Genomic DNA, 345,909 nt, shown 5'->3' on the forward strand with positions numbered 1-345,909 from the left:
GGCCGCCCGGCACTACGCCTGGTGGACCGGGCACGCCTCGGTGGTCCCGGAGCGGGTGGGGAGGGAAGCGGACGCGGTGCTCGCGGCGCTGGCCGGCGCGGACGTGGTGGCCGCGGCGGTACTGGCCCGTACGGCCGCCCCCGCCTTCGCGGCCTCGCTGCACTGGGAGGCCTGGGAGCGGGTGCTGCGCTCGGGAGCGGAGGCCGCGCGCAAGGCGGGGGAGGTCGCCGAGCAGGCGTACTTCCACCACGAGCTGGGGGTGCTGGCCCTGTGCGAGGGACGCATCGACCGGGCCCGCGCCGAGTTGGAGACCTCGATCGGGCTGCGGGGCGCGCTGGCCGACAAACGGGGCACCGTGGCGGGCCGGCGGGCGCTGGCGCTGGTCGTGGACCGCGAGGCCGCGGGGGCGGCGGCCTCCCCGCCGCTGCGCCTGGAAGCTCCCGCGGCGGCCTCGGAGGCCGTGACGGTGGCGACCCCCGCCACCCCCGCCACCCCCGCCACGTCGGCCACCCCCGCCACGTCGGCCACCCCCACGACGCCGCCCGCACGGACGACGCCGGCCGCACGGACGAACGCGGTCACGAAGGCCCTCCCGGCGGCGAAGCCGACTCCCGGCGTACGGTCCGGTTCGGCTGCTCCGGACGCGGCACCGCGCGTGGATCCGGCCGTCTCCGAGGCCGCCGTGACCCGCGTGGCCCCTGTGACGCCCGCGGTCCCCGTATCCTCCGAGGCGATCAGCCGGATGACCCCGGTGGTGCCCGTGAACCAGCGCTCCGAGCCGCCCACGACGCTCTCCGAGGTGTTCGAGGACGCCTTCCCGCTGTCGCCTCAGCCGGCCCCGCCCGCCGCCGCCCCGGTCCGCGCCACCGCCCCCGCCAAGCCGTCCCAGGACCCGGGCCGGCGGCGGCGGGTGCTGCTGGCCGCCGCGGGAGCGCTGACGGTCCTCGCACTGGGCACCGTCGTGAGCCTGGCGATGAGCCCGCCGAGCTCCTCGGACACCGAGCCCCCCGCGGACGGCCCCGCCGTCTCCTCGACTCCGACCTCCGCGTCCCCCACCACGGTGCAGCAGAACAGCGGGAACGATCCCGTGGAGGAGCCGCCCGTGACGACGCCGTCGGCCGGGGGCGCCACCCCGGCGGCGAGCGCCGCCGCGCCCTCGCCCGGCCGTACGCCGAGCCGTACCCCCTCCCGCCGCCCGTCCTCGACGCCGAGCGACTCCCCGCGGCCGGGCACCCCTTCGACCGCACCGACCACCGCGGAACCGACCGCGGCCCCCTCGGAGACCGGCGGGGCCACGCCGACGGCCACGGCGCCCACCGGACCGGGGACGGCCACCGCCACCTCGCAGACCACCGCCACCTCGCAGACCACGGCCCCCTGAAACGCCGACGGCTCCGTCCTCGCGGACGGAGCCGTCGTACGTTCGCCGAACGGGATCAGAACAGGCGGAGCTTGTCGTCCTCGATGCCGCGCAGGGCGTTGTAGTCCAGCACCACGCAGTCCATCCCGCGGTCCGTCGCCAGCACCTTCGCCTGCGGCTTGATCTCCTGCGCGGCGAAGACGCCCCGGACCGGGGCCAGGTGCGGATCGCGGTTGAGCAGCTCCAGGTAGCGGGTGAGCTGCTCCACGCCGTCGATCTCGCCGCGGCGCTTGATCTCCACGGCCACCGTCGCGCCCGAGGCGTCCCGGCACAGGATGTCCACCGGGCCGATCGCCGTCATGTACTCGCGCCGGATCAGGGTGTAGCCCTCGCCCAGCGTGTCGATGCGGTCGGCGAGCAGCTCCTGGAGGTGCGCCTCGACGCCGTCCTTGATGAGCCCCGGGTCGGTGCCCAGCTCGTGCGAGGAGTCGTGGAGCACCTCTTCCATGGTGATGATGAGCTTCTCGCCCGCCTTGTTGACGACCGTCCACACACCGGCGTCGTCACCGCTCCCCTCTTTGAGGGTGCACGGCGGCGACATCCAGTTGAGCGGTTTGTACGCCCGGTCGTCCGCGTGGATCGAGACACTGCCGTCGGCCTTCACGAGGATCAGACGGGGTGCCGAGGGCAGATGGGCGGTGAGGCGGCCCGCATAGTCGACGGAGCAGCGGGCAATCACGAGACGCATGGTCGGCAACGCTACTCGACCTACGGCCCTCCACGCGATTCGCCCCTGAAAGCCCCGTTCGCCGATGGCGCGTTGTATGCGCATTCTCCTGGTGCGTCACCCACGGGGCGCCTACCGTGGTGAGCGGGAGGTCGTCGAGCGTGCACTCTGCGTCGCGATCTCCTTCCCTGCCCGTAAGGCTCCGGCAACCAGTCAGCCGGGGTCGCGAGAGGAGAACCCATGTCGCTCGACGTCTCACCGGCCCTACTCGAACAGGCCGAGCGAGGCGAGGTCGACGAAGCCGCCTTCGTCGACTGCGTCCGGACCTCCCTGCCCTTTGCCTGGGAGATGATCAGCTCGCTGGTGGCCCAGCTGAAGGTGGACGGCGGCCAGTTCGCCGACAACCAGACGCCGCCGCCCGACGAGCAGGCGCGTGGGCAGCTGCTGCGCGCACTCGCGAGTGACGCGATACGCGGTGCGCTGCAGCGGCACTTCGGAGTGCGCCTGGCATTCCAGAACTGTCACCGGGTGGCGGTCTTCCCGCTGGATCCCTCGGTGGACGACCGGCTGGCCAAGTTCACTTCGATCCGCGGTCAGCTGCTCAACCAGTCGCCGGAACTGCGGGACTGCTGAGCCAGGGCCCGAGCCGGTAGATCTCGGCCGAGACGGGGCAGGACTTCGACGCCGAGCCGTCGTACGTTCTCCTCCGTCGCGGCGAGGTCTCCGGAGCCCTCCGCCAGCAGGGCGAAGCGCGTGATGCCCGTGCGCGCGGCGGTGGCGGCCAGGCGGTCCGCCGCCAGCTGAGGAGTGCCCACCGGGTGCAGGTCGCAGAGCAGTTCCGTGTACGCGAGCGGATCCCGCATCGCGCGCACGCGGCCGTCCACGGTCACGTACGCGTCCAGGCCCAGCCTGAGCCAGCCCGGCATGGACTTCAGCAGGGTCTCGCGGGCGTCCGCGGTGCTGTCCGCGATCTGGCACACCCCGGCGGACACGTGCCCGGCCGCGGCCACATGCTCGGGGGAGTGGCCCGCCGCGAGCGCGGTGCTGCGCCACAGCGCGACCATCTCGGCCTTGTTCTCGTCCCCGCAGTGCATGCCCAGCAGCATCGGCAGGCCCCGCCGGGCTGCCATCCGCACCGACGACGGCGAGGTACAGGCCACGATGACCTCCGGGCCCGGTCCGTCCCCGTCCAGGGCCTCCGACGGCCGCGGTACGACGGCCACCTCGCGGAAGGCGTACCGTTCGCCGGCGGCGCCCACCCGCGCCTGCGTGAGCCACCGCCGCAGCAGGTCCAGGGACTCCGGGAAGTGCTTCTCGTAGGACTCCAGGCCGCCCCCGAAGACCTCCAGGTCGACCCACGGCCCACCGCGCCCCACCCCGAGCGTGAAGCGGCCCCCCGAGGCCAGATGCAGCAGCGCCGCCTGCTCCCCGAGGGCGACCGGGTGCGTGCTCGGCAGTACGCTCACGGCCGTGCCCACCCGGAGCCGGCGGGTCCGGCCCAGTAGCAGGCCCGCCAGGGTCACCGCCGACGGGCAGACCCCGTACGGGACGAAGTGGTGCTCGGCCAGCCAGACCGAGTCGAGCCCGGCCTCCTCCGCCACCTCCGCGGTCCGCACCGCCCGGTGCAGTGCCTCGCCCTGTCCCTGGCCCGGGAACTGGGCCGCCAGTACAAACGCTCCTACGCGCATCGCCTTTAGCCTCCTCGCGGCTGACGCGGCCTCCCCAGGTGGACCGGTTCTTCCTATGGCAACAACGTCTGACACGTGCCAAAGGCACGGGCTGACACGAAAGTTATTGGGATTGTCGGGCCAGTCCCGGTCGTCGGCCCGGCCGCCCGTAGACACCCTGCGGTTACCCGGCCTCGCTGCGCGTAGTCTGGAAGAAAGTCACTGCCGTCAGCCCATCCGTGAGGTATACGTGTCACCGCGCAACAACCGCCGCAGGGGCGGCGAGACGCCGGACGAGCGCCCGGGGAGCGGCCTGGACCGCTTCGGGCTGGAGCGCACCGAGGAGTACCAGGGCGAGGACTGGATGGTCCGGCACGTCGCGGGCGCGAGCGCGGCGGGCAAGCGCTACCGCTGCCCCGGCTGCGACCAGGAGATCCCCTCCGGCACCCCGCACCTGGTGGCCTGGCCCGAGTACGGCGGCGTGGACGACCGGCGGCACTGGCACAAGGCCTGCTGGAACGCGAAGGACCGCCGCACCACGAAGGTGCAGCGGTCCCGCAACGCGCCGAGGTACTGACCCCGCAGAGCACGGTCGGGCAGGTGCCGCTACACGTCCCGGCGGCCGACCATGACGTACGAGGCGGCCACGGCCGCGCCCGTGATCAGCATGATGATCAGCAGGTGGGAGAGGTTGCTCGGCGCCGGGCCCAGGTCGCCGCCCTCCTGTATGCCGAAGAGCTGGCTCAGCGCCACCGGCACGTTGCGCTGGAGGACCGCCTGCCCGATGGGGGCCACGGCCTCCCAGACCGTCAGCATGGCCCCGATCACCGGCGGCAGCGTGACCACGCCCAGCATGACGGCGATCGCCCCCGCCGAGTGCCGCACCAGCGCGCCGATCGCGAGCGCGAGCACGCCGAGCAGGGTGACGTAGAGGCAGCCGGCCGCGGCGCCCAGCCATTCGCGCGCCGCGTGCGGGCCGGCCGCGGACCCGCCGTGGGCGAGCATGGCGGCGATCCCGACCACGAAGACGGACAGCGTGGTGACGACGAAGGCCGTGATGCTGAAGACGAGGTACTTCGCGGTGAGCACGCGGAAGCGGTCCGGGGCGGCGGTGAACGTGGTACGCACCAGGCCCGTGGCGTGCTCCGAGGCGATGGTCAGCACACCGAGGACCATCACCGCGACCTGTCCGACCATCAGGCCGAAGAGGGCGGGCGTGGTGAAGGAGATGGACTCGTAGTCCTGGTCCACGGTCTGGGTGACGAAGAGCAGTCCGATGCCGACGACGGTCAGCACGAGGGCGCCCAGCGTCCACAGGGTGGAGCGGATCGAGATCAGCTTGGTCCACTCCGAGGCGAGGGCGTGCCCCAGGTGCGGCCGCGGCGTGGGCAGCGGGGAGCTGTAGCTGCGCGGCTGATCCGCTGTCGTGGTCGTCGGGGTCATCGGGTGTCCTCCGCGGAGTCCTTGGCGGTGCTCGCGAGCTCGCCGGGCTTGCCGGGCATCAGGAAGGGCTTCCCGCCCGCCCCGGGCGGCGGCGGGGCGAAGAAGCCCGCCCGCGGGACCTCCGGGGCCGCCGGCCCGTCCTCCCAGTCCGGGAGGGCCAGCGGGTCCTGCTCCCACAGCTCGGCCCGCGGATCCTCGGTGGAGGTGTACTCGACGGCGGACTGGGTCATCCGCATGTACGCCTCCTCCAGCGAGGCCCGGTGCGGGGACAGCTCCCACAGCCGTACGCCGGCCGCGTGCGCGAGGTCGCAGATGCCGGGCAGCTCCAGGCCCGTCACGCGCAGTGCTCCGTCGGGCTCCTGGAGGACCCGGCCGCCCGCCTTGGCGAGGGCCCTGCCCAGCGTCTCCCGGCCATCGGGATCGGTGTCGGCCGCACGCACCCGAGCGAATCCGGCCGAGTTGTGCGCGATGAACTCCTGCGTGCCCATGTCGGCCAGCAGCCGTCCGCGGCCGATGACGATCAGGTGGTCGGCGGTCAGTGCCATCTCGCTCATCAGGTGCGAGGAGACGAAGACGGTGCGGCCCTCGGCGGCGAGCCGGCGCATCAGGTTGCGGACCCAGAGGATGCCCTCGGGGTCGAGCCCGTTGACCGGCTCGTCGAACAGGAGCACCTGGGGGTCGCCGAGCAGCGCCGTGGCGATGCCCAGGCGCTGGCCCATGCCGAGCGAGAAGCCCTTCGTGCGCTGCCGGGCCGCGTCCTGGAGGCCGACGACGGCCAGCACCTCGTCCACCCGCTTCTCCGGGATCCCGGAGAGCTGGGCGATGGACAGCAGGTGGGCACGGGCCCGGCGTCCGCCGTGGACGGCCTTGGCGTCGAGCAGTGCCCCGACGTGCCGCTGGGCGTTCGGCAGCTCCCGGAAGGGGAGGCCGTTGATCGTGACATGACCGGAAGTGGGCCGGTCGAGGCCCAGGATCATGCGCATGGTCGTGGACTTCCCGGAGCCGTTGGGCCCCAGGAAGCCCGTCACGTGACCCGGCCTGACCTGGAAGGACAACTGGTCGACGGCGGTCTTGGCGCCGTAGCGCTTGGTCAGGCCGACTGCCTCGATCATCTTGCTGCCCCTTACCAGGCCGGGACGACTTTCGCCCGTGTAAGGGTTAAGAGGATAGCGAGGATCCTACGGTTCCGTCCCGGGCCGGATCCCTGACCCGTCCCCGAGACCGACCCTGGCACGACCCGTAGTCCTTCCGGAGGGGCCGGCCGTCAGGCGTCCCTCTTGCTGAGGACGACGTAGCCCCCGATGACGGAGGCGGCCACCCACAGAAGCATGATCCCGAGCCCGCCCCACGGCCCGTACGGGGACTCCGCGCTGCCCATGGCGTTCGGTACGACCTGCATGATCTTCGACCCGGCCGCGGTGGGCAGGTACTGGCCGTACTCGCGGGTCGCCTCGAAGGCGTTCAGGAGGTTCGTGACGATCAGGAAGAACGGGATCAGGATGCTGATCGAGGCGACCGAGCTGCGCAGCATGCCGGCGACGCCCATGGAGAACAGGGCGATGAGCGCCATGTACACAGCGGCGCCGACCACCGCGCGCAGGACGTTCTCCCCGTCGATGCCGGTGCCGTGGTCGCCCAGGATCGCCTGGCTGAGGAAGAACGACACGAAGCTGGTCAGCAGTCCGACCAGCAGCGCCAGCGCCGTGGCCACGGTGAGCTTGCCGAGCAGGAAGCCTGCGCGGGCGGGCACGGCGGCCAGCGAGGTGCGGATCATGCCGGTGCTGTATTCGGTGCTGACCACCAGGACGCCGAAGACGATCATCGCCAGCTGGCCGAACTGCATCCCGGCGAAGCTCACCAGGGTGGGGTCGAAGGTGGCCTGCTCGATCTGGCTCATGTCGTCGAAGCTTGCCGCGACCGCGGTCGAGATCAGGGCGCCGAAGCCGGCGGTGACGATCAGGGCCAGTGCGAGCGTCCAGCTGGTGGAGGCGACGGTGCGGATCTTGGTCCACTCGGAGGTGAGGACGGCGGTGAAGGCCATGGTCACTGCCCGCCCTTGCTCGCCGCGCCGAAGCCGGCGCCCCAGGCGGGGACGTCGGCCGGCCGGGCCGGGTTGTCGGCGGCCGCGCCGGGCGCGCCCGGCGCGTGGGAGTGGTACTCGACGGAGTCCGCCGTCATGCGCATGAACGCTTCCTCCAGTGAAGCCCGCTGCGGGCTGAGTTCGTGCAGCACGATCTGGTGCCGGGCGGCCAGCTCGCCGAGCTGCTCCGCGTCGGCGCCGTCGATCTCCAGGGTGCCGTCGGCGGGGACGCTGACGGCGTTGATCCCGGCCTCGTGCAGGACGTCCTTGAGCCGTTCCTGCTGCGGCGAGCGCATGCGGACGTAACTGCGCGAGTTCTGGTGAATGAAATCAGCCATAGAGGTATCAGCCAGCAGTCGTCCCTGTCCGATGACGATCAGATGGTCCGCGGTCAGGGCCATTTCGCTCATCAGATGGGAGGACACGAAGATCGTGCGCCCCTCTGCCGCCAGGCCCTTCATCAGATTGCGGATCCACAGAATTCCCTCGGGGTCCAGACCGTTGACCGGTTCGTCGAACATGAGGATCTGCGGGTCTCCCAGCAACGCGGAGGCGATTCCCAGCCGTTGGCCCATGCCCAGCGAAAATCCTTTGGACTTCTTCCTGGCCACGGGCGTCAGACCCACCAGGTCCAGCACCTCGCCGACCCGGCGCTCCGGGATGCGGTTGGACTGGGCCAGGCAGAGGAGGTTGTTGTAAGCGCTGCGGCCGCCGTGCATGGCTTTCGCGTCCAGCAGCGCACCGACGTGTTTCAGCGGTTCCTGGAGGTCCCGGTAGCGCTTCCCGTAGATCCGGACCGCACCGCTGGTCGGATTGTCCAGGTCCAGCATCATGCGCATGGTCGTCGACTTGCCGGCCCCGTTGGGGCCGAGGAAGCCGGTCACCACCCCCGGTCTGACCTGGAAGCTGAGGTTGTCCACGGCGGTCTTCGCGCCGAATCGTTTCGTGAGGCCCTCGAGCTCGATCATGCGGCCACGCTAGAGCGCCCGAGGGCCCTACGCCACCTCAAAAGAGTGACATAGGGCCCTCGATCAGGCTCTTTTCGCTACCAGCGAGTAATGCCCGCGCTCTAGCGGCTCTGCTGCGCCGGGACGCCGCGGCTGACCGGCTCGTCGTCCACGATCGGGTTGGCCGCCGCGACGGCCGCACCGGTGAGCGTCGCCAGCATCTCGCGGACGTTGGTCAGCTGCGCGTTGATCGAGTCGCGGCGGTTGGTGAGCGCCGCCAGCTCGCGCTCCGACTCGCTGCGGATGCGGTCCGCCTTGGCGTTCGCGTCGGCCACGATGTCCTCGGCCTGGCGCTGCGCGGTCTCCACGGTCTGGCGGGCCCGGCGCTCGGCGTCCGTACGCAGCTTCTCGGCCTCCAGGCGCAGCTGCTCGGCGCGGTGCTCGATCTCCGCGAGGCGCTTCTCGGCCTTGGCCTGACGGGAGGCCAGGTCGCGCTCCGACTGCTCGCGGCGCTTGGCCAGGTTGGTCTCGAAGTCCGCGGCGGCCTGGGCGGCCTTGGCGCGGGTCTCCTCGAACAGCGCGTCGGCCTCCTCGCGCTTGGACGCCGCGTCCTTCTGGGCCTCGGCGCGCAGGGTGGCGGCGTCGCCCTTGGCCTTCTCGACGATGCGGACGCCCTCGTCCTCCGCCTTCGTCTTGCGGTCGGCCGCGAACGACTCGGCGTCGTTGCGCACCTGCTGGGCGGCCGACTCGGCGAGCTCACGGTGCTGCTCGGCCGCGCGACGGGCCTCCTCGCGCAGGTCCTTCGCCTCCTCCTCGGCCAGCCGCAGGATCTTCTCGACCCGGGCGCCGAGACCCGCGTACGACGGCTCGGCGTCGTTCACCTGGGCCTGGGCGTTCTGCGTCTCGAGGTGCAGCTCCTCGATCCGCTTTTCCAGAGAGTTGATACGTCCAAGGGCGCTGTCGCGGTCGGAGACCAGCTTGGTAATGCGGTCGTCCACCTGACCGCGGTCATAACCACGCCGCACGAGCTCGAAGCCGAAGGGGGAGGAAGTGTCGCTCATGGGGTTCCTGTCGAATGAGACCGATGAGGTGCTACGTGAGGTGTTAAGGGGAATCCTAGGCGCCCAGACGGCGTGTCATCGAGTCAATCCGCGTTTGATCTGGACAATGACACCCCTTTTGAGTGGCAAGGCGGCGGAATGCTTGTCACCCGTTCGCCTGAACCTCATCAGGTGCACACATCCCCGACCGCTTGGCTAGCCCTCTGACGACTTACCACCCGAACGAGTGGATCCCGCGGTCACTCCGGCCTTGGTGCCCCCCGCTCCCTGGCCGCCGACCGTGGACTTTCCGCCGCCCGAGGGCGCCTCGAATGATTCCAACGCCTCAAGAACGTCCTGGACACGGGAGATCTCTCCCTGAATGTCCTGCCGCCTGCGGACCAGGACCTCCAGCTCGCGACGGCCCTCCTCGACGAGGCGCTCGGCCTCCGCCTTGGCCTCCGCCAGCGCCTTCTCGGACTCCCGGGCCACCTCGGCCTTCTTCTGCTCGGCCTCCTTGAGCAGCGCCTCCGCCTTGCGCACCGCCGCGATGCGCACCTTGCTCGCCTCGCTGCTCGCGTCCGACAGCAGCTCCTTGGCCTTCGCCTCGGCCTCGACGCTCTGCTCGGTCGCCGCGCGCACCAGCTTGTCCACGCGCTCGCCGGCCGACTTCATCTGCTCGGCCGACTCCCGGCGGGCCCGCTCGTGGAGCTCCTCGACCTCGCCCTCGACGCGGCTCCGCAACTCCTCCGCCCGCTCCCTTATGGCGGCCGCGTCCGTACGCGCCCCGACCAGCAGCTCGTCGGCGTCCGTACGGGCCCTCTCCACCAGGGAGTTGCCCTCGACCGTCGCTTCCGAGGTGATCCGCGCCGCCTCCTTGCGGGCCGCGTCGACCATCGCGTCGGCCTGCTCCTCGGCCGCCGTCGTGGCGGCGAGGGCCTGCTGCTGGGCGTCGGCGGTGAGCTTGTCGGCCTCCGCCGCCGCCTCCGTGATGAGCCGGTCGACCTGCTCCGCGGCCTCGCTGCGGCGCTTGTTCGCCTCCTCGCGGGCCTCGTCCAGCAGCCGCTCGGACTCCGTACGGGCCTCGGTGCGGATGCGCTCCGCCGCGGTGGCGGCCTCTGCCTTGACCCGCTCGGCCTCCGACCGGGTGCGGGCCGCGTGCTCCTGCGCCGAGGACAGCGCCTCCGACGCGTCGGCGCGCAGCCGCTCGGCCTCGGACGCCGCCTCGCCGACCGTGCGCTCGTTGTCCTTGCGGGTCTGCTCGGTGAGCTTGTCGGCCTCGGACGCCGCCTCCGTGATGAGCCGGTCCGCCTGCTCGGCCGCCTCGGTACGCAGCCGGTTCGCCTCGGCGCGCGCCTCGTCCAGCGCCTGCTCGGCGTCGCGCTCGGCGCCGGCCAGGGTCTCGCCGGCCGCGACCGTGACACGGTCCGCCTCCGCGGTGGCCTCGCCGATGATCCGGCCGCCCTCCGCGCGGGCGTCGTCCAGCACCCGGGCCGCGTCGGCGCGCAGCCGCTCGGCCTCCGCCGCGGCCTCGCCGACCGTGCGCTCGTTGTCCTTGCGGGTCTCGTCGATGAGCCGGTCGCCCTCGGCGCGCGAGTCGACCATGATCTTCGCTGCGTCCCGCTCGGCGCTCGCCAGGGTCTCGGCCGCCTGGGACTTCAGCCGTGCCGCCTGGGTGGTGAGGCGCTCGGCCTCCGCCGCCGCCTCGCCCACGGTGGCCGCGTTCGCGGCGCGGGTCTCCTCGATGAGGCGGTCCGCCTCCGCGGAGGCCTCCGTGATGAGCCGGTCGACCTGCTCCGCGGCCTCGGTACGCAGCCGGTTGCCCTCGGCGCGGGCCTCGTCCAGCGTGGCCGCGGCCTCGGCGCGGGTGGCCTCGGCGGCCTGCGCCGCCTCGGTGGTGATCCGCTCGGCCTCCGCCTCGGCGTCGGCGACCGCGGCCGCGTTCGCCGCGAGGGTCTCCTCGGTGAGCCGCTCGGCCTCCGCCGCGGCCTCGGCCGTGATCCGGGCGCCCTCGGCGCGCGCCGCCTTCAGGGACTCCGCGGCCTCGCCGCGGATGCGGTTCGCGTCGTCGCGGGCGTCGGCCCGGGTACGGGCGGCGTCGCGCTCGGACGCGGCCAGCGCGTCGGTGGCCTCGGTGCGCACCCGCTGGGCGTACTCGGCGGTGTCGGTGCGCAACTGCTCCGCCTCGGCGATCGCCTCGCCGACGGTCCGCTCCGCCAGGGCCTTCGCCGCGTCGGTCTCCGCGCGCGCCTCGGTGCGGATCCGGCCCGCGTCCTCGGTGGCCCGCTCCCGCTCCGCGTGGGCGTCGCCGCGGATCCGGGCGGCCTCTTCCTCGGCCTCCGTCCTCGTACGCTCCGCCACGTGCTCGGCGGCGCTGCGCAGCCCGGAGATCTCCTCCTCGGCCTGCTCGTGCAGGCCGGCCACGGCGTCGCGCACCTGCTGGGCGGTGGCCTCGGCCGCCGACACCAGCTCGGACGCGCGGCGTTCGGCCTCCTCGGTCAGACGCGCCGCCTCGGCCTGCGCTTCCTCCGAGCGGCGGCGGGCCGCGGCCAGCAGCTCCTCGCTCTGCTCGCGGGCCTGCGCCCGCTCCTGGTCGGCGTCGGTGCGGGCCGACGCCAGGGTCTCCTCGGACTCCCGGCGGCGCCGGGCGGCCTCCTCCTGGGCGGCGGCCAGCGCCTCGGCGGCCTCCTCGGCGACCCGCTCGGCCGCCGCCTTGGCCTCGGCGCGCAGCCGGTCCGCGGTCTCCTGGGCCTCGGCGCGCACGCGCTCGGCCTCGGCCTCGGCCTCGCCGCGCAGCCGTACGGCCACCTGCTCGGCCTCGGCGCGCACCCGGCCGGCGTCCTGCGCCGCCTCCGTGCGCAGCTGGTCGGCCTCCTGCTCGGACTGCGTCTGGAGCGTGCGGATGCGTTCCGCGGACTCGGCGCGCAGCCGGTCGTTCTCCTCGCTCGTCTCGCGGCGGATGTTCTCCGCCGCGAGACGGGCGTCGCGCAGGGTCTGCTCGGCCGTGGTCAGCCGGGTCTCGGCCTCCGTGTGCAGCCGTACGAGCTCCTCGTCGGCGTCCGCCCGCTTCGCGGCCAGCGCCTGCTCGGTCTCCTCCCGGCGTGCGAGGGCCGCCGCGTCCGCCTCGGCGCGGACCGACTCGGCCTGCTCCTCGGCCTCGCCGCGGATCCGCTCGGCCTCGGCGCGGGTCCGCTCCAGGGTCTCCTCGGCCTGCTTGCGCAGGGCCGCGGCCCGCTCGACGGCCTCGGCGCGGACCCGCTCGCTCTCGGTGGTCGCCCCGGAGCGCAGCTCGTCCGCGTCCGCCTTGGCCTTGCCGAGCAGTTGCTCGGCGGTCTTGGCCGCCTCCTCGATCTGCTGGACCGCCTCGCGGCGGGCCTCGCCGCGGATCCGCTCGCCCTCGGCGACGGCCTCCGCGCGCAGCTGCTCGGCCTCGCCGCGCAGCCGGCGGGCCTCCTCCTGGAGCTCGACCGTGCGGGCCCGGTACTCCTCGGTGTCGTCCTTCGCGGCGCCCTTGAGCTCGTCGGCGGTCGCCGCCGCCTGGAGGCGCAGCCGGTCGGCCTCGGCCTCGGCCTCGCGGCGAATCCGCTCGGCCTCCTCGGACGCGGCGCGGGTGGTGGCCCGGGCGTCCTCCGAGGCCTTGTTCAGTACGTCCTCCGCCGTGCGGGCGGCCTTCGCCAGCTGCGCCGCCATGTCCTCGGCGGCGGCCGTACGGGCGCTGTCGCCGGCCTCGGCGCGTACCCGCTCCGCGTCCGCGCGGGCATCGGCCAGGGCCTGCTCGGCCTCGGCCTTGAGGAGCTCGGCCTCCTTGGTGGCCTGGCCGACCAGCCGGGCGACCTGCTCCTTGGCGGTGCGGGTGCGCTGCTCGTTGACCGACTCCGCCGACGCGAGCTGGCGCGCCGCGCTCTCCTTGGCCTCCGCGAGGACCTTCTCGGCCTCGGCGCGGGCCTCGCGCAGCGCGGACTCGGCCTCCTGCGCACGGGATTCGGCGATCCGGCCGAGGTCCAGGGTCTGCTGCCGGGTCTGCTCGGCCTCGGCAGAGGTGGTGGAGCGCAGCCGCTCGGCGTGCTGGGTGGCCTCCTGCGCCTGTGCGGAGGCGGCCGTCAGCAGGCGCTCGGCCTCCTTGCGGGCACGCAGCAGTGTGGACTCGGCCTCCGCGCGGGCGGCCTCGGCGTCGGCCGCCATCCGGCGCCGGGTCTCCTCGGCGACCCGGGCGGCCTCGGCGCGGGCCGCGTTCAGCGACTGCTCGGCCTCGGCGCGGGACTCCTCCATGAGGCGGCGCGCCTGGGCCTCCGTACGGGCGCGCAGCTGCTCCGCCCAGGCCACGTTCTCGTTGACGTGGGCCTCGACGGTCTGCCGGCGCTCGTTGAGCTCCTGGTCGAGGCGCTGGCGGCGGTTGACGGCCTCGCTGTGCAGCTCGGCCTGCAGGCGCGCCTGGTGCTCGGCGTGCTCCTGGAGGATGCGCTGGGTCTGCGCCCGGGCGTCGCGCAGCTCGCGCTCGGCGTCGGAGCGCATCTGGTCGGCCTGGATCTGGGCGTTGCGGAGCAACTGCTCCGCCTGGTAGCCCATGTCCGCGCCGTCGTAGGCAGGACGGGACGCCAGAGCCCGGCGTACCTCGTGGAGCTTGGCGCGCAGCACCTCGACCTGGTAACCCAGGTCCTCAGCGTGCTGGACGGCCTTCCCGCGCTCCTTCTTCAGCCGCTCCATCTCGGCCTCGAAGCGCGAGAGATGGTCGGCCTCGGCCTGATGGCTCTCCTGGCTTTCGTAGCCCCGCACAGCGCGGTCCCATCCGTCCCCTGGTCGCAAGCTCACTCCCAATGAGCATCGCTCGCCCGCTGAACGACGCCCCCGGGGGAATGGTGTCAGATACCGGGGCAGGGGTCACAGGCCCCGACCCTCTCCGCACCGAACCCCGGCCGAGCCATGGCCACTCTACCGGCCGGGGAATCGGGCCATCAGTGGTCCATCAATGGTCGGGGTCGGAGGTGACCAGTTCGGTCAGGACTCCATGGCAGTCCTTGGGGTGCAGGAAGGTGATCGAGGAGCCCATGGAACCGGTGCGGGGCTGGTCGTAGAGGACACGGACGCCCTTGCCGCGGATGGCCTCCGAGTCACCGTGGACGTCCTCGGTGCCGAAGGCGATGTGGTGCACGCCCTCGCCGTTCTTGGCGAGCCACTTGCCCACCGCGGAGTCCTCGCGGGTGGGCTCCAGGAGCTGGATGTAGGAGGCGCCGCCGTCGGAGGTTTCGTTGATCTTCAACATGGCCTCGCGGACGCCCTGCTCCTCGTTGACCTCGGTGTGGAACACCTCGAAGCCGTACGTGGCACGGTAGAACTCGACAGTCTTGTCCAGGTCGAAGCAGGCGATCCCGATGTGGTCGATTCTTGTCAGCATGGGGACAGTGCACCGCCGAAGGGGGTCGTCACGCAACGTGCGCGCGATCACACCGGCAGCCCGGTGACCGCTGCGGTACCGCCCAGTACATTCACGTAAACCCTCGTTCACTCCTCATCCAAGGGGCTGTGCCTCATGTCCGGATCGAACAACACCACCTCCGTGATCGTCGCCGGGGCCCGCACGCCCATGGGGCGGCTGCTCGGCTCGCTGAAGTCCTTCTCGGGCGCCGACCTCGGCGGCTTCGCCATCAAGTCCGCGCTGGAGCGGGCCGGGATCTCCGGCGACCAGGTCCAGTACGTGATCATGGGCCAGGTGCTCCAGGCCGGCGCGGGCCAGATCCCCGCCCGCCAGGCCGCGGTCAAGGCCGGCATCCCGATGAACGTCCCCGCCCTGACCGTCAACAAGGTGTGCCTCTCGGGCCTGGACGCCATCGCGCTGGCCGACCAGCTGATCCGCGCCGGTGAGTTCGACATCGTGGTCGCGGGCGGCCAGGAGTCGATGACCAACGCCCCGCACCTGCTGCCCAAGTCCCGCGAGGGCTACAAGTACGGCGCGGTCGAGATGCTGGACGCGATGGCCCACGACGGCCTCACGGACGCTTTCGAGAACATCGCGATGGGCGAGTCCACCGAGAAGCACAACACCCGTCTCGGCATCGAGCGCGCTCCGCAGGACGAGTTCGCCGCGACCTCCCACCAGCGCGCGGCCGCCGCCCAGAAGAACGGCGTCTTCGAGGCCGAGATCACCCCGGTCGAGATCCCGCAGCGCAAGGGCGACCCGGTGATCTTCTCCACCGACGAGGGCATCCGCCCCGAGACCACGGCGGAGTCGCTCGGCAAGCTGCGTCCCGCCTTCGCCAAGGACGGCACGATCACCGCCGGCACCTCCTCGCAGATCAGCGACGGCGCGGCGGCCGTGGTCGTGATGAGCAAGGCGAAGGCCGAGGAGCTCGGCCTGGAGTGGATCGCGGAGATCGGTGCCCACGGCAACGTGGCCGGCCCGGACAACTCCCTCCAGTCGCAGCCGTCCAACGCGATCCTGCACGCCCTGAAGAAGGAGGGCCTGGAGGTCTCCGACCTGGACCTCATCGAGATCAACGAGGCCTTCGCCGCGGTCGCCGTGCAGTCAATGAAGGACCTGGGCGTGACCCCGGAAAAGGTGAACGTCAACGGCGGCGCCATCGCCCTGGGGCACCCGATCGGCATGTCCGGTGCCCGTGTGGTGCTGCACCTGGCGCTGGAGCTGAAGCGCCGCGGCGGCGGGGTCGGCGCGGCCGCCCTGTGCGGTGGCGGCGGCCAGGGTGACGCGCTGATCGTCCGCGTCGCGAAGAAGTAGGCGCGGCAAGCCCGCCGCGGACCCGGACCGGGTCCGCGGCGGGCCCCGATCTCCGGGCCTCGCGGGCCCGCCTTGCCGGGCCTGGCGGCCCTCACGCATCCCGTACGAAGAACCGAGGAGCGCAGCACAGATGACGGCGGTGGACGTCCCCCAGCTGGTGGCCCAGGCGCGGGAGGGCCGGCCGAGAGCGGTGGCCCGGCTGATCTCGCTGGTCGAGGGGGCGTCCCCGCAACTGCGCGAGGTGATGGCCGCGCTGGCCCCGCTGACGGGCGGGGCGTACGTGGTGGGCCTGACGGGCTCGCCGGGCGTGGGCAAGTCGACCTCGACCTCGGCGCTGGTGTCCGCCTACCGCAAGGCCGGCAAGCGCGTCGGCGTCCTCGCCGTCGACCCGTCCTCGCCCTTCTCGGGCGGCGCGCTGCTCGGCGACCGGGTGCGGATGTCGGACCACGCCTCGGACCCGGGGGTCTACATCCGCTCCATGGCCACCCGCGGCCACCTGGGAGGCCTGGCGTGGGCCGCCCCGCAGGCGATCCGGGTGCTGGACGCGGCCGGCTGCGACGTGATCCTGGTCGAGACGGTCGGTGTCGGGCAGTCGGAGGTGGAGATCGCCTCGCAGGCCGACACCTCGGTGGTGCTGCTCGCCCCCGGGATGGGCGACGGGATCCAGGCCGCGAAGGCGGGCATCCTGGAGATCGGCGACGTGTACGTGGTCAACAAGGCCGACCGGGACGGCGCGGACGCGACCGCCCGGGAGCTGAACCACATGCTGGGGCTGGGCGAGGCACGCGGCCGCAACGACTGGCGGCCGCCGATCGTGAAGACGGTCGCGGCCCGCGGCCAGGGCATCGACGAGGTCGTCGAGGCGCTGGAGAAGCACCGGGCGTGGATGGACGAGCGCGGGGTGCTCGCCGAGCGGCGGGCGGCGCGGGCCGCACGGGAGGTCGAGACGATCGCCGTGACGGCGCTGCGGGCGCGGATGGCGGACGTCCACGGGGACGCGCACCTGGGCGCGCTGGCCGCCAGGGTCGCCGAGGGCGATCTGGACCCGTACGCGGCGGCCGACGCCCTCCTGGCGACCCTGACGGAGTCCTGAGGGGACCCCGGCGGCCGGGGGCCGGTCGCGGGCCCGGCCGCCGAGGCCAGGACGACGGACGCGGCCGCACAGATGTACCTCGTGCGCACCAGGGCTCTCGTGCGCACCAGGGCTGGGGACCTCCTCAGGCCGGCCATGGCACCCACGGTCGCCCGGCGCGGCCGGCAGCGGGCGGATACCGCCCATGGTCCGGCCCGCCGCCCCGCGGGGCGCGCCGGGCGTCCGGCCTCAGACCTTGCCGCGGGTGCCGCGCAGGTGCTCCGCCACCGGCGTCAGCGAGGCGCGCAGCGCCGCCAGGGCCTCCGGCGGCAGCAGGTCGATGAAGTGCTGGCGGACGGACGCCACGTGGTGCGGGGCGACCTTCCGCATCGTCTCCATGCCCTCGTCTGTGAGCACCGCGTACAGGCCGCGGCGGTCGGACTCGCAGTTGACCCGGCGGACCAGGCCCGCCGTCTCCATGCGCGTGATCTGGTGCGACAGCCGGCTCTTGGACTGCAGGGTGGCGGTCGCGAGATCGCTCATCCGCATCCGGTGGTCCTGCGACTCCGAGAGGTTCACGAGGATCTCGTAGTCGTTGTTGGTGAGTCCGAAGGGCTGGAGATCCTTTTCCAGCTGGTGCATGAGCAGCCTGCTGACGTCCAGGTGGGTGCGCCAGGCGCACTGCTCCGCGTCGGTGAGCCAGCGCGTGGCCGTCTCGGTCTCCATGGTCTCCATGAATGAACTCTACCTAAAAAGTTGAATTGCGTACAAAGGTCGGAAGTGCCGAGAACGTCACAGCCCGAGGCGGCGCTGGAGATCACCCAGCTGCCCCGGCATCCGTGGCACGCCCACCTGCCCCAGGGGTCCCTGGCCGGCACCCGGCACGCCCTGCGCGTTGCCGGTGGCCGCCCCGGCGCCCACCGCGCCGACCGTCTGCTCCGCCATCAGCATCTCCGAGGACTGCAGGAGCACGGTGCCGGCTCCCACGAACTCGAACTGGTGCTCCTCGCCCGAGGTGCCCCCGATGCCCGTCAGCGAACGCAGTCCGCCCATCACGCCGGACATGTAGCCGTGATCGTAATGGTGACAGGGGGACGGGCAGTCCGCCCAACCGACGAGCGCCTGCGGGTCCACGCGCAGCGGCGGCTCCATGAACACCACCGGCCCGTTGGAGGCCGCCACGAACTTCCCGGTCCCGATCAGCGTCAGGAAGCCCGGGACGATCGACTGCTTCAGGGCGAGCGAGGGCTGGTACGCCAGCAGGTTGCCCGAGCGGATCGTCAGGTTGCCGTTCTCCAGGTCGTAGGAGTTCACGTCGAAGGCCCGGTCCGCCAGCAGCATCTTGCCCTGGCCCTCGGCGACCACCCAGTCGCTCGCGTGCAGCGGGGAATGGAAGCTGGTGCGCAGCAGGCGGTCGAAGCGCCCGTTGCCGATGCCGTTGAACTCGATGTGCCCGTAGTACGAGATCATCTTGCCCTTCTGCAGGAACCACTGGCTCCCCTTGAGCTCCACGCAGAAGGTGTACGCGTTCACGTTGTCGTCGGACGGCAGCGTGTACGGGTCGAACACCGTCGGGCCGCCCGGCCCGCCCATCACGGGGCCAAAGTTCACAGCTTCTCCTCGGAGGCCTGTACGTACACCGCGCCCTGACCGGACAGTTCCAGCTGGAACGCCTCGCCCGAGCCGCGCCCCACCATGTCCCGCCAGCCGAGGGCGGTGGAGAGCTTGTTCCTGACGTCCCCGTGGTGGGCCACGTAGGCCTGGGGGTCCACGTGGATCGGCCGGTTCGGGGTGATGGGGAGTTCGATGACCCCGCCGTGGGCCATCACGGCGACCGAGCCGTGGCCCTTGAGGGTGGTGGTGAACAGGCCCTGGCCGGTCACCTGGCCGCGGACCATGCCCATGACCCCGCCCTGCGAGCCCATGAACATCGTGCCCTGCTGGAGGGTGCCGTCGAAGGCGAGCAGCCGGTCGGCCTCGACGTAGAGGGTCTCGCCGGTCAGGTTGATCACCTGGATGTGGTGGCCGCCGTGGCCGAACATCACCGTGCCGCTGCCCTCGACCGTCATCAGCGGGGTCTGCTCGTTCGCCACGCGGCGCCCGATCATGCCCATGACCCCGCCCTGACCGCCCGTCAGGCTCGGGGTGAAGGAGACGTCGCCGCGGTACGCGAGCATCGCGCCGCGCTGGCTGAACATCCTCTGGCCCGGGATCACCTGGGCCTCGACCATCTTCGAGTTGATCTCGCGGAACGGCATCAGACGTCGCCCCCGACGGTGTTGCGCTCGCTGGGCTGCACGTAGACCAGGCCCTCGCCCTCGAAGCGGATCTGGAAGGCCTCGCCGGAGCCCTCGCCGATCAGTGTGCGGAAGGTCACACCTGACTGGAAGGACTGCCGGAGGTCGCCGGTGTGCGCGATGTACGCCCCCGGGTCGACGGACAGCGGGTACTGGGCGCTCACGCGCAGCACCACGGCCGGACCGTCGGAGATGACGGCCGCCTGCCCCGATCCCTCGACCGTCGTGGTGAACAGGCCGTTGCCCGTCGAGGCGCCGCGCAGCCCGGTGAAGGTGGTGCCGGTCCGCAGACCGGCGTCGGTGCACAGCAGGTTGCTGGACTCGACGTAGAGCTTCTCGCCGCGCAGGCTGACCAGGTTGATCTCACTTGCGCGGTCGGCGAAGAAGCAGGTGCCGTGCCCCTGCACTTCCATCACCGTCATCTGTTCGCCGGTCAGCCGGCGGGTCACCATGCCGCGGAGGCCTTCGCCGCCGCCGGTCATCTTCTTGAAGGCCATCTGCCCGTCGTACGCGACCATGGAGCCGTTCTTCGCTTTCACGGCGTCCCCGGTCAGGTCGACGGCCAGCACCTTGCTGCCTTGGAGTCGGAACTGAGCCACGGGGAGACGTTATCGGCAGCGGGCGGACCCGAACAGGGCCCGTGGCCGAGATATGCCACACCTCGGCGGTATGGGCGTGAAACCGGTGCGATCCGGGCTCGCTCCGACGGGCAGGGCCCGGGTCAAGATCCCGTAAAGCGGCTGAGACACTGGAGGCGACCCTGGCCTCCACACCGAAGGTTTCACGTGGACATCAAGACCGCCTCCGCCCTGCACCGCCTGCGCCTCGTCTCCGTACCGGAGGCGCTGTCGTTCCCGGCCCTGCTGATCTTCGGCTCGCTGCTGAGCCGGGTCTCGGACATCGACTACCTGCTGATGCCGCTGGGCGTCCTGCACGCGATCCTGTTCATGGTCTACGGGGTGCTGCTGCTGGACGTGTGGAACAAGGCGAAGTGGCCGTTCAAGAAGGTCGTGTTCTTCTTCGTCCTCTCCGTGGTGCCCCTGGGCGGCCTGTACGGGGACAAGCTGCTCAAGCGGGAAGAGGCCGACAGCGTGGTGGCGGCCCGTGCCCGTGAGGCGGCCCAGGCGTGATCGTCGCGTTCTCGGTGACCCCGCTGGGGGTCGGTGAGGAGGTCGGGGAGTACGTCGCCGACGCGGTCCGGGTGGTCCGCGAGTCCGGTCTGCCGAACCGCACCGACGCGATGTTCACCACCGTCGAAGGCGAGTGGACCGAGGTCATGGACGTCATCCGGCGCGCGGTCGCCGCCGTCGAGGAGCGGGCGCCCCGCGTCTCCTTCGTCCTGAAGGCCGACATCCGACCCGGCGTCACCGACGGCATCACCTCGAAGGTCGAGACGGTGGAACGCCACCTCGGTCAGGGCTGAGCGGGCCGTCGGCCCGCCCCCGTACGTCCGAAGCGCCCCCGGCCGATGGTCCGGGGGCGCTTTCGCTCCGTCGGCGAACTGCTCGCCACCGCCTGCCGGTACGCCGTCGTGACGCCGACTCAGTCACGGGCGCGGCGGGCCAGGCCCAGGGCCTGCTCTGGCCACCAGGCGCCGGCCGCGGGGCCGCCCCGGCAGGTCCCGTCGGACTCGCCGGGCCGCTTCACCCACAGGTACGCGTCGACGAGCGGGTCGCGGGTCCGGCCGGTCGGCGGCGTGGCGAGCCGGGGGACGGCGTGGCCTGGGACACGACCTGGGGGCGGCGGGTGGCATCCGGTTACCTCGGGACAAAGGGTCGGGCGGCAGACCACAAGACCGGAATGTGGTGGCATGACGGACCGTCGGCTCGACCGTGCGACACCGCCCGCGCCGGTCAGCCGGCGGCGTCCCCCGTGGTGAGGGCGATGGCCAGGGGGGTGCGCTCGTAGAACACCTGATGGCCGCGGCGGGCGGAGATGAGCAGTCCCGCCGCGTGCAGGACCCGCAGGTGCGCCGAGACGGTGGACGGAGCCAGCCCGAGGCGGTGCGCCAGGGCCGTGGTGGACGCCGGCTCGTCCAGCGCGCACAGCACGTCCGCCCGGGCCCGGCCCAGCAGCCGGGCCAGCGCGGTCGGCGTGTCCTCACCCGCCGGTGTCCACAGGGCGCCGATGCCCCGGGCCGGATACACGACCGTCGGCTGCCAGGGCGGGTCGAAGCCGCCCGCGATCTGCGGCCAGACGAAGGCGCTCGGCATGAGCAGCAGCCCCTGGCCGCCCAGGACGCGGTCGTGGTGGCTGGGCCGCTCGATGGTGAGGGTGAGCGAAGCGGCGTCCCAGGACAGATCGGGGTGCAGGCCGTCGAAGAGGGACTCCAGCCCGCCGGCGGCCAGACGGCGGGTGTGGAAGAGGATGTCCGCCTCCAGCAGCGCCCGCAGCCGCGGCCAGTGCGGCTCGACCAGCACGCCCCAGGCCCCCTCCAACAGGTCCGCCAGCTCCCGCACCGCCCGCGCCGGATCCGCGAGCAGGGCCCGGCCCAGGTCGCTGTCGAGGGCGCCCGGCGTGCAGGCGAGCGACTTGCGCATGTCCTCGCGCGCCGCGGCCGGATCGGCTGCGCGGATCACCGCTAGCTCCTCCTCGAAGGAGACGCCCGGCCCGCTCGGCGGTGGGCTGATGAAGTCGGTGCTGTGCCCCCTGCGCGGCATCAGCAACCACAGCGGCCGCAGGTCCAGCCCGGCGGCGGCGGCCCGGATCCGCCGGAGCCACGGCAGGTGGTAGCCCTGCCGGTCCGGGCGGCTCAGGGTGCGGATCGCCTCCTGCGTCTCCCAGGCCGGCGACAGCGCGAACCGGCACCGCAGCAGGTCCGCGCGCCCGAAACGATGGTGCAAACCCATGCCGCACCACCCTCTCGCTCGCGCCGAACGCTCCGCCCGACATTCGGCCCAGGCCGAATCTCTCCCCCGGCCAGCCTAGGCCCCCGACGCTGCCGTCATGCCAACCGTCACCCCGGCCACGGCCGAAGCGGGCTCCGCCGGCTACCTCACCGTCTTCCGGACCCCCGAGTTCCCTGCCGTCTTCGCCGCGCACCTGATGTCCGTCCTCGGCCTGGTCGTCGCCGAGATCTCCCTGTCCGTCCTCGTCTACCGCCTCACCGGCTCTCCCCTGATGAGCGCGCTCACCTTCGCGCTCGGCTTCCTCCCGTACGCCCTCGGCGGCACCCTCCTCGCCGGGATCGCCGACCGCCGCCCCGCCCGGCGGGTGCTCGTCACCTGCGACCTCGTCTGCGCGGCCTGCGCCGCGGCCATGGTGCTGCCCGCCACCCCTGTCGCCGCGCTCCTCGTCCTGCGCTGCGCGATGGCCTTCGTCGCCCCCCTCTTCCAGGGCACGCGCAACGCCTCCCTCCCCGACATCCTCGGCGTCGGCGAGGGCTACGTCCTGGGCCGCTCGCTGCTGCGCATGGTCGCCCAGAGCGCCCAGCTCATCGGCTTCGGCCTCGGCGGGCTGCTGCTCACCGTCCTCGCCCCGCGCGCCGCCATCGCGCTGACCGCCGCCGGATTCCTCGGTTCGGCCCTCCTGCTGCGGCTGGGCACCCGCGCCCGGCCCGCACGGACAGCCGTCCGCACCTCCCCGCTCGCCGGGATCCGGGCGGTCCTGGGACGGCGCCGGTTGCGGGCGCTCACCCTGCTGTTCTGGCTGCCGCCCCTCTTCCTCGTCGTACCCGAGGCGCTGCTCGCCGCGTACACCGACAGCATCGGCGCCGGGACCGCCGTCCTCGGCCTGATGATGTGCGCCCTGCCCGTGGGCACCCTCGCCGGAGAGCTCTGGGCCGGCGCCGCCCTCAGCGCGCGGACGCGGTCGCGGATCGTCGTCCCGCTCGCCGCCGCCGGCCTGCTGCCCTTCCTCCTCTACGCCGGCCGGCCGGGCGCGCCCCTCGCCCTGCTCGCGCTGCTGCTCGCCGGGCTGGCCCACGCCTACACCCTGGGGCTGGACCAGTGGTACGTGGACGCCGTCCCCGACGAGCTGCGCGGCCGGGCCATGACCCTGCTCGGCACCGGCCTGATGACCCTCCAGGGAGCCGGCATGGCCCTGGCCGGCCTCGCCGCCGAGTTCTTCCCGGTGCACGCGGTCGTCACCGGGTCCGGGGTGCTCGGCACCGCCGTCGTCCTGGCGCTCCTGGCCGAACTGCGGTCCGCCATCCGGCAGGAGGAGCGACTGAGGGGTGAGACGGCCCCCGCCGTGAAGTGACCTCCCGGTAGGGTCGGACGCGTGCCCAAGCCGCTCAGCCTTCCCTTCGACCCCATCGCCCGCGCCGACGAGCTCTGGCAGCAGCGCTGGGGGCCCGTGCCCTCGATGGCCGCGATCACCTCGATCATGCGCGCCCACCAGATCCTGCTCGGCGAGGTCGACGCGGTCGTCAAGCCGTACGGGCTGACCTTCGCGCGCTACGAGGCCCTGGTGCTGCTCACCTTCTCCAAGGCGGGCGAGCTGCCGATGTCGAAGATCGGCGAGAGGCTGATGGTCCACCCGACGTCGGTGACCAACACCGTGGACCGGCTGGTGCGGTCCGGGCTGGTCGCCAAGCGGCCCAACCCCAACGACGGCCGCGGCACCCTCGCCTCCATCACGGAGAAGGGCCGGGAGGTCGTCGAGGCCGCCACCAAGGACCTGATGGCGATCGACTTCGGCCTGGGCGCGTACGACGCCGAGGAGTGCGGGGAGATCTTCGCCCTGCTCCGCCCCCTGCGGGTGGCCGCCGCGGACTTCGAGGAGTCCTGAGGCCCTCCCGCGATCCCGGGGCCGCGTCAAGATCGAGCAAAACGGACGGTTAGGCTCGTCCGCATGAAACGAAGCGTGCTGACCCGCTACCGCGTCATGGCCTACGTGACCGCGGTCATGCTCCTGATCCTCTGCGCCTGCATGGTGGCGAAGTACGGCTTCGACACCGGTGCCGATCTCACCTTCGTGGTGTCGCAGACCCACGGTGTGCTCTTCATGATCTACCTGGTCTTCGCCTTCGACCTGGGGTCCAAGGCGAAGTGGCCCTTCGGCAAGCTGCTGTGGGTGCTCGTGTCGGGCACGATTCCACTGGCCGCCTTCTTCGTCGAGCGCACGATTCGCGCCGAGGTGGAGCCGCTGGTCAGCGACTCGCTCGCGACCGCGAAGGCCTGACGGCGAGGCGAGCGTCACTCACCCCCGGGAGGACTCCCGGGGGTTTCCCATCGACATTTACTAGGACGTCCTAGTAAATTCGTCGGTATGGACGCTGACGCCATCGAGGAGGGCCGCCGCCGCTGGCAGGCCCGTTATGACAAGGCCCGCAAGCGCGAGGCAGACTTCACCACGCTCTCCGGCGACGAGGTCGAGCCGGTCTACGGGCCCCGGCCCGGCGACGCGTACGAGGGCTTCGAGCGGATCGGCTGGCCGGGGGAGTACCCGTACACCCGCGGTCTGCATGCCACCGGCTACCGCGGCCGGACCTGGACCATCCGCCAGTTCGCCGGCTTCGGAAACGCCGAGCAGACGAACGAGCGCTACAAGATGATCCTGGCCGCCGGCGGCGGCGGACTCTCCGTGGCCTTCGACATGCCGACCCTCATGGGGCGCGACTCCGACGACCCCCGCTCGCTCGGCGAGGTCGGCCACTGCGGCGTCGCCATCGACTCCGCCGCCGACATGGAGGTCCTCTTCAAGGACATCCCCCTCGGCGACGTCACGACCTCCATGACGATCTCGGGCCCCGCCGTGCCCGCCTTCTGCATGTACCTCGTCGCCGCCGAGCGCCAGGGCGTGGACCCCGCCGTCCTGAACGGCACCCTCCAGACGGACATCTTCAAGGAGTACATCGCCCAGAAGGAGTGGCTCTTCGAGCCCGAGCCGCACCTGCGCCTCATCGGCGACCTCATGGAGTACTGCGCGGAGGGCATCCCGGCCTACAAGCCGCTGTCCGTCTCCGGCTACCACATCCGCGAGGCCGGGGCCACGGCCGCGCAGGAGCTCGCCTACACCCTCGCCGACGGCTTCGGCTACGTCGAGCTGGGCCTCTCCCGCGGCCTTGACGTGGACCACTTCGCCTCCGGTCTGTCCTTCTTCTTCGACGCGCACCTCGACTTCTTCGAGGAGATCGCCAAGTTCCGTGCGGCCCGCCGGATCTGGGCGCGCTGGATGAAGGAGGTCTACGGGGCCAAGAGCGAGAAGTCGATGTGGCTGCGCTTCCACACGCAGACCGCCGGCGTCTCCCTCACCGCGCAGCAGCCGTACAACAACGTCGTGCGCACCGCCGTGGAGGCCCTCGCGGCGGTCCTCGGCGGCACCAACTCGCTGCACACCAACGCCCTCGACGAGACCCTCGCGCTGCCGAGCGAGCAGGCGGCCGAGATCGCCCTGCGCACGCAGCAGGTGCTGATGGAGGAGACCGGCGTCGCCAACGTGGCGGACCCGCTGGGCGGCTCCTGGTACGTGGAGCAGCTCACCGACCGCATCGAGGCCGACGCCGAGAGGATCTTCGAGCAGATCAAGGAGCGCGGCCTGCGCGCCCACCCGGACGGCCGGCACCCCATCGGGCCGATCACCTCGGGCATCCTGCGCGGCATCGAGGACGGCTGGTTCACCGGCGAGATCGCCGAGTCGGCCTTCCAGTACCAGCGGTCGCTGGAGAAGGGCGACAAGCGGGTCGTCGGCGTCAACGTCCACCACGGCTCGGTCACCGGGGACCTGGAGATCCTGCGGGTCAGCCACGAGGTGGAGCGCGAGCAGGTCCGCGTGCTCGCCGACCGCAAGGGCCGCCGCGACGACGCCAAGGTCACCGCGTCCCTGAAGGCCATGCTGGACGCCGCCCGCGACGGGTCGAACATGATCCCCGCCATGCTGGACGCGGTGCGCGCCGAGGCCACGCTGGGCGAGATCTGCAACACCCTGCGCGACGAGTGGGGCGTCTACACCGAGCCCCCGGGCTTCTAGCCCCCGGTTCCGGGCCCGCAGGCCCGGACGGCCGGTCGTGCCCCCTACGTTGGGGGCATGACCGGCCTTCCTGTGCCCGTACGGGGCGTGAGCGCGCGCGTGGTGATGAACAAGGGCGGGTGTGGCGGCCACTACGCCTACGTCGTCGCCGACTTCGAGCCACCGGGACCGGCCGGGACGGAGATCCTGAGCCTTGCTCGGGAGGAGCGGCTGCCCGTCGAGTTCCTCGCGGCCGTGCGGGACGGTATCGAACTGGGCCTCGACGGGGTCGAGGCCGCGGTCCTGATCACCGACGGCGGCGTCTACTGGCCGGACGCCCGCGACATCGGCTACCGCACGGCCGGGGCCCAAGTGGCCCGGGGCGCACTCGTCGCGGCCGGCCTGCGGCCGCAGGAGGAGGCCGACGCGCTGCGCTGGGCGAGCTGGCCGGGCCGTCGGCGGCCCTGGCCGGGGGAGAACCCGCGGGCTGCGGCGCTCGCGGAACAGGTCCTGGACTCCCGGCGCCGCTCCGAGGCGTGGACCTTCTGACGGGCGGCGGCAGCAGCCGGGCGGGCGGGCTCAGGCCGCGGACGGGCCGCGCAGGCCGTGCATGAGGAGGGCGGTGAAGGTGGCCACCCAGAGTTCGTCCACCGGCTCGGAGCTGACCAGGGCGCGGTGCACGACGGTGCCCGCGATCACGTCGAAGATCAGGTCCGTGGTGCGGCCGGCGAGGAACTCGTCCTCCTCGTAGGGGAGCTCGCCGCGGGCCTGGGCCCGTTCGCGACCCAGTACGACGAGACGTTTCTGCCGGTCGACGATCGCCGACCGGATCCGGTCGCGCAGGGCCTCGTCCCGGGTGGACTCGGAGACGACCGCCATCAGGGCCGTACGGGCCTCCGGGCGCCGCAGCAGCTCGGCGAAGCGCAGGACCACGTACTCGATGTCGGCTTCCAGGGAGCCCCGGTCCGGCAGTTCGAGGGAGTCGAAGAGCTCCGCGACGGCGTCCACGACCAGCTCGCTCTTGCCCGCCCACCGCCGGTACAGGGTGGTCTTGGCGACGCCCGCGCGGGCCGAGACGTCGCCCATCGTCAGCTTCGACCAGCCCAGCTCGACCAGCGCGTCCCGGGTGGCGGCGAGGATGGCGGCGTCCGCGGCCGCGCTGCGGGGGCGACCGGTGCGGCCGGGGCTGGGGTTGCGCATGGCCGAGACCATACCCGTCGGTAGCCGAGCGGGAGGCTGTGGTTCAGATCACGGGCACCGCGGGGGCGCGCACGGCCTCCGGGGGAGTTACGCTACGGCTCGTAGCGTAAGAGCGACAACCACGCGAAGACCTACAGGCGCCAGGTGGGGACCCGGCGCCGCCCAGCAGCACGATCGCGACGGTACGCCGGCACGGGCAATTCCCGCGATCTTTTTCGTCGGCGCGCGCACTCGGGGGAGGATGTACGCATGCAGCCCAGAAACATGTCCATGAGCGGCGTCGTCGACCTTGCCGCGGTGAAGGCGGCCGGCGAGGCCAAGGCCAAGGCCGAGCAGGCCCGCGCCGAGGCGGCACGCCAGGCGAGTCAGGGCGGCGGGGCCGGCCCGTCCGCCGGCGCCGTTCCGCCGTCCGCGCTCGTCGTCGACGTAGACGAGGCCGGCTTCGAACGTGATGTGCTCCAGCTCTCCGCGGAAGTCCCGGTCGTCCTGGACTTCTGGGCCGAGTGGTGCCAGCCGTGCAAGCAGCTCAGCCCGCTCCTGGAACGCCTGGTCACCGAGGCCAACGGCCGCCTCGTGCTGGCCAAGGTGGACGTCGACGCCAACCAGATGCTGATGCAGCAGTTCCAGATCCAGGGCATCCCGGCCGTCTTCGCCGTGGTCGCCGGCCAGGTGCTGCCGCTCTTCCAGGGCGTCGCGCCCGAGCAGCAGATCCGCGAAACCCTCGCCCAGCTGGTCCAGGTCGCCGAGGAGCGCTTCGGGATCATCGGCATCGAGGTGGACCCGAACGCCGAGGGGGCCGCCGGGCCCGTCGAGGCCGAGGCACCGGCCGGTCCGCACGACGCGCTGCTGGAGGCGGCCGTCGTCGCGCTGGACGCCGGCGACCTGGGCGGCGCGGTGCAGGCGTACAAGAACGTACTCGCGGACGACCCGGGCAACACCGAGGCCAAGCTGGGCCTCGCCCAGGCCGAGCTCCTCGCCCGGGTCCAGCACATGAACCCGCAGCAGGTGCGCACCGCCGCGGCCGAGAATCCGCGTGACCCGGCGGCGCAGATCGCCGCGGCCGACCTGGACCTGGCCGGCGGACACGTGGAGGACGCCTTCGGCCGTCTGGTGGACACCGTGAAGGTCACGTTCGGTGACGATCGCGATGCGGTGCGGCTGCGACTGCTGGAACTGTTCGAGGTCATCGGCGCCGACGACCAGAGGGTCACTGCGGCGCGGACGGCGCTGGCGCGCGTGCTCTTCTAGGCCGGGCCGGGACCGCGCCGGACCGGCTCCGCCGCCGCTCCCGCCCCGGTCCCGCGAAGGGTCCCGGACGCCGTCGGGCGGCCGCCGATTTGTTGACACGTAGATAAACAGCGGCCGCGCTTTGCCAAAACTTGGCAATCGCGGCCGCTGTTACTCGCAGTAAATCGAACCCCGTGAACTGCCCGGTGTGTTCACCATTTCCCCGTTCTGTCATGGCCTCTGGTGGCACCCTGCGTTGCCGGCGGTCGGTTACGGGCGGCTTCCGGGTTACCGGGCCGTTACCCGCCAGTAACGAACCCCCTTGTGCCCCGGCCGGGAATGCACCACGATCGGCGACGCTCGGTCCTTCCCGCAGAGCCGCTCACTCGGAGCCGCGGTGGAGGGTCCCCACCGGGCCGGCCGGTGGCAGTGGCACCGGCCGCGGGACAGGGGGGTCTCTGCCGCACGGCGGGGCCTGTCCTCCAGGTTGCGCGAACGCGTGGCCCAGTGGTTGTCGCTCGGGGGTGGACGCCGGTGTATCGGACGTGGCACGGCCGCGGCCCGGCCACCTGCGCTCCTTCCCGAGGACGTAGCACTTCTCCCATCCCAGGACGGGCACGGCCCGGACCGGAGATGTACGTCCGAGAAGGAGGAACGAAATGAGTTCTCAGGTTCGTGGCGGGACCAGATGGAAGCGCTTCGCGCTCGTCATGGTGCCGAGCATCGCGGCCTCGGCCGCGGTCGGTGTGGGTCTGGCGCAGGGTGCCCTCGCGGCGTCCTTCAGCGTCTCCGGCCAGGACTTCAAGGTCTCGGCCGACAAGCTCGACGGTGACAACCTCATCCAGTACGGCGGCATCGCCGAGGGGCACGACCTCAAGGGCAATGCGCAGCACCACCCGGTGACGATCTCCGGGTTCAGCCACGCCGAGATCACCAACATGTGCCAGTCGCTGGTGACCCCGACGCCGCTGGGCAACATCACGCTGCAGCTGCGCACCGGCCACAAGGGCAAGCCGGCCGTCGCCGACAACATCTACCTGGATGTTGCGGAGCTCGACACCGACGCCGAGTTCAAGAACCTGGACATCGGTGTCGCGGTCGGCGACCCGAACCACAAGACGAAGCCGCAGGCCGGCACGGTCACCAGCCCGTACGCGTTCTCGCAGCGCGCCGACAAGGCGATCCTGACCAACGTGCGCCAGAAGGCGTGGGCGACCACGGCCGGCACGTTCAAGCTGCCCGACCTGAAGCTCCGTCTGCTCGGTGGCGACAAGCCGTGCTACCAGGACATCAAGGACTGATCCGGTCCTGGTGAATGACCGGACGGGCGGGCGCCGGCGGCCGTCGCCGCCCGCCCGTCCGGGCTCCACAGAGTTCTCCGTACCACCGTTTCCAGGGAGCTGTTGTCCATGAACCCCCAGGCCCCGGTTTACGTTCGCGCAGAAGACGACGCCTGGCTCACCGTGGTGTACTACCACTTCCGCGCCTGGCGCGGTCGCCGCCCCTTCTGGGCCGGGCTGTTCACGCTCCTCGGTGGCTTCCCGATCGCGTACTTCCCGTATGCGGACCTCCGGTTGGGCAACGTCAGTCTCGCCATGGCCACCACCGGCGGCGCGGGCGCACTGATCATCGGTGTACTGCTCATCACGCTGGGCCTGGCCCTCTGGTTCCAGCAGACCATCCGCGTCTTCGCCGGCGTCGCCTCGATCCTGTTGGCCCTGGTGTCCCTGCCGGTCTCCAACCTCGGCGGATTCGGGATGGGCTTCTTCTGCTCCCTCATCGGCGGCGCCCTGGCGCTGTCGTGGGCCCCCGGACAGCCGGTGGACGAGGAGCCGGCGGACCAGCCGCCGGCCGCCGTCGCCCCGGCCAGGTCGGAGGCGATGGCGGGTACCCCGGGCATCCCGGGACCCCGTGAGACAAAGACGGCACACGCGAGCGAGACGACTGCCCACGCCGATGGCGGGAGGAACAGTGCGGGGTGACGAGACGCAGCGGGCAGTGGCCCCGGGCGCAGAGTCCCGTGAGAGGAAGGGCCCGCGCCACGCGGCGCCCAGGAAGTCGCTGCTGAACAAGATCCAGATACCCGTCGGCAAGACCATGGCGCTGGCGGCGATGCCGACGGCCGTGTTCGTCGGGATGGGCATGGCGCCCAAACTGGCCGTGGCCGACGACAAGGAGATCCCCTTCGCGCCCGGACCGTGCGTGACGCGGTCCGACGAGCCGGCGGAGACCGAGTCGAAGTCCCCGTCCCCCACGCCCTCGAAGACGGCCTCGCCGAGCGCCTCGCCGAGCGCCTCGCCGAGCGCGTCGCCCAGCGCGTCGCCCGACCCGTCCACGGCTGCGAAGCCCAAGCTGAGCGCCACCCCGGAGGCGGACACGTCCCCGACGGCGAACGCCCCGGCCCCGGCGGCCACCACGCCGGCGCCGACCAGGTCCGCGAACCCGCTGGACCCGCTGGGCGTCGGCGACAAGCTCAAGGACCTCGTCGACGGGCTCGGCCAGCCGCTCAAGGACACCAAGGCGACCCCGGCGCCCACGGCCACGCCGACCACGAAGGCCGAGCCGGCCCCGGCTCCGGACCCGGCCGCGGACGCGATCCGGGAGGCCGCCCAGCAGGCGGGTGCCACGGTCGAGGAACTGCCCGACGCGGTCAAGGACACCGTCAAGAAGCCCAAGGACGAGACGCCCGGGAACGAGGGCGACGAGGACAAGGCCGGCGACGACAAGGCCGACAAGGACGACACCGACAAGGACGAGGCGAAGAAGGACCCGGACGGGAAGCAACCCTTCCCCTGTCCGACCCACGACGCCGAGGCCCTCGCCAACGCCGAGCTGGAGCAGGGCATCCCGCTCCTGCCGGACGAGCCCTGGTACCTCGACAGCTCCCTGCTGACCCTCTACGGCCTGGACTACCACGGCATCGTCGAGGTGAAGACGGGCAGCGGCAAGATCAAGAAGGTCCTCAAGTTCACGGCGGACTCGCTCGACATCAAGGACCTCTACCAGACGGTCGGCAAGGGCGGGAACGTCGCGCACCTGAAGTCCCGTCCGGGCTCCACGTCCAAGATCCGCGGCGGCACGGTGACGATGTACACCGAGAGCCTCAAGGGGAACCTGTTCGGTCTGATCCCGATCGAGTTCACCCCCGACAGCCCGCCGCCGCTGAACGTCCCGTTCGCGTTCTTCACGGACGTCAAGGTCGTCCAGGCGGCGCAGTTCGGCGGGACCCTCACGGTCCCGGGCCTGCAGAACTACATCGGCCCGCCGGAGTAGTCCCCGCAGCGCCGTACACACCGAGGGCGGCACCCCGCATCGCTGCGGGGTGCCGCCCTCGGCCTCTGTGCGGCAGAGTCGGGTGCGGTGCGGCGGCGTCAGTCGCGCGCGCCGCCGCCCAGGTGGTGGACCCGGACCATGTTGGTGGTGCCCGGGACGCCGGGGGGCGAGCCGGCCGTGATGATCATGGTGTCGCCGTCGTTGTAGCGGCCCAGCTTGAGCAGCTCGCCGTCCACCAGGTCGACCATCGCGTCGGTGGTGTCCACGTGCGGGACGATGTACGAGTCGACGCCCCAGCTCAGCGTGAGCTGGTTGCGGGTGTTGACGTCCGTGGTGAAGGCCAGGATCTGCTGCGTGGCGCGATAGCGCGACAGGCGGCGGGCGGTGTCCCCGGACTGGGTGAAGGCGATGAGCGCCTTGCCGTCGAGGAAGTCCGCGATCTCGCACGCGGCGCGGGCGACGGAGCCGCCCTGGGTCCGCGGCTTCTTGCCCGGGACCAGCGGCTGGAGGCCCTTGGAGAGGAGCTCCTCCTCGGCCGCCGTGACGATCTTCGACATCGTCTTGACGGTCTCGATCGGGTAGGCGCCGACCGAGGACTCGGCGGACAGCATGACCGCGTCCGCGCCGTCGAGGATCGCGTTGGCGACGTCGGACGCCTCCGCGCGCGTCGGGCGGGAGTTGGTGATCATCGACTCCATCATCTGGGTCGCGACGATCACCGGCTTGGCGTTGCGGCGGCACATCTCGATGAGCCGCTTCTGGACCATCGGGACCTTTTCGAGCGGGTACTCGACGGCCAGGTCGCCGCGGGCCACCATGACCGCGTCGAAGGCGGCGACCACGGCCTCCATGTTCTCGACGGCCTGCGGCTTCTCCACCTTGGCGATGACGGGGACCCGGCGGCCCTCCTCGTCCATGACCCGGTGGACGTCCTTGACGTCGTTGGCGTCGCGGACGAAGGACAGGGCGACCATGTCGCAGCCCATCCGCAGGGCGAAGCGGAGGTCGTCGACGTCCTTCTCCGACAGGGCGGGGACGTTCACGGCGGCACCCGGCAGGTTGATGCCCTTGTGGTCAGAGATGACACCGCCCTCGATGACGATGGTCCTGACCCGCGGGCCCTCGACCTCCGTCACCCGGAGCTCGACGTTGCCGTCGTTGATCAGGACCTGGTCACCCTTGGCGACATCGCCCGGGAGCCCCTTGTAGGTGGTGCCGCAGATGGACTTGTCGCCCGGGATGTCCTCGGTGGTGATGGTGAACTCGTCACCGCGCACCAGCTCGACGGGACCCTCGGCGAAGGTCTCCAGACGGATCTTCGGGCCCTGGAGGTCGGCGAGGACGCCGACGGCGCGCCCGGTGTCCTCGGAGACCTGCCGGACGCGGTCGTACCGCTCCTGGTGTTCTGCCTGGGACCCGTGGCTGAAGTTGAATCGGGCCACGTTCATACCAGCCTCGATGAGCGCTTTCAGCTGCTCATACGAGTCGACGGCGGGGCCCAGCGTGCAGACGATTTTGGAACGGCGCATGACTGGATCCTATCGGTTTGTTTCGTAGCGGAATATTCCGGCTGGTGGAAAGTCCAAGTGACTACTCGGTAACCAGCGCGTACGCCTGGGTGGCGATCTCCAGTTCCTCATCCGTCGGGACCACCGCCACGGCCACCCGGGCATAATCCGCCGAAACCAGCCGCGGCTGCGGGGAACGCGCCGCATTGGCTTCGAGATCCAGCACCAGGCCCAGCTCGGCCAGGCCTTCGACCGCGGCCTGGCGGACCTGGTGGGCGTTCTCGCCGACCCCGGCCGTGAAGGCCACGGCGTCCACCCGCCCGAGCACCGCCGAGTAGGCCCCGATGTACTTCTTCAGCCGGTGGACGTAGGTGTCGAAGGCCAGGCGTGCCGTCTCGTCGCCCCCGGCTGCCCGCCGCAGCACCTCGCGCATGTCGTTGTCGCCGCACATGCCCAGCAGACCGCTCTTCTTGTTCAGGAGCGAATCGATCTCATCCACCGAGAGGCCGCCCACCCGCGCCAGGTGGAAGACGACCGCCGGGTCGAGATCGCCCGAGCGGGTGCCCATGACCAGCCCCTCCAGCGGGGTCATGCCCATGGACGTCTCCACGCAGACCCCGCCCCGAACGGCCGAGGCGGAGGCGCCGTTGCCCAGGTGCAGCACGATCACGTTCACGTCCTCCACCGGCTTGCCGAGCAGCCCGGCCGTCGCCCGGGAGACATAGGCGTGGGAGGTGCCGTGGAAGCCGTACCGCCGGACGGAGTACGCGTCCGCGGTCGCGGCGTCGATCGCGTACCGCGCCGCGTACTCCGGCATCGTCGAGTGGAAGGCGGTGTCGAAGACGGCGACCTGCGGGATGTCCGCGCGCAGCGAGCGCGCCACCTCGATGCCCGTGACGTTCGCCGGGTTGTGCAGCGGCGCCAGGGGGATCAGCTTCCGGATCTCCGCCAGCACCTCGTCGTCGATCACCGTCGGCTGGGTGAACCTCGTCCCGCCGTGCACCACCCGGTGCCCCACCGCGGCCAGCTCGGGGGAGTCCAGGCCCGTCCCGTCGGACGCGAGCTCGGCGGCCACGGCCTTCAGCGCGGCCTCGTGGTCCGCGACCGGGCCGGTCTGCTCGCGCTTGCCGCCGGCCGCGGCCGGTCCGGTGAGCGGCTCGTGCACCAGCCGGGAGGTCTCCTCGCCGATGCGCTCGACCAGGCCGACGGCCAGACGCGACCGGTCCGCCATGTCGAGGAGCTGGTACTTGACCGACGAGGAGCCGGAGTTGAGGACGAGTACGCGCGATGCGGTCACGGTGCGGGTCTTTCCTTGTCGCGGGCGGTGAGGAGCGGGGCGGGGGAAGGGGGCGGGGAGGGGTTCAGGCGGTGGCGGCGGAGCCCGGCGCGCCCTGCGCCTGGATGGCGGTGATGGCCACGGTGGTGACGATGTCCTGGACGAGCGCGCCGCGCGAGAGGTCGTTGACAGGCTTGCGCAGGCCCTGGAGCACCGGGCCGACCGCGACCGCGCCCGCCGACCGCTGCACGGCCTTGTAGGTGTTGTTGCCCGTGTTGAGGTCGGGGAAGATCAGCACCGTCGCACGGCCGGCCACCTCCGACCCCGGCAGCTTCGTCGCGGCGACCGAGGGCTCCACGGCCGCGTCGTACTGGATCGGGCCCTCGACGGCCAGGTCGGGGCGCCGCTCGCGGACGATCTCGGTGGCCTTGCGCACCTTGTCGACGTCCGCGCCCGAACCGGAGGTGCCGGTCGAGTACGAGAGCATCGCGATCCGCGGCTCGACGCCGAAGGCGGCGGCGGTCGCGGCCGACTGGACGGCGATGTCCGCGAGTTGCTCGGCGTTCGGGTCCGGGTTGACCGCGCAGTCGCCGTACACGAGGACGCGGTCGGCCAGGCACATGAAGAAGACAGAGGAGACGATCGACGCTTCCGGCGCGGCCCTCCCGTCGCCCGCCACCACCCTGTCCGGCGCGCCTTGCGCGGCTGCGTTCGTCTTGATGATCTCGAAGGCCGGGCGGATGGTCGCGGCGGTGGAGTGCACCGAGCCGGACACCATGCCGTCGGCCAGGCCCCGCTGCACCATCAGGGTGCCGAAGTAGTTGACGTCGGTGACCACGTCGTGGGCCAGCTCGACGGTCATGCCCTTGTGGGCGCGGACCTGCGCGTAGTACTCGGCGAAACCCTCCCGCAGCGGGGAGGTCGCCGGGTCGATGAGCTGCGCGCCCGAGATGTCGAGGCCGAGGTCGCCCGCCTTCTTCAGGATCGCCTGCTCGTCGCCCAGCAGGGTCAGGTCGCAGACCCCCCGGCGCAGCACCACGTCCGCGGCGCGCAGCACGCGCTCCTCGGCGCCCTCGGGCAGCACGACGCGACGGCGCTGGGAGCGCGCCCGCTCCAGCAGCTCGTTCTCGAACATCATCGGGGTGACGCGCTCCGAGCGGGCCACCGAGAGCAGGCCGCGCAGCTCGCCGGTGTCCACGTGCCGCTCGAAGAGGCCGAGCGCGGTCTCCAGCTTGCGCGGGGTGGCGGAGTTCAACCGGCTCTGCAGCGAGAAGAGTTCGGCGGCGGTCGGGAAGCTGTTGCCGGCCACCGACACCACGGGCGTACCCGGCGCCAGCTTCGAGGCCAGCGCCAGGATGTCCTTGCCCGGGCGCTCGTTCAGGGTGAGCAGCACGCCGGCGATCGGCGGGGTGCCGGAGGCGTGCGCGGCCAGCGCGCCGACGACCAGGTCGGAGCGGTCGCCGGGGGTCACGACCAGGCAGCCGGGGGTCAGGGCGTTCAGGAAGTTCGGCAGCATGGCGCCGCCGAAGACGAAGTCCAGGGCGTCGCGGGCCAGGCCCGCCTCGTCGCCGAGAAGCACCTCGCCGCCCAGGGCCCGGGTGATCTGGGCGACGGTCGGGGCGGACAGCGACTTGTCGTCCGGCAGCACGTAACAGGGCACGGGGAGGCGGGCGGCCAGCCGCTCCGCTATCTGGTCGCGGTCCTCCGCGGCCACCCGGTTGACGACCATCGCGACGACGTGGCAGCCCAGGCTCTCGTACGCGCGGTAGGCGTTGCGGGCCTCGGCGCGCACCTCCTCGGCGGCGTGCCGGGTGCCGCCCACGACGGGGACGACGACCGCGCCCAGCTCGTTGGCGATGCGGGCGTTGAGCGCCAGCTCGTCGGGGAGGTTGGTGTCGGCGTAGTCGGTGCCCAGGACGAGCACGACCTCGTAGTCGCGGGCCAGCCGGTGGTAGCGGTCGACGAGCTGGGAGACCAGCTCGTCGGTGCCCTTCTCGGCCAGGATCGCCGAGGCCTCGCGGTACTCCATCCCGTAGGCCGTCGAGGCGTCCTGGTCGATCCGGTAGCGGGCCTTGAGGAGGTCGAAGAGGCGGTCGGGTGCGTCGTGGAGCAACGGTCGGTAGACGCCGACGCGGCCCGTCTGCCGGGTCAGCAGTTCCATGATCCCGAGTTCGACGACCTGTCGGCCGTCCCCCCGCTCGATACCGGTCACGTACACGCTGCGCGTCACGCGTGCTCTCCGTCTCTGCTGTAGTCGATTGACCCAGTTGGGATGGCCTGCCCTCTTGACAATACCTCCGCCAATGGATAGAGCGCCCGACGGGACAAAGGCCCGGTCCGGGGGGTCTCAAGGCCCCCCGGGACGAGTGGCGCGGAGCGCGCCCCACCCGGAGCCCGTGGAACAATCGGACAGGCGGCACCAATACGCCCTTCATACGGACGGGCCGGCCGCAGGCACCCTCGCGCACGGCCGGGTACGACCCAGGAGCAGGAGACACAGCACGATGCGTATCGGAGTTCTCACCGCGGGCGGCGACTGTCCGGGCCTCAACGCTGTCATCCGGTCGGTCGTACACCGCGCGGTCGTCGGGCACGGCGACGAGGTCATCGGCTTCGAGGACGGCTTCAAGGGCCTCCTCGACGGCCACTTCCGCCCCCTCGACATCAACGCCGTCAGCGGCATCCTCGCCCGCGGCGGCACGATCCTCGGCTCGGCGCGCATGGAGCGGGCCCGGCTCCACGAGGCCGCCGAGAACGCGCAGGAGCTGGCCACCCGCTACGGCATCGACGCCCTCATCCCGATCGGCGGCGAAGGCACCCTGACCGCCGCCCGGATGCTGGCCGACGCCGGGATGCCGGTCGTCGGCGTACCGAAGACCATCGACAACGACATCTCCTCCACCGACCGCACCTTCGGCTTCGACACCGCCGTCATGGTCGCCACCGAGGCCATCGACCGCCTCAAGACCACCGCCGAGTCGCACCAGCGCGTGATGGTCGTCGAGGTCATGGGCCGCCACGCGGGCTGGATCGCCCTGGAGTCCGGCATGGCCGGCGGCGCCCACGGGATCTGCCTGCCGGAGCGCCCCTTCGAGGTGGACGCCCTGGTCAAGATGGTCGAGGAACGCTTCGCCCGCGGCAAGAAGTTCGCCGTCGTCTGCGTCGCCGAGGGCGCGCACCCGGCCGCGGGCTCCATGCCGTACGAGAAGGGCGCGATCGACGCCTACGGCCACGAGCGCTTCGCCGGCATCGGCAACCGCCTCGCCATCGAGCTGGAGCACCGCCTGGGCAAGGAGGCCCGCCCGGTCATCCTCGGCCACGTCCAGCGCGGCGGCACCCCCACCGCCTACGACCGGGTCCTCGCGACCCGCTTCGGCTGGCACGCCGTGGAGGCGGTCCACCGCGGTGAATTCGGCAACATGACCGCCCTGCGCGGCACCGACATCGTGATGGCCCCGCTCGCCCACGCCGTCACCGAGCTCAAGACGGTCCCCGACGACCGCATGTACGAGGCCGAGTCGGTCTTCTGACCCGCGCGGCCCGGACCCGCCTGCCCCACCCGCCCCGCCTGCCCTGCCTGTCGAGCTTGCCGAGCCGGGACCTCGGTCCCTTCCCGCCCGCCGGACGGCCCCCGACACGCCGCTCGGGGCCCCGCCGAGCGCTCCGGACCCGCTGGATATCATTCCGGCGGAGGGATGGGTCAGCTGAGTCGTGTGCACGTGTAGGGCCCGCATGTCCGGGGCCGTCCTCCGTACGCACGCACTCCATGGAAAGGTGACCCGCTCCCGTGGCGACCAGCTCTGCCGTTCTGACCCCCGAACCGGTCCTGACCAGACCGGAACCCGTGGTCACCGGCCCCGCCCCACGGCGGAGTCCGCCCGTCCTCGCCGCGGCCCTCGCCGCGTCCTGGGCGGTGCCGCTGCTGCTCCACGCGGTCGCCCTCGACGTACTGCTCCTCCCCGTCCTGATCCTGACGATCGCCGCCCTGATCCGGGTGGGCGGCGGCCTGCTCGACCGCCTCGTGGTCGCGGCCTTCCTGCTCTGCGGCGCCGTGATGGGCCTCGGCCTGCTCTTCTCCGTCTGGCCGTGGGGCCTGGCCCCCGTGCCCGGGGCCGGCCTGCTGCTGACGGCCGCCTCCCTCTCCGGCTGGCTGGCCCGCCGCAGGCCCCGCATCCCGCTGCGGCTGCGCGGCTCGGACGCGCTGGTCACCGGCACCGTGGCCGTGGTCTGGCACTACGTCCACCACCCGGTGGCCGGCAAGTCCGCCGCCGACCGGCTGGCCTACTTCGTCACCTCCGAGGACCGGATGGGGCACTTCTCGTACTTCACCGGCATCCGGGAGGTCGGCGGCTACGCCTTCCTGCACCAGGACGCCGCCCGGACGTACATGATGACCCCGACCGAGGCGGTGTACCCGCAGGGCTCCCACTTCCTGCTGGCCTGGGTCGACTCCCTGGTGACCTCCTCGGCCCAGGCGGGCTCCGCCCTCGCCATGACGAACCGTTACTTCCTCTACGTCCTGGCCGCCTACGCGCTGTTCTGCGGGGCACTGGTCTGGGCCGCCCGCTGGATCGGCGGCCCGCGCCTGCGCGGCTGGCGCGCGGCCGCGGTCTGCGCCACCGTCGCCGCGGTGATGATGTCCGGCTCGATGGCGCAACTGATCGAGCGGGGCTTCGACTCCGAGACCATCGGCCTGCTGTTCCTGGCCGTGGCCCTGGCCCTGCTGGTGCGGCCCGCCGCGGGCCGGGCCGAGTTCGTCCTCGTCGCGATGGCCGGGCTGATCGCCGTCACCTACGTCTACAACCTCTACGGCGCCCTCGTGGGCCTCGCCCTGGCCGCGGTGCTGACCGTCCACCGGCGCCGGTTCGCCGGACGCTGGACACCGGTCCTCGCGGCACTCGCCGGCGCCGCCCTCGCGGCGGGACTGCCCAGCGTCTTCTCCGTCCTCACGAAGCTGGACGTCGCCAAGACCTCGAACCTGGCCGGCCCGATGGTCGTACCCGACCGGCCGGTGTTCATCGGGCTCGGACTGCTGGCTCTGGTCGTCGCCACCCTCCCGGTGAACCGCCGGACGGGCACCGGCCAGATGGTGCTGGCCGTGGTCCTCGGCGCGGCCGCCGTGATCGGTGTCTTCGGCGCCTGGCAGAAGGCCACCATCGGCTACTACTCGTACTACTTCGAGAAGCTGACCGCCGCCGGGCTGGTGATCGCCCTGCTCTCCTTCGGCCTGACCGGGCTGATGCTGCCCGCCGCCGGGAGCACCGCGGGAACCGCGCTGCGCCGCCGGGCGGACCTGCTGCTGCGCTCCGGCCTCGCGACGGCGGCGGCGCTGGCGCTGTTCGGCGGCGTCCAGTGGGGTGTGCCCTCCGGCTGGGGCCACCCCTCCGCCTGGTACGACAGCCCCATGCTCAAGTGGACCCGGGGCGAGGCCAGGAGCGCCGACATCGCCCGGCCCGCCGCCGCCCTCACCGGGCGCGACCTGCAGGGGGCCGCGTCGCCGGTGATCGCCCTCTACAGCAACGACGCCTACCTCAACCTGAGGACGACCTTCCTCGCCCAGATCCTCACCAAGCAGGGGGGCAGCATGGTCGGGCTGTACGAGGTCTTCTACGTCAAGGTCGGCGGAGCCGTCGCGGTCGAGGAGAAGGAGTACCAGGCTTCGCTGGGCCACCTGAAGACCGCGATCACCTCGTGCCCGGCCCCGCCGACCGTCCTCGTGGGCGACCGCAAGACCGCCGACCGGATCCGGCACGATCTGGCGGCCGGCGGCGTCGCCGCCACCGTGGTCGACGCGCCACTGCCGTAAGGGCGCGTTGTTCCGGGCGGCCCGGACGCGAGCTACGCCGCGCCGCCCGCGAGCTGCCAGAAGCGGTCCACGATGCCGGTGAGGAACTCGCGGCCCGCGTCCCCGCTGGCGGCCTCGCCCTGGCCGCCGCCCCAGCTGAGCGTCGCCACCATCCGCGACTGGTAGTCCCCGTGCAGTTGCTCCAGCGCCTGCTCCAGGTGCTGTTTGGGGATCGGCAGCAGCTTGCCGAGCGGCTTCACGTACGCCTGCCAGCGCGTGGTGACCGCGCTGCGCAGCAGCTCGGCCAGCTCCTCGTGCTTGCCGGTCGCCGTCACGAACTGGGCCAGGGTCAGCCCGAGCACCGTGGCGAGGGCGGCGGACTGCCGCTCGTTGCCCTTCCAGCGCCCGGTGTCCTCCATCTTCTGGTAGGCGCTCGTCTCCAGGCCGATCCGCCGGGCCAGTTCGTCCGCGCCCAGCCCGCGGGCCATCCGGTGCTCCCGCAAGGTGACCGGCTCGGCGAGCAGTTCGCCCGGCGCACACCACAGGACGCCCGCGAGCGCCGTGAGCTCGGCGGACGACGGTGATATCTCCCCGCGCTCCCAGGCCATCACCGTCTCGGGCGCGACGACGAGTCCGTACTGGGCGCGCAGGCCGTAGGCGACATGTCCGGGAGCCATGCCCAGGGCCGCGCGCAGGCGCCGCGCGGCGGGGGCATTGAAAGGTGGGCTGGAGTGCACACCGCACACCGTAGAAGTGGCCGGGCTGCGCCGCCTACAGACCAAACAAACAAGCCCATACCTCGTAGGAACGTCCTATGAAGTAAGGGGCTTTTGGCGAGTTTTCCGGCGACTGTCCGGTAATCGGTGCGCTTGGGAATCGCGAAGATCCACTACTGCGTACGGTTCCAGCCAACTCCCCGCGACGCAAGGCCCCTCACACGGCCTCCATGAAACGTGAACCGGAACCCCTTCTCGTACGTGGTTCCTGTGGGGCCCTCGCATACGGGGGTGGCGAGGGCCCCACCCGGCCCGAGCCAGGCCTCCTCCAGGAGCTGGAGGACCGGCTCGCTGGTGCCGCGCCGGGCAACGTTCGCCCGACGGGGCGAACGTTGCCTGACGCGGCACTAGGGCCTGAGCCAGATCGTCGCCAGCGGCGGCAGCGTCATCCGCAGGCTCGCCGGGCGGCCCTGCGCCGGCACCGGCTCCGACCGCAGCGGCTGCGCGTGGTGCACCCCGCTGCCGCCGTACACCTCCCGGTCGGTGTTGAGGACCTCGCGCCACATCGGCACCTCCTCCGGCACCCCGATCCGGTAGCCGTGCCGGACCACGGGCGAGAAGTTGGACACCGCCAGCAGCTGCGAACCGTCCTGCGCGTACCGCAGGAAGGCGAAGACGTTGTCCTCCGCCGCGTCCGCCTCCACCCAGGCGAAGCCCTCCGGCACGGTGTCGCGCTCCCACAGCGCGGGCGTCGCCGCGTAGGTGCGGTTCAGGTCGCGCACCAGGTCGCGCACGCCCCGGTGGTCGCCGGCCGCCGCGTAGGAGGAGTCCAGCAGCCACCAGTCCGGCCCGTGGCTCTCCGACCACTCCGATCCCTGCGCGAACTCCTGCCCCATGAACAGCAGTTGCTTGCCCGGGTGGGCCCACATGAAGCCCAGGTACGCCCGGTGCGCGGCCCGCTGCTGCCACCAGTCGCCCCCCGGGATCTTCGACACGAGGGAGAGCTTGCCGTGTACCACCTCGTCGTGCGAGATCGGCAGCACGTAGTTCTCGCTGAAGGCGTAGATCATCCCGAAGGTCATGTCGTGGTGGTGGTACTTGCGGTGCACCGACTCCTTCGACATGTAGCGCAGGGTGTCGTGCATCCAGCCCATGTTCCACTTCAGGCCGAAGCCCAGCCCGCCGCCGTCCGTCGGCCGGGTCACGCCGTTCCAGGCGGTGGACTCCTCCGCGATGGTCACCACCCCCGGGCAGCGCCGGTACACGGTGGCGTTCATCTCCTGCAGGAACGCCACCGCGTCCAGGTTCTCCCGGCCGCCGCGCTCGTTGGGCGTCCACTCGCCCTCGCCCCGTGAGTAGTCCAGGTACAGCATCGAGGCCACCGCGTCCACGCGCAGCCCGTCCACGTGGAACTCCTCGCACCAGTACACGGCGTTGGCGACGAGGAAGTTGCGGACCTCCTTGCGCCCGTAGTCGAACTCCAGCGTGCCCCAGTCCGGGTGCGCGGCCCGCCGCGGGTCCTGGTGCTCGTACAGCGGCCGCCCGTCGAACTCCGCGAGCGCCCAGTCGTCCCGCGGGAAGTGCGCCGGCACCCAGTCGACGATCACGCCGATCCCGGCCCGGTGCAGGCAGTCCACGAGGAAGCGGAAGTCGTCCGGCGTGCCCATCCGCGAGGTCGGCGCGTAGAAACCGGTGACCTGGTAGCCCCACGACCCGCCGAAGGGGTGCTCGGCGACCGGCATCATCTCCACGTGCGTGAAGCCCAGCTCCTTGACGTACGCGGGGAGCTGCTCGGCGAGCTGCCGGTAGGAGAGCCCCGGCCGCCAGGACGCCAGGTGCAGCTCGTACACCGAGAAGGGGGCCTGGTGCAGGGGGCGGGACCCGCGCCGCGCCATCCACTCCGCGTCCTGCCACTCGTACTCCGACGCCGTGACCACCGAGGCGGTCGCCGGCGGGACCTCCGCGGACCGGGCCATCGGGTCGGCGCGCAGCGTGTGACTGCCGTCCGGGCGCGTGATGTCGTACTTGTAGAGCGTCCCGGCGCCCACCCCGGGCAGGAACAGCTCCCAGACGCCGCTCGCGCCGAGCGAGCGCATCGGATGGGCGACGGAGTCCCAGTACGAGAAGTCCCCGGCGACCCGCACCCCCTGCGCGTTCGGCGCCCACACCGTGAACCGGGTCCCCGCCACGCCCTGGTGCTCCATCGGCTGGGCGCCCAGCGCCGTCCACAGCTGCTCGTGGCGGCCCTCGGCGATCAGGTGCAGGTCCAGCTCGCCGAGGGCGGGCAGGAACCGGTAGGGGTCGTGGACCTCGATCTCGGTGCCGTCGTACGCCACCAGCAGCCGGTAGTCCGGCACCGCCGTCAGCGGCAGCAGCCCGGAGAACAGCCCGTCGCCGTCGTCGTGGAGCTCGGCCCGCAGCCCCTTGGCGATGACCGTGACCGCCTTGGCGTAGGGGCGCAGCACCCGGAAGGCCACCCCGCCGCGCTGGGTGTGCGCGCCCAGCACGGCGTGCGGGTCGTGGTGACGGCCCTCCAGCAGCCGGGCCCGTTCCTCGGAGCCGAGCGCCGGCGCCGGCCGGACCCCGTGCGGAGGGGTGGCACGGCGGGCCCGGGGAGTGCGGGGCTTCTTGGCCGCCGCCGGGGCGGGCGGCGCGCCGGACTCTGCGGCATCGTCGCGGACGGTCGGTGACGGCTGTCGTGCGGCGCTCACGCGAGCGGCCTCCTCGGGGGCTTCGGGTGCGGATGGGGAGAGAGGGCGGGCGGGGCCGGCGGCATGCGGTGGGCGGGCCGCGCGGGCTCCGAGAGCCGCCGGATCGCGGCCATCGGGACGTGCAGCCAGTCGGGACGGTGCCGGGACTCGTAGCGGGCCTCGTACACCGCCTTGTCGGTCTCGTACGCCCGCAGCAGGACGGGGTCCTCGCGCGGGTCCCGGCCGGTGGTGCGGGCGTAGCCCTCGCAGAAGGCGGCCCGGCAGTCGTCCGCCCATGCGGGGGCGAACGGCCGGTGCGAGCGGGCGGCGTAGTCGAAGGAACGCAGTATCCCGGCGATGTCGCGCACCGCCGGTTCGGGACGGCGCCGGTCGGCCAGCGGCCGGGCCGGCTCGCCCTCGAAGTCGATCAACGACCAGCTGCCGTCGAGGGTGCGCAGGGTCTGGCCCAGATGGAGGTCACCGTGGATGCGCTGGGCCGCCACGCCCGTCCCGCGGGACGCGGCCAGCGCGTCGAAGGCACCCCGCAGCCCGGCCTCGTAGGGCCGCAGCGCCGCCACCTCCCGGGCGGTGGCCGCCAGCCGCGCCGTCATCCCGGCGGCCAGCCGGGCGGTCTGCTCCGGGCCGAGCGCGACGGTGGGCAGGGCCGAGGCGAGCGCGCTGTGCACCTCGGCGGTGGCCCGGCCGAGCGCGTGCGCCTCGGCGGTGAAGTCCTCACCGGCGCCGAGCCGGCGCAGTGCGAGCTGCCAGCCGTCGTCGGAGCCGCGCAGGTACGGCTGGAGCACCCCCAGGGTCAGCGGTTCACCGCCGGGCGGCTCGGCCTCGTACCAGGCGACGGGCGCCGGCACCCGCGTGCAGCCGGCGGCGGCCAGCGCCCTGGGCAGCTCCAGGTCGGGGTTGACGCCGGGGCCGACCCGGCGGAAGACCTTCAGGATGAACGAATCTCCGTAGATCAGGGAGGAGTTCGTCTGCTCCCCGGACAGCGGTCTGGGCGTGAGTCCCGCCGGGATCGGCGTGGCCGGGTCCCGGTCGAAGCGCAGCGGGCCGAGCCCGCCGGGGGAGCGCAGCCGCTCCAGCAGCATCGCCGCGAGCCGTGGGTCGCCCAGTGCCTCGTAGACCACCCGGCCGGCGTACGGCCCTTCCTCGGCGCGGCCGATGAGGGTGGGCGCGAGTGCGGGCGGCAGGGACGGGCGGATGCCCAGCAGCAGCTGGTAGCAGTCCCCGTCCACGTCGAGGAGCACGTGCAGCAGTCCGGGTGTGGAGCCGGGCGGCAGCAGGTCGGCCGCCGAGACGGTCGTGAGTCTGCTGATGGCCCGGCCCTTGCCCGCGAACCAGCGCTGCGCGGGCAGCCAGGCCCGCAGCATCGGTTCCAGCGGGGCGATCCCGGCGGCCCGGTCGGCAGTGAGCCGGCTCCGGGCGGATGCAGCCTCCGACATGGCGTCGCGTCCTTTCCCCGGGCCGTCACAGAATGCGCAGAGTGTCCCGGATGCGCGGCAGTTGCTTCTCCGGCATGTGCGAGTGTCGGGTCAGGATGATCCGTACAGGGGCGGGCGATTGACCCATTCGAGCCGCCCGCCCCTCTTTTGCGGGCTCGGTTCGCCTCCGGGGCGCCATGAGCCTGGCTCACAGGTCCGTACGTGCTCGGAATCGCTCGTACCTCGCGATTCCTCCGCGCGTTCGGACCTGTTCCCCAGGCGCGCCCCTTCGACTCACTCGCCCGTGAACCGCCGTGCGGCTACTTCACGCGGCGGTCACCGCGCTGTTCGGCACGCAGCCGGAACCAGTAGAAGCCGTGTCCCGCCAGGGTCAGCAGGTAGGGCCACTCGCCGATCGGCGGGAAGCGCACATCACCGGTGAGCTCCACCGGAACCCGCCCGTTGAACGACTGAAGGTCCAGCTCGGTGGGCTGCGCGAAGCGGGAGAAGTTGTGCACGCACAGCACCAGGTCGTCCCCGTACTCGCGCAGGAACGCGAGCACCGCCGGGTTGGACGACTGCAGTTCGGTGTACGAGCCGAGGCCGAAGGCCGGGTTCGCCTTGCGGATCTCGATCAGCCGGCGGGTCCAGTGCAGCAGCGAGGAGGGCGACGCCATGGCCGCCTCGACGTTGGTGACCTGGTACCCGTAGACCGGGTCCATGATGACCGGCAGGTTCAGCCTGCCCGGATCGCACGAGGAGAAACCGGCGTTGCGGTCCGGGGTCCACTGCATGGGGGTGCGGACGCCGTCGCGGTCGCCCAGCCAGATGTTGTCGCCCATGCCGATCTCGTCGCCGTAGTAGAGCACCGGCGAGCCGGGCAGCGACAGCAGCAGGGCCGTGAACAGCTCCATCTGGTTGCGGTCGTTGTCCAGGAGCGGGGCGAGGCGGCGCCGGATGCCGATGTTGGCCCGCATCCGCGGGTCCTTGGCGTACTCGGCGTACATGTAGTCGCGCTCTTCGTCCGTGACCATTTCGAGGGTCAGCTCGTCGTGGTTGCGCAGGAAGATGCCCCACTGGCAGTTCTTCGGGATGGCCGGGGTCTTGGCCAGGATCTCGGAGACCGGGTAGCGCGACTCTCTTCGCACCGCCATGAAGATGCGCGGCATGACGGGGAAGTGGAAGGCCATGTGGCACTCGTCGCCGCCCTTGGCGAAGTCCCCGAAGTAGTCGACGACGTCCTCGGGCCACTGGTTGGCCTCGGCGAGCAGCACGGTGTCCGGGTAGTGCGCGTCGATCTCCGCCCGGACCCGCTTCAGCAGCTGGTGGGTGCGCGGGAGGTTCTCGCAGTTGGTGCCCTCCTCGGCGTACAGGTAGGGCACGGCGTCGAGGCGGAAGCCGTCGATGCCGAGGTCCAGCCAGAACCGGAGGGCGGAGATGATCTCCTCCTGGACGGCCGGGTTCTCGAAGTTGAGGTCCGGCTGGTGGGAGAAGAAGCGGTGCCAGTAGTACTGCTTGCGGACCGGGTCGTACGTCCAGTTCGAGGTCTCGGTGTCGACGAAGATGATCCGGGCGTCTTGGTACTGCTTGTCGTTGTCGGCCCACATGTAGTAGTCGCCGTAGGGGCCCTCCGGGTCCTTGCGCGACTGCTGGAACCACTCGTGCTGGTCGCTGGTGTGGTTCATGACGAAGTCGATGATCACCCGCATGCCGCGGGTGTGCGCGGCATCCACGAACTCCACGAAGTCGGCGAGGTCGCCGAACTCGGGCAGCACCGAGGTGTAGTCGGAGACGTCATAACCCCCGTCGCGCAGGGGCGAGGCGAAGAAGGGCGGCAGCCACAGGCAGTCGACGCCGAGCCACTGGAGGTAGTCCAGTTTGGCGGTGAGGCCCTTGAGGTCCCCGACGCCGTCGCCGTTGCTGTCGTGGAAGGAGCGGACGAGGACCTCGTAGAAGACGGCCCGCTTGAACCAGTCGGGATCGCGGTCCTTGGCGGGGGTGTCCTCGAAGGTGTCGTGGACGGGATCGTTGATCATCATGTGGTGGGTGACCCTCCGGTGGGCGGGGACGGTCGCAGAGCGGCCAGTACGTGCGCGGGCGTGCGGCCCGGCTCTAGGCGCACGTAGTTCGCCCTGCCCCAGTGATAGGTCTCGCCGGTGAGCTCGTCGCGCACCGCGAGGGACCCGTGCCAGTCGAGGCCGAGTACCGGCATGTCCAACGAGACCGTCGCCTCCTGGGTGTGGTGCGGATCGAGGTTGACGACCACCAGTACGGAATTGGCGCCCGCGTGCTTCGAATAGGCGATCACCTGTTCGTTGTCGGTCGGGTGGAAGTGGATGTCGCGCAGCTGCTGGAGCGCGGGGTTGCGCCGGCGCAGCCGGTTCAGCGCGGTGATCAGCGGGGCGATGGTGCGGCCCTCGCGGTCGGCGGCGTCCCAGTCGCGCGGCCGGAACTCGTACTTCTCGGAGTTCAGGTACTCCTCGCTGCCCTCGCGCACCGGGGTGTTCTCGCACAGCTCGTAGCCGGAGTAGATCCCCCAGGTGGGCGACATGGTGGCGGCGAGGACCGCGCGCACCTCGAAGGCGGGACGGCCGCCCTTCTGGAGGTACTCGTGCAGGATGTCGGGCGTGTTGACGAAGAGGTTGGGCCGCATCACCGAGGCGGACGCGGTGGAGGACAGCTCGGTCAGGTACTCGGTCAGCTCGGCCTTGGTGTTGCGCCAGGTGAAGTACGTGTACGACTGCTGGAAGCCGACGGAGGCGAGCGCGCGCATCATGGCGGGCCGGGTGAAGGCCTCCGCCAGGAAGATCACGTCCGGGTCGGACTTGTTGATGTCCGCGATCACCTTCTGCCAGAAGACCACCGGCTTGGTGTGCGGGTTGTCGACGCGGAAGATGCGCACCCCGTGGTCCATCCAGTGCCGCAGGATCCGGCAGGTCTCCTCGACGATGCCGGCCATGTCGGTGTCGAAGTGGACCGGGTAGATGTCCTGGTACTTCTTCGGCGGGTTCTCGGCGTACGCGATCGTCCCGTCGGCGCGGTGGCGGAACCACTCGGGGTGCTTCTCCACCCAGGGGTGGTCCGGGGAGCACTGGAGGGCGAAGTCCAGCGCGATCTCCATGCGCAGCTCGCGGGCGCGCGCGACGAAGGCGTCGAAGTCCTCGATGGTGCCCAGTTCGGGGTGGACCGCGTCGTGCCCGCCCTCGGTGGAACCGATGGCCCACGGCACACCCGGATCCCAACTGCCCGCGGAGAGCGTGTTGTTCGGGCCCTTCCGGTAGGTGCTGCCGATCGGGTGGATGGGCGGCAGGTAGACCACGTCGAAGCCCATCGCGGCGATTGCGGGCAGCCGCTCGGCGGCGGTCCGGAAAGTGCCGCTGACCGGAGCCTCGCCGGGCTCCAGTACCGCTCCCTCGGAGCGCGGGAACATCTCGTACCAGGAGCCGAAGAGGGCCCGCTTGCGCTCGACGACCACGGGCAGAGGCTTGGACGCGGTGACCAGCTCCCGGAGCGGGCGCCTGGCGAGCGCGGCGGCCACGGCGGGGGCGAGGGCGGCCTCGTACCGCTCGGCGGCCGGCCGGTCCTCGTCCCGCATGATGTCGGCGGCGGCCAGGACGGCCTCTCGGCCGTCGCGCTTGGGGATCCGGGCCGCGGCCCGCTCGTAGAGCTCCGCGCCCTCCAGCAGCACCAGCCCGGTGTCGATCCCGGCGGGGATCTTGATCGCGGCATGGGCCCGCCAGGTGCCCACCGGGTCGCTCCACGCCTCGACGGTGTACGTCCACCTCCCCTCGGCCTCGGCGGAGACCCGGGCACCCCACCGGTCGGTGCCGGGAGCCAGTTCGCTCATCGGCACGGGGGGCCGCAGCCGCCCCTTCGGATCACGCAGGACGACGTGGGCGGAGAGGGCGTCGTGTCCTTCGCGGAACACGGTGGCGGAGATCTCGAAGACCTCGTCCACGACCGCCTTGGCGGGTCTGGCGCCGCAGTCGACGGCGGGGCGGACGTCCAGCACGGGAATGCGACCGATCATGATGGGATCACCTGGGGGCAGTTCGCAGGGCTCGGTGACAACAGGCCAGCCGGTATCACGACTGGTAGTGCACGCTCTGTTCGCTCTGTTTCTAGCCGCTCAAGAGACGGCTGGGCTGCGGGCATGGCCGCTCCTGTCCGCGTTCACTCGGGTGGCGGGGAGAGGGTTTGTGGGCGGGTGCGCCGTGCGTGTACCACGTGTACCCGGGGAGCCCTTCCCACTCTCCCCCCGCCCAATCCGCGCACTTGGTTAACTACTCGTACGTAGTGGCACGGGCATAACCAAGCCTCCGCTCGACATCCGGCGCGGCTCCGTCAAGTCGGCGGGGACCAGGTGGCGTAGGAGCCCGAATCACCGGTCCCACCGGCCTCCGGAGCCCCGTGAGAACCACCCGCGCGGGGGTACGGGAGACGACCGCTCGCCCCGTCGCGGGGCGGGAGTGACCGCTGGTGCAGCGGGGCTTGGAAGATCTGGCCGAAGATGGTCCCCGGGAGGTGTCCGGCAGGTTCCGCGTGCCGCCGAGCACCTGCCGGATTCGGGCGGCGGCGAGCCGGCGCACGCCCCGGAGGGGCCGACCGCGTCGCGGGCGCCCGCTCCGGCTGCGCGGCGGCCGGGCCCGCCGGCGCGCACCCCGCCCTCCGGACCACCTCGCCCGCCGCAGGCGGCGGCATGGCCGGGACGCGGGGGTGTCGCTAGCCTTCCCGGGGTGATGCGCGGGTGCACAGCGTGGTGCGGCCGCTCCGATCCGCAATCCCCTGCGAAGGTGGAACGTGTGAAGGCTATCCGTCGATTCACCGTGCGCCCCGTCCTCCCGGAATCCCTGCTGCCGCTCACCGATCTCGCGCGCAACCTGCGCTGGTCGTGGCATGCCGAGACCCGCGAACTCTTCCAATCCGTCGACCCCGAGGGCTGGCAGGCCGCCGGCGGGGATCCCGTCCGGCTGCTCGGCACGGTCTCCGCCGCCAGGCTCGATGCACTGGCCGCAGACCGCCGCTTCCTGCGGCGCCTCGCCGTCGCCGCCGCCGACCTCGATGACTACGTGAACGGCGCGAGGTGGTACCAGAGCCGGGAGAACGGCTCGGAACTGCCCGCCGCCATCGCCTACTTCTCCCCCGAATTCGGGATCACCGCCGCCCTGCCCCAGTACTCCGGCGGCCTCGGCATCCTCGCCGGGGACCACCTGAAGGCCGCCAGCGACCTCGGGGTCCCGCTCATCGGCGTGGGACTTCTCTACCGGCACGGCTACTTCCGCCAGTCGCTCTCCCGCGACGGCTGGCAGCAGGAGCACTATCCCGTCCTCGACCCCAACGAACTCCCGCTCGGCCTGCTCCGCGAGGACGACGGCACCCCCGCCCGCGTCTCGCTGACCCTGCCCGGCGGCCGCGCCCTGCACGCCCACATCTGGCAGGCGCGCGTCGGGCGCGTACCCCTGCTGCTCCTGGACTCCGACGTCGAGGACAACGACGCCGCGGCCCGCGAGGTGACCGACCGCCTCTACGGCGGCGGCAGCGACCACCGGCTCCTCCAGGAGATGCTGCTCGGCATCGGCGGCGTGCGCGCGGTGCGCGCGTACTGCGGGATCACCGGCCACCCCGCGCCCGAGGTGTTCCACACCAACGAGGGCCACGCCGGCTTCCTGGGCCTTGAGCGCATAAGAGAACTGGAGCGGGAGCGCGGCCTCGGCTTCGACGCCGCCGTCGAGGCGGTGCGCGCCGGGACCGTGTTCACCACGCACACCCCCGTCCCGGCCGGGATCGACCGCTTCGAGCGGAGCCTGGTCGCCCGGCACTTCGGCGAGGGCGGGGAGCTGGCCGGAGTACCGGTCGAGCGGATCCTGGAACTGGGCGCCGAGTCCTTCCCCGGGGGCGACCCCGGGGTGTTCAACATGGCGGTGATGGGGCTGCGGCTGGCCCAGCGGGCCAACGGCGTGTCCACCCTGCACGGCGCGGTCAGCCGGGAGATGTTCGCCGGGCTGTGGCCCGGCTTCGACCCGGCCGACGTGCCCATCACCTCCGTGACCAACGGCGTCCACGCCCCGACCTGGGTGGCCCCCGAGGTCGTCCGGCTCGGCGCCCGCCAGATCGGTGCGGGCCGCACCGAGGACGCCCTGTCGGTCGGCGGCTCCCGGCGCTGGGACGCGGTCGCCGAGATCCCCGACCAGGACGTGTGGGACCTGCGGCGGGTGCTGCGCGAGCAGCTGGTGCAGGAGGTACGGGACCGGTTGCGGGCCTCGTGGCTCCAGCGCGGGGCCGCCGCCGCCGAACTGGGCTGGGTGGACTCCGTACTCGACCCCGACGTGCTGACCATCGGCTTCGCCCGGCGCGTGCCCTCGTACAAGCGGCTGACGCTGATGCTGCGCGATCCGGACCGGCTGCGCAGGCTGCTGCTGGACCCGGAGCGGCCCGTGCAGATCGTCGTGGCGGGCAAGGCGCACCCGGCCGACGACGGCGGGAAGCGGCTCGTGCAGGAGCTGGTGCGCTTCGCGGACGACCCGCGGGTGCGCCACCGCATCGTCTTCCTGCCCGACTACGGCATGGCCATGGCACAGAAGCTCTACCCGGGCTGCGACGTCTGGCTGAACAACCCGCTGCGCCCGCTGGAGGCGTGCGGTACGAGCGGGATGAAGGCCGCGCTGAACGGCTGCCTCAACCTGTCCGTCCTGGACGGGTGGTGGGACGAGTGGTTCGAGCCGGACTTCGGCTGGGCCATCCCGACCGCCGACGGGCTCGGCGCGGAAGAGGACCGCCGCGACCACCTGGAGGCGAACGCCCTCTACGAGTTGATCGAGGGCCGGGTCGCGCCCCGGTTCTACGACCGGGCCGGGCGCGCCGGACTCCCGGTGCGGTGGATCGAGATGGTCCGGCGCACGCTCGTGTCGCTGGGGCCGAAGGTCCTGGCCGGACGGATGGTGCGCGAGTACGTGGAGCTGCTGTACGCGCCGGCCGCGCTCGCCCACCGCGCCCTCACCGCCGACGCGGCGCGGGACCTCGCCTGGTGGAAGGGCCGGGTCCGGGCGGCGTGGCCGCGGGTCGGTGTCGAGCACGTGGAGGCGCTGGCCGCGGCTCCCGTGAACGGCACCGCCGAGCTGGGGGCCACCCTCACGCTGCGGGTACAGGTGTCCCTGGACTCGCTCGCGCCCGAGGACGTGGAGGTACAGGCGGTCGCGGGCCGGGTGGACCCGCAGGACGTGATCCGGGACGCGCGGACCTTCCCGCTCAAGCCGGCCGCCGGTCCCGACATGGAGGGCCGCTGGGTGTACGAGGGGCCGCTCGCCCTCGACCGCACCGGGCCCTTCGGCTACACGGTCCGCATCCTGCCGACGCATCCGCTGCTGGCGACCCCGGCCGAACTGGGCCTGGTCGCGGCCCCCGCGGCCACCGACAACGGCGGCGGGGTGCTGCTGCGCTAGCGCCGCGTCAGGCACTAGTGCCGCGTCAGGCAACGTTCGCCCCGTCGCGACGCCCGGCACGCACTCTCGCCGCACCGGCCGAAAGCCACGTACGTCCCGTACGAGCGCTTCCGGCCGGCACGCCGAGAGCACGCACCGGACGCCGCTCCTGACGGGCAGTCGTCGCCTGGCGCGGCACTAGGTGGTCTGTCCGCACACGCTCCGGCGAGGGGCGGGCGCGCGGGCGGCGGGTCCGTCCGCCGCCCGCTTCCTCGCCAGAGGTGCACGACGGGGGACCTCCTGGGTGAACCTGCGTACGCGCCCGGTTTGCCGAATCGTTTCGGCGTCCTGTTCCGCTCCTACGCTGCCCGCGGATGCCACCGGATCCGGCATCCGCCGAACCCGAGGAACCCGAGGAACGGACACTCCCCATGCGTCTTGGCACCACCGCCGCCGTGTTCGCCGGCGCTCTCGCGCTCGCCCTGCCCACCGCCGGGCCCGCGCCGGCCGACGACCACGGATACCGCCTCGGCACGCTGACCTACCGGTACGTCGACGACGCCGGCCGCGAGCGGCAGGGCCGGATCCGGCCCGCGGACGACGGCACCTGCTACCTGCTCACGGGCACCTCCCGCCGCGACCCCGCCGTCGAGGTCGCCAACCGGACGCGGTCGCGGGCCCTGCTGTTCGACGACCCCGGCTGCGGCGGCAGGCCCGTCGCGACGCTGAGGCCGAACGGGGCGGTGTCGGGCGTGGAGGTCGTGGCGGCCTTCTTCACGCCGGCGGACGAAGCCGGTGGCCCCGGCCGGGGCGACTGGAACGACGACGACGGCGAGCAGGAGCAGGGCCGGGGCGACTGGAACGACGACGGCGAGCAGGAGCAGGGCCGGGGCGACTGGAACGACGACGACGGCGAGCAGGAGCAGGGCCGCGGCGACTGGAACGACGACGGCGAGCAGGAGCAGGGCCGCGGCGACTGGAACGACGACGGCGAGCAGGGCCAGGGCCGGGGCGAGCAGGGCGACGAGGAAGAGGTGGAGCAAGTGGACGAGGCGGATGAAGCGGAGGAGGACTTCGTCTCCAGGGTCCTGCGCGCCGTCGGCTGACCGGCCGGACCTCCTGCGTCGGCCCCGCCGCGCCGTCCGTCCGGCGAAGGGCGGTCCGGGCCCGCGGGGAGGGCCGGTGGGACAGGGCCGATGGGACAGGGCCGCCCGGGGAGGTCTACTCCCGGGCGGCCCCGTGTCTATCTATCTGTTCAGCTGTGGCCCACGCTGCCCCGAAAGGGTCAGAAGGTGAGCTTCCAGCTGTTGATGTAGCCGGTGTCCAGGCTGGCAGCGTCCCTGACGCGGAGCTTCCAGGTGCCGTTCGCGACCTCGGAGGAGGCGTTCACGGTGAAGGTCTGGACGATGTTGTCCGCGCTGCCGCCGCTGCGGTTGCGCAGGTTGTAGACGCTGCCGTCGGGGGCTACCAGGTCGACCACCAGGTCACCGACGTAGGTGTGGACGATGTTGACGTCCACCTTCAGCGTGCTCGGGGCGTTGCCCGAACGGGTCACGTTGATCGGGGACTCGATCGTGGAGTTGTCCCTGATCTGGTAGTCGGCCGTGTTCTCGAAGACGTTCTGCTCGCTGGTGCCGACGGTCCAGGTGAAGGACGCCGTGCCGGTCTTGCTCTGCGAGTCGGTCACGGTGACGGTCACGTTGGACGTGCCCGCGGTGGTGGCCGTACCGGAGATCAGACCGGTCGAGGAGTTGATCGACAGGCCGGCCGGCAGGCCGGTCGCCGCGTAGCTCAGCGCACCCGGGTTGGTGCTGGTGGCCTGGACCTGCAGGCTCACCGCGGTGTTGACCTGGGTGTTCTGGTTGGCGATCGGGGTGACCGAGACGCCGCTGACGATGCGCGGGCCGACGTTGACGGCCGCCCAGGCGTTCGCCGCGTTGTTGTAGGTGGTCGAGCCGGCGCCGTAGAGGTCGGCCGCCGCCTGCAGGGTCGCCGTACGGGCGGCCGCGTAGTTGGTGTTCGACTTGAACAGACCGGTGGTCAGCGCGCGGAACCAGATCTTCGAGGCGGCGTCGCGGCCGATCGCGGTGACCGGGAGGCCGTCGGAGGTCGGCGAGTCGTAGCTCACGCCGTTGACGACCTTGGCGCCGGAGCCCTCGGAGGCCAGGTAGTACCAGTGGTTGGCCGGGCCCGAGGAGTAGTGGACGTCGATGGAGCCGATGCCCGAGTACCAGGCGTCCTTGGACGAGCCGTCCTTGCTGGGCTTGTCCATGTAGCGCAGCGGGGTGCCGTTGCCTCGGATGTCGATCTTCTCGCCGACCAGGTAGTCGCCGACGTCCTGCGGGTTGCCGGCGTAGAACTCCACCGCCGCGGCGAAGATGTCGGAGGTGGCCTCGTTCAGGCCGCCGGGCTCACCGCTGTAGGTCATGTTGCCGGTGACCGAGGTCAGGCCGTGGGACATCTCGTGCGCGGCCACGTCGGTGGACGTGAGCGGCTTGGCGTTGCCGTCACCGTCGCCGTACGTCATGCAGAAGCAGGAGTCCTGCCAGAAGGCGTTCACGTAGTTGTTGCCGTAGTGGACCCGGCTGTACGGGGCGACGCCGTCGTTGCGCAGGCCGTTGCGGCCGTGCACGTTCTTGAAGTAGTCCCACGTGACCGCGGCGCCGTAGTGCGCGTCCGCGCCGGCCGTCTCCAGGTTGGAGGGCAGGCCGTTGCCCCAGGTGTCGTCCGGGCCGGAGAAGAGCGTGCCGGTGCCGGACGAGCCGCGGTTGAGGTTGTACGTCTTGTGGTTGCCGCGCGCCGCGTCGGTCAGGTTCCAGCTGCTGCCCGACTGCGAGGTCCCGAGGGTCACCTGGCCGCTGTACATCGTGTTGCCGGTGCCGGTCTCGACGGCCTGCCACTCGGTGATCTTGGCGCCGGTCCTGGCGTCGGTCACCACGTGCAGCTCGTTCGGCGTGCCGTCGTGCTGGAGGCCGCCGACGACCGTCTCGAACGCGAGCCTCGGAGCGCCCTCGGCCGCCCAGATCACCTTGCGGGCGTTCTTGGAGGGCTTCGCCTCCGTCGAGCCCTCGGCGCCGGCGGCGGAGACCGCCTGGCTCTCGGCGGCGGACGGGGCGACCGAGGCCTCGGTCGTCGCGACCTTGATCTCGTGGTGGGTCGCCTTCGTCACACTCTTGGTGACGCCGTTCTTGGCGTGGACGGTGAGGTCGCCGCCGAGCACGGGCAGGCCGTCGTAGGTCCGTTCGTACGTGGTGTGCGTCGTACCGTCCGCATCCTGGACGACATCGCGGACGACGAGCTTCTCGCCACTGCCGAGGCCGAGCGCCTTGGCGGCCTGCGCGGTGGTCGAGTTGGCTTCGGCGAGGAGCGTCGCACGCTCCGATGCGCTGAGTACGCGGTTGGCCGCGCCCGGATTGGACTGGGCGGCCTTGGGTGCCTGTGACGCGGTGGCGTCGGCGGAGGCGGTTCCGGTCTGTATACCTACGGCGAGCAGGGCTGCCGCGGCAACGAGCGCGCCCGCCGCGGTGGCACGCCTCTGGGGGGTGGACCTCAACGCAGACTCCTTCTGCAAGGGGGGTTCCGGACGGCTGGGTGGGCCTCCGGGCAGAGCAGGTGCGGTGCGATGAACGGTCGAAGATTGCCACTTGGCGCGTCGGATGTCAGGGCCGCGTCAAAAGGTTGGCCGGAAACGGTTCGTTGTCCGAAGATGCATATCCGGTATCCGGACTATTCACCTTCGTGTGCTCCGTAAGGCGTCCAGGATGCGGAACGCCAGCTACCGGTTGCTAACACTTGCGCAACAAGAGGCCCGGTTGACCGAAACGGCCATGACCGCACGGGTGTTTGTCGTACTGTTTGCCGGTGCGGCAGTGTCTGTTGCCAGGGGAAGCCATGGACACGTGCCAATGTCATAGACCACGTGCCAGGGGGGCCCATGAGGCATGTTCATTTTCCTGCGCAAAGAGTGGCCAGGGCGGCTCATGAGCCCCTGGTGCCCGCACGGCGCCTCGGGGACAAGGCCCGCTGGTACCGTCCCGCCGCGATAGCCGCCGACTTCTTCGGCGCCGCCGTCCCCGTCGGACTCGTCTTCGACGCAGCCCAGCAGGTCCGACCCGTCTACTGCGCGGTGGCCGCCGCCGTGGCGTGGACCGGCATACAGGCGCTGCGCCGCAGATACGCCACCCGGGCGCTCGGGGAGTCCCGCGGAGTGCTGCCCGTCCTCCACGACTGGCTGATTCTGATCGGCGTCCTGGCCGTGGCGCGCGTGGTGACCGAGGAGGACACGCCCCGGCTGTCCGCCCTCGGGGCCCTGCTGCCCGCCCTCCTGATCACCATCGCCTGCCACAAACTGACCTACCGCCACCTCTCGGCCGCCCGTCGCGAGGCCCAGGCCGTGAGCCGCGTACTCGTCATAGGGGAACCCGACGCGGCCGAGGACGTCATCGCACACCTCGCCGCCCGCACCGACCACCCGTACGTGGTCGTCGGCGTCGTCCCCGTCGGCACCGGCCCGCTCGCCAGCGGTGTCCCCGTGGCGGCACGGCTCGACGCCGACGCCCCCGAGGCCCCCGGCGTCGACTCCGCCGCCGTGCTCGGCGCGGTCCTCAGCCACCACGCCGACCTGGTGCTGGTGGCCCCCGGCGTACGGATCACGGGGGAGCGGCTGCGCCGCATCGCCTGGGCCCTGCACGACGCGGGACTGGAACTCGCCGTCTTCCCCGGGCTGGTGGAGGTCTCCGTCAAGCGACTGGAGACCCTGTCCGCCGGCGGACTCGCCGTGCTGCGCGTCGCGCCGCCGGTCAGCCGCGGCGTGCAGACGCTGCTCAAGTCGGCCCTGGACCGGGTGGGCGCCGCCGCCGGACTGCTGCTGCTCTCCCCGCTCTTCCTCGGGATCGTGCTCGCCATCCGCCTCGGCTCGCGCGGCCCCGCCTTCTACCGCCAGCAGCGCATCGGCCGCGACGGCGTGCCCTTCGTCATGTGGAAGTTCCGCACGATGGTGGTGGACGCCGACGCCTGCAAGGCCGAACTGGCCGGGGCCAACGAGAACGACGGCCTGATGTTCAAGATGCGGCGCGACCCCCGGGTCACCCGGGTGGGCCGACTGCTGCGCCGCACCTCCCTCGACGAACTGCCGCAGCTGGTCAACGTACTCCTCGGCGACATGTCGCTGGTCGGCCCGCGCCCGCCGCTGCCGGACGAGGTGGCCCAGTACGACGAGGTCGAGCTGCGCCGGCTGACCGTGCGCCCCGGGATGACAGGGCTGTGGCAGATCAGCGGCAGGTCGGACCTGTCGTGGGACGAAACGATCCAGCTGGACCTGCAGTACGTCGACAACTGGTCCTTCACCAGTGACGTCGACGTGATGGGCCGTACGCTCCGCGCCGTCGTCGACGGCCGCGGAGCCTACTGAGGGGCCGAGGCCGCCTGTGCGATCAGCTCTGCTCGCGCCACCACGCGTACGTGGAGGCGATGCCGTCCCGCAGCGGGATGCCGGGCTTCCAGCCGAGCGCGGTCAGGCGGCCGACGTCCAGCAGCTTGCGCGGCGTCCCGTCGGGCTTGGAGGTGTCCCAGGCGATCCGGCCCCGGAAGCCGGTCACTTCGGCGACCGTCCCGGCCAGCTCGCGGATCGTCAGGTCCTCGCCGCAGCCGATGTTGACCGGCTCGTGGCCGTCGTAGGTGTTCAACAGCACGGCGCAGGCCGCGGCCAGGTCGTCCACGTGCAGGAACTCCCGGCGCGGGGTGCCGGAGCCCCACAGCACGACCTCCTCGCGGCCCTCGGCGGCGGCCTCGTGGAAGCGCCGGATGAGGGCGGGCAGGACGTGCGAGGACTCCAGGTCGAAGTTGTCGCCCGGCCCGTAGAGGTTCGTCGGCATGGCCGAGATGTACGAGGCCCCGTACTGCTTGCGGTAGGACTGGACCTGGACGATGCCGGCGATCTTCGCGAGGGCGTAGGCCTCGTTGGTCGGCTCCAGCGGGCCCGTCAGCAGCGCGTCCTCGTGGATCGGCTGCGGCGCCAGCTTCGGATAGATGCAGGACGAACCGAGGAACAGCAGCCGGCCCACGCCGGCGGCGTGGGCGCCGCCGATCACGCTGAGCTGGATCCGCAGGTTCTCCTCCAGGAACTGAACCGGGTACGTGCTGTTGGCCATGATGCCGCCGACCTTGGCGGCGGCCAGCACGACGGCGTCCGGGCGGACGTCCTTCAGGTACGCCCCGGTGGCCGCGGCGTCGCGCAGGTCGAGGTCGGCACGGCCCCGGGTGAGCACCTCGTGGCCGTCGGCGGTGAGCCGGCGGGCGACCGCGGACCCCACGAGGCCGCGGTGGCCCGCGACGAAGACGCGGGCGTTCGGGGGCAGAAGCGGCAGCGAACTTGTCATACCGCCGATGATGCCAGTCCGCTCCCGCGGGGGCCGCAGTGGTCCGCGGCCCGGAGCCGTGCCACCGGCGCGGCTCCGGGCCCGGCGGCCCGCCCAGCCCTGACCGCCCGTCGGTGCCGGCATCGCTTCGGGCGGGGTGCCGGGCGGCTCCGGAACCGAGGGCGTACCGGGCGGCGTCCGCAGCACAGAGCGGCGGGCGTCCCGCACGGGGCGACGACGGGCGGCCGTGTACGGTACGCATCCAGCCGCCCGACCGCGGCCCGACCACCGGTGGGCCGCCCCGCAGGGCCCGTTCCGCACCCACCCCGAGGCAACGCCTCACCACGACACACAGCAACCACCAGCAAGGGGACCCCATGGGCAAGACCGCACTGATCACCGGAGTCACCGGACAGGACGGCTCGTACCTCGCCGAGCTCCTGCTCTCCAAGGGCTACACGGTGCACGGTCTCGTGCGGCGGTCCTCCAGCTTCAACACGGAGCGGGTCGACCACATCTACCAGGACCCGCAGACGGCCAACCGGTCGTTCGTCCTGCACCACGCCGACCTCTCCGACGGCGTCGCGCTCGTGAACCTGCTCCGCGACATACGCCCCGACGAGGTCTACAACCTCGGCGCGCAGTCCCACGTCCGCGTCTCCTTCGACGCCCCGCTCTACACCGGCGACGTGACCGGCCTCGGCGCGCTGCGGCTGCTGGAGGCCATCCGGGCCAGCGGTGTCGACACCCGCATCTACCAGGCCTCGTCCTCCGAGATGTTCGGGTCCACCCCGCCGCCGCAGAACGAGCAGACCCCGTTCCACCCGCGCAGCCCGTACGGCGCCGCCAAGGTCTTCGCGTACTGGACCACGGTGAACTACCGCGAGGCGTACGACATGTTCGCCGTCAACGGGATCCTCTTCAACCACGAGTCCCCGCGCCGCGGCGAGACCTTCGTGACCCGCAAGATCACCCGGGCGGTCGCCCGCATCAAGGCAGGCCTGCAGGACCACCTCTACCTCGGCAACCTCGACGCGGTGCGCGACTGGGGCTACGCCCCCGAGTACGTCGACGCCATGTGGCGGATGCTGCAGCAGGACGAGCCCACCGACTACGTCGTGGCCACCGGTGTGGCCGCCACCGTCCGGGAGTTCGTCGAGTCGTCCTTCTCGCACGCCGGCCTCGACTGGACCGAGCACGTCCGCTACGACGCCAAGTACGAGCGTCCCAGCGAGGTCGACGCCCTCATCGGCGACGCATCCAAGGCCCATGACCTGCTTGGCTGGAAGCCGTCAGTACTGGTGGCGGAACTCGCCCAGATCATGGTGGACGCCGACATTCGCCAAGTGGAGGACCAACTGGCGGGTGTGACGGTCCGTATCGATCGCTGAGGGCTTATATTTCCCCTACGATTTGCCGTGTTCCGGTCATGCAGGCGGATCTGCGCCAGTGTGGCCGGGGCATACGTGCCGTATGTCCCTAGTGCGCCCTCCATGCTGAACCTTTGATTCCAAGTTGGTATGCAATGGGTCAAGGGAGGTGACCAGGCCCCCGCGTGAGCCCTAGTCTGCGCCAGATACATATGGCTGTTCGGATAGTTCCAGCCATCAAACCGGGCGATTGCCCTGGGGGGCTCATGCGTAGATCCAGAGGGCTGACTGCCGCCCTCGTACTGTCACTGGCCGGTGCGGGCACCGGGATAGGCCTGGTGTTGATGCCCCAGGCGTCCGCCATCACGGCGCCGGTGGCATTCACGGCCGACGAGCTGCCGACCTGGCAGCCGGACGGCATCGTCTGGGCGATGGCCCAGGCCGAGGGAACCGTCTTCGCCGGCGGCACCTTCTCCGCCGTCCGCCCGCCCGAGGGCGTGGCGGGCGCCGAGCAGGAGGCCGTGAACTTCGTCGCGCTCGACGCGGCAACGGGCAAGCCGACCTCCTGCAAGCTGGCCTTCACCATCGGGGACGGCAGCGCGACCGTCCGTACGCTGGTCGTCTCCAAGGACAAGAAGACCCTCTACGCGGGCGGCTACTTCGGCGCCGTCAACGGCACCCCGGTCTCCAGCGTCGCGGCCATCGACATCGCGAGCTGCACCCCCAAGGCAGCGTTCCACCCCGGCTTCCCCGCCACCGTGCGCGGACTCGCGGTCACGGACGACACCCTGTACGCGGCCGGCGACTTCACCAACGTCGAGGGCCAGACCCGCGAGCGGTTCGCCGCCGTGGACGCCACCTCCGGCGCGCTCAAGCCCTTCAAGGCCAACGCCGACGAGCCGGGCCGGGCCGTCGAGGTCACCCCCGACGGCAAGAGCGTGCTGCTCGGCGGCGACTTCTTCACGGTCAACAACGCCAACAGCCACGCGCTGGCCGTCGTCGACGCCGAGTCCGGCGCGGTGAAGAAGACCTACACCAACATCCCGTCGAACTCGGTCGTCAAGGACATCTCCACCGACGACACCGGCTTCTACACGGGCAACGAGGGCTCCGGCGGCGGTGTCTTCGACGGCCGCATCGGCCTGCGCCTGAGCGACTTCACCGAGAAGTGGCGCGACCGCTGCCTCGGCGCCACCCAGTTCGTCCTGCCGTACGAGGGCGTCCTCTACAGCTCCTCGCACGCGCACAACTGCTCCACCGAGCTGGAGTTCCCCGACGGCAAGCGGCACTTCCTGCTCGCCCAGCCGACCGACCACGAAGGCGCCGCCCCCGCTCCCGTGGACGGCTTCGTGCGCGGCCCGGGCAAGCTGGGCTGGCACCCCACGGCCAACGACGGCCTCGGCGAGGGCATCGGCCCGCGCGTGATGGCCGTGGCCGAGAAGAACGACGTGAAGTACATGTGGGTCGGCGGTGAGTTCACCCTCATCAACGGCAAGGCCCAGCAGGCCCTGACCCGCTTCGCCTCCACCGGCGACGTCGGCGCCCCGACCACCCCGGTGGCCAGCGCCTCCAGCGTCAAGCCGGGCGAGGTCCAGGTCCGCTGGCGCACCAGCTACGACGCGGACGACAGCAAGCTGACGTACCGCATCTACCGCAACGGCTCGGCCACCCCGGCCGCCACCGTCACCGCCAGCTCGCTGGAGTGGGAGCGCCCGCAGGCATCCTGGAACGACACCACGGCCAAGGCCGGCCAGACGTACAGCTACCGGGTGACCGCGACCGACGCCGCCGGCAACACCAGCGCCCTGTCGGCCACCACCAAGGTGACTGTCCCGACCTCGGTCCAGGGCTACCCGAACCAGGTCCGCACCGACGGCGCCGAGCTGTACTGGCGCTACGACGACGTGGTCAGCCCGTACGTCGCCGACTCCTCGGTGTCGGGCAACCGCAGCGGCATCCAGGTCAACGCCCCCGCCCTGAAGCAGTCGCCCGGCGCGGTCCCCGGCAGCAACGCCATGGGCTTCAACGGCACCAGCCAGAAGGTGCACAGCGACCGCCGTCAGACGGTCGGCAACACCTTCACCATCGAGACGTGGTTCAAGACGAACACCACGCGCGGCGGCAAGCTGATCGGCTTCGGCAACAACACCACGCGCAACAGCGGCTCGCACGACCGCCACATCTACATGACCAACGCCGGTCGCCTGGTGTTCGGCGTCTACAACGGCTCGGTCCGGACGGTCTCCACCGGCCTGTTCGAGACGTACAACGACAACAAGTGGCACCACGTGGTCGGCACCCAGGGCCCCGGCGGCATCACGCTGTACGTCGACGGCCAGAACAAGGGCACGCTGAACGCCACCAGCAACGGCACCTACGCGGGCTACTGGCACGCCGGCGGCGACAACCTCTCCGGCTGGCCGACCCGTCCGACGAGCAACTACTTCGCCGGTCAGCTCGACGAGACCGCCGTGTACCCGACGGCGCTCACCCAGGCCCAGGTCAAGAACCACTTCGACCTGGCCAAGGCGCCCACCGACACGGTCTCCACGGTCAAGACGACCGAGGACACCTACATCAACCAGGGCGCCCCGAGCACCGCCTACGGCACGTCCACCTCGCTCGCCGTGCGCGGCAGCGGCTCGCTGTACGAGACGTACCTGCGCTTCAACCTGCCGGCCGCCCCGGCCGGCCAGGTCCTGAAGTCCGCCTCGCTGCAGTTCAAGACCACCACGCAGACGGGTGCCGGCACCGTCGACACCGTCTCCGTGGTCCCGGTCACCGGCACCTGGACCGGCGCGGGCACGACCTTCAAGACCAAGCCCGCTCTCGGCACCACCCCGCTCGGCACCGTCGCGGGCGTGCCGGACGGCTCGGCCCTGCACAACGTGCCACTGGACACCGCCGCGGTCACCGCGGTGCTGGGCAGCAGCTACAGCCTGGGCCTGACGAGCAACGGCAGCGACCCGCTGTGGCTCTGGGCCTCGGAGTCCACCGCCGCGGAGGGCACTCCGCAGCTGGTCCTCACCTTCGGCGCGCAGTAGCACCACCGAAGCAACCGCCTGACGGATGCGGGGCCCGGCTGCGTGGCCGGGCCCCGCATTCCTGTGCAGATCCTTTTGAGTACGGGAGCCATCCGATGTACCGACGCTCCGCAGCGGCCGCCGTTCTGCTCGCCGCCGCACTGACGCTGACCGCCTGCAGTTCGGGCGGGGACGACGCCGACGCAGACGCCAAGGCGAAGCCCCCGGCCGCGTCGGCGGCCCCCGACCCGGCGGACACCCCGGACCCGTCGGCGCCCGCGCCCGACGCGAAGCCGACCGGCCCGGTCCTTCCCGACGCCAAGATCACCCCGAAGACGGGCAGCTTCACGGCCGAGGAGAAGAAGTACCTCAGCGGGCGCGTCCCCGAGAAGATGGACCCGGCGGCCGTCCTGCAGACCGGCCAGGAGGCCTGTCAGCGGGTGGCGCGCACGGCCAAGCGCGACAAGGACGCGGCGACCGGCGCCGTCATCACCGGGGAGATCCCGGGCGCCAAGGACGCGATCACGCACCTGTGCCCGGACCAGAAGCCGGTCCTCGCCGCGGCGGAGAAGGGCTTCCCCGAGGGGCCCCGCACCTCTCCCGCGGCCGGCAACTACCGCGCGCTGACCCAGGCCACGAACTGCACCTGGGAGGCCAAGGGCAAGGACGGCTCCGTCCTCGCCTCGGGACCCGAGACACCGCCCAAGGCCGGTGACAAGATCACGGCCGCCATCCCGGCGGGCACCGCGGAGTTCAACTCCTCCGGCTGCTACGCCTGGATCCCCGCGTAACACCACCGCAGTCGCGAACACGCCCCCCGGGGCCGGTACTTCCGGCCCCGGGGGGCGTTTTCGTTCCCGATACCCGGGTACCCGCGCGGTCACAGTCACCACACCGGAAGGCGGACCCATGGGCATCGGCGGATGCATAGGCCTGATCGTGGTGGGCGCCGTCCTCACCTTCGCCAGCGACTGGGAGATGGAGAGCGTCAACCTCGACCTGGTCGGCCTGATCATGATGGCGGTGGGCGGGATCGGCCTCGCCGTCTACACCAGCATCTACAAGCGGCGCCGGACCGCGGGCGCGATCCCCGTGGTGGAGGAGCACCGCCGGGACGTCATCTGACCTCAGGGCAGGCCCGGCGGCTCCGCCTCAACCGCGCAGCGCGGCCTCGTACACCGGCAGCAGCGTGTCGAGGACCGCGTCCATGGAGAAGGAACCCTCGGCCAGCTTCCGCGCCGCGAGCGAGGCCTCGCGGCCCGCCTGCGGGTCGAGCAGTTCCAGGACCGCGGCGGCCACCCCCGCCGGACCGGGGTCGACCGCGCGGCCCGCCCCGGCCCTGGTGATGTCCCGCGCCAGGCCGTTGGAGTGCGTCACCACCGAGGGGACGCCCACGGCGAGGGCCTCCAGCACCGACATCGGGAACGGCTCGTCCACGGACGGCAGGACGTAGACGTGGGCCCGGCGCAGCTCCGCCAGCACCTGCGCGCTGGACAGGGGGCCGGGGACCGTGAACCGGTCCGTCAGGCCCAGCGCCCCGATCCGTGCCCGTACGGCCCCCAGCTCGCCCTCGTCCGGGCCCGCGACGACGAAGTGCGCGCCCGGGTGCTCCGCGAGCACCGCCGGGGCCGCGTCCACGAAGTCCACAGGCCGCTTACGGGCCTGCAGGCGCGCGGAGTACAGGATGCGCGGCGCCCCCTCCGGCGCGGGCCGCTCCTCCTGCGCCGGGGTCCCGTTGACCAGCCGGACCGTGTTCGCCAGCGGCGCGCCGACCACCGCGTCCAGGCCCTCCCGCTCGTGCGGGGTCAGGTACAGCACCGCGTCCGCACCGCGCAGCAGCCGGCGTACCGCCACCGCGTCCAGCACCTTCGCCAGGAACTTCCCGCTCGGGTCCACCATGCCGTGGGTCTGGAGGACCAGCGGCCTGCCCGCGCGCAGCGCCGCCAGCGCCACCGGCAGGGTCACCAGGTCGCGCGCCAGGTGGACGTGTACCACGTCGGCCTCGCGCACCAGTCGTCCCACCGAGGCCAGCAGGGCCGGCGAGGTCATCCCGCTGAAGCCGAGCGGCAGCAGCCGGCGGGCCGGGAACAGCTTCGCCGGGACGTCCTCCACGGAGGTGGGCCACTGGTCGAAGCCCTCGCCCAGCGCGAGCAGCCGCGCCTCGTGGCCGCGGGCCCGCAGCCCCTTCGACAGGTTCAGCGCGACCCGCACCGGCCCGCCGAAGGCATGCGAGGGGGAGTGCAGGGTGACGGCGTGCAGGACTCTCATCACGGCACTCACTTGGGCTCCTCCACCGGGCGGCGCCGCCCGTCCTGCGTCTGCAGGGTCAGTTCCGGCAGGTCCTTGTGCACGACGGCCCCCGCGCCCGCGACGGCGCACCGGCCGACGGTCACCCCGGCCAGCACGGTCGCCCGTACCGCCACCCAGGCGCCGTCCTCGACGGTGATCGGGGCGTTGCGGTAGCGGAAGTCGGCGGCCCGGTGGTCGTGCGAGCCGGTGCACAGCATCGCCTCCTGCGAGAGGCACACGTGCGAACCGATGGTCACCGGCTCCAGGTTCAGCACCCAGACGCCCTCGCCGATCCAGGCGTGGTCGCCGACGGTGAGCTTCCACGGCCACAGCACGCGGACCCTGTGCCGGATCAGCACGCCCTCGCCGATCTGCGCGCCGAAGGCCCGCAGCAGCGCCACCCGCAGCCGGGCGGGACAGAACCACGCCATGAAGAGCGTGTTCATCACGGCGAACCAGAGCACCTGCGTCAGCAGCCCGCGCCCCTTGTCGTACCCGGCCAGCGTGAAGGAAGGAAGATCACGCAACAGAAGCCCCCATCGTGCTCTCGGCCACGGCCTCCCCGGGCGCGGCCCGCTCAGACTAGACTGCGCGCGGACCAGGCACATCGGGTGGGGGCGGCAGTGACGACGGACATACGCAAGCCCTCCGCAGCGCCCGCCAAGCCGGCCGTCCCGTCCCCCTTCGAGGACGAGAGCATGTGGGGCCGGGACACCCTGCCGCGCACCCTGCTCTCCCGTGCGCTGTCCGTACCGCTCGCGCTCGGATTCTCCGTCTTCCTCCCGCTGTTCGTGGCCGTCCAGACGGGTGCGGGCGCCCGCGACGCGGCCTTCTGGCTGCAGTTGCTGCTCACCATGTACGCGGGGGCCCGGCTCTCCGCGATGGTGCTCACCAGCCGCCGCAAGCTGCTGCAGGGCTCCTTCTGGCTCTTCGTCTACATGGCCATGGGGGTGGCCCCGCTCGCTCAGGCCGTCCTCGGCCAGGTCCCGACGCCGGTCGTCGGCCCGCGCTCCGACCTGACCGCCGCCATCGGGCTGGTGCTGCTCGGCTGCACGGCGTTCGACGTCGGCGTGCTGCTGGCCCGGCACCGCCCGGCCGGGCGCGCGGGCGGCTCCCAGAAGGAGTCGAAGCCCGTGATGGCGCACCGGCGCCGTCTCCAACTGCTGACGGTCCTGTCGTTCCTGTGCAGCGCCGCCTTCATCATGAAGCTGGGCGGCCCGGCGGTCTTCTTCTCCAGCCGCCAGGAGATCATCGCCGGCATCCAGGAGGCGGGCGTCTCCAACGGCGACGGCCAGGCCGGCCAGGCACTGCTGCGCGGCTTCGGCACCGTGCCGGCCCTGCTCGCGCTGCTCCTCTACACGCGCTGGCTGATCACCTCGAAGTTCGCCCGCCGCAAGGTGTCGGTCATCGTCACGTGGGGGGCGCTCGCCGGCCTCAACCTGATCGTCAACAACCCGATCTCCAACCCGCGGTACTGGTTCCTGACGGTCATGTTCGCGCTGCTCTTCACCGTCTTCCCGGTGAGCGCGGCGATGTACCGGGTGGCGCTGTCGATGGCCGTGGTCGTCGCCCTCCTGATCTTCCCGTTCGCGGACCGCTTCCGGTACGACGAGAAGAACTACCGGCCGGTCGAGACCACGTCCTTCCTGGAGCCGATGGCGCTGAAGGACTACGACCAGATCGGCATGTTCGCGAACACCATCACCTTCTCGGAATCGGGCCCCGGGCACTTCTACGGGCGCCAGCTGGCCGGATCGATCTTCTTCGCGGTGCCCCGCTCGGTCTGGGAGGGCAAGCCGAGGGACACGGGCGTGATGGTCGGTCAGTGGATGGGCACGGTCAACACCAACCTCTCCTCCCCGATCTGGGCGGAACTGTGGCTCGACTTCGGGCCGCTGGGCATGGGGGCGGGGCTGCTGGGCATGGGGTACGCCTCGGCCCGCGTCGACCGGCGCTACGCGAAACGGGCCACGCGAAGGTCGCCACCGGGCAGCCTGATCTCGGTGGTCGTACCGCTGGTCGCGGGCTACTCCTTCATCCTGCTGCGCGGTCCGCTGCTCCAGGCGTCGGGGCGCGTCGCGATCGCGGCCCTCTGCCTCGCGCTGGTCGCGACCTACCGCACGGACAAGTCCACCACCCTGCGGTAGCGCTCCGCTGGGTTCAGCACGATCCGGGCCTCCTCCGCGCCTGGCCGCGGCACCGCTGCTGGGGCTCCGCCCAGACCACGCGCCTCAAACGCCGGCGAGGCTGAAATACAGCCTCGCCGGCGTTTGAGGTGCGGGTCCGGGCGGAGCCCGGGAAATGGCGAAAGGGCGGGGCGGGGAGAAGGCCCGCGCAGCGGATCAGGCCGCAGGCGCGGTGGCGGGTTCGGTCACGACGGGGACGGCAGCCGGCAGGCGGGCCACCCGCCACCAGGCGGCCAGGGCCTTGAGCGCCGAGCCGGCCGCCAGGGCCCAGGCGGCGCCCGCCACTCCCCACACCGCGTACCCGCCCAGCAGCAGTCCCACGGACAGCAGCGAGAAGACCACCTGGAGGGAGAGCGTGGCCTTCGGGGCGAGGACCCGCAGGGTCAGCAGGGCGCAGGTGCCGAGGCCCATCACGGCGTACTGGGCACCCGTGGCCGGCAGCAGCGCGGACGCCGCAGCCCAGGTGTCGCCCAGGAGTTCCCGGCCCAGCCGGTCGGGCAGCAGGTACAGCGCCGTCGCCCAGCCCGCGCCGACCGCGGCCAGTACCAGGCCCAGCGCGGCCGTGGCCCGCACCGTGGCGCGCTTGCCGCCGAGGCGCCCGAGCACCGGCGGCCCGAACGCGTTCGCGGAGTTGAACAGCACGTTCAGCGGCCCGAAGAGGGTGGTCGCACCCCGCAGCGCGCCGACGGCCAGCGGCGTCGCGAAGACGCCGAGGCCCAGCACGGCGAGCTGGCTGGAGCCGTTGCCCACCGCGAACTCGACCACGAAACGCTGCCCCAGGTGCCCCCGCCGCAGGTACGGCCGCAGGTCGGCGCGGGAGCCGCGGACGTACGGCCGCAGCAGCCACAGCCCCACCGCCAGCGCGGGCAGCGCGGACAGCCCCCACACCAGCACCAGCCGCCCCGCCGAGGCCCCTTCGGGTTGCAGGGCCAGCGCGGCGACCACGCACACCAGCCGCAGCGCGTCCGCCGCCAGCGCCCGCTCGGGGGCGCGCAGCGCGGAGAAGCAGTAGCGCAGCCCGTCCTGGAGGAGGACCAGCGGCAGGACGAGGCCCAGCGCGAGGAAGGCCCGCCCGGTGGCTCCGGGGAGGGCGAGGCCCACCACGGCGAGCAGCACGCCCACGGCGGCCGACGCGGCCGAGGTGAAGCCGGCGGCGGAGCGGCAGGCCGCACCGAGCCCGTCACCCTTCTCCAGGACCAGGCTCTGGCCGACGTAGGCCATGTTCAGCCCGAGGAGCACGCTGAAGGCCACGTACACCATGGAGAAGTCGGCGAACCCGGAGGCCGAGGACAGCCGGGCGGCCAGCACCAGCACCAGGATGTTGGTGGCGCTGGAGGCGGCCTGGTCCAGGACCGAGGCGACGGCGGCGAGGCCGCGTCGGCTCATCTGCGGCCCATGCGTACGGTGCGCAGCGCGACGGTGTCGGTGCCGTCACCCGGGATGTGCTGCTCGGGCTCGGCCACCTCGTAGGGGATCGGCTGGGGCTGCGGCGCGGCCTTCCCCGCCGTCGGGGGGGCCGCCGGGCCGGCGGCGGACGGGCCGCCCTTGTCCTTGCCCTTGCCGCGCTTCTCGCCGGGCAGCGGCGCGTGCAGCACCGCGCCGAGCACCGTGCCGCCGGCGCCGCTGATGAGTTCGCGGATCCGGATGAGGTCGGTGCGGTGGATGGCCCGCGGGTCGCAGACGACCAGGACGCCGTCGACCCGGTCGACGAGGGCGAGGGCGTCGGCGTAGGAGAGCACGGGCGGTGCGAGGACGACGACCGTGGAGTTGGGGGCGTCGGCCTCGGAGATCAGCCGGGTGGCGCGGGCGGAGGTCAGCGCGCGCGGGACGTTGCGCGCCCGGTCGCCCGGGATGAGGTCGAAGGAGCCGGACTCCCCGGCGTCCACGACGAGCTGGCGTCCGTCGGGCCACTCGGAGTCGGCGTGCCGGCCGGGCGCGGGCGCGCCGCCCTGGCCCTGGCTCCAGCGGGGCCGGCCGCCGGCGTCGGTCGGCAGCTGGCTGGCCAGCACCGGGGTGCGCAGGTCGGCCTCGATGAGGAGCACGTCCTTGCCGGTCTCGGCGAAGGAGGCGGCCATGTTGACGGCCACCGCCGCCGCGGTCTCGCTGCTGCCACGCGGTGCGACGACGAGGAGTCGGCGCCGGTCGGCGAAGCGGGCGTCGTAGGCGAGGCGGAAGGCCACCGAGCGGTACTCCTCGGCGAGCCGGGGGTCGGCCTCGCCGGCGGCGAGCAGCGGTCCGCCGCCCGTCCGGTCGCGCGGCAGGTAGCCCAGGACGGGAGCGCGCAGGGCCCGGGCCACGTCGCCCTCGGAGCGCGGCGCCGGGTCGAAGACCAGCCGGACCCAGGCGGCCAGCAGGCCGAGGGCGAGGCCCACGGCCGCGCCGAGCGCGAGGGACATGACGATGCCGGGGCCGTCGGTCGCGGTGGGCGCGGTCGCGGCGCTGGTGACCCGGCCCGGGGTCATGTCGAGCGCCTCCAGCTTGGTGATCTTGCTGTTGTAGCCGCCGACCTCGCTCTGCAGGTCGGTCTTGGCGGAGCTGGCCGCGTCGCGCCCGGCGCCCGCGGGCATCCGGGCGATCTCCTTGGAGAGTTCGTCGAGGTTCTTGGCGACCGGGTCGCGCTGGTCCTTGTAGCCCTTGACCATCTTGTCGCGGGTGGCGTCGAGGGACTCCTGCCGCTTGAGCAGGTAGGCCTCGCTCATGGCGTTGGCGCGCTTGGCGGCCTCCTTGGGGGAGTCCGCGGTGTAGGTGAAGCGCAACACCATGGTCTGCGGCGGGTTGGTCACCTGCAGTCCGGAGCGCAGGGCGGCGAAGTCCTTGGCGGACACGCCGAGCCTCTTCGCCGCCTCGTTGGCGATGGAGGAGCTGAGCGCGACCTGGCGCTCGGAGCCGACGTTGATCGCCTTGTCCGGGGCGAGGCTCGGGTTGAACGGGTCGTCGGTGGGCGCGCGCAGCACGACGTCGGCGGTGGCGACGTAGGTGTCGGCGGTGGATATGCCGAGGTAGACGCCGCCCAGCAGACCGACGGCGATGCCCGCGCCGATCAGCCTGCGGTAGCGCAGGAGCTGCCGGAACTGGTCCCTGAGGAGGTCGGGTTCGTCGTCGGCCGGTGCCGCTGCCGGGCGGTTCGTCTCGATCACGGCCGGGGTCCCCCAAGTGCTTCGTCCATCAGTGCGTCGATGCGGGCCAGGCCCGCTTCGCGGCTCAGGTGGGCCGCTACGTGGCGGGGCCCGGCCGCTCCCAGTGCGTCCGCGCCCTCGGGGTCCTCCGCCAGGGCCCGTACGGCCTTCAGCAGGGCCTCGGGGTCCTCCGGCGGTACGAGCACCCCTGCGCCCGAGCGTTCCACCTCCTGGGCGGTCCCGCCCTCCGCCGCCACTGAGGCGACGACGGGCCGACCGGTCTGGAAGTAGGAGGTGAGCTTCGACGGAACGCTCATGTCCAGCACGGCGGCGTGCTGTGTGACCGCGAGAACGTCCGCCGCCGCGAGGATATCCGGGAACTCGCCGTCAGCGGCAGGGGGGATGATGTCCAGATTCGGCACGTCCGCGGAGAGGTCGGCGAGCGCGGAGCGCTGACTGCCGTCGCCCATCAGGACGAAACGGACCTCGGGGTCCAGTCGTGCGGCGCCCACGAGGACTTCGAGTCCCTGCTTGAGGCCCATGTTGCCGGAGTGCAGGACGACGGTCTCACCGGGGCCCCAGCCGAGGTGGCGGCGGGTCTCGCCGCGCGGCCTGGTGGGCTTGGGCACGTGCGACCAGTTGGGGACGAGGCGGATCCGGCCGGGGTCCACGCCCATGCCGACGACCCGCTCCACGAAGGTCTCGTGGATGACGCCGACGAGGGTGGCCCGCCTGAGGGCGTACGCCTCGGCGCGGCCGGCGACGGCGGCCGCCTTGTCGCCGCCGCTGATCCCGCTCTGCGCGGCGGCGGCGCCCATGAGGTCCTGGACGACCGGGACGAAGGGGACCTTCCAGCGCGCCGCGAGGCGGGCGGCGAGCACTCCGCCGGCCAGGCTGGGCATCTGGGCGAGCACCGCGTCCGGCCTGGGCATTCGAGGCGGGGCCACGGCGCCGTGCAGCAGAATCGATCCTTCGAACAGGGCCCGCTTCACGGCGGTCTGACGCGACGGCACGGTGTGCGCGCGCCGGTGCACGGTTACTCCAGCGCGCTGTTCCGTGCGCTGGAGCGCCCCCTTGTACTCCGGTTCGAGCGACCACGCGGGGTAGTGGGGCATGCCGGCGAGGACGTGCGTCTCGTGGCCGAGATCCGCCCAGTGCTCCGCGATCTGCGTCGCGTACGGGCCGATACCCGCGTGCTCCGGAGCGTAATTGGTGGAAACCAGCAGCATGCGCCGCTGACCGGATCTGGACACCGAGCGTCCCCTCTTCCCCTGGATGATGCGCACGTCACCCTATTCGTTCACCCGCGTGCTGCGGAACGTGCACGCTATTGTCTGCTAATCCGCTACACCGGGGGGTGTGGCCGCTGGGGACAAAGAGATGACGGAGCGGTACATGTCGGATATTGGTGCGCCTTCGCGTCGACCGTATCGAGTCGGTTACGCGCCGGGCGCCTACGATCTGTTCCATATCGGGCATCTCAACATTCTTCGGCACGCCCGGAGTCGGTGCGACTACCTCGTCGCCGGAGTGGTCTCCGACGAGATGGCCGAACTCGCCAAGGGCCGGCGCCCGATGATCCCGCTCGTCGAGCGGCTGGAGATCGTGCGCAGCGTGAAGTACGTGGACGCCGCCTTCGTCGAGACGGTGCCCGACAAGGTGGAGACCTGGAAGCAGGTCCGCTTCGACGTCATCTTCAAGGGCGACGACTGGCGGGGCACCCCCAAGGGCGACAAGCTGGAGAAGGACTTCGCCGCCCACGGCGTCGACGTCGTCTACTTCCCCTACACCGTCCACACCTCCAGCACCCAGCTGCGCCGGGCGCTGGACGCGCTCGCCGAACCGGCCGCGGCGCCGGGTCAGGTCACCGGCGAACGGCGCTGAGCTCCCGGAACCACTTGGCGAGGAAAGCCAGCAGGAACAGCGCGGCGACCGCGCCCAGTCCGGCGTACGCCCAGGCGAACAGCTTCCCGCCGCCGAGCAGCAGGAACACCAGGCAGAACACCCCGTAGTCCACGGGCAGCAGCGCCACCGCGCGCGCGGTCGAGGGCGCGGCGGCGGGGCTTCCCGGGGCCGGCCGGGCCTTGAGCTTCTCGGTCAGCAGCCCGCCGAAGAAGGTGACGACCGCGGCGAACTGGAAGCCGAGCGGCACCAGCAGCCAGCCGTCGGCCGACGTCCCGTACTCCTCGGGGAACCGGTAGAACGCGATCAGCACGCACGCGTGCAGGGCCGTCAGCTTGGCGGCGTCCACGACGTGGTCCAGCCACTCGCCGGCCGCGCTGCCGCCGCCGCGCAGCCGGGCCAGCTGCCCGTCGGCGGAGTCGAAGGCGAAGCCGACGGCGAGCGCCGCCCACACGGCGATCCCCAGCGCCCAGGAGGGCCCGGTCAGCGCGACCGCGGCCACCGCGGCGAAGCTGAAGGCGGCACTGATCAGCGTCACCTGGTTCGGCGTGAGCCCGAGCGCGTACGAACCGGCCGCCAGGTAGCGCCCGGTCGGCCGGTTCACGAACCGGGAGTAGAGCGACACCCCCTTCGCCGACTTCTGCGCCCCGCGCAGTTCCCGCAGCGCGGTCCCGACTCTGCCCATGCAGGGGCTCCCCTCAGCGACGATGTCGAACACATCATCGCAGGACGGGTGAGCGAGTCGGTTCCGGATGTCTGCGGACGTCCGGAAGGAGCAGGACGGACAGGTACGCGGCGGCGCCGGAGCCCCTCGACGACGCCGAACGCGCCGCGCTCGCCGCCCGCCTCAAGCGGATGCTGCCGGCGGTCGAGACCCGCTGACGACCCGCAACAGGAGCACCGAGCGGGCCGGCACGGTCACCGTCTCCCCGGCGAGGTGCACGGTGCCGGGGGCGACGGCCTGCTCCTCCAGGGAGGTGTCCAGGACCAGCTCGTACTCCCGCGCCCACGGCGCCCCCGGCAGCACCCACGCCGCCGGCCGGTCACCGGTGTGCAGCAGGACCAGGAAGCTGTCGTCCGTCACCTGCCGGCCCCGCGCGTCACGGCCCGGGATGTCCCGCCCCGACAGGTACATCCCCAGCGCGGCCGCCGGGGCGTACCAGTCCCGCTCCGTCATCTCCACACCCGCCGGCGTGAACCAGGCCAGGTCCCGCAGTCCGTCCGCCCCCTGCGGGCGGCCCGAGAAGAACGCCCGCCGCCGCAGCACCGGATGGGCGTGACGCAGCGAGATCAGCCGGGCCGTCAGGGCGAACAGCGAACGCCACGCCGGATCCTCCAGCAGCGACCAGTCCACCCACCCCGTCTCGTTGTCCTGGCAGTAGGCGTTGTTGTTGCCGCCCTGCGTGCGCCCGAACTCGTCGCCCGCCACGAGCATCGGCACCCCGGTCGACAGCAGCAGGGTGGTCAGCAGGTTGCGGAGCTGGCGGCGGCGCAGCACCGCGACGCGCACGTCGTCCGTCTCTCCCTCCGCCCCGCAGTTCCACGAGCGGTTGTCGTTGGTCCCGTCCCGGCCCGCCTCCCCGTTCGCGTCGTTGTGCTTGCGCTCGTAGGACACCAGGTCCCGCAGGGTGAAACCGTCGTGAGCGGTCACGAAGTTCACCGAGGCGTACGGCCGCCGCCCACCCCACGCGTACAGGTCGCTCGACCCCGACAGCCGGTACCCGAGATCGCGTACGTCGGGCAGCGCGCCCCGCCAGAAGTCCCGCACGGCATCGCGGTAGCGGTCGTTCCACTCCGTCCACAGCGGCGGGAACGCCCCCACCTGGTAGCCGCCCGAACCCACGTCCCACGGCTCCGCGATCAGCTTCACCCGCCGCAGCACCGGGTCCTGGGCGATCACGGCCAGGAACGGCGACAGCATGTCCACGTCGTGCATCGAACGGGCCAGCGCCGCCGCCAGGTCGAAGCGGAAGCCGTCCACGCCCATCTCCGTGACCCAGTAGCGCAGCGAGTCCGTGATCAGCCGCAGCACGTGCGGACGCCCGGCGTGCAGGGTGTTCCCGCAGCCCGTGTAGTCGGCGTACCGCCGCTGGTCGGACTGGAGCCGGTAGTAGCCCCGGTTGTCGAAGCCGCGCAGCGACAGCGTGGGCCCCAGCTCGCCCGCCTCCGCCGTGTGGTTGTAGACCACGTCGAGGATCACCTCGATCCCCGCCGCGTGCAGCGCCCGGACCATCCGTTTGAACTCGCCGACCTGCTGCCCGGCCGTCCCGCTCGACGAGTACCCGGCGTGCGGGGCGAAGTATCCGACCGAGTTGTACCCCCAGTAGTTGCGCAGCCCCCTGCGCAGCAGGTGGTCCTCGTGCGCGAACTGGTGCACCGGCAGCAGCTCGACCGCCGTCACGCCCAGCTTCACCAGGTGCTCGACCGCCGCCGGATGGGCCAGGCCCGCGTAGGTACCGCGCAGCTCCTCGGGAACACCCGGATGGCGCATCGTGAAGCCGCGCACGTGCAGCTCGTAGATCACCGAATCGGCCCAGGGCGTCTTCGGCCGGACGTCGTCCGCCCAGTCGTCGTCATCGTGCACGACCACGCCCTTGGGGAGATACGGCGCGGAGTCCCGGTCGTCGCGCACGGTGTCCGCGATGTACTGCTGCGGCCAGTCCCGGACGTGCCCGTACACCTCCGGCGGCAGGGTGAAGTCTCCGTCGACGGCCCGCGCGTACGGGTCCAGGAGCAGTTTCGCCGGATTGTGCCGGACACCCGTCCAGGGATCCCAGCGGCCGTGCACCCGGAAGCCGTACCGCTGCCCGGGGCGCACGCCCGGCACGAAACCGTGCCAGATCTCGTGCGTGAGCTCCGTCAGGACGCAGGCCGTCTCGGCCCCGGCCTCGTCGAACAGGCACACCTCCACCGACTCCGCGCCCTGCGCCCACACGGCGAAGTTGGTGCCCGCGGTCCCGTCCGGACCGTGGTGGAAGCGGGCCCCCAGGGGATGCGAGGACCCCGGCCACACCGCCGGCGCCGGGCGCCCGTGCGCCCGTAACACCTGGCCTTTGACCTGGCCGTTCGTCCGGCCCTCCGGCCGCCCGTCCGACTGCTGGCCCAGTGGGCCGCCCGGTCGGCCGTCGACATGCGGCACGGGCGCGGCCTGTCCGCCCCGTACCGCTTCGACGGCGTTGCTGACGGCTTCCACCGCCTCCTGCTCGGCTGCGCTCGACACTGCCCGCCTCCACGGCTCCTCGGTACCGGCGGGGGCAGGGGAGTGTGTGGCCCCGGCGTCCCGGCCAGGGCCCGCCCCCGTCTGGTCCTTCCCACTGTTCTGCCCGGACTGTTCTGTCCGGAACGTCGCCCGCGCTCACGTTTCCCCGGGAGGGCTCCGGTCGTTGGAGGGATCGTGACACTTCTGACAAGGCGGGCAGGGGCGGGCTTGGCCGCCGTGGCGGCATGGGCGGGCCTGCTGGGCGGGCTGGCCGGCTGCACCGAGGACGGCAAGTCGCCCGTCGAGATCCAGCTCCCCGGCAGAGTCCGCTCGCCGGACGAGGCCATCCGCATCACCCCCGAAGACAACGCCAAGGACGTCCCGGCCGACGGGCGGCTGACGGTCACCGTGCCCGAAGGGCGGCTGGAGCGGGTGGTGGTGACCAAGGTGGAGGACGCGCAGCAGGAGGAGGTCCCCGGCGCCATCGCCGCCGACGGCCTCAGCTGGAGCCCCACCCCGCAGGCCGGCCGGCTCGCCCTCGCGGCCAAGTACACCGTGGACGCGGTCGCCCTCGACGGGCACAACCGCCGCCAGGCCCGGCACACCACCTTCACCACCTACGTTCCCGAGGAGCGGTTCATCGGCTACTTCAAGCCGGAGAACCGCTCGACCGTCGGCACCGGCATGATCGTCTCCTTCAAGTTCAGCCGGGCCGTCGAGCGACGCGCCGAGGTGGAGCGCGCCATCCGGATCACCTCCGAACCGGCCGTGGAGGTGGTCGGCCACTGGTTCGGCAAGGAACGCCTCGACTTCCGGCCCAAGCAGTACTGGAAACCGGGGACCAAGGTCACCGTGCGGATGGACCTGCGCGACGTCGAGGGCGCGCCCGGCTCGTACGGCATCCAGTCCAAGACCGTCACCTTCACCGTCGGCCGCTCCCAGATCTCCACCGTGGACGCGGCCGCCCACACCATGGAGGTCCGCCGGGACGGCGAGCTGCTGTCGACCGTGCCGATCAGCGCCGGAGCGCCCAAGACCACCACCTACAACGGGAAGATGGTGGTGATGGAGCTCTTCGACGTCACCCGGATGAACGGCCAGACCGTGGGGTTCGGCGGCGAGTACGACATCCCCGACGTCCCGCACGCCATGCGGCTCACCAATTCCGGGACCTTCCTGCACGGCAACTACTGGTCCAGCCCCGACACCTTCGGCACCACCAACGTCAGCCACGGCTGCGTGGGCCTGCGGGACGACAAGGGCGGCGGCTCCGACACCCCGGCGGGCTGGTTCTTCGACCGGACCCTCATCGGGGATGTGGTGGAGGTCGTGAACTCGCAGGACAAGACGGTCGCAGCCGACAACGGGCTGGGCGGATGGAACATGTCCTGGGCGGACTGGGTGGCCGGATCCGCCATCGCCTGAACGGCGCACCGCCACCCCCGCACGAGTGACTTGTGTGATCGGAATGCCGTAGCCGAGGGTGTCCACGACCCGCACCGCCGACCCCTGCCCCCAGCCTGTCAGGGCACATGAGGGCAGCAGGGGAAACGGACGGAGCACCATGTCAGCAAGGAACTGGACCCTCGGGTTCGCGATCGGCGCCGTGCTGGCCGCCGGCGCCCCCACGGCCGTCGCCGCCGGACCCGGCGCCGACCGGCCGGTGGCGGCGGCCCGCGCGCCGCTGCCCGACGGGCTCGGTCCGTGCGTTCCGGGGCGCTGCCCGGACCCGTACCCGCCGATCAACAGCGACGGCGTCCTGCGCGGCCGGGACAACGGCATCAACATCTTCGCCGGCGGCGACTTCCGGGTCCGCGGACGGGCCTCCGAGGCCGAGGGCCGCCTCGTCGTCCTCGGCGGCTTCGACCAGGACAAGGCGGCCGGCGGCGACAGCCGGTACAACGTCGGGATCGTCGGCGCCGGATCGCTCGTACCGCCCCCCGACGGCGCCGACTTCCTCACCACCGGCGCGGGCGTCACCGTCGCCCAGGACGAGCGTCTGCTCGCCGAGGGCGGTGTGGTCCGGCACGCGGGCCCCCTCACCGGCGACGTGCGGGGCACCCAGGTCCAGGACCCCGCCGCCGTCGCCCCGTACGCCGGACTGCGCGACCGGCTCAGCGCCGCCAGCCAGTGCTACGCCCGGGTCGGCGGGCAGCCGCGCCCGGCCACCGGCACCGTCGTCAACAGCGGCTTCGAGACCGTGTTCACCGGCGACGGCACCTCCGCGCTCCAGATCTTCAACGTGGACGCGGACCTGGTCGGCAACGGCGGCGGCCAGCAGGGCATCCGGTTCGCCCGCATCCCGGCCACGGCCACCGTCCTGGTCAACGTCCTGGGTGCCACCCGCACGATCAACACCTACAGCGGCGGCATCGCGGACACCGACCCGCTCAACGCCTACCGCGACCGGCTGCTGTGGAACTTCCCGGACGCCACCACCGTGAACCTGACCGGCGGCGGCCAGTTCCAGGGCAGCTTCCTGATGGGGCAGCAGACCTCCGAGACCACCGTCACCCTGCCCGGCATCAACGGCCGCTTCTTCACGACCGGCTCCGTCACCCACGGCAGCGAGACAGTCGGAGGCGGCGGCCAGGAGTTCCACGCCTACCCCTTCAACGGCGACCTCCCCGACTGCGGCGGCACGGTCCCGGTGACCGGCGCGGTCTCCGTCCTCAAGCGGGACGCGGCGACGGGCGCGGCGCTGGCGGGCGCGCGGTTCGAGCTGTGGCGGGAGAGCAACGGCACCGCCGGCCTCCAGCCCACCGGGCCGGGCGCCGACACCCGCGTCAGCGAGTGCACCACCCCGGCCACCGGCCTGTGCGAGACGACCACCGGGCTCGGCACGTACTACTGGCGCGAGACCCAGGCGCCCCCCGGGTACGTACTCCCGCCCCAGCCGGTCAGCGCGCTGACGCTGACCGCCGAGAACGCGCAGGCCGGCGTCCGGTACGAGGCGGACAACCAGCGCGGCCCCGAACCGCCGGACGCCGCCCGCGTGGTGCTGCGCAAGACGGACGGGGCGACGGGCGCGGCGCTGGCCGGCGCGGAGTTCGAGCTGTGGCGGGAGAGCAACGGCACCGCCGGCCTGCAGACCACCGCCCCGGGCGGTGACACCCGGCTGGACGGCACCTGCGTGACCGACGCCCAGGGCACCTGCACGGTGGAACTGCCGGTCGGCCAGACCTACTACTGGCGGGAGACCGCGGTCCCGGCGGGATACGAACCGCCCGCCGACCCGGTCACGCGCTTCGACCTGACCGAGGGCGACGTGGCGGACGGCATCGCCGTCTCCGTCCCGAACACCAGGAGCGAGCGGTACGAGGGCGCCATCCGGATCCTCAAGCAGGACGCCAAGACCGGACGGCCGCTGCGCGGCGCGGTGTTCGAGGTGTGGCAGGAGACCAACGGCACCGCCGGACTCCAGACGCGCGGCATCAACGCCGACCGCCGGGCGGCCGACGGCTGCGCCACGGACCGCGGCGGGATCTGCGACTTCGGCCCGCTCCCCGAGGGCTCCTACTACCTCGTCGAGACGGCCGTGCCCGAGGGCTACGCGCTGCCCGCGGACCGGGTGACCGGACCGCTGCGGCTGGACGCCGCCACCCCGGACCGGCGGCTCGTGGTCACGCTCCGCAACGAGCGCGACGGCCACGGCAAGGGCAAAGGCGACCACGGCAAGGGCCACGGCAAAGGCGACCACGGCAAGGGCCACGGCAAGGGCGACCACGCCAAGGGCCACGGCAAGGGCGACCACGGCAAGGGCAAGGGCGGGCACGCCGAGCACCCGAAGGACGCCCGACACCCGAAGGACGCCAAGGGCCCCCGGGCCTGACCCGCGGATCTGATCCCGGATCTGATCCCAGGCCCCCTACGACGGACGGAGCGGCATGACAGCCAGGACGACGAGGGTGTGGCCCATCGGTCTCGCCGCCGCGGTGGTGCTCACCGCGGCGGCGCCGGCCCTGGCCGCACCGCCCCCGGCGGCGGCCGGCACCGCCAAGGTCGTACTGCGCAGCACCGACCTGGACACCGGCGCACCGCTGCCCGGGGCCCGTTTCGAGCTGTGGCGGGAGACCAACGACCGGGCCGGGCTCCAGAGCACCGGCCCTGGCGCCGACGAAAGACAGCGGGGCGGCGTCTGCGTGACCGACGCGAAGGGCCTCTGCACGGTGGAGCTCGCGACCGGAGAGACGTACTACGCGCTCCAGGTCGCGGCCCCGGCCGGCTACGAGTGGCCGGACGAAGCGGCGACCGGCTTCGACCTGGTCGAGGCCGCAGCCCGGGACGGTCTCGTCCTGGGCGTCCCCAACCGGCGCCCCGACGCCGCGTACAGCGGCTGGATCCGCGTCCGCAAGAAGGACGCGAAGACCGGCTCGCCCCTGCACGGCGCGGTGTTCGAGCTGTGGAAGGAGACCAACGGCACCACCGGCCTCAAGACCCGGGGCATCGACGCCGACCAGCGCGTCAGGCCCGGCTGCGCCACCGACGCCGACGGCACCTGCGAGTTCGACGGGCTCGCCGACGGCGGGTACTTCCTGGTCGAGAAGGATGTCCCCGAGGGCTACGTCCTGCCGAAGAGCCCGGTGGCCGGCCCCTACCAGCTGGACGCAGCAAGCGGCCGGCAGCTCGTACTCACCGTTTACAACAAGCGCGCCGAGCCGATCCCCCTCGACGAGAAGGCCGAGGCCGCGGGCGAGGGCACCCGGGAGAGGGGCCGCCCCGCCCGGACCACGCGGCCGGGTGCGCCGGTGGAGTGACCTCCTCACTCCGGCGGCGCAGCAGCGCGCGCCGTACCCCGGCCACACGGCTTGGCTGGGGTACGACCGTCCGCGCTCGCAGACCGAGGAGGCCCCATGGCCGCACGTCAGGGGAGAGGCCCGGTGGCCCGGGCGGCCGTACTCGGCGCCCTGCTCGCACTCGCGGGCCCGCCCCCGTCCCTCGCCGCGGCCGCCCAGGCGGAACCGGAGAGCGCGTGCGTGGCGGGCACCGGCCCCTACCAGCGCGAGCTGGAGCACCACGTGGGACGGCCGGTCGACGGGGTGCAGTCCTCGGCGGACTGCCGCGCGGTCCGCGACTTCCAGCGCAGGAACGGCGTCAGCCCCGCCGACGGCTACGCGGGCGTCGCCACCTACCGCACGATGCTCGTCGTGACGGCCCGCCCCGACCCCAACGCCGCGGGCGCCTGCCCCGAACGCGCCCACCGCGTCACCTGCGTCGACCTCAACCGCCAGCTGCTGTGGGTGCAGAAGAACGGCGGCGTCGTCCTGCGGCCCGTGCCCATCCGCACCGGCCGCGACTTCCAGGAGACCCGGACCGGCTGGCACGAGGTGTACTGGCGCAGCAGGAACCACGTCTCCACGCTGTACGGGTCGCCCATGCCGTACGCCCAGTTCTTCGACGGGGGCCAGGCCCTGCACGGCTCGCCCGGCACCCTCTACGAGGGCGGCGGTTCCGCCGGCTGCGTCAACCTCACCGAAGCGGACGCCAAGCGCCTGTGGGACCTGCTCGCCGAGGGCGACGCCGTCTACGTCTGGGGCACCAAGCCGGGCACCGAGGACTGACCCGCAAGCCGTCCCCGCCGTGTCGCGGCACTTGGGACGGAACGGTGACAAGACCGTGGCTCATCGTGATCCTCCCATGTGATTTCCTGTCGACATGCGCGCGACAGTCCGTGCGCGGGGGACATGGGGAGAACACGAGTGAACGTGCAGCCGATACGCGGCCGCGCCCGGACCGGCCTGCCGGCCCTTCTGCTGGGAGCGGCCCTGCTGTTCACCACCGCCTGCAGCGGCGGTGGCGGCGGCAACGGCAACGGCAGCGGAAGCGACAACGCCGGGGGTGGCGGCAAGACCGGTACCGAGGCTTCGAAGGCCGTCGTCAACGTCAAGCCCGACGACGGGGCCAAGGAGGTCGCGACCAGCGGCGTCCTGAAGATCACGAGCACCGGCGGCAAGCTCAGCACGGTGACCGTCGCCGACACCAAGGGCAACGCGGTCGAGGGCAAGGTCTCCGACGACGGCGCGAGCTGGGAGCCGGCCCGCCACCTGGCCTCGGCCACCGAGTACAAGGTCCACGCGGTCGCCAAGGACGAGGCCGGCCGGGAGTCCGCCAAGGACACCTCCTTCACGACCCTGACCCCGAAGAACACCTTCGTGGGCCACTACACGCCCGAGGACGGCTCGACCGTCGGCGTGGGCATGCCGGTCTCCATCAACTTCTCCCGTGGCATCACCAACCCCGAAGCCGTCGAGAAGGCCATCACGGTGACGGCCGAGCCGGCCGTGCCGGTCGAGGGCCACTGGTTCGGCAACGACCGCCTCGACTTCCGCCCCGAGAAGTACTGGGCCGCGGGCACGACGGTCACCGTGAAGCTCGCCCTGGACGGGGTCGAGGGCCGCCCGGGGGTCTACGGCAAGCAGACCCGCACGGTCACCTTCAAGATCGGGCGCTCGCAGGTCTCCACGGTCGACGCGGCCGCGCACACGATGCAGGTCGTCCGGGACGGCCAGGTCCTCAAGGACGTCCCGATCACCGCGGGCGCCCCGTCGACCACCACCTACAACGGCCAGATGGTCATCAGCGAGAAGTACAAGGTCACGCGGATGAACGGCGCGACCGTCGGCTTCGGCGGCGAGTACGACATCTCCGACGTCCCGCACGCGATGCGGCTGTCGCAGTCGGGCACCTTCGTGCACGGCAACTACTGGGCCTCCTCCGGCACCTTCGGCTCGGCCAACGTCAGCCACGGCTGCATCGGCCTCAAGGACGTCCGCGGCGCGGGCGACTCCAAGCAGCCCGCGGCCTGGTTCTTCGACGAGTCGCTGATCGGCGACGTGGTCGTCGTGAAGAACTCCAAGGACAAGCAGATCGCCCCGGACAACGGCCTCAACGGCTGGAACATGGACTGGGCGGAGTGGATCAAGTAGATCCGTCCCGTACGCGGTGGAGGTGGCCCGGTGCTGTGACACACAGCACCGGGCCACCTCGCGTTAACCGCCGCTAACCTGACCCGTATGACCATCTCTCTCGAAGTCTCCGAAGGTGTCGGCACCATCCGCCTGGACCGGCCGCCCATGAACGCCCTGGACATCGCCACCCAGGACCGGCTGCGCGAGCTCGCCGTGGAGGCGACCGACCGGGCCGACGTCCGCGCGGTCGTCATCTACGGCGGCGAGAAGGTGTTCGCGGCGGGCGCGGACATCAAGGAGATGCAGACGATGGACCACGCGGCGATGGTCGCCCGGTCCCGTGCGCTGCAGGACGCCTTCACCGCCGTCGCCCGCATCCCCAAGCCCGTCGTCGCGGCCATCACCGGCTATGCGCTGGGCGGCGGTTGCGAGCTCGCGCTGTGCGCCGACTACCGGATCGCCGCCGACAACGCCAAGCTCGGCCAGCCCGAGATCCTGCTCGGCCTGATCCCCGGCGCGGGCGGCACCCAGCGGCTGTCCAGGCTGGTCGGCCCCTCCCGGGCCAAGGACCTGATCTTCACGGGCCGCATGGTCAAGGCCGACGAGGCGCTGACCCTGGGCCTGGTCGACCGGGTGGTGCCCGCCGCCGAGGTCCACGAGCAGGCGCACGCCTGGGCCGCCAAGCTCGCGCAGGGACCGGCGATCGCGCTGCGCGCCGCCAAGGAGTGCGTGGACGCGGGCCTGGAGACGGACATCGACACCGGGCTCACCATCGAACGCAACTGGTTCGCGGGCCTGTTCGCCACCGAGGACCGCGAGCGCGGCATGCGCAGTTTCGTCGAAGAGGGCCCGGGCAAGGCGAAGTTCGTCTGACCGTCCCGCCGGGCGGTCCTCCCTGTGGGTGGATTAGCCAGGCCTTAAGGCAGCCTTAAGGCGCCTTGGTGATCGACTCGCTGTGATCACTTCCGTGCGGTGGGCCACGCCAGGTCAGGGCCCGTTTCAAGGCCCTTCGGCTGCCTCTCGCATATGACAGGAGAGCCCCTCGGATTCGTTGAATCCGGGGGGTGTTTTCCCGTGGAACGGCCCGGAGGGGCAGGCCCCCCGTCCATGATGGGTGCATGGCGGGCCTGGAGGGTGTGGAACAGCCGCGGCAACGCGGCGGTGCTTCGGCGGTACGGCTCACGGCGGCGGTCGAGGAGGAGCAGGGCCTCAAGGCGCTGGAGTCGTACGGGAACCCGGCCGAGGGTGAAGTGACGTTGCCGTCCATGCCGGAGTCGGCCGGCGCAGCGCGCCGGCTCACCCAGTGCGTGGTGGTCCGCCTCTGGGGCCTCTCGCCGCAGATCTCCGAGCACGCGGTCCTGCTGGTCTCCGAACTCGTCGGCAACGCGGTCCGACACACCGGCGCCCGCTCCTTCGGCTTACGCATGCTGCGGCGGCGCGGCTGGATCCGGGTGGAGGTGCGCGACCCCTCGCGCGGGCTGCCCTGTCTGATGCCGGTCCACGAACTGGACACCACCGGCCGCGGCCTCTTCCTCGTCGACAAGCTGTCCGACCGGTGGGGCGCCGACCTGCTGCCCCGGGGGAAGATCACCTGGTTCGAGATGCGGGTCGCCGACCGTCAGAACGCCTGAAGCCCCCGGTCGCCGTGTGGGGCGGTGTGGGGGCTTCATGGGTGCGCCGAGGATCGAAGGGGGTGTGATCCTCGGCGTGGCGACTTCGCTCGGGTCAATGGGAAGTCGTGGTTTCGACTATGACAGACGCGGGCTCGAACGCCAAAAGTCCCTACTTGGACATAAGTGTGCAAATCGTAAGGCTTTCTAGCTAAATCCTAGGTGAGGTGGGCCACCCACCTCGCAATCGATGAATAACTATCGACTGCTCTGAGTAAATCGTTGATCACGTGGCGGATGGGTCGTCGCTTGACCCCTTTCGGTGTGCATCCCGAAATGGGTCAATCATTACCTTCCGGGCTATCCACCCCTTAAATGGGCAAGTGCTCTCACATCCAGGCCGCCGCGCGGCCCTGCGTGCGGCTCTGCGTGCGGCCGGTCTCGGTGTGGCCGGCGCCGCGACGGCCGGCCTCACCGCCGGCTGCGGTCCGGGCCGCCCACCCGCCGGTCCCTCCTCCCCACCTCCCGGCCCCGCCCGCCCGGCCAAGCCCGCACAGGCGGCCCCGGCCGCCGCCCCGCGCCGGTTCGCCGGGCAGCCCGTCGAGATCGGCCACGGTCCGCGCGACAGCGACCGGGTCGCCCTCACCTTCCACGGCAACGGGGAGCCCGCCCTCGCCCGCGCGGTGCTGGCCGCGGCGGAGAAGGCCGGCGCGCGGGTCACCGTACTGGCGATCGGCGCCTGGCTGGAGGCCCACCCGGACATGGCCCGCCGGATCCTCGACGGCGGTCACGAACTCGGCAACCACACCCAGCGCCACCTCGCCATCAACGGCATGACCGAGGCGGAGGCCTACGCCGAGATCACCGGCTGCGCCCAGCGCCTCAAGCGGCTCACCGGCTCCATCGGCACCTGGTTCCGGCCCTCCCAGACGCAGTACGCGACGCCGCTCGTCCAGAAGCTGGCCCAGCGGGCGGGCTACCCGCACGTCCTCTCCTACGACGTCGACTCCCTCGACTTCACCTCGCCCGGCGCCGCGGCCGTCATCCGCAACGTCACCGGGACGATCCGGCCCGGATCCGTGGTGAGCCTGCACTTCGGCTACGCGGACACGGTCGACGCGATGCCTCCCCTCCTCGAAGAACTCGCGCGCCGCACGCTGCGCGCGGTGACCACCACGGAGCTGCTGACGCCATGAAGACCACCCGCCTTCCCCGGAATGCCGGCGTGCTGCTGGCCGGTCTGGTCCTCGCCGCCCTGGCCGGCTGCGGATCAGCCGGTAAGGGACCCGCCGAGGCGCTCGGCACCAAGGGCGCGGCCGAACCCGCCAAGGCCGTACCGGCCGCGCCGCCCGGGCTGCCCGGCATGCCGCCACTGCTGGATCCCAACGACGTCTACGCGGCGGACCGGCCGGGCAAGCTCTCCCCGGTGGTCAAGGACTTCCCGTCCCGCGTCTACGTGCCGAACACCAACTCCAACACGGTGTCCGTCATCGACCCGGAGACCTACCAGGTCATCGACACCATCCCGGTCGGGGTGCAGCCCCAGCACGTCGTCCCCTCCTGGGACCTGAAGACCCTCTGGGTCAACAACAACCGGGGCCACACCCTCACCCCGATCAACCCCGCCACCGGCGAGGCCGGAAAGCCCGTCGAGGTCCACGACCCGTACAACCTGTACTTCACGCCCAACGGGAAGTACGCGATCGTCATGGCCTCCCTGGACAAGGAGCTGGTCTTCCGCGACCCGCACACCATGGACCGCGTGAAGACCGTCCCGGTGACCTGCTTCGGCGTCAACCACGCCGACTTCTCCGCCGACGGCCGCTACTTCATCGTGAGCTGCGAGTTCTCCGGCGAACTCCTCAAGGTGGACACCGAGAAGATGGAGGTCGTCGGCCAGCAGAAGCTGCCCTTCGAGGGGGCGATGCCCCAGGACGTCAAGGTCTCCCCGGACGGCAAGACCTTCTACGTCGCCGACATGATGGCGCACGGCATGTGGGTGCTCAGCGGCGACTCCTTCGAGACCCCCAAACTGCTGCCCACCGGCAAGGGCTGCCACGGGCTCTACGTGAGCCGCGACTCCAAGGAGATGTACGTCTCCAACCGCGGCGAGGGCACCATCTCGGTCTACAACTTCCCGCAGAAGAAGCTCACCAAGAAGTGGACGCTGCCGGACGGCGGCAGCCCCGACATGGGCGGCGTCTCCGCCGACGGCAAGGTGCTGTGGCTCTCCGGCCGCTACAACTCCGAGGTGTACGCCGTCGACACCGTGACCGGCAAGCAGCTCGCCCGCATCCCGGTGGGCGGCGGCCCGCACGGACTCGCCGTGTACCCGCAGCCCGGCCGCTACTCGCTCGGCCACACCGGGATCTTCCGCTAGGTCCTGGCGGGACGCCCGGCCGCCGCCAGGCCGCCGCCGGGGCGGCCGGGGGCGGGGCGGGACCCGGGGGGTCCGGCCGCCCCGGGTGCCGTTACCCTGGGCCGGTCAACAAGCACCAAGAAGGGGTGGACCCAGTGGCGGACATCGAGAGCGCACGGGCTACGTTCGACAGGTTCGACGTGAACGGTGACGGCTTCATCACGGCCGACGAGTACAGCGCCGCGATGCGCGCCATGGGCGACGCCTACGTGACCCCGGCCGTCGCGGACTCCGTCGTCGCCTCCAAGGACGCGAACGGCGACAAGCTGCTGAGCTTCGACGAGTTCTGGGCCGCCCTGGACAAGTAGTCTCCCGGGCTCCCGCCCCGGCCCGCGGGCCCGGGCAGGAGCCCGCGTCAGGCGGTCGGCCCGGACGTGTCCTCCATGTCCTCGACCTCGCCGAGGGCCTCCTCCAGCCAGGCCAGCCAGAACGTCTCCAGGGCGATCCCCCCGTGCAGGACGAGCCGGCGAAGCCGGTCCTCCACGGCGTCGCGCCCCGGCGGGAAGTCCTTCTCCTCGATGGCCTCGTACTGCGCCAGCTGGCGGCGGTGCAGGTCCAGGTGGCGCCGCAGCTCAGGACCCAGCCCCTGCGGCCCCACGACGCCCGCCGCCCGGATCCGCAGCAGCAGCGGATCGCGCATCGGCTTCGGGTCCTGGCTCTCCGCGACCCACCGGGCCAGCTCCGTACCGCCCGCCGGCAGGACCTCGTACTCCTTCTTCTGCCCCCGCACGGGCACCTCGCTGGGCAGCGCCCGGATCAGGCCGGCCTCCTCCAGCCGCCCGAGCTCGCGGTAGATCTGCTGGTGCGTCGCCGACCAGAAGTACCCGATCGACTTGTCGAACCGCCGGGTCAGCTCCAGCCCGGACGAGGGCTTCTCAAGCAGGGCGGTGAGGATGGCGTGCGGCAGGGACATGCCGTCATCCTAGGTTTGCGGCGGCCCGGTGCCGCGGCCGACCTTGCCGCGGCCGCCCCCGGACGGGCCAGGCCCGGTGGCGGCCTCCCCGCGTACTGCACAGGCTGGGACGCGTGGCTGCCGACGAGAACACCGCGACCCCCGCGCCGTACACCGACCTCACCGCCCTCTACGTGAACTGCACGCTCAAGCGCTCGCCCGAGACCAGCAACACCGAGGGCCTGATCGACAAGAGCCGCGCGGTCATGGAGTCCGCGGGCGCCCGTACCGCGCTCGTCCGCGCCGTCGACCACGACATCGCGACGGGCGTCTGGCCGGACATGACCGAGCACGGCTGGGAGAGCGACCAGTGGCCGGTCCTCTACAGCCAGGTCATGGACGCCGACATCCTCGTGCTGTGCGGACCCATCTGGCTCGGCGACAACAGCTCCGTGATGAAGAAGGTCATCGAGCGGCTCTACGCCTGCTCCTCCCTGCTGAACGAGCACGGCCAGTACGCCTACTACGGCCGGGTCGGCGGCGCGCTGATCACCGGCAACGAGGACGGCGTCAAGCACTGCGCCATGAACGTCCTCTACAGCCTCCAGCACCTCGGCTACGCGATCCCGCCGCAGGCCGACGCGGGATGGATCGGCGAGGCCGGCCCCGGCCCCTCCTACCTCGACCCCGGCTCGGGCGGCCCCGAGAACGACTTCACCAACCGCAACACCGCCTTCATGTCCTGGAACCTCATGCACCTGGCCGCGCTGCTCAAGCGCTCCGGCGGCATCCCGGCGCACGGCAACCAGCGCTCCCTGTGGGACGCCGGCTGCCGTTTCGACTTCCCCAACCCCGAGCACCGATGAGTTCTGCGCGCCCCGACGGTCTCATGGGGGACGACAAGACTGGAGGAAGCCCGTGGAGCAGCTGCTGAGAGTCCAGAACTTCACCGTCTCGCGCGACGGATTCGGCGCCGGCGAGCCCCAGAGCCTGGAGCGGCCGTTCGGCCACGCCGATCCCGCGGCCATGTTCGCGTGGGCCGGGGCCACCGCGAGCTGGCCCAACCGCACGGACCCCGGGGGCAGCCGGGGCCTGGACGACTACTTCACCCGCGACTTCGCGCACAACATCGGCGCCGAGATCATGGGCCGCAACAAGTTCGGGCCCCAGCGCGGGCCCTGGGCCGACCACGAGTGGAAGGGCTGGTGGGGTGACGAGCCCCCGTTCCACACACCCGTCTTCGTCATGACCCACTACCCGCGTCCCTCGTTCACGCTCTCCGACACCACCTTCCACTTCGTCGACGACGAACCGGCGGCGGTGCTGGAAGCGGCCAAGGAGGCGGCGCGGGGCAAGGACGTCCGGCTCGGCGGCGGTGCGACCACCATCCGGGAGTTCCTCGACGCCGGTCTCGTCGACACCCTGCACGTGGCGGTCGCGCCCGTGGACCTCGGCTCCGGGGTGCGGCTGTGGAAGTCGCCCGAGGAACTGCTCGACCGGTTCCACCTGGAGGTCGTGCCCAGCCCGAGCGGCGTGACGCACCACCTGTTCTGGCGCAGGTGACACCGGCCTGCCCGGGGCGTGGCACGCTCCGGGCAGGCCGTCCCGTCGCCGGTTCAGTGGGCGATGTCCACGACGAACCGCTCGGGCGAGTGCAGGCTGTAGGCGCGGTAGTAGGGGACGGTGTCGAAGGCGGCGCCGAAGGTCACGTACCCCTCGTAGTCGCCGGTCATGGCGAGGCCCTTGAGCTTGCTGAGGTAGATCTTCTGCAGCTTGGGGCCCTGGTAGACGCTCCCGCCCGCGTCGTCGTGCGCGGCGGCGGGGTGGAGGCGGATCTCCAGGAAGTGCTTCCCGGCCAGCGGGACGGGCTTCCCGGAGCCGTCGTGGACGAGCTGGGCGACGGGCGTGACGGTCACCGTGGGGGTGTACCCCTCCAGGTCGATGACGATCCGGTCGAACGTGGCGTGCCCGCCCCAGCGGGCGTTCACGACGAGCGGGGTCGGGGCCTGGGCGTCGGCGGTGGCCGAGCTGAGGGTGGAGGCCGAGGCGGGCGCGGCGAAGGACAGGCAGGCGGCGAGCAGAGCGCCGGTCGCCAGGGCCACGAACTGCCGGATACGGGCGTTGATCATGACGTCCCCTCGATTCCGAGAGACGGGGACAGGTGGCACACCCTAGGACGCCGGCCCGGGGCTCATCGGTTCCGCCGCTCGTCCCGGACGAGGGGCGGACACGGCGAAGGCTCCGGTCCCCGGCCTGGGCCGGGGACCGGAGCCCCAGGTTTCTCAGCAGCCGCAAGGAAGTGGCGCGCCGCGTGCCGGTGTTCGCCGCGCTGAGCAGGAACGCCAAGCGCCCCGACCGGACGTATGTCGGTGCGATGAACCTGCGGACCGGCGACACCGTGCTGGCGTCGTCCGGAGGCGGCCATTGCGCCGAGGGGAACGCCCTCAAGGCGCTCGCTGGTAACTTGTCCGAGGTCATATTCACGGACGCCTACCAGGTCCAGCGTAAGAACGGCCGTCTCAAGGGCGGAATCAAGCCCGTCAGACGAACTATTCTCCGGAGAACTTCGTGCCCGGAATTCAGGCCGACGCGGGCGGAGCGTGGGGAAGATGACGACTCAACTGGAACTCGTCGAGATGGAGATCCGGCGTCACGACTGGAGCGCGATGCTCTGTGGCTGCCGCGAGTCCGGCGGGCACCTGCCGGCCCTGCTCCTTGAGCTCGCGGCGCAGGCGGAGGAGGGTGCCGGGATCGACTACGAAGGCGTCGCCCGGCATGTCGTCTCGCCGGCCAGCATGTTCCTTGAGCCGGCCCCTCCGGTGGTCGCGGTCATCATGGCGGTACTGGCGTCGAAGACCCCTGGGTATGCCCGCGTCGCGTGCCTCCAGATGCTGCTGTTCATCCTGTCGGCGGATACTCAGGCACCCGTTCCCGCCCTGGAGGGGCGTGACGTGGCGGCCGAATGCGAGGCCGAGGTCCGACGGCGGATGTGGAATCTGTACGCGGAAGTGCTGTCCAGCGAATCCATTGATGCGCGCAGTCATGCGTACGAGATCCTCATGCTGATCGGGGAGGACGAAGAACGCGTCGAGCGACTTCAGGCGGCCGCAGGCGAGAGGCTTCCCTGGGACCTGCGCTCCTGAGTGGCCGATATTGACGAAGGGCCCCGTACCTTGCTCCTGCGAGGTACGGGGCCCTTTGCTTCATGCGTGCGCCGGCGGGTTTCGGATCAGCACTCGATGACGTTGACCGCGAGGCCGCCGCGGGCGGTCTCCTTGTACTTCACCTTCATGTCGGCGCCGGTCTCCTTCATGGTCTTGATGACCTTGTCGAGGGAGACCTTGTGGGTGCCGTCGCCGCGCATCGCCATCTTGGCCGCGGTGACGGCCTTGACCGCGGCCATGCCGTTGCGCTCGATGCAGGGGATCTGGACCAGGCCGCCGACCGGGTCGCAGGTCAGGCCCAGGTTGTGCTCCATGCCGATCTCGGCGGCGTTCTCGACCTGCTCCGGGGTGCCGCCCAGGACCTCGGCGAGGGCGCCGGCCGCCATCGAGCAGGCCGAGCCCACCTCGCCCTGGCAGCCGACCTCGGCGCCGGAGATCGATGCGTTCTCCTTGAACAGCATGCCGATCGCGCCCGCCGCCAGCAGGAAGCGCACCACGCCGTCCTCGTCCGCGCCCGGCACGAAGTTCATGTAGTAGTGCAGGACGGCCGGGAGGACGCCCGCCGCGCCGTTGGTGGGCGCGGTGACGACACGGCCGCCGGCCGCGTTCTCCTCGTTGACCGCCATCGCGTAGATCGTCGTCCACTCGCTGCGGTGCATCATCGGGTCGCCCTCGGTGCGCAGCTGGCGCGCCGTGGAGGCGGCGCGGCGCTTGACCCGCAGGCCGCCCGGGAGGATGCCCTCGCGGGACATGCCGCGCGAGACGCAGGACTGCATGACGCGCCAGATCTCCAGGAGGCCCTCGCGGATCTCCTCCTCCGTGCGCCAGGCCTTCTCGTTCTCCAGCATCAGGGAGGAGATCGACAGGCCGGTCTCGTTCGCCAGGCGCAGCATCTCGTCACCGGAGCGGAAGGGGTACTTCAGCACCGTGTCGTCGAGTTTGATCCGGTCCTCGCCGACCGCGTCCTCGTCCACGACGAAGCCGCCGCCGACCGAGTAGTAGGTCTTCTCCAGCAGCGGGGTGCCGGCCTCGTCGTACGCGAAGAGCGTCATGCCGTTCGCGTGGTAGGGCAGGGAGCGCCGGCGGTGCAGGATCAGCTGGTTCGGCTCGTCGAAGGCGATCTCGTGGCCATCGCCTATCTCCGCGCCCAGCAGCCGCAGGCGGCCGCTCTTGCGGATGCGCTCCACCTCGTCGTCCGCCGTCTCCACGTCCACGGTGCGGGGGGAGTGGCCCTCCAGGCCCAGCAGCACCGCCTTGGGGGTGCCGTGCCCGTGGCCGGTCGCGCCCAGGGATCCGAAGAGCTCGGCCCGCACGGAGGCCGTCTGGGCGAGCACACCGTCCTTCTTCAGCCGCGTCACGAACATGCGGGCGGCGCGCATCGGACCGACCGTGTGGGAGGAGGAGGGACCGATGCCGATGGAGAAGAGATCGAAGACGGAGATGGCCACGGTGGCGGACTCCCTTGTCTGCTCGTGGGGTGGGAGGGGGCAGGAGGGGATTGTTCGGACTATGTCCGACAGACGAGCTTAACGCGGCGTGGTGAACGACCCGGCTGCCGGAAGGAGTGGGAAGCGTTACGCCGACGTGGCGGGCCGGAGCCGGAGCCCGAGCCGTAGCCGGGAACGGAGCCCGAGCCGCGGACGGGACCGGTGGCCGCACTCCCGGGAAACGTGCGGAGAGGGAACGGGGGAGAAGGGGAAAAGCGGGGAAGGGCCCGGCCCTGTGCGGTGACCAGGCCGGGCCCTTCCTGTACCCACCGCTAGAGCGACGGGTACAGCGGGAACTTCGCGGCGAGCGCCGAGACGCGCGCCTTGAGGCCCTCGGCGTCGTACGTCGGCTTCAGCGCCTGCGCGATGATCTCGGCGACCTCGGTGAAGGCCTCGGCGTCGAAACCGCGGGTGGCCAGGGCCGGCGTACCGATCCGCAGACCCGAGGTGACCATCGGCGGCCGCGGGTCGTTCGGGATGGCGTTGCGGTTGACCGTGATGCCGACCTCGTGGAGGCGGTCCTCGGCCTGCTGGCCGTCCAGCTCGGAGTTGCGCAGGTCGACCAGGACCAGGTGCACGTCGGTGCCGCCGGTGAGGACGTCCACGCCCACGGCCTTGACGTCGTCCTGGACCAGACGGGCCGCGAGGATCTTCGCGCCCTCCAGGGTGCGCTCCTGGCGCTCCTTGAACTCGGGCGAGGCCGCGACCTTGAAGGAGACGGCCTTGGCCGCGATCACGTGCTCCAGCGGGCCGCCCTGCTGACCCGGGAAGACCGCGGAGTTGATCTTCTTGGCCAGCTCCTGCGTCGACAGGATGACACCGCCGCGCGGACCGCCGAGGGTCTTGTGCGTGGTGGTGGTCACGACGTGGGCGTGCGGGACCGGGTTCGGGTGCAGGCCCGCGGCCACCAGGCCGGCGAAGTGCGCCATGTCGACCATCAGGTACGCGCCGACCTCGTCCGCGATGCGGCGGAAGGCGGCGAAGTCCAGCTGGCGCGGGTAGGCGGACCAGCCGGCGACGATCAGCTGCGGCTTGGACTCCTTGGCGAGGCGCTCGACCTCGGCCATGTCGACCTCGCCGGTCTCGTCGACGTGGTACGGGACCACGTTGTAGAGCTTGCCGGAGAAGTTGATCTTCATGCCGTGGGTCAGGTGACCGCCGTGGGCCAGGTTGAGGCCCATGATCGTGTCGCCCGGCTTGAGCAGGGCGAACATCGCGGCGGCGTTCGCCTGCGCACCGGAGTGCGGCTGGACGTTCGCGGCCTCGGCGCCGAACAGCGCCTTGATGCGGTCGATCGCGATCTGCTCGACCACGTCGACGTGCTCGCAGCCGCCGTAGTAGCGGCGGCCCGGGTAGCCCTCGGCGTACTTGTTGGTCAGGACCGAGCCCTGGGCCTCCATGACGGCGACCGGAGCGAAGTTCTCCGACGCGATCATTTCCAGGGTCGACTGCTGGCGCACGAGCTCGGCATCGACGGCTGCGGCGACGTCGGGGTCGAGTTCGTGGAGAGGGGTGTTCAGTACGGACATCAGGATCCCCTGGGGTCAGTTACCGGCGGTGAGCTTGGTGTACTCCTCGGCGGAGAGCACGTCCTTGGGCTCCTCCGAGATGCGCACCTTGAACAGCCAGCCGCCCTCGAACGGGGCGGTGTTGACGAGCGCCGGGTCGTCCACGACGTCCTGGTTGGCCTCGACGATCTCGCCGGAGACCGGGGAGTAGAGGTCGGAGACCGACTTGGTCGACTCCAGCTCGCCACAGGTCTCGCCCTCGGTCACGGTGTCGCCGACCGCGGGGAGCTGGGCGTAGACGACGTCACCGAGCGCGTTGGCCGCGAACTCCGTGATGCCGACCGTCGCGACGCCGTCCACGACGTCGGACAGCCACTCGTGCTCCTTGGTGTAACGCAGATTCTCGGGGGTGCTCATGGCCTGATTCTCCTGGATGCGGGGGAGTGGATACGAACTGCGGTCTTGGGGACTGAGACGGCGCCGTTCCGGTAGCCGGACGGCGGACGTCGTACGCGGAGGGTTACTTCTGCCGCTTGTAGAACGGCAGCGCCACGACCTCGTACGGCTCATGCGTACCGCGAATGTCGACGCCGACGCCGGAGGCGCCGGGCGCGGCGTGCTCCGCGTCCACGTACGCCATCGCGATCGGCTTGCCCAGCGTCGGGGACGGGGCGCCCGAGGTGACCTCGCCGATCACCTCTCCGCCGAAGGTGACGGGGAAGCCGGCGCGCGGGACGCGGCGGCCCTCGGCGATCAGGCCGACCAGCTTGCGCGGCGCCTTGGTCGCGGCCTTCTCGGCGGCGGCCTCCAGGGCCGCGCGGCCGACGAAGTCGCCCTCCTTCTCGAACTTCACGACCCGGCCCAGACCCGCGTCGAACGGGGTCAGGGCGGTGGTCAGCTCGTGCCCGTACAGCGGCATGCCCGCCTCCAGGCGCAGGGTGTCGCGGCAGGACAGGCCCGCCGGGACCAGGCCGACGCCCTCGCCGGCCTTGGTCAGCGCCTGCCACAGCGCCACGGCGTGCTCGGGGGCGACGAACAGCTCGAAGCCGTCCTCGCCGGTGTAGCCCGTACGCGCGATCAGAGCGGGCACGCCCGCGACGGTGCCCGGCAGGCCGGCGTAGTACTTGAGGCCGTCCAGGTCGGCGTCGGTGAGCGACGCCAGGATGCCGGGGGACTCCGGACCCTGCACCGCGATCAGCGCGTAGGCGTCGCGGTCGTCGCGGACCTCGGTGTCGAAGCCGGCGGCGCGCTCGGTCAGGGCGTCGAGGACGACCTGGGCGTTGGAGGCGTTGGCGACGACCATGTACTCGCTCTCGCCGAGGCGGTAGACGATCAGGTCGTCGAGGATCCCGCCGTCCTCCTGGCAGATGTGCGTGTAGCGGGCGCGGCCGACGCCGACGGTCGAGATGTTGCCGACCAGCGCGTAGTCCAGGGCCTTGACGGCCTCCGGGCCGGTCAGCGTGATCTCGCCCATGTGCGAGAGGTCGAACAGGCCGGCTTTGGTGCGCACGGCGTTGTGCTCGTCGCGCTCGCTGGCGTACCGCAGCGGCATGTCCCAGCCCGCGAAATCGGTCATGGTCGCACCGAGCGAGCGGTGCAGCGCATCGAGGGCGGTCAGGTGGGGGGCAGTGCTCATGGGTGTGGCTCCCGGGTCCCAGGGCATCGACATGACATGACGAGGACGATCCTCCCCATCTGTCATCGGAACCTGAGAGGTTCGCCGAGAGTTCCACCGATCCATCGATCACCGGAATTCGCGACTTGCACCTTGGGTGGAGCTGCCGAGCAGCTCGCTTTTCAGATCTGCCTCATCCACGCGGTACGGGGCCTGAGAGATTCAAGGGAGGTTCTTGCTCCTTCGGCGCCCGCGCACGGCCTTGCGGCGTGCCGGGACTCTCCCGCGCGGATTCAAGCGGCCGGTATGCAGTTGGTCCAGATGGCGCACATCATTGCACGCCATGTCCGAGATCGGGGGTGGGGGTCCGAAAGTTCGTACGCCCATCCGAGCAGCCGGAACGGAACCGGACATGCCGATCACCGTCTCTTTACACTCAGTGGGCAAGGGTCCGATGGCCCGATTCGGGGGAGGCGAACACTGTGCGGAGATTCGGAGTGGTGGCGACGACGGGAACCGTGGACGCGGTGCCGGCGCAGCGGCACGGCGCGCGTGATCGCGGGACGGCGGCGGACGGCGGCCTCGGCCTCGTACGCGACCTGCGCGGCCCGGCGCTGCGCGGACCGCGGCGGCTCGCCTTCGCCGAGGGCGACATCGTCGTGGTCTCCGGCCTCCCCGGCGGCGGCAAGAGCACGCTGATCAAGCGGGCCGCGCCGGAGGGCGGGGCCGTCGACTCCCAGGACACCCGCGAGCGCTGGGAGCGCCGGATGCCCGCCGCCCTGCCGTACGCGGTGTACCGCCCGCTGGTGCGCGCCGCGCACTACTGGGGGCTCTACCGGATCCTGAGCTCCGGCGCCTCCGTGGTCGTCCACGACTGCGGCACCCAGACCTGGGTGCGCGGGCTGCTCGCCGCGGCCGCGCGCCGCCGGGGCCGGGCGCTGCACCTCCTCCTCCTGGACAGCAGCCCCGAGGAGGCCCTCTCCGGCCAGCACGCGCGGGGCCGCCGGGTGTCCGCCTACGCCTTCGCCCGCCACCGCGGCGCCGTGGGCCGCCTGCTGCGCGACGCCGAGGCGGGCCGCCCGCCCGCCGGCTGCGCCTCGGCGACCCTCCTGGACCGCCGCTCGGCCGCCGCTGTGACGGGGATCGGCTTCCAGGGCTGACCGCCGGGCTGACCGCACCCGGATCCAGGGCCTGTCCTGTGCGTCGTGCCGGGCGCGCAGGGCCCGGGGCGGAGCCCCGGCAGCGGCGCCCGGCCGGGTGCGGATAGCCTCGGCACGACACACCGCGGAACCGACGGAGGCAGGGGCAGATGCAGGGCAGCGGCTGGCCGGGGAATGAGCTGGAGCAGGTGCTCGGGGCGGCGCTCGGGCAGCCGGACGCCGGCGGCCGGATCCTGGAGGTGCTCGGCCGCAGCCAGGTCTGGGTGCCCCTGCCCGCGGGCGGCGGCCCCGACGCGGCCGGCCTGGACCTGCCCACCATGGACATCGGCGGGGCGGCGTACGTCCCCGTCTACAGCTCCGAGGCCCAGTTCCTCGCCTGCGCGGGCCCCGGGATGGACTTCGCGGTGGCCCCGGCGGTCGAGTTCGCCCGGGGGCTGCCCCCGCAGCTCGGCATCGCGCTCAATCCGGAGGGCGCCGTCGGCGTCCCGCTGCCCCCGCCCGCCGTCGCGGAGCTCTGCCGGGCCGGCCGCAGCCCGCTCGACGGCCCCGCCGCCGGCGGCCGCGTGCGGCTCTTCGAGCCCGACTGGCAGGACGACCCGGTGGACTTCCTGGCCGCCGCCGGCGAGGAGTTCCGGGCCACCGGTGTGGTCGCAGCGGCGCACCGCTGCCTCGCCAGCGTCGAGGCAGGGGCCCCGGAGCTGTTCATCGGTGTCCGCCTGGTGGGATGGGAGCCGCAGATGCGCGAGGCTCCGATGGAGGCCCTCGGACGGGCCCTGACCCGTGTTCCGGCGCCGTGGCCCGTGCAGTTGATCCTCCTGGACGCGGCCCAGGACCCGGTCACGGACTGGATTCGTGAGCGCGTACGCCCCTTCTACCTCGCGTAGGGCCGCTTAAGCTGGTTACATTCCCGGCCGCACGCATGAGCGCAGGCCCGGGTGAAGCACGCGTGGAGCGACGGGCGGACGAAGAGGGGTACCGGGTGAGTGCGTCAGGCACGGCCGCGGCCGGGCAGGTCGAGCACATGATGCGCCAGGTGACCCCCGGGCGCTACGAGAGCTACGAGTCATTGCTGCACGCCCTCTCCGAGGGCCGGCTGTGGCTGCTGCTCTGGCAGGGGCAGCCGGGGTCCCCGGACGCCCAGTACGGCGGCATGGAGGTCGACGGCCTCGGCTACGCGCCCTGCGTCACCTCCCCCCAGGAGCTGGCCGCGAGCGGCTGGAACCGGGGCTACGAGGTGGTCACCGGGCGCGACATCGCCCGCGCCCTCTACCCGGACCGCTGGGGCCTGTGGCTCAACCCGCACGCCCAGGGCGGCGGCCTCGGCATCCCGTGGGCGGACCTGCGCCGCATCGCGACCGGCCTGGACCGGATGCCGGCGGGCCCCCTGCGGCTGTCCGAGCCCAGCATCGAGCTCCCCCAGTTCTACGGGCTGCTGACCCAGCACGCGCACCGCACCCCGGCCGTACGGTCGCTGCGCCGCGCCTGGGTGCAGCCGGCGCTCGGGTCCCCCTACCTCGCGGTCGGGCTCGACCTGTACGACGCCTCCGCGCCCGCGCTGGAATCCGTACGGGAGATGATGCGCCAGTCGGTCGGGGCGGTCCCCGAGGGCGTCCCGGTGTGCACGGTCGCGCTGGCGGACGAGCACGATCCCGTGGCGATGTGGCTGCGGGCGCAGACGCGCCCCTTCTACGACCGCGAGGGCCAGGCGCCGGCGTACTGACCCGGCCCCGCCAGGGCGTCCCGCAGACCCGCCGGGCGCTCCCGCACGACATTCGCATATCGAGACATCCGTCTCGAAGGCCGCACCGGACATATCGGTGCGGCCTTTGGCGTATCCGCTGAATACACCCAAGATTCATGCCCGAAAGGGCAGTTGGGTCGGATGTCCGTTCCGCGCCGAACCTGCGGTGTTTCACCGCTCAACAGGTCTGGCGGTTCGGATAACGGAAGGTGTAGGCGCAGATCACGGTTGCGCATCACATCCCCGGGGGGTCTGGCGGGCGATTGAGAGGGCGTTGAAGACTCCCCCCACCGAAGGCCGGTCCATCTCGCAAGCACCAGCTCTTCACGTGCACTTCCGGCACATTTCTCGCCAATCGCACCACCAGCGACGCCGATTGAACCAAGCCGCCACAGCGGCGGGCATGGGCCGGCCACCGTCGGCCGAGAGGGGTCCCCACCACGATGACGGCACCACTGCACGACACCAGCGCGGCCGAGCCCGCGGCCGTGGCCGCCCCCGATGTTCCGCACCAGGCGATCGAGGGGCGCTCGCCGTGGCAGATCGCCTGGCTGCGCCTCAAGCGCGACAAGGTCGCGCTGGCCGGCGGTGTCATCGTGCTGCTGCTGATCATCGTCGCGATCTTCGCGCCGCTGATCGTCAAGGCCCTCGGGCATCCGCCGGAGGAACTGCACGAGGACCTGCTCGACCCGCTGCTGGGCCTCCCGCTCGGCGACTGGGGCGGCATGAGCAGCGACTTCCTGCTCGGCGTCGAACCGGTCAACGGCCGCGACGTCTTCAGTCGCATCGTCTACGGCGCCCGGATCTCGCTGCTGGTGGCCTTCCTGTCCGCCTTCGTGGCGGTCTCGCTGGGCACCTTCTTCGGCATCGTCGCCGGCTACTTCGGCGGCTGGGTCGACGCGGCGATCAGCCGGGTCATGGACCTGCTGCTGGCCTTCCCGCAGCTGCTCTTCATCATCGCGCTGATCTCCGTCATCCCCAACAAGCTCTGGGGCTTCGAGGGTTCGGGCCTGCGCATCGCCGTCCTGGTGCTGGTGATCGGCTTCTTCGGCTGGCCCTACATCGGCCGGATCGTCCGAGGCCAGACCCTCTCCCTGCGCGAGCGCGAGTACGTCGAGGCCGCACGCAGCCTCGGCGCGGGCCGCTTCTACATCCTCTTCCGCGAACTGCTCCCGAACCTGGTGGCGCCCATCACCGTCTACGCGACGCTGATGATCCCCACCAACGTGCTGACCGAGGCGGCCCTCAGCTTCCTCGGAGTCGGCGTCAAGCCGCCCACGCCGTCCTGGGGGGAGACCCTCGCCACGGCCGTGCGCACCTACGAGGACGATCCGCTCTTCATGATCTTCCCCGGCGTAGCGATCTTCATCACCGTGCTGGCCTTCAACCTCTTCGGCGACGGCGTCCGCGACGCACTCGACCCGAAGGGCTCCCGCTAGCCACCGCAGGGCAAACCAAGGACCGGCCTCGTGCCGTACGTACACCGGAACTACAACGGAGGGTTGCGAGCATCGTGACTACCCATCGCACGTCGAAGCGCAGACTTGCCGCCGGCACGGCCGTCGTGCTCGCGGCCATGCTCACCGCGACCGCCTGTGGCGGGGCCGACAAGAAGGACGACAAGGCCGCCACCTCCGGCAGTGGCTTCAACGCGGGCATCGAGAAGGTCGCCAACGCGTCGGACAAGAAGGGCGGCGAGCTGAAGTTCGTCGGCACCCAGGACGCCGACTCGTGGGACCCGCAGCGCGGCTACTACGGCTTCATGTGGGACTTCTCCCGCTACTACACGCGTCAGCTGATCAGCTTCAAGCCCGGGCCCGGCAAGGAGAGCACCGAGCTCGTCCCCGACCTCGCCACCGCCAAGGCCGAGATCAGCGACGGCGGCAAGACCTACAAGTACACCCTCAAGGACAACGTGACCTGGGAGGACGGCTCGCCCGTCACCGCCCAGGACATCAAGTACGGCATCGAGCGCACCTGGGCGCAGGACGTCATCTCCGGCGGTCCGGTCTACCTCCAGCAGGTCCTCGACCCGAAGGCCGAGTACCCCGGCCCGTACAAGGACACCGCTCCGGACAAGCTCGGCCTGAAGGCGATCGAGACGCCGGACGCGAAGACCATCATCTTCAAGCTCCCGACGCCCAACGGCGACTTCGAGCAGATGCTGGCGATGCCGGCGGCGAGCCCGGTCAAGCAGGACAAGGACACGGCCGCCAAGTACGGCCTCAAGCCCTTCTCGAACGGCCCGTACAAGATCGACTCGTACGAGCCGAACAAGAGCATGAAGCTCTCGCGCAACGAGAACTACAAGCCCGAGTCGGACACCATCCGCAAGGCGCTCCCGGACACCATCTCGGTCACGTTCATGGCGAACGCGGACGACATGGACAAGCGCCTGATGAACGGCGAGTTCGACCTCGACATCAACGCGACCGGCATCGGCCAGGCGGCCCGCGCCACCGCGCTGAAGGAGCACAAGGGCAACCTCGACAACGGCCAGACCGGCTTCATCCGGTACGCGGTCATGCCGCAGACCGTCGCGCCGTTCGACAACATCGAGTGCCGCAAGGCCGTCATCTACGCGGCCGACAAGAAGTCCCTGCAGACCGCCCGCGGCGGCCCGCAGGCCGGTGGCGACATCGCCCCCAACATGCTCCCGCTGGGCATCAAGGGCTCGGACGCCAAGTACGACCCGTACGAGGTCCTGAAGAACGACGGCAAGCCGAACCTCGACAAGGCCAAGGAGGCCCTCAAGGCCTGCGGCAAGGAGAGCGGCTTCAAGACCACCATCGCCGTCCGCAACAACAAGCCGGTCGAGGTCGCCACGGCCGTCTCCCTCCAGAACGCCCTGAAGCAGGTCGGCATCGAGGCCGACGTCGACCAGTTCGACGGCGCCCAGACCTCCGGCATCATCGGCTCGCCGAAGGTCGTCAAGGAGAAGGGCTACGGCATCATCATCATGGGCTGGGGCGCCGACTTCCCGACCGGACAGGGCTTCTCGCAGCCGCTGGTCGACGGCCGCTTCATCCTGCAGAGCGGTAACAACAACTTCTCCGAGCTGAACGACCCGGCCATCAACAGCCTGTTCGACCAGGCCATCGCGGAGACCGACCCGGCCAAGGCCGGCGACATCTACAAGCAGATGAACCAGAAGGTCTCCGAGGCCGCGGTCTACCTGCCCTTCGTCTACGACAAGACGATCACCTGGCGCAGCAGCCGGCTGACGAACGCCTACACCACCGACGCCTACAACGGCCGCTACGACTACGCGTCCCTCGGTGTCGTGAAGTAACGGTCCATCAGTCCAGTTCCAGTGTTCCAGTGCCACACCCGCTAGGCACGAAGGGCAGGTGATGGCCGCGGTTACGGCTTGGGGGCGCTCTCCGCAAGAGGGCGCCCCCGGGCCGCAGCCAGGCCGAGCGCAGTGCTTGCATACCTCATCCGACGGATCTTCGCCGTCCTCGTCATGCTGCTGGTCATCACCTTGGTGACCTTCGGAATCTTCTTCCTCTTCCCGAAGCTGATCGGGACGGACCCTGCCCTGTACTTCGTGGGCAAGCAGTCCGACCCCATCGCCATCGAAGGCATCCGGCAGAAGATGGGTCTCGACGACCCGATCCTCGTCCAGTTCGGCAAGTTCGTCGTCGGGCTGGTGGCGGGTCGCACGTACGCCAACGGCTCCGACGTCACGCAATGCGCCGCGCCCTGCTTCGGATACTCGTTCAAGACCGAGCAGGAGGTCTGGCCGCTGCTGCTGGACTGGCTGCCGGTCACGCTCTCCCTCGCCCTGGGCGCCGTCGTGCTCTGGGTGGCCGGCGGTGTCGCCACCGGCGTCGTCTCCGCCCTCAAGCGCGGCACGGTCCTGGACCGCTCGGCCATGGGCGTCGCCCTCGCCGGCGTCTCCCTCCCCATCTACTTCACGGGCATGCTCGTCCTCGCCCTCTTCTCCGACCAGCTGGGCTGGTTCGGACGGCCGGAGGCGACCTTCGCCGACGATCCGGCCAAGTGGTTCAACGGCATGGTCCTGCCGTGGGTCTCGCTCGCCTTCCTCTACGCGGCGATGTACGCGCGGCTCACCCGCGCGACCATGCTCGAAGTCCTCAACGAGGACTACATCCGCACCGCCCGCGCCAAAGGCCTGACGGAACCCGTCGTCATCGGCAAGCACGCCATGCGCTCGACGATGACGCCGATCCTGACGGTCCTGGGCCTCGACCTCGGCGCCCTGATGGGCGGCGCGGTCCTGACCGAGTACACGTTCTCGCTGCACGGCCTGGGCTACAGCGCGGTGCGCGCCATCAGCGAGCACGACCTCCCGGTCATCCTGGGCATCACCCTGATCTCCGCGTTCTTCGTCGTCGCCGCGAACCTCATCGTTGACCTCCTGTACGCGGTGATCGACCCCCGAGTGAGGCTGTCATGACCGACCGGACGACCAAGACCGGAGAGACCGTGGCGCCCCACCAGCCCTACGACGGGTCGCCGCCCTCCACCGCCTTCCTGGAGGTCCGCGACCTCAAGGTGCACTTCCCGACCGAGGACGGCCTGGTCAAGTCGGTCGACGGCCTCTCCTTCACCCTGGAGAAGGGCAAGACCCTCGGCATCGTGGGTGAGTCCGGATCCGGCAAGTCGGTGACCTCGCTGGGCATCATGGGCCTGCACCGGGTGGGCCAGTACGGCCGCCAGCGGGCCCGGATCTCCGGCGAGATCTGGCTCGACGGCAAGGAGCTGCTCTCCGCGGACGAGGACGAGGTGCGCAGGCTCCGCGGCCGGGAGATCGCGATGATCTTCCAGGACCCGCTGTCCGCGATGCACCCGTACTTCACCGTCGGCAAGCAGATCTCCGAGGCGTACCGGGTCCACCACAAGGTCGACAAGAAGGCCGCCCGCAAGCGGGCCGTCGAGCTCCTCGACCGCGTCGGCATCCCCGAGCCGCACAAGCGGTTCGACAGCTACCCGCACGAGTTCTCCGGAGGCATGCGCCAGCGCGCGATGATCGCGATGGCGCTCGTCAACAACCCCGAACTGCTCATCGCGGACGAGCCGACGACCGCCCTGGACGTCACCGTCCAGGCCCAGATCCTCGACCTGATCCGGGACCTGCAGAAGGAGTTCGGCTCCGCGGTCATCATGATCACGCACGACCTCGGCGTGGTCGCCGAGATGGCCGACGAACTCCTCGTGATGTACGGCGGCCGCTGCGTCGAGCGGGGCACCGCCGAGAAGGTCTTCTACGAGCCCCGGCACCCCTACACCTGGGGCCTGCTGGGCTCGATGCCGCGCATCGACCGCGAGCAGACCGAGCGCCTCATCCCGGTCAAGGGCTCGCCGCCCAGCCTCATCAACATCCCGAGCGGCTGTGCCTTCAACCCGCGCTGCCCGTACGCCGACGTGCCCAAGGGCAACGTCACCCGCACCGTGCGCCCCGAGCTCACGGCGCCGGACGACACCGGGCCCGGCGGGACCCGCCACTGGTCCGCCTGCCACATGTCGCAGGAGGAGCGGACCCGGATCTGGACCGAAGAGATTGCGCCGAAGCTGTGACCGACACCCAGAAGACGGATCCGGCCGTCACCCTTCCGGCGCAGGCCACCGACTCTCCCGAGCCGCTGCTCAGGGTCACCGGCCTGACCAAGCACTTCCCCATCACCAAGGGGCTGCTGCGCAGGCAGGCCGGCGCGGTCAAGGCCGTCGACGGCCTCGACTTCGACGTCCGGCGCGGTGAGACCCTCGGCATCGTCGGCGAGTCCGGCTGCGGCAAGTCGACCATGGGCCGGCTGATCACGCGGCTGCTCGAACCGAGCAGCGGCACGATCGAGTTCGAGGGCAAGGACATCACGCACCTGGGGGTGGCGGGCATGCGCCCGCTGCGCCGCGACGTACAGATGATCTTCCAGGACCCCTACGGCTCGCTGAACCCGCGCCACACGGTGGGCACCATCGTCAGCGCCCCGTTCAAGCTGCAGAGCGTCACCCCGGAGGGCGGGCTCAAGGCGGAGGTCCAGCGGCTGCTGTCGCTCGTCGGCCTCAACCCCGAGCACTACAACCGCTACCCGCACGAGTTCTCGGGCGGCCAGCGCCAGCGCATCGGCATCGCGCGGGCCCTGGCACTGAAGCCGAAGCTGGTGGTCGCGGACGAGCCCGTCTCGGCGCTGGACGTCTCGATCCAGGCCCAGGTGGTCAACCTCCTGGACGATCTCCAGGAGGAGCTCGGCCTCACCTACGTGATCATCGCGCACGACCTGTCGGTCATCCGGCACGTCTCCGACCGCATCGCGGTGATGTACCTCGGCAAGATCGTCGAGCTCGCCGACAACAAGTCGCTGTACGGGGAGCCGATGCACCCGTACACGGCGGCCCTGATGTCGGCGGTGCCGGTGCCGGACCCGAGGCGGCGGGGCGCCAAGAGCGGCCGCATCCTGCTCAAGGGCGACGTGCCGTCCCCGATCTCGCCGCCGAGCGGCTGCCGCTTCCACACGCGGTGCTGGAAGGCGACGCAGATCTGCGCGACGCAGGAACCGCCGCTGCTGGCGCTGAAGACCGGCCACCAGGTGGCCTGCCACCACCCGGAGAACGCCCCCGACCAGGCCCCGGGCGACAAGCCCCTCCCCGGCGCGGCGGACGCGGTCACGAAGGCGACGGAGTAGGACCCGGATGTGCGGCCGGGCCGTTCCGGCCCGCCCGCACATCCGGCCCGGCGAACCCAGCCCCGCAGGCGTTCGAGGCGCGGAGCCCGGTCCCGGTCGCGGCGGCGGGGCCCTGGTCTTGACCCGCACCCGGCGGCGGAGCCCGGGTCCCGGCCCGCACCCGGCGGGAGCCTCAGTCTTGACCGCACCCGGCCGCGGCGGCGGAGCCCCGGTCTTGACCCGCACCCGGCCGCGGCGGCGGAGCCTCGGTCTCGGCCCGCACCCGGCCGCGGAGCCTCAGTCTTGACCGCACCCGGCGGCGGAGCCCCGGTCTTGACCCGCACCCGGCCGCGGCGGCGGAGCCCCGCATCCTGCCGAGCCCGCCGCAGGCGCCCCGTACGGCATCCACACGCCGTGGCCGGAGTCGCAGATTCCGCCGAGCCTGCCGACCAGACCCAGCCTCGCCCGGGGGCCCTCCCAGCGGCAGCTGGGGGAGTTTGAGGCGCGGGGTCCGGGGCACAGCCCCGAGTCCTCGACCCGCACCCGGCCGCGGCGGCGGAGCCCCGCATTCCGCCGAGCCCGCCGCAGGCGACAATGGCCCCGTGCTCCACGATCTCTTCCCGCCCGGGGTCCAGCATGCCTTGGACCTCGCCGGCATCTTCGTCTTCGCCACCTCGGGCGCCCTGCTCGCCGTCCGCAAGAACTTCGACGTCTTCGGCATCGCCGTGCTCGCCCTCGTCACCGCCCTCGGCGGCGGCCTCTTCCGCGACCTGGTCATCGGCGCCGTCCCGCCGGCCGCCTTCGGTGAGCTCAGCTTCTTCGTCACCCCGCTGATCGCCGCCGCGCTCGTCTTCTTCCTGCACCCCGAGGTCCAGCGGATCAACCGGGCCATCAACGTCTTCGACGCCGCCGGCCTCGCGCTGTTCTGCGTGACCGGCACGACCAAGGCCTACGAGTACGGCCTCGGCCTGACCGCGTCCGCCGCCCTGGGCCTCGCCACGGCCGTCGGCGGCGGCGTACTGCGCGACGTGCTGGTCAACGAGGTGCCCTCGCTGCTGCGCGACCGCGAGATGTACGCCGTGCCCGCCACCGTCGGCGCCGCGATGGTCGCCGTCTCCATCGCCCTGGACTCCCTCAACGGCGTCACCACCGCCCTGGCGATCGTCACCACGTTCGTCCTCAGGCTGTTGGCCATGCGCTACCACTGGCGGGCGCCGCTGGCCTGGAATCGGCGCTCCTCGGTGGCCGAAGAGCCGTAACGAATGGAAAGCTACCGCTTAGTAGTAAGCGGGTGTACCGTCGTTCCATGTCATATGCAGCTGCCCAGGCATCCATCGGCGACAGCGAGTTCGACCGCGACACCGCCATCACCGAGCGTGCGGGCGAACCCGGTGTCTACGACGCGGAGCTCTCCGCCGGCTGGACGATCATCGCCGCAGTCAACGGCGGATACCTGCTGGCCCTGGTCGGCCGGGCCCTGTCGGCGGCCCTCCCGCACCCGGACCCCTTCACGGTGTCCGCGCACTACCTGACCTCCTCCGTGCCCGGCCCCGCCGTGATCCGCACCGAGGTGGTCCGGGTCGGCCGCACCCTCTCCACCGGCCAGGCCTCGCTCTTCCAGTACGACGAGCACGGCAACGAGGTCGAACGGATCCGCGTCCTCGCCTCCTACGGCGACCTCGCCGCCCTCCCGGACGACGTGCGGACGGTCGCGGTACCGCCGCTCATGCCCCCCTACGAGAACTGCCTCGGCCCGGAGGCCGGCCCCGCGCCGATCCCCGGCAGCTCCGCCATCGTGGACCGGCTCCGGCTGCGCCTGGACCCGGCGACCGCGGGCTGGGCCGTCGGCGCGCCCTCCGGCAAGGGCGAGATGCGGGCCTGGTTCGAGCTGGCCGACGGTCGCGACGCCGACCCGCTCTCCCTGCTCCTCGCGGTGGACGCGCTGCCTCCGACCGCCTTCGACCTCGGCCTGGTGGCCTGGACCCCGACCGTGGAGCTCACCACGCACATCCGCCGCCGACCGGCCCCCGGCCCGCTGCGGATCTCCATCACCACCCGCAACCTCGCCGGCGGCTTCCTGGAGGAGGACGCCGAGGTCTGGGACTCCACCGACCACCTGGTCGCGCAGTCCCGCCAGCTGGCGCGAGCCCTGCGCATGTGACGAGCCGCCCGGCCGGGGAGCGGCGGGGCGGGCAGGGCCCCCTCGCCCCGGCCGGATCGGGTCCCACCGGGCGGAGGGGCCCGGGCGGGCTCGTAGAATCGGGGGATCATGGCCTACCTCGACCACGCCGCCACCACCCCCATGCTGCCGGAGGCCGCCGCGGCGATGACCGCGCAGTTCGCCGCCACGGGGAACGCCTCCTCCCTGCACGCCGCCGGCCGCCGGGCCCGCCGTACCGTCGAGGAGGCCCGCGAGGCCTTCGCCGAGGCGATCGGCGCCCGCCCCAGCGAGGTGGTCTTCACCGCCGGCGGCACGGAGGCCGACAACCTCGCCGTCAAAGGCCTCTACTGGGCCCGGCGCGACGCCGACCCCGCCCGGACCCGGGTTATCGCCAGCCCCGTCGAGCACCACGCCGTCCTCGACGCCGTGCACTGGCTCGCCGAGCACGAGGGCGCCCAGGTCGACTACCTGCCCGTCGACCGCTACGGGCGCGTGCACCCCGACGCCTTCCGCGATGCCGTCGAGCGCAACCCCGACGACGTCGCCCTGGCCACCGTCATGTGGGCCAACAACGAGATCGGCACCGTCATGCCGGTCCGTGAACTGGCCGCCACCGCCCGGGAGGCCGGCATCCCGCTGCACTCCGACGCCGTCCAGGCCTTCGGGCAGCTCGACGTCCGCTTCGGCGACAGCGGCCTCGCCGCCATGACCGTCAGCGGCCACAAGATCGGCGGCCCCTACGGCATCGGAGCGCTGCTCCTCGGCCGAGACCAGAGCCCCGTACCCGTCCTGCACGGCGGCGGGCAGGAGCGGCACGTCCGCTCCGGCACCCTCGACGTGCCCGCCGTGGCCGCCTTCGCGGTGGCCGCCGTACTCGCCGCCGAGCGGCGCGAGCAGTTCGCCGCCGAGATCGGCGCCCTGCGCGACGAACTGGTCGCCGCCGTCCGCGCGGCCGTGCCCGACGCCGTCCTCGGAGGGGACCCCGAAGAGCGGCTTCCGGCCAACGCGCACTTCAGCTTCCCCGGCTGCGAGGGCGACTCCCTGCTGCTCCTGCTCGACGCCCAGGGCATCGAGTGCTCCACCGGCTCGGCCTGCACCGCGGGCGTCGCCCAGCCGAGCCACGTCCTGCTGGCGGCCGGCACCGACCCGCAGCTGGCCCGCGGCACCCTGCGCTTCTCCCTCGGCCACACCTCCACCAAGGAGGACGTCGCCGCCCTGGCCGCGGCCATCGGCCCCGCGGTGGAGCGGGCCCGGACCGCGGGCCTCAGCTGAGCGTCGTCCGGGAGGCTCAGGCCGCAGCGGCCAGGGCCTCCCGGACCATGCGTATGTAGCGGTCCCAGTCCCAGTGGTCGCCCGGGTCCGTGTGATCGGCGCCGGGCACCTCCGAGTGCCCGACGATGTGCCTGCGGTCCGCCGGAAAGTCGTACCGCCGGCAGATGTCGGCCGCCAGCCGCGCCGAGGCCGCGTACATGGCGTCCGTGAAGTCCTTCGGACGGTCGACGAAGCCGACGTGCTCGATGCCGACACTGCGCTCGTTCATCGAACGGTTCCCGGCGTGGAAGGCCACGTCCAGCTCGCGCACCATCTGCTCCACATGCCCGTCGCCGCGGACTATGTAGTGCGCCGACGCCTTGTGCCACGGGTTCTTGAAGGCGTCCACCGACGACTGGAAGCCGCCCTGCGTGACGTGCACGACGATCCGGTCCACCCGGTAGTCGTCGGGCCGGTCCGCCAGCCGCCAGTTCGCCGGGGAAGCCGCGGTCCACCCCGCGCCCGCGTGGTCGATCTCGCCCTCCTTGCGCGGCTTGGACACCCCCGGCATCAGCCACCAGGCGCGGCTGATCTCGTCCCGCCCCGCGACCGCCGCCGCGGCGACCACCCCGAGCCCGCCGAACAGCACGACCCTGCGCGTGCGGCCCTTCGGCTTCGATCTCGCTTTACCCTGCTCGGTCATGTGATCCACCCCCCTGACCCGACAACGCGCTGTGACCCCGCTCGGTTCCCCCGTACCCTGGACGGTGCTATGACTGAGAACCTGCCGCGCACCGACCGCCCCCTTCGCGTCCTGGCCGCCATGTCCGGCGGAGTGGACTCCGCCGTCGCCGCCGCCCGCGCGGTCGAAGCCGGGCACGACGTGACCGGCGTCCACCTCGCGCTCTCCGCGAACCCGCAGTCCTTCCGGACCGGCGCCCGCGGCTGCTGCACCATCGAGGACTCCCGCGACGCCCGCCGCGCCGCCGACGTCATCGGCATCCCCTTCTACGTATGGGACCTCGCCGAGCGCTTCCGCGAGGACGTCGTCGAGGACTTCATCTCCGAGTATGAAGCTGGCCGCACCCCGAACCCCTGCCTGCGCTGCAATGAGAAGATCAAGTTCGCGGCCCTGCTCGACAAGGCCCTCGCCCTCGGCTTCGACGCCGTCTGCACCGGCCACTACGCCACCGTCGTCCTGAAGGAGGACGGCTCCCGCGAGCTGCACCGCGCCAGCGACATGGCCAAGGACCAGTCGTACGTCCTCGGCGTCCTCGACGAGAAGCAGCTCGCCCACGCCCTCTTCCCGCTCGGCGACACCCTCACCACCAAGGAAGAGATCCGCGCCGAGGCGGAGGCCCGCGGCCTCGCCGTCGCGAAGAAGCCCGACAGCCACGACATCTGCTTCATCGCCGACGGCGACACCCAGGGCTTCCTCGCGCACCGCCTCGGCAAGGCCGAGGGCGACATCGTCGACGAGTCCGGCGAGAAGGTCGGCACCCACGAGGGCGCCTTCGGCTTCACCATCGGGCAGCGCAAGGGCCTGCGCATCGGCCACCCGGCCCCCGACGGCAAGCCGCGCTACGTCCTCGACATCTCCCCGGTGAACAACACCGTCACCGTCGGCCCGGTCGAGGCCCTCGACGTCAGCGCCCTGACCGCGATCCGTCCCCGCTGGTGCGGCGCTGCGGCCGCCGCCCCGGGCACCTACACCGCCCAGCTGCGCGCCCACGGCGGCGAGACCGAGGTCTTCGCCGAGGTCGTGGACGGCGAGCTGCGCGTCTCCTTCACCGAGCCCGTCCGCGGCGTGGCCCCCGGCCAGGCGATCGTGCTCTACGACGGCACCCGCGTGGTCGGCTCCGCCACCATCGCCACGACGACGCGAGCCGCTGCCGCCGTCTGAGCCTCAGGGGCCGGGTAGGGATGACCCGTACGCAAACGCTCAGGGCGGTGAACCATCGGCCCCGCATCACCGGGAGGTCGGTCACGCCGGTCGGCTTCCTCGGGGCCCGGACCGCGCGGGCAGTCCCTCCGTGTCTGCGGGTGACCGGCGTCATGGACGGCCGAGTCGGCACGACGGAGGTGAAGACCGTCCGGATGCCGCGATCCCGGCCCGAGCGGTACGCGCTCGGTTCCGGGGACCGTGCGTGGAGCGGCGGCAAGACCATCTGGTTCGAGCCGAAGGCGGGCAGGGGCGGGCCCGACGCGCCCCCGCCCCCGGCGGCCGCCGCCCTCGCGGCCTGAGCAGTGGTCTGCGGTGGCGCGCGCCCGGCCCCTGCCCGAGGTTCGGCAGGGGCGGGGGTGCGGCGCGCCCGTGCCGGTCCAGGGGTTCGGGGGCCCGGGCGTCGGCCGGCCGGGTCAGGCCACCGTCAGGACGATCTTGCCGGTGGTGCGGCCCCGCTCGCCGATCTCGTGGGCCTTCGCGGCCTGCTCCAGCGGCAGCACGGTGTCGACCAGCGGCTTGAGCAGGCCCTGTTCGACCAGGGCCGCGATCTCCTCCAGCCCCTTCAGGTCGGGCTCCACGATGATCCAGGAGGCCCGCACGCCCCGCGTGTCGGCCGGGATGCCGTCCGGGCCGGGCAGGGTCACCAGGTGGCCGCCCGGCTTCAGCACCTTCAGCGAGCGCTGCCCGTGGTCCCCGCCCATGGCGTCGAGCACGACGTCCACGTCCGTGACGGCATCCTCGAAGTCCGTGGTGCGGTAGTCGATCACTTCGTCGGCGCCGAGCTCGCGCAGCAGGCCGTGCTTGCCCGCGCTCGCGGTGCCGATCACGTACGCCCCCCGGGCCTTGGCGATCTGCACGGCCAGGTGCCCGACCCCGCCGGCCGCGGCGTGCACCAGTACGCGCTGCCCGGCCGCCACCCCGGCGGTGTCCACCAGCGCCTGCCAGGCGGTCAGCGCCGCCAGCGGCAGGGCCGCCGCCTGCACGTGGTCCAGCGAGGCGGGCTTGCGGGCGAAGTGCCGGGCCGGACCGGTCACGTACTCGGCGTAGGCGCCGGCCTGCTGCGGGAAGCGGGGCATCCCGTACACCTCGTCGCCCGCCCGGTAGAGGGTCACGCCCGGTCCGACGGCCTCGACCGTGCCGGACACGTCCCATCCGACCTGCGGGACCGGTCCCCAGGGGATCAGGGCGCCGGAGGCCCGGGTCTTCCAGTCGACGGGGTTCACCCCGGCCGCGCGGACGCGCACCAGGATCTCGCCCATGCCCGGCTCCGGCCGGTCCAGCTCGGTCTCGGTCAGTACCTCGGGTCCGCCCCACTGGCTGACGACGACGGCGCGCATATGTGTCTCCTCGGATGTGTCTCGTGCTGCTGTGCCACCAGCTTCGGTGCCCGGAGCGGACCATGGTGTTGGCCAGACGGCCACCCTGTGTCAGGATCTGGCCATGCACCGGATTGCCGTACTGGCCCTCGAAGGCGTCCCCCCGTTCGAGCTCGGCATCCCCTCCCGGGTCTTCGGCAACGCCCGCGACGAGGCGGGGAACAGGCTCTACGAGCTGACCGTCTGCACCGCGGACGGGCGGCCCGTGACCAGCGACGCGGGCTTCACCGTGGGCGTGGCGGCGGGCCCCGAGGCCCTCGCCGCGGCCGACACGGTGATCATCACACCCACGCACGCCATGGACGAGCTCGCGCAGGGAGCGCCCCTGCCGCGGGAGCTGGCCGACGCCCTCGCCGCGATCAGACCCGGCACCCGGCTGGTGTCCCTGTGCACGGGCTCGTACGTCCTCGCCGCCGCCGGGCTGCTCGACGGCCGGGCCGCCACCACGCACTGGCTGCACGCGCCCGAGTTCCAGCGCGGCTTCCCGCGCGTCCGGCTCGACGAGGAGGTCCTCTTCGTCGACGACGGCGACATCCTCACCTCGGCGGGCGTGGCCGCCGGCGTCGACCTGTGCCTCTACATGATCCGCCAGGACCACGGCACGGCCGTGGCCAACCGCGCCGCCCGGCTGTGCGTCGTACCGCCCTGGCGCGACGGCGGTCAGGCCCAGTACATCGACCGGCCGGTCCCCGAGCCCACCGCGGCCACCACCACCGCCACCCGCGCGTGGGCGCTGGAACGCCTCTGCGAACCGATCACGCTGGCCGAACTGGCCGCCCACGCCCGGATGAGCCTGCGCACCTTCACCCGGCGCTTCCGCGACGAGGTCGGCATGACCCCGGTGCAGTGGATCACCTCCCAGCGCCTTGAGATCGCACGCCACTTGCTGGAGTCCAGCGACCTGCCGGTCGACCTGGTCGCCCACCGGGCCGGCTTCGGTTCCGCCGGTTCCCTTCGCCAGCACATGCGGACGGCGCTCGGCGTCTCGCCCATCACCTACCGCCGCACCTTCCAGCCCGCCGCCACGGCATGACCCCGGAGGTAATCGCCACCGGAGCCGCCCGCTGCCAGGATCGGGTCAACGGCCCGCAGCGGCGGGCCGGTCGACAGGGGAGCAGACCATGACCGCGTACGCCATCGCCCACATACGCCCCGAGACGATGAACGAGGACATCCTCACGTACATCGAGACCATCCAGTCGACGATGGACCCCTTCGGGGGCCGCTTCCTCGTACACGGCAAGGAGCCCGAGGTCCTGGAGGGCCCCTTCCCCGGCACCGTCGTCGTCATCGGCTTCCCCGACATCGAACGGGCCCGCGCCTGGTACGCCTCCGACGCCTACCAGGCCATCCTCCCGCTGCGCACGAACCACATGGCGGGCGAGGCCTTCCTGGTCGAGGGCGTCCCGGCCGACTACGACGCCTCACAGACGGCCGCGGGCCTGCGCGCCGAAGCCGGCCTCTGACGGACAACCGGGCCACCTTCGTGAGCGCGGGCCCCGAGGGGCACACCCGCCACCGCTCCTCCCACGGCGCGGTGGCCCCCGCCGTGGAGCGGGCACACGCGGCGGCCGTCGGCACCTGACCTCGCCCTTCGGGCCGAGGGCACGCTCAGGGGTGCGAGCATGGGCGTCATGGCTACTCACCTGATCACCGGCGCCGGTTCCGGCATCGGCGCCGCCGTCGCGAACCGCCTGCACGCCCGCGGCGACGACCTCGTCCTCCTGGCCCGCGACGCCGCCCGCGGCAAGCAGCTCGTCGAGCGCTACCCCGGCTCCCGGGCGCTCGTGGGCGACCTCGCCGACCCCGACCGGCTTTCCTGGGCCTTCTCCCAGCAGGCGATCCCCGAGCGCATCGACTCGCTGCTGCACATCGCCGGAATCGTGGACCTCGGACCGGTGGGGGAGCTGCGCCCCAAGACCTGGCACCAGCAGCTCAACGTGAACCTGATCGCCCCCGCCGAGGTGACCCGGCTGCTGCTGCCCACCCTGCGCGCCTCCAAGGCCACCGTCGTCTTCGTGAACTCCGGCGCCGGCCTCACCGCCCACGCCGACTGGAGCGCGTACGCCGCCTCCAAGCACGGCCTGAAGGCCCTCGCCGACTCGCTGCGCGCCGAGGAGCGGGCCAACGGCATCCGCGTCACCTCCGTCTACCCGGGCCGCACCGCCAGCCCCATGCAGGCCAAGGTGCACTCCCAGGAAGGCAAGGAGTACGACCCCGCCGACTGGATCGACCCCGAGTCGGTGGCGACCACCATCGTCATGGCCGTCGACCTGCCCCGCGACGCCGAGGTCAACGACCTGACCGTCAGGCCCGGCCGATGAGCGCGGGCGCGACCGGCATCGGCTCGCTGCCCGGCGGCGACGCCCGCGAGGCCGCGAAGACCGCGACCGGCTCCTTCGAGGACTTCCCGTACCTTCCCGAGCTGCCCGCCCGCGGCCCCGGCGCGGACATGATCGGCCGCTCGGCCGGGCTGCTCGTCGACATGTACGCGCACGTGGAGCCCAGCGGCTGGCGGATCAGCGACCGGCCCGGCCGCGACACGCGCCGGGCCCGGTCCTGGCTCGGCGAGGACCTGGACGCCCTGGAGGAGTTCACCCAGGGCTACACCGGCAGGCTCAAGGTCCAGGCCGTCGGGCCGTGGACGCTGGCCGCCGCCCTGGAGCTGCACGGCGGCGAGGCGATGCTGCAGGACGCCGGCGCCTGCCGGGACCTGGCCGGATCGCTCGCCGAGGGCCTGCGCGAGCACCTGGCCGACGTGCGCAGGCGGATCCCCGGCGCCGAGATCGTGCTCCAGCTCGACGAGCCGTCCCTGACGGCCGTGCTGCTCGGACGGGTCCGCTCCGCGAGCGGCTACCGCACCTACCGCGCCGTGGACCGGCAGGTCGTCGAGGGCGCGCTGCGCGAGGTGTTCGCCGTCCACGACGGTGAGGTGATCGTCCACTCCTGCGCCCCGGAGGTCCCCTTCGGCCTGCTGCGGCGGGCCGGCGTCACGGGGGTGTCGTTCGATTTCTCGCTGCTCACGGAGCGCGAGGACGACGCCGTCGGGGAGGCCGTCGAAGGCGGTACGAAGCTGTTCGCCGGAGTGGTGCCGGGCACCGACGGCCCGTTGTCGGACCCGGGCGGTAGCGTCATGGGTGTCAGGAAGCTCTGGCGCAGGCTGGGGCTGGCCCCGGGGACTCTGGCGGAGTCCGTCGTGGTCACCCCCTCGTGCGGTCTGGCAGGTGCCTCGCCCGCCTACGCCCGCGCGGCGCAGGCGCATTGCGTCAGAGCGGCGAGGTCGCTCGCCGACAACCCTGAGTGACGGTCGAGACGGGCCACGGGAGGACACGGCATGGCAGCCGAACAGCAGGACACGGCAGTACCGGCAGCGGTGCGCGAACAGCACCAGCTGCTGGCCGAGCAGGTCGAGGAGCACCGCTTCCGGTACTACGTGAACGACCAGCCGGTCGTCAGCGACGCCGAGTTCGACCAGCTGCTGCGTTCTCTGGAGGCGCTGGAGGAGGAGTATGCGGAGCTGCGCACGCCCGACTCGCCCACCCAGAAGGTGGCCGGTGCCTACCAGACGGACTTCGCCTCCGTCGAGCACCGCGAGCGCATGCTCTCCCTCGACAACGCCTTCGACGACGAGGAACTGTCCGCCTGGGCCGAGCGGGTGGCCCGGGACACGGGCACCTCCGACTACCACTACCTGTGCGAACTGAAGGTGGACGGCCTCGCCGTCAACCTCACCTACGAGAACGGCCGCCTCACCCGGGCGGCCACCCGCGGCGACGGCCGCACCGGTGAGGACATCACGCCCAACGTCCGCACCATCGCCGACATCCCCGACCGCCTGTCCGGCGACCGGATCCCGGCCCTCGTCGAGATCCGCGGTGAGGTCTACTTCCCGATGGAGAAGTTCGAGGAGCTCAACGCGAGACTCGTCGCGGCGGAGGGCAAGCCCTTCGCCAACCCGCGCAACGCCGCGGCCGGTTCGCTGCGCCAGAAGGACCCGAAGGTCACGGCGAGCCGCCCGCTGCACATGGTCGTCCACGGCATCGGCGCCCGCGAGGGCTTCGAGATCGAGCGCCAGTCGCAGGCGTACGAGCTGCTGCGCGAGTGGGGCCTGCCCACCGCCCGGCACAACAAGGTGCTCTCCTCCCTGGCCGAGGTCCGGGCGTTCATCACGGAGTTCGGGGAGAACCGGCACTCGGTGGAGCACGAGATCGACGGCGTCGTCGTCAAGCTCGACGAGATCGCCCTGCAGGGGCGCCTCGGCTCCACCGCCCGCGCCCCGCGCTGGGCCATCGCCTGGAAGTACGCGCCCGAAGAGGTCAACACCAAGCTGATCGACATCAAGGTCGGCGTCGGGCGCACCGGCCGCGTCACCCCGTACGCGCAGGTGGAGCCGGTGACGGTGGCGGGCTCCGAGGTCGAGTTCGCCACCCTGCACAACCAGGAGGTCGTCAAGGCCAAGGGCGTGCTCATCGGGGACACCGTGGTCCTGCGCAAGGCGGGCGACGTCATCCCCGAGATCCTCGGGCCGGTGGTGGACCTGCGGGACGGCACCGAGCGGGAGTTCGAGATGCCGGCCGAATGCCCCGCCTGCGGGACCGCGCTGCGGCCCATGAAGGAGGGGGACATCGACGTCCGGTGCCCCAACGCCCAGACCTGCCCCGCCCAGTTGCGCGAGCGGCTCTTCTACCTGGCCGGCCGGCAGTCCCTGGACATCGAGAACTTCGGCATGGTCGCGGCCGCCGCACTCACCGGCCCGCTGGAGCCGGCGCAGCCGCCGCTGCTCGACGAGGGCGACCTCTTCGACCTGACCGTCGAGCAGCTGCTGCCCATCAAGGCGTACGTCCTGGACCAGGACAGCGGCCTGCCCAAGAGGGACCCGAAGACGGGCGAGGAGAAGATCGTCACGGTCTTCGCCAACCAGAAGGGCGAGCCGAAGAAGAACGCCCTGGCCATGCTGGAGAACATCGCCGCGGCCAAGGAGCGCCCGCTCGCCCGCATCATCAACGGCCTGTCCATCCGCCACGTCGGACCGGTCGCGGCCGAGGCGCTCGCCCGCGAGTTCCGGTCCATCGCGGCGATCGAGGCGGCGACCGAGGAGCAGCTGACCGCCACCGACGGGGTCGGCGCGATCATCGCCGCCTCCCTCAAGGAGTGGTTCGCGGTCGACTGGCACCAGGAGATCCTGCGCAAGTGGCGGGAGGCCGGGGTGCGGATGGAGGAGGAAGGTTCCGCCGAGGACGAGGGGCCGCGACCCCTGGAGGGCCTGACCGTCGTCGTCACCGGCACTTTGCAGAGCCACACGCGGGACGGCGCCAAGGAGGCCCTGCAGAGCCGCGGCGCCAAGGTGACCGGGTCCGTCTCGAAGAAGACCTCCTTCGTCGTGGTCGGCGACAACCCCGGCTCGAAGTACGACAAGGCCGTCCAGTTGAAGCTGCCCGTCCTCGACGACGCCGGCTTCGCCGTGCTGCTGGAGCAGGGCCCGGACGCGGCGCGCGAAGCCGCGCTCCCGGTGGACGGCGCCGCCGCGGGGGAGTAGTACCCACAGGGCAATTCCCGAGGGGGAGTAGCGAAGGCGAACGGATGCGTGGCGTGCGGCCGCACGGGCGGGCGCACGCCAGGCGCGGCGGACGGTGGTAAACGGCCGGTACAAGGCTGGTCGCAGGGCGGTGACCTGTCGGATCATCGGACGGGTGACAGGGGGCCCCGGTCCAAACTCACCCGTTCGGCGGATACCGTACTGATGAGGATGGCTGGGTCGCATTCGGGCAACCACTGCCGACCGCTGCCCCTGGGAGCCTCCCGCGTCCTACTGTTGAGGTGTGCGCCTGTCGTGCACGGCTGCGGGCTGCGATCGCGGCCGTGGTGGCACGACACCGGGGCCATCGCGTGACATCGGCATCGCCGGCTGTGAGAGGTACGGGCATGAAACCCACCGAAAGCGCCGACCCGTCACCTGAATTCGGCGGGGAAATCCCGCCCATGCGGGCAGGCAGGCTCGGCGTCCTGCGTGCCAGGACGCCGGAGACCCGACCGGTCGACACCGGTGAGGGCGGGCAGGGGCGGCGCGGCGTGCTGCCCTTCCTCGTCGTGGGTCTCGCGGTCGTGGTCCTCACCACCGGCGTCGCGTCCGCCCTGAGCAGCCGTCACGCCCTGTTCCCCGGCGGGCCGGTCGGCTGGGCGCTGGCCCTGCTCACCGGCATCATCGTCGGCCACCTGGTCGCCCTCGGCCGCGACCGCTGGTGGGGCGGCACCGGATCCGGCGCCGCCCTCACCCTCGGCGTCCTCATCCTCTACGGCTGGGTGCCCGCCGGACTGGTCTCACTGGCCGTGGTCTCCCTGGTCGGCGCCGCACGCCGGCACCGCTGGCGGCAGGGACTGCTCCACGGCTCCGTCGACATCCTCGGCATCGGCGCCGGGGCCCTCGTCCTCGCCGCCTTCGGCGAGACGCCCTCCGTCGAAACCCCCTGGCCGCCCACCACCTGGGGGCTGGACGCCGTACCCGAGATCGCCCTGGTCGCCGTCGCCTACCTGGTGGCCACCCGCCTCCTGCTCTGGATCGCCCTGGCCCCGCGCGGCGGCGGGCTGCCCACCGTGGCCCGGACCGCCCTGCTCCGACAGGCGTTAGTCGCGGTCGCACTGCTCGGCATCGCCCCCCTCATCTGTGTCGTCGCGGTCAGCCAGCCGGTGCTGCTGCCGCTGTTCGCCGTACCGCTCATCGCGCTGGACTCCACCCTCTGGATCGCCCGGGCGCGCGCCGAGGAGCAGCTGCGGGACCCCCTGACCGGGCTGCCCAACCGGCAGTGGCTGCTGGAGCGGGCCTGGTCCGCCCTGGACGAGGCCGAACGCCTGGGCACCCGGGCGGCCCTCGTGCTGATCGACCTGGACCGCTTCCGGGCCGTCAACGACACCCTGGGCCACCTGGCGGGCGACCGGCTGCTCCTCCAGATCGCCGACCGGCTGCGCCAGGCCCTGCCCGACGAGGCGGAGGCCGCCCGGCTCGGCGGCGACGAGTTCGCCGTGCTGCTCCCCGTCACCGACTCCACCACCAGCGCCCAGCGCGTCGCCCGCCACCTGGTCGCCGAGCTCAGCTCCCCCCTCGACCTGGACGGCCTCACGCTCGTCCTGGAGGCCAGCGCCGGCCTCGCCGTCTTCCCCGACCACGCGCTGGACGCGGAGGGACTGCTGCGCCGCGCGGACGTGGCGATGTACCAGGCCAAGCGGGACCGCACGGGCGTGGAGGTGTACGAGTCCAAGCGCGACAGCAACACCCCCGACCGCCTGGGCCTCCTCGGCGACCTCCGCCGAGCCCTCGACGCGGGCGAAGTGGAACTGCACTACCAGCCGAAGGTCCGCTTCGACGGTCAGGTCGCAGGACTCGAAGCACTGGTCCGATGGGTCCACCCGGAACGCGGGCGGGTGCCTCCGGACGAGTTCATCGCGATCGCCGAGACCTCCGGGCTGATGCCGCACCTGACGGAGTACGTGCTGGAGACCGCCCTGGCCCAGGTGGCCCGCTGGCGGGCGCAGGGCCTGAAGGTCCCGGTCGCCGTCAACGTCTCCCCGCGCGACGTCCACACCCCCGGCTTCGCCGGCGCGGTGGCCGCCCGGCTGGCCCGCCACGGGGTCCCGGCCAGCGGCCTGCAGCTGGAGATAACGGAACACGTCCTGCTGGAGGACCCCCAGCGAGCTGCGGACACCATGGCCGGCCTGACGGGGCACGGCGTGAAGATGTCCCTGGACGACTTCGGCACCGGCTACTCCTCACTCGTCCACCTGCGCCGCCTGCCGGTCAGCGAGCTGAAGATCGACCGCTCGTTCGTGGGCCGGCTGGCCGTCGACACGCAGGACGCGGAGATCGTCCGCTGCACCGTGGACCTCGCGCACTCGCTCGGCCTGCTCGTCGTGGCGGAGGGCGTCGAGGACGACGAGACCTGGGAGCGGCTGCGGGACCTGGGCTGCGACGCCGTGCAGGGATGGCTGGTGGCCGCCGCGATGCCGCCGCAGGAGGCCACGGCCTGGCTGCTGGCCCGCGGTGAGCGCGGCTGGCGCCGCCCCGCGGACATCACGGCGGAACTGGCGGCGGCCGAGGCCGACGCGGTCTGACTGGCGCCGCCCCGGTGGCGCCAGCCGCGGACGCGGCGCCGCCACCGGGGCTCCGCCGCAGACCGCGCGCATCGAAATCCCCCAGCCACCGCAGGGAGGGTCCCGGGCGGGGCCGGGTCCGGCCGGTACCGCAGGTCGGGTGGCTGGATCGCCGCGCAGCGTCAGTTCCAGCCCCGCCGGCGTTCGAGGCACGGGGGTGCGGGGCGGAGCCCCGGATCCTTCGGCCTCGCCGGCGATCGAGGCGCGGGCTCGGGCGGCGCCCGCCGACCCCGCGCGGCGGCCCGGGCCAAACCGTTTCGCAGGCCGAGCGCCCGGACCCATAGGATTGGGTCCGAAACGAAACATCCACCCACCCCCAGAGGATCGCTGCATGCCTGGCATTACGCGCGAGGAGGTCGTCCACCTCGCACGGCTGGCGCGCCTTGAGCTGTCCAGCAACGAGCTGGATCACTTCGCCGGACAGCTCGACGACATCATCGGCGCGGTCGCCCGTGTCTCCGAGGTCGCCGACCAAGACGTCCCGCCGACCTCCCACCCGCTGCCGCTGACCAACGTCATGCGCGCGGACGAGGTCCGTCCGTCGCTCACCCCCGAGCAGGCGCTCTCCGGTGCTCCCGCCCAGGAGCAGCAGCGTTTCAAGGTGCCGCAGATCCTGGGGGAGGACTAACAGCCATGGTCGACATCATCAAGCTCACGGCCGCCGAGACCGCCGAGAAGATCGCCTCCGGCGAGCTCACGGCCGTCCAGGTGACCGAGGCCCACCTGGCCCGCATCGACGCCACCGACGAGAAGGTCCACGCCTTCCTGTACGTGGACCGCGAAGGCGCGCTCGCCCAGGCCCGCGCCGTCGACGCCAAGCGGGAGGCCGGCGAGAAGCTCGGCCCGCTGGCCGGCGTGCCCCTCGCCCTCAAGGACATCTTCACCACCGTCGGGGTCCCGACCACCGTCGGATCGAAGATCCTCGAAGGCTGGATCCCGCCCTACGACGCCACCCTGACGCGCAAGCTGAAGGAAGCCGACGTCGTCATCCTCGGCAAGACCAACATGGACGAGTTCGCCATGGGGTCCTCCACCGAGAACAGCGCCTACGGCCCCACCGGCAACCCCTGGGACCTCACCCGCATCCCCGGCGGCTCCGGCGGCGGCTCCGCGGCGGCCCTCGCCGCCTTCCAGGCCCCGCTCGCCATCGGCACGGACACCGGCGGCTCCATCCGCCAGCCCGCCGCCGTCACCGGCACGGTCGGCGTGAAGCCCACCTACGGCGGCGTCTCCCGCTACGGCATGGTCGCCTTCTCCTCCTCCCTCGACCAGGGCGGTCCCTGCGCCCGCACGGTCCTGGACGCGGCCCTGCTGCACGAGGTGATCGCCGGGCACGACCCGCTCGACTCGACCTCCATCGACGCCCCGGTCCCGCCGGTCGTCGAGGCCGCCCGCAACGGCTCGGTCGCCGGCCTGCGCGTCGGTGTGGTCAAGCAGTTCGCCGGCGAGGGCTACCAGGCCGGCGTCGTCCAGCGCTTCAACGAGTCGGTGGAGCTCCTGGGCGAGCTCGGCGCCGAGATCGTCGAGCTGGACTGCCCGTCCTTCGACCTCGCGATGGCCGCCTACTACCTGATCGCGCCCTCCGAGTGCTCCTCCAACCTGGCCCGCTTCGACGCCATGCGCTACGGCCTGCGCGTCGGTGACGACGGCACCAGGTCCGCCGAGGACGTCACCGCCCTGACCCGCGAAGCCGGCTTCGGCGACGAGGTCAAGCGCCGCATCATCCTCGGTACGTACGCGCTCAGCTCCGGCTACTACGACGCGTACTACGGCTCCGCCCAGAAGGTCCGCACGCTCATCTCGAAGGACTTCGAGAAGTCCTTCGAGCAGGTCGACGTGATCGTCTCCCCGACGACCCCGACCACCGCCTTCCCCATCGGCGAGCGCACCGACGACCCGCTCGCCATGTACCTCGCGGACCTGTGCACCATCCCGACCAACCTGGCCGGCAACTCCGCCATGTCGCTCCCCTGCGGCCTGGCACCGGAGGACGGCCTCCCGGTCGGGCTGCAGATCATCGCCCCCGCCATGAAGGACGACCGCCTCTACAAGGTCGGTGCGGCAGTCGAGGCCGCCTTCGTCGCGCGCTGGGGTCACCCGCTGCTTGAGGAGGCACCGTCGCTGTGAGCACCAGTGCACTGTCCAAGGCCAAGGGCTTCAAGAAGTCCAAGACCGGCACCTACCTGTCGATCGGCACCACCGCGTTCGGCGCGATCAGCGTGTTCAAGCAGGTCAAGAAGGCCCGCAGCGAGCACGACATGCTGAAGCTGGTCGACGCCGCCGTGTCCGCCGCCGCCATCGTCACCGGCCTCGCGATCCTGTACCGCGAGCTCAAGCGCCTGGGCGACGACGACGTCCTGCTGGGCTGAGAGGGAAAGTTTCACCGTGACCACCTTCACCGAACTGCTGTCGTACGAGGACGCCCTGGCGTCGTACGACCCCGTCATGGGCCTTGAGGTCCATGTCGAGCTCGGCACCAGGACCAAGATGTTCTGCGGCTGCTCCACCGAGCTGGGCGCCGAGCCCAACTCGCAGACCTGCCCCACCTGCCTCGGCCTGCCCGGCTCCCTCCCGGTCGTCAACGCGATCGGCGTCGAGTCCGCCGTCAAGATCGGTCTCGCGCTGAACTGCGAGATCGCCGAGTGGTGCCGCTTCGCCCGGAAGAACTACTTCTATCCGGACATGCCGAAGAACTTCCAGACCTCCCAGTACGACGAGCCCATCGCCTTCAACGGCTACCTGGACGTCCAGCTGGAGGACGGCGAGATCTTCCGCGTGGAGATCGAGCGCGCCCACATGGAGGAGGACACCGGCAAGTCGCTGCACGTCGGCGGAGCCACCGGCCGTATCCACGGCGCGTCCCACTCCCTGCTGGACTACAACCGCGCCGGCATTCCGCTCATCGAGATCGTCACCAAGCCCATCGAGGGCGCGGGCGCGCGGGCCCCCGAGGTCGCCAAGGCGTACGTCGCCGAGCTGCGCGAGGTCATCAAGGCGCTCGGCGTCTCCGATGCCCGCATGGACAAGGGCCAGATGCGCTGCGACGTGAACCTGTCGCTGCGCCCCACCCCCGAGTCCGAGTTCGGCACCCGCAGCGAGACCAAGAACGTCAACTCGCTGCGCTCCGTCGAGCGCGCTGCCCGCTTCGAGATCCAGCGCCACGCGGCGGTGCTCTCGTCGGGCGGGTCGATCGTGCAGGAGACCCGGCACTTCCACGAGGAGGACGGCTCCACCACGGCCGGCCGCATCAAGGACAACGCCGAGGACTACCGGTACTTCCCGGAGCCCGACCTGGTCCCCGTCGCCCCGGCCCGTGAGTGGGTCGAGGAGCTTCGCGGCGGTCTGCCCGAGATGCCGCGCGTGCGCCGCAACCGCCTCCGCGAGGAATGGGGCGTCAGCGAGCACGACATGCAGTCGATCCTCAACGCGGGCGCGGTGGACTCCATCGTCGCCACCATCGAGGAGGGCGCCGACTCGGCCGCCGCCCGCAAGTGGTGGATGGGCGAGCTGGCCCGCAACGCCAACGAGCAGGGTGTCGTCGTCGACGAGCTGCCGATCACCCCGGCGCAGGTCGCGCGCGTCGCGGCCCTGGTCGCGGCGGGTGACCTCAACGACAAGCTGGCCCGCCAGGTCATCGAGGGCGTCCTCGCCGGCGAGGGCACCCCGGACGAGGTCGTCGAGAAGCGCGGCCTGAAGGTCGTCTCGGACGAGGGCGCGCTCGGCGCGGCCGTCGACGAGGCCATCGCGGGCAACGCGGCCATCGCCGACAAGATCCGCGGCGGCAAGATCGCCGCGGTCGGTGCCCTGGTCGGCGCGGTCATGAAGACCACCCGCGGCCAGGCCGACGCGGCGCGCGTCAAGGAGCTCATCCTGGAGCGCCTGGGCGTCTCCGAGGGCTGAACCCCTTAGGCCTGTTCGCCTGTTCGCCTGTTTGTCTGAACGCCCCGAGGCCCCGCACCGGCTGGTGCGGGGCCTCGGGGCGTAGACCTCCACCGCGACGCCCGGCACCTCGGGGTGTGGGTGTCGGACCGGGCGAGGGTGTCAGCGTTTGAGGACGGGGGCCGCCAGGACGGCGTTGCCGCGGCCCTTGCAACCCTCCTCCACCTTGATGCGCAGCCGCAGGGCGCCCTTGATGTCCAGGGACTTGGTGACCGGCTTGCCCAGGTGGACCAGCTCGGAGAACGTCGCGGGCTTGTCGTCCACCGAGATGGTCAGCCGCGCCTGTTCCACGGTCGAGCCGTCGTCGATCCCGGCGGTGAACTCCAGCGTGGACCACGCCCGGTTGACGTCGTACTCGATGGCCGCACCGTAATAGCAGCTGCCGAGCAGCGCCGCCCCGTACTCCGTGGTGTTCAGCTTGGCGGAGCCGACCTCGAAGTTGTCGACGTTCCCGACCGAGGCCAGCACGGTCAGGTCGGCGACGTTGCTGTCCTTGACCGCCCCCGGGGCGTGCGGGCTGGAGGAGCCCTCCGGGCTCGCGGAGGCCTCGGGCGGGGACTCGCCGGTCGCCTGGGGTGGCGACGGGGTGGGTGACGCGGGGGCCGTGGCCGCCGGGGGGCCGTCCCCGCCGGCCTTGCCGTCCTTGGCGGCGGCGGCCTTGTCCTTGTCCCCCAGGAGCTGTACGCCGGCCACCGCGAGCACGGCCAGGACCACCACGGCGGCCGCCGAGCCCAGGACCACCGCGGTCCGCTTCTTCTTCGCCTTCCCGGCGGGCGGCGGCTCCGGGGTGGTCGCGGTTCCCGGGATGCCGGGGCTCGGGTGGTACGCCGCCGGGCCGTAGCCGGCGGGTACCGCGTCGGGAACGGCGGCGGGCGGCGGCGCGGCCGGTGCGGGCGCCGCGGCCGGGGCCGGGTCGGGCGCCGGTGCTGTCGCCGTCACCGGTGCTGTCGCCGTCGCCGGCGCGGTCGCCCCATACGGCGGCGGTGGGGACGGAGCCTCGGCGGGCCGGGCCGGCAGTGCGGCCGGCTGGGGCGGCACGACGGGCGGCGGAGGCGCCTCGGGCTTCGGCGGAGAGTCCTGCGGGCCCCGCTGCGAGGTCGAGGACGTCGTCGTGGACACCACCGCGCGGCGCAGGTCCTTCATCCACCCGGCCAGGTTCACCGGCCGCCGGGAGGGATCCTCCGCGTAGAGGGCGGTGATCCGGGACCGCTGCTCGGCGTCCAGTACCGCGATCTGCGGCAGCTCGGCCATCGCCCGTGCCAGCTGCTGCGGAGAGGCGGGCGGCGACTCCCCGCTGAGCAGGAAGTACGCGATCGCCCCGAAGGCGTACCGGTCGGTGCCCGGCGTCCGCTTGCCCTCGAACACCTCGGGCGCCGCGTAGCCCGGGGTGAACCACACTTCCGCCGTCTGGTGGTCGGCGGTCAGCTTGCTGAGGCCGAAGTCCACCAGCGTGGCCTGGCCGTGCGCGTCGACCATCACGTTGCCGGGGGAGAGGTCGCCGTGGACGACCTGGCGCCCGGAGGGCGTGGCCTTCCCCGAGTGCAGCCAGTCCAGCACCTCGGCCAGCTGTTCCAGGGTCCGCATGACCTCACGCCGCTCGGCGGCGGTGGTCAGGGTGCGCTCGGCCCGCCAGTCCCGCAGGTCGAGCCCGTCGATGTGGTTCATGACGAGGACGAGCGCCCGCCCGGTCAGGGTGGACGACTCCCCGGGCCGGTGGATCGGCGGTCCCTCGAAGTGCTCCCGCACTCCCACGACGCCGGGGCGGTGGACGAATCTCAGCAGTTCGGCCTGCTCGTTCCACTTCTGGCTGATGCGGTCGAAGACCTCGGGCGTGATGGTCGTCTTGGAGTCGAGCACCTTGACGACCACGGGCTCCGACCCGCCCGCGAGTTCGATCTCCGCGAGGTAGAGCACGGCCTCCCCGCCGCGCCCGATCGACCTGAGCAGGCGATAGCGGTCCGCTGCCGCGTCCGGACCGATGTGCAGATTCTGGCTGGTCAATTTCCCCCCAGCGCCGGGTTGGTGAAGGACCATCAGTCTTTCGTGACCGGAATCACGTGGTCAATCGGAACGGTCGGTTTGCCCGGCCGAGCTGCCGCCCACCGGGCCGGCCTGTTTGTGTAGCGCCCGCTAAAGAAAATGTGTACGGTTCATCCGCAACGACCGCTACGGAAAAGTCGGTTCCGCCATGCCCGTCGCCGAGCCGACCGCCGCCCCCTACGCCCGCACCGTCCGCACCGGAGCGGCGGCCCCGGGCTGCTGCTCGCCCACGGGGCGGGGGGCTCCGTCGAGACCAACTTCGGCACGGTCCTGGACGTGTTGGCCGCCCGCTTCAGCGTGGTCGGCGTCGACTATCCCGGAACCGGGGGCACTCCCCGCGCCGACGAGCCGCTCCGGCTGGACGAGCTGGCCGACCAGCTGGTGGCCGCCGCCGACGCGGAGGGGCTGGAGAGGTTCGCCGTACTCGGCTACCCGCTCGGCGGGAACGTCGCCGTCCGGATCGCCTCCCGGCACCCGGAGCGGGTCACCGCACTCGTGCTCACCGCCGCCTTCGCCCGGGCCGACAACCGGCTTGAGCTGGTCGGCGGGCTGTGGAGGCGGCTCGCCGAGCGCGACGAGCGGGAGGCGATGGCCTCGCTGCTGGTGCCCCTCGCGGTGAACCCGGCGGTCCTGGAGGACCTCACCCCCGCCCAGGTGGACCAACTGGTGCGGGAGACCGCCGCGTCCATGCCGCCCGGCGCCGCGGACCACGTCGCGCTGCTCGAAGGCGCGGACCTGCGGGCCGAGATCGCGACGCTCGACGTACCGTCCCTCGTCATCGCGACCACCGAGGACCACCTGGTGCCGCTCCCGCTCCAGCGGGAGCTGGCGGACGCGCTGCCGGGCGCCCGGCTGGCGGAACTGCCCACCGGGCACCTTCCGTTCGCCGAGCGTCCGGCCGAATGGGCGGCGCTGGTCAGCGGCTTCCTGCGGGCGACGACGCCGGAGCGCTGAGGAAGGCGAGGCGGGCCGGCTTCGCCGGGAGGTAGACCTCCGGCAGGTCGACCTCGGGGAGCACGACCTCCGGGCCGAGCACGAACCCGGTGCGCTCCAGCCGTGCGATGGCCTTGGCGTTGCGGGCGTCCGGCTCGGCGACCAGGCGCCGGGCGGCCGGGTCGGAGAACACGAAGGAGAGGAAGGCTGTCATCAGCGCCGCGCTGAAGCCGGTCCTGGGCGCGCCCTCGCCGGGGGCGATGAGCAGGTGCAGGCCGACATCGCCGGGCTGGACGTCGTAGCACTCGCTGACCCGGTCCGCCTCGCACTCGTACGTCTGGAACAGCGCGACCGGGGCGCCCTCCAGGGCCACGATGAAGGCGTGGTGGGTGGTGCGGCGGTCGACGTCCTCGTAGATCTCCCGGACCAGTTCCAGACCGGCCTCGCCCATGCCCCAGAAGCGGGCCCGCTCCTGGGTGACCCAGCCGTGGATCAGTCCGGCGTCGGCGGCCGGGTCGACCGGGGTGACGGTGACGGTGCCGAAACCGTCGACGAGGTGGCTGTGGACGGGCTGCCTGGGGGAGGGGGACGCGGCGGAGGGGGACATGGCGGAGGTCATATCGATTCCTTGGTGAGCCGGGCCCAGTCGGTGACGACGGGGACGAGTTCGCAGCGTGCCCACAGCGGGAGCTGGTCGCGGTGGTGGGGGGTTCCCGTGACGCCGTCCGCGCCCAGCGGGACCGCCCAGAGGCTGTCCTCGCGGCGGGCCAGGTCCCAGACGTAGCGCGCGGCCGACGCGCGGGCGGTGAGGTCGGTGAAACCGGGCACGGAGGAGGTGGCGTTCACGCAGTCGTGGTCGCCGCCGAGGCCGGGCCACTCGGGGGCGTCCGGGTCGGGAACCGCCTGCCAGGGGGTCAGGCGGTGGACCTCCGCCCACGGGGTGCCGGTGTCGGCGGAGTCCGCCGCGGCGGTCTCCTCCAGGGCGGCGCGGACATGCGCGGCGCGGTCCAGCTCCGGTACGAGGGACGTGGTGAGCAGGCCTTCGAGCGCGTAACCGATCTTGGGAACCAGGTACAGCCACGGGTGGAACACCGCCGGTCCGGCCGGCGCCCCCGCCAGGTCCGCGAAGACGGGGTCGGCGGCGAGGCGCCGTACGGTCGCGGTCCGCAAGGCCGCGAAGGCGGTGGCGTCGGTGCTCTCGGCCTCCATCCGCCGGTCCCAGGCCAGCAGCCGGGTGCGCAGCTCCCGCGCCGCCGGCGTCAGGTCCTCGAAGCCGGGCAGCAGGGCGAGCAGCGGCTCGGCCGAGGCCAGGTAGGTGTCCCGGTGTACGTCGGCCATCGCCTTCGGGGACCAGTCCCCGGAGCCGCTGAGCAGCTCGCGGATGCGGTCGGCGCGGTGCGGGGGCGCGAACTCCACGCCGAGCGGGGAGGCGATGCCGCGCGCGTTCGCCATCACGGCGAAGCCCTGCACCGGCTCGGCGGGGGTCGGTGCCCAGCCCTGCCAGGCGTGCTCGGGGTCCCACGCGGGTACGGGGCGCAGCCGGTTGGCGGGGTGGCGCAGCGGTACGGCGCCCGCGACGCGGTGCAGCAGACCGCCCTCGGTGTCGGCGGCGTGGACGACGTTGACCGGCTCGGCCCAGCCGTCGAGGGCGCGGTCGATGTCGGCGACGGTACGGGCGCGCAGCAGGGCGGGCAGGGCGGCGAAGCCGAGGTCGCGCCGGACGCGGGGCGGGTAGCGCAGGGAGAGGGTCTGCGTGCCGCCGCCGGCGCCGGATTCCGCGCCGGGGTCGCCGTCCGCGTGCACGATCACCGGGCCGCGGGGAGTCTCCAGGACCTCCACCTCGACATCGTCGCCGCCCGCCACGGTGATGGTCTCCGTGTGGCGTGCGACGCGCTCCCAGACACCGTCCGGGCCGAGCGCCTCGACGACGGTGCCCCCGCCCTCGCCCTCTCCCCCGCCCTCGCCCTCGACCCGGCGCAGTCGCTCGACGTACAGGTCCTGGTAGTCGGACATCGCGTTGGTGATGGCCCAGGCGGCGGAGCCGGTGTGCCCGAAGTGGGCGAGGCCGGGCACGCCGGGGACGGCGAGACCCAGGACGTCGTAGTCCGGGCAGGACAGGCGGATCTGCTGGTAGACGCCCGGGTCCTCGATGAACCGGTGCGGGTCGCCCGCGATGATCGCCGCACCGGTGGTGGTGCGGTCGCCCGGGACCATCCAGCCGTTGCTGCCGGCGATGCGGGGGCCGTCGGTGGCGAAGAGGGTGAGCGTCTCGTCGCCGAGGGCGCGGGCCACGCGCTCGCGCCACAGTTTGGTCGGGAAGCCGGCGAACAGGATGTGCGTCGCGATCCAGATCGCCAGCGGCACCCACGGCTCCCAGGGGGAGGGCGCCAGAGCGGTGCGGGCGAAACGCTCGTCGCGGGCGGCGCCGGCGGCCAGGCCCGCGTTGACGCCGTCGACGTAGGCGCGTACCCAGGCGGCGGTCGCGGGGTCGTCCGCCTCCATGGCCTCGTAGCAGAGGCGGGCGGTGTCGGCGAGGCGGCTCTGGCGGGCGAAACGGTCCCAGACGACGGAGTCCGGGCCGAGGAAGGAGGCGCTGGAGCCCTCGGCACGGTGCCGTTCCACCTCCAGCTGCCAGGCTCGGTCGAAGGCCGTGACCCGGCCCTGGGCGTGGGCGAGCCCGAGTTCGTCCGAAGCGCGCAGGTGGGGGATGCCCCAGGGGTCGCGGAAGACGTCGTAGGATTCCGGGATCTGCCCGTGGGGCCCGCCCCGGGCGCCCGTGTTCGACTCCGGGTCGCTTCCGCTGCTCACACTGCTCACGCTGATCTCTTCCCCGATGTGCATTTAGGTTAGGCTGCCCTAAGTGTAGTGGTGTCAGGGGAGGGTTCGAACATGGCGGTCGTGAAGGGTTGGGAAGGCGTGGTCCTCAAGCTCCTGCGGGGCAAGGACTTCACGTTCACGGTGACGGGGGCGGAAGACGTCACGGAGCACTACCGCCGGGTGTACTTCACCGACGGCGGGCTGCTGGCCGCGGCCGGCGCATCGCTGCACCCGACGATGTGGGTGCGGGTCTGGTTCCAGAACGCCGGCCGGCCGCACCAGCGGGCGTACACGCTGGTCGACCCGGATCCGGAGAACGGCACCTTCTGCTTCGAGTTCGCGCTGCACGACGGCGTCGCCAGCGCCTGGGCGCGCGGCGCCCAGCCGGGCGACACCATCGAGGCCACCGTCCAGGGCACCGGCTTCAGCGCCCCGGCGCCGGCCCCGGAACGCCTGCTGGTCATCGGCGACCCCGCGTCCCTCCCGGCGGTCAACTCGCTGCTGGACGCCTTCCCCGCCACACCCGCCACCGTCTGGTTCGAGACCCAGCACGCCTCGGACGCGGAGCTGCCCGTACGCCTGGACGCGGACCGGCACGACATCCGCCGGGTGCAGCGGGACGGCACGGCTCTGGCCGACCGGGTCCGGGCCGAGCTGCCGGAGCTGCTCGGCGACCCGGCATCGGCGTACGTCTGGCTGGCGTGCGACACCGCCACGACGCGCGGCCTGACGGCCTACCTGCGCAAGGACCTCGGCCTGCCGAAGCAGCGGGTGAACGGCCTGGGCTACTGGCGGGCGGACATCTAGCCTCGGCCAGACCTGGGCCCGGCCCGGCCCCGGCCGCAGCGCTAGGGTCTGTATCGAGTTGCCCCGTGGAGCAAGGGAGCGGCGTTCGGCTCGTGCGCCGAGGGTGCGTGCCGGGCGTCGCGACGCCGCGGGGCAACTCGATACAGACCCTAGGCGCCGGTGGCGCCGTCGATCGCCTCTCGGAGGAGGTCGGCGTGGCCGTTGTGCCGGGCGTACTCGTGGATGAGGTGCAGCATGACCAGGCGCAGCGAGGCCTCCTCCTGCCAGCTCGGCACGTACGCCGTCACCTCCAGGGACTCGGCCGCGGCCTCGATGCGGCGGGCGTGCGCGACCTCCTCCTGCCAGGCGGTGAAGGCCTCGGCGCGGGTGGACCCGGAGGCGTCGTAGGCGGCCTGGAAGTCATGGGTGTCCGACCACAGGTGCGGGAGCTCCTCCCCGCCCAGGACGCGCCGGAACCAGTGCCGCTCGACCTCGCCCATGTGCCGGACCAGCCCCAACAGGGACAGGGTGGACGGCGGCACCGAAGGGCGACGCAACTGCTCGTCGTCGAGGCCCTCGCACTTCCAGGCGAGGGTGGCGCGGTGGTAGTCGAGGTAGGTCCGTAGCGTCTCGCGCTCATCGCCGGTGAGGGGCGGGCTGATGCGTTCCATGCGGTGATCATGCCGCGTCGCCTCCGCGGCCGTAACCCCTATGGCCGGGCCGGCGCCGGCTTCTCCGGCCGCGTCCAGATGTACGGCACCGTCACCCCCAGCACCCCGAAGCCCAGTCGCTCCAGGATCGGACGGCTGTCCTCGGAGGCGTCCACCTGGAGGTAGGGGATACCGAGTTCCGCCGCGATGCGGGCCCGGTGTGCGACCAGCGAGCGGTAGATGCCCCGGCCGCGCCACTGCGGGAGCGTGCCGCCGCCCCACAGGCCCGCGAAGGCCGTGCCCGGCCGCATCTCCATCCGGGCCGCGCTCACCGGGACGTCGCCCGCCATCGCGACGACCGCGGCGATGGTCTCCGGCTCGTCGCGCAGCCGGCTCAGCAGCGCCTCCCGGATACGGGGCCGCTCCGTACCGAAGGCCCCGGCGTGGACCCGCATCATCAGGTCGACGCCGGCCTCGTCCGTCACCACGCGCAGCGCGATGCCCTCCGGCGGCTCCACCGGAAGCTGCGCGAGGTCGGCCACCCGCCCGACCATCAGTGTCTCCGGCGGCTCCGGTACGAAGCCCGCCGCCCGCAGCCGGTCCCCGAGGTCCGCCGGCAGGTCGTGCCGGTACAGCTTCCACTCGAAGTCCGGGCAGCCGTGCTCCGCGAAGAACGCCACCTGCGCCGCGATCTGCGCGTCCGCCGTCTCCTCGTCGAGGTCCGACCAGAGGACGCCGTTCCACCCGAGACCGGGCGCACTCTGCCGGACGACCCGGCCCGCCCGCTCCACGAGCGCGTCCGCGCCGTCCGGTTGCGCACCCTCGCGGACTTCGCCGTCGTACCGGGCGCGCACCTTCAGCAGCTCACCGAGATCCATCGTCATCGGGCCAGCTCACCAGTGTGGGGGCGGCCCGCACAACTGCATTAGCCTCACCCCCGTGAACGACGACCTCACCATCTACACCGGCAAGGCCGCCCCCGACGCCGCCGCCGACCGCGGCTGGCTCCTCGGCCACTTCAAGGACCCGGCCGATCCCCGTCACAGCGAGGACGTGGAGATCAAATGGGGTGTCCACCCGAAGGGCGACGCCCGGGAGCGCTGGGCCACCGCCGAGAAGCGCACCGCGCTGCTGGTCCTGATCAGCGGACGCTTCCGGCTGGAGTTCCCGGGGCGGACCGTCGTCCTCGCCGAGCAGGGGGACTACGTGCTCTGGGGCCGCGGCGTCGACCACTCCTGGTACGCGGAGGAGGACGCGGTCGTCCTCACCGTCCGCTGGCCCTCGATCCCCGGCTACCGGGTGGACGAGCCCGAAGACCGTGCCGGTGCCCTTGCCTCCTCCTCCGCGGGAGCCGCCGTCCGGAGCCCCGCCGGGACCTGAGTTCCCCAACACCTCCCGGTCCTGCTGTGATGATGCACACGAAAAGGGCCAACGATCACGAAACGCTGGGATCGTGGAGGTTGCAGACCAATCTGGGCCGAACCGCGGGGCGATCCCCCGGGCCTCGGCCGGGCCTTCACGAGTTCACGCGTTCTTTGCGACGGGCTGTCTCCCGGTAAAGATCCGAACCACCAGGGAGCACGTCCGTTGGCAGTCTTCGCGCGGTGGTGCATGCGCCACCGCCTCCTCGCCGTCCTGATCTGGCTGCTCGCCTTCGGCGGGACCGCTGCTGCCGCAGTGACCGCCGGAGCGGCGTTCTCCAACGACTACGAGGTCCCCGGCACCGAATCCGGCAAGGCCAACGACCTCCTGCGCGAAGGCTTTCACGGCCAGGGCGGCGACACCGACACCATCGTGTGGCGGGCCCCGGACCACCAGAGCGCGCGCACCCCGGACATCGAGCAGCGCATGACCCGGGCGCTCGACACCGTCGCCGCACTGCCCGGCGTCGGATCGGTCGCCGGCCCCTACGGCCCCGGCCCCGAGAGCGCCGCACGCATCAGCCCCGACGGACGCACCGCCTACGCCGTGGTGACCTTCGACCAGCCGGCCGACTCCGTGCCCAAGGCCCAGGCGAGGGCGGTCGTCGACGCCGCGAAGAACCCCGCCACCGAGGCCGGCGGACTCCAGGTCGAGCTGGGCGGCCGCGCCATCCAGCTCACCGAGGCACCCACCGCGCACCTCGCCGAGGTCATAGGCGTGGCCGTCGCCGCCCTCGTCCTCTTCCTCGCCTTCGGCTCCCTCGCCGCGAGCCTGCTGCCCATCGCGACCGCCCTCGTCAGCGTGGGCACCGCCTATTTCGGCATCACCCTGCTCGGCCACGCGATGCCGGTCGCCGACTTCGCCCCCATGCTCGGCACCCTCATCGGCCTCGGCGTCGGCATCGACTACGCGCTGTTCATCGTCACCCGGCACCGCAAGAACCTCGCGCGGGGCCTCCCGGTGGAGGAGGCCGCCGCCGGGGCGGTCGCCACCACCGGCCGGGCCGTCGTGTTCGCCGGCGCCACCGTCTGCATCGCCCTGCTCGGCATGCTGGTGCTGCGGCTGAACTTCCTCAACGGCGTCGCGATAGCCGCCTGCGTGACCGTCGTCCTGACCGTCGCCGCCTCCGTGACCCTGCTGCCCGCCCTCCTCTCCTACATCGGCCTGCGCGCCCTCTCCGGCCGCGAGCGCCGCAGGCTCGCCGCCGAGGGCCCGCAGCCCGAGTGGACCTCCGGCTTCGCCGCCCGCTGGTCCGCCTTCGTGGAGCGCCACCCCAAGCTGCTCGGCGCCGTCGCCACCACCGTCATGGTGGTACTGGCCCTGCCCACACTCTCGCTCCACCTGGGCACCTCCGACCAGGGCAACAACCCCTCCACCTCCACCACCCGGCAGGCCTACGACCTCCTCGCGGAGGGCTTCGGGCCCGGCGCGAACGGCCCGCTCGCCGTCGTCGCCCGCCTGGACGGCGCCGGGGACCGGCTCGCCGTGGACCAGCTGGCGCAGGCGCTCCGTACGACGCCGGGCGTCGCCTCCACCGGCCCCGCCGTCCTCAACCACAGCGGCGACACGGCCGTCCTGACCGTCGTACCGGATTCCGCCCCGCAGTCCCGGGCCACGAGCGACCTCGTCGACACGCTCCGCCAGGACGTCATCCCGCGCGCCGGGCAGGGCAACTCCATGCAGGTCCACGTCGGTGGCGTGACGGCCGCCTACGACGACTTCGCCGACGTCATCATCGGGAAGCTGCCGCTCTTCGTCGCCGTGGTCGTCGCCCTCGGCTGCGTGCTCCTGCTGCTGGCCTTCCGGTCCATCGGCATCCCGCTGAAGGCGGCGGCCATGAACGTCGCCGCCGTCGCCTCCTCCTTCGGCGTCGTGGTCGCGATCTTCCAGTGGGGCTGGGGCAGCGAACGGCTGGGCCTGGGCAGCGCCGGCCCGATCGAACCCTTCCTGCCTGTGATCATGGTGTCCGTGCTCTTCGGGCTGTCGATGGACTACCAGGTCTTCCTCGTCAGCCGGATGTACGAGGAGTGGCTGGAGACCGGCGACAACCGGCGGGCCGTGCGCGTCGGCCTCGCCGAGACCAGCCGGGTCATCAACTCCGCCGCCGTCATCATGATCTCCGTCTTCCTCGCCTTCGTTCTCAGCGGCGACCGGATCATCGCGATGTTCGGCATCGCGCTCGCCGCGGCCGTGGCCCTCGACGCCTTCGTGCTGCGCACCCTTCTCGTCCCGGCCCTGATGCACATGCTCGGTGGCGCCAACTGGTGGCTTCCCGCCTGGCTCGACCGGCGGCTCCCCAGGATCAGCATCGAGCCGCCCGAACGCCGCCCGCATGCGAAACTTCCGGCACAGCGGTCCGGCGCGGTCCCCACCACGAGCGAGGACGACGCCGAGCCCGCCACAGCCTCCCGGTGATCCGACCGACCGCCGCACGAGACCCAAGGAAGAAGCCGCATGTTCTCGATAGACCTCGCCGAAGGCGCCCAGCTGTTTCCGCTGGAAGCCCGGCACGCCGAGGAGTTCTTCGCGCACATCGAACGCGGACGCGAGTTCATCGGCCAGTACGTCGGCTTTCCGGACCGGTCCCCGGACGTCGGCTCCGCCCGGGCCTTCCTCGCCAAGTACGCCGTGAAGGCCGGTGAGGACGGCGCCCGCTTCTTCGGTATCCGCCTCGACGGCACCCTCGTGGGCGGCGTCCTCTTCCCCAACTTCGACGCCGACGGCGGGAACTGCGAGATCGGCTGCTGGCTGGAGCCCGCCGCGGCCGGCCGCGGCCTGGTGACCAAGGCCTGCCGCGTCCTGATCGACTACGCCTTCTGCGAGCGCGGCATGCACCGCGTCGAGTGGCACGCCGCCACCGGCAACAGCAAGAGCCTCGCCGTCGCCGAACGCCTCGGCATGACCCGCGAGGGCGTCATGCGGGAGAACTACCTCCACCGCGGCGTCCGCCAGGACACCGAGGTCTGGTCGATCCTCGCCCACGAGTGGGCCGCCGCCCGCACCTCCTGAGGCCTGCCGTCCGGGCCCCGCCCACCCCGGGGCCCGAGACGGCCGCGACCACCGGTTCCTCAGAGAACTCTCAGACGCGGCCCCTACGGTGCCCCGCATGGACACCACCAAGACCCCCGCCCCGAACGCCGCCGAGGCGGACACCACCCCGGTCGACCTCAAGAAGACCGAGACCCCCCAGGACACCGCGGCCGAGACCAAGGCCGAGACCTCCGACCTCGACGCCGCGACGGACGCGGACTTCGACGCCGACGCCTTCGCCGAGGACCTGGGCGGCGAGGAGCAGCCGAGCCACGTCGGCTCCGCGGCCTTCGCGATCGTCTCCGCCGGTCTTGCCGTCGTCGCCCTCAGCGGGAGCTGGGTCGCCGGCATCGTGTCCGAGCGCGCGAGCATCGCCGCCCGTCTGGAACTGAGCCAGGCCTCCGACGCCAACGCGCAGATCGCCGCCCAGTTCGTCGACCCGTGGCACACCACCGCCATGGTGAACGGCGTCTTCTCCGCCCTCGCCCTGATCATCGCCACCTTCGTACTGGCCCTCCCCGCCTTCAGCACCCCCGAGCGCACCCTCCCCACCTGGGTGCGGTCCGTCTCCTGGGCGGGCATCGGCTTGGGCGCCCTCGGCGTACTGCTCTTCGTCCTCATGTACTTCGACCTCCTCCTGGCCATCCCGAAGGCAGCGTCCTGAGCGGTGCCTTAGACACCTGCGGCCCCTCGCGGGCACACCACCCCGGACTAGGGTCTGTATCGAGTTGCCCCGTGGAGCAAGGAGCGGCGTTCGGTGCGTGCCGGGCGTCGCGACGCCGCGGGGCAATAAGGCCCCCCGCACCCGGCAGATGCGGCATGCGACCGATGTGCCGGTACCCGCTGGGACGCGAACCTCGGACCACAGCGAACGAGGTGCGACCCAGCCCCAGCACCGGATCCCGCTGCACCACCTGGCGATCGGGATCGCCGCGGGGGAGGGCCGCATCGCCGACGTCCGCACCGAGACGGCCACCGCCGTGAACTGCGCTCCTGCTCGGGCAGCACCGCAACGCCTGGCCGCTGCTGCTCGCGTCCGCCTCCGCCGAGGCGGACGCCCGCGGGCTCCCCGCCGCCGAAGCCGGCCGCGCCCGCCGCCCTGGGTGTTCTGCGCGCCGCCGCCCGCACCCTCGCCACCCCGGCGCCGGTGTGGAGCGCGCACGCCGCATTCCTGCGGGCCGAACTGCTGGGGGCCGAGGCCCGGGACACCGTCGCCGCCCGGACCGCCGTGGAGGTGTCCCGCCGCTCGCTGGAGCGCCCGTACCTGCTCGCCCGGGCCCCGAACATCCTGGCCGAGCCGGGCGTCGCCGGCCGCGGGGAGGCGGCCGCCCTCGCCCACCGGCTGCGGCTCTTCACCCCGCCCGGCCCGCCCGGTGGCCTCCGGTCAGCGCTCGTCCGCGGGCTCCTCGTCCAGGCGTATGAGCACCCGGCCGGAGTCGAGGTCTATCGGACCCCGTCCCGGATCGTTGTCACCCACGTCGGTCCGGGACAGCTCCAACCGCTTCTTCTCGTCGTTCGTGTGCTTGCGTCCCGGGTTGAACAGCTCCTCGATCATGTTGAACACCGTGTCCACGCACCCTCCGCCCCCGTCGGGGGCATGCCGGTCATCGCACCGTCAGTGTCAGGATCCTGTCGTCGCCCGCTTCCGGCGACCCGCGCCCGTCCGTCTCGCTCGTGACCAGCAGCAGCCGGTCACCCCCGAGAGCGATCACCGTCCGCAGCCGGCCGTACTTGTCCTCCAGGAAGGCCTCGGGCTCGGCCGCCGGCTCCGTCCCGGCCAAGGGGATCCGCCACAGCCGCTGCCCCTTCAGCCCGGCCATCCACACCGACCCCTCCGCCCAGGCGATCCCGCTCGGCGAGGCCTCGTCGGTCCGCCACACGGCCACCGGATCCCGCAGTCCCGGCTTGCCCGCCTTCCCCTCGGCCTCGGGCCAGCCGTAGTTCGCGCCGGGCTCGATCAGATTCAGCTCGTCCCAGGTGTTCTGGCCGAACTCGGCCGCCCACAGGCGTTTGTCCTTGTCCCAGGCGAGGCCCTGCACATTGCGGTGCCCGTAGGAGTAGACGACGGAATCGGCCTCCGGATTGCCGTGCACCGGATCCCCGTCCGGAGTCATCCGCAGGATCTTGCCGCCGAGCGACTTCCTGTCCTGCGCGAGCCCGGTGACACCCGTCTCGCCCGTCCCCGCATACAGCATCTTGTCCGGACCGAAGGCGATCCGCCCGCCGTTGTGGATCAGGCCCTTGGGAATGCCCCGGAACACGGTGTCCGGCGCCCCCAGTTGCTGCCCGGCGGGTCTGTGCTCGTCATAGCGAAGCCGTGCGATCCGGTTGTCCGACGCGGTCGTGAAGTAGACGTACACCAGCCGGTCCGAGGCGAAGTCCGGCGACAGTGCGAGGCCCAGCAGCCCGCCCTCACCGCCCGGATCCACCCCCGGAACCTCGCCGATCTGCGTCACCGCAGCCGACCCCGCCGCGACCCGGCTGATCGTCCCCTTGTCGCGGGATGCGACCAGCAGGTCACCTCCGGGCAGCGGGGCCACGCCCCAGGGCGACTCCAGGTCCTTGGCGGCCTCGCCGGTGACCGTCACCGCCCCCTTCGCGGGAGGCCCCGACGCCGGTGGCGAAGCAGCCCCGCTTTCCGAGGGGCCCGGTGACCCGGGCGCCCCCGCCGTCGCGCCCGGTGGGGAACCACCCCGGCCGGTGTCCGGGCCGCCCTCCGGGGAGCAGCCCACCACCAGCAGCGCACCGCACCCGGCCAGCGCGACAGCCGCCAGCACGCTCCGGCGCCGCCCGCCCGGACCCTCGCACCCCACCTGCCCGGGAGAACTTCCGTATCGCATCGCCCTGCTCCCTTCCGGTCCTCCGATCCTGCCCTCCACCCGTCTCAACAGCCGGGGCGGTTCCCGAAGTTCCACCACTCGTACACCCGATCGAGTGGTTGTGGGCGGCGGTCAGTCCCACGCTCCCACGTCGACCGGGAGCTCCGCGATCTCGGCCAGGTCCCCGGCCGTGAGCCGCAGCCGCGCCGCCCCGGCGTTCTCCACCGCCCAGTGCGCCCGGTCCGCCCCGGGCACCGGCACCACCTGCGGCCCCTGGGCCAGCACCCAGGCCAGGGCCACCTGCGCGACCGTGACCTCGGGCCCGTGCCGCCGCGCCACCCGCCGCAGCCCCGCCACCAGCACCTGGTTCGAGGCCATCGCCTCCGCCGTGAACCTCGGGTGCCGGGCCCGGACGTCCTGCGGCTCGAAGCCCTCGCCCGGCGTGAGCGTCCCGGTCAGGAACCCGCTGCCCAGCGGCATCGCCGCCAGGAATCCCACCCCGCGCGCGGCGCACCACGGCAGCAGCTGCCACGCCGCCTGCGGCGACCACACCGACAGCTCCGCCTGCACCGCGCTCACCGGGAAGACCTGCTGCAGCCGCTCCAGGTGCCGCAGCGTCGTCCGGTACCCGCCGTCACCGCGCCGACCCGCACCCGGGCCGGCCCCGGCCCCCAGCGCGCAGAAGCCGAGCGCCCGCACCTTGCCCGCGCCCACCAGCTCCGCCATGGCCCCCCAGGTCTCCTCCACCGGAACCTCGGGGTCCACCCGGTGCAGCTGGTAGAGGTCTATGACATCGGTGCGCAGCCGCCGCAGCGAGGCGTCGCACGCCCGCCGCAGGTAGCCGGGCCGGCCGTCGGCCACCACGTGCTGGTCGCCCGCCCGCAGTCCGACCTTGGCCGACACGAACGCGTCGGACCGCCGCTCCCGCAGCACCCGCCCCAGCAGCAGCTCGTTGGTGAAAGGCCCGTACACATCGGCCGTGTCCAGCAGGTTCGACCCCAGGTCCAGCGCGGCGTGCACGGCGGCCAGCGACTCGTGCCCCCGCCGCCGCGAAGGCGTGTACGCCCAGCTCATCGGCATACAGCCGAGGCCGACGGCGCCCACGCTCAGTGCCCCCGCCCCGATCGACCTGCGCTCCACCCCTGCGTCCCCCTCCGCTCCGGCCACCAAACTAACGGCTTGATCAAGACGGCTTGGCATAGCCTCGTGATCATGACTGCTACGCCACGGGACGTCTGGCTCCCCTTCCCCGCCGCAGAGGTCGCCGGCCTCCCCGACGCCTTCCGTTACCGCCGGTGGGACGGCGAGGACGCCTTCCCGGCCGACCCGGCCGACTGCGTCTTCTACGTGGCTCCCTACATGAAGTCCGCCGGGGTCACCGTGCGCCCGCTCGCCGCGATGCCCGCCGTCCGGGTCGTCCAGACCCTGACCGCCGGCATCGACGACGTGCTGGGCCGCCTCGGAGACCTGCGTCCGGGCGTACGCCTGTGCAACGCCGCGGGGGTCCACACGGCCAGCACCGCCGAACTGGCCCTCGCCCTGACCCTCGCCTCCCTGCGCGGCATCCCCGGCATGGTCCGCGGACAGGACCGCGAGGACTGGCGCTCCGGCTTCTACGACGCCCTCGCCGACAAGTCAGTTCTGATCATCGGCTACGGATCCATCGGCTCGGCCGTCGAGGACCGACTGGCGCCCTTCGAATGCGAGCGGATCGAACGCGTCGCGCGTTCGGCGCGGACCACCGCACGGGGGCCGGTGCACGCCGTCGCCGACCTGCCCCGGCTCCTGCCGCAGGCCGACGTGGTCATCCTCGTGACGCCCCTGACCGACGCCACCCGGGGTCTGGCCGGCGCCGGGTTCCTCGGCCGGATGAAGGACGGCGCCCTGCTCGTGAACGTCTCGCGCGGCCCCGTCGTCGACACCGAGTCCCTGCTGGCGGAGGTGGAGTCGGGCCGGCTGCGCGCGGCGCTCGACGTCACCGACCCGGAACCGCTGCCCGCCGGCCACCCGCTCTGGCACGCCCCGAACGTCCTGATCACGCCTCACGTCGGCGGCAGCAGCTCTGCGTTCGAGCCCCGCGCCAAGCGCCTGGTGGCCCGCCAGCTCACCCGCTTCGCCGCCGGAGAGCCCGTGGAGCACACGGTGCTGATCACCGACTAGCCCACGCCCCCTGTACGCTCCGCAATCATCCGAGTGCGAGCGGTTGCGGCAACTCCCCGCTCGGTGACGGAGCGTAGAGCAAGTATGTCCCTGAGTGACGAAAGTGGTGTATCGTCCGGAAGAAGGGGCTGCGCCAGGAACGTCTGGCGCTGGGGAGTGATCGGACACTTTGGGGGGCGACGGGCGATGCACGGCCAATGGACGAAGGATCCGACGCGGCACAGCCGCCGCAGGCGACGCTGCCGAGACTGGGCCGCGCCGGAACCAGCCGGCGAGGGGGACCGGTGAGCACCCCGGGGGCGGCGCTCCTGGACCGCCCGTCCGTCTCGGGCGGAGGCAGGGGCCTGGCGATGCAGGTGATCCTCGCGGTCGTCAGCGGGGGGTACGCCGTCGGCGCCGCCCTCAACTGGGGGTCCGAGGAAGTCGCCGAGGTCATGGGCGACTTCGGGCTCAGCGCCGCCGGACTGCTCGCCGCCGTCTCCTGCTACACCTACGCCCGCACGATCGACAGCCGCGAACGCCCCGCCTGGCTGCTCTTCGCCTTCTCCTCCCTCATGGGTGCCTGCGGCAACGCCGTCTGGGGCTGGTACGAGGTTGTCCTCGGCGAAGCCGTGCCGAAGCCCTCGCTCGCCGACTTCGCCTTCCTCTGCTTCGCGCCGCCCGCCATCGTGGGCCTCCTCGTCCTCGCCAAACGCCCGGTCACCCGCGCCGGCTGGGTGTGCCTGGGACTCGACTCCTGGCTCATCGGCGGCTCCCTGCTGACCCTGTCCTGGAGCCTGGCCCTGGCCCAGGCGGCGCGGACCGCCCAGTCCGGCGCCCCCGGCAGCGTCCCGCGCGCCGCGCTCTCCCTCGCCTACCCCCTGCTGGACATCGCGCTCGTCTCGATGGTCCTCGTGCTGCACTTCCGGCGGAGCGAGACCAACCGCTCCGCCGTCAACACCGCCATCGCGGCGCTGGCGCTGACCGTCCTCAGCGACGCCCTGTTCACCTCGCCGCTGCTGAGTGCCGAGTACCAGTCCGGGCAACTGCTCGACGCCGGCTGGTTCGCCGGCTCGCTGCTGCTCGCGTACGCCCCCTGGGGCGCCCGGCGCCTCCACCAGGGCCCGGTGCCGCCCGGGCATCCCCGCAGGGACCGGCCGCACAGCCGGCCGATCACCGGATCCCTGACCGCCCTCACGCCGTACCTGGCCGCCGCCGTGTGCACCCTCGGCATCCTCTACAACGTCGTGGACGGCCGGAAGGTGGACCGGATGGTCGTCTTCACCGGCTGCACCGTCGTGCTCGCCCTCGTCATCCGGCAGGGCATCATGCTCCTCGACAACATCGCCCTGACCCAGGAACTGGCCCAGAAGGAGAACCACTTCCGCTCCCTCGTCCAGGGCTCCAGCGACGTCATCATGATCGCCGCACCTACCGGGACCCTGCGCTACGTGAGCCCGGCCGCCGCCGGGGTGTACGGCCGCGAGGCGGAGGAACTGGTCGGCACCGAGCTGGCCACCCTGATCCACCCCGACGACCTCGGCAGGGTGGTCCACGAGGTACGCCGCTTCCTCGCCGCACCCCCCGCCGAGGAGCCCACCACCCGCATCGAATGCCGCTTCAAGTCGGGCGGCGGCGAGTGGCTGAACGTGGAGTCCACCGTCAACCGCCACCAGGGCGGACTCATCCTCAACAGCCGGGACGTCACCGAGCGCGTCCGGCTCCAGGCCCAGCTCCAGCACAGTGCCGAACACGACCCGCTGACCGACCTGCCCAACCGGGCGCTGTTCACCCGGCGCGTGAGCCAGGCCCTGACGGGGCGCCGCTCGGGCGACCACAGCACCGCCGTGCTCTTCATCGACCTCGACGGCTTCAAGGCGGTCAACGACACCATCGGCCACCAGGCCGGCGACGAACTGCTCATCGAGGCCGCCCGCAGGCTCCAGGACTCCGTCCGGGCCGGGGACACCGCCGCCCGGCTCGGCGGCGACGAGTTCGCCGCGCTGATCCTGGGCGACGGCAGCCGCGACCGCAGCGCCCGCGAGTACCAGGTCCGCGAGATCGCCGACCGGCTGCGCACCAGGCTCTCCCAGCCGTACCGGATCGGCGGCAGCGAGGTACGGGTCGCCGCCAGCATCGGCGTGGCCTTCGCCGACCCCGGAATCAACCCCTCGGACCTGATGCGCAACGCCGACCTGGCGATGTACCGGGCCAAGGCGGGCGGCAAGGACCGCGTCGAGACGTACGTCCCGCAGATGCAGGCCGAGGTGGTCCGCAAGGCCGAGCTGGCGGGCCGGCTGCGCACCGCACTGCACGAGGGCGAGTTCGCCCTGCTGCACCAGCCCGTGGTCTCGCTGGCCACCGGCGAGATCGCGGCCGTCGCCGCCCAGGCGCGGTGGCGCTCGGCCCAGGGGATCCTCTTCACACCGGCGGATTTCCTCCGGGTGGCCGAGTACAGCGAGGGCGCGGCGGGCGGCGGCTCCGGCGCCTGTCCCGACGCCTCGCGCACCGCCGAGCTGGGCCGCTGGCTGCTGGAGGAGGCCGTGGAGCAGGCCGCCGACCGGCATCGGGCCGGGCACGACGTGCCCGTGGCCGTGCGGATGACCGCCCAGCGGCTCCTGGACAGCGCCATGCCGCTCGGCACTGTGGAAGCCCTGCTGACCCGGCACGGCCTGCCCTCCGGGGCCCTGGTGCTGGAGCTCGCGGTGTCCGACCCCAGAGTCCCCTTCGACGACCTGGAGCGCCGCCTGGCGGCCCTGCACCGGCTCGGAGTGGGAATCTCCCTGGACGGCTTCGGCAGCGGCTACGCCGCCATCAGCGCCCTGCGCCGCCTGCCCGTGGACATGCTCAAGCTGGACCGGGGCCTGGTGGAGGGAGTGGTCGAGTCCGCCCGCCTGCACAAGATCACGGCCGGGCTCTTGCGGATCGCAAACGACCTCGGCATGCGGTCCGTGGCCGACGGGGTGGACCTGCCCGAGCAGGTGGCCGCGCTGCGCGCGATGGGGTGCACGCACGGCCAGGGGGTGGCCTTTTCCGGCCCCCTCGACGAGTACAGGCTGCGCCGTGCGCTGGTGCGCGGTACGTTCCCAGTACCGGGCGGAGCGGCCCAGCCCGCACTGGCGGGCGGCTCCTCCGGGGGCTCGATGGTCATCCGCAGAGGCTCACATAATGAGACGCCCGTCCCACCTACTTGACATCACCCTCCCGCCAGAGGGAGGGTCAGTGCCATGCGCACCCGAATTCTCGTACTTGGAAAGCGCGTCGGCTGAGGCTGGGACCTGCATGTCCCCGCTCAACACACCCGACGCGCTCCCCTCGCTTGCCTTCTGGCACGAGGGGTTTTTTGTTGCACTGGCACAGAGTCGAATCCGCGTAAAACCCTCAGCTTCGAGAAGAGAATGCCGATGACCGAGCAGGCCACCGGGGCCCACCATCCGCAGCCGCGGCCCCGTTCCGGCGGACAGCAGTCCGCCGCAGTTGAGCACGTCACGGGTGCGCAGTCCCTCATCCGCTCTCTCGAAGAGGTGGGGTGCGACACCGTCTTCGGGATTCCGGGAGGCGCCATCCTCCCCGCGTACGACCCGATGATGGACTCGAAGAAGGTCCGTCACATCCTGGTCCGCCACGAGCAGGGGGCCGGCCACGCGGCCACCGGCTACGCCCAGGCCACCGGCAAGGTCGGCGTCTGTATGGCCACGTCCGGCCCGGGCGCCACCAACCTGGTCACCCCCATCGCCGACGCGCACATGGACTCCGTCCCGCTCGTCGCGATCACCGGCCAGGTCTCCTCCAAGGCGATCGGCACCGACGCCTTCCAGGAGGCGGACATCGTCGGCATCACCATGCCGATCACCAAGCACAACTTCCTGGTCACCAAGGCCGAGGACATCCCGAAGACGATCGCCGAGGCGTTCCACATCGCCGCCACCGGCCGTCCCGGCCCGGTCCTCGTCGACATCGCCAAGGACGCCCTGCAGGCGAAGACCACCTTCTCGTGGCCGCCGTCCCAGGACCTCCCCGGCTACCGGCCGGTCACCAAGCCGCACGCCAAGCAGATCCGCGAGGCCGCCAAGCTCATCTGCCAGGCCAAGCGCCCCGTGCTGTACGTCGGCGGCGGCGTCATGAAGTCCGGCGCCACCGCCGAGCTGAAGGTCCTGGCGGAGCTGACCGGCCTCCCGGTCTGCACCACCCTGATGGCGCTGGGCTCCTTCCCCGACAGCCACCCCCTGCACGTCGGCATGCCCGGCATGCACGGCAGTGTCACCGGCGTCACCGCGCTGCAGAAGTCGGACCTGCTGATCGCGCTCGGCACCCGCTTCGACGACCGCGTCACCGGCAAGCTGGACAGTTTCGCCCCCTTCGCCAAGATCATCCATGCGGACATCGACCCGGCCGAGATCGGCAAGAACCGCGCCGTCGACGTCCCGATCGTCGGTGACGCCCGCGAGGTCATCGCCGACCTGATCCAGGCCGTCCAGGCCGAGCACACCGAAGGCAACGCCGGCGACTACACCGCCTGGTGGAACGACCTCAACCGCTGGCGCGAGACGTACCCGCTGGGCTACGACCTGCCCGCGGACGGCAGCCTCTCGCCGCAGCAGGTCATCGAGCGGATCGGCGCGCTCGCGCCGAAGGGCACGGTCTTCGCGGCCGGTGTCGGCCAGCACCAGATGTGGGCCTCGCACTTCGTCAAGTACGAGGAGCCCCGCACCTGGCTGAACTCCGGCGGCGCCGGGACCATGGGCTACGCGGTCCCCGCCGCGATGGGCGCCAAGGTCGGCATGCCCGAGCGCACGGTCTGGGCGATCGACGGCGACGGCTGCTTCCAGATGACCAATCAGGAACTGGTCACCTGCGCCCTGAACAACATCCCGATCAAGGTCGCGATCATCAACAACGGCGCCCTGGGCATGGTGCGCCAGTGGCAGACGCTGTTCTACAACCAGCGGTACTCCAACACCGTCCTGCACGCCGACGACACCGGGCACGACACGGTCGGCTCCCAGCTCGGCGAGTCCACCGCGCCCCGCAAGGGCACGCGTGTCCCGGACTTCGTCAAGCTGTCGGAGGCCATGGGCTGCGTGGCGCTGCGCTGCGAGGACCCGGCCGACCTGGACAAGGTCATCGCCGAGGCCAACGCGATCAACGACCGCACCGTCGTCATCGACTTCATCGTCCACGAGGACGCCATGGTGTGGCCGATGGTCGCCGCCGGCACCTCCAACGACGAGGTCATGGCAGCCCGGGGCGTCCGTCCCGATTTCGGCGACAACGAAGACGACTGAGCCGAGAGAGCCTGAGAGAGAGAACGCCTCACATGTCCAAGCACACGCTCTCCGTCCTGGTCGAGAACACGCCCGGCATCCTCGCCCGGATCGCCGCCCTGTTCTCCCGCCGCGGGTTCAACATCGACTCCCTCGCGGTCGGCGTCACCGAGCACCCCGACATCTCCCGCATCACCATCGTGGTCAACGTCGAGGACCTCCCGCTGGAGCAGGTGACCAAGCAGCTGAACAAGCTGGTCAACGTGCTCAAGATCGTCGAGCTGGAGCCGCACAACGCCATCGAGCGCGAACTCGTCCTGGTGAAGGTCCGCGCCGACAACGAGACCCGCTCGCAGATCGTCGAGATCGTCCAGCTGTTCCGCGCCAAGACCGTCGACGTCTCCCCGGAGGCCGTCACCATCGAGGCGACCGGCGGCACCGACAAGCTCGGCGCGATGCTCAAGATGCTGGAGCCCTTCGGCATCAAGGAGCTCGTGCAGTCCGGCACGATCGCCATAGGGCGTGGCGGACGGTCCATCACGGACCGCAGCCTGCGCGCGCTCGACCGCAGCGCCTGACCCGGCCGGCCCGGGCGGCCGCAGCACAGCGGCCGCCCGGCCCCGGGCCCGGCCCCAGCCGCGGCAGACACGCTCGGCCCGCATAGCGAGACCGACAAACTCAGATTCCGTTCCCCGCCGTACGGTGGGAGCAACACCAGCGCACCAAGGAGATATCCCAGTGGCCGAGCTGTTCTACGAGAACGACGCCGACCTGTCCATCATCCAGGGCCGCAAGGTCGCGGTCATCGGTTACGGCAGCCAGGGCCACGCCCACGCGCTGTCGCTCCGTGACTCCGGCGTCGACGTCGTCGTCGGCCTGAAGGAGGGCTCGAAGTCCAAGGCCAAGGCCGAGGAGCAGGGCCTGAAGGTCGTCCCCGTGGCCGAGGCCGCCGAGTGGGCGAACGTCATCATGATCCTCACCCCGGACCCGCTGCAGGCCGAGATCTACGAGGAGTCCATCAAGGACCACCTCAAGGAGGGCGACGCGCTCTTCTTCGGCCACGGCTTCAACGTCCGCTACGGCTTCATCAAGCCCCCCGCCAACGTGGACGTCGCCCTGGTCGCCCCGAAGGGCCCCGGCCACCTGGTCCGCCGCCAGTACGAGGAGGGCCGCGGCGTCCCGTGCATCGCCGCCGTCGAGCAGGACGCCACCGGCAAGGCCTTCGACCTGGCGCTCTCCTACGCGGCCGGCATCGGCGGCACCCGCGCCGGCGTCATCAAGACCACCTTCACCGAGGAGACCGAGACCGACCTGTTCGGTGAGCAGGCCGTCCTCTGCGGTGGCGCGTCCGCACTGGTCAAGGCCGGTTTCGAGACCCTGACCGAGGCGGGCTACCAGCCGGAGATCGCCTACTTCGAGTGCCTGCACGAGCTGAAGCTCATCGTCGACCTCATGTACGAGGGCGGCCTGGAGAAGATGCGCTGGTCGGTCTCCGAGACCGCCGAGTGGGGCGACTACATCACCGGCCCGCGCGTCATCACCGACGCCACCAAGGCCGAGATGAAGAAGGTCCTGGAGGAGATCCAGAGCGGCAAGTTCGCCGAGGAGTGGATGGCCGAGTACAAGGCCGGTCTGCCCAAGTACAACGAGTACAAGAAGGCCGACTCGGAGCACCTGCTGGAGACCACCGGCAAGAAGCTGCGCAAGCTGATGAGCTGGGTCGACACCGACGAGGGCTGATCTCGCGGCGGTGGGGCCGGGACGGATGAGTCCCGGTCCCACCGCACATCACCGGGCGGTACGGCACATGCCGCACCGGTGGCCGGAGCGCCGGGAACGGGGCCCTCGGGGCCCCGGCTTGTCCACCCCGGCCAACCACGGAAGAGTGATCCTTCCGGACAGGCGGAAAACCGGTCCGCCCGCGCCACTACACTGCTCAACACATACGCGTCAGGCCCACAGTGTCGTGCGTCTTCCACGCGGCTAGCCCCTCCACCGCCTGCGGCCGTCGGGACGGCCGTCCGCACTGGACTTGTGAGGATGACCCACGTGAGCTCGAAACCTGTCGTACTCATCGCCGAAGAGCTGTCGCCCGCCACCGTCGAGGCGCTCGGCCCGGACTTCGAGATCCGCCACTGCAACGGCGCCGAACGCGCCGAGCTGCTCCCCGCGATCGTCGACGTCGACGCGGTCCTGGTCCGCTCCGCCACCAAGGTCGACGCCGAGGCCATCGCCGCGGCGAGGAAGCTGAAGGTCGTCGCCCGCGCCGGCGTCGGTCTGGACAACGTCGACGTCTCCGCCGCCACCAAGGCCGGCGTGATGGTCGTCAACGCCCCGACCTCCAACATCGTGACCGCCGCCGAACTCGCCTGCGGCCTGCTCGTCGCCACCGCCCGCAACATCCCGCAGGCCAACACCGCCCTGAAGAACGGCGAGTGGAAGCGGAACAAGTACACGGGCGTCGAGCTCAGCGAGAAGACCCTCGGTGTCGTCGGCCTCGGCCGCATCGGCGTCCTCGTCGCGCAGCGCATGTCGGCCTTCGGCATGAAGATCGTCGCGTACGACCCCTACGTCCAGCCCGCGCGCGCCGCCCAGATGGGCGTCAAGATGCTGACGCTGGACGAGCTCCTGGAGGTCGCCGACTTCATCACGGTGCACCTGCCCAAGACCCCCGAGACCCTCGGTCTCATCGGGGACGAGGCCCTGCACAAGGTCAAGCCGTCCGTGCGCATCGTCAACGCGGCGCGCGGCGGCATCGTCGACGAGGCCGCCCTGTACTCGGCCCTCAAGGAGGGCCGCGTCGCCGGCGCCGGCCTCGACGTGTACGCGAAGGAGCCCTGCACGGACTCCCCGCTCTTCGAGCTCGACCAGGTCGTCTGCACCCCGCACCTCGGCGCGTCCACGGACGAGGCCCAGGAGAAGGCCGGTGTCTCGGTCGCCAGGTCGGTGCGCCTGGCCCTCGCCGGTGAGCTCGTACCGGACGCGGTCAACGTCCAGGGCGGCGTCATCGCCGAGGACGTCCGTCCGGGCCTGCCGCTCGCCGAGAAGCTCGGCCGCATCTTCACCGCCCTCGCGGGCGAGGTCGCGGTCCGCCTCGATGTCGAGGTCTGCGGTGAGATCACCCAGCACGACGTCAAGGTGCTCGAACTCTCCGCGCTCAAGGGTGTCTTCGAGGATGTCGTCGACGAGACGGTCTCCTACGTCAACGCCCCGCTGTTCGCGCAGGAGCGCGGTGTCGAGGTGCGCCTGACCACCAGCTCGGAGTCCCCGGACCACCGCAACGTGGTGACCGTCCGCGGCACCCTGTCGGACGGTCAGGAGGTCTCGGTCTCCGGCACGCTCGCGGGCCCGAAGCACCTTCAGAAGATCGTGGGCATCGGCGAGTACGACGTGGACCTGACGCTCGCCGACTACATGGTCGTGCTGCGCTACACCGACCGCCCCGGCGTGGTCGGCACCGTCGGCCGCGTCCTCGGCGAGGGCGGCCTGAACATCGCGGGCATGCAGGTCGCCCGTGCGGAGGAGCACGGTGAGGCCCTCGCGGTCCTCACCGTCGACGCCGAGGTGCCGGCGGGTGTCCTCGCGGACATCGCCGCCGAGATCGGCGCCGTCTCGGCGCGCACCGTCAGCCTCGCCTGACGCCGCCACCGCAGTGACATGGGGAAGGGCCCGGGGGAGACCCCGGGCCCTTCCGTGTTCCGCCGACCGCGCTGTGCCGCGCCGTGTCGTGTCGTACCGGTCAGTTGTGCGCCGCCTCGTGCGCCCGCGCCCCGGTGGCTCCGGCGGGCTCCGCCGCGGCCGGGGCGGAGGCGCCGACGCCCCGCAGCAGAGCCGCGGCGAGCACGGCCGCCCCGAGCAGCAGCGCCGTACCGGCCCAGGCCGCGTACTGCATCCCGTGGACGAAGGCCTCACGGGCCAGGGCCAGGACCTGTTCGCCGGCCGCCCCGCCGATCCGGTGGGCGGTGGCCACGGCGCCGCCGAGGGTTCTCCCGTGCGGCGGGCTCGGCGTCCGCCAGGTCGCTGCGGTAGACCGCGGTGCCCAGGGCGCCGCCGAACTCCGTACCGGTCTCCAGCAGGGAGGCGGCGGAACCGGCCTTCTCGGCGGGGGCCGCGCCCAGGGCCATGTCGGAGACCAGGGACATCACGGTGACGACGCCCGAGGCCGGCACCCCGGCGCCGATGAGCAGCGAGGGGGCGAGGCTCCACAGGGCGGCTTCCAGGGACCAGCACGGGGTCCAGGACCAGCAGGAGCAGCATCGCGGGCACGTTGATCAGGAGACGGAGCCCCAGGAGAAGTGGTTCAGCATCACCCCGCTGAGCATCGAGCCGAGGGCGAAGGCTGTGGCATCGATCAGCAGCAGCAGCAGCAGCTTGCGGCGGCCGATCCGGTCGCCCGGCGGCGGGTTAGCCATGAGCGGCAATACGGTGTGGACATGGGACATCGTGAAGATCTGCTCGAAGGCGCCAAGAAATGCCTGGTCGAGAAGGGGTTCGTACGCACCACTGCACGCGACATCGTCAGCGCCTCGGGAACGAACCTGGCGTCCATCGGCTATCACTACGGATCGAAGGACGCCCTTCTCGCCCAGGCCTTCATCGTGTTGATGGAGGAGTGGGGCGACGTCTTCCAGGCCGGAGTGACGGGGGAGGGCGGCTCGCTGGAGCGGTTCCGCCAGGTCTGGGAGGGCGTCGTCGCCCAGCACGAGGAATCGGGTCGGGCCTGGGCGGCCGGCATCGAGGTCGCACTGAGCGGCGACCGGCTCCCGTCCCTGCGCGCCGTGCTCGCGGCCTCGCAGGCCGAGGGGCGCCGGGGCCTGGTCTCGATGCTGACCGGCACGCCGGAGGACCAGATCGACGAGCGGGAAGTGCGCACGCTGGGCGCCTTCTACCAGGCGCTGCTCAACGGCCTGATGATCCAGTGGGTGTTCGATCCGGAGTCGGCTGCCACGGCGGAGGAGCTCACCGAGGGCATGCGCCGGGCCGCCGAGGCGATGATGCGCCCGAAGGGTGCCGAGGGCTGAGCGGAACCGGAGCCACCGCCCGGGTGCACCCCGTCCCACTGGCGCATCGGCCCGGGACGAGGGGGAGTCGCCATGGCGGGAGCAGGCGAGGGTTACCACCCGCAGGACCGGCAGGACTGGCAGCCGCCCGGCGGTTTCCGCTCCGGGGAGGACCAGGCCGCCTACGTGGCGAAGAACTTCGTCCCGCCCACCGGCCTGCCCGGCACGCCGCCGCCGGCCACCCCCGATCCACTGGCCCCACGGCAGCACGCTCGTCTTGCCGCTGCTGACCGCGGTGCAGGCGTACGGGGAACTCGACCGGCGACCGGCGCACCGCTGGAGCGCCGCCAGGGCCGCCGGCCCCTACGGCGCCGTCCGTCACACGGTGATGACCACCTTGGCCCGTGCATGCTCCACTTCGAGGTACCTGATGGCCTCGGGCACCTCGTGGAGCGCGTACGTCCGGTCGATGACCGGGGTGACCTTGCCGGTCTCCACGAGTTCCCTCAGCGCCGCCAGATTCTTGCGGTCGGGCGTCGCCGTGAGCACGAGCAGCCGCTGGCTGACGAAACGGGACAACGCCTGGCCCTTCATGAGGAGCGCCATCGGCCCCAGCAGACTGCCGCCTTCGGACACGCCGCCACCGGAGAGGACGAGCGTCCCCTCGGGTGTGAGAGCGCGCCGGCACTCGGCCAGCGAGCGGTTGCCTACCAGGTCGAGCACGACGTCGTGGCGCCGCTCGCCGCGGGTGAAGTCCTCCCGGGAGTAGTCGACGACGTGGTCGGCGCCGAGCGACCGGACCAGCTCCACGTTCCTCGTCCCGCACACGGCGGTCACCTCCGCCCCGAACGCCTTGGCGATCTGAACGGCGAACGTCCCCACGCCGCCTGACGCGCCGTTGACCAGGACCCGCCGGCCCGGCTGCACGCGCCCCAGGTCGCGCAGGCCCATGAGGGCGGTGTTCCCCGCCAGTGGGACCGAGGCCGCCTGCTCGAACGTCAGGTTGGCGGGCTTCAGCTCCACCGCGTCGGCCGGGGCGCACACGTACTCGGCGAAGGCCCCCTCGGCCTCGCCGAACACCTCGTCTCCGGGGCGCAGCCCGGTCACGTCCTTGCCCACCGCCTCCACCCGGCCCGCGAAGTCCGTGCCGCGTATCTTGGCCTTCGGCCCGCCGAGACCGAGCACCAGGCGCGCCAGGTACGGGTCGCCCCGCATGAGGTGCCAGTCGCGCGCGTTGACCGCGGCCGCGTGGACCCGTACGAGCACCTCCCCGTTGCCGATCGAGGGCTGCTCGACCTCCCTCAGCTCCAGCACCTCGGGGGAGCCGTACCGGTCCTGGACGATCGCCTTCATCGGGCCTCCGTGGCGCACCGACCGGTGCGGAAAGGGTCCGCCGGCAGGGCGGCCGACGCTGTTCGCGACGGTAGGCGACCGGGGGTCACCGGGGCATCGGGGAAAGCCCTTAGGGTCTGTATCGAGTTGCCCCGTGGAGCAAGGAGCGGCGTTTCGGTGCGTGCTCTCGGCATTCGGCTCGTGCGCCGAGGGTGCGTGCCGGGCGTCGCGACGCCGCGGGGCAACTCGATACAGGCCCTAGGTGGGTCCCGGGCCATACCCTCAGGCCAGGCGGGAGGCCTTGAGGGCCATGTGGAGGAGCAGGCGGTCCTCGCCCGCGTCCAGGTCGAGGCCGGTGAGCTGCTCCACGCGGCCCAAGCGGTAGTAGAGGGTCTGGCGGTGGATGCCGAGGGCGGCGGCGGCGCGGCCCGCCTGGCCGGCGCAGTCCAGGAACACCTCGGCGGTGCGGGCGAGTTCGCGGTGCGCGGGGGCGAGCAGGGTCCGGGCGGCGGGATCGTCCACCGGGTCGGCGGCCAGGCTCGCCAGCAGCCGGTACGGGCCGATCTGCGACCACTGGGCGACCGGGCCGAGTCGCGGTTCGGCGACCGCCGCGCGGGCCGCGGCGACGGCCTGCTCCCAGGCGGCGGGCAGTTCGGCGAGGCCGCGGACGGGGTCGGCGACCCCTGCGGTCACCCGGTGCCGGCCGCCCGAGGGCCCGGTCGGCGCGCCGCCTGCCGATCCCCCCGGCCCCGCTGCCGGCGCGGCTGCTCCCGCTGCGCCCGGCGCCCTCGCCCCCGCCCGCGAGACGGCGGGGCCCGCGCCGGCCGCGTTGGCCGCCGTGGCCGCGGCCGGTTCCGCCGTGCGCGGCAGCAGCCGCGCCACCGCCGTCAGTGCCGGAGCCAGGGCGTCCGTCGACCGCAGCCGGAGCAGTACGGCCAAGGCCAGGCCTGCGCCCGCCGGTCCGGCACCCGGTGCGTCGCCCGGCTCGCCGCCGCCCCGACGGGGTACGACGCACACGGCTGCCGCGCCCGGCACGGACGCCGGAGCGTCGCCGGTCCACGGCGCCACGCACACCGCCGCGTGCAGGCCGTCCCCGCCCGGACCGAGAGCGGCCCGCAGTGCGGCCACCGCCATGTCCTGCGGCCACCCCCGCCCGGCCGTGAGCACCGCCTGGAACTCCCGCGACAGGTCCGCGCCCGCCTTCGCCTCCTCGGCGAGCAGCACCCCGATCCGCTGGGCCACCTCCATGGCCGCGGCCAGCGCCGCCGGGTCGGGGCCGGGCGTGCCGGGCTCCTGGTCGAGCAGCCACACGTACCCCTGCACGATGCCCCGGAACCGCACCGGCAGGCAGATCCGGCCCCGGAACACCCCCGCGTCGGGCGCCGCCGGGATGCGGACGGGGCCGGTGGCGCGGGCGATGCCGAAGCCCTCGAACCAGGACCGGACGGCCGCCGTCGACTGCCGGGTCAGGATCGAGCGGGTCCGTACCGGGTCCATCGCGAGATCGTCGTCGCTGTCGTGGGCGCCGAAGGCGATGAGGCGGAAGTCCCGGTTCTCCAGGGTCGCCGGGGCGCCGAGAAGCGCCGAGATCTCGTCCACCAGGTCCTGGTAATCGCCCTTCACCCGGCCATTGTCCCACCCGCGGCCCCGCTCTTCAGACAGATGTATGAGATCGCGGACACGGATGCGTGACAGCTGTCGATGGCAGAGGATCAAAGCGATCCTTAGGTTTCACGGTGGTTTTACTTGCGCTTTTCTTCTGCCACCCGCTGGAGGTGCCCCGTGCTGGGTCCCGTGATCCTCGCCGCTTCGCGCAGCGACAAGATGCGTCGTATCGTCTCGGCCGCCCCGGTGACCAAGCCCGTGGTGAACCGGTTCATCCCCGGTGAGACCGTCGACCAGGTCATCCCGATCGTCGAGGACCTCACCCAGGCCGGCCTGGAGGTCACCCTCGACGTCGTCGGCGAGGACATCACCGAGGTGGAGCAGTCCCACGCCGCCCGTGACGCCTACCTCCGGCTCATCGAGCGCCTCGCGGAGCTCGGCCTCGGCGAGAAGGCCGAGATGTCCGTGAAGCTGTCCATGTTCGGCCAGGCGCTGGAGGGCGGCCACGAGCTGGCGCTCGCCAACGTCCGCCCGGTCGTCGAGGCGGCCGCCGCCATCGGCACCACCGTCACGCTGGACGCCGAGGACCACACCACCCTCGACTCGATGTTCGCCATCCACGAGGAACTGCGCAAGGACTTCCCGCAGACCGGCTGCGTGATCCAGGCGTACCTCTTCCGCACCGAGGCCGACGCCCGCCGCCTGGCCGCGGGCGGCAGCCGCGTGCGGATCGTCAAGGGCGCCTACAAGGAGCCCGCCGAGGTCGCCTACCAGGACAAGGCGGAGATCGACAAGGCGTACGTCCGCATCCTGAGGATCCTGATGGACGGCAAGGGCTACCCGATGATCGGGTCCCACGACCCGCGCCTCATCGCCATCGGCCAGGAGCTCGCCCGCAAGGCCGGGCGCAAGCTGGACGAGTACGAATTCCAGATGCTGTACGGCATCCGCAGCGAGGAGCACCTGCGGCTCGCCGCCGAGGGCCACCGGATGCGCGTCTACACCGCGTACGGGACGGACTGGTACGGCTACTTCATGCGCCGCCTCGCGGAGAAGCCGGCCAACCTGCTCTTCTTCGTCCGCTCGATGATCACCAAGAACTAGCCTCGAACCAGGTCAAGGAGTTACCAGCCCCATGGATGCTGTGACCCAGGTCCCCGCTCCGGTCAACGAGCCGGTCCACTCGTACGCCCCCGGCACCCCGGAGCGCACGCGCCTCGAAGAGCAGCTCAAGCAGCTGTCCGAGAACCCGATCGACCTCCCGATGACGATCAACGGCGTCAAGCGGATGGGCGGCGGCGAGCGTTTCGACGTGGTCCAGCCGCACGACCACAAGTCGGTGCTCGGCACCTACGCCAACGCCACCGAGGCCGACGCCCAGGAGGCGATCGACGCCGCCCTGGCCGCCGCCCCGGCCTGGCGCGCCATGTCCTTCGACGACCGCGCCGCGATCATCCTGCGCGCCGCCGAGCTGCTGTCCGGCCCGTGGCGGGAGAAGCTCGCCGCCTCCACCATGCTGGGCCAGTCGAAGACCGCCCAGCAGGCGGAGATCGACACCCCGTGCGAGCTCGTCGACTTCTGGCGCTTCAACGTCCACTTCGCCCGCCAGATCCTGGCCGAGCAGCCGGTCGCGAACTCCGCCGGCGTGTGGAACCGCAGCGACCACCGCCCGCTGGAGGGCTTCGTCTACGCGATCACGCCGTTCAACTTCACCGCCATCGCCGGCAACCTGCCGACCGCTCCCGCCCTGATGGGCAACGTGGTCCTGTGGAAGCCGTCCCCGACGCAGACCCACTCCGCGGTCCTCCTCATGGAGCTCCTGGAGGAGGCCGGCCTGCCCAAGGGCGTCATCAACCTGGTGACGGGCGACGGCATCGCCGTCTCCGAGGTGGCCCTGAACCACCCCGAGCTGGCCGGCATCCACTTCACCGGCTCGACCAAGACCTTCCAGCACCTGTGGAAGACGGTCGGCAACAACATCGAGAAGTACAAGTCCTACCCGCGCCTGGTCGGCGAGACCGGCGGCAAGGACTTCGTCGTCGCGCACCCGTCCGCGGACCGCGCCATCCTGAAGACCGCCCTGACCCGCGGCTCCTTCGAGTTCCAGGGCCAGAAGTGCTCGGCGTCCTCGCGCGCCTACGTCCCCGCCTCGATCTGGAACGACGGCTTCAAGGAGGCCTTCGCGGCCGAGGTCGACGGCATCACCATGGGCCCGGTCACCGACCTGTCCAACTTCATCGGCGCCGTCATCGACGACCGGTCCTTCGCGAAGAACAAGGCCGCCATCGACCGCGCCAAGGCCGACCCGACCTGCGAGATCGTCGCCGGCGGCACCTACGACGACTCGGAGGGCTACTTCGTCCGCCCGACCGTCATCGCGTGCACCGACCCGGAGAACGAGGTCTTCACGACCGAGTACTTCGGCCCGATCCTGGCGATCCACGTCTACGAGGACGAGAACTACGAGGCCATGCTGGCGCAGATGGAGTCCGTCTCGGCGTACGCCCTGACCGGCTCGATCATCGCCGCGGACCGCTACGCGGCGGCGGACGCGATGGAGAAGCTCCGCTTCGCGGCGGGCAACTTCTACATCAACGACAAGTCCACCGGCGCCGTCGTCGGCCAGCAGCCCTTCGGCGGCGGCCGCGCCTCGGGCACCAACGACAAGGCCGGCGCCGCGTCCAACCTCCTGCGCTGGACCTCGACCCGCTCCATCAAGGAGACCCTGGTCCCGCCGACCGAGTACGGCTACCCCCACATGGGCTGATCTCCGGCCCCCGCTGAACCCCGCCCCCGCTCCGGTACCCCCAAGTCCGGAGCGGGGGCGGTATCCATGTCCCACCCCGGTGGGATAGCGGCGGGCGGAGCCTTCGCAGTCGCGTCACACCTCCACGATGACCTGGTCCAGCGACTTGCGGACCAGGTCCGGGACCACGCAGTCGTCCGCCGGGTAGCCGACCGGGATGACCGCGAACGCCTTCTCGTTCGCCGGGCGGTTCAGGACGTGGCCCAGGAAGCGCATCGGGCTCGGCGTGTGGATCAGCGCGGCGAGACCGCTCAGGTGCAGGGCGGACAGGAGCATGCCGACCGCGATGCCGACCGACTCGTCCACGTAGTAGTGCTTGCGCTTCGTGCCGTCCGGGCCGAGCCAGTACCGCTGCTGGAAGACCACGATCAGCGCGGGGGCGTCCGTGAGGTGGGTCTTCACGGCGTCCGTGCCCAGCGGGCGCAGGGCCGCCAGCCATTCGTCGCCGAGGCGGCCGTCGTAGGAGAGCTCCTCCTCCTGTTCCGCGGCCGCGCGGATCTGCCCGCGGACGGCCGGGTCCTTGACCAGGACGAAGTTCCACGGCTGCTGGTGGGCCCCGGACGGCGCCGTCGCCGCGCACGCGATGGCGTCCAGGACGACCTGCTCGGGCACCTGGTCGGGGGAGAAGTGGCGTACGGTCCGCCGCTCGTCCATCCTGGCCCGCAACTCGGCGGCCCGCGCGAGGGATTCGTGCTGCGGCATCCGCTCGGGCCGGTAGGCGGCGGGACGGTACGGCTGGCCGTGGGTGGGCGTCCACTGCTGGGTATCGGGCGACATGGGCCGAGTCTGCCGAGGCACTGGTCCAGACCGCTAGAGCGGCTTCGGCCGATGGCGGCCGGTGTACGGCGTTCGGCGTCCGCAATGCGGTCCTTGGTACCGTCGCGGGACGAGCGGCGGGCAGGTCCCGTGCGCGGTACACCGACTGGCTGGAGCAGTGATGGACACGCTGACCGCGCACACCTCGCAACTGACCGCCGACGAGCTCCGCGCGATCAGGTCCCTCCTCGACGACGCCTTCGAAGGGGACTTCGCCGACGAGGACTTCGAGCACGCGCTCGGCGGGATGCACGTCGTGATCGGCGTGGACGGCCGGCTCGTCGCCCACGGCAGCGTCGTGCAGCGGCGGGTCGTGCACCGCGGACGCGCCCTGCGCACCGGATACGTCGAAGCCGTGGCCGTACGGGCCGACCTGCGGCGCCAGGGCCTCGGCAAGCAGGTGATGGCCCGGCTGGAGGAGGTCGTCGCGGGGGCATACGAACTCGGCGCGCTCTCGGCGTCCGAGGAGGGGGCCGGGCTCTACCTCGCCCGCGGCTGGTCGGTGTGGCCGGGCCGGCTGGGGGCGCTCTCGCCGGACGGACCGGTGCGGCTGCCCGAGGAGGAGGGCTCCGCCTACGTGTGGTCGCCGCCCGGCGGTGTCCGGCTGGACCCCGCCGCGCCGCTCGACTTCGACTGGCGCGACGGCGACGTCCTTTAGTGCCGTTTGGGCCTCAGCCCCGCCTCCATCCGTGCGGCAGGAGTTCGGCGGACTCACGTCGGCCGGACATCAGCCGTCGATCCGCACCAGCATCTTGCCCACGTTGTCCCCGCGGAGCATGCCCCGGAAGGCGTCCACCGTGTGCTCGAACCCCTGCACGACGGTGGTGTCGGTGCCGATCCGGCCACTGCGCAGATGGGGGACGAGGAAGTCCTCCAACTCCTCCTGCAGACCGGTGTGGTGGCGGACCAGCACACCCTCCAGGCGCAGCGACTTGTGCACGACCTCGAAGAGGTTGCGGGGCGCGGCGGGGGAGCGGTCGCCGTTGTAGGTCGAGACGGCGCCGACCCAGGCGATCCGGCCGAACTCCCGCAGCGCCCCGATCGCGCCCTCCAGGTGCTCCCCGCCCACGTTGTCCACGTAGACGTCGATGCCCTCGGGGGCGGCCTTCGCGAGCTGCTCGCCTACGGGGCCGTCGTGGTAGTCGAACGCCGCGTCGAAGCCGAGGACTTCGGTCAGGTGGCGGACCTTGGCCGCCGAGCCGGCGCTGCCGACGATCCGCCGGGCGCCCAGCAGCCGCGCGATGTGCCCGGTGGCGGTGCCGACCCCGCCCGCGGCGGCGGAGACGAACAGGTCCTCGCCTTCGCGGAGTACTGCGGTCCGCGTCAGTGCGGCGTACGCCGTCAGGCCGGTGCCGCCCAGGATCGAGAGGTACGCCTCCAGCGGGACGCCCGCGTGGCGGCGCAGTGTGCGCGTACCGGCCACGCCGAGGGTGACGAGGGCGTGCGTGCGCCAGCCCTCCCGGTGGAAGACCAGGTCGCCCTCGCGCAGCCCCGGGTCGCGGGAGGCGATCACGCGGCCCACCGAGCGGCCCTCCAGCGGGGTGTTCAGCTCGAAGCTGTCCTCGCCGCCGTCCATCAGGCCGCGGTGGTACGGGTCCACGGAGAGCAGCAGGTTTTCCACCAGGGCGGTGCCGGGTCGCGGCTCGGGGACCGGGGAGGCGACGTAGGCGAAGTCGCAGGCGGCGGGGAAGCCGTCGGGGCGGGCGATCTGGTGGACGGCGTGAGCGGTGTGCGTGGTCATGGACCTGACGCTAGGAAGGAATCGCCGGGCCTGGCAGAGGGTTGCGTTCATGGAAGCCACACATCCATGAACGACACTCATACAACGAGGTGGGGGCCCGGTGTCCGATCTCCTCCCGCAGGAACTGCGGATCCTGGTCGCCGTCGCGGAAGCCGGCGGCTTCTCCGCCGCAGCCGTGGCGCTCGGCCTCACCCAGTCGGCCGTGTCCCACTCGGTGCGCGGCAGCGAGGCCAAGCTCGGCGCGGTGCTCTTCGAGCGGGGGCGGTCCGGGGCGTCACCCACACCGGCGGGGGAGCTGGCGGTCGGCCACGCCCGCCGCATCCTGCGGCTGTACGAGGCCATGCGCGCGGAGGCGCGCGGCGCGGGCCGGGAGGCGGGCCGCGACACGCTCGGGGGGGTGCTGCGGATCGCGGCGTTCCGCAGCGCCGCCCTGCACCTGCTGCCACCCGCCCTGGAGCGGCTGACCGCCCGCCATCCAGGGATCCGCCCCGAGGTCCGCGTGGTGCGCGAGATCGGCGCCGGCGCGGCCGGGGAAGTGGCGGCGGGCCGCGCGGACCTGGGCATCGCCACCCTCGGCGGGTCGCAGGAGGCGCCGCCCCCCGGCCTGCTGACGGGGGTGCTCGCGCAGGAGGCGTACCGGCTGGTCCACCCGGCCGGGCACCCGGACCCGAGGTCGCTGCCCCTCATGGACTGGGACGAGAACTGCGGCTCCTACACCCGCGCCTGGTGGCGGGCCCAGGACTGGATCCCGCGGGCCACGGTCAAGGCGCAGGACGACGCGATGGTGCTGACCATGGTCGGGCGCGGGATCGGCATGGCGATCATGCCCGAGCTGTCCCTGCGGGACGCGACCGAGGCGGTGAAGATCACCGGTCTGGGCCCGCAGGGGCCGGTGAGGCAGGTGGGATACGTCACTACGGCGGAAGCCGCCGCAACCCGCATCGTCATGGCTCTGATCAGGGAACTCCGGTCTGGGAGGGGCTGAAACGGAGCCTCAGGGCGAGGCTTTCGGAGGGGATCCGCGTCTCAGATAGTAGGAAGTCCGAGTAATTGCCGAGACATACAGCGGGTCCTGGCCTAGCTTTGTAGAAGCCGAACGTCTCGCCGATCAGGCGAATGGCGGTCGAGAGCGTGTGCCCCTGGCAGGCAACCCCTGCGGCGCGCTGCTCCCCGCCTCTTCCGGCGCCTTGAAGGAACCCCTCATCCGTGGCCCCGCCACGCCGTGATCTCAAGGAGTCGATCACCATGACCGCAACCACCACCGCCCGCCGCGTCCGCCACGCCTCCGCCTCGGCCGACGAGCGCAAGAACGCCGTCGCGGCCCTGCAGCGCGCCCTCGACCGCCGTGACAACGGCGGCTCTACCGGCCACTGAGGCAGCGCAGGCCCAGAACGTACAGCGCAGGTCCGGGACATTTCACGTCCACATGGTGGACGTGAAATGTCTGAGGACTGGACACGGAGTACGGTTTCGCCATGTCGACCAGCATCAATCTCGCAGTGATCCCCGGTGATGGCATCGGCCAGGAAGTCGTGGCTCAGGGACTCAAGGTCCTTACCGCGGTCCTGCCCCAGGATGTGAAGCTGGAGACCAGGCAATACGACCTCGGCGCCCAGCGCTGGCACCGCACCGGTGAGACCCTCCCGGACGCGGAACTCGAAGCCCTCAAGCACCACGACGCGATCCTGCTGGGCGCCATCGGCGACCCCTCGGTCCCGTCCGGCGTGCTGGAGCGCGGCCTGCTGCTCAAGCTGCGCTTCGCCTTCGACCACTTCATCAACCTGCGCCCGTCGAAGCTGTTCCCCAACACCGCCACCCCGCTGGCGGGCCGCCCGGACATCGACTTCGTCGTCGTCCGCGAGGGCACCGAGGGCCCGTACACCGGCAACGGCGGCAGCCTGCGCACCGGTACCCCCGCCGAGGTGGCCACCGAGGTCAGCGTCAACACGGCGTACGGCGTCGAGCGCGTCGTCCGTGACGCGTACGAGCGGGCCAACTCCCGCCCCCGCAAGAAGCTGACGCTGGTCCACAAGAACAACGTCCTCGTGTACGCGGGCCACATGTGGAAGAACATCTTCGACAAGGTCGGCCAGGAGTACCCCGAGGTCACCACCGACTACCTGCACGTCGACGCGGCGACGATCTTCTTCGTCACCCAGCCGGAGCGCTTCGACGTCATCGTCACGGACAACCTCTTCGGTGACATCCTCACCGACCTGGCCGCCGCCGTCACCGGCGGAATCGGCCTGGCCGCCTCCGGGAACATCAACCCGACCGGCGCCTTCCCGTCCATGTTCGAGCCCGTCCACGGCTCCGCCCCGGACATCGCCGGCACCGGCAAGGCCGACCCGACCGCGACGATCCTCTCCGTCGCCCTCCTGCTGCGGCACCTGGGCTACGAGTCCGAGGCCGTCCGGATCGAGGACGCGGTCTCCGTCGACCTCGCGGAACGTGACGGAACCTTCCGCTCCACCGACGCGATCGGCGACGCCCTCGCCGCGCGAGTAGCCGGCTGACCCGGCCGCTCCACCTCAGGAAGCCGCCGGGTCACAATGGGACCTGGCGGCTTTTCCTGTGCGGCCCCGGGTGCCACCATCTCCCCTGGGCCGCAATCCCCCCGCTTCTCCGAAGCCTGCCCGCGCGCGATAATCGAACGCGAGGCCGCGGAATGCGGGGAAGCTCGGACGTCCTAGTACGCCGTGAGCGCGGTCCGCCATACACAACCGGTGAAGGACAAGCACTCATGACGACGCCCACGATCGAGCTCAAGCCCTCCTCGAACCCGCTGTCCGACGCGGAGCGCGAGGCGATCCTGGCCAGCCCCGGCTTCGGCCGCCACTTCACCGACCACATGGTGACGATCAAGTGGACCGAGGGCCGCGGCTGGCACGACGCCGAACTGGTCCCGTACGCGCCGCTCTCGATCGACCCGGCGAACATGACCCTGCACTACGCGCAGACGATCTTCGAGGGCCTCAAGGCCTACCGCCAGCCCGACGGCACCGTCGCCACCTTCCGCCCCGAGGCCAACGCCGAGCGCTTCCAGGCCTCGGCGCGCCGCATGGCGATGCCGGAGCTTCCGGTCGAGCTCTTCATCGAGGCCTGCGACGCCCTGATCAAGCAGGACCGCGCCTGGGTGCCGGACTCCGGCGAGGCCTCCCTCTACCTGCGCCCGTTCATGTTCGCCTCCGAGGTCGGCCTCGGCGTCCGCCCGGCCAACGAGTTCCTCTTCATCGTCATCGCTTCCCCCGCCGGCGCGTACTTCCCCGGGGGCGTCAAGCCCGTCTCCGTCTGGCTCTCCGAGGACTACGTCCGCGCGGTCAAGGGCGGAACCGGCGCCGCCAAGACCGGCGGCAACTACGCGGCCTCGCTGGTCGCGCAGGCCCAGGCCGCCTCGCACGGCTGCGACCAGGTGGTCTGGCTCGACGCCGTCGAGCACCGCTGGATCGAGGAGATGGGCGGGATGAACCTGTACTTCGTGTACGGGGACCGCATCGTCACCCCCGAGCTCACCGGCTCGCTGCTGCCCGGCATCACCCGCGACTCCCTCCTCACCATCGCCCGCGACCTCGGCTACACCGCCGAGGAGGGCCGCCTGACCACCGAGGACTGGCAGCGCGACAACGCCAACGGCACCCTCACCGAGGTGTTCGCCTGCGGTACGGCCGCCGTCATCACCCCGGTCGGCTCGGTCAAGTCCGAGCGCGCCAACTGGATCCAGGGCGACGGCGAGCCCGGCTCCGTCACCATGCGGCTGCGCAAGGCCCTGCTGGAGCTCCAGACCGGCCAGGCCGCCGACACCCACGGCTGGATGCACCCCCTGGGCTAGTCGCCCGCATACGCGAGCGGGCCCGCACTCCGGAGGACTCCGGGGCGCGGGCCCGCTTCGCGTACCGGGGGAGGCGGCTCAGGCGTTCGCGGGTTCCTCGGCGGCGGCGGCCGGAGCCGGGGCGGGAGCGCGGCGGGCGGTGAGGGAGGTGAGGGCGGTGTACACGAGCCCGCCGGTGAGGCCGGAGAACACGAAGGAGCAGTCCACGCCGCCGGTGAGGGCGAGCAGCGGGCCCTCGTAGAAGGGGGTGGTCACGGCGAGCAGGCCGACGGCCGCGCCGACCGCCCAGGAGGCGGTGGCCGCGACGTTCCAGCCGGAGCGGTACCAGTAGATCCCGCCCACCGAGCGGCGGTTGAAGACCTGCAGCGCGTCGGCGTCGTAGATCCCCCGGCAGCGGACGTGGCCGATCAGGGTGATCACGGCCCACGGGGTGCCGACCGCGGTCAGCAGCAGCACGAAGGACGTCATCGCGGACTGCACGTCCCACCCGAAGGACCCGAAGAAGACGAAGGCGGTGGCGACGACCGCGGCGATCACCGTGGCCGTGGTGCGGGTGGCGCGGGGGACGATCGCGTCGAGGTCCAGGCCCATGGAGTAGAGCATCAGCCCGGCGTTGCCGACCGAGCCGGCCGCGGCGGCGGCCAGCAGCGGGAGCAGGTACCACAACGGCGCCGCCGCGACGAGCGGACCGGCGTAGTCCAGGCCCGCCCGGGCGGCCAGGGCCGTGTAGGTGCCGAAGAGCTGCGGGATCAGCAGACCGGCCAGCAAGCCGAAGGCGGTGGCCCACAGGACCGTGCGCGAGCCGTGGCGGCGCGGGGAGACGTAGCGCGTGTAGTCGCCCAGCAGGGTGATGAAGGCGACGGGCCCGCTGAGCCCGGCGGCGACGGCGGCCAGCAGCCACGTCGGCCAGAAGGAACCGAGCAGGTACGGCGTCTCGGGCGGCGCCGCCGCGGTGAAGTCCGGGGCGTAGGCGACGATGCCCGCCGCCAGCAGCACCACCATGGCGATGGACAGCACCTTGCTCATGCGCAGCAGCAGCCGGTAGCCGAAAACGGCCGCGACGACGGTGCACGCGGCGAGCAGGCCGTACATCACGGCCCGGGAGGGACCGGTGTCCGGGAGCCCGGTCAGCCGCGCGAGCGTGCCGACCATGACGTCGCCGCCGATCCACAGCGTGAGCGCCATGTAGCCGAGCGAGAGCAGCAGGCCCACCACCGATCCCACGAGCCGCCCGCGCACACCGAACTGCGCGCCGCTGGAGGTGGAGAGGTTGGTCGCGGTGCGCAGGGAGACGAGCGCCAGCGGCGCGGTGAAGGCGATGCCGGCGAGGGTGCCGGTCACGATGGCCGTGACCGAGGGCCACAGGCCCAGTCCGAAGGACGGGGGCAGCCAGCCGAAGACGATCACACCGAGGCAGAGGTTGGAGCCGAGAAGGATCGAGATCAGGTCGCGGGGACCACTCGTCCGCTCCTCCTCCGGAATGGTGTCGACTCCGCGCTGTTCGATGGGCATGGGGGACTCCCTTGGCAGGGCGGGGGGTGGCTGCGCTTCGTTTGAGCGACACTCAATGTGACTCAAGCCCTGTGCTCAGGTCAATGATTCCCTGCAAGGAAACCAAGAGTTAGAGTGATGCTCTAACCCATTGACTCAAGAGGTGGTGGATCGGCGTGCGGCTGACCCCTACGGAGCGCGACCGGCTGCTGCTCCGCAGCGCTGCGGAACTGGCCAGGGCCCGGCGGGCCCGCGGTCTGAGGCTCAATGTCCCGGAGGCCACCGCGCTGATCGCGGACACGGTCTGTGAGGCCGCGCGCGACGGCAAACGGCTCGCAGAGGCCATCGAGGAGGCCCGCGGCGTGCTCGGTCCCGAGGACGTCCTGCCGGGCGTCGCCGACGTGGTCACCGAGGTGCACGTGGAGGCCGTCTTCGACGACGGATCCCGCCTCGCCGTGGTCTCGTCCCCCGTCCGGGGCGCGGTGCCGCTCGGCGACGACGCCCCGGGCGCCGTCGTCCCCGGCCCCGGTGTCCCGCAGCCGGAGCCGGTCCTCCACCTGCACGTGCGCAACACCGCCGACGTCCCGGTGAGCGTGACCTCGCACTTCCACTTCTTCGAGGCGAACCCGCGCCTGGACTTCGACCGCGCCGCGGCCTACGGGATGCGGCTGTGCGTTCCGGCGGGCTCGTCCGTACGGTTCGACCCGCACGGCGAGGGCGATGTCGGCCTCGTCCCCCTCGGGGGAGACCGCATCGCGATCGGCTTCGCGGGACTGGTCGACGGCCCGCTCGACGCCCCCGGCGCCAAGGAGGAGGCCCTGCGCCGCGCGGCGGCCTGCGGCTACCTGGGCGCTTCCCCGACCGCGGCCGGCCAGGCCGATGCCACCGACCGCCCGGAAGGGACGACGGCATGAGCAGGCAGACCCCGCACACCGATCACAGTGCCCACTGCGCGCCGGGCAGCCGGCACATCGATCCGTACGAGTACGCGGCCGTCTTCGGCCCCCGGGCGGGCGACCGGGTCCGGCTCGGTGATTCCGGGCTGACCGTGCGGGTGGAATCGGACGCGCAGAAGCCGGGGGACGAGTTCCTGGCGGGCTTCGGCAAGACGGCCCGTGACGGTCTGCACCTGAAGGCGGCGGCGGTCCGGGAGACGTGCGATGTGGTGATCAGCAACGTGCTGGTCATCGATGCCGTCCTCGGGATCCGCAAGGTGTCCGTCGGTATCCGTGAGGGCCGGATCCACGCGATCGGCCGGGCCGGCAACCCCGACACCCTCGACGGCGTCGACGTCGTCGTCGGCACCGGAACCTCGATCGTCTCCGGCGAGGGCCTGATCGCCACCGCCGGCGCCGTGGACACGCACGTCCACCTGCTGTCACCGCGCATCATGGAGGCCTCCCTCGCCGCGGGTGTCACCACCGTCATCGGCCAGGAGTTCGGCCCCGTCTGGGGCGTCGGCGTCAACTCCCCGTGGGCCCTGGAGCACGCCTTCAACGCCTTCGACGCCTGGCCGGTCAACATCGGCTTCCTCGCCCGCGGCTCGTCCTCCGACGCGGCCCCCCTCGTCGAGGCCCTCGCCGAGGGCGGCGCCTGCGGTTTCAAGGTCCACGAGGACATGGGCGCACACACCCGAGCCCTGGACACGGCGCTGCGGGTGGCCGAGGACCACGACGTACAGGTCGCCCTGCATTCGGACGGCCTCAACGAATGCCTGTCGGTGGAGGACACCCTGCGGGTGCTGGAAGGGCGGACGATCCATGCCTTCCACATCGAGGGCTGCGGCGGCGGCCACGTCCCCAACGTCCTGAAGATGGCGGGCGTGCCGAACGTCATCGGCTCCTCCACCAACCCGACGCTGCCGTTCGGGCGGGACGCGGTCGCCGAGCACTACGGGATGATCGTTTCCGTCCATGACCTCAAGCCGGACCTGCCGGGCGATGCCGCGATGGCACGCGACCGGATCCGGGCCGGGACGATGGGCGCCGAGGACGTGCTGCACGACCTGGGCGCGATCGGGATCACCTCCTCCGACGCCCAGGGCATGGGCCGGGCCGGGGAGACGATCCGCCGCACCTTCGCGATGGCGGCGAAGATGAAGGGCGAACTCGGCCCGCTGGACGGCGACGGCGAGAACGACGACAACGCCCGCGTCCTGCGCTACATGGCGAAGCTGACCATCAACCCGGCCATCGCCCACGGCCTCGCGCACGAGATCGGCTCCATCGAGGTCGGCAAGCTCGCCGACATCGTGCTCTGGCGGCCGCAGTTCTTCGGCGCCAAACCACAGCTCGTCCTGAAGTCCGGTTTCCCCGCCTACGGCGTCACCGGCGACCCCAACGCCGCCACCGACACCTGCGAACCCCTCGTCCTCGGACCGCAGTTCGGCTCGTACGGGGCCACCGCGGCCGACATCTCCGTCGCCTTCGTCTCGGCCGCGGCGGCGGCCCTGGGCGGCGACGAGATGCCGACCCGCCGCCGCCGGGTCGCCGTCCGCGGCACCCGCGGCATCGGACCAGGCGACCTGCTCCTCAACTCCCGGGTAGGCGCGGTCGACGTGGACGCGCGCAACGGACTCGTCTCCCTCGACGGCGAACCCCTGCGCTCCGAAGCCGCCGCATCGGTCTCCCTCAACCGCCTCTACTTCCTGTAAGCCAGCACAGCCGTAAGGACCTGCCTGCCATGACCACCAAGCCCGTGCACAACGGATTCCGGATGCCCGCCGAGTGGACGCCCCACGAGCGCACCTGGATGGCCTGGCCCAGCCCGAACCCGACCTTCACCACCGAGCAGGAGCTCACCGAGGCCCGCGAGGCCTGGGGCGCCGTCGCCCGCGCGGTCCGCGCGTACGAGCCCGTGACGCTCGTCGTCTCCCCGGGCGACGCGCAGAACGCCCGCGCGATCGCCGGAGCCGGAGCCGGCGACGGCCACGCGCTCGACGTGGTCGAGCGCGAGCTCGACGACGCCTGGATGCGCGACATCGGCCCGACCTTCGTCACCAACGATGTCGGCGAGCTGGCCGCGGTCGACTGGACCTTCAACGGCTGGGGCGCCCAGGAGTGGGCCCGCTGGGACCACGACTCGAAGATCGCCCGGCAGGTCTCGGACCTGCTCGGCACCCGCACGTTCAGCACCCCGCTGGTCAACGAGGGCGGCGCGATCCACGTCGACGGCGAAGGCACCGTGCTGCTCACCGAAACCGTCCAGCTGGGCAGGGGCCGCAACCCCGGCTGGACCCGCGAGCAGGTCGAGGCCGAGATCCACGCCCATCTGGGCACCACCAAGGCGATCTGGCTGCCGTACGGCCTGGCCGGCGACTACGGCACCTACGGCACCCAGGGCCACGTCGACATCGTCGCGGCCTTCGCCCGCCCGGGCGTGGTCATGGTGCACACCCAGCCCGACCCGTCCCACCCGGACCACGAGCGCTGCAAGGCCATCGCGGCTATCCTCCGCGCGTCCACCGACGCCCGGGGCCGGCAGCTGGAGGTCGTGGAGATCCCGGCGCCGACCGTGCTGGAGGAGGACGGCGAGTGGGTGGACTACTCCTACATCAACCACTACCTGTGCAACGACGGCGTCGTGCTGTGCTCCTTCGGCGACCCGCGCGACGAGGAGGCCGCCGAGATCTTCCGCGGCCTGTTCCCCGAACGGACCGTGACCCTCGTCGACGCACGTACGATTTTCGCGGGGGGTGGCGGTATCCACTGCATCACCCAGCAGCAGCCGAAGGCCTGACCTACGGCGGACCTCACGAAGGAGCGGCCCATGGCGGCGGGTGGAGTACCGGTACGGGCGGCGCGCAAGAACGCGCCCCCGCGCGAGGACGTACTCGTCGCCGCCATGGCCACGATCGCCGAGCGCGGGCTGGAGGGCCTGACCATGGCCGGCCTGGGCCGCGAGGTCGGCATGAGCAGCGGCCACCTCCTCTACTACTTCCGCAGCAAGGACGAGCTCCTGCTGCAGACCCTGGAGTGGAGCGAGGCCGAACTGGGCAGCGCGCGGCGGGCCCTGCTCGCCCGCCGCGGCCCGGTGGCCGAGCGCCTGCGGGCGTACGTGGACCTGTACGTGCCCACGCAGGCCCGCGACCCCCACTGGACGCTGTGGCTGGAGGTGTGGAACCGCTCCCAGAACGCCGGCCCCCAGGAACGCGACCGGCAGGCGGCCATCGAGGGAGCCTGGCACCGCGACCTGGTGGCGCTGCTCGCCGAAGGCATCTCCCGAGGGGAGTTCCGCCCGGTGGACGCCGAACGCGTGGCGACCCGCATCCGCGCCCTCCTCGACGGCTTCAGCATCCAGCTGGCGGTGGGCCTGCCGACCCTCGACCGGAGCGCCATCCTGGCCCACGTGCGCGAGTTCCTCACCGACACCCTCAGCCCCGACGGCGCCTGAGGCGCGGCAGCCGCCGCGGACGGACCGTCCTGCCCGCATGGTGAGATGCCTGTCCATCCGCGGTGGGCGGTGTGGCACACTGCCAGCGTGCCTGCTCAGCTCATGATTATCGCCAGCAGCGCGCCGGTCCCCAGTGGCCGCTGAACCGTGGAAGAACTTCGCGGACGCGGCCACCGTGCCTCGGACCCGCGTGCAGACCTCTCGCTACCCGCGAGGGGTTTTTTCGTTTCCCGGCCCATCCCTGCCGGGGCCGGACTGCGCGCGATGATGGGGGCAGTGACGCCGGACTTCCCCATGGGGGGATCTCCGGAACCACTCATCCGACAGGAGTCAGATCAGCATGACGACGACACCAGAGGCGGCAGCAGCGGTCCTCGACGACAGCTTCCACGTCTTCGACACCACCCTGCGCGACGGCGCCCAGCGTGAGGGCATCAACCTCACCGTCGCCGACAAGCTGACGATCGCGCGCCATCTGGACGACTTCGGAGTGGGCTTCATCGAGGGCGGCTGGCCCGGCGCCAACCCCCGCGACACCGAGTTCTTCGCCCGCGCCCGCGCGGAGATCGACTTCAAGAACGCCCAGCTGGTCGCCTTCGGCGCCACCCGCCGGGCCGGCGGCTCAGCCGACCAGGACCCGCAGGTGCGGGCCCTGCTGGAGTCCGGCGCCCCCGTGATCACGCTCGTGGCCAAGTCCCACGACCGCCATGTCGAACTCGCCCTTCGCACCACCCTGGACGAGAACCTGGAGATGGTCCGCGACACCGTCTCCCACCTCGTGGCCAAGGGCCGCCGGGTCTTCGTCGACTGCGAGCACTTCTTCGACGGCTACCGTGCCAACGCCGAGTACGCGAAGTCCGTCGTACGCACCGCCCACGAGGCCGGCGCCGACGTCGTCATCCTCTGCGACACCAACGGCGGCATGCTGCCCGCCCAGGTGTCGGCGACCGTCGCCACCGTCCTCGCCGACACCGGCGCCCGTCTGGGCATCCACGCCCAGGACGACACCGGCTGCGCCGTCGCCAACACCCTGGCCGCCGTCGACGCCGGCGCCACGCACGTCCAGTGCACCGCGAACGGCTACGGCGAGCGTGTCGGCAACGCCAACCTGTTCCCCGTCGTCGCCGCTCTGGAGATCAAGTACGGGCGCAAGGTGCTCCCCGACGGCGCGCTCGCCGAGATGACCCGGATCTCGCACGCCATCGCCGAGGTCGTCAACCTCACGCCCTCCACCCACCAGCCGTACGTCGGCGTCTCCGCCTTCGCGCACAAGGCGGGCCTGCACGCCTCGGCGATCAAGGTCGACCCGGACCTCTACCAGCACATCGACCCCGAGCGGGTCGGCAACACCATGCGCATGCTGGTCTCCGACATGGCCGGCCGCGCCTCCATCGAGCTCAAGGGCAAGGAGCTCGGCGTCGAGCTCGGCGGGGACCGCGCGCTGATCTCCAGGGTCGTGGAGCGGGTCAAGGAGCGCGAGCTCCAGGGCTACACCTACGAGGCGGCCGACGCCTCCTTCGAGCTGCTGCTGCGCGCCGAGGCGGAGGGGCGGGCGCGCAAGTACTTCCGCATCGAGTCCTGGCGGGCGATCGTCGAGGACCGCCCGGACGGCACCCACGCCAACGAGGCCACGGTCAAGCTGTGGGCCAAGGGCGAGCGGATCGTCGCGACGGCCGAGGGCAACGGCCCGGTCAACGCGCTGGACCGGGCCCTGCGGGTGGCGCTGGAGCGGTTCTACCCGCAGCTCGCCAAGTTCGAGCTGGTCGACTACAAGGTCCGCATCCTGGAGGGCACCCACGGCACGGAGTCCACCACCCGCGTGCTCGTCGCCACGACGGACGGGGTCCGCGAGTGGTCGACGGTCGGCGTCGCCCCGAACGTGATCGCCGCCTCCTGGCAGGCCCTGGAAGATGCGTTCACCTACGGCCTCCTCCACGCGGGCGTCGAACCGGCCGAGTAGACAGGGCCTTATGTCCTGCTCACACGGGAAAGTGCCGGTTCGGGTAGCGTCGTCGATATGAGGACCAGGCTGATATCCATGCGTTGGGGATCGTTGCTGTCCGGTCTGCTGCTGGCCCTGTCCGCTACCGCCCTGGCGGTCGCTCCGCAGGCGGCGGCCGCCACCGGAGTCGCCGCCGTGGGGGAGGCCCTCAAGGAGGGGCCCGTGTATGTCGACCCCCGGGCCGAGGCGCAGCTGCCGAAGGCGGAGGCCGACGCGCTCGCCAAGAAGATCAAGGACGCCGGAAAGCCGGTCTTCGTCGCCGTGCTCCCGGCCGCCGCCGAGTTCCCGCAGGACAAGGTGCTCGCCGCCGTCCGCGCGGAGACCGGCATCACCGGGCTGTATGCGATCCGGCTCGGCGAGGGGTTCAACGCGGGCGCCGACCGGGCGGTCATGCCGGCCAACGCCGTGCGCAACCTCACCGAGGCGGTCAAGACCGGCGCCCCGGTCGACGCGAGCACCCAGCTCAACAACTTCGTGGACCAGGCGCTGACCCAGACCAAGGGCAGCGCCCCCGCCTCCTGGGGCACCACCGGCGCCGATGACGGCGTCCCGGTCGGCGGGCTGGTCACCCTCGGCGCGGTGGCCGCGGTCGGCGGCGGCGGCGCCTATGCGCTGGTCCGCCGGAACCGCAAGAAGAAGGAAGAGGCCCGGCGCGAGGCCGTCGAGCGGCTGAGCGTGGTCGTCGACGAGGACATCACGGCCTTCGGTGAGGAACTGGAGCGCCTCGACTTCCACCCCGGCGAGCCCGGCGCCGACGACGCGATGCGCGAGGACTACGAGCGCGGCCTCGACTCGTACGAGAAGGCCAAGCAGATCATGACTTCCGTGCGGTACCCGGAAGAGGTCACCGGCGTGACCCAGGCCCTGGAGGACGGCCGGTACGCCCTGGCCTGCCTGGACGCGCGCCGACAGGGCGAGCCGGTGCCGGAGCGCCGCGCGCCGTGCTTCTTCGACCCGCGCCACGGGCCGAGCACCGAGGACGCGACGTGGGCCCCGGCCGCCGCGGCGGCGCGTACCGTGCCCGTCTGCACGGCGGACGCGGTGCGGCTGCGCGACGGACTCGACCCGGCGGTCCGTACGGTCGACACCGAGCGCGGACCGCGGCCGTACTACGACGCCGGCCCGGCGTACGGTCCCTGGGCCGGCGGCTACTTCGGCGGCGGCATCCTGCCCGGCCTCCTCATGGGCACGATGCTCGGTTCGATGATGTCGACACCCGCCTACGCCGCGGACTACGGCGGCGGCTACGACGGCGGGGACGTCTCCGGGGCCGACTTCAACCCGTCCGACTTCGGCGGCGGGGACTTCGGCGGCGGCGGATTCGACGGCGGTGGTTTCGACGGGGGCGGCTTCTAGGTCCTGTCTGGAGTTCCAGCGTGGGAGAAGGAGCGGTGTCTGGTGCCGTCGGATCCAAGGCGGAGGAGGGAGTCGACGCGGAGCGTCGGCGACTGACGACAACGCCGGCAGCGGCGTGCCGGACGCCGCAACGCCGGGGGGACTCCAGACAGGACCTGGAGCGGGCCGCCCCCGGGTCGCCGTAGCCGGTCAGCCCTGCTTGATGGCGGAGATGTCGAAGGTCAGCTTCACCTTGTCGCTGACCACGACGCCGCCGGTCTCCAGAGCCGCGTTCCAGGTCAGGCCCCACTCCGAGCGCAGGATGTCGGCGCTGCCCTCGAAGCCGACGCGCTGGTTGCCGTACGGGTCGGTGGCGGAACCGTTGAACTCCAGGTCGATGGAGAGCGGCCGGGTGACGTCCTTGATGGTGAGGTCGCCGGTGATCCGGTAGGTGTCCCCGCCGAGGAACGCGGCCTCCGTGGAGCGGAAGGTCATCAGCGGGAAGGCCTCGGCGTCGAAGAAGTCGGCGCTGCGCAGGTGGCCGTCGCGGTCGGCGATGCCGGTGTCCACGGAGGCGATCTGCACGTCGATCGACGCCGTGGAGCGGGCCGGGTCCCCGCCGTCCAGGTGCAGCGTGCCCTCGTACTCCTCGAAGGCGCCGCGGACGTTGGTGACCATGGCGTGGCGGACGGTGAAGCCGATGCGGCTGTGGGCGGCGTCGATGACGTAGTCGCCCGTGAGCGCGGCGAGGGCCGGGTCCACATCCAGGGTGGCGACGGCGGCGGTGTTCTCCAGGGTGCGGCGGTTGAAGAGGCCCATGACTTACTCCTCGGTAGTGGGTCCGGTGTGGGAGTGTCGAAACGGTTGAACGTTCAACAATCTCGACACCACCGACACTAGAGCCGTTCCGTTCAAATTTCAACCACTGGTGGCCGTGTAGGTGATTTCTGTGTAAGTCCTACAAACGCGGTTGGCTCCATCTGGCGGAGTCCTTACTTCCACCGGTGGTTCTGTGCGGGCCGGACAGTGGAAGACTCCCGAGACTGTGCGGAATGAACGGAGGTTTTTCATCACGATCTTCGTAAGGTCGGTACATGACCGTTGTGGACCAGATCCCGAGCGAGCCGACGGACGCCCGTGGGCGCGTGGCCGAGCTGCACTCCCTGCGCGAGCAGGCGCGGCGTGGACCGAGTGACCGTGCGACCGAGGCCCAGCACGCGAAGGGCAAGCTGACCGCGCGCGAGCGCATCGCGCTGCTCCTCGACGAGGGTTCCTTCAGGGAGGTCGAGCAGCTGCGCCGCCACCGCGCGACCGGCTTCGGCCTGGAGAGCAAGAAGCCGTACACCGACGGTGTCATCACCGGCTGGGGCACGGTCGAGGGCCGCACGGTCTTCGTCTACGCGCACGACTTCCGGATCTTCGGCGGCGCCCTGGGCGAGGCCCACGCCACGAAGATCCACAAGATCATGGACATGGCCATCGCGGCGGGTGCCCCGCTGGTCTCCCTCAACGACGGCGCCGGCGCCCGTATCCAGGAGGGCGTCTCGGCGCTCGCCGGCTACGGCGGCATCTTCCAGCGCAACACCAAGGCCTCCGGCGTCATCCCGCAGATCTCCGTGATGCTCGGCCCGTGCGCCGGCGGAGCCGCGTACTCCCCGGCCCTCACGGACTTCGTCTTCATGGTCCGTGACACCTCGCAGATGTTCATCACCGGCCCGGACGTGGTCCGCGCGGTGACCGGCGAGGAGATCACCCAGAACGGCCTCGGCGGCGCCGACGTGCACGCCGAGACCTCCGGCGTCGCGCACTTCGCGTACGACGACGAGGAGACCTGCATCTCCGAGGTGCGCTACCTCATCTCGATGCTGCCCTCCAACAACCGCGAGAACCCGCCCGTCCACGAGACGAGCGACCCGGCGGACCGCCGCAGCGAGGTCCTCCTGGACCTGGTCCCCGCGGACGGCAACCGCCCGTACGACATGCACAAGGTCATCGAGGAGCTCGTCGACGACGGCGACGTCCTGGAGATCCACGAGCGCTGGGCCCGCAACATCATCTGCGCCCTGGCGCGCATGGACGGCCAGGTCGTCGGCATCGTCGCCAACCAGCCCGCCCACCTCGCCGGCGTCCTCGACATCGAGGCCTCCGAGAAGTCCGCGCGCTTCGTCCAGATGTGCGACGCCTTCAACATCCCGATCATCACGCTGCTGGACGTCCCCGGCTTCCTGCCGGGCGTCGACCAGGAGCACGGCGGCATCATCCGCCACGGCGCCAAGCTGCTGTACGCGTACTGCAACGCCACCGTCCCGCGGATCTCGCTGATCCTGCGCAAGGCCTACGGCGGCGCGTACATCGTCATGGACTCCCAGTCCATCGGCGCCGACCTCACCTACGCCTGGCCCACCAACGAGATCGCCGTGATGGGCGCCGAGGGCGCGGCCAACGTCATCTTCCGCAAGCAGATCGCGGACGCCGAGGACCCCGAGGCCATGCGCGTGCGCATGGTCAAGGAGTACAAGGCCGAGCTGATGCACCCGTACTACGCGGCCGAGCGCGGCCTCGTCGACGACGTCATCGACCCCGCCGAGACCCGCGAGGTGCTTGTCAGCGCCCTGTCGATGCTCCGCAACAAGCACGCCGATCTGCCGTCCCGCAAGCACGGCAACCCGCCGCAGTAACCGCGAAGGAGATCTGCCACCCCATGACCCACGCCTCTGACACCCTGCTCCGCGTCGAGAAGGGCAACGCCCAGCCCGAGGAGCTGGCCGCGATCACCGCGATCCTGCTCGCCCGCGCCGCCGCCACGCCCGAGAAGACCCCGGTCCGCCTGCCGCGCCAGGCCGGCTGGCGCCGCCTGGAGCGCACCCCGGGCTTCCGAGCCCCGCACAGCTGGCAGGGATGAGCCCCGAGCTCCCGAAAGCCTCCGAAGGCCCCGCACCCGTCCAGGGTGCGGGGCCTTCCGCGTACCGCCGTACGTACCGCCGCGCGCGACGCCCGACGCGGCCCGCCCAAGGCGAAGGCCCCCGCGTCGTGGACACAGGGGCCTGTCTGATGCGGCTGCGGCGCCGGTTCCTACCGCAGGCGCGCCATGAGGGCGTGCTCGACGAGCGTGATGAGTGCGCTCTTGGCGTCCGCGCGGTGGCGGGCGTCGGTGGTGATGATGGGGGCGTCCGGGCCGATCTGCAGGGCCTCGCGGACTTCCTCCGGGGTGTAGGGCTGGTGCCCGTCGAAGCCGTTGAGAGCGATGACGAAGGGCAGGCCGCTGTTCTCGAAGTAGTCGACGGCGGGGAAGCAGTCGGCGAGGCGGCGCGTGTCGACGAGCACGACGGCGCCGATGGCGCCGCGGACCAGGTCGTCCCACATGAACCAGAAGCGGTCCTGGCCGGGAGTACCGAAGAGGTACAGGATCAGGTCCTGGTCGAGGGTGATGCGGCCGAAGTCCATGGCGACCGTGGTGGTCGTCTTGTCACCGGTGTGGGTGAGGTCGTCGATGCCCGCGCTCGCGGACGTCATGACGGCTTCGGTGCGCAGCGGGTTGATCTCGGACACGGCTCCGACGAACGTGGTCTTGCCCACGCCGAAGCCGCCCGCCACCACGATCTTCGCGGAGGTGGTGGAGCGAGGAGCCGCTCCGCCGTTAGAGCTTGCGAAGTCCACTGAGCACCCTTTCGAGCAGTGTCACGTCTGGCTGGCCACCGGCAGACTCGTCGCCGCCGGGCTGGTGAATGGCGACAAGGCCCGCCTCCGCCAGGTCGGCGACGAGGATGCGGGCGACACCAAGAGGAATGGAGAGGAGTGCCGAGATCTCCGCGACGGATTTGATCTCCTGGCACAGGCGGCAGATGCGCTGGTGCTCGGGCAACTGCCCTTGCAGACGAGCGGGATCCGCCGTGGTACTGACCAGCGCCTCGATGGCGAGCTGGTAGCGCGGCCGAGTACGGCCGCCGGTCATCGCGTACGGGCGCACCAGCGGGTTGTGGGCCTTCGGGGCCGGCTGCCGCGCGGCGCGCGGAGGCGGCTGCGCAGGCATCTGGGGCTGCTGGGGCTGTCCGTACTGCTGGTAGTGGTTCTGCTCCGGCACAGGCCGGCTTGGCGCGGAGGGGAAGTTGAAGCGGTTCTGGTCGTGCCCACCCTGCGGCTGCTGCGCGCCGCCATAAGGATGTCCTCCGGGTGTTGTCACGTCTCCTCCTCCGACTCCAAGTACGCAGTACTCCCTGTGGAACCGCGCCACCGCACCCTACGGTGCGATGGCGCGAAACGCACTGCCTGTTTGCTAGTTGAGAAGGCTTCCCTGCAGTTCGGCGCGCAGGTCCGGGGTCAGGACACTGCCCGCGCGATCCACCAGAAGAGCCATCTCGTAGCCCACGAGGCCGATGTCGCACTCCGGGTGCGCCAGCACGGCCAGCGAGGATCCGTCCGAGACGGACATGAGGAAGAGGAATCCCCGGTCCATCTCGACCACGGTCTGGTTGACGGCGCCGCCCTCGAAGATGCGGGAGGCACCGGCGGTCAGCGAGGTCAGTCCGGAGGCCACGGCCGCCAACTGATCGGCGCGGTCGCGCGGGAATCCGTCGGACATCGCCAGAAGGAGTCCGTCGGCGGAGACCACCACCGTGTGCGACACCCCGGGGGTGTTGTCCACGAAGTTGGTGATCAACCAGTTCAGGTTCTGTGCCGCCTGGCTCATCGGGCTCACACTAACGCTCCTGGTCATAGCTGTTACTTGACTGCTCAGTACCCGCGCTGCGTCCCTGCTGGACACCTCGCCGCAGGTTGCTCAACCTGCCGCGGACGTCCTCCGGAGCGCGGGAGACCTGGGGGCCGCCCTGCGGGGTCGTCTCCGCTGCGCCCTCGACCAGGTTGGCCTTGGGCACGCGCCGAGGGAGACCGGACGAGGTGACCCCGCCCGCCTTCGGCTCACGGAGTTTGGCGGCCTGCTGCCAGCGCTCGTCGTTGCCCGAGCGCCACGCCGTGCCACCGTCCTGGTCCTGCTCCGGCGCCGCGGCCTGCCGCTGACGCTGCGGCCGCTGCTCGAAGAGGGACCCGGAGGACTCCGCTTCCTGCTGTGCCGGCTGCCGCTGCTGCTGGCTGCCGCGTCGCGGCAGGCCCGCTCCGGTCATCTGGTGACCGGTGTCGGCAGCGGCGCCCGGACGGTCGAAGCCTACGCGCTCCGCGGCCGGTTCGGGGACGGCCTGGGATTCCGATTCAGTCCCGTAATCCTGCTGGTAGGCAGCCGGATACGTGTTCTGTTCGGGCCACTCGGCCTGCCCCGACCGGGCTTCGTACCCACCGTCGTAGCCCTGAGTGCTCGACTGCTGGTCCGGGTAGCCGTCTTCCGTATAGGCGTAGTCCTGCTGCGGGTACGCCTCGTATCCCTGCTCGGAGGGCTGTCCGTCGTACGCGGGTTCGTAACCCTGCTCGGACTGCTGCTCGTAGCCCTGGTACGGCTGGTAGCCGTGCTCAGGCTGAGGTTCCGGATAGTCCTGTCCGCCCTGTCCGGGGTAGCCCTGCTGCTCCTGCGGGAAGCCGACCTGGGCCTCCAGCGCCGCGCGGCGCTCCTCGCGGCCGAGGGAGCGGACGACAGGGTCCAGGCCGGGTCCGTCGCCGCCCTGCTCGTAGCGCGAGTCGTCGAAGCCGAGCTCCGCCGCCGTACGCATCGGGGCGGCCTGCTGGGCCGTCTGCTCCGGGATGATCTGGGAGACCGTGAAGTCGTCGTCCGGGATGCCCTCGCCACCGCCACCGTGCGTGATCGCGTCGGGGAGCATGATCAGCGACGTGGTGCCGGCCGCCTCGCCCGAAGGGCGGAGCTGGACGCGGATGTTGTGGCGGTCCGCCAGTCGGCCGACCACGAACAGACCCATGCGCTGCGAGATCGCGGCGTCCACGGTCGGCGGGTTGGCGAGCTTGTGGTTGATGTCCGCGAAGTCCTCGGCGGTGAGGCCGATGCCCTTGTCGTGGATCTCGACCATCACGCGGCCGTCGGGCAGACGCGTGGCGTTGACACGCACCTTGGTCTGCGGGGAGGAGAACGTGGTGGCGTTCTCCAGCAGCTCGGCGAGCAGGTGCACGAGGTCGGTCACGGCCTGGCCGTGGATCTCGGCCTCGGAGACTCCGGAGAGCTCGATGCGCTCGTACTGCTCCACCTCGGAGGAGGCGGCCCGGAGCACGTCCACGAGGGGCACGGGCTGGTCCCAGCGGCGGCCCGGCTCCTCACCCGCGAGGATGAGGAGGTTCTCGCCGTTGCGGCGCATACGGGTGGCCAGGTGGTCCAGGCGGAAGAGGTTCTCCAGCTGGTCCGGGTCGGCCTCGTTGTTCTCCAGGTCGGTGATGAGGGTCAGCTGGCCCTCGATCAGCGACTGGTTGCGCATGGAGAGGTTCGTGAAGATCGCGTTGACGTTCCCTCGCAGGAGCGCCTGCTCGGCGGCGAGCCGGACCGCTTCCCGGTGGACCTGGTCGAACGCGCGGGCGACCTCGCCGATCTCGTCCTGGGAGTCGATCGGGATCGGGGAGACACGGGTGTCGACCTTGCCCGGGTCGGTACGCGAGAGCTGGTCGACGAGCGACGGCAGGCGCTGCTCGGCGATGTCGAAGGCGGCGGTCCGCAGGCGGCCCATCGCACGGCCCATCTGGCGGGCCATCATGCCGGCCAGGATGAAGGCGGCGAGCAGGGCCACGACGACGATGGCGCCGTTGGTGATGGCGTCGGCGCGGGCGTCGTCGGAGACCGCGACGGCGTCGTTGACGGCCTTCTCGAGGAGTTCCTTCTCGACCTCGTCGTAGCCGTCGAACTTGGAGGTGGCGGCGAACTGCCACGCCGCCGGCGTGGTGCCGCCGTCGATGACCTTCTTCTTGGGCTCGCCGCTGGCGATGGCCTCGGTCATGCCGGTCAGGATCGACTTGTTGATCGGCGAGACGGGCGGGGACTTGAAGGGGGTGCCGGCCTGCTCGGCGGCGGCCTTGGCCTCGGCGAGCTTGGCGGCGCCCTCTTCGCCCTTCTTCGCCATGACCGTCTTCAGACGGGTCACGTCCTCCTCGGTACCCGCCGCGACGTACTCGCCGATGGCGATTTCCTCGAGGTAGGCGTAGGAGGAGAAGGCGACGAGCTGGGCCTTGCGGGTGTTCTCGTCGGCGCTCGGGCGCACCAGGAGGTGCGTGCCGACGGAGCGCTGGAGCGAGTTCGCGGCCTTGGCGAGCTGGATCGCGTAGACCATGCGGCCGTACGAGGTCACGTTTCCGGTGCCGAGACCGAGCTCGTTGGCGAACTGCATGAGGTAGTGCTGGACCGTTACGTAGCCCTCTTCGGTCGGGATGGGGCCGAAGGAGGTGGGCGGGTTCTTCTTGGGGCTCTCGATCCCGGCCTGGTAAGCGGTCTGGCGGACGTCCGTCAGCTTGGGCTCCTCCGTGCGGAAGAGCTCCAGACGCCGTTCCATGCCCTGGTTCTTGGGCATGTCCTGGACGACCTTGTCGAAGTTCTCCTTCGCGGCGGTGGTCGCCGCGTAGGCCTTGTTGACCTTGTCGTCCTTGGTCAGGCCGTTCAGGAGGGGCTCGGCCGTGAGGTCACGCTCGTTGAGCAGTGCCTGGCTGTATTCCGAGGCCGCCTGGACGACCCGGGCTATCTGCTCGGCGTCCTTGGCCTCGTTCCACGTGTCGACGGAGCCCTTCACCTGGAAGCCGCCCATGACCAGGCCCACGAGGGCCGGCACGAGCAGGATGGCGTTCAGGCGGGTCGGCACGCGCCAGTTGCGCGGAGAGAAACGGCTGGTGCTTCCACTCTTCACAGGCGGTTCCACGGGCACGTCGACGGGCGACGCGGCCGCTCGCGGCGGCGGGGTGAAGTTGCCGCGCGCGGGTTCATCCGCGGGGCTTGCGTTGCTTCGCCTCACTCGACCAACAACCTCTCGGCGGTGCTACTAGCTAGTTCGTTGAATTCCAGCACGGTTGACGGCCCTGTTCCAAACAGTTGAAATCCGCCGTTCCTAGAGACTTATGCCTCACATAAATCGGACATAAAGAGCGTCCCGCTGCAAAAACCGGGGTGGATGTGAGCGCAGCGGTACCGCGCGAACGCATCCCGTTGTCAACCGGCTTCAATTCTCTGTCGAAACGTTATGAACGACAGGGGCGGGCCGTGTCATACGACACAGCCCGCCCCTCCCGTGCGGCAGTTGAAGCCACGGCGCTACTTGAGCCGCGCCATGAGGGCGTGCTCCACGAGCGTGATGAGTGCGCTCTTGGCGTCCGCGCGGTGGCGGGCGTCGGTGGTGATGATGGGGGCGCCCGGGCCGATCTGCAGCGCCTCGCGGACTTCCTCCGGGGTGTACGGCTGGTGCCCCTCGAAGCCGTTGAGCGCCACGACGAAGGGCAGGCCGCTGTTCTCGAAGTAGTCGACGGCGGGGAAGCAGTCGGCGAGGCGGCGCGTGTCGACGAGCACGATCGCACCGATCGCGCCGCGGACCAGGTCGTCCCACATGAACCAGAAGCGGTCCTGGCCCGGGGTACCGAAGAGGTACAGGATCAGGTCCTGGTCGAGGGTGATGCGGCCGAAGTCCATGGCGACCGTGGTGGTCGTCTTGTCACCGGTGTGCGTGAGGTCGTCGATGCCCGCGCTCGCGGACGTCATGACGGCTTCGGTGCGCAGCGGGTTGATCTCGGACACGGCTCCGACGAACGTGGTCTTGCCCACGCCGAAGCCGCCCGCCACCACGATCTTCGCGGAGGTGGTGGAGCGGGGAGCCGCTCCGCTAGATGTTCCGAAGGCCACTGAGCACCCTTTCGAGCAGCGTTACATCCGGCGTGCCGCCGGCCTCTCCATTGCCCGGCTGGTGGATGGCCACCATGCCGGCCTCCGCCAGGTCGGCGACGAGGATGCGGGCCACGCCGAGCGGCATGGAAAGCAGTGCGGAGACCTCGGCGACCGACTTGACCTCGCGGCACAGGGTGCAGATGCGCTGGTGCTCCGGGAGCAGGCCGGACAGGTGCATCGGATCGGCGGTGGTGCTGACCAGCGCCTCGATGGCGAGCTGGTAGCGGGGCCGGGTCCGGCCGCCGGTCATCGCGTAAGGACGCACCAGCGGCTGATCGCCTTCCGAGTACGAGTCTCCGTACGCATCGGGGTAGGCGGGGGGCGGGGTCATGGATCCTCCGGGCTGGACAGCAGTGGTCAGCGTGCCGTCTGACGGGGCGGCCGGTGGGGGGAACGGTATGACGGCCTGGCGGTGGTACTGGATTCCGGGGCTCGGGCCCCGGTCTCCCGGCCGGTAGTACCGTCCGGCCGGGAGCTGGGAAGTCAGCCGAGCAGGCTTCCCTGCAGTTCGGCGCGCAGGTCCGGGGTCAGGACACTGCCCGCGCGATCCACCAGAAGAGCCATCTCGTAGCCCACGAGGCCGATGTCGCACTCCGGGTGCGCCAGCACGGCCAGCGAGGATCCGTCCGAGACGGACATGAGGAAGAGGAATCCCCGGTCCATCTCGACCACGGTCTGGTTGACGGCGCCGCCCTCGAAGATGCGGGAGGCACCGGCGGTCAGCGAGGTCAGTCCGGAGGCCACGGCCGCCAACTGATCGGCGCGGTCGCGCGGGAATCCGTCGGACATCGCCAGAAGAAGGCCGTCGGCGGAGACCACCACCGTGTGCGACACCCCGGGGGTGTTGTCCACGAAGTTGGTGATCAACCAGTTCAGGTTCTGTGCCGCCTGGCTCATCGAACTCAACTATCGCTCCTGCTGGTAAGTGGGGTCGATGTGGTAACTGCCGGTCGTCTGGCTGTTGTTGCCAGCCTGACGGCCCTGCTGGATACCGCGTCGGAGGTTGGTCAGACGGCCGCGGACGTCGTCCGGCGCCCGCGAGACCTGCGGCCCCGCCTGCGCGTCGGCCTGCTGCTGCGCCGTGCCGGCCACGAGGTTCGCCCGCGGGACCCGGCGGGGCAGCCCCGACGTCGTGATGCCGCCGGCGGCGGGCTGGCGCACGCGCTCGGCCTGCCGCATCAGCTCGTCGTTCGGCGAGGACTTCCAGCTGACGGTCGGCATGGCGCCGGTCGCCGCCGCGGCGGGCTCGGCCGCCTGCTCCTGGCCGCGCTGCGGCAGCTGCTGCTGCGGGGCGGACTGCTGCGGCTGCTGGGGTACGGCCGGGACCTGCGCGGGGGGCTGCTGCCCCTCCTCGCGGAACCAGTTCGACTCCAGGGTGTCGAAGATCGGGCTGCGGGCGTCGCCCGAGCTCTGGGCCGGCGGCAGCGCCTCGGGCCGGTGGCCCTGCGGCAGCCGCGGAGCCTCGGGCCGCGCGGGCGGTACGGGTGCGTACTCGCCGCCCTGCTGCGGAGCCTGCGGCTGCATGTGCTGCGGCTGGGGCTGCTGCGGGACCTGCGGCTGGCGGGCGAACCCGCCGACACCGGGGCCGCCGGGCCGCTGGGGCTGGTAGCCGGGGCGCTCGAACTGGCCGGTGGCGGACGGGTCGATGGGACCCCGTACGTCCGGACGCTCGAACTGGCCGGTGGTGCTGCCCATGCCGTCGCCCTGGGGCATCGGCGCGTTGAAGTCCGGGCGCGCGAACTCGGCAGTCGAGCCGGGGCCCGAGAGCTCGTCGTGGCCACGGGCCTGGTCCGAGCCCCAGCTGGTGGTCTGCGGGCCGGGCAGCTCCGGGCGGGCACCGGCGCCGTCGCGCGGCTGCGGCCGGGGACCGCCCTGGGCCGGAGCCGCAGGACCGGTCGGCTGCTGCTGGTGCTGCTGAGCCTGCTGCTGGGGCTGCTGGGGCTGCTGCGGACGCTCGAAGCCGTTGCCCTGCGGGAACCCGGGCTGGCCGGACGCGGGACGGGACTGCGGGCCACCGCCGAAGCCGACGCTGGGGACCGGACCGCGGGTCGGCAGCGGGCTGCCGGCGCCGAAGGCGCCCTGACCCTGGCCCGCGGTGGTCGGACCGCCCTGCTGCGGACGCCCACCGGGAGCACCGGGGCCGCCCGGGGGCCGTTCGCCCTGCGAACGCTGCTGACCGGGGGCGCCGTCGCGTCCCGGCAGGGCGGCACGCTGGCCGCCCCCCGCGACCTGACCGCGCTGCGGGGCCCCGCCCACGGAAGGACGTCCGCCCGGACCGGGCACCGAGGCCTGGGCGCCGGGAGCGCCCTGGGCACCGCCCGGGCCGCCCTGACCCGGCGTCGGGCCCGGCTTCTTGCCGCCCTGGGCGACGTCCACCGGCAGCATGACGAGGGCCGTCGTACCACCTGAGTCGGAGGGGCGCAGCTGGATGCGGATGCCGTGTCGCAGGGACAGGCGGCCGACCACGAACAGACCCATGCGGCGGGAGACGGAGACGTCCACGGTGGGCGGCGACGCGAGCCGCTCGTTGATCGCGGCGAGGTCCTCCGGGGAGAGACCGATGCCGGTGTCGTGGATCTCGACGAGCACGCGGCCGTCGGGCAGCGCGTGACCGGTGACCTTGACCTTGGTCTGCGGGGAGGAGAACGAGGTGGCGTTCTCCAGCAGCTCGGCGAGGACGTGCACGAGGTCGTTGACGACGCGGCCGGCGACGTCGGTGCCGGGCACCGAGGCCAGCTCGACGCGCTCGTACTGCTCCACCTCGGACGCGGCGGCGCGGAGCACGTCGACCAGCGGGACGGGGCGGGTCCACCGGCGGCCCGGCTCCTCGCCCGCGAGGACGAGGAGGTTTTCGCCGTTACGGCGCATACGGGTCGCGAGGTGGTCGAGCTTGAAGAGGGAGGAGAGCTGGTCCGGGTCGGCCTCGCGCGACTCCAGTTCGGAGATGAGCGAGAGCTGGCGCTGGATGAGGCCCTGCGAGCGGCGCGAGAGGTTGGTGAACATCGCGTTGACGTTGCCTCGCAGGAGGGCCTGCTCGGCGGCGAGGCGGACCGCCTCGCGGTGCACGTCGTCGAACGCCGCGGCCACCTGGCCGATCTCGTCGCGGGTGTGCACACCGACCGACTCCACGGACGTGTCGACGTCCTGCGGGTCGGACTCGGACAGCTGCTTGACGAGCTCGGGCAGGCGGTCCTGGGCGACGCGCGTCGCGGTGTCCTGCAGGCGGCGCAGCGAGCGGATCATGGACCGGGCCATGACGAAGGCGCCGACGAGGGAGACACCGAGGACGAGGAGGATCAGCGCACCGTTGATGATGGCGTCCTGCTGGGCCTCGCTCTTCAGCTCGCGGGCCTTCTGCTCCATCTCCTCGAGCAGGGTCAGCTCGATGACCTTCATGGCCTGGAGCTTGGTGCCGTCCGCGTCGTACCAGTCCAGCCAGGACCGGTTCTTCTCGCGGAGGAATGCGTCCTGGCTGGTCAGCACGCGGCGTGCGTAGTGGTCGGCGCTGGAGATCTCCGAGTTGCTGTCGCCCAGACCGGCGAGGAGTTCCTCGGTGCGGCCCTGGTAGACGAGCTCGAAGGTGGTCTTCGCCTGCTGCTCGCCCTTCTGCGCGGAGAGGGCGTAGAGCCGGTCGTTCTCCTTGAGCTGACCCTGCTTCTCGTTGGTGTCGGGAAGCGAGGCGGCGATGATCGCGCGCTGGATGGAGGCGTACTCCTTGGCGGCGGAGAACGCGGCCAGGGCGCGGGTACGCTTGATCATCTCCGGGTTGGAGGTGGCCTGCGCCATGTCCTGGGAGAGCGAGAGCAGCGAGACGATCATCGCGTTGTACTCGCTGACGGTCTGCTGGGCGCCGGTGGAGTACGCCTTGCTGCGGACCGTCTCGATGTTCGCGATCTGACGGCCGATCTGCAGCACGTTGTTGCGGATCGACTTGAGGGTGTCGTCCTTCTTGCCCGTGCTGTCGACCCGGTCGGTCGCGGCGGTGAAGGCCTTGGCGGCGACATCGGTCTGCGCGCGGGCACTGTCGACCTGGCTGTTGCTCTTGCCCCCGGAGATCGTGAGCGGACCCGCGGAGAGGTCGCGCTCCTCCTGGAGCATGGCGGCCAGGTTGGTGGCCTGTCGCGTCATCGTCGTCAGCAGCTGCATGTGCTCGAGCTGCGCGATGTCGTTGAGCGAGTCGTTGATACGGAAGCCACCGAGCGTGGTGGCGGCGACGACCGGCAGGGTCAGCAGCGACACGAGTCGCGTGCTGATGCGCCAGTTCTGCATGGCGAGGCGGGATCCGGGCCCACTGGGGGCCTTCGGTATCGCCACGTCCTGCTCAGCCGGCCCGGCCTTGTCCTTGGACCTGGCCTTCAGGCTCTTCGAGCGGCCCTTCGCCGTCACCGCGGCGGAGGCGTCGGGGCGTGCGCCTTCGACAGCCGGCCCGCGGTTCTGGGCGTGCTGGGGCGAGGAGCCACGGTCGGTCCCGCCGCGCGGCTCCTGCTCCGCCGCAGCGCTGCCATCCCTCTTGAATCGTCCCTGCACTAGCGTCGCAACCTCTGGACCAGGCGTCCCGCCGGGCGACCGGCGGAACGGTGTCGAGTCGTGGGGCACTTTCGGCCCCATGGTGGTCGTCGGTGACCGGCGCGTCTCCCTTTCCTCCCGCCGCACGGCGCTGAGTCGCGCCACCTGCGCGCCGGACTGAGTCCCGCGGCGGTCCCGCGAATTCCAGCACAGTGGCGGATCTCCAACAAGGTGCGCGTGCCGGCCCGGAGAGTCGCTCACATCTTGTGACCGATGCATTACGCGATGTGCGACCGCATTCGGTTGAAATCGGACTTACGCCATCCAAACAACATGGTTGGCAAGGTGTCCCAGTCGCGATGATCAGGAGCGGAATGACGCATTCAGTGGCGCAATGTCCGTTTCGGCGGATCTCGTTGACTGTCCGTTATGGGGAAAATGTCTGGTCATGGGTGAGCAAACTCACATAGCCGTGGCCATTACTTCCCGGTTCGGCGGGGGATTCAGATGTTTAGCCTTGCCCCTTGAAGGGTTGGCGCCAGGGCTGGTGCGGGCGCCGGCCGACATCCACAGACCGAACCGAGGACCCCGAACTCCGATGAAGACGACGACGATGTTCCGCAACATAGCCAACCCCCGCCGCACCACCCTCGCGCACCTCAAGGACGCCGAGGAACTGCAGGCGGCCCCGGCCACCCCGGAGCACGCCGTCGAGCTGCCGACGCAGACCGCCAACCCCCGGCGCACGGTCCTGATGGACGCGCCGGTCGCCGCCGCGCAGTAAGCCGCCCGGCACGGAACGTGAAGCGCCGCTGCCCGCCGCGTTAGCCTGGGGACCGCAGACTCCAGCCAGCGGAAATACAGAGGGGCAGACGCAACACGTGCGCATCGCCAGGTTCTCGATCGACGGCAATGTCGCGTTCGGCGCGGTCGAGGGCGACGCCGCCCCCGGCAACGAAGCGTCGCTCGTGCTCGACATCATCAAGGGCATCCCGTTCGCGGACTTCGAGCTCTCGGGTACGAAGGTCCCGCTGAGCAAGGTCCGGCTCCTGCCGCCCGTGCTCCCGAACAAGGTCGTGGCCATCGGCCGCAACTACGCGGAGCACGCGGCGGAGCTCGGCAACGAGGTCCCGGACGCCCCCATCACCTTCTTCAAGCCGTCCACCTCCGTGGTCGGCCCGGGCGACCCGATCACCTACCCCTCCTTCTCCCAGGACCTCCACCACGAGGCGGAGCTCGCCGTGGTCATCGGCCGCATGTGCCGCGAGGTCCCCAGGGAGCGCGTCAAGGACGTCATCTTCGGCTACACCTGCGCCAACGACGTCACGGCGCGCGACGTCCAGCAGCGGGAGAAGCAGTGGGCCCGCGCCAAGGGCTTCGACAGCTCCTGCCCCCTCGGCCCCTGGATCGAGACCGACCTGGACCCGGCGGACCTGGCCATCCAGTGCACGGTCAACGGCCGACAGCGCCAGCTCGGCCGCACCAGTGACATGGTCCGCTCCATCGAGGACCTGGTCGTCCACATCACCGAGGCCATGACGCTGCTCCCCGGCGACGTCATCCTCACGGGGACCCCGGCCGGAGTCGGCCCCCTCAACGTCGGCGACGAGGTCGCCGTCACCATCGAAGGCATCGGCACTCTCACCAACAAGGTGATCAAGCGTGGTTAACGGACCTGTCCGCGTACGTTTCTGTCCCTCCCCGACCGGCAACCCCCACGTGGGCCTGGTCCGCACCGCCCTCTTCAACTGGGCGTTCGCGCGCCACCACGGCGGCACGTTCGTCTTCCGCATCGAGGACACCGACGCGGCCCGCGACTCCGAGGAGTCCTACGGGCAGCTGCTCGACTCGCTGCGGTGGCTCGGCTTCACCTGGGACGAGGGCCCCGAGGTCGGCGGTCCGCACGCCCCGTACCGCCAGTCCGAGCGCATGGACATCTACAAGGACGTCGCGCAGAAGCTGCTCGACGGCGGCTACGCCTACCACTGCTACTGCACCACCGAGGAGCTCGACGCGCGCCGTGCCGCCGCCCGCGCGGCCGGCAAGCCCTCCGGCTACGACGGCCACTGCCGCGAGCTCACCACCGTGCAGGTCGAGGCCTACCAGGGCGAGCACCGGCCCGCGATCGTCCGCTTCCGGATGCCCGACGAGCCCATCACCTTCACCGACCTGGTCCGCGGCGAGCTGACCTTCACCCCGGAGAACGTGCCGGACTTCGGCATCGTCCGGGCCAACGGCGCCCCGCTCTACACCCTGGTCAACCCGGTCGACGACGCGCTGATGGAGATCACGCACGTGCTCCGCGGCGAGGACCTCCTCTCCTCGACCCCCCGCCAGATCGCCCTCTACAAGGCGCTGATCGAGCTGGGCGTCGCCAAGAGCACCCCCGCCTTCGGCCACCTGCCGTACGTGATGGGGGAAGGCAACAAGAAGCTCTCCAAGCGCGACCCCGAGGCCTCGCTCAACCTGTACCGCGAGCGCGGCTTCCTCCCCGAGGGCCTGCTGAACTACCTCTCGCTCCTCGGCTGGTCCTTCTCCAAGGACCAGGACGTCTTCTCGATCGAGGAGATGGTCCAGAAGTTCGACATCGACGGCGTCAACGCCAACCCGGCGCGCTTCGACCTGAAGAAGGCCGAGTCGATCAACGGCGACCACATCCGCCTGCTCGACCCGAAGGTCTTCGCGGACCGCTGCGCCCCGTGGCTGCAGGCCCCGCACGCCAACTGGGAGCCCGAGGACTTCGACGCCGAGGCCTGGGAGCGCATCGCGCCGTACGCCCAGACCCGCGTCGGCGTCCTGTCGGAGATCACCGCCAACGTCGACTTCCTGTTCCGCAAGGAGCCCGTCGAGGACCGGGCCTCCTGGGACAAGGCGATGAAGGGCGAGCCCGCGGCCCTGCTGACCACCGCCCGCGAGAAGCTCGCCGGTGCCGACTGGTCGGACCCCGAGTCCCTCAAGCAGGCCGTCCTGACCGCCGGCGAGGCCCACGGCCTCAAGCTCGGCAAGGCCCAGGCCCCGGTCCGCGTCGCCGTCACCGGCCGCACGGTCGGCCTGCCGCTCTTCGAGTCCCTGGAGATCCTGGGCAAGGAGCGCTCGCTGGCCCGTATCGACGCGGCCCTGGCGAAGCTGGCCGGCTAGTGCCGCGTCAGGCGACGTTCGCCCCGTCGCGGCACTAGCCGGCCCGCGCATCCGCACGTCCCGCAGGGGGCGGCGCCCGAACTCCGGGCCGCCGCCCCCTGCGCCGTTGTCGGCGGTGGCCCCGAAGCTCCGGCGGAACCGAACCCGCCCCGGGCCGCTACCGCGCCGAGGGGCAGGCCACGGGTTTCGGGACGGACTTCCTCATCGTGCCCACCGAGCGGGTGCCCGCGGCGTAGGCTCGGGCGTATGCCGATCCGCGCCGTGCTGTGGGACATCGACGACACCCTCTTCGACTACACGGGAGCCGACGCGGCCGGACTCGCGGCGCAACTGGAGGCCGTCCGGCTCGCGGAGCGGTACGGCACCCCCGTGCAGGCCCTCGCGCGCTGGCGGGAGATCACCGACCGCCACTGGGCGCGCTTCGCCGCGGGGGTGGGCACCTTCCAGGGGCAGCGGCAGGAGCGGGTACGGGAGTTCCTCGACGAGCCCCGCATGACCGCGGCCGAGGCCGACGCCTGGTTCGACAGTTACGTCGAGCACTACAAGGCCGCCTGGACCGTCTTCCCCGACGTGGTGCCGGCGCTCGACGCCCTCGCGGCCGACTACCGGCACGGGGTGCTCTCCAACTCCTCCACCGCCAACCAGGACCCCAAGCTGCGCCATCTCGGGCTGCGCGAGCGCTTCGAGGTGCTGGTCTGCGCCGTGGAGCTCGGCGTCAGCAAGCCCGAGGCGGAGGCGTTCCTCGCCGCGTGCGAGGCGCTGGGACTGCCGCCCGAGGAGGTGGCGTACGTGGGGGATCAGCCCGAGATCGACGCGCGCGGCGCCCGCGACGCGGGGCTGCTGGCCGTCTGGATCGACCGGGACGGCCTCCGGGGGCCCGGCCCCGAGGGGGCGCACCGGATCGAAGGCCTTGACCGGCTGCCCGAGCTGCTGGCACGGGATACCCGTTTTGGAGCACGGTCAGGCATCCGGTAATGTTCTTTCTGCGCCGCCGGAGCGGGCCGAAAGGCCGGACGGAGGCGCCACTCGAAGGAAAAGCCCCCAAAGGCTTGACTTTCGGTGGGGTATAGTGTAATTGGCAACACGAGGGTTTCTGGTTCCCTTATTCTAGGTTCGAGTCCTGGTACCCCAGCGCAGTGCAGTAGTAACGCAGTGCTTTGCCCCCGTTGTGTAGCGGCCTAGCACGCCGCCCTCTCAAGGCGGTAGCGCCGGTTCGAATCCGGTCGGGGGTACAGATCCTTCCCGCAAGATCTCCATTGGGTAGCTCCCGGACGTCTTGATGCAGGATCGCTAGGGCCCCCGTTGTGTAGCGGCCTAGCACGCCGCCCTCTCAAGGCGGTAGCGCCGGTTCGAATCCGGTCGGGGGTACTGGTCTGGTATAGACCACATTGGGCTATGGTGTAATTGGCAACACGAAGGTTTCTGGTTCCTTTGTTCTAGGTTCGAGTCCTGGTAGCCCAGCGCAGTACAGAGCAAGCCCCCGTTGTGTAGCGGCCTAGCACGCCGCCCTCTCAAGGCGGTAGCGCCGGTTCGAATCCGGTCGGGGGTACGCATCGAAGAGGCCCTCCGCGTTCGTCGCGGAGGGCCTCTTCGCTGTGTGCCGACGGCTGTGCCGGTGCGGACGCGAGCGACGTAAGTACGGGCCCGGAGGCGCGTGTTCGGACGTGTGCGGCGTCGAACGCGCCCCCGGGCCCGGGGCGGGCAGGTGGGGTCGGGCGTCAGCTGGAGCGGCGCAGCGCCTCCGTGAGCCGGGCGGCCGCGTCGATGACGGCCTGGGCGTGCATCCGGCCCGGGTGGCGGGTCAGCCGCTCGATCGGCCCGGAGACCGAGACGGAGGCCACCACGCGGTTCGACGGCCCGCGCACCGGCGCCGAGACGGACGCCACGCCGGGCTCCCGCTCGCCGATCGACTGCGCCCAGCCGCGGCGCCGGACGCCCGAGAGCGCCGTGGCCGTGAAGCGCGCGCCCTGGAGGCCGCGGTGGAGCCGCTCGGGCTCCTCCCAGGCCATCAGGATCTGCGCGGCCGAACCGGCCTTCATCGGCAGGGTCGAGCCCACCGGGACGGTGTCGCGAAGGCCGGACAGCCGCTCCGCGGCCGCCACGCAGATGCGCATGTCTCCCTGACGGCGGTAGAGCTGCGCGCTCTCGCCCGTCACGTCACGGAGGTGGGTGAGTACCGGTCCCGCCGTGGCCAGCAGGCGGTCCTCGCCGGCCGCGGCGGCGAGCTCCGCCAGCCGCGGACCGAGGATGAACCGGCCCTGCATGTCCCTCGCCACCATCCGGTGGTGTTCCAGTGCCACGGCAAGGCGATGTGCCGTGGGTCGTGCGAGCCCTGTCGCCGCGACCAGCCCGGCGAGGGTGGCCGGACCGGACTCCAGTGCGCTCAATACCAGAGCTGCCTTGTCGAGAACGCCGACGCCGCTAGAGTTGTCCATGAAACGATATTCGCGTCTCACACTGTGAAACGCAAGTTCAATTTTTCCAAGAACCAGCGAGTCTGTATGTGCGGGTCCACGAACCACTGGGTCCGAGCCGTCGTCCGGGACGTGGGGTACGGGCGTCAGGCGCACGAATCTCTATGAAGCGCCGGCACAACCTCGCCGGCCGGAGGGAAAGCGATGGGTAGGACACTCGCGGAGAAGGTCTGGGACGACCATGTCGTCCGGCGCGCCGAAGGCGAGCCCGACCTCCTCTTCATCGATCTGCACCTGCTGCACGAGGTGACCAGCCCGCAGGCCTTCGAAGGACTGCGCCAGGCCGGCCGCAAGGTCCGACGCCTCGACCTCACCATCGCGACCGAGGACCACAACACCCCCACCCTCGACATCGACAAGCCGATCGCCGACCCGGTCTCCCGCGCCCAGCTGGAGACGCTGCGGGCGAACTGCGCCGAGTTCGGCGTCCGCCTGCACTCGCTGGGCGATGTCGAGCAGGGTGTCGTCCACGTCGTGGGACCGCAGCTGGGCCTGACCCAGCCCGGCACCACCGTGGTCTGCGGCGACTCGCACACCTCCACCCACGGCGCTTTCGGCGCGCTGGCCTTCGGCATCGGCACCAGCCAGGTCGAGCACGTGCTGGCCACCCAGACGCTGCCGCTGGCCCGCCCGAAGACGATGGCGATCACTGTCACCGGCGAGCTGGCCGAGGGAGTCACCGCGAAGGACCTGATCCTGGCGATCATCGCCAAGATCGGCACCGGCGGCGGCCAGGGCTACATCCTGGAGTACCGCGGCGAGGCCGTCGAGCGGCTCTCGATGGAAGCCCGCATGACCATCTGCAACATGTCGATCGAGGCCGGCGCCCGGGCGGGCATGATCGCCCCCGACCAGACCACCTTCGACTACCTCCAGGGCCGTGACCACGCGCCCGTGGGCGAGGACTGGGACGCGGCCGTCGCGTACTGGAAGACCCTGCGCACCGACGATGACGCGGTCTTCGACGCGGAGGTCGTCATCGACGGCTCCGCGCTGTCGCCGTTCGTCACCTGGGGCACCAACCCGGGCCAGGGCGCGCCGCTGTCGGCGCACGTCCCCGACCCGGCTTCGTACGAGGACGCTTCGGAGCGGCTCGCGGCCGAAAAGGCCCTGGAGTACATGGGGTTGACCGCCGGGCAGCCGCTCCGCGACATCAGGGTCGACACCGTCTTCGTAGGTTCCTGCACCAACGGCCGCATCGAGGACCTGCGCGCCGTCGCCGGGATCATCGAGGGCCGCAAAGTCGCCGACGGCGTACGGATGCTGGTCGTCCCGGGCTCGGTCCGTGTCGCCCTCCAGGCCGTGGAGGAGGGCCTGGACAAGGTCTTCAAGGAGGCCGGCGCCGAATGGCGGCACGCGGGCTGTTCGATGTGCCTGGGCATGAACCCCGACCAACTCGCGCCCGGTGAGCGCTCCGCGTCCACCTCCAACCGCAACTTCGAGGGCCGGCAGGGCAAGGGCGGGCGCACCCACCTGGTCTCCCCGCAGGTGGCCGCCGCCACCGCGGTGCTGGGCCATCTGGCCTCGCCCGCCGACCTGTCCGCCGCCGACGCGACCGCCGGAGTCTGAAACCATGGAAGCCTTCACCGTCCACACCGGCCGGGCCGTCCCGCTGCGCCGCAGCAACGTCGACACCGACCAGATCATCCCGGCCCACTGGCTAAAGAAGATCACCCGCGACGGGTTCGAGGACGGGCTCTTCGAGGCCTGGCGCAAGGACCCGGAGTTCGTCACGAACCGCCCCGAGCGCGCCGGGGCGACCGTGCTCGTCGCCGGCCCCGACTTCGGCACCGGCTCCTCGCGCGAGCACGCCGTATGGGCCCTGCAGAACTTCGGCTTCAAGACGGTCATCTCCTCCCGCTTCGCCGACATCTTCCGCGGGAACTCGCTGAAGAACGGCCTGCTGACCGTGGTGCTCCCGCAGGAGACCGTCGAGCAGCTGTGGCAGCTCACCGAGGCCGACCCCACCGCCGAGATCACGGTCGACCTGGTCGACCGCCAGGTGCGCGCGGAAGGCGTCGTGGCCGAGTTCGAACTCGACGACAACGCCCGCTGGCGTCTGCTGGAAGGCCTGGACGACATCTCGCTCACCCTTCAGAACGAAGCGGACATCGCCACCTACGAAAGCGCCCGCCCGGCCTTCAAGCCGCGCACGATTCAGGCCTGATTCCAGCCTGATCAGCGCTTATTCACCCTTGGGTGATCACATGGACAACACTGTGCCCCCCGCCTTCCGGCGGGGGGCACAGCCGTTTGTTGAGGCCCCGTGAGGCGACAACTCGCCCCAGATGGCACAATCTGTGCATGGAACGCGACAGTCAACTCGAGCTCTACGAGCTCGTCGCGGACCGGCTGAAAAAAGCACACACACGGGTGCGCTCACTGCAAGTCCCGGAGGGCGTAAGGATGGCGCTGTCCCGGAAGCTGTTGGTCGTCACGGCCGCGGCGAAGCATGATCTCGCCGATGCGGCAAGGCGCCTGGACAGGTTGATGAAGGACCTCGACGAGGGTCGATTCCCTGAAGGCGACTGATGCGAAGGAACTCCGTAACCGCCTCCGGCGTTGCGGCACTAGGGTGATTAGCCCGTTTCGTGTTTGATTTGCGGTATATATCCGCCTAACGTGCGAAATAAGCTTGAACACATTCGTTCTGGCGATGTCTCCGAAGGGGAAGACGTGAACAAGGCGCAGCTCGTAGAAGCGATTGCCGACAAGCTGGGCGGCCGCCAGCAGGCCGCGGACGCTGTCGACGCGGTACTGGACGCGATCGTCCGCGCTACCGTCGCGGGCGACCGGGTCTCGGTCACGGGCTTCGGCTCGTTCGAGAAGGTCGACCGTCCGGCCCGTTACGCCCGCAACCCGCAGACGGGTGAGCGCGTCCGGGTCAAGAAGACCTCCGTGCCCCGTTTCCGCGCCGGCCAGGGCTTCAAGGACCTGGTCAGCGGCACCAAGAAGCTGCCCAAGGGTGGCGAGGTGTCGGTGAAGAAGGCGCCGAAGGGCAGCCTCAGCGGCGGTGCCTCCGCGACGGTCAAGAAGGCCGCGGCGAAGAAGGCCACCACCGCCAAGAAGACCGCGGCGAAGACCGCGGTCGCAAAGAAGACCACGGCGAAGACCACCGCGACCGCCAAGAAGACGGCCGTGAAGAGCACGGCCACGGCGAAGAAGGCGACGGCCACCGCCAAGAAGGCCACCACCGCCAAGAAGGCCACGGCCGCGGCGAAGAAGACCACCGCCGCCGCGAAGAAGACCGCCCCGGCGGCCAAGAAGGTCACCGCAGCGACGAAGGCGCCGGCCAAGAAGACGGCGACCCGCAAGGCCACCGCGAAGAAGACCACCGCCCGCAAGAAGTAAGGGCACGAGTCACACACGCCGGGCCGGCTTCCCCTCTCTGGGGAAGCCGGCCCGCGGTGCGTTCCGGGGCCGCCGGCCGCCTCGCGGGCGCCGCGGCCGACCGGTTCAGAAGGTCTGGAGAGTGACCAGGGTGATCCGCAGGTCCGCGCCCTTGCCGTCGGTCTCGATCCGGACCCGCTGTCCGGGGCGCAGCAGCCGCAGGCCGCCCGCGTCGAACGCCGGGGCCTCGAAGGACACCGGGGTGCCGTCGTCCAGCAGCACACTGCCGCTGCGGGTCTGGGAGTCGTACGTGTACGCGGTCGCCTGCATACCCGCACTGTATCGGGCCGTGTGACGCCCCACACCGAGGGCGAGCGCCGTCCGCAGGTCGGCCGCGGTGTCCACGTCCCGGCGCACGCTGTCCACGTCCGCCAGTGCGATTTCCACCGCTCCCGAGGCGGAATGCCTGGCCCGCGACGGCCCTCCGAAGGAGGGGGCCAATTCCACGTCCGGTGCTGCGGAAAGCAAGGTCGTCCCGATTCCGGCCGCATCCGCCAGAAATGCCCGTGGAAATGCCGAGGCGTTTTCGAGCACGCGTAGCAATTCGGGGGGCCGCAGCGCCGGCAGGTCGGCGTTCATCGCCGCGACCGCGGCGGCGGGCCGCCCCTCGCGCGCCGCCCGTGCGCCGTGCGCCAGCGCCGCGTTGAGCCCGGCCGCAGGGGCGTCCGGGACGATCCGCGCCCCCAGCCTGGCCAGTTCCGCACCGGCTCCGGCGTCGTCCGTGACGACCACCACATCCGCGACCGCGGCGCAGGCCAGCGCCCCCGCGACGGTGTCCTGGGCGAAGGCCAGGGCGAGCCCCGGACGGGAGGCCCCCACGGCAGCGGCGAGCCGGCTCTTGGCCACCGACAGCGGTTTCAGCGGGACCACCAGACTCCAGACGGCGTTCGTGACAGACCCCTTCCCTCCGGTGCGCCCCGGCCCCTCCCCGCGCCAAGGCCGGGTCATGGCCGGGTCATGTGTGGCCCCATTGTCGCCCCCGCCCGGGCAGGGGCGGGAGTCCGGCGGCCTGAGCGGGGCGTACGGTGTTCTCGACAGAGACCGGGCCCGGGGTGACACTTGTCCGGCCGACGACGAGGTGCCCCAGCCGCGCACCGGTCCTAGAGGAAGGTGTCCGAGTGTCCCGCCGCAGAATCGGCTTCTGGTACCGCCTGGCGGCGGTCATCGCAAAACCGCCGCTGGTAGTGCTGTTCAAGCGGGACTGGCGGGGAATGGAGCACATTCCGGCCGAGGGCGGATTCATCACCGCCGTCAATCACAACTCGTATCTGGACCCGCTCTCGTACGCACACTTCCAGTACAACACCGGCCGCGTGCCCCGATTGCTCGCCAAGGCCGCCCTCTTCAAGGTGCCGTTTGTCGGGGCGATCCTCCGCGGCAGCGGGCAGATCCCCGTCTACCGGGAGAGCACCAACGCGCTGGACGCATTCCGGGCCGCCGTCGACGCCATCGAGCGCGGCGAATGCGTCGCCTTTTACCCGGAAGGCACCCTGACCCGGGATCCCGACATGTGGCCGATGGCCGGCAAGACCGGCGTCGCCCGCGTCGCGCTGATCACCAGGGCGCCCGTCATCCCGGTGGCCCAGTGGGGCGCCAACCTCGCGATGCCGCCGTACGCCAAGGAGAACAAGGTCCGGCTCCTCCCGCGCAAGACCCTCCAGGTGCTCGCCGGACCGCCCGTGGACCTCTCGGCCTACTACGACCGGGAACCCACCCCGGAGGTCCTCAAGGAGGCCACCGAGGTCATCATGGCGGCCGTCACCGGCCTCCTGGAGGAGGTGCGGGGGGAGACCGCGCCCGCGCAGCCGTACGACCATCGCAACGCCAGGGCGGAACAGCGGCGCAAGGCCGCAGGGGAGGGAATGAAGTGACACGTCCCATGAAGGCGACCGTCTTCGGAACAGGCTCCTGGGGCACGGCCTTCGCCATCGTGCTCGCCGACGCCGGCTGCGAGGTGACCCTCTGGGGCCGCCGCAGCGAGGTCGTCGACGCCATCAACACGGGCCGGACCAACCCGGACTACTTCCCGGACGTCGAACTCCCCGCCAACATCCGGGCCACCGTCGATCCGGCCGAGGCCGCGGCGGGCGCCGACTTCACCGTCCTGGCCGTCCCCTCCCAGACCCTGCGCGACAACCTCGCCGCATGGGCACCGCTGCTGGCCCCCGACACGGTGCTCGTCTCCCTCATGAAGGGCATCGAACTCGGCACCGCCAAGCGGATGAGCGAGGTCATCGAGGAGGTGGCCAAGGTCCCCGCCGAGCGCATCGCCGTCGTCACCGGCCCCAACCTGGCCGCCGAGATCGCCGCCCGCCAGCCCGCGGCCTCCGTCGTCGCCTGCGTGGACGAGGCCGTGGCACAGCGCCTCCAGGCCGCCTGCCACACCGCGTACTTCCGCCCGTACACCAGCACCGACGTCATCGGGTGCGAGCTCGGCGGCGCCGTCAAGAACGTCATCGGCCTCGCCGTCGGCATCGCGGACGGCATGGGCCTCGGCGACAACACCAAGGGATCGCTCATCACCCGCGGACTCGCCGAAGCGACCCGCCTGGGCGTGGCCATGGGCGCCGACCCCCTCACCTTCTCCGGCCTCGCGGGCCTCGGCGACCTCGTCGCCACCTGCTCCTCGCCGCTCTCCCGGAACCACACCTTCGGCACCAACCTCGGCCGCGGGATGACCCTAGAGGAGACCATCGCGGTCACCAAGCAGACCGCCGAGGGAGTCAAGTCCTGCCAGTCTGTGGCCGATCTCGCGAGCCGGCACGGGGTGGACATGCCGATCACCGAGACCGTCGTGGACATCGTCCACCACGGCAAGCCCACCCTCGTGGCCCTGAAGGAACTGATGGGCCGCAGCGCCAAACCGGAACGTCGCTAACTCCTTTCCGGACGCATGAGCGGGTACTCTCATGCCGATATGAGCAGCGAGAACCTCCCCCAGACCCCTGAGCAGCAGGGCCGCAAGCCCCGCGTGGCCGTCGTGTTCGGCGGCCGCAGCTCGGAACACGCCATCTCGGTCGTCACGGCGGGCGCCGTACTGCGCTCCATCGACCGGTCCAAGTACGAGGTGCTGCCCATCGGCATCACCACGGACGGCCGGTGGGCGCTGACCGCCGACGAGCCCGCGCGGATGGCCATCGCAGACCGCAGGCTCCCGAGCGTCGAGGAGCTCGCCGAGTCCGAGGACGGCGCCGTCGTGCTCTCGGTCGACCCGGCCAGCCGCCAGGTCGTCTACACCGAGCCGGGCGCCGTCCCGAAGGCCCTGGGCGAGGTCGACGTCGTCTTCCCCGTGCTGCACGGCCCCTACGGCGAGGACGGCACCCTCCAGGGCCTCCTGGAGCTCTCCGGCATCCCGTACGTCGGCTCGGGCGTCCTCGCCTCGGCCGTCGGGCAGGACAAGGACTACATGAAGCGGGTGTTCACCTCCTTCGGGCTCAGCGTCGGCCCGTACGTGACCATCCGCCCCCGCGAGTGGGAAGCCGACCGGGACGCCGCCACCGCCAGGATCCTGGACTTCGCCGCCGAGCACGGCTGGCCCCTCTTCGTGAAGCCCGCCCGGGCCGGCTCCTCGATCGGCATCACCAAGGTCGACGACGCCTCCGGCCTGGAGGCCGCCGTCAAGGAGGCCCGGCGCCACGACCCGAAGATCATCGTGGAGGCGCTGCTGCGCGGCCGCGAGATCGAGTGCGGCGTCCTGGAGTTCGAGGACGGCCCGCGGGCCAGCGTGCCCGCCGAGATCCCGCCGGTCTCCAGCCACGACTTCTACGACTTCGAGGCGAAGTACATCGACTCCGCCTCCGGGATCGTGCCCGCCCCGCTCACCCCGGAGCAGACCGCCGAGGTCCGGCGGCTCGCGATCGAGGCGTTCGAGGCCGCGTCGTGCGAGGGCCTCGTGCGGGCCGACTTCTTCCTCACCGAGGACGGCGAGTTCGTGATCAACGAGATCAACACGATGCCCGGTTTCACGCCGATCTCGATGTACCCGCTGATGTGGGAGAAGACGGGCATCGCCTACCCGGAGCTGGTGGACCGCCTGATCCAGGCCGCCCTGCGCCGCTCCACGGGGCTGCGCTAGCACCACGTACAGCCGCCGCCCGCCGGCCGCCCCTCACGGGGGCGGGCGGCGGGCGGCGGTGTGCCGGAGCTCAGTAGGAGGAGAAGCCCTCGGGCACGGTCGCGGCGATCGCCGCGGACAGGCCGACGAGCATCCCCGCGTCCGTGGCATGCTCCTTGTCGACCAGGACCTCCGTGTAAGCCAGCCGCATACCGGTGGTGAAACGGAATCCGCCGTCGCCGGCCTTCTCCAGCAGCCAGGCCACGTCGTTCACATGGACGCCCTCCTGCTTCGGATCCAGCATCGCGGCGGGCTGGGGGATACCGCACCGCAGTACGATCGCCGAGCCGCCCCACGAGGCGGTCAGGTCGGACTCCGGTTCGGTCCGGGTCCGTGCCAGGCCGCCCACCGTCTCCGGGAGCTCCTTGTGCAGTGCCGCACAGAACCCCGCGACGTCGGTCGGCGGCGCGGGCGGCGGTTCCACCCGGGCCTCGAAGCCGCCCGGGGAGCACGCCGCCAGGGCGGCGGACACGGCCAGGGCGGCGGATACGGCCAGGACACGGAGGGGCCGGCGGTGGAGGGACATCACCGGCCAAGAGTAGACGGGGGCTACAGATGGACCACCGGGCAGGTCAGGGTGCGGGTGATCCCCTCCACCTGCTGGACCTTGGCGACGACCATGCGGCCGAGGTCGTCCACGGTGTCGGCCTGGGCGCGCACGATCACGTCGTACGGACCCGTCACGTCCTCGGCCTGGATCACCCCCGGGATCTGGCCGATGGACTCGGCGACGAAGGACGCCTTGCCCACTTCGGTCTGGATGAGGATGTACGCCTGTACCACGGAACCTCCAGGGCGGCCACGAGGGTCATTTCCCCTAGTCTTCGGGTGGACCCCACACGATGGACAGGGCCGGGGGAAGAAGGGACGCCACGGTACCGCGTCGCCGTGCGCCACGGGGAGACCTGCGGGCCCGGCGCCACGCACAGCGGGGCGTACGGAGAGCAGAAGTTGACGTATCTGTTGACGGTACCCAGAGCTGTGACGGCTCGCGACCGCAAGCGGACTGGGCAAGAAGGGGCACAGCGATGAAGGGCACTGTCGGCGAGCTGGGGGAGTTCGGGCTGATCAGGGAGCTCACCTCACGGCTCACCACCACCCCGGCGGTCCGGCTCGGACCCGGCGACGACGCCGCGGTGGTATCGGCCCCCGACCGGCGGGTCGTGGCGAGCACCGACATCCTGCTGGAGGGCCGGCACTTCCGGCGCGACTGGTCCACGGCCTACGACGTCGGCCGCAAGGCCGCCGCGCAGAACCTGGCGGACATCGCGGCCATGGGAGCCGTGCCGACCGCGCTGCTCCTCGGCCTCGTCGTACCCGCCGAACTCCCGGTCACCTGGCCCACCGAGCTGATGGACGGCATCCGCGACGAGTGCCAGGTCGCCGGCGCCGCCGTGGTCGGCGGCGACGTCGTCCGCGGAGACACCATCACCGTCTCCATCACCGCCCTCGGCGACCTGCGCAACCACGAACCCGTACTGCGCTCCGGCGCCCAGCCCGGCGACGTCGTCGCCGTCACCGGCTGGCTCGGCTGGTCCGCGGCCGGATTCGCCGTGCTCTCGCGCGGCTTCCGCTCCCCGCGGGCGTTCGTGGAGGCCCACCGGCGCCCCGAGCCGCCGTACCACGCGGGTCCCGCGGCGGCCGGGCTCGGCGCCAGCGCCATGACCGACGTCAGCGACGGCCTGATCGCCGACCTCGGGCACATCGCCGAGGCCAGCAAGGTACGCATCGACCTGCGCTCGGCGGCCGTCGACATCCCGACGCAGATGCACGACATCGGGCAGGCCGTCGGCGTGGACCCGCTCCAGTGGGTGCTCACCGGGGGAGAGGACCACGCGATCGTGGCGACCTTCCCGCCCGACGTGAAGCTGCCCGCCCGCTGGAAGGTCATCGGCGAGGTGCTGAACCGCTCCGCGCTGCCCCAGGTGACCGTGGACGGCGCGCCGTGGACCAGCACCGGCGGCTGGGACCACTTCGGGGCCGACCCGTCCGCCCAGGACGGCGTGCAGTGAACCCCGCGCCGCCGCTGTGCCTGACCGTCGCCGGATCGGACTCCGGCGGCGGCGCGGGCATCCAGGCCGACCTCAAGACCATGCTGGCCCTCGGCGTGCACGGCATGAGCGTGGTGACCGCCGTGACCGCACAGAACTCCCTCGGGGTACGGGGAGCCTGGGAGCTGCCCGCCGAGGCCGTCACGGCCCAGTACCGGGCCGTCGTGGACGACATCGGCGTGCACGCCGTGAAGACCGGCATGCTGTCCTCCACCGCACTGGTGGAGACCGTCGCCGCGCTGCTGGCCGACACCGAGGCCCCGGCCGTCGTGGACCCCGTCGGCGTCTCCAAGCACGGGGACGCGCTGCTCGCCGCCTCGGCACTGGACGCCGTACGCGGCGAACTCCTGCCGCGGGCCACCGTGGCCACACCCAACCTGGACGAGGTCGCACAGCTCACCGGCGTCGTCGTGGAGAGCGAGGACGACATGCGCCGGGCCGCCGACGCGATCCTCGGCCACGGGCCCCGCTGGGCGCTGATCAAGGGCGGGCACCTGGCGGCGCACGGCGACGAGGCCGTGGACCTGCTCACCGACGGCACCGAGGAGCGGTGGCTGCGCGCCCCACGCCACTCCAACCGGCACACCCACGGCACCGGCTGCACCCTCGCCAGCGCGATCGCGGCCGGCCTGGCCAGGGGACTGGCCGTCCCGGAGGCCGTCACGGCCGCCAAGGAGTACGTGACGGGCGGCATCGCCGCCGGCTTCGCGCTCGGCGGCGGCATCGGCCCCGTGGACCACGCCTGGCGTCAGCGCTGACAGGGCCTGCCGTCAGCGGCGGGGCCGGCGCCGGGCTCCGCCGGCCCGGCCCGCACCCCCGGGACAAGCCCCGGACAAGGCAAAAGGCCGGTCCACCAGAGGTGGACCGGCCTTCTTGGCAACCGGAAGGGGCTGCGCTACGGCGGGCGTCAGCGCGAGACCTTGCCGGCCTTGATGCACGAGGTGCAGGCGTTGAGGCGCTTCGGCGTCCCATTGACCACGGCACGGACGCGCTGGATGTTCGGGTTCCAGCGACGCGAGGTGCGGCGGTGCGAGTGGGAGATGTTGTTGCCGAAGCTCGGCCCCTTGGCGCAAACGTCGCAGTTGGCAGCCACAGGTCACTCCAAAGACTTCAGATGCACTTACAGTGAAACCGGCGCACCGGTTCAGAGGTCTGAGGTGGCTTGCCGGGGAAAAGGCCCGACTTTCATCGGGCAACCGGAGCAGCATACAACGACTGCGCCCGTCCTAGAAAACTACCACGGCGCCCGGCGACCCGGCCCCGCGGTCCGGACCCCGGGGGCGCGGTCCTTCGTTACGCTGCGGTGAACCCTGGCCCGCACAAGGAGGAACGCCCGGTGCCGCACGAGGCCCAGCCGCAGCCCGCCGACGAGCTCGACGCAGAAACCGTGCGCACCTGGAGCTCGCTCGCCCTCGCCGCGCTGGGCCGGGCCCGCGAAGACATCGACGCGATCAACGTGTACCCGGTCGCCGACGCGGACACCGGCACCAACCTCTACCTCACCGCCGAGTCCGCCGACCGCGCGCTCACCGAGACCTGCCGGAACGCCGCCTGGACCGCTGACGCAACCGCGGACGGGACCGGCGCGACGGACCCGGCCTCGCTGTCCGAGGCCGTACGGGCCTGGGCGCACGGCGCACTCGTCGGCGCCCGCGGCAACTCCGGCACGATCCTCGCGCAGCTGCTGCGCGGAGTGGCCGACGTACTCGGCGCCGGGCCCGAAGGCCGGCAGACCAACCCCGGCGGGCTGCTGGCGCACGCCCTCACCCGGGCCGCTGAGGAGGCCTACGCGGCCGTCGCGCACCCGGTGGAGGGCACCATGCTCTCCGTCGCGGCCGCCGCCGCGCGGGCCGCAGAAGCGGCCTCGTCGGCCGCGGGCAGCGCCGCCGACGTGGCCCGCGCCGCCTACGACGGTGCCCGCGCCGCACTCGCCGAGACCCCCGGGCAGCTCGCCGCGCTGGGCCGGGCCGGGGTGGTCGACGCCGGCGGCTGCGGGCTGGTCGCCGTACTCGGCGCCCTCTGGCAGGCACTGTCCGGCCAGGAGCCGCCCGCCGAACCGCCGACGGGCGCGGCCGTGACGTCGCCGCCGCGGCCCGCCGACCCCTGCGAGCAGCACGAGGACGGCCCCGCGTACGAGGTGATCTACCTGCTGGAGGCCTCCGAGGCGGCGGTCGCGGAACTGCGCGCGCACCTCGACGGACTCGGCGACTCCCTGGTCGTGGTCGGCGGCGACGGACTGTGGAACGTCCACGTCCACGTCGACGACCCCGGCGCGGCCGTGGAGGCGGGGGTCGTCGCCGGGCGGCCGTACCGGATCCGGATCACGCACTTCGGCGACGAGCGCCGCCGGGGCCGCGGCGAACGCGCCCAGCGGGCCGTGGTCGCCGTGGTCCCCGGCGAAGGGCTGGCCGGCCTGTGCGCCGAGGCCGGCGCGACCCCCGTGCTCGTACGCCCCGGCGAGGTCCCGGCCACCGCCGAACTCCTCGACGCCGTCCGCCGCGCCCACGCCCGCGAGGTGGTGCTCCTGCCGGGCGGCGCCGAGCTGCGCGCCGCCGCGGCCACCGCGGCAGAACAGGCCCGCGCCGAGGGCGTGCGGGTGGCCGTGATCCCCACCCGGTCCGCGGTCCAGGGCCTGGCCGCCCTCGCCGTCCACGACCCGGACGGCAGCTTCGACGAGGACGTGGTGGCCATGACCTCCGCGGCCGGCGCCACCCGCTACGGGGAACTGGCCGTCGCCGAACGCCAGTCCTTCACCTCGGCCGGCATCTGCCAGGCCGGCGACGTGCTCGGCCTCATCGACGGCGACGTCGCCGTGATCGGCGCGGGCCTGCCCGAGACCGCCGAGGCCGTGCTGGACCGGATGCTGGGCTCCGGCGGCGAACTCGTCACCCTGGTCCTCGGACCGGAGGTGCCGGACGCCGTCGCCGAACGCCTGGAGGCGTACGTCCAGTCCGGCCACCTGGCCGTGGACACCGTCACCTACCGCGGCGGCCGGTACTCGGCGCCGCTCCTCATCGGGGTGGAATAGCGGGCTTGTCAGCGCCATGGTGTGCAATGGAACACGTGCCCGCGCTCGACGAAGACCTCAAGAAGACGCTCGGCCCCGCCACCGCCAAGGTGCTGGCCGAGCAGCTCGGCCTGCACACGGCCCTGGACCTGCTCCACCACTACCCCAGGCGGTACGCCGAGCGGGGTGAGCTGACCTCGCTGGCCGAGCTCGCCGACCAGATCGACGAGCACGTGACCGTCGTCGCGCAGGTCGCCGACGCCCGCATCCTGACCTTCAACGGGGGCCGGGGCAAGCGGCTGGAGGTGACCATCACCGACGGCAGCGGCCGGCTCCAGCTGGTCTTCTTCGGCGCCGGGGTCCACAAGCCGCACAAGGAACTGCTCCCCGGCAGCCGCGCGATGTTCGCCGGCAAGGTCTCCAAGTTCAACCACAAGCTCCAGCTCGCGCACCCGGCGTACGAGCCGCTCGGCGGCGACGCCTCCGACCGGGACGCCGCCAACGCCTTCGCCAACCAGCTGATCCCGATCTACCCGGCCTGCGCGAAGCTGGAGTCCTGGAAGATCGCCAAGTGCGTGGACGCCGTACTGCCCAGCGCCCAGGAGGCCGTGGACCCGCTGCCGGCCGCCCTGCGCGAGGGCCGCGGCCTGGTCCCGCTCACCGAGGCCCTGCTGAAGATCCACCGGCCGGCCACCAAGGCCGACATCGAGGACGCCCGGCAGCGCCTGAAATGGGACGAGGCCTTCGTCCTCCAGGTCGCCCTGGCCCGCCGCCGCCACGCCGACGCCCAGCTCCCGGCCGTCCCGCGCCGCCCCGCCCCCGGCGGGCTGCTCGACGCCTTCGACGCCAAGCTGCCCTTCACCCTCACCGAGGGCCAGCAGAAGGTCTCGAAGGAGATCTTCGACGACCTCGCCACCAGCCACCCCATGCACCGCCTCCTCCAGGGCGAGGTCGGAAGCGGGAAGACAATGGTGGCCCTGCGGGCGATGCTGGCCGTCGTGGACTCCGGCGGGCAGGCGGCGATGCTCGCGCCCACCGAGGTGCTCGCCCAGCAGCACCACCGCTCCATCGTCGAGATGATGGGCGAACTGGCCGAGGGCGGCATGCTCGGCGGGTCCGACCAGGGCACCAAGGTCGTGCTGCTCACCGGGTCTATGGGGATGCCCGCGCGCCGCCAGGCCCTGCTGGACCTGGTCACCGGGGAGGCCGGGATCGTCATCGGCACGCACGCGCTGATCGAGGACAAGGTGCAGTTCCACGACCTCGGCCTGGTCGTCGTCGACGAACAGCACCGCTTCGGGGTGGAGCAGCGCGACGCGCTGCGCTCCAAGGGCAAGCAGCCCCCGCACCTGCTGGTGATGACCGCCACCCCGATCCCGCGCACTGTCGCCATGACCGTCTTCGGCGACCTGGAGACCTCCGTCCTCGACCAGCTGCCCGCAGGCCGCTCGCCGATCGCCACCCACGTGGTGCCGGCCAAGGACAAGCCGCACTTCCTCGCCCGGGCCTGGGAGCGGGTCCGCGAGGAGGTGGACAAGGGCCACCAGGCGTATGTCGTCTGCCCGCGTATCGGCGACGGGGAGGACGACCCGAAGAAGAAGCAGGCCGCGGACGAGGCCGACAAGAGGCCGCCGCTGGCGGTCCTGGAGATCGCCGAGCAGCTCGGCCGGGGCCCGCTGGCCGGGCTCGGCGTCGAGGTGCTGCACGGCCGGATGGACCCCGCCGACAAGGACGACGTCATGCGCCGGTTCGCGGCCGGCGAGGTCAAGGTGCTGGTCGCCACCACCGTCATCGAGGTCGGTGTGAACGTCCCCAACTCCACCGTCATGGTGATCATGGACGCGGACCGGTTCGGCGTCTCGCAGCTCCACCAGCTGCGCGGCCGCGTCGGCCGCGGCTCCGCCCCCGGCCTGTGCCTGCTGGTCAGCGAGATGCACGAGGCGAGCCCCGCACGGGCTCGGCTGGCGGCCGTCGCCGCCACCCTCGACGGCTTCGAGCTCTCCCGGATCGACCTGGAACAGCGCCGCGAGGGCGACGTCCTGGGCCAGGCCCAGTCCGGAGTGCGCTCCTCGCTGCGCATGCTCGCCGTCATCGAGGACGAGGAGGTCATCGCCCAGGCCCGGGAGGAGGCCACCCGCGTCGTGGCCGAGGACCCGGCACTGGAGCGGCTGCCGGGCCTGCGGACCGCGCTGGACGCCCTGCTCGACACCGAGCGCGAGCAGTACCTGGAGAAGGGCTGAGCGGTACGACCTATCGTTGGAGTGCCGCGGCGGACCGCCGCGGCACCCCCTACCGCCGTACCGAAGGACCCAGATGACCCGCGTGATCGCCGGCAGCGCCGGCGGGCGACGGCTGGCCGTGCCCCCCGGCACCGGCACCCGCCCGACCTCGGACCGGATGCGCGAAGGCCTCTTCTCCACCTGGGAGTCCCTGCACGGGGTCGAAGGGGCCCGGGTGCTCGACCTGTACGGCGGCTCCGGCGCCGTCGGCCTGGAGGCCCTCTCCCGGGGCGCGGACCACGCCCTCCTGGTCGAGTCGGATCCCAAGGCTGCCAAGGCGATCCGGGACAACATCAGGACGCTGGGCCTGCCCGGAGCCGAGTTCCGCGCCGGCAGGGCCGAGCAGATCGTGGCCGCCCGCGCGGCCGGGGACCCGTACGACGTCGTCTTCCTGGACCCGCCGTACGCCGTGGACAGCGCGGACCTGCGGGAGATCCTCCTCACACTCCGGTCCAATGGCTGGATCACGGACGGCGCGCTCGTCACCGTGGAGCGCAGCACCAGGAGCGGCGCCTTCCCGTGGCCCGAGGGCTTCGAGCCGCTCCGGTCGCGCAAGTACGGCGAGGGCACCCTGTGGTACGGCCGCGCCGCCAACACCCGCGAAGACTCATGAACGAGGGAGCTCAGTTGCGCCGCGCCGTCTGTCCGGGGTCCTTCGACCCCATCACCAACGGACACCTCGACATCATCGGACGCGCCTCCAGGCTCTACGACGTCGTCCATGTCGCCGTGATGATCAACCAGTCGAAGAAGGGCCTCTTCACCGTCGAGGAGCGGATGGAGCTGATCCGCGAGGCCACGGCCGACTACGGCAACGTCCAGGTCGAGTCCTTCCACGGACTGCTCGTCGACTTCTGCAAGCAGCGGGACATCCCGGCCATCGTCAAGGGCCTGCGCGCGGTCAGCGACTTCGACTACGAGCTCCAGATGGCCCAGATGAACATCGGCCTGTCGGGCGTCGAGACGCTGTTCGTGCCGACCAACCCCACCTACAGCTTCCTGTCCTCCTCGCTGGTCAAGGAGGTCGCGGCGTGGGGCGGCGACGTCGCCCACCTGCTGCCCGCGCACGTGCACTCGGCGCTGCTGGAGCGGCTGCGCGAGCGCTGACCCCCTGACGGGCCGTCAGTCGGTGTCGGGGGCCCGCCCGGTGGCCTTACAGTCGTCCCGTCCGTCTCAGGAACCGCCCGAGGCCGAGAGAGTGCGAGCCCCCATGGACGTGCAGAAGAAGCTCGACGAGATCGTCGCGGCCGTCGGCGGCGCCCGGTCCATGCCCATGTCGGCCTCCTGCGTGATCAACCGCGCCGAGCTGCTCGCCCAGCTCGAAGAGGTCCGCCAGGCGCTCCCCGGCTCGCTCGCGCAGGCGCAGGAGCTCCTCGGCGGCCGGGAGCAGATGGTCGAGGACGCCCGCCGGGAGGCCGAGCGGATCATCGGGGCCGCCCACGACCAGCGCGGTTCGCTGATCGCCGACACCGAGATCGCGCGGCGCTCCCAGGCCGAGGCGGACCGGATCCTGGAGGAGGCCCGCCGGGAGGCCGAGGAGATCCGGGCCGAGGCCGACGACTACGTCGACAGCAAGCTCGCGAACTTCGAGGTCGTGCTGACCAAGACGATCGGCTCGGTGGACCGGGGCCGGGAGAAGCTGCTGGGCCGCGGCCCGGGCCTGGACGAGGACGGCTACCCGGACGCGGACGCCCCCGAGCGCAGCCACGACCCCGAGACGCAGCGGCAGCAGGCCGACGCGTACGTGGACACCAAGCTCGCGACCTTCGAGGCGGTGCTCTCCAAGACCCTGGAGGCCGTGGGCCGCGGCCGCCAGAAGCTGCTCGGCCGGGTCCCGACGGACGACCTGGGCGTGCACATGGCGGCCCAGGACGCGGCCGGGGGCCAGGGATCCCGCTCGGCGAGCGACTCCGACTTCCTGGCGGGCCTGGCGGAGCCGGAGCCCCCGCACGCGCCGGCGCCGGTCCCGGCCCAGCCGGAGCCCCTGTACGACTCGTACGCCTACCAGCAGCCCGCCGCCCAGCAGGACGCGTACTCCTACCAGGATCCGTACGGGGGCTACTCGCAGCAGCCGGATCCGTACGCCGGTGCGGGCACCGGCTCCACCGGAGCGGCCTACGCCGCGCACTACGATGCGCAGCAGCCCGATCCGTACGCCGTCTACCAGCAGCCGCAGCAGGCCCACCAGGCGCAGCAGGCCCACCAGGCCCAGCAGCCCTCGCTCGACGAGACCAGCTTCTTCGACACGAGCATGATCAACCTGGATCAGCTGCGCCAGTACGAACAGGGACGCTAGGGGGCGCCTGGGCCCGGATTGGGCTCAGAGCGACGCGCCGGGTATCCTGGCTGTTCGGTCGCGCGTATGCACCGCGATCCGTGCTGCCCGTACGTGCGGGATCCACGCACATTCTTCGATCTTCAGCGATCTGTGAAAGCAGGAACGGCCCTGAACACCCGCCTCGACCACCGCAACCCCCTCGTGTTCGACACGCACGAGCTGGGTCGGCGTCCTGGTGCCATGCAGCGGCTGTCCCGCGAGATCGACGCACCGGCGGACCTCGGTCTCGCCGGCGTGATCGGAGTGCCGGAAGGCGCCCCGGTGAAGCTCACCCTCCGCCTGGAGTCGGTCATGGAAGGGGTGCTTGTCACAGGCACCGTCCGTGCATCGGCGACGGGGGAGTGCGTAAGGTGTCTGGAGGCCGTCGAGCGTGAGCTCAAGGCGGACTTCCAGGAGATGTTCTCGTACCCTGACGCCGACGACCGGGGCCGCGCCAAGGCGGAGCCGGCCGACGACGCCGAGGACGACGAGGACACGCTCTTCCTCGAGGACGGTTTGTTCGACCTCGAACCCGTGCTGCGGGATGCGGTGGTGCTCGCACTGCCGATGCAGCCGGTGTGCCGGGAGGACTGTCTCGGACTGTGCCCCGATTGCGGGGTCAGCCTGAACGACGACCCGGACCACCACCATGACGCCGTCGACATCCGTTGGGCGGCATTGCAGGGACTCGTCACCGATCAGGGCGATGAGAAGGACAACATGAGCGGCACTGCGTCTGACGGAGTTCAGAGCGCCGCCGAGAAGCAGGAGAAGTAGCCGTGGCTGTTCCGAAGCGGAAGATGTCGCGCAGCAACACGCGCCACCGCCGGTCGCAGTGGAAGGCTGCGGTCCCCACCCTGGTTTCGTGTGAGCGTTGCCAGGAGCCGAAGCTCCAGCACATCGCGTGCCCGAGCTGCGGCACCTACAACAAGCGCCAGGTCCTCGAGGTCTGAGCGGCTGGTGAGAGGCGCAATGTCTGAGCTGTCCAACGCTGAGAAGCAGGCAGACAGTAACAACGCGGCCTCGTCCCACACGCTTCTGGAAGGGCGGCTCGGGTACCGACTCGAGTCCGCCCTTCTGGTGCGTGCGCTGACCCACCGCTCGTACGCGTACGAGAACGGCGGTCTGCCCACCAACGAACGCCTGGAGTTCCTCGGGGACTCCGTGCTGGGCCTGGTGGTCACGGACACGCTGTACACGACCCACCCGGACCTCCCCGAAGGCCAGCTGGCCAAGCTTCGGGCCGCGGTGGTCAACTCGCGCGCACTGGCGGAGGTCGGGCGCGGCCTCGACCTGGGCTCCTTCATCCGGCTCGGCCGGGGTGAAGAGGGCACGGGCGGCCGGGACAAGGCCTCCATCCTCGCCGACACCCTTGAAGCGGTCATCGGCGCGGTCTACCTCGACCAGGGCCTCGACGCGGCCTCGGAGCTGGTCCACCGGCTCTTCGACCCGCTCATCGAGAAGTCCTCGAATCTCGGGGCCGGCCTGGACTGGAAGACCAGTCTCCAGGAGCTCACGGCGGCCGAAGGTCTTGGCGTACCGGAGTACCTGGTCACCGAGACCGGTCCGGACCACGAGAAGACCTTCACCGCTGCCGCCCGCGTCGGTGGTGTCTCGTACGGCACCGGCACCGGCCGCAGCAAGAAGGAAGCGGAACAGCAGGCCGCGGAGTCCGCATGGCGCGGGATCCGCGCCGCGGCGGACGAGCGGATCGCGGCGGCGGCAGCAGCGGCCGCCGCTCCGGCAGAGGTCCCGGCTTCGGCCGAGGCCGTGGACGGCGGGGTGCCGACGCCCGCCGATCCGGCGCCGGACGCCTGACCTTTCCTTCGGTTGACCCTTCGCCCGCCCCTGCACCGCAGGGGCGGGCGATGCCGTTTCCGGGCGGCCGGTACGCTCGCGGCAGCGCCCAGTTCCGCACCCGACGGAGGTACCCCGTGCCCGAGCTGCCCGAAGTCGAAGTCGTACGGCGGGGGCTGGAGCGCTGGGTCGCCGGACGGACCGTCGAGGCCGTCGAGGTCCTGCACCCGCGTGCGGTGAGGCGCCATCCGGGCGGCGGGGCCGACTTCGCGGCACGGCTGCGGGGGGAGACCCTCGGGGTGCCGCAGCGGCGCGGGAAGTACCTGTGGCTGCCCCTGGCGGGGCGGGACCTGTCGGTACTGGGGCACCTGGGCATGAGCGGACAGCTGCTCGTGCAGCCTGAGGACGCCCCCGACGAGAAGCACCTGCGCATCCGGGTGCGCTTCGGGGACGACGCCGGGACGGAGCTGCGCTTCGTGGACCAGCGGACCTTCGGCGGCCTCTCGCTCCACGAGACGGTCGCCGACAGCGCCGAAGCGCTGCCCGACGTCATCGCGCACATCGCGCGCGACCCCCTGGACCCGCTGTTCGACGAGGCGGCCTACCACCTCGCCCTGCGCGCCAAGCGGACCACCGTCAAGCGGGCGCTGCTCGACCAGTCCCTGATCAGCGGGGTCGGCAACATCTACGCCGACGAGGCGCTGTGGCGCGCCAAGCTGCACTACGAGCGCCCCACCGGCAACCTCACGCGCCCCCGGAGTGCGGAACTCCTCGGCCATGTCCGGGACGTGATGAACGCGGCCCTCGCCGTGGGCGGCACGAGCTTCGACAGCCTGTACGTCAACGTGAACGGGGAGTCGGGGTACTTCGACCGTTCGCTCGACGCCTACGGGCGCGAGGACGAGCCCTGCCGGCGCTGCGGCACGCCCATGCGGCGCCGGCCGTGGATGAACAGGTCGAGCTACTTCTGCCCGCGCTGTCAGCGGCCGCCGCGCGTGCCGTCGTAGGCCTCCCGGGCGCTCAGCACCGCCGACATGTTCCCCTCCAGGTGATGGATCAGCGCGAGGAGGCGGTCCGCGACCTCGATGCCGAGAGGGGTCAGTTCGTAGTCGACGCGCGGCGGGTTGGTCGGCTGCGCCTCACGGTTGACGATGCCGTCGCGCTCCAGCGCGTGCAGGGTCTGGGAGAGCATCTTCTCGCTCACGCCCTCCACCCGGCGGCGCAGCTCGTTGAACCGGCACGGCCCCTCGCGCAGGGCACCCACGGTGAGGCTGCCCCAGCGGCCGGTGACGTGCTCCAGCGTCTCGCGGGACGGGCAGGCGCGCGCGAAGACGTCGAACGGCTGCTCGGGCTCGCTGGCATCGGTACAGGCAGGGGTCTCCATAGAACAAGCGTACTCCCGGGCAGCGCTAACTCGGAGCTTGCGCTTTCGAAAAGTTAGTGATTCTCTTTTCCCGTCGCACCACGCTCCGTGCTGCGACGGGAGCCTTCCCGAGGGAGAGATCAGCCTTGTCCGGTATCACGCACACCCCCGTCGTCTCGATCGCCTACCACTCCGGCTACGGCCACACCGCCGTCGTCGCCGAGGCGGTCCGCAGCGGCGCCGTGGACGCCGGGGCGACCGTCCACCTGATCAAGGTCGACGAGATCGACGACGCCCAGTGGGAGCTGCTCGACGCCTCCGACGCGATCGTCTTCGGCTCCCCGACGTACATGGGCACCGCTTCGGGCGCCTTCCACGTCTTCGCCGAGGCCTCCTCGAAGCGCTGGTTCGGCGACGCCTGGCAGGACAAGGTCGCGGCCGGCTTCACCAACTCCGCCTCCAAGAGCGGCGACAAGCTGCACACGCTGCAGTTCTTCCAGATCCTGGCCGCGCAGCACGGAATGAACTGGGTCAACCTGGGCCTGAAGCCCGGCTGGAACTCCAGCACGGCCTCCGAGAACGACCTCAACCGCCTGGGCTTCTTCTCCGGCGCAGCCGCCCAGTCCAACTCCGACGAGGGCGCGGACGCGGTCCACAAGGCCGACATCGCGACGGCGGAGCACCTGGGCCGCCGCGTCGCCGAGCACACCCGTGTCGTCGTCGCGGGCCGCGCAGCCCTGGCGGCCGCGGCGGTCTGACCGTCTGGCCCCCTCCGGCCGCCGCGCGGCGGCGACCCGCAGGGGGCGGTGGTGTCAGAAGCCGAAGTCCTGCGTCCACCAGGGGCCGCCGGCGGCGAAGTGGGCGCCGACGCCCAGGGTGCGGAACTCGCAGTTGAGTATGTTCGCCTTGTGGCCGGGGCTGTCCATCCAGGCCTTCATCACGGAGGCGGCGTCGCCCTGGCCGCGGGCGATGTTCTCGCCGCCGAGGCCCGAGAGGCCGGCCTTGGCGGCGCGGTCCCACGGGGTGTTGCCCTCGGGGTCGTCATGGCCGAAGAAGCCGCGGGTGGCCATGTCCTTGCTGAAGGCGCCGGCCAGTGCGGCCAGCGGCGGGTTGGCGCGGACCGGGCCACAGCCCGCCTGGGCGCGCTCCTGGTTCACCAGGGTGACCACGGCCGCCTCCTGCGCGGAGTGGCCGTCCAGGCTCGGCCGGGTCGCGGAGGCGGTGGGGGCCGCGGTGGTGGGGGCCGCGGTGGTGGGTGAGGGTGCGGCAGGGGCGGACGTGGTGGGGGCCGGGGCCCTGGTCTTCGCCGGCGCCTCGGTGGAGGGGGCGGGAGCGGCCGGGGTCCGGAGCGCGGTGCTCGGCGCCGCCTTCGGCGGGGCGGGCGGCGCGGAGGGGGTCGGCGAAGCCGACGGGGAAGGCGAGCTCGACGGGGTGGGCGAGGCCGACGGGGTCGGCGTGACCGACGGGGTGGGCGAGGCCGGCGCGGTCGCGGAGGCGCTCGGCGTACCGGTCGTCGCGGAGCCGCGGCCGGACAGGCTTGCGAGGCCGCCCTGCCTCTGGAGTACGGAATCGCCGGCGTCGGGCGTGGCCTTGGCCCCGGCCTTGGCGGCGGTGGTCTCCGTGGCGCTGACGCCCACATAGGGGAACGAGCCGCTGACCGGCACCGTGCCGGTGGTGACGGCCGCGGTGCCGAGGGCGACGGCCACCGAGACCCCGAGCAGGCCGGTGCGCAGGGCGGTGCCGTGCGGGCCGCCGCGGCGCGGCGGGGCGGGGAGCCGGTGACGTCCCATCGGTGTCGTGCCTTCCTGGCCGGATCAAGATCATCCCTAACCCACCCAAATGGGTGAGTTCATCGGTGCGCGACTGTACGCCATGGGGCCCTGGGGGCGATGTGACCGGAAAGTGGCCGCCCGGTTAGCGTTCACGCATGAACGAAGACGTCCGTCTGACCGCCTGGGTGCGCGGTCGTGTGCAGGGAGTGGGCTTCCGCTGGTTCACCAGGGAGAACGCCTTGGAGATCGGCGGGGTGGTCGGCTTCGCGCTCAACCTCGACGACGGGCGAGTTCAGGTGGTCGCCGAAGGTCAACGTGAGAATTGCCACCGGCTGCTCGACTGGCTGCGGTCCGCCGACACGCCCGGCAGGGTGGACGGAGTGACAGAGATCTGGGGGACACCGCGCGGTGGCTACGAGGGTTTCGGGATGCGCTGAGCGATCGACTGATCGTGGACTCATCACATCTCTGATCGCCCGGACCCGGTCGGAACTGGGCATTCGTGGCCGAGGCGTTGCCGCGGCGGGCGATCCGTGGAAGGCTCGGAGATGAGGATGATCTCCACGCCCCTCGCGGGGGCCGGGGTGCCCGCCGATACGGGGCGTGATCGTGTTGACCGTCAAACTTTTTGGTGAGACGCTGGAAGCCCCGCGCACCTGAGCTGTTTGGCAGTGCTGGCAGTAGTAAGCGCAGTGACTGACAGTCGCTGCCGGACATCCGCGGGTGCGATTCCCTCACGACCCACACCGCTTCGGTCGGTCACTCAGTGTGGAGGACCATCCATCATGGCAAAGGCGCTTCTCGGTTACGTCGGCGGTTCCGACCCGCGACTCCTCGCCGAGATGCGACGGCTTCAGCAGCGCGTCCAGGACCTTGAGTCCGAGCTCGTACGGATTCAGTCCGAAAATGACGCGCTGAACGCGGCCGCCGCTCAGCACGACGGAGACTCGCTGCTGGACAGCATCGACATCGACGTACCCCAGGCGGAGCCTGCGCTCACCTGATCCGCGCTCACTCGTCGCTCGAATCCAGCCCCGCATGATCTGCAAGGGACGCTCCGGCGTCCCTTCTTTCTTTGGACTTTCTTTGGATCTTTCTTTGGACTCCGCACCGGGGACCACAGGGCCGGGTGGGGGGCCTGATGCCTTTGACGTCGATCGTGCCCTGCACCTTCATGGGTGAAACCGAACGTGAAAGGTAGAGTCCGGCGGCGTGCACCTCAAGTCCCTGACCCTGCGTGGCTTCAAGTCCTTCGCCTCCGCCACCACCCTGCGCTTCGAACCCGGCATCACCTGCGTCGTGGGTCCGAACGGCTCGGGCAAGTCCAATGTCGTCGACGCGCTGTCCTGGGTCATGGGCGAACAGGGAGCCAAGTCCCTGCGCGGCGGGAAGATGGAGGACGTCATCTTCGCCGGGACCACCGGACGCCCGCCGCTGGGGCGCGCCGAGGTCTCCCTGACGATCGACAACTCCGACGGCGCGCTGCCCATCGACTACGCCGAAGTCACCATCACCCGGATCATGTTCCGCGGCGGCAGCAGCGAATACCAGATCAACGGTGACACCTGCCGGCTGCTCGACATCCAGGAACTGCTCTCCGACTCCGGCATCGGCCGCGAGATGCACGTCATCGTCGGGCAGGGCCAGCTGGACTCCGTCCTGCACGCGGACCCCATGGGCCGCCGCGCCTTCATCGAGGAGGCGGCCGGCGTACTGAAGCACCGCAAGCGCAAGGAGAAAGCGCTGCGGAAGCTCGACGCGATGCAGGCCAACCTCGCCCGCGTGCAGGACCTCGGCGACGAACTGCGCCGACAGCTCAAGCCCCTGGGCCGGCAGGCCGCGGTCGCCCGGCGGGCGGCCGTGATCCAGGCCGACCTGCGCGACGCGCGGCTGCGCCTGCTCGCCGACGACCTGGTCGCGCTGCGGCGCGCACTCGACGCGGAGATCGCCGACGAGGCCGCCCTGAAGGAACGCAAGGAGGCCGCCGAGGCCCAGCTCGCCGGCGCTCTGCGGCGCGAGGCCGAGCTGGAGGAGGCGGTGCGGGAACTCGCGCCGCGGCTCCAGCGGGCGCAGCAGACCTGGTACGAGCTGTCGCAGCTCGCCGAGCGGGTACGGGGCACCGCGTCCCTGGCGGAGGCGAGGGTCAAGAGCGCGACGGCCCCCGTCGAGGAGGAGCGCAGGGGCCGCGACCCCGAGGACATGGAGCGGGAGGCCGAGCGGATCCGCGAGCAGGAGGCGGAGCTGACAGCCGCCCTGGAGGCAGCCTCCCGGGCCCTGGAGGACACCACCGGGCACCGCGCGGAGTTGGAGCGGGAACTGGCCGAGGAGGAGCGGCGGCTGCGGGACGCCGCGCGGGCCATCGCCGACCGGCGCGAGGGCCTGGCCCGGCTGACGGGGCGGCTCGGCGCGGCCCGCTCCCGCGCCGGTGCGGCCCAGGCGGAGATCGACCGGCTCGCCCTGGCGCGGGACGAGGCGCGGACCCGGGCCGAGGCCGCGCAGGTCGAGTACGAGGCGCTGGCGGAGGAGGTCGGCGGGCTCGACGACCCGTCGGCGCAGACGCACCACGAGGCCGCTCGGGCGGAGCTGAAGGAGGCTGAAGCCGGCCTCGGCGCCGCGCGGGAGGCACTGGCGGCGGCGGAGCGCGCACGGGCGGCGGTGTCCGCCCGCCGGGACGCACTGGCCCTGGGCCTGCGCCGCAAGGACGGTACGGGGGTGCTGCTCGCGGCCCGTGAACGGCTGGCCGGTGTGCTCGGACCGGCGGCGGAACGACTGTCGGTGGCCCCCGGGTACGAAGCCGCCGTGGCCGCCGCACTGGGCTCGGCGGCGGACGCGCTGGCGGTGGCCTCCCCGTCGGCGGCGGCCGGAGCCATCCGCCACCTGCGCGAAGCGGACGCGGGCCGGGCCACCCTCCTGATCACCCCGCCGCCTGTCCTCCCCGACGAGGCTCGGGATGCGGGCGCCGCGGCCTGCGTGCCGGGTCAGGACTCCGGGCCCGGAGCCGACCAGGCTCAGCCGGGCCGGAGCTCGGGGCCCGTGTCGGCGGCTGCGCCGCAGGCCCGCGTCGAGGGCCGGGCCGGGCACGGGCACGCGGAGGGACCCCCGCGGCCGGGTCAGGATGCGGGGCCCGGCGCCGCTGCGGCGGATGCGGTCCGGCCGGGCCCGGGCGTACGGGTCGCGTGGGCGGCTGTGCCGGGAGCGGACGGCGGTCCGCTGGTCCTGCCGGGCCAGGGCGCGGGACCCGCGCCCGGCCCCGCCCGGCAGGGTGGTCTTCCGGGCGGGGGCGCGCAGGCCGGCGGCCCGGCTGTCCTGCCCGGGCAGGGTGCGGGGCCCGCCGCAGGGCCCTGCGGCGACGGTGGCCCGCCGGTGGTGCAGGGTCCCGGGTCCGGGCGGGGGCGGGCCGCCGGCGGGGCGGGTCCGGCCGTACCCGTGGCCACGCTGGTCGCCGGGGACGACACGGTGCTGGCGGCACTGGCGTGGGTGCTGCGCGACCATGTCGTCGTCGGCACCCTCGACGAGGCCGAGGCGCTCGTCGCGCGGCGCCCCGACGCGGTGGCCGTGACCGTCGAGGGCGACGTCCTCGGCGCACACCTCGCGCACGGCGGATCCGCCGGGGCGCCCAGCCTGATCGAGGTGCAGGCCGCCGTCGACGAGGCCGCGGCGGAGCTGACCCGGCTGGGTTCGCGCTGCGAGGAACTCGCCGAGGCGCAGGGGAGCGCACAGGCCCGACGGCAGGACGCGGCCGCGCTCGTGGAGGAACTCGCCGAGCGGCGGCGCGCCGCGGAGCAGGCCCGGGCGGGGGTCGCCCAGCAGCTCGGCCGACTGGCGGGGCAGGCGAAGGGGGCCGCCGGCGAGGCCGAGCGCGCCGCCGCCGCCGCGGCCAAGGCCCAGGACGCCCTGGAGCAGGCGCTGGCCGAGGTCGAGGAGTGCGCGGAGCGGCTCGCCGTCGCCGAGGAAGTGCCGGTGGAGGAGGAGCCGGACAGCTCCCGTCGCGACCGGCTCGCGGCCGACGGGGCCAATGCCCGTCAGACCGAGATGGAGGCCCGGCTCCAGCTGCGCACCCACGAGGAGCGGGTCAAGGGGTTGGCCGGGCGAGCGGATTCCCTCGACCGGGCAGCTCGGGCGGAACGCGAGGCCCGGGCTCGCGCCGAACGCCGCCGGGCGCGTCGGCGCCACGAGGCGGACGTGGCCCGCGCGGTGGCCGACGGGTCCCGCCAGCTCCTCGCGCACGTGGAGGTCTCCCTCCTGCGGGCCGACGAGGAGCGCGTCCTGGCCGAGCGGGCCAAGGGCCTGCGCGAGCGCGAGCTCGCCGACGCGCGCAACAGCGGCCGCGACCTGAAGGGGGAGCTCGACAAGCTCACCGACTCCGTCCACCGCGGCGAGGTGCTCGGCGCCGAACAGCGGCTGCGCATCGAGGCCCTGCAGGCCAAGGCGCTGGAGGAGTTCGGCATGGAGCCCCGCGCGCTCGTCGCCGAGTACGGCCCGGACCAGCCGGTGCCGCCGTCCCCGCCGGCCGACGGCGAGGAGCTGCCGCAGGACCCCGAACACCCGCGCAACCGGCCCGGACCCTTCGTACGCGCGCAGCAGGAAAAGCGGTTCAAGGCGGCCGAACGGGCCTACCAGCAGCTCGGCAAGGTCAATCCGCTCGCCCTGGAGGAGTTCGCGGCCCTCGAAGAGCGACACAAGTTCCTCAGTGAGCAACTGGAGGATCTCCGCAAGACCCGGGCCGACCTCCTTCAAGTGGTGAAGGAGGTCGATGAGCGGGTCGAGCAGGTGTTCACCGAGGCGTACCGGGACACGGCCCGGGAGTTCGAGGGCGTCTTCTCACGCCTGTTCCCCGGCGGCGAGGGCCGGCTGATCCTGACCGACCCGGACAACATGCTGACCACGGGCGTCGACGTGGAGGCCCGCCCGCCGGGCAAGAAGGTCAAGCGGCTGTCGCTGCTGTCCGGCGGCGAGCGCTCGCTGACCGCCGTGGCCATGCTGGTGTCCATCTTCAAGGCACGCCCCAGCCCGTTCTACGTGATGGACGAGGTCGAGGCCGCGCTCGACGACACCAACCTGCAGCGGCTGATCCGGATCATGGAGGAGCTCCAGGAGAGCTCGCAGCTGATCGTGATCACGCACCAGAAGCGGACCATGGAGGTCGCGGACGCCCTCTATGGCGTTTCCATGCAGGGCGACGGGGTATCGAAGGTCATCAGCCAACGTCTCCGCTGAGCCGCATAAATTCAAGAAGTGAATTCAAGGGTGTCACTGTCTGCGCTATGCGAACTTAGCTCCAGGTCTTGACTTCAGAAACTGAACGCATAGGCTCGCTCCGCTGTCTCCCGGCTTCCAGTGGTGCCCGATCTTGAACTGTGCGCCACTGTGAAGACGGACGAAACCCCCACGGAGCACACCTTGACCAGCAGCACCTCGCGGGCCTCGGCGCCCGGCGGCGGAGCCTCGCCCAAGCCCGAGCACCTCGGCCACGTCATCTTCATCACGGCGGCCGCTGCCATGGGCGGCTTCCTCTTCGGGTACGACAGCTCCGTGATCAACGGCGCCGTCGTGGCGATCCGCGAGCGCTTCGACGTCGGCTCGGAGGCGCTCGCCCAGGTGATCGCCGCAGCGCTGATCGGCTGCGCCATCGGCGCCGCCACCGCGGGCCGGCTCGCCGACCGGATCGGCCGAATCCGCTGCATGCAGATCGCGGCCGTCCTCTTCACCGCCAGCGCCATCGGTTCGGCCCTCCCCTTCGCCCTCTGGGACCTCGCCATGTGGCGCGTGATCGGCGGCTTCGGCATTGGCATGGCCTCCGTCATCGGCCCGGCCTACATCGCCGAGGTCTCCCCGCCCGCCTACCGCGGCCGGCTCGCCTCCTTCCAGCAGGCCGCCATCGTCATCGGCATCGCCGTCTCCCAGCTCGTCAACTGGGGCATCCTCAACCTCGCCGACGGCGACCAGCGCGGCGAGATCGGCGGCCTGGAGGCCTGGCAGTGGATGCTGGGCGTCATGGTCGTCCCGGCCGTGCTCTACGGCATGCTGTCCTTCGTCATCCCGGAGTCCCCGCGCTTCCTGGTCTCCGTCGGCCGCACCGACGAGGCCAAGAAGGTGCTGGCCGAGGTCGAGGGCTCGAAGGTAGACGTGGACGGGCGCGTCCGTGAGATCGAGCACGCGATGCACTCCGAGACCAGGTCCACCTTCAAGGACCTGCTCGGCGGCCGCTTCGGCTTCCTGCCCATCGTATGGGTCGGCATCGGCCTCTCGCTCTTCCAGCAGCTCGTCGGCATCAACGTGATCTTCTACTACAGCTCCTCGCTGTGGCAGTCCGTCGGCATCGACCCGAGCAGCTCGTTCCTCTACTCCTTCACCACGTCGATCATCAACATCGTCGGCACCGTGATCGCGATGATCTTCGTCGACCGGATCGGCCGCAAGCCGCTCGCCCTCATCGGCTCGGCGGGCATGGCCCTCTCCCTCGGCCTGTGCGCGTGGGGGTTCTCCTTCACGACCGGCACCGGCGACGACATCACCCTCCCCGACGCCCAGGCCGCGGTGGCCCTGGTCGCCGCGCACTCCTTCGTGCTCTTCTTCGCCCTGTCCTGGGGCGTGGTGGTCTGGGTGCTGCTCGGCGAGATGTTCCCCAACCGCATCCGCGCCGCGGCGCTCGGCGTCGCCGCCTCGGCCCAGTGGATCGCCAACTGGGTCATCACCGTCTCGTTCCCGTCCCTGTCGGACTGGAGCCTGTCCGGTGCTTACGTGATCTACACCGTCTTCGCACTGCTCTCGATCCCGTTCGTCCTCAAGTGGGTGCCGGAGACCAAGGGCAAGGCGCTGGAGGAGATGGGGTAACCATCCCCGCCACCACCCCTTCTCCTCGGTACTGCCCCGGCTCAGCCCTTGAGCCGGGGCAGTACCTGTTCGCACAGCAGGTGCAGGCTGCGCCAGCCCTCGTCCAGCGGCATCCCGCCGCACAGCGGGTGCAGCACCAGGTTCCCCGCCTCGCCCGTGCCCCGGCCGTGGGCGACCGCCTCGTCCGGGGTCAGCACCCGGTAGACGCCCTCCGCGCGCAGCTCCGCCACCGAGCGCGCCGCCGACCGCACGGCGCTGCGGATGTCCTTGGACTGCCACGACGCGTACGTCCCCGCCTCGTGCAGGAAGTGCTCCCCGTACTCGGCCCACACCCGGTCCGGGTCCTCCGCGATGTGCAGCAGCGGGGTCTGCGCCGCCGGCATCATGCAGAAGCCCTCCGTGCCGTACTCCGCCAGCCGTGCCGTGTAGTACGCCTCCAGCTCCGGCAGGTGCGCGCTGGGGAAGAAGGGCAGCCCGAGCCGGGCGGCGCGCCGCGCGGCCGCCTCCGAGCTGCCGCCCACCAGCAGCAGCGGGTGCGGCCGGGTGAAGGGGGTCGGGGTGACTCGTACCGTCCGCCCGCGGAACTCGAAGGGGTCGCCGGTCCACGCCTTCAGCAGGGTCTCCAGCAGCTCGTCCTGGAGCCGGCCGCGCCGGCCCCACTCCACGCCGTGCTGCCCGTACTCCTCGGGCCGGTAGCCGATCCCGGCGACGGTGACCAGGCGTCCGCCGCTCAGCAGGTCGAGGACGGCGATGTCCTCGGCGACCTTCAGCGGGTCGTACAGCGGACCGATGATCGCCGAGACGGTGACGGCGATCCGGCGGGTCGCGCCGAAGACCGCGCCCGCGAAGGCGAAGGGGGACGGCAGCCAGTTGTTGTCCGTGCCGTGGTGCTCCTCGGTCTGGACGGTGTCGATCCCGCGGTCGTCGGCGTAGCGGGCCATCTCCAGCGCCGCCTTGTAGCGGGCGGAGAGGGATTCGGGGGTGCCGCCGGGGTCGACGAGATTGAACCGGGCCACGGTGACGGGCATGGAGAAGGCCCCCTTCGCCGGATGGGGTGGGCTGGCGAAGGGGGACGCTAGCTGACGTGGCGTCAGTTGGACAGGGATCCGGCGGGCTCGGGCTCGCGTTCCTGCGCCGGCGCGGGACCGGCGGGCGCGGTGCGCGGCAGGACGGCGTACAGCACGCCGGAGGTCACGATGCCGGCCACCCAGCCGAGGCCGTTCCGCCCGATCCAGGTGGTGGCGAGGGCCCGCTGAACCAGTCCACCGAGGTGAAGAGCAGGCCCACCACCAGGGCGAGCGCCCACGCAGTCATGGCCTGCCAGGCGAAGCCGCCCCGGTACCAGTAGGCGCTGGTCCGCGTGGTGTCCAGCAGCGCGGGCCCGTCGTAGGACCTGCGGCGCAGCATGTCCACACCGAAGACGCCGATCCACGCCGAGAACGCCACGGCCAGCAGGGTCAGGAAGGAGATGAAGGAACCGAAGAAGCTGGTCGCGACCACCATCAGCAGGAAGCCGAAGACCAGGCTGATGGCCGCGTTGACGCTGACCGCCCAGGCGCGCTGGACCTTGATGCCGAGGGTCTGCGCGGTGAAGCCGGCCGAGTACATGGACATCGAGTTGATCAGCAGCATGCCGACGAGCGCGATCAGCAGGTACGGAACCGCGATCCAGGGGGGCAGGAGCTCGCCGATGAAGGAGACCGGATCCTGGGCGGTGGCCAGGTCCGGGGTGCCGACGGCCATGACCGCGCCCATCAGGACCATCGGGAGCACGACGATGCCGGCGCCGCCGATCGTCGCTCCGACCATGCCCTTGGAGGAGGCGGTGCGCGGCAGGTAGCGGGTGAAGTCGGGCCCGAGGGCACCCAGCTGATGCCGCCGGCCGCGATGGTGCCGATGCCCGCGACCATCATCGCGGTGGAAACCGGCCGGCTTGCCGAAGACGGCCGACCAGTCCGTGGTGAAGACCAGGTAGCCGAGGACGAGCACGCTGAAGGCGCCGAAGAGGTACGTCGACCACGTCGAGCACACCCGCAGGGCGCTGATCCCCAGCCCCGAGACCACGAAGGTGCAGCCCACGAAGAACAGCAGGGTGACCACGATCAGGGGGATGCTGCTCTCGACCCCGAAGAGCAGGTCGAGCACGGTCAGCACGGCGTAGGCGCCGCTGACCGCGTTTACGTCCCGGTCCGCACGCCCGGGTTCCCGGCTGCGAGGTGCCCGTAACCGATACTGGTGGGGTTATGGACATCCTCATCCTTGCTGTAGTCATCGCCCTGGTCGCGGTCGGTGTGATCAGCGGGCTCGTGGTCAGCAGCCGCAAGAAGAAGCAGCTGCCGCCCCCGGCACCGCCGAGCACGCCGACCATCACTGCCCCGCCTGCCGAACCGCAGGTGGGGGAGGACGCCGTAGAGACGGCGGAAGAGCCGCGCCGCACGATCGAGGAGGTCGGGCTCCCGGAGGCCGAGGCTCCCGCCGCGGCGCCCGTGGTCGCCCTGCCCGAGGTCCCGGCCGCGCCCGAGATCGAGGTGCCCGAGCCCACCGCCGGCCGCCTGGTGCGGCTGCGCGCCCGCCTCGCCCGGTCGCAGAACTCCCTCGGCAAGGGGCTGCTGACGCTGCTCTCGCGCGAGCACCTCGACGAGGACACCTGGGAGGAGATCGAGGAGACCCTCCTTGTCGCCGACGTCGGCGTCGTGCCCACACAGGAGCTCGTCGAGCGCCTCCGCGAGCGGGTCAAGGTCCTCGGCACCCGCACCCCGGCGGACCTGCGCGCCCTGCTCAAGGAGGAGCTGCTGACCCTGGTCGGCACCGACTTCGACCGCGCCGTGAAGACGGAGAGCGGCGAGGACACCCCCGGCGTGATCATGGTCGTCGGCGTCAACGGCACCGGCAAGACCACCACCACCGGCAAGCTGGCGCGGGTGCTCGTCGCCGACGGCCGCAGCGTGGTGCTCGGCGCGGCCGACACCTTCCGCGCCGCCGCCGCCGACCAGCTGCAGACCTGGGGCGAGCGCGTCGGCGCCCGTACCGTGCGCGGCCCCGAGGGCGGGGACCCGGCCTCGATCGCCTACGACGCGGTCAAGGAGGGCATCGCCGAGGGCGCCGACGTCGTGCTCATCGACACCGCCGGCCGCCTGCACACCAAGACCGGCCTCATGGACGAGCTCGGCAAGGTCAAGCGCGTCGTCGAGAAGCACGGCCCGCTGGACGAGATCCTGCTGGTCCTGGACGCCACCACCGGGCAGAACGGCCTGACCCAGGCGCGCGTCTTCGCCGAGGTCGTGGACATCACCGGCATCGTGCTGACCAAGCTCGACGGCACGGCCAAGGGCGGCATCGTCGTCGCCGTCCAGCGTGAGCTGGGCGTCCCGGTCAAGCTCATCGGTCTCGGCGAGGGCGCCGACGACCTGGCCCCGTTCGAGCCCGAGGCGTTCGTGGACGCCCTGATCGGCGACTGAGCAGGACCGGCGCACACACCGGTGCCCCCGCCTTCCGGACGGAAAGCGCGGGGGCACCGGTGTTTTTCGCCGCTCAGCGGCGGAAGCGGTGGCAGATGTACGCCAGAGTGCCCAGCAGCAGCCGGGCCTGCGGCGGGCCCCCGGCGGAGTCGAGCGTGGGCGGCCGCAGCCAGCCGGCCTGGCCGAGACCGGCCCGGTCCGAGGACGGGGCGGTCACGAAGGCCCCCGGGCCCAGGGCGCGCAGGTCCAGGTCGGCGTCGTCCCAGCCCATCCGGTACAGCAGCTGCGGCAGCTCCGCCGCCGCGCCGGGAGCCACGAAGAACTGCGCCCGGCCGTCCGCGGTGACGATGACCGGGCCGAGCGGCAGGCCCATCCGCTCCAGTCGCACCAGCGCGCGCCGCCCGGCCTCCTCGGAGACCTCGATGACGTCGAAGGCGCGGCCCACCGGGAGCAGGACCGCGGCGCCGGGACAGCCGCCCCAGGCCTCGGTGACCTCGTCCAGGGTGGCGCCGGCCGGGACCGTCGGGGCGAAGGCCAGGGGGTGCGCTCCCGGCGAGGCGCACCGGGCGTCCCCGCAGGAGCAGTCCTGCGAAGGGGCCGCGGCGCGGGCCCCGGGGACCACGTCCCAGCCCCACAGCCCGGTGTACTCCGCCACCGCCGTGCACTCCGAGGTCCGGCCGCGGCGCCGGGCGCCGGAACGGAACTCCCTGGTACCGCGGCTGCCGCCGATCGTGAAGCCCATGCCCATGCCCATGCCCCCTCCAACGGGTCGGACGCGCCGGTGGTTACGACGCCGTGGTGAGGACGTCGGCGGAGCCCGCCGCCGGGGCCGTACGGCGGTCCGCCCGGGGCCGCCAGGGAGCGCCCGCCGCTGCTGCCCGGCGCACTCCTCGCCGCGCGCGCCCTGAGCGCACTCCCGTGCAACCGGTCCGTTTCACCTTGGTGTCAAGTGAATCGCGCCTGGCCGGTGGCGAGTTCATTCGAAGGGGTGGCGAATGGTGGCGTTTCTGGAAACGACCTCGCCGCACGGGTGATCGTAGGATTACTTTCGGTACGCGAACCCCGGGGCGGGCCCGTGCGTGGGTATGCCGGAGGCAATGCGTGAAGGACCTGTGAAGGTCCGTGTGACGCTCGGCGTACCGGCCAGGGTTTCGTAGGGAAGAGGCTGAGCGGATGGGGGCGTTCCAGTGAGCGGCAACGGGCCAAGCGGAACGATCGAGGGTGCTGCTGCGCGCAACGACCAGCTGACCTCGTGGTTCGTCCGCAGCGGATGGTCGAAGGGCGAGCTCGCCCGGCAGGTCAACCGCAGGGCCCGGCAGATGGGCGCCCACCACATCAGCACCGACACCTCCCGGGTGCGCCGCTGGCTGGACGGCGAACAGCCCCGCGAGCCCGTTCCGCGGATCCTGTCCGAGCTGTTCTCCGAGCGTTTCGGCTCCGTCGTCGCCATCGAACAGCTCGGCCTGCGCACCGCCCACCAGACCCCCTCCGTCTCCGGGGTCGACCTGCCCTGGGCCGGCCCGCAGACCGTCGAACTCCTCGGCGAGTTCTCCCGCAGCGACCTGATGCTGGCCCGCCGCGGCTTCCTCGGGACCTCGCTCGCCCTCTCCGCCGGCCCCGCCCTCATCGAGCCCATGCAGCGCTGGCTCGTCCCGGCCCCGGCCGCCGACCCGGGACCGCGCGGGGCGGGGCCGACGGGGGCCCTGGGCGGCCACCGCCCGCCCCGTCTCTCCGAACCGGAACTCGACCTCCTCGACGCCACCACCGTGATGTTCCGCCAGTGGGACGCCCAGTGCGGGGGCGGCCTGCGCCGCAAGGCCGTCGTCGGCCAGCTCCACGAGGTCACCGACCTGCTCCAGGAGAACCACCCCGCCCCCGTCATGAAGCGCCTCTTCAAGGTCGCCGCGGAACTGGCCGAACTGGCCGGCTGGATGAGCTACGACATCGGCTTGCACCCCACAGCGCAGAAGTACTTCGTACTCGCGCTGCACGCCGCCAAGGAGGCCGGGGACAAGCCGCTCGGCTCGTACATCCTCTCCGGCATGAGCCGCCAGATGATCCACCTCGGCCGGCCCGAGGACGCCCTGGAACTCGTCCACCTCGCGCAGTACGGCAGCCGAGACTGCGCCGGCCCGCGCACCCAGGCCATGCTGTATGCGATGGAGGCCCGCGCCTACGCGAACATGGGCCAGCCCAGCCGCTGCAAGCGGGCCGTGCGGATGGCCGAGGACACCTTCTCCGACGTCGGCTTCGCCGACGAGCCGGAGCCGGACTGGATCCGCTTCTTCTCCGAGGCCGAGCTGAACGGCGAGAACTCCCACTCCTACCGGGACCTGGCCTACGTCGCCGGGCGCAGCCCCATGTACGCCTCCCTCGCCGAACCCGTCATGGAGCGGGCCGTCGAACTCTTCGAGAAGGACCAGGAGCACCAGCGCTCCTACGCCCTCAACCTCATCGGCATGGCCACCGTGCACCTGCTCCAGCGCGAGCCCGAGCAGGCCGCCACCCTCGTCGACCGGGCCCTCGACGTGGCGGGAAAGGTGCGCTCCGAGCGGGTGAACACCCGCCTGCGCAAGACCGTCGACAGCGCCGCCCGCGAGTATGGCGACGTCGCCGAGGTGGTCCGGCTCACCGACCACCTCGCCTCCCGGCTCCCCGAAGCCGCGGAGGCCGTCTGACGGCCCCGCCAGGCCGTCCCCCAGGCCCCGGCCGCGGCAGTCACCCCGAGAAGCCCGATCAGGCTCCCCCAGCCAGGACGTCCGGGTGCTGCCGCGGCCGGCTGCACCCTTGTGCGGCTGAGCCGCCGCCGCTCTCGCGGAGGCGGTTGCCCGCCGTCGTGGTCGCTCAATCGACGGTCGCGGTGTTCATCGCCGTGTAACAGCACGGACGTCTTCGTCACGGGCGCGAAACATCGGGCGGCGCCGCCGGAAACCGGCCTGCGCGAATCTCATGGCCAATAACCGGCCAGTTCCTTCTGCCGCCGCTCAGGTTTTCACGATCGCCCGCACGCGAACGTACCGACGACGAGGAGACGCCGATGGCATCAGCCATCACGACCCTCGCTGCAGACGCCCCGACGCTGTCTGCCGCGAACACCGGGTTCATGCTCATCTGCTCCGCCCTGGTCATGCTGATGACCCCGGGACTCGCCTTCTTCTACGGAGGCATGGTCCGAGTCAAGAGCAGCCTCAACATGCTGATGATGAGCTTCATCAGCCTCGGGATCGTCACGATCCTCTGGGTCCTCTACGGCTTCAGCCTCGCCTTCGGCACCGATTCCGGTTCCCTCATCGGCTGGAACTCCGACTACGTGGGCCTCAGCGGCATCGGCATCACCGAGCTCTGGGACGGCTACACCATCCCGGTCTACGTCTTCGCCGTCTTCCAGCTGATGTTCGCCGTCATCACCCCGGCCCTGATCAGCGGCGCCCTCGCCGACCGCGTGAAGTTCAGCGCCTGGGTCCTCTTCACCGCGCTGTGGGTCACCGTCGTCTACTTCCCCGTCGCCCACTGGGTCTGGGGCGCCGGCGGCTGGCTCTTCGAGATGGGCGTCATCGACTTCGCCGGCGGCACCGCCGTCCACATCAACGCCGGCGCCGCCGCCCTCGGCGTGATCCTCGTCATCGGCAAGCGCGTCGGCTTCAAGAAGGACCCGATGCGCCCGCACAGCCTGCCCCTCGTGATGCTGGGCGCCGGTCTCCTCTGGTTCGGCTGGTTCGGATTCAACGCGGGCTCCTGGCTCGGCAACGACGACGGCGTCGGCGCGGTCATGTTCGTCAACACCCAGGTCGCCACCGCCGCCGCCATGCTGGCCTGGCTCGCCTACGAGAAGCTGCGCCACGGCTCCTTCACCACCCTCGGCGCCGCCTCCGGCGCGGTAGCCGGCCTCGTCGCCATCACCCCCGCCGGCGGCTCGGTCAGCCCGCTCGGTGCGATCGCCGTCGGCGCCATCGCCGGTGTGCTGTGCGCCATGGCGGTGGGCCTGAAGTACAAGTTCGGCTACGACGACTCCCTCGACGTCGTCGGCGTCCACCTCGTCGGCGGCATCGCCGGCTCCCTGCTCGTCGGCCTCTTCGCCACCGGCGGGGTCCAGTCCGACGCGGCCGGCCTCTTCTACGGCGGCGGCCTGGAGCAGCTCGGCAAGCAGGCCATCGGAGTCTTCTCCGTCCTCGCCTACTCTCTGGTGGCATCCGCGGTGCTCGCCTTCCTCCTCGACAAGACGATCGGGATGCGCGTCGCCGAAGACGTCGAGGTCGCCGGCATCGACCAGAGCGAACACGCCGAGACCGCATACGACTTCAGCGGCGCCGGTGGCGGAGCCGCCGCGCGGAGCACCGCCTCCCCCCTCCCCTCCGCCGCGAGCAAGAAGGTTGACGCATGAAGCTGATCACCGCGATCGTCAAGCCGCACAAGCTGGACGAGATCAAGGAAGCCCTCCAGGCCTTCGGAGTGCAGGGCCTCACGGTCAGCGAGGCCAGCGGCTACGGCCGCCAGCGCGGCCACACCGAGGTCTACCGGGGCGCCGAGTACCAGGTCGACCTCGTCCCAAAGATCCGCATCGAGGTGCTGGTCGAGGACTCCGACGCCGAGGAGCTCATCCGGGTCGTCGTCAGCGCGGCGGCCACCGGAAAGATCGGCGACGGCAAGGTGTGGAGCGTCCCCGTGGACTCGGTCGTCCGGGTCCGCACCGGCGAGCGCGGCGCCGACGCGCTCTGAGGCTGACGGGAGCTGCTGGGTGACGAGCACGGAAGACACCACGGACCACACGGCCGACTCGGGACCCAGCGGATACGCCGCGGCCCGGCTGCGACTCCTCCAGGAGGAGTCGCGGTCCGGGCCCTCGCGGCGTTCCGCCCTGGCCGGACTGACCGACGCATGGCTGAACGCCCTCTTCGCCACCGCCGCACGCGAGACCGGCGTCCGCGGCGCCACCCTCGTGGCCGTGGGCGGCTACGGCAGGGCCGAACTCTCCCCGCGCAGCGACCTCGACCTCCTGCTGCTGCACGACGGCAAGGCCGATCCCCAGGCGCTCGGCGCACTCGCCGACCGCCTCTGGTACCCGGTGTGGGACCTCGGCGTCGCCCTCGACCACTCGGTACGCACCCCCGCCGAAGCCCGCAGGACCGCCGCCGAGGACCTCAAGGTGCACCTGGGCCTGCTGGACGCCCGGACGGTCGCCGGCGACGCCGGACTCCTCACGGGCCTGCGGACCTCCGTACTGGCCGACTGGCGCAACCAGGCGCCGAAACGACTCCCGGAGCTGCACTCCCTCTGCCGCGAGCGGGCCGAGCGGGCCGGGGAGCTCCGCTTCCTGCTCGAACCCGACCTCAAGGAGGCCCGCGGCGGGCTCCGGGACGCCACCGCGCTGCGGGCGGTCGCCGCCTCCTGGCTCGCCGACGCCCCGCGCGAAGGCCTCGCCGAAGCCCGGCGGCGGCTCCTGGACGCCCGCGACGCCCTCCACCTGGTCACCGGCCGGGCCACCGACCGGCTCTCCCTGCAGGAACAGGACCAGGTCGCGGCTCGGCTCGGCCTCCTCGGCGCCGACGCACTGCTGCGCGAGGTCTACGAGGCCGCGCGCGTGGTCGCGTACGCCGGCGACGTGACCTGGCGCGAGGTCGGACGGGTGCTGCGGGCCCGCGCCGCCCGGCCCAGGCTGCGCGGACTGCTCGGCGGCCGCGGCGCCACCGCCGCAGCCCGGGCACCCCTGGCCGAAGGCGTGGTGGAGTCCGACGGGGAGGCCGTCCTGGCCCTGGCCGCCCGCCCGGACCGCGACGCGGTACTGGCCCTGCGGCTGGCCGCGGCCGCCGCGCAGGCGGGACTGCCCGTGTCGCCGCACGCCGTACGCCGGCTCGCGCAGCAGGGCAGGACGCTGCCGGTGCCCTGGCCGGCCGAGGCCCGTGAGCAGCTGCTCACGCTCCTGGGCGCCGGTGAGCCGACGGTGGCCGTCTGGGAGGCCATGGAGGCCGAAGGACTGATCACCCGGCTCCTGCCCGACTGGGAGCGGGTGCGCTGCCGCCCCCAGCGCAATCCCGTCCACACCTGGACCGTCGACCGGCACCTGATCGAGACGGCCGTGCGCGCCGCGGCCCTCACCCGCCGGGTGGGCCGCCCCGACCTGCTGCTGATGGCCGCACTCCTGCACGACATCGGCAAGGGCTGGCCGGGCGACCACTCGGTCGCCGGGGAGACCATCGCACGGGACGTCGCCGCACGGGTGGGCTTCGACGCCCAGGACGTCGCCGTACTGGGAGCCCTCGTACGGCACCACCTGCTGCTGATCGACACCGCGACCCGGCGCGACCTGGAGGACCCGGCCACCGTCCGCTCCGTCGCCGAGGCCGTCGGATCGGTGGGCACGCTGGAGATCCTGCACGCCCTCACCGAGGCGGACGCCCTGGCCACCGGGCCGGCCGCGTGGAGCGCCTGGCGGGGCTCGCTCGTCGCGGACCTCGTCACGCGCGTCGCCGCCGTGCTGCGCGGCGCGGCCCCGGCCGAGCGGGAGCCGGAGATCCCGAGCGCCGAGCAGGAACGCCTGGCGGTGGAGGCGCTGCGCACGCGCGAACCGGTCGTGGCGCTCCAGTCCCGCCAGGAGGAAGCGGACGCGGTCGGCGTGGAGCTCGTGGTGGCGGTGCCCGACCAGCCGGGGGTCCTCCCCGCGGCGGCCGGGGTGCTGGCCCTGCACCGGCTCACCGTACGGGCGGCGGACCTGCGCTCCGTGGAACTCCCGGACCGGCTGGGAGAGGTCCTGGTCCTGCGGTGGCGGGTGGCGGCCGAGTACGGGGCGCTGCCCGAGGCCGCCCGGCTGCGCACCGACCTGGTGCGCGCCCTGGACGGCTCGCTCGACGTCCCGGCGAAGCTGGCGGACCGCGAGGCGGCCTACCCGCGCCGACGCGGGGTCGTCCCGCCGCCGCCCCGGGTCACGGTGGTCCCGGACGTCTCCTCGCTGGCCACGGTGCTGGAGGTACGCGCGCCCGACGCCGTCGGCCTGCTGCACCGCATCGGGCGGGCGCTGGAGACCGGCGGGGTGCGTGTGCGCAGCGCGCACGTCTCCACGCTGGGCGCCAACGCGGTGGACACCCTGTACGTGACGACCCCGGAGGGCAAGCCCCTGGACCCCGCGGACGCGGCGGCCCTCGCCGCCTCGGTGGCGGCCGCCCTGTCGTAACCGGGTGCGACGCCGCCGCCCGGGGCTCCGGGCGGCGGCGGACCGTACCGGGAGCAGGCAGGTCCCCGGACGGGGGAAGCGCCCGATACCCTGGGGGACGACCACAACGCCCCCGACCCGAGGAATCGCGACCACCGTGTTCGATACGCTCTCCGACCGCTTGGCGAATACCTTCAAGGGCCTGCGCGGCAAAGGCCGGCTGTCCGAGGCTGACATCGACGCAGCGGCCCGGGAAATCCGTATCGCGCTCCTTGAGGCCGACGTCGCCCTCCCGGTCGTCCGCTCCTTCATCGCGAACGTCAAGGAACGCGCGCGCGGTGAAGAGGTCAGCAAGGCCCTGAACCCTGGCCAGCAGGTCCTGAAGATCGTCAACGAGGAGCTCGTCACCATCCTCGGTGGCGAGACCCGGCGGCTGCGCTTCGCCAAGACCGCCCCCACCGTGATCATGCTGGCCGGTCTCCAGGGTGCGGGCAAGACCACCCTCGCCGGAAAGCTCGGCCTCTGGCTGAAGGGGCAGGGCCACGCCCCGCTGCTCGTCGCCTGCGACCTCCAGCGTCCCAACGCCGTCAACCAGCTGAGCGTCGTCGCCGAGCGCGCCGGCGTGGCCGTGTACGCCCCCCAGCCCGGCAACGGCGTCGGCGACCCGGTCCAGGTCGCGAAGGACTCCGTCGAGTACGCGCGCACCAAGCAGTTCGACATCGTCATCGTCGACACCGCCGGCCGCCTCGGCATCGACGCCGAGCTGATGCAGCAGGCCGCGGACATCCGCGACGCCGTCAGCCCGGACGAGATCCTCTTCGTCGTCGATGCCATGATCGGCCAGGACGCGGTCAACACCGCCGAGGCCTTCCGCGACGGCGTCGGCTTCGACGGCGTGGTGCTCTCCAAGCTCGACGGCGACGCCCGCGGCGGTGCCGCGCTCTCCATCGCGCACGTCACCGGCAAGCAGATCATGTTCGCCTCGAACGGCGAGAAGCTCGACGACTTCGACGCCTTCCACCCCGACCGCATGGCGGGCCGGATCCTCGACATGGGTGACATGCTCACCCTCATCGAGCAGGCCGAGAAGACCTTCTCGCAGGCCGAGGCCGAGAAGATGGCGGCCAAGCTCGCCAAGGGCCCCAAGGAGTTCACGCTCGACGACTTCCTGGCCCAGATGGAGCAGGTCCGCAAGATGGGCTCCATCTCCAAGCTGCTCGGCATGCTGCCCGGCATGGGGCAGATCAAGGACCAGATCAACAACATCGACGAGCGCGACGTCGACCGCACCGCCGCGATCATCAAGTCGATGACCCCGGCCGAGCGCCAGGACCCGACGATCATCAACGGCTCGCGCCGGGCCCGTATCGCCAAGGGCTCCGGGACCGAGGTCAGCGCCGTCAAGTCGCTGGTCGAGCGGTTCTTCGACGCCCGCAAGATGATGTCCCGCATGGCCCAGGGCGGCGGGATGCCCGGCATGCCGGGCATCCCGGGGATGGGCGGCGGCCCCGGCCGGCAGAAGAAGCAGGTCAAGCAGGCCAAGGGCAAGCGCAAGAGCGGCAACCCGATGAAGCGCAAGGAAGAGGAGGCCGCAGCCGCGGCCCGCCGCGAGCAGGGCCCGCAGGCGGTCGACCCGGCGGCCGCTTCCAACCCGTTCGGCCTTCCCGCAGGCGGTCAGGGCGGTCAGGACTTCGACCTCCCGGACGAGTTCAAGAAGTTCATGAAGTAGGACGCGGACAGCCGCGACGAGGGCCCCGGCCAGGGTGTGAGCAGCAGTAGTTCACACGGTCGGGGCCCTTCCGTTCGCCGGTGTGCCGCTCGTCCCCGCCCCGATGCCCCCGGCGGGCCGTTACGCCACCCGGGCGATGACGTACCGGAAGATGTTCGGCAGCCAGACGGTGCCGTCGGGTCGCTCGAAGGGGTGAAGCGCCTCGGCGAGCTCCTTCTCCGCGAGCGCCGCATCGGACGCGCCGTCGTAGAGACCGGTCGACACAAGCCCCCGTACCGCGCTGTCCACGTCCGCGTAGCCGAAGGGGCAGAACACCCGCCCCGAACCGTCCGGGCGCAGCCCGGCGCGCTCCACCACCGCGTCCAGGTCCACGGGCACCGGACCGCCGCCCAGCACCGAGGGCACCGTGCAGCGTTCGGCGGGGCCCCAGTCGGCCAGCACCACGGCCCCGCCGCGTCTGACCGCCGGCAGGGCCGAGGCCAGGGCCGCCGGCGTGGGGGAGAGGGCCAGCAGGACGTCGTAGGGGCGGAGCGGCGAGGGCGCCGCCGGCGGGGCCGGCAGTACCTCCAGCAGCCGTTCGCGGGCCAGCGCCCGCCGGGCCGGATCCGCCTCCACACCCGTGGCCGCGGCTCCCCGCGCGGCCGCCAGCAGCAGGGCCAGGCCGGCCCCGCAGTCGAGGCCCAGCAGCCGGTCACCCGGCCCGACCTCCAGCCGGTCGTAGACCGCCTCGTACAGCGGTACCAGCATCCGTTCCTGGATCTCCGCCCAGTCCCGGGCGGCGAGCGTCGCGGTCGACGTCGGTGTCATCGAAGAATCGCTCCTGATTCCGTCTCGCCCCCCAGCCCCCGTTGCCAGAGAACTCCCCATTCGCCCCCGCGTCCAGAGGAGCGCGGCACCCGATTCACGCATCCCGTGCCGGGCGCCGTACGATTCGCGGCATGGCAAAGGCACCCGTTCTCACCCCGCAGGCGGAGGATTTCCCCCGCTGGTACCAGGATCTGATCAACAAGGCCGAGCTGGCCGACAACGGTCCGGTCCGCGGCACCATGGTCATCCGACCGTACGGCTACGGCCTGTGGGAGCGGATGCAGCAGGAGATGGACGCGCGCATCAAGGACGCTGGCGCCCAGAACGCGTACTTCCCGCTCTTCATCCCGCAGTCGTACCTCACGCGCGAAGCGGAGCACGTCGAGGGCTTCGCCCCCGAGCTCGCGGTCGTCACGCACGGCGGCGGCAAGGAGCTGGAGGAGCCGGTCGTCGTCCGGCCCACGTCCGAGACGATCATCAACGACTACTTCTCCAAGTGGGTCCAGAGCTACCGCGACCTGCCGCTGCTGATCAACCAGTGGGCCAACGTGGTCCGCTGGGAGATGCGCCCCCGCGTCTTCCTCCGCACGAGCGAGTTCCTCTGGCAGGAGGGCCACACGGCCCACGCCACCTACGAGGAAGCCCGCGACTACGCCGCCCGCATCCACCGCGACGTCTACGGCGACTTCATGACGAACGTGCTCGGCATCGACGTCGTGCTCGGCCGCAAGACCGCCAAGGAGCGCTTCGCCGGCGCCATCAACACCCTCACCCTCGAGGGCATGATGGGCGACGGCAAGGCCCTGCAGATGGGCACCAGCCACGAGCTCGGCACCAACTTCGCCAAGGCCTTCAACACGCAGTACCTGTCGAAGGAAGGCAAGCAGGAGCTCGTCTGGCAGACCTCGTGGGGCGTCTCGACCCGCATGGTCGGCGGCCTGATCATGTCCCACGGCGACGACAACGGCCTGCGCGTCCCGCCGCGCCTCGCGCACGTCCAGGTCGTCGTCATGGCGATCAAGGGTGACGAGGCCGTCGCCAAGGTCCGCGAGCTGGGCGACCGGCTGAAGGCCGCCGGGATCCGCGTGCACGTCGACGACCGCGTCGACACCCCCTTCGGCCGCCGCGCCGTGGACTGGGAGCTCAAGGGCGTACCGGTCCGCGTCGAGATCGGCCCCCGCGACCTGGAGGCCGGCACCGCGATGCTCGCCCGCCGGATCCCGGGCGGGAAGACCCCGGTGCAGATCGACGCGCTCGCCGACCTGCTGCCCAAGGTGCTGGACGAGGACCAGGCGCAGCTGCTGCGCGAGTCCCGCGAGCGCCGCGAGTCCCGTACCTCCGACGTCGCGACCATCGAGGAGGCCGCCGAGGCCGCCGTCGCCGGCGGCTGGGCGCGGATCCCGTGGGCCGACCTCGGCCCGGAGGGCGAGGCGAAGCTGGCCGAGCAGGCCGTCTCCGTGCGCTGCCTGGTGGCCGAGGACGGGTCCGTGCCGGACGCCGACGACGCGCCCGGTACCCTCGCGATCGTGGCGCGCTCGTACTGATCACGCCGCCGAGGCTCCCGGGCCCCGGCGTGCGGCTGGTGCCGCGCGCCGGGGCCGGTCCTTTTTTGGTCGACGTTACGTACCGACTCCTCCTGAGTTCGGCGCACCCGTCCTCGTCGGGACGCATGAGGCTGAACTGACTGGTACGTGCAAAAAATTTGGAATGGCCCGGAATCGGAACACCCGGGCACCCCGGCTCGTTGTCACGACGTGAGCACGACACCACCTGTTCTCGCCGCAGAGCTGGCGCAGGCGTGGGCCGACATTCAGCGGTACCACCCCGAGCTGCCTGACCTTGCCGCGCCCGAGTCCCTGATCGGAGAGTCCTCGTCCGCCTGCGGCGCCGAACTCTCCTTCGAGCGACTGCTGCACGAGGCAGTCCACGGCATCGCGGCCGCCCGCGGTGTCCGTGACACCTCACGCGCAGGCCGCTACCACAACCGCAGATTCCTCGCGATCGCCGAGGAGATGGGGCTGGACCACTCCGACGAGCCGCACGCGAGCAGCGGCTTCTCGCTGGTCACGCTCAATCCCGAGGCCAAGCGGCGCTACCGTCCCACCATGGAGCGGCTGCAGCGCGCTCTCAAGGCCCACACCGCCGCCACCGCCGCCGACACCAAGCGCACCTTCCGCGGACCTGCAGCCCGGCACGGCTCCTCGGGCGGCGGCGTGCGCGTCAAGGCGGTCTGCGACTGCGGGCGCAACGTACGGGTCGTCCCCTCCGTGCTCGCCCAGGCGCCGATCGTGTGCGGCGGCTGCATGAAGCCCTTCCGCATCCCCGAGGTGGCGATCGCGGCGGCCTCCTGACCGCCCCCGCCCGCCGACGGGGCCACCGCCCCCCACGGCGAAGCGACCGCCGGGCCCCCGCCCCCACCGGGGCGGCCGGTCCGCGCACGCGCGGGCACCGCGCAGCGCCGTACCGCCGGGGGCAGTCCGTCCTGCCCGCCCGGCCGAGTGCGCCGCAGGCGTATGGCACAATGGCTAGCTGTACTCGACAGTCGCATAGGACCCCTCTCTCCTCCGGCTGACGCGTCCATCGGGCACCCGAGTACCGCAACCCCACGTGGCATCTCATGTGCCCCACCACGTCAAGTTCAGGAGACACCACTCCAGTGGCAGTCAAGATCAAGCTCAAGCGCCTCGGTAAGATCCGCTCTCCCCACTACCGCATCGTCGTCGCCGACGCCCGCACCCGCCGGGACGGCCGCGCGATCGAGGAGATCGGCATCTACCAGCCGACCTACAACCCGTCGCGCATCGAGGTCAACGGCGAGCGCGCCCAGTACTGGCTCTCTGTCGGCGCCCAGCCGACCGAGGCCGTTCTCGCCATCCTGAAGCTCACCGGTGACTGGCAGGCGCACAAGGGCCTCCCGGCCCCCGCGCCGCTGCTGCAGCCGGCCACGAAGGAAGACAAGCGTCGCTCCTTCGACGAGTTCGCCAAGGCCCTCGAGGGCATCGGCGAGGGCAAGGGCGAAGCCATCACGCAGAAGAAGAAGGCCGACAAGAAGGCGGACGAGGCTGAGGCCGCCGCCGAGTCGACCGAGGCCTGAGCATGCTCGAGGAGGCTCTTGAGCACCTCGTAAAGGGCATTGTGGACAACCCCGACGAAGTGCAGGTCGCCTCGCGCAACCTGCGCCGCGGGCAGGTACTCGAGGTCCGGGTCCACCCCGACGACCTCGGCAAGGTGATCGGCCGCAACGGCCGCACCGCACGTGCCCTGCGTACCGTCGTGGGCGCCATCGGCGGCCGGGGGATCCGCGTCGACCTCGTCGACGTGGACCAGGTCCGCTGAGCAGTTGAATCACCGGCACGGGCCGGGGAGGGCATACGTGCCCGCCCCGGCCCGTCGTCGTCTGAACAGGAGAGGCACAGACAGTGGAGCTGGTAGTCGCGCGGATCGGCCGCGCCCACGGCATCAAGGGTGAGGTCACCGTCGAGGTGCGCACGGACGAGCCGGAACTGCGGCTCAGCCCCGGCGCCGTGCTGCGCACCGAACCGGCTTCGGTCGGCCCGCTGACCATCGAGACGGGCCGGGTGCACAGCGGCCGGCTGATGCTGCGCTTCGCCGGCGTCAAGGACCGCACCGCGGCGGAGTCGCTGCGCAACACCCTCCTCATCGCCGACGTGGACCCGGCGGAGCTGCCCGAGGAGGAGGACGAGTACTACGACCACCAGCTGATGGACCTGGACGTGGTGCTCGCGGACGGCACCGAGATCGGCCGGATCACCGAGATCTCCCACCTTCCCTCGCAGGACCTCTTCATCGTCGAGCGCCCCGACGGCACCGAGGTGATGATCCCCTTCGTCGAGGAGATCGTCGCCGAGATCGACCTGGAGGAGCAGCGCTGCGTCATCACGCCGCCGCCCGGTCTGATCGACGACCGCGCCGAGATCGTCTCCACCCGGGACGCCGAGGCCGAGGGCGACGCCTGATGCGTCTCGACGTCGTCACGATCTTCCCCGAGTACCTGGAACCGCTGAACGTCTCCCTCGTCGGCAAGGCCCGCGCCCGCGGCCAGCTCGACGTCCACGTCCACGACCTGCGGGACTGGACCCACGACCGGCACAACACGGTCGACGACACCCCCTACGGCGGCGGTCCCGGCATGGTCATGAAGACCGGGCCGTGGGGCGAGGCGCTGGACGAGGCGCTGGCCGACGGCTACGAGGCGGGCGCGCACGGCCCCGTCATGGTGGTCCCCACGCCCAGCGGCCGGCCGTTCACCCAGGAACTGGCCGTCGAACTCTCCGAGCGGCCCTGGCTGATCTTCACGCCCGCCCGCTACGAGGGCATCGACCGCCGGGTGATGGACGAGTACGCCACGCGCATGCCGGTGTACGAGGTCTCCATCGGCGACTACGTCCTGGCGGGCGGCGAGGCGGCCGTCCTGGTCGTCACCGAGGCCGTGGCGCGGCTGCTGCCCGGCGTCCTGGGCAACGCCGAGTCGCACCGGGACGACTCCTTCGCGCCCGGCGAGATGGCGAACCTGCTGGAGGGGCCCGTCTACACCAAGCCGCCGGTGTGGCGCGGCCGGGACATTCCGGAGGTGCTGCTCAGCGGCCACCACGGCAAGATCGCCCGGTGGCGCCGGGACGAGGCCTTCCGCCGGACCGCGAGCAACCGCCCCGACCTGATCGAGCGCTGCGAGGCTTCCGCCTTCGACAAGAAGGACCGCGAGATCCTCTCCATCCTGGGCTGGCAGCCGTCGCCGGACGGCCGATTTTGGCGCAGGCCGCAGGCCGTGGAAGAATAGGCGGCTGCTGTGTGCTCGCCGGACGCCCCTGCCACAGGGGGACCGTCGGCCGCCGAGTGGCACGGCTCCCGAATTTTCTACGGAAACCCGCACTGGCGACCTGTGGCGTCATGCGAAGAAAGCAGACGAAGAACATGTCTCACCTGCTCGATGGCGTCAACGCCGCCGCGCTCCGCTCGGACGTCCCGGCCTTCCGCCCGGGTGACACGATCAACGTGCACGTCCGCGTGATCGAGGGCAACCGCTCCCGTATCCAGCAGTTCAAGGGTGTCGTCATCCGCCGCCAGGGCGCCGGTGTCTCCGAGACCTTCACCGTTCGCAAGGTCTCCTTCAGCGTCGGCGTGGAGCGTACCTTCCCGGTCCACTCCCCGATCTTCGAGAAGATCGAGCTCGTCACCCGCGGTGACGTGCGCCGTGCGAAGCTGTACTACCTCCGTGAGCTCCGCGGCAAGGCCGCGAAGATCAAGGAGAAGCGCGACAAGTAAGGTCGCCACCGGTGTCCGGGGGCGGCCGGATAGGCTCGCCCCCGATGGACACCGAAGCACCTCACACGCAGCGCGGTCACTCTTCCCTCCGCGAGGGGCAAGGGTGGCCGCGTTCTGCGTTCTCCAGGACCGGCGCGGCCGGGCACGGACGGCGGGCCCCCGGGCGGCAGCTGACCTGGCGTCGGGCGGGGGCGCTCGGCGTGCTCTGCACGGTCTTCCTGCTGCTGCTCAGCAACTTCGTCGTCCAGCCCTTCCTGATCCCCAGCCGCTCCATGGAGCCGACGCTCAAGGTCGGGGACCGGGTGCTGGTGAACAAGCTGGCGTACCGTTTCGGTGATCAGCCGCGCCGCGGGGACCTGGTGGTCTTCGACGGCACGGGATCCTTCGTACGCGAGCGCGCGGACGGCAACCCGGTCGGCGGCCTCGTGCACGGAGCGGCCTCGGCGCTCGGGCTCGCGGAGCCCTCCGACACCGACTTCGTGAAGCGGGTGGTGGGTGTGGGTGGTGACGACGTGGTCTGCTGCGACGCGGGCGGCCGGGTCGCGGTGAACGGCGTCCCGCTGGACGAGCCGTACCTGTACCCGGGGGACGCCCCCTCGGTGGTGCCCTTCCGGATCGTCGTGCCCCTGGGGACCCTGTGGGTGATGGGTGATCATCGTTCCCAGTCCCGGGACTCGCGGGACCACCTCGGGGAACCGGGCGGGGGGATGGTGCCGGTGGACAAAGTGATCGGGCGGGCCGACTGGATCGGCTGGCCGGTTTCGCGGTGGGGCGCCGTCGGCGGCGGCCATGGGTAGCCGCGGGCGGCCGCGGGGCCGACGGGAGCGGGAGCGCGAGCCGGAGCCGCGGGGCAGGCCTCGCGGCCGGCGGGACTGGCTCGACGAGGAGCCCGAGCCCGAGCCGGAGCCGCGCGGAAGGCCGCGGGGCCGGCGCGAGCCCGAACCGGAGCCGGAGCCGGAGCCCGTCGTGGCGGAGGGCGGCCGGGCCCAACGGCGCCGCCTGGCCCGCAAGGTCCGGCGGCGGCGCCGCACGCGCCGGGCGGGTGAGCTGCCCCTGCTCGTGGTGGTGGCGCTGTGCATAGCCCTGCTCCTCAAGACCTTCCTGGTGCAGGCCTTCTTCATCCCGTCGGGCTCCATGGAGCAGACCATCCGGATCGGCGACCGGGTCCTGGTGGACAAGCTGACCCCGTGGTTCGGCTCCAAGGTCGAGCGCGGGGACGTCGTCGTGTTCAAGGACCCGGGCGGCTGGCTCAGGGGCGAGTCGGCCCGGCAGGCCCCGGACCCGATCGTGGTCAAGCAGATCAAGCAGGCCCTGACCTTCATCGGCCTGCTTCCCTCGTCCGACGAACAGGACCTGATCAAGCGCGTCATCGGCGTCGGCGGTGACACCGTCAAGTGCTGCGATGCCAAGGGCCGGGTCACCGTCAACGGCTCGCCGCTCGACGAGCCGTACGTGAAGCCGGGAAACACCCCCTCCGACATCCCCTTCGAGGTGGAGGTGCCGGCCGGACGGCTGTTCGTGATGGGCGACCATCGGGCGAATTCGTCCGATTCCCGCTTCCACCTCGACGAGGCCTTCGAGGGCACCATCGACGAGAACGGGGTCGTGGGGGAGGCCGTGGTGATCGCCTGGCCGTTCGGACACTGGACCCGTCTGGAACAGCCGGCGACCTTCCGCATGGTGCCCGATCAGGCACGCCGTGCGGGACGCGGCCCCAGGCGGCGCCGCTCGGGCGCGCCGTTCGCATAGTGTGTCCTGGGTCTCCCGAGCCTTAGGGAACTCCCGCTCGTTAAGGGAGGGGAGGACCCGTGTCCGGTTCGGTACGGGCGGTGATCGTGAGTGAGGAGTGGATGTGGGGGACGTGGCGGTAGGCGCACGGTCCGGACGCGACGAGGGCGAGGAGCGGCCGGACGACGCCGTCGCGCGCGAGGCCGAGGAGGACGGCGCTCTGGAGAAGCCGCACCGCTCCTTCTGGAAGGAGCTCCCGCTCCTCATCGGCATTGCCCTGCTGCTGGCCCTGCTGATCAAGACCTTCCTGGTCCAGGCGTTCTCGATCCCCTCGGACTCGATGCAGGACACCCTGCAGCGCGGGGACCGGGTGCTGGTCGACAAGCTCACCCCGTGGTTCGGCTCCGAGCCGGAGCGCGGCGAGGTCGTGGTCTTCCACGACCCCGCCAACTGGCTGTCGGGCGAGCCCACGCCGGAGCCGAACATCGCGCAGAAGGTCCTCAGCTGGATCGGCCTGATGCCGTCCGCCGAGGAGAAGGACCTGATCAAGCGGACCATCGCCATCGGCGGTGACACGGTCGAGTGCAAGAAGGGGGGACCGGTCGTCGTCAACGGCAAGGCGCTCGACGAGCCGTACGTCTACCCCGGCAACACCGCGTGCGACGACCACCCCTTCGGCCCGCTCAAGGTGCCCGAGGGCAAGATCTGGGTGATGGGCGACCACCGCCAGAACTCCCAGGACTCCCGTTACCACATGGAGGACTCCACGCAGGGCTTCGTGCCGGTGGACAAGGTCGTCGGGCGGGCCGTCGTGATCGCGTGGCCGGTGAACCGCTGGTCCACGCTGCCGGTCCCGGACACCTTCGACCAGCCGGGCATCGGCAACCAGGCCGCGGCCACCGCGCTCGGTCTCGGCGCCGCCGGACTGGCACCGGTCGGGCTCGGCCCGGGCGCGCTGGGGCTCGCCGGAGCGGTCCCGCTCGTCATGTGGCGCCGCCGGAAGCTGACCAGCGGCCGTACCGACGGGTAGGGTGCCGCCCAGGTCGACGATCCCGATGTGGGGGCGCTGGAATGGGCGGAACAGAAGCGATACGCAGTGGCAAGGATGGCCGCGGCGGTCTCGGCAACGTGTTGTCGGGAATCGTCGTGGCCATCGGTTTTGCGCTCTTCCTCGGCGGCTTCGTGTGGGGGGCGCTGGTCTACCAGCCCTACACGGTCCCGACGGACTCGATGATGCCGACGGTGCGGCCCGGCGACCGGCTGCTGGCCCAGCGCATCGACGGCGGTGAGGTGCGCCGCGGGGACGTGGTCGTCTTTACTGATTCCATGTGGAGCGATTCGCCCATGGTCAAGCGGGTGGTCGGCGTCGGCGGCGACACCGTCAAGTGCTGCGGCGCGGGCGGCGAGCTGACCGTGAACGGCGTCCCGCTGGACGAACCCTACGCCGACACCAGTCGGCCGGACTCGGGCCTGGACATGCCGCCCGGGCAGGCCCCGCCGCCCGGGACCCCCTTCGAGGTGACGGTCCCCGAGGAGAACCTCTTCCTGCTCGGCGACCGGCGTGCCGCCTCGCTTGACTCGCGGTCCCACCTCCAGGAGGCCGGTCAGGGCACCGTGCCGCGCTCCGCCGTCAGTGCCCGCGTCGACGCCCTGGCCTGGCCTTCCATGACGATGCTGGAACGGCCGCGGACGTACGCCGCCCTGCCCGGCGGGACCTCGGGGCACGGGCCGCTGCGGCTCCAGGTGGCGGCCGTGGCCGCCGGAGCCGCCCTCGTAGTGCTGGGAGCCGCGTACGGGCCCCTCGCGCGGGCCCTGGGACGGGGGCGGCGGGAGCGGGCCGGTGTCGCCTGACCCGGCGGGTGAGCGCCGCCCCCGCCAGGTGTCCCGGGTGATCCTGCTCGACCCGGCGGACCGGATCCTGCTGCTGCACGGTTTCGAACCGGCCGACCCCTCGGACGACTGGTGGTTCACACCGGGCGGCGGACTGGAGGGGACGGAGACCCGGCAGCAGGCCGCGCTGCGCGAGCTGGCCGAGGAGACCGGGATCACCGAGGTGGAGCTGGGGCCTGTGCTGTGGCACCGCTTCTGCTCCTTCCCCTTCGACGGCCGGCGCTGGGAGCAGGACGAGTGGTACTTCCTGGCCCGGACCAGCCGGACCGCGACCTGCATGGGCGGGCTGACCGAGCTGGAGCGGCGCAGCGTCACCGGAGCCAGGTGGTGGACCTCCGAGGAACTTCTCACGGCACATGAGACGGTGTACCCGACCAGACTCGCCGAGCTGCTCCGCACGCTGCTCGACGATGGTCCTCCGGGTGCCCCGGTGGTCCTGGCCCCGGAAATCGTTTAGGGGCGCACGGCGCTGGCGCACAATAGGGGGACGCACGGCTGAAGGGGAACATGCCATGAGTGCCGAGGACCTCGAAAAGTACGAGACCGAGATGGAGCTGAAGCTCTATCGGGAGTACCGCGACGTCGTCGGGCTGTTCAAGTACGTGATCGAGACCGAACGCCGTTTCTACCTCACCAACGACTACGAGATGCAGGTGCACTCGGTCCAGGGGGAGGTCTTCTTCGAGGTCTCCATGGCCGATGCCTGGGTCTGGGACATGTACCGGCCGGCCCGCTTCGTCAAGCAGGTCCGGGTGCTGACCTTCAAGGACGTGAACATCGAGGAGCTCAACAAGAGCGACCTCGAAATGCCCGGCAGCTGATCGCCTCACCCGGGAGGGTGACGGGTCCGTCCACAGCGGCCGGGTTGTCCACCAAGATCCACAGGGTGGGCCGGGACGCGGGACCGTCGGTGCCGGAGGTGGTGCCGGATGGACGCGAAGAGCGTGGCACGGCAGGCGATGGGGCGGTACGGCGAGGAGCTCGCGGCACGGCGGCTGACCGAGGCCGGGATGACCGTGATCGCGCGGAACTGGCGGTGCCGCGGCGGAGAGATCGACATCGTCGCGCGCGACGGGGACGCCCTCGTCGTGTGCGAGGTCAAGACCCGTCGCACGGGTGACTTCGAGCACCCGATGGCGGCCGTACGGACCGCGAAGGCAGATCGGCTGAGGCGCCTCGCCGGGCGCTGGCTCGCCGATCACGGCGGACCACCGCCGGGCGGGGTCCGTATCGACCTCGTGGGAGTCCTGCTGCCGCGGCGCGGCGCACCCCTGGTGGAACACGTCAGGGGGGTGGCCTGATGGGGTTCGCGCGAGCCTGCTCCGTGGCCCTGGTGGGCGTCGACGGCGTGGTGGTCGAGGTCCAGGCCGACCTGGAGCCCGGAGTCGCGGCCTTCACCCTGGTGGGGCTGCCGGACAAGACCCTCGTCGAGAGCCGGGACCGGGTGCGTGCGGCCGTGGTCAACTCGGGGGCGGCCTGGCCGCAGAAGAAGCTCACGGTCGGGCTGAGCCCGGCCTCCGTACCGAAGTCCGGCGCCGGATTCGACCTGGCCGTCGCGGCGGCCGTGCTCGGGGCGGCCGAGGTGGTCGACCCGGCGGCCATCGCCGACCTCGTGCTGATCGGCGAGCTGGGGCTGGACGGGCGGGTGCGTCCGGTCCGGGGGATCCTGCCGGCCGTCCTCGCCGCGGCCGAGGCCGGCTACCGGCAGGTGGTCGTGCCCCGGCAGTGCGCCGCCGAGGCCGCGCTCGTCCCGGACGTCTCGGTGCTCGGCGTGCGCAGCCTGCGCCAGCTGATCGCCGTCCTGACCGACGGGGAGGTGCCCGAGGAGGAGCCCGGGGACCCGCCGGGCCGACCGGACCCGATGCTGGCCGGACTGCTCGTCCCGGGCGCGGGCCTGGGGACAGGGCTCGCTCCGGGCCGCCCGGGCGGGGACTGCGCCGACTTTCCCGACCTGGCGGACGTGGCCGGGCAGCACACGGCGCGCCGCGCCCTCGAAGTGGCCGCCGCCGGAGGCCACCACCTGTTCCTCAGCGGGCCGCCGGGCGCCGGCAAGACGATGCTGGCCGAGCGGCTGCCCTGGATCCTGCCGCCGCTCACCCGCCAGGACTCCGTGGAGGTCACCGCGGTCCACTCGGTCGCGGGAATCCTTCCGCCCGGCGAACCCCTGGTCTCCCGGCCGCCGTACTGCGCCCCGCACCACTCGGCGACCATGCAGTCCCTGGTGGGCGGCGGGACCGGGGTGCCCCGGCCCGGAGCGGTCTCCCTCGCCCATCGAGGAGTGCTCTTCCTGGACGAGGCCGCGGAGTTCCACAGCCGGGCGCTGGACGCGCTGCGCCAGCCCCTGGAATCGGGGCACGTGGTCATCGCCCGCGCCGCCGGGGTGGTGCGGCTGCCCGCCAGGTTCCTGATGGTCCTCGCCGCGAACCCCTGCCCGTGCGGACGGCACACCCTGCACGGCGCGGGATGCGAATGCCCGCCCTCGGTGATCCGGCGCTACCAGGCCAGACTGTCCGGGCCGCTGCTGGACCGGGTCGACCTGAGGGTGGAGGCCGAGCCCGTGACCCGCGGCGACCTGCTGGGCCGCGGCGGCCGGGGGGAGCCCACCGCGGTGGTCGCCGACCGGGTGCGGGAGGCCCGGGAGCGCGCCGGGGCCCGGCTCGCCGGGACGGCCTGGCGGCTCAACTCCGAAGTACCGGGACAGGAACTGAGGACCCGTTGGCAGGCGGCACCGGGGGCGCTGGCACTGGCCGAGCGTGAACTGGAGCGGGGGCTGCTCACCGCGCGCGGGCTGGACCGGGTCCTGCGGGTCGCCTGGACCGTCGCCGACCTGAGGGGGCGGGACCGGCCCGAGGCGCTGGACGTGGCCGTTGCGCTGGAGCTGCGGACCGGCATCGCCCGCGGAGCCATGTCGGTGCCGGGGGCCGGGACATGACCGGCGCACAGGACGAGGAGATGCTGGCGCGGGCGGCGCTGACACGGGTGCTGGAGCCCGGGGACGCGCACGGCGGGCGCTGGATCCGGGAGCACGGCGCCACGGGGCTGTTGAGACTGCTGACCGACCCGGAGGAGCCATGGCGGACTCCGCCCGGGGTCGGGCCGGAGCGGCTCGCCGCCTACCGCAGACGGGCGGCGCTGGCCGACCCCCGGCGCGACCTCGAACTGGCCGCCGGTTCGGGAGGCCGGTTCGTCTTCCCCGGGTCGGCGCAGTGGCCGACGCAGCTGGACGACCTCGGCGACGAACGGCCCGTCGGGCTCTGGCTGCGGGGCCGGCCCAACCTGCGTACGTGGGCGCTGCGTTCGGTCGCCGTGGTCGGGGCCCGGGCCTGCACCCCGTACGGCGCGCACATGGCGCAGACGCTGGCCGCCGGGCTCGCCGAGCGGGGCTGGGTCGTGGTCTCCGGCGCGGCCTTCGGGATTGACGGGGCCGCACACAGAGGGGCCCTCGCCTCCGCCGGGGCGACCGTGGCGGTGCTCGCCTGCGGGGTGGACGTCGCCTATCCCCGCGGTCACGCCGGGCTGCTCGGCCGGATCGCCGGCCAGGGACTCGTCGTCGGGGAGCTGCCGCCGGGCAGCCACCCCACGCCCAGCCGGTTCGTCCTGCGCAACCGGGTCATCGCCGCCCTCACCCGCGGCACCGTCGTCGTGGAGGCCGCCCACCGCAGCGGCTCCCTGGTCACCGCCCGGCGCGCCCAGCGGCTCGGACGGTTCACGATGGGCGTCCCCGGGCCCGCCACCAGCGGGCTCTCGGGCGGCGTGCACGAACTGCTGAGGGGCGAGGCCGTGCTGGTCACCGACGCGGCGGAAGTGGTCGAACTCGTCGGCTCCATGGGGGAGCTGGCCCCCGAGCGGCGCGGCCCCGTGCTCGCCCGCGACCTGCTGGACCGCGACACGGCCCGCGTGCTCGAAGCCCTGCCTGCCGGACGCCCGGTGACCGCGGCCGACCTGGCACTTGCCTCCGGCATCGGCACCGATGAAGTCATCGGCAGACTGTACGAACTTCACTCTCTGGGGTTCGTCGAACGGCAGGGCGACGGCTGGCAGTTGAGCGGATGGGCGGACGGAGGGGGCATACAAACCCGGGCCGCCCGGCGAGGCGGTCGTTGACCTGGGGAGTTCCGGTGGAAGAGTGAAAGCGATGAGAGACGCGGTCCTCCCGGTGGCAGTCGCCGGGACCGTGCGCCAGGCGCCGGTCCCGGGTCGCCCGCGCGAGCCGGGGCGCCCCTCGGCCCCCGCGCCATCCCGTACTCTTCGCGCACCGCGACACTCTCGTCACGCTACGCTCCCAAGGAATCCGGCTCCGGCAAAGGCGAAGCATGCCCCAACACACCTCAGGGTCCGACCGCGCTGCGGTGCCTCCCGCTGCCCGCGGCGGCGTGCGGTCCACCGCGCCCTCGTCCCTGGAGGGGCTGTGGCGCTCGTACAAGGACTCGGGTGACGAACGGCTGCGGGAGCAGCTGATCCTGCACTACTCGCCGCTGGTGAAGTACGTGGCCGGCCGGGTCAGCGTGGGCCTGCCACCCAACGTGGAGCAGGCCGACTTCGTCTCCTCCGGGGTCTTCGGGCTGATCGACGCCATCGAGAAGTTCGACATCGACCGCTCGATCAAGTTCGAGACCTACGCGATCACCCGGATCCGCGGCGCGATGATCGACGAACTGCGGGCGCTGGACTGGATCCCCCGCTCGGTCCGGCAGAAGGCGCGCGCCGTGGAGCGGGCCTACGCCACGCTGGAGGCCCAGCTGCGGCGCACCCCGACGGAGACCGAGGTCGCCGGCGAGATGGGGATCGGGGTGGAGGACCTCCACGCCGTCTTCAGCCAGTTGTCGCTGGCGAACGTCGTCGCCCTGGAGGAGCTGCTGCACGTCGGCGGCGACGGCGGCGACCGCCTCTCGCTGATGGACACGCTGGAGGACACCGCCGCCGACAACCCGGTGGAGGTGGCGGAGGACCGCGAACTGCGGCGCCTGCTGGCACGGGCCATCAACACGCTGCCGGAACGCGAGAAGACCGTCGTCACCCTCTACTACTACGAGGGCCTCACCCTCGCCGAGATCGGCAACGTACTGGGCGTCACCGAGAGCCGGGTCAGCCAGATCCACACCAAGGCCGTGCTGCAACTGCGCGCGAAGTTGGCGGATGTGGGGCGGTGAGCTTGCGGTACCTCCGTAGAGTGGACGTGTGCCCAGGATTCGAGCGGCCTCCGTGGCCGAGCACCGGTCGATGCAGCGCGGCGCCCTCTTGGACGCCGCGCGTTCCCTGCTGTCCGAAGGCGGTACGGAGGCACTGACCTTCCCCGCCCTGGCGGAGCGGACCGGACTCGCCCGGTCCTCCGTGTACGAGTACTTCCGCTCCCGCGCGGCCGTGGTCGAAGAGCTGTGCGCCGTGGACTTCCCCGTGTGGGCCGCCGAGATCGAGGCGGCGATGGAGCGGGCCGAATCGCCTGAGGCGAAGGTCGAGGCCTACGTGCGCAGCCAGCTGGGACTGGTGGGGGACCGCAGGCACCGGGCGGTCGTGGCGATCTCTGCCGGCGAGCTGGACGCGGGGGCCCGGGAGAAGATCCGGGCCGCGCACGGCGGGCTGATCGCGATGATCGTCGAGGCGCTGGCCGCCCTCGGGCAGGAGCAGCCCAGGCTCGCCGCGATGCTCCTCCAGGGGGTCGTGGACGCCGCAGTGCGCCGCATCGAACTCGGCGCCGCGGAGGATCCCGAGGTCATCACGGAGACGGCCCTCGCCATCGCCCTGCGGGGCGTCCGGGGCTGAACGCCGTCCCGTCAGCGGTCGGCGCCCCGCTTCACACGCCGTCCGGACGCGGCTCCGGCAGCAGGCGCGGCGTGGGCCGCGCCAGGAGCGCCAGCGGGTTGAGGTACGCCTCGCCCGACAGCAGCCCCCAGTGCAGGCACGGCACCGGGCAGTGGGACCCCTCCGTGAGCACCGCCACCACCTGCCCCGCCGCCACTTCCTCGCCCTCCGCGACCAGCGGCCGGACCGGCTCGTAGGTCGTGCGCAGACCGTTCGGCAGGGCGAGCGAGAGCACTCCGCGGCCCGCGACCTGCCCGGCGTGGTGGACCCGGCCGGCGGCGACGGCCCGCAGCTCCGCCCCCACCGGGGCGGCCAGGTCCACCCCGCGGTGGCCGGCCGCGTACGGGGTAGGGGGCGGGTCCCACCAGCGCTCCACCGACAGCGGCGCGGGCAGCGGCCGGACCACGGGCGGTGCCACCGGCGGCGGCGCGGGTGATGCCGTGGGCAGGGCCGCGGGCAGCGCGGTCCGGGCCAGGACCAGGAGAAGGCCGAGCAGCAGTGTCGTCATGCGGCCCAGCGTCCCGCGGTCCCCGGCGCGGTGGGCCGGACTGTGGACGGCCCGGGCACTGTGGACAACGGCGTCACCCGGCATACCGCCGGGTCCCGTACACTTCTTGTGGCGATCCGGGTCACCGGGTCGACTTCGCACGCCCCGGCACCAGCCCGAAACGGCCAGGTGACAGCGTCTCTCGGTCCCCTCATGGGGGCAGGGCGCGGTGGGGCGTCAGGAACCAAACCGAGAAACCAAGGAGATGGCCATGGCCGTCGTCACGATGCGGGAGCTGCTGGAAAGCGGCGTCCACTTCGGTCACCAGACCCGCCGTTGGAACCCGAAGATGAAGCGCTTCATCTTCACGGAGCGCAACGGCATCTACATCATCGACCTGCTGCAGTCGCTGTCGTACATCGACCGCGCCTACGAGTTCGTGAAGGAGACCGTCGCGCACGGTGGCTCCATCATGTTCGTCGGTACCAAGAAGCAGGCCCAGGAGGCCATCGCCGAGCAGGCGACGCGTGTCGGCATGCCGTATGTCAACCAGCGCTGGCTCGGTGGCATGCTCACCAACTTCTCCACCGTCTACAAGCGCCTCCAGCGCCTGAAGGAGCTTGAGGCGATCGACTTCGAGGACGTCGCCGCCTCGGGTCTCACCAAGAAGGAGCTCCTGGTCCTCTCCCGCGAGAAGGCCAAGCTGGAGAAGACCCTCGGTGGTATCCGCGAGATGTCGAAGGTTCCCAGCGCCGTCTGGATCGTCGACACCAAGAAGGAGCACATCGCCGTCGGTGAGGCGCGCAAGCTCCACATCCCGGTCGTCGCGATCCTCGACACCAACTGCGACCCCGACGAGGTCGACTACAAGATCCCGGGCAACGACGACGCGATCCGTTCCGTCACCCTGCTCACCCGCGTGATCGCCGACGCCGTCGCCGAGGGCCTCATCGCCCGCTCCGGCGCTGCGACCGGCGACTCGAAGCCGGGCGAGAAGGCCGCCGCCGAGCCGCTCGCCGAGTGGGAGCGCGACCTGCTCGAGGGTGACAAGAAGGCCGACGACGCCGAGGCCGCCGCCGCCCCGGCCGCCGAGGCCGTCGAGGCCCCGGCCGCCGAGACCGTCGAGGCCCCGGCCGCCGACGCCGAGCAGGCCTGACCCACTGAGAGCGCCCGGCGTTCACGCGCCGGGCACTCACAGCGCGGACGATGACGGCGGGGGAGCCGCGCCACGAGCGCGGCGCCTCCGCCGTTCACCCGTAGATCTACGACTTCGAGAGAGAATCACAGACTCATGGCGAACTACACCGCCGCTGACGTCAAGAAGCTCCGCGAGCTCACCGGCGCCGGCATGCTGGACTGCAAGAACGCGCTCGTGGACGCCGACGGTGACGTCGACAAGGCCCAGGAAGCGCTCCGCATCAAGGGCCAGAAGGGCGTCGCCAAGCGCGAGGGCCGTTCTGCCGAGAACGGCGCCGTCGTCTCCCTCATCGCCGACGACAACACCTCCGGTGTCCTCGTCGAGCTGAAGTGCGAGACCGACTTCGTCGCCAAGGGCGAGAAGTTCCTGGCCGTCGCCAACGAGCTGGCCGCGCACGTCGCCGCCACCTCCCCGGCCGACATCGAGGCGCTGCTCGCGTCCGAGATCAAGCCCGGTCAGACCGTCACCGCTTTCGTCGACGAGGCCAACGCCAACCTCGGCGAGAAGATCGTCCTGGACCGCTTCGCGCAGTTCACCGGCGGCTACGTGACCGCGTACATGCACCGCACGATGCCCGACCTGCCGTACCAGATCGGCGTCCTGGTCGAGCTCGACAAGGAGAACGCCGAGGTCGCCCGCGGCGTCGCGCAGCACATCGCCGCGTTCGCCCCGCAGTGGCTGTCCGCCGAGGACGTCCCGGCCGAGAAGGTCGAGTCCGAGCGCCGCATCGCCGAAGAGGTCACCCGCGCGGAGGGCAAGCCCGAGGCTGCCATCGCCAAGATCGTCGAGGGTCGCGTCAACGGCTTCTTCAAGGACGCCACGCTGCTCGGCCAGGCCTACGCCCTGGACAACAAGAAGTCCGTCCAGAAGGTTCTGGACGAGGCCGGTGTCACCCTGAAGCGCTTCACCCGCATCAAGGTCGGCATCTGAGTCCGTCCGTACGCGACGGACACCGGACCCCGGTAGGGTCTGAAGCAGTCGTCCGCGCTTGCGCGAGGCGACCGCAGATCTGACGAGGAGGCCATTGCCGTAGAGGGAACCGCAAGGACCCACCGGCAATGGCCTTCTTCGTATGTGCACGAGGAGATCTCCATGAATCAGGGCGTGGACCCCCACACCGCTTCCGACGACAAGAGCGACCAGTTCAAGAAGGGCCGCCGCTTCATGCTGAAGCTGTCGGGCGAGGCCTTCTCCGGTGGCGGAGGACTGGGCGTCGATCCCGACGTCGTCCACGCCATCGCGCGTGAGATCGCCGCGGTCGTCCGCGACGGCGCGGAGATCGCCATCGTGATCGGCGGCGGCAACTTCTTCCGGGGCGCCGAGCTCCAGCAGCGCGGCATGGACCGGGCGCGGTCCGACTACATGGGCATGCTGGGAACGGTCATGAACTGCCTCGCGCTCCAGGACTTCCTGGAGAAGGAGGGCATCGACTCCCGCGTGCAGACCGCCATCACCATGGGCCAGGTCGCGGAGCCGTACATCCCGCTGCGCGCCGTGCGCCACCTGGAGAAGGGCCGCGTCGTCATCTTCGGCGCGGGCATGGGCATGCCCTACTTCTCCACCGACACCACGGCCGCCCAGCGCGCCCTGGAGATCGACGCCGAGGCCCTCCTCATGGGCAAGAACGGTGTCGACGGGGTCTACGACTCCGACCCGAAGAAGAACCCGGACGCGGTGAAGTTCGACGCGCTGGAGTACGGAGAGGTCCTCTCGCGCGACCTCAAGGTCGCCGACGCCACCGCGATCACCCTCTGCCGTGACAACAAGCTGCCGATCCTCGTCTTCGAGCTGCTCGCCGAGGGCAATATCGCCCGCGCCGTCAAGGGTGAGAAGATCGGCACGCTCGTCAGCGACCAGGAAACCCGGGCCTGAGCAGTCCGCTGCCGGTCCGGGCGGCCCGGCCCGCCCGCCCGCCCGCCTGAACCATCCATTCAAGACATGCAGGAGCACGTGGTGATCGAAGAAATCCTCCTCGAGGCCGAGGAGAAGATGGAGAAGGCCGTCGTCGTCGCGAAGGAGGACTTCGCCGCGATCCGTACCGGCCGAGCGCACCCGGCGATGTTCAACAAGATCGTCGCCGACTACTACGGCGCCATCACGCCCATCAACCAGCTCGCCTCGTTCGCGGTTCCCGAGCCGCGCATGGCCATCGTGACGCCGTTCGACGCGTCCGCGCTGCGCAACATCGAGCAGGCCATCCGCGACTCCGACCTCGGTGTCAACCCGAGCAACGACGGCCGGATCATCCGGGTGACCTTCCCTGAGCTGACCGGTGAGCGCCGCAAGGAGTACATCAAGGTCGCCAAGAACAAGGCCGAGGACTCCAAGGTCTCCATCCGTTCCGTGCGCCGCAAGGCCAAGGACGCGCTCGACAAGCTCGTCAAGGACAAGGAGGCCGGCGAGGACGAGGTCCGCCGCGCCGAGAAGGAGCTCGACGACACCACCGCGAAGTACGTCGCGCAGGTGGACGAGCTCCTCAAGCACAAGGAAGCCGAGCTCCTCGAAGTCTGATGAACGACTCTTCCTGGCAGCCGGAGCCGGTTCCGGCGGGTCCCGCATACGATGCGCAGGTGGGCCCGCACACTCGGCCCATGCCCATCGTGCCCGATGCCGCCGGCCGTGACTTCGACGACCGGGAAGCACGCGATCGGGGGGCCGCCTCGGACGGCGGCCCCCTCTTCCGCGCCGATACGCCGCCGCAGGAGCCCATGCCCAGCCCCCCGCCCCCGCATGCCGAGCACCCGCAGGACTCCTCACCCCCGCCGCAGAAGAAGCGCGCGGGGCGGGACCTGCGCGCCGCGATAGGGGTAGGCGTCGGTCTCGGCGCGGTGATCTTCGCCTCGCTCCTGATCGTCAAGGCGGTCTTCGTCGGCGTCATCGTCGTCGCGGTCGTCGTCGGCCTGTGGGAGCTCACCTCGCGGCTCCAGGAGCAGAAGGGCATCAAGGCCCCTCTGGTCCCGCTCGCGGTCGGTGGCGCGGCCATGGTCATCGCCGGATACGTCCGCGGGGCCGAGGGCGCCTGGATCGCCATGGCGCTGACGGTGCTGACCGTCCTGGTGTGGCGGATGACCGAACCGCCCGAGGACTACCTCAAGGACGTCACCGCGGGTGCCTTCGCGGCGTTCTACGTGCCCTTCCTGGCCACCTTCGTCGCGATGCTGCTCACCGCCGACGACGGGCCGCAGCGCGTGATCACCTTCCTGCTGCTGACCGTGGTCAGCGACACCGGGGCCTACGCGGTGGGCTGGCGGTTCGGGAAGACCAAGCTCGCGCCGCGCATCAGCCCCGGCAAGACCCGCGAGGGGCTGTTCGGCGCCGTGGCCTTCGCCATGGGCGCCGGCGCGCTCTGCATGGAGTTCCTGATCGACGGCGGCGCCTGGTGGCAGGGCCTGCTGCTCGGCCTCGCGGTCGCGGTCAGCGCCACCCTGGGCGACCTGGGCGAATCGATGATCAAGAGGGACCTGGGCATCAAGGACATGGGCACACTGCTGCCGGGGCACGGCGGCATCATGGACCGGCTGGACTCGCTGCTGCCCACCGCCCCGGTGGTGTGGCTGCTGCTGGCCGCCTTCGTCGGCACCGGCTGACCGGGCCCCGGCCGGGTTATCCTGGAGGGCGCGCCGCGTGTACGCGGCGCGCCCTTTCCGTCCAGCGGCCGAGCCGCGGACCGGCCCTGCACGCGCGGGGTGACCCCCACCTCGTCGTACTGAGGAGTACCGCATGGCCCCCCGTCCCGCTCCGGGTGAGCTCACCTTCGTCGCTCCCCGCGGGGTCAAGAAGCCGCCCCGGCACCTCGCCGACATGACTCCGGCCGAGCGCCGCGAGGCGGTCGCCGCGATCGGCGAGAAGCCCTTCCGGGCCAAGCAGCTCTCCCAGCACTACTTCGCCCGCTACGCGCACGACCCGGCGCAGTGGTCGGACATCCCCGCGGGCTCGCGGACCAAGCTCCAGCAGGAGCTCCTCCCGGACCTGATGAACGTCGTCCGGCACATCAGCTGCGACGACGACACCACCCGCAAGACCCTGTGGAAGCTGCACGACGGCACGCTCGTGGAGTCCGTGCTGATGCGCTACCCCGACCGGGTCACCATGTGCATCTCCTCGCAGGCCGGCTGCGGTATGAACTGCCCGTTCTGCGCCACCGGCCAGGCGGGCCTGGACCGCAACCTCTCCACCGCCGAGATCGTGCACCAGATCGTCGACGGCATGCGCGCGCTGCGCGACGGCGAGGTCCCCGGCGGCCCCGCCCGGCTGTCGAACATCGTCTTCATGGGCATGGGCGAGCCGCTGGCCAACTACAACCGCGTCGTCGGCGCGATCCGTCGGCTCACCGACCCCGAGCCCGACGGCCTGGGCCTGTCCCAGCGCGGCATCACCGTCTCCACCGTCGGCCTGGTCCCGGCCATGCTGCGCTTCGCCGACGAGGGCTTCAAGTGCCGTCTCGCCGTCTCGCTGCACGCCCCGGACGACGAGCTGCGCGACACCCTGGTGCCGGTGAACACCCGCTGGAAGGTCCGCGAGGTCCTCGACGCCGCGTGGGAGTACGCCGAGAAGTCCGGCCGCCGGATCTCGATCGAGTACGCCCTCATCCGCGACATCAACGACCAGGCCTGGCGCGGCGACCTCCTGGGCCGGCTGCTCAAGGGCAAGCGCGTACACGTCAACCTGATCCCGCTGAACCCGACGCCCGGTTCCAAGTGGACCGCCTCGCGCCCCGAGGACGAGAAGGCCTTCGTCGAGGCCATCGCCCGCCACGGCGTGCCCGTGACCGTGCGTGACACCCGCGGCCAGGAGATCGACGGCGCGTGCGGCCAGCTGGCCGCCTCGGAGCGCTGACCTGCGCTTCCGGCCGGCCACATTCGGCCACGGGGTACCCTGTGGCCGAACCAATTGCATATTCCGACAGGGGAGCGCCACAGCGCTGAGAGTGCGGTATCCGTCATCCGCAGACCCTCTGAACCTCGCCCCGGTCATTCGGGGTAGGAAGTTCGGTCACCACTCTTGCTGTTGCGCCCTGCCCGGCGTCCGCTCCGACAGAGCGCCGGGCAGGGCCGCGTCTTCTCCTGGACATCCCAGGAGGAATTCACCGATGAGCACCACCAGGAAGATCGCGGGCGCGGCGCTCGCGGCCGCGCTGGGCGTCACCACGCTCAGCGCCTGCGGCGGCGACGCCAAGGACAAGCCCGCCGGCGCGGGCGACGCCCCGAAGTCCAAGACCGTCACACTGGTCTCCCACGACTCCTTCAACGTGACCGAGTCGGTCCTGAAGGAGTTCGAGCAGCAGAGCGGCTACACCGTCAAGGTCCTGAAGTCCGGGGACGCGGGCGCCGCCCTCAACCAGGAGATCCTCACCAAGGGCTCCCCGCGCGGCGACGTCTTCTTCGGCGTGGACAACACCCTGCTCTCGCGCGCCCTCGACAACGGCATCTTCACCCCCTACGAGGCCAAGGGCCTGGGCGAGGTGAAGCCCGAGTACGTGCTCGACAAGGAGCACCGGGTCACCCCGATCGACTCCGGCGACATCTGTGTCAACTACGACAAGGCCTACTTCGCCGACAAGAAGATCGCCCCGCCGCAGACGCTGGACGACCTGACCAAGCCGGAGTACAAGAACCTGCTGGTGGTCGAGAACGCCGCGACCTCCTCGCCCGGCCTCGGCTTCATGCTTGCCTCCGTCGGCAAGTACGGCGAGGAGGGATGGAAGGACTACTGGAGCAAGCTGAAGGCCAACGGCGTCGAGGTCGTCGACGGCTGGGAGCAGGCCTACAACGAGCGCTTCTCCGGCTCGGCGGGCGGCAAGAAGGCCAAGGGCGACCGCCCGCTGGTCGTCTCCTACGCCTCCAGCCCGCCGGTCGAGGTGCTGTACGGCGAGCCGCAGCCGGCCGAGGCCCCGACGGGCGTCGCCACCGGCACCTGCTTCCGCCAGATCGAGTTCGCGGGCCTGCTCAAGGGCGCGAAGAACGAGGAGGGCGGCAAGGCTCTCGTGGACTTCCTGATCAGCAAGAAGTTCCAGGAGGACATGCCGCTCCAGATGTTCGTGAACCCCGTGGTCAAGGACGCCGCGCTGCCGGAGCTGTTCACCAAGCACGGTGTGGTGGTCGAGAAGCCTACGAGCGTCACTCCGGAGACCATCGCCGAGAACCGTGAGCAGTGGGTCAAGGCATGGACCGCGCTCGTCGTGAAGTAAGCGGTACGAAGGAGCCGGGCGCGGCGTCGGCGGACGCCGCCCCGGTCCCCGGACCGGGGCGGGTACCCGGACAGGGCGAGAGCGGGCGGGCCACCGCCGTCCGCCTCGCCCTGATGGCCGTCCCCCTCGCCTTCTTCGGGCTGTTCTTCGCCTACCCCGTCGCCGCGATCGTCGGCCGCGGCCTCAAGGCCGACACCGGATGGCAGTTCGGCCGGCTCGGCGAGGTGCTGGCCCGGCCCGACATCGCCGACGTGCTGTGGTTCACCACCTGGCAGGCGCTCGCCTCCACCGTGCTCACCCTGCTGATCGCACTCCCCGGCGCGTACGTCTTCGCGCGTTTCGAGTTCCCCGGCAAGCAGCTGCTGCGGGCGGTGGTGACCGTTCCCTTCGTGCTCCCGACCGTGGTCGTCGGCACGGCCTTCCTGGCGCTGCTCGGACGCGGCGGACTGCTGGACGAACTGGCGGGCGTCCGCCTCGACACCACCGTCTGGGCGATCCTGCTCGCGCACGTCTTCTTCAACTACGCCGTCATCGTCCGCACGGTCGGCGGACTGTGGGCCCAGCTCGACCCGCGCCAGGAAGAGGCCGCGCGGGTGCTGGGCGCCGGCCGGTTCGCCGCCTGGCGCAGGGTGACGCTGCCCGCGTTGGCCCCGGCCGTGGCCGCGGCGTCCCTGATGGTGTTCCTCTTCACCTTCAGCTCCTTCGGCGTCGTCCTGATCCTGGGCGGACCCGCCTACTCCACCCTGGAGGTGGAGGTCTACCGGCAGACCGCGCAGCTCCTGGACCTGTCGACGGCCGCCGTCCTGACGATGGTGCAGTTCGCCGCGATCGGCGCGATCCTCGCCCTGCACGCATGGACCGTGCGCCGGCGCGAGACCGCGCTGAGCCTGGTCGATCCGGGCCGCACCACGCACCGTCCGCGCGGCTGGGCGCAGCGCACCCTCCTGGGCGGCGTCCTGCTGACCATCGGGCTGCTGATCGTGGCGCCGCTGGCCGTGCTCGTCGAGCGGTCCTTCGACGCCCCCGGCGGCTACGGCCTCAGCTTCTACCGGGCCCTGCAGGACGCCGGCGCCGGTGGCGGAACCTTCCTGGTGCCGCCGCTGGAGGCGGTCTGGAACTCCCTGCAGTACGCGCTCGCCGCCACCGCGATCGCCCTGGTCGTCGGGGGCCTCGCGGCCGCCGCCCTGACCCGGCGCGGGGGCCGCTTCGTACGGGGCTTCGACGCGATGCTGATGCTCCCGCTCGGGGTGTCCGCCGTGACGGTCGGCTTCGGCTTCCTGATCACCCTGGACGAGCCGCCGCTGGACCTGCGGACCTCGTGGATCCTGGTGCCGCTGGCGCAGGCGCTGGTGGGCGTGCCCTTCGTCGTACGGACCATGCTGCCGGTTCTGCGCGCGGTGGACGGGCGGCTCCGGGAGGCCGCCGCGGTGCTCGGCGCGTCACCGCTGCGCGCCTGGCGGGAGGTGGACCTGCCGCTGGTGCGCAGGGCGCTGCTGATCGCGGCCGGGTTCGCCTTCGCCGTGTCGCTGGGGGAGTTCGGCGCGACCGTCTTCATCGCCCGGCCGGACCAGCCGACGCTGCCGGTGGCCGTGGCGCGGCTGCTGGGGCGGGCCGGCGAGCTGAACTACGGGCAGGCGATGGCCCTGAGCACGATCCTGATGCTGGTGTGCGCGGTGTCCCTGCTGGTGCTGGAGCGACTGCGACCCGACAAGACCTCCGGAGAGTTCTGATGACACTGCTTCAGCTGGAAGGGGTGTCGGTCCGGCTCGGTGAGCGCGCGGTCGTCGACTCCGTGGACCTGGAGGTCGCCGAGCACGAGACCGTGTGCGTCCTGGGCCCGAGCGGCAGCGGGAAGTCCACGCTGCTGCGGGTCGTCGCCGGGCTCCAGCAGGTGTCCGGGGGGCGGGTGCTGCTGGGCGGGGCCGACCAGGCCGGTGTCCCCGTGCACCGGCGGGGCGTGGGCCTGATGTTCCAGGACCACCAGCTCTTCCCGCACCGCGACGTCGGCGCGAACGTCTCCTTCGGCCTGCGGATGCGCGGCCGCGGCCGCGCCTCGTACGCCGCCCAGGTCGCGGAGCTGCTGGAACTGGTCGGGCTCCCCGGGGCCCAGGGCCGGGCGGTGGCCTCCCTGTCCGGCGGCGAGCAGCAGCGGGTGGCGCTGGCCCGGGCGCTGGCGCCGTCGCCGCGGCTGCTGATGCTCGACGAACCGCTCGGACAGCTGGACCGGGGGCTGCGCGAGCGGCTCGTGGTCGAGCTGCGGGGGCTGTTCTCGCGGCTGGGGACGACGGTCCTGGCCGTCACGCACGACCAGGGGGAGGCCTTCGCCCTGGCCGACCGGGTCGTGGTGATGCGGGACGGCCGGATCGCGCAGGCCGGGACCCCGCTGGAGGTGTGGCAGCGGCCCGCCTCGGAGTTCGTGGCGCGCTTCCTCGGCTTCGAGAACGTCGTCCCGGCGACGGTGACGGGAGCGGTCGCGGCGACCGCCTGGGGCAGGGTCCCGGTCCCGGCCGGCTCCCCGGAGGGGGAGCAGCGGCTGATGATCCGCCCGGCGGGGGTGGTGCTCCGCGACGCGGGCCTGCGGTGCGAGGTGGTGTCCCGGACCTTCCGCGGCACCCACGTCGCCCTGCTGCTGAGGCCGGAGGGCGGCCCGGTGCTGGAGGCCGAGTGCGGCCTGGCGGGGGCTCCGGCCGTCGGCGACCGGGTCGCCGCGGCCTTCAGCCCCGCCGAGGTCGTCGTCCTCCCTCGGTGACGGGAGTCAGCCTGCCTTCGGCAGGACGCCGTCGCAGGCGATCGGCAGGTGCCGGGGGCCGCGCAGCACCGCGTTCTGGCGGTACGGCGGCGGGTCCTCCAGCAGACGCGGGTTCACCAGTCGGCGGGCCAGCTCGCTCAGCGCCAGCTGCGCCTCCTGTCGGGCCAGCGGCGCCCCGAAGCAGCTGTGGATGCCGCTGCCGAGCCCGAGGTGCTGGATGTCCCCCCGGTCCGGGTCGAAGCGGTCCGGGTTCTCGAACCGCTTCGGGTCGCGGTTGCCGGAGGCCAGCATCAGCCACAGGGACGCGCCCTTGGGGATGGCGACCCCGGCGACCTCGATGTCGCAGAGCGTGGTGCGCTGCGGCAGCAGCTGCACCGGCGGCTCGTACCGCAGCAGTTCTTCCACGATCGGTACCGACAGACCGGGGTCCTCGCGCAGCCGCTTGAGGACGTCGGGGTGGCGCAGCAGGGTCAGCATGCCGTTGGTGATCAGGTTGACCGTGGTCTCGTGGCCCGCGATCAGCAGCAGCGCGGAGGTGCTGAGCGCCTCCATGGTGGTCATCGCGCCGTCCGGGCCGTCCGCGGTCGCCAGCTGGGACAGCATGTCGTCGCCGGGGTTCTTGCGACGCTCCTCGATCAGCCCGGCCAGGTACATGCCCAGCTCCATCCGGGCGTCCACGGTGCCCTGGCCCCGCTGGGTGGGGTCCGCGTCCGGGTCGGGGTCCAGGCTGGCGGCGAGGGTCTCCGCCCAGACGTGGAAGCGCGGTTCGTCCTCGTGGGGCACCCCGAGCAGCCGGCAGATCACAGTGACCGGGAAGGGGTACGCGAACTGGTCGACCAGGTCGACCCGGTCCAGGTCGCCGGAGGTGGCGATGCCGTCGATGAGCCCGGTGACGAGGCCGTCGAGCTCGCCTCGCATGTCGTGCACCCGGCGCGGGGAGTGGGGCGGCCCGAACGGCCGGTTCGTCATGCGCCGCAGGCGGTCGTGGTCCGGCGGATCGAGCTTGAGGAAGGAGGGCGGCAGGGCCGCCCCCTCGTCGCCGGCGGACTGCCCCAGCGGATCGTCACCGGTCGCCTTCAGGTTGCGCGAGTCGGAGCTGATCCGCGGGTCGTGCAGCAGGCTCTGGATCTCGTAGTACGTGCTGACCACGTACGGGCCGTGCTCCCCGTGGGACACCGGGGTCTTGCGGAGCTCCTCGTACAGCGGGTACGGATTGGCCCGGTTCGCGTAGTCGATGATCTCCCGCAGGAGGGCTTGTGTCATGGCGGGTCCTCGTGATCCTCGGGGGCGGTCGCGACGGGGTCAGTGCCCGGGGGTGAAGGTCATCTTCCGGTCGGCCGGCGAGTAGCCGCTGAGGGTGATGGTCGGGCCGTGGGTCGGCACCGAGGGGTCGGGGAAGTCCGCCGGTACCGGCTTGCTCCCCTCCGGCCTGCGGTCCACCGTCGTGTACGCCGGCGGGAACGGCGCCGTGCTCTCGATCTGCTGCTCGTAGAACGGCAGCCAGCGGCAGTTGTCGAAGGTCACGGCGGCGATCACCCGCCCCTGGTACCCGTAGACGGCCGCGAACCGGCGCTCGGCCGGCGAGCCCTGGGTGATGAGGATCTCGGTCCCCATCGGCGGCACTCCGACCGACTTGATGTTTACGCCGAACTGCGAGGACCAGAAGGCCGGCACCCACAGGTGGGGGCGGCGGTCCGTGCTCTCGCTGAGCATGTTGTGCGCGGCGGTTTCGGCCTGCGCGACGGCGTTGCCCCAGTGCTCCAGGGACAGGAACTGGTAGCCGAACAGGGCATGCGGCGAACGTGCCACGTCACCCGCCACGTAGATGTCGTCGGTGACGATGCCCCGGACGTCGAAGGCCCGGCAGCCCGCGTCGCAGGCGATGCCGCGGGGGCCGGCGCCCAGTCCGGACCCGGCGAGCCACTCGGTGTTGCGCTGCGCGCCGAGGGAGACGACCACCACGTCGGCCTCCACGGTGGAGCCGTCGGAGAGGTGGGCGGCGCGGACCCGGCCGGCGGGATCGCCCTCCAGCGCGGTGACCATGACGCCGGTGCGCAGGTCGACCTCGTGCTCCCGGTGCATCTCGGCCGCCACCTCGCCGATCACTGCGCCGAGGGCGCCCACCAGCGGGGCCGAGCCGCGTTCGGCGACGGTCACCTTCAGGCCGCGTTCCCGGCAGGCGGAGGCGATCTCGGACCCGGTGAACCCGGCTCCGATGACGAGCACCCGGCGGGGACGGGCGGCGAGGGCGCGCTGCAGTCCTTCGCCGTCGTCGCGGGTGCGCAGGACGAAGACCCCTTCGAGTTCGCCCTCCTCCGGGTTGGGCCAGGGCCGGGCACGGACGCCCGTGGCGATCAGCAGCCGGTCGTACTCGACCTCGTCGCCGTCGCCGAGCCGGACCCGGCGGGCGGCCATGTCCAGGCCCGTCGCGGGGACTCCGAGACGCCAGTCGGCGTCGATCGCCCGGCGGCGGGGGAGCGCCGTGTGGTCCGCCATCGCGTTGCCCAGCAGGACCTGCTTGGACAGCGGGGGCCGGTCGTACGGCTCATGGGGCTCGTCGCCGACCATCGTGAGCGATCCGGTGAACCCCTTGTCGCGCATGGTCTCGGCGGCCCGCAGACCCGCGAGCGAAGCGCCGACGACGACAATGCGGCCCTCGCGCTTGAGGTGCTCCAAGGACCCGTCGCGTGTGCGTTCACCGCTCACCGTGAACCTCCGGAACCGGCGCCGGCCCCGGCCACGGCCGCCTCCTGGGACACACTGTCCGCCACGTCCTCGTCCGTGAGTTCCAGGAGGATCGCGCCGACGGGGCAGGCGGCCACGGCGCGCAGGACGCTCTCGCGCTGCTCGGCGGCCGGCTCGGGGTCGTAGAGGAGCGACTCGTCGCCGTGCATGGCGAAGACGTCGGGAGCGAGGAAGGCGCACTGGGCGTATCCCTGGCAGCGGTTGAGGTCGACGACAAGCCTCATGACGGATCGGCCCTTCCCTCGGCTGTTGATCCCCGTCGCCCCCGGCTACCCCCGGTTCCTCCCCTGTCCACCAGCATGCACGCGGTACCCGCAGGCCGCCTGCCGGAGCACGGACCGCCAGGTCGGGAGGGGTTCACGGCGGGCCGGAGCGGTCCGGTGGCGAGGCCGTGCGACGGGTGCGCAGGATGTGGAGGCTGACGACCAGAGCCCAGCCCGGGAACAGGAGCTCGGACCAGGGGACGCCGGAGCCCGCCACGATCAGGATCAGGCCGACGAGGGTGCCCAGCACGGACAGCGGCCGGGGGAAGACCCCGAGCATCCGCCCGATCGTCGAGGTCGCGAGGACGAAGACGGCAGCCATGCGCATCGCGTACGTCGCGAGGAGGGCGTAGGCGTAGTGGCGGCCGAACACGGAGGGGTTCTCCTCGTTCAGCACGGTGCCGGCCGCCGCCGCGGCGGCGAAGAGGGTGGCCACGCAGACGAAGCCGCTGCCGAGGAACACGGTCGCGACGAACCGGTCCTCGGCCTCACCGGTGTGCGCGCGGAGGGCGCCCATGAACCAGAGGAAGAAGATGCCGGCGAACGGCACGATCTGCAGCGCCAGCTGGACCGCCCAGCGGCGGTCCGGGTCGATGGCCGCGTCGGCGGCGCCGCCGGCCGGAACGGAGATCCGCATCAGGACGATCGCCGCACCGAGCAGCACGGCGAAGGCGACACCGGCCATTCCGGCCGCGCGCGGCGTCTTCAGCCGATCGGTCGTGGGCTCCACGGACCCCTCGCTCTCTCCCCCGGTCCAGCAAGCGCCAGCCGTCGCCGCGTCACCACCTGGGGCGGCCGACCGGGTGAGGGAGCGGAGCCGGCGCCAGCCGGCCGGCCGGGGTCAGCCGACCGGCTGCGGTACCGGGGCCGCCGTCTCCTCCTCGGCGCCCTCGTGCTTGCCGTACCAGGCGACCGCCACGGCGCCGGCCACCGCCATGACGAAACCGGCGACCGCCAGCCAGGCGAGGCCGGGGCGGGACGCGTCACCGAGCAAGAGCACCCCGATCGCGCCGGGCAGCACGGTCTCGCCGACGACGAGGGCCGCGGTGGCTCCGTTGACCGAGCCGATCTGCAGGGCGACGGTGTGCAGGTACATGCCGCCGATGCCGGCCAGCAGGATGGCGTAGAGCGCCGGGTCGGTGAGCAGGGTGCCGAGGTCGAACGGGTCGACGCCGTCCAGGATCCGCACGCCGACGCCGAGCGCGCCGAAGCCCAGACCCGACAGCAGGCCCGCCAGGATCGCGGCTCCGCCGCCGAGGAGGCGGACGGCCACCGTGCCGCCGACCATCAGCAGCGTGGTGATTCCCAGCAGCCACCAGTGCGTGGACATCGGCGCGTGGTGGCCGCCCTCGTGGCCCGCCGCCGTCGCCAGCAGCACCAGCGCGGTGCAGACGACCCCGATCGACGCCCATTCCTTGCGGCTCAGCCGGATGCCCAGCATCTTCACGCTCAGCACGGCCGTGATCACCAGGTTGGCGCTGATCACCGTCTGGGACAGGAAGAGCGGGAGGAGGCGGGCGGCGAGCGCGCCGAGCCCGAAGCCGACGAAGTCCAGGATCGTGCCGACGATGAACTCCCACGTCATCGCCGCCTTCGCGGTGGACGAGAGGTTGGGGCCGCCGTGGGCGGTCACCCCGGCCGCCGTCGGGGACATCCGGGCGGCGCGGCGCGATCCGACGGCTTGCAGCACGGATCCCGTGCCGTAGCAGATGGATGCCGCGACAGCGGTCAGCAGGCCTATGAGCACCGATGGCTCCGTTCACGTCTGGCAGGTTTTGCGGTACCTCTGCCAGACGTGGGAATCGGCCCGGAAGTTGCCTGCGCAGCCCAGCTCGTCGAAATGCCCGGCTCAGCGCATCGAGGCGAGCACGCCGGGGACCTCGTCCACCGAGTCGACGAGCGCGATCCGCGACTCCATCGCCCGGCCCCGGGCCAGCGCCCGGAGCAGCGGCCAGGCTGGGAGGCGCTCGGTCCAGTGGGTGCGGCCGACCAGGACCATCGGTGCCGGCTCGCCCCGGGACCCGTAGTGGTTCGGTGTCGCGGCGTCGAAGATCTCCTGGACGGTGCCTGCCGCGCCCGGCAGGAACACCACGCCCGCGGTGGACCGGGCCAGGAGCCCGTCCTCGCGCGTGGCGTTCGCGAAGTACTTCGCTATGTGCGCGGCGAAGGCGTTGGGCGGCTCGTGGCCGTAGAACCAGGTGGGGATGCCCACCGAGTCGCCGCCGCCGGGCCAGCGGTCCCGTACGGCGAAGGCCGCGTGCGCCCAGTCGGACACCGACGGCTCGAAGGACGGGGCCTTGGCCAGCAGCTCCAGGGCCTCCACGAGGGCCTCGTCCGGGGCCGGTGCCAGGTAGGCGCCGAGGTTGGCGGCCTCCATCGCACCGGGGCCGCCGCCCGTGGCCACGGTCAGCCCGGACCGGGTCAGCGCCCGGCCGAGCTCCGCCGCACCGCGGTAGTCGGCACTGTCCCGGGCCATGGCGTGGCCGCCCATCACGCCCACCACGCGGGCGGCGGCGAGATGTTCGTCGAGGGCGCCGGAGATGGCGTCGTCGTGCACGGTGCGCAGCATCGAGGAGAAGACGTCGCCGTCGGCCGCGGTCTCCCGCAACCAGGCGTACGCCTCGGCGTCCGGGGTGGCCTCGTAGCCGTCGGGCAGCCCGTCGAAGAGCTCCTCCGGGGTGTAGAGCAGGCCCCGGTACGGGTTGAACGGCAGGTCCGGAACGGGCGGGAAGACCAGCGCGCCGTCCGCGCGGACCTTCGCCGAGGCGTCGGGCTCCATCGCGCAGCCCAGGAAGACGGCCGCCGAGGTGTCGGCGGCCAGCAGCGCGAAGGTCCGCTCCAGCAGGTTGACCGACTGGATCCGGTAGCCGCTGAGCGAGCCGCGTGCCACGACCTGGTCGAATTCGGCGAGCGTCTCGATCTCGATGTCTGCGTTGACCATTCGGCCCACCCTAGAGGCTGGATGCCTCAGCGGGTCAGCGCCAGCGACGTCAGCTGTGCCACACCCCAGCTGAGCGGTACGCACACGGCCACGAGCGCGGTGGCCCGCAGACCCGCCGCCGTGCGCAGGACCCGTGCGGGAGCTGCCAGATCGAGCATGGCCTCACGCCCGTCGGCCCCCGTCCGGCGGTCCTCCGCGGCGGATGTGAGAAGGGTCGCGGCGGCGCACAGCGCCACCAGGGCGGCGGCCGGCCAGGCCAGCGGACCCAGCGGAACGTGCAGCCCGCCCCGGTCCCGCAGGGCGAGGGCGGTCAGGGCCCCGGCGGCCACGGAGCACAGCACGCCCAGCGGCGGCCCGATCCGGGAGGCCTGCTCCTGCAGGGACCGCCCGGCCAGCAGCCGGAGCGCACCCGGGCGCACGGCCTGGACCAGGCTGCCGCAGGCGTAGGCCAGACCCGGTCCGGCCAGGGCCAGTCCGACGGCGGTCAGCACCCAGCCGGCGAGGACCCCGCCGCCGTCCCGGCCGGCGTAGGCCTCGACAGCGAGCCCGCAGGCGGTCAGGGCGATGCCCCAGGGCAGGGCGGTCTGCGGAGCCAGCGGCCGGTGCGGGCGCAGCGCGAGCACGGTGGCGGCCGACGCGGTCACCGGTACGAGGCCCAGCAGGGTCAGGGCGGCCGCCAGGGGCAGCGGCTGCTCGGCGTGGAGCAGCCTGGCGCCGGAGCCGTCGAACGGCAGCCCGGCGAGGTCCCCGCGCAGGTGGAGGAAGACAGCCAGGGCCAGGGCGCTGCCCAGGGTGCAGGCGACGGCCGTGGAGATCGCGGCGGCCAGGGACAGCCGTACGGGTCCCAGCCCGGCGGCGTCCAGCCCCTCGCGGGGCCGGGTCGTGGGGTCGGCCCGGGCGACGGCGACGGCGAAGTGGACCGTCGCGGCCAGCGGGACCAGCGCCCACAGCAGGCGAGGGAACGATCCGGCAGGCCGGTCGACGGCTGTGGCGAGTACGTACAGCAGCAGGAAGCCGGTCCCGGCGGAGGCGGCGGCGACGAGCAGCCGGCGCAACTGGACGACGGGCCGGGAGCCGCGGGCTAGGCGGAGAGCGAGCACGCGGCCTGGCCCTCCGGGGTGTCGGGGAGAGGGGAGGTGTCGGCGGTCACCGAGAGACGGCCGTCGACCAGAGTCAGGCGGCGGTCCGCGACGGCGGCGGTGGCCTCGTCTGCGGTGGCCAGCAGCACGGTGATCTCGTGGGAGCGGGCCGCGGTGGTCAGCGTCCGCAGCAGCAGGGCCCGGTCGGCCCGGTGCAGCGGGGCCGTGGGCTCGTCGGCGTAGATCACCGAGGGCACGGTGACCAGGGCCCGGGCCAGGGCCACCCGCTGGCACTCGGCGCGGCTGAGCGCGGCGGGCCGCTTGCGGGCGAAGGCGGCGATGTCGAGGCGGTCGAGCCATTCGCAGGCGGCGTGCTTGGCGCTGCGGTGGGAGGCCCCGGCGAGCAGCAGCGGCAGGGCGGCGTTCTCCCAGACCTTCAGCTCGGGCAGCAGCTGGGGTTCGGGACCGAGCCAGCCGAAGCGGTCGCGGCGCAGCCGTTCGCGGGACAGGTCTCCCATGGTGTGCACGGGGACGCTGTTGAACCAGACCTCGCCCTCGGAGGGCAGCAGCTGCCCGGACAGGCACCGCAGCAGCGTGGTCTTGCCGCTGCCGCGGGCTCCGATCAGGGCCACGATCTCGCCCTGGCGGACTCCGAGGGAGACACCCACGAGGGCGGGGGCACCGTCGTGCGCGTAGTGCAGGGACCGCGCCCACAGAACGTCATTGTCCGGCGGGGCATTGTCCGGTGGGGCCACCATGGCGTACACCTCCGTCCGAGGGAACGAAACGGAGCCCTTTCAGTCACTGGCGCCGTACTCAGATGTAAAGAGATGAAACGGTTGGATGGTGACATCACACGGCCCGGACCCCCGCGTTCTCACTCGAACGAAGGATCCGGGCCGTGTGATCGGACTATTGCACCGTCAGACTGTCTGCCGCCTGGTCAGAGCTTGGTCCACGCCTCGGTGAGCACCGAGCGCAGGATGCCTTCGATCTCGTCGAAGGTCCCCTGGTCGGCGGTCAGCGGCGGCGCCAGCTGGATGACCGGGTCGCCGCGGTCGTCGGCCCGGCAGTACAGGCCGTTCTCGAAGAGCGCCTTGGACAGGAAGCCGTAGAGCACGCGCTCGGTCTCCTCGTCCGTGAAGGACTCCTTGGTGACCTTGTCCTTGACGAGCTCGATGCCGTAGAAGTAGCCGTTGCCGCGGACGTCGCCGACGATCGGCAGGTCGTGCAGCTTCTGCAGCGTCTTGAGGAAGGCGCCCTCGTTGTCCAGCACGTGCTGGTTGAGGCCTTCCTTGTCGAAGATGTCGAGGTTGGCGATGGCCACCGCGGAGGACACCGGGTGCCCGCCGAAGGTGTAGCCGTGCAGGAAGGTGTTGTCGCCCTTGTAGAACGGCTCCGCGATGCGGTCCGAGACGATGCACGCGCCGATCGGGGAGTAGCCCGAGGTCATGCCCTTGGCGCAGGTGATCATGTCCGGCACGTAGCCGAACTTGTCACAGGCGAACATCGTGCCGAGGCGGCCGAAGGCGCAGATCGTCTCGTCGGAGACGAGGAGCACGTCGTACTCGTCGCAGATCTCACGGACCCGCTGGAAGTAGCCGGGCGGCGGCGGGAAGCAGCCGCCGGCGTTCTGCACGGGCTCCAGGAAGACGGCGGCGACGGTGTCGGCGCCCTCGAAGAGGATCTGCTGCTCGATCTGGTCGGCGCACCAGCGGCCGAAGGCCTCGGGGTCGTCGCCGTAGATCGGGGCGCGGTAGATGTTGGTGTTCGGGACCTTGTGCGCACCGGGCACCAGCGGCTCGAAGGGAGCCTTGAGGGCCGGCAGACCCGTGATCGACAGGGCGCCCTGCGGGGTGCCGTGGTAGGCGACCGCACGCGAGATGACCTTGTACTTGGTGGGCTTGCCCTGCAGCTTGAAGTACTGCTTGGCCAGCTTCCAGGCGGTCTCGACGGCCTCGCCGCCGCCGGTGGTGAAGAAGACCTTGTTCAGGTCGCCCGGCGCGTAGTCCGCCAGGCGCTCGGCGAGCTCGACGGCCTTGGGGTGGGCGTAGGACCACACGGGGAAGAAGGCCAGCTGCTGCGCCTGGTTGAAGGCGACCTCGGCCAGCTCCTTGCGGCCGTGACCGGCGTTGACCACGAACAGTCCGGCGAGACCGTCCAGGTAGCGCTTGCCCTTGTCGTCGAAGATGTAGGTGCCCTCACCACGCACGATGGTGGGGACGGGTGCGTTCTCATATGACGACATGCGGGTGAAGTGCATCCACAGGTGGTCGTATGCGGTCTTGGAGAGGTCCTGGCTCACGGGCTATCGAGTTCCCCACATGTAGGTCTGCTTCTTCAGCTTCAGATAAACGAAGCTTTCGGTTGATCGCACGCCGGGGAGCGTGCGGATCTTCTTGTTGATCGTTTCGAGCAGGTGGTCGTCGTCCTCGCAGACGATCTCCACCATCAGGTCGAACGACCCGGCGGTCATCACCACGTACTCGCACTCGGCCATCGCGGTCAGCGCGTCGGCCACCGGGTCGAGGTCGCCCTCGACGTTGATGCCGACCATGGCCTGACGCCGCAGGCCCACGGTCAGCGGGTCGGTGACGGCGACGATCTGCATGACGCCCTGGTCGAGCAGCTTCTGCACGCGTTGGCGCACAGCCGCCTCCGACAGGCCGACGGCCTTGCCGATCGAGGCATAAGGACGGCGGCCGTCCTCCTGCAGTTGCTCGATGATCGCCAGGGACACAGCATCGACCGAAGGGGACGGTTGTCTGTTCCTGGAATCTGCGCTTCGACTGACCACGAGCCCACTGTGCACGAGGAGTCGTCTGTTCCGCAAGACGGAATCAATGAAATCCGTTGTTTGGCGACTCGGATCTCACCGATTTCGTAGGTGGTGGCCTTCGGGTCTGTCGAAAGCCTCCGCGCAGGGGCTAGGCTTGGTATTCGTCTCAATCGTTGGACATGTGATCAGGAGTGTGGCTGTAGTGACCACCGAACTGCGTCGTCTGCGCAACTACATCGGCGGGGAGTTCAAGGACGCCGCCGACGGGCGCACCACCGAGGTGGTCAACCCGGCCACCGGAGAGGTGTACGCGACCGCCCCGCTCTCGGGCCAGGCCGATGTCGACGCCGCCATGGCCGCCGCCGCGGCCGCCTTCCCGGGCTGGCGCGACACCACCCCCGCCGAGCGCCAGAGGGCGCTGCTGAAGATCGCGGACGCCTTCGAGGCGCGCGCGGACGAGCTCGTCGCCGCGGAGTCGGAGAACACCGGCAAGCCGCTGGGCCTCACGGCCAGCGAGGAGCTGCCGCCGATGGTGGACCAGATCCGCTTCTTCGCGGGTGCGGCCCGCCTGCTCGAAGGCCGGTCGGCCGGCGAGTACATGGACGGGATGACCTCGATCGTCCGCCGCGAGCCGGTCGGCGTATGCGCCCAGGTCGCGCCGTGGAACTACCCGATGATGATGGCCGTGTGGAAGTTCGCCCCGGCCATCGCGGCGGGCAACACGGTCGTGCTCAAGCCCTCCGACACCACCCCGGCCTCCACCGTCCTGATGGCGGAGATCATCGACTCGGTCCTGCCCAAGGGTGTCTTCAACGTCATCTGCGGCGACCGTGAGACCGGCCGGGCGATGGTCGAGCACCCGACCCCGGCGATGGCCTCCATCACCGGCTCGGTGCGCGCGGGCATGCAGGTCGCCGAGAGCGCCTCCAAGGACGTCAAGCGCGTCCACCTGGAGCTCGGCGGCAAAGCCCCGGTCGTCGTCTTCGAGGACGCCGACATCCCGAAGGCCGTCGAGGACATCGCGGTCGCCGGTTACTTCAACGCCGGCCAGGACTGCACCGCCGCCACCCGCGTGCTCGTGCACGAGTCGATCCACGACGAGTTCGTGGCCGCGCTCGCCAAGGCCGCCGCCGACACCAGGACCGGCGCGCCGGACGACGAGGACGTGCTGTACGGCCCGCTGAACAACCCGAACCAGCTGAGGCAGGTGGCGGGCTTCATCGAGCGGCTCCCCGCCCACGCCAAGGTCGAGGCGGGCGGCCACCAGGTCGGCGAGAAGGGCTACTTCTACGCCCCGACCGTGGTCTCCGGCCTCAAGCAGGACGACGAGATCATCCAGAACGAGGTCTTCGGCCCCGTCATCACCGTCCAGTCCTTCACGGACGAGTCCCAGGCCCTGGAGTACGCGAACGGCGTCGAGTTCGCCCTCGCCTCCTCCGTGTGGACCAAGGACCACGGCCGGGCGATGCGCATGTCCAAGAACCTCGACTTCGGCTGCGTGTGGATCAACACCCACATCCCGCTCGTCGCCGAGATGCCGCACGGCGGCTTCAAGAAGTCCGGCTATGGCAAGGACCTCTCCGCCTACGGCTTCGAGGACTACACGCGCATCAAGCACGTGATGACCTCGCTCGACGGCTGATCGGCCGCATCGATCACAGCAGGGCCCTGAGGGGGCGGGCAGTAGACATCATGTCTATTGCCCGCCCTTTCGCGTTCGCCGAGGCTGTGGCCATGCCTCAACTCGCCTTCTCCCGCCGCGCCGCGCTCGCCGGAATCGGAGCCGCGGGCCTGTCGGCCGCCCTCGCCGGATGCGGTGTCCGACCCGCCTACGTTCCCGAGGAGGGGCGCGTGCGTCCGGACCGCTCGGAGCGGGACCGCAGCGTCGCCTTCTCCAACTGGCCGCTCTACATCGACACCGACGAGGAGGACGAGGAGAGCCGCCCGACCCTGGAGGCCTTCTCCGAGCGCACGGGCATCGAGGTCCGCTACACCGAGGAGATCAACGACAACGACGAGTTCTTCGGCAAGGTCAGCCCGGCCCTGATGAACCGCCAGGAGACCGGCCACGACCTGGTCGTGGTCAGCGACTGGATGGCCGCCCGCTTCGTGCACCTGGGCTGGGCCCAGAAGATGGACCGGTCGGCGCAGCCCAACGTCACCCGCCACCTCGACCCGCAGCTGCGCTCCCCCGCGTTCGACGAGGGCCGGCTTCACACCGTCCCGTGGCAGTCAGGGATCACCGGCATCGCCTACAACCGCAAGGCCCTGGGCCGGGAGATCAGGTCCCTCCAGGACCTGTGGCACCCCGACCTGGCGGGCAGGGTGACCCTCTTCTCCGGGCTCGACGAATCCTTCGCCCTGCTGATGCAGGGCAACGGGGTCGACGTCACGCGCTGGAGCGAATCGGACTTCCACCGGATGTGCGACCAGGTCGAGAACCTGGTGAAGAAGAGGCACATCCGCCGCTTCACCGGCAACGACTACACCTCCGATCTCGGCAAGGGCGACATCCTCGCCTGTCAGGCCTACTCCGGCGACGCCATCCAGCTCCAGGCCGACAACCCCGACATCGAGTTCGTCGTCCCCGAAGAAGGCGGCGAACTCTGGGCCGAGAGCCTGCTCGTCCCCAACCTGGCCCGGCACAAGGCCAATGCCGAGGCACTCGTCGACCACTACTACGACCCCCAGGTGGCCGCACGGCTCGCCGCCTCCGTGAACTACGTCTGCCCCGTCCCGGCGGCCCGGGAGGTGCTGGCGGGCTCGGACGACAAGGAGACCGCCGAACTCGCCGAGAACCCGCTGGTCTTCCCCGACGACGACATGCGGGGGCGGCTCGCGGTCGCCCGGGACGTCTCCTCGGCCGAGCGACGCTCCCTGGCCAGGCGGTGGAACGCGATCGTCGGGCTCTGATCACGGTCCGGACACAGAACTGAACATGTTCAGTCATTTGACTGAACGCGTTCAGAAAGCCGCGTAGGCTCCCCTCCATGAGCGAGAGAAGCGCCCTTGAGCGGCGGATCCGTGCCTGGCTGACCGTCTTCGTCGTCTGCCTGGTGCTCAGCGGCCTCACGGCCTTCCCCCTGGTCAGCGAGGTCCGCTGGGGCAACGCCCTGGTCGACAACATATGGCTGCGCCGGGTGGGCGAAGGGCTGGAGCGGGCCGATGCCGACTACCCCTTCCTCCTGTACGGGACCGACTGGCTCGCCTTCGCCCACCTCGTGATCGCCGTCTTCTTCTACGGCGTGTACCGCGACCCCGTCCGCAACATCTGGATCATCGAGGCCGGCATGATCGCCTGCGCCGGGGTGATCCCGCTGGCCCTGATCTGCGGCCCGATCCGCGGCATCCCCTTCTGGTGGAGCGTCATCGACATGGCGTTCGGCATCTTCGGGGTGATCCCCCTGCTGATCCTGCGCCGCATGATCAAGCGGCTGGAGACCGAGGCCGCCGCTACTTCGTGAAGGCCGCCATGGCGATGCCGAGGGCCACCCGGTTCGTGTCCTGGCCCTTGGCGTCCGTGGCGTTCACCGAGTAGACCAGGGTGCGGGAGAGGTCCCGGGTCGCGCCGATCGCGGTGTTGTAGCCGTGCCGGCCACCCGTCTTGCCCCAGGCCACCGTGCCGTCCGGCAGGACGATCCTGGACAGGCCCGCCGTCATCACCGCCGGCTTGCCGCTCACGGAGTCCCGCACGTCCGGCACCGTGAACATCTCCTCCAGCCGGTCCTTCGGCACCACACGGCCGCTGAAGAGGGCCACGGTGAAGCGCTCCAGGTCCGCCGTCGTCGAGATGATGTCACCCGCCGCCCACCGGTCCGAGGAGTTCCACTCGGTCACGTCACGCAGCTCGCGCGAGCCGTCCGCCTTTGGTATGGCCTGGTAGCCCCGGTTGTGCGGGCCGTGGATCCTCGTCCCGGTCCGCCCCGGGAACGACGTCCCGTGCAGCGCCAGCGGCTTCAGGATCCGGACGCCGACAACGTCCTCGTACCGCATGCCCGTCACCTTCTCGATCAGCGCACCGAGCACCGTGTAGTTGATGTTCAGGTAGTGCTGGGCTGTGCCGGGCGCGAACTCCCGCTCCTTGGCGACCGCGTCGGCGATCTGTGCGCGCCGGTCGGTCACGTCGAACCGGTGCTCCCACTGTGCCTCGAAGGAGTCCCCGGGGCCGTCGGCCGCCGGGATGCCGCTGGTGTGGTTCAGCAACTGCCGCACCGTCACGGCCCCGTAGCGGTCGGGCACGGTCCCGGGCAGATAGCGCCGGACCGGCCCGTCGAGGTCCACCCGCCCCTCCGACGCCAGCTGGAGGACGACCGCCGCCGTGAACGCCTTGGTCACCGACCCCGCCCGGAACCGGCCCCGCTCGACGGCCTCGCGCCCCGTGCGGATGTCCGCCACGCCCGAACTGCCCTGCCAGCAGCCGGCCGTGCCGCCCACGCGCACCAGCGCGGCCGTCGCGTCCCCGTGCCGCGGACCGAGCCCGGCGATCGCCGCCTCCAGCGCGGCCGCGTTCGGCGGTGTCGACACCACCGGCGCGATCGGCACCGAGACGGCGGACGCCGGTGCCGGCGCCGGTGCCGGCACCGGCGCCGACGCGGCGTGGGCGACGGCCGGCCCCGACGCGATCCCGACGACCAGCGCCGCGGCGATCAATGTGCGCATCCTTGCGTTCAACCCACGGCCGGGCCCCGCGCAGCCGCCGGCCCCGTCGGCCCGGCGCGGGTATCACCGGCCGAACTGGGCCCGCACTGCCGTCAGCGCGTCCACCCGGTTCGTGGTGATCGCGTCGACCCCCGCCGCGATGAGCCCCTTCATCGTCCGCCTGGTGTCGGCGGTCCAGGCAGACACCAGCAGGCCGTCCCGGTGCAGCGCGTCCGCCAGCTCCCGGCTCACCAGCCCGAAGCGGTAGTTGAGCCAGCGCGGCGCCACCGCGTCGATCAGGACGCGCCGGGGCGGCGAGAGCGTGGTCCAGGTCAGAGCGATCTCCGCGCCGGGATCGGCCGCGCGGAGCGCCAGCATCGACCCGGGTCCCGCGCAGTAGAACGTACGCTCGCGCGCATCGCACTCCCGGACCAGGCCCACGACGGTGCGCACCGCCTCGGGCGTGGCACCCGGGAGGTCGAGCATCAGTCGGCCCGCCCCGGCCGCCACCAGCGCGTCGCGCAGCGTCGGAACGGCGCCCCCGGTCATCTCCTTGAGCTGTGCGGCCGAGATCTCGTCGAGCCGCACGTCGTGGTTCCACAGCCGCTGGAGCGACTCGTCGTGGAGCAGGACCGGCACCCCGTCACGGGTCAGCCGTACGTCGACCTCGACCGCGTCCGCCCCGCGGGCGAAGGCGGAGCGGATGGAGGGCAGGGTGTTCTCACGGACGCGGTAGGGATCGCCGCGGTGGCCGATCGCAGTCAGGGTGCGCATGGCCCCATTCTCGGGGGACTTCAGCGCGCGAGCCATTGCTCGGTGTACGTGTCGATCTCCGCGTTGAGCTTCTCCTTGCCGGCCGGGTCCAGGAAGGAGGCCTCGACGGCGTTCTTCGCGAGCTGCGCGAGCCCGCGCTCGTCGAGGTCGAGGAGGCGCGCGGCCACCGCGTACTCGTTGTTGAGGTCGGAGCCGAACATCGGCGGGTCGTCGCTGTTGATCGTGACGAGTACGCCCGCCGCGACCATCTCCCTGACCGGGTGCAGGTCGAGGTCGGTCACCGCGCGCGTGGCGATGTTCGAGGTCGGGCAGACCTCCAACGCGATGCGGTGCTCCGCGAGGTGGGCGAGCAGCTCCGGGTCCTGGACCGAGCTGGTGCCGTGGCCGATGCGCTCGGCGCCCAGGTCGCGGATGGCGTCCCAGACGGTCTCCGGGCCGGTGGTCTCGCCGGCGTGCGGCACGCTGTGCAGGCCGGCGGCGCGGGCCTGGTCGAAGTACGGCTTGAACTGCGGGCGCGGAACGCCGATCTCGGGTCCGCCGAGGCCGAAGGAGACCAGGCCCTCGGGGCGCAGGTCGACGGCGAGCCGCGCGGTTTCGGCGGCGGCTTCGAGGCCGGCCTCGCCGGGGATGTCGAAGCACCAGCGCAGGATGACGCCCAGTTCCTTCTCGGCGGCCTTGCGGGCGTCCTCGATGGCCTCCATGAAGGCCTTCTCGTCGATGCCGCGGCGGGTGGAGGAGTACGGGGTGATGGTGAGCTCGGCGTAGCGGATGTTCTGCCGGGCCATGTCACGGGCGACCTCGAAGGTCAGCAGCCGTACGTCCTCGGGGGTGCGGACGAGGTCGACGACCGACAGGTAGACGTCGATGAAGTGGGCGAAGTCGGTGAAGGTGAAGTAGTCGGCGAGGGCTTCGGGGTCGGTGGGCACCTCCGAGTCGGGGTGCCGGGCGGCGAGCTCGGCCACGATGCGGGGGGAGGCCGAGCCGACGTGGTGGACGTGGAGTTCGGCCTTGGGCAGCCCCGCGATGAAGGGGTGCAGGTCGGTCATGGGGCGGTGCCTCCGGATGGGCGGGGGTGCGGGCAGGACGCCCTCATCGTAGGCACGGCCGTGACTGTGGGTGGCAGCGCTTAGCATGGCCGTACGAGAGAGGGGGGCTCCGTATGAACGACAGCAGTCCCGAGCCGCGGGACCCGTGGGCGCCGCCGGAGCGGCCCGTGGTGGACCTGGGTAAATCGCAGGCTGCGCAGGGCATGCCGGTGGGGTCGGGCCCGCCGTCCGTGCACGACCAGCCGACGCTCGCCGGGATGCCCGGCGGCCTGACGGCCCCCGCCGCGCCCGGCCCCGCCGCGAGCCCGCCGCCGGCGGCCGGGCCCGCCTCGGCGGCGTACGGCTACCCGGCGGCCCAGCCCGGCTACGGCTACCCCGGCGACGCGGGATATCCCGGCCCTGGCTTCCCGGGGCATCCCGGGTACCCCGCCCAGCAGGGGTACCCGTTCCCCGGCGCGTACCCGCCGTACGGACGCCAGCCCAGCAACGGCTTCGGCATCACCTCGCTCGTCCTCGGCATCCTCGCGGTCATGGGCTGCATCACCAGCTTCATAGCCGTGGCGCTCGGGATCGGGGCCGTCGTCTTCGGAGCCCTGGGCAAGGGCAAGGCCAACCGCGGCGAGGCCGACAACGGCGGGATGGCCCTGGCCGGCATCATCCTGGGCGCGGTCGGCATCGCGCTGGGCCTCCTGATGCTGCTCGCCCTGTTCGCCCCGTTCCTCGACCGCAGCCGGGACGACGGCCCGCGCTACGAGAGCCCGTATTCGGACTCGCGGCTTCACGAACGGGTCTGAAGCCACGGCCAGTCGGCGTTCCGGCCGCCCTCGATCAGGGTGAGCATCCGGAAGGCCGCGTCCGTGAGCCCGCCGAAGGTGTGCCGGTTCCCGCTGCCCGAGGGCGCGTGGCCCACCCGGTAGCCGGCCAGGTTCCAGGTGTGGACGGGCACGTCGGACGGCACGTGCCGCGTCCACGGCCGCGGCGTCGGCCCGGTTGAGCCGGGAGCGGTCCGACAGCGGAGACCACATCAAGCCGGAGCGGTCGGCGAGGACCAGCGTGCGGCCGGGCAGCGCCGGCACGTTGGCCAGCGAGTGGCCCAGCGCCTGCTCCAGCGGGTACGCCCAGCGCAGTGAGGGCGCGTGCCGGTAGGCGGCCAGGTAGTGGAGGGGGACTGCCGGGACCGGGCTACGGCCTCCGGGTGGGAGATCTTCGCGGCGACCTGCGCGGCCACCGCGTCCGAGCCCCCCGCCTCGTCGAAGTTGCGCAGGTTGCGCAGCAGCGCCATCGCCCCCTGGCCTTCAGCCTTCACGCACTCCGCGGCGCCGACGAGCGGGGCGGTGCGCAGGTTCGCATCCCCGCGCAGCCAGCCCAGCAGGCCGGCCGTCCAGGCGGGATCCTCGACGGCGAGGGTGCGCACGAGCGCGGCGAACCGGTCGTCACGCGCCTCGCCGCTCGCGTACGCGGTGCGCTGCGTCACGAAGTTGGCGACGGCGAGCAGGAAGAGTTCGGAGCGCGGATCGCGCAGACGGCCCGGTCCGCCCTGGGCGGTGCGGGCGTGTCCGGTGGAGCGCACCGGTGAAGTGGGCGAGGCGGGCGCCGGTTTGAGCGCGCGCAGGTTGAAGCGGGCCAGGTGAATCCCCCGAATCCGATGGAAGCGGGGAGGCGTTGCGTGGGGATGCCCGAGGTCGGGAGTCGGCGGCGGACTGACGCCCGACGAGCTGCCTGACTGCTCCACCGGCCCGTTCCCTTGCGGGTGAGGGGCCGGGTGGGATTCGACCCACGACCTCCCGGGCCCGGAAGCAGCCGGCGCCTGCGGAACACGTGAGGCGAGGGCCCTCCGCCTGCGCCAGCACATTACGCCCGGCTCGGACCCTCGCCGTCCGCGCCGCCTTCGCGCAGCCGCTTCCGGGCCTCCATCAGGGCGAAGCCCAGCAGGTTCAGCCCGCGCCAGCGTGCCGGATCCAGGGCGCGCTCGTCGTCCGCGGCCAGTCCGATGCCCCAGATCCGGTCCATCGGGCTCGCCTCCACCAGCACGCGGTCCCCGGTGCCCAGCAGGTAGGCGCGCAGCGCCGGATCGGAGCCGAACTTGTGCACACTGCCCTCCACGACCAAAGCGAACCGCTCCCGCTCCCACGTCGCGTTGTCGAAGCCGCGCACCAGCCGCCCGACCTTCTTCGCCTCGGCCGGGCTCTTCGCCAGCACCGCGGCGCGCTCGGCCTCGGGGTCTCCGAACAGCCGGGCCTTGCCGGCCATCATCCAGTGCTCGGCCGTGGCATAACGGACGTCACCGACAGTGAAGGAGGACGGCCACCACTGGCTCAGGCAGCTCGGACCGAGCTTGCCGTCGGGCCGCGGCCGGTGCCCCCAGAACGGCAGGTACTTCCGTCGCTCACCACGGCTGACCTGCTTGATCAGGTCGTCGATCATCTCCATGCATGCGAGTCTGGCACCCGCCACTGACACTTCGTACGGGATTTCCGGCGCGCCTCGACACATGGTCGACCGATTCCGTCGCGTAATCAAAAGGAAACAACGGAATCACTTGGCCAAGGGCATCACCTCTGTCAGGATCGGCACTCAATTCGAGCTGTAGCTCGAACTGTAGCTACGGAGAGCGTGAGAGCGTGATGGGCAACCGCTTCCAGGTCAGGGACCGCTTCGCAGACGGCGCGCAGTACATCGACGGAAAGCTCCGGTCCGGGACCTCCGGCCGGTCACACACCGTGGTCGACCCGGCCACCGGCGAGGAGGTCCTGACCTACGAGCTGGCGAGCACCGCGGACGTCGACGAGGCCGTCGCCGCCGCCAAGCGCGCCTTCCCGGCCTGGTCCGGGGCCACCCCCGGCGAGCGCTCCGACGCCCTTCACCGGCTGGCCGCCGTACTGGCGGAGCAGGCCGCGGACTTCGCGTACGCCGAGTCCCTCCAGTGCGGCAAGCCGATCAAGCTGTCCACGGAGTTCGACGTGCCGGGGACCATCGACAACACCGCCTTCTTCGCGGGCGCCGCCCGCCACCTCCAGGGGCAGGCCGCCGCCGAGTACTCGGGAGACCACACCTCCTACGTGCGCCGCGAGGCCATCGGGGTCGTCGGCTCCGTCGCCCCCTGGAACTACCCGCTCCAGATGGCCGCCTGGAAGATCCTCCCGGCCATCGCGGCCGGCAACACCATCGTGCTCAAGCCCGCCGAGCTCACCCCGCTGACCTCCCTGATGTTCGCCCAGGCGGCCAAGGACGCGGGCCTGCCCGACGGCGTGATCAACATCGTCACCGGTGCCGGCCGCGACGCGGGCGAGCACCTGGTGGGCCACCCCGACGTGGTGATGACCTCCTTCACCGGCTCCACCGCCGTCGGCAAGCGGGTCGCGGAGATCGCCACCGCCACCGTGAAGCGCCTGCACCTGGAGCTCGGCGGCAAGGCCCCCTTCCTCGTCTTCGACGACGCCGACCTGGAGGCCGCCGCGCACGGCGCCGTCGCCGCCTCCCTGATCAACACCGGCCAGGACTGCACCGCCGCGACCCGCGCCTACGTGCAGCGCCCCCTGCACGACGCCTTCGTCGCCCGGGTCGCCGAGCTGATGGAGACCGTCCGCCTCGGCGACCCCTTCGCCTCCGCCACCGACCTCGGCCCGCTGGTCTCGCACGCCCAGCGCGACCGCGTCGCCGGGTTCGTCGAGCGCGCCCGCGGCTACGCCACCGTCGTCACCGGCGGCGAGGCCCCGGGCGGCGAGCTCACCGCCGGCGCGTACTACCGGCCCACCCTCATCACCGGCGCCGCCCAGGACAGCGAGGTGGTCCAGTCGGAGATCTTCGGCCCCGTCCTCGTGGTGCTGCCCTTCGACAGCGACGACGAGGGCATCGCGCTGGCCAACGACACCCCGTACGGACTCGCGGCCTCAGCCTGGAGCCGCGACCTCTACCGGGCGAACCGTGCCACCCGCGAGATCAAGGCGGGCTGCGTGTGGGTCAACGACCACATCCCGATCATCAGCGAGATGCCCCACGGCGGCTACAAGGCGAGCGGTTTCGGAAAGGACATGTCCGCCTACTCCTTCGAGGAGTACACGCAGGTCAAGCACGTGATGTACGACAACACGGCGGTCGCCGCGAAGGACTGGCACCGCACGATCTTCGGGGACCGATAACCGACCACCGCCTGACCAGCGGTCCACCTCCCGAAAGGCCACAGCGCATGGAGCAGTACGAGCCCGACCGCCTCTCGGCGGCGCAACTCGCCGCGATGCGGCGCAGCATCGGCAGCGGGCGCGGCGCCCTCACCCGCCGCTCGCTGTTTCGCGCCTCCGGAGTCGGAGCGCTCACCCTCGGCGGCCTGTCCACCCTCGCCGGGTGCGGCATCCCGCCCGCCAAGCGGGAGGGCGACGCGGCCGCCGCCTCCGACGACCACTCGGACCGGGAGAAGGAGATCGCCTTCTCCAACTGGACCGAGTACATGGACACCAGCGAGGACGAGAAGTCCCGTCCCACGCTGGAGGAGTTCACCAAGCGGACCGGGATCAAGGTCAAGTACACCGAGGACATCAACGACAACGTCGAGTTCTTCGGCAAGATCAAACCGCAGCTCGCGGCGGGCCAGGACACCGGCCGCGACCTGATCGTCGTCACCGACTGGCTCGCCGCGCGCATCATCCGCCTCGGCTGGGCCCAGAAGCTCGACCCCTCGCACCTGCCGCACGCCTACGCCAACCTGTCCCCGCAGTTCCGCAGCCCCGACTGGGACCCGGGCCGCGCGTACAGCTACCCCTGGACCGGCATCTCCACCGTCATCGCCTACAACGAGAAGGCGACCGGCGGCAAGAAGGTGGACTCCGTCACGCAGATGCTCGACGACCCCTCCCTCAGGGGCCGCGTCGGCTTCCTGACGGAGATGCGCGACAGCGTCGGCATGACCATGCTCGACCAGGGCAAGAACCCCGCCTCCTTCACGGACGCGGACTTCGACGAGGCGATAGGCCGGCTCCAGAAGGGCGTGGACAAGAACCAGATCCGGCGCTTCACGGGCAACGACTACACCTCCGACCTGGACAAGGGCGATCTCGCCGCCTGTCTGGCCTGGGCGGGCGACGTCATCCAGCTCCAGGCCGGCAACCCCGACATCAAGTTCGCCATCCCCGCCGCCGGTTACATCACCTCCAGCGACAACCTGCTGGTCCCCGTCAAGGCCCGGCACAAGGCCAACGCGGAGCGGCTCATCGACTACTACTACGAGCTCCCGGTCGCCGCGCAGCTCGCCGCCTACATCAGCTACGTCTGCCCCGTCGAGGGCGTGGGCGACGAGCTCGCGAAGATCGACGCCGAGCTCGCCGAGAACACCCTGATCGTCCCGGACAAGGCGATGACCGCCAAGTCCCGCGCCTTCCGCTCCCTCACCAGCGAGGAAGAGACGGCGTACGAGGAGAAGTTCGCCAAGCTCATCGGCGCGTGACCGCCGGCGCCGCACCGCGCCCGCTCCTCCCCCTGACCTCTTCGCCCACCCACCCCCGGGACCATCCATGACTGACAAGACCGCGGGCGGCGACGTCCGCCTCTCCGGGATCAGCAAGCACTACGGCACCTTCACCGCCGTGCACCCGCTGGACCTGACCATCCCCCAGGGCTCCTTCTTCGCCCTGCTCGGCGCCTCCGGCTGCGGCAAGACCACCACCCTGCGCATGATCGCCGGGCTGGAGGAGCCCTCCACCGGCACGGTCCACCTCGGCGACCGGGAGGTCACCCACCTGCCGCCGCACAAGCGCCCGGTCAACACGGTCTTCCAGAGCTACGCGCTCTTCCCGCACCTCAGCATCTTCGAGAACATCGCCTTCGGCCTGCGCCGCCGCGGCATCAAGTCGGTCAAGAAGCAGGTCGACGACATGCTGGACCTGGTCCAGCTCGGCCAGTTCGCCCAGCGCAAGCCGCACCAGCTCTCCGGCGGCCAGCAGCAGCGCGTCGCCGTCGCCCGCGCCCTGATCAACCACCCGCAGGTGCTGCTCCTCGACGAGCCGCTCGGCGCCCTCGACCTCAAGCTGCGCCGCCAGATGCAGCTGGAGCTCAAGCGGATCCAGACCGAGGTCGGCATCACCTTCGTGCACGTCACGCACGACCAGGAGGAGGCCATGACCATGGCCGACACGGTCGCCGTGATGAACGGCGGCCGCGTCGAGCAGCTGGGCGCCCCCGCCGAGCTCTACGAGAACCCGCGGACCACCTTCGTCGCCAACTTCCTCGGCACCTCCAACCTCATCGAGGCCTCCGTGGAGTCCGCCGGATCCGACGTCGTCGTCTCGGCCTCCGGCACCACCCTCCGGCTGCCCGCCGCCCGATGTTCGACCACGCCCAGCGCCGGCGGCAAGCTGCTGGTCGGGGTCCGCCCGGAGAAGATCTCCCTGGTCCCGGCCGAGGAGGAGCACGCCATAGCCACAGGCCGGAACAAGATCACCGGCCGGGTCGCGGACTCCTCCTTCATCGGCGTCTCCACCCAGTTCGTCATCGACAGCCCCGTCTGCCCCGAACTGGAGGTCTACGTCCAGAACATCGAGCGCGACAGCCGCCTGGTCCCGGGCGCCGAGGTCGTCCTGCACTGGAACCCCGAGCACACCTTCGGGCTCGACGCCGCCCAGTCCATGCTTGCAGGGACGATGGGCGACGCGGGCATCGAGACGGTCGAGGAGAGCGCGTGACCGCCACCGCCGCGCCGCCCCAGGCGCCCGCCCCCGCCGAACCCCCGGCCCACAGGCCGTCCGTGCGCAAGCGGCTGGTCCCGTACTGGCTGTTGCTCCCCGGCATCCTGTGGCTGCTGGTCTTCTTCGTGCTGCCGATGGTCTACCAAGCCTCCACCTCGGTGCAGACCGGCTCCCTGGAGGAGGGCTTCGAGGTCACCTGGCACTTCCGGACCTACTGGGACGCCTTCACCGAGTACCTGCCGCAGTTCCTGCGCTCCCTGCTCTACGCCGGCACCGCCACCGCGCTGTGCCTGCTGCTCGGGTACCCGCTGGCCTACCTGATCGCCTTCAAGGCGGGACGCTGGCGGGGCCTGCTCCTGGTCCTGGTCATCGCCCCGTTCTTCACCAGCTTCCTGATCCGCACGCTGGCCTGGAAGACGATCCTGGCCGACGGCGGACCGGTGGTCGCCGGCCTCAACGCCGTCGGCTTCCTCGACGTCACCAGCTGGCTTGGCATGACCGAGGGGGACCGGGTGCTGGCCACGCCGCTCGCGGTCGTCTGCGGCCTGACGTACAACTTCCTCCCCTTCATGATCCTGCCGCTGTACTCCTCGCTGGAACGCATCGACACCCGCCTCCACGAGGCGGCCGGGGACCTGTACGCCCGCCCCGCCACGGTCTTCCGGAAGGTGACCTTCCCGCTGTCGATGCCGGGCGTGGTCTCCGGGACCCTGCTCACCTTCATCCCGGCCAGCGGCGACTACGTGAACGCCGAACTGCTCGGCTCCACGGACACCCGGATGATCGGCAACGTCATCCAGTCGCAGTACCTGCGGATCCTCGACTACCCGACGGCGGCCGCGCTGTCCTTCATTCTCATGGCCATCGTGCTGATCATGGTCACCATCTACATCCGCCGAGCGGGGACGGAGGACCTGGTCTGATGCGCACCCCCCTCACCTGGCTGCGGCGCAACCTGGTCGTGATCGCAGGCCTCGCCACGCTCGCGTACATGATCCTGCCGAACGTCGTCGTCACCGTCTTCTCCTTCAACAACCCCTCCGGGCGCTTCAACTACGCCTGGCAGGAGTTCTCGCTCGACGCGTGGAAGGACCCCTGCGGCGTCGCCGACATGTGCGGCTCCCTCGGGCTCTCGCTCCAGATCGCCCTGTGGTCCACGCTCGCGGCGACCGCCCTGGGCACCGCGATCGCCTTCGCGCTGGTGCGCTACCGCTTCCGGGCGCGCGGCGCGGTCAACTCGCTGATCTTCCTGCCCATGGCCATGCCGGAGATCGTGATGGCGGCCTCGCTGCTCGCGCTCTTCCTCAACATGGGCATCCAGCTGGGCTTCTGGACGATCCTGATCGCCCACATCATGTTCTGCCTCAGCTTCGTCGTCGCCGCCGTCAAGGCCCGCGTCCTGTCCATGGACCCGCGGCTGGAGGAGGCCGCCCGTGACCTCTACGCGGGCCCGGTGCAGACCTTCCTGCGGGTGACCCTGCCCATCGCGGCACCGGGTATCGCGGCAGGCGCGCTGCTCTCCTTCGCGCTCTCGTTCGACGACTTCATCATCACCAACTTCAACTCGGGCAACACCGTGACCTTCCCCATGTTCGTGTGGGGCTCGGCCCAGCGCGGTACGCCCGTGCAGATCAACGTCATCGGCACGGCGATGTTCGTCATCGCGGTGCTGGTGGTCCTCGCCGGCCAGACGGTCGGCAAGCGCCGCAAGAAAGCACAACCGAAGTAATTCGGAAAAGCACGTCATCAGTTCCGTAGGGAGTTGGAAGCCATGGCCCCAGTCGCCATGCGTAGTGTTGCGAAATCCCTTTCCGAAGCGAAGCCGGTCTCGTACTGGCTGGACGACCCCGGCAAGCCCGCCCCGCAGCCGGCGCTCACCTCCGACGAGCGCTGCGACCTGCTGGTCGTCGGCGGCGGCTACAGCGGCCTGTGGACCGCGCTGCTCGCCAAGGAGCGCGACCCCGGGCGGGACGTCGTGCTGATCGAGAGCAAGGAGGCGGGCTGGGCCGCCTCCGGCCGCAACGGCGGCTTCTGCGCCGCCTCCCTCACCCACGGCCTGGGCAACGGGCTCGCCCGCTGGCCCGGTGAGCTGGCGAAGCTGGAGGAGCTGGGCGCCCGCAACCTCGACGCCATCGAGGAGGCCGTCGCCCGCTACGGCATCGACTGCGACTTCGAGCGGACCGGCGAGATCGACGTCGCCACTGAACCCCACCAGGTCGAGGAGCTGCGCGAACTCCACGAGGAGGCGCTCCGCCTCGGCCTGGCCGGCGGGTCCGAATGGCTCGACCGGGACGCCGTGCGCGCCGAGGTCGACTCCCCGACCTTCCTCGCGGGCCTGTGGGACCGCGACGGCGTCGCCATGCTCAACCCGGCGAAGCTGGCCTGGGGCCTCAAGCAGGCGTGCCTCGGCCTCGGGGTGCGGATCTACGAGAACACCCGCGGCCTGAAGCTCGCCCCGGCCGGACGCGGGATGACCGTGCAGACCCCCTACGGCACGATCCTCGCCCGCCGGGTCGCCCTGGGAACCAACATCTTCCCGTCGCTGGTCCGGCGGATCCGCCCCTTCACCGTCCCGGTCTACGACTACGCGCTGATGAGCGAGCCGCTGGACGACGCGCAGCTGGCCGCGATCGGCTGGAAGAACCGCCAGGGCCTGGGCGACAGCGCCAACCAGTTCCACTACTTCCGGATCACCAGGGACAACCGGATCCTGTGGGGCGGCTACGACGCGATCTACCCCTACCGCGGCAAGCTCGACTCCGAGTACGACCACCGCCCGGAGACCTACCTCCGGCTCGCCGAGCACTTCTTCACCGCCTTCCCCCAGCTGGAGGGGCTGAGGTTCAGCCACGCCTGGGGCGGAGCGATCGACACCTGCTCGCGCTTCTCCGCCTTCTTCGGAACGACGCACTCCGGCAAGGTGGCGTACGCGGCCGGCTACACCGGCCTCGGCGTGGGCGCCACCCGCTTCGGCGCCGACGTGATGCTGGACCTGCTCGACGGGCTCTCGACCGAGCGCACCCGGCTGGAGATGGTGCGGTCCAAGCCGATGCCGTTCCCGCCCGAGCCGCTCGCCTGGACCGGGATCGCGCTCACCAAGTGGTCGCTGGCCCGCGCGGACGCCCGGGGCGGGCACCGGAACCTGTGGCTGAAGGCGATGGACAAGCTCGGCCTCGGCTTCGACAGCTGACCCGCCCGTGCGAACCGACCCGCCCGTGCGAACCGACCCGAGCGCGCCTCCCCCGGCGCGCCCCGCCCTCTCGCCGTGTGACCCGATTCACTACCACGGAGTAACGCAACCCGCGTCATAGCCGGGCCCGGCCCCGCTCTCTGCAGGTGAGAACGCCTCATCTACAGGGAACGGAGGCCGGGCGATGACGACCCCGGGGGACAAGGCTGCGGTGGAATGGCTGGCATCGGCGGCGCCGGATCCCGGTGCCTGCCGGCGGGCATGGGAGCGCAACCCCCTCGGGGTCGCCCTCCTGCCCGCGGGACGCCTCTGGGACGTGCTGATCCTGCCGGGGGAGCTGGGGCAGGCCACCCTCGACGTACTCGCTCCGCTCACCGACCGGCCCGGTCCGGTGCTCGCCGACTTCGGCGCATCGCGGCTGGGCTTCTTCGTGCCCGCGGGCACCGTCTCCCACTGGATCGGCACGGGCGTACGGGGGGCCGGGCGCGGGGCGTGGATCGTGGTCCCGTACCCGGGCCGGGCGACCGGCGGGGTGCGCTGGACGGTGCTTCCGGACGGGGAGGGGACCCTCACGGACCCGGTCCTGCTGGAGCTGGCCATGCACGAGGCGGCCGCACGCGCGCTGGTGGGGGAGTGCCGCAAGCCTTGAACCGGGAGTTCAGCCGGAACTTCGACGCGTACCACGGCAGGACCGCCTGACCGCCAGCAGCAGCGGCGTACACATCAGCAGGCTGGCCAGCACGTCCAGCGGCCAGTGGAACCCCCGCAGCACCAGCCCGACGGCCGTCGCCCCCGTGAGCACGAGGGCGGCGGCCGCCGGCCACCGCCGGCCCAGGCGCGGCCGCAGCAGCAGGGCCGCCCCCGCGTACGCCACGAAGGCCGTCGCGGTGTGGCCCGAGGGGAAGTAGCCCGCGGCCCACGGCTCCAGCGGGCCGGGGCGGGCGGTCCACTCCTTCAGCGGGACGACGAGGGCCGGGACCAGGGCCATCGCCACCACCGCGGCCGCGGCGCCGCGGCGGTTGCCGCGCAGGGCGGCGTACGCGGCGGCGAGGAGCAGGACGGGCAGTGCGACCGGGACGTTCCCGAGGTCGGAGAGGGCCTCGGTGACCGCGTCGGGGACGGTGCGCACCAGCGCGCCGCTCAGCCGGGCGTCCCAGGACAGCACAGGGCCCCGCACCAGGACCTGCCAGGTGATCAGGGCGAAGAGGAGCGCGCAGAGCGCGCAGAGCGCGCAGGCGGCGAGTACGCCGGAAAGGGTGGCCGGCCGTCCCGGAACAGGGGGGATGGTTCCGGGACGGCCGCCCGGACCGGGTTGCCGGACGCCCCGGGGGGTTTGGGGCGGTCGGCTGTCCGATCGGTGAGGAGTGTGCGCGAACGCAGGCCCGGTACGGCGCTGGGGAAGCCCGGTACCGGTATCGCCCCCGGTTTCGCGGGAGCGGGCTGTTTCACTCATCTGCAGAAACCGTACGGCAGCCGAAGGGGGACCGACAGCAGGAACGCGCTCCCGCCATCGGCCCCCCACAGCTTCTTCACAGCGCCCGCCCGTTACCGTCGGTACGTGCAGTGGGCGCTGCGATCGGACGTTCTAGCCGTTCGAGCGGGCGGTCGTTTCGACCGTGGCTCAGATGTCCGTGCCGATGGCCGCGAACGCCGCCTCGATCAGGTCCAGGCCCTCGTTCAGCAGGTGCTCGCCGATCACGATCGGCGGGAGGAAGCGGAGCACGTTGCCGTAGGTGCCGCAGGTGAGGACGAGCAGGCCCTCGGCGTGGCAGGCCTTGGCGAGCGCGCCGGCCGCCTCCGGGAACGGGGTCTTGGAGACCGGGTCCTTGACCAGCTCGATCGCGATCATGGCGCCGCGGCCGCGGATGTCGCCGATGATCTCGTACTTCTCCTGCATGGCCGTCAGGCGGGCCTTCATGACGGACTCGATCTTCTTCGCCTTGGCGTTGAGGTCGAGCTTCTTCATGGTCTCGATGGAGCCGAGCGCACCGGCGCACGCCACCGGGTTGCCGCCGTAGGTGCCGCCCAGGCCGCCCGCGTGGGCGGAGTCCATGATCTCGGCGCGGCCGGTCACGGCGGCGAGCGGCAGACCGCCCGCGATGCCCTTGGCGGTGGTGATCAGGTCCGGGACGATGCCCTCGTCCTCGCACGCGAACCACTGGCCGGTGCGGCAGAAGCCGGACTGGATCTCGTCGGCGACGAAGACGATGCCGTTCTCGTTGGCGAACTTCACGATCGCCGGCAGGAAGCCCTTGGCCGGCTCGATGAAGCCGCCCTCGCCGAGGACCGGCTCGATGATGATCGCGGCGACGTTCTCGGCGCCGATCTGCTTGGTGATCTGGTCGATCGCCTGGGCGGCGGCCTCGGGGCCGCAGTTCTCGGCACCGGTGGGCCAGCGGTAGCCGTAGGCCACCGGGACGCGGTAGACCTCGGGGGCGAACGGACCGAAGCCCTGCTTGTACGGCATGTTCTTCGCGGTCAGCGCCATCGTCAGGTTCGTGCGGCCGTGGTAGCCGTGGTCGAAGACGACGACGGCCTGGCGCTTGGTGTACGAACGGGCGATCTTGACGGCGTTCTCGACGGCCTCGGCGCCGGAGTTGAACAGGGCCGACTTCTTGGCGTGGTCGCCCGGGGTCAGCTCGGCGAGGGCCTCGCACACCTCGACGTAGCCCTCGTACGGGGTGACCATGAAGCAGGTGTGGGTGAAGTCGGCGAGCTGCGCGGAGGCGCGGCGCACGACGGCCTCGGCGGAGGCGCCGACGGAGGTCACGGCGATGCCGGAGCCGAAGTCGATCAGCTGGTTGCCGTCGACGTCCTCGATGATGCCGCCACCCGCGCGGGCCGTGAAGACGGGCAGCACGGAGCCCACGCCGCCGGCCACGGTCTGCAGGCGGCGGGCCTGCAGCTCCTGCGACTTGGGGCCGGGGATCGCGGTGACGATCTTGCGCTCCTGCGGGACAGCGGTCATAGAGGGCTCCTGGGGGGTGTTTTCGGACGCACTTGTGTCTTTGTCCGCAGGCTAGGCCCGGGAGCGGGGGTCCTGCATGCTCCGTTCGGTAGTGATCTCAGCGTGTCCTTGTCCGCGACGGCCATAGGAAGGGCGCGGGACATGTCTCGTGGATCAGTATCCGGTACCGGCGCAGCGCGCCCCTAAGCACCGGGCCGGGCACTAGATTGAGCGCCGCAGGGCAAGGGATGGGCAGGGGGCAGGGGTTCATGGACACCGAGGGCACGTACGACGGACAGGCGACCCGCGCGGGTCACGTACCAAGGCCTGCCACATCCCCCGAGCATCCGCCGAAACCCCGGCACGCGCCCGGCAGCGCTCCCGGACAGACGCCGGACCTCGCCGACTGGATCAGCACCCCGCGCCCGGCCGCCGAGCCGGGCACATGGCGCTACGGCCACACCCCGCGGGCGGCGGCGGAGGCCGAGCGGACCCCGGACCGGGCCCTGGCGAGCGGCGCGTCCATCTCCTTCCTGGCCTGCGTCCTCGTCTGGTCGCTCATGCGCAACACCTACATTCCCTTCTGGGACGCGCCGCTGAACCTCTTCACCCCCGACAGCTGGTACTCCGCGAACGGGGAACCCGTCATGGGGACGGGCGGGATGCGGGCCAAGCCGATCTACGAGCTGCTCTTCGTCTCGGCCCTCCTCTACGGCTTCGGGCGCCTCGGCAGCTGGCGGACCGCCTGGCAGCGGCTGGTCGTCGCACGCGGCCCGTGGGTGCAGGCCCTCGCGGTCGTGCCCGTGGCCTGGGTGACTCTCCTGCTCGTCGACAACCACCAGCTGCCGATCCGCCAGCTCGTCTTCGCGTTCCTTCCGTACACCGGCGACCCGGTGGCCAACCTCGCACTCGACAACACGGCCAAAACCGTGATCGACGTGGCCGTGGTCCTGGCGTTCGCCTGGCTCGGCGGTGCGTTCCGGCTCCTGCGTCGCCTGCGCGCGGCCCAGGCCGGTGGCGGCCGGGAGCGGAACCGGGCGGTGCCCGCCGGACCGGCCCGGACCGAGGTGGGGGGTGGCGACGATCCCCTGCGGTGGCCGCAGTTGCGGGGGGCCGGGCTGGGGGAGGCGGCCGACCGGCTCGAAGGGGAGGCCGGGGGCGGGCGGATGAACGACGTGGACTACACGCGCATCCGCCGCGCCTGGGAGTCCGTGCGCCTCGACCCCTCCCGCATGCGGGCCTTCGCCGACTCCGTCCGCGACAAGGGCGCCGGGGCCTGCGTGCACCCCTCCGGGGACCGGGACCTGCCCGTGCGGGCCGCCCGGCACGACCTGCTGGCCCGGCAGGTGCTGCTCGGCACCGTCGACGACGGCGTCCGCAACCCGTACGCCCGCCGCGGCACCTCCCTCGCGCTCGACCCCGACGTGCTCGGCACCTCCCTGCTCGCCGTCGGTCCCTCCGGCACCGGCAAGACACAGCGCCTGGTGCGGCCCGTCGTGGAGTCCCTCGCCCTCCAGGCGCTCGCCGGCCAGGCCGCCGTCGTCGCCGTCGGCGCCGCCGGGGCCCAGCTCGGGCCGGACGCGGCCTACGACGTCGTGGTCCGCATCGGCGACCCCGGCTCCGTCTACGACCTCGACCTCTACGGCGGGGCCACCGACCCCGACGAGGCGGCGACCCTGCTCGCCGAGGCCTTCGTCGGGGACGTCCCCGGGATCGACGTACGCCGGGCGGCGACGGCCCTCGCCCAGCTCCTCGGGCCGTTCCGGGCGGCGTACGGCCGCTTCCCCGCCGTGCCCGAGCTGCGCGAGCTGCTCGACCAGGTCCCGGCCGCCTTCGACGCCCTGCGCCGCGAGCTCGCCGCCGACGGCGGCGCCGCGCGGCACGCCATGCTGCGCGAGCTCGACGCCCGCACCCGCCAGCACGGGGCGCACGGCGACCCCGGACCGGCCCTCGCCGACCGGGTGGCCCTGCTGGACCGGCCCGCCTTCGCCGGGTTCTTCGACACCACCGGCCAGGGCCGGCCGTTCTCGCTGCGCGCCCTGGAACACCCCATCCGGGTCCGCGTCGACCTCCCCGAGCGGGGACACGCCGACGCCTCCCGGATGCTGGCCCGGCTGCTGCTCGCCCAGTTCAACGCCGCCGCGGCCGCCCGCGTCGACCGTTCCCTCTTCGCCTTCCTCGCCTTCGACGACGCCTCCCACACCCTGACCGCGGAGACCGTCCGCGGCGTCCAGCGCCTGCGCTCGGCGCACGCCGGCGTACTGCTCACGCTGCGCACCCTGGACGACGTACCGGAGGCGCTGCGCACGCCCCTGCTCGGGGCGGTCGGCTGTCGGATGGCCTTCGCCGGGGTCACCACCTGGGACGGCAAGCGCTTCGCGGAGGCCTGGGGCACCGAGTGGGTGGAGGCGCGCGACGTCACCCACCGCACGGTCTTCGCCGACCAGCCGCTGACCCGGGCGATCCACGCCTTCCGCAAGCTCGTCACCGGCAAGGCGGTCACCACGGACGCGGTGACCGTGCGTCAGGTGGAGCGGGAGCGGTGGTCCGCCTCGGACCTGGCGCACGCCGTGCCGCCCGGGCATGCGGTGCTGTCGCTGACCTCGGTCAGCGGGGAGCGGGCGGCCCCGCTGCTGGTCCGCCTGGCCGGAACGTCCTGACCCGCGCCCCGACCCGTACGAGGTGGCAGAATCGAGGGGAGTCGTTCGTACGACACGGCGAAAAGCGTCGGCGGCTCCTCCACCGCTCCCCTCTCGCTAAGGCCCCTGGTAACCGATGCCGCTGACCCTCGCCTCACTCGTCCAGCACTCGGCGCTCAAGCTCAGCGTCCGGGCGGGGGAGAGCCGCCTGGACACCCCCGTGCGCTGGGCCCACGTCAGCGAGCTGGCCGATCCCGTCCCCTATATGGAGGGCGGGGAACTGCTCCTGATCACCGCGATGAAGCTGGACGCGGACGACCCGGAGGAGATGCGCCGCTACGTACGCCGCCTCGCCGCGGCCGGAGTGGTCGGCATCGGCTTCGCGATCGGCGTCAACTACGAGGCGGTCCCCGACGCGCTGGTCGACGCCGCGCGGAGCGAGGACATGCCGCTGCTGGAGGTGCCGCGCCGGACGCCCTTCCTGGCGATCAGCAAGGCCGTCTCCGCGGCGCTCGCTGCGGACCAGTACCGGGCGGTGACCGCCGGCTTCGAGGCGCAGCGGGAGCTGACACGCGCCGCGCTCTCCGCCGACGGGCCCGCCGAGCTGCTGGCGAAGCTCGCGGCGCACGTGCACGGCTGGGCGGCGCTCTACGACACCTCCGGCGCGGTCGTGGCGGCCGCCCCCGAATGGGCCGCGCGCCGCGCCGCCCGGCTGACCCCCGACGTGGAGCGGCTGCGGGAGCGGCCGGCGCCCGCGAGCGCCGTGGTCGGAGGCTCCGAGGACCGCGTCGAGCTGCAGTCCCTGGGCACCGGCCGACGGGCGCGCGGCGCGCTCGCCGTAGGCACCGGGGCCCCGCTGGGCACGGCCGAGCGCTACGCCGTCCACTCCGCGGTCGCCCTGCTGACGCTCACCACCGAACGGTCGCGCTCGCTGCACGACGCCGAGTCCCGGCTGGGGGCGGCGGTGCTGCGGATGCTGCTGGCGGGGGAGCCGGACCATGCCCGGGCCGTTGCCGGGGACCTGTACGGGTCCCTGCTGGACGCGCCGTTCCGGCTGGTCGTGGCCGAGCCGGCGCTGGCTGGGACGGCGCAGCCGGAAGGGCTGGCGCTGCTGGCCGACACCGTGGAATCGGCGGCCGCCCGCAGCGGGGAGGCACTGCTGGTGGTCCCGGAGCCGGGACGGCTCGTGGTCCTCGCCTCCGACGCCGGCTCGGCCGTACAGGCCTGCACGGACCACGCGGTAGCCCTGGAGGCCCGGCGCGGCCGCGACGCGGCCGGCCCCGAGCCGGACGAACTGGTGGTCGGGCTGTCCGCGCCCGCCGGGCCCGGCGGCGTGGCGGCGGCCCTCAAGCAGGCCGACCAGGCCCTCGCCGTGGCCCGCCGGCGCGGCCGTCCGATGGTGGAGCACGAGGACATGGCGGCGGGCTCGGTCCTGCCGCTGCTGGCCGACGACGCGGTACGGGCCTTCGCGGACGGCACCCTGCGCGCGCTGCGGGAGCACGACGCGACGGGCCGCGGGGACCTGGTGGCCTCCCTGCAGGCCTGGCTCTCCCGCCACGGCCAGTGGGACGCGGCCGCCGCCGACCTCGGCGTGCACCGGCACACCCTGCGCTACCGGATGAAGCGGGTGGAGGAGATCCTCGGCCGCTCCCTGGAGGACCCGGACGTCCGCATGGAACTGTGGCTCGCCCTCAAGGCCACCTCCACCCCCGACTGATGCTGTGGCCGGAAGGATTCACCGGGTCGCGGCGCCCGGCACGGCACCTCGCCGCGTTGTCGGACCACGCGCGTACGGCCGGTACGAGCCGTGGCCCTCCGCCTCGCGATGCACCGCACCGGACACCGCGACCCGGCAACCGCTTCCGGCCACAGCGCCGGGGAACCGCAGCCTGCGACAGTGACAAACCGGCGCGACCCCGGCGGCAGGTACTACACCCCGGATAAACGCCGAATCCCCCGGGGAGTCCTACGGTGGAGGGGTCAGGACCCACCGCACACTTCCGAAGGGCCGGGATTCGCATGACTTCCACCCACGCCTTCTGGCTCGCCGGCCGCCAGGCCTCCGGCGAGGACAGCTTCGACGTCCACTCCCCGTGGGACGGCCGACTGGTCGCCGCGGTCAGCGTGCCCACCGACGAGCAGGTCGAAGAGGCCGTGGCCGCGGCGTACGCCGTGACGGCGGAGTTCTCCGCGACCCCCGCCCACGTACGGGCCGCGGCCCTGGACCACGTGTCCAAGCGGCTCGTCGAGCGCACCGAGGAGATCGCCCAGCTGATCTCCGCCGAAAACGGCAAGCCCGTCAAGTGGGCCCGCGGTGAGGTCGGCCGGGCGGTGTCCGTGTTCCGCTTCGCCGCGGAAGAGGCCCGCCGCTTCAACGGCGGCGAGGCCCAGCGCCTCGACACCGACGCCGGCGGCGTCGGCCGTCTCGCACTGACCCGCCGCTTCGTCAAGGGCCCGGTCCTCGGCATCGCGCCGTTCAACTTCCCGCTGAACCTGTGCGCCCACAAGGTGGCCCCGGCCATCGCCGTCGGCGCGCCGATCATCCTCAAGCCGGCGCCGGCCACCCCGCTGTCCGGCCTGATCCTGGGCGAGCTGCTCGCCGAGACCGACCTCCCGGCCGGCTCCTGGTCGGTCCTGCCGGTCGCGAACGACAAGATGCCCGCCCTGGTCAAGGACGAGCGCCTCCCCGTCATCTCCTTCACCGGCTCCGACACCGTCGGCTACGCCATCCAGCAGTCGGTGCCCCACAAGCACTGCACCCTGGAGCTCGGCGGCAACGCCGCGGCCGTGGTCCTGGACGACTGGTCCTCCGAGGCCGACCTCGACTGGGCCGCGACCCGCATCGCGACCTTCTCGAACTACCAGGCCGGCCAGTCCTGCATCTCCGTGCAGCGGGTGATCGCCGACGCCTCCGTCTACGACCGCCTCGTCGAGAAGGTCGTCGCGAAGGTCCAGGCGCAGGTCACCGGCGACCCGAACGACGACGCCACCGACGTCGGCCCGCTGGTCTCCCAGGCCGCCGCCGAGCGCGTCGAGTCCTGGGTGGACGAGGCCGTGTCCGCCGGCGCCAAGCTGCTCACCGGCGGCAAGCGCGAGGGCGCCTCGTACGAGCCGACCGTCCTGGCGGACGTCCCCGCAGGCGTCAAGCTCGCCACCGAGGAGGTCTTCGGCCCGGTCCTGACCCTGCTGCGGGTCGAGAACACCGACGAGGCCTTCGCCGCGGTGAACGACTCCAAGTTCGGCCTGCAGGCCGGCGTCTTCACCCGCAACGTCCAGACCGCGTTCCGCGCCCACCGCGAGCTCGAGGTCGGCGGCGTGATCATCGGCGACGCGCCGTCCTACCGCGCCGACCAGATGCCGTACGGCGGCGTCAAGCAGTCCGGTGTGGGCCGCGAGGGCGTCCGCTACGCGATGGACGACTACACCTACGAGCGGGTCCTGGTCCTGACCGGCCTCGACATCTGATCTCGTACGGCCGAAGAGCCGACGGCCGGAGCCCACTGTGCGGGGGCTCCGGCCGTCTCCCTTTTCCGGGCCGGGTCCGGTCCCCGGGTCCGGCCCCCGAACCCGGCGATTCCCCCGACTGGTCCGCCCCGGCTTTTCCCGCGGAGCCGGGCGGGGTACGACTCACAGGTAGCACCGGCCAGTAGGCCGGCACCACCGACTCCGGCGGCGAGGTGAGTCCCCGCATGTCCGCAACACAGCCCGTACAGCCCAGCGGCACACAGCCCAAGGTGACCGAGCGCGAGGCACGACAGGTCGCGGAAGCGGCCCGGGAACAGGACTGGCGCAAACCCAGTTTCGCCAAGGAACTCTTCCTGGGACGGTTCAGGCTCGACCTGATCCACCCCCACCCGCTCCCCACCGACGAGGACGTCCGCCGGGGGGAGGCCTTCCTCGCCCGGCTGCGCGAGTTCTGCGAGACCCGTATCGACGGCGCCCTCATCGAGCGCGAGGCGAAGATCCCCGACGAGACCGTGCGCGGGCTCAAGGAACTCGGCGCCCTCGGGATGAAGATCGACCCCAAGTACGGGGGCCTCGGCCTCACCCAGGTCTACTACAACAAGGCGCTCGCCCTCGTCGGCTCGGTCAGCCCGGCCATCGGAGCCCTGCTCTCCGCCCACCAGTCGATCGGCGTGCCCCAGCCGCTGAAGATGTTCGGCACGCAGGCGCAGAAGGACGCCTACCTGCCGCGCTGCGCCACCACCGCCATCAGCGCCTTCCTGCTCACCGAACCCGACGTGGGCTCCGACCCGGCCCGCCTGGCCACCACAGCCGTCCCGGACGGCGACGACGCCTACGTCCTCGACGGCGTGAAGCTGTGGACCACCAACGGGGTCGTCGCGGACCTGCTCGTGGTCATGGCCCGGGTGCCGAAGTCGGAGAACCACCGCGGCGGGATCACCGCCTTCGTCGTCGAGGCCGACTCGCCGGGCATCACCGTCGAGCACCGCAACGCCTTCATGGGCCTGCGCGGCCTGGAGAACGGCGTCACGCGCTTCCACCGGGTGCGGGTCCCCGCCGACCAGCGCATCGGCGCCGAGGGCGCCGGCCTCAAGATCGCCCTCACCACGCTCAACACCGGCCGGCTCTCCCTGCCCGCCATGTGCGTCGGCGCCGGCAAGTGGTGCCTGAAGATCGCCCGCGAGTGGTCCGGCGTACGCGAGCAGTGGGGCAGGCCCGTCGCCCGGCACGAGGCGGTCGGGGCCAAGATCTCCTTCATCGCCGCCACCACCTTCGCCCTCGAAGCGGTCGTCGACCTCGCCTCCCAGATGGCCGACGAGGACCGCAACGACATCCGCATCGAAGCAGCCCTCGCCAAGCTCTACGGCTCCGAGATGGCCTGCCTGATGGCCGACGAGCTGGTCCAGATCCGCGGTGGACGGGGCTTCGAGACCGCCGGATCCCTGGCCGCCCGCGGCGAGCGCGCCGTCCCCGCCGAGCAGATGCTCCGCGACCTGCGCATCAACCGGATCTTCGAGGGATCCACCGAGATCATGCACCTGCTGATCGCCCGCGAGGCCGTCGACGCCCACCTGTCGGTGGCCGGCGACCTCATCGACCCCGAGAAGGACCTCGGCGACAAGGCCAGGGCCGGCGCCCGCGCCGCCGGCTTCTACGCCCGCTGGCTGCCCAAGCTGGCCACCGGCCCCGGCCAGGTCCCCGGCACCTACCGGGCCTTCCACCCCGGCGGCCACCCCGACCTCTCCACCCACCTGCGCTACGTCGAGCGCAGCGCCCGCAAACTCGCCCGGTCCACCTTCTACGCGATGTCCCGCTGGCAGGGCCGCATGGAGACCAAACAGGGCTTCCTCGGCCGGATCGTCGACATCGGCGCCGAGCTCTTCGCGATGAGCGCGGCCTGCGTCCGCGCCGAGCACCTGCGCGCCTCGGGACAGCACGGCCGCGAGGCCTACCAGCTGGCCGACGCCTTCTGTGAGCAGTCCCGGCTGCGCGTGGAGGAGCTCTTCGGCCGGCTCTGGTCCAACACCGACGACCTCGACCGCAAGGTGGTCGCCGGCGTCCTGTCCGGGACCTACGCCTGGCTGGAAGAGGGCGTCCTCGACCCCTCGGGCGACGGCCCCTGGATCGCGGACGCCGCCCCCGGCGCCTCGACCCGCGAAAACGTGCACCGCCCCATCCGCTGACCTGCGATCATCACCGCACGTCGGACAGACGTACGAGGATGAGTAGGCGTACGGAACCCGTACGCGTACGAGCACAGCACGAGGCGGACGAGAACCATGCCGACGGCCGAGCAGGACCGCACCAGCCGACGGCTGGCCTGGTGCGTGGCGCACCTGCTGCGCCACGCACCGGACCACGTCGTCGTCGACATGACCCGCCGGCTCGACCGGCCGGCCCTCAAGTACCTCTGCCGGGACGAATGGCTGGCGGCCTCCACCGTCACCCTGCTGCTGCGCCACGCAGCCCCGGCCGACCGGGGGTACATCGCCCGCAACCCCCGCGTCGTGGGCCGGCCCCTGCCCGGCCTGCCCGGGCCTGCCCGCTACGCCCGCCGCCGCACACCGCCGGAACTCCTGCCCGTGCTCCGCGCCGAGCTCGGCCGCGACCCGGACGCGGAGCCCCTCACCACCACCGAGCTGACCGGCCTGCTGCGCCGGCACGGCCGGCGCGGACCGCGGGTACCCCTGGACATCCTGACGCTGCGCCACGAGCTCGACCCGGAGCAGCTGCTCGCCGAGCACTCCCGCCTGCCGCTGCCGGCCGGCTCCGTCGAGGCCCTGCTGCTCGTCGCCGACCTGCCCCGGGAGACCGCCGGCGGGCTGCTCGCCACCGCCGCGGCGCCGACGGACGACCGCTCCTGGCACCGGCCCCCCGTCCGCGCCGTACGCATGGGCCGCCTCACCCACGAGGAACTCGTCGCCCACGTCGCCCCCGCCCGCCACACCCTGCTCCTCGGCCACCTCACCGGCCGCCGCTCCCTGCGCTGGACCCTGCCCGAACAGGCCGGCATGCAGACCGCCGTGATACGGGCCCTGCGTCCGCTGGGGGACGACCCGCGGCTGTGGGCGGAGCTGCTGCGGCACGCCCCCGGCCACCCTGGGCCGCTGCCCGTACTGGTGGCGGGCATCACCGGCGGGACGCTGCCCGAACCGGACGGTGCGGGGGAGGCGGACCCCGAGCTCACCCGGGCCGTGCGCCACCTGGCCCCCACGGCTGCCGAGCCCACCGGCGGCGTGGAGCGGGAACTCGCCCTCGCGAGCCTCGCCGTGCCGATGGAGAGCGTGGAGGAGGACATCCGCTGGGTGCGCGACTGCCTCGACCGCGGCCTGCTCACCGGCGTCGACGTGATCCGGCACAAGCTCCCGGCCTGCTGGGCCCTGGACGAGGACCACTGGCTCGGCGACGTGGACCACCCCGACCGGCACGACCACGCGGGCGCCGTCCTCGCCGCCCACGCGGAGGCGTACCGGCTGCTCACCGCGGCCCTCGGCGAGGACCCGGAGGCCTGGTGGCGGACCGCCCGCACGCTCCCCGACTTCGCCGGAACGCTCCCGCACCTCCTCCTGCGGGTCACGGAAGGGGGCTCCGTGTCGGGCCGCCCCTGACTTGCGGCAACAATGGGGGGCATGAGCGACCGTCCAGCCCCCCTCGCCGACCCGCACCTCCTCTTCGACGCCGCGGCCGGCCGCCGGGACATCGTGATCCTCGGGTCCACCGGCTCCATCGGCACCCAGGCCATCGACCTGGCCCTGCGCAACCCGGACCGCTTCCGGGTCACCGCACTGTCCGCTGCCGGCGGCCGGGTGGCGCTGCTGGCCGAGCAGGCCCGGCTGCTGCGCGTCGAGAAGGTGGCCGTCGCCCGCGAAGACGCCGTTCCGGCCCTGAAGGAGGCCCTGGGCGCCCAGTACGGTCCGGGCGAGGAGCTGCCCGAGATCCTGGCCGGGCCGGACGCCGCGACCGAACTCGCCGCCTCCGCCTGCCACACCGTCCTCAACGGCATCACCGGATCCATCGGCCTCGCGCCGACCCTCGCCGCGCTGCGGGCCGGCCGCACCCTGGCCCTGGCCAACAAGGAGTCGCTGATCGTCGGCGGCCCGCTGGTCAAGGCCCTCGCGAAGCCCGGCCAGATCATCCCCGTGGACTCCGAGCACGCCGCGCTCTTCCAGGCGCTGGCCGCCGGCACCCGCGCCGACGTCCGCAAGCTCGTGGTGACCGCCTCCGGCGGCCCCTTCCGCGGCCGTACCCGCGCCGAGCTGGCGAAGGTGACCGTCGAGGACGCCCTCGCCCACCCGACCTGGGCCATGGGCCCGGTGATCACCGTCAACTCGGCGACCCTGGTCAACAAGGGCCTGGAGGTCATCGAGGCGCACCTCCTCTACGACATCCCGTTCGGGCAGATCGAGGTCGTGGTCCACCCGCAGTCGTACGTGCACTCGATGGTGGAGTTCGCCGACGGCTCCACCCTCGCCCAGGCCACCCCGCCGGACATGCGCGGCCCCATCGCCATCGGCCTCGGCTGGCCCCAGCGGATCCCGGACGCGGCCCCCGCCTTCGACTGGACCAAGGCGTCCACCTGGGAGTTCTTCCCGCTGGACACCGAGGCCTTCCCCGCCGTCGGCATCGCCCGGCACGTGGGCGCCCTCGGCGGCACCGCCCCCGCGGTGTTCAACGCCGCGAACGAGGAGTGCGTCGAGGCGTTCCTGGCCGGCCGGCTGCCTTTCACAGCAATCATGGATACGGTCTCTGCCGTGGTCGATGAGCACGGGACGCCGGAGTCGGGAACCTCCCTGACCGTCCAGGACGTCCTTGAAGCAGAGGCCTGGGCCAGGGCCCGGGCGCGGGAGATGGCGGCTCGGGCCGCCGCGGAGGCGCGCGCATGACACTTCTGATGACGGTGCTCGGAATCGTGATCTTCGGGGTCGGCCTGCTGGTCTCCATCGGGTGGCACGAGCTGGGGCACCTCTCCACGGCCAAGCTCTTCGGCATCCGCGTGCCGCAGTACATGGTGGGCTTCGGCCCGACCGTCTGGTCGCGGACGAAGGGCGAGACCGAGTACGGGATCAAGGCCATCCCCATGGGCGGCTACATCCGCATGATCGGGATGTTCCCGCCCGGCGAGGACGGCAGGGTGACCGCCCGGTCCACCTCGCCGTTCCGGTCGATGATCGAGGACGCGCGCTCGGCGGCGTACGAGGAGCTCCAGCCCGGCGACGAGACCCGGCTCTTCTACACGCGCAAGCCGTGGAAGCGCGTGATCGTGATGTTCGCCGGCCCGTTCATGAACCTGGTCCTGGCCGTGGCGATCTTCCTCACCACCCTGATGACCTTCGGGCTGAACACCCAGACCACCTCGGTCGCCACCGTCTCGGACTGCGTCATCCAGCAGAGCGAGAAGCGCGACACGTGCAGGCCCGAGGACCCGGCCGCACCCGCCAGGGCGGCGGGGCTGAAGGCCGGCGACAAGATCGTCGCCTTCAACGGCCGCCAGGTCGACGACTGGTCCGCCCTCCAGAAGGACATCCGCGCCACCGTCGGGCCCGCCACGATCACCGTGGTCCGGGCCGGCGAGCGCATCGACCTCAAGGCGAACCTGATCGAGAACAAGGTCGCCAAGACGGACGGCGACGGAAGGTACGTCAAGGACGAGTACGTCACCGCGGGCTTCCTCGGCTTCGCACCGGCCTCCGGCTACGTACCGCAGTCCTTCGGCCAGTCCGTCGAGCGCATGGGCGAGATGATGGAGGCCGGCGTGCAGTCGCTGGTCGCCCTGCCGTCCAAGGTCCCGGACCTGTGGGACGCGGCCTTCAACGGCGCCGAACGGGGGCAGGACAGCCCGATGGGCGTCGTCGGCGCGGCGCGCGTCAGCGGTGAGATCTTCACCCTCGACATCCCCGCCCAGCACCAGCTGGTGTTCTTCCTGAACCTGCTGGCCGGCTTCAACCTCTCGCTGTTCCTCTTCAACATGCTGCCGCTGCTCCCCCTCGACGGCGGGCACATCGCCGGCGCCCTCTGGGAGTCGCTCCGGCGGGGCGTGGCACGGATCTTCCGCCGCCCCGACCCCGGCCCGTTCGACGTGGCGAAGCTGATGCCCGTCGCCTACGTGGTCGCGGGCCTGTTCATCTGCTTCACCCTGCTGGTGATGGTCGCGGACGTGGTGAACCCCATCAAGATCACCTAGTGCCGCGCAGCCGTCCACCACGGGCACGAGGGAGCCGGGCACACATCGTGCCCGGCTCCCTACGTTCGGGTGGTACGCCCCCTCGGATGCACGGGGCGTGCCGTGCTTGGCGTAATCTCGAAGCCTGGAGCCCGCCGATCTCGGGACCTTGATCCACACCTTGGGGTTGCACAGCAGATGACTGCCATCTCTCTCGGAATGCCGTCCGTGCCGACGAAGCTTGCCGACCGCAGGGTCAGCCGCAAGATCCAGGTCGGTTCCGTGGCCGTCGGCGGCGACGCACCCATCTCGGTGCAGTCGATGACCACGACCCGCACCTCCGACATCGGCGCCACGCTCCAGCAGATCGCCGAGCTCACCGCCTCGGGCTGCAACATCGTCCGCGTCGCCTGCCCGACGCAGGACGACGCCGACGCCCTCGCCGTGATCGCCAAGAAGTCGCAGATCCCGGTGATCGCCGACATCCACTTCCAGCCCAAGTACGTGTTCGCCGCGATCGACGCCGGTTGCGCCGCGGTCCGCGTGAACCCGGGCAACATCAAGCAGTTCGACGACAAGGTCAAGGAGATCGCGAAGGCCGCGAACGACGCGGGCACCCCGATCCGCATCGGCGTCAACGCCGGCTCCCTCGACGCCCGCCTGCTGAAGAAGTACGGCAAGGCCACCCCCGAGGCGCTGGTCGAGTCCGCGCTGTGGGAGGCCTCCCTCTTCGAGGAGCACGGCTTCAGCGACATCAAGATCTCGGTCAAGCACAACGACCCGGTCGTCATGGTCAACGCCTACCGCCAGCTCGCCGCCGCCTGCGACTACCCCCTGCACCTGGGCGTCACCGAGGCCGGCCCCGCCTTCCAGGGCACCATCAAGTCCGCCGTCGCCTTCGGAGCGCTGCTCTCCGAGGGCATCGGCGACACCATCCGCGTCTCCCTCTCCGCCCCGCCGGCGGAGGAGGTCAAGGTCGGCATCCAGATCCTGGAGTCGCTGAACCTCAAGCCGCGCCGCCTGGAGATCGTCTCCTGCCCCTCCTGCGGCCGCGCCCAGGTCGACGTCTACAAGCTGGCCGAAGAGGTCACCGCGGGCCTGGAGGGCATGGAGGTCCCGCTGCGCGTCGCCGTCATGGGCTGCGTCGTCAACGGCCCGGGCGAGGCCCGCGAGGCCGACCTCGGCGTCGCCTCCGGCAACGGCAAGGGCCAGATCTTCGTGAAGGGCGAGGTCATCAAGACCGTCCCCGAGTCGAAGATCGTCGAGACCCTCATCGAAGAAGCCATGAAGATCGCCGCGCAGATGGAGGCCGACGGCATCACGAGCGGCGAGCCGACCGTCGCCATCGGCGTCTGAATCTTTCGGGCTCGGTTCGCCTCCGGGGCGCCTGTTGCCGGCTCGTGAGGGCGTACGTGCTCGGAAAGCCTCGTTCCTCGCCTTTCCTGCGCGCGTTCGCCCTCACTCCCCGTCGCGCCCCTTCGGCTCACTCGCCGGTCTTGATCGGGGGCTCGGTTCGCCTCCGGGGCGCCTGTTGCCGGCTCGTGGGGCCGTGCGTGCTCGAAAGCCGCTCCTGCCTCGCGGTTTCCTCCGCGGCCCCACTCTCCGTCGCGCCCCGTCGGCTCGCTCGCCCGGTGCAGGCTCCGCTTGTGCCCCCCCGGCCCCGGCCCCGTTCCCGCAGCTCGGGAGCGGGGCCGGGGCCTTTTCGTGACCTGTGGACGCGGCATCGTCGGGCGCCGCCGGGTACAGTGCGGAGATCAGCAGACTCGCATGGTGAGGCCCCAGTGTTGACGCAGACCACCACCCGGGTCCTTGAGCCCAGTGATCTCGACGCCGCGCTCGACATCCTCGGACGCGAGCCGGTCGAGAACGCCTTCGTCGCCTCCCGGGTCCAGGTCGCCGGGCTCGACCCGTGGCGCCTGGGCGGCGAGATGTGGGGCTGGTACGCCGACGGCGAGCTCCGTTCGCTCTGCTATGCCGGAGCCAACCTCGTGCCCGTCTGCGCCGAGCCCGACGCCGTACGGGCCTTCGCCGACCGGGCCCGCCGCACCGGCCGCCGCTGCTCCTCCATCGTCGGCCCCGCCGAGCCGACCCGGCGGCTGTGGCAGCTGCTGGAGCCCAGCTGGGGCCCGGCCCGCGAGGTCCGCGCCCACCAGCCCCTCATGGTCATCGACCGCCCCTCCACCACCGTCGAGGCGGATCCGCAGGTCCGCCGGATCCGCAAGAACGAGATGGACCTGATCATGCCCGCCTGCGTGGCCATGTTCACCGAGGAGGTCGGCGTCTCACCGATGGCCGGCGACGGCGGACTGCTGTACCAGGCCCGCGTCGCCGAGCTCGTCGCAGGCGGCCGCTCCTTCGCCCGCGTCGAGAACGACAGGATCGTCTTCAAGGCGGAGATCGGCGCCGCCACCTCCCGCGCCTGCCAGATCCAGGGCGTCTGGGTGGCCCCCGAGTTCCGCGGCCGCGGCCACTCGGAGACCGGGATGGCCGCCGTCGTCGCGTACGCGCTGCGCGATGTGGCGCCCGTGGTCAGCCTCTATGTGAACGACTTCAACACCGCGGCGCGGGCCGCGTACCGCCGGGTGGGCTTCCGTGAGGTCGGCGCGTTCATGAGCGTGCTGTTCTGAACCGCCGGACGACCGCGGACGCGGCATTCCGGCGCACCCTTACCGCGAAGTAAGGTCGCCGCATGCTGCCTTCCGGAGTCCGTATCGGCCCCCTCGACCTCGCCGCCCGCGTGGACGAGGCCCTTCGCGTGCAGGCCGTCGCCTTCGGTCTCAGCGAGGAGGAGGTCGGCATCAGGCGCTACATCGTCCAGCGCCACATGGCCTGCAGGGGCGCCCGAGCCCTCGGGGCCTTCGCCGAGGACGGCGCGCTCACCGGATTCGTGTACGGGATGCCCAACGACCGCACCCACTGGTGGTCCACCATCGTCGAGCCCTACCTGCGGGCCGGCGGGCACGAGGACTGGCTCGACGGCTCCTTCGTCATCACCGAACTGCACGTCCACCCCGGCTTCCAGGGCCACGGCGTCGGCCGGGCCCTGATCACCACCCTCACCGACGACGCCGCCGAGCCCCGCTCGATCCTCTCCGCCATCGACACCGAGAGCCCCGCCCGAGGGCTCTACCGGGCCCTCGGCTACGTCGACCTCGCCCGCCAGGTCCACTTCCCGAGCGCGAGCCTGCCGTACGCCGTCATGGGCGCCCCACTGCCGCTGACCAGGGCCTGAAATGGTTTCCGGGGTCCTCGGGGCCCCGGTAACCTCCCCGGCATGTCCACACAACACGTACAGCGCATGTCCCGCCTCATGGCCAAGACCCTCCGCGAGGACCCGGCCGACGCCGAGACCCTCAGCCACCGGCTCCTGGTCCGGGCCGGATACGTCCGGCGCAGCTCCGCCGGCGTGTGGACGTGGCTGCCGCTCGGCAAGCGGGTCCTGGACAACGTCAGCCGCGTCGTCCGCGAGGAGATGGACGCCATCGGCGCCCAGGAGGTGCTGCTCCCGGCCCTGCTGCCGAAGGAGCCGTACGAGGTCAGCGGACGCTGGTCCGAATACGGCGACCTGCTGTTCCGGCTCAAGGACCGCAAGGGCGCGGACTACCTGCTCGGCCCCACCCACGAGGAGATCTTCACCCTGGTGGTGAAGGACCAGTGCACCTCGTACAAGGACCTGCCGGTCATGCTGTACCAGATCCAGACCAAGTACCGCGACGAGGCACGGCCCCGGTCGGGCGTGCTGCGCGGCCGCGAGTTCCAGATGAAGGACTCGTACTCCTTCGACGTGTCCGACGAGGGGCTGGAGGAGTCCTACCGGCTCCACCGCGAGGCCTACGTCCGCATCTTCGAGCGGCTGGGCCTGGACCACCGCATCGTCTCCGCCGTGTCGGGAGCGATGGGCGGATCGGCCTCCGAGGAGTTCCTGGCCCCGGCCGAGGCAGGCGAGGACACCTTCGTGGACTGCCCCTCCTGCGCCTACGCGGCCAACACCGAGGCCGTGACCTTCGCGCTGACCCCCGTTTCCGCGGAGCACCCGCCCCTGGAGGAGGTGGACACCCCCGACACCCCGACGATCGAAACCCTCGCGGCGCACCTGGGTGTCCCCGCCTCGGCGACGCTGAAGAACCTCCTGGTGAAGGTCGACGGCGAGATCGTCGCCGTGGGCGTGCCCGGGGACCGCGAGGTGGACCTCGGCAAGCTGGGCGAGCACCTGGCCCCCGCGGTCGTCGAGCTCGTCACCGCCGAGGACTTCACCGACCGGCCCGACCTCGTACGCGGGTACGTGGGCCCGCAGGGCCTGGACAAGGTCCGCTACCTGGCCGACCCGCGGGTCGCCCCGGGCACCGCCTGGGTGACCGGGGCCAACAAGGCCGACACCCATGCGCGCAACGTCGTCTGCGGCCGGGACTTCGAGGTGGACCAGTACCTCGACGTGGTGGTCGTGGAGCCGGGCGACCCCTGCCCCTCCTGCGGCGCCGGGCTGCGGCTCGACCGCGCGATCGAGATCGGGCACATCTTCCAGCTCGGCCGCAAGTACGCGGACGCCTTCGGGCTGGACGTGCTGGGCCGCGAGGGCAAGCCGGTACGGGTCACGATGGGCTCCTACGGCATCGGCGTCTCCCGCGCGGTGGCGGCGCTCGCCGAGCAGACGGCGGACGAGCGCGGCCTGTGCTGGCCGGCGGCGGTGGCCCCGGCCGACGTCCACGTGGTCGCGGCGGGCAAGGCGGTACCGCTGGCGCTGGCCGAGCAGGCGGCCACGGCCCTGGCCGCGTCGGGGATGCGGGTCCTGCTGGACGACCGTCCGGGCCTCTCCCCGGGCGTGAAGCTCACGGACGCGGAGCTGATCGGCGTGCCGTGGATCCTGGTGGCGGGGCGCCGCTCGGCCGACGAGGTCGTCGAACTCCAGAACCGCGCCACGGGCACCCGCGAGGAACTCCCCCTGACCGATGCCATCGCCCGCCTGCGCGACGTCACCCCCGCCGGCGTCTGAGCCGCGGGGGAAGGCGAAAGGGCGGGACGGGGGAAGGCCCCGCGCAGCGGCTACACACGCAACGGCTACGGCGGGGACTCGTCCGGGGACGGCGGCGGCTCGGCGGCCCCCAGAGCCAGTTCCTCCGCCGCCCGGTCGAGGGCTGAAGGGCTGTCCTTCGCCCCCACGGCGTCGACCTCGACCGGCCCGGGGCCTTCGGAAGCCGGGCCGGCCGAGGCCGGTTCCTCCCGCGCGGACGCCGCAGGCGGCGGTGGGGCGGAGCGTTCCAGGAAACGCAGCAGCTCCACCGGGAACGGCAGCACCAGCGTGGAGTTCTTCTCGGCGGCGACGGCCACGATCGTGTGCAGCAGGCGCAGCTGGAGCGCCGCGGGCTGCTCCGACATGACCTCCGCCGCCTCGGCGAGCTTGTGCGAGGCCTGCAGCTCCGCGTCCGCGTTGATCACGCGGGCCCGCCGCTCGCGGTCGGCCTCCGCCTGGCGCGCCATCGACCGCTTCATCGTCTCCGGCAGCGACACGTCCTTGATCTCGACCCGGTCGATCTGCACGCCCCAGCCCACCGCCGGGCTGTCGATCATCAGCTCCAGGCCCTGGTTGAGCATCTCCCGGTTGGACAGCAGGTCGTCCAGGTCGGACTTTCCGATGATCGACCTCAGCGAGGTCTGTGCCATCTGGGAGACGGCGAAGCGGTAGTCCTCCACCGCCACGATGGCGTTCGCCGGGTCGACTACCTTGAAGTACACGACCGCGTCGACCCGCACCGTGACGTTGTCCCGGGTGATGCCCTCCTGCGCGGGCACCGGCAGCGTCACGATCTGCATGTTGACCTTGCGGAGCCGGTCGATCACGGGAACGATCACCGTGAAGCCCGGGGGCCGGATCTCCTCCCGCAGCCTGCCGAAGCGGAAGACCAGCCCCCGCTCGTACTGCTTCACCACCCGGGCCGCGGCGCCCATGTAGACCACGACGCCCACACCCGCGGCGACCACTGCTGTCAGCAGTTCCTCGACCATGGCGGCCCCCTGCCGGACATACCTACTTATTTACGGTATGCCCTACAGCCAGGCTGCGAACTCCAGCAGGAGTTCCGCGTCACGCCGGCGGCCGGCGGTCAGGGCGCGGTTGCCCGATTCCACCGCCCGGAAGAGGGTCCAGCCCCGCAGCCGGTCCCGGTCGACCTCCAGCGCGTCCGCGAGCTTGTTCACCCGGCGCCGGGCCCCCGCCGCCCCCGCCGAGGAGGCCACCAGGTCCTCCAGCCGGTCCCGGACCAGCCGTGCCAGGTCGTACGCCCGCTCGCCGACCAGCGGGTCGGGTCCCACCGTCAGCCACGGCGCCCGCTCGGCCGCCAGGACCTTGCCCTGCCGGAAGTTCCCGTGCAGCAGCAGTTCATCCGGCGGAGCCGCCAGCAGCTCCTCGCGCGCCGCCAGAGCCGAGTCCGCCAGAGCCCGCACCTCCGCCGGGGCCGCCATCAGGGCCGCCGACTGGGCCCCGGTGCGCTCCGCCACCGTCTCCCACCCGTGCCCGGCGGGCGGTGCCACCCACAGCCGGCGCAGCGTCCCGCTCGCCTCCAGCAGTGCCTTCGCCTCCGGCAGGGAGCGCAGCGACACCTCCGGGTGCAGCCGTTCCAGCAGCAGGGCCCCGTCGTCCTCGTGGTGGCGCGTGTCGAGGACCCGTACGGCGCCGAATCCGCCCCAGTGCGCCAGCGCTGCCAGCTCCCGGTCGGGCCGGGCGTGCGGGGGCGCCAGCTTCAGAGCGGCCGGGGTGCCGTCCGCATAGGTGACGAGGACGACCAGACTGCTGCGGCCGCCCGGGGCCTGCACCCGCTGGGCCCGTAGGCCCCGCCGGGAGAGCGCGGCCTCGGTGAGCTCGGGCAACTGCCCCAGCCAGTCCGTGTCCTGCGCCGATACCGGCATCTCGCCGAGCGCCCGTACAAGCCGCTGCGGCGGTTCGAAAGCCATGCGTGCGTGGTCCCTTTCAGCTGGTGAGGGCTCGCTGTGCGCGTTCGGTGAGCCCAGGGAAGGCTACGCCGACACCGCGCCAGCGTGCCGCGCGCACGGCCGCGGCGCTGAGCGCGTCGGCCGCCTCGCGGCGCAGCGGGCCCTCCGCCGCCCGCACCAGATCGGAGTACGCGCCGGCCACCCGGTCCTCGATCACCGCGGCCAGCCGCTCGGCGTCGGCCGGGCTGCGGACCTCGAACGGCAGGGCGTAGGCGGCCTCCGAGGGCCGGGGCGCGCCGCCCAGCTCACGCACGGTCCGGGCCAGCGCGTCACGCCGGCCGAGGTGGCCGCCGTACGCCTCCCTGGCCTCCGTGGCGCGGGCGCCGGCGGTGCGCGCGCCGATGACCCCGTACCCGTACGCGGCCGCGTGCTCGGCGGCGAGGGCCGCCTGGGCGGCCTCCAGGGCCCGTCCGGCGGGGAAGGGTGCGCGCTTCACGGCGTGGCTCCGGGAGTCGAGGTCAGCAGGTACACGTGTACGGCGCCGCAGGCGGCCAGCGAGGCCAGCATCCGGGCCAGTTCCCCCGGCGCCCCGGCCAGGTCGACGGTCCGCGCCTCGGACAGGCTCCGCTCGGCGTCGGCGAGGGCGGTCAGGGCGTCGGCGGGCTGCGCGGGTACCGGCTCGCCGCTCGCCGCGGGCGCCGCGGCCCCCGTACCGCCGGACGCAGACGCGGCGGGGGAGGGCGGGCTTGACGCGGCGGCGGGGGACAGGGCTGCCGTGTGCGCGGCGACGGCGGCCCGCAGGGGAGCGAGCCGCGCGGCCAGGTCCGGATGGGCGGCGGCCGTGGCGTCGTAACGTTCCAGCAGTCGTGCACTGTCACGAACGGCCGCCTCCCGCATCCGCCGTTCGAGCGAAATCACCGGGTCGGAGGCCGCCGAGCGGTCGTCGGTGCACCCGGTCAGCAGCGCGGCACCGGCCGCGCCGGCGGCCCCGGCGAGCAGGCTCCTGCGCGAAGGTCTCGAAGGCGGAGTCCAGGGCACGGTGTCGTCCTAGGGGTGTGGGGCGGGGCAGGGTGTGATCACGGTACCCGGGGCCCTGCGCGGAGGGCGGACGGCAACACCCTCTGACACCGGATACCCTTTGACCTGACACACGACGGAAACCACAACAGCACACGCGGCCGAGGAGTCACCCGGATGAGCACCACCCAGAGCGACAGGCTGCGCGGACTGCTGGAGCCGCTCGTCGCCGCCAAGGGCCTGGACCTCGAAGAGATCGAGTTGTCCCGGGCGGGCAAGCGCCGGATGCTGCGGATCATCGTGGACTCCGACGAGGGCGTGGAGCTGGACGCGTGTGCCGAGCTGAGCCGTGAGGTCTCCGACAAGCTCGACGAATCCGACGTGATGGGTGAGGACGAGTACGTCCTCGAGGTGAGCTCCCCGGGCGCCGACCGTCCGCTGACCGAGCACCGCCACTACGTACGGGCCATCGGCCGTCTCGTGAAGTTCCAGCTGTCCGCCGAGGACGCGAAGGGCGCCGGGGAACTGGTCGCCCGCATCCTCGACGTCGACGACGAGGGCATGGACCTCGAAGTACCGGGCGTGAAGGGCCGCAAGGCCACCGCCCGCCGCATCGCTTTCACCGACATCGCCAAGGCGCGTGTCGAGATCGAGTTCAACCGCAAGGACAAGAAGGAAGAGGAGGCGTAGCCGTGGACATCGACATGAGTGCCCTGCGGGGTCTGGTCCGGGAGAAGGAGATCTCCTTCGACCTGCTCGTCGAGGCGATCGAGTCGGCCCTCCTCATCGCGTACCACCGGACCGAGGGGAGCTTCCGCCGCGCCCGCGTCGTGCTGGACCGCACCAACGGTCACGTGGTCGTGTGGGCGACGGAAGACCCGAGGGACCTCGAAGAGGGGCAGGAGCCCAAGGAGTTCGACGACACGCCGTCGGACTTCGGCCGGATCGCCGCGACGACCGCCAAGCAGGTGATCCTCCAGCGTCTGCGCGACGCCGAGGACGACCTGACCTTCGGCGAGTTCGCCGGCCGTGAGGGCGACGTCATCACCGGCGTCGTGCAGCAGGGCAAGGACCCCAAGAACGTCCTCGTCGACATCGGCAAGCTGGAGGCCATCCTGCCGGTGCAGGAGCAGGTCCCCGGTGAGGACTACCCGCACGGTCTGCGCCTGAAGGCGTACGTCGTGCGGGTGGCGAAGGGTGTCCGCGGTCCGTCCGTGACCCTCTCGCGCACCCACCCGAACCTGGTGAAGAAGCTGTTCTCGCTGGAGGTCCCGGAGATCGCCGACGGCAGCGTCGAGATCTCGGCGATCGCCCGTGAGGCCGGCCACCGCACCAAGATCGCCGTCCGGTCGACCCGTTCGGGCCTGAACCCCAAGGGCGCCTGCATCGGCCCGATGGGCAGCCGCGTGCGCAACGTCATGGCCGAACTGCACGGCGAGAAGATCGACATCGTCGACTGGTCGGACGACCCGGCGGAGATGGTCGCGAACGCGCTGTCACCCGCCCGGGTGAGCAAGGTCGAGGTCGTCGACTGGGACTCCCGCTCCGCGCGGGTGACCGTGCCCGACTACCAGCTGTCCCTGGCCATCGGCAAGGAGGGCCAGAACGCCCGCCTCGCCGCGCGGCTCACCGGCTGGCGCATCGACATCCGTCCCGACACCGAGGCGTCCCCGGACGCGGACCAGGACCGGGACCGGGACCGGGACCGGGACCGGGGCGGGGAATAAACCGGTACCGGCCGGGGCTTCCCGGACGGTAGACAGGGTCCGCACGGCCTCTGCCGAGGGCAGCGGATCAAGACAACACAACAGCCGTTCGATCTTTCCTCCGGCACTCGTCGGGGAAGAGGTCGGTACGGGGAGGTAGACTTAGGCGTGTCTGGCCGGACGCAAGCCCGCGCATGCCCCGAACGCACCTGTGTGGGGTGTCGGGAGCGAGCGGCCAAGAGCGATCTGCTGCGGATCGTGGCGATCGAGGACGAATGCGTCCCCGATCCTCGCGGTACGCTGCCCGGCCGGGGTGCGTACGTGCACCCCGCCGTGGTCTGCCTCGACCAGGCGGTCCGCCGCCGGGCGTTTCCCCGGGCCCTCAGGTCCGCCGGAGCGCTCGACACGGCGAACCTGCGCAAAGCCGTGGCCGGGAAAGCCGGGACCACAGCGTAAAGAAGTAGTACGGCACGGATACCCCGTGCGGTCAGGTACCTCGCGAGTTGGAAGTAGGTCGAGATTGCGATGAGCACTCGATGAGTACGCGATGAGTACGCCCATGAAGTAGCGACGGTCCGGCGTAACCCGGACCTAAAAGGAGCGAAGTGGCTAAGGTCCGGGTATACGAACTCGCCAAGGAGTTCGGGGTGGAGAGCAAGGTCGTCATGGCCAAGCTCCAAGAACTCGGTGAATTCGTCCGTTCGGCGTCCTCGACGATCGAGGCGCCGGTTGTACGCAAGTTGACTGACGCACTGCAGGGGCCCGGCGGCAACGCCGGCAAGTCCGCTGCAAAGCCCGGCGCGCCCCGCAAGGCCGCGCCCGCCAAGCCCGCAGCGCCGTCCCCGGCCGCTGCGGCACGTCCTGCTGCCCCGAAGCCCGGCGCACCGGCCCCCAAGCCGGCCGCTGCCGAGGCCCCGGCCGCAGCACCCGTGACGCCGGCCGCCCCCGGCCCGCGTCCCGGCCCGAAGGCTCCGGCCGCCCCGAAGCCCGCTCCGGCGGCGCCCGTGGCGACCGAGTTCTCCGCGCCGCCGACGGCTCCGGCCGCCCCGGCGCGTCCCGCCGCGGCCCCCGGCCCCCGTCCGGCGCAGCAGCGTCCGGCCCAGGGCGGCCAGGCCGGCGCCCGTCCCGGCGCCCCGCGCCCGGCCGGCGCCACCCCCGGTGCCCCGGCCCGTCCGGCCGGCACCCCCGGTGCCCAGGCCCCGCGTCCGCAGGGCGCCCGTCCGGCCGGTCCCCGTCCGGGCAACAACCCGTTCACCTCTGGTGGCTCCACCGGCATGGCGCGCCCGCAGGCGCCCCGTCCGGCCGGCGCCCCGCGTCCCGGTGCCCCCGGCGCCGGCGGCGGCCAGGGTGCTCCCCGTCCGCAGGGCGGCCCCGGCGGCGCTCCGCGTCCGCAGGGTCCCGGCGGCGCCCGTCCGACCCCGGGCGGCATGCCCCGTCCGCAGGGCGGCGCCCCGCGTCCCGGTGGTGCTCCCGGCGGCAACCGTCCCAACCCGGGCATGATGCCGCAGCGTCCCGCTGCCGGCGGTCCCGGTCCCCGTCCCGGCGGCGGCCCCGGTGGCCGTGGTCCCGGTGCGGGCGGTCCCCGTCCCGGTGGCGCCGGTCGTCCCGGCGGCGGCGGCTTCGCCGGCCGTCCGGCCGGTCCCGGCTCGCGTCCGGCGGGCGGCGGCGGCTTCGGCGGTCCCCGTCCGGGTGGCGGCGGCTTCGGCGGCGGCCCGGCCGGCGCCGGTGGCGGCGGTCGTCCCGGCTTCGGCGGCCGTCCCGGCGGTCCCGGTGCCCGTGGCGGTACGCAGGGTGCCTTCGGCCGTCCCGGCGGTCCGGCCCGTCGCGGCCGCAAGTCGAAGCGTCAGAGGCGCCAGGAGTACGAGGCCATGCAGGCCCCGTCCGTGGGCGGCGTGATGCTGCCCCGCGGCAACGGCGAGACCGTTCGCCTGTCGCGCGGTGCGTCCCTCACCGACTTCGCGGAGAAGATCAACGCCAACCCGGCGTCGCTGGTCGCGGTCATGATGAACCTCGGCGAGATGGTCACTGCCACGCAGTCCGTCTCCGACGAGACCCTCCAGCTCCTCGCGGGCGAGATGAACTACCAGGTTCAGATCGTCAGCCCGGAGGAGGAGGACCGCGAGCTCCTCGAGACCTTCGACATCGAGTTCGGCGAGGACGAGGGCGGCGAGGAATACCTCATGCCGCGTCCCCCGGTCGTCACCGTCATGGGTCACGTCGACCACGGTAAGACCCGACTGCTCGACGCCATCCGCAAGACGAATGTCGTCGCGGGCGAGGCCGGCGGCATCACGCAGCACATCGGTGCCTACCAGGTCTCCACCGAGGTCAACGACGAAGAGCGCCGCATCACCTTCATCGACACCCCCGGCCACGAGGCGTTCACCGCCATGCGTGCCCGTGGTGCCAAGTCGACCGACATCGCGATCCTCGTGGTCGCGGCCAACGACGGCGTCATGCCGCAGACGATCGAGGCGCTCAACCACGCCAAGGCCGCCGGCGTCCCGATCGTCGTCGCGGTCAACAAGATCGACGTCGAGGGTGCCGACCCGACCAAGGTCCGCGGTCAGCTGACCGAGTTCGGCCTGGTCGCCGAGGAGTACGGCGGCGACACGATGTTCGTCGACATCTCCGCCAAGCAGGGTCTGCACATCGACTCCCTGCTGGAGGCCGTCGTCCTCACCGCCGACGCCTCCCTCGACCTGCGCGCCAACCCCGAGCAGGACGCTCAGGGTATTGCGATCGAGTCCCACCTCGACCGCGGCCGCGGTGCCGTCGCCACCGTCCTCGTCCAGCGCGGTACCCTCCGCGTCGGCGACACGATGGTCGTGGGCGACGCCTACGGCCGAGTGCGCGCCATGCTCGACGACAAGGGCAACAACGTCGAGGAAGCGGGTCCGTCGACCCCCGTCCTGGTCCTGGGTCTCACCAACGTCCCCGGCGCCGGCGACAACTTCCTCGTCGTCGACGAGGACCGCACGGCCCGCCAGATCGCCGAGAAGCGTGCTGCGCGCGAGCGCAACGCCAACTTCGCCAAGCGCGTCCGCCGTGTGTCCCTCGAGGACCTCGACTCCGTGCTCAAGGCCGGTCTGGTCCAGGAACTCAACCTCATCATCAAGGGCGACGCGTCCGGTGCGGTCGAGGCTCTCGAGTCCTCGCTGCTCCAGCTCGACGTCGGTGAAGAGGTCGACATCCGGGTCCTGCACCGCGGTGTGGGTGCGGTCACCGAGTCCGACATCGCCCTGGCGATGGGCTCCGACGCCATCGTCATCGGCTACAACGTCCGTGCTGCCGGCCGCGCCGCGCAGATGGCGGACCGCGAGGGCGTCGACGTCCGCTACTACTCGGTGATCTACCAGGCCATCGAGGAGATCGAGGCGGCCCTGAAGGGTCTCCTCAAGCCGGAGTACGAAGAGGTCGAGCTCGGTACGGCGGAGGTCCGCGAGATCTTCCGCTCGTCCAAGCTGGGCAACATCGCCGGTGTCCTCATCCGGTCCGGCGAGGTCAAGCGCAACACCAAGGCGCGCCTGCTGCGCGATGGCAAGGTCATCGCGGAGAACCTCACCATCTCCGGTCTGCGCCGCTTCAAGGACGACGTCACCGAGATCCGCGAGGGCTTCGAGGGCGGTATCAACCTCGGTTCCTTCAACGACATCAAGATCGACGACGTCATCGCGACGTACGAGATGCGCGAGAAGCCCCGCGCGTAAGCGCGAGGCGGTTCGCACCGTGTCGTAGTTCGTAACACCGGGGCCGGTCGGCGGAATATCCGTCGATCGGCCCCGGCCGTTGCGTGTACGGTTCTGGTGACCCGGCCGCGCGAGCGCCGGGTGATCCTGCCGGGCGACGGCCCGGCAGGCCACCGAACCCGCACCGGCGGGATATCCGGAACTGCATGTACGTGGGGACTCTGTCCTTCGACCTGCTCCTCGGCGACGTCCACTCGCTGAAGGAGAAACGCTCCGTCGTCCGGCCCATCGTCGCCGAGCTCCAGCGAAAGTTCTCCGTGAGCGCGGCGGAGGTGGGCGACCAGGATCTGCACCGCAGGGCCCGTATAGGGGTCGCGCTGGTGAGTGGGGACGCGGGGTTCCTCTCGGACGTACTGGACCGCTGCGAGCGGCTGGTCGCGGCACGTCCGGAAGTGGAGCTGCTGTCCGTACGACGGCGCCTCCACGGTGATGAAGACTGATTGCTTGTCTGCAAGAAAAGAAGGAGACGGACCAGTGGCCGACAATGCGCGGGCGAAGAAGCTGGCGGACCTCATCCGGGAGGTGGTGGCGGAGAAGCTGCAGCGCGGTGTCAAGGACCCCCGCCTCGGTACGCACGTGACCATCACGGACACCCGGGTCACCGGCGACCTGCGGGAGGCCACGGTCTTCTACACGGTCTACGGCGACGACGAGGACCGCGCCAGCGCGGCAGCGGGCCTGGAGAGCGCCAAGGGCGTCCTGCGCTCCGCGGTCGGCCGGGCGGCGGGCACCAAGTTCACGCCCACCCTGACCTTCGTCGCGGACGCCCTCCCGGAGAACGCCAAGACCATCGAGGACCTCCTGGAGAAGGCGCGGACCTCCGACGCCCAGGTGCGCGAGGTCTCCTCCGGTGCCCAGTACGCCGGCGACGCCGACCCGTACAAGAAGCCCGGTGAGGACGACGACGAGGACGCAGCCGCGGAATGAGCACCAACGCAGGGAAGACTCCGGACGGCCTTGTCATCGTCGACAAGCCGTCCGGCTTCACTTCGCACGACGTGGTCGCCAAGATGCGCGGGATCGCCAAGACCCGCCGCGTCGGCCACGCCGGCACCCTCGACCCCATGGCGACGGGCGTGCTGGTCCTCGGCGTCGAGAAGGCCACCAAGCTACTCGGCCACCTCGCGCTCACCGAGAAGGAGTACCTCGGCACGATCCGTCTGGGCCAGAACACCCTGACGGACGACGCCGAAGGCGAGATCACCTCCTCCACGGACGCCACCGGGGTCACCCGGGACGCCGTGGACGCGGGTGTCGCCAAGCTGTCGGGCGAGATCATGCAGGTCCCGTCCAAGGTCAGCGCGATCAAGATCAAGGGCGTGCGCTCCTACAAGCGCGCACGGGACGGCGAGGACTTCGACATCCCGGCCCGGCCGGTGACCGTCTCGTCCTTCCAGGTGTACGACATGCGGGAGGCGGAGGCCGACGACGGCACCAAGGTCGTCGACCTCGTCGTCTCCGTCGTCTGCTCCAGCGGCACCTACATCCGCGCACTCGCCCGCGACCTGGGCGCCGACCTCGGCGTCGGCGGACACCTGACGGCGCTGCGCCGCACGCGGGTGGGCCCGTACAAGCTCGACCGCGCGCGCACCCTGGACCAGCTCCAGGAGGAACTGACCGTCATGCCGATCGGCGAGGCGGCGGCCGCGGCCTTCCCGCGCTGGGACCTGGACGCCCGGCGGGCCTCGCTGCTCGCCAACGGTGTACGGATCGACATGCCGGAGGAGTACGGGGAGGGCCGCACGGTCGCGGTCTTCGGGCCGCAGGGCCAGCTCCTCGGGCTCGTCGAGAGCAAGAACGGAAAGGCGAAGTCCCTCGCGGTCTTCGTCTGATCACCGACGTGGAGCGGTGAGCGCACATGCCGTGCTGCTCACCGCTCCACGACCCCCCTCGGGTAGGTCTCTATCCACCCGGACCCCGCTATTCACCCGTCCGAGCAGGCGCTCGGAGTGAATGGAGGGAGCGTAAGGGGGCGCGTTCGCCGCGTGTGCTTTTCGTGCTGATCTTCACCTGCCTACCGTCGTGAGCACGGGGCGTTGCGGGGAGTGGTGCGGCCATGGCGGAGCTCGTCAAGATCTGCGATTCGGCCGGGCGGGAGCGCGGCAGCGGGTTCGTCGCGGACGACCGCGGAACGGTCGTCACCAGTCATGAGGCGGTCGACGGCCTGACCCGGGTGCTGCTGCACGGCCCCGGGCGGACCTGGCTGGCCGAGGCGGCCGACGTGACCGCACTGCCCGGCCTGGCTCTGGCCCTCGTCCGCATGGACGGGCTCGGGGTGCGGCCGCTGCCGGTGGCGCGGCGCGAGGCGATCGACCCGGGGACCTACGTACGGCTGCCCGCGCGGGGCTGGCGGCAGGCGCGGGTCCTGGGGGCCGCGCGGGCCGTTTACCCGGCGGCCGGCGCGCTGCACGAGGTGCCCGCGGTGGAGCTGGCGATCGGCACCGACGGACGCGACGCCCTCGCCCAGGGCGGCGAGGTCTGCGGAGGGCCGGTCCTGGACGCCACCACCGGGGCGGTGCTCGCCGTACTGGGCACCGCTCTGCGCACGGAGCACCGCTCCGGCGGCTTCGCGGTGGCGCTACGGGCCGCCGCCGGCGCCGATCCGCAGGGCGAACTGGCGGCGCTGCTCGAACGCAACGCGGCGACCGTGCCGGGCCGGGGCGCCGACCTGAATCTCGCCGGGGCGCTGGAACTGACCGCGACCACCGTGGCCGCGACCCGGTCGTTCGAGCTGGTGGAACGGCCCCGTATCGCCGCCGAACTGGATGCCTTCACGACCGGAGACCGCCCGGTGCTCGGCCTCGTGGGCGACCCGGGCACCGGCCGCACGACGGAACTGACGGCCCTGACCCTCCGCCGGGCACGCGCAGCCCACCCCGCCCCGACCCTCTGGCTCAGCGGCGCCGACCTGCGCGCCACCGACACCTCCCTGGCCGACGCGGCCACCCGAGCCCTGGCGAAGGCAGCCGGTGGCCTCGCCGGCCGGGCCGCAGACGTCCCGTGCGCCGACGGCTGTGTGTCGGCCTCTGCAGGGATCCCGTCCGGCGGGTGGGCGGACGGCCCTGGTGCCCCGAGCGGCCGGACACCGTGCCCGGGTTCCGACGGGGACGGGTGTGTGTCGGGGCGATCCCCGCAGGGCGCCGAACGCACCGCCGCCGCGCTGTCCGACCCCGGGCACCGTTCGGCGCCCGAGGAGACGCCCCGGCGCGCGCTCGGCCCCGGCGGAACCCCGCCCGACGGCCAGGGCCGACCGGAGCCCGCGCTGGGCGCAACCACGCCGATCCGGCGGCGTGGCAAGCCGGAGCCCGCCCCCGGCGGAGCCGCCGCCGGGGACACCGCTGCCACCGCGGGAGCGACAACGGCAACGGACCTCGCCCGCCTGGTCGCCCGCGCCGGCCGCCCCCTCCTCCTCGTCCTGGACGCCCCCGAGGAGATGCCACCGGCGCTCGCCCACCGCCTCGGCCCCTGGACCGAGGCCACCACCGGGTGGCTGCGCGCGACCGGGGCCCGGCTGGTCGTCGCCGCCCGCCCCGAGTACTGGGAGCGGGCCGGCGCCCTCCACCGGCCCGAGGCGCTGCACATCCCCACCTGGGCGGCCCGCCGGCTCCCGCCGGCCCTCCCGCTCGCGGACCTCACCGCCGCCGAGGCCGAGACCGCCCGCGCCCGCCTCGGCATCCCGGCCGACGCCGTCCGCGAAGCCGACGCGCGGCACCCGCTCACCCTGCACCTGCTCGCCGGGATCCGCGCCGCCGGGGCCACCGCCGGCCGCCCCGGCCGCGACGAGGTCTTCGCCGCCCACCTGGACCTGCTGTGCCTGCGCACAGCCGTCCGCATCGCCGCCGCCCGCGCAGCCACCGGCACCGACGCCGCAGCCACCCCCACCGACGCCGCAGCCGCCCCCGTGCACGGCTCCGGCGCCAGGCGGCTCGCCGCCCGCGTCGCCGGCCGGGTGCACGAGGCCGCCCGGCGCTGCCTGGGGCCCGGGCAGGGGCAGCTGGACCGGGCCTCCTTCGATGAGCTCTTCCCGTGGCGCACCGGCTGGGCCTCCGCCGTCCTCACCGAGAGGCTGCTGGTGCCCGCCGGGTCCGGCTACCGCTTCGCCCACGAGGAGCTGTCCGACTGGATCCAGGCCGGCCACCTCGACGTCCCTTCCGCCCTCGGCGTCCTCGTCCACGGCCCGGCCCGGCCCGGGCTGCCCGTGCCCCGGCACCGCATCGGGCCCGTCCTGGAAGCCCTGCGCAGACTCGCCCCCGACCGGCTGCGCGAGGAACTCACCGGGCTCGTCCACGCCCTGAACGGCTTCGCCGAGGACACCGCGGCCGCCGACGCGGACCGCCTCTGGTGGGCCGCCCGGCTGCTGCGCGAGACCCTGCTGCGCCTCCCCGACGCGCACCCCCAGCTCCCCGTCCTGCACGCCCTCGCCGAGCACGTGTCCCGGGCCGGGCCGTGGGAGTTCGGCGGCTGGTTCTGGAACAGGCTCCGGCTGGCCGAACCCGACCGCCTCGACCTGCTGCGCCGCCTGCTGCCCGCCGACCCCGCCGAGGCGGTCCCCGGCGACCGCTACCTCGACGCCGTGGCCCGCCGACTGGCCCGGGACCCCCGGCGCGTGCAGCCGCTGCTCTGCGCCTGGTTCGGTGACGGCCGCCAGCTGCGCGGCCGCCCCGGGGCCACCGTCGCCACCGCCGCGCAGGCCCTGCTGCACACCCACCGCCGCCTCGCCCCGGACGACCTCACCGAGGCGCTCGTCAGCGCCGCGCACCCCTGCGCCGACGAGCTGCTCGCCGTACTCGCCGAGGAGGAGCCCTCCGCCCTGTGCCGTGCCGTGGACCGCTGGGCCCTCGACGCACGGCCCGGTCGCCGGGCCGCGGCCGCCGCCTACGGCCTCGCCACCTCCCCGCACGTACGCACCGCCGCCGACCGGGAGCTGCTGCGCCGCGCCGCCGAGGCGCTGCTCGCCCGGCCCGCCGACGCCACCCTGCACGGCAGCGCCCTGGCCGTGCTGCTGCGCGACCCGCAGGCGCGTGCCCGCTACCTGCCCGACGCCCTCGCGTCCTTCGCCGGCCCCGGTCCCGGCCCCGATCCTGATCCCGGCTCCCGGCTGCCCGCCGCGGCGCTGGTCGCGGCCCTGCCCGTACTCCCGGACCAGGACGCGGTGTTCGCCGCCCTGCGGGCCCGCGCCGACGGGGAGGTGCTCCGCGCCCTGGCCGCGCTGACCACGCCGGGGCTGGCCCGGCGGGCGGCCGAGCTCGTACGGGAACACCTCGCGCGCACCCCCGGCGACGCGTCGCACGCCGCCGCCTTCGTGGACCGGCGGCTGGAGCAGGGGCCCGCCGCGGTTCCCACACTGCGCCCGCTGGTGCTGGACCTGCTGCGGACCGCGCCGGCCGGGGTGCGGGCGGAGCTGGCCGCCGTACTGGGCGCGCCGGGCGGGGAGCCCTCGTACGCGCTGCGCCGCGATCTGGCCGACGTACTGCTGCGCGAGGAGACCGACCCGCGGGTGCTGGACGCGTTCCTCGGGGCGGTCGCGGCGGGGGCCTCGGCGCGCCCGGAGGACCGTACACGGGAGCTGCTGCGCCGCACGGGGCGGCAGCTGCTGCGGGCCCCCGGCGGCCCGGCGGTCTTCGAGCGGCGCACGGTGGAGCTGGCCCGGGACCGGCCGGTCTTCGGGGCGCTGGTGGCCCGCTGGCTGGCGCAGTCGGTCACGGAGGCCGCGGCTCTGCTGGGGCCGGGCGCCCGGCGGACGGTGGAGACCCTCGGCAGGGCCGCCGCGGATGTGACGTGAAGATCGGCGGCGGCGGCCCGGCGGGCCCGTGCGGCCCGGACGCCGATGCGTGGCAGCCGCCCCCGGCATGGCAGTCTTAGACCTGCAATCGGCAATCAGTTCAAGGACCAAGCGGGTTCGGGCGAGGAGCGGTCACAGTGCAGCGCTGGCGTGGCTTGGAGGACATCCCCCAGGACTGGGGACGCAGCGTCGTCACCATCGGCTCCTACGACGGCGTGCACCGGGGACATCAGCTGATCATCGGACGGGCCGTGGCCATGGCGCGCGAGCTCGGCGTCCCGTCCGTCGTCGTCACCTTCGACCCGCACCCGAGCGAGGTCGTCCGCCCCGGCAGCCACCCGCCGATCCTGGCCCCGTACGACCGGCGAGCCGAGCTGATGGCCGGACTGGGTGTGGACGCGCTGCTGATCCTGCCGTTCACGGCCGACTTCTCGCAGCTGTCCCCGGCCGACTTCATCGTGAAGGTGCTCGTCGACAAGCTGCACGCCCGGGCCGTCATCGAGGGCCCGAACTTCCGCTTCGGCTACCGGGCCGCGGGGGACGTCGACTTCCTGCGCGAGCTGGGTTCCACGTACGACTACCAGGTGGAGGTCGTGGACCTGGTGGAGCGCGGCACAGCGGGCGGCGGCGTGCCGTTCTCCTCGACGCTGGCGCGCCGGCTGGTCGCCGAGGGCGACATGGACGGCGCCGCCGAGGTCCTGGGGCGCCCGCACCGGGTCGAGGGCGTGGTGGTGCGCGGAGCGCAGCGCGGGCGTGAGCTCGGCTACCCGACGGCGAACGTCGAGACGCGGCCGCACACGGCGATCCCGGCGGACGGGGTCTACGCGGGCTGGCTGACGGCGGACGGCGAGCGGATGCCCGCGGCGATCTCGGTGGGGACGAACGTGCAGTTCGACGCGACCGAGCGGACGGTCGAGGCGTACGCGATCGACCGGGTCGGGCTGGACCTGTACGGCAAGCACGTGGCCGTCGACTTCCTCGCGTACGTGCGCGGGATGGCGAAGTTCGAGTCGCTGGACGGGCTGCTGGAGGCGATTGCGGACGACGTGAAGCGGGCGCGGGTGCTGACCGACACGTACGACGCGAAGCGCTGACGCGAGTACGGGCGAGGGCCCGTACCGCCCGGGATCCCGATCGGATCCCCGGGTGGTACGGGCCCTCGCCCGTGGTGCTCGGCGCGGTGGCCGTCAGCCGACCCGCGGATCGCGCGGCGGCTGCTGGGGCTGCTGCGGCGGGGCGGCCGGGGGCTGCTGCCAGGGCTGGCCCGGCTGGGGGTAGGGCTGGCCGTAGGGTCCCGGCTGCTGCGGCTGCGGGGGCTGCTGGTACGGGGGCTGGCCCTGCGGTTGGCCGTACGGCTGGGGTTGCTGCGGCGGCTGCGGCTGGTGGTGCTGAGGCTGCTGGGGGTGGAGCTGGTGGGGCGGCTGCGGTGCCCCCCAGTGGTTCTGCGGGGCCTGCTGCTGGGCCCGCAGGAAGTCCTCGGCCACGAGGGCGGAGAGGTTGAAGTACGCCTCACGGGTCTTGGGGCGCATCATGTCGAGGTCGACCTCGGCGCCGGCCGCGAGGTGCTCGTCGAAGGGCACCACGACGACACCGCGGCAGCGGGTCTCGAAGTGCTGCACGATGTCCTCGATCTTGATCATCTTGGCCGTCTCGCGGACCCCCGAGATGACGGTGAGGGAGCGGGAGACGAGGTCGGCGTAGCCGTGGGCGGAGAGCCAGTCGAGGGTGGTGCTGGCGCTGCTGGCGCCGTCCACGGACGGGGTCGAGATGATGATCAGCTGATCGGCCAGGTCCAGGACGCCGCGCATGGCGGAGTAGAGCAGACCCGTGCCCGAGTCGGTGAGGATGATCGGGTACTGGCGGCCCAGCGTCTCGATGACGCGGCGGTAGTCCTCGTCGTTGAAGGTCGTGGAGACCGCGGGGTCCACGTCGTTGGCGATGATCTCCAGGCCGGAGGGCGCCTGCGAGGTGAACCGGCGGATGTCCATGTAGGAGTTCAGGTACGGGATCGCCTGGACCAGGTCCCGGATCGTCGCGCCGGTCTCGCGGCGGACGCGGCGGCCGAGGGTGCCGGCGTCCGGGTTCGCGTCGATGGCCAGGATCTTGTCCTGGCGTTCGGTGGCGAGCGTGGCGCCGAGCGCGGTGGTGGTCGTGGTCTTGCCCACGCCGCCCTTGAGGCTGATCACGGCGATGCGGTAGCAGGACATGACCGGGGTGCGGATCAGCTCCAGCTTGCGGCGGCGCTCGGCCTCGGCCGCCTTGCCGCCGAAGCGGAAGAGGCCGCCGCCCGCGCCGTTGTTGTTGCTCTTGGGCTTCTGCTTGTTGCGCAGCAGCCGGTCCGAGGACAGCTCGACGGCAGCGGTGTAGCCGAGCGGCGCGCCGCCGCCGGTGGGCGCGGCCGCGTACCGGGGGTCGTGCGGCTGCGGCTGCTGAGGGTGGGGCTGGGGAGGCTGCTGACCGGGTCCCACGGGCCACTGCCCGGCGGCGCGGGGGTCGTACTGCGGCTGCGGCTGAGGGGGCTGGGGCTGCTGCGGCGCGGGCGCCGGCGGCGGGAAGCCGTACCCCTGGTTGGCGAACGCGGGCGGCAGCGGAGGCAGTTCACCGGGAGGCGCCCCGAACGGGCTCTCCCCCGCAGCCCGCGGTGCGTCCGCGGGGCTGACCGGAGCCGCCGCCTGCCCGGCGGGAGGCAGCACGGGGGTCCCCTCGGCGGGGGTGCCCGGCGGGCCGGCCCACCCTCCGGAGGAGGCCTCGGCCGGGGGAGTGGCGGGCACCGGCTCCGCGGCGGGCGCTGGAGCGGCGTACGGGGGGACCTCCCCGACAGGTGCCGGCGCGGGCGGCACGTCCGCGAACGGCGCGGGCACGGCGTCGGCCGGCTCCGAAGCGACCTCCCCGGCCGGGACCGCGGACGCCGCGGACGGCGCCGGGGCCTCGGGAGCCGGACGGGCTGCTTCGGCCGGAGCGGGCGCAGGAGCCGGGGCCGGAGGGGAGAACGGCGGCTCGGGGGCCTGAACCGGAGTCGGGGCATCGGGCGCGGCAGGGGCGGGCTCGACCGGGGCCGCGAGCGGCTCGGGGGCCGGATAGGGCAGCTCGGGGACCACGATCGGCTCGGCAACCGGGGCCGGGGCGGCAGCCTCGTGCGGCAGCTCGGGAGCGGCAGGCGGGGCCGCGTACGGCAGCTCGGGGGCCACGATCGGCTCGGGAGCCGGAGCCGGAGTCGCGTACGGCGGCTCGGGGGACGGAGCCGGAGCCGGGATGGCCGCGTCGGCCGTGGGCGCGAGCGGGAACGGCGGGGCCGTACCCGCGCCGTCGGACGGGGTCCGCGGCGCCGGCGGAGCGATCCGCATGGTCGAGGGCGACTCCAGGTCCGACGGGCGGTGCGGCTCGAAGCCGCTCCCCTGGGGCAGGCCCGGCACCTGCGCGGCCGGAGCCGCGGGCGCACCCTGCGTGTACCAGGCCGGCGGCGTGTAGTCGATGGTGAACTCGCCCGTCACCTCGGGCTCCGCGTCGGACTGATCGTCCGTCGGGACGTCCCACGTCCCGCCGCGCCTCTCGTTCCGATCGCCGCTCACTGGTCCTCCTGGTCTGTCGAACACTGCTCCGGCGCCCACCCACGCCGCGCCGACGTCCAGCCTAATCGGGGCGCGTCGCCCCTGTCCGCCGCGCCCCGTCCACGGGGCGGGCGCGCGGTGCGTCAGTCGATGCGGCGTGCCGCGCCCAGCAGGCCCGTCTCCGCCTCGGTCCCCTGGGTCATCACGAACTGCCGGTCCCGCGGGGTGCACCACAGGGTCACCCCGTCGCCCAACGTCGGCAGGGAGGCCACGGCCTGACGCGGCAGCCGCATCAGACGGCCGATCTGCTCCGCCTCGTCCGGGGACACCCGCTGCACGCCCACCAGCGACGACTGCTGGAGCAACCGCGGCGCCGTCGGGCTGAGATACGGCAGCAGGGTCAGCACCGACTGCCACGGCCCGGCCACCACGCGACCGCGCGGCGGCCGCATGCCGCAGTCGCGGATCACCAGCACCGGGCTGCCCGCGGACGCGCCCTGCGGCGGGATCCGGCCCACCTCGTGCAAGGTCACGCACTGCTGCCCGCCGCCCGCGGCCTGGGCCAGCCCGGACCACACCTGCCCGCGCCCGGTCTCCACCGCGACCCGCGCACCCGTGGCCGCCGCGCGCAGCGCCAGCACCTGCGCCGTCCACAGGCCGCCGATCAGCGTCACCTCGTACGGCGTCGGCCGGTTGATGCCGAGCACCGCCGACCGTCCCTCGGCGTCCACGCCGATGACGACCCCGTCGTCGCCGACGGGCACCGCCAGCGCGTCCAGGTCCGCCGCCGGCAGCACATGCCGTTCCCGCCGCGGGCCGACCAGTCCGAAACCGCCCCTCATCGCGCGCCTCCCAGCGGCAGCGAAGCCAGCAGCCCCGGCACCTGTTCACGGTCGAGCCGGACCAGCCCGGTCTTCACGCCTCGTGCCGTCCTCTCCAACTCCCGCCGCGCCGCGATCAGTTCCTCGTCGCTGCGGCCCGTCACCCGTACGTGTCCGGTCAGGGTCACGCCCTGCCGCTCCGCCGGGGCCATCGTCAGGCTGAAGTTCGTCGCCAGCGCGGGCAGGGAGGTCAGCAGCGCCACGAACTGCGGCAGCGCCGCCGCTCCGGCGCCGCCCAGCTGCGGCCAGCGGCCTATCCAGTACGTCGTGTGCCGGCGGTCGTCGCAGCGCCAGGTCCGCGAGGTCTCCTCGGTGCGCCGCCCGGTGCTGGCCGACCGGCCGGCCTGGGTGATCGCCATCGGGTTCGCGCACGAGGACGTGGCCAGCGCCGCCGTCAGCTCCTGCTCGGTCAGCACGGTGGCCTTGAAACCGGCCCCGGCCAGCCGACTCGCCAGCTGGTCCGCCGCGCGCACCACGCACCGCTGCGCGCCCGCCAGTCCGCCGCCGCGGGCGGTGACCGCCTCGGGGCACAGCTCCGGGTCCAGCTTGAGCGCGATCCAGGTCAGCCGCACGGCGGGCGTGCCCGTACGGGCCTGCAGCGGCGCGTAGTTGCGCGTGGCCATCGACCGCTCCGGCAGGTGCGGGGCCGGCGCGGGCTGCGTGTGCTGCACCAGCTGCGCGGACTCCAGCCGGATGCCGTCCACTTCGAGGATGTCCCGTACGACACCGAGCGGCAGCGGCCGTGCCGCCCGGTCGGGCCGCAGCGCGGTGGCGTCCGTGTCCACCTGGACCACCGCGGTCAGGAAGGTCCCGTCGCCGACCATTCCGACGGGACGCCGGTCGCGGTCGCTGAAGGTCAGGGTGCGCAGGGCCGGATCGGCCTCGACCAGCGGGGCAAGACCCGGTTCGGTGCCGGCGGGGACTGCGGAGGACGCGGCCCTGCGGCGCCGCGCGCGCAATGCCAGCGCGCTGCCGATCCACTCCGGCAGGGACCGCTGGTGGCGGCGTACGACCGCGAGGACCACCAGTACGAGCGCGAGCACGCCGGCGGGGACCAGGAGCAGCGGCTCGACCACCCACGCCACGAGCAGCCCGGCCGCCGCGACCTGGAGCAGTACGAGTTGTTGCAGTCGGAACGGACCGAAGCGGCCGGGGCTCGACTTCGGGTGCGGCGTCACCCCGCCGCGTGCGGGCGTGCCGGTCTGCGGCTCCGTCGCCGTGGCCATCACTCGCGCACTTCCCCTCTCCAGGGCCAGACCTCATGAGTTCCGGCGCTGCGCGACACCCGTCGCGGGACCCCGGAATCTCCCCAATCCACCCCAACAAGCCCTGATTACCCTGGTGTGGAAGGCGCTGAGCGGCTGCCTCACCCTACCCGGCCCCTGCATACCGTCCGTCAAGAGGCATAGTAGGTGCCCGGTCCGACAATCGAGGCCCGGGGACCGTACTCACCGGCCGGGCCGTGCGGGGAGAAGCAGACGGTCATGGCATCACGACGTGATGAGCTCAACGCGTACACCTTTGCGAAGCGGCGGACGGTGGCCGCGTTCCTCCAGCCCTCCGCCACGGGTACGGAGGAGGGCGCCCCCCGCCCGCTGCGCGCGGTCCTCCCGGGGATGGTCGTCGGAGCCCTCGTGCTCGCCGGGTTCGGCGCCTGGGGCATGTTCAAGCCCACCGCCCCCAAGGGCTGGGACGAGCCCGGAACAAGGGTCATCGTCGGCAAGGACTCGACGACCCGCTACGTGGTCCTGAAGACGAAGGTGGGCGGCAAGGACCAGACGCGCCTGCACCCGGTGCTGAACCTCGCCTCCGCCCGACTCCTGCTGGACCCGCAGAAGTTCAAGGTCGTACAGGTCGAGGACAAGGTCCTCGACGCGGGCAAGCCGCCGCGCGGCCCCATCGTCGGCATCCCGTACGCCCCCGACCGGCTCCCCTCCAAGGCCGAGGCGGCCAAGGCCAAGCGCTGGGCCGTCTGCCAGCAGCCGGGCGGCAACGGCCGGGGCGTGCAGACCGCCACCTTCGTCCTCGCGGACCGCGAGGCGTCCGTGACGGACGACGCCCGCAGGCTCACCGACACCCAGGCGCTGTACGTGGAGAGCACGGGCCCGGGCAAGGAGCGCTACCTGGTCGACGCGACCGGCACGAAGTACAAGTTCCCCGAGGGCACCCCGGCCGCCGGCACGATGACCAACGCCCTGGTCGGCACCGGAGCCACCCCGCAGCAGGTCGGCCCGCAGTGGCTGGCGACCCTCAACTCCGGTGACGACCTGGCCTTCCCGGCGATCCCCGGCAAGGCCGGAGCCAACGCCGACGTCAAGGGCCTGGCCACCGCCGACAACAAGGTCGGCATGGTGCTCAAGGCCCAGACCGGCTCCGGCGCGCAGCACTACGTGGTCCTCCCCGGCAAGGTCGCGCCGGTCTCCGACTTCGTGGCGTGGCTGCTGATCTCGGCGCCCGCGACCGACGGCCTCAACATGCACGGCAAGGCCCGCGAGGTCGACCTCCAGTCGCTCGACCCGGACGCCACCCCGTTCGCCGGCGACGTCAGGTGGCCGCACAGGAAGACCGAGCGGATCAACCAGACGACGCCGCCCGCCGGCAGCCAGGCGAGCGGCTCCAACAACCGCGACACCGTCTGCAACGTCCTGCGCTCGGTCGACGGCCAGGGCAACCAGACGCTGAGCACGTGGGCCGGCACCGGCTACCCCGTCGACATCACCGCCAGCGGCACGAGCGCGTACGTGACCCCGGGCTCGGGCCTGCTCTACACCCAGGTGCAGGGCAAGCAGACCACCGCAGGAGGCTCCCTCTTCCTGGTCACCGACACCGGCCTGCGGTACGCCGTCCAGGCCAACGGCGACAGCGACAGCGAGCAGTCCGAGATCGGTGCCCCCGACCAGTCCAAGGCGGGCGGGGACGGCCGCCCCGAGGCCAGCCAGGCGCAGGTCAGGCTCGGCTACGGCGGCGTCGCCCCGGCCATGGTGCCCATCGCGTGGTCGGAGTTCCTCTCCAAGGGCCCCCGGCTGGACACCAACTCCGCCCGTCAGCCCCAGGGTTCGTGAGGAAGCCGCCGATGCCCCAGCACCGCGACCCCCAGCACCGCGACCCCCGGCGCGCACTCCGCGCCGCCGCCTTCGCCCTCACGCTGACCGCCGCCGTCGGCGCGGCCGGGACGGGCTCCGCTGCCGCCGCCGCGCCGCACCCGCCGTACCCCCTGCGCCTCGACGGCGCGGGGGAGTGCACCTTCCCCATGAAGAAGCAGATCGAGGACCGCCCCTGGGCCCTCCAGCGCCTCCTCCTCGACGAGCTGTGGGCGCAGACCAAAGGCAAGGACAAGAACGGCGCGAGCGTCCGGGTCGCCGTCATCGACACCGGTGTGGACCGGGCGAACCCGCAGCTCAGCGGCGCCCTCGACATCGGCGCGGGCAAGGACTTCGTCGACCCCAAGGGCGGCGACGGCACGACCGACACCGTCGGCCACGGCACCAAGGTCGCCGGGCTGATCGCGGCCCGACCCCAGCAGGGCACCGGCTTCGTCGGCCTGGCCCCCGACGCCACCGTCATCCCCATCCGGCAGAACGACGGGCAGGGCAAGGGCAACGCCCTCACCCTGAGCCAGGCCATCGACCACGCGGTGGCCAAGGGCGCCCAGGTCATCAACATCTCGCAGGACACCGACGTCCCGCTGTCCGCGGACTCCGAACTCGGCAAGTCCGTGCAGAAGGCCATCGCGGCCAACATCGTGGTCGTGGCCTCGGCGGGCAACGACGGCATGAGCGGCCAGAAGCGCAAGACCTACCCGGCCGCCTTCCCCGGGGTCCTCGCCGTGGCTGCCTCCGACCGCAACAACGAACGCGCCGCCTTCTCCCAGCCGGGCGACTTCATCGCAGTGGCGGCGCCCGGCGTGGACATGGTCTCCACCGTCCCGGGCTTCGGCCAGTGCATCGACAACGGCACCAGCTTCTCCGCGCCCTACGTCGCCGGCCTCGCGGCCCTGCTGCGCGCCGAACACGGCGACTGGTCCGCGCAGCAGATCGTCTGGCAGATCCAGAACACGGCCGAGCGCGCCGTCAACGGCCGTGACGACTACGTCGGTTGGGGCGTCGTCGACCCGGTCCGCGCCGTCAGCCAGGACCAGGAGGCCCCGAAGGCCCCCGTCCCGGACCCCGGTCCGCCCCCGGCGACTGCGCCGCAGGCCGCGCCCCTCCAGCTCACCGAGACGGCCCAGGAGCGGCAGGAGCGCTACGGCACGTACGCTCTCGGCATCGGCGCCGTCCTGATCGCCGTCATCGCGGGAACGGCCACGGTCGTCCGGGATGCCCGGAGCCGCCGACGTCGTTTGCAGTGAACAGTCACAGTTCGTCTACGGAAGCGGCCCACCGGTGTTGGGACTGCTTCACGAACTGACTAGAGTGACACCAGGCTTCACGAGTGTGATCGGGGGATCGCGTGAAGCGGAGGGGGACGGCCCGGAGCGCGTGGCACACATCCGCGCCAGGCACGCCCGCCCCGCTGCGCAATCCGTCGGTTCTGCCGGCGAATTGAGAAGTGAGGAGCTTCGATGAGCACGAACACCTTCGGACTTGCGGACGATCCGGTCGTCCAGGCGAAGAACAAGATCCAGGAGACGGGAACCGCCGTCTCCAAGCAGGCGCGCGAGCTTGCCGACATCATCGCCACCGTGAGCGCCGGCTGGACCGGTGTGGGCGCCTCGGGCTTCATCACGGCCCAGACGACGCTCAACGACAGCCACGACGAGATCCGTCGGCTGCTCGGCGTCCTGCACAACGCCGTGGCGCAGACCAAGAACCTCAGCAACGCGCAGGACGAGGAGGTGCGGGCCGCGTTCAAGAACGCCGTCCAGCCGACGTCCGGCTCCGGGCCCCGGTCGGGCCTCGACGGCATCTGATCAGCACCCCCCCTTTCCATTCGGCCGTAGCGAGAAGGAGAAGAACATGACGGCGAACGACGGGACCCGGGTCCGGTACGAGACCGTTCAGCAGATGGCGGACCGCATCCGGATCGTCTCCGGGAACATCCTCAAGGACCTGGCCGAGATGGAGCAGGCCGTGAAGGTCGTCACGGACACCTGGGACGGTGAGGCGCACCGGGAGTACGTCACCCTCCAGAAGAAGTACAAGGCCAAGGCGGACACCATGCACGCGGAGCTGGAGAAGGTCGCCAAGCTCATCGAGCGCGGCAAGGACGACTACCGCGCCACCGACAAGCGGGCCTCGTCCCTCTTCACCGAGGCCTACTGAGCCCGGCCGGGGACCCGGGTCCCCGGGTCCCGAGACGCCGAAGGGGCGCGCCCGCACGGGCGCGCCCCTTCGGCGTCTCCTGCCGCCCCTCAGGGCTGGTGGCGGTCCAGGTCGAACTCGCCGTCCCTGGCGCCGAGTACGAAGGCCTCCCACTCGGCGGCCGTGTAGCGCAGGACCGTCTCCCGGTCCAGCGAGGACCGCATCGCCACCGCCCCCTCGGGGAGCCGCGCGATCTCCACCCGCTCCTCGTCCGGGCTGGTCCCCGGCGGCCCTTCCCACTCCACACCGCTGATGTCGAGCGCGTACAGCTCGTCCTTCTCCTGCTGGGTGCCCATGAGCGGCCTTTCCCTCGGTGGTGCGGTCTTCCCCGCCGATTATCGGGGCTGCGCCGCCGGCCGGGACGGTTTTCCGGCCGATGCCCGGGGCCGGGTGCCCGACACCCGGCCCCGGCTCACATACCGCCCGGCATCCGGCCGAGCTGGACCAGCGACGTACCCCGCCGCCGCGAGACGAAGTAGCCCCGGCCCGGCGGCATCGGACGCGGCCTGACGGTGCCCACCAGATCGCCCTCCGCCGGATCGCCGGACAGGACCACGCCCTGCGCGCCCAGCTCCTTGATCCGCTGCATGAACGACTCGTACATCGAGCGGGAGGCACCCGCCGAGCTGCGCGCGATGATGAAGCGGACGCCCGTGTCGCGGGCGAAGGGCAGGTACTCCACCAGCGGCGCCAGCGGATTGCCCTGGCTCGTCGCCACCAGGTCGAAGTCGTCGATGATGATGAACACGTCCGGGCCCGTCCACCAGCTGCGGTCGCGCAGCTGCTGCGGAGTGACGTCCGCGGGAGGCTGCCGCCGCGAGAACACCCCGCCCAGCGCCTCCATGTGCGTCTGCAGGGAGTTCGCCATCGGCGCGTACTCCAGCAGGTGCGCCTCCGGCAGCGACCCGAGCAGGGTCCGCCGGTAGTCGCCGACGACCAGACGCGCCTGGTCCGGCGTGTACCGCTCCGCGATCTGCTTGGCGATGAGCCGCAGCAGGTTCGTCTTGCCCGACTCGCTCTCGCCGAAGACCAGCAGGAAGGGGTCGCTCTCGAAGTCGACGAACACCGGTTCCAGATCGGTCTCGTCGATGCCGATCGCGATGCCGCGCTCGGGGAACTCCCCGCCCTTGGGCAGCTGGTCGGAGTGGAGCAGCCGCGGCAGCAGCCGTACGCCCGGAGCCGCCGGCCCCGACCAGTTCTGCCGGACCGCCTCCACGAACGACGCCGTCGCCTCCGACAGGTCACCGGCCTCGTGGCTGCCGTCGATCCGCGGCAGCGCGCCCAGGAAGTGCAGCTTCTCCGCCACCTGGCCGCGGCCCGGCATCCCCGTGGGAACGTTCGCCGCGACCTTCCGGTCGAACTCCGAGTCCATCGTGTCGCCCAGCCGCAGCTCCAGCCGGCTGAGCATCTGGTCCTTCAGCGCCGCCCGGACCTCCATGTACCGGCCCGCGGTGATCACCACGTGGATGCCGTAGCCCAGACCGCGCGCGGCGATGTCCGTGACGACCTGCTCCAGCACCTCGTACTCGCCGCGGAAGTTGCCCCAGCCGTCGACGACCAGGAACACATCCCCCCACGGCTCGTGCGGCAGGTCGCCCGCCGCCCGCCGGCGCCGGTAGGTGCCGATCGAGTCGATGTTGTTCGCGCGGAAGAACTCCTCGCGGCGGTTGAGGATCCCGCCGACCTCCGCGACCGTGCGCCGCACCCGCTCCGGGTCCAGACGCGAGGCGATACCGCCCACGTGCGGCAGGTCCGAGACCGCCGACAGGCTGCCACCACCGAAGTCCAGCCCGTAGAACTGCACCTCGCGCGGGGTGTGGGTGAGCGCGAAGGAGGAGATCAGCGTCCGCATCAGCGTCGACTTGCCCGACTGCGGACCGCCGACCACCATCATGTGGCCCGCCGCACCGGAGAAGTCCCGGTACAGCACCTCACGCCGCTGCTCGAACGGCTTGTCGATCAGACCGAGCGGCACGATCAGCCCGCCCGGGCGCGTGTAGCCGTCCGCGTGCAGCCCGCGCTCCGCGCTCGGCGCCAGCGCCGGAAGCAGCTGGTCCAGCGGCGGGGCCTGGTCGAGCGGCGGCAGCCACACCTGGTGCGCCGGCACGCCCTGGCCCTCCAGCCGGCTCACGATCACGTCCAGCACGGTGTCCGCGAGCGCGTCGTCCTCCCGCGCCGACCGCGCGGCCAGGTACGCCGGGTCCGGGGCCGCGTACACCACCGGCACCGGCGCCGCCGTGAACAGCGCGGGACGCCGCTCCACAGGGAACTGCCCCACCGAGAGGTCCGGCCCGCCCGAGCGGTAGGTGCCCGACACGTACGCCGCCTTGAAGCGGACCATCTCGTCCGTACCGAACTTCAGGTAGCCCGAACCGGGCACCGACGGCAGGTGGTAGGCGTCGGGAACACCGATCGCCGTCCGCGACTCCGCCGCCGAGAAGGTCCGCAGACCGATCCGGTACGACAGGTACGTGTCCAGCCCGCGCAGCTTGCCCTCCTCCAGCCGCTGCGAGGCCAGCAGCAGGTGCACGCCCAGCGAACGGCCGATGCGGCCGATCTGGATGAACATGTCGATGAAGTCGGGCTTCGCCGTCAGCAGCTCGCTGAACTCGTCGATGACCAGCACCAGCGACGCCAGCGGCTCCAGCGGGGCGCCGGCCGCACGGGCCTTCTCGTAGTCGTGGATGTTCGCGTAGTTGCCCGCCGAACGCAGCAGCTCCTGACGGCGCTGCAGCTCGCCCCGGATCGAGTCGCCCATGCGGTCCACGAGCGTGAGGTCGTCCGCGAGGTTGGTGATGACGGCCGCGACGTGCGGCATCTGCCCCATGCCCGTGAAGGTCGCACCGCCCTTGAAGTCGGCGAGCACGAAGTTCAGCGTCTCCGAGGTGTGCGTGACCGCCAGACCCAGCACCAGCGTGCGCAGCAGCTCCGACTTGCCGGAACCGGTCGCACCCACGCACAGGCCGTGCGGGCCCATGCCCTCCTGCGCGGCCTCCTTGAGGTCCAGCATGACCGGCGCCCCGTCCTCGCCGACGCCGATCGGCACGCGCAGCCGCTCACCGGCGGACCGCGGCCGCCAGGTCCGCGCCACGTCGACCGCGGCCGCGTCGCCCAGGTTCAGCAGGTCCGTGAAGTCCAGGTTCGCCAGCAGCGGCTCGTCGTCGTCCCCGCCGCCCGTGCGCAGAGGCGCCAACTGCCGGGCGAGGGCCTCCGCCGCGGGCAGCGACAGGGTGTCCGGCACACCCTCGTACGCGACCCCGCCGCCCGACTCCAGACGCAGCCGGCCCGGCCGCACCACGACCGACAGGCCACCGCGCGGCTCGTCCAGCTCGCCCGCGACCACCTCGATGATGGTGACGCCCTGCAGGCCCTCGGTCGCCGCGAACACCGAGTCCGGGGGCACCATCCCGCCGTCCAGCACGACTACCAGGTGCGGCTGGTCCAGCACCGGGGACACGTCGCGGCTGAACCGCGGACGCCCCTCCAGCCGGGACGCCAGCATCCCTTCCAGCTCGGCGAGGTCGTCGCCGAACAGCCGCTTCGTACCGGCCCCGTCGACCTGCCCCGGCAGCTGCGTGTGCGGCAGCCACTTCGTCCAGTCCCACGAGGGCACCGCACCCGGCGCGGCCACCACCGCCACCATCAGGTCCTCGGGGGAGTGCAGCGTCGCCAGCTGCGCGACCAGCGCCCGCGCCGCGCCCCGCGCCGACTCCGGCTCCCCGGACACCGCCACGTGGTAGAAGGCCCGCATCGACACCGCCATCGGCAGCCCGTCCAGCGAGGAGTGCACCTTCAGGAAGCGCTGCATCGCACCCGCCGTCAGCGGCTCCAGCTCGTCCACCGGCGCCGTCTCCGGCGCCACCAGCGGGGTCGACAGGCGCTGCGCGCCCAGCCCCAGCCGGGCCTGGCCGAAGTCCGGGTCGCCGACCCGCCGCTCCCACAGCCGCGAACCGTCCGCCACCACCGACCACAACTGCTCGGGAGAGGGGTGCAGATAGAGCTGCGCGTCGCGCTGCGCCCGCGCCGTCCGCCGCACCTGACGGCGCGTCTGGGCGAGGTACTTGAGGTAGTCCCGGCGCACATCGGCCATTTGCCCCTGCGTACCACGCCGGTAGCGCACCAGCTGGGCCACGACCATGCCCACCGTCGACGCCAGCATCAGCACACCCATGATGCGCATGAAGGGGGCCGCACCCGGCATGAAGAAGAAGACGACGGAAGAGCCCATGCCGAGCATCGGCAGGAGCTGCATCAGCATGCCCTCCTGCTGCCCGCGCGGCAGTTCGGGAGGAGCTTCCAGCTTCAGCTCCTCCGAGGGGACCTCGGGCGGCAGGGACCGCGGCGGGCGTTTGACGACGATCTGGCTCACCGGAGCATCAATCCCTCGAAAACGGACGGGACGTCGCAACCGGCGCCCCCAAGTCCCGGGCGCGAAGGGGGTATCCCCCACGCGACGGTGATCCTACTTGCCGACTGTCGCTCATACGCCCGGTAGGGTGTCGCGCGCAGCATGCGCATCCGCGAATCGAGCACGGGCGCGGACACCAACCAAGGGGGTCACGCAGGTGAGTACGGCCGGGACGACGGGTTTCTGCAGGGTCACCGTCGTGGCCCCCGACAGCCGCATCGACGTCGCCCTCCCCGAGGACATCGCCGTCGCCGACGTCTACCCCGAGCTGCTGCGCCTCACCGGCCAGACCCAGCCCGTCGGCGCCCCGACCGGCTTCCACCTCGTACGCCGTTCCGGGACCGTCCTGGACGGCGCACGCACCCTCGCCGCCCAGCAGGTCCTCGACGGCGAGGTGCTGAGCCTGCGCCCCTTCGCCGAGTCCCTGCCGCCGGCCGTCTTCGACGACGTGTCCGACGCCGTCGCCTCCGCCGTCGTCCGCGACCGGCACCGCTGGAGCGACGACATGCTGCGCGGCGCCGGGCTGGCCGGCGCCGCGGTGCTGCTCGTCATGCTGGGCTTCGTCCTCTGGTACGCCGACCCCGTCCGCCACGACATGCACGGCCTGCCCGGGATCATCGCCGGCGCCGTCGGCGTCCTGCTCACCGCCGTCGCCGGGGTGCGCGCCCGCGTCTACCGGGACCGCCTCTCCGCCGTGGCCCTGGGCCTCGGAGCCCTTCCGCACCTGCTGATCGCCGGATCCGGGATCATCGGCCCCGCCGTCGGCGACGGCCCCGGCCGGCTCCAGTTCCTCCTGGGCTGCGTCTGCGTCCTGGTCGCCTCCGTCGCCCTGGTCGCGCTCACTCCCAGCGGCGACGCCCCCTTCGTCGCGGCCACCTTCGTCGCCGCCACCGGCACCCTCGCCACCTTCGCCGCGATCGCCACCGAGGCATCCGCCACCTCCACCGCCGCCGTCTGCGCACCCGTCGCCATCGGCCTCGTCGCCTTCCTCCCGGGCCTGTCCGCACGCTTCGCCCGGCTGCCCATCGGCTACGCGGCCCCGCAGAGCGCCGTCGAGGATTACGAGACCCCGGACCGCTACGAGACCGAGCCGTACGGTGACCAGCCCGGCGCCGACCAGAGCGAGCAGGGCATCCCGCTCGACGCGGAGGCCATCGCCGCCCAGGCCCGCCGCGGCCACGAGATGCTGCTCGGCCTGGTCGCCGGCTGCGCCGCGGTCGCCGTCGGAGCCGCCGCCGTCCTCGGCTTCTCCGACAACACCTGGGGCCGCCTCCTGGCCCTGGCCGCCGGGCTCGCCATGCTGCTGCGCGCCCGCCTCTTCCGCTACACCTCCCAGGTCGTGTGCGCCCTGACCGCCGGCCTCGCCGCCGTCGCGCTGCTGATCCTGGGCCTCTCCCTGCACCCGCCGCAGGCCCTGCTCGAAGCCCTCGTCCTGGAGCAGGACCGCAGCGGCCTGGACCTGCGTACCATCTGGCTCACCGCCGCGGTCGCCGCCGGCGCGGCCCTCCTCGCCGGAATTGCGCTTGTCATCCCCAGCAAGGGCCTGTCACCCTTCTGGGGAAGGCTGCTCGACCTCACCGAGGCGGCGGTCCTGCTCAGCCTGGTGCCCCTGACGCTGGCCGTGCTCGACGTGTACGCCCGAGCCCGCGCTCTCACCAGCTGAGACGGGGCCGAGCGGCAGCCTGGTACGCTGTGTGACGGCCGTTTGTGTACGCGTCCCCCGGATTCCCTTCGAAGGGTCTGTGGACTGCGCTCAGCGGACCCCGCCTCCCGAGTAACGGAAGCTCCCCAGAGACTCAGACCTGGGGCACTCGGTGGCAACTGAAGACCCAAACGAGGAGTACGCGTGCCGCTCGACGCCGCTACGAAGAAGCAGATCATCACCGAGTTCGGTGCCAAGGAGGGCGACACCGGCTCCCCCGAGGTCCAGGTCGCGATGCTCTCCCGCCGCATCTCGGACCTGACCGAGCACCTCAAGACCCACAAGCACGACCACCACTCCCGTCGTGGTCTGCTGATCCTGGTCGGCCAGCGCCGCCGCCTGCTGCAGTACCTGGCCAAGAAGGACATCCAGCGCTTCCGTACGCTGGTCGAGCGCCTCGGCATCCGCCGCGGTGCGGCCGGCGCCAAGTAAGACGCCGTGAAGGGAGCGGTTCCCACATCCGGGGGCCGCTCCCTTTGCTGTACGTGCGGGACGGACCGGACCCTTTGTAGTCTGGAACGGACGCACGTGTACGTCCGACGACGAGACGTGCACAACTGAAGAGGAGGAGCGCCCTCCCACGCCGCCGGTCCTCGGTAGTGGCACCCGGAATGCCCCCGCGGGCAACGAACCGGGTGCTTCGATCGAAGACCGGCCAGCACGCCAGGAGCGCTTCTCCGCAACCGTCCTCCGCCACACGGGCGGCGGACGGAGACGACGAAAATGGAGAAAACGCTAGTGGAGAACGAGACCCACTACGCCGAGGCCGTCATTGACAACGGTTCCTTCGGCACCCGCACCATCCGCTTCGAGACGGGCCGCCTGGCCCGCCAGGCCGCCGGCTCCGCCGTTGCCTACCTGGACGACGACACGATGGTGCTGTCCGCCACCACCGCGTCGAAGAAGCCCAAGGACCAGCTCGACTTCTTCCCCCTGACGGTGGACGTCGAGGAGCGGCAGTACGCGGCCGGCAAGATCCCCGGCTCCTTCTTCCGCCGTGAGGGCCGGCCCTCCGAGGACGCGATCCTCACCTGCCGCCTGATCGACCGCCCGCTGCGCCCGTCCTTCAAGAAGGGCCTGCGCAACGAGATCCAGGTCGTCGCCACCATCATGGCGCTCAACCCGGACCACCTGTACGACGTCATCGCGATCAACGCCGCGTCCGCGTCCACCCAGCTCGCCGGCCTGCCCTTCTCCGGCCCGATCGGCGGCGTCCGCGTCGCGCTGATCCGCGGCCAGTGGGTGGCGTTCCCGACGCACACCGAGCTTGAGGACGCCGTCTTCGACATGGTCGTCGCCGGTCGCGTCCTGGAGGACGGCGACGTCGCGATCATGATGGTCGAGGCCGAGGCCACCGAGAAGACCATCGCCCTCGTCAAGGGCGGCGCCGAGGCGCCGACCGAGGAGATCGTCGCCGCCGGCCTCGACGCCGCGAAGCCGTTCATCAAGGTCCTCTGCAAGGCCCAGGCGGACCTGGCGGCCAAGGCCGCCAAGCCCGAAGGCGAGTTCCCGGTCTTCCTGGACTACCAGGACGACGTGTACGAGGCCCTCGCGGCCGCCGTCAAGGGCGAGCTCTCCCAGGCGCTGACCATCGCGGGCAAGCAGGACCGCGAGGCCGAGCTGGACCGCGTCAAGGAGATCGCCGCCGAGAAGCTCCTCCCGGCCTTCGAAGGCCGCGAGAAGGAGATCTCCGCCGCGTACCGCAGCCTGACCAAGGCCCTGGTGCGCGAGCGCGTCATCAAGGACAAGGTCCGCATCGACGGCCGCGGGATCACGGACATCCGTACCCTCGCCGCCGAGGTCGAGGCCATCCCGCGCGTGCACGGCTCGGCGCTGTTCGAGCGTGGCGAGACCCAGATCCTGGGCGTCACCACCCTCAACATGCTCCGCATGGAGCAGCAGCTGGACACCCTCTCCCCGGTGACCCGCAAGCGCTACATGCACAACTACAACTTCCCGCCGTACTCCGTCGGCGAGACCGGCCGCGTCGGTTCGCCGAAGCGCCGCGAGATCGGCCACGGCGCGCTCGCCGAGCGCGCGATCGTGCCGGTCCTCCCGACCCGCGAGGAGTTCCCCTACGCGATCCGCCAGGTGTCCGAGGCCCTCGGCTCCAACGGTTCGACGTCCATGGGTTCGGTCTGCGCCTCCACCATGTCGCTGCTGAACGCCGGTGTGCCCCTCAAGGCCCCTGTCGCCGGTATCGCCATGGGCCTGATCTCCCAGGAGATCGACGGCAAGACCCACTACGTCGCCCTCACCGACATCCTCGGTGCGGAGGACGCCTTCGGCGACATGGACTTCAAGGTCGCCGGCACCAAGGAGTTCGTCACCGCGCTCCAGCTGGACACCAAGCTCGACGGCATCCCGGCCTCGGTCCTGGCCGCCGCCCTCAAGCAGGCCCGCGACGCCCGCCTCCACATCCTCGACGTGATGATGGAAGCGATCGACACGCCGGACGAGATGTCCCCGAACGCCCCGCGGATCATCACCGTCAAGATCCCGGTGGACAAGATCGGTGAGGTCATCGGCCCCAAGGGCAAGATGATCAACCAGATCCAGGAGGACACCGGCGCCGAGATCACGATCGAGGACGACGGCACCATCTACATCGGTGCCGCCGACGGCCCGGCCGCCGAGGCCGCCCGCGCCACGATCAACGGCATCGCCAACCCGACCATGCCGGAGGTCGGCGAGCGCTACCTGGGTACGGTCGTCAAGACCACCACCTTCGGTGCCTTCGTCTCCCTGCTCCCGGGCAAGGACGGCCTGCTGCACATCTCGCAGATCCGCAAGCTCGCCGGTGGCAAGCGCGTGGAGAACGTCGAGGACGTGCTCGCGGTCGGCACCAAGGTCCAGGTCGAGATCGCCGAGATCGACCAGCGCGGCAAGCTCTCCCTGATCCCCGTGATCGACGGCGAGGCCGCCGGCGACGAGGCTGACAAGGACGACTCCGACAAGTGACGTCGCGTAGTTCCCGTGTGACGGCCCGCCCCTCTTCGGAGGGGCGGGCCGTCGCCCGTACCCAAACCCTGCTCAAGGGGCAGAACGGCATCGGCACCGTCCGCCGCACCGTCCTGCCCGGCGGACTGCGCGTCGTCACCGAGACGCTGCCTTCCGTCCGCTCCGCCACCTTCGGCATCTGGGCGCACGTCGGCTCCCGCGACGAGACGCCCACGCTGAACGGCGCCACGCACTACCTGGAGCACCTCCTCTTCAAGGGCACCGCCAAGCGCAGCGCCCTCGACATCTCCTCCGCGATCGACGCGGTCGGCGGCGAGATGAACGCCTTCACGGCGAAGGAGTACACGTGCTACTACGCACGGGTGCTCGACACCGACCTGCCGCTCGCCATCGACGTGGTCTGCGACATGCTCACCGGCTCGCTGATCCGCGAGGAGGACGTCGACGCCGAGCGCGGCGTCATCCTCGAAGAGATCGCGATGACCGAGGACGACCCGGGCGACATGGTCCACGACCTGTTCGCGCAGACCATGTACGGGGACACCCCGCTGGGCCGCCCCGTCCTCGGCACCGTCGACACGATCAACGCCCTGGGCGCCGACCGGATCCGCCGCTTCTACAAGAAGCACTACGACCCGACCCACCTGGTCGTGGCCGCCGCCGGCAACGTCGACCACAACAAGGTCGTACGCCAGGTCCGCGCCGCGTTCGAGACGGCCGGAGCCCTCACCCGCACCGACGCCGAGCCGATCGGCCCGCGCACCGGCACCCGCCGCATCCGCGCCTCCGGCCGCGTCGAACTGGTGAGCCGCAAGACCGAGCAGGCCCACGTGGTCCTCGGCATGCCCGGCCTCGCCCGCACCGACGAGCGCCGCTGGGCGCTCGGCGTGCTCAACACCGCCCTCGGCGGCGGCATGTCCTCCCGCCTCTTCCAGGAGGTCCGCGAGAAGCGCGGTCTCGCCTACAGCGTGTACTCGTACACCTCGGGCTTCGCCGACACCGGCCTCTTCGGCGTCTACGCGGGCTGCCGCCCCAGCCAGGTCCACGACGTGCTGCGGATCTGCCGCGACGAGCTCGACAAGGTCGCCACCGACGGGCTCGGCGACGACGAGATCAAGCGGGCCATCGGCCAGCTCTCCGGCTCCACCGTCCTCGGACTGGAGGACACCGGCGCGCTCATGAACCGCATCGGCAAGAGCGAGCTGTGCTGGGGCGACCAGATGTCGGTCGACGACATGCTGGCCCAGATCGCCGCGGTCACCCCGGACGACGTCCGCGCGGTCGCACAGGATGTACTGGCCCAGCGGCCCTCGCTCGCGGTGATCGGTCCGCTCAAGGAGAAGCAGGCCGCCCGCCTCGACGAGGTCGTCGCCTAGTTCCGTACGTATCGAAGGAAGAGACTATGAGCAAGCTGCGCGTGGCAGTCCTCGGCGCCCAGGGCCGCATCGGCTCCGAGGCGGTCAAGGCGGTCGAGGCCGCCGAGGACATGGAGCTGGTCGCGGCGCTCGGCCGCGGCGACAAGCTGGAGACGCTGGCGGAGGCCGGCGCCCAGGTCGCGGTCGAGCTGACCACCCCCGCCTCGGTGATGGAGAACCTCGAGTTCCTCGTCCGCCACGGCATCCACGGCGTGGTCGGCACCACCGGCTGGACCGAGGACCGCCTCGCCCAGCTGGACACCTGGCTCGCCGCCTCTCCGAAGACCGGTGTGCTCATCGCACCGAACTTCTCCATCGGCGCCGTCCTCACCATGAAGTTCGCCGCCCAGGCCGCGCGCTACTTCGAGTCCGTCGAGGTCGTCGAGCTGCACCACCCCAACAAGGTCGACGCCCCCTCCGGCACCGCGACCCGTACCGCGCAGCTCATCGCGGCCGCCCGCGCCGAGGCCGGCCTCGGCGCGCAGCCCGACGCCACCACCACCGCGCTGGACGGCGCGCGCGGCGCGGACGTCGACGGCGTCCCCGTCCACGCCATCCGCCTGCGCGGCCTGCTCGCGCACCAGGAGGTCCTCCTCGGCGGCGAGGGCGAAATCCTGACCATCCGTCACGACTCCCTGCACCACAGCAGCTTCATGCCGGGCATCCTGCTCGGCGCGCGCCGCGTGACGCAGACCCCAGGCCTCACCTTCGGCCTGGAAAACTTCCTCGACCTGGGCTGACCGGACTGATTCACGATGCGCGCGAAGATCACCTACTTCATCACGGCCGCCGTCCTGGTCGTCTACTTCGTCCTGGTCGGCAGCCGGGGCCTGCTGCTGATCCGGCAGGGAACATGGCTCACCGTCGCCTTCGGGGTGGCCGTGCTGATCCTGCCGCTCATCGGCATCTGGTTCCTGTGGAAGAACACGCAGTTCGTCACCAAGGCCAACCAACTCGCCGGTGAGCTGGAGGCCGAGGGCGGGCTGCCCGTGGACGAGCTGGAGCGCGACAGTTACGGCCGGATCCTGCGGGACTCGGCCGACGAGGTCTTCGCGCGCCGCAAGGCCGAGACCGAGGACGCCCCAGGCGACTGGCGCAGCTGGTTCCGGCTCGCCGTCGCCTACCACGACGCCCGGGACACCCCGCGGGCGCGCAAGGCCATGCAGCGGGCCATCGCCCTGCACGACAAGAAGCCCGTACAGGTCTGACATCTGTACGGGCTCCCCGTGGCGCGTCCCGTCCCACCCCGGGACCCGGGTGTCAGGCGGGCACGGGCCGGTACTCCTCGGCCCAGGCCTCGACCGTGTCGGCGGCCCGGTCGAAGGCCTCGGCGCGCGACAGGAAATCCGCGCTGTGGTCGGTCAGCAGTACCGGCGGCTCCTCGACGCCGCGGGCGGACACCGTGAGCGCCTGCCCCTGCACGGTCCTCGGCAGTCCGAGCCAGCGCACGGGCTGCTGCACCGTGCGGATCTCGGTGACCTCGTTCCACGCGATCGTGCGGGTCGTGAAGAACCCGATCCGGCGCAGACCCGTACGGCTGACCCGCACGCCCACGCGCAGCATCTGCAGCGCCGATGCGAGGACGGCGAGGGCGGCGACCAGGCAGGTGCCCGCCCCGGCCCAGCCTCCGCCGGCGAAGGCGACGATCATGGTGGCCAGGAGCATGAAGGCGGACAGCAGGAGCAGCACTGCGGCGATGGCCACGCGCCAGGGGCCGGGCCGGTAGGGCCGCCGCCAGCGGTCGTGGTCGGCATGGGCCAGGACCTCGTCGACGTCGTCATCCGCATCGGATACGCCGTCGGCCGTCAGGAAGGGCAGGGGCACGGCTGGACCTCACTCACATGCACGTTCGGTTGGGCTGTGCCCGTGAGGCTACCGCTCCTCGGACGCTGTCGACTGCTGCGACTTCTCCGGGGCCTTGTTCGGCTGCAGCGCCGGTATGCCGAAGAGCAGCGAGCCGGCCAGCCCCGCGACCACGGTCAGCCCGACCAGACTACGGGCGGCCAACTGGGCCTTGCCCAGCCGCTCGCGCGGCGGTGGGGTGACGTTGCTACGGAAACGGTCGGCCTCGGCGACGAAGGCGAACGGAACGGGTTCGCGCCGGCGAAACATGAGAGCGAATCTCCTCGGGCTCGATGCGGGTGCGTTCTGCCCTGTAGGACGTACGGGCCGCTCAATCGGTGCCGGATTTCGGGAGATTCACCAGAATTCATGGCTGTACGTCAGCTGTCCGAGGGTGGTGCGCAGGCCCGGGCGGCAGCAGAGCTTGCGCGGGGACCCGCGAGGCGCGCCGTAGAGTGGGCGCGCCCCAGGACGCACGTTTGGAAGGACCCCCGGTGAGCGAGACCGCCGCTTCAGATCTGAAACCCAGCTTCCGCAGCGACGTGACGGTGGAGCTGGTGAAGCACTCCGCCGCCGACTCCGACGTGCTGTGGGCGGCCCGCGTCTCCACGGCCGGCGAGCAGTCCCTGGACGAGCTCCAGAAGGACCCGGAGCGCTCCAAGGGCCTGATCAACTACCTGATGCGGGACCGCCACGGCAGCCCCTTCGAGCACAACTCGATGACCTTCTTCATCAGCGCCCCGATCTTCGTCTTCCGGGAGTTCATGCGCCACCGCGTGGGCTGGTCGTACAACGAGGAGTCGGGCCGCTACAGGGAGCTCGAACCGGTCTTCTACGTCCCCGACGCCGAGCGCAAGCTCGTCCAGGAGGGCCGCCCCGGCAAGTACGTCTTCGTCGAGGGCACCAGCGCGCAGCAGGAGCTGACCGCCCGCGTCATGGAGGACTCCTATGTACAGGCCTACGAGGCCTACCAGGAGATGCTCGCCGCGGGCGTCGCCCGCGAGGTGGCCCGTTCGGTCCTGCCGGTCGGCCTCTTCTCCTCGATGTACGCCACCTGCAACGCCCGCTCGCTCATGCACTTCCTGGGCCTGCGCACCCAGCACGAGCTCGCGGCCGTCCCCTCCTTCCCGCAGCGGGAGATCGAGATGGTCGGCGAGAAGATGGAGCAGCACTGGGCCAAGCTCATGCCGCTGACGTACGCGGCGTACAACGCCAACGGCCGCGTTGCCCCGTAAGGCCCGTAAGGCCCGTAACACCCACGGCGTACAGATGTACGGAGTCAAGTCCTAAGTGTCCGTATTGCGGCGTTTCGTAAAGTTCATCTAGGCTGATCAAACGGACCCGGCACTGCTTGAACCCCCGAGCAGGCAGTGCCGGCGTCCAACACCCCGTTGACGTCCCCCGAGGGGACACCGCGAGCATGGCAGCGAGTAGCGTGTTACCCATGGCTCCGATCTCGACTCCGCAGACCCCCTTCGGGCGGGTCCTCACCGCCATGATCACGCCGTTTACGGCGGATGGCGCACTCGACCTCGATGGCGCGCAGCAGCTCGCCGTCCACCTGGTGGACGCAGGCAACGACGGCCTGATCGTCAACGGCACCACCGGTGAGTCGCCGACCACCACCGACGCGGAGAAAAACGACCTCGTACGAGCCGTCCTCGAAGCCGTCGGAGACCGCGCCCACGTGGTCGCCGGCATCGGCACCAACGACACCCGCCACACCCTCGATCTGGCCCGCGAGGCCGAGCGCACGGGTGCCCACGGCCTGCTCGCCGTCACCCCGTACTACAGCAAGCCGCCGCAGGAGGGCCTCTACCGGCACTTCACGGCGATCGCCGACGCCACCGGGCTGCCGGTCATGCTCTACGACATCCCCGGCCGCAGCGGTGTCCCGATCGAGACCGAAACCCTGGTCCGGCTGGCTGAGCACCCCCGTATCGTGGCCAACAAGGACGCCAAGGGAGACCTCGGCCGCGCCGGCTGGGCGATCGCGCGCAGCGGCCTGGCCTGGTACTCCGGCGACGACATGCTGAACCTGCCGCTCCTGTCGGTGGGTGCCGTCGGCTTCGTCTCCGTCGTGGGCCACGTGGTCAGCCCCGACCTGCGCGCCATGCTGGAGGCCCACCTCGCCGGGGACGTCCAGAAGGCCGCCGAGATCCACCAGAAGCTGCTGCCCGTCTACACCGGGATGTTCCGCACGCAGGGTGTGATGACCACCAAGGCCGCGCTGAACCTGCAGGGCCTGCCCGCCGGCCCGCTCCGGCTCCCGCTGATCGAACTGACCGACGAAGAGACGGCCCAGCTCAAGATCGATCTTGCTGCGGGCGGGGTACAGCTCTGACAACAGACTTCACAACTCAATAAGCAGCACCGAACAAATACAGAGCAGACAACAGCAAGTGCACGAATGACATGCGCGCCACGTGCCTTCCGGGTACGTGGCGCGCGTGGTGAGGAGAGACTTTTGAGCCATCCGCATCCGGAACTCGGTCCGCCGCCGAAGCTGCCCAAGGGCGGCCTCAGGGTCACCCCCCTGGGTGGCCTGGGTGAGATCGGCCGCAACATGACGGTCTTCGAATACGACGGCCGCCTCCTGATCGTCGACTGCGGCGTCCTCTTCCCCGAAGAGGAGCAGCCGGGCATCGACCTGATCCTGCCGGACTTCTCGTCCATCCGGGACCGCCTCGACGACATCGAGGGCATCGTGCTCACGCACGGTCACGAGGACCACATCGGCGCCGTTCCGTACCTCCTGCGGGAGAAGCCGGACATCCCGCTGATCGGCTCCAAGCTGACGCTGGCCCTCATCGAGGCCAAGCTCCAGGAGCACCGCATCCGCCCCTACACCCTTGAGGTGAAGGAGGGCGAGCGCGAGAACCTCGGCCCCTTCGACTGCGAGTTCATCGCGGTCAACCACTCCATCCCGGACGCGCTGGCCGTCGCGATCCGCACCGGCGCGGGCCTGGTCGTCGCCACCGGCGACTTCAAGATGGACCAGCTTCCGCTGGACAAGCGCCTCACGGACCTGCACGCCTTCGCGCGTCTGAGCGAGGAGGGCATCGACCTCCTGCTGTCTGACTCGACGAACGCCGAGGTCCCGGGCTTCGTCCCGCCGGAGCGCGAGATCTCCACCGTCCTGCGGAACGTCTTCGCCAACGCCCACCACCGGATCATCGTGGCCAGCTTCGCCAGCCACGTGCACCGCATCCAGCAGATCCTCGACGCCGCGCACGAGTACGGCCGCAGGGTCGCCTTCGTCGGCCGCTCGATGGTCCGCAACATGGGCATCGCCCGGGACCTGGGCTACCTCCGCGTCCCGGCCGGTCTCGTCGTGGACGTCAAGACGCTCGACGACCTACCGCCCCACGAGGTCGTCCTGGTCTGCACGGGATCCCAGGGCGAGCCGATGGCGGCCCTGTCCCGCATGGCCAACCGCGACCACCAGATCCGGATCGTCCCCGGCGACACCGTCATCCTGGCGTCGTCGCTGATCCCGGGCAACGAGAACGCGGTCTACCGCGTGATCAACGGCCTGACCCGCTGGGGCGCCAACGTCGTGCACAAGGGCAACGCCAAGGTGCACGTCTCGGGCCACGCCTCGGCCGGCGAGCTGCTGTACTTCTACAACATCTGCAAGCCGCGGAACCTGATGCCGGTCCACGGAGAATGGCGCCACCTGCGCGCCAACGCAGAGCTCGGCGCCCTGACGGGCGTGCCCAAGGACCGGATCGTCATCGCCGAGGACGGAGTGGTCGTCGACCTGGTCGACGGCAAGGCCCGGATCTCCGGCAAGGTACAGGCCGGATACGTGTACGTGGACGGCCTCTCGGTCGGCGACGTCACCGAGTCCTCCCTGAAGGACCGCCGGATCCTCGGCGACGAGGGCATCATCTCGGTCTACGTCGTGGTGGACAGCACCACCGGCAAGGTGGTCAGCGGCCCGAACATCCAGGCCCGCGGTTCCGGCATCGACGACGGGGCCTTCGGCTCGGTCATCATCAAGATCGAGGAAGCCATCGCCCGCGCGGCGGCCGACGGCGTCGCCGAGCCGCACCAGATCCAGCAGCTCATCCGCCGCACGATGGGCAAGTGGGTCTCGGACAGCTACCGTCGGCGCCCGATGATCCTTCCGGTCGTCGTCGAGGTCTGATCCAGCTCTCGCGTAGCGCCGTCACCGGAGCGGGGCAACCGGATTTGCATCCGGGGGCCCCGCTCCAGTACGTTTACGTCTCCACCCCGCAAGACACCCCGGCACACACGTGTGTCCAGGCGGAGTCGTGCGGGCGGGTGGGAATCAGACGCCGGGGAGACCTGATAAAGTCTGATCCGCCCGAAAGGGAAAGGCCCTCCAGCGGCCACCGAATTCAAATCCAAGCCGACTGCGACTTTCGAGAAGCAGAGCGCGGAAATGGTCTGGTAGGGTTGGAATCGCCGGAAAGGGAAACGCGAAAGCGGGAACCTGGAAAGCACCGAGGAAGTCGGGCCCGAAAGAGTCTGATAGAGTCGGAAACGCAAGACAGCAGAACGAAAGCCCGGAGGAAAGCCCGAGAGGGTGAGTACGAAGGAAGCGTCCGTTCCTTGAGAACTCAACAGCGTGCCAAAAATCAACGCCA

At 71.9% G+C, this 345,909-nt stretch carries 297 protein-coding genes, 5 tRNA genes, 3 pseudogenes and 2 riboswitches (1 of these 307 running past the window's edge); of the genes and pseudogenes, 200 read left to right on the forward strand and 105 right to left on the reverse strand.

The features are described from left to right. A protein-coding gene (locus tag ACFWFZ_RS04595; RefSeq protein ID WP_387116569.1) for an ATP-binding protein crosses the window boundary here: on the forward strand, positions 1-1,381 show its 3' portion. Its footprint begins 1,280 nt before the window's first position; the window shows 1,381 of its 2,661 coding nt (coding positions 1,281-2,661); its start codon lies beyond the left edge, outside the window; its stop codon occupies positions 1,379-1,381. A gap of 55 nt (positions 1,382-1,436) precedes the next feature. Here the strand turns inward: ACFWFZ_RS04595 and nucS are convergent, their stop codons facing one another. Continuing rightward, the gene (gene nucS, locus ACFWFZ_RS04600; protein ID WP_387116572.1) at positions 1,437-2,108 is read right to left on the reverse strand and encodes an endonuclease NucS; all 672 of its coding nucleotides are present in this window, start codon (positions 2,106-2,108) and stop codon (positions 1,437-1,439) included. Between the two features lie 219 nt (positions 2,109-2,327). Here nucS and ACFWFZ_RS04605 point away from each other — a divergent pair, with 219 nt between their 5' ends. Further along, complete coding sequence (locus ACFWFZ_RS04605) at positions 2,328-2,720, forward strand: SCO5389 family protein (protein ID WP_030037139.1); 393 nt, start codon at positions 2,328-2,330, stop codon at positions 2,718-2,720. Here ACFWFZ_RS04605 and ACFWFZ_RS04610 read toward each other — a convergent pair. Further along, positions 2,681-3,775, reverse strand: coding sequence for an LLM class flavin-dependent oxidoreductase (locus ACFWFZ_RS04610; protein ID WP_387116575.1), 1,095 nt, complete (start codon positions 3,773-3,775; stop codon positions 2,681-2,683). The two genes, ACFWFZ_RS04605 and ACFWFZ_RS04610, sit on opposite strands and share 40 nt — an antisense overlap. Before the next feature lie 229 nt (positions 3,776-4,004). Here ACFWFZ_RS04610 and ACFWFZ_RS04615 point away from each other — a divergent pair, with 229 nt between their 5' ends. Continuing rightward, positions 4,005-4,331, forward strand: a complete 327-nt coding sequence (locus ACFWFZ_RS04615) for an ATP/GTP-binding protein (protein WP_387116578.1) — start codon at positions 4,005-4,007, stop codon at positions 4,329-4,331. 29 nt (positions 4,332-4,360) lie between these two features. Here ACFWFZ_RS04615 and ACFWFZ_RS04620 read toward each other — a convergent pair whose 3' ends face one another. The 7 genes from ACFWFZ_RS04620 to mce all read right to left on the reverse strand — a co-directional run bounded on the left by ACFWFZ_RS04620 (position 4,361) and on the right by mce (position 14,656). Beyond that, entirely contained in the window at positions 4,361-5,197 is an 837-nt protein-coding gene (locus ACFWFZ_RS04620) for an ABC transporter permease (RefSeq protein WP_387116580.1), read from the reverse strand. After that, on the reverse strand, positions 5,194-6,309 hold the full coding sequence (locus ACFWFZ_RS04625) for an ABC transporter ATP-binding protein (protein ID WP_387116583.1): 1,116 nt from the start codon (positions 6,307-6,309) through the stop codon (positions 5,194-5,196). The genes ACFWFZ_RS04620 and ACFWFZ_RS04625 overlap by 4 nt, the downstream gene beginning before the upstream one ends. Positions 6,310-6,461: 152 nt before the next feature. Then, positions 6,462-7,238, reverse strand: a complete 777-nt coding sequence (locus ACFWFZ_RS04630; protein ID WP_387117305.1) for an ABC transporter permease subunit — start codon at positions 7,236-7,238, stop codon at positions 6,462-6,464. Positions 7,239-7,240: 2 nt separating this feature from the next. Then, positions 7,241-8,245 (reverse strand): ABC transporter ATP-binding protein, encoded by a 1,005-nt coding sequence (locus tag ACFWFZ_RS04635; protein ID WP_387116586.1) that lies wholly within the window; start codon positions 8,243-8,245, stop codon positions 7,241-7,243. A gap of 101 nt (positions 8,246-8,346) precedes the next feature. Then, entirely contained in the window at positions 8,347-9,285 is a 939-nt protein-coding gene (locus ACFWFZ_RS04640) for a cellulose-binding protein (RefSeq protein ID WP_030037152.1), read from the reverse strand. 195 nt (positions 9,286-9,480) lie between these two features. Beyond that, positions 9,481-14,037, reverse strand: a complete 4,557-nt coding sequence (gene scy / locus ACFWFZ_RS04645) for a polarized growth protein Scy (protein WP_387116590.1) — start codon at positions 14,035-14,037, stop codon at positions 9,481-9,483. Positions 14,038-14,227: 190 nt separating this feature from the next. Continuing rightward, positions 14,228-14,656: a methylmalonyl-CoA epimerase gene (gene mce, locus ACFWFZ_RS04650; protein WP_387116593.1), complete on the reverse strand. Its 429-nt coding sequence runs from the start codon at positions 14,654-14,656 to the stop codon at positions 14,228-14,230. A 135-nt stretch (positions 14,657-14,791) separates the two neighbouring features. Between mce and ACFWFZ_RS04655 the strand changes: the two genes are divergently transcribed. Together ACFWFZ_RS04655 and meaB are read left to right on the forward strand one after the other, a co-directional pair. Continuing rightward, entirely contained in the window at positions 14,792-15,994 is a 1,203-nt protein-coding gene (locus ACFWFZ_RS04655; RefSeq protein WP_387116596.1) for an acetyl-CoA C-acetyltransferase, read from the forward strand. Positions 15,995-16,124: 130 nt separating this feature from the next. Further along, positions 16,125-17,087: a methylmalonyl Co-A mutase-associated GTPase MeaB gene (meaB, locus tag ACFWFZ_RS04660; protein WP_045321213.1), complete on the forward strand. Its 963-nt coding sequence runs from the start codon at positions 16,125-16,127 to the stop codon at positions 17,085-17,087. A 228-nt stretch (positions 17,088-17,315) separates the two neighbouring features. On the opposite strand, the gene ACFWFZ_RS04665 is transcribed toward meaB, so the two are convergent. The 4 genes from ACFWFZ_RS04665 to ACFWFZ_RS04680 all read right to left on the reverse strand — a co-directional run bounded on the left by ACFWFZ_RS04665 (position 17,316) and on the right by ACFWFZ_RS04680 (position 19,962). Continuing rightward, complete coding sequence (locus ACFWFZ_RS04665) at positions 17,316-17,792, reverse strand: MarR family winged helix-turn-helix transcriptional regulator (RefSeq protein WP_030660375.1); 477 nt, start codon at positions 17,790-17,792, stop codon at positions 17,316-17,318. A gap of 66 nt (positions 17,793-17,858) precedes the next feature. Then, entirely contained in the window at positions 17,859-18,659 is an 801-nt protein-coding gene (locus ACFWFZ_RS04670) for an AIM24 family protein (RefSeq protein WP_387117308.1), read from the reverse strand. A 14-nt stretch (positions 18,660-18,673) separates the two neighbouring features. Then, entirely contained in the window at positions 18,674-19,324 is a 651-nt protein-coding gene (locus tag ACFWFZ_RS04675) for an AIM24 family protein (RefSeq protein ID WP_030153809.1), read from the reverse strand. After that, the gene (locus ACFWFZ_RS04680; protein ID WP_387116601.1) at positions 19,324-19,962 is read right to left on the reverse strand and encodes an AIM24 family protein; all 639 of its coding nucleotides are present in this window, start codon (positions 19,960-19,962) and stop codon (positions 19,324-19,326) included. Before ACFWFZ_RS04680 ends, ACFWFZ_RS04675 begins: the two co-directional genes overlap by 1 nt. Positions 19,963-20,148: 186 nt before the next feature. Between ACFWFZ_RS04680 and ACFWFZ_RS04685 the strand changes: the two genes are divergently transcribed. Beyond that, complete coding sequence (locus ACFWFZ_RS04685) at positions 20,149-20,493, forward strand: DUF3817 domain-containing protein (RefSeq protein WP_387116604.1); 345 nt, start codon at positions 20,149-20,151, stop codon at positions 20,491-20,493. Next, the gene (locus tag ACFWFZ_RS04690; RefSeq protein ID WP_046776191.1) at positions 20,490-20,786 is read left to right on the forward strand and encodes an MTH1187 family thiamine-binding protein; all 297 of its coding nucleotides are present in this window, start codon (positions 20,490-20,492) and stop codon (positions 20,784-20,786) included. Before ACFWFZ_RS04685 ends, ACFWFZ_RS04690 begins: the two co-directional genes overlap by 4 nt. Before the next feature lie 119 nt (positions 20,787-20,905). Here the strand turns inward: ACFWFZ_RS04690 and ACFWFZ_RS04695 are convergent. Beyond that, positions 20,906-21,103: pseudogene (locus ACFWFZ_RS04695) on the reverse strand (glycoside hydrolase family 6 protein); the annotation flags it as partial. 113 nt (positions 21,104-21,216) lie between these two features. After that, entirely contained in the window at positions 21,217-22,212 is a 996-nt protein-coding gene (locus ACFWFZ_RS04700; RefSeq protein ID WP_387116607.1) for a DUF5937 family protein, read from the reverse strand. Positions 22,213-22,309: 97 nt separating this feature from the next. Between ACFWFZ_RS04700 and ACFWFZ_RS04705 the strand changes: the two genes are divergently transcribed. From ACFWFZ_RS04705 to ACFWFZ_RS04725, 5 genes are all read left to right on the forward strand, one after another. Next, a complete protein-coding gene (locus ACFWFZ_RS04705) occupies positions 22,310-23,563 on the forward strand; it encodes an MFS transporter (RefSeq protein ID WP_387116610.1) in 1,254 nt (417 codons plus the stop codon). Between the two features lie 21 nt (positions 23,564-23,584). After that, complete coding sequence (locus ACFWFZ_RS04710) at positions 23,585-24,094, forward strand: MarR family winged helix-turn-helix transcriptional regulator (protein WP_384445524.1); 510 nt, start codon at positions 23,585-23,587, stop codon at positions 24,092-24,094. 63 nt (positions 24,095-24,157) lie between these two features. Beyond that, on the forward strand, positions 24,158-24,487 hold the full coding sequence (locus tag ACFWFZ_RS04715; protein WP_387116613.1) for a DUF3817 domain-containing protein: 330 nt from the start codon (positions 24,158-24,160) through the stop codon (positions 24,485-24,487). Between the two features lie 87 nt (positions 24,488-24,574). After that, positions 24,575-26,275: a methylmalonyl-CoA mutase gene (locus ACFWFZ_RS04720; RefSeq protein WP_387116616.1), complete on the forward strand. Its 1,701-nt coding sequence runs from the start codon at positions 24,575-24,577 to the stop codon at positions 26,273-26,275. Between the two features lie 57 nt (positions 26,276-26,332). Further along, complete coding sequence (locus tag ACFWFZ_RS04725; protein WP_387116619.1) at positions 26,333-26,803, forward strand: hypothetical protein; 471 nt, start codon at positions 26,333-26,335, stop codon at positions 26,801-26,803. 30 nt (positions 26,804-26,833) lie between these two features. Here the strand turns inward: ACFWFZ_RS04725 and ACFWFZ_RS04730 are convergent, their stop codons facing one another. Beyond that, complete coding sequence (locus tag ACFWFZ_RS04730; RefSeq protein ID WP_387116622.1) at positions 26,834-27,454, reverse strand: TetR/AcrR family transcriptional regulator; 621 nt, start codon at positions 27,452-27,454, stop codon at positions 26,834-26,836. Positions 27,455-27,703: 249 nt separating this feature from the next. On the opposite strand from ACFWFZ_RS04730, the gene ACFWFZ_RS04735 reads away from it, so the two are divergent. The 4 genes from ACFWFZ_RS04735 to ACFWFZ_RS04750 all read left to right on the forward strand — a co-directional run bounded on the left by ACFWFZ_RS04735 (position 27,704) and on the right by ACFWFZ_RS04750 (position 31,954). Continuing rightward, entirely contained in the window at positions 27,704-28,702 is a 999-nt protein-coding gene (locus tag ACFWFZ_RS04735) for a tetratricopeptide repeat protein (protein ID WP_387116625.1), read from the forward strand. 638 nt (positions 28,703-29,340) lie between these two features. Next, entirely contained in the window at positions 29,341-29,982 is a 642-nt protein-coding gene (locus ACFWFZ_RS04740) for a DUF6230 family protein (RefSeq protein ID WP_387116628.1), read from the forward strand. Between the two features lie 108 nt (positions 29,983-30,090). Further along, positions 30,091-30,663 carry a DUF6114 domain-containing protein gene (locus ACFWFZ_RS04745; RefSeq protein ID WP_387116631.1) on the forward strand — a complete coding sequence of 191 codons (573 nt, stop codon included), beginning with the start codon at positions 30,091-30,093 and terminating at the stop codon, positions 30,661-30,663. Further along, the gene (locus ACFWFZ_RS04750; RefSeq protein WP_387116634.1) at positions 30,653-31,954 is read left to right on the forward strand and encodes a hypothetical protein; all 1,302 of its coding nucleotides are present in this window, start codon (positions 30,653-30,655) and stop codon (positions 31,952-31,954) included. Before ACFWFZ_RS04745 ends, ACFWFZ_RS04750 begins: the two co-directional genes overlap by 11 nt. Positions 31,955-32,052: 98 nt before the next feature. Here the strand turns inward: ACFWFZ_RS04750 and pyk are convergent, their stop codons facing one another. The 3 genes from pyk to pta form a co-directional block, all read right to left on the reverse strand. Beyond that, positions 32,053-33,483 carry a pyruvate kinase gene (gene pyk, locus ACFWFZ_RS04755; protein WP_387116637.1) on the reverse strand — a complete coding sequence of 477 codons (1,431 nt, stop codon included), beginning with the start codon at positions 33,481-33,483 and terminating at the stop codon, positions 32,053-32,055. 61 nt (positions 33,484-33,544) lie between these two features. Beyond that, positions 33,545-34,759, reverse strand: a complete 1,215-nt coding sequence (locus tag ACFWFZ_RS04760) for an acetate kinase (RefSeq protein ID WP_387116640.1) — start codon at positions 34,757-34,759, stop codon at positions 33,545-33,547. A 64-nt stretch (positions 34,760-34,823) separates the two neighbouring features. Next, positions 34,824-36,968 (reverse strand): phosphate acetyltransferase, encoded by a 2,145-nt coding sequence (gene pta / locus ACFWFZ_RS04765; RefSeq protein ID WP_387116643.1) that lies wholly within the window; start codon positions 36,966-36,968, stop codon positions 34,824-34,826. Between the two features lie 274 nt (positions 36,969-37,242). Between pta and ACFWFZ_RS04770 the strand changes: the two genes are divergently transcribed. Together ACFWFZ_RS04770 and ACFWFZ_RS04775 are read left to right on the forward strand one after the other, a co-directional pair. Next, positions 37,243-38,268: an ATP-dependent 6-phosphofructokinase gene (locus tag ACFWFZ_RS04770; protein WP_387116646.1), complete on the forward strand. Its 1,026-nt coding sequence runs from the start codon at positions 37,243-37,245 to the stop codon at positions 38,266-38,268. 257 nt (positions 38,269-38,525) lie between these two features. Beyond that, on the forward strand, positions 38,526-40,544 hold the full coding sequence (locus ACFWFZ_RS04775; RefSeq protein ID WP_387116649.1) for a hypothetical protein: 2,019 nt from the start codon (positions 38,526-38,528) through the stop codon (positions 40,542-40,544). 32 nt (positions 40,545-40,576) lie between these two features. Here ACFWFZ_RS04775 and ACFWFZ_RS04780 read toward each other — a convergent pair whose 3' ends face one another. The 5 genes from ACFWFZ_RS04780 to ACFWFZ_RS04800 all read right to left on the reverse strand — a co-directional run bounded on the left by ACFWFZ_RS04780 (position 40,577) and on the right by ACFWFZ_RS04800 (position 49,392). Further along, entirely contained in the window at positions 40,577-41,200 is a 624-nt protein-coding gene (locus tag ACFWFZ_RS04780) for a helix-turn-helix domain-containing protein (protein WP_387117311.1), read from the reverse strand. 446 nt (positions 41,201-41,646) lie between these two features. Next, entirely contained in the window at positions 41,647-43,950 is a 2,304-nt protein-coding gene (gene glgB, locus ACFWFZ_RS04785; protein WP_387116652.1) for a 1,4-alpha-glucan branching enzyme, read from the reverse strand. Continuing rightward, positions 43,947-45,383, reverse strand: coding sequence for a maltokinase (locus ACFWFZ_RS04790; protein WP_387116655.1), 1,437 nt, complete (start codon positions 45,381-45,383; stop codon positions 43,947-43,949). The genes glgB and ACFWFZ_RS04790 overlap by 4 nt, the downstream gene beginning before the upstream one ends. 299 nt (positions 45,384-45,682) lie before the next feature. After that, the gene (treS, locus tag ACFWFZ_RS04795; protein WP_387116657.1) at positions 45,683-47,401 is read right to left on the reverse strand and encodes a maltose alpha-D-glucosyltransferase; all 1,719 of its coding nucleotides are present in this window, start codon (positions 47,399-47,401) and stop codon (positions 45,683-45,685) included. Continuing rightward, positions 47,398-49,392 carry a maltotransferase domain-containing protein gene (locus ACFWFZ_RS04800; RefSeq protein WP_387116660.1) on the reverse strand — a complete coding sequence of 665 codons (1,995 nt, stop codon included), beginning with the start codon at positions 49,390-49,392 and terminating at the stop codon, positions 47,398-47,400. The genes treS and ACFWFZ_RS04800 overlap by 4 nt, the downstream gene beginning before the upstream one ends. A gap of 772 nt (positions 49,393-50,164) precedes the next feature. Between ACFWFZ_RS04800 and glgP the strand changes: the two genes are divergently transcribed. After that, a complete protein-coding gene (gene glgP / locus ACFWFZ_RS04805; protein WP_387116663.1) occupies positions 50,165-52,801 on the forward strand; it encodes an alpha-glucan family phosphorylase in 2,637 nt (878 codons plus the stop codon). 410 nt (positions 52,802-53,211) lie between these two features. After that, positions 53,212-53,886: a hypothetical protein gene (locus ACFWFZ_RS04810; RefSeq protein WP_387116666.1), complete on the forward strand. Its 675-nt coding sequence runs from the start codon at positions 53,212-53,214 to the stop codon at positions 53,884-53,886. A gap of 179 nt (positions 53,887-54,065) precedes the next feature. Here ACFWFZ_RS04810 and ACFWFZ_RS04815 read toward each other — a convergent pair whose 3' ends face one another. Beyond that, a complete protein-coding gene (locus ACFWFZ_RS04815; protein ID WP_387116669.1) occupies positions 54,066-56,333 on the reverse strand; it encodes a M4 family metallopeptidase in 2,268 nt (755 codons plus the stop codon). Positions 56,334-56,714: 381 nt separating this feature from the next. Here ACFWFZ_RS04815 and ACFWFZ_RS04820 point away from each other — a divergent pair, with 381 nt between their 5' ends. Next, a complete protein-coding gene (locus ACFWFZ_RS04820) occupies positions 56,715-58,190 on the forward strand; it encodes a sugar transferase (RefSeq protein WP_387116672.1) in 1,476 nt (491 codons plus the stop codon). A gap of 22 nt (positions 58,191-58,212) precedes the next feature. Here ACFWFZ_RS04820 and ACFWFZ_RS04825 read toward each other — a convergent pair whose 3' ends face one another. Further along, on the reverse strand, positions 58,213-59,157 hold the full coding sequence (locus ACFWFZ_RS04825) for a GDP-L-fucose synthase family protein (protein WP_387116674.1): 945 nt from the start codon (positions 59,155-59,157) through the stop codon (positions 58,213-58,215). A 356-nt stretch (positions 59,158-59,513) separates the two neighbouring features. Here ACFWFZ_RS04825 and gmd point away from each other — a divergent pair, with 356 nt between their 5' ends. The 4 genes from gmd (at position 59,514) to ACFWFZ_RS04845 (ending at position 64,654) form a co-directional block, all read left to right on the forward strand. Continuing rightward, a complete protein-coding gene (gene gmd, locus ACFWFZ_RS04830) occupies positions 59,514-60,527 on the forward strand; it encodes a GDP-mannose 4,6-dehydratase (protein WP_030846680.1) in 1,014 nt (337 codons plus the stop codon). Positions 60,528-60,772: 245 nt separating this feature from the next. Next, positions 60,773-63,550, forward strand: coding sequence for a LamG-like jellyroll fold domain-containing protein (locus ACFWFZ_RS04835; protein ID WP_387116678.1), 2,778 nt, complete (start codon positions 60,773-60,775; stop codon positions 63,548-63,550). Positions 63,551-63,645: 95 nt separating this feature from the next. Further along, positions 63,646-64,320, forward strand: a complete 675-nt coding sequence (locus ACFWFZ_RS04840) for a hypothetical protein (RefSeq protein ID WP_387116681.1) — start codon at positions 63,646-63,648, stop codon at positions 64,318-64,320. Between the two features lie 118 nt (positions 64,321-64,438). Then, positions 64,439-64,654 carry a hypothetical protein gene (locus tag ACFWFZ_RS04845; protein ID WP_387116684.1) on the forward strand — a complete coding sequence of 72 codons (216 nt, stop codon included), beginning with the start codon at positions 64,439-64,441 and terminating at the stop codon, positions 64,652-64,654. Positions 64,655-64,681: 27 nt separating this feature from the next. Here the strand turns inward: ACFWFZ_RS04845 and ACFWFZ_RS04850 are convergent, their stop codons facing one another. After that, positions 64,682-65,797, reverse strand: coding sequence for a glycosyltransferase (locus ACFWFZ_RS04850; protein WP_387117314.1), 1,116 nt, complete (start codon positions 65,795-65,797; stop codon positions 64,682-64,684). An 8-nt stretch (positions 65,798-65,805) separates the two neighbouring features. Next, a complete protein-coding gene (locus ACFWFZ_RS04855; RefSeq protein ID WP_387116687.1) occupies positions 65,806-66,345 on the reverse strand; it encodes a WcaF family extracellular polysaccharide biosynthesis acetyltransferase in 540 nt (179 codons plus the stop codon). Between the two features lie 171 nt (positions 66,346-66,516). On the opposite strand from ACFWFZ_RS04855, the gene ACFWFZ_RS04860 reads away from it, so the two are divergent. Next, entirely contained in the window at positions 66,517-67,965 is a 1,449-nt protein-coding gene (locus ACFWFZ_RS04860; protein WP_387117317.1) for a hypothetical protein, read from the forward strand. Positions 67,966-68,160: 195 nt separating this feature from the next. Here ACFWFZ_RS04860 and ACFWFZ_RS04865 read toward each other — a convergent pair whose 3' ends face one another. From ACFWFZ_RS04865 to ACFWFZ_RS04875, 3 genes are read right to left on the reverse strand one after another with little or no spacing between them, the layout of a single operon-like run. After that, positions 68,161-69,390 (reverse strand): hypothetical protein, encoded by a 1,230-nt coding sequence (locus tag ACFWFZ_RS04865; protein WP_387116690.1) that lies wholly within the window; start codon positions 69,388-69,390, stop codon positions 68,161-68,163. Continuing rightward, on the reverse strand, positions 69,387-71,141 hold the full coding sequence (locus ACFWFZ_RS04870; RefSeq protein ID WP_387116693.1) for a lipopolysaccharide biosynthesis protein: 1,755 nt from the start codon (positions 71,139-71,141) through the stop codon (positions 69,387-69,389). The genes ACFWFZ_RS04865 and ACFWFZ_RS04870 overlap by 4 nt, the downstream gene beginning before the upstream one ends. Continuing rightward, entirely contained in the window at positions 71,138-72,349 is a 1,212-nt protein-coding gene (locus ACFWFZ_RS04875) for a glycosyltransferase family 4 protein (RefSeq protein WP_387117320.1), read from the reverse strand. Before ACFWFZ_RS04875 ends, ACFWFZ_RS04870 begins: the two co-directional genes overlap by 4 nt. 166 nt (positions 72,350-72,515) lie before the next feature. On the opposite strand from ACFWFZ_RS04875, the gene ACFWFZ_RS04880 reads away from it, so the two are divergent. Then, positions 72,516-73,004, forward strand: coding sequence for an adenylyltransferase/cytidyltransferase family protein (locus tag ACFWFZ_RS04880; protein ID WP_387116697.1), 489 nt, complete (start codon positions 72,516-72,518; stop codon positions 73,002-73,004). Here ACFWFZ_RS04880 and ACFWFZ_RS04885 read toward each other — a convergent pair. Beyond that, complete coding sequence (locus ACFWFZ_RS04885; RefSeq protein ID WP_387116700.1) at positions 72,985-73,707, reverse strand: CDP-alcohol phosphatidyltransferase family protein; 723 nt, start codon at positions 73,705-73,707, stop codon at positions 72,985-72,987. The genes ACFWFZ_RS04880 and ACFWFZ_RS04885 overlap by 20 nt on opposite strands. A gap of 162 nt (positions 73,708-73,869) precedes the next feature. Continuing rightward, positions 73,870-76,068, reverse strand: a complete 2,199-nt coding sequence (glgX, locus tag ACFWFZ_RS04890; protein WP_387117322.1) for a glycogen debranching protein GlgX — start codon at positions 76,066-76,068, stop codon at positions 73,870-73,872. A 357-nt stretch (positions 76,069-76,425) separates the two neighbouring features. Between glgX and ACFWFZ_RS04895 the strand changes: the two genes are divergently transcribed. From ACFWFZ_RS04895 to ACFWFZ_RS04940, 10 genes are all read left to right on the forward strand, one after another. Then, complete coding sequence (locus tag ACFWFZ_RS04895; RefSeq protein ID WP_387117325.1) at positions 76,426-77,646, forward strand: Ig-like domain-containing protein; 1,221 nt, start codon at positions 76,426-76,428, stop codon at positions 77,644-77,646. Positions 77,647-77,785: 139 nt separating this feature from the next. Continuing rightward, positions 77,786-80,053, forward strand: a complete 2,268-nt coding sequence (locus ACFWFZ_RS04900) for a choice-of-anchor A family protein (RefSeq protein ID WP_387116703.1) — start codon at positions 77,786-77,788, stop codon at positions 80,051-80,053. Between the two features lie 55 nt (positions 80,054-80,108). Next, entirely contained in the window at positions 80,109-80,978 is an 870-nt protein-coding gene (locus ACFWFZ_RS04905; protein ID WP_387116706.1) for a collagen binding domain-containing protein, read from the forward strand. A gap of 96 nt (positions 80,979-81,074) precedes the next feature. Continuing rightward, entirely contained in the window at positions 81,075-81,782 is a 708-nt protein-coding gene (locus ACFWFZ_RS04910; protein ID WP_387116709.1) for a L,D-transpeptidase family protein, read from the forward strand. A gap of 123 nt (positions 81,783-81,905) precedes the next feature. After that, positions 81,906-83,147: an Ig-like domain-containing protein gene (locus tag ACFWFZ_RS04915; RefSeq protein ID WP_387116712.1), complete on the forward strand. Its 1,242-nt coding sequence runs from the start codon at positions 81,906-81,908 to the stop codon at positions 83,145-83,147. An 87-nt stretch (positions 83,148-83,234) separates the two neighbouring features. After that, positions 83,235-84,002 carry an enoyl-CoA hydratase/isomerase family protein gene (locus ACFWFZ_RS04920; protein WP_387116714.1) on the forward strand — a complete coding sequence of 256 codons (768 nt, stop codon included), beginning with the start codon at positions 83,235-83,237 and terminating at the stop codon, positions 84,000-84,002. Positions 84,003-84,247: 245 nt separating this feature from the next. After that, on the forward strand, positions 84,248-84,760 hold the full coding sequence (locus tag ACFWFZ_RS04925; protein ID WP_387116717.1) for an ATP-binding protein: 513 nt from the start codon (positions 84,248-84,250) through the stop codon (positions 84,758-84,760). A gap of 362 nt (positions 84,761-85,122) precedes the next feature. Next, positions 85,123-85,935: a polysaccharide deacetylase family protein gene (locus ACFWFZ_RS04930; protein WP_387116720.1), complete on the forward strand. Its 813-nt coding sequence runs from the start codon at positions 85,123-85,125 to the stop codon at positions 85,933-85,935. Further along, positions 85,932-87,119: a YncE family protein gene (locus tag ACFWFZ_RS04935; RefSeq protein ID WP_387116723.1), complete on the forward strand. Its 1,188-nt coding sequence runs from the start codon at positions 85,932-85,934 to the stop codon at positions 87,117-87,119. The genes ACFWFZ_RS04930 and ACFWFZ_RS04935 overlap by 4 nt, the downstream gene beginning before the upstream one ends. Before the next feature lie 134 nt (positions 87,120-87,253). Further along, on the forward strand, positions 87,254-87,466 hold the full coding sequence (locus ACFWFZ_RS04940; protein WP_387116726.1) for an EF-hand domain-containing protein: 213 nt from the start codon (positions 87,254-87,256) through the stop codon (positions 87,464-87,466). Between the two features lie 47 nt (positions 87,467-87,513). Here the strand turns inward: ACFWFZ_RS04940 and ACFWFZ_RS04945 are convergent, their stop codons facing one another. Further along, positions 87,514-88,071 (reverse strand): PadR family transcriptional regulator, encoded by a 558-nt coding sequence (locus tag ACFWFZ_RS04945; RefSeq protein ID WP_387116729.1) that lies wholly within the window; start codon positions 88,069-88,071, stop codon positions 87,514-87,516. A gap of 113 nt (positions 88,072-88,184) precedes the next feature. On the opposite strand from ACFWFZ_RS04945, the gene ACFWFZ_RS04950 reads away from it, so the two are divergent. Beyond that, a complete protein-coding gene (locus tag ACFWFZ_RS04950) occupies positions 88,185-88,916 on the forward strand; it encodes a flavodoxin family protein (protein ID WP_387116732.1) in 732 nt (243 codons plus the stop codon). Between the two features lie 52 nt (positions 88,917-88,968). Further along, positions 88,969-89,613, forward strand: a complete 645-nt coding sequence (locus tag ACFWFZ_RS04955) for a dihydrofolate reductase family protein (RefSeq protein WP_387116735.1) — start codon at positions 88,969-88,971, stop codon at positions 89,611-89,613. Positions 89,614-89,666: 53 nt separating this feature from the next. Here ACFWFZ_RS04955 and ACFWFZ_RS04960 read toward each other — a convergent pair whose 3' ends face one another. Further along, on the reverse strand, positions 89,667-90,179 hold the full coding sequence (locus ACFWFZ_RS04960) for a hypothetical protein (protein ID WP_387116738.1): 513 nt from the start codon (positions 90,177-90,179) through the stop codon (positions 89,667-89,669). 480 nt (positions 90,180-90,659) lie between these two features. Here ACFWFZ_RS04960 and ACFWFZ_RS04965 point away from each other — a divergent pair, with 480 nt between their 5' ends. Then, positions 90,660-91,193 carry a hypothetical protein gene (locus ACFWFZ_RS04965; protein WP_387116740.1) on the forward strand — a complete coding sequence of 178 codons (534 nt, stop codon included), beginning with the start codon at positions 90,660-90,662 and terminating at the stop codon, positions 91,191-91,193. Positions 91,194-91,279: 86 nt separating this feature from the next. Here ACFWFZ_RS04965 and ACFWFZ_RS04970 read toward each other — a convergent pair whose 3' ends face one another. The 4 genes from ACFWFZ_RS04970 to gcvT form a co-directional block, all read right to left on the reverse strand. Next, positions 91,280-92,662, reverse strand: coding sequence for an L-serine ammonia-lyase (locus ACFWFZ_RS04970; protein ID WP_387116743.1), 1,383 nt, complete (start codon positions 92,660-92,662; stop codon positions 91,280-91,282). A 311-nt stretch (positions 92,663-92,973) separates the two neighbouring features. Beyond that, positions 92,974-94,230, reverse strand: coding sequence for a serine hydroxymethyltransferase (glyA, locus tag ACFWFZ_RS04975; protein WP_356810672.1), 1,257 nt, complete (start codon positions 94,228-94,230; stop codon positions 92,974-92,976). 15 nt (positions 94,231-94,245) lie between these two features. Continuing rightward, a complete protein-coding gene (gene gcvH / locus ACFWFZ_RS04980) occupies positions 94,246-94,626 on the reverse strand; it encodes a glycine cleavage system protein GcvH (protein WP_030655701.1) in 381 nt (126 codons plus the stop codon). 103 nt (positions 94,627-94,729) lie between these two features. Next, positions 94,730-95,845: a glycine cleavage system aminomethyltransferase GcvT gene (gene gcvT / locus ACFWFZ_RS04985; RefSeq protein ID WP_387116748.1), complete on the reverse strand. Its 1,116-nt coding sequence runs from the start codon at positions 95,843-95,845 to the stop codon at positions 94,730-94,732. 171 nt (positions 95,846-96,016) lie between these two features. Then, positions 96,017-96,120: riboswitch (glycine riboswitch) on the reverse strand. A gap of 204 nt (positions 96,121-96,324) precedes the next feature. Here gcvT and ACFWFZ_RS04990 point away from each other — a divergent pair. The 11 genes from ACFWFZ_RS04990 to ACFWFZ_RS05040 all read left to right on the forward strand — a co-directional run bounded on the left by ACFWFZ_RS04990 (position 96,325) and on the right by ACFWFZ_RS05040 (position 108,784). Further along, the gene (locus ACFWFZ_RS04990) at positions 96,325-96,984 is read left to right on the forward strand and encodes an AAA family ATPase (protein WP_387116751.1); all 660 of its coding nucleotides are present in this window, start codon (positions 96,325-96,327) and stop codon (positions 96,982-96,984) included. Between the two features lie 149 nt (positions 96,985-97,133). After that, entirely contained in the window at positions 97,134-97,868 is a 735-nt protein-coding gene (locus ACFWFZ_RS04995) for an enhanced serine sensitivity protein SseB (RefSeq protein ID WP_387116754.1), read from the forward strand. 95 nt (positions 97,869-97,963) lie between these two features. Then, positions 97,964-98,704, forward strand: a complete 741-nt coding sequence (locus ACFWFZ_RS05000) for an enhanced serine sensitivity protein SseB C-terminal domain-containing protein (protein WP_376500018.1) — start codon at positions 97,964-97,966, stop codon at positions 98,702-98,704. A gap of 464 nt (positions 98,705-99,168) precedes the next feature. After that, a complete protein-coding gene (locus ACFWFZ_RS05005; RefSeq protein WP_387116758.1) occupies positions 99,169-100,164 on the forward strand; it encodes an ABC transporter permease in 996 nt (331 codons plus the stop codon). Positions 100,165-100,238: 74 nt separating this feature from the next. Next, positions 100,239-102,017, forward strand: a complete 1,779-nt coding sequence (locus ACFWFZ_RS05010) for an ABC transporter substrate-binding protein (RefSeq protein WP_387116761.1) — start codon at positions 100,239-100,241, stop codon at positions 102,015-102,017. Positions 102,018-102,149: 132 nt separating this feature from the next. Further along, positions 102,150-103,148 carry an ABC transporter permease gene (locus tag ACFWFZ_RS05015; RefSeq protein WP_387116764.1) on the forward strand — a complete coding sequence of 333 codons (999 nt, stop codon included), beginning with the start codon at positions 102,150-102,152 and terminating at the stop codon, positions 103,146-103,148. Further along, positions 103,145-104,269, forward strand: coding sequence for an ABC transporter ATP-binding protein (locus tag ACFWFZ_RS05020; protein WP_387116767.1), 1,125 nt, complete (start codon positions 103,145-103,147; stop codon positions 104,267-104,269). Before ACFWFZ_RS05015 ends, ACFWFZ_RS05020 begins: the two co-directional genes overlap by 4 nt. Further along, positions 104,266-105,372 (forward strand): ABC transporter ATP-binding protein, encoded by a 1,107-nt coding sequence (locus ACFWFZ_RS05025; RefSeq protein ID WP_387116770.1) that lies wholly within the window; start codon positions 104,266-104,268, stop codon positions 105,370-105,372. Before ACFWFZ_RS05020 ends, ACFWFZ_RS05025 begins: the two co-directional genes overlap by 4 nt. Positions 105,373-105,953: 581 nt before the next feature. After that, positions 105,954-106,610 (forward strand): trimeric intracellular cation channel family protein, encoded by a 657-nt coding sequence (locus ACFWFZ_RS05030; protein ID WP_387116773.1) that lies wholly within the window; start codon positions 105,954-105,956, stop codon positions 106,608-106,610. Positions 106,611-106,657: 47 nt separating this feature from the next. Beyond that, complete coding sequence (locus ACFWFZ_RS05035; RefSeq protein ID WP_387116776.1) at positions 106,658-107,512, forward strand: thioesterase family protein; 855 nt, start codon at positions 106,658-106,660, stop codon at positions 107,510-107,512. Between the two features lie 108 nt (positions 107,513-107,620). Continuing rightward, positions 107,621-108,784, forward strand: coding sequence for a cysteine desulfurase family protein (locus ACFWFZ_RS05040; RefSeq protein WP_387116779.1), 1,164 nt, complete (start codon positions 107,621-107,623; stop codon positions 108,782-108,784). A 16-nt stretch (positions 108,785-108,800) separates the two neighbouring features. Here the strand turns inward: ACFWFZ_RS05040 and ACFWFZ_RS05045 are convergent, their stop codons facing one another. Beyond that, positions 108,801-109,466 (reverse strand): N-acetylmuramoyl-L-alanine amidase, encoded by a 666-nt coding sequence (locus ACFWFZ_RS05045; RefSeq protein WP_387116782.1) that lies wholly within the window; start codon positions 109,464-109,466, stop codon positions 108,801-108,803. Positions 109,467-109,535: 69 nt separating this feature from the next. Here ACFWFZ_RS05045 and mnmA point away from each other — a divergent pair, with 69 nt between their 5' ends. Further along, positions 109,536-110,666 carry a tRNA 2-thiouridine(34) synthase MnmA gene (gene mnmA, locus ACFWFZ_RS05050; RefSeq protein ID WP_387116785.1) on the forward strand — a complete coding sequence of 377 codons (1,131 nt, stop codon included), beginning with the start codon at positions 109,536-109,538 and terminating at the stop codon, positions 110,664-110,666. Positions 110,667-110,818: 152 nt separating this feature from the next. Next, a complete protein-coding gene (locus ACFWFZ_RS05055; protein ID WP_387116788.1) occupies positions 110,819-111,007 on the forward strand; it encodes a hypothetical protein in 189 nt (62 codons plus the stop codon). A gap of 114 nt (positions 111,008-111,121) precedes the next feature. Here ACFWFZ_RS05055 and ACFWFZ_RS05060 read toward each other — a convergent pair whose 3' ends face one another. Continuing rightward, positions 111,122-112,045, reverse strand: a complete 924-nt coding sequence (locus ACFWFZ_RS05060; protein WP_387116790.1) for an NADP-dependent oxidoreductase — start codon at positions 112,043-112,045, stop codon at positions 111,122-111,124. Positions 112,046-112,148: 103 nt separating this feature from the next. On the opposite strand from ACFWFZ_RS05060, the gene ACFWFZ_RS05065 reads away from it, so the two are divergent. From ACFWFZ_RS05065 to gatB, 10 genes are all read left to right on the forward strand, one after another. Next, positions 112,149-113,117: a GlxA family transcriptional regulator gene (locus ACFWFZ_RS05065; RefSeq protein ID WP_387116793.1), complete on the forward strand. Its 969-nt coding sequence runs from the start codon at positions 112,149-112,151 to the stop codon at positions 113,115-113,117. Positions 113,118-113,205: 88 nt separating this feature from the next. Beyond that, a complete protein-coding gene (locus ACFWFZ_RS05070) occupies positions 113,206-113,550 on the forward strand; it encodes a DUF1330 domain-containing protein (protein ID WP_387116796.1) in 345 nt (114 codons plus the stop codon). A gap of 168 nt (positions 113,551-113,718) precedes the next feature. Further along, a complete protein-coding gene (locus ACFWFZ_RS05075) occupies positions 113,719-114,408 on the forward strand; it encodes an SDR family oxidoreductase (protein ID WP_387116798.1) in 690 nt (229 codons plus the stop codon). Then, on the forward strand, positions 114,405-115,388 hold the full coding sequence (locus ACFWFZ_RS05080; RefSeq protein ID WP_387116801.1) for a methionine synthase: 984 nt from the start codon (positions 114,405-114,407) through the stop codon (positions 115,386-115,388). Before ACFWFZ_RS05075 ends, ACFWFZ_RS05080 begins: the two co-directional genes overlap by 4 nt. Positions 115,389-115,418: 30 nt before the next feature. Continuing rightward, on the forward strand, positions 115,419-117,620 hold the full coding sequence (gene ligA / locus ACFWFZ_RS05085) for an NAD-dependent DNA ligase LigA (protein ID WP_387116804.1): 2,202 nt from the start codon (positions 115,419-115,421) through the stop codon (positions 117,618-117,620). A gap of 386 nt (positions 117,621-118,006) precedes the next feature. Then, a complete protein-coding gene (locus ACFWFZ_RS05090; RefSeq protein WP_387116807.1) occupies positions 118,007-120,187 on the forward strand; it encodes a putative bifunctional diguanylate cyclase/phosphodiesterase in 2,181 nt (726 codons plus the stop codon). A 370-nt stretch (positions 120,188-120,557) separates the two neighbouring features. Further along, positions 120,558-120,854, forward strand: a complete 297-nt coding sequence (gene gatC / locus ACFWFZ_RS05095) for an Asp-tRNA(Asn)/Glu-tRNA(Gln) amidotransferase subunit GatC (RefSeq protein WP_030030671.1) — start codon at positions 120,558-120,560, stop codon at positions 120,852-120,854. A gap of 5 nt (positions 120,855-120,859) precedes the next feature. After that, positions 120,860-122,353, forward strand: coding sequence for an Asp-tRNA(Asn)/Glu-tRNA(Gln) amidotransferase subunit GatA (gatA, locus tag ACFWFZ_RS05100; RefSeq protein ID WP_387116811.1), 1,494 nt, complete (start codon positions 120,860-120,862; stop codon positions 122,351-122,353). Beyond that, on the forward strand, positions 122,350-122,595 hold the full coding sequence (locus ACFWFZ_RS05105; RefSeq protein WP_030030669.1) for a hypothetical protein: 246 nt from the start codon (positions 122,350-122,352) through the stop codon (positions 122,593-122,595). The genes gatA and ACFWFZ_RS05105 overlap by 4 nt, the downstream gene beginning before the upstream one ends. Positions 122,596-122,611: 16 nt before the next feature. Beyond that, positions 122,612-124,126, forward strand: coding sequence for an Asp-tRNA(Asn)/Glu-tRNA(Gln) amidotransferase subunit GatB (gatB, locus tag ACFWFZ_RS05110; protein ID WP_387116814.1), 1,515 nt, complete (start codon positions 122,612-122,614; stop codon positions 124,124-124,126). Between the two features lie 141 nt (positions 124,127-124,267). Here gatB and ACFWFZ_RS05115 read toward each other — a convergent pair whose 3' ends face one another. Continuing rightward, complete coding sequence (locus ACFWFZ_RS05115; protein WP_387116817.1) at positions 124,268-126,166, reverse strand: protein kinase; 1,899 nt, start codon at positions 126,164-126,166, stop codon at positions 124,268-124,270. A 315-nt stretch (positions 126,167-126,481) separates the two neighbouring features. Here ACFWFZ_RS05115 and ACFWFZ_RS05120 point away from each other — a divergent pair, with 315 nt between their 5' ends. After that, a complete protein-coding gene (locus tag ACFWFZ_RS05120; protein ID WP_387116820.1) occupies positions 126,482-127,159 on the forward strand; it encodes an alpha/beta fold hydrolase in 678 nt (225 codons plus the stop codon). Here ACFWFZ_RS05120 and ACFWFZ_RS05125 read toward each other — a convergent pair. Continuing rightward, positions 127,122-127,757, reverse strand: coding sequence for a GNAT family N-acetyltransferase (locus tag ACFWFZ_RS05125; RefSeq protein ID WP_387116823.1), 636 nt, complete (start codon positions 127,755-127,757; stop codon positions 127,122-127,124). The genes ACFWFZ_RS05120 and ACFWFZ_RS05125 overlap by 38 nt on opposite strands. Beyond that, positions 127,754-129,979: a penicillin acylase family protein gene (locus ACFWFZ_RS05130; RefSeq protein ID WP_387116826.1), complete on the reverse strand. Its 2,226-nt coding sequence runs from the start codon at positions 129,977-129,979 to the stop codon at positions 127,754-127,756. Before ACFWFZ_RS05130 ends, ACFWFZ_RS05125 begins: the two co-directional genes overlap by 4 nt. Before the next feature lie 48 nt (positions 129,980-130,027). On the opposite strand from ACFWFZ_RS05130, the gene ACFWFZ_RS05135 reads away from it, so the two are divergent. Beyond that, positions 130,028-130,762 (forward strand): siderophore-interacting protein, encoded by a 735-nt coding sequence (locus tag ACFWFZ_RS05135; protein WP_387116829.1) that lies wholly within the window; start codon positions 130,028-130,030, stop codon positions 130,760-130,762. A 149-nt stretch (positions 130,763-130,911) separates the two neighbouring features. Here ACFWFZ_RS05135 and ACFWFZ_RS05140 read toward each other — a convergent pair whose 3' ends face one another. Together ACFWFZ_RS05140 and ACFWFZ_RS05145 are read right to left on the reverse strand one after the other, a co-directional pair. Continuing rightward, on the reverse strand, positions 130,912-131,412 hold the full coding sequence (locus ACFWFZ_RS05140) for a DinB family protein (RefSeq protein ID WP_387116832.1): 501 nt from the start codon (positions 131,410-131,412) through the stop codon (positions 130,912-130,914). Positions 131,413-131,450: 38 nt separating this feature from the next. Then, the gene (locus tag ACFWFZ_RS05145) at positions 131,451-132,269 is read right to left on the reverse strand and encodes a GNAT family N-acetyltransferase (RefSeq protein ID WP_387117328.1); all 819 of its coding nucleotides are present in this window, start codon (positions 132,267-132,269) and stop codon (positions 131,451-131,453) included. Positions 132,270-132,330: 61 nt separating this feature from the next. Here ACFWFZ_RS05145 and ACFWFZ_RS05150 point away from each other — a divergent pair, with 61 nt between their 5' ends. From ACFWFZ_RS05150 to ACFWFZ_RS05165, 4 genes are all read left to right on the forward strand, one after another. Further along, positions 132,331-132,771, forward strand: a complete 441-nt coding sequence (locus ACFWFZ_RS05150) for a signal peptidase I (protein ID WP_387116834.1) — start codon at positions 132,331-132,333, stop codon at positions 132,769-132,771. A 207-nt stretch (positions 132,772-132,978) separates the two neighbouring features. Then, positions 132,979-135,228 (forward strand): MMPL family transporter, encoded by a 2,250-nt coding sequence (locus tag ACFWFZ_RS05155; RefSeq protein ID WP_387116837.1) that lies wholly within the window; start codon positions 132,979-132,981, stop codon positions 135,226-135,228. Between the two features lie 39 nt (positions 135,229-135,267). Continuing rightward, positions 135,268-135,822, forward strand: a complete 555-nt coding sequence (locus ACFWFZ_RS05160; RefSeq protein WP_387116840.1) for a GNAT family N-acetyltransferase — start codon at positions 135,268-135,270, stop codon at positions 135,820-135,822. 97 nt (positions 135,823-135,919) lie between these two features. Then, positions 135,920-136,507: a hypothetical protein gene (locus ACFWFZ_RS05165; protein ID WP_387116844.1), complete on the forward strand. Its 588-nt coding sequence runs from the start codon at positions 135,920-135,922 to the stop codon at positions 136,505-136,507. Positions 136,508-137,227: 720 nt separating this feature from the next. Here ACFWFZ_RS05165 and ACFWFZ_RS05170 read toward each other — a convergent pair. The 3 genes from ACFWFZ_RS05170 to ACFWFZ_RS05180 all read right to left on the reverse strand — a co-directional run bounded on the left by ACFWFZ_RS05170 (position 137,228) and on the right by ACFWFZ_RS05180 (position 139,802). Further along, positions 137,228-137,407, reverse strand: coding sequence for a DUF6191 domain-containing protein (locus ACFWFZ_RS05170; protein WP_387117331.1), 180 nt, complete (start codon positions 137,405-137,407; stop codon positions 137,228-137,230). A 40-nt stretch (positions 137,408-137,447) separates the two neighbouring features. Further along, positions 137,448-138,683 (reverse strand): PQQ-dependent sugar dehydrogenase, encoded by a 1,236-nt coding sequence (locus ACFWFZ_RS05175; protein WP_387116847.1) that lies wholly within the window; start codon positions 138,681-138,683, stop codon positions 137,448-137,450. Between the two features lie 111 nt (positions 138,684-138,794). Next, entirely contained in the window at positions 138,795-139,802 is a 1,008-nt protein-coding gene (locus tag ACFWFZ_RS05180; protein WP_387116850.1) for an aldo/keto reductase, read from the reverse strand. A 72-nt stretch (positions 139,803-139,874) separates the two neighbouring features. Between ACFWFZ_RS05180 and ACFWFZ_RS05185 the strand changes: the two genes are divergently transcribed. The 6 genes from ACFWFZ_RS05185 to serA all read left to right on the forward strand — a co-directional run bounded on the left by ACFWFZ_RS05185 (position 139,875) and on the right by serA (position 149,704). Then, positions 139,875-140,822, forward strand: coding sequence for a 2-hydroxyacid dehydrogenase (locus ACFWFZ_RS05185; protein ID WP_387116853.1), 948 nt, complete (start codon positions 139,875-139,877; stop codon positions 140,820-140,822). 284 nt (positions 140,823-141,106) lie between these two features. Then, positions 141,107-143,995, forward strand: coding sequence for a putative bifunctional diguanylate cyclase/phosphodiesterase (locus ACFWFZ_RS05190; protein WP_387116856.1), 2,889 nt, complete (start codon positions 141,107-141,109; stop codon positions 143,993-143,995). A gap of 204 nt (positions 143,996-144,199) precedes the next feature. Then, a complete protein-coding gene (locus tag ACFWFZ_RS05195; RefSeq protein ID WP_387116859.1) occupies positions 144,200-146,086 on the forward strand; it encodes an acetolactate synthase large subunit in 1,887 nt (628 codons plus the stop codon). A gap of 32 nt (positions 146,087-146,118) precedes the next feature. Next, entirely contained in the window at positions 146,119-146,643 is a 525-nt protein-coding gene (gene ilvN, locus ACFWFZ_RS05200; RefSeq protein ID WP_069922074.1) for an acetolactate synthase small subunit, read from the forward strand. Positions 146,644-146,803: 160 nt separating this feature from the next. Then, entirely contained in the window at positions 146,804-147,805 is a 1,002-nt protein-coding gene (gene ilvC / locus ACFWFZ_RS05205) for a ketol-acid reductoisomerase (RefSeq protein WP_387116861.1), read from the forward strand. A gap of 309 nt (positions 147,806-148,114) precedes the next feature. Continuing rightward, a complete protein-coding gene (serA, locus tag ACFWFZ_RS05210; protein WP_387116864.1) occupies positions 148,115-149,704 on the forward strand; it encodes a phosphoglycerate dehydrogenase in 1,590 nt (529 codons plus the stop codon). A gap of 100 nt (positions 149,705-149,804) precedes the next feature. Here serA and ACFWFZ_RS05215 read toward each other — a convergent pair whose 3' ends face one another. Together ACFWFZ_RS05215 and ACFWFZ_RS05220 are read right to left on the reverse strand one after the other, a co-directional pair. After that, on the reverse strand, positions 149,805-150,035 hold the full coding sequence (locus tag ACFWFZ_RS05215) for a hypothetical protein (RefSeq protein ID WP_387116867.1): 231 nt from the start codon (positions 150,033-150,035) through the stop codon (positions 149,805-149,807). A 301-nt stretch (positions 150,036-150,336) separates the two neighbouring features. Further along, positions 150,337-150,477 (reverse strand): hypothetical protein, encoded by a 141-nt coding sequence (locus tag ACFWFZ_RS05220; protein WP_387116870.1) that lies wholly within the window; start codon positions 150,475-150,477, stop codon positions 150,337-150,339. 21 nt (positions 150,478-150,498) lie between these two features. Between ACFWFZ_RS05220 and ACFWFZ_RS05225 the strand changes: the two genes are divergently transcribed. Continuing rightward, a complete protein-coding gene (locus tag ACFWFZ_RS05225; protein ID WP_387116873.1) occupies positions 150,499-151,086 on the forward strand; it encodes a TetR/AcrR family transcriptional regulator in 588 nt (195 codons plus the stop codon). 357 nt (positions 151,087-151,443) lie between these two features. Here ACFWFZ_RS05225 and ACFWFZ_RS05230 read toward each other — a convergent pair whose 3' ends face one another. Beyond that, complete coding sequence (locus ACFWFZ_RS05230; RefSeq protein ID WP_387116876.1) at positions 151,444-152,418, reverse strand: NAD(P)-dependent alcohol dehydrogenase; 975 nt, start codon at positions 152,416-152,418, stop codon at positions 151,444-151,446. A 261-nt stretch (positions 152,419-152,679) separates the two neighbouring features. Then, entirely contained in the window at positions 152,680-154,020 is a 1,341-nt protein-coding gene (locus ACFWFZ_RS05235; protein ID WP_387116879.1) for a PucR family transcriptional regulator, read from the reverse strand. A 159-nt stretch (positions 154,021-154,179) separates the two neighbouring features. On the opposite strand from ACFWFZ_RS05235, the gene ACFWFZ_RS05240 reads away from it, so the two are divergent. Together ACFWFZ_RS05240 and pruA are read left to right on the forward strand one after the other, a co-directional pair. Further along, positions 154,180-155,106: a proline dehydrogenase family protein gene (locus ACFWFZ_RS05240; protein WP_387116882.1), complete on the forward strand. Its 927-nt coding sequence runs from the start codon at positions 154,180-154,182 to the stop codon at positions 155,104-155,106. A gap of 31 nt (positions 155,107-155,137) precedes the next feature. After that, positions 155,138-156,769, forward strand: a complete 1,632-nt coding sequence (gene pruA / locus ACFWFZ_RS05245) for an L-glutamate gamma-semialdehyde dehydrogenase (RefSeq protein WP_387116885.1) — start codon at positions 155,138-155,140, stop codon at positions 156,767-156,769. Positions 156,770-156,883: 114 nt separating this feature from the next. Here pruA and ACFWFZ_RS05250 read toward each other — a convergent pair whose 3' ends face one another. Beyond that, the gene (locus ACFWFZ_RS05250) at positions 156,884-157,585 is read right to left on the reverse strand and encodes a nitroreductase family protein (protein ID WP_387116887.1); all 702 of its coding nucleotides are present in this window, start codon (positions 157,583-157,585) and stop codon (positions 156,884-156,886) included. A gap of 160 nt (positions 157,586-157,745) precedes the next feature. On the opposite strand from ACFWFZ_RS05250, the gene ACFWFZ_RS05255 reads away from it, so the two are divergent. Next, a complete protein-coding gene (locus ACFWFZ_RS05255; RefSeq protein WP_387116889.1) occupies positions 157,746-158,282 on the forward strand; it encodes a GNAT family N-acetyltransferase in 537 nt (178 codons plus the stop codon). A gap of 69 nt (positions 158,283-158,351) precedes the next feature. Here ACFWFZ_RS05255 and ACFWFZ_RS05260 read toward each other — a convergent pair whose 3' ends face one another. Beyond that, on the reverse strand, positions 158,352-159,365 hold the full coding sequence (locus ACFWFZ_RS05260) for an NADP-dependent oxidoreductase (RefSeq protein ID WP_387116892.1): 1,014 nt from the start codon (positions 159,363-159,365) through the stop codon (positions 158,352-158,354). Between the two features lie 100 nt (positions 159,366-159,465). On the opposite strand from ACFWFZ_RS05260, the gene ACFWFZ_RS05265 reads away from it, so the two are divergent. From ACFWFZ_RS05265 to ACFWFZ_RS05280, 4 genes are all read left to right on the forward strand, one after another. Next, the gene (locus tag ACFWFZ_RS05265) at positions 159,466-160,350 is read left to right on the forward strand and encodes a LysR family transcriptional regulator (protein WP_387116895.1); all 885 of its coding nucleotides are present in this window, start codon (positions 159,466-159,468) and stop codon (positions 160,348-160,350) included. A 260-nt stretch (positions 160,351-160,610) separates the two neighbouring features. Then, positions 160,611-160,739 (forward strand): hypothetical protein, encoded by a 129-nt coding sequence (locus ACFWFZ_RS05270; protein ID WP_387116897.1) that lies wholly within the window; start codon positions 160,611-160,613, stop codon positions 160,737-160,739. Between the two features lie 101 nt (positions 160,740-160,840). Continuing rightward, the gene (locus tag ACFWFZ_RS05275; RefSeq protein WP_387116901.1) at positions 160,841-161,881 is read left to right on the forward strand and encodes a 3-isopropylmalate dehydrogenase; all 1,041 of its coding nucleotides are present in this window, start codon (positions 160,841-160,843) and stop codon (positions 161,879-161,881) included. A 227-nt stretch (positions 161,882-162,108) separates the two neighbouring features. Beyond that, the gene (locus tag ACFWFZ_RS05280; protein ID WP_387116904.1) at positions 162,109-163,194 is read left to right on the forward strand and encodes a branched-chain amino acid aminotransferase; all 1,086 of its coding nucleotides are present in this window, start codon (positions 162,109-162,111) and stop codon (positions 163,192-163,194) included. A gap of 78 nt (positions 163,195-163,272) precedes the next feature. Here the strand turns inward: ACFWFZ_RS05280 and ACFWFZ_RS05285 are convergent, their stop codons facing one another. Then, positions 163,273-164,706: a cytosine permease gene (locus tag ACFWFZ_RS05285; RefSeq protein ID WP_387116907.1), complete on the reverse strand. Its 1,434-nt coding sequence runs from the start codon at positions 164,704-164,706 to the stop codon at positions 163,273-163,275. A 155-nt stretch (positions 164,707-164,861) separates the two neighbouring features. Between ACFWFZ_RS05285 and ureA the strand changes: the two genes are divergently transcribed. From ureA to ACFWFZ_RS05315, 6 genes are all read left to right on the forward strand, one after another. Beyond that, positions 164,862-165,599, forward strand: coding sequence for an urease subunit gamma (gene ureA / locus ACFWFZ_RS05290; RefSeq protein ID WP_387116909.1), 738 nt, complete (start codon positions 164,862-164,864; stop codon positions 165,597-165,599). Further along, positions 165,596-167,338, forward strand: coding sequence for an urease subunit alpha (locus ACFWFZ_RS05295; RefSeq protein WP_387116912.1), 1,743 nt, complete (start codon positions 165,596-165,598; stop codon positions 167,336-167,338). Before ureA ends, ACFWFZ_RS05295 begins: the two co-directional genes overlap by 4 nt. A gap of 29 nt (positions 167,339-167,367) precedes the next feature. After that, a complete protein-coding gene (locus tag ACFWFZ_RS05300; protein WP_387116915.1) occupies positions 167,368-168,423 on the forward strand; it encodes an agmatine/peptidylarginine deiminase in 1,056 nt (351 codons plus the stop codon). A gap of 30 nt (positions 168,424-168,453) precedes the next feature. Continuing rightward, the gene (locus ACFWFZ_RS05305) at positions 168,454-169,077 is read left to right on the forward strand and encodes a TetR/AcrR family transcriptional regulator (protein ID WP_387116918.1); all 624 of its coding nucleotides are present in this window, start codon (positions 168,454-168,456) and stop codon (positions 169,075-169,077) included. Positions 169,078-169,417: 340 nt separating this feature from the next. Continuing rightward, positions 169,418-171,037 (forward strand): citramalate synthase, encoded by a 1,620-nt coding sequence (gene cimA / locus ACFWFZ_RS05310; RefSeq protein WP_387116921.1) that lies wholly within the window; start codon positions 169,418-169,420, stop codon positions 171,035-171,037. 57 nt (positions 171,038-171,094) lie between these two features. Then, on the forward strand, positions 171,095-172,435 hold the full coding sequence (locus ACFWFZ_RS05315) for a hypothetical protein (protein ID WP_387116924.1): 1,341 nt from the start codon (positions 171,095-171,097) through the stop codon (positions 172,433-172,435). 189 nt (positions 172,436-172,624) lie between these two features. On the opposite strand, the gene ACFWFZ_RS05320 is transcribed toward ACFWFZ_RS05315, so the two are convergent. Beyond that, positions 172,625-173,233, reverse strand: a complete 609-nt coding sequence (locus ACFWFZ_RS05320) for a YceI family protein (RefSeq protein ID WP_387116927.1) — start codon at positions 173,231-173,233, stop codon at positions 172,625-172,627. 275 nt (positions 173,234-173,508) lie between these two features. Here ACFWFZ_RS05320 and ACFWFZ_RS05325 point away from each other — a divergent pair, with 275 nt between their 5' ends. Together ACFWFZ_RS05325 and ACFWFZ_RS05330 are read left to right on the forward strand one after the other, a co-directional pair. Beyond that, on the forward strand, positions 173,509-175,092 hold the full coding sequence (locus ACFWFZ_RS05325) for an acyl-CoA carboxylase subunit beta (protein ID WP_387116930.1): 1,584 nt from the start codon (positions 173,509-173,511) through the stop codon (positions 175,090-175,092). A gap of 23 nt (positions 175,093-175,115) precedes the next feature. Further along, positions 175,116-175,316 (forward strand): acyl-CoA carboxylase subunit epsilon, encoded by a 201-nt coding sequence (locus ACFWFZ_RS05330; protein WP_387116933.1) that lies wholly within the window; start codon positions 175,116-175,118, stop codon positions 175,314-175,316. 170 nt (positions 175,317-175,486) lie between these two features. Here ACFWFZ_RS05330 and ACFWFZ_RS05335 read toward each other — a convergent pair whose 3' ends face one another. From ACFWFZ_RS05335 to ACFWFZ_RS05370, 8 genes are all read right to left on the reverse strand, one after another. Continuing rightward, positions 175,487-176,071: an ATP/GTP-binding protein gene (locus ACFWFZ_RS05335; RefSeq protein ID WP_007266770.1), complete on the reverse strand. Its 585-nt coding sequence runs from the start codon at positions 176,069-176,071 to the stop codon at positions 175,487-175,489. Further along, positions 176,052-176,594: a DUF742 domain-containing protein gene (locus tag ACFWFZ_RS05340; RefSeq protein ID WP_030037348.1), complete on the reverse strand. Its 543-nt coding sequence runs from the start codon at positions 176,592-176,594 to the stop codon at positions 176,052-176,054. Before ACFWFZ_RS05340 ends, ACFWFZ_RS05335 begins: the two co-directional genes overlap by 20 nt. 93 nt (positions 176,595-176,687) lie before the next feature. After that, the gene (locus ACFWFZ_RS05345) at positions 176,688-177,101 is read right to left on the reverse strand and encodes a roadblock/LC7 domain-containing protein (protein ID WP_030037347.1); all 414 of its coding nucleotides are present in this window, start codon (positions 177,099-177,101) and stop codon (positions 176,688-176,690) included. A 10-nt stretch (positions 177,102-177,111) separates the two neighbouring features. Beyond that, positions 177,112-180,297, reverse strand: a complete 3,186-nt coding sequence (locus ACFWFZ_RS05350; protein ID WP_387116937.1) for a nitrate- and nitrite sensing domain-containing protein — start codon at positions 180,295-180,297, stop codon at positions 177,112-177,114. A 296-nt stretch (positions 180,298-180,593) separates the two neighbouring features. Continuing rightward, positions 180,594-181,175, reverse strand: a complete 582-nt coding sequence (locus ACFWFZ_RS05355) for an ATP/GTP-binding protein (RefSeq protein ID WP_046776286.1) — start codon at positions 181,173-181,175, stop codon at positions 180,594-180,596. Further along, entirely contained in the window at positions 181,156-181,548 is a 393-nt protein-coding gene (locus ACFWFZ_RS05360; RefSeq protein ID WP_030037344.1) for a DUF742 domain-containing protein, read from the reverse strand. Before ACFWFZ_RS05360 ends, ACFWFZ_RS05355 begins: the two co-directional genes overlap by 20 nt. 152 nt (positions 181,549-181,700) lie before the next feature. Beyond that, positions 181,701-182,114: a roadblock/LC7 domain-containing protein gene (locus tag ACFWFZ_RS05365; protein WP_030846990.1), complete on the reverse strand. Its 414-nt coding sequence runs from the start codon at positions 182,112-182,114 to the stop codon at positions 181,701-181,703. Between the two features lie 9 nt (positions 182,115-182,123). Continuing rightward, on the reverse strand, positions 182,124-185,744 hold the full coding sequence (locus tag ACFWFZ_RS05370; protein WP_387116941.1) for a nitrate- and nitrite sensing domain-containing protein: 3,621 nt from the start codon (positions 185,742-185,744) through the stop codon (positions 182,124-182,126). A 577-nt stretch (positions 185,745-186,321) separates the two neighbouring features. Between ACFWFZ_RS05370 and ACFWFZ_RS05375 the strand changes: the two genes are divergently transcribed. The 9 genes from ACFWFZ_RS05375 to ACFWFZ_RS05415 all read left to right on the forward strand — a co-directional run bounded on the left by ACFWFZ_RS05375 (position 186,322) and on the right by ACFWFZ_RS05415 (position 190,410). Next, positions 186,322-186,507 carry a hypothetical protein gene (locus ACFWFZ_RS05375; protein WP_046776288.1) on the forward strand — a complete coding sequence of 62 codons (186 nt, stop codon included), beginning with the start codon at positions 186,322-186,324 and terminating at the stop codon, positions 186,505-186,507. A 97-nt stretch (positions 186,508-186,604) separates the two neighbouring features. Beyond that, positions 186,605-187,393 (forward strand): fumarylacetoacetate hydrolase family protein, encoded by a 789-nt coding sequence (locus tag ACFWFZ_RS05380; RefSeq protein ID WP_387116944.1) that lies wholly within the window; start codon positions 186,605-186,607, stop codon positions 187,391-187,393. Further along, positions 187,386-188,861, forward strand: a complete 1,476-nt coding sequence (gene gltX, locus ACFWFZ_RS05385) for a glutamate--tRNA ligase (RefSeq protein WP_387116947.1) — start codon at positions 187,386-187,388, stop codon at positions 188,859-188,861. The genes ACFWFZ_RS05380 and gltX overlap by 8 nt, the downstream gene beginning before the upstream one ends. A 246-nt stretch (positions 188,862-189,107) precedes the next feature. Then, entirely contained in the window at positions 189,108-189,836 is a 729-nt protein-coding gene (locus tag ACFWFZ_RS05390) for an HAD family hydrolase (RefSeq protein WP_387116950.1), read from the forward strand. Between the two features lie 85 nt (positions 189,837-189,921). Further along, positions 189,922-189,993: transfer RNA gene (locus tag ACFWFZ_RS05395), tRNA-Gln, on the forward strand. Between the two features lie 27 nt (positions 189,994-190,020). Further along, positions 190,021-190,093 (forward strand) — tRNA-Glu (locus tag ACFWFZ_RS05400). A gap of 63 nt (positions 190,094-190,156) precedes the next feature. Beyond that, a tRNA-Glu gene (locus tag ACFWFZ_RS05405) sits at positions 190,157-190,229 on the forward strand. Positions 190,230-190,250: 21 nt separating this feature from the next. Next, positions 190,251-190,322 (forward strand) — tRNA-Gln (locus ACFWFZ_RS05410). Between the two features lie 15 nt (positions 190,323-190,337). After that, positions 190,338-190,410 (forward strand) — tRNA-Glu (locus ACFWFZ_RS05415). A 169-nt stretch (positions 190,411-190,579) separates the two neighbouring features. Here ACFWFZ_RS05415 and ndgR read toward each other — a convergent pair. After that, complete coding sequence (gene ndgR / locus ACFWFZ_RS05420; RefSeq protein ID WP_112450208.1) at positions 190,580-191,296, reverse strand: IclR family transcriptional regulator NdgR; 717 nt, start codon at positions 191,294-191,296, stop codon at positions 190,580-190,582. A gap of 183 nt (positions 191,297-191,479) precedes the next feature. Between ndgR and leuC the strand changes: the two genes are divergently transcribed. From leuC to ACFWFZ_RS05440, 4 genes are all read left to right on the forward strand, one after another. Continuing rightward, positions 191,480-192,904: a 3-isopropylmalate dehydratase large subunit gene (leuC, locus tag ACFWFZ_RS05425; RefSeq protein ID WP_387116955.1), complete on the forward strand. Its 1,425-nt coding sequence runs from the start codon at positions 191,480-191,482 to the stop codon at positions 192,902-192,904. A 4-nt stretch (positions 192,905-192,908) separates the two neighbouring features. Continuing rightward, positions 192,909-193,502 (forward strand): 3-isopropylmalate dehydratase small subunit, encoded by a 594-nt coding sequence (gene leuD / locus ACFWFZ_RS05430; RefSeq protein WP_387116958.1) that lies wholly within the window; start codon positions 192,909-192,911, stop codon positions 193,500-193,502. Between the two features lie 137 nt (positions 193,503-193,639). After that, on the forward strand, positions 193,640-193,867 hold the full coding sequence (locus ACFWFZ_RS05435; protein ID WP_387116961.1) for a hypothetical protein: 228 nt from the start codon (positions 193,640-193,642) through the stop codon (positions 193,865-193,867). A gap of 144 nt (positions 193,868-194,011) precedes the next feature. Further along, complete coding sequence (locus ACFWFZ_RS05440) at positions 194,012-194,686, forward strand: HU family DNA-binding protein (RefSeq protein WP_387116964.1); 675 nt, start codon at positions 194,012-194,014, stop codon at positions 194,684-194,686. Positions 194,687-194,995: 309 nt separating this feature from the next. On the opposite strand, the pseudogene cofC reads toward ACFWFZ_RS05440, so the two are convergent. After that, positions 194,996-195,673, reverse strand: a pseudogene (gene cofC, locus ACFWFZ_RS05445) (2-phospho-L-lactate guanylyltransferase); the annotation flags it as partial. A 170-nt stretch (positions 195,674-195,843) separates the two neighbouring features. On the opposite strand from cofC, the gene ACFWFZ_RS05450 reads away from it, so the two are divergent. From ACFWFZ_RS05450 to ACFWFZ_RS05460, 3 genes are read left to right on the forward strand one after another with little or no spacing between them, the layout of a single operon-like run. After that, positions 195,844-196,596: a lysophospholipid acyltransferase family protein gene (locus tag ACFWFZ_RS05450; RefSeq protein ID WP_387116967.1), complete on the forward strand. Its 753-nt coding sequence runs from the start codon at positions 195,844-195,846 to the stop codon at positions 196,594-196,596. Next, positions 196,593-197,603, forward strand: a complete 1,011-nt coding sequence (locus tag ACFWFZ_RS05455; protein ID WP_387116969.1) for an NAD(P)H-dependent glycerol-3-phosphate dehydrogenase — start codon at positions 196,593-196,595, stop codon at positions 197,601-197,603. The genes ACFWFZ_RS05450 and ACFWFZ_RS05455 overlap by 4 nt, the downstream gene beginning before the upstream one ends. A 39-nt stretch (positions 197,604-197,642) precedes the next feature. Next, the gene (locus ACFWFZ_RS05460; protein WP_387116972.1) at positions 197,643-198,800 is read left to right on the forward strand and encodes a D-alanine--D-alanine ligase family protein; all 1,158 of its coding nucleotides are present in this window, start codon (positions 197,643-197,645) and stop codon (positions 198,798-198,800) included. Between the two features lie 70 nt (positions 198,801-198,870). On the opposite strand, the gene ACFWFZ_RS05465 is transcribed toward ACFWFZ_RS05460, so the two are convergent. Both ACFWFZ_RS05465 and ACFWFZ_RS05470 read right to left on the reverse strand, forming a co-directional pair. Next, a complete protein-coding gene (locus ACFWFZ_RS05465; protein WP_387116975.1) occupies positions 198,871-199,365 on the reverse strand; it encodes a DUF3515 family protein in 495 nt (164 codons plus the stop codon). Positions 199,366-199,388: 23 nt separating this feature from the next. After that, entirely contained in the window at positions 199,389-199,622 is a 234-nt protein-coding gene (locus ACFWFZ_RS05470; RefSeq protein ID WP_030011290.1) for an Lrp/AsnC family transcriptional regulator, read from the reverse strand. Between the two features lie 245 nt (positions 199,623-199,867). Here ACFWFZ_RS05470 and ACFWFZ_RS05475 point away from each other — a divergent pair, with 245 nt between their 5' ends. Both ACFWFZ_RS05475 and thiD read left to right on the forward strand, forming a co-directional pair. Then, the gene (locus ACFWFZ_RS05475) at positions 199,868-200,851 is read left to right on the forward strand and encodes a thiamine-phosphate kinase (protein ID WP_387116978.1); all 984 of its coding nucleotides are present in this window, start codon (positions 199,868-199,870) and stop codon (positions 200,849-200,851) included. Beyond that, positions 200,848-201,648 carry a bifunctional hydroxymethylpyrimidine kinase/phosphomethylpyrimidine kinase gene (gene thiD, locus ACFWFZ_RS05480; RefSeq protein WP_387116981.1) on the forward strand — a complete coding sequence of 267 codons (801 nt, stop codon included), beginning with the start codon at positions 200,848-200,850 and terminating at the stop codon, positions 201,646-201,648. Before ACFWFZ_RS05475 ends, thiD begins: the two co-directional genes overlap by 4 nt. A gap of 149 nt (positions 201,649-201,797) precedes the next feature. Here thiD and rpmB read toward each other — a convergent pair whose 3' ends face one another. Next, the gene (gene rpmB, locus ACFWFZ_RS05485) at positions 201,798-201,983 is read right to left on the reverse strand and encodes a 50S ribosomal protein L28 (RefSeq protein WP_007266795.1); all 186 of its coding nucleotides are present in this window, start codon (positions 201,981-201,983) and stop codon (positions 201,798-201,800) included. Between the two features lie 243 nt (positions 201,984-202,226). Between rpmB and ACFWFZ_RS05490 the strand changes: the two genes are divergently transcribed. The 9 genes from ACFWFZ_RS05490 (at position 202,227) to mutM (ending at position 211,297) form a co-directional block, all read left to right on the forward strand. Continuing rightward, a complete protein-coding gene (locus ACFWFZ_RS05490) occupies positions 202,227-203,918 on the forward strand; it encodes a DAK2 domain-containing protein (RefSeq protein ID WP_387116985.1) in 1,692 nt (563 codons plus the stop codon). Positions 203,919-203,944: 26 nt separating this feature from the next. Beyond that, entirely contained in the window at positions 203,945-206,137 is a 2,193-nt protein-coding gene (gene recG / locus ACFWFZ_RS05495) for an ATP-dependent DNA helicase RecG (protein WP_387116987.1), read from the forward strand. A gap of 73 nt (positions 206,138-206,210) precedes the next feature. Further along, entirely contained in the window at positions 206,211-206,789 is a 579-nt protein-coding gene (rsmD, locus tag ACFWFZ_RS05500) for a 16S rRNA (guanine(966)-N(2))-methyltransferase RsmD (RefSeq protein ID WP_387116990.1), read from the forward strand. Positions 206,790-206,803: 14 nt separating this feature from the next. After that, positions 206,804-207,283, forward strand: coding sequence for a pantetheine-phosphate adenylyltransferase (gene coaD, locus ACFWFZ_RS05505; protein WP_387117335.1), 480 nt, complete (start codon positions 206,804-206,806; stop codon positions 207,281-207,283). 103 nt (positions 207,284-207,386) lie between these two features. Further along, a complete protein-coding gene (locus tag ACFWFZ_RS05510) occupies positions 207,387-208,472 on the forward strand; it encodes a cell division initiation protein (RefSeq protein WP_387116993.1) in 1,086 nt (361 codons plus the stop codon). A 150-nt stretch (positions 208,473-208,622) separates the two neighbouring features. Further along, the gene (locus ACFWFZ_RS05515; RefSeq protein WP_387117338.1) at positions 208,623-209,270 is read left to right on the forward strand and encodes a YceD family protein; all 648 of its coding nucleotides are present in this window, start codon (positions 208,623-208,625) and stop codon (positions 209,268-209,270) included. Positions 209,271-209,272: 2 nt separating this feature from the next. Further along, positions 209,273-209,446: a 50S ribosomal protein L32 gene (rpmF, locus tag ACFWFZ_RS05520; protein ID WP_003965982.1), complete on the forward strand. Its 174-nt coding sequence runs from the start codon at positions 209,273-209,275 to the stop codon at positions 209,444-209,446. 19 nt (positions 209,447-209,465) lie between these two features. Continuing rightward, positions 209,466-210,311: a ribonuclease III gene (gene rnc / locus ACFWFZ_RS05525; protein WP_387116996.1), complete on the forward strand. Its 846-nt coding sequence runs from the start codon at positions 209,466-209,468 to the stop codon at positions 210,309-210,311. Positions 210,312-210,427: 116 nt separating this feature from the next. Then, a complete protein-coding gene (mutM, locus tag ACFWFZ_RS05530) occupies positions 210,428-211,297 on the forward strand; it encodes a bifunctional DNA-formamidopyrimidine glycosylase/DNA-(apurinic or apyrimidinic site) lyase (RefSeq protein WP_030650883.1) in 870 nt (289 codons plus the stop codon). Here mutM and ACFWFZ_RS05535 read toward each other — a convergent pair. Continuing rightward, a complete protein-coding gene (locus ACFWFZ_RS05535; protein ID WP_387116999.1) occupies positions 211,270-211,674 on the reverse strand; it encodes a winged helix-turn-helix transcriptional regulator in 405 nt (134 codons plus the stop codon). The two genes, mutM and ACFWFZ_RS05535, sit on opposite strands and share 28 nt — an antisense overlap. A gap of 125 nt (positions 211,675-211,799) precedes the next feature. Here ACFWFZ_RS05535 and ACFWFZ_RS05540 point away from each other — a divergent pair, with 125 nt between their 5' ends. Beyond that, positions 211,800-212,411, forward strand: coding sequence for a flavodoxin family protein (locus ACFWFZ_RS05540; RefSeq protein ID WP_387117002.1), 612 nt, complete (start codon positions 211,800-211,802; stop codon positions 212,409-212,411). 54 nt (positions 212,412-212,465) lie between these two features. Here the strand turns inward: ACFWFZ_RS05540 and ACFWFZ_RS05545 are convergent, their stop codons facing one another. Continuing rightward, on the reverse strand, positions 212,466-213,443 hold the full coding sequence (locus ACFWFZ_RS05545; RefSeq protein ID WP_387117005.1) for a CAP domain-containing protein: 978 nt from the start codon (positions 213,441-213,443) through the stop codon (positions 212,466-212,468). A gap of 137 nt (positions 213,444-213,580) precedes the next feature. On the opposite strand from ACFWFZ_RS05545, the gene ACFWFZ_RS05550 reads away from it, so the two are divergent. The 4 genes from ACFWFZ_RS05550 (at position 213,581) to ACFWFZ_RS05565 (ending at position 220,259) form a co-directional block, all read left to right on the forward strand. Then, positions 213,581-213,862, forward strand: a complete 282-nt coding sequence (locus ACFWFZ_RS05550) for an acylphosphatase (RefSeq protein ID WP_030032600.1) — start codon at positions 213,581-213,583, stop codon at positions 213,860-213,862. Between the two features lie 348 nt (positions 213,863-214,210). Continuing rightward, positions 214,211-214,429 (forward strand): hypothetical protein, encoded by a 219-nt coding sequence (locus ACFWFZ_RS05555; RefSeq protein ID WP_030032603.1) that lies wholly within the window; start codon positions 214,211-214,213, stop codon positions 214,427-214,429. 208 nt (positions 214,430-214,637) lie between these two features. Then, entirely contained in the window at positions 214,638-218,642 is a 4,005-nt protein-coding gene (locus ACFWFZ_RS05560) for an AAA family ATPase (RefSeq protein ID WP_387117008.1), read from the forward strand. 183 nt (positions 218,643-218,825) lie between these two features. After that, a complete protein-coding gene (locus tag ACFWFZ_RS05565) occupies positions 218,826-220,259 on the forward strand; it encodes a sugar porter family MFS transporter (protein WP_387117011.1) in 1,434 nt (477 codons plus the stop codon). Between the two features lie 41 nt (positions 220,260-220,300). Here ACFWFZ_RS05565 and ACFWFZ_RS05570 read toward each other — a convergent pair whose 3' ends face one another. Both ACFWFZ_RS05570 and ACFWFZ_RS05575 read right to left on the reverse strand, forming a co-directional pair. Then, complete coding sequence (locus tag ACFWFZ_RS05570; protein WP_387117014.1) at positions 220,301-221,287, reverse strand: LLM class flavin-dependent oxidoreductase; 987 nt, start codon at positions 221,285-221,287, stop codon at positions 220,301-220,303. Positions 221,288-221,450: 163 nt separating this feature from the next. Further along, positions 221,451-222,413 carry a cytosine permease gene (locus ACFWFZ_RS05575; RefSeq protein WP_387117017.1) on the reverse strand — a complete coding sequence of 321 codons (963 nt, stop codon included), beginning with the start codon at positions 222,411-222,413 and terminating at the stop codon, positions 221,451-221,453. 89 nt (positions 222,414-222,502) lie between these two features. Here ACFWFZ_RS05575 and ftsY point away from each other — a divergent pair, with 89 nt between their 5' ends. After that, positions 222,503-223,717: a signal recognition particle-docking protein FtsY gene (gene ftsY, locus ACFWFZ_RS05580; RefSeq protein WP_387117020.1), complete on the forward strand. Its 1,215-nt coding sequence runs from the start codon at positions 222,503-222,505 to the stop codon at positions 223,715-223,717. 73 nt (positions 223,718-223,790) lie between these two features. Here ftsY and ACFWFZ_RS05585 read toward each other — a convergent pair whose 3' ends face one another. Beyond that, positions 223,791-224,459 carry a bifunctional DNA primase/polymerase gene (locus tag ACFWFZ_RS05585; protein WP_387117341.1) on the reverse strand — a complete coding sequence of 223 codons (669 nt, stop codon included), beginning with the start codon at positions 224,457-224,459 and terminating at the stop codon, positions 223,791-223,793. Between the two features lie 445 nt (positions 224,460-224,904). On the opposite strand from ACFWFZ_RS05585, the gene ACFWFZ_RS05590 reads away from it, so the two are divergent. The 5 genes from ACFWFZ_RS05590 (at position 224,905) to ffh (ending at position 232,590) form a co-directional block, all read left to right on the forward strand. Then, complete coding sequence (locus ACFWFZ_RS05590) at positions 224,905-226,395, forward strand: hypothetical protein (RefSeq protein WP_387117023.1); 1,491 nt, start codon at positions 224,905-224,907, stop codon at positions 226,393-226,395. 359 nt (positions 226,396-226,754) lie between these two features. Continuing rightward, entirely contained in the window at positions 226,755-228,098 is a 1,344-nt protein-coding gene (locus tag ACFWFZ_RS05595) for an ammonium transporter (protein WP_387117026.1), read from the forward strand. Next, positions 228,095-228,433 carry a P-II family nitrogen regulator gene (locus ACFWFZ_RS05600; protein WP_030823724.1) on the forward strand — a complete coding sequence of 113 codons (339 nt, stop codon included), beginning with the start codon at positions 228,095-228,097 and terminating at the stop codon, positions 228,431-228,433. The genes ACFWFZ_RS05595 and ACFWFZ_RS05600 overlap by 4 nt, the downstream gene beginning before the upstream one ends. 19 nt (positions 228,434-228,452) lie before the next feature. After that, positions 228,453-230,882, forward strand: a complete 2,430-nt coding sequence (locus ACFWFZ_RS05605) for a [protein-PII] uridylyltransferase (RefSeq protein WP_387117031.1) — start codon at positions 228,453-228,455, stop codon at positions 230,880-230,882. A 136-nt stretch (positions 230,883-231,018) separates the two neighbouring features. After that, positions 231,019-232,590 (forward strand): signal recognition particle protein, encoded by a 1,572-nt coding sequence (gene ffh / locus ACFWFZ_RS05610; protein ID WP_387117034.1) that lies wholly within the window; start codon positions 231,019-231,021, stop codon positions 232,588-232,590. A gap of 120 nt (positions 232,591-232,710) precedes the next feature. On the opposite strand, the gene ACFWFZ_RS05615 is transcribed toward ffh, so the two are convergent. Continuing rightward, on the reverse strand, positions 232,711-233,397 hold the full coding sequence (locus tag ACFWFZ_RS05615; RefSeq protein WP_387117037.1) for a methyltransferase type 11: 687 nt from the start codon (positions 233,395-233,397) through the stop codon (positions 232,711-232,713). A 131-nt stretch (positions 233,398-233,528) separates the two neighbouring features. On the opposite strand from ACFWFZ_RS05615, the gene proS reads away from it, so the two are divergent. The 18 genes from proS (at position 233,529) to ACFWFZ_RS05705 (ending at position 248,058) form a co-directional block, all read left to right on the forward strand. Beyond that, the gene (proS, locus tag ACFWFZ_RS05620) at positions 233,529-234,941 is read left to right on the forward strand and encodes a proline--tRNA ligase (protein ID WP_387117039.1); all 1,413 of its coding nucleotides are present in this window, start codon (positions 233,529-233,531) and stop codon (positions 234,939-234,941) included. A gap of 210 nt (positions 234,942-235,151) precedes the next feature. Next, positions 235,152-235,748, forward strand: coding sequence for a hypothetical protein (locus ACFWFZ_RS05625; protein WP_030031959.1), 597 nt, complete (start codon positions 235,152-235,154; stop codon positions 235,746-235,748). A gap of 305 nt (positions 235,749-236,053) precedes the next feature. Continuing rightward, a complete protein-coding gene (gene rpsP / locus ACFWFZ_RS05630) occupies positions 236,054-236,491 on the forward strand; it encodes a 30S ribosomal protein S16 (protein WP_030031059.1) in 438 nt (145 codons plus the stop codon). A 2-nt stretch (positions 236,492-236,493) separates the two neighbouring features. Then, on the forward strand, positions 236,494-236,733 hold the full coding sequence (locus ACFWFZ_RS05635; RefSeq protein WP_030011889.1) for an RNA-binding protein: 240 nt from the start codon (positions 236,494-236,496) through the stop codon (positions 236,731-236,733). An 83-nt stretch (positions 236,734-236,816) separates the two neighbouring features. Continuing rightward, entirely contained in the window at positions 236,817-237,374 is a 558-nt protein-coding gene (rimM, locus tag ACFWFZ_RS05640; protein WP_387117044.1) for a ribosome maturation factor RimM, read from the forward strand. Beyond that, on the forward strand, positions 237,374-238,195 hold the full coding sequence (gene trmD, locus ACFWFZ_RS05645) for a tRNA (guanosine(37)-N1)-methyltransferase TrmD (protein ID WP_386188618.1): 822 nt from the start codon (positions 237,374-237,376) through the stop codon (positions 238,193-238,195). Before rimM ends, trmD begins: the two co-directional genes overlap by 1 nt. Positions 238,196-238,329: 134 nt before the next feature. Continuing rightward, positions 238,330-238,680, forward strand: coding sequence for a 50S ribosomal protein L19 (rplS, locus tag ACFWFZ_RS05650; RefSeq protein WP_030823745.1), 351 nt, complete (start codon positions 238,330-238,332; stop codon positions 238,678-238,680). Between the two features lie 44 nt (positions 238,681-238,724). Then, the gene (gene lepB / locus ACFWFZ_RS05655; RefSeq protein WP_387117048.1) at positions 238,725-239,477 is read left to right on the forward strand and encodes a signal peptidase I; all 753 of its coding nucleotides are present in this window, start codon (positions 238,725-238,727) and stop codon (positions 239,475-239,477) included. Beyond that, on the forward strand, positions 239,470-240,429 hold the full coding sequence (lepB, locus tag ACFWFZ_RS05660; protein WP_387117051.1) for a signal peptidase I: 960 nt from the start codon (positions 239,470-239,472) through the stop codon (positions 240,427-240,429). Before lepB (ACFWFZ_RS05655) ends, lepB (ACFWFZ_RS05660) begins: the two co-directional genes overlap by 8 nt. Before the next feature lie 112 nt (positions 240,430-240,541). Continuing rightward, the gene (lepB, locus tag ACFWFZ_RS05665) at positions 240,542-241,438 is read left to right on the forward strand and encodes a signal peptidase I (RefSeq protein WP_387117054.1); all 897 of its coding nucleotides are present in this window, start codon (positions 240,542-240,544) and stop codon (positions 241,436-241,438) included. Positions 241,439-241,479: 41 nt separating this feature from the next. Then, the gene (lepB, locus tag ACFWFZ_RS05670) at positions 241,480-242,259 is read left to right on the forward strand and encodes a signal peptidase I (RefSeq protein WP_387117056.1); all 780 of its coding nucleotides are present in this window, start codon (positions 241,480-241,482) and stop codon (positions 242,257-242,259) included. Next, positions 242,249-242,755 (forward strand): NUDIX hydrolase, encoded by a 507-nt coding sequence (locus ACFWFZ_RS05675; RefSeq protein WP_387117060.1) that lies wholly within the window; start codon positions 242,249-242,251, stop codon positions 242,753-242,755. Before lepB (ACFWFZ_RS05670) ends, ACFWFZ_RS05675 begins: the two co-directional genes overlap by 11 nt. Before the next feature lie 55 nt (positions 242,756-242,810). Continuing rightward, positions 242,811-243,119 carry a DUF2469 domain-containing protein gene (locus ACFWFZ_RS05680; RefSeq protein WP_217234657.1) on the forward strand — a complete coding sequence of 103 codons (309 nt, stop codon included), beginning with the start codon at positions 242,811-242,813 and terminating at the stop codon, positions 243,117-243,119. 108 nt (positions 243,120-243,227) lie between these two features. Continuing rightward, complete coding sequence (locus tag ACFWFZ_RS05685; protein ID WP_326478163.1) at positions 243,228-243,599, forward strand: YraN family protein; 372 nt, start codon at positions 243,228-243,230, stop codon at positions 243,597-243,599. Then, a complete protein-coding gene (locus ACFWFZ_RS05690) occupies positions 243,599-245,230 on the forward strand; it encodes a YifB family Mg chelatase-like AAA ATPase (RefSeq protein ID WP_387117064.1) in 1,632 nt (543 codons plus the stop codon). The genes ACFWFZ_RS05685 and ACFWFZ_RS05690 overlap by 1 nt, the downstream gene beginning before the upstream one ends. Continuing rightward, positions 245,227-246,402: a DNA-processing protein DprA gene (gene dprA, locus ACFWFZ_RS05695; protein WP_387117067.1), complete on the forward strand. Its 1,176-nt coding sequence runs from the start codon at positions 245,227-245,229 to the stop codon at positions 246,400-246,402. Before ACFWFZ_RS05690 ends, dprA begins: the two co-directional genes overlap by 4 nt. A 209-nt stretch (positions 246,403-246,611) precedes the next feature. After that, positions 246,612-247,448: an RNA polymerase sigma factor WhiG gene (whiG, locus tag ACFWFZ_RS05700; RefSeq protein WP_387117070.1), complete on the forward strand. Its 837-nt coding sequence runs from the start codon at positions 246,612-246,614 to the stop codon at positions 247,446-247,448. 70 nt (positions 247,449-247,518) lie between these two features. Then, positions 247,519-248,058, forward strand: a complete 540-nt coding sequence (locus ACFWFZ_RS05705; protein ID WP_387117344.1) for a TetR/AcrR family transcriptional regulator — start codon at positions 247,519-247,521, stop codon at positions 248,056-248,058. Positions 248,059-248,089: 31 nt separating this feature from the next. On the opposite strand, the gene ACFWFZ_RS05710 is transcribed toward ACFWFZ_RS05705, so the two are convergent. Beyond that, positions 248,090-248,605: a M23 family metallopeptidase gene (locus tag ACFWFZ_RS05710; protein ID WP_387117072.1), complete on the reverse strand. Its 516-nt coding sequence runs from the start codon at positions 248,603-248,605 to the stop codon at positions 248,090-248,092. A 250-nt stretch (positions 248,606-248,855) separates the two neighbouring features. Here ACFWFZ_RS05710 and rpsB point away from each other — a divergent pair, with 250 nt between their 5' ends. From rpsB to ACFWFZ_RS05755, 9 genes are all read left to right on the forward strand, one after another. Beyond that, complete coding sequence (rpsB, locus tag ACFWFZ_RS05715) at positions 248,856-249,740, forward strand: 30S ribosomal protein S2 (RefSeq protein WP_387117075.1); 885 nt, start codon at positions 248,856-248,858, stop codon at positions 249,738-249,740. A 135-nt stretch (positions 249,741-249,875) separates the two neighbouring features. Continuing rightward, positions 249,876-250,712 carry a translation elongation factor Ts gene (gene tsf / locus ACFWFZ_RS05720; protein WP_387117078.1) on the forward strand — a complete coding sequence of 279 codons (837 nt, stop codon included), beginning with the start codon at positions 249,876-249,878 and terminating at the stop codon, positions 250,710-250,712. Between the two features lie 162 nt (positions 250,713-250,874). Next, a complete protein-coding gene (gene pyrH / locus ACFWFZ_RS05725; protein ID WP_356810514.1) occupies positions 250,875-251,654 on the forward strand; it encodes a UMP kinase in 780 nt (259 codons plus the stop codon). An 81-nt stretch (positions 251,655-251,735) separates the two neighbouring features. Further along, entirely contained in the window at positions 251,736-252,293 is a 558-nt protein-coding gene (gene frr, locus ACFWFZ_RS05730; RefSeq protein WP_030028670.1) for a ribosome recycling factor, read from the forward strand. After that, complete coding sequence (locus ACFWFZ_RS05735; RefSeq protein ID WP_387117081.1) at positions 252,293-253,369, forward strand: phosphatidate cytidylyltransferase; 1,077 nt, start codon at positions 252,293-252,295, stop codon at positions 253,367-253,369. Before frr ends, ACFWFZ_RS05735 begins: the two co-directional genes overlap by 1 nt. A 133-nt stretch (positions 253,370-253,502) precedes the next feature. Then, the gene (gene rlmN, locus ACFWFZ_RS05740) at positions 253,503-254,618 is read left to right on the forward strand and encodes a 23S rRNA (adenine(2503)-C(2))-methyltransferase RlmN (RefSeq protein ID WP_387117084.1); all 1,116 of its coding nucleotides are present in this window, start codon (positions 253,503-253,505) and stop codon (positions 254,616-254,618) included. Positions 254,619-254,676: 58 nt separating this feature from the next. Continuing rightward, positions 254,677-254,786: riboswitch (TPP riboswitch) on the forward strand. A gap of 85 nt (positions 254,787-254,871) precedes the next feature. Beyond that, positions 254,872-255,969 (forward strand): thiamine ABC transporter substrate binding subunit, encoded by a 1,098-nt coding sequence (locus ACFWFZ_RS05745; protein ID WP_387117087.1) that lies wholly within the window; start codon positions 254,872-254,874, stop codon positions 255,967-255,969. Positions 255,970-256,082: 113 nt separating this feature from the next. Then, positions 256,083-257,699: an ABC transporter permease gene (locus tag ACFWFZ_RS05750; RefSeq protein ID WP_387117348.1), complete on the forward strand. Its 1,617-nt coding sequence runs from the start codon at positions 256,083-256,085 to the stop codon at positions 257,697-257,699. Further along, complete coding sequence (locus ACFWFZ_RS05755; protein WP_387117090.1) at positions 257,699-258,718, forward strand: ABC transporter ATP-binding protein; 1,020 nt, start codon at positions 257,699-257,701, stop codon at positions 258,716-258,718. The genes ACFWFZ_RS05750 and ACFWFZ_RS05755 overlap by 1 nt, the downstream gene beginning before the upstream one ends. A 6-nt stretch (positions 258,719-258,724) precedes the next feature. On the opposite strand, the gene ACFWFZ_RS05760 is transcribed toward ACFWFZ_RS05755, so the two are convergent. The 10 genes from ACFWFZ_RS05760 to ACFWFZ_RS05805 form a co-directional block, all read right to left on the reverse strand. Beyond that, complete coding sequence (locus ACFWFZ_RS05760) at positions 258,725-259,981, reverse strand: cytochrome P450 (RefSeq protein WP_387117093.1); 1,257 nt, start codon at positions 259,979-259,981, stop codon at positions 258,725-258,727. A gap of 39 nt (positions 259,982-260,020) precedes the next feature. Continuing rightward, the gene (locus tag ACFWFZ_RS05765) at positions 260,021-261,424 is read right to left on the reverse strand and encodes an NAD(P)/FAD-dependent oxidoreductase (protein WP_387117096.1); all 1,404 of its coding nucleotides are present in this window, start codon (positions 261,422-261,424) and stop codon (positions 260,021-260,023) included. Beyond that, positions 261,421-261,687: a ferredoxin gene (locus tag ACFWFZ_RS05770; protein WP_387117099.1), complete on the reverse strand. Its 267-nt coding sequence runs from the start codon at positions 261,685-261,687 to the stop codon at positions 261,421-261,423. Before ACFWFZ_RS05770 ends, ACFWFZ_RS05765 begins: the two co-directional genes overlap by 4 nt. Positions 261,688-261,820: 133 nt before the next feature. Continuing rightward, positions 261,821-262,456, reverse strand: coding sequence for a hypothetical protein (locus tag ACFWFZ_RS05775; RefSeq protein WP_387117102.1), 636 nt, complete (start codon positions 262,454-262,456; stop codon positions 261,821-261,823). 111 nt (positions 262,457-262,567) lie between these two features. Beyond that, positions 262,568-263,473, reverse strand: coding sequence for a hypothetical protein (locus tag ACFWFZ_RS05780; protein WP_387117106.1), 906 nt, complete (start codon positions 263,471-263,473; stop codon positions 262,568-262,570). A gap of 102 nt (positions 263,474-263,575) precedes the next feature. Next, a complete protein-coding gene (locus ACFWFZ_RS05785; RefSeq protein ID WP_387117109.1) occupies positions 263,576-264,667 on the reverse strand; it encodes an LOG family protein in 1,092 nt (363 codons plus the stop codon). A gap of 26 nt (positions 264,668-264,693) precedes the next feature. Continuing rightward, positions 264,694-265,767 (reverse strand): hypothetical protein, encoded by a 1,074-nt coding sequence (locus tag ACFWFZ_RS05790; RefSeq protein ID WP_387117112.1) that lies wholly within the window; start codon positions 265,765-265,767, stop codon positions 264,694-264,696. Continuing rightward, positions 265,749-266,504, reverse strand: a complete 756-nt coding sequence (locus ACFWFZ_RS05795) for an ABC transporter ATP-binding protein (RefSeq protein WP_387117115.1) — start codon at positions 266,502-266,504, stop codon at positions 265,749-265,751. Before ACFWFZ_RS05795 ends, ACFWFZ_RS05790 begins: the two co-directional genes overlap by 19 nt. Before the next feature lie 185 nt (positions 266,505-266,689). Further along, positions 266,690-268,051 carry an aspartate aminotransferase family protein gene (locus ACFWFZ_RS05800; protein ID WP_387117118.1) on the reverse strand — a complete coding sequence of 454 codons (1,362 nt, stop codon included), beginning with the start codon at positions 268,049-268,051 and terminating at the stop codon, positions 266,690-266,692. A gap of 3 nt (positions 268,052-268,054) precedes the next feature. Next, positions 268,055-268,558 carry an Lrp/AsnC family transcriptional regulator gene (locus ACFWFZ_RS05805; RefSeq protein WP_030651035.1) on the reverse strand — a complete coding sequence of 168 codons (504 nt, stop codon included), beginning with the start codon at positions 268,556-268,558 and terminating at the stop codon, positions 268,055-268,057. Between the two features lie 169 nt (positions 268,559-268,727). Here ACFWFZ_RS05805 and ACFWFZ_RS05810 point away from each other — a divergent pair, with 169 nt between their 5' ends. The 3 genes from ACFWFZ_RS05810 (at position 268,728) to ACFWFZ_RS05820 (ending at position 271,989) form a co-directional block, all read left to right on the forward strand. Then, entirely contained in the window at positions 268,728-270,167 is a 1,440-nt protein-coding gene (locus ACFWFZ_RS05810) for a gamma-aminobutyraldehyde dehydrogenase (RefSeq protein ID WP_387117122.1), read from the forward strand. Positions 270,168-270,259: 92 nt separating this feature from the next. Then, positions 270,260-271,438, forward strand: a complete 1,179-nt coding sequence (locus tag ACFWFZ_RS05815; RefSeq protein ID WP_387117125.1) for a spermidine/putrescine ABC transporter substrate-binding protein — start codon at positions 270,260-270,262, stop codon at positions 271,436-271,438. Positions 271,439-271,515: 77 nt separating this feature from the next. Beyond that, complete coding sequence (locus tag ACFWFZ_RS05820; RefSeq protein ID WP_387117128.1) at positions 271,516-271,989, forward strand: hypothetical protein; 474 nt, start codon at positions 271,516-271,518, stop codon at positions 271,987-271,989. Here the strand turns inward: ACFWFZ_RS05820 and ACFWFZ_RS05825 are convergent. The 3 genes from ACFWFZ_RS05825 to ACFWFZ_RS05835 form a co-directional block, all read right to left on the reverse strand. After that, a complete protein-coding gene (locus tag ACFWFZ_RS05825) occupies positions 271,979-273,184 on the reverse strand; it encodes a serine hydrolase domain-containing protein (RefSeq protein ID WP_387117131.1) in 1,206 nt (401 codons plus the stop codon). The two genes, ACFWFZ_RS05820 and ACFWFZ_RS05825, sit on opposite strands and share 11 nt — an antisense overlap. 63 nt (positions 273,185-273,247) lie before the next feature. Beyond that, positions 273,248-273,937, reverse strand: coding sequence for a glycerophosphodiester phosphodiesterase (locus tag ACFWFZ_RS05830; RefSeq protein ID WP_387117134.1), 690 nt, complete (start codon positions 273,935-273,937; stop codon positions 273,248-273,250). A 20-nt stretch (positions 273,938-273,957) separates the two neighbouring features. After that, a complete protein-coding gene (locus ACFWFZ_RS05835) occupies positions 273,958-274,983 on the reverse strand; it encodes an adenosine deaminase (RefSeq protein ID WP_387117138.1) in 1,026 nt (341 codons plus the stop codon). 113 nt (positions 274,984-275,096) lie between these two features. Here ACFWFZ_RS05835 and ACFWFZ_RS05840 point away from each other — a divergent pair, with 113 nt between their 5' ends. Beyond that, positions 275,097-275,777 (forward strand): DUF4190 domain-containing protein, encoded by a 681-nt coding sequence (locus ACFWFZ_RS05840; protein ID WP_387117141.1) that lies wholly within the window; start codon positions 275,097-275,099, stop codon positions 275,775-275,777. Here the strand turns inward: ACFWFZ_RS05840 and ACFWFZ_RS05845 are convergent. After that, positions 275,762-276,610, reverse strand: a pseudogene (locus tag ACFWFZ_RS05845) (TROVE domain-containing protein). The gene ACFWFZ_RS05840 and the pseudogene ACFWFZ_RS05845 overlap by 16 nt on opposite strands. A gap of 224 nt (positions 276,611-276,834) precedes the next feature. Further along, on the reverse strand, positions 276,835-277,413 hold the full coding sequence (locus ACFWFZ_RS05850; protein WP_387117144.1) for an NADAR family protein: 579 nt from the start codon (positions 277,411-277,413) through the stop codon (positions 276,835-276,837). A gap of 194 nt (positions 277,414-277,607) precedes the next feature. Between ACFWFZ_RS05850 and ACFWFZ_RS05855 the strand changes: the two genes are divergently transcribed. The 7 genes from ACFWFZ_RS05855 to ACFWFZ_RS05885 all read left to right on the forward strand — a co-directional run bounded on the left by ACFWFZ_RS05855 (position 277,608) and on the right by ACFWFZ_RS05885 (position 285,496). Then, on the forward strand, positions 277,608-279,122 hold the full coding sequence (locus ACFWFZ_RS05855; protein ID WP_387117351.1) for a gamma-aminobutyraldehyde dehydrogenase: 1,515 nt from the start codon (positions 277,608-277,610) through the stop codon (positions 279,120-279,122). 47 nt (positions 279,123-279,169) lie between these two features. Beyond that, a complete protein-coding gene (locus tag ACFWFZ_RS05860; RefSeq protein ID WP_387117147.1) occupies positions 279,170-280,420 on the forward strand; it encodes a spermidine/putrescine ABC transporter substrate-binding protein in 1,251 nt (416 codons plus the stop codon). Between the two features lie 67 nt (positions 280,421-280,487). Further along, a complete protein-coding gene (locus ACFWFZ_RS05865; RefSeq protein ID WP_387117150.1) occupies positions 280,488-281,654 on the forward strand; it encodes an ABC transporter ATP-binding protein in 1,167 nt (388 codons plus the stop codon). Then, positions 281,651-282,580 (forward strand): ABC transporter permease, encoded by a 930-nt coding sequence (locus ACFWFZ_RS05870; RefSeq protein WP_387117152.1) that lies wholly within the window; start codon positions 281,651-281,653, stop codon positions 282,578-282,580. The genes ACFWFZ_RS05865 and ACFWFZ_RS05870 overlap by 4 nt, the downstream gene beginning before the upstream one ends. Then, positions 282,580-283,386 (forward strand): ABC transporter permease, encoded by an 807-nt coding sequence (locus tag ACFWFZ_RS05875; protein ID WP_387117155.1) that lies wholly within the window; start codon positions 282,580-282,582, stop codon positions 283,384-283,386. Before ACFWFZ_RS05870 ends, ACFWFZ_RS05875 begins: the two co-directional genes overlap by 1 nt. A gap of 42 nt (positions 283,387-283,428) precedes the next feature. Then, positions 283,429-284,847 carry an NAD(P)/FAD-dependent oxidoreductase gene (locus ACFWFZ_RS05880; RefSeq protein WP_387117158.1) on the forward strand — a complete coding sequence of 473 codons (1,419 nt, stop codon included), beginning with the start codon at positions 283,429-283,431 and terminating at the stop codon, positions 284,845-284,847. Between the two features lie 184 nt (positions 284,848-285,031). Then, positions 285,032-285,496: a hypothetical protein gene (locus ACFWFZ_RS05885; protein ID WP_387117161.1), complete on the forward strand. Its 465-nt coding sequence runs from the start codon at positions 285,032-285,034 to the stop codon at positions 285,494-285,496. A gap of 9 nt (positions 285,497-285,505) precedes the next feature. On the opposite strand, the gene ACFWFZ_RS05890 is transcribed toward ACFWFZ_RS05885, so the two are convergent. After that, entirely contained in the window at positions 285,506-286,024 is a 519-nt protein-coding gene (locus ACFWFZ_RS05890) for a phosphatase PAP2 family protein (RefSeq protein WP_387117164.1), read from the reverse strand. 444 nt (positions 286,025-286,468) lie between these two features. Further along, on the reverse strand, positions 286,469-287,815 hold the full coding sequence (gene gabT / locus ACFWFZ_RS05895) for a 4-aminobutyrate--2-oxoglutarate transaminase (protein WP_387117167.1): 1,347 nt from the start codon (positions 287,813-287,815) through the stop codon (positions 286,469-286,471). A gap of 248 nt (positions 287,816-288,063) precedes the next feature. Here gabT and ACFWFZ_RS05900 point away from each other — a divergent pair, with 248 nt between their 5' ends. The 11 genes from ACFWFZ_RS05900 to ACFWFZ_RS05950 all read left to right on the forward strand — a co-directional run bounded on the left by ACFWFZ_RS05900 (position 288,064) and on the right by ACFWFZ_RS05950 (position 305,048). Next, positions 288,064-290,454 carry an ATP/GTP-binding protein gene (locus ACFWFZ_RS05900; protein ID WP_387117170.1) on the forward strand — a complete coding sequence of 797 codons (2,391 nt, stop codon included), beginning with the start codon at positions 288,064-288,066 and terminating at the stop codon, positions 290,452-290,454. Between the two features lie 115 nt (positions 290,455-290,569). After that, positions 290,570-292,150 carry a PucR family transcriptional regulator gene (locus ACFWFZ_RS05905; protein ID WP_387117172.1) on the forward strand — a complete coding sequence of 527 codons (1,581 nt, stop codon included), beginning with the start codon at positions 290,570-290,572 and terminating at the stop codon, positions 292,148-292,150. A gap of 302 nt (positions 292,151-292,452) precedes the next feature. Then, positions 292,453-293,898, forward strand: coding sequence for an aldehyde dehydrogenase family protein (locus ACFWFZ_RS05910; RefSeq protein WP_387117175.1), 1,446 nt, complete (start codon positions 292,453-292,455; stop codon positions 293,896-293,898). A gap of 224 nt (positions 293,899-294,122) precedes the next feature. Further along, positions 294,123-296,081, forward strand: coding sequence for an acyl-CoA dehydrogenase family protein (locus ACFWFZ_RS05915; RefSeq protein ID WP_387117178.1), 1,959 nt, complete (start codon positions 294,123-294,125; stop codon positions 296,079-296,081). Positions 296,082-296,177: 96 nt separating this feature from the next. Beyond that, complete coding sequence (locus ACFWFZ_RS05920) at positions 296,178-297,506, forward strand: hypothetical protein (RefSeq protein ID WP_387117181.1); 1,329 nt, start codon at positions 296,178-296,180, stop codon at positions 297,504-297,506. Positions 297,507-297,527: 21 nt separating this feature from the next. Then, entirely contained in the window at positions 297,528-298,781 is a 1,254-nt protein-coding gene (gene dxr, locus ACFWFZ_RS05925) for a 1-deoxy-D-xylulose-5-phosphate reductoisomerase (protein ID WP_387117184.1), read from the forward strand. Further along, entirely contained in the window at positions 298,778-300,079 is a 1,302-nt protein-coding gene (locus ACFWFZ_RS05930; protein ID WP_387117187.1) for a M50 family metallopeptidase, read from the forward strand. Before dxr ends, ACFWFZ_RS05930 begins: the two co-directional genes overlap by 4 nt. A 177-nt stretch (positions 300,080-300,256) precedes the next feature. Further along, on the forward strand, positions 300,257-301,414 hold the full coding sequence (gene ispG / locus ACFWFZ_RS05935) for a flavodoxin-dependent (E)-4-hydroxy-3-methylbut-2-enyl-diphosphate synthase (RefSeq protein WP_387117190.1): 1,158 nt from the start codon (positions 300,257-300,259) through the stop codon (positions 301,412-301,414). A 425-nt stretch (positions 301,415-301,839) separates the two neighbouring features. After that, positions 301,840-302,685: a GNAT family N-acetyltransferase gene (locus ACFWFZ_RS05940; RefSeq protein ID WP_387117193.1), complete on the forward strand. Its 846-nt coding sequence runs from the start codon at positions 301,840-301,842 to the stop codon at positions 302,683-302,685. A 62-nt stretch (positions 302,686-302,747) separates the two neighbouring features. Continuing rightward, positions 302,748-303,290 (forward strand): GNAT family N-acetyltransferase, encoded by a 543-nt coding sequence (locus ACFWFZ_RS05945; protein ID WP_387117196.1) that lies wholly within the window; start codon positions 302,748-302,750, stop codon positions 303,288-303,290. Between the two features lie 42 nt (positions 303,291-303,332). After that, a complete protein-coding gene (locus ACFWFZ_RS05950) occupies positions 303,333-305,048 on the forward strand; it encodes a proline--tRNA ligase (protein ID WP_387117199.1) in 1,716 nt (571 codons plus the stop codon). A gap of 65 nt (positions 305,049-305,113) precedes the next feature. On the opposite strand, the gene ACFWFZ_RS05955 is transcribed toward ACFWFZ_RS05950, so the two are convergent. Genes ACFWFZ_RS05955 through ACFWFZ_RS05970 form a run of 4 tightly spaced genes read right to left on the reverse strand, consistent with a single transcriptional unit; the run spans position 305,114 to position 308,020 of the window. Continuing rightward, complete coding sequence (locus ACFWFZ_RS05955) at positions 305,114-306,058, reverse strand: slipin family protein (RefSeq protein WP_387117202.1); 945 nt, start codon at positions 306,056-306,058, stop codon at positions 305,114-305,116. 42 nt (positions 306,059-306,100) lie between these two features. After that, a complete protein-coding gene (locus ACFWFZ_RS05960; RefSeq protein WP_387117205.1) occupies positions 306,101-307,003 on the reverse strand; it encodes an aminoglycoside phosphotransferase family protein in 903 nt (300 codons plus the stop codon). A 16-nt stretch (positions 307,004-307,019) separates the two neighbouring features. Further along, a complete protein-coding gene (locus tag ACFWFZ_RS05965) occupies positions 307,020-307,478 on the reverse strand; it encodes a ferritin-like domain-containing protein (protein ID WP_387117208.1) in 459 nt (152 codons plus the stop codon). Continuing rightward, positions 307,475-308,020, reverse strand: a complete 546-nt coding sequence (locus tag ACFWFZ_RS05970) for a hypothetical protein (RefSeq protein WP_387117210.1) — start codon at positions 308,018-308,020, stop codon at positions 307,475-307,477. Before ACFWFZ_RS05970 ends, ACFWFZ_RS05965 begins: the two co-directional genes overlap by 4 nt. Before the next feature lie 156 nt (positions 308,021-308,176). On the opposite strand from ACFWFZ_RS05970, the gene rimP reads away from it, so the two are divergent. From rimP to ACFWFZ_RS06015, 9 genes are all read left to right on the forward strand, one after another. Next, on the forward strand, positions 308,177-308,689 hold the full coding sequence (gene rimP / locus ACFWFZ_RS05975; RefSeq protein ID WP_030031619.1) for a ribosome maturation factor RimP: 513 nt from the start codon (positions 308,177-308,179) through the stop codon (positions 308,687-308,689). Between the two features lie 2 nt (positions 308,690-308,691). Further along, positions 308,692-309,726 (forward strand): transcription termination factor NusA, encoded by a 1,035-nt coding sequence (nusA, locus tag ACFWFZ_RS05980; RefSeq protein ID WP_387117213.1) that lies wholly within the window; start codon positions 308,692-308,694, stop codon positions 309,724-309,726. Positions 309,727-309,873: 147 nt separating this feature from the next. After that, positions 309,874-310,161 carry a YlxR family protein gene (locus tag ACFWFZ_RS05985; protein ID WP_030823921.1) on the forward strand — a complete coding sequence of 96 codons (288 nt, stop codon included), beginning with the start codon at positions 309,874-309,876 and terminating at the stop codon, positions 310,159-310,161. Positions 310,162-310,310: 149 nt separating this feature from the next. Beyond that, positions 310,311-313,415, forward strand: coding sequence for a translation initiation factor IF-2 (infB, locus tag ACFWFZ_RS05990; protein WP_387117216.1), 3,105 nt, complete (start codon positions 310,311-310,313; stop codon positions 313,413-313,415). A gap of 185 nt (positions 313,416-313,600) precedes the next feature. Continuing rightward, a complete protein-coding gene (locus ACFWFZ_RS05995; RefSeq protein WP_030651158.1) occupies positions 313,601-313,894 on the forward strand; it encodes a DUF503 domain-containing protein in 294 nt (97 codons plus the stop codon). A 34-nt stretch (positions 313,895-313,928) separates the two neighbouring features. Continuing rightward, entirely contained in the window at positions 313,929-314,381 is a 453-nt protein-coding gene (rbfA, locus tag ACFWFZ_RS06000; RefSeq protein WP_031148855.1) for a 30S ribosome-binding factor RbfA, read from the forward strand. Then, positions 314,378-315,286, forward strand: coding sequence for a tRNA pseudouridine(55) synthase TruB (gene truB / locus ACFWFZ_RS06005; protein WP_387117221.1), 909 nt, complete (start codon positions 314,378-314,380; stop codon positions 315,284-315,286). Before rbfA ends, truB begins: the two co-directional genes overlap by 4 nt. Positions 315,287-315,510: 224 nt before the next feature. Next, a complete protein-coding gene (locus ACFWFZ_RS06010; RefSeq protein ID WP_387117224.1) occupies positions 315,511-319,236 on the forward strand; it encodes a serine protease in 3,726 nt (1,241 codons plus the stop codon). A 137-nt stretch (positions 319,237-319,373) separates the two neighbouring features. Further along, positions 319,374-320,330, forward strand: a complete 957-nt coding sequence (locus tag ACFWFZ_RS06015) for a bifunctional riboflavin kinase/FAD synthetase (protein ID WP_387117227.1) — start codon at positions 319,374-319,376, stop codon at positions 320,328-320,330. Positions 320,331-320,423: 93 nt separating this feature from the next. Here ACFWFZ_RS06015 and ACFWFZ_RS06020 read toward each other — a convergent pair whose 3' ends face one another. The 3 genes from ACFWFZ_RS06020 to eccE form a co-directional block, all read right to left on the reverse strand. After that, on the reverse strand, positions 320,424-322,805 hold the full coding sequence (locus ACFWFZ_RS06020; protein WP_387117230.1) for an SCO5717 family growth-regulating ATPase: 2,382 nt from the start codon (positions 322,803-322,805) through the stop codon (positions 320,424-320,426). A gap of 122 nt (positions 322,806-322,927) precedes the next feature. Continuing rightward, on the reverse strand, positions 322,928-323,626 hold the full coding sequence (locus ACFWFZ_RS06025; protein ID WP_387117233.1) for a hypothetical protein: 699 nt from the start codon (positions 323,624-323,626) through the stop codon (positions 322,928-322,930). Further along, positions 323,623-324,891 carry a type VII secretion protein EccE gene (gene eccE, locus ACFWFZ_RS06030; RefSeq protein ID WP_387117236.1) on the reverse strand — a complete coding sequence of 423 codons (1,269 nt, stop codon included), beginning with the start codon at positions 324,889-324,891 and terminating at the stop codon, positions 323,623-323,625. Before eccE ends, ACFWFZ_RS06025 begins: the two co-directional genes overlap by 4 nt. A 258-nt stretch (positions 324,892-325,149) precedes the next feature. Here eccE and eccB point away from each other — a divergent pair, with 258 nt between their 5' ends. From eccB to ACFWFZ_RS06050, 4 genes are all read left to right on the forward strand, one after another. Then, the gene (eccB, locus tag ACFWFZ_RS06035; protein WP_387117239.1) at positions 325,150-326,727 is read left to right on the forward strand and encodes a type VII secretion protein EccB; all 1,578 of its coding nucleotides are present in this window, start codon (positions 325,150-325,152) and stop codon (positions 326,725-326,727) included. A gap of 11 nt (positions 326,728-326,738) precedes the next feature. Continuing rightward, positions 326,739-328,013, forward strand: a complete 1,275-nt coding sequence (gene mycP, locus ACFWFZ_RS06040; RefSeq protein ID WP_387117242.1) for a type VII secretion-associated serine protease mycosin — start codon at positions 326,739-326,741, stop codon at positions 328,011-328,013. A 213-nt stretch (positions 328,014-328,226) separates the two neighbouring features. Beyond that, positions 328,227-328,574, forward strand: a complete 348-nt coding sequence (locus ACFWFZ_RS06045; RefSeq protein ID WP_387117245.1) for a WXG100 family type VII secretion target — start codon at positions 328,227-328,229, stop codon at positions 328,572-328,574. A 46-nt stretch (positions 328,575-328,620) separates the two neighbouring features. Further along, positions 328,621-328,926, forward strand: coding sequence for a WXG100 family type VII secretion target (locus tag ACFWFZ_RS06050; protein WP_387117249.1), 306 nt, complete (start codon positions 328,621-328,623; stop codon positions 328,924-328,926). A gap of 89 nt (positions 328,927-329,015) precedes the next feature. Here ACFWFZ_RS06050 and ACFWFZ_RS06055 read toward each other — a convergent pair whose 3' ends face one another. Together ACFWFZ_RS06055 and eccCa are read right to left on the reverse strand one after the other, a co-directional pair. After that, a complete protein-coding gene (locus ACFWFZ_RS06055) occupies positions 329,016-329,261 on the reverse strand; it encodes a DUF397 domain-containing protein (protein WP_189973222.1) in 246 nt (81 codons plus the stop codon). Positions 329,262-329,377: 116 nt separating this feature from the next. Then, positions 329,378-333,334: a type VII secretion protein EccCa gene (gene eccCa / locus ACFWFZ_RS06060; RefSeq protein ID WP_387117252.1), complete on the reverse strand. Its 3,957-nt coding sequence runs from the start codon at positions 333,332-333,334 to the stop codon at positions 329,378-329,380. 196 nt (positions 333,335-333,530) lie between these two features. Here eccCa and eccD point away from each other — a divergent pair, with 196 nt between their 5' ends. From eccD to ACFWFZ_RS06090, 6 genes are all read left to right on the forward strand, one after another. Next, positions 333,531-335,036 (forward strand): type VII secretion integral membrane protein EccD, encoded by a 1,506-nt coding sequence (gene eccD, locus ACFWFZ_RS06065; protein ID WP_387117255.1) that lies wholly within the window; start codon positions 333,531-333,533, stop codon positions 335,034-335,036. Positions 335,037-335,219: 183 nt separating this feature from the next. Continuing rightward, the gene (gene rpsO / locus ACFWFZ_RS06070) at positions 335,220-335,507 is read left to right on the forward strand and encodes a 30S ribosomal protein S15 (RefSeq protein ID WP_030011220.1); all 288 of its coding nucleotides are present in this window, start codon (positions 335,220-335,222) and stop codon (positions 335,505-335,507) included. A gap of 306 nt (positions 335,508-335,813) precedes the next feature. Beyond that, a complete protein-coding gene (locus tag ACFWFZ_RS06075; protein WP_387117354.1) occupies positions 335,814-338,036 on the forward strand; it encodes a polyribonucleotide nucleotidyltransferase in 2,223 nt (740 codons plus the stop codon). Continuing rightward, the gene (locus ACFWFZ_RS06080) at positions 338,033-339,412 is read left to right on the forward strand and encodes a M16 family metallopeptidase (RefSeq protein ID WP_387117258.1); all 1,380 of its coding nucleotides are present in this window, start codon (positions 338,033-338,035) and stop codon (positions 339,410-339,412) included. Before ACFWFZ_RS06075 ends, ACFWFZ_RS06080 begins: the two co-directional genes overlap by 4 nt. Before the next feature lie 26 nt (positions 339,413-339,438). Then, positions 339,439-340,191: a 4-hydroxy-tetrahydrodipicolinate reductase gene (gene dapB / locus ACFWFZ_RS06085; RefSeq protein ID WP_387117262.1), complete on the forward strand. Its 753-nt coding sequence runs from the start codon at positions 339,439-339,441 to the stop codon at positions 340,189-340,191. A gap of 15 nt (positions 340,192-340,206) precedes the next feature. After that, a complete protein-coding gene (locus ACFWFZ_RS06090; RefSeq protein ID WP_387117265.1) occupies positions 340,207-340,659 on the forward strand; it encodes a hypothetical protein in 453 nt (150 codons plus the stop codon). Between the two features lie 52 nt (positions 340,660-340,711). Here ACFWFZ_RS06090 and ACFWFZ_RS06095 read toward each other — a convergent pair whose 3' ends face one another. Next, on the reverse strand, positions 340,712-341,275 hold the full coding sequence (locus ACFWFZ_RS06095; RefSeq protein WP_387117268.1) for a hypothetical protein: 564 nt from the start codon (positions 341,273-341,275) through the stop codon (positions 340,712-340,714). A gap of 48 nt (positions 341,276-341,323) precedes the next feature. Continuing rightward, entirely contained in the window at positions 341,324-341,563 is a 240-nt protein-coding gene (locus ACFWFZ_RS06100) for a hypothetical protein (RefSeq protein WP_387117271.1), read from the reverse strand. Positions 341,564-341,787: 224 nt separating this feature from the next. On the opposite strand from ACFWFZ_RS06100, the gene thyX reads away from it, so the two are divergent. The 3 genes from thyX (at position 341,788) to ACFWFZ_RS06115 (ending at position 345,446) form a co-directional block, all read left to right on the forward strand. Next, positions 341,788-342,528: an FAD-dependent thymidylate synthase gene (thyX, locus tag ACFWFZ_RS06105; RefSeq protein ID WP_030898164.1), complete on the forward strand. Its 741-nt coding sequence runs from the start codon at positions 341,788-341,790 to the stop codon at positions 342,526-342,528. A 209-nt stretch (positions 342,529-342,737) separates the two neighbouring features. Further along, positions 342,738-343,637 carry a 4-hydroxy-tetrahydrodipicolinate synthase gene (dapA, locus tag ACFWFZ_RS06110; protein ID WP_387117274.1) on the forward strand — a complete coding sequence of 300 codons (900 nt, stop codon included), beginning with the start codon at positions 342,738-342,740 and terminating at the stop codon, positions 343,635-343,637. A 123-nt stretch (positions 343,638-343,760) separates the two neighbouring features. Beyond that, positions 343,761-345,446 carry a ribonuclease J gene (locus ACFWFZ_RS06115; RefSeq protein WP_387117277.1) on the forward strand — a complete coding sequence of 562 codons (1,686 nt, stop codon included), beginning with the start codon at positions 343,761-343,763 and terminating at the stop codon, positions 345,444-345,446. The last annotated feature ends 463 nt before the right edge of the window (positions 345,447-345,909 follow it).

Source organism: Streptomyces sp. NPDC060232 (genome assembly GCF_042726555.1).
GTDB lineage: Bacteria > Actinomycetota > Actinomycetes > Streptomycetales > Streptomycetaceae > Streptomyces.

Coding starts and splice junctions, on each gene's coding strand:
- nucS (WP_387116572.1), bottom strand. CDS start 2,108: ATGCGTCTCGTGATTGCCCGCTGCTCCGTCGACTATGCGGGCCGCCTC.
- ACFWFZ_RS04605 (WP_030037139.1), top strand. CDS start 2,328: ATGTCGCTCGACGTCTCACCGGCCCTACTCGAACAGGCCGAGCGAGGC.
- ACFWFZ_RS04610 (WP_387116575.1), bottom strand. CDS start 3,775: ATGCGCGTAGGAGCGTTTGTACTGGCGGCCCAGTTCCCGGGCCAGGGA.
- ACFWFZ_RS04620 (WP_387116580.1), bottom strand. CDS start 5,197: ATGACCCCGACGACCACGACAGCGGATCAGCCGCGCAGCTACAGCTCC.
- ACFWFZ_RS04625 (WP_387116583.1), bottom strand. CDS start 6,309: ATGATCGAGGCAGTCGGCCTGACCAAGCGCTACGGCGCCAAGACCGCC.
- ACFWFZ_RS04630 (WP_387117305.1), bottom strand. CDS start 7,238: ATGGCCTTCACCGCCGTCCTCACCTCCGAGTGGACCAAGATCCGCACC.
- ACFWFZ_RS04635 (WP_387116586.1), bottom strand. CDS start 8,245: ATGATCGAGCTCGAGGGCCTCACGAAACGATTCGGCGCGAAGACCGCC.
- ACFWFZ_RS04640 (WP_030037152.1), bottom strand. CDS start 9,285: ATGAGCGACACTTCCTCCCCCTTCGGCTTCGAGCTCGTGCGGCGTGGT.
- mce (WP_387116593.1), bottom strand. CDS start 14,656: ATGCTGACAAGAATCGACCACATCGGGATCGCCTGCTTCGACCTGGAC.
- ACFWFZ_RS04655 (WP_387116596.1), top strand. CDS start 14,792: ATGTCCGGATCGAACAACACCACCTCCGTGATCGTCGCCGGGGCCCGC.
- meaB (WP_045321213.1), top strand. CDS start 16,125: ATGACGGCGGTGGACGTCCCCCAGCTGGTGGCCCAGGCGCGGGAGGGC.
- ACFWFZ_RS04665 (WP_030660375.1), bottom strand. CDS start 17,792: ATGGAGACCGAGACGGCCACGCGCTGGCTCACCGACGCGGAGCAGTGC.
- ACFWFZ_RS04670 (WP_387117308.1), bottom strand. CDS start 18,659: ATGGGCGGGCCGGGCGGCCCGACGGTGTTCGACCCGTACACGCTGCCG.
- ACFWFZ_RS04675 (WP_030153809.1), bottom strand. CDS start 19,324: ATGCCGTTCCGCGAGATCAACTCGAAGATGGTCGAGGCCCAGGTGATC.
- ACFWFZ_RS04700 (WP_387116607.1), bottom strand. CDS start 22,212: ATGGGTTTGCACCATCGTTTCGGGCGCGCGGACCTGCTGCGGTGCCGG.
- ACFWFZ_RS04705 (WP_387116610.1), top strand. CDS start 22,310: ATGCCAACCGTCACCCCGGCCACGGCCGAAGCGGGCTCCGCCGGCTAC.
- ACFWFZ_RS04715 (WP_387116613.1), top strand. CDS start 24,158: ATGAAACGAAGCGTGCTGACCCGCTACCGCGTCATGGCCTACGTGACC.
- ACFWFZ_RS04720 (WP_387116616.1), top strand. CDS start 24,575: ATGGACGCTGACGCCATCGAGGAGGGCCGCCGCCGCTGGCAGGCCCGT.
- ACFWFZ_RS04725 (WP_387116619.1), top strand. CDS start 26,333: ATGACCGGCCTTCCTGTGCCCGTACGGGGCGTGAGCGCGCGCGTGGTG.
- ACFWFZ_RS04730 (WP_387116622.1), bottom strand. CDS start 27,454: ATGCGCAACCCCAGCCCCGGCCGCACCGGTCGCCCCCGCAGCGCGGCC.
- ACFWFZ_RS04735 (WP_387116625.1), top strand. CDS start 27,704: ATGCAGCCCAGAAACATGTCCATGAGCGGCGTCGTCGACCTTGCCGCG.
- ACFWFZ_RS04740 (WP_387116628.1), top strand. CDS start 29,341: ATGAGTTCTCAGGTTCGTGGCGGGACCAGATGGAAGCGCTTCGCGCTC.
- ACFWFZ_RS04745 (WP_387116631.1), top strand. CDS start 30,091: ATGAACCCCCAGGCCCCGGTTTACGTTCGCGCAGAAGACGACGCCTGG.
- pyk (WP_387116637.1), bottom strand. CDS start 33,483: ATGCGCCGTTCCAAAATCGTCTGCACGCTGGGCCCCGCCGTCGACTCG.
- ACFWFZ_RS04770 (WP_387116646.1), top strand. CDS start 37,243: ATGCGTATCGGAGTTCTCACCGCGGGCGGCGACTGTCCGGGCCTCAAC.
- ACFWFZ_RS04780 (WP_387117311.1), bottom strand. CDS start 41,200: ATGGCTCCCGGACATGTCGCCTACGGCCTGCGCGCCCAGTACGGACTC.
- ACFWFZ_RS04790 (WP_387116655.1), bottom strand. CDS start 45,383: ATGTCGGAGGCTGCATCCGCCCGGAGCCGGCTCACTGCCGACCGGGCC.
- treS (WP_387116657.1), bottom strand. CDS start 47,401: ATGATGATCAACGATCCCGTCCACGACACCTTCGAGGACACCCCCGCC.
- ACFWFZ_RS04800 (WP_387116660.1), bottom strand. CDS start 49,392: ATGATCGGTCGCATTCCCGTGCTGGACGTCCGCCCCGCCGTCGACTGC.
- ACFWFZ_RS04810 (WP_387116666.1), top strand. CDS start 53,212: ATGCGTCTTGGCACCACCGCCGCCGTGTTCGCCGGCGCTCTCGCGCTC.
- ACFWFZ_RS04820 (WP_387116672.1), top strand. CDS start 56,715: ATGAGGCATGTTCATTTTCCTGCGCAAAGAGTGGCCAGGGCGGCTCAT.
- ACFWFZ_RS04825 (WP_387116674.1), bottom strand. CDS start 59,157: ATGACAAGTTCGCTGCCGCTTCTGCCCCCGAACGCCCGCGTCTTCGTC.
- gmd (WP_030846680.1), top strand. CDS start 59,514: ATGGGCAAGACCGCACTGATCACCGGAGTCACCGGACAGGACGGCTCG.
- ACFWFZ_RS04835 (WP_387116678.1), top strand. CDS start 60,773: ATGCGTAGATCCAGAGGGCTGACTGCCGCCCTCGTACTGTCACTGGCC.
- ACFWFZ_RS04840 (WP_387116681.1), top strand. CDS start 63,646: ATGTACCGACGCTCCGCAGCGGCCGCCGTTCTGCTCGCCGCCGCACTG.
- ACFWFZ_RS04845 (WP_387116684.1), top strand. CDS start 64,439: ATGGGCATCGGCGGATGCATAGGCCTGATCGTGGTGGGCGCCGTCCTC.
- ACFWFZ_RS04850 (WP_387117314.1), bottom strand. CDS start 65,797: ATGAGAGTCCTGCACGCCGTCACCCTGCACTCCCCCTCGCATGCCTTC.
- ACFWFZ_RS04860 (WP_387117317.1), top strand. CDS start 66,517: ATGTGGGGCCGGGACACCCTGCCGCGCACCCTGCTCTCCCGTGCGCTG.
- ACFWFZ_RS04865 (WP_387116690.1), bottom strand. CDS start 69,390: ATGAGCCGACGCGGCCTCGCCGCCGTCGCCTCGGTCCTGGACCAGGCC.
- ACFWFZ_RS04875 (WP_387117320.1), bottom strand. CDS start 72,349: ATGCTGCTGGTTTCCACCAATTACGCTCCGGAGCACGCGGGTATCGGC.
- ACFWFZ_RS04880 (WP_387116697.1), top strand. CDS start 72,516: ATGTCGGATATTGGTGCGCCTTCGCGTCGACCGTATCGAGTCGGTTAC.
- ACFWFZ_RS04885 (WP_387116700.1), bottom strand. CDS start 73,707: ATGGGCAGAGTCGGGACCGCGCTGCGGGAACTGCGCGGGGCGCAGAAG.
- ACFWFZ_RS04900 (WP_387116703.1), top strand. CDS start 77,786: ATGTCAGCAAGGAACTGGACCCTCGGGTTCGCGATCGGCGCCGTGCTG.
- ACFWFZ_RS04905 (WP_387116706.1), top strand. CDS start 80,109: ATGACAGCCAGGACGACGAGGGTGTGGCCCATCGGTCTCGCCGCCGCG.
- ACFWFZ_RS04910 (WP_387116709.1), top strand. CDS start 81,075: ATGGCCGCACGTCAGGGGAGAGGCCCGGTGGCCCGGGCGGCCGTACTC.
- ACFWFZ_RS04915 (WP_387116712.1), top strand. CDS start 81,906: ATGGGGAGAACACGAGTGAACGTGCAGCCGATACGCGGCCGCGCCCGG.
- ACFWFZ_RS04920 (WP_387116714.1), top strand. CDS start 83,235: ATGACCATCTCTCTCGAAGTCTCCGAAGGTGTCGGCACCATCCGCCTG.
- ACFWFZ_RS04925 (WP_387116717.1), top strand. CDS start 84,248: ATGGCGGGCCTGGAGGGTGTGGAACAGCCGCGGCAACGCGGCGGTGCT.
- ACFWFZ_RS04935 (WP_387116723.1), top strand. CDS start 85,932: ATGAAGACCACCCGCCTTCCCCGGAATGCCGGCGTGCTGCTGGCCGGT.
- ACFWFZ_RS04945 (WP_387116729.1), bottom strand. CDS start 88,071: ATGTCCCTGCCGCACGCCATCCTCACCGCCCTGCTTGAGAAGCCCTCG.
- ACFWFZ_RS04960 (WP_387116738.1), bottom strand. CDS start 90,179: ATGATCAACGCCCGTATCCGGCAGTTCGTGGCCCTGGCGACCGGCGCT.
- ACFWFZ_RS04965 (WP_387116740.1), top strand. CDS start 90,660: ATGACGACTCAACTGGAACTCGTCGAGATGGAGATCCGGCGTCACGAC.
- glyA (WP_356810672.1), bottom strand. CDS start 94,230: ATGTCCGTACTGAACACCCCTCTCCACGAACTCGACCCCGACGTCGCC.
- gcvH (WP_030655701.1), bottom strand. CDS start 94,626: ATGAGCACCCCCGAGAATCTGCGTTACACCAAGGAGCACGAGTGGCTG.
- gcvT (WP_387116748.1), bottom strand. CDS start 95,845: ATGAGCACTGCCCCCCACCTGACCGCCCTCGATGCGCTGCACCGCTCG.
- ACFWFZ_RS04995 (WP_387116754.1), top strand. CDS start 97,134: ATGCAGGGCAGCGGCTGGCCGGGGAATGAGCTGGAGCAGGTGCTCGGG.
- ACFWFZ_RS05005 (WP_387116758.1), top strand. CDS start 99,169: ATGACGGCACCACTGCACGACACCAGCGCGGCCGAGCCCGCGGCCGTG.
- ACFWFZ_RS05020 (WP_387116767.1), top strand. CDS start 103,145: ATGACCGACCGGACGACCAAGACCGGAGAGACCGTGGCGCCCCACCAG.
- ACFWFZ_RS05035 (WP_387116776.1), top strand. CDS start 106,658: ATGTCATATGCAGCTGCCCAGGCATCCATCGGCGACAGCGAGTTCGAC.
- ACFWFZ_RS05040 (WP_387116779.1), top strand. CDS start 107,621: ATGGCCTACCTCGACCACGCCGCCACCACCCCCATGCTGCCGGAGGCC.
- ACFWFZ_RS05045 (WP_387116782.1), bottom strand. CDS start 109,466: ATGACCGAGCAGGGTAAAGCGAGATCGAAGCCGAAGGGCCGCACGCGC.
- mnmA (WP_387116785.1), top strand. CDS start 109,536: ATGACTGAGAACCTGCCGCGCACCGACCGCCCCCTTCGCGTCCTGGCC.
- ACFWFZ_RS05055 (WP_387116788.1), top strand. CDS start 110,819: ATGGACGGCCGAGTCGGCACGACGGAGGTGAAGACCGTCCGGATGCCG.
- ACFWFZ_RS05060 (WP_387116790.1), bottom strand. CDS start 112,045: ATGCGCGCCGTCGTCGTCAGCCAGTGGGGCGGACCCGAGGTACTGACC.
- ACFWFZ_RS05065 (WP_387116793.1), top strand. CDS start 112,149: ATGCACCGGATTGCCGTACTGGCCCTCGAAGGCGTCCCCCCGTTCGAG.
- ACFWFZ_RS05070 (WP_387116796.1), top strand. CDS start 113,206: ATGACCGCGTACGCCATCGCCCACATACGCCCCGAGACGATGAACGAG.
- ACFWFZ_RS05075 (WP_387116798.1), top strand. CDS start 113,719: ATGGCTACTCACCTGATCACCGGCGCCGGTTCCGGCATCGGCGCCGCC.
- ACFWFZ_RS05080 (WP_387116801.1), top strand. CDS start 114,405: ATGAGCGCGGGCGCGACCGGCATCGGCTCGCTGCCCGGCGGCGACGCC.
- ligA (WP_387116804.1), top strand. CDS start 115,419: ATGGCAGCCGAACAGCAGGACACGGCAGTACCGGCAGCGGTGCGCGAA.
- ACFWFZ_RS05090 (WP_387116807.1), top strand. CDS start 118,007: ATGAAACCCACCGAAAGCGCCGACCCGTCACCTGAATTCGGCGGGGAA.
- gatC (WP_030030671.1), top strand. CDS start 120,558: ATGCCTGGCATTACGCGCGAGGAGGTCGTCCACCTCGCACGGCTGGCG.
- gatA (WP_387116811.1), top strand. CDS start 120,860: ATGGTCGACATCATCAAGCTCACGGCCGCCGAGACCGCCGAGAAGATC.
- ACFWFZ_RS05125 (WP_387116823.1), bottom strand. CDS start 127,757: ATGACCTCCGCCATGTCCCCCTCCGCCGCGTCCCCCTCCCCCAGGCAG.
- ACFWFZ_RS05130 (WP_387116826.1), bottom strand. CDS start 129,979: ATGCACATCGGGGAAGAGATCAGCGTGAGCAGTGTGAGCAGCGGAAGC.
- ACFWFZ_RS05135 (WP_387116829.1), top strand. CDS start 130,028: ATGGCGGTCGTGAAGGGTTGGGAAGGCGTGGTCCTCAAGCTCCTGCGG.
- ACFWFZ_RS05140 (WP_387116832.1), bottom strand. CDS start 131,412: ATGGAACGCATCAGCCCGCCCCTCACCGGCGATGAGCGCGAGACGCTA.
- ACFWFZ_RS05145 (WP_387117328.1), bottom strand. CDS start 132,269: ATGGATCTCGGTGAGCTGCTGAAGGTGCGCGCCCGGTACGACGGCGAA.
- ACFWFZ_RS05160 (WP_387116840.1), top strand. CDS start 135,268: ATGTTCTCGATAGACCTCGCCGAAGGCGCCCAGCTGTTTCCGCTGGAA.
- ACFWFZ_RS05165 (WP_387116844.1), top strand. CDS start 135,920: ATGGACACCACCAAGACCCCCGCCCCGAACGCCGCCGAGGCGGACACC.
- ACFWFZ_RS05175 (WP_387116847.1), bottom strand. CDS start 138,683: ATGCGATACGGAAGTTCTCCCGGGCAGGTGGGGTGCGAGGGTCCGGGC.
- ACFWFZ_RS05185 (WP_387116853.1), top strand. CDS start 139,875: ATGACTGCTACGCCACGGGACGTCTGGCTCCCCTTCCCCGCCGCAGAG.
- ACFWFZ_RS05195 (WP_387116859.1), top strand. CDS start 144,200: ATGCCGATGACCGAGCAGGCCACCGGGGCCCACCATCCGCAGCCGCGG.
- ilvN (WP_069922074.1), top strand. CDS start 146,119: ATGTCCAAGCACACGCTCTCCGTCCTGGTCGAGAACACGCCCGGCATC.
- ACFWFZ_RS05220 (WP_387116870.1), bottom strand. CDS start 150,477: ATGGCTAACCCGCCGCCGGGCGACCGGATCGGCCGCCGCAAGCTGCTG.
- ACFWFZ_RS05225 (WP_387116873.1), top strand. CDS start 150,499: ATGGGACATCGTGAAGATCTGCTCGAAGGCGCCAAGAAATGCCTGGTC.
- ACFWFZ_RS05230 (WP_387116876.1), bottom strand. CDS start 152,418: ATGAAGGCGATCGTCCAGGACCGGTACGGCTCCCCCGAGGTGCTGGAG.
- pruA (WP_387116885.1), top strand. CDS start 155,138: ATGGATGCTGTGACCCAGGTCCCCGCTCCGGTCAACGAGCCGGTCCAC.
- ACFWFZ_RS05250 (WP_387116887.1), bottom strand. CDS start 157,585: ATGTCGCCCGATACCCAGCAGTGGACGCCCACCCACGGCCAGCCGTAC.
- ACFWFZ_RS05255 (WP_387116889.1), top strand. CDS start 157,746: ATGGACACGCTGACCGCGCACACCTCGCAACTGACCGCCGACGAGCTC.
- ACFWFZ_RS05260 (WP_387116892.1), bottom strand. CDS start 159,365: ATGACCACGCACACCGCTCACGCCGTCCACCAGATCGCCCGCCCCGAC.
- ACFWFZ_RS05270 (WP_387116897.1), top strand. CDS start 160,611: ATGACCGCAACCACCACCGCCCGCCGCGTCCGCCACGCCTCCGCCTCG.
- ACFWFZ_RS05275 (WP_387116901.1), top strand. CDS start 160,841: ATGTCGACCAGCATCAATCTCGCAGTGATCCCCGGTGATGGCATCGGC.
- ACFWFZ_RS05280 (WP_387116904.1), top strand. CDS start 162,109: ATGACGACGCCCACGATCGAGCTCAAGCCCTCCTCGAACCCGCTGTCC.
- ACFWFZ_RS05285 (WP_387116907.1), bottom strand. CDS start 164,706: ATGCCCATCGAACAGCGCGGAGTCGACACCATTCCGGAGGAGGAGCGG.
- ACFWFZ_RS05295 (WP_387116912.1), top strand. CDS start 165,596: ATGAGCAGGCAGACCCCGCACACCGATCACAGTGCCCACTGCGCGCCG.
- ACFWFZ_RS05300 (WP_387116915.1), top strand. CDS start 167,368: ATGACCACCAAGCCCGTGCACAACGGATTCCGGATGCCCGCCGAGTGG.
- ACFWFZ_RS05305 (WP_387116918.1), top strand. CDS start 168,454: ATGGCGGCGGGTGGAGTACCGGTACGGGCGGCGCGCAAGAACGCGCCC.
- cimA (WP_387116921.1), top strand. CDS start 169,418: ATGACGACGACACCAGAGGCGGCAGCAGCGGTCCTCGACGACAGCTTC.
- ACFWFZ_RS05315 (WP_387116924.1), top strand. CDS start 171,095: ATGAGGACCAGGCTGATATCCATGCGTTGGGGATCGTTGCTGTCCGGT.
- ACFWFZ_RS05320 (WP_387116927.1), bottom strand. CDS start 173,233: ATGGGCCTCTTCAACCGCCGCACCCTGGAGAACACCGCCGCCGTCGCC.
- ACFWFZ_RS05325 (WP_387116930.1), top strand. CDS start 173,509: ATGACCGTTGTGGACCAGATCCCGAGCGAGCCGACGGACGCCCGTGGG.
- ACFWFZ_RS05330 (WP_387116933.1), top strand. CDS start 175,116: ATGACCCACGCCTCTGACACCCTGCTCCGCGTCGAGAAGGGCAACGCC.
- ACFWFZ_RS05345 (WP_030037347.1), bottom strand. CDS start 177,101: ATGAGCCAGGCGGCACAGAACCTGAACTGGTTGATCACCAACTTCGTG.
- ACFWFZ_RS05360 (WP_030037344.1), bottom strand. CDS start 181,548: ATGACCCCGCCCCCCGCCTACCCCGATGCGTACGGAGACTCGTACTCG.
- ACFWFZ_RS05365 (WP_030846990.1), bottom strand. CDS start 182,114: ATGAGCCAGGCGGCACAGAACCTGAACTGGTTGATCACCAACTTCGTG.
- ACFWFZ_RS05375 (WP_046776288.1), top strand. CDS start 186,322: ATGAAGACGACGACGATGTTCCGCAACATAGCCAACCCCCGCCGCACC.
- ACFWFZ_RS05390 (WP_387116950.1), top strand. CDS start 189,108: ATGCCGATCCGCGCCGTGCTGTGGGACATCGACGACACCCTCTTCGAC.
- ndgR (WP_112450208.1), bottom strand. CDS start 191,296: ATGGACAACTCTAGCGGCGTCGGCGTTCTCGACAAGGCAGCTCTGGTA.
- leuC (WP_387116955.1), top strand. CDS start 191,480: ATGGGTAGGACACTCGCGGAGAAGGTCTGGGACGACCATGTCGTCCGG.
- leuD (WP_387116958.1), top strand. CDS start 192,909: ATGGAAGCCTTCACCGTCCACACCGGCCGGGCCGTCCCGCTGCGCCGC.
- ACFWFZ_RS05435 (WP_387116961.1), top strand. CDS start 193,640: ATGGAACGCGACAGTCAACTCGAGCTCTACGAGCTCGTCGCGGACCGG.
- ACFWFZ_RS05460 (WP_387116972.1), top strand. CDS start 197,643: ATGAGCAGCGAGAACCTCCCCCAGACCCCTGAGCAGCAGGGCCGCAAG.
- ACFWFZ_RS05465 (WP_387116975.1), bottom strand. CDS start 199,365: ATGTCCCTCCACCGCCGGCCCCTCCGTGTCCTGGCCGTATCCGCCGCC.
- ACFWFZ_RS05475 (WP_387116978.1), top strand. CDS start 199,868: ATGAAGGGCACTGTCGGCGAGCTGGGGGAGTTCGGGCTGATCAGGGAG.
- recG (WP_387116987.1), top strand. CDS start 203,945: ATGGAACACGTGCCCGCGCTCGACGAAGACCTCAAGAAGACGCTCGGC.
- rsmD (WP_387116990.1), top strand. CDS start 206,211: ATGACCCGCGTGATCGCCGGCAGCGCCGGCGGGCGACGGCTGGCCGTG.
- ACFWFZ_RS05510 (WP_387116993.1), top strand. CDS start 207,387: ATGGACGTGCAGAAGAAGCTCGACGAGATCGTCGCGGCCGTCGGCGGC.
- rnc (WP_387116996.1), top strand. CDS start 209,466: ATGTCTGAGCTGTCCAACGCTGAGAAGCAGGCAGACAGTAACAACGCG.
- ACFWFZ_RS05535 (WP_387116999.1), bottom strand. CDS start 211,674: ATGGAGACCCCTGCCTGTACCGATGCCAGCGAGCCCGAGCAGCCGTTC.
- ACFWFZ_RS05545 (WP_387117005.1), bottom strand. CDS start 213,443: ATGGGACGTCACCGGCTCCCCGCCCCGCCGCGCCGCGGCGGCCCGCAC.
- ACFWFZ_RS05550 (WP_030032600.1), top strand. CDS start 213,581: ATGAACGAAGACGTCCGTCTGACCGCCTGGGTGCGCGGTCGTGTGCAG.
- ACFWFZ_RS05555 (WP_030032603.1), top strand. CDS start 214,211: ATGGCAAAGGCGCTTCTCGGTTACGTCGGCGGTTCCGACCCGCGACTC.
- ACFWFZ_RS05570 (WP_387117014.1), bottom strand. CDS start 221,287: ATGCCCGTCACCGTGGCCCGGTTCAATCTCGTCGACCCCGGCGGCACC.
- ftsY (WP_387117020.1), top strand. CDS start 222,503: ATGGACATCCTCATCCTTGCTGTAGTCATCGCCCTGGTCGCGGTCGGT.
- ACFWFZ_RS05585 (WP_387117341.1), bottom strand. CDS start 224,459: ATGGGCTTCACGATCGGCGGCAGCCGCGGTACCAGGGAGTTCCGTTCC.
- ACFWFZ_RS05595 (WP_387117026.1), top strand. CDS start 226,755: ATGGCATCAGCCATCACGACCCTCGCTGCAGACGCCCCGACGCTGTCT.
- ACFWFZ_RS05600 (WP_030823724.1), top strand. CDS start 228,095: ATGAAGCTGATCACCGCGATCGTCAAGCCGCACAAGCTGGACGAGATC.
- ACFWFZ_RS05615 (WP_387117037.1), bottom strand. CDS start 233,397: ATGACACCGACGTCGACCGCGACGCTCGCCGCCCGGGACTGGGCGGAG.
- proS (WP_387117039.1), top strand. CDS start 233,529: ATGGCAAAGGCACCCGTTCTCACCCCGCAGGCGGAGGATTTCCCCCGC.
- ACFWFZ_RS05635 (WP_030011889.1), top strand. CDS start 236,494: ATGCTCGAGGAGGCTCTTGAGCACCTCGTAAAGGGCATTGTGGACAAC.
- trmD (WP_386188618.1), top strand. CDS start 237,374: ATGCGTCTCGACGTCGTCACGATCTTCCCCGAGTACCTGGAACCGCTG.
- rplS (WP_030823745.1), top strand. CDS start 238,330: ATGTCTCACCTGCTCGATGGCGTCAACGCCGCCGCGCTCCGCTCGGAC.
- lepB (WP_387117048.1), top strand. CDS start 238,725: ATGGACACCGAAGCACCTCACACGCAGCGCGGTCACTCTTCCCTCCGC.
- lepB (WP_387117051.1), top strand. CDS start 239,470: ATGGGTAGCCGCGGGCGGCCGCGGGGCCGACGGGAGCGGGAGCGCGAG.
- lepB (WP_387117056.1), top strand. CDS start 241,480: ATGGGCGGAACAGAAGCGATACGCAGTGGCAAGGATGGCCGCGGCGGT.
- ACFWFZ_RS05680 (WP_217234657.1), top strand. CDS start 242,811: ATGAGTGCCGAGGACCTCGAAAAGTACGAGACCGAGATGGAGCTGAAG.
- ACFWFZ_RS05685 (WP_326478163.1), top strand. CDS start 243,228: ATGGACGCGAAGAGCGTGGCACGGCAGGCGATGGGGCGGTACGGCGAG.
- ACFWFZ_RS05690 (WP_387117064.1), top strand. CDS start 243,599: ATGGGGTTCGCGCGAGCCTGCTCCGTGGCCCTGGTGGGCGTCGACGGC.
- dprA (WP_387117067.1), top strand. CDS start 245,227: ATGACCGGCGCACAGGACGAGGAGATGCTGGCGCGGGCGGCGCTGACA.
- whiG (WP_387117070.1), top strand. CDS start 246,612: ATGCCCCAACACACCTCAGGGTCCGACCGCGCTGCGGTGCCTCCCGCT.
- ACFWFZ_RS05705 (WP_387117344.1), top strand. CDS start 247,519: ATGCAGCGCGGCGCCCTCTTGGACGCCGCGCGTTCCCTGCTGTCCGAA.
- ACFWFZ_RS05710 (WP_387117072.1), bottom strand. CDS start 248,605: ATGACGACACTGCTGCTCGGCCTTCTCCTGGTCCTGGCCCGGACCGCG.
- rpsB (WP_387117075.1), top strand. CDS start 248,856: ATGGCCGTCGTCACGATGCGGGAGCTGCTGGAAAGCGGCGTCCACTTC.
- tsf (WP_387117078.1), top strand. CDS start 249,876: ATGGCGAACTACACCGCCGCTGACGTCAAGAAGCTCCGCGAGCTCACC.
- pyrH (WP_356810514.1), top strand. CDS start 250,875: ATGAATCAGGGCGTGGACCCCCACACCGCTTCCGACGACAAGAGCGAC.
- ACFWFZ_RS05735 (WP_387117081.1), top strand. CDS start 252,293: ATGAACGACTCTTCCTGGCAGCCGGAGCCGGTTCCGGCGGGTCCCGCA.
- rlmN (WP_387117084.1), top strand. CDS start 253,503: ATGGCCCCCCGTCCCGCTCCGGGTGAGCTCACCTTCGTCGCTCCCCGC.
- ACFWFZ_RS05745 (WP_387117087.1), top strand. CDS start 254,872: ATGAGCACCACCAGGAAGATCGCGGGCGCGGCGCTCGCGGCCGCGCTG.
- ACFWFZ_RS05750 (WP_387117348.1), top strand. CDS start 256,083: ATGGCCGTCCCCCTCGCCTTCTTCGGGCTGTTCTTCGCCTACCCCGTC.
- ACFWFZ_RS05755 (WP_387117090.1), top strand. CDS start 257,699: ATGACACTGCTTCAGCTGGAAGGGGTGTCGGTCCGGCTCGGTGAGCGC.
- ACFWFZ_RS05760 (WP_387117093.1), bottom strand. CDS start 259,981: ATGACACAAGCCCTCCTGCGGGAGATCATCGACTACGCGAACCGGGCC.
- ACFWFZ_RS05770 (WP_387117099.1), bottom strand. CDS start 261,687: ATGAGGCTTGTCGTCGACCTCAACCGCTGCCAGGGATACGCCCAGTGC.
- ACFWFZ_RS05785 (WP_387117109.1), bottom strand. CDS start 264,667: ATGGTCAACGCAGACATCGAGATCGAGACGCTCGCCGAATTCGACCAG.
- ACFWFZ_RS05795 (WP_387117115.1), bottom strand. CDS start 266,504: ATGGTGGCCCCACCGGACAATGCCCCGCCGGACAATGACGTTCTGTGG.
- ACFWFZ_RS05815 (WP_387117125.1), top strand. CDS start 270,260: ATGCCTCAACTCGCCTTCTCCCGCCGCGCCGCGCTCGCCGGAATCGGA.
- ACFWFZ_RS05820 (WP_387117128.1), top strand. CDS start 271,516: ATGAGCGAGAGAAGCGCCCTTGAGCGGCGGATCCGTGCCTGGCTGACC.
- ACFWFZ_RS05825 (WP_387117131.1), bottom strand. CDS start 273,184: ATGCGCACATTGATCGCCGCGGCGCTGGTCGTCGGGATCGCGTCGGGG.
- ACFWFZ_RS05830 (WP_387117134.1), bottom strand. CDS start 273,937: ATGCGCACCCTGACTGCGATCGGCCACCGCGGCGATCCCTACCGCGTC.
- ACFWFZ_RS05835 (WP_387117138.1), bottom strand. CDS start 274,983: ATGACCGACCTGCACCCCTTCATCGCGGGGCTGCCCAAGGCCGAACTC.
- ACFWFZ_RS05840 (WP_387117141.1), top strand. CDS start 275,097: ATGAACGACAGCAGTCCCGAGCCGCGGGACCCGTGGGCGCCGCCGGAG.
- ACFWFZ_RS05850 (WP_387117144.1), bottom strand. CDS start 277,413: ATGGAGATGATCGACGACCTGATCAAGCAGGTCAGCCGTGGTGAGCGA.
- ACFWFZ_RS05855 (WP_387117351.1), top strand. CDS start 277,608: ATGGGCAACCGCTTCCAGGTCAGGGACCGCTTCGCAGACGGCGCGCAG.
- ACFWFZ_RS05860 (WP_387117147.1), top strand. CDS start 279,170: ATGGAGCAGTACGAGCCCGACCGCCTCTCGGCGGCGCAACTCGCCGCG.
- ACFWFZ_RS05865 (WP_387117150.1), top strand. CDS start 280,488: ATGACTGACAAGACCGCGGGCGGCGACGTCCGCCTCTCCGGGATCAGC.
- ACFWFZ_RS05875 (WP_387117155.1), top strand. CDS start 282,580: ATGCGCACCCCCCTCACCTGGCTGCGGCGCAACCTGGTCGTGATCGCA.
- ACFWFZ_RS05880 (WP_387117158.1), top strand. CDS start 283,429: ATGGCCCCAGTCGCCATGCGTAGTGTTGCGAAATCCCTTTCCGAAGCG.
- ACFWFZ_RS05885 (WP_387117161.1), top strand. CDS start 285,032: ATGACGACCCCGGGGGACAAGGCTGCGGTGGAATGGCTGGCATCGGCG.
- gabT (WP_387117167.1), bottom strand. CDS start 287,815: ATGACCGCTGTCCCGCAGGAGCGCAAGATCGTCACCGCGATCCCCGGC.
- ACFWFZ_RS05900 (WP_387117170.1), top strand. CDS start 288,064: ATGGACACCGAGGGCACGTACGACGGACAGGCGACCCGCGCGGGTCAC.
- ACFWFZ_RS05905 (WP_387117172.1), top strand. CDS start 290,570: ATGCCGCTGACCCTCGCCTCACTCGTCCAGCACTCGGCGCTCAAGCTC.
- ACFWFZ_RS05910 (WP_387117175.1), top strand. CDS start 292,453: ATGACTTCCACCCACGCCTTCTGGCTCGCCGGCCGCCAGGCCTCCGGC.
- ACFWFZ_RS05915 (WP_387117178.1), top strand. CDS start 294,123: ATGTCCGCAACACAGCCCGTACAGCCCAGCGGCACACAGCCCAAGGTG.
- ACFWFZ_RS05920 (WP_387117181.1), top strand. CDS start 296,178: ATGCCGACGGCCGAGCAGGACCGCACCAGCCGACGGCTGGCCTGGTGC.
- dxr (WP_387117184.1), top strand. CDS start 297,528: ATGAGCGACCGTCCAGCCCCCCTCGCCGACCCGCACCTCCTCTTCGAC.
- ACFWFZ_RS05930 (WP_387117187.1), top strand. CDS start 298,778: ATGACACTTCTGATGACGGTGCTCGGAATCGTGATCTTCGGGGTCGGC.
- ispG (WP_387117190.1), top strand. CDS start 300,257: ATGACTGCCATCTCTCTCGGAATGCCGTCCGTGCCGACGAAGCTTGCC.
- ACFWFZ_RS05945 (WP_387117196.1), top strand. CDS start 302,748: ATGCTGCCTTCCGGAGTCCGTATCGGCCCCCTCGACCTCGCCGCCCGC.
- ACFWFZ_RS05950 (WP_387117199.1), top strand. CDS start 303,333: ATGTCCACACAACACGTACAGCGCATGTCCCGCCTCATGGCCAAGACC.
- ACFWFZ_RS05955 (WP_387117202.1), bottom strand. CDS start 306,058: ATGGTCGAGGAACTGCTGACAGCAGTGGTCGCCGCGGGTGTGGGCGTC.
- ACFWFZ_RS05960 (WP_387117205.1), bottom strand. CDS start 307,003: ATGGCTTTCGAACCGCCGCAGCGGCTTGTACGGGCGCTCGGCGAGATG.
- rimP (WP_030031619.1), top strand. CDS start 308,177: ATGAGCACCACCCAGAGCGACAGGCTGCGCGGACTGCTGGAGCCGCTC.
- ACFWFZ_RS05995 (WP_030651158.1), top strand. CDS start 313,601: ATGTACGTGGGGACTCTGTCCTTCGACCTGCTCCTCGGCGACGTCCAC.
- truB (WP_387117221.1), top strand. CDS start 314,378: ATGAGCACCAACGCAGGGAAGACTCCGGACGGCCTTGTCATCGTCGAC.
- ACFWFZ_RS06010 (WP_387117224.1), top strand. CDS start 315,511: ATGGCGGAGCTCGTCAAGATCTGCGATTCGGCCGGGCGGGAGCGCGGC.
- ACFWFZ_RS06025 (WP_387117233.1), bottom strand. CDS start 323,626: ATGAGGGGCGGTTTCGGACTGGTCGGCCCGCGGCGGGAACGGCATGTG.
- eccE (WP_387117236.1), bottom strand. CDS start 324,891: ATGGCCACGGCGACGGAGCCGCAGACCGGCACGCCCGCACGCGGCGGG.
- eccB (WP_387117239.1), top strand. CDS start 325,150: ATGGCATCACGACGTGATGAGCTCAACGCGTACACCTTTGCGAAGCGG.
- mycP (WP_387117242.1), top strand. CDS start 326,739: ATGCCCCAGCACCGCGACCCCCAGCACCGCGACCCCCGGCGCGCACTC.
- ACFWFZ_RS06045 (WP_387117245.1), top strand. CDS start 328,227: ATGAGCACGAACACCTTCGGACTTGCGGACGATCCGGTCGTCCAGGCG.
- ACFWFZ_RS06050 (WP_387117249.1), top strand. CDS start 328,621: ATGACGGCGAACGACGGGACCCGGGTCCGGTACGAGACCGTTCAGCAG.
- ACFWFZ_RS06055 (WP_189973222.1), bottom strand. CDS start 329,261: ATGGGCACCCAGCAGGAGAAGGACGAGCTGTACGCGCTCGACATCAGC.
- dapB (WP_387117262.1), top strand. CDS start 339,439: ATGAGCAAGCTGCGCGTGGCAGTCCTCGGCGCCCAGGGCCGCATCGGC.
- ACFWFZ_RS06090 (WP_387117265.1), top strand. CDS start 340,207: ATGCGCGCGAAGATCACCTACTTCATCACGGCCGCCGTCCTGGTCGTC.
- ACFWFZ_RS06100 (WP_387117271.1), bottom strand. CDS start 341,563: ATGTTTCGCCGGCGCGAACCCGTTCCGTTCGCCTTCGTCGCCGAGGCC.
- dapA (WP_387117274.1), top strand. CDS start 342,738: ATGGCTCCGATCTCGACTCCGCAGACCCCCTTCGGGCGGGTCCTCACC.